This window comes from Leptolyngbya boryana PCC 6306 (genome assembly GCF_000353285.1).
In the GTDB taxonomy this organism is placed as follows: Bacteria; Cyanobacteriota; Cyanobacteriia; order Leptolyngbyales; family Leptolyngbyaceae; genus Leptolyngbya; species Leptolyngbya boryana.
Window position 1 is genome coordinate 3615376 of the sequence record NZ_KB731324.1, and the last position, 461373, is coordinate 4076748.

At 46.7% G+C, this 461373-nt stretch carries 424 protein-coding genes, 4 tRNA genes, 3 rRNA genes and 1 riboswitch (2 of these 432 cut by a window edge); of the genes, 231 read left to right on the forward strand and 200 right to left on the reverse strand.

The window, feature by feature from the left end; translation table 11 throughout:
- From LEPBO_RS37490 to LEPBO_RS0118190, 7 genes are all read left to right on the forward strand, one after another.
- Nucleotides 1-1033, forward strand: the final stretch of a protein-coding gene (locus LEPBO_RS37490) for a BTAD domain-containing putative transcriptional regulator (protein WP_017288991.1). It extends 1997 nt beyond the left edge of the window; only the last 1033 of its 3030 coding nucleotides appear in the window; the start codon falls outside the window, past its left edge; its stop codon occupies nucleotides 1031-1033.
- Between the two features lie 7 nt (nucleotides 1034-1040).
- Nucleotides 1041-1562 (forward strand): nickel-binding protein, encoded by a 522-nt coding sequence (locus tag LEPBO_RS0118165; protein WP_017288992.1) that lies wholly within the window; start codon nucleotides 1041-1043, stop codon nucleotides 1560-1562.
- A gap of 95 nt (nucleotides 1563-1657) precedes the next feature.
- Nucleotides 1658-2731: a class I SAM-dependent methyltransferase gene (locus LEPBO_RS0118170; RefSeq protein WP_017288993.1), complete on the forward strand. Its 1074-nt coding sequence runs from the start codon at nucleotides 1658-1660 to the stop codon at nucleotides 2729-2731.
- A gap of 168 nt (nucleotides 2732-2899) precedes the next feature.
- Nucleotides 2900-3127 (forward strand): hypothetical protein, encoded by a 228-nt coding sequence (locus tag LEPBO_RS42400; RefSeq protein WP_144056231.1) that lies wholly within the window; start codon nucleotides 2900-2902, stop codon nucleotides 3125-3127.
- 24 nt (nucleotides 3128-3151) lie between these two features.
- Nucleotides 3152-3295 (forward strand): hypothetical protein, encoded by a 144-nt coding sequence (locus LEPBO_RS42970; protein WP_154660836.1) that lies wholly within the window; start codon nucleotides 3152-3154, stop codon nucleotides 3293-3295.
- 116 nt (nucleotides 3296-3411) lie between these two features.
- A complete protein-coding gene (locus tag LEPBO_RS0118185; RefSeq protein ID WP_017288994.1) occupies nucleotides 3412-5607 on the forward strand; it encodes a hypothetical protein in 2196 nt (731 codons plus the stop codon).
- Nucleotides 5608-5781: 174 nt separating this feature from the next.
- On the forward strand, nucleotides 5782-7686 hold the full coding sequence (locus LEPBO_RS0118190; RefSeq protein ID WP_017288995.1) for a tetratricopeptide repeat protein: 1905 nt from the start codon (nucleotides 5782-5784) through the stop codon (nucleotides 7684-7686).
- Nucleotides 7687-7797: 111 nt separating this feature from the next.
- Here the strand turns inward: LEPBO_RS0118190 and LEPBO_RS0118195 are convergent, their stop codons facing one another.
- The 7 genes from LEPBO_RS0118195 to pflB all read right to left on the reverse strand — a co-directional run bounded on the left by LEPBO_RS0118195 (nucleotide 7798) and on the right by pflB (nucleotide 20194).
- Nucleotides 7798-10224 (reverse strand): phosphoketolase family protein, encoded by a 2427-nt coding sequence (locus tag LEPBO_RS0118195; RefSeq protein WP_017288996.1) that lies wholly within the window; start codon nucleotides 10222-10224, stop codon nucleotides 7798-7800.
- Between the two features lie 18 nt (nucleotides 10225-10242).
- Entirely contained in the window at nucleotides 10243-10866 is a 624-nt protein-coding gene (locus LEPBO_RS0118200; protein ID WP_017288997.1) for a 4Fe-4S single cluster domain-containing protein, read from the reverse strand.
- 11 nt (nucleotides 10867-10877) lie between these two features.
- Entirely contained in the window at nucleotides 10878-11669 is a 792-nt protein-coding gene (locus LEPBO_RS0118205) for a radical SAM protein (protein WP_017288998.1), read from the reverse strand.
- Between the two features lie 11 nt (nucleotides 11670-11680).
- Nucleotides 11681-14434, reverse strand: coding sequence for a bifunctional acetate--CoA ligase family protein/GNAT family N-acetyltransferase (locus tag LEPBO_RS0118210; protein WP_017288999.1), 2754 nt, complete (start codon nucleotides 14432-14434; stop codon nucleotides 11681-11683).
- Nucleotides 14435-14444: 10 nt separating this feature from the next.
- Entirely contained in the window at nucleotides 14445-17084 is a 2640-nt protein-coding gene (adhE, locus tag LEPBO_RS0118215; RefSeq protein WP_017289000.1) for a bifunctional acetaldehyde-CoA/alcohol dehydrogenase, read from the reverse strand.
- A gap of 45 nt (nucleotides 17085-17129) precedes the next feature.
- Entirely contained in the window at nucleotides 17130-17876 is a 747-nt protein-coding gene (gene pflA / locus LEPBO_RS0118220) for a pyruvate formate-lyase-activating protein (protein ID WP_017289001.1), read from the reverse strand.
- A gap of 92 nt (nucleotides 17877-17968) precedes the next feature.
- The gene (gene pflB / locus LEPBO_RS0118225) at nucleotides 17969-20194 is read right to left on the reverse strand and encodes a formate C-acetyltransferase (RefSeq protein WP_017289002.1); all 2226 of its coding nucleotides are present in this window, start codon (nucleotides 20192-20194) and stop codon (nucleotides 17969-17971) included.
- Between the two features lie 659 nt (nucleotides 20195-20853).
- On the opposite strand from pflB, the gene LEPBO_RS37495 reads away from it, so the two are divergent.
- The 3 genes from LEPBO_RS37495 to LEPBO_RS0118245 all read left to right on the forward strand — a co-directional run bounded on the left by LEPBO_RS37495 (nucleotide 20854) and on the right by LEPBO_RS0118245 (nucleotide 22763).
- Complete coding sequence (locus LEPBO_RS37495) at nucleotides 20854-21264, forward strand: winged helix-turn-helix transcriptional regulator (RefSeq protein WP_017289004.1); 411 nt, start codon at nucleotides 20854-20856, stop codon at nucleotides 21262-21264.
- A 147-nt stretch (nucleotides 21265-21411) separates the two neighbouring features.
- A complete protein-coding gene (locus tag LEPBO_RS0118240; protein ID WP_026148742.1) occupies nucleotides 21412-21768 on the forward strand; it encodes a hypothetical protein in 357 nt (118 codons plus the stop codon).
- Nucleotides 21765-22763 (forward strand): LLM class flavin-dependent oxidoreductase, encoded by a 999-nt coding sequence (locus LEPBO_RS0118245; protein ID WP_017289006.1) that lies wholly within the window; start codon nucleotides 21765-21767, stop codon nucleotides 22761-22763. The genes LEPBO_RS0118240 and LEPBO_RS0118245 overlap by 4 nt, the downstream gene beginning before the upstream one ends.
- Nucleotides 22764-22797: 34 nt before the next feature.
- Here the strand turns inward: LEPBO_RS0118245 and LEPBO_RS44000 are convergent, their stop codons facing one another.
- The 19 genes from LEPBO_RS44000 to cysE all read right to left on the reverse strand — a co-directional run bounded on the left by LEPBO_RS44000 (nucleotide 22798) and on the right by cysE (nucleotide 34665).
- Nucleotides 22798-23883, reverse strand: coding sequence for a sulfate/molybdate ABC transporter ATP-binding protein (locus tag LEPBO_RS44000; RefSeq protein ID WP_017289007.1), 1086 nt, complete (start codon nucleotides 23881-23883; stop codon nucleotides 22798-22800).
- Nucleotides 23834-24535 carry a molybdate ABC transporter permease subunit gene (gene modB, locus LEPBO_RS44005; protein WP_017289008.1) on the reverse strand — a complete coding sequence of 234 codons (702 nt, stop codon included), beginning with the start codon at nucleotides 24533-24535 and terminating at the stop codon, nucleotides 23834-23836. Before modB ends, LEPBO_RS44000 begins: the two co-directional genes overlap by 50 nt.
- Nucleotides 24532-25329 carry a molybdate ABC transporter substrate-binding protein gene (modA, locus tag LEPBO_RS0118260; protein ID WP_036046141.1) on the reverse strand — a complete coding sequence of 266 codons (798 nt, stop codon included), beginning with the start codon at nucleotides 25327-25329 and terminating at the stop codon, nucleotides 24532-24534. Before modA ends, modB begins: the two co-directional genes overlap by 4 nt.
- A 262-nt stretch (nucleotides 25330-25591) precedes the next feature.
- A complete protein-coding gene (locus LEPBO_RS0118265; RefSeq protein WP_017289010.1) occupies nucleotides 25592-25801 on the reverse strand; it encodes a TOBE domain-containing protein in 210 nt (69 codons plus the stop codon).
- 78 nt (nucleotides 25802-25879) lie between these two features.
- The gene (fdxB, locus tag LEPBO_RS0118270) at nucleotides 25880-26170 is read right to left on the reverse strand and encodes a ferredoxin III, nif-specific (protein WP_026148743.1); all 291 of its coding nucleotides are present in this window, start codon (nucleotides 26168-26170) and stop codon (nucleotides 25880-25882) included.
- Between the two features lie 22 nt (nucleotides 26171-26192).
- Complete coding sequence (locus LEPBO_RS0118275) at nucleotides 26193-26441, reverse strand: FeoA family protein (protein ID WP_017289012.1); 249 nt, start codon at nucleotides 26439-26441, stop codon at nucleotides 26193-26195.
- A gap of 14 nt (nucleotides 26442-26455) precedes the next feature.
- A complete protein-coding gene (gene fdxH / locus LEPBO_RS0118280; RefSeq protein WP_017289013.1) occupies nucleotides 26456-26755 on the reverse strand; it encodes a ferredoxin FdxH in 300 nt (99 codons plus the stop codon).
- Nucleotides 26756-26843: 88 nt separating this feature from the next.
- Nucleotides 26844-27209, reverse strand: coding sequence for an iron-sulfur cluster assembly accessory protein (locus LEPBO_RS0118285; protein ID WP_017289014.1), 366 nt, complete (start codon nucleotides 27207-27209; stop codon nucleotides 26844-26846).
- 29 nt (nucleotides 27210-27238) lie between these two features.
- On the reverse strand, nucleotides 27239-28063 hold the full coding sequence (locus LEPBO_RS0118290) for a HesA/MoeB/ThiF family protein (protein ID WP_017289015.1): 825 nt from the start codon (nucleotides 28061-28063) through the stop codon (nucleotides 27239-27241).
- Nucleotides 28064-28486: 423 nt separating this feature from the next.
- Entirely contained in the window at nucleotides 28487-28807 is a 321-nt protein-coding gene (nifW, locus tag LEPBO_RS0118295) for a nitrogenase-stabilizing/protective protein NifW (RefSeq protein ID WP_017289016.1), read from the reverse strand.
- Nucleotides 28804-29016 carry a CCE_0567 family metalloprotein gene (locus LEPBO_RS0118300; RefSeq protein WP_026148744.1) on the reverse strand — a complete coding sequence of 71 codons (213 nt, stop codon included), beginning with the start codon at nucleotides 29014-29016 and terminating at the stop codon, nucleotides 28804-28806. Before LEPBO_RS0118300 ends, nifW begins: the two co-directional genes overlap by 4 nt.
- Before the next feature lie 4 nt (nucleotides 29017-29020).
- Nucleotides 29021-29488 carry a NifX-associated nitrogen fixation protein gene (locus tag LEPBO_RS0118305; RefSeq protein ID WP_017289018.1) on the reverse strand — a complete coding sequence of 156 codons (468 nt, stop codon included), beginning with the start codon at nucleotides 29486-29488 and terminating at the stop codon, nucleotides 29021-29023.
- Nucleotides 29485-29898, reverse strand: coding sequence for a nitrogen fixation protein NifX (nifX, locus tag LEPBO_RS0118310; RefSeq protein ID WP_017289019.1), 414 nt, complete (start codon nucleotides 29896-29898; stop codon nucleotides 29485-29487). Before nifX ends, LEPBO_RS0118305 begins: the two co-directional genes overlap by 4 nt.
- A gap of 30 nt (nucleotides 29899-29928) precedes the next feature.
- Nucleotides 29929-31236, reverse strand: a complete 1308-nt coding sequence (nifN, locus tag LEPBO_RS0118315) for a nitrogenase iron-molybdenum cofactor biosynthesis protein NifN (RefSeq protein WP_017289020.1) — start codon at nucleotides 31234-31236, stop codon at nucleotides 29929-29931.
- Nucleotides 31236-32621 carry a nitrogenase iron-molybdenum cofactor biosynthesis protein NifE gene (gene nifE, locus LEPBO_RS0118320; RefSeq protein WP_036044710.1) on the reverse strand — a complete coding sequence of 462 codons (1386 nt, stop codon included), beginning with the start codon at nucleotides 32619-32621 and terminating at the stop codon, nucleotides 31236-31238. The genes nifN and nifE overlap by 1 nt, the downstream gene beginning before the upstream one ends.
- Nucleotides 32622-32671: 50 nt before the next feature.
- Entirely contained in the window at nucleotides 32672-32971 is a 300-nt protein-coding gene (locus tag LEPBO_RS41090; protein ID WP_017289022.1) for a Mo-dependent nitrogenase C-terminal domain-containing protein, read from the reverse strand.
- A gap of 112 nt (nucleotides 32972-33083) precedes the next feature.
- A complete protein-coding gene (dpsA, locus tag LEPBO_RS0118325; protein WP_017289023.1) occupies nucleotides 33084-33620 on the reverse strand; it encodes a DNA starvation/stress protection protein DpsA in 537 nt (178 codons plus the stop codon).
- 64 nt (nucleotides 33621-33684) lie between these two features.
- Complete coding sequence (locus tag LEPBO_RS37500; protein ID WP_017289024.1) at nucleotides 33685-33939, reverse strand: Asr1405/Asl0597 family protein; 255 nt, start codon at nucleotides 33937-33939, stop codon at nucleotides 33685-33687.
- A 12-nt stretch (nucleotides 33940-33951) separates the two neighbouring features.
- Nucleotides 33952-34665 (reverse strand): serine O-acetyltransferase, encoded by a 714-nt coding sequence (gene cysE, locus LEPBO_RS0118335; RefSeq protein WP_017289025.1) that lies wholly within the window; start codon nucleotides 34663-34665, stop codon nucleotides 33952-33954.
- A 1255-nt stretch (nucleotides 34666-35920) separates the two neighbouring features.
- Here cysE and nifB point away from each other — a divergent pair.
- From nifB to LEPBO_RS0118385, 11 genes are all read left to right on the forward strand, one after another.
- The gene (nifB, locus tag LEPBO_RS0118340; protein ID WP_026148745.1) at nucleotides 35921-37402 is read left to right on the forward strand and encodes a nitrogenase cofactor biosynthesis protein NifB; all 1482 of its coding nucleotides are present in this window, start codon (nucleotides 35921-35923) and stop codon (nucleotides 37400-37402) included.
- 173 nt (nucleotides 37403-37575) lie between these two features.
- Nucleotides 37576-37977, forward strand: coding sequence for a DUF362 domain-containing protein (locus tag LEPBO_RS45350; RefSeq protein ID WP_071596173.1), 402 nt, complete (start codon nucleotides 37576-37578; stop codon nucleotides 37975-37977).
- Nucleotides 37859-39157 (forward strand): cysteine desulfurase NifS, encoded by a 1299-nt coding sequence (gene nifS, locus LEPBO_RS0118345; protein WP_017289027.1) that lies wholly within the window; start codon nucleotides 37859-37861, stop codon nucleotides 39155-39157. The genes LEPBO_RS45350 and nifS overlap by 119 nt, the downstream gene beginning before the upstream one ends.
- A gap of 21 nt (nucleotides 39158-39178) precedes the next feature.
- Entirely contained in the window at nucleotides 39179-40063 is an 885-nt protein-coding gene (nifU, locus tag LEPBO_RS0118350) for a Fe-S cluster assembly protein NifU (RefSeq protein WP_017289028.1), read from the forward strand.
- 181 nt (nucleotides 40064-40244) lie between these two features.
- On the forward strand, nucleotides 40245-41135 hold the full coding sequence (gene nifH, locus LEPBO_RS0118355) for a nitrogenase iron protein (RefSeq protein ID WP_017289029.1): 891 nt from the start codon (nucleotides 40245-40247) through the stop codon (nucleotides 41133-41135).
- A gap of 124 nt (nucleotides 41136-41259) precedes the next feature.
- A complete protein-coding gene (gene nifD / locus LEPBO_RS0118360; RefSeq protein WP_017289030.1) occupies nucleotides 41260-42744 on the forward strand; it encodes a nitrogenase molybdenum-iron protein alpha chain in 1485 nt (494 codons plus the stop codon).
- A gap of 255 nt (nucleotides 42745-42999) precedes the next feature.
- Nucleotides 43000-44538: a nitrogenase molybdenum-iron protein subunit beta gene (gene nifK / locus LEPBO_RS0118365; RefSeq protein ID WP_017289031.1), complete on the forward strand. Its 1539-nt coding sequence runs from the start codon at nucleotides 43000-43002 to the stop codon at nucleotides 44536-44538.
- A 72-nt stretch (nucleotides 44539-44610) separates the two neighbouring features.
- Nucleotides 44611-45720 (forward strand): homocitrate synthase, encoded by a 1110-nt coding sequence (gene nifV, locus LEPBO_RS0118370; protein WP_017289032.1) that lies wholly within the window; start codon nucleotides 44611-44613, stop codon nucleotides 45718-45720.
- A 10-nt stretch (nucleotides 45721-45730) separates the two neighbouring features.
- Nucleotides 45731-45997 (forward strand): nitrogen fixation protein NifZ, encoded by a 267-nt coding sequence (locus LEPBO_RS0118375; RefSeq protein WP_017289033.1) that lies wholly within the window; start codon nucleotides 45731-45733, stop codon nucleotides 45995-45997.
- A complete protein-coding gene (gene nifT, locus LEPBO_RS0118380; protein ID WP_017289034.1) occupies nucleotides 45994-46194 on the forward strand; it encodes a putative nitrogen fixation protein NifT in 201 nt (66 codons plus the stop codon). Before LEPBO_RS0118375 ends, nifT begins: the two co-directional genes overlap by 4 nt.
- Before the next feature lie 582 nt (nucleotides 46195-46776).
- Complete coding sequence (locus LEPBO_RS0118385; protein ID WP_017289035.1) at nucleotides 46777-47397, forward strand: (2Fe-2S) ferredoxin domain-containing protein; 621 nt, start codon at nucleotides 46777-46779, stop codon at nucleotides 47395-47397.
- 15 nt (nucleotides 47398-47412) lie between these two features.
- On the opposite strand, the gene LEPBO_RS0118390 is transcribed toward LEPBO_RS0118385, so the two are convergent.
- Complete coding sequence (locus tag LEPBO_RS0118390; RefSeq protein ID WP_026148747.1) at nucleotides 47413-49017, reverse strand: helix-turn-helix domain-containing protein; 1605 nt, start codon at nucleotides 49015-49017, stop codon at nucleotides 47413-47415.
- A gap of 655 nt (nucleotides 49018-49672) precedes the next feature.
- Between LEPBO_RS0118390 and LEPBO_RS0118395 the strand changes: the two genes are divergently transcribed.
- The 9 genes from LEPBO_RS0118395 to LEPBO_RS0118440 all read left to right on the forward strand — a co-directional run bounded on the left by LEPBO_RS0118395 (nucleotide 49673) and on the right by LEPBO_RS0118440 (nucleotide 57260).
- Nucleotides 49673-50674 carry a cytochrome c oxidase subunit II gene (locus tag LEPBO_RS0118395; RefSeq protein WP_017289037.1) on the forward strand — a complete coding sequence of 334 codons (1002 nt, stop codon included), beginning with the start codon at nucleotides 49673-49675 and terminating at the stop codon, nucleotides 50672-50674.
- Nucleotides 50675-50678: 4 nt separating this feature from the next.
- On the forward strand, nucleotides 50679-52349 hold the full coding sequence (gene ctaD, locus LEPBO_RS0118400; RefSeq protein WP_017289038.1) for a cytochrome c oxidase subunit I: 1671 nt from the start codon (nucleotides 50679-50681) through the stop codon (nucleotides 52347-52349).
- A gap of 329 nt (nucleotides 52350-52678) precedes the next feature.
- On the forward strand, nucleotides 52679-53284 hold the full coding sequence (locus LEPBO_RS0118410) for a cytochrome c oxidase subunit 3 (RefSeq protein WP_017289040.1): 606 nt from the start codon (nucleotides 52679-52681) through the stop codon (nucleotides 53282-53284).
- 2 nt (nucleotides 53285-53286) lie between these two features.
- On the forward strand, nucleotides 53287-53766 hold the full coding sequence (locus LEPBO_RS0118415) for a hypothetical protein (RefSeq protein ID WP_017289041.1): 480 nt from the start codon (nucleotides 53287-53289) through the stop codon (nucleotides 53764-53766).
- A gap of 53 nt (nucleotides 53767-53819) precedes the next feature.
- Complete coding sequence (locus tag LEPBO_RS0118420) at nucleotides 53820-54440, forward strand: cysteine dioxygenase family protein (protein ID WP_017289042.1); 621 nt, start codon at nucleotides 53820-53822, stop codon at nucleotides 54438-54440.
- 13 nt (nucleotides 54441-54453) lie between these two features.
- On the forward strand, nucleotides 54454-54726 hold the full coding sequence (locus LEPBO_RS0118425; protein ID WP_017289043.1) for a hypothetical protein: 273 nt from the start codon (nucleotides 54454-54456) through the stop codon (nucleotides 54724-54726).
- 13 nt (nucleotides 54727-54739) lie between these two features.
- A complete protein-coding gene (locus tag LEPBO_RS0118430; protein ID WP_017289044.1) occupies nucleotides 54740-55006 on the forward strand; it encodes a hypothetical protein in 267 nt (88 codons plus the stop codon).
- Nucleotides 54993-55319: a hypothetical protein gene (locus LEPBO_RS0118435; RefSeq protein WP_017289045.1), complete on the forward strand. Its 327-nt coding sequence runs from the start codon at nucleotides 54993-54995 to the stop codon at nucleotides 55317-55319. The genes LEPBO_RS0118430 and LEPBO_RS0118435 overlap by 14 nt, the downstream gene beginning before the upstream one ends.
- 360 nt (nucleotides 55320-55679) lie before the next feature.
- A complete protein-coding gene (locus tag LEPBO_RS0118440; RefSeq protein ID WP_017289046.1) occupies nucleotides 55680-57260 on the forward strand; it encodes a B12-binding domain-containing radical SAM protein in 1581 nt (526 codons plus the stop codon).
- Between the two features lie 101 nt (nucleotides 57261-57361).
- Here LEPBO_RS0118440 and LEPBO_RS0118445 read toward each other — a convergent pair whose 3' ends face one another.
- Both LEPBO_RS0118445 and LEPBO_RS0118450 read right to left on the reverse strand, forming a co-directional pair.
- A complete protein-coding gene (locus LEPBO_RS0118445) occupies nucleotides 57362-57865 on the reverse strand; it encodes an orange carotenoid protein N-terminal domain-containing protein (protein WP_017289047.1) in 504 nt (167 codons plus the stop codon).
- 68 nt (nucleotides 57866-57933) lie between these two features.
- On the reverse strand, nucleotides 57934-58503 hold the full coding sequence (locus tag LEPBO_RS0118450; RefSeq protein ID WP_017289048.1) for a fasciclin domain-containing protein: 570 nt from the start codon (nucleotides 58501-58503) through the stop codon (nucleotides 57934-57936).
- Between the two features lie 540 nt (nucleotides 58504-59043).
- Between LEPBO_RS0118450 and LEPBO_RS0118455 the strand changes: the two genes are divergently transcribed.
- A complete protein-coding gene (locus LEPBO_RS0118455; protein WP_026148749.1) occupies nucleotides 59044-60621 on the forward strand; it encodes a phytoene desaturase family protein in 1578 nt (525 codons plus the stop codon).
- Between the two features lie 112 nt (nucleotides 60622-60733).
- Nucleotides 60734-61165 carry a universal stress protein gene (locus LEPBO_RS0118460; RefSeq protein ID WP_017289051.1) on the forward strand — a complete coding sequence of 144 codons (432 nt, stop codon included), beginning with the start codon at nucleotides 60734-60736 and terminating at the stop codon, nucleotides 61163-61165.
- A gap of 186 nt (nucleotides 61166-61351) precedes the next feature.
- On the opposite strand, the gene LEPBO_RS0118465 is transcribed toward LEPBO_RS0118460, so the two are convergent.
- Nucleotides 61352-61552: a chlorophyll a/b-binding protein gene (locus tag LEPBO_RS0118465; protein ID WP_017289052.1), complete on the reverse strand. Its 201-nt coding sequence runs from the start codon at nucleotides 61550-61552 to the stop codon at nucleotides 61352-61354.
- Nucleotides 61553-61934: 382 nt separating this feature from the next.
- Here LEPBO_RS0118465 and LEPBO_RS0118470 point away from each other — a divergent pair, with 382 nt between their 5' ends.
- From LEPBO_RS0118470 to LEPBO_RS0118530, 12 genes are all read left to right on the forward strand, one after another.
- Complete coding sequence (locus tag LEPBO_RS0118470) at nucleotides 61935-62237, forward strand: RNA recognition motif domain-containing protein (protein WP_026148750.1); 303 nt, start codon at nucleotides 61935-61937, stop codon at nucleotides 62235-62237.
- 248 nt (nucleotides 62238-62485) lie between these two features.
- Nucleotides 62486-62782, forward strand: coding sequence for a pentapeptide repeat-containing protein (locus LEPBO_RS37505; protein WP_455583586.1), 297 nt, complete (start codon nucleotides 62486-62488; stop codon nucleotides 62780-62782).
- A gap of 66 nt (nucleotides 62783-62848) precedes the next feature.
- Nucleotides 62849-65257 carry an ATP-dependent Clp protease ATP-binding subunit gene (locus LEPBO_RS37510; RefSeq protein WP_036046144.1) on the forward strand — a complete coding sequence of 803 codons (2409 nt, stop codon included), beginning with the start codon at nucleotides 62849-62851 and terminating at the stop codon, nucleotides 65255-65257.
- A 94-nt stretch (nucleotides 65258-65351) separates the two neighbouring features.
- Nucleotides 65352-67340, forward strand: a complete 1989-nt coding sequence (locus tag LEPBO_RS0118485; RefSeq protein WP_017289057.1) for an NACHT domain-containing protein — start codon at nucleotides 65352-65354, stop codon at nucleotides 67338-67340.
- A gap of 83 nt (nucleotides 67341-67423) precedes the next feature.
- Nucleotides 67424-67909: a globin family protein gene (locus LEPBO_RS0118490; protein WP_017289058.1), complete on the forward strand. Its 486-nt coding sequence runs from the start codon at nucleotides 67424-67426 to the stop codon at nucleotides 67907-67909.
- A 128-nt stretch (nucleotides 67910-68037) separates the two neighbouring features.
- Nucleotides 68038-68337 (forward strand): P-II family nitrogen regulator, encoded by a 300-nt coding sequence (locus tag LEPBO_RS0118495; protein ID WP_017289059.1) that lies wholly within the window; start codon nucleotides 68038-68040, stop codon nucleotides 68335-68337.
- A gap of 482 nt (nucleotides 68338-68819) precedes the next feature.
- Nucleotides 68820-69020, forward strand: a complete 201-nt coding sequence (locus tag LEPBO_RS0118500) for an NblA/ycf18 family protein (protein ID WP_017289060.1) — start codon at nucleotides 68820-68822, stop codon at nucleotides 69018-69020.
- Between the two features lie 16 nt (nucleotides 69021-69036).
- Nucleotides 69037-69591 carry a pentapeptide repeat-containing protein gene (locus LEPBO_RS0118505; protein ID WP_017289061.1) on the forward strand — a complete coding sequence of 185 codons (555 nt, stop codon included), beginning with the start codon at nucleotides 69037-69039 and terminating at the stop codon, nucleotides 69589-69591.
- A gap of 314 nt (nucleotides 69592-69905) precedes the next feature.
- Nucleotides 69906-70193, forward strand: coding sequence for a pentapeptide repeat-containing protein (locus tag LEPBO_RS0118515; RefSeq protein ID WP_017289063.1), 288 nt, complete (start codon nucleotides 69906-69908; stop codon nucleotides 70191-70193).
- 38 nt (nucleotides 70194-70231) lie between these two features.
- A complete protein-coding gene (locus LEPBO_RS44470; protein ID WP_017289064.1) occupies nucleotides 70232-70363 on the forward strand; it encodes a hypothetical protein in 132 nt (43 codons plus the stop codon).
- Between the two features lie 834 nt (nucleotides 70364-71197).
- Nucleotides 71198-71896, forward strand: coding sequence for a MotA/TolQ/ExbB proton channel family protein (locus LEPBO_RS0118525; protein ID WP_017289065.1), 699 nt, complete (start codon nucleotides 71198-71200; stop codon nucleotides 71894-71896).
- A 2-nt stretch (nucleotides 71897-71898) separates the two neighbouring features.
- On the forward strand, nucleotides 71899-72303 hold the full coding sequence (locus LEPBO_RS0118530) for an ExbD/TolR family protein (RefSeq protein ID WP_017289066.1): 405 nt from the start codon (nucleotides 71899-71901) through the stop codon (nucleotides 72301-72303).
- 56 nt (nucleotides 72304-72359) lie between these two features.
- Here LEPBO_RS0118530 and LEPBO_RS0118535 read toward each other — a convergent pair whose 3' ends face one another.
- Nucleotides 72360-73442, reverse strand: a complete 1083-nt coding sequence (locus LEPBO_RS0118535) for a hypothetical protein (RefSeq protein WP_144056232.1) — start codon at nucleotides 73440-73442, stop codon at nucleotides 72360-72362.
- Between the two features lie 531 nt (nucleotides 73443-73973).
- On the opposite strand from LEPBO_RS0118535, the gene pstS (LEPBO_RS0118540) reads away from it, so the two are divergent.
- From pstS (LEPBO_RS0118540) to recR, 7 genes are all read left to right on the forward strand, one after another.
- Nucleotides 73974-75011 carry a phosphate ABC transporter substrate-binding protein PstS gene (gene pstS, locus LEPBO_RS0118540; protein WP_017289068.1) on the forward strand — a complete coding sequence of 346 codons (1038 nt, stop codon included), beginning with the start codon at nucleotides 73974-73976 and terminating at the stop codon, nucleotides 75009-75011.
- Nucleotides 75012-75200: 189 nt separating this feature from the next.
- Complete coding sequence (locus tag LEPBO_RS0118545; protein ID WP_017289069.1) at nucleotides 75201-77009, forward strand: iron uptake porin; 1809 nt, start codon at nucleotides 75201-75203, stop codon at nucleotides 77007-77009.
- 87 nt (nucleotides 77010-77096) lie between these two features.
- The gene (pstC, locus tag LEPBO_RS0118550; protein ID WP_017289070.1) at nucleotides 77097-78053 is read left to right on the forward strand and encodes a phosphate ABC transporter permease subunit PstC; all 957 of its coding nucleotides are present in this window, start codon (nucleotides 77097-77099) and stop codon (nucleotides 78051-78053) included.
- Nucleotides 78054-78073: 20 nt separating this feature from the next.
- Nucleotides 78074-78958: a phosphate ABC transporter permease PstA gene (gene pstA, locus LEPBO_RS0118555; protein ID WP_017289071.1), complete on the forward strand. Its 885-nt coding sequence runs from the start codon at nucleotides 78074-78076 to the stop codon at nucleotides 78956-78958.
- Between the two features lie 21 nt (nucleotides 78959-78979).
- Complete coding sequence (pstB, locus tag LEPBO_RS0118560) at nucleotides 78980-79771, forward strand: phosphate ABC transporter ATP-binding protein PstB (protein WP_017289072.1); 792 nt, start codon at nucleotides 78980-78982, stop codon at nucleotides 79769-79771.
- 428 nt (nucleotides 79772-80199) lie between these two features.
- Complete coding sequence (locus tag LEPBO_RS0118565; protein ID WP_017289073.1) at nucleotides 80200-80550, forward strand: histidine triad nucleotide-binding protein; 351 nt, start codon at nucleotides 80200-80202, stop codon at nucleotides 80548-80550.
- A complete protein-coding gene (gene recR, locus LEPBO_RS0118570; RefSeq protein WP_199323834.1) occupies nucleotides 80535-81194 on the forward strand; it encodes a recombination mediator RecR in 660 nt (219 codons plus the stop codon). The genes LEPBO_RS0118565 and recR overlap by 16 nt, the downstream gene beginning before the upstream one ends.
- Before the next feature lie 132 nt (nucleotides 81195-81326).
- Here the strand turns inward: recR and gcvP are convergent, their stop codons facing one another.
- From gcvP to gcvT, 3 genes are all read right to left on the reverse strand, one after another.
- Entirely contained in the window at nucleotides 81327-84251 is a 2925-nt protein-coding gene (gene gcvP, locus LEPBO_RS0118575) for an aminomethyl-transferring glycine dehydrogenase (RefSeq protein ID WP_017289075.1), read from the reverse strand.
- 278 nt (nucleotides 84252-84529) lie between these two features.
- Nucleotides 84530-84919, reverse strand: a complete 390-nt coding sequence (gcvH, locus tag LEPBO_RS0118580) for a glycine cleavage system protein GcvH (protein ID WP_017289076.1) — start codon at nucleotides 84917-84919, stop codon at nucleotides 84530-84532.
- A gap of 32 nt (nucleotides 84920-84951) precedes the next feature.
- Nucleotides 84952-86046 (reverse strand): glycine cleavage system aminomethyltransferase GcvT, encoded by a 1095-nt coding sequence (gcvT, locus tag LEPBO_RS0118585; protein ID WP_017289077.1) that lies wholly within the window; start codon nucleotides 86044-86046, stop codon nucleotides 84952-84954.
- 199 nt (nucleotides 86047-86245) lie between these two features.
- Between gcvT and LEPBO_RS0118590 the strand changes: the two genes are divergently transcribed.
- From LEPBO_RS0118590 to LEPBO_RS0118600, 3 genes are read left to right on the forward strand one after another with little or no spacing between them, the layout of a single operon-like run.
- Entirely contained in the window at nucleotides 86246-87541 is a 1296-nt protein-coding gene (locus LEPBO_RS0118590; RefSeq protein ID WP_017289078.1) for a glucose-1-phosphate adenylyltransferase, read from the forward strand.
- 19 nt (nucleotides 87542-87560) lie between these two features.
- Nucleotides 87561-88166, forward strand: coding sequence for an AAA family ATPase (locus tag LEPBO_RS37515; protein WP_017289079.1), 606 nt, complete (start codon nucleotides 87561-87563; stop codon nucleotides 88164-88166).
- A complete protein-coding gene (locus LEPBO_RS0118600) occupies nucleotides 88166-88465 on the forward strand; it encodes a hypothetical protein (RefSeq protein ID WP_017289080.1) in 300 nt (99 codons plus the stop codon). The genes LEPBO_RS37515 and LEPBO_RS0118600 overlap by 1 nt, the downstream gene beginning before the upstream one ends.
- Here LEPBO_RS0118600 and LEPBO_RS0118605 read toward each other — a convergent pair.
- A complete protein-coding gene (locus LEPBO_RS0118605) occupies nucleotides 88443-89348 on the reverse strand; it encodes a metal ABC transporter permease (protein WP_017289081.1) in 906 nt (301 codons plus the stop codon). The genes LEPBO_RS0118600 and LEPBO_RS0118605 overlap by 23 nt on opposite strands.
- Nucleotides 89349-89516: 168 nt before the next feature.
- Nucleotides 89517-90317, reverse strand: a complete 801-nt coding sequence (locus LEPBO_RS0118610; RefSeq protein WP_017289082.1) for a metal ABC transporter ATP-binding protein — start codon at nucleotides 90315-90317, stop codon at nucleotides 89517-89519.
- Nucleotides 90318-90523: 206 nt separating this feature from the next.
- Between LEPBO_RS0118610 and tgt the strand changes: the two genes are divergently transcribed.
- The 3 genes from tgt (at nucleotide 90524) to LEPBO_RS0118625 (ending at nucleotide 92280) form a co-directional block, all read left to right on the forward strand.
- Nucleotides 90524-91630: a tRNA guanosine(34) transglycosylase Tgt gene (tgt, locus tag LEPBO_RS0118615; protein WP_071596175.1), complete on the forward strand. Its 1107-nt coding sequence runs from the start codon at nucleotides 90524-90526 to the stop codon at nucleotides 91628-91630.
- A 12-nt stretch (nucleotides 91631-91642) separates the two neighbouring features.
- The gene (locus LEPBO_RS0118620; protein WP_017289084.1) at nucleotides 91643-92074 is read left to right on the forward strand and encodes a DUF29 domain-containing protein; all 432 of its coding nucleotides are present in this window, start codon (nucleotides 91643-91645) and stop codon (nucleotides 92072-92074) included.
- Nucleotides 92075-92142: 68 nt separating this feature from the next.
- On the forward strand, nucleotides 92143-92280 hold the full coding sequence (locus LEPBO_RS0118625; RefSeq protein ID WP_017289085.1) for a photosystem II reaction center protein K: 138 nt from the start codon (nucleotides 92143-92145) through the stop codon (nucleotides 92278-92280).
- Between the two features lie 82 nt (nucleotides 92281-92362).
- Here LEPBO_RS0118625 and LEPBO_RS0118630 read toward each other — a convergent pair whose 3' ends face one another.
- The 3 genes from LEPBO_RS0118630 to ctpB form a co-directional block, all read right to left on the reverse strand.
- Complete coding sequence (locus LEPBO_RS0118630; protein ID WP_017289086.1) at nucleotides 92363-92914, reverse strand: glutathione S-transferase family protein; 552 nt, start codon at nucleotides 92912-92914, stop codon at nucleotides 92363-92365.
- Between the two features lie 8 nt (nucleotides 92915-92922).
- A complete protein-coding gene (locus LEPBO_RS0118635) occupies nucleotides 92923-93387 on the reverse strand; it encodes a hypothetical protein (protein WP_026148752.1) in 465 nt (154 codons plus the stop codon).
- 140 nt (nucleotides 93388-93527) lie between these two features.
- Nucleotides 93528-94847, reverse strand: a complete 1320-nt coding sequence (gene ctpB, locus LEPBO_RS0118640) for a carboxyl-terminal processing protease CtpB (protein ID WP_017289088.1) — start codon at nucleotides 94845-94847, stop codon at nucleotides 93528-93530.
- Between the two features lie 346 nt (nucleotides 94848-95193).
- On the opposite strand from ctpB, the gene LEPBO_RS0118645 reads away from it, so the two are divergent.
- Nucleotides 95194-96018 (forward strand): hypothetical protein, encoded by an 825-nt coding sequence (locus LEPBO_RS0118645; RefSeq protein ID WP_144056233.1) that lies wholly within the window; start codon nucleotides 95194-95196, stop codon nucleotides 96016-96018.
- 73 nt (nucleotides 96019-96091) lie between these two features.
- On the opposite strand, the gene LEPBO_RS0118650 is transcribed toward LEPBO_RS0118645, so the two are convergent.
- Complete coding sequence (locus LEPBO_RS0118650) at nucleotides 96092-96955, reverse strand: fructosamine kinase family protein (protein WP_017289090.1); 864 nt, start codon at nucleotides 96953-96955, stop codon at nucleotides 96092-96094.
- Nucleotides 96956-96974: 19 nt separating this feature from the next.
- Complete coding sequence (locus tag LEPBO_RS0118655) at nucleotides 96975-98249, reverse strand: M16 family metallopeptidase (RefSeq protein ID WP_017289091.1); 1275 nt, start codon at nucleotides 98247-98249, stop codon at nucleotides 96975-96977.
- A gap of 168 nt (nucleotides 98250-98417) precedes the next feature.
- Between LEPBO_RS0118655 and crtD the strand changes: the two genes are divergently transcribed.
- Entirely contained in the window at nucleotides 98418-99917 is a 1500-nt protein-coding gene (crtD, locus tag LEPBO_RS0118660) for a C-3',4' desaturase CrtD (RefSeq protein WP_017289092.1), read from the forward strand.
- Here the strand turns inward: crtD and LEPBO_RS0118665 are convergent.
- The 4 genes from LEPBO_RS0118665 to LEPBO_RS0118680 form a co-directional block, all read right to left on the reverse strand.
- Nucleotides 99897-100295 carry a hypothetical protein gene (locus LEPBO_RS0118665; RefSeq protein ID WP_017289093.1) on the reverse strand — a complete coding sequence of 133 codons (399 nt, stop codon included), beginning with the start codon at nucleotides 100293-100295 and terminating at the stop codon, nucleotides 99897-99899. The two genes, crtD and LEPBO_RS0118665, sit on opposite strands and share 21 nt — an antisense overlap.
- Complete coding sequence (locus LEPBO_RS0118670) at nucleotides 100292-100489, reverse strand: hypothetical protein (protein WP_017289094.1); 198 nt, start codon at nucleotides 100487-100489, stop codon at nucleotides 100292-100294. Before LEPBO_RS0118670 ends, LEPBO_RS0118665 begins: the two co-directional genes overlap by 4 nt.
- A gap of 92 nt (nucleotides 100490-100581) precedes the next feature.
- Entirely contained in the window at nucleotides 100582-101142 is a 561-nt protein-coding gene (locus LEPBO_RS0118675) for a Uma2 family endonuclease (RefSeq protein ID WP_017289095.1), read from the reverse strand.
- A gap of 168 nt (nucleotides 101143-101310) precedes the next feature.
- A tRNA-Leu gene (locus LEPBO_RS0118680) sits at nucleotides 101311-101392 on the reverse strand.
- A 179-nt stretch (nucleotides 101393-101571) separates the two neighbouring features.
- Between LEPBO_RS0118680 and LEPBO_RS37520 the strand changes: the two genes are divergently transcribed.
- Genes LEPBO_RS37520 through LEPBO_RS0118695 form a run of 3 tightly spaced genes read left to right on the forward strand, consistent with a single transcriptional unit; the run spans nucleotide 101572 to nucleotide 103065 of the window.
- Nucleotides 101572-101811, forward strand: a complete 240-nt coding sequence (locus LEPBO_RS37520; RefSeq protein WP_017289096.1) for a hypothetical protein — start codon at nucleotides 101572-101574, stop codon at nucleotides 101809-101811.
- A gap of 6 nt (nucleotides 101812-101817) precedes the next feature.
- Nucleotides 101818-102291 carry a GNAT family N-acetyltransferase gene (locus LEPBO_RS0118690; RefSeq protein ID WP_026148754.1) on the forward strand — a complete coding sequence of 158 codons (474 nt, stop codon included), beginning with the start codon at nucleotides 101818-101820 and terminating at the stop codon, nucleotides 102289-102291.
- A gap of 18 nt (nucleotides 102292-102309) precedes the next feature.
- Nucleotides 102310-103065 carry a HEAT repeat domain-containing protein gene (locus LEPBO_RS0118695; RefSeq protein WP_017289098.1) on the forward strand — a complete coding sequence of 252 codons (756 nt, stop codon included), beginning with the start codon at nucleotides 102310-102312 and terminating at the stop codon, nucleotides 103063-103065.
- Nucleotides 103066-103105: 40 nt separating this feature from the next.
- Here LEPBO_RS0118695 and LEPBO_RS0118700 read toward each other — a convergent pair whose 3' ends face one another.
- Both LEPBO_RS0118700 and LEPBO_RS0118705 read right to left on the reverse strand, forming a co-directional pair.
- The gene (locus tag LEPBO_RS0118700) at nucleotides 103106-103342 is read right to left on the reverse strand and encodes a Calvin cycle protein CP12 (RefSeq protein ID WP_017289099.1); all 237 of its coding nucleotides are present in this window, start codon (nucleotides 103340-103342) and stop codon (nucleotides 103106-103108) included.
- A gap of 82 nt (nucleotides 103343-103424) precedes the next feature.
- Nucleotides 103425-103610, reverse strand: a complete 186-nt coding sequence (locus LEPBO_RS0118705) for a hypothetical protein (protein ID WP_017289100.1) — start codon at nucleotides 103608-103610, stop codon at nucleotides 103425-103427.
- On the opposite strand from LEPBO_RS0118705, the gene LEPBO_RS0118710 reads away from it, so the two are divergent.
- The 5 genes from LEPBO_RS0118710 (at nucleotide 103609) to LEPBO_RS0118730 (ending at nucleotide 110993) form a co-directional block, all read left to right on the forward strand.
- Nucleotides 103609-104940 carry a PAS domain-containing sensor histidine kinase gene (locus LEPBO_RS0118710; RefSeq protein ID WP_017289101.1) on the forward strand — a complete coding sequence of 444 codons (1332 nt, stop codon included), beginning with the start codon at nucleotides 103609-103611 and terminating at the stop codon, nucleotides 104938-104940. The two genes, LEPBO_RS0118705 and LEPBO_RS0118710, sit on opposite strands and share 2 nt — an antisense overlap.
- 232 nt (nucleotides 104941-105172) lie before the next feature.
- On the forward strand, nucleotides 105173-106183 hold the full coding sequence (locus LEPBO_RS0118715) for a chemotaxis protein CheB (RefSeq protein WP_017289102.1): 1011 nt from the start codon (nucleotides 105173-105175) through the stop codon (nucleotides 106181-106183).
- A 286-nt stretch (nucleotides 106184-106469) separates the two neighbouring features.
- A complete protein-coding gene (locus LEPBO_RS0118720) occupies nucleotides 106470-108335 on the forward strand; it encodes a CheR family methyltransferase (RefSeq protein WP_017289103.1) in 1866 nt (621 codons plus the stop codon).
- Between the two features lie 223 nt (nucleotides 108336-108558).
- Nucleotides 108559-109596, forward strand: a complete 1038-nt coding sequence (glpX, locus tag LEPBO_RS0118725; protein ID WP_017289104.1) for a class II fructose-bisphosphatase — start codon at nucleotides 108559-108561, stop codon at nucleotides 109594-109596.
- Between the two features lie 110 nt (nucleotides 109597-109706).
- Nucleotides 109707-110993: a glutamyl-tRNA reductase gene (locus LEPBO_RS0118730; RefSeq protein WP_017289105.1), complete on the forward strand. Its 1287-nt coding sequence runs from the start codon at nucleotides 109707-109709 to the stop codon at nucleotides 110991-110993.
- Nucleotides 110994-111114: 121 nt separating this feature from the next.
- Here LEPBO_RS0118730 and LEPBO_RS0118735 read toward each other — a convergent pair whose 3' ends face one another.
- The 5 genes from LEPBO_RS0118735 to lysA all read right to left on the reverse strand — a co-directional run bounded on the left by LEPBO_RS0118735 (nucleotide 111115) and on the right by lysA (nucleotide 115934).
- On the reverse strand, nucleotides 111115-111759 hold the full coding sequence (locus LEPBO_RS0118735; protein ID WP_026148755.1) for a hypothetical protein: 645 nt from the start codon (nucleotides 111757-111759) through the stop codon (nucleotides 111115-111117).
- A 156-nt stretch (nucleotides 111760-111915) separates the two neighbouring features.
- Nucleotides 111916-112659, reverse strand: a complete 744-nt coding sequence (locus LEPBO_RS0118740) for a Uma2 family endonuclease (protein WP_017289107.1) — start codon at nucleotides 112657-112659, stop codon at nucleotides 111916-111918.
- 27 nt (nucleotides 112660-112686) lie between these two features.
- The gene (locus LEPBO_RS0118745) at nucleotides 112687-113448 is read right to left on the reverse strand and encodes an isoprenyl transferase (protein WP_017289108.1); all 762 of its coding nucleotides are present in this window, start codon (nucleotides 113446-113448) and stop codon (nucleotides 112687-112689) included.
- 56 nt (nucleotides 113449-113504) lie between these two features.
- Complete coding sequence (gene cdaA / locus LEPBO_RS0118750; protein ID WP_144056368.1) at nucleotides 113505-114476, reverse strand: diadenylate cyclase CdaA; 972 nt, start codon at nucleotides 114474-114476, stop codon at nucleotides 113505-113507.
- Nucleotides 114477-114554: 78 nt separating this feature from the next.
- The gene (gene lysA, locus LEPBO_RS0118755) at nucleotides 114555-115934 is read right to left on the reverse strand and encodes a diaminopimelate decarboxylase (protein ID WP_017289110.1); all 1380 of its coding nucleotides are present in this window, start codon (nucleotides 115932-115934) and stop codon (nucleotides 114555-114557) included.
- A gap of 236 nt (nucleotides 115935-116170) precedes the next feature.
- Between lysA and LEPBO_RS0118760 the strand changes: the two genes are divergently transcribed.
- Complete coding sequence (locus LEPBO_RS0118760) at nucleotides 116171-116389, forward strand: DUF2281 domain-containing protein (RefSeq protein WP_225903961.1); 219 nt, start codon at nucleotides 116171-116173, stop codon at nucleotides 116387-116389.
- A 105-nt stretch (nucleotides 116390-116494) separates the two neighbouring features.
- Here LEPBO_RS0118760 and LEPBO_RS0118765 read toward each other — a convergent pair whose 3' ends face one another.
- Nucleotides 116495-116938: a GNAT family N-acetyltransferase gene (locus LEPBO_RS0118765; RefSeq protein ID WP_197693254.1), complete on the reverse strand. Its 444-nt coding sequence runs from the start codon at nucleotides 116936-116938 to the stop codon at nucleotides 116495-116497.
- Between the two features lie 237 nt (nucleotides 116939-117175).
- Between LEPBO_RS0118765 and LEPBO_RS43365 the strand changes: the two genes are divergently transcribed.
- On the forward strand, nucleotides 117176-117367 hold the full coding sequence (locus LEPBO_RS43365) for a hypothetical protein (RefSeq protein WP_017289114.1): 192 nt from the start codon (nucleotides 117176-117178) through the stop codon (nucleotides 117365-117367).
- Here LEPBO_RS43365 and LEPBO_RS0118780 read toward each other — a convergent pair.
- Nucleotides 117353-118099 (reverse strand): DUF6683 family protein, encoded by a 747-nt coding sequence (locus LEPBO_RS0118780; RefSeq protein ID WP_017289115.1) that lies wholly within the window; start codon nucleotides 118097-118099, stop codon nucleotides 117353-117355. The genes LEPBO_RS43365 and LEPBO_RS0118780 overlap by 15 nt on opposite strands.
- A gap of 377 nt (nucleotides 118100-118476) precedes the next feature.
- On the opposite strand from LEPBO_RS0118780, the gene rimI reads away from it, so the two are divergent.
- The 3 genes from rimI to mscL all read left to right on the forward strand — a co-directional run bounded on the left by rimI (nucleotide 118477) and on the right by mscL (nucleotide 122369).
- Nucleotides 118477-119127 carry a ribosomal protein S18-alanine N-acetyltransferase gene (gene rimI, locus LEPBO_RS37525; protein WP_017289116.1) on the forward strand — a complete coding sequence of 217 codons (651 nt, stop codon included), beginning with the start codon at nucleotides 118477-118479 and terminating at the stop codon, nucleotides 119125-119127.
- Nucleotides 119128-119294: 167 nt separating this feature from the next.
- Nucleotides 119295-121763 carry an ATP-dependent Clp protease ATP-binding subunit gene (locus LEPBO_RS0118790; RefSeq protein WP_017289117.1) on the forward strand — a complete coding sequence of 823 codons (2469 nt, stop codon included), beginning with the start codon at nucleotides 119295-119297 and terminating at the stop codon, nucleotides 121761-121763.
- A 195-nt stretch (nucleotides 121764-121958) separates the two neighbouring features.
- Nucleotides 121959-122369: a large conductance mechanosensitive channel protein MscL gene (mscL, locus tag LEPBO_RS0118795; protein ID WP_017289118.1), complete on the forward strand. Its 411-nt coding sequence runs from the start codon at nucleotides 121959-121961 to the stop codon at nucleotides 122367-122369.
- 112 nt (nucleotides 122370-122481) lie between these two features.
- On the opposite strand, the gene LEPBO_RS40170 is transcribed toward mscL, so the two are convergent.
- Entirely contained in the window at nucleotides 122482-123075 is a 594-nt protein-coding gene (locus tag LEPBO_RS40170; protein WP_026148756.1) for a peptidoglycan-binding domain-containing protein, read from the reverse strand.
- Between the two features lie 104 nt (nucleotides 123076-123179).
- On the opposite strand from LEPBO_RS40170, the gene lepB reads away from it, so the two are divergent.
- The 6 genes from lepB to LEPBO_RS0118830 all read left to right on the forward strand — a co-directional run bounded on the left by lepB (nucleotide 123180) and on the right by LEPBO_RS0118830 (nucleotide 129891).
- Nucleotides 123180-123806 (forward strand): signal peptidase I, encoded by a 627-nt coding sequence (gene lepB / locus LEPBO_RS0118805; protein ID WP_026148757.1) that lies wholly within the window; start codon nucleotides 123180-123182, stop codon nucleotides 123804-123806.
- Between the two features lie 144 nt (nucleotides 123807-123950).
- Nucleotides 123951-125729: an ABC transporter ATP-binding protein gene (locus tag LEPBO_RS0118810; RefSeq protein ID WP_017289120.1), complete on the forward strand. Its 1779-nt coding sequence runs from the start codon at nucleotides 123951-123953 to the stop codon at nucleotides 125727-125729.
- On the forward strand, nucleotides 125726-126976 hold the full coding sequence (locus tag LEPBO_RS0118815) for a nucleotidyltransferase domain-containing protein (RefSeq protein ID WP_017289121.1): 1251 nt from the start codon (nucleotides 125726-125728) through the stop codon (nucleotides 126974-126976). The genes LEPBO_RS0118810 and LEPBO_RS0118815 overlap by 4 nt, the downstream gene beginning before the upstream one ends.
- 5 nt (nucleotides 126977-126981) lie before the next feature.
- Nucleotides 126982-128391 (forward strand): tetratricopeptide repeat protein, encoded by a 1410-nt coding sequence (locus LEPBO_RS0118820; RefSeq protein WP_017289122.1) that lies wholly within the window; start codon nucleotides 126982-126984, stop codon nucleotides 128389-128391.
- A 16-nt stretch (nucleotides 128392-128407) separates the two neighbouring features.
- On the forward strand, nucleotides 128408-129124 hold the full coding sequence (locus tag LEPBO_RS0118825) for a glycosyltransferase family 2 protein (RefSeq protein WP_017289123.1): 717 nt from the start codon (nucleotides 128408-128410) through the stop codon (nucleotides 129122-129124).
- Nucleotides 129125-129126: 2 nt separating this feature from the next.
- Nucleotides 129127-129891, forward strand: a complete 765-nt coding sequence (locus LEPBO_RS0118830) for an NAD-dependent epimerase/dehydratase family protein (RefSeq protein WP_017289124.1) — start codon at nucleotides 129127-129129, stop codon at nucleotides 129889-129891.
- Here the strand turns inward: LEPBO_RS0118830 and LEPBO_RS0118835 are convergent.
- The 5 genes from LEPBO_RS0118835 to LEPBO_RS0118855 are packed head-to-tail and all read right to left on the reverse strand — an operon-like array spanning nucleotide 129888 to nucleotide 133947.
- Entirely contained in the window at nucleotides 129888-130583 is a 696-nt protein-coding gene (locus tag LEPBO_RS0118835; RefSeq protein WP_017289125.1) for a glycosyltransferase family 2 protein, read from the reverse strand. The genes LEPBO_RS0118830 and LEPBO_RS0118835 overlap by 4 nt on opposite strands.
- A 19-nt stretch (nucleotides 130584-130602) precedes the next feature.
- Nucleotides 130603-131319: an FkbM family methyltransferase gene (locus tag LEPBO_RS0118840; protein WP_017289126.1), complete on the reverse strand. Its 717-nt coding sequence runs from the start codon at nucleotides 131317-131319 to the stop codon at nucleotides 130603-130605.
- Nucleotides 131320-131332: 13 nt separating this feature from the next.
- Complete coding sequence (locus tag LEPBO_RS0118845; RefSeq protein ID WP_017289127.1) at nucleotides 131333-132436, reverse strand: phosphoenolpyruvate carboxykinase (ATP); 1104 nt, start codon at nucleotides 132434-132436, stop codon at nucleotides 131333-131335.
- Between the two features lie 9 nt (nucleotides 132437-132445).
- The gene (locus tag LEPBO_RS0118850; RefSeq protein ID WP_017289128.1) at nucleotides 132446-133498 is read right to left on the reverse strand and encodes a nucleotidyltransferase family protein; all 1053 of its coding nucleotides are present in this window, start codon (nucleotides 133496-133498) and stop codon (nucleotides 132446-132448) included.
- A gap of 5 nt (nucleotides 133499-133503) precedes the next feature.
- Nucleotides 133504-133947 (reverse strand): PqqD family protein, encoded by a 444-nt coding sequence (locus LEPBO_RS0118855; RefSeq protein ID WP_017289129.1) that lies wholly within the window; start codon nucleotides 133945-133947, stop codon nucleotides 133504-133506.
- A 339-nt stretch (nucleotides 133948-134286) separates the two neighbouring features.
- Between LEPBO_RS0118855 and LEPBO_RS0118860 the strand changes: the two genes are divergently transcribed.
- Nucleotides 134287-135210, forward strand: a complete 924-nt coding sequence (locus tag LEPBO_RS0118860) for an SMP-30/gluconolactonase/LRE family protein (RefSeq protein ID WP_051077807.1) — start codon at nucleotides 134287-134289, stop codon at nucleotides 135208-135210.
- 5 nt (nucleotides 135211-135215) lie between these two features.
- On the opposite strand, the gene LEPBO_RS40175 is transcribed toward LEPBO_RS0118860, so the two are convergent.
- On the reverse strand, nucleotides 135216-135875 hold the full coding sequence (locus LEPBO_RS40175) for a YbaY family lipoprotein (RefSeq protein WP_017289131.1): 660 nt from the start codon (nucleotides 135873-135875) through the stop codon (nucleotides 135216-135218).
- A 62-nt stretch (nucleotides 135876-135937) separates the two neighbouring features.
- On the reverse strand, nucleotides 135938-136465 hold the full coding sequence (locus LEPBO_RS0118870) for a hypothetical protein (RefSeq protein ID WP_017289132.1): 528 nt from the start codon (nucleotides 136463-136465) through the stop codon (nucleotides 135938-135940).
- 179 nt (nucleotides 136466-136644) lie between these two features.
- Here LEPBO_RS0118870 and LEPBO_RS0118875 point away from each other — a divergent pair, with 179 nt between their 5' ends.
- From LEPBO_RS0118875 to LEPBO_RS0118890, 4 genes are all read left to right on the forward strand, one after another.
- Entirely contained in the window at nucleotides 136645-137070 is a 426-nt protein-coding gene (locus tag LEPBO_RS0118875; protein WP_197693253.1) for a response regulator, read from the forward strand.
- A 170-nt stretch (nucleotides 137071-137240) separates the two neighbouring features.
- Complete coding sequence (locus tag LEPBO_RS0118880) at nucleotides 137241-139529, forward strand: sensor histidine kinase (RefSeq protein WP_017289134.1); 2289 nt, start codon at nucleotides 137241-137243, stop codon at nucleotides 139527-139529.
- The gene (locus tag LEPBO_RS0118885; protein WP_017289135.1) at nucleotides 139492-139914 is read left to right on the forward strand and encodes a response regulator; all 423 of its coding nucleotides are present in this window, start codon (nucleotides 139492-139494) and stop codon (nucleotides 139912-139914) included. The genes LEPBO_RS0118880 and LEPBO_RS0118885 overlap by 38 nt, the downstream gene beginning before the upstream one ends.
- On the forward strand, nucleotides 139875-141884 hold the full coding sequence (locus LEPBO_RS0118890; protein WP_026148760.1) for a hybrid sensor histidine kinase/response regulator: 2010 nt from the start codon (nucleotides 139875-139877) through the stop codon (nucleotides 141882-141884). The genes LEPBO_RS0118885 and LEPBO_RS0118890 overlap by 40 nt, the downstream gene beginning before the upstream one ends.
- A gap of 84 nt (nucleotides 141885-141968) precedes the next feature.
- Here the strand turns inward: LEPBO_RS0118890 and thiL are convergent, their stop codons facing one another.
- Complete coding sequence (gene thiL / locus LEPBO_RS0118895) at nucleotides 141969-142931, reverse strand: thiamine-phosphate kinase (protein ID WP_017289137.1); 963 nt, start codon at nucleotides 142929-142931, stop codon at nucleotides 141969-141971.
- Between the two features lie 271 nt (nucleotides 142932-143202).
- Here thiL and LEPBO_RS37540 point away from each other — a divergent pair, with 271 nt between their 5' ends.
- Nucleotides 143203-144588 carry an NAD(P)/FAD-dependent oxidoreductase gene (locus tag LEPBO_RS37540; protein ID WP_017289138.1) on the forward strand — a complete coding sequence of 462 codons (1386 nt, stop codon included), beginning with the start codon at nucleotides 143203-143205 and terminating at the stop codon, nucleotides 144586-144588.
- A 130-nt stretch (nucleotides 144589-144718) separates the two neighbouring features.
- Here LEPBO_RS37540 and recA read toward each other — a convergent pair whose 3' ends face one another.
- Entirely contained in the window at nucleotides 144719-145807 is a 1089-nt protein-coding gene (recA, locus tag LEPBO_RS0118905) for a recombinase RecA (protein WP_017289139.1), read from the reverse strand.
- A 164-nt stretch (nucleotides 145808-145971) separates the two neighbouring features.
- Between recA and xseA the strand changes: the two genes are divergently transcribed.
- Together xseA and xseB are read left to right on the forward strand one after the other, a co-directional pair.
- Nucleotides 145972-147231 (forward strand): exodeoxyribonuclease VII large subunit, encoded by a 1260-nt coding sequence (gene xseA, locus LEPBO_RS0118910; protein WP_017289140.1) that lies wholly within the window; start codon nucleotides 145972-145974, stop codon nucleotides 147229-147231.
- A gap of 28 nt (nucleotides 147232-147259) precedes the next feature.
- Nucleotides 147260-147517 (forward strand): exodeoxyribonuclease VII small subunit, encoded by a 258-nt coding sequence (xseB, locus tag LEPBO_RS0118915; RefSeq protein WP_017289141.1) that lies wholly within the window; start codon nucleotides 147260-147262, stop codon nucleotides 147515-147517.
- On the opposite strand, the gene LEPBO_RS0118920 is transcribed toward xseB, so the two are convergent.
- Complete coding sequence (locus tag LEPBO_RS0118920; protein ID WP_017289142.1) at nucleotides 147514-147894, reverse strand: hypothetical protein; 381 nt, start codon at nucleotides 147892-147894, stop codon at nucleotides 147514-147516. The two genes, xseB and LEPBO_RS0118920, sit on opposite strands and share 4 nt — an antisense overlap.
- A 35-nt stretch (nucleotides 147895-147929) precedes the next feature.
- Complete coding sequence (locus LEPBO_RS0118925) at nucleotides 147930-148562, reverse strand: Vat family streptogramin A O-acetyltransferase (RefSeq protein WP_017289143.1); 633 nt, start codon at nucleotides 148560-148562, stop codon at nucleotides 147930-147932.
- 132 nt (nucleotides 148563-148694) lie between these two features.
- Between LEPBO_RS0118925 and LEPBO_RS0118930 the strand changes: the two genes are divergently transcribed.
- From LEPBO_RS0118930 to LEPBO_RS44475, 3 genes are all read left to right on the forward strand, one after another.
- A complete protein-coding gene (locus LEPBO_RS0118930) occupies nucleotides 148695-149876 on the forward strand; it encodes a DNA double-strand break repair nuclease NurA (RefSeq protein ID WP_026148761.1) in 1182 nt (393 codons plus the stop codon).
- Between the two features lie 89 nt (nucleotides 149877-149965).
- Nucleotides 149966-151111 (forward strand): GNAT family N-acetyltransferase, encoded by a 1146-nt coding sequence (locus LEPBO_RS0118935; protein WP_017289145.1) that lies wholly within the window; start codon nucleotides 149966-149968, stop codon nucleotides 151109-151111.
- A gap of 238 nt (nucleotides 151112-151349) precedes the next feature.
- On the forward strand, nucleotides 151350-152534 hold the full coding sequence (locus LEPBO_RS44475) for a putative N-acetylmannosamine-6-phosphate 2-epimerase (RefSeq protein WP_148664731.1): 1185 nt from the start codon (nucleotides 151350-151352) through the stop codon (nucleotides 152532-152534).
- Nucleotides 152535-152703: 169 nt separating this feature from the next.
- On the opposite strand, the gene LEPBO_RS0118945 is transcribed toward LEPBO_RS44475, so the two are convergent.
- Nucleotides 152704-153108 (reverse strand): hypothetical protein, encoded by a 405-nt coding sequence (locus LEPBO_RS0118945; RefSeq protein WP_017289147.1) that lies wholly within the window; start codon nucleotides 153106-153108, stop codon nucleotides 152704-152706.
- 57 nt (nucleotides 153109-153165) lie between these two features.
- The gene (locus LEPBO_RS0118950; protein ID WP_017289148.1) at nucleotides 153166-153435 is read right to left on the reverse strand and encodes a GlsB/YeaQ/YmgE family stress response membrane protein; all 270 of its coding nucleotides are present in this window, start codon (nucleotides 153433-153435) and stop codon (nucleotides 153166-153168) included.
- 209 nt (nucleotides 153436-153644) lie between these two features.
- Here LEPBO_RS0118950 and LEPBO_RS0118955 point away from each other — a divergent pair, with 209 nt between their 5' ends.
- Nucleotides 153645-154550, forward strand: a complete 906-nt coding sequence (locus tag LEPBO_RS0118955; protein ID WP_017289149.1) for a YihY/virulence factor BrkB family protein — start codon at nucleotides 153645-153647, stop codon at nucleotides 154548-154550.
- Between the two features lie 44 nt (nucleotides 154551-154594).
- Here LEPBO_RS0118955 and LEPBO_RS0118960 read toward each other — a convergent pair whose 3' ends face one another.
- Nucleotides 154595-155290 carry a response regulator gene (locus LEPBO_RS0118960; protein ID WP_017289150.1) on the reverse strand — a complete coding sequence of 232 codons (696 nt, stop codon included), beginning with the start codon at nucleotides 155288-155290 and terminating at the stop codon, nucleotides 154595-154597.
- A gap of 313 nt (nucleotides 155291-155603) precedes the next feature.
- On the opposite strand from LEPBO_RS0118960, the gene LEPBO_RS0118965 reads away from it, so the two are divergent.
- Together LEPBO_RS0118965 and LEPBO_RS0118970 are read left to right on the forward strand one after the other, a co-directional pair.
- On the forward strand, nucleotides 155604-156530 hold the full coding sequence (locus tag LEPBO_RS0118965; protein ID WP_071596176.1) for a phosphodiester glycosidase family protein: 927 nt from the start codon (nucleotides 155604-155606) through the stop codon (nucleotides 156528-156530).
- Nucleotides 156478-157131, forward strand: a complete 654-nt coding sequence (locus LEPBO_RS0118970) for a DNA-3-methyladenine glycosylase family protein (protein ID WP_197693252.1) — start codon at nucleotides 156478-156480, stop codon at nucleotides 157129-157131. The genes LEPBO_RS0118965 and LEPBO_RS0118970 overlap by 53 nt, the downstream gene beginning before the upstream one ends.
- 69 nt (nucleotides 157132-157200) lie before the next feature.
- On the opposite strand, the gene sir is transcribed toward LEPBO_RS0118970, so the two are convergent.
- The 3 genes from sir to LEPBO_RS37550 form a co-directional block, all read right to left on the reverse strand.
- Nucleotides 157201-158952 (reverse strand): sulfite reductase, ferredoxin dependent, encoded by a 1752-nt coding sequence (sir, locus tag LEPBO_RS0118975; RefSeq protein ID WP_026148762.1) that lies wholly within the window; start codon nucleotides 158950-158952, stop codon nucleotides 157201-157203.
- A 128-nt stretch (nucleotides 158953-159080) separates the two neighbouring features.
- Nucleotides 159081-159578, reverse strand: coding sequence for a low molecular weight protein-tyrosine-phosphatase (locus LEPBO_RS0118980; protein WP_017289154.1), 498 nt, complete (start codon nucleotides 159576-159578; stop codon nucleotides 159081-159083).
- 83 nt (nucleotides 159579-159661) lie between these two features.
- Nucleotides 159662-160417, reverse strand: a complete 756-nt coding sequence (locus LEPBO_RS37550) for an MORN repeat-containing protein (protein WP_197693251.1) — start codon at nucleotides 160415-160417, stop codon at nucleotides 159662-159664.
- A gap of 203 nt (nucleotides 160418-160620) precedes the next feature.
- Between LEPBO_RS37550 and LEPBO_RS0118990 the strand changes: the two genes are divergently transcribed.
- From LEPBO_RS0118990 to rrf, 7 genes are all read left to right on the forward strand, one after another.
- Entirely contained in the window at nucleotides 160621-162045 is a 1425-nt protein-coding gene (locus tag LEPBO_RS0118990; RefSeq protein ID WP_017289156.1) for a DUF3370 domain-containing protein, read from the forward strand.
- A gap of 3 nt (nucleotides 162046-162048) precedes the next feature.
- Nucleotides 162049-162678: a lysophospholipid acyltransferase family protein gene (locus tag LEPBO_RS0118995; RefSeq protein ID WP_017289157.1), complete on the forward strand. Its 630-nt coding sequence runs from the start codon at nucleotides 162049-162051 to the stop codon at nucleotides 162676-162678.
- A 259-nt stretch (nucleotides 162679-162937) separates the two neighbouring features.
- Nucleotides 162938-164425: ribosomal RNA gene (locus tag LEPBO_RS0119000) — 16S ribosomal RNA — on the forward strand.
- 114 nt (nucleotides 164426-164539) lie between these two features.
- A tRNA-Ile gene (locus LEPBO_RS0119005) sits at nucleotides 164540-164613 on the forward strand.
- A 14-nt stretch (nucleotides 164614-164627) separates the two neighbouring features.
- Nucleotides 164628-164703: transfer RNA gene (locus LEPBO_RS0119010), tRNA-Ala, on the forward strand.
- A gap of 199 nt (nucleotides 164704-164902) precedes the next feature.
- Nucleotides 164903-167787: ribosomal RNA gene (locus LEPBO_RS0119015) — 23S ribosomal RNA — on the forward strand.
- Nucleotides 167788-167901: 114 nt separating this feature from the next.
- A 5S ribosomal RNA gene (gene rrf / locus LEPBO_RS0119020) occupies nucleotides 167902-168018 on the forward strand.
- Together the 16S, 23S and 5S rRNA genes with 2 tRNA genes alongside form the textbook arrangement of a ribosomal RNA operon.
- A 164-nt stretch (nucleotides 168019-168182) precedes the next feature.
- Here rrf and LEPBO_RS0119025 read toward each other — a convergent pair.
- Both LEPBO_RS0119025 and LEPBO_RS0119030 read right to left on the reverse strand, forming a co-directional pair.
- A complete protein-coding gene (locus tag LEPBO_RS0119025; RefSeq protein WP_017289158.1) occupies nucleotides 168183-169247 on the reverse strand; it encodes a hypothetical protein in 1065 nt (354 codons plus the stop codon).
- Between the two features lie 38 nt (nucleotides 169248-169285).
- Nucleotides 169286-169759, reverse strand: a complete 474-nt coding sequence (locus LEPBO_RS0119030) for a DUF4112 domain-containing protein (RefSeq protein ID WP_017289159.1) — start codon at nucleotides 169757-169759, stop codon at nucleotides 169286-169288.
- 78 nt (nucleotides 169760-169837) lie between these two features.
- Between LEPBO_RS0119030 and LEPBO_RS0119035 the strand changes: the two genes are divergently transcribed.
- Nucleotides 169838-171073, forward strand: coding sequence for a BaiN/RdsA family NAD(P)/FAD-dependent oxidoreductase (locus LEPBO_RS0119035; protein ID WP_017289160.1), 1236 nt, complete (start codon nucleotides 169838-169840; stop codon nucleotides 171071-171073).
- Nucleotides 171074-171097: 24 nt separating this feature from the next.
- Nucleotides 171098-171511 carry a hypothetical protein gene (locus LEPBO_RS0119040; protein WP_017289161.1) on the forward strand — a complete coding sequence of 138 codons (414 nt, stop codon included), beginning with the start codon at nucleotides 171098-171100 and terminating at the stop codon, nucleotides 171509-171511.
- Here LEPBO_RS0119040 and LEPBO_RS0119045 read toward each other — a convergent pair.
- The 5 genes from LEPBO_RS0119045 to LEPBO_RS0119065 all read right to left on the reverse strand — a co-directional run bounded on the left by LEPBO_RS0119045 (nucleotide 171508) and on the right by LEPBO_RS0119065 (nucleotide 176094).
- Nucleotides 171508-172803, reverse strand: a complete 1296-nt coding sequence (locus LEPBO_RS0119045; RefSeq protein ID WP_017289162.1) for a TldD/PmbA family protein — start codon at nucleotides 172801-172803, stop codon at nucleotides 171508-171510. The genes LEPBO_RS0119040 and LEPBO_RS0119045 overlap by 4 nt on opposite strands.
- Before the next feature lie 88 nt (nucleotides 172804-172891).
- Complete coding sequence (locus LEPBO_RS0119050; RefSeq protein WP_197693250.1) at nucleotides 172892-173128, reverse strand: hypothetical protein; 237 nt, start codon at nucleotides 173126-173128, stop codon at nucleotides 172892-172894.
- On the reverse strand, nucleotides 173125-173316 hold the full coding sequence (locus LEPBO_RS0119055; protein WP_017289164.1) for a hypothetical protein: 192 nt from the start codon (nucleotides 173314-173316) through the stop codon (nucleotides 173125-173127). Before LEPBO_RS0119055 ends, LEPBO_RS0119050 begins: the two co-directional genes overlap by 4 nt.
- A 95-nt stretch (nucleotides 173317-173411) precedes the next feature.
- Entirely contained in the window at nucleotides 173412-175136 is a 1725-nt protein-coding gene (locus tag LEPBO_RS0119060) for a phosphatidylglycerol lysyltransferase domain-containing protein (protein WP_017289165.1), read from the reverse strand.
- A 4-nt stretch (nucleotides 175137-175140) separates the two neighbouring features.
- Nucleotides 175141-176094 (reverse strand): alpha/beta hydrolase, encoded by a 954-nt coding sequence (locus LEPBO_RS0119065; RefSeq protein WP_017289166.1) that lies wholly within the window; start codon nucleotides 176092-176094, stop codon nucleotides 175141-175143.
- A gap of 163 nt (nucleotides 176095-176257) precedes the next feature.
- Here LEPBO_RS0119065 and LEPBO_RS41110 point away from each other — a divergent pair, with 163 nt between their 5' ends.
- Both LEPBO_RS41110 and LEPBO_RS0119075 read left to right on the forward strand, forming a co-directional pair.
- The gene (locus LEPBO_RS41110; RefSeq protein WP_017289167.1) at nucleotides 176258-177625 is read left to right on the forward strand and encodes a glycoside hydrolase family 76 protein; all 1368 of its coding nucleotides are present in this window, start codon (nucleotides 176258-176260) and stop codon (nucleotides 177623-177625) included.
- 21 nt (nucleotides 177626-177646) lie between these two features.
- Nucleotides 177647-178531 carry an ion channel gene (locus tag LEPBO_RS0119075; RefSeq protein WP_017289168.1) on the forward strand — a complete coding sequence of 295 codons (885 nt, stop codon included), beginning with the start codon at nucleotides 177647-177649 and terminating at the stop codon, nucleotides 178529-178531.
- Here the strand turns inward: LEPBO_RS0119075 and LEPBO_RS0119080 are convergent.
- The 3 genes from LEPBO_RS0119080 to LEPBO_RS0119090 form a co-directional block, all read right to left on the reverse strand.
- Nucleotides 178528-178734 carry a hypothetical protein gene (locus LEPBO_RS0119080; protein WP_017289169.1) on the reverse strand — a complete coding sequence of 69 codons (207 nt, stop codon included), beginning with the start codon at nucleotides 178732-178734 and terminating at the stop codon, nucleotides 178528-178530. The genes LEPBO_RS0119075 and LEPBO_RS0119080 overlap by 4 nt on opposite strands.
- A gap of 64 nt (nucleotides 178735-178798) precedes the next feature.
- Nucleotides 178799-179689 (reverse strand): SGNH/GDSL hydrolase family protein, encoded by an 891-nt coding sequence (locus tag LEPBO_RS0119085; protein ID WP_017289170.1) that lies wholly within the window; start codon nucleotides 179687-179689, stop codon nucleotides 178799-178801.
- 216 nt (nucleotides 179690-179905) lie between these two features.
- Nucleotides 179906-180526 carry a LabA-like NYN domain-containing protein gene (locus LEPBO_RS0119090; protein ID WP_017289171.1) on the reverse strand — a complete coding sequence of 207 codons (621 nt, stop codon included), beginning with the start codon at nucleotides 180524-180526 and terminating at the stop codon, nucleotides 179906-179908.
- Nucleotides 180527-180906: 380 nt separating this feature from the next.
- Between LEPBO_RS0119090 and LEPBO_RS42975 the strand changes: the two genes are divergently transcribed.
- Both LEPBO_RS42975 and LEPBO_RS37560 read left to right on the forward strand, forming a co-directional pair.
- Nucleotides 180907-181071 carry a hypothetical protein gene (locus LEPBO_RS42975; RefSeq protein ID WP_017289172.1) on the forward strand — a complete coding sequence of 55 codons (165 nt, stop codon included), beginning with the start codon at nucleotides 180907-180909 and terminating at the stop codon, nucleotides 181069-181071.
- A gap of 257 nt (nucleotides 181072-181328) precedes the next feature.
- Complete coding sequence (locus tag LEPBO_RS37560) at nucleotides 181329-181955, forward strand: LabA-like NYN domain-containing protein (protein ID WP_017289173.1); 627 nt, start codon at nucleotides 181329-181331, stop codon at nucleotides 181953-181955.
- On the opposite strand, the gene LEPBO_RS0119105 is transcribed toward LEPBO_RS37560, so the two are convergent.
- The 5 genes from LEPBO_RS0119105 to LEPBO_RS0119125 all read right to left on the reverse strand — a co-directional run bounded on the left by LEPBO_RS0119105 (nucleotide 181915) and on the right by LEPBO_RS0119125 (nucleotide 188063).
- Nucleotides 181915-183510: a dynamin family protein gene (locus tag LEPBO_RS0119105; protein WP_017289174.1), complete on the reverse strand. Its 1596-nt coding sequence runs from the start codon at nucleotides 183508-183510 to the stop codon at nucleotides 181915-181917. The two genes, LEPBO_RS37560 and LEPBO_RS0119105, sit on opposite strands and share 41 nt — an antisense overlap.
- 167 nt (nucleotides 183511-183677) lie before the next feature.
- The gene (locus LEPBO_RS0119110; protein WP_017289175.1) at nucleotides 183678-185729 is read right to left on the reverse strand and encodes a dynamin family protein; all 2052 of its coding nucleotides are present in this window, start codon (nucleotides 185727-185729) and stop codon (nucleotides 183678-183680) included.
- Complete coding sequence (locus tag LEPBO_RS0119115; protein ID WP_017289176.1) at nucleotides 185729-186046, reverse strand: hypothetical protein; 318 nt, start codon at nucleotides 186044-186046, stop codon at nucleotides 185729-185731. Before LEPBO_RS0119115 ends, LEPBO_RS0119110 begins: the two co-directional genes overlap by 1 nt.
- 70 nt (nucleotides 186047-186116) lie before the next feature.
- Entirely contained in the window at nucleotides 186117-186848 is a 732-nt protein-coding gene (locus tag LEPBO_RS0119120) for a PspA/IM30 family protein (protein ID WP_017289177.1), read from the reverse strand.
- Nucleotides 186849-186935: 87 nt separating this feature from the next.
- Nucleotides 186936-188063, reverse strand: coding sequence for a hypothetical protein (locus tag LEPBO_RS0119125; RefSeq protein ID WP_017289178.1), 1128 nt, complete (start codon nucleotides 188061-188063; stop codon nucleotides 186936-186938).
- A gap of 149 nt (nucleotides 188064-188212) precedes the next feature.
- On the opposite strand from LEPBO_RS0119125, the gene LEPBO_RS0119130 reads away from it, so the two are divergent.
- Both LEPBO_RS0119130 and LEPBO_RS0119135 read left to right on the forward strand, forming a co-directional pair.
- Entirely contained in the window at nucleotides 188213-188755 is a 543-nt protein-coding gene (locus LEPBO_RS0119130; RefSeq protein WP_017289179.1) for a DciA family protein, read from the forward strand.
- Nucleotides 188756-189352: 597 nt separating this feature from the next.
- Entirely contained in the window at nucleotides 189353-189631 is a 279-nt protein-coding gene (locus LEPBO_RS0119135) for a hypothetical protein (RefSeq protein WP_086371001.1), read from the forward strand.
- A 224-nt stretch (nucleotides 189632-189855) separates the two neighbouring features.
- Here the strand turns inward: LEPBO_RS0119135 and LEPBO_RS0119140 are convergent, their stop codons facing one another.
- The 5 genes from LEPBO_RS0119140 to LEPBO_RS0119155 all read right to left on the reverse strand — a co-directional run bounded on the left by LEPBO_RS0119140 (nucleotide 189856) and on the right by LEPBO_RS0119155 (nucleotide 194169).
- A complete protein-coding gene (locus LEPBO_RS0119140) occupies nucleotides 189856-190269 on the reverse strand; it encodes a slr1601 family putative cell division protein (RefSeq protein ID WP_017289180.1) in 414 nt (137 codons plus the stop codon).
- 449 nt (nucleotides 190270-190718) lie between these two features.
- On the reverse strand, nucleotides 190719-190814 hold the full coding sequence (gene psaM / locus LEPBO_RS41115; protein ID WP_071596177.1) for a photosystem I reaction center subunit XII: 96 nt from the start codon (nucleotides 190812-190814) through the stop codon (nucleotides 190719-190721).
- A gap of 187 nt (nucleotides 190815-191001) precedes the next feature.
- Nucleotides 191002-191805: a DUF2927 domain-containing protein gene (locus tag LEPBO_RS0119145; protein ID WP_017289181.1), complete on the reverse strand. Its 804-nt coding sequence runs from the start codon at nucleotides 191803-191805 to the stop codon at nucleotides 191002-191004.
- A gap of 98 nt (nucleotides 191806-191903) precedes the next feature.
- The gene (locus tag LEPBO_RS0119150; protein WP_017289182.1) at nucleotides 191904-193628 is read right to left on the reverse strand and encodes a sensor histidine kinase; all 1725 of its coding nucleotides are present in this window, start codon (nucleotides 193626-193628) and stop codon (nucleotides 191904-191906) included.
- A 160-nt stretch (nucleotides 193629-193788) separates the two neighbouring features.
- The gene (locus LEPBO_RS0119155; protein WP_036046185.1) at nucleotides 193789-194169 is read right to left on the reverse strand and encodes a hypothetical protein; all 381 of its coding nucleotides are present in this window, start codon (nucleotides 194167-194169) and stop codon (nucleotides 193789-193791) included.
- 150 nt (nucleotides 194170-194319) lie between these two features.
- Here LEPBO_RS0119155 and LEPBO_RS37565 point away from each other — a divergent pair, with 150 nt between their 5' ends.
- Genes LEPBO_RS37565 through grxD form a run of 3 tightly spaced genes read left to right on the forward strand, consistent with a single transcriptional unit; the run spans nucleotide 194320 to nucleotide 196424 of the window.
- Entirely contained in the window at nucleotides 194320-195789 is a 1470-nt protein-coding gene (locus LEPBO_RS37565) for a caspase family protein (RefSeq protein WP_017289184.1), read from the forward strand.
- 47 nt (nucleotides 195790-195836) lie between these two features.
- Nucleotides 195837-196082, forward strand: a complete 246-nt coding sequence (locus LEPBO_RS0119165) for a BolA family protein (RefSeq protein ID WP_017289185.1) — start codon at nucleotides 195837-195839, stop codon at nucleotides 196080-196082.
- A gap of 24 nt (nucleotides 196083-196106) precedes the next feature.
- Nucleotides 196107-196424 (forward strand): Grx4 family monothiol glutaredoxin, encoded by a 318-nt coding sequence (grxD, locus tag LEPBO_RS0119170; protein ID WP_017289186.1) that lies wholly within the window; start codon nucleotides 196107-196109, stop codon nucleotides 196422-196424.
- Between the two features lie 117 nt (nucleotides 196425-196541).
- On the opposite strand, the gene LEPBO_RS0119175 is transcribed toward grxD, so the two are convergent.
- Entirely contained in the window at nucleotides 196542-196784 is a 243-nt protein-coding gene (locus LEPBO_RS0119175; RefSeq protein ID WP_017289187.1) for a DUF6761 family protein, read from the reverse strand.
- A gap of 232 nt (nucleotides 196785-197016) precedes the next feature.
- On the opposite strand from LEPBO_RS0119175, the gene LEPBO_RS0119180 reads away from it, so the two are divergent.
- The 6 genes from LEPBO_RS0119180 (at nucleotide 197017) to LEPBO_RS0119210 (ending at nucleotide 204582) form a co-directional block, all read left to right on the forward strand.
- On the forward strand, nucleotides 197017-197799 hold the full coding sequence (locus LEPBO_RS0119180; protein ID WP_017289188.1) for a response regulator transcription factor: 783 nt from the start codon (nucleotides 197017-197019) through the stop codon (nucleotides 197797-197799).
- A 118-nt stretch (nucleotides 197800-197917) separates the two neighbouring features.
- Nucleotides 197918-198946 (forward strand): WG repeat-containing protein, encoded by a 1029-nt coding sequence (locus tag LEPBO_RS37570; protein WP_017289189.1) that lies wholly within the window; start codon nucleotides 197918-197920, stop codon nucleotides 198944-198946.
- A 65-nt stretch (nucleotides 198947-199011) separates the two neighbouring features.
- Nucleotides 199012-200295 carry a cation:proton antiporter gene (locus LEPBO_RS0119190; protein WP_017289190.1) on the forward strand — a complete coding sequence of 428 codons (1284 nt, stop codon included), beginning with the start codon at nucleotides 199012-199014 and terminating at the stop codon, nucleotides 200293-200295.
- Between the two features lie 88 nt (nucleotides 200296-200383).
- On the forward strand, nucleotides 200384-201028 hold the full coding sequence (nusB, locus tag LEPBO_RS0119195) for a transcription antitermination factor NusB (protein WP_017289191.1): 645 nt from the start codon (nucleotides 200384-200386) through the stop codon (nucleotides 201026-201028).
- A 40-nt stretch (nucleotides 201029-201068) separates the two neighbouring features.
- Nucleotides 201069-202796: a signal recognition particle-docking protein FtsY gene (gene ftsY / locus LEPBO_RS0119200; protein ID WP_017289192.1), complete on the forward strand. Its 1728-nt coding sequence runs from the start codon at nucleotides 201069-201071 to the stop codon at nucleotides 202794-202796.
- Between the two features lie 361 nt (nucleotides 202797-203157).
- On the forward strand, nucleotides 203158-204582 hold the full coding sequence (locus LEPBO_RS0119210; RefSeq protein WP_017289194.1) for a PP2C family protein-serine/threonine phosphatase: 1425 nt from the start codon (nucleotides 203158-203160) through the stop codon (nucleotides 204580-204582).
- Nucleotides 204583-204642: 60 nt separating this feature from the next.
- Here LEPBO_RS0119210 and LEPBO_RS0119215 read toward each other — a convergent pair whose 3' ends face one another.
- On the reverse strand, nucleotides 204643-205314 hold the full coding sequence (locus LEPBO_RS0119215; protein ID WP_017289195.1) for a GntR family transcriptional regulator: 672 nt from the start codon (nucleotides 205312-205314) through the stop codon (nucleotides 204643-204645).
- A 285-nt stretch (nucleotides 205315-205599) separates the two neighbouring features.
- Nucleotides 205600-206550 carry a glycosyltransferase family 2 protein gene (locus LEPBO_RS0119220; protein ID WP_017289196.1) on the reverse strand — a complete coding sequence of 317 codons (951 nt, stop codon included), beginning with the start codon at nucleotides 206548-206550 and terminating at the stop codon, nucleotides 205600-205602.
- Nucleotides 206551-206617: 67 nt separating this feature from the next.
- Between LEPBO_RS0119220 and rnhA the strand changes: the two genes are divergently transcribed.
- The 4 genes from rnhA to LEPBO_RS0119240 all read left to right on the forward strand — a co-directional run bounded on the left by rnhA (nucleotide 206618) and on the right by LEPBO_RS0119240 (nucleotide 209034).
- Nucleotides 206618-207409 (forward strand): ribonuclease HI, encoded by a 792-nt coding sequence (gene rnhA / locus LEPBO_RS45615; protein WP_017289197.1) that lies wholly within the window; start codon nucleotides 206618-206620, stop codon nucleotides 207407-207409.
- A 35-nt stretch (nucleotides 207410-207444) separates the two neighbouring features.
- Nucleotides 207445-207633 (forward strand): hypothetical protein, encoded by a 189-nt coding sequence (locus tag LEPBO_RS0119230; protein ID WP_017289198.1) that lies wholly within the window; start codon nucleotides 207445-207447, stop codon nucleotides 207631-207633.
- 30 nt (nucleotides 207634-207663) lie between these two features.
- Nucleotides 207664-207936, forward strand: a complete 273-nt coding sequence (locus tag LEPBO_RS37575) for a type II toxin-antitoxin system RelE/ParE family toxin (protein WP_017289199.1) — start codon at nucleotides 207664-207666, stop codon at nucleotides 207934-207936.
- Nucleotides 207937-208050: 114 nt separating this feature from the next.
- Nucleotides 208051-209034 (forward strand): hypothetical protein, encoded by a 984-nt coding sequence (locus LEPBO_RS0119240; RefSeq protein WP_017289200.1) that lies wholly within the window; start codon nucleotides 208051-208053, stop codon nucleotides 209032-209034.
- 68 nt (nucleotides 209035-209102) lie between these two features.
- Here the strand turns inward: LEPBO_RS0119240 and LEPBO_RS0119245 are convergent, their stop codons facing one another.
- Together LEPBO_RS0119245 and lexA are read right to left on the reverse strand one after the other, a co-directional pair.
- Nucleotides 209103-209993, reverse strand: a complete 891-nt coding sequence (locus tag LEPBO_RS0119245; RefSeq protein ID WP_017289201.1) for an SDH family Clp fold serine proteinase — start codon at nucleotides 209991-209993, stop codon at nucleotides 209103-209105.
- Between the two features lie 90 nt (nucleotides 209994-210083).
- Complete coding sequence (gene lexA, locus LEPBO_RS0119250) at nucleotides 210084-210716, reverse strand: transcriptional repressor LexA (protein WP_017289202.1); 633 nt, start codon at nucleotides 210714-210716, stop codon at nucleotides 210084-210086.
- Between the two features lie 115 nt (nucleotides 210717-210831).
- Here lexA and mnmG point away from each other — a divergent pair, with 115 nt between their 5' ends.
- Nucleotides 210832-212736, forward strand: a complete 1905-nt coding sequence (gene mnmG, locus LEPBO_RS0119255; RefSeq protein ID WP_017289203.1) for a tRNA uridine-5-carboxymethylaminomethyl(34) synthesis enzyme MnmG — start codon at nucleotides 210832-210834, stop codon at nucleotides 212734-212736.
- Here the strand turns inward: mnmG and LEPBO_RS0119260 are convergent.
- Together LEPBO_RS0119260 and LEPBO_RS0119265 are read right to left on the reverse strand one after the other, a co-directional pair.
- A complete protein-coding gene (locus LEPBO_RS0119260; RefSeq protein WP_017289204.1) occupies nucleotides 212678-213418 on the reverse strand; it encodes a hypothetical protein in 741 nt (246 codons plus the stop codon). The genes mnmG and LEPBO_RS0119260 overlap by 59 nt on opposite strands.
- A gap of 276 nt (nucleotides 213419-213694) precedes the next feature.
- The gene (locus tag LEPBO_RS0119265) at nucleotides 213695-214186 is read right to left on the reverse strand and encodes a L,D-transpeptidase (protein ID WP_017289205.1); all 492 of its coding nucleotides are present in this window, start codon (nucleotides 214184-214186) and stop codon (nucleotides 213695-213697) included.
- A gap of 401 nt (nucleotides 214187-214587) precedes the next feature.
- On the opposite strand from LEPBO_RS0119265, the gene LEPBO_RS40180 reads away from it, so the two are divergent.
- From LEPBO_RS40180 to hpsJ-A, 5 genes are all read left to right on the forward strand, one after another.
- Complete coding sequence (locus LEPBO_RS40180; protein ID WP_017289206.1) at nucleotides 214588-215712, forward strand: hypothetical protein; 1125 nt, start codon at nucleotides 214588-214590, stop codon at nucleotides 215710-215712.
- Nucleotides 215713-215728: 16 nt separating this feature from the next.
- A complete protein-coding gene (locus LEPBO_RS0119275; RefSeq protein ID WP_017289207.1) occupies nucleotides 215729-216718 on the forward strand; it encodes a hypothetical protein in 990 nt (329 codons plus the stop codon).
- Between the two features lie 96 nt (nucleotides 216719-216814).
- Complete coding sequence (crtA, locus tag LEPBO_RS0119280) at nucleotides 216815-217714, forward strand: cyanoexosortase A (protein WP_017289208.1); 900 nt, start codon at nucleotides 216815-216817, stop codon at nucleotides 217712-217714.
- Nucleotides 217715-217720: 6 nt separating this feature from the next.
- Complete coding sequence (locus LEPBO_RS40185; RefSeq protein ID WP_017289209.1) at nucleotides 217721-218374, forward strand: cyanoexosortase A system-associated protein; 654 nt, start codon at nucleotides 217721-217723, stop codon at nucleotides 218372-218374.
- Nucleotides 218375-218389: 15 nt separating this feature from the next.
- Nucleotides 218390-219100 (forward strand): HpsJ-like protein, cyanoexosortase A-associated, encoded by a 711-nt coding sequence (hpsJ-A, locus tag LEPBO_RS0119290; protein ID WP_017289210.1) that lies wholly within the window; start codon nucleotides 218390-218392, stop codon nucleotides 219098-219100.
- Between the two features lie 361 nt (nucleotides 219101-219461).
- Here the strand turns inward: hpsJ-A and LEPBO_RS0119300 are convergent, their stop codons facing one another.
- The 3 genes from LEPBO_RS0119300 to LEPBO_RS0119315 all read right to left on the reverse strand — a co-directional run bounded on the left by LEPBO_RS0119300 (nucleotide 219462) and on the right by LEPBO_RS0119315 (nucleotide 223483).
- Nucleotides 219462-220556, reverse strand: a complete 1095-nt coding sequence (locus tag LEPBO_RS0119300; RefSeq protein WP_017289212.1) for a thioesterase domain-containing protein — start codon at nucleotides 220554-220556, stop codon at nucleotides 219462-219464.
- Nucleotides 220557-220670: 114 nt separating this feature from the next.
- Nucleotides 220671-221912, reverse strand: coding sequence for a glycosyltransferase (locus tag LEPBO_RS0119305; protein WP_017289213.1), 1242 nt, complete (start codon nucleotides 221910-221912; stop codon nucleotides 220671-220673).
- A 449-nt stretch (nucleotides 221913-222361) separates the two neighbouring features.
- A complete protein-coding gene (locus tag LEPBO_RS0119315; RefSeq protein WP_144056235.1) occupies nucleotides 222362-223483 on the reverse strand; it encodes a polysaccharide biosynthesis/export family protein in 1122 nt (373 codons plus the stop codon).
- A gap of 242 nt (nucleotides 223484-223725) precedes the next feature.
- Between LEPBO_RS0119315 and LEPBO_RS37590 the strand changes: the two genes are divergently transcribed.
- The 9 genes from LEPBO_RS37590 to LEPBO_RS0119360 all read left to right on the forward strand — a co-directional run bounded on the left by LEPBO_RS37590 (nucleotide 223726) and on the right by LEPBO_RS0119360 (nucleotide 234907).
- Nucleotides 223726-226002 carry a GumC family protein gene (locus LEPBO_RS37590; protein ID WP_017289216.1) on the forward strand — a complete coding sequence of 759 codons (2277 nt, stop codon included), beginning with the start codon at nucleotides 223726-223728 and terminating at the stop codon, nucleotides 226000-226002.
- Between the two features lie 119 nt (nucleotides 226003-226121).
- The gene (locus LEPBO_RS0119325; protein WP_017289217.1) at nucleotides 226122-227504 is read left to right on the forward strand and encodes a hypothetical protein; all 1383 of its coding nucleotides are present in this window, start codon (nucleotides 226122-226124) and stop codon (nucleotides 227502-227504) included.
- Between the two features lie 19 nt (nucleotides 227505-227523).
- Complete coding sequence (locus LEPBO_RS0119330; protein WP_051077876.1) at nucleotides 227524-228699, forward strand: glycosyltransferase family 4 protein; 1176 nt, start codon at nucleotides 227524-227526, stop codon at nucleotides 228697-228699.
- Between the two features lie 17 nt (nucleotides 228700-228716).
- The gene (locus LEPBO_RS0119335; protein WP_017289219.1) at nucleotides 228717-229772 is read left to right on the forward strand and encodes a glycosyltransferase; all 1056 of its coding nucleotides are present in this window, start codon (nucleotides 228717-228719) and stop codon (nucleotides 229770-229772) included.
- Between the two features lie 5 nt (nucleotides 229773-229777).
- On the forward strand, nucleotides 229778-230713 hold the full coding sequence (locus LEPBO_RS0119340) for an FkbM family methyltransferase (RefSeq protein WP_017289220.1): 936 nt from the start codon (nucleotides 229778-229780) through the stop codon (nucleotides 230711-230713).
- The gene (locus tag LEPBO_RS0119345; RefSeq protein ID WP_017289221.1) at nucleotides 230710-231876 is read left to right on the forward strand and encodes a glycosyltransferase family 4 protein; all 1167 of its coding nucleotides are present in this window, start codon (nucleotides 230710-230712) and stop codon (nucleotides 231874-231876) included. The genes LEPBO_RS0119340 and LEPBO_RS0119345 overlap by 4 nt, the downstream gene beginning before the upstream one ends.
- 199 nt (nucleotides 231877-232075) lie before the next feature.
- Nucleotides 232076-232663 (forward strand): acyltransferase, encoded by a 588-nt coding sequence (locus LEPBO_RS0119350; RefSeq protein ID WP_017289222.1) that lies wholly within the window; start codon nucleotides 232076-232078, stop codon nucleotides 232661-232663.
- A 116-nt stretch (nucleotides 232664-232779) separates the two neighbouring features.
- Nucleotides 232780-233604: an ABC transporter permease gene (locus LEPBO_RS0119355; RefSeq protein WP_017289223.1), complete on the forward strand. Its 825-nt coding sequence runs from the start codon at nucleotides 232780-232782 to the stop codon at nucleotides 233602-233604.
- Nucleotides 233605-233644: 40 nt separating this feature from the next.
- On the forward strand, nucleotides 233645-234907 hold the full coding sequence (locus tag LEPBO_RS0119360; protein ID WP_017289224.1) for an ABC transporter ATP-binding protein: 1263 nt from the start codon (nucleotides 233645-233647) through the stop codon (nucleotides 234905-234907).
- Here the strand turns inward: LEPBO_RS0119360 and LEPBO_RS0119365 are convergent.
- Nucleotides 234897-235949, reverse strand: coding sequence for a hypothetical protein (locus LEPBO_RS0119365; RefSeq protein ID WP_017289225.1), 1053 nt, complete (start codon nucleotides 235947-235949; stop codon nucleotides 234897-234899). The two genes, LEPBO_RS0119360 and LEPBO_RS0119365, sit on opposite strands and share 11 nt — an antisense overlap.
- A gap of 139 nt (nucleotides 235950-236088) precedes the next feature.
- Here LEPBO_RS0119365 and LEPBO_RS0119370 point away from each other — a divergent pair, with 139 nt between their 5' ends.
- The 6 genes from LEPBO_RS0119370 to LEPBO_RS0119395 all read left to right on the forward strand — a co-directional run bounded on the left by LEPBO_RS0119370 (nucleotide 236089) and on the right by LEPBO_RS0119395 (nucleotide 242073).
- Nucleotides 236089-237258, forward strand: a complete 1170-nt coding sequence (locus LEPBO_RS0119370; protein WP_017289226.1) for a glycosyltransferase family 4 protein — start codon at nucleotides 236089-236091, stop codon at nucleotides 237256-237258.
- A gap of 8 nt (nucleotides 237259-237266) precedes the next feature.
- On the forward strand, nucleotides 237267-237536 hold the full coding sequence (locus LEPBO_RS0119375; RefSeq protein ID WP_017289227.1) for a class I SAM-dependent methyltransferase: 270 nt from the start codon (nucleotides 237267-237269) through the stop codon (nucleotides 237534-237536).
- Nucleotides 237529-238452, forward strand: a complete 924-nt coding sequence (locus LEPBO_RS0119380; RefSeq protein ID WP_172410458.1) for an FkbM family methyltransferase — start codon at nucleotides 237529-237531, stop codon at nucleotides 238450-238452. The genes LEPBO_RS0119375 and LEPBO_RS0119380 overlap by 8 nt, the downstream gene beginning before the upstream one ends.
- A gap of 4 nt (nucleotides 238453-238456) precedes the next feature.
- The gene (locus tag LEPBO_RS0119385; RefSeq protein ID WP_017289229.1) at nucleotides 238457-239569 is read left to right on the forward strand and encodes a glycosyltransferase; all 1113 of its coding nucleotides are present in this window, start codon (nucleotides 238457-238459) and stop codon (nucleotides 239567-239569) included.
- Complete coding sequence (locus LEPBO_RS0119390; protein ID WP_017289230.1) at nucleotides 239566-240768, forward strand: glycosyltransferase family 4 protein; 1203 nt, start codon at nucleotides 239566-239568, stop codon at nucleotides 240766-240768. Before LEPBO_RS0119385 ends, LEPBO_RS0119390 begins: the two co-directional genes overlap by 4 nt.
- Before the next feature lie 204 nt (nucleotides 240769-240972).
- Nucleotides 240973-242073, forward strand: coding sequence for a saccharopine dehydrogenase family protein (locus tag LEPBO_RS0119395; RefSeq protein WP_017289231.1), 1101 nt, complete (start codon nucleotides 240973-240975; stop codon nucleotides 242071-242073).
- Here LEPBO_RS0119395 and LEPBO_RS0119400 read toward each other — a convergent pair.
- The 3 genes from LEPBO_RS0119400 to pbpC form a co-directional block, all read right to left on the reverse strand.
- Nucleotides 242065-242451 carry a hypothetical protein gene (locus LEPBO_RS0119400; protein ID WP_017289232.1) on the reverse strand — a complete coding sequence of 129 codons (387 nt, stop codon included), beginning with the start codon at nucleotides 242449-242451 and terminating at the stop codon, nucleotides 242065-242067. The two genes, LEPBO_RS0119395 and LEPBO_RS0119400, sit on opposite strands and share 9 nt — an antisense overlap.
- Nucleotides 242452-242810: 359 nt before the next feature.
- Nucleotides 242811-248564, reverse strand: coding sequence for an alpha-2-macroglobulin family protein (locus tag LEPBO_RS0119405; RefSeq protein ID WP_017289233.1), 5754 nt, complete (start codon nucleotides 248562-248564; stop codon nucleotides 242811-242813).
- Between the two features lie 86 nt (nucleotides 248565-248650).
- Entirely contained in the window at nucleotides 248651-250954 is a 2304-nt protein-coding gene (gene pbpC / locus LEPBO_RS0119410; RefSeq protein WP_017289234.1) for a penicillin-binding protein 1C, read from the reverse strand.
- Nucleotides 250955-251407: 453 nt separating this feature from the next.
- On the opposite strand from pbpC, the gene LEPBO_RS0119415 reads away from it, so the two are divergent.
- The gene (locus LEPBO_RS0119415; RefSeq protein WP_017289235.1) at nucleotides 251408-252529 is read left to right on the forward strand and encodes a site-2 protease family protein; all 1122 of its coding nucleotides are present in this window, start codon (nucleotides 251408-251410) and stop codon (nucleotides 252527-252529) included.
- Nucleotides 252530-252968: 439 nt separating this feature from the next.
- On the opposite strand, the gene pdxH is transcribed toward LEPBO_RS0119415, so the two are convergent.
- Entirely contained in the window at nucleotides 252969-253610 is a 642-nt protein-coding gene (gene pdxH / locus LEPBO_RS0119425; RefSeq protein WP_026148769.1) for a pyridoxamine 5'-phosphate oxidase, read from the reverse strand.
- Nucleotides 253611-253716: 106 nt separating this feature from the next.
- Between pdxH and LEPBO_RS0119430 the strand changes: the two genes are divergently transcribed.
- Entirely contained in the window at nucleotides 253717-254763 is a 1047-nt protein-coding gene (locus LEPBO_RS0119430) for a glucokinase (RefSeq protein WP_017289239.1), read from the forward strand.
- Here the strand turns inward: LEPBO_RS0119430 and LEPBO_RS0119435 are convergent.
- The 7 genes from LEPBO_RS0119435 to LEPBO_RS0119470 all read right to left on the reverse strand — a co-directional run bounded on the left by LEPBO_RS0119435 (nucleotide 254758) and on the right by LEPBO_RS0119470 (nucleotide 261894).
- Nucleotides 254758-255183 carry a DUF2358 domain-containing protein gene (locus tag LEPBO_RS0119435; RefSeq protein WP_017289240.1) on the reverse strand — a complete coding sequence of 142 codons (426 nt, stop codon included), beginning with the start codon at nucleotides 255181-255183 and terminating at the stop codon, nucleotides 254758-254760. The genes LEPBO_RS0119430 and LEPBO_RS0119435 overlap by 6 nt on opposite strands.
- A complete protein-coding gene (locus LEPBO_RS0119440) occupies nucleotides 255176-256072 on the reverse strand; it encodes an MBL fold metallo-hydrolase (RefSeq protein ID WP_017289241.1) in 897 nt (298 codons plus the stop codon). The genes LEPBO_RS0119435 and LEPBO_RS0119440 overlap by 8 nt, the downstream gene beginning before the upstream one ends.
- A gap of 40 nt (nucleotides 256073-256112) precedes the next feature.
- Nucleotides 256113-257069: a methyltransferase domain-containing protein gene (locus LEPBO_RS0119445; protein WP_017289242.1), complete on the reverse strand. Its 957-nt coding sequence runs from the start codon at nucleotides 257067-257069 to the stop codon at nucleotides 256113-256115.
- A 48-nt stretch (nucleotides 257070-257117) separates the two neighbouring features.
- Nucleotides 257118-258488 carry a serine hydrolase gene (locus LEPBO_RS37595; RefSeq protein WP_017289243.1) on the reverse strand — a complete coding sequence of 457 codons (1371 nt, stop codon included), beginning with the start codon at nucleotides 258486-258488 and terminating at the stop codon, nucleotides 257118-257120.
- A 21-nt stretch (nucleotides 258489-258509) separates the two neighbouring features.
- Nucleotides 258510-259553 (reverse strand): D-alanine--D-alanine ligase family protein, encoded by a 1044-nt coding sequence (locus tag LEPBO_RS0119455; protein ID WP_017289244.1) that lies wholly within the window; start codon nucleotides 259551-259553, stop codon nucleotides 258510-258512.
- 739 nt (nucleotides 259554-260292) lie between these two features.
- Nucleotides 260293-261168: an AbiJ-NTD4 domain-containing protein gene (locus LEPBO_RS0119465; protein WP_017289245.1), complete on the reverse strand. Its 876-nt coding sequence runs from the start codon at nucleotides 261166-261168 to the stop codon at nucleotides 260293-260295.
- 643 nt (nucleotides 261169-261811) lie between these two features.
- Nucleotides 261812-261894: transfer RNA gene (locus LEPBO_RS0119470), tRNA-Leu, on the reverse strand.
- Nucleotides 261895-262072: 178 nt separating this feature from the next.
- On the opposite strand from LEPBO_RS0119470, the gene ndhL reads away from it, so the two are divergent.
- From ndhL to LEPBO_RS0119515, 8 genes are all read left to right on the forward strand, one after another.
- Nucleotides 262073-262285: an NAD(P)H-quinone oxidoreductase subunit L gene (ndhL, locus tag LEPBO_RS0119475; RefSeq protein ID WP_017289246.1), complete on the forward strand. Its 213-nt coding sequence runs from the start codon at nucleotides 262073-262075 to the stop codon at nucleotides 262283-262285.
- Nucleotide 262286: 1 nt separating this feature from the next.
- The gene (locus LEPBO_RS0119480) at nucleotides 262287-262589 is read left to right on the forward strand and encodes a DUF3007 family protein (RefSeq protein ID WP_017289247.1); all 303 of its coding nucleotides are present in this window, start codon (nucleotides 262287-262289) and stop codon (nucleotides 262587-262589) included.
- Between the two features lie 56 nt (nucleotides 262590-262645).
- Nucleotides 262646-263446: a tryptophan synthase subunit alpha gene (trpA, locus tag LEPBO_RS0119485; RefSeq protein ID WP_017289248.1), complete on the forward strand. Its 801-nt coding sequence runs from the start codon at nucleotides 262646-262648 to the stop codon at nucleotides 263444-263446.
- A 397-nt stretch (nucleotides 263447-263843) separates the two neighbouring features.
- A complete protein-coding gene (locus LEPBO_RS41835) occupies nucleotides 263844-266042 on the forward strand; it encodes an SLBB domain-containing protein (RefSeq protein WP_017289250.1) in 2199 nt (732 codons plus the stop codon).
- Nucleotides 266043-266118: 76 nt separating this feature from the next.
- Entirely contained in the window at nucleotides 266119-267147 is a 1029-nt protein-coding gene (locus LEPBO_RS0119500; RefSeq protein WP_026148770.1) for a GumC family protein, read from the forward strand.
- Between the two features lie 238 nt (nucleotides 267148-267385).
- The gene (locus tag LEPBO_RS37605) at nucleotides 267386-268585 is read left to right on the forward strand and encodes an IS110 family transposase (RefSeq protein WP_081614758.1); all 1200 of its coding nucleotides are present in this window, start codon (nucleotides 267386-267388) and stop codon (nucleotides 268583-268585) included.
- 183 nt (nucleotides 268586-268768) lie between these two features.
- The gene (locus LEPBO_RS37610; RefSeq protein ID WP_051077809.1) at nucleotides 268769-269935 is read left to right on the forward strand and encodes a polysaccharide biosynthesis tyrosine autokinase; all 1167 of its coding nucleotides are present in this window, start codon (nucleotides 268769-268771) and stop codon (nucleotides 269933-269935) included.
- Between the two features lie 199 nt (nucleotides 269936-270134).
- Entirely contained in the window at nucleotides 270135-271613 is a 1479-nt protein-coding gene (locus LEPBO_RS0119515) for an alpha-amylase (RefSeq protein WP_017289252.1), read from the forward strand.
- 221 nt (nucleotides 271614-271834) lie between these two features.
- Here LEPBO_RS0119515 and LEPBO_RS0119520 read toward each other — a convergent pair whose 3' ends face one another.
- The gene (locus LEPBO_RS0119520) at nucleotides 271835-273688 is read right to left on the reverse strand and encodes an iron uptake porin (RefSeq protein ID WP_017289253.1); all 1854 of its coding nucleotides are present in this window, start codon (nucleotides 273686-273688) and stop codon (nucleotides 271835-271837) included.
- A 488-nt stretch (nucleotides 273689-274176) separates the two neighbouring features.
- Between LEPBO_RS0119520 and LEPBO_RS0119525 the strand changes: the two genes are divergently transcribed.
- Nucleotides 274177-274761, forward strand: a complete 585-nt coding sequence (locus LEPBO_RS0119525; protein WP_017289254.1) for a DUF2339 domain-containing protein — start codon at nucleotides 274177-274179, stop codon at nucleotides 274759-274761.
- A 258-nt stretch (nucleotides 274762-275019) separates the two neighbouring features.
- Here LEPBO_RS0119525 and LEPBO_RS0119530 read toward each other — a convergent pair whose 3' ends face one another.
- The 3 genes from LEPBO_RS0119530 to LEPBO_RS0119540 all read right to left on the reverse strand — a co-directional run bounded on the left by LEPBO_RS0119530 (nucleotide 275020) and on the right by LEPBO_RS0119540 (nucleotide 280878).
- Nucleotides 275020-277575, reverse strand: a complete 2556-nt coding sequence (locus LEPBO_RS0119530) for a M1 family metallopeptidase (protein ID WP_017289255.1) — start codon at nucleotides 277573-277575, stop codon at nucleotides 275020-275022.
- 121 nt (nucleotides 277576-277696) lie between these two features.
- Nucleotides 277697-278335: a histidine phosphatase family protein gene (locus LEPBO_RS0119535; protein WP_017289256.1), complete on the reverse strand. Its 639-nt coding sequence runs from the start codon at nucleotides 278333-278335 to the stop codon at nucleotides 277697-277699.
- Between the two features lie 17 nt (nucleotides 278336-278352).
- Nucleotides 278353-280878: a glycogen/starch/alpha-glucan phosphorylase gene (locus LEPBO_RS0119540; protein ID WP_017289257.1), complete on the reverse strand. Its 2526-nt coding sequence runs from the start codon at nucleotides 280876-280878 to the stop codon at nucleotides 278353-278355.
- A gap of 207 nt (nucleotides 280879-281085) precedes the next feature.
- Between LEPBO_RS0119540 and LEPBO_RS0119545 the strand changes: the two genes are divergently transcribed.
- The 4 genes from LEPBO_RS0119545 to LEPBO_RS0119560 all read left to right on the forward strand — a co-directional run bounded on the left by LEPBO_RS0119545 (nucleotide 281086) and on the right by LEPBO_RS0119560 (nucleotide 285902).
- On the forward strand, nucleotides 281086-282720 hold the full coding sequence (locus LEPBO_RS0119545) for an alpha-D-glucose phosphate-specific phosphoglucomutase (protein WP_017289258.1): 1635 nt from the start codon (nucleotides 281086-281088) through the stop codon (nucleotides 282718-282720).
- 81 nt (nucleotides 282721-282801) lie between these two features.
- Nucleotides 282802-284097: a hypothetical protein gene (locus LEPBO_RS0119550; RefSeq protein WP_017289259.1), complete on the forward strand. Its 1296-nt coding sequence runs from the start codon at nucleotides 282802-282804 to the stop codon at nucleotides 284095-284097.
- A 5-nt stretch (nucleotides 284098-284102) separates the two neighbouring features.
- Entirely contained in the window at nucleotides 284103-284843 is a 741-nt protein-coding gene (locus tag LEPBO_RS37615; protein WP_017289260.1) for a tetratricopeptide repeat protein, read from the forward strand.
- A 198-nt stretch (nucleotides 284844-285041) separates the two neighbouring features.
- The gene (locus LEPBO_RS0119560; protein ID WP_017289261.1) at nucleotides 285042-285902 is read left to right on the forward strand and encodes a WecB/TagA/CpsF family glycosyltransferase; all 861 of its coding nucleotides are present in this window, start codon (nucleotides 285042-285044) and stop codon (nucleotides 285900-285902) included.
- Here LEPBO_RS0119560 and LEPBO_RS0119565 read toward each other — a convergent pair.
- Nucleotides 285894-286643, reverse strand: a complete 750-nt coding sequence (locus LEPBO_RS0119565) for a pentapeptide repeat-containing protein (RefSeq protein WP_017289262.1) — start codon at nucleotides 286641-286643, stop codon at nucleotides 285894-285896. The genes LEPBO_RS0119560 and LEPBO_RS0119565 overlap by 9 nt on opposite strands.
- A 15-nt stretch (nucleotides 286644-286658) precedes the next feature.
- Nucleotides 286659-287297: a microcompartments protein gene (locus LEPBO_RS0119570; protein ID WP_017289263.1), complete on the reverse strand. Its 639-nt coding sequence runs from the start codon at nucleotides 287295-287297 to the stop codon at nucleotides 286659-286661.
- A gap of 179 nt (nucleotides 287298-287476) precedes the next feature.
- Here LEPBO_RS0119570 and LEPBO_RS0119575 point away from each other — a divergent pair, with 179 nt between their 5' ends.
- The 6 genes from LEPBO_RS0119575 to LEPBO_RS0119600 are packed head-to-tail and all read left to right on the forward strand — an operon-like array spanning nucleotide 287477 to nucleotide 293440.
- Nucleotides 287477-287974: a DUF2231 domain-containing protein gene (locus LEPBO_RS0119575; protein ID WP_017289264.1), complete on the forward strand. Its 498-nt coding sequence runs from the start codon at nucleotides 287477-287479 to the stop codon at nucleotides 287972-287974.
- Nucleotides 287974-288576, forward strand: a complete 603-nt coding sequence (locus LEPBO_RS0119580; RefSeq protein WP_017289265.1) for a DUF2231 domain-containing protein — start codon at nucleotides 287974-287976, stop codon at nucleotides 288574-288576. Before LEPBO_RS0119575 ends, LEPBO_RS0119580 begins: the two co-directional genes overlap by 1 nt.
- A 17-nt stretch (nucleotides 288577-288593) precedes the next feature.
- A complete protein-coding gene (locus LEPBO_RS0119585) occupies nucleotides 288594-289577 on the forward strand; it encodes a cytochrome c oxidase subunit II (protein ID WP_017289266.1) in 984 nt (327 codons plus the stop codon).
- 16 nt (nucleotides 289578-289593) lie between these two features.
- Nucleotides 289594-291309 (forward strand): cytochrome c oxidase subunit I, encoded by a 1716-nt coding sequence (locus LEPBO_RS0119590; RefSeq protein ID WP_017289267.1) that lies wholly within the window; start codon nucleotides 289594-289596, stop codon nucleotides 291307-291309.
- 4 nt (nucleotides 291310-291313) lie between these two features.
- Nucleotides 291314-291919, forward strand: coding sequence for a cytochrome c oxidase subunit 3 (locus LEPBO_RS0119595; RefSeq protein WP_017289268.1), 606 nt, complete (start codon nucleotides 291314-291316; stop codon nucleotides 291917-291919).
- Nucleotides 291920-291931: 12 nt separating this feature from the next.
- Nucleotides 291932-293440: a GMC oxidoreductase gene (locus tag LEPBO_RS0119600; RefSeq protein WP_017289269.1), complete on the forward strand. Its 1509-nt coding sequence runs from the start codon at nucleotides 291932-291934 to the stop codon at nucleotides 293438-293440.
- A gap of 8 nt (nucleotides 293441-293448) precedes the next feature.
- Here LEPBO_RS0119600 and LEPBO_RS0119605 read toward each other — a convergent pair whose 3' ends face one another.
- The 5 genes from LEPBO_RS0119605 to LEPBO_RS0119625 form a co-directional block, all read right to left on the reverse strand.
- Nucleotides 293449-295041 carry a CocE/NonD family hydrolase gene (locus tag LEPBO_RS0119605; protein WP_017289270.1) on the reverse strand — a complete coding sequence of 531 codons (1593 nt, stop codon included), beginning with the start codon at nucleotides 295039-295041 and terminating at the stop codon, nucleotides 293449-293451.
- Nucleotides 295035-295922, reverse strand: a complete 888-nt coding sequence (gene crtC, locus LEPBO_RS0119610; RefSeq protein ID WP_017289271.1) for a cyanoexosortase C — start codon at nucleotides 295920-295922, stop codon at nucleotides 295035-295037. Before crtC ends, LEPBO_RS0119605 begins: the two co-directional genes overlap by 7 nt.
- A 2-nt stretch (nucleotides 295923-295924) precedes the next feature.
- The gene (gene hpsJ-C, locus LEPBO_RS0119615; protein WP_017289272.1) at nucleotides 295925-296533 is read right to left on the reverse strand and encodes an HpsJ-like protein, cyanoexosortase C-associated; all 609 of its coding nucleotides are present in this window, start codon (nucleotides 296531-296533) and stop codon (nucleotides 295925-295927) included.
- Between the two features lie 141 nt (nucleotides 296534-296674).
- Nucleotides 296675-297229: a hypothetical protein gene (locus LEPBO_RS0119620; protein ID WP_017289273.1), complete on the reverse strand. Its 555-nt coding sequence runs from the start codon at nucleotides 297227-297229 to the stop codon at nucleotides 296675-296677.
- 136 nt (nucleotides 297230-297365) lie between these two features.
- A complete protein-coding gene (locus LEPBO_RS0119625) occupies nucleotides 297366-300410 on the reverse strand; it encodes a plasmid replication protein, CyRepA1 family (protein ID WP_017289274.1) in 3045 nt (1014 codons plus the stop codon).
- Between the two features lie 675 nt (nucleotides 300411-301085).
- On the opposite strand from LEPBO_RS0119625, the gene LEPBO_RS0119635 reads away from it, so the two are divergent.
- Together LEPBO_RS0119635 and LEPBO_RS0119640 are read left to right on the forward strand one after the other, a co-directional pair.
- A complete protein-coding gene (locus tag LEPBO_RS0119635) occupies nucleotides 301086-302165 on the forward strand; it encodes a hypothetical protein (protein ID WP_017289275.1) in 1080 nt (359 codons plus the stop codon).
- A gap of 331 nt (nucleotides 302166-302496) precedes the next feature.
- On the forward strand, nucleotides 302497-303693 hold the full coding sequence (locus tag LEPBO_RS0119640; RefSeq protein WP_017289276.1) for an ABC transporter ATP-binding protein: 1197 nt from the start codon (nucleotides 302497-302499) through the stop codon (nucleotides 303691-303693).
- Here LEPBO_RS0119640 and LEPBO_RS0119645 read toward each other — a convergent pair.
- The gene (locus LEPBO_RS0119645; RefSeq protein WP_017289277.1) at nucleotides 303690-303965 is read right to left on the reverse strand and encodes a DUF6439 family protein; all 276 of its coding nucleotides are present in this window, start codon (nucleotides 303963-303965) and stop codon (nucleotides 303690-303692) included. The genes LEPBO_RS0119640 and LEPBO_RS0119645 overlap by 4 nt on opposite strands.
- A gap of 45 nt (nucleotides 303966-304010) precedes the next feature.
- Here LEPBO_RS0119645 and LEPBO_RS0119650 point away from each other — a divergent pair, with 45 nt between their 5' ends.
- Both LEPBO_RS0119650 and asnS read left to right on the forward strand, forming a co-directional pair.
- Nucleotides 304011-304388: a hypothetical protein gene (locus LEPBO_RS0119650; RefSeq protein ID WP_017289278.1), complete on the forward strand. Its 378-nt coding sequence runs from the start codon at nucleotides 304011-304013 to the stop codon at nucleotides 304386-304388.
- A gap of 3 nt (nucleotides 304389-304391) precedes the next feature.
- The gene (asnS, locus tag LEPBO_RS0119655; RefSeq protein WP_017289279.1) at nucleotides 304392-305780 is read left to right on the forward strand and encodes an asparagine--tRNA ligase; all 1389 of its coding nucleotides are present in this window, start codon (nucleotides 304392-304394) and stop codon (nucleotides 305778-305780) included.
- Nucleotides 305781-305862: 82 nt separating this feature from the next.
- On the opposite strand, the gene LEPBO_RS0119660 is transcribed toward asnS, so the two are convergent.
- From LEPBO_RS0119660 to LEPBO_RS0119690, 7 genes are all read right to left on the reverse strand, one after another.
- A complete protein-coding gene (locus tag LEPBO_RS0119660; protein ID WP_017289280.1) occupies nucleotides 305863-306294 on the reverse strand; it encodes a type II toxin-antitoxin system VapC family toxin in 432 nt (143 codons plus the stop codon).
- The gene (locus tag LEPBO_RS0119665; RefSeq protein ID WP_144056236.1) at nucleotides 306294-306497 is read right to left on the reverse strand and encodes a hypothetical protein; all 204 of its coding nucleotides are present in this window, start codon (nucleotides 306495-306497) and stop codon (nucleotides 306294-306296) included. The genes LEPBO_RS0119660 and LEPBO_RS0119665 overlap by 1 nt, the downstream gene beginning before the upstream one ends.
- Before the next feature lie 24 nt (nucleotides 306498-306521).
- Complete coding sequence (gene hrcA, locus LEPBO_RS0119670; RefSeq protein ID WP_017289282.1) at nucleotides 306522-307586, reverse strand: heat-inducible transcriptional repressor HrcA; 1065 nt, start codon at nucleotides 307584-307586, stop codon at nucleotides 306522-306524.
- Nucleotides 307587-307727: 141 nt separating this feature from the next.
- Complete coding sequence (locus LEPBO_RS0119675) at nucleotides 307728-308426, reverse strand: DevA family ABC transporter ATP-binding protein (protein ID WP_017289283.1); 699 nt, start codon at nucleotides 308424-308426, stop codon at nucleotides 307728-307730.
- Between the two features lie 17 nt (nucleotides 308427-308443).
- Nucleotides 308444-309673, reverse strand: coding sequence for an ABC transporter permease DevC (gene devC, locus LEPBO_RS0119680; RefSeq protein WP_017289284.1), 1230 nt, complete (start codon nucleotides 309671-309673; stop codon nucleotides 308444-308446).
- Nucleotides 309674-309685: 12 nt separating this feature from the next.
- Nucleotides 309686-310855: an ABC exporter membrane fusion protein gene (locus tag LEPBO_RS0119685; protein ID WP_197693249.1), complete on the reverse strand. Its 1170-nt coding sequence runs from the start codon at nucleotides 310853-310855 to the stop codon at nucleotides 309686-309688.
- Between the two features lie 157 nt (nucleotides 310856-311012).
- Complete coding sequence (locus LEPBO_RS0119690; protein ID WP_017289286.1) at nucleotides 311013-312116, reverse strand: trypsin-like peptidase domain-containing protein; 1104 nt, start codon at nucleotides 312114-312116, stop codon at nucleotides 311013-311015.
- A gap of 366 nt (nucleotides 312117-312482) precedes the next feature.
- Here LEPBO_RS0119690 and LEPBO_RS37620 point away from each other — a divergent pair, with 366 nt between their 5' ends.
- Nucleotides 312483-314510 carry a hybrid sensor histidine kinase/response regulator gene (locus tag LEPBO_RS37620; RefSeq protein ID WP_017289287.1) on the forward strand — a complete coding sequence of 676 codons (2028 nt, stop codon included), beginning with the start codon at nucleotides 312483-312485 and terminating at the stop codon, nucleotides 314508-314510.
- A 27-nt stretch (nucleotides 314511-314537) separates the two neighbouring features.
- Here LEPBO_RS37620 and LEPBO_RS0119700 read toward each other — a convergent pair whose 3' ends face one another.
- The 5 genes from LEPBO_RS0119700 to LEPBO_RS0119720 form a co-directional block, all read right to left on the reverse strand.
- A complete protein-coding gene (locus tag LEPBO_RS0119700) occupies nucleotides 314538-315362 on the reverse strand; it encodes a CheR family methyltransferase (RefSeq protein ID WP_017289288.1) in 825 nt (274 codons plus the stop codon).
- Nucleotides 315362-316441, reverse strand: coding sequence for a protein-glutamate methylesterase/protein-glutamine glutaminase (locus LEPBO_RS0119705; protein ID WP_017289289.1), 1080 nt, complete (start codon nucleotides 316439-316441; stop codon nucleotides 315362-315364). The genes LEPBO_RS0119700 and LEPBO_RS0119705 overlap by 1 nt, the downstream gene beginning before the upstream one ends.
- A gap of 124 nt (nucleotides 316442-316565) precedes the next feature.
- Nucleotides 316566-317981, reverse strand: coding sequence for a methyl-accepting chemotaxis protein (locus tag LEPBO_RS0119710; protein WP_017289290.1), 1416 nt, complete (start codon nucleotides 317979-317981; stop codon nucleotides 316566-316568).
- Between the two features lie 9 nt (nucleotides 317982-317990).
- Entirely contained in the window at nucleotides 317991-318416 is a 426-nt protein-coding gene (locus LEPBO_RS0119715; protein WP_017289291.1) for a chemotaxis protein CheW, read from the reverse strand.
- Between the two features lie 6 nt (nucleotides 318417-318422).
- A complete protein-coding gene (locus LEPBO_RS0119720; protein ID WP_017289292.1) occupies nucleotides 318423-320534 on the reverse strand; it encodes a chemotaxis protein CheA in 2112 nt (703 codons plus the stop codon).
- A gap of 135 nt (nucleotides 320535-320669) precedes the next feature.
- Between LEPBO_RS0119720 and LEPBO_RS45620 the strand changes: the two genes are divergently transcribed.
- Genes LEPBO_RS45620 through LEPBO_RS0119740 form a run of 4 tightly spaced genes read left to right on the forward strand, consistent with a single transcriptional unit; the run spans nucleotide 320670 to nucleotide 323635 of the window.
- Nucleotides 320670-320972 carry a transposase gene (locus LEPBO_RS45620; protein ID WP_017289293.1) on the forward strand — a complete coding sequence of 101 codons (303 nt, stop codon included), beginning with the start codon at nucleotides 320670-320672 and terminating at the stop codon, nucleotides 320970-320972.
- 42 nt (nucleotides 320973-321014) lie between these two features.
- Entirely contained in the window at nucleotides 321015-321389 is a 375-nt protein-coding gene (locus LEPBO_RS0119730) for a response regulator (protein ID WP_017289294.1), read from the forward strand.
- Between the two features lie 10 nt (nucleotides 321390-321399).
- Entirely contained in the window at nucleotides 321400-322041 is a 642-nt protein-coding gene (locus LEPBO_RS0119735; protein ID WP_017289295.1) for a hypothetical protein, read from the forward strand.
- 4 nt (nucleotides 322042-322045) lie between these two features.
- On the forward strand, nucleotides 322046-323635 hold the full coding sequence (locus LEPBO_RS0119740) for a hybrid sensor histidine kinase/response regulator (RefSeq protein ID WP_017289296.1): 1590 nt from the start codon (nucleotides 322046-322048) through the stop codon (nucleotides 323633-323635).
- Here the strand turns inward: LEPBO_RS0119740 and LEPBO_RS37630 are convergent.
- Nucleotides 323626-326358, reverse strand: coding sequence for a PAS domain S-box protein (locus LEPBO_RS37630; protein WP_051077810.1), 2733 nt, complete (start codon nucleotides 326356-326358; stop codon nucleotides 323626-323628). The genes LEPBO_RS0119740 and LEPBO_RS37630 overlap by 10 nt on opposite strands.
- Nucleotides 326359-327375: 1017 nt before the next feature.
- On the opposite strand from LEPBO_RS37630, the gene LEPBO_RS0119750 reads away from it, so the two are divergent.
- On the forward strand, nucleotides 327376-327750 hold the full coding sequence (locus LEPBO_RS0119750) for a response regulator (protein ID WP_017289298.1): 375 nt from the start codon (nucleotides 327376-327378) through the stop codon (nucleotides 327748-327750).
- A 465-nt stretch (nucleotides 327751-328215) separates the two neighbouring features.
- Here the strand turns inward: LEPBO_RS0119750 and thiC are convergent, their stop codons facing one another.
- The 3 genes from thiC to LEPBO_RS0119765 form a co-directional block, all read right to left on the reverse strand.
- Complete coding sequence (gene thiC, locus LEPBO_RS0119755) at nucleotides 328216-329589, reverse strand: phosphomethylpyrimidine synthase (RefSeq protein WP_017289299.1); 1374 nt, start codon at nucleotides 329587-329589, stop codon at nucleotides 328216-328218.
- Nucleotides 329590-329597: 8 nt separating this feature from the next.
- Nucleotides 329598-329690: riboswitch (TPP riboswitch) on the reverse strand.
- A gap of 171 nt (nucleotides 329691-329861) precedes the next feature.
- Entirely contained in the window at nucleotides 329862-333137 is a 3276-nt protein-coding gene (locus tag LEPBO_RS37635) for a phycobilisome rod-core linker polypeptide (protein WP_017289300.1), read from the reverse strand.
- Between the two features lie 383 nt (nucleotides 333138-333520).
- Complete coding sequence (locus LEPBO_RS0119765) at nucleotides 333521-333982, reverse strand: hypothetical protein (protein WP_017289301.1); 462 nt, start codon at nucleotides 333980-333982, stop codon at nucleotides 333521-333523.
- 447 nt (nucleotides 333983-334429) lie between these two features.
- Here LEPBO_RS0119765 and LEPBO_RS37640 point away from each other — a divergent pair, with 447 nt between their 5' ends.
- From LEPBO_RS37640 to LEPBO_RS0119785, 3 genes are all read left to right on the forward strand, one after another.
- Nucleotides 334430-338008, forward strand: a complete 3579-nt coding sequence (locus LEPBO_RS37640) for a response regulator (RefSeq protein WP_017289303.1) — start codon at nucleotides 334430-334432, stop codon at nucleotides 338006-338008.
- A 301-nt stretch (nucleotides 338009-338309) separates the two neighbouring features.
- Nucleotides 338310-339518: an esterase-like activity of phytase family protein gene (locus LEPBO_RS0119780; RefSeq protein ID WP_017289304.1), complete on the forward strand. Its 1209-nt coding sequence runs from the start codon at nucleotides 338310-338312 to the stop codon at nucleotides 339516-339518.
- A gap of 3 nt (nucleotides 339519-339521) precedes the next feature.
- A complete protein-coding gene (locus LEPBO_RS0119785; RefSeq protein WP_017289305.1) occupies nucleotides 339522-340280 on the forward strand; it encodes a DUF4333 domain-containing protein in 759 nt (252 codons plus the stop codon).
- An 8-nt stretch (nucleotides 340281-340288) separates the two neighbouring features.
- On the opposite strand, the gene LEPBO_RS0119790 is transcribed toward LEPBO_RS0119785, so the two are convergent.
- From LEPBO_RS0119790 to LEPBO_RS0119800, 3 genes are all read right to left on the reverse strand, one after another.
- Nucleotides 340289-340666, reverse strand: a complete 378-nt coding sequence (locus LEPBO_RS0119790) for a DUF2358 domain-containing protein (RefSeq protein WP_017289306.1) — start codon at nucleotides 340664-340666, stop codon at nucleotides 340289-340291.
- Complete coding sequence (locus LEPBO_RS0119795; RefSeq protein WP_017289307.1) at nucleotides 340663-341232, reverse strand: hypothetical protein; 570 nt, start codon at nucleotides 341230-341232, stop codon at nucleotides 340663-340665. The genes LEPBO_RS0119790 and LEPBO_RS0119795 overlap by 4 nt, the downstream gene beginning before the upstream one ends.
- Nucleotides 341233-341423: 191 nt before the next feature.
- Complete coding sequence (locus LEPBO_RS0119800) at nucleotides 341424-342674, reverse strand: DUF4912 domain-containing protein (RefSeq protein WP_017289308.1); 1251 nt, start codon at nucleotides 342672-342674, stop codon at nucleotides 341424-341426.
- Nucleotides 342675-342994: 320 nt separating this feature from the next.
- Between LEPBO_RS0119800 and LEPBO_RS0119805 the strand changes: the two genes are divergently transcribed.
- A complete protein-coding gene (locus LEPBO_RS0119805) occupies nucleotides 342995-343750 on the forward strand; it encodes an LmeA family phospholipid-binding protein (protein WP_017289309.1) in 756 nt (251 codons plus the stop codon).
- A gap of 109 nt (nucleotides 343751-343859) precedes the next feature.
- On the opposite strand, the gene LEPBO_RS0119810 is transcribed toward LEPBO_RS0119805, so the two are convergent.
- The 4 genes from LEPBO_RS0119810 to LEPBO_RS0119825 all read right to left on the reverse strand — a co-directional run bounded on the left by LEPBO_RS0119810 (nucleotide 343860) and on the right by LEPBO_RS0119825 (nucleotide 347212).
- Nucleotides 343860-344732, reverse strand: coding sequence for a phosphatidate cytidylyltransferase (locus tag LEPBO_RS0119810; protein ID WP_017289310.1), 873 nt, complete (start codon nucleotides 344730-344732; stop codon nucleotides 343860-343862).
- Nucleotides 344733-344896: 164 nt separating this feature from the next.
- Nucleotides 344897-345499: a precorrin-6Y C5,15-methyltransferase subunit CbiT gene (gene cbiT, locus LEPBO_RS0119815; protein ID WP_017289311.1), complete on the reverse strand. Its 603-nt coding sequence runs from the start codon at nucleotides 345497-345499 to the stop codon at nucleotides 344897-344899.
- A gap of 65 nt (nucleotides 345500-345564) precedes the next feature.
- Nucleotides 345565-346986: an aminotransferase class I/II-fold pyridoxal phosphate-dependent enzyme gene (locus tag LEPBO_RS0119820; protein ID WP_017289312.1), complete on the reverse strand. Its 1422-nt coding sequence runs from the start codon at nucleotides 346984-346986 to the stop codon at nucleotides 345565-345567.
- Nucleotides 346976-347212, reverse strand: a complete 237-nt coding sequence (locus LEPBO_RS0119825) for a hypothetical protein (RefSeq protein ID WP_017289313.1) — start codon at nucleotides 347210-347212, stop codon at nucleotides 346976-346978. Before LEPBO_RS0119825 ends, LEPBO_RS0119820 begins: the two co-directional genes overlap by 11 nt.
- Before the next feature lie 151 nt (nucleotides 347213-347363).
- Here LEPBO_RS0119825 and LEPBO_RS43375 point away from each other — a divergent pair, with 151 nt between their 5' ends.
- The 3 genes from LEPBO_RS43375 (at nucleotide 347364) to LEPBO_RS0119840 (ending at nucleotide 350047) form a co-directional block, all read left to right on the forward strand.
- Nucleotides 347364-347519 carry a hypothetical protein gene (locus LEPBO_RS43375; protein ID WP_017289314.1) on the forward strand — a complete coding sequence of 52 codons (156 nt, stop codon included), beginning with the start codon at nucleotides 347364-347366 and terminating at the stop codon, nucleotides 347517-347519.
- 30 nt (nucleotides 347520-347549) lie between these two features.
- Nucleotides 347550-348641 carry a redox-regulated ATPase YchF gene (gene ychF / locus LEPBO_RS0119835; RefSeq protein WP_017289315.1) on the forward strand — a complete coding sequence of 364 codons (1092 nt, stop codon included), beginning with the start codon at nucleotides 347550-347552 and terminating at the stop codon, nucleotides 348639-348641.
- 215 nt (nucleotides 348642-348856) lie between these two features.
- Complete coding sequence (locus LEPBO_RS0119840; RefSeq protein ID WP_017289316.1) at nucleotides 348857-350047, forward strand: TRC40/GET3/ArsA family transport-energizing ATPase; 1191 nt, start codon at nucleotides 348857-348859, stop codon at nucleotides 350045-350047.
- Nucleotides 350048-350159: 112 nt separating this feature from the next.
- Here the strand turns inward: LEPBO_RS0119840 and pstB (LEPBO_RS0119845) are convergent, their stop codons facing one another.
- The 4 genes from pstB (LEPBO_RS0119845) to pstS (LEPBO_RS0119860) all read right to left on the reverse strand — a co-directional run bounded on the left by pstB (LEPBO_RS0119845) (nucleotide 350160) and on the right by pstS (LEPBO_RS0119860) (nucleotide 354116).
- On the reverse strand, nucleotides 350160-350966 hold the full coding sequence (gene pstB, locus LEPBO_RS0119845) for a phosphate ABC transporter ATP-binding protein PstB (protein WP_017289317.1): 807 nt from the start codon (nucleotides 350964-350966) through the stop codon (nucleotides 350160-350162).
- A gap of 46 nt (nucleotides 350967-351012) precedes the next feature.
- On the reverse strand, nucleotides 351013-351894 hold the full coding sequence (gene pstA, locus LEPBO_RS0119850; protein ID WP_017289318.1) for a phosphate ABC transporter permease PstA: 882 nt from the start codon (nucleotides 351892-351894) through the stop codon (nucleotides 351013-351015).
- A gap of 22 nt (nucleotides 351895-351916) precedes the next feature.
- Complete coding sequence (pstC, locus tag LEPBO_RS0119855) at nucleotides 351917-352873, reverse strand: phosphate ABC transporter permease subunit PstC (RefSeq protein ID WP_017289319.1); 957 nt, start codon at nucleotides 352871-352873, stop codon at nucleotides 351917-351919.
- A 112-nt stretch (nucleotides 352874-352985) separates the two neighbouring features.
- A complete protein-coding gene (gene pstS / locus LEPBO_RS0119860; RefSeq protein WP_036044738.1) occupies nucleotides 352986-354116 on the reverse strand; it encodes a phosphate ABC transporter substrate-binding protein PstS in 1131 nt (376 codons plus the stop codon).
- A gap of 506 nt (nucleotides 354117-354622) precedes the next feature.
- Here pstS (LEPBO_RS0119860) and LEPBO_RS0119865 point away from each other — a divergent pair.
- Complete coding sequence (locus tag LEPBO_RS0119865) at nucleotides 354623-354919, forward strand: RNA recognition motif domain-containing protein (protein ID WP_017289321.1); 297 nt, start codon at nucleotides 354623-354625, stop codon at nucleotides 354917-354919.
- 53 nt (nucleotides 354920-354972) lie between these two features.
- Here LEPBO_RS0119865 and LEPBO_RS0119870 read toward each other — a convergent pair whose 3' ends face one another.
- Nucleotides 354973-355494: a DUF937 domain-containing protein gene (locus LEPBO_RS0119870; RefSeq protein WP_017289322.1), complete on the reverse strand. Its 522-nt coding sequence runs from the start codon at nucleotides 355492-355494 to the stop codon at nucleotides 354973-354975.
- Between the two features lie 183 nt (nucleotides 355495-355677).
- On the opposite strand from LEPBO_RS0119870, the gene LEPBO_RS0119875 reads away from it, so the two are divergent.
- Nucleotides 355678-357270 (forward strand): DUF697 domain-containing protein, encoded by a 1593-nt coding sequence (locus LEPBO_RS0119875; RefSeq protein WP_017289323.1) that lies wholly within the window; start codon nucleotides 355678-355680, stop codon nucleotides 357268-357270.
- 10 nt (nucleotides 357271-357280) lie between these two features.
- Here LEPBO_RS0119875 and LEPBO_RS0119880 read toward each other — a convergent pair whose 3' ends face one another.
- The gene (locus LEPBO_RS0119880) at nucleotides 357281-357526 is read right to left on the reverse strand and encodes a hypothetical protein (RefSeq protein ID WP_017289324.1); all 246 of its coding nucleotides are present in this window, start codon (nucleotides 357524-357526) and stop codon (nucleotides 357281-357283) included.
- A gap of 194 nt (nucleotides 357527-357720) precedes the next feature.
- Here LEPBO_RS0119880 and LEPBO_RS40195 point away from each other — a divergent pair, with 194 nt between their 5' ends.
- Nucleotides 357721-358410: a hypothetical protein gene (locus LEPBO_RS40195; protein WP_017289325.1), complete on the forward strand. Its 690-nt coding sequence runs from the start codon at nucleotides 357721-357723 to the stop codon at nucleotides 358408-358410.
- 73 nt (nucleotides 358411-358483) lie between these two features.
- Here LEPBO_RS40195 and LEPBO_RS0119890 read toward each other — a convergent pair whose 3' ends face one another.
- The 3 genes from LEPBO_RS0119890 to LEPBO_RS0119900 form a co-directional block, all read right to left on the reverse strand.
- Nucleotides 358484-359089: a Uma2 family endonuclease gene (locus LEPBO_RS0119890; protein ID WP_017289326.1), complete on the reverse strand. Its 606-nt coding sequence runs from the start codon at nucleotides 359087-359089 to the stop codon at nucleotides 358484-358486.
- Nucleotides 359090-359117: 28 nt separating this feature from the next.
- On the reverse strand, nucleotides 359118-359894 hold the full coding sequence (locus tag LEPBO_RS0119895) for a TrmH family RNA methyltransferase (protein WP_017289327.1): 777 nt from the start codon (nucleotides 359892-359894) through the stop codon (nucleotides 359118-359120).
- Nucleotides 359895-359963: 69 nt separating this feature from the next.
- On the reverse strand, nucleotides 359964-361169 hold the full coding sequence (locus LEPBO_RS0119900) for a phosphoglycerate kinase (protein ID WP_017289328.1): 1206 nt from the start codon (nucleotides 361167-361169) through the stop codon (nucleotides 359964-359966).
- 114 nt (nucleotides 361170-361283) lie between these two features.
- Here LEPBO_RS0119900 and LEPBO_RS0119905 point away from each other — a divergent pair, with 114 nt between their 5' ends.
- The 3 genes from LEPBO_RS0119905 (at nucleotide 361284) to LEPBO_RS0119920 (ending at nucleotide 363929) form a co-directional block, all read left to right on the forward strand.
- Nucleotides 361284-361682, forward strand: a complete 399-nt coding sequence (locus tag LEPBO_RS0119905; RefSeq protein WP_017289329.1) for a universal stress protein — start codon at nucleotides 361284-361286, stop codon at nucleotides 361680-361682.
- Nucleotides 361683-361839: 157 nt separating this feature from the next.
- Entirely contained in the window at nucleotides 361840-362676 is an 837-nt protein-coding gene (gene ylqF / locus LEPBO_RS0119915; protein WP_017289331.1) for a ribosome biogenesis GTPase YlqF, read from the forward strand.
- Nucleotides 362677-362726: 50 nt separating this feature from the next.
- Complete coding sequence (locus tag LEPBO_RS0119920; protein ID WP_017289332.1) at nucleotides 362727-363929, forward strand: sensor histidine kinase; 1203 nt, start codon at nucleotides 362727-362729, stop codon at nucleotides 363927-363929.
- Nucleotides 363930-364007: 78 nt separating this feature from the next.
- Here LEPBO_RS0119920 and LEPBO_RS0119925 read toward each other — a convergent pair whose 3' ends face one another.
- Nucleotides 364008-364508, reverse strand: a complete 501-nt coding sequence (locus tag LEPBO_RS0119925) for an orange carotenoid protein N-terminal domain-containing protein (protein ID WP_017289333.1) — start codon at nucleotides 364506-364508, stop codon at nucleotides 364008-364010.
- 149 nt (nucleotides 364509-364657) lie between these two features.
- Here LEPBO_RS0119925 and LEPBO_RS0119930 point away from each other — a divergent pair, with 149 nt between their 5' ends.
- Both LEPBO_RS0119930 and LEPBO_RS0119935 read left to right on the forward strand, forming a co-directional pair.
- The gene (locus LEPBO_RS0119930) at nucleotides 364658-366955 is read left to right on the forward strand and encodes a glycoside hydrolase family 31 protein (protein WP_017289334.1); all 2298 of its coding nucleotides are present in this window, start codon (nucleotides 364658-364660) and stop codon (nucleotides 366953-366955) included.
- Nucleotides 366956-367191: 236 nt separating this feature from the next.
- The gene (locus tag LEPBO_RS0119935) at nucleotides 367192-368121 is read left to right on the forward strand and encodes a patatin-like phospholipase family protein (protein ID WP_017289335.1); all 930 of its coding nucleotides are present in this window, start codon (nucleotides 367192-367194) and stop codon (nucleotides 368119-368121) included.
- Between the two features lie 86 nt (nucleotides 368122-368207).
- Here LEPBO_RS0119935 and LEPBO_RS0119940 read toward each other — a convergent pair whose 3' ends face one another.
- From LEPBO_RS0119940 to LEPBO_RS0119955, 4 genes are all read right to left on the reverse strand, one after another.
- Nucleotides 368208-369152: an FTR1 family iron permease gene (locus LEPBO_RS0119940; RefSeq protein WP_026148775.1), complete on the reverse strand. Its 945-nt coding sequence runs from the start codon at nucleotides 369150-369152 to the stop codon at nucleotides 368208-368210.
- Between the two features lie 82 nt (nucleotides 369153-369234).
- Nucleotides 369235-370236, reverse strand: a complete 1002-nt coding sequence (locus LEPBO_RS0119945) for a helix-hairpin-helix domain-containing protein (RefSeq protein ID WP_017289337.1) — start codon at nucleotides 370234-370236, stop codon at nucleotides 369235-369237.
- Nucleotides 370237-370357: 121 nt separating this feature from the next.
- A complete protein-coding gene (locus LEPBO_RS0119950) occupies nucleotides 370358-371359 on the reverse strand; it encodes a multicopper oxidase domain-containing protein (RefSeq protein ID WP_017289338.1) in 1002 nt (333 codons plus the stop codon).
- 259 nt (nucleotides 371360-371618) lie between these two features.
- The gene (locus tag LEPBO_RS0119955; protein ID WP_017289339.1) at nucleotides 371619-373826 is read right to left on the reverse strand and encodes a transglycosylase SLT domain-containing protein; all 2208 of its coding nucleotides are present in this window, start codon (nucleotides 373824-373826) and stop codon (nucleotides 371619-371621) included.
- Between the two features lie 189 nt (nucleotides 373827-374015).
- Between LEPBO_RS0119955 and LEPBO_RS0119960 the strand changes: the two genes are divergently transcribed.
- Nucleotides 374016-374396 (forward strand): M17 family peptidase N-terminal domain-containing protein, encoded by a 381-nt coding sequence (locus LEPBO_RS0119960; RefSeq protein ID WP_017289340.1) that lies wholly within the window; start codon nucleotides 374016-374018, stop codon nucleotides 374394-374396.
- A gap of 24 nt (nucleotides 374397-374420) precedes the next feature.
- Here the strand turns inward: LEPBO_RS0119960 and LEPBO_RS45625 are convergent.
- Nucleotides 374421-375166 (reverse strand): IS1 family transposase gene (locus LEPBO_RS45625; protein ID WP_455565126.1). Its coding sequence is split into 2 segments (ribosomal slippage): nucleotides 374421-374911 and nucleotides 374911-375166, totalling 747 coding nucleotides; the frame shifts between segments, so codons are not numbered across the junction.
- A 40-nt stretch (nucleotides 375167-375206) separates the two neighbouring features.
- On the opposite strand from LEPBO_RS45625, the gene LEPBO_RS0119975 reads away from it, so the two are divergent.
- The 3 genes from LEPBO_RS0119975 to LEPBO_RS0119985 all read left to right on the forward strand — a co-directional run bounded on the left by LEPBO_RS0119975 (nucleotide 375207) and on the right by LEPBO_RS0119985 (nucleotide 379933).
- Nucleotides 375207-376325 carry a leucyl aminopeptidase gene (locus tag LEPBO_RS0119975; protein WP_315881773.1) on the forward strand — a complete coding sequence of 373 codons (1119 nt, stop codon included), beginning with the start codon at nucleotides 375207-375209 and terminating at the stop codon, nucleotides 376323-376325.
- Between the two features lie 182 nt (nucleotides 376326-376507).
- Nucleotides 376508-379225, forward strand: coding sequence for a PAS domain S-box protein (locus LEPBO_RS37650; protein ID WP_017289342.1), 2718 nt, complete (start codon nucleotides 376508-376510; stop codon nucleotides 379223-379225).
- Between the two features lie 105 nt (nucleotides 379226-379330).
- The gene (locus LEPBO_RS0119985) at nucleotides 379331-379933 is read left to right on the forward strand and encodes an NAD(P)H-dependent oxidoreductase (protein WP_017289343.1); all 603 of its coding nucleotides are present in this window, start codon (nucleotides 379331-379333) and stop codon (nucleotides 379931-379933) included.
- Here the strand turns inward: LEPBO_RS0119985 and LEPBO_RS0119990 are convergent.
- The 11 genes from LEPBO_RS0119990 to LEPBO_RS37655 all read right to left on the reverse strand — a co-directional run bounded on the left by LEPBO_RS0119990 (nucleotide 379912) and on the right by LEPBO_RS37655 (nucleotide 395910).
- Entirely contained in the window at nucleotides 379912-381219 is a 1308-nt protein-coding gene (locus tag LEPBO_RS0119990) for a hypothetical protein (protein ID WP_017289344.1), read from the reverse strand. The two genes, LEPBO_RS0119985 and LEPBO_RS0119990, sit on opposite strands and share 22 nt — an antisense overlap.
- A gap of 54 nt (nucleotides 381220-381273) precedes the next feature.
- Nucleotides 381274-382515, reverse strand: a complete 1242-nt coding sequence (locus LEPBO_RS0119995; protein ID WP_026148776.1) for a cytochrome P450 family protein — start codon at nucleotides 382513-382515, stop codon at nucleotides 381274-381276.
- Between the two features lie 483 nt (nucleotides 382516-382998).
- Nucleotides 382999-383661: a DUF924 family protein gene (locus tag LEPBO_RS0120000; protein ID WP_081614759.1), complete on the reverse strand. Its 663-nt coding sequence runs from the start codon at nucleotides 383659-383661 to the stop codon at nucleotides 382999-383001.
- Nucleotides 383662-383858: 197 nt separating this feature from the next.
- A complete protein-coding gene (alaS, locus tag LEPBO_RS0120005; RefSeq protein WP_017289347.1) occupies nucleotides 383859-386483 on the reverse strand; it encodes an alanine--tRNA ligase in 2625 nt (874 codons plus the stop codon).
- Nucleotides 386484-386691: 208 nt separating this feature from the next.
- A complete protein-coding gene (locus LEPBO_RS0120010; RefSeq protein ID WP_017289348.1) occupies nucleotides 386692-388182 on the reverse strand; it encodes a response regulator in 1491 nt (496 codons plus the stop codon).
- Between the two features lie 6 nt (nucleotides 388183-388188).
- Complete coding sequence (gene cheB / locus LEPBO_RS0120015) at nucleotides 388189-389211, reverse strand: chemotaxis response regulator protein-glutamate methylesterase (protein WP_017289349.1); 1023 nt, start codon at nucleotides 389209-389211, stop codon at nucleotides 388189-388191.
- 5 nt (nucleotides 389212-389216) lie between these two features.
- On the reverse strand, nucleotides 389217-391916 hold the full coding sequence (locus LEPBO_RS0120020; protein WP_017289350.1) for a hybrid sensor histidine kinase/response regulator: 2700 nt from the start codon (nucleotides 391914-391916) through the stop codon (nucleotides 389217-389219).
- A 4-nt stretch (nucleotides 391917-391920) separates the two neighbouring features.
- Nucleotides 391921-392613 carry a chemotaxis protein CheW gene (locus LEPBO_RS0120025; RefSeq protein ID WP_017289351.1) on the reverse strand — a complete coding sequence of 231 codons (693 nt, stop codon included), beginning with the start codon at nucleotides 392611-392613 and terminating at the stop codon, nucleotides 391921-391923.
- Nucleotides 392613-394220: a methyl-accepting chemotaxis protein gene (locus tag LEPBO_RS0120030; protein WP_017289352.1), complete on the reverse strand. Its 1608-nt coding sequence runs from the start codon at nucleotides 394218-394220 to the stop codon at nucleotides 392613-392615. The genes LEPBO_RS0120025 and LEPBO_RS0120030 overlap by 1 nt, the downstream gene beginning before the upstream one ends.
- Before the next feature lie 2 nt (nucleotides 394221-394222).
- Nucleotides 394223-395461, reverse strand: coding sequence for a CheR family methyltransferase (locus tag LEPBO_RS0120035; protein WP_017289353.1), 1239 nt, complete (start codon nucleotides 395459-395461; stop codon nucleotides 394223-394225).
- On the reverse strand, nucleotides 395434-395910 hold the full coding sequence (locus tag LEPBO_RS37655; protein ID WP_017289354.1) for a chemotaxis protein CheW: 477 nt from the start codon (nucleotides 395908-395910) through the stop codon (nucleotides 395434-395436). Before LEPBO_RS37655 ends, LEPBO_RS0120035 begins: the two co-directional genes overlap by 28 nt.
- Nucleotides 395911-396306: 396 nt before the next feature.
- Between LEPBO_RS37655 and LEPBO_RS0120045 the strand changes: the two genes are divergently transcribed.
- Nucleotides 396307-398496 (forward strand): SLC26A/SulP transporter family protein, encoded by a 2190-nt coding sequence (locus LEPBO_RS0120045; protein WP_036044744.1) that lies wholly within the window; start codon nucleotides 396307-396309, stop codon nucleotides 398494-398496.
- Between the two features lie 37 nt (nucleotides 398497-398533).
- On the opposite strand, the gene LEPBO_RS0120050 is transcribed toward LEPBO_RS0120045, so the two are convergent.
- From LEPBO_RS0120050 to LEPBO_RS0120070, 5 genes are all read right to left on the reverse strand, one after another.
- Nucleotides 398534-399502 (reverse strand): hypothetical protein, encoded by a 969-nt coding sequence (locus tag LEPBO_RS0120050; protein WP_017289356.1) that lies wholly within the window; start codon nucleotides 399500-399502, stop codon nucleotides 398534-398536.
- Nucleotides 399503-399585: 83 nt separating this feature from the next.
- Nucleotides 399586-401535, reverse strand: coding sequence for a hybrid sensor histidine kinase/response regulator (locus tag LEPBO_RS40200; protein ID WP_017289357.1), 1950 nt, complete (start codon nucleotides 401533-401535; stop codon nucleotides 399586-399588).
- Between the two features lie 21 nt (nucleotides 401536-401556).
- Nucleotides 401557-403410, reverse strand: a complete 1854-nt coding sequence (locus LEPBO_RS0120060; protein ID WP_017289358.1) for a response regulator — start codon at nucleotides 403408-403410, stop codon at nucleotides 401557-401559.
- Nucleotides 403411-403943: 533 nt separating this feature from the next.
- Nucleotides 403944-404531, reverse strand: coding sequence for a DUF3172 domain-containing protein (locus LEPBO_RS0120065; protein ID WP_017289359.1), 588 nt, complete (start codon nucleotides 404529-404531; stop codon nucleotides 403944-403946).
- A gap of 34 nt (nucleotides 404532-404565) precedes the next feature.
- Nucleotides 404566-405279, reverse strand: a complete 714-nt coding sequence (locus LEPBO_RS0120070; RefSeq protein WP_017289360.1) for a hypothetical protein — start codon at nucleotides 405277-405279, stop codon at nucleotides 404566-404568.
- Nucleotides 405280-405456: 177 nt separating this feature from the next.
- Here LEPBO_RS0120070 and LEPBO_RS0120075 point away from each other — a divergent pair, with 177 nt between their 5' ends.
- The gene (locus tag LEPBO_RS0120075; protein ID WP_017289361.1) at nucleotides 405457-406263 is read left to right on the forward strand and encodes an ABC transporter permease; all 807 of its coding nucleotides are present in this window, start codon (nucleotides 405457-405459) and stop codon (nucleotides 406261-406263) included.
- A 30-nt stretch (nucleotides 406264-406293) separates the two neighbouring features.
- On the opposite strand, the gene LEPBO_RS0120080 is transcribed toward LEPBO_RS0120075, so the two are convergent.
- Both LEPBO_RS0120080 and LEPBO_RS0120085 read right to left on the reverse strand, forming a co-directional pair.
- On the reverse strand, nucleotides 406294-407151 hold the full coding sequence (locus LEPBO_RS0120080) for a DNA adenine methylase (RefSeq protein ID WP_017289362.1): 858 nt from the start codon (nucleotides 407149-407151) through the stop codon (nucleotides 406294-406296).
- A gap of 263 nt (nucleotides 407152-407414) precedes the next feature.
- Nucleotides 407415-407681: a hypothetical protein gene (locus LEPBO_RS0120085; protein WP_148668928.1), complete on the reverse strand. Its 267-nt coding sequence runs from the start codon at nucleotides 407679-407681 to the stop codon at nucleotides 407415-407417.
- A gap of 110 nt (nucleotides 407682-407791) precedes the next feature.
- Here LEPBO_RS0120085 and LEPBO_RS0120090 point away from each other — a divergent pair, with 110 nt between their 5' ends.
- The 10 genes from LEPBO_RS0120090 (at nucleotide 407792) to LEPBO_RS42410 (ending at nucleotide 414839) form a co-directional block, all read left to right on the forward strand.
- Nucleotides 407792-408097 (forward strand): hypothetical protein, encoded by a 306-nt coding sequence (locus LEPBO_RS0120090; RefSeq protein ID WP_017289364.1) that lies wholly within the window; start codon nucleotides 407792-407794, stop codon nucleotides 408095-408097.
- Between the two features lie 64 nt (nucleotides 408098-408161).
- A complete protein-coding gene (locus LEPBO_RS0120095) occupies nucleotides 408162-410789 on the forward strand; it encodes a hypothetical protein (protein ID WP_026148777.1) in 2628 nt (875 codons plus the stop codon).
- Complete coding sequence (locus LEPBO_RS0120100; RefSeq protein ID WP_017289365.1) at nucleotides 410789-411622, forward strand: hypothetical protein; 834 nt, start codon at nucleotides 410789-410791, stop codon at nucleotides 411620-411622. The genes LEPBO_RS0120095 and LEPBO_RS0120100 overlap by 1 nt, the downstream gene beginning before the upstream one ends.
- A gap of 121 nt (nucleotides 411623-411743) precedes the next feature.
- Nucleotides 411744-412274, forward strand: coding sequence for a hypothetical protein (locus LEPBO_RS0120105; protein WP_017289366.1), 531 nt, complete (start codon nucleotides 411744-411746; stop codon nucleotides 412272-412274).
- A 3-nt stretch (nucleotides 412275-412277) separates the two neighbouring features.
- Nucleotides 412278-412559, forward strand: coding sequence for a hypothetical protein (locus LEPBO_RS0120110; RefSeq protein WP_017289367.1), 282 nt, complete (start codon nucleotides 412278-412280; stop codon nucleotides 412557-412559).
- Complete coding sequence (locus tag LEPBO_RS0120115) at nucleotides 412556-413005, forward strand: hypothetical protein (protein ID WP_017289368.1); 450 nt, start codon at nucleotides 412556-412558, stop codon at nucleotides 413003-413005. Before LEPBO_RS0120110 ends, LEPBO_RS0120115 begins: the two co-directional genes overlap by 4 nt.
- Complete coding sequence (locus tag LEPBO_RS41845) at nucleotides 413005-413616, forward strand: hypothetical protein (RefSeq protein WP_017289369.1); 612 nt, start codon at nucleotides 413005-413007, stop codon at nucleotides 413614-413616. The genes LEPBO_RS0120115 and LEPBO_RS41845 overlap by 1 nt, the downstream gene beginning before the upstream one ends.
- A 95-nt stretch (nucleotides 413617-413711) precedes the next feature.
- Entirely contained in the window at nucleotides 413712-414218 is a 507-nt protein-coding gene (locus tag LEPBO_RS0120125; protein ID WP_017289370.1) for a hypothetical protein, read from the forward strand.
- The gene (locus LEPBO_RS0120130) at nucleotides 414215-414682 is read left to right on the forward strand and encodes a hypothetical protein (protein WP_017289371.1); all 468 of its coding nucleotides are present in this window, start codon (nucleotides 414215-414217) and stop codon (nucleotides 414680-414682) included. Before LEPBO_RS0120125 ends, LEPBO_RS0120130 begins: the two co-directional genes overlap by 4 nt.
- On the forward strand, nucleotides 414654-414839 hold the full coding sequence (locus LEPBO_RS42410) for a hypothetical protein (RefSeq protein ID WP_144056237.1): 186 nt from the start codon (nucleotides 414654-414656) through the stop codon (nucleotides 414837-414839). Before LEPBO_RS0120130 ends, LEPBO_RS42410 begins: the two co-directional genes overlap by 29 nt.
- 16 nt (nucleotides 414840-414855) lie before the next feature.
- Here LEPBO_RS42410 and LEPBO_RS43380 read toward each other — a convergent pair whose 3' ends face one another.
- From LEPBO_RS43380 to LEPBO_RS0120165, 6 genes are all read right to left on the reverse strand, one after another.
- A complete protein-coding gene (locus tag LEPBO_RS43380; RefSeq protein ID WP_017289373.1) occupies nucleotides 414856-415023 on the reverse strand; it encodes a hypothetical protein in 168 nt (55 codons plus the stop codon).
- Nucleotides 415016-416926 carry an AAA family ATPase gene (locus LEPBO_RS0120145; RefSeq protein ID WP_017289374.1) on the reverse strand — a complete coding sequence of 637 codons (1911 nt, stop codon included), beginning with the start codon at nucleotides 416924-416926 and terminating at the stop codon, nucleotides 415016-415018. The genes LEPBO_RS43380 and LEPBO_RS0120145 overlap by 8 nt, the downstream gene beginning before the upstream one ends.
- A 148-nt stretch (nucleotides 416927-417074) precedes the next feature.
- Nucleotides 417075-417302, reverse strand: coding sequence for a hypothetical protein (locus LEPBO_RS0120150; RefSeq protein ID WP_017289375.1), 228 nt, complete (start codon nucleotides 417300-417302; stop codon nucleotides 417075-417077).
- Nucleotides 417299-417592 carry a hypothetical protein gene (locus LEPBO_RS0120155; protein ID WP_017289376.1) on the reverse strand — a complete coding sequence of 98 codons (294 nt, stop codon included), beginning with the start codon at nucleotides 417590-417592 and terminating at the stop codon, nucleotides 417299-417301. Before LEPBO_RS0120155 ends, LEPBO_RS0120150 begins: the two co-directional genes overlap by 4 nt.
- 78 nt (nucleotides 417593-417670) lie before the next feature.
- Nucleotides 417671-417973, reverse strand: coding sequence for a hypothetical protein (locus LEPBO_RS0120160; RefSeq protein WP_017289377.1), 303 nt, complete (start codon nucleotides 417971-417973; stop codon nucleotides 417671-417673).
- Nucleotides 417970-418242, reverse strand: a complete 273-nt coding sequence (locus LEPBO_RS0120165) for a hypothetical protein (RefSeq protein ID WP_017289378.1) — start codon at nucleotides 418240-418242, stop codon at nucleotides 417970-417972. The genes LEPBO_RS0120160 and LEPBO_RS0120165 overlap by 4 nt, the downstream gene beginning before the upstream one ends.
- Before the next feature lie 248 nt (nucleotides 418243-418490).
- Here LEPBO_RS0120165 and LEPBO_RS0120170 point away from each other — a divergent pair, with 248 nt between their 5' ends.
- The 10 genes from LEPBO_RS0120170 to LEPBO_RS0120215 all read left to right on the forward strand — a co-directional run bounded on the left by LEPBO_RS0120170 (nucleotide 418491) and on the right by LEPBO_RS0120215 (nucleotide 425226).
- Nucleotides 418491-418778 (forward strand): helix-turn-helix transcriptional regulator, encoded by a 288-nt coding sequence (locus LEPBO_RS0120170; protein WP_172410457.1) that lies wholly within the window; start codon nucleotides 418491-418493, stop codon nucleotides 418776-418778.
- 236 nt (nucleotides 418779-419014) lie between these two features.
- The gene (locus LEPBO_RS0120175) at nucleotides 419015-419335 is read left to right on the forward strand and encodes a hypothetical protein (protein ID WP_017289380.1); all 321 of its coding nucleotides are present in this window, start codon (nucleotides 419015-419017) and stop codon (nucleotides 419333-419335) included.
- Between the two features lie 30 nt (nucleotides 419336-419365).
- Nucleotides 419366-419851 (forward strand): hypothetical protein, encoded by a 486-nt coding sequence (locus tag LEPBO_RS0120180; RefSeq protein WP_225903962.1) that lies wholly within the window; start codon nucleotides 419366-419368, stop codon nucleotides 419849-419851.
- A gap of 15 nt (nucleotides 419852-419866) precedes the next feature.
- A complete protein-coding gene (locus tag LEPBO_RS0120185; RefSeq protein ID WP_225885687.1) occupies nucleotides 419867-420127 on the forward strand; it encodes a hypothetical protein in 261 nt (86 codons plus the stop codon).
- Nucleotides 420112-420777, forward strand: coding sequence for a hypothetical protein (locus tag LEPBO_RS0120190; protein WP_026148779.1), 666 nt, complete (start codon nucleotides 420112-420114; stop codon nucleotides 420775-420777). The genes LEPBO_RS0120185 and LEPBO_RS0120190 overlap by 16 nt, the downstream gene beginning before the upstream one ends.
- Before the next feature lie 479 nt (nucleotides 420778-421256).
- Nucleotides 421257-422471, forward strand: coding sequence for an IS110 family transposase (locus LEPBO_RS37665; protein WP_017289385.1), 1215 nt, complete (start codon nucleotides 421257-421259; stop codon nucleotides 422469-422471).
- A 31-nt stretch (nucleotides 422472-422502) separates the two neighbouring features.
- Nucleotides 422503-422709: a DUF751 family protein gene (locus LEPBO_RS0120200; protein WP_017289386.1), complete on the forward strand. Its 207-nt coding sequence runs from the start codon at nucleotides 422503-422505 to the stop codon at nucleotides 422707-422709.
- Nucleotides 422710-422763: 54 nt separating this feature from the next.
- Nucleotides 422764-423135, forward strand: coding sequence for a 30S ribosome-binding factor RbfA (gene rbfA / locus LEPBO_RS0120205; protein ID WP_017289387.1), 372 nt, complete (start codon nucleotides 422764-422766; stop codon nucleotides 423133-423135).
- Between the two features lie 135 nt (nucleotides 423136-423270).
- Nucleotides 423271-424203, forward strand: coding sequence for a transglutaminase family protein (locus LEPBO_RS0120210; protein ID WP_017289388.1), 933 nt, complete (start codon nucleotides 423271-423273; stop codon nucleotides 424201-424203).
- 99 nt (nucleotides 424204-424302) lie between these two features.
- Nucleotides 424303-425226, forward strand: a complete 924-nt coding sequence (locus LEPBO_RS0120215; RefSeq protein ID WP_017289389.1) for a YihY/virulence factor BrkB family protein — start codon at nucleotides 424303-424305, stop codon at nucleotides 425224-425226.
- A 53-nt stretch (nucleotides 425227-425279) separates the two neighbouring features.
- Here LEPBO_RS0120215 and LEPBO_RS0120220 read toward each other — a convergent pair whose 3' ends face one another.
- Nucleotides 425280-426191, reverse strand: coding sequence for an SMP-30/gluconolactonase/LRE family protein (locus LEPBO_RS0120220; RefSeq protein WP_017289390.1), 912 nt, complete (start codon nucleotides 426189-426191; stop codon nucleotides 425280-425282).
- Nucleotides 426160-426963, reverse strand: a complete 804-nt coding sequence (locus tag LEPBO_RS0120225; RefSeq protein WP_017289391.1) for a glucose 1-dehydrogenase — start codon at nucleotides 426961-426963, stop codon at nucleotides 426160-426162. The genes LEPBO_RS0120220 and LEPBO_RS0120225 overlap by 32 nt, the downstream gene beginning before the upstream one ends.
- A 342-nt stretch (nucleotides 426964-427305) precedes the next feature.
- Between LEPBO_RS0120225 and LEPBO_RS0120230 the strand changes: the two genes are divergently transcribed.
- Nucleotides 427306-429888, forward strand: a complete 2583-nt coding sequence (locus LEPBO_RS0120230; RefSeq protein ID WP_017289392.1) for a cyclic nucleotide-binding domain-containing protein — start codon at nucleotides 427306-427308, stop codon at nucleotides 429886-429888.
- Between the two features lie 138 nt (nucleotides 429889-430026).
- On the opposite strand, the gene LEPBO_RS0120235 is transcribed toward LEPBO_RS0120230, so the two are convergent.
- Nucleotides 430027-431160, reverse strand: a complete 1134-nt coding sequence (locus tag LEPBO_RS0120235) for a hypothetical protein (RefSeq protein WP_144056238.1) — start codon at nucleotides 431158-431160, stop codon at nucleotides 430027-430029.
- Between the two features lie 385 nt (nucleotides 431161-431545).
- Between LEPBO_RS0120235 and nrdJ the strand changes: the two genes are divergently transcribed.
- A complete protein-coding gene (gene nrdJ / locus LEPBO_RS0120240; RefSeq protein WP_017289394.1) occupies nucleotides 431546-433876 on the forward strand; it encodes a ribonucleoside-triphosphate reductase, adenosylcobalamin-dependent in 2331 nt (776 codons plus the stop codon).
- A 293-nt stretch (nucleotides 433877-434169) separates the two neighbouring features.
- Here nrdJ and LEPBO_RS0120245 read toward each other — a convergent pair whose 3' ends face one another.
- The 6 genes from LEPBO_RS0120245 to LEPBO_RS0120270 all read right to left on the reverse strand — a co-directional run bounded on the left by LEPBO_RS0120245 (nucleotide 434170) and on the right by LEPBO_RS0120270 (nucleotide 442985).
- Nucleotides 434170-436701, reverse strand: a complete 2532-nt coding sequence (locus tag LEPBO_RS0120245; RefSeq protein ID WP_017289395.1) for a type IV pilus secretin family protein — start codon at nucleotides 436699-436701, stop codon at nucleotides 434170-434172.
- A gap of 51 nt (nucleotides 436702-436752) precedes the next feature.
- Nucleotides 436753-437631: a hypothetical protein gene (locus LEPBO_RS37670; protein WP_017289396.1), complete on the reverse strand. Its 879-nt coding sequence runs from the start codon at nucleotides 437629-437631 to the stop codon at nucleotides 436753-436755.
- Nucleotides 437628-438518 (reverse strand): PilN domain-containing protein, encoded by an 891-nt coding sequence (locus tag LEPBO_RS37675; RefSeq protein WP_017289397.1) that lies wholly within the window; start codon nucleotides 438516-438518, stop codon nucleotides 437628-437630. Before LEPBO_RS37675 ends, LEPBO_RS37670 begins: the two co-directional genes overlap by 4 nt.
- Nucleotides 438519-439610, reverse strand: coding sequence for a type IV pilus assembly protein PilM (gene pilM, locus LEPBO_RS0120260; RefSeq protein WP_017289398.1), 1092 nt, complete (start codon nucleotides 439608-439610; stop codon nucleotides 438519-438521).
- Between the two features lie 570 nt (nucleotides 439611-440180).
- The gene (locus LEPBO_RS0120265) at nucleotides 440181-441041 is read right to left on the reverse strand and encodes a 6-carboxytetrahydropterin synthase (protein ID WP_026148780.1); all 861 of its coding nucleotides are present in this window, start codon (nucleotides 441039-441041) and stop codon (nucleotides 440181-440183) included.
- A 93-nt stretch (nucleotides 441042-441134) separates the two neighbouring features.
- Nucleotides 441135-442985 (reverse strand): ArsA family ATPase, encoded by a 1851-nt coding sequence (locus LEPBO_RS0120270; RefSeq protein ID WP_017289400.1) that lies wholly within the window; start codon nucleotides 442983-442985, stop codon nucleotides 441135-441137.
- Between the two features lie 161 nt (nucleotides 442986-443146).
- On the opposite strand from LEPBO_RS0120270, the gene LEPBO_RS0120275 reads away from it, so the two are divergent.
- The 11 genes from LEPBO_RS0120275 (at nucleotide 443147) to LEPBO_RS0120325 (ending at nucleotide 452982) form a co-directional block, all read left to right on the forward strand.
- Nucleotides 443147-444940, forward strand: a complete 1794-nt coding sequence (locus tag LEPBO_RS0120275; RefSeq protein WP_026148781.1) for an AAA family ATPase — start codon at nucleotides 443147-443149, stop codon at nucleotides 444938-444940.
- Nucleotides 444941-445138: 198 nt separating this feature from the next.
- A complete protein-coding gene (gene gvpA, locus LEPBO_RS0120280) occupies nucleotides 445139-445357 on the forward strand; it encodes a gas vesicle structural protein GvpA (RefSeq protein ID WP_009768191.1) in 219 nt (72 codons plus the stop codon).
- Nucleotides 445358-445424: 67 nt separating this feature from the next.
- Entirely contained in the window at nucleotides 445425-446453 is a 1029-nt protein-coding gene (locus LEPBO_RS0120285) for a hypothetical protein (protein ID WP_017289402.1), read from the forward strand.
- 16 nt (nucleotides 446454-446469) lie between these two features.
- Complete coding sequence (gvpN, locus tag LEPBO_RS37680; RefSeq protein WP_017289403.1) at nucleotides 446470-447849, forward strand: gas vesicle protein GvpN; 1380 nt, start codon at nucleotides 446470-446472, stop codon at nucleotides 447847-447849.
- 35 nt (nucleotides 447850-447884) lie between these two features.
- On the forward strand, nucleotides 447885-448247 hold the full coding sequence (locus tag LEPBO_RS37685) for a gas vesicle protein (RefSeq protein WP_051077878.1): 363 nt from the start codon (nucleotides 447885-447887) through the stop codon (nucleotides 448245-448247).
- Between the two features lie 3 nt (nucleotides 448248-448250).
- Nucleotides 448251-448685: a gas vesicle protein K gene (locus LEPBO_RS0120300; protein WP_017289405.1), complete on the forward strand. Its 435-nt coding sequence runs from the start codon at nucleotides 448251-448253 to the stop codon at nucleotides 448683-448685.
- A gap of 14 nt (nucleotides 448686-448699) precedes the next feature.
- Complete coding sequence (gene gvpF / locus LEPBO_RS0120305; protein WP_017289406.1) at nucleotides 448700-449437, forward strand: gas vesicle protein GvpF; 738 nt, start codon at nucleotides 448700-448702, stop codon at nucleotides 449435-449437.
- Between the two features lie 5 nt (nucleotides 449438-449442).
- Nucleotides 449443-449676: a gas vesicle protein GvpG gene (locus tag LEPBO_RS0120310; protein WP_017289407.1), complete on the forward strand. Its 234-nt coding sequence runs from the start codon at nucleotides 449443-449445 to the stop codon at nucleotides 449674-449676.
- Nucleotides 449677-449705: 29 nt separating this feature from the next.
- Nucleotides 449706-450332: a DUF2301 domain-containing membrane protein gene (locus LEPBO_RS0120315; RefSeq protein WP_017289408.1), complete on the forward strand. Its 627-nt coding sequence runs from the start codon at nucleotides 449706-449708 to the stop codon at nucleotides 450330-450332.
- 126 nt (nucleotides 450333-450458) lie between these two features.
- A complete protein-coding gene (dprA, locus tag LEPBO_RS0120320) occupies nucleotides 450459-451574 on the forward strand; it encodes a DNA-processing protein DprA (RefSeq protein WP_017289409.1) in 1116 nt (371 codons plus the stop codon).
- A 97-nt stretch (nucleotides 451575-451671) separates the two neighbouring features.
- Nucleotides 451672-452982 carry a sensor histidine kinase gene (locus tag LEPBO_RS0120325; protein ID WP_017289410.1) on the forward strand — a complete coding sequence of 437 codons (1311 nt, stop codon included), beginning with the start codon at nucleotides 451672-451674 and terminating at the stop codon, nucleotides 452980-452982.
- Here the strand turns inward: LEPBO_RS0120325 and hemH are convergent.
- Nucleotides 452971-454137: a ferrochelatase gene (hemH, locus tag LEPBO_RS0120330; RefSeq protein ID WP_017289411.1), complete on the reverse strand. Its 1167-nt coding sequence runs from the start codon at nucleotides 454135-454137 to the stop codon at nucleotides 452971-452973. The genes LEPBO_RS0120325 and hemH overlap by 12 nt on opposite strands.
- Nucleotides 454138-454385: 248 nt before the next feature.
- Here hemH and LEPBO_RS0120335 point away from each other — a divergent pair, with 248 nt between their 5' ends.
- Entirely contained in the window at nucleotides 454386-455576 is a 1191-nt protein-coding gene (locus tag LEPBO_RS0120335; protein ID WP_017289412.1) for a site-specific integrase, read from the forward strand.
- The gene (locus LEPBO_RS0120340) at nucleotides 455573-456202 is read left to right on the forward strand and encodes a class I SAM-dependent methyltransferase (protein ID WP_317135187.1); all 630 of its coding nucleotides are present in this window, start codon (nucleotides 455573-455575) and stop codon (nucleotides 456200-456202) included. Before LEPBO_RS0120335 ends, LEPBO_RS0120340 begins: the two co-directional genes overlap by 4 nt.
- A 175-nt stretch (nucleotides 456203-456377) precedes the next feature.
- Here LEPBO_RS0120340 and LEPBO_RS0120345 read toward each other — a convergent pair whose 3' ends face one another.
- Nucleotides 456378-457187 (reverse strand): ABC transporter ATP-binding protein, encoded by an 810-nt coding sequence (locus tag LEPBO_RS0120345; RefSeq protein ID WP_017289414.1) that lies wholly within the window; start codon nucleotides 457185-457187, stop codon nucleotides 456378-456380.
- 362 nt (nucleotides 457188-457549) lie between these two features.
- Entirely contained in the window at nucleotides 457550-458857 is a 1308-nt protein-coding gene (locus LEPBO_RS0120350) for an FtsX-like permease family protein (protein ID WP_017289415.1), read from the reverse strand.
- 500 nt (nucleotides 458858-459357) lie between these two features.
- Between LEPBO_RS0120350 and dnaN the strand changes: the two genes are divergently transcribed.
- The 3 genes from dnaN to LEPBO_RS0120370 form a co-directional block, all read left to right on the forward strand.
- Complete coding sequence (dnaN, locus tag LEPBO_RS0120360) at nucleotides 459358-460494, forward strand: DNA polymerase III subunit beta (RefSeq protein ID WP_017289417.1); 1137 nt, start codon at nucleotides 459358-459360, stop codon at nucleotides 460492-460494.
- Nucleotides 460495-460610: 116 nt separating this feature from the next.
- Entirely contained in the window at nucleotides 460611-461147 is a 537-nt protein-coding gene (locus LEPBO_RS0120365; protein WP_017289418.1) for a hypothetical protein, read from the forward strand.
- 83 nt (nucleotides 461148-461230) lie between these two features.
- On the forward strand, nucleotides 461231-461373 hold the 5' end (the start) of the coding sequence (locus LEPBO_RS0120370) for a photosystem I assembly protein Ycf3 (protein ID WP_017289419.1). 379 nt of this gene lie beyond the right edge of the window; 143 of the gene's 522 nt are visible here — the first part of the coding sequence; its start codon is at nucleotides 461231-461233; its stop codon lies off the right edge, out of view.

Here is a 461373-nt window from a genome sequence, read left to right on the forward strand (position 1 = left end):
TCGTATTCCCTTACAGTTGAGGTTACTCCGAGTCTGGGCGATCGCAGGTGTCAAGCACGATCTCGCTGTGCAGATCGAAACTCAGGTTCATCAACTGATGGCAGAAGCAAATCGATTAGGCTTGAATGACGATGCCGCAATCGGACACGAAACTTTAAATGTTCTATATTACGAGCAGGGCAATTACGTTCAACTGCATCAACATTCCCTGCGATCAACAGAAGTGAGTCGTGCCGCTAGCCCTGCGACAGCCGCTAGAGTGTTAGCGCTGAGTGGCTCCTGCTTGACAGAATTGGGACAGGATATGATTCGGGCAGAAGCACTCCTCCTAGAAGCCCAATCCTTGGCGAATCGGGTCGGACTAGAGCAGTGTGATATCCATAGTGGATTAGGAGGGATTGAACTACACAAGGCGAACTATGATGCAGCGCGAACTTTCTTGCAACAGGCATTGCAACTCGCGCAACGCGATCGTGATCGTTGGCGAGAATGTAACTGTTTAATGGGGTTAATCATGACCGAATTAGAAGCAGGCAATCCAAGCGCTGCTTTGTCTTACTGTTCAACGATGACGCATCTTGTTGCCCAGATTGAAGGCAAAGAGAGTGAAAACGCTATAGCAGCAGCCTTAGCAGCGCTTGCCCATTATCAGCTTCAGCGCCCCGAAGCCAATTTAGAAGCCGCGATCGTCAAACTGCAACAACTGGATATCAAGCGAATGCTAGCTTACATCCTGATTGGAGCAGCAGAAGTAGATTTTGCTCAGGAACGATTTGAATTAGCGGCTCTTCGAGCCGAGGAAGCTTTACAAGCGGCGCAAACGATGAAGCATCCGAGCGAGATTGCGATCGCTGGAGCGCTGCTGATTCAAAGTGTTTTAGCATTAAAGCACGCCGAACGGGCAATAGGAGTATTTGAAACCTTACACCATCGGATTGATCGCCGTTTGCTCAGTGTCCGCGCTCAAACTCAGGTTGATTGCATGACGCAACAACTACAGCCCTTAATGAAAAAACGTAAACTTTCTAGTTGAGGTCGTTATGTCACTCGTGATTGTTGAAACTGTTGCCGAACAACCACTGACCGATGCTTACTTAGAAGAAGCCGTTGAAATTGCGTTGCCCTGTCTACAAGCTCGTGGGATCACCTGGCTTCATTCCCTCCTGTCTCGCGATCGCGCTCAAATGATCTGTCTTTACGATTCGCCCGATGCTGCGACTGTGCGGAACGCCTACGCTCATCTAGGAGTTCAAAAACGGGCAATCTGGTCAGGGGAAATGATTCCAAACCGTTCTCGCCCTCAACCCAACTCGGCGGATCGCTCTGTCATCGAAGCACACTCTCCTGCTTCGAGCGCACCAGACTGGAACAGAATTCACCAACAATTTTCTCAATGCTGCAGAGAGTTAGGGGTGAACTGGTTACGCTCCTATTTGTCACTCGATCGTACTTCTGCGGTCTATGAACTAGAGGGATTGGATGCAGAAACGATTCGCAACGTTTCTCGAAAATTGGGCACTTCCTTTGATCGCATCTGGTCAGCTCACTTGCTAATGCCCTAATCCAGAAGGGTTTTAGAGTTGGAACGCTTTGGCAACGGTTTAGGAACGGCGAGATCGCTACCTTTAAGTTCAGATGATTTTTCAAGGAGCGTCCGATGACAACCCAAACTTTTGATACCACCAAAGCAGAAGCCTTTGCAGGAAGAATGTTCGAGATTTTCAACAGTGCCGCTTTGTCGCTGATGATGTCGATCGGACATCGGACTCAATTGTTTGACACAATGGCAGACTTGCCGCCCTCGACCAGTCAGCAAGTTGCTGCGGCTGCTGGGCTGAACGAACGCTATGTGCGCGAATGGCTCGGTGCAATGGTCACAGGTGGATTCGTAACCTACAATCCACTGACTCAAACCTATGTGCTGCCTATAGAGTATGCTGCTTTTTTGACGCGATCTGCTACACCGAACAATCTGGCTCTTGTTGCTCAATACATCCCGGTGCTTGCCTCGGTCGAAGAGCAAGTAATTGAGTGTTTCTATAAAGGTGGCGGTGTTCCCTATTCTGAGTTCCAGCGATTTCACGAGGTGATGGCGGAAGACAGTGGTCAATCGACAGTAACAGCACTATTCGATCAGATCTTACCGCTCGTTCCGGGACTGACTGAAGCACTAGAACAAGGCATTGATGTCCTCGATCTCGGGTGTGGGAGTGGACGGGCACTGAGCACCCTTGCCGCGAACTTCCCCAAGAGTCGCTTTACGGGCTATGACTTTTCGGAGGTGACGATCGCGACTGCAAACCATGAAGCGCGATCGCAAAATCTCAGCAATATTCGATTTCAAGTGCAAGATGCCGCTACTTTGAACGAGCACGATCGCTACGATCTAATCACAACGTTTGATGCAATTCACGACCAAGCACGACCGGACATCGTGCTACGCAATATCTATCAAGCCCTACGAAGCGATGGGGTTTACTTGATGCAAGACATTCATGCTTCCAGCCAGGTCGAGGGCAACCTAGAGCATCCGATCGCACCCTGGCTTTATACCATTTCTTGTATGCATTGTATGACGGTTTCTTTGGCTTATGGCGGTATGGGTCTGGGAACGGTGTGGGGCAATGAGCAAGCATTAAAAATGCTAGCTGAAGCGGGATTCAAGCGGGTCGAACTCAAACAAGTGCCCCAAGATTTTCTGAACGATTACTACATCACTTACAAGCAATAGCCCTATGTGCCAACTCTGCGGACTTGCAGCACGGTATGCCCGTGTTCGCCAGGATTCTCTTGTTCAAAATCTTAGTCAATTTGCAACTGTAATTCAAACAAAAGCATCGACTGAGACAAAGCCAAATCAACCAGTCACTAACCTAGGAGAAAACTAGGAGACTCCTGTTTGACCCCACTAGTTTTGCAGGGTGAGACAAATTTAGGTGAATTAGGCATCAACACCCTGCAATCTCGTTATGCCACAACGTCAAGTTCACCTGAGTGTGAGCGCAATGGGACTTGCACTTATTTGTTGCCTTTCAACATATTTGTTGCCTTTCAACACCGCGTCGGGTGGCAACATGTGGAAGTCACCGAACACCGGACGAATGCTGATTTTGCTCGTTGGCTTTAACGCCTAGTTGAGGAATAGTTTCTCATGGCTATCAAGATTCGCTTAGTTCTCGGCAATCTCAATGATCAGAAAGCCACCCTGGACTGGCACTTTACGAGTACTGATGCCAAGCGTCTTTATCCAGAAATTCACCTCTCATCATCAACGGGGCAGACGATTAGGTGCTGAGATTTTTAGGGGGCTTCGCGTATATCAATTTCTGTTTCTGATTTTGTTACGCTGACATTCAGAACCCGGAGTCTTTGCCATTGTAGCTATTATCCGTAGATTGAAATTCATTGCTTATGATTCGTTTTACCCGGTTCTCTGTTCTCCTCACACTACTAACAGTTACAGGATTGCAGGCTTATCCAGCGATCGAGCTTCCAGTCGTTGCTCAAACTTCTATTTGCGCTCCAGATCAAACGTTAGATACGGATGAATATGCGCTGCGCGATCAAGCTCGTGTTGCACTAGACAATGGTGATCTGGCAACAACGGTGCGAACTTTAAGAGAAGCTTTGTTGATCACACCGCAAACGCAATATCCTCATAATACAGTCGAGCAGTGGCTTTTAGAAGACAACAACGGGACTCGAATCGAGCAGTTGCTGAAATTTTCTGACAAAAAACAGACGACGCAAATCTTAGATCAGCTTTATCAAATTACGCAACGGCTGAAACCAAACCATAGCTCAATTAAAACTCGTGCCTTCGCTGCGATCGCAAAATCCTACATTGTTCTCAATCAGTTCCCATCTGCGATCAATGCTCTCAATCAAGCTCGTGATGCTGTGCGTTTTGTTCAGGGGACAACTGAAAAAGCAGATCGGTTACTCGATATTGCCGCAGGATATGCTGCATTGCCTCAACCGCAAATCGCTCAAACCAGTCTCACCCAAGCTGAGAAAGCAATTCAGCAGATTCAGCAATCCGATCGAGCTGTCCGACTCGTTCGACTCGCAACACTCCATGCTGAAGATGAGAATTTTACGAAAGCAAGAGCGATCGCGGCTAAGCTGCCTAAAAATTCAGAATCACACGCGATCGTATTTAGAGCAATTGCTGAGAACTACATCAGAATCAAGCAATTAGGCAATGCAGATCAAGCGATTCAAACCATTACACATCCGATGCAAAAAGCGATCGCACTTGGAAAAGTTGCCGTAGCTTATGAGCGTGCTCAACAACCAGGAATAGCGACAAAACGGTTTGATCAGGCAATGGCGATTGCTGCCACTCCAAACCTAGTGAGTGGTTTCTATACTTCAGAAATGCTGAGAAGAGATCTCGTCGTCAATCTAGTCGAGGTAGGTCGAAGAGATGCAGCAAGACGGCTTGCTATCAATTCTGAGATGCCATCTTTCAAGAAAGAAGCTTACAAGGTCATTCTTTTGGCTGATGTTCGTGCAAATGAGCCAGTCAAAGCGAAGAAACTGCTTTCTCAGCAATTGACTGAGATCCTGAATCAGCAAGATAGCAGTTGGCACAGATTTGAACTTGTTAATCTGATAAACACTGCGACTGAAGCGGAGCAGTTTGATTGGTTTATCCAAGAATGGAATCGCATTTCAAAGGTTGATTTTGGTCTGACGGATCAAGATGTTGAGAGAATCACGACATCTCATGCTCAGAAAGGTCGGCATATACAAGCTTTGCAGTGGACAGAAAAGTTGCCGATCGCGAATCGCCCAGTGTTGCAGATTCGATTGAAATCTACGATCGCGCTGGCTGCTCATCAATCTGGACAAACAGCTTGGGCAAAGAATTTGCTTCAGACCACTGAGCAGCAAATTAGCGCATTGATGAAAGCATCCCGTGACCGACTTCAGCGTGAGGGCGGCGACACGAACGAGCCAGATGACATTGAATACATTGGGGTAGCAGTACTTGCCCTTTCTTACGCTCAGATAGGAGATACTGGAACGACTCAGAGATTGCTCGATCGCGTTGTTAAGAGCAAGATGAATCAGAATGATATGCAGCTAGGTGGACGAATAGACAATCCGTTTGAACTGTTTCGAGAAGCCAATCAGATAGATGGAGCCTTTCAGCTTGCAAACGGTTCTGTGTTGCCTGAAAAGCGCTTTCAACGCCTACAGACAGTTGCAGGAATGGCATTAGCGCAAAATCGATTTGATATGGCAACTTCCATTGTGCCTCGGTTAAATTCAGCCAGTGGTCAAACTCAATTACTGCTGGCGATCGCTCAACGCTACACCCAACTCAAACAGACCGATAAAGCGCTTCCTTTCCTCGCTCAAGCCTTCAAAGTTGCTCAAACGATTCCAGGAGAAGAATCTCAGTTTGATCGATTGGGTGCAGAGGGGGGAACGGTGATCGAGATGGAGAATGATCGCGGAAGTTTGATTGAAGCGATCGCGGTTCAGTACGCTCGATTGAAGCAACCCGCTCAGGCTTTGAAAGTTGCGAATACTTTGAAAGAGAAGAAGACTCGCGATCAAGCACTCGAAAAGGTGAGATGTGCAATTTCAAGCTAGTCGAGAAAATTTCCCTGGGTTTTCAGTTCGTTGCGGTTTAGCCTAGGAATTCTATCCACGGGCTAAACCCACTTTGCTGAGGAAGACTATTCTGATTCAAAGTTACGCGATCGCGGTTTGCATTTGCTCACGATCGCAAAATCCTATACCGATTCAACGTAATCTCCTCGACCAATGCACAAACTTTTCCCGGTCACACTTCTCAGTCTGCAACTCGTTGGTCTGCCTTCGATGAGTCTGGCGCAGGTTAAGCCAGCCTGCATCAGTCCCTATGGTGGAGACGATCGCGCGATTCCGTTGAGTGATCCTCAATTGGCGAAAAGTCAGCAAGGAAAAGAAATGGCAGAAATTGCGATCGCATTTCTCAAAGCAGGTCAACCAGAACGCGCCGCTCAGGTCAACGAGCAGATGCGATCGCGCTTCAAGCTCGCCCCTAAAGATCTCTCAACCTTAGTCATGATTCAGTCTCTTATCGCTGGAGATCAAGCTGCTGCAACCGCACATGTGCCTAAGCTCAACCTGACTGGATTTGGAGATATTGATGCGATCTTTCTCGCGGCGCGGACTCTACCTGTTCAAGATCAAGCCGATTGGATACTGAACGTGGTCGATCAACTCCCGATCAAAAACGGCAAATTGCTGTGGTGGATTGTACTAGCGGAGTTATATCCCAATCAACCTATCACTCTAAAAATTGCAGCAAAGATTCGCTCTGTGCTGACCCAAGACGATCAACTTTCCGAATGGGTGAATTTAGCAGTCGTCTATCGTCAAGCAGGAGATTTTCAGGCAGCCCGATCTCTACTCGAATCCTTAACAGATCAAGCGCGATCGGAACCTCGCAACCTATCTAATCGGCTCAGGATGATTCAAGAATTTGCTCGCATCGGACAGCGCGATCGCGCACGGGCTGAACTCATGAACCTCAACATCGAAACAGGATCAAATAGCCTGTCTGTGAACCCTGACTTGACCCATCACTTAAGCCTTGCTTATGCTGCCATTGGAGATTTAACCACAGTTGCAGACTTGATTCAAAAGCTCCCAGTTCAAGCTGATCCGGATTCCTTTAGCTTCCATCGTCAAGATTCAACCCGATCCGCGATCGCGCGACAATTTGCAGAACAAAAAAATGTTCAACAAAGCCAACGATTTCTACTTTCGATCAAAGATGCGAAGCTACAACAAGAGACGGCTCAACGGATCATCCAGCGTTTTCTTCAAACAGAACAATGGGCATCCGCAGCGGCAATTTCATCATTAGCAGAACCGAAATTACAAGCGATGGTTGCTTACAAAGCAGCACTGGCAAATCAATCCGCACTCAGCGATCGTGTGATCTCAACCATGCGCGGCAACAACGGAGATCTGATTCGCCTACTTCAGACTACATCCGCACTCAATCAGGTCGGATACCAAACGAAAGCACACACCTTACTGCAAGAAGCCTTATCTTTAGCAACTCAGCAAAACATTCAGCCCCTTTTGCCGACGATTGCAGTTCAGTTTGCAGAAGCGGGTGATTTTGAGCAGGCAAATCAACTGCTCGATCGACAATTGCGAAGCTTTGAGCAACGATCGCAAAAACCAAAATTTCCAGCGTTTGAACCTTTGCTACCCATCTCACCCACTCCTCCTGACGAATCCGCTTTATGGCGATTTTTTGAGTATGTCCGGCTGAGTGCCTCATCCTTCCAACCCGAAAAACCTACTCCACCCGTTACCGCAATTCCAGTTCAGCCCTCGATCGCAGGAACAACAGCCATCAACCTCGGCAGTTTTGCAACCTTCTATAGTCGCGCCCGCAATTTTACAAAAGCGGATCAACTGATCCAAAAGATTCCCGACCAGTACTGCACCTTCAAAGCATCCATCATTCAATTTGCTGTGTTAGAAGCTATTGCAGCCAATCAGCCAGAGGTAGCGCAGTCCCTTTTAGCGAAACTTTCTCGGTCTGCTCAGCATCAAGATTTTGTGCGGGCAAATTTAATTGCGATCGCTCATCTCTATCTCACGCAAAATCAATCTGCAAAAGCAATCCCTCTTTTAGAACAATCCTTGAATCTGCTCCACACATAGCAGACTCTGAACGCGCGAAATGGAGAGAGTTAGGAGAGAGATGGGGAGAACCCAAACTTAGATTACCCCCTATCTCCCTATCAGCTTAATTGTCGTGAACTATGAGTAGTCCTAAAGATTCCACCTCCAGTTAATCACTTCAGGTTGATCAATCCCATGTTCATACGCATACTGGCGACATTGAATTTGCATGTTTTTGAACTTTTCTTTCGCATGAGCGCCCGTTGTTCTGAGTCTGGGAACGCGATCGATAACATCCATTGCGAGACTAAAGCGATCGATATTATTGTTAATCGCGAGTTCCAGAGGTGTGTTGATATTGCCTTTCTCTTTGTAGCCTCGGACATGCAGATTTGCGTGATTCGTCCGACGGTAAGCCAGACGGTGAATCAACCAAGGATAGCCGTGGAAGTTGAAAATGATCGGTTTATCGGTTGTGAACAGACTGTCAAAGTCTCGATCGCTTAATCCATGCGGATGCTCTGTATCCGGTTGTAGTTTAAACAGATCAACGACGTTCACAAATCGGATCTTCACATCCGCAAATTCTTGCCGCAGTAACGCTGTCGCAGCTAATGCTTCCTGAGTGGGAATGTCTCCCGCTGTTGCCATCACAACATCGGGTTCTGTTCCCTGGTCATTACTCGCCCAATCCCAGATGCCAAGTCCCTTTGTACAATGTTTAATCGCTGTATCCATATCCATATACTGGAAGTGGAGTTGCTTGTCAGAAACAATCACATTGATATAGTTAGTACTTCTCAAACAATGATCGGCTACAGAAAGCAACGAATTGACATCGGGCGGCAAGTAAATCCGAGTCACAGAAGGACTCTTATTAACAACAAGATCTAGAAAGCCTGGATCTTGGTGAGTAAAGCCGTTATGGTCTTGCCGCCACACTGTAGACGTAATTAAAAGATTCAATGATGCAATGTCTTCGCGCCAAGAGAGATGATTGCAAATTTCTAACCATTTCGCATGTTGGTTAAACATCGAATCGATCACATGCACAAATGCTTCATACGTTGAGAAGAATCCATGTCGTCCCGTGAGCAGATAGCCTTCGAGCCAGCCTTCTAAGGTATGCTCGCTCAACATTTCCATCACGCGCCCGTCTGGAGAGAGTTCGCCACCGTCTTCGTCTTCAGGCAAATAATCTGCAATCCAGAATTTCTTACTGACTTCGTAAATTGCATTCAGCTTGTTAGAAGTCGTTTCATCCGGCCCGAAGACTCGGAAGTTGTTCGGGTTCATCTTCATGATGTCCCGCAGAAATTTGCCTAACGGCACAGTATTTCCAACTTCGAGCTGTCCTGGTTTGGGCACGTCAATCGCATAGTCGCGGAAGTTTGGCATCTTTAAAGCCCGACGCAAAATCCCACCATTAGCATGAGGATTCGCACTCATGCGATGCGTCCCAGTCGGAGCCATATCCTTAAGTTCAGCGAGTAGCTTGCCATTTTGATCAAAGAGTTCCTCTGGTTTGTAGCTTCTCATCCAAGCTTCTAGCTGTTGAAGATGCTCCGGATTGTGCTGCATTTCAGATAAGGGAACTTGGTGCGATCGCCAAAATCCTTCTACTTTATGCCCATCGACTGTCTGAGGTCCTGTCCAGCCTTTGGGAGTCCGAAAAATAATCATCGGAAAGCGAGGGCGTTGAGCGACATCGCTGCTGCGAGCTTGTTGCTGAATGGCTTTAATTTCGTTCACACAATGCTCTAAGGTCGCAGCCATTGCCTGATGCATGGTTTCGGGATCACTTCCCTCCACAAAGTAAGGCTTATAGCCGTAGCCACTGAACAAATCTTCGAGTTCTTCGTGACTGACACGCGACAGAATTGTGGGATTGTTAATCTTGTAGCCATTCAAGTGCAGAATTGGCAAGACCGCGCCATCGCGTGCCGGATTGATAAACTTGTTCGAGTGCCAAGCAGTCGCGAGCGGGCCTGTTTCCGATTCACCATCGCCGACGACAACTACACTGATCAAGTCTGGATTGTCAAAGACAGTTCCATAGGCGTGAGAGACACTGTACCCTAGCTCACCCCCCTCGTGAATTGATCCGGGGGTTTCAGGCGTACAATGGCTGCCGATGCCGCCCGGAAAAGAGAACTGTTTGAAGAAGCGCAGCAGTCCTTCGGTATCTTCGCTTTTATCTGAGAAGACTTCCGAATAGGTTCCTTCTAGATAGATGGGAGCTAGCACACCGGGCGCACCATGCCCGGGACCTGCCAAGAAAATCATATCGAGATCAAACTTCTTGATCAGGCGATTGCAATGAGTATAGATAAAGCTTAGACCTGGACTCGATCCCCAGTGACCGAGCAGACGGTTTTTGATATGTTCAGGCTTGAGGGGTTCTTGCAGAAGCGGATTGTCACGCAAGTAAATCATGCCGACTGCAAGATAGTTGCAGGCTTGCCAAAACGCATGAATTTTGCGAGCTTCTTCGGTGCTGAGCGGCGATCCTTGAACGGTCGATCGTGCTTCACCATACGGACTAATCGACCGTTCTGCTGCGGGAGTGGTTACCATCGCTTTCTACTCCTTAAATTACTCTGTGAGAGACATCTGACCTTGGAAGCCAGTAATAATGCGATCGCCATTTTTGAGGACGTGAATTTCAATTTGATCGCTCGCCCAAGTTAAGCGATCATGCAATTCCGGATTAAAGACATGCACTCTCTGATTGCTTGAAGACACAAGAGAGTCAGGACTGTGAATCGCTAATGATTCAACATAAGCACCATCAATCATTAAATCGAGTTCTGCAAGCAGATCTTGAGCGCCTGCTGGAGCAAACTCGGATCGCAATTGCTCTAAGGTGAATCCAGTAAACGACATCACATTCAATCCAGCAGCTTTCACTTGGCGCGCCAGACTTGCAAGCGCAGGAGCTTGCCAGAACGGTTCTCCACCGGAAAAAGTCACACCTTGATTGCGATCGTTGCTCAAAATCTTCTCGACTAGACTCTCAATCGTGACCAGTTGATTGGCTTCAAACGACCAAGAAGCTGGATTAAAGCATCCTGGACATTCGCGTAAGCATCCTTGCACCCAAATCACCGCTCGGCATCCAGGCCCGTTTACGGCTGACTCATCGACATAGCCCATAATGTTGAGATATCCAGGGGGAATCTCGAGCAGTTCTTGATAAGCGTCAGGTTTGGTGTGCATAGTCTTTCACCTCAATGGATTAAAGCGGGATAACGAACTGGAACATCAAGCACAGCTTGAATGCGATCGCGAAACTGCTTCAGCACTTCTTCGCTCACGGGTTTAAGCGATCGCACTGGATAAGACTGAAGCAGTTCATGGTTGCCCCGCGCATCTAATTGATGTTCTAGCGGTTTAGGGCGCGTGGGCGTATTGAGTTGAATTTCTTGGGGGCATAGTTCTTGTAGGTGGGTAATGTAGTTGATTTGGTCTTGATCGCGCCAGGGAGAAAGCAGCATTGTTTGAATGGCAAGCTGTCCTCGGTAGCGTTGTCGAAATTGCTTCAAACCTGACCAAATTTTGTCGAGAGTCAAATTTTGAACGGGGCGGTTAATGCCTTGAAATTGTTGATCACAGACGGCATCAATTTTGACAGCGACGAAATCGGCGATCGCTAATTCCGCACGCACTGAGGAATCCCCCAGTAGGCTGCCATTGGTCAGCACTCCGACCGATTTACCAGTGAGAATCTGAGCCATCGTAATGATTTCGCCCAGATTTTGAGCTAGCGTCGGTTCCCCACTTCCGCTCAACGTGATGACATCAATATCCCAAGGCTGAAAGCCAAGAAGATCCTGCCGAATTCGCTCTGTCGGGACAAAGATTTTGCGAGTCGCGTTTTGCTGCTCGATTTCTCCCAGTTGACAGTAAACACAGTTAAATGAGCAAGTTGAAACTGAACCAATCGGATCGATGCCGAGCGATCGACCGAAACGCCAAGATTTTACAGGCCCATACACTGAAGCGAATTGCGTGGTTTGCATGGAATTTCTCCTTACTCGTCGATCGCGAATGAAATCTCTGCTTTCATCACGCCTTCTTCTGCATCCCGTCTGAGCTGAAATCCCAGTTTCTCACAGACGCGCTGCATCGCTCTGTTTTCGCAAAGAATCTCAGCACGAATGCGCTCAAGATGCTCATGCCGTCCGACCTTCAGCAAGCAGTTGAGCAACATGGTTCCAAGCCCTTGACGCTGATAGCGATCGTTGACCATCATTCCAAACTCTGCATCATTCGTCGCATGTAGTTTACTCAGCCTTGCAATTGCTAAAATCTCAGATGCTCCGGTTTGAGCATCTTTCCTTTCAGCGACTAGAGCAAGTTCGCGATCGTAGTCAATAAAACACAGTCGAGTCAGACGTTCGTGAGCAATCCGCTGTTTTAGCCCAATCATATGGAAGTAGCGAAAATATACGCTTTCCTCTGACAAAGTTTGATGGAATTGAATCAGCAAAGGCTCATCTTCAGGGCGAATCGGGCGAATCGTCACCTCTTTTTGATCAGATAGCTTGTACTTCCAAGTAAACTGACTAGGATAAGGACGAACTGCTAATTTCGGGAGTTCAGCTTCAGTCACATCCGGATCATGTAGAACAATCCTTGCATCCAAAGCCAAGAGCTTATCAGCCGAAGCAAGCAAAGGATTAATTTCAATCTCTTTAATCCATCGCTGCTCAACGACTAACTGACTAAACCGAACTAAGAGTTGCTCTAGGGCGGCGAGATCGACCGCTTTGCGTCCTCGTACTCCCTGCAATGCTCGATAAATATGCGTTTGCTCCATCATTCGCCGGGCGAGCGTTGTATTCAAGGGGGGAAGTGCGATCGCGCGATCGCGATACACTTCAACGAGTTGCCCTCCAGAGCCGAATAGCATCACAGACCCAAATTGGGGATCAAGGCTGCTGCCAATGATTAATTCGTACCCCTCTCTTTGAATCATCGGTTGTACGGTGACTCCGAGAAAGGCTTGTGCGTCCTGGGTGCGTTGTAAAACAGTCGCCGCGATCGCTTGATAAGCCTCACGAACGGCCTCTGCATTCAGCAAGTTTAATTGCACACCACCGACATCGGTTTTGTGGGTAATCGTTTCTGAATACAGTTTAAGCACAACTGGATAGCCTAGCTTTTCAGCCACTTGAACTGCTGCTTCCGCACTCCGAGCCACCTGGGTTTCAACAGTTGGAATGCCGTAAGCCGCGAGAAATTGCTTGGATTCAAACTCTGTGAGTAGGGTTCTTCGTGCGGTTCTCGCGTTTTGAATGATCTGTTCAATTTCGAGCCGATTTACTGTCTCAGCTTCGGCTAAAGTTGGCGTTTCGTAGATGCCGCGCAGATTGTAGCTATATCGCCACATATAGTTAAACAATCGCGCCGCAGTATCCGGGTAAGCAAATGTTGGAATCTTGGCTTGATTGAGCAACTCTGCTCCGGCTGCAATTTCTGAATTTCCCATCCAACTGGTAAGAATGGGTTTACCCAGTTGAGAGTAGGACTGCAATTGCTGAGCCGTTCGAGTTGGGTCAGTCATTGCTTGCGGCGTGAGAATGACAAGCAATCCATCACTATTGGGATCTTGAGCAGCAATCTCTAATGCTTTGGCATAACGTTCAGGTTCCGCATCTCCAAGAATATCGATGGGATTGTGATGACTCCAATGTGCAGGAAGATGCTGATTGAGTGCCTCAATCGTTTCGGGTGATAGCTCAGCTAAAGTTCCACCATTTGTCACTAAAGCATCGGTTGCAAGCACACCGGGGCCACCTGCATTTGTGATAATCGTCAGTCGTGAACCTTTCGGACGAGGCTGTTTTGCTAGGACTTCTGCCATATCAAACAAGTCAGAAATGCTATCGACTCTCAGAACACCACAGCGCCGCAGTGCAGCATTAAACACATCATCGCTACCCGCCATTGCTCCGGTATGAGACGTGGCAGCTTTAGCCGCTGCTTCAGTTCGTCCGGCTTTAATCACAATAATCGGTTTAGTCAGTGCAACTTCTCGCGCGGCAGAAAGAAACGATCGTGGATCGCCGATCGATTCCATATAGATCACGATGCTCTCAGTGTGGGGATCATCACCGAGATAGTAAATCAAATCGCCCCAATCGACATCGAGCATTGAGCCGATCGAGATAAATGAGCTAAAGCCCACATTTTCATGAAAGCTCCAATCCAAAATCGCACTACACAAAGCACCACTCTGGCTGATAAAGCCGACTTTTCCAGGTTTCGCGATCGAATTTGCAAAGGTTGCATTCAACCCCAAATGAGGATTCATGACACCGAGACAGTTTGGACCAATCAATCTCAACTGACCTCGTTTCAGATGGGCGCGAATTTGTTGTTCTAGCTCGACACCCGCTGAGCCAACTTCACGAAAGCCAGCCGAAAGAATAATCACACCCTTGACATTCGCATCCACACATTCGCCGACAAGATCAGGAACCGTCGGCGCAGGCGTGGCAATAATCGCGAGATCAACTGCTTCGGGAACGTCCGCGATCGTAGGATACGCTTTGATTCCCAAAACGCTCGGTCGTTGCGGATTTACTGGAAAAATTGTGCCTCCAAATGGATGGCTCATCAAGTTCCAGAGTACCGTTCTTCCTACACTGCCATCTCGCTCAGTTGCACCAATGACGGCAATCGTTTTCGGTGAGAAGATTGCATCCAGCGGATGATATCCAGAGCGCCAAATGTCATGAACGCGATCGCTCTGACAATTTGCGAAAGAAACAATAGTCATGCAATCCCCCTTACGGTGCTACTAGAGCTTGGTTTTCAGCCTGTCCTAGCGTAGTTGCATTGCCTTCATAGGCTTGAATGTACAAAGCTTTGAGGTCTTCAATCAGTGGATAGCGCGGGTTTGCACCTGTACATTGATCATCAAACGCTTGCTCTGCCATCCATTCCACTTGTGCATAGAAAGCTCGATCGTCTTCGGACAGCGCTGCTTTAATCGTTTTTGGAATGTCAAGCTGCTCTTTGAGATCTTCGATCGCGGCAATCAATTTCTCAATCTTTTCTTCATCCGTTGCGCCCGTAATGCCCACATACTCAGCAATCACCGCATAGCGCCATTTCACATTCGGATATTTGTACTGTGGAAAAATTGCTTGCTTGAACGGAACATCGGTCGCATTGTACCGAATCACATGGGAGATGAGTAAAGCATTCGCAAGCCCATGCGGGACATGGAAAGTCGAACCGAGTTTATGTGCCATTGAATGACAAATGCCTAAGAATGCATTCGCAAATGCCATCCCTGCCATCGTTGACGCATAATGCACTTTCTCGCGAGCTTTGGGATTGTTTGCACCTTCTTTGTAGGCAGCAGGTAAATACTTCAGCAGTAAGCGAATTGCTTCTAAAGCTAGCCCATTCGTGAACTCGGATGCAAAGACTGACACATAAGCTTCGAGGGCATGGGTCAAGGCATCGATACCGCCGTACGCAGTCAGGCGTTTTGGCATCTGCATCACGAGATCAGGATCGACGATCGCCATATTCGGCGTGAGCGCATAATCGGCAAGCGGATATTTAATCCCAGTGTGCTGGTCTGTAACAACAGCAAACGGTGTGACTTCCGAACCCGTTCCTGACGTGGTTGGAATGCAAACCATGCTCGCTTTTTGCCCTAAAGGTTGGACTTCATAGACACGCTTGCGAATATCCATGAAGCGAGTTGCTAAGCCTTCAAACTCGGTATCCGGTTGCTCATACATCAGCCACATGACTTTTGCAGCATCCATCGGCGAACCTCCACCAATGGCAATAATCACATCGGGCTGAAAGAGGTTGATTTGAGCTAAACCTTTCTCGATCGTTTCTAAAGATGGATCAGGTTCGACATCATAGAAAGTTTGATGCGTAATGCCAATTCCTTCTAGAACCTGCGTCACTTTTTCCGAAACGCCCAGTTCAAATAGCGGCTTATCCGTAATCACAAAAGCTCGATGTTTTCCAGTTAGTTCCTTGAGAGCTACAGGTAAGCACCCATCCCGGAAGTAAACTTTCGGGGGAACGCGGAACCACAGCATATTTTCACGCCGCTGCGATACGGTTTTAATGTTCAGCAAGTGATGAGCCGCAACGTTTTCAGACACAGTATTGCCGCCCCAACTGCCGCATCCCAATGTCAGCGATGGATCAAGCCGGAAATTGTATAAATCTCCGATCGCACCTTGAGACGCAGGAGTATTGATCAACACCCGCGAGGTTCGCAACACATTCTCAAAGTGTCGAATATGCTCGGTGTTTGCGGGCTGAGTATAGAGAACTGAAGTATGTCCTAATCCGCCAAACTCGACAATCTTCTCGGCTTTCAGCACCGCATCTTCAAAATCACTGGCTCGATACACTGCCAGAATCGGCGAAAGTTTTTCATAAGACAGCGGTTCTTGAGTGCCGATTTCTTCCACTTCTGCCATGAGCACTTTCGGAATGCCTGCTTCAAATTGCAGATCTGCTAGTTCAGCAAGCCGAGCAACAGACTGCCCAACGATTTTAGGATTTAAGTGACCATTTTCGAGGACGCAGTCTCGGAGGCGATCGCGTTCTGCTGCATCGAGGAAATATGCACCGCGATCGATAAATTCCTGCTTCACAGCTTCATACACGGCATCGACAATTACAACCGATTGTTCGCTCGCACAAATCATGCCGTTGTCAAACGTCTTACTGAGTAAAATCGATGAGACTGCCATTTTAATGTTTGCCGTTTCATCAATGATGGCTGGCGTGTTTCCAGCACCGACTCCTAACGATGGATGACCGGATGAATAAGCGGCTTTGACCATTCCAGGGCCGCCAGTTGCGATGATCAATTTAATATCTGGGTGCTGCATTAAAGCCTGCGATCGCTCAATCGTCGGTTCTTCGATCCAACCGATCAAGCCTTCAGGTGCGCCTGCTGCGATCGCAGCATCAAGCACAATTTTGGCAGCCGCCGCAGTACATTGTTTCGCTCTGGGATGAGGGGAAAAAATAATGGCGTTGCGGGTTTTGAGTGCCAGCAACGCCTTGAAAATCGTCGTCGAAGTGGGATTCGTGACGGGCACAATTCCAGCGAGGATGCCAATCGGTTCGGCAATTCTTTGATAGCCGAAGGCAGGGTCATCTTCTAGAATGCCGCAGGTCTGCTCGTGCTTGTACTTGTTATAGATAAATTCCGATGCAAAGTGATTCTTGATCACTTTGTCTTCGACAATTCCCATGCCTGTTTCTGCAACGGCACGCTTCGCTAACGGAATTCTCGCTTCGTTTGCAGCTTGCGCTGCTTTTTTGAAAATCAGATCAACCTGCTCTTGTGTGTAGGTTGCATAGACAGCTTGAGCCGCTTTGACTTGCTGAATCAGAGTTTCGAGATCTTGTGGTTTTTCGGCGACAATGTTCATAAATTCCGTCCCGATGAGAGTAGCGATTATTTTAGGTTGAGCAAGTTACATAGCATTGAGATTGCGACTTTTGAAAATGTCGATCGCGGCTTGAACTTGCTCTGAAGTTGGGTTTGGGGTGTCTTTTAGCTGATAGTCATAGCCTAATTGCTCCCATTTGTACTCGCCCATTTTATGAAACGGTAAAACATCAACTCTTTCGATATTGGTGAGCGTTGCTAGAAAATCTGCTAGCCCAGCAATATTCTGGGGATCATCTGTTAAACCAGGTACAAGCACAAATCGAATCCAAACCGGTTTGTGAATCTGATTCAGATACCGAGCAAGAGTTAAAGTTGGTTCGATATTAACACCCGTTACTTTGTGGTAAGTGCTTGCATCGAATGATTTAATATCTAGTAACACAAGGTCGGTATACTCGAGCACAGGCTTTGCAACATTCAACTCACAAAATCCAGATGTATCAAGCGCTGTATGGATCTTGAGTTCGTGACATCGTTTAAAGATCTCTCGAACAAATTGGGGCTGAAAGAGCGGTTCCCCTCCGCAGGCATTGACTCCACCGCCAGAAGCCTGCATATAGGGAATATATTTTTGGATCTCCTCGATCAGTTCATCGACCGTTACTAGCTTTCCATCTTCGAGATGGCGACAGTCGGGATTGCAACAGTATAGACAGCGAAGAGGACACCCAGAGGTAAAGATAATAAAGCGGATGCCGGGACCATCGGCTGTGCCACAGGTTTCGATTGAGTGGATGTAGCCTGCTGTTTTTGAGAGCGTATTCGTCATAGGTGCTACTTTCTCGGATCAAATAAATGGTTCTGGTGGCACAGTTTTACGAATCCCTTGGGACATCTGCGACACGGCTGGATTATCCCATTCTAAAAGCGATCGTGGAATGTTCGCTCTAACACATCTAACTGCTGTTCTCGCGTCAGTTTGATGAAGTTCACGGCATAGCCTGACACGCGAATCGTGAGTTGAGGATACAGTTCTGGATGATCCATTGCGTCTAGCAGCATTTCACGATCGAGCACATTCACATTGATGTGATGTCCGCCTTGATGGAAATAGCCATCTAACATTCCAGTCAGGTTATTGACGCGATCCCCAACAGTTCTGCCGAGAGCCGTAGGCACAATCGAGAATGTGTTAGAAATTCCGTCTTGTGACTCTGAATAAGGCAGTTTGGCGACAGAAGCCAAAGAAGCGATCGCTCCCTTAATATCTCGTCCGTGCATCGGATTGGCTCCGGGTGCAAACGGCGCGCCTGCTTTTCGACCATCGGGTGTGTTTCCGGTTTTCTTGCCGTAAACGACATTCGACGTAATCGTTAACACCGATTGGGTCGGAACAGCATCCCGGTAAGTTTTATGTTTCCGAAGTTCGCTCATAAATTCTGTTACCAGACTGACAGCAATCTGATCGACTCGATCGTCATTGTTGCCATACTTCGGAAAATCACCTTCAATTTCATAATCAACGGCAAGTCCGGCATCGTTGCGTAGAACTTTGACTTTTGCATATTTGATGGCAGAAAGCGCATCGGTCGCAACAGAGAGTCCGGCAATTCCGCATGCCATTGTGCGGAGAATGTCTCTGTCATGTAATGCCATTTCTAGGCGTTCATAACAGTACTTGTCGTGCATGTAGTGAATCACATTCAAAGTATTGATGTAAGCTTTGGCTAACCAAGCCATCATTGCCTTGAATTTACTCAGCACTTCTTCATACTCTAGGAAGTCCGACGTGATTGGTTCAGCAGCAGGAGCAATTTGCTCACCCGATTTTTCATCTTTTCCGCCATTGATCGCATAGAGCAAACATTTAGCAAGATTGACTCTAGCTCCGAAAAACTGCATTTGCTTGCCGACGCGCATTGCCGAGACACAACACGCGATCGCATAATCATCTCCCCAATACGGGCGCATCACATCATCGTTCTCGTACTGAATCGCACTTGTTGCGATCGAGGTTTTAGTACAAAATTCCTTAAACGCTCTCGGCAATTGTTCTGACCAGAGCACCGTGAGATTCGGTTCGGGTGCAGCACCTAAATTCTCAAGGGTGTGTAAAAATCGGAAGCTGGTCTTAGTAACCAAGGGACGACCATCTTCGCCCATGCCGCCGATACTTTCAGTCACCCAAGTGGGATCGCCTGAGAACAGGTCGTTATAGTCTGGAGTCCGCAGGAAACGCACCATGCGCAGCTTCATGACAAAGTGATCGATCAGTTCTTGCAGCTCTGATTCCGTGACCCGTCCTTGAGCCAGATCCCGTTCGCAATAAATGTCCAGGAAGGTCGAAATTCGCCCGATCGACATCGCTGCCCCATTTTGCTCTTTCACGGCTGCCAGATAGCCAAAATAAAGCCACTGAATCGCCTCTTGAGCAGTTTGTGCAGGTTGGCTAATGTCGAAGCCGTAAGCGGCTGCCATTTCTTTGAGTTCAAACAGAGCGCGGATTTGCTCGGAAAGTTCTTCACGGGTGCGGATCACCGTTTCATCAATCGAATCAACTTCGAGCGATTTGAGTTGAGCTTTTTTGTCGTCAATTAAGCGATCGACCCCATATAAAGCAACTCGCCGATAGTCTCCAATGATTCGACCTCGACCATAGGCATCCGGCAAGCCTGTAATGATGCCAGAATGCCGCGCTAAGCGCATTTCTTGAGTGTAAGCGTCAAACACGCCATCATTATGAGTCTTACGGAAATGAAAGATCGCTTCGGTGTTGGGATCAAGCTCGTAGCCATAGGCTTTGAGCGCAGCTTTCACAACTCGAATTCCACCGAAAGGCATGATTGCCCGCTTTAGAGGGTGATCTGTTTGTAGACCGACGATCTTTTCTAAATCGCGATCGACATATCCGGGAACATGAGATGTAATCGACGAAACCGTTGCTGTATCTACGTCTAAAATGCCTTTCTCACGCTCTAGCTTCATCAAATCTTTGACTTGATTCCAAAGCTTTTGTGTTGTTTCAGTTACACCTGCTAGAAACGAATCATCTCCGGTGTAAGGTGTGTAATTGGTTTGGATGAAATTGCGAACATCAATTTCTTGCATCCAATTGCCTGATTGAAAATCTTGCCATTGTTTCACCATATCTATACTCACCTCTGGTGAAGGATTTTGGAAAAGAAGGAATGCTCTGAAGCATTGCTATCAACTCTTTTCTCTCGCACTCTGAGTATATTACAATTCACAAAGTTAATCGCAACTGAAATGTTAAATAAATCGCTAACCATGATAGAAACATAACAAAAATCGATTCGGAATAAATTCTCAAATAAAAACAGCATTCGTTTAGATTTTGGAATGCTGTAAATGACACCATCTTTCTTGAATTTAAACCAATTGAATGCTTTAAACATCCCGAATCGTCAGATATAGAGACATCGTGCCACTGTTTCTAGCCCATTGAAATACGGCATCAAATCATCGCTATTTTTTGACTAATCCCAAACACCAAATCACACATAGGTCGGCAAATTATTTCCCAGTCCTCGTCAGATCGAATGCACAAAGACTGCCAGACTCGACAGTCCCCGATTGAGCAAAACTCAACACCCTCATCCTAGTCTGTTGAAATCGATTTACAAGGTGATTACAGCCAATACCGCATAGTAACTGAAAGTAAAAGATTCGCTCTCCATCGGCGGTTTGTACAACTGTAAAGAAAGTCTTAAGTTTTTAGAATGAATAGTACAGTGGATTCAACTGTGATGTTTAAGATAGAGACGGATTGCACCAGGTTGAATTTGATGGATAACGCTAAGTTGAATTTGATAGATAACGCTAAAGATTGCCTTGAAGTCACATGTCCGATTCAATTCGTCGTCGATCTCCTGGGGAATAAGTGGTCAATTTTAGTACTGCGAGAGCTATTTACAGGCAACCGTCGAACGCATGAACTGTTAGCGGCGATGCCAGGAATTAGTACTAAGACTCTGATGGTTCGGCTACGAGAACTGGAAGAATATGGGTTAATCGATCGTCAAGTTTTCGCAGAGGTTCCGCCTCATGTTGAATATTCTCTGACGGCCAAGGGTCGTCAAATTCAGCCGGTGATGATCGCCCTGCATCAAGTGGGCACTCAATGGTTAGAACAAACACCTTGCTCTTGTCCGTTGGAGCAATTTAATCCGGTAGAAAATGCTTGCCCCTCTTCCTAAAAATACTTGCTCCTTGTCCTACCGCGAGGCTGTGAGTACCAAATAATCGGGCTGAGTACAGGTTTAATAACTCTAATGAGAGTAGGATAAACCTACTCATTTTGAGGTGCATGATATAAAGTGATATCCACGACTGACGGCATCATCATGCTATCGGAACCCCTTTTGGTGCAGGAATTCATCCATTTAATGAGGCGTACCTATCCTCAACCGAGCAAGGTGTTACGTCATTGCTACATTAAGCTAGTCACCGTTCATTGGGGACAGCCTCCAAGCCGATTAGATTACTTTGCAATTTATTGTCCGAATACTTTGTTTGAGACTGTTTCTGAACAGAAGGAAGCATTTGGGCATATCTCTCGCTACATGGGACTTGCAGATCCAGTTTGCATCAATGCGAATCGGTTAATTCGCGATCCGATGTCGAAATTGAAAAAAGAAGCGCCTCGATTCTGGTTGGAATTGCACTGGTTACTTCCTGCCCAACTCCCTGAAACCCCATGAAAACTGGCATTTTTTGCACTTACGAGAACTATCATCAGAATGCACAACGCGCGATCGCGGATCAAGTCGCGATCGTTCAACATGCGGAACAATTAGGGTTTGAGGAAGCTTGGGTGACAGAACATCATTTTGATGAATTCCATGTCAGTCCATCAATTTTACCGTTGCTCGCTCATTTAGCTGCGGTTACAAGTCGAATTCACTTAGGGTCTGCTGCGGTTTTACTCGCATTCCATCATCCGATTCAAATCGCAGAAGATATCGCAACCTTAGATAACTTATGCCAGGGACGATTTGCTTTTGGAATTGCAAAAGGCGGCCCATTTCCAGAGCAGAACAAACATTTTGCGACTCCGATGTCAGAAGCACGGGCTAAAACGTTGGAATCGATGGAGCTAGTTTGGAAGTTGCTGTATGAGTCGGAGGTGTCGTTTCAAGGGCAGTTTTATCAATGCGATCGCGTTACTATCTATCCGAAACCCGTTCAACAACCGATGCCTGTCTGGATTGCAAGCGGCGATGATGATGCGATCGCGTTTGCAGCGAAACATAATTTTGGATTGATGGGAGGCGCGCCATTCTCGATCCAAAAGTTAAAAACGACACTCGCGAAGTACCGTCAGTTGAATGCCAGTGGCTCTGAGAAATTGATGCTAGCTCGATTCTTTTATGTCGCACGAACAGATGAAGAAGCAATCAGCGAAGCTCTGCCGTTTATAGATAAATTTAGTAGCCGAATGCAAGGATTAGCAACTCAGATTCAGAAGAGCGGAAATGCTCAGAACTTTACTCAGTTGAGCCAACAATCGAATCCATTTGATGCTGATTTTCTGATTCAAAATTCGATCATTGGTAGCGTGAAAACCTGCCAGGATAAGGTGAGACAACTTCAGGAGGAGTTGAATGTCGATACGATCGCGCTTCAACCTGTCGCGCTCGATTTAGCCAAGAATCAGGAGAGTCTGACGCGATATTGGCAGGAAGTCCGCGGTTAAATTCGCTGATTCTACTTGCTCAAACGCTTTTAACCTAGCCGCCCCCAACGTCGTGCGATCGCATCATAAACAATCGCAACGGGTCAAGATGCACGAACCAAGGCAACGGCTGATCCTTCACCATCGCCCATCGCTCCTTAAAGACTTCTGCCTGCACATGATAGTCCATAGGATGCAGGGGCGGGCTGTTTAACTTGAGATAAATCGTTGTTCGATGCGGCGTTTCCCGTGTTTTTGTTACCCAGCAAGGAAACGTATTCATCTGATTCGCGTCGTCTGAAAACGTCAAATGATGGGCACGAATGCCCACACAAGCAAAGTCATCTGGAATCGGCTCCACCACATCTAATTGGCATCCCCACTCACGCGCTTCAATCCGAGTCGCGCTAATCTGATGCGCCTGAGAAAAGTTCTTACATCCTGTAATTTGTGCCACTGTGTAAGTCTCTGGTCGATCGAAGATTGCCTCTTTGCGATCGTACGCCATTTGCTTTCCATCTGAGATGACTAAAATCTTCTGGCAGATTCCATACACTTCTTCTAAGTTATGCGTCACAAATAATGTCGTACCTGAATAGGTTGCTAATGCTTCTGCTAGCTGCTCTTGTAAATGACTTCGCAGATAAGTATCTAATGCCGAAAAAGGCTCATCTAAAATCAAGATTTCTGGTTCGATTGCTAATGCTCGCGCTAATGCAACTCGTTGCTGTTGTCCTCCAGAAATTTGCTGCGGATAGCGATCCTCAAGCCCTTGTAAATGGAGTTTTTCTATCTGTTCTGCTAATCTTGATCGCTGGTCTGTTCGTTTCAAATGCTGCAATCCATAAACAATGTTCTGCGCTACGGTTAAATGGGGAAATAAAGCATAGTTCTGAAACACAAATCCGACTCGGCGATCGCGAATCGGAACATTAATCCCCCGCTTAGAATCAAATAACACGCGATCGTTCAAGACAATTCGCCCTTGATCGGGTGTTTCGATTCCCGCAATACAGCGCAGCGTCATGCTTTTACCAGAGCCAGAACCCCCCAAAATTCCCAGTGTGTTCTGGTCTAGATCAAAAGCAATCTTAAGCGGATAGCTCGTTAGTTGTTTTTGGATGTTTACGAACAACGGCATAGCGAGATCTCCGGTTTGAATGTTCTAATCGACGTGCCCAGAGCAGCAAGAAAAATGTCCACAAGGTCATCACTGCAACCATTTGATGTGCGCGATCGTATTCTTGATTTTGCACCGCATCATAAATCGCTAGAGGTAACGTTTGCGTCCGTCCTGGGATACTTGCTGCAACCATTAAGGTGGCTCCAAATTCTCCCATTGCTCTTGCTACCGATAAGATAAAGCCTGCTAGAATTCCAGGTTTCGCCATCGGTAGGGTCACACGCCATAAGACTTCTAATTCCGAAGATCCCAAAGTTCGAGCAACGGCTTCAAGCTCAGGATGAATCGATGCGATCGCCGATCGAGACGATTCAATCATCAACGGCAACGCAACGATTGCAGATGCGATCGCGGCAGCCTGCCAAGTAAATAGAATATCAATCCCGAACCATTCATAAAGTGGACTACCTCGACCGAATGCCATGAGTAGATAAAATCCGACGACACTCGGAGGGAGAACTAACGGCAAATTGAGAATTGTCGAAACAATCGTTTCACCTGGAAATCGAACTCGTGCAAGAACGATCGCCGCACCTAATCCAACCATTAAAATTAGGAGAGTTGCGACGATCGTGACTTGAATTGATAAGAGATAAGGGGAGAGGTTCATTCTGCTGCGATTTTTTCACCGGGTAGAACGAAGCCATATTTTTGCATGGTTGGTCTTCCTTTTTGACTATCAATGAATTTTGCAAACTCTTGCCCTAGTCCTGGATGTTGAGCACGTTTGGGCACTGCCATCATTTGGTCAAGTGGTTTGTGCAACTCTTCAGGAATCAGTTGCCATTTTCCGGATTTATGCACACTCAAAGAAAGAGCAACGAGTGCAACATCAACATTGCCCGTTTCAGCATATTGCTGTGCTTGACGAATATTTTCTGCTAATACTAATTTCGGTTGAATTTCTTGCCAAATCCCAATTGATTCTAATGCTTGCTGAGCAGCAATTCCGTAAGGTGCGTGGTTCGGATTGGCGATCGCAATACGTTGAATTTCAGGTCGCGTCAGATCTTTTAAATCTTTGAGTGCTAATTCCCGATTTGGCTTCGTCCAGATGACAAGCCGACCTCGACCATACAGTAATTTTGTCTCTGATTGAATTAATCCTTTTTGGTCTAATGCTTCAATGAATGATTTGTTGGCTGCTGCGAATAAATCGGGTGAAGCTCCTCGCTCAATTTGTTGAGCAAGTTGCCCGGTCGATCCGAAGTTCAAGACAACTTTATTTCCGGTCTCCTGTTCCCACTGCGTTGCCAAGTCTTGAAAGGCATATTTCAGATCTGCTGCTGCTGAAACAGTAATAGTGGCCGGAGTTTGTACAGCAGGCTTGGATTGGCAACCTACTACAATCGTGCAGGACAGCAGAAGTAGCGATGCAAAAGCAAAGAATCGTCTTCTATTCATGGCGAAGTCATAGAACATGTTTAAAGAGTATCTTTGATTGATCACTGAATTTCAATGATTCTTTAACTCTTGAACCTCAATTCGTTGACTAGAAAATATAGAGCAAAATTTTTCTCGAAAAATCAGCTCAATCTACAATCCACTCAATCTAGGTAGGCTGAAAGACTTTCAATTCCCTATCCCATGCTGAAGGATCTATGAGACAGTTCAAAAGATTAAAACTAGCTAAAGAATCATTGAAGCGATAAAGGATCAATCAACTCTAATCAATCGCAACCATTACATCTGAAGATTTAACCACAGCATACACTGCTTTTCCAATGTCTAAAGCTAAGCCCTCGGCTGAGGATTTCGTAATCACTGAAACGACTTCAACTCCGGGTGCAATCTCAATTACAATCTCTGTATTGATTGCTCCTGGAACTACCTGTTTAACTGTTCCTTTTAGGGAATTACGAGCACTGATCTGCATAAACTCACTCCTACTAGAAAGATAATGAATTCAGAGCTTAGCTGAGTACAATTGGGCAAGCTGATGCGGTTGATACAATTAATTCAGAGATTCGTGGGTGTAGCAGTTCTTCGGACAAACCCGCGAACAAGCTTCGCAACCAATACATTTATCGCGATTCGCGATCGTCATCACCTTACGTTCAATCTCCTCATCGTCTTCATCCTCGACCCATTCTCCCTCGTCATTCAGAGCTTTGAGTGCTAAAACATCCCGACCACAAGCTTTAAAGCATCGACCACAGCCAATGCATTTTGTCTGATTGATTGACTGTACAAACTGCGGTATCCAAGCCGTTCCACCAAACGTCACATTCGTTAAAGTTGCCACTGTGTTCTCCTCGTAAGCTAGATTATCGACTAAGCCGGACATAGATTGCGTCTTGAAGCGGATCGCTGAGTGCGACTTGATCCGCTCCAACTCTCAGAAGAAATCGAGGAGATCGCTGTTCAACGGTCACTCTTGTTCCCAAAGTGATGTTCATCGATCGTAATTTCTGAGCTACAAAATCGCCTCTTGAACTATCAATTCGACTCACAACTCCTTGTTCTTGAGGCTTTAGAAGCTTGAGTGAGGAACCTTCGATCGTAAATCCTGTCATTCTTCTGTCCTCTACTAAACTAGGTAAGCTTCTTGATGAGTGCGAATCGTACAATCGGTGCGAGGATAAGTCACACAGAGCAAGACAAACCCTTTAGCAACTTGTTCCTCATCGAGGAAGGTTTGATCGTCTTGGTTAATTTCTCCTTCGACAACTTTACCCACACAGCTTGAGCACGCGCCAGAATGGCAAGAGAACGGCAAGTCGAGTTCTGCCTCTTCCGCAGCTTCTAAAACTGTCGTATCTTCATCGACAGGAAGTGTGATGTCGAGGTTGCGCTTTTTGTTGATCAGTCGAACTTGGTAAGTAGCCATAATTTGAACCTCTGAGAGAGTAGTACTTCAATTGTTTTTTAGATCTCGCCGAATTGCTATTTCTCGCGATATCGTGAGATCGAGTGAGTTAACTACAAGGAACCGCTGCCGGAGTGCAATCTCCTGCTTGGAAAGATTGTCCACACCCGCAAGTATCTGTCGCATTCGGATTACTAAACTTAAATCCGCTATCCATCAAACCTTCTACAAAATCAACCACGACTCCATTGATCAAAGCAGCAGCCTGTGGATCGATATAGATTTTCACTCGCCCTTGTTGCTCAATTACATCATCGGGTTTCGGCTCATTCGCAATGTCCAGCGTATATTGATAGCCACTACAACCCCCATCAGATACCCCAACTCGAATACCTTTCGTATCTGTAGGATTGGCTGTGCCTTGCAAGAATGCGCGCAGGCGAAGTTCTGCTCTTTCCGTCAAAGTAACCGTCATGAATATTCTCCTGATTGTTCTAAATCGGTCTAGACAAGTTGAAAATGCGATCGCACATCTAAATCTCGAAGTTGTGACTCCAACGATCGGCTAACGTGCTGCCGCCAAGGTGCATGATTGCCACAGACAGGGCAATGCGGATCGCGATAAATCCGACGCTTCGCAAACTCTAATCGTCCTAAATTCATCGTCAACAGTTCAGATACCAAAGGCTTCTCGAACCCCGTTATCAGCTTGATCGCTTCTAATGCTGCTAAACAAGCTAACGTCCCAGAAACTGCACCCACGACCGCAAAGCCGCGCCGATCCCACTCTGGCTTTTCTGGAAACAAACAGGTAAGACAGCCTGTTTGCCCCGGCAAAATAGTGGTCAAATAAGCTTCCATGCCATCCATCGCCGCCTCTACCATCGGCTTCCGGTATCTCACACAAGCTTCGTTTAACAGGTCTCGTTCTGCAAAATTGTGAGCGCAGTCTAGTGTAATATCAGTCGATCGAACTAAGTGATCCACATTGTCCGGAGTAATATAGTCGAACACTGCTTCGACTTCGACATCGGGATTGATTTTCTCCAAAGTTTCTTTTGCTTTGAACACGCGCGGTTGTCCCACAGTGTCATGCGTCATGAGAACTTGGCGATTCATATCGTCGAGTCGCAACTCACCCCCACGAACTAAAATGAGTTTTCCAATGCCTGCAACTGCTAGGTACAGGGCTGCTGTACCTCCCAGTCCGCCGACTCCAGTGACTAACGCTGTAAATGATTTCAGTCGTCGCTGTGCATCTTCGTCAAAGCCGGGAAGCATCATCTGACGGCGATAGCGTTCTAGTTCTGTAGGGGTTAGGTCTAACACGATCAGTTACCTTCAGATTCAAAAAGGACAGGGCAAGGGTTAGGGAGGATCAAATCTATTGGGCTAGAGAAGTAAGTAGATGAGCGTGATTCAAGATTAAGTTCGACGAGTCCTCTCGAAATTCGATGAGTCCTCTCGCTTCGTTGCTCACCCGCCCCGGAATGAATTCGGGGCTAACCGTGCGCAGTCCACTGAACCGGACTAACAGCCAATCTCAACGTCTTCTACTGAACTGAACTAACAGCTCATCTCAACGTCTTCTTCAGTGGGTTGAAACCCACTTCGCACTGTTAGCCCGAACTTCCAGTTCAGGGCGAGACACAAACGCAGCAACTATCTTCAAGTGAATTGCGCCGATCTATTTATTGATCCCCCTGAATGCATCTGAATTAGCAAGACAGAGAGATCACACTCAGCGAAGCTTTAATCCGCTGATAGTTCCGACAACATCACAACACCTTTCGGCTTCTCATTGAAAACCTTGAACAGTTTCGTTTCCAAGGGTGAAGTTGTCAGGAACGTTTCATAAGCTTGAATCAAAGCATCTCGATACTGTGCCAAACGCTCTGCATCATCAATCTCTGGGAAATTTGCATCAATTTCTGCCATAAACTGCGAGAGCTTTTTCAGAATGTGTAACCGATTCACATTTACAACCTTGGCATCATAAGGTAGCTGAAAAAACTCAAAATATGCCTCAGCATCAGTAATGTTCTTAAACTCAGCCAGCGTTAACGTCGTCATTTTGCTTGCTCCTGTTGCTTTAACTGTTGCTTGAGATCATGGATTTCTCGAAAAATCTCATAAGTTGAAGTTGCGACTTCGATTAAGGTTTCATAATCAGTTGGCAACCCTTCAGCGAGATCGTGCAAGTCCATTTTCATTTGACCTGCTTTGCTATTGAGGCGTTTGATTTGCGTCTTGAGTTCTTCAACGCTGGTCGTCGTTGGCATCGCTCTATCCTTTCGCTGCATCAGGGAATTTTTGAATTGCGTTCACGCCATTTTGAACAATCTTTTCGCCTTCCAGGGCAGTCTTTTCGAGCGTGTCAAATCCAAATCGTTGAGCATCCCGCAAGGTTCTAGCAACGACAAGCAACCGACCACAGAAAACTAATGCCCAGCCAAAGCCTTCATGACTTAGATCAATCACAACTTGGCAAAGCTGCCCCGTTTCTTCTTCCACACGAGTTGCGATCGCGCGATAGAACGCTAAAATTCTTCCTTTCGTAATCGGGTCAACCTCGCCATCGACCGAGATCTCACGCTTTTGTGCCTTGGTGACCACATAGGGCTTCAGGAGCAACTCATCACTCCAAGCGCGATAAGTTCCATACGAATCATTGGCGCGGATTTGATTGACGATCGCTTTCAAAAATGGGCTACTTGCGACTTCAAATGTCGATTCAACTTCTGTAACACTCATACAATTGCTTCCTCTGCTTCAAGTTCTTCAAATGATTGTGATTTTTGCTGGAGTGCTTTGCGTAACCACGGTGGAGGATTGCCTTTCAGCGTTTGCACCAACCGGGTCAGCACATCGTTAATTTCTTCTTCTTCTGACTTTGCTTTGACAGGGGTAATGCGCTTCTTAATCAGTCGGGCTGCCGCACTGCCACCAATCGATGAAACATAAACGATCGTGCAATCTGCTAGGGCTTCTACTTTGGGAGCAAGTTTGTCTTCATTACCGTCTTCTTTGAGGTCACCCCCAAATCTCAACGTCTCAACAAACTCATATCCATCTGCCGAAATCTCATACACATCAATCTTACTGGCTGAGCCAAAATGAGCATTGATGTGAACTTGATCTTGGGTTGTAAAAGCAATCTTCATGATGATCACTCCTAAAATTTACTAAAGCTGCTACGCGCCAGCAGCATGTGCTTCTTCTACTTCTAAAAGCAAGTTTCCAATGTTGAACAATAGCTGCGTTGTGCCTTGATAGCCAACTTTGCTAAACTGCCCATTCCCTAAGCGATCGAAGATCGGAAATCCTTGCCGATACAATGGAATTCCTAACCGCTTCGACACCGCTTTTCCATGCGAATTGGTGATGAGCAAATCTGCCCCAACGGCTAACTGCTCAAAATCTTCTAAGTCGCCAATTGTGACTGAATCGATTGCCAGCTGTTCTAACAAGGGCGATTTTGTCGTCGTGACAGCCGCTTGAATTTCACAGCCCATTGACTCTAAGAACTGTGCTGTAGACCAGAGCAAATCAGGCTCTAATGCGATCGCGACTTTTTTTCGCCCAAAGTAGAAGTGCGTATCTAACATCGCATCCTGCAATTGCCGACGCTGATGAGAGAACTTCGCAGGCACTTCAGCCCCGCTCAAATCTGCTAAGCATTGAATAAATTCATCAACGACACCTAATCCAGTTAAGCGATCGAACACTTCAAACGGAATGTCAAATCGCTCTTGCAGAATTTCCGCGGCTTTCGTCATACTGTCTCCGACTGCCAAAGTAAAGACAGAACTGCCCATTTCGCGCAATTCGGCAAGCGTCGTGCCACCGCCAGTTACAGCGCCATAAGAGTCGTCTAAATGTCCATCCAAAGACGCAGAGAGATCAGGAACCACGATCGGAGTCAGCCCAAAGGCTGTGATCATATCTTTGATTTCTTGCACATCACCTGGAGTAAAGGCAGAACTCACTAAGAGATTCACTTGATCTGATCGCACTTCTCCCGGTTGCGGAAGTTCAGTCACAATGCTTTCTACTGCTGCCGCATATCCGTCTTGTAATGCACCTTTATAGTCAGGGGTCGAGGTGAATACTATTGGCAAATCAAACAGTTCTGGATGGCGCTTCCGAATGCTTTTCAGAATCCCATCCATATCATCGCCGCGAGTCTCGGTCAGTCCAGTGGTACAGAGTCCAATAATGCTTGGCTTCGACTTTTCAACCAAAGTCAAAATTGCTTGTTCCACATTGTCTTCACCACCCAGAACCGTACTCACTTCAGTCATTGCTGTCGTTGAGAGCGGGATTGCTTCCCGGTAGTGACGAACGAGCATCACTTTTGCAAATGCTGTACAGCCTTGAGAGCCATGAAATAGCGGCATTACACCTTTCAGCCCCAAATAAGCTAGCGCGGCTCCAAGCGGCTGACTTTGCTTTAATGGATTTACCGCTACAGATTTTTTAGGAGTCGTGATTACAGCCATTACAAAACCTCCAATCGTTGAGTTTCCCAGGGAGCAGGTTGACGGACTTGTTGCCAAACAGGACTATGCAGAGCTTCGTCAATTTCTCTCGCCATCTCGATCATGCCGACATAGCCTGCATAAGGATGATGACGCTCTTGGTTGATATCTAAAAAAGGAATTCGAGCTTTCAAAGCGGTGTACTGATTTCGTCCGCCTGCAATCAGCATGTCTGCTTTTGTCTGAGCAATCACTCGGAGTAATTCCTGAGCATTGCCTTTTTCTAGCATGATGCCGTCTTTGCCTAGCAATTCCTTAATTTTAGATTTATCTTCTTCAGTACTTTTCTTCGTACTGGTTGCCATCACTTCCATGCCTAAATCTTTTGCTGCGGAAATGATTGACCAACTTTTCACGCCACCTGTGTAAAGCACAACTCGCTTACCTTTGAGGCGTGCTCGATAAGGTGCTAGAGCTTCATCTAATTTCGCAGTTTCATCAGCGATTAGTAATTCGACTCGCTCTTGAAGGTTCGCATCTCCGATCTTGGCTGCAATGTTGCGTAAGCATCGATTCATATCAGCAATACCGTAGAAAGATTCTTCAATGTAAGGAATGCCATAGCGCTCCTCCATCTTTCTTCCCATATTGATCAATGCTTTTGAGCAGATCATGACATTGAGCTTAGCTCGATGCGCGTAAGTAATTTCTTTATATCGAGCATCTCCGGTAATCTTAGCAAGCACTCGAATTCCAAGCTTTTCAAAGAGTGGAAGCACGCCCCACATCTCACCTGCAATGTTATACTCACCGATTAAGTTAATGTCGTAAGGCGTAGTATATTCTGGCTCACCTGTACCCACAACATAGTCGAGTAAAGATTCACCACCGATCCGATTGCCTAAGTTCTTACTGCCAACAAATCCAGGTGAATTGACAGGCACAACTGGAACGCCGAACTTTTCAGCCGCTTTCTGACAAACTGCATCTAAGTCATCTCCGATCAGTGCAGTCACACAAGTCGAATAGACGAAGACGGCAGCAGGTTGGTAGCGTTGTTGAACTTCAGCGATCGCTTTATACAGCCGTTTCTCTCCTCCAAAAATGACATCATTTTCAGTAATATCAGTGGTAAAGCCCATCTTGTAGAGGGTCTCTCCCGAAGAAAGACTGCCTCGACTGCCCCAAGAATTGCCCGCACAGGCAATCGGGCCATGAACCAGATGGGCAACATCTGCGATCGGAACGAGAGCAATCATGGCTCCATCAAAAGCACATCCTCCCTGAGCGGCTCCGGGCTGAGCGACTTGAGTGCATGACTTATTCTTTTTTTGGTCTTTTTTGTGGTTGTGTTCACAACCTGTTTCACTCAATAGTTCGTTGATCTTGCCTTGGGTCATTCTCATGGCTCAAGCCCTTGTAATTTAGTGAGGTGGTTCAACTAGCAGAGATACTGTTAGCAAAGATACTGTGCAACATCTTCTTCGCAAATATCCGTTAAGTAGCTCAGTGCTCGGAAGCGAAGTAAAACGACTTCGTTATAAAGAGGATTGAGCTTACAAAGCGCTGGAATGTGAAAAGTTCGCCCGAATAGAGTCACATCACGCTCAAAAGGACAAGCACAGGGAACCACCTTACAGATAAGATGTGCAACTCTGTAACTGCGAATCGTGAAGTTATTGATCAAGCGGCGCAAAGGTAGGAGGAGGTCAGGCAACCCTTTTGGGCTTTGAGGAGACGGGTGTATTGCAGTCATAGGACAACGTCATGGGTGAGGTGATTAGGAATAGTTTTTTTCGTCAGTTTGAAGATTCGCCCCCTAAACTCCCAAACCTTCGAGAATTTAGGGGTTGCCAAAGCCATAAGACCTATCGAGTGAACGCAAATGTCAAGCTATCTTCAGCTAAGAAGTGAGCTAAATGAAACGCTCGATCCTCTGTAGCAAGCAACATCTGCTCATACAGATATCGAGTTGCGCGATCGCCAACACTTTCAGCCTGAGCCGCCTGACGGCGCAGAACATTGATAATTGCCTGCTCTGCCTGCAAGTCGTTGCTGACCATCTGCCGAGCCGAGAAGATTCCATCCGGCTCAGGAGTAAAGCAGCACAGCTCGGCTAATTTAGAGAACGTTGCGGCAGGAGTTCCGCCGAGTCCATTCAGCCGCTCGCCAATCTGATGCACATATCCCGCAGCAGCATCGTAACCTTCATTGAAGAACTCGTGTAATGAGTAGAATTCAGCACCTTCTACAACAAAATGGTGCTTCTGATATTGCAGATAAAGTGCCTGAAAACTTGCTAATGCAATATTCAAGCCTTCACAGATTGGAACGGTTACATCCTGCCCAAAACCAACTGGATTCTCTGCGACTTGACCAAAGGACTGAACGAGCGTTGCGGTCATTGTTTTACTCCCTTACTTATAAGGTGGACTTGATGGTTGAAATCTCGTTTCATCTAAACTCGTCTTACACACTCTCTGTCCAGCATCGCTCTAACCATCCGAGCAATTCACTCCGGGATGCGGCAAATTGCTGAACTGTACTCCGAACTAAAAAAGCAGCGATCGCATCATCTACTTCGACCCAAAGTGAGCCATCCTCTGGACACCAAGCAGGTATCCTTAATTCTTGTAAGCGATGATAGATTCGCCAGCGATCGGTTCGGGAAATGTTGACGACCTGAGCAGCCGTGATGCTAGGACTTCGAGTGTGCTGAAACATAGATTTGAAGGGTTAGGAATTGGTGAGGGTAGGGCGGAGCGATTGCAGTTGCTCCTCAAGCTGTTCGATGCGATCGTATAAATTCCGAATGACAACTGCTTGTGCATCAGGCAATTGATGATGTTCAAGCGGCTGAAAGGTCTTATTACAGCCCCGACAGATATTCCGACCAGGAATGCCCACAACGGTACAGGCTGAAGGAACATCTCGAAGGACAATCGAGCCTGCCCCAACTCGCACATGATCACCGACTGTAATGTTCCCGAGTACTTTCGCACCCGCCCCAACGACAACATGCTGCCCGAGAGTCGGATGACGCTTTCCAGTCTCTTTCCCAGTTCCGCCGAGCGTGACTCCTTGATAGATCAAAGTATAGTCACCCACGATCGCAGTTTCGCCGATCACCACTCCCATACCATGATCAATAAAGACTGCTTGACCGATCGTTGCACCGGGATGAATTTCGATTCCGGTCAGAAAACGAGTCAGAAAAGAAATAAAGCGCGGAAAGAATGGAACACCACAACGATGAAGCCAGTGAGCTAAACGGTGAGAGGCGAGAGCGTGTAAGCCTGGGTAGCACACCAAGACTTCTAACCAGTGACGCGCCGCAGGATCACGTTCAAAGATGATTTGAAAGTCAGCCTGGAGCGTTTGCAAGCCGTTCCTGAGAAAAGAGGGAAAGGGATTAAAAGAGCGTTTGGGGAGAACTAAGGGCTGGAGCATCGCTTCTCAAGAGGGAATTAAAGCTATGTGTGCCTGGTCTGCTTTGCTTATAACAGGCAGGCAAAATGCTGATTCGGAGATCGCTCTGGATAGGATTTATTGAACTTATTAGCAATGTACTCAGCTTGCAAAGTCTGATGTACAAGCAATTTGAAATTTCTTTAGGGTGAAGGGACTAGCTTTTTTCAGGGCTAGCTCTAGTATTTATGGGAATAAGGATGAGTATTTCTACACTCAATTTGTCTAAGCTTCTATTCCTTACCTAGCAAGCTATTCAGCTTATTTCTAGTTCAAATTCTGCCACAAATTTGCCTGTACTCAACTGTACTCAAGCTGAGGAGGTTTGAGGCAAAACGAGATTTTCTGTATCTGTGGTTACGGTTTGAATTCTATTCTGATAGTTTTGAAAAAGCAAGTGTTCGATCGCAAATTGCTAGAGGTCATTTGCAATCCTTGAAGAACTGGATCAGTCATTCTCCAGCAATAGAAACGAAAACTGCTCAACAGTACTGCAGTTCGCAATTATTGCTATGCGCAACTGATATTTTTCACTATATATAGAACGTTAAAAAAATATTAAGTCGATCGCTGAATTCAAAAAAGTGATATTTTAGATACAGATTTGAATTTCGGAATTGTCTGGAGTAACCACACTTCGGCTACTCCAGTTTCTAACCCCGCCTAAAACGACTTAAAACTCAAGAGTTGAGTACAGGTTAATTCATCAAAAAACCAACTCAAAAATCCTTGAAACCTAATTAATTCAAGGATTCAACTAGAGTACAGAAAAACCCAACCCCCGCCCCTTTAATACTCAATCCCTCTGTTAAAAATACTCGCACCCTGCACCCCAAAATAATTTTTTCTCCTCTACAAATCGGGGTTTCAGCAGTTGAGTACATCTCTAATTATTTCAATAAATCCTATCAGCGCTCAGCCAAACGATGCAGAAAAACCTGGCTGCTATAACTTCCACAACACCAATCACTGAAGCTTCTACCTGGAACTGAGATTTATACCGTTCCTAACTTGAAGCAGACGTGTGTGGAGCAAAGTGATAACACCATGTCCCCGTCCAACCATGAAGTCGCTTTTGTCTGGATTGCTCACTAAAACAGCTCCCTTAACTTAACTAGGGTTTATTACTTGTTTAGACAAGTCTTGCAATCTCAACAGAAGCGACTTTCATTCCTTAGACTGTGACTGTGTAAACTCCTCCACAGGTGGCGATGTCCACTGACTATTCCGAAATTCAATGACACCACCACCCTCGGCATTGCTTACAACACCCGTTACCGATCTGACCATTAATAAGTCTACCGATCCGAATAACCCCCAGCCCAAATCATCCGATAGTAGCTGTGGTTGCAGCAGTAACCCAAATGCTACCCCCACAATGGATGACCGCCTGAGAGAACGAATCGAAAAGCACCCCTGCTATAGCGAAGAAGCCCATCATCACTATGCTCGGATGCACGTTGCTGTAGCGCCCGCTTGTAACATTCAATGTAACTACTGCAATCGTAAATACGACTGCGCGAATGAAAGCCGACCCGGTGTGGTGAGTGAATTGCTCACACCAGAAGAAGCAGCACACAAAGTGCTGGTGATTGCTGGTAAGATTCCGCAAATGACGGTCTTAGGAATCGCTGGCCCTGGCGATCCATTGGCTAATCCAGACAAGACATTCCGCACCTTTGATCTGATTGCAGACAAAGCTCCTGACATTAAATTATGCTTGTCTACTAATGGATTGATGTTGCCAGATCATGTCGATCGCATTAAAGCTCTCAATGTTGATCACGTGACGATCACGATTAACATGGTTGATCCTGAGATCGGCACGAAAATCTATCCTTGGGTTCACTATCGCCGCAGACGCTACAAAGGTTTAGAAGCTGCTCGTATCCTGCATGAGCGGCAAATGGAAGGCTTACAAGCACTGAGAGAGGCGGACATTCTCTGCAAAGTCAACTCGGTTATGATTCCTGGAATCAACGACAAACACTTAGTTGAAGTTGATCAAGTGATCCGCCAAAACGGAGCCTTCTTACACAACATCATGCCTCTGATTTCAGCTCCAGAGCATGGCACACACTTTGGCTTAACAGGTCAACGTGGGCCGAACCCTAAAGAGCTAAAAGCCCTGCAAGATGAATGTGCAGATAGCAACATGAAAATGATGCGTCACTGTCGTCAATGTCGCGCAGATGCAGTCGGCTTACTCGGTGAAGATCGATCGCAGGAATTCACCAAAGATAAGTTCATGGAAATGGAATCTGAGTATGACTTAGAAACCCGGCAGGAAGTCCATGCAGGCATTGCTCAGTTCAAAGAAGAGATCAAGCTTGCAAAAGCGAAAGTGAAGCCGAGTGAGCGAGTGAAGAACAGTCCGAAAATCTTGGTTGCAGTCGCGACTAAAGGTGGTGGCATTGTGAACCAACACTTTGGTCATGCGAAAGAGTTTCAGATCTTTGAAGTGGATGCAAACGAAGCTAAGTTTGTTGGACACCGCAAGATCGATCAGTATTGCCAAGGTGGATACGGCGAAGAAGCAACGTTGGATCATGTGATTCAAGCGATCGCGGATTGTAAGGCAGTTCTCGCATCAAAAATTGGAGGCTGTCCTCAAGAAGAGTTAAAGAAAGCAGGACTGCAAGTTGTAGAAGCTTACGACGTAATTGAAAAAGTTGCGAGAGAGTTTTACGACGAGTTCATGACGGCACAGGTTAGTTAGCAGACGAACGAGGCGAGCGAATGAAGTCGCGCCTTGTACAGACAAAACTCACGCAGGCAGACTAGCTCCTACTTTTCTCCTGCCCGTGTACAGACACACACTTTGTCTATCGAGTCCCGAATTCATTCGCTCAGCATCGGGTGATCCGCCTATCGCAAATCGGGAGTCAAGCCATGAGCTACACGATTACCAGCCAATGTATCGGATGCAATCATTGTTTACCAGTTTGCTCGACAGGAGCCATTCAATATGATGGAACGCATCATTGGATCGATCCTAATCGCTGTAACAATTGCGCTGACTCATACTCCGTCGCCCAATGTGCAGCAACCTGCCCGACTAATTACGGATGTGTTCCTGGTACGACTTCCGTAGTCACTCATAGAGCGCTCTTTCACTCAGATGAGTACTGGAGAAAATGGTTCGCAACGTATGAACGTTTAGTCTGTCATCTCCATGACCCGAATCATAGCCCTTACTGGCAAAACTGGTTCGATCGCTATTCAGAAAGACTTTCCACCTTGCTCTCTCATCATTCGGGGACTCGCAATGCAAACCTGCATTTATCTAGATAACAACGCAACCACCCAGGTTGATCCACAAGTTGTTGAGGCAATGTTGCCTTATCTGACTCAGTACTACGGCAATCCCTCTTCGATGCACCGCTTTGGAGGGCAAGTCGGAAAAGCTGTCAAAACTGCACGCGCTCAAGTTGCAGCACTGTTTAACTCAGAAGAATCTGAAGTCGTGTTTAATAGCTGCGGCACTGAAGGAAACAATACTGCAATTCGCGCGGCACTCGCCGCTCAACCTGAGCGCAAACATATCATTACGACTCAAGTTGAACATCCCGCCGTTCTCAACGTTTACAAGCAACTCGAAAAGCAAGGTTACACGGTTACTTATCTCTCTGTCAGCCGCAAAGGTCAAGTGGACATGATGGAGTTAGAAGCATCCATGACGGGCAATACTGCGCTCGTATCCATGATGTATGCGAACAATGAAACCGGAGTAATCTTCCCCGTCGAACAAGCAGGAGCGATCGCAAAAGAATATGGTGCGACGATGCATGTCGATGCAGTGCAAGTGGCTGGAAAAATTCCACTCAACATGCAGGACAGCACGATTGATCTGCTCACAATCTCCGGTCACAAGCTCCACGCTCCAAAAGGCATCGGCGCATTGTATATCCGCAAAGGTTTCCGATTCCGTCCTTTCCTACTCGGCGGACACCAAGAGCGCGGACGCAGAGCCGGAACTGAAAACGTTCCAGGTTTAACTGCCTTGGGTAAAGCAGCAGAACTCGCCCTTGAGCATTTGCCAAATGTCAAACAAGAGAAAAAATTGCGCGATCGCTTAGAGAAAACTTTGCTCAAAACGATTCCAGAAATCGAAGTCAATGGCGGTGGTACAGAGCGATTGCCCAATACAACCAACATTGGCTTCAAGTATATCGAAGGTGAAGCGATTCTCCTCTCACTGGATCAATACGGGATTTGTGCATCTTCTGGGTCTGCCTGTACTTCTGGTTCACTCGAACCCTCGCACGTTCTCAGAGCAATGGGCTTACCTTACACCATTCTGCATGGTTCGATTCGTTTTAGTCTGTCTCGCTTCAATACAGATGCAGATGTCGATCGCGTTCTCGAACTCATGCCCCAAATCGTCGATCGACTTCGTGCCCTCTCCCCATTCAATAGCGACCAAGCAGAATGGCTCCAAGGTAGAGAAGAAGCAGTTGCTACCAGTAAATAACCCTTTCAGTGAGATAAAGCTATGTGGGAATACACCGACAAAGTATTGGATCTGTTTTACAATCCGCAGAACCAAGGCACGATAGAAGATCCGAACCAAGAAGGAATTGCGGTAGTCTATGGCGAAGTTGGCAGCATTGCTTGTGGGGATGCCTTGAGACTTCACCTCAAAATCGAAGTCGAAAGCGATAAGATTCTCGATTCGCGGTTTCAAACCTTTGGATGTACTAGTGCGATCGCTTCTTCTTCTGCCCTAACCGAAATGGTCAAAGGTCTTACCTTAGATGAAGCTTTGAATGTCAGTAATCAAGATATTGCAGCATTCTTAGGTGGACTCCCAGAGGCTAAAATGCATTGTTCTGTTATGGGACAAGAAGCATTAGAAGCTGCCATCTTCAAATATCGAGGCATCGAAGTCGAACACCACGAAGAAGATGAAGGCGCATTGATTTGTAGTTGCTTTGGCATTAGCGAACCGAAGATTCGTCGAGTCGTAATTGAGAACGGACTGACGACAGTAGAACAGGTCACAAGCTATGTCAAAGCAGGCGGCGGCTGTGGTTCTTGTCTTGCAGATATTGAAGATATCATCACTGCGGTGATCGATGAGAAAGAAACCACTGCTGCCAGAATTGCAGCTGAAATCTCCGAGGCACAGATCCGTAAACCTCTGACCAATGTTCAGAAAATTGCACTGATTCAAAAAGTGCTAGACGAAGAAGTTCGACCCGTCTTGATTGCAGATGGCGGCGATGTTGAACTTTACGATGTCGATGGCGATTTCGTCAAAGTAACGCTCAAAGGAGCCTGTGGTTCTTGTGCAAGCAGTACCGCCACGCTCAAAGATGCCGTCGAAGCTAAGTTGCGTCTTCGAGTCCTTCCCACCCTTGTTGTCCAAGCGGTGTAACGTTCCTACCTAATGTCCTAATGAATTTAAAAAAATCTCTGCCCTGGGGCGAACGATCGCCACCTCCGTAAACGAGAGAGTGAGACGTTTCGATTCAACAGTTTTGATTGGAACGTCTCTACCCCCCACCGACAACCTGAATTGACAAACCACACACCTAATTCAAAGGAGATCCATTCTCATGTCTGACGAAAATATTAGACAGATAGCGTTCTACGGCAAAGGCGGTATCGGTAAATCCACCACTTCGCAGAACACGATCGCAGCTTTAGCAGAAATGGGCGAACGCATCATGATTGTAGGATGCGACCCAAAAGCAGATTCCACCCGCTTGATGTTGCACAGTAAAGCACAAACCACCATTCTGCACTTAGCAGCAGAACGCGGCGCAGTTGAAGACCTCGAACTCGAAGAAGTGCTATTGACTGGCTATCGCGATGTGAAGTGCGTTGAGTCCGGCGGCCCAGAACCCGGTGTCGGTTGTGCAGGTCGAGGCATCATCACCGCAATCAACTTCCTTGAAGAAAACGGTGCTTATGAAGATCTCGATTTCGTATCGTATGACGTACTAGGTGACGTTGTATGCGGCGGTTTCGCAATGCCAATTCGCGAAGGTAAAGCACAAGAAATCTACATTGTGACTTCCGGTGAAATGATGGCAATGTATGCTGCAAACAACATTGCACGAGGCATTCTGAAGTATGCTCACTCCGGTGGTGTCCGTTTGGGCGGTCTGATCTGTAACAGCCGTAAGGTCGATCGAGAAATCGAATTGATCGAAACCTTGGCACAACGTCTGAATACTCAAATGATTCACTTTGTCCCTCGCGACAACATCGTCCAACACGCAGAACTGCGCCGGATGACCGTGAACGAGTACGCTCCTGACAGCGCTCAAGCACAAGAATACGCAACCCTAGCTCGCAAGATCAAAGACAACACGAATCTCACGATTCCGACTCCGATCTCGATGGACGAATTAGAAGACCTCTTGGTCGAATTCGGTCTGTTAGGCGGCGACGAAGAGTACGAAAAAGCGATCAAGCAAGACCTAGCGAAAGCTGGCGCGTAGGACTTAGAAGTAGGGGAATTGGGGAAACTTCCCCTACTCCCCACTCCCTCACTCCCCCACCTCCCCACTCCCTACTCTCTCTCACCCATTCCACAACCTTCAGCACTCTCAGCGAGGCACACCTATGACTCCTCCGGAATCTGTAACCCTAGAAGAAAATGCAGCAACTGCTGTTGACCCCAAAGAACTAATCAAAGACGTTCTAGAGGCATACCCTGAAAAAGGACGCAAAAAACGGGAAAAACACCTCAACGTCTACCAAGAAGGCAAACCCGATTGCGGCGTTAAATCCAACATCAAATCCTTACCTGGTTCCATGACCACCCGTGGGTGTGCCTATGCAGGCTCGAAGGGTGTGGTTTGGGGTCCCATTAAGGACATGATTCACATTAGCCATGGCCCAGTTGGTTGCGGCTACTATTCCTGGTCTGGTCGTCGGAACTACTACATTGGTACAACCGGAATTGATACTTTCGGAACCATGCAATTTACCTCCGACTTCCAAGAACGCGACATCGTATTCGGTGGTGACAAAAAGCTGGCAAAACTGATCACAGAACTCGAAGAACTGTTTCCTCTCAATCGCGGGATTTCCATTCAATCTGAATGTCCAATTGGTTTGATTGGAGATGATATTGAAGCGGTTGCTAAGAAATCCGCAAAAGAAATTAATAAAGCAGTGGTTCCAGTTCGATGCGAAGGCTTCCGAGGCGTTTCTCAATCCTTGGGTCACCACATTGCAAACGATGCGGTGCGGGACTGGATTTTCCCCAGAACCGATAAAGCGAAAAAAGATGGCACGATCGATGTTGATCCGACTCAATATGATGTTGCCATCATTGGGGACTACAACATTGGTGGAGATGCTTGGTCAAGCCGGATTCTGCTGGAAGAAATTGGCTTACGCGTCGTTGCGCAATGGTCGGGTGATGGCACCATCAACGAGTTGATCAATACGCCGACTGTGAAGTTAAATCTGGTTCACTGTTATCGATCGATGAACTACATCAGTCGTCACATGGAAGAAACGTATGGTATTCCCTGGTTGGAGTACAACTTCTTCGGGCCGACTCAGATTGCAAAATCGTTGCGCGAAATTGCGGCTAAGTTTGACGAAACCATTCAAGCCAAAGCAGAAGAAGTGATCGCGAAATACCAAGCCCAAACGGACGAAGTCATCGCGAAGTTCCTTCCTCGTTTACAAGGTAAAACAGTTGCTCTGATGGTCGGCGGTCTGCGTCCTCGTCACGTTGTTCCTGCTTTCTATGATCTCGGAATGAGATTGATCGGAACTGGATATGAGTTTGGTCACAACGATGACTACAAACGCACGACGCACTATATCGAAGATGGCACACTGATCTATGATGACGTTTCTGCCTTTGAGTTTGAGGAATTCATCAAGGAAATGAAGCCTGACTTGGTTGCTTCTGGAATTAAAGAGAAGTATGTCTTCCAAAAGATGGCACTTCCTTTCCGTCAAATGCACTCCTGGGACTACTCTGGCCCATATCACGGTTACGATGGTTTCGCGATCTTCGCTCGCGATATGGATATGGCGCTGAATAGTCCAACCTGGAGCTTAATCGGCGCTCCCTGGAGCAAATAGTCTTTTGCTGCGTTTGGAGCAACTTCTGCCCCCTAAATCCCCCATGTATGGGGGACTTTGAGAACAGTCACTGATTCGATTTCGTGAGCACGCTTCGTGAGCAAGCTTTCTACAAGCTTATTTCTTCAATCAATCCAGTTTTAACGCTTCAAAGTTCCCCATTTTGGGGGATTTAGGGGGCAAATCATCCCCAATCGCAGCAAACCTTTCCCTCTTCAAAATTCACCCTCCATCCTCTCTCTGGAGAACTCTCTCATGGCTCAGAACAACATTGATAAGATCCAAGACCACGCAACACTATTCCAACAACCCGAATACCAGGAGTTGTTTGCGGACAAAAAACAATACGAAGGTGGCCACTCCACCGAAGAAATTCAACGCATTGCAGACTGGACAAAAACCTGGGAATACCGCGAGAAAAATTTTGAGCGGGAAGCCCTAACTGTTAACCCTGCAAAAGCTTGCCAACCTTTAGGTGCAATTCTCGCAGCAGTCGGATTTGAACAGACTCTTCCCTTCGTTCATGGCTCTCAAGGTTGTGTTGCTTACTTCCGTAGCCACTTCACCCGTCACTTCAAAGAACCCTTCTCTGCTGTCTCCTCTTCAATGACAGAAGATGCAGCCGTCTTTGGCGGACTGAACAATATGATTGAAGGCTTAGCGAACTCTTACAGCCTCTACAAGCCGAAAATGATCGCCATGTGTACGACTTGCATGGCAGAAGTCATCGGGGATGACCTACAAGCCTTCATCAAAACCTCGAAGGAAAAAGGCTCTGTCCCTGAAGAATTTCCAGTTCCCTATGCTCACACTCCTAGCTTTGTCGGTTCCCACATCACGGGCTACGACAACATGATGAAGGGCATTCTGACCACGCTCACCGAAGGCAAGAAGGCAGAAACAACGAACGGGAAGATCAACTTCATTCCAGGGTTTGAAACTTATGTTGGCAACTTGCGTGAAGTGAAGCGTTTGGCTGAAGTCATGGGAGTTGACTATACACTTCTCGCTGACAATTCTGACTATCTGGATTCACCCAACAATGGTGAGTACAATATGTATCCCGGCGGTACTCCGCTCGATGTTGCAGCAGATTCGATCAATGCAGAAGCAACGATCGCATTACAAGCCTACTCCACCACCAAAACCCGTGAGTACATCGCCAAGGATTGGAAACAGCCTGTTTCTGTTGTTCGCCCAATTGGGATTCGTGGCACAGATGCTTTCTTGGTGAAACTCTCTGAACTTACAGGCAAGCCAATTCCGAAGGAGCTAGAAGACGAACGGGGACGCGCAGTTGATGCAATCACCGATTCGCAAGCTTGGCTTCACGGCAAGAAGATCGCAATGTACGGCGATCCAGATCTCGTCATTGGCTTAGTCAGCTTCTTGCTAGAACTGGGTGCAGAACCAACTCACATTGTTGTCACAAATAGCAATCCTGAATTTGAAGCAGAGCTGCAAGCAATTCTTGACTCTAGCCCATTTGGCGCGAATGGCAAGATCTGGGGTGGAAAAGACCTGTGGCACATGAGATCATTGCTCTTTACTGAGCCTGTTGATCTCTTCATTGGGAACTCCTATGGGAAGTACCTCTGGCGTGATACTAAGACACCAATGGTTCGGATTGGATATCCCATCTTTGATCGTCACCACTTACACCGCTACGAAACCTTTGGGTACAAGGGAACGATCAACCTGCTGAACTGGATCGTCAATACGTTGTTAGATGAACTCGATCGCAACACGATCATTCCATCGAAGACTGACATCTCGTATGACTTGATCCGATAAAGCCGATCTCAGGTGGTGGGATTGTCTTTCCACCACCTTTCTTGCTTTGTGCATTCCTGGGGGACAAAGGCGATGAACCAGATCCAAATCAATGACACGACCTTGAGAGACGGAGAGCAAGCAGCAGGCGTTGCATTTACAATCGATGAAAAAATTGCGATCGCAAAATTCCTCGACGACATCGGTGTACAAGAACTCGAAATTGGCATTCCCGCAATGGGGAGACAAGAGACAGAAGCAATCTCTGCAATTAACCAACTTGGCTTAAATGCAAAGCTTCTTGGGTGGAATCGCGCTACCATTTCTGACATTGCGGCCTCACTCTCTTGCGACTTGAGCCGAGTTCATATCTCAGTTCCCGTTTCAGAAATTCAAATTGCTGCCAAGTTTCAAGGACGTTGGCGATCGATGTTAGAACGCTTGCGGGATACCATTTGCTTTGCAGTGGATCATGGATTGTATGTTTCAGTCGGTGGCGAGGATGCTTCTAGAGCCGATGAAACCTTCCTGCTCGATGTTGCACTCTACGCCCAGGATTGGGGTGCTTCTCGATTTCGCTTCTGCGATACGGTTGGGATTCTCGATCCATTTAGTACATTTAACAAAGTGAAAGCTTTAGTTGATCGGTCTGACATCGCGATCGAAATGCATACTCACAATGATCTAGGACTTGCGACTGCCAATGCTCTAGCAGGCATCAAAGCCGGCGCAACTTCGGTCAATACAACCGTCAATGGTTTAGGTGAAAGAGCCGGAAACGCTGCGCTTGAGGAAGTGGTCATGGGTTTGAAGCAGGTCTATCATACGCCTGTTGGAATCGATACATCACAACTGCTTTCCCTGTCACGAGTTGTTTCCAAAGCATCCGGTAGTACAGTTCCACCCTGGAAAGCGATCGTCGGATCAAATGCATTTGCTCACGAAGCTGGAATTCATGGCGATGGCGTTCTAAAAAATCCAAAAACCTATGAGCCTTTCTCGCCTGAAGAAGTCGGTTGGCAGCGTCGTCTCGTTGCTGGTAAACATTCAGGTAAACATCTCGTTGCAAATCTGCTAGCACAGCACGGCATCATTCTAGAACTTGAAGAAACACAATCCGTTTTGAATTCGGTTCGGGATTTGTCGATGCAGTTGAAGCGAAGTTTGACGACTGAAGAACTCTTAAGTTTAGTCCCTCGATAGGAGTGATACGATGCGACCCGATGAAGTAGAAATTGATGATCAACCGCTTTATGAAATTGGTCATAAAGTAAAAACCCGCCGCTTGATTCGCAATGATGGCACTTTTCCAGGACAAGATATCGGTGTAACTCTTGCTAAAAAAGGGGACACTGGCTACGTCGTGAGTATTGGAACGTTTCTACAGACCTATTACATTTACGCTGTTCATTTTATGCAGTCCGGTTTTGTAGTCGGTTGCCGGAGTAAAGAACTAGAATCCGCAGAGGAAGTGCTATGAAAGTGATGTTACGTAAAAATGCGATCGGGCATTTGGTTGTTTATGTGCCGAAGAAGGATTTAGAAGAAGAAGTTGTCAGTGAAGCGGAAACTGCGGACGGTAAGATTTACACGTTGGCGAATGGTTGGGAGCTAGCAATGCCCGTGATGGAGGAGCCGATGAAGTTGCCGCAGACGGTTGAGGCTCGGCGGATTTAGGGTAGGGAGTGGGGAGATAGAGAGTTGTTACTCTTCGTCTCCCTTGATCATAGGCTGTTGATTGTGCTGCTTGCAGATATGCATCTCTTAGATGGGGTTTGAAACATATCAACTTGAAACATATCAACAGTGTCCTCGCTCCGTTCTATCTCGCCCTGAAATGAAATTTCGGGCTAACAGTGCGAAGTCCACTAAAGGGACTGAAGACCTGATTTTGATTGGCTGTTAGTCCCGTTCACGGGACTTCGTTCAACTAGCCCCGAATTCATTCCGGGACAGATAAAAGCGGTGAACGATACGTTTCAAACATCCTTTTAGATAGGGCTTTGCGTTGTTGTAACTTATCTTGCTCTAATTAGTTTAAATCCCTTATTGGGAAATACTGCTTTTAATTTGACAATGATTCTCAGCTATTATTCTCCACTACTATCGGTGTTCCGGGGTTGCTAGCGCTGAACCAAGAACACGAAGCTATTCAAACTCTTTCTCCAAGTTCGTCTTGTCCTGAAACTAACTCTCAAAATGCACGTGCTTTAATGTTCAAGACCTGTCTACCTTGTATCCTTCACCGAGAGTCCTATTATGCTCATTGAAGATGCTCAATCCCGCGAATTTTGCTTAGATGGACAATTTTTAGCTTTCGTTGTCGAAAGTGGAAAACTCAAATATCTCCGGATGTCTTCCGCAAACGAAGAGATTCAAATCAAACTCTCAAAACAGGTTCGAGCTGCATTGTTTCGCTCGATCGAGCACTCCTCCCCTCTCCGCCCTCTAGATCCAATTCAAGTCACGGGTAAACAAAGCATTGACCCCAAATCTGGCAGCGTCAAACTGACCGCTCAGCAAATTTTGCGATCGCATCCAACCAGCGAAAAGCTCATTGAATTTAAGGGCGAAAAGCTCATTGAATTCAAGTCCGAGAAATCCTGCCCTGACAAACCCTGCTCTGATCAACCTTGCTACCGGGTCTTAGTTTGTCAAAACTCTAAATGCCAACGCAAAGGTGGACGAAAACAGCATCGCGAACTCGAAACAGCAATCCGCGATCGCGAACTGCACACCGTCGCCACCATTGAACGATCTGACTGCTTAGGCAAATGCTCAATGGCCCCCAACATTATGCTCATGCCTGGGAAAAAGCGACTCAGTGGGATGGAACCAAACGCGATCGCAGATCTCCTCAAAACCCTATCATCCAGATAATCAGTCCATCAGACATCACAATCCCAAGACTTTCTTCAACACTGCTTGATCCTGAGCTTTAATCTGAAATCGCCCATTCTCAATATCCCGAATCCAACTCTGGCTCTTTCCAGCCCGCTCAGCAAGCTGTCTCTGACTCAACCCAATACTCTTTCTCGCATTCACAATCTCGTCACTTGATAGCATTGACTGCGAACTTCGATTTTTAGACTTCTGCTGTTTCCCACTCTGCCGCTTTTTCTTCTTCTGCAACCCTGAAGACTGTTCCCAGTCCACGGGCAAAGCAAACGACAAAATTCGAGCATTCATCAATAGATTCCACTTCCCGCGAGGAGCCGCATCCGTTAATCGTGAATCTCCGCTGCCATCATTCATCCAGAATTCAAGCGCTTCTTCCGCATCATCTGGCAAACCTGCTAACTTCGACCACAACGGTCGAATCTCAGGCGGATAAGTCACTGGATCAAACTCAGGCTTTAACCCATAGTTATCCAACACAGATAAATCATTCTCAAACGCTCTGACAATCCGCTTTCGTTCCTCCCGTTGAGCATTGGCAAGCATAACTTTTTCTTCGCCATACGCAATCCGCATCAAGGTCGGCACTGTAACCCTTTGCTCTCTTCCAATTCGCACCTTAAATAGCAACCACAACAGCATCCGAGCTGCACCTTCATGCTGCTGCCAAATGCTCATAATCAGAAAAATCAAAGATTTCGGGAGATTACCGTATTGATAAAATGCGGATTGCTCTTTACACTCTTGCTTATTCAGAAAGTACTTCGCCCACGCACCCGCTTTGATCCTAAACGTCAAGCCAACTAAATGCTTACACTTCAAATCATCTTCTTGAAAATGATGCTGAATTTCGATTAAATGCCATAAGCGACTATCAGAAAGCGAAAATGCTGGAACTTTACCTTGCTTTGGAAAATCGATCGAGGCAGTTAACCAACAAGGCGTTTCGACTAAATCTTTGATCAAATTCAGTTTGACAGGCTTACTCAAATCCTTTCGCTTGTCTAACCCTAGATAAGCTTCAATCTGTTGATCACTGATCACAAATTCTTCTTCCCAAGGCTTCTCTAAAGTGGTTGCATAAGCGGCATACAGCAGATGCAAACAAGCGGCTCGAATATCCATCTCATCTAAAATTTCTAAAGCATCCTGCTTAGTTGCAGGGATGGGAGAATCCCCCAGATCATTTGCTAATTTGAGCGTGATCAAGCCTTGACCGTGATGAATCGATCGCTGATATTCGACTGTTCCGTTTTGAACTTTCCAGGGTAAAGATTTGCGCTGAGCGAGTAGATTACACGCTTCCCAAATGACGATCGCAGAAGCAAACGGGCTATTCTTACCATTTGTAAACAATTCAGGGCTAGTAATCGGTCTTGTCTCTACAATTCTCGATCGACCTTTCATTGCTTGGTAAGGAAGCACCGAATTCTGAGTGCACACCGACAAACATTGAGGCTCGTCAAAATATCCTTCGCAGTCATTACAGAGCACTGGATTAATCCACAGAGCGCCAGTGTCCTCAATGCAAATAGCTCCGGTCGGGCATTGAGGACGACAGACATCACATCCCATACAGTCACCAGAAATTTTGTACGCCATAATGCTCCGTTGTTGGGGCAACACAGGTAGAGAGTAAGCTTGATCCGTCTAAGTCTCCTTGTTGTTGAGACCGCAAAATAAATTGAAGTTTTAACTGGAGCACACGTAACGAAAAGCAGGGGAGTATTTATACAAGTCAATTCGTATTCTTTTCTAATTGAGCTAGCAGCGTTCTACTGTTCAGCTTGAGCAATTCAACATTATTTTAACATTTAGAAAAGATTGTTCATAGTAAACAATCTCTGTTTTCTAAAACATAGCATTTTTTACATTTTTTCTAAAAATTATGCTGTAGATAACTGGCTCATTTAATGACTGTAATTCAAAGTCAAAATTGATTTTTTCTTGAAGCTCATCTGAGCGATTTCAAAATATGTTTGTTGTAAACATTCGTCCAAATCTGATTTGTAATTATCAATACATATCTGCAATTAATCTAATCAAAGCAGGGGTTACAGCGATCGTTTATCTGTCTGAATACAGAGGATTTTAAGATCTTCTTAACTTGAATTTGTCGCAAATCAGATTACGATTAAGCAGTAGTTTCAGATAGTAAAAGCTCGTTTTAATACTAGTCAATCTATCCCTTTAGCTTCAGCAATTGTGTTTCCGAATTTTGCAACATTGCTGTTTCTAAACTCGCTTGAAGCAACCTATGAACCAAATTCCTACTTCACTGCTAACCCTAATTGCAGGCGTTGTGATCACCTTGATCAGCTTCTGGGTTAGCCAAAACCATCACCTCCTGCCTGTGCAAGCTTCAGAGCAAGCTCCTTGGGTAGACGACTTCTTTAGCGTTATGGTCGGCATTGGAACTGCACTCTTCATTGTGGTTCAAGGCACAATTCTGTTTTTCACCCTCAAATACCACAAACCTGATGGCGACGAAACAGATGGCGTTCCGATCGAAGGCAACTTTGCTCTAGAGATTCTCTGGACTGCGATTCCCAGCATCATTGTGATTGGCTTGGGAGTCTACAGCGTTGATGTCTATGAACACATGGGCGGCATTTCTGCGGGTTCAGCAATGGCGCATGTCCACTCTGCTGCGACTCATGCTCATCACGATACGATGGGAACTGCGATCGCAGCACCAATGATTGCCGATGCAAGTGATGAAACGAGCAGTTCTACAGACAGTTCTACGACCAGTTCTACAACTCGCATTCCCGCCTATGGTCTCACAGAGAATCACGAAGGTGGACTGAATGTGAATGTAACTGCAATGCAGTATGCTTGGCTGTTTGACTATCCTACTGAAGGGGTCATGCCCGGTGAATTGCATGTACCCATCGGGCAAAAAGTTGTTCTCAATATGAAAGCTCAGGATGTGATTCACTCATTCTGGGTTCCTCAATTCCGCATCAAACAAGATGTCATTCCAGGTGAGCAAACCCAGCTCCAATTCGTCGCAACAAAACTGGGCGAATTTCCGATCGTATGTACCGAACTCTGTGGAGCTTATCACGGTGGAATGCGATCGACAGTCGTTGTGCAAACTCGCGAAGACTATGAGAAATGGGTCGAGGAAACCAAGATTGCTCAAGTCTCAGAGACAAATCGAGCAGTTGCAACCCTCTCTGACTCAGAATTTCTTGCACCCTATGCCAAAGACCTCGGCATCACCGCAGAACATTTAGCGCACTTGCATCCTTAGCATCATGGCTCAAACTCAAGATCAAAATCTAGTCATCTCTTCCGAGGCAAATCCGGCTGCCTCCCATCCTGCTTGGAAGTGGTATGACTATTTCACATTCAACACCGATCATAAAGTGATTGGGATTCAATACCTGGTCACTGCATTCTTCTTCTACTTAGTCGGCGGATTTATGGCAGTTGCAGTTCGGACAGAACTCGCGACTCCAGATCCTGATTTAGTAGATACCAGCTTATACAATGCTTTCATGACCAATCATGGAACAATCATGATCTTCTTATGGATTGTTCCTGCGGCAATTGGAGGATTTGGAAATTTCCTCATTCCTCTGATGGTGGGTGCGCGCGATATGGCTTTTCCGAAGCTAAATGCGATCGCATTCTGGCTCAATCCTCCGGCAGGGTTATTGCTGATGCTGAGCTTTGTGTTTGGGGGTGCTCAGGCAGGTTGGACAGCCTATCCGCCCTTGAGTATTATCACCGCTCCGATTGCACAATCGATTTGGATTGCCGCGATCGCATTAGTCGGAACCTCTTCAGTCCTAGGTTCGCTCAACTTTGTGATTACGATTTGGAAGCTGAAAGTTCCTAGCATGAAGTGGACGCAAGTACCGCTGTTTTGTTGGGCATTGATGGCAACCTCGATTTTGGCGCTACTCTCGACTCCTGTTTTAACGATCGGTTTAATCTTGCTGCTGTTTGACATCAACTTCGGCACGTCTTTCTATAAGCCAGATGCAGGCGGCAATGTTGTGCTTTATCAGCACTTATTCTGGTTCTACTCTCACCCTGCGGTCTACTTGATGATTCTGCCGATTTTCGGAATCATGTCTGAAGTCATTCCGGTACACGCTCGCAAGCCAATTTTTGGATATAAAGCGATCGCGTATTCCAGCGTGGCAATCTGTTTAGTCGGATTGTTTGTCTGGGTTCACCATATGTTTACAAGTGGAACGCCAGGCTGGATGAGAATGTTCTTTACGATTTCAACCTTGATTGTGGCTGTGCCGACTGGGGTGAAAATCTTTGGTTGGGTCGCAACGCTCTGGGGTGGAAAAATTCGCTATACCAGTGCGATGCTCTTCGCGATCGGGTTGCTCTCAATGTTTGTAATGGGCGGTTTAGGTGGAGTTACTTTAGGAACAGCTCCATTTGATTTGCATGTTCATGATACTTACTATGTGGTTGGACACTTCCACTATGTTCTATACGGGGGTTCCGTGTTCGGCATCTATGCTGGAATTTACCACTGGTTCCCCAAAATCACGGGCAGAATGCTAGATGAGCGTTTGGGACGCATTCATTTTGCGTTGACCTTTATTGGAACACACTTAACCTTCTTACCGATGCACTATTTAGGCTTACAAGGAATGCCGCGTCGGGTCGCAATGTATGATCCTCAGTTTACTTCTGTGAATCAGCTTTGCACAGTTGGAGCCTATATTCTGGCAATTTCGGTCATTCCTTTCTACTTCAATGTGATTCGCAGTTGGAGTAAGGGTCAGCTAGCAGGTGATAATCCTTGGAATGCATTAACTCTCGAATGGACAACGAGTTCTCCACCGATGATTGAGAATTGGGAAGTGCTGCCAGTCGTCACTCATGGCCCTTACGACTATGGGATGACTGAGCCGGAAGCGCCTCCATCTGCAAGCGAGCCTGCGCCTGTGCAGTAGTCGATCTGCTTATTGCGTTTTTGTTAGCTTTAGAGGATGTTTTAAAAGTATAGAAAGTTTCTTTGCTCTCGTTGCTATCCCGCCCGTGATTGAAAATCCGGGCTAACAGAAGCAAGTCCACTCAAGGGACTAAAAGACTGTCAACATCAAGTTTCCAGTCCTTTTCAAAGGACTTCGTACCGTTAGCCCCGACTTTCAGTCGAGGGGCGGGTGAGGGCCAGAAACGATACTTTTCAAACATCCTCTTGGTTCTGTAAATTCCGAAATTGAGAGAATTTAGAGAGCCATTCTCAAGCATTTCCAAACTTCTTGCTATCTCTTCAATCATCATGACTCAAGTTACTATCGACTCCACCCATTCAACCGCCTCACACGGCCACGAAGAACATCCCGATTTTCGGACTTTGGGGCTACTCACTTTTCTGATTTCTGAATCATTAATGTTCGGCGCACTGTTCGCAACTTACCTCTTTTTACGAGGAATCACTCCAGAGTTTCCTCCGAAAGAAACCGAAGTCGAACTGCTCATTCCCAGCATCAACACGATCATTCTGGTTTCGAGTAGCTTCGTAATTCACAAAGGCGATGTTGCTATCAAACAGAATGATGTGAAAGGAATGCGCCTCTGGTACAGCATCACAGCGTTAATGGGAGCAATTTTCTTAGGCGGTCAAGTCTACGAATACCTCAATCTCGGTTATGGTCTGACGACCAATACCTTCTCAAATTGCTTTTATATGATGACCGGATTCCACGGATTGCATGTATTCATCGGGTTGCTTTTGATTCTGGGAGTGTTATGGCGATCGCGTCGTCCAGGTCATTACTCTGCTACCAAACATACAGGCATTGAAATGGCAGAAATCTACTGGCACTTTGTAGACATCATTTGGATTATCTTGTTTGCCTTACTCTACATCTTGACTCAATTCTAACCATGTCCTCCCCAACTCTTTCCTGGTACGATGTCCCTGAAGATATCAAAGCAATTTTGCTCTGTGCTGCCAATGCTTGGGAAAATACAGCGCAGTCTGACCAGTATATCCTCGAAGCTCTCGCAAAAGCTGAAGTCAATTTAGATGTCTTGGTCACTGCCTATCGCTACTTTTTCTACAAAAGTAATGCTTGGATGGCACTGCAAATTGCTCAGAAAGTGATTGATCGTGTTCGAGAACTCGAAAAATTGCCTGAGCTGTGGAGTGACTTGAAGCCGATATTGCTCGATCGACGAGAAGATCCGAGCATTCGGCTTTACCTGAATGCGTATGGTGCATCAGGGCTCGTCTGGGCAAAGTTGGGAGAACTCGAAAAAGCAAAAGAAATTACTTCTCGGATTAAAGAAATCGATGGGAAAGAATTTGGGAGTGCAACCACTGTCTTTGACGTATTGACTCAACCGCCTGAAGAAGATGACTAGCCTTTTCGGAACTCTGGAATCGCATAGAATTGACCTTCACCTCTCTCAAGACTATGAAAACCTTGGACTGGATTGTAACCGATGATGGACAGTGCCAGACTCGACCTGCAACACGAGAATGGGACTTAATTGAAGAACATTACTATCTTCATCGATTTCTGACCGAAGTCATTGATCTTCTCGCACAAGTTAAACATGAGGCAGATGAGTGGGATCATTTGCCCCAACTCCGTCGCTTAGTTCGTAAACTGATCATCAATTCTTACTATGTTCGTACCCAATTTCTCGAACCTTGCTCTAAAACAGGCAGTTCGGTTTTGACCTTATACGACGAAATTGGCTATCCTCTCACGGTTCAAAATGTTACTTTTGCTCCAGGTTTGGTTTCTCCAATTCATAATCATGGAACTTGGGGAATTACGGCCGTTCTGAAGGGGCAGGAAAAGCAAACCTTTTGGCGGCGAGTGGGTGATCCGGATTTCCCGAACAAAATTGAGCCAATTGGCGAAAAAATTATTAGCCCGAACGAAATTGTCAGCTTTGCACCAGACGCGATTCATTGTGTTGAAGCCATTGGGGATGAGCCGACAGTTAGCTTTCAGATCTATGGCGATACTCAGCCGCGATCGCGGTTTTTCTTCGATCGCGAAACCCATACTGCAAAGCCTTTCTAACCCTGATCTCACCATGAAAACTAACCTAGACGATGTTTTGGCAGTCTGTCTGATTACCTTCATCGTGATTACACCCGCATTGTTCGTATTTGCTTTAGTGTGGTATCACCACTTGCAGTTTATTCACCGATTGCCGGCTCTCTCTCAAATTTCAGAAGCTCTTTCTTTGATCAGCATGAGTGGATTCTTCTTGTTTCCACTCTGGACTGCCTATCAATCTTATCAATCTGCAAGATTCAAGCAAAAAGTCGCCCGCTTAGAACGTCTCTGGCAACAAAGTATTTGAGGAACCTCATCTTATGGCTGAAGCAATCACTGAAGCGAGACAAGCTCAGTATATCGAACTGATTCAAGAATTGATGATTTGTCCGAATGGGCAAGAACCTGAAGTGTTAGATGCTCAACCCGATTTAATTGATGCCGGATTTATACAAACATTAGTACAAGTGTCGAGCATGATGGCTCACGAAAATAATCCAGATGGGGCAAGATTTCTGATCTACATCGCCCGTGAACTGGCAAAACAGCTTGGACTTTATCCAGAGAAACCCAATGATGATCAATAACTTAGAACTGACTGCAACCGAAGCCGGAGAATTAGCGATCGCATTTCTCACCCAAGATTTAGGAATCCCTGAACTTGAGCAAGAATGGTTCACTGTTCTGTCTTCAAAGTTTTTGGGTGTAAGCTGGTATGTCGTCGAGATTGGAATCGAAGGCATTCCAGATAAGTGGGTGGTGCAAGTTTATGACACTCGCGAATGTGATCCGAGCTATACTTTCGTCTCGCCAGTGAGTATAGATGACGATCATACGGATTTAGCAGAACTCCCAGAAGCGATCGCTGATGTTGTGATTGCAGAACGCAACGCTCGCTAAATTACAGCTCAACACACAACTCAACAAAAGAGGCGTTTCGGTTATGCGTCACTTGCACCAGATCGTGCAGCCGGACATTGAGCACAGCCGAAACGCGAGAATAGAACGACTACAAAAAAGTAAGATACAAACTATCAGCAGCCTTAGTTTCTTCTATGTAAATGAAGGTAACAGTTTGGCGTGTCTATGTAATAAATTTTATATCTTCTGAATCTTGATTTAGAAACTGCTATCAAAATTAGAGCATTCCGCTTTCTCAAGAATCTCTCAATGAAGGGTAATGTCCGCCCTTTGAACGCATTGTTTCATTAGACGTGAGCTGACTTTACTTGTTCTTCCACGCTACGTTGAGAATTTGCTATGAAAGTACTTTTGCTCTATCCCAAATTTCCGAAAACATTTTGGTCGTACGATCGCTTCATTGAAATGGCAGGGCTAAAAGCTTTTATTCCGCCGCTCGGAATTCTAACCGTTGCAGCACTACTTCCATTAAATTGGGAAGTGCGATTTTGCGATCGCAATGTCAGAGTCGAAACAGATGAAGATTGGGCATGGTGTGATCTGGTCATCTTATCAGCGATGCTAGCGCAGAAAGCAGATTTCCATGCGTTGATTCGGAAAGCTGTTCAGCAAGGTAAAAAAGTTGCAGTCGGCGGCCCTTATCCCACTTCTCTGCCGGAAGATGCTTTAGCATCAGGCGCAGATTATTTAGTTTTAGATGAAGGTGAAGTTACGGTTCCACAATTTGTCAGTGCAATTGCAGCCGGGGAAGAACGAGGCATCTTTCGCGGGTTAGAGAAACCTGATGTATCCACAAGCCCAGTTCCACGATTTGACTTGCTGGATCTCGATGCTTATCTAATGATGTCGATTCAATTTTCGCGGGGATGCCCCTTCAATTGTGAATTTTGCGACATCATTACGCTCTATGGGCGCAAGCCGCGAACGAAAGAACCCCATCAAGCGATCATAGAGCTTCAAGTTTTATATTCTTTAGGATGGCGCGGTTCGGTGTTTATTGTCGATGATAACTTTATTGGGAATCAACGTAATGTGAAACGGTTCCTACGCGAATTGATTCCCTGGATGGAAGCCCACCACTATCCATTTACTTTTGTGACCGAAGCTTCAGTGAACCTAGCAGACGACCCAGAATTACTCGAGCTAATGGTGCAAGCAGGATTTTATGGGGTTTTTCTTGGGATTGAAACACCGGATCAAGATAGCTTGCAGACGACTCGAAAACATCAAAACATGCGTAGCCCTCTAGTCGAAGCCTGTCATACGATCACGAAAGCAGGGCTGTTGATCTATGCCGGATTTATCTTAGGCTTTGATGGAGAGAGAGAAGGGGCAGGCGATCGCATTCGTGCATTTGTGGAAGAAACAAACATTCCCCAGCCGATGCTCGGAATTCTCCAGGCACTTCCGAATACCGATCTGTGGGAACGATTAAAGCGAGAAAATCGATTACGGCAGAGTCAAGGAGACCTACTCGAAGTGGGAGATCAAAACACGTTGATGAATTTTGTTCCGACTCGCTCCCTAGATGAGATTGCGAGGGACTATATCAATACACTCTGGACACTCTACGAACCATCAAACTATCTGAAACGCTGTTTTCAGCATTGTTTAGCCATTTCTCCAAATCCGCGCTTAGCTCAAAACTTACATTTTCCGATGAAAAAGGGGTTGCGATTGATAGCACAGGTCATTTGGATTCAAGGCATTCGTCGAACAGAGCTTCGTGCTCAATTTTGGCGGCAGCTTTGGGAAATGATCGTCCGTAGACCTCGGTCGCTGAATCTCTATTTTGGACTTTGTGCTGCCGGAGAGCATTTTGCTGAGTACCGTTGCTTAGCAAGAGATCGGATCATGCAGCAAATCGGACATGATCCATTAAAAGCCCCACAACCGAGCAAGCCAGTTGCAATGGTCTAGCCATCTGTAAAGTAGGGAGCAGGGAGCTAAGAGAACTACTCCCCACTCCCCACTCCCCACTCTTTCGAGCATTTACACCTCAAAAGCCTGGCTCAAACCAGTTATACAACTTGACTCAGAAAAGCCGCCTGCTGCTCTAAACTCAGCGATCGTAGAGAAGTCAACAAGTCATTTGCTTCTGACGACAATGAAAAACCAGACGGAATTGCTGGAATGCCATCGCCCAAGTATTGTCCCAGTTGATACCAGAACGCCAAGCGAGCATTACTATCTAGGGACTTATAGCGCGTAAGAGTAGGTTGAGTCGAACCCGGAATCAGTTCTAGCATTGCTTTACTAGGATGAGGATCAAGTGCAACTTCATCCCCTTTTGCAGTCTCATTTGCTAAGAAATCACTTAGTGTTTGTAACTGCTCGTCTTGACGTTGCTCGTGAATTTGTTGAATCAATGGGACAATCTCTCCGCCCATGCTTGAAACATGAACGGGAATCGATCCAGAAATCTCTTGTAATAGCATTCCCAATGTTGCAAGTTGCTCCTCAACGGGCAATTTTTGAAATGCTAAAGCAGCTTGATCCAGACTACTAGTGTTGATAGAAGTCATCAGAAAATCTCCCAAGCAAGGTGATAATTTAATTTCAGTTGAATCTACTGCACACTTGATCTGCTGAACTATTGCAGTGAAGCTAATTGATCACGTAGCTCTCTCGGCATTAAAACGCGGTTAATTGCATGAACCACACCATTTTCTGCCTGAATATCCGCTTGGACAACGCTACCATCATTCACGATAATTCGCTCTGGAGTGACACGAACCGCAATTCCGCCGCCTAGCACTCTTGTCGTTCCCGTACTAAAGTCATTTGCAGTAAGCTCTTGCGGGATAATGTGATAAGCAAGCACCTGTCGGAGCAAGTTGCGATTCTCAGGTTGCAGCAAGCGATCGAGCGTTCCTTGGGGCAGCGCAGCAAATGCGGCATCAGTCGGAGCTAAAATCGTGTAATTTCCTCCGCGAGATTGTAGCTCGTTCGTCAGTCCTGCTGCTTCAACGGCTCTTGCAAGTGTCGTAAATGAACCCGCTCCAGCCGCCTGCTGAAGTAGAGGCGCAAGACGTTGATTCTCAGTTGTTCCAGTCTGCGGATTTGTTTGTGCTTGAGCAGGAAGAATGGTTGCTGCACTCAGTCCTACAAGCACAGCTAATGCAGAGAGCGATCGTAGAAATTTATTTTGGTAGTTATACATTGCGAATTGTTTCCATTCATGAAGTTTTGTGATGTGCTTCTAAGGTAAGTCGTAGAAATGTACAGACCTTCTGTCAAAAGGATTAATATTTTTAATACAAATAATCTATATATCTATAGATGTCGCTTCAGCATGTGATTCGTAATAAGCTAGAAAAGTCTTGCCTGCCTCAGTCAAAAGGTAAATCTTCTGACAACTCATAGCATAGAGGTAGGTATAGTAAAAATTCAGAAGAAATTTGCCTCTTGGCTGCAAAAAAATCATTTGAGGAACTTATGTTGCGTTTAATGTGGAATTCCTCACAAGTTCCTCACAATCCTCGTTTACGCTGATGTCAAAGATAGAAAAGCAGCCCTCTATCAACGAGAAAACGTGATGAGACCCTCTCTTGTTTAGTCTTACATTCCGACGTGCTCGTTCTTCTTAATCGGCAACATTCAGATACATCCTTCTCTCACTTGCTTGCATAACAGTTGGGAACATTGTTTCCCTGTTGTGCAAGTTTCCTGATCCTTTGCACTGCAACGTAAGGTGATTGATATGGAACGTTTTGATTACATTATTCTGGGCGCAGGACTAGGTGGACTCTCCACAGCCGCTTGTCTGACTCGTCAAGGTCATCGAGTCCTCATCCTAGAACAGCATGATATTCCAGGTGGTTGTTGCCATACCTTTGACTATGGAAACTACCGCTTCTGTGCTGATGTACACTATATTTCGCAATGTGGAGAAGGACAGACAATCGATCAATTTCTCCACTATATCGATCGAGAAGTTGAGTTCAACAGTCTTGACCCCGAGTGTATCGATCGAGTGATCACAAATGAAGCTGATTTCAGAATTCCGTTAGGCTGGGAAAATTTGAGAAATCGTCTTCTGCAAACCTTTCCAGAAGAAGCAAATGCAATTCGTCGCTACTGTGATGAAATCAAACTCATTCACCAGCAAGTGCATGACCTGACTCAAGAAGTGAAATGGTTTAATCAGCAGTGGACAGACTGGCTAAAACTTCCCAAATACTGGCACCTCTTCGCCCGCCGCAATTGGACATTGCAAATGCTCTACGATCAGGTCGGGCTATCTCCAAAACTGCAAGCCATTCTCGCAGGTCAGAGCGGCGATTACGCGCTCCCACCCAATGAAATTGCACTACTCACCCATACAGCACTCGTCTGGGACTACTCAGAAGGAGCTTACTATCCGAAACATCACTTCAAATTCTTTGTCGATACGATTACAGATGCGATTCGTCAAAGAGGTGGCGTGATTCTCTACTCGACTCCAGTGGAGCATATTCAGGTCACAAATCATCAGGTTACTGGAATCATTGCGAATGGTAAAACTTATTCTGCCAGCAAGGCTTATATCAGTGATCTTGATCCAAAACTGACTGTCGGATTAATGCATGATGCTGAAGCCTTAAGTTTGAAAGAACGCGATCGCTTAACAAAGTATGACTATTCTGCCAGCGCATTTAATATTTATCTCGGACTCGATGAACGCTTTGATCCGGCTCAATATGGCATTGGCAACTGGAACATTTGGTACTATCCAACCGGAAATCTGAATGAAGAATATCAGAACCAACTCGCAGGCGATCTAAGCCATCCGTGGATCTTTTTATCCTGTCCAACGCTCAAATCTTCAGAACCCGGTATGGCTCCTCTTGGGCATCATGTGTTAGAAGTCGCAACAGTTTGTCCCTATGAAGCGTTTGCTGAACTGCACAAGACAGATATGCAGGCTTACAAGGCGAAAAAACGTGAGGTCTATCAACATCTCATGCAAAGTGTCCGAGATTTGATTCCAGATGTCGATCGCTACTGCCGAATGAAAGTCTACGGAACACCGACGACGAGTGAGTTTTACCTCGGACAACCCGAAGGCAATATCTATGGAGCAAAGTTAGTGCCTCGTCAAGTCGGATTAAATCGATTGGGCTACAAAACTGAGTTGCCGAATTTATTCCTGGTCGGGGCAAGTGCTGGCTATCCAAGCGTTCCCGGTGTGATTGGGAATGGCATGGATGTAACAGAACTTCTAACAAGTAGACCAGTCTGGCATCAAGCAGAGCGGCGATCACAACTCGTCCAAGAACCCGCAGCTAGTTTTTACTAAAGGACAAGCACCATAATGCACTGTTGAGGAACTTGTGGCTACGACCTGTGCATCCTCACAAGTTCCTCAACTAACTCGATTATATTGAGCACTGTAGCAGGGGGTAAAAGCAATGTTCCGAAGAATTTTAGTCGTTCTTGAAGATGCTCCATCTCAGCATTGTGTGTTTAACACTGCGCTCCGATTTGCTAGAGCAAATCAAGCTCAATTATGTTTAGTTGATCTGAGAACAAATCCAGCAGCGATCGCACATTCGCTGGCAGAAATGGCGATAGGCTTGGGAATTCAGGTTGACATTTCAGAATTGAGCGAAAAGACGGAGCAAGCTCTGATTAGAACGGCGAGAAATTGGTACGCTGATTTGATCGTCATTGGTCACGCACTACATCCGACATTGTCTCCAATCTTGCCCTGTACCGTGCTGATTGTGCAGCAAGAACAAGAGCATACCATTTCTATGACAATGCAATTAAGACCACAAGTCCCAGATGGTGCAGTGCGTAATCGCTTAGAAAGGTTGCTTGACCTTACACCCAGTTCTTAAATTATCCATTGAGAAACCAGCATAGAAAAGAGATCGGAGCGCAATGGTGATTCATCAACCTGCATAAAATTTGAAAAGTCCCCAGAACTAGAGGCGCGATTGATTCGCTCCAAAGTTTGAGGACTAAATTATTGAATAGTTATACCTGGCAAACACCTCTGTTGCTGAGATGTAAAATCCACCACTCTACTTAATCAGGTGTAGAACATCGCGCAGCACACTAAAGCCTGCTAAGTCCCACGCTAAGTAAGCAAGGAATCCGATCATTGCTAATCGACCGTTCCAGAGTTCTGCTTGAGGATTGAAGCCGAAAAGAAAAGCATTGCGATCGACACCATTGTATTCTGTGGCAACAGGAGGTAAGTTAGTCGCTTTGTTCGATTGCATTGTTACACTTCTTAATGAACTTCTATTTACTAGAGTATCGGCAGAATTCCCATCGAGCCTATACCTTTGGGGGTATCTCTGAGTGTTACAGAGAGAAGTTACAGCACAATACGTAGATTTGAGTGCTAAATTATCCGCTTTATCCTTTGCAATCTTAGAAAATGCTTTCAACCTTAGAGCGTGTTGTCAGTAGATAAAAAACTCTCATTGCTTCTATTAAGCTACACATCGGATTGTTTCTATTAAGCTATACAGTCGTTGAACTTTTAGAAGCTGTGTTAGGCTGAAGGCTGAAGCGATATTTTCGGCTGTGTAATTCCTTATCATTAAGTGTTGCTCCGAACCTAAATCTCTCTACATTATGATTCTGGAGCCGTTTTTTATGTCAATCTACGTTGGCAATCTTTCTTACGAAGTGATGCAGGACAACCTCAGCGAAATTTTTGCTGAATATGGAACCGTTAAGCGAGTTCAGTTACCAACCGACCGGGAGACTGGACGAGTTCGGGGCTTCGCGTTTGTCGAAATGGCAACCGACACTGAGGAAGAAGCCGCGATCGAAGCTCTCAACGGAGCCGAGTGGATGGGGCGCGATTTGACCGTCAACAAGGCAAAACCTCGTGAAGAGAGAAGTTCTTCTAGTGGAAGTTGGGGCGATCGCAGAGGCGGCTCTTCTCGCCGCTAGATTCTGATCGAGCAGGGAGCAAGTACAACTCTACCGTCTTAAAGGCAGCTCTTACAGAGTCTGCCTTATTGTCGATCTCTGAAAACATGATTCATGGCTGGATTGAAAATGGTGCAAGCGTTTCAACTCACCTATTTTTTCATGCAGCGATACAGCATTCCTTAACTAAACCCAAGAAACAAATGAATACGAAAGAACTTCTGAGCCGATACAATGCATGACAACGGGACTTTCGGAATCTGAACTTAATTGCCGTAAATTTCAGAAGTTTAAATTTCACAGGCATCAATCTAAGCGGTGCAAACTTAACCAAGGCAAATCTGACTAAAACGAACTTAAGTTACGCCAATCTCAAAGGCGCAATTTTAGTTGGAGCAATGTTAAGCGAAGCAAACTTCACAGGTGCAAATCTGACTGAGGCAAATTTAAGCAATACGAATTTGGGTGAAGCAATTTTGGGTCAGACCTATCTTAAGGGTGCAATCTTGCCAGACGGAACCACTCCCAGCACCCTCTCGAACCGTCTTAAAGTGCCGCAGATCTAACAGTCAATGCTTGAGATTGAGAAAATCATAGTTTGAGCAACGCTTCCATTATCAGAGGAAATCCCTGTGTTTGATAAATTTACAGAGAGAAGCATTAGGGTTGTGAATGCGGCTCAAATCGAAGCTCGTCGCCTTGACCATAATTATGTTGGCACAGAGCAGCTTTTGCTAGGTTTAATTGCGACTCGACCCAGTATTGCTGCACAAGTGTTAGCGGATCTAGACATTACTCTGGAAGAAGTACAAGAGCAAGTGCAGGCAGTGATTGGTCGAGGGACTGGACTGTCTCGGACTGAGATCCCCTTTACTCCCCGGAGCCGGCGTGTCTTAGAGCAGTCCTTAAAAGAAGCAGAGCGGCTCGGACATAGCCAGGTGGAACCAGAGCATTTGTTGCTGGCGATCGTGCAAGATGAGGCGGGATTAGCCACTCAGGTTTTAGAACGGCTAGGCGTGGAGCGGGTTGAAGTTCGGATTAAAGTGCTACAAGCCATCTCTGAAGCTAAGCCCATCTTAAAAGGGAAGAGTTCCGGTCGCAAGAGCACACCGATTTTGAATGAGTGCGGCACGAATCTGACTGAACTTGCGGCATTGGGAAGGCTTGATCCGGTAGTCGGTCGTCAGCAAGAAGTAGAACGGATGATTCAGATTCTGGGTCGCCGCACGAAGAACAATCCGATTTTAATTGGTGAACCGGGTGTCGGAAAAACTGCTTTAGCCGAAGGATTAGCGCAGCGTATTGTCGATCGAGACGTGCCCGAATCGCTTCAAAATCAGCAAGTTCTCACGTTGAATATCGGAACTTTACTGGCTGGAACAAAGTATCGAGGTGAGTTTGAGGAACGGCTCAAAACCATCATGAAGGAAGTTCGCTCATCGGGAAACATCATTTTAGTCATCGATGAAGTTCATACTTTGCTAGGGGCAGGTTCTGCTCAAGGCTCACTCGATGCTGCAAATATTCTGAAACCTGCTCTCGCGCGCGGCGAACTGCGCTGTATTGGAGCAACAACGCTCGATGAATATCGTCAATATGTTGAGCAAGATGCAGCACTAGAACGGCGATTTCAGCCCGTGATGATTAATGAGCCGAGCATTGAAGAGACGATTCTGATTTTACAAGGGTTACGCAGTCGCTATGAGCAGCACCATCGGCTAGAAATTTCGGATCTTGCCCTAGAAGCGGCGGCAAAGCTTGCCGATCGATATATTTCTGATCGGCTGCTCCCAGACAAAGCGATCGATTTGATCGATGAAGCTGGATCTCGCGCTCGAATTCTTCACGGCAAGAAATTCTCGCTCGATAAGAGCATGAGTGAACGACTCAAACAGATTTTGCTCACCAAAGCAAGCGCGATCGCACAACAGGACTTTAAACGTGCTGGTGAAGTGAGATCGAGTGAGCTGACTCTGCAAGCAGAGGTTCAGACCGAGGCTCCAGCATTTGGTTCTGCAATCGTTGTGGATGAGGTCGATATCGCTCACATTGTCTCATCTTGGACAGGCGTTCCGGTGAACAAAGTCACCGAACTTGAGTCAGAACAGTTAATGCAGATGGAAGAAGTTTTGCATCAACGACTGATTGGACAAGAAGAAGCGGTCAGCGCGATCGCACGAGCTACTCGTCGGGCAAGAGTGGGCTTAAGCAATCCCAATCGCCCGATCGCATCGTTTATTTTTTCAGGGCCAACGGGAGTGGGCAAAACTGAGTTAGTCAAAGCATTAGCTGCCTGCTTTTTTGGATCTGAATCGGCGATGATTCGACTAGATATGTCTGAATTTATGGAGCGACATACCGTTTCTAAGCTGATTGGTTCTCCACCCGGATATGTGGGCTATAGCGAAGGCGGACAGTTAACAGAAGCCGTTCGACGCAAGCCTTACACCGTTGTGCTATTTGACGAAATCGAAAAAGCACATCCCGATGTATTTAATTTGCTGCTGCAAATCTTAGAAGATGGTCGCCTAACCGATGCGAAAGGTCGGACTGTGAATTTCAAGAATACCTTGCTCGTGATGACCTCGAATGTTGGTTCCAAGGTGATTCAGAAAGGAGGCGGCGGACTCGGTTTTGAACTCTCGACGAATGCTCCAGAAGCATCTTATAACCGCACTGTTGCTTTGGTCAATGAAGAACTGAAGCAGTACTTTCGCCCAGAATTCTTGAATCGTTTAGATGACATCATTGTGTTCCGACAATTAACACATGATGAAATCAAACAAATTGCGAATCTCTTACTGAATGAATTTTCAGCTCGCTTGCTAGAACAAGGCATCACACTGGAAGTCAGCGATCGCGTTAAAGATCGCCTCGTCGAAACGGGCTATCACCCAGAGCAAGGCGCACGTCCGCTGCGACGAGCGATCACTCGTCTACTCGAAGATAGTCTAGCTGAGACGATTCTCTCTGGTCGAGTTAAGTCTGGAGATTCTGTGAAAGTCGATTTAGATGAGCATGGACAGATCGAGATCGTTTAGAGAATTCAGGCGATCAAACGAGACAGTAACGAAATCAAACGCTTACATTTTGAGTAGAGGAATGCTTTGATTTCTAATATGAGCCTTTTATTCTATGGTCAAGCGCTCACTTCAGGCATCTCCTGCTGGTATTCAACAGGCTAAACGTGCGTTTGCTATCAAAGGCTGGACGCAGGAAAATCTGGCAGGGGAAGTGAACTTAAAGACCCGTCAACCCATCTGGCGCTTTTTCACTGGACAACCTGTCGATCGCCAAACTTTTCTAGAAATTTGTTCGATTTTGGATTTAGATTGGCGCGAGATTGCACTTGATCCGCCTGTAGATTTTCCCGTACCTGGAGAACGAACAAAAGTAGTTCCTCTCGATGTGGATAGTTTAGTCCAGCAAGTGCGATCGCAGCATCAAGACACGATTCAAGATCAGTGCGGCATCTTACAGTTACTTGATGTCAACCGTCCGGTGAGGATTGATGATATCTATGTCGATGTCAATACTTTAGAAGAAATTGCTAGCCAACAATGGGTCGAGATCGCTGAACTACAGAACCTAAAGCCGACTGACTTCGATCGTCTGGGCTTAGGAGACATTGAGCAAAAGCTAATCCCCGGAATGCAGACAGTCAAGACTTATTCAAAGCTGAGAGTTTTGGGAAAGCCGGGAATCGGGAAAACCACTTTTTTGCAACATCTAGCGATTCAGTGCAATCGGGGAGAATTTGCTGCTAATCGAGTGCCGCTCTTTATGGCAATGAGAGAGTTTACAAAAGAATCTAGAAACAGTGGCACTTTTAGCCTTTTTAATTATGTGTGCTCTTGCTTTGTTCCTTCTGGCATTTCAGACCCCGCCGTAATTGAAACGTTGCTACAATCAGGTCGAGTTTTGCTGTTAATGGACGGGATTGATGAACTGATGAATCAGGACAGTGCATCGGTTCTACGGGAAATTCGCCAATTCTCAGATAAGTATCATCGCAATCAGTTTGTTGTTTCCTGTCGTACAGCGGCTCAAAAGTTTCAACTTCGAGGCTTCACCGATATTGAGATTGCACCCTTCACCCAAACGCAAATCACAACATTCGCGCAAAAATGGTTTGCTGTATTCAGCAGAACAACACCACGAGCGCAGCAAAATCAGTCCGTTGAGTTTATGCGGAAACTAGACTTACCGGAGAACTGGCAGTTTCGCCAACTGGCTGTTACCCCTTTGTTTCTGCACCTTGCCTGCTGGGTATTTCAGGGTCAAGAAAAAATTCCAACAAAGCGGACTGAATTTTACAAGCAAGGACTCGATCTGCTGCTGGGGAAGTGGGATGAAGCCAGAGGAGTCGAACGCGATGAGGCTTACCCAGGTTTTTTATTACCTCAAAAGCTAAGATTGCTGAGCCAATTGGCAGCAGTCACTTTTGAGCAGGGTCAGTACTTTTTTGAACAGGGCATGATTGAACAGTACATCGGAGACTATTTACGAAACCTACCGAATACGTCATTAGAACCCGAAGAACTGCAAGTTGCAAGCGAGAAGATGCTAAAAGCGATCGAGGCACAGCATGGACTTTTAACTGAACGAGCACGAGGCATTTTTTCATTTTCCTACTTGGCGTTTCAAGAATACTTCACGGCTCGGAAAATTGTCGCTAGCCCTAATTTACGAGCATTAGAGCAAGCATTAGGAAACTTAGTGAGCCACATTAGCGATGCTCACTGGCGCGAAGTGTTCTTGTTAACAGCAGCAATGTTGCGAAGTGCAGATTCGCTCGTGCAGTTGATGAAACAACAAATTGATGCGCTAGTCGCAGAAGATCCCTATTTACAAAATTTTCTAATGAAGGTCAGCCAAAAATCCCAATCGAACCCAAACGAGCCGAAAATTGCAACCACTCGCGCGTTTGACCACATTCAGCATTCCTGGCAGTTTAGTCCTGAGCAACAGCAAGTCCTACAACGGTACTACGATGCCAATCAGCTCCTAATTGATTGTTTGAATAGCAACTGTGAAGTCACAGCCGCAATTCGACAAGAGATTGAAGCAACGTTGCTCTTGCCTCAGAAAGAGTCAGAGGATCGAGAATTGCAAGGAGAATGAATTGCATCGAAATCAAACAATTCATACATGAAATCAAACATCGCTCTGTCAATGTAGTTGTAAAAGATTAGGGGAATGTAATCATGAGTGTAATTCAGAAATTAATCGTGAACGCAGACGCAGAGTGCCGCTATCCTACGCCAGGCGAAATGGATCAGATCAAAAGCTTTATGATGAGTAGCGATCGTCGATTGCGCTTGGTCAAAACTTTAACTGAAAGTCGCGATCGCATTGTTAAAGAAGCCACTAAACAATTGTTTCAGCGTCGTCCCAATTTAGTCTCTCCAGGCGGCAATGCCTATGGAGAGAACATGACCGCAACCTGCTTGCGGGATATGGATTACTACCTGCGCTTAATCACATACAGCGTTGCTGCTGGAGAAACGACTCCGCTTGAAGATATCGGACTGATTGGAGTGCGCCAGATGTACAATTCCCTTGGGACACCGCTTGAGGGAGTTGCTGAGGGTGTTCGCGCCATGAAAGCAATGACAACGTCACTCATGTCAGAAGAAGAAGCAAGTGAAGTCGGTGCTTATTTCGACTACTTAATTGCTGGGCTTCAGTAAGCTAGAGTTTCATCTTAACTTTGAATGTGGAGTGCTGTCTGCCGAAAACGAGAAATGCGGTATTGTGCATTACTTAGGAGTAGGCTGGATTAATCGATACATTTAATCGCAGATTAGAGGAAAATGATATGTCTGATTCTTTAGCTCAAGGCATTCTTGTCACAATTATTGGTGAAGCTGTTTTGCAAGAGAGACTAATCCGTCTGTTATCAAAACTAGGAGTGTCCGGCTACACAATTATTCCAGCTCAGGGCGGAGGAAGCCATGGTAAACGGATGGGAGACATCGCAGGTTACAACACCAACATTGAACTCAAAACCATTGTCACCTTAGAAATCTCGGATCAATTGCTAGAAGATCTCAAGCAATATCAAGCAACTCATGCTCTAATTGCATTTCGACAAACCGTAGAAGGATTGTTTGATTAGATCTATCTTTGGAGAGATTCATCTGTGATGAGCTAAGAAATTACTCACAGAATATAGCTCAAGCAACAATTCCAACACAAAATCAAACATCAAGCTGACATACTTGTGATGGTTAGCGTAATCAATATTAACGAGTACCAAATGAAAGGTGAAACTCGTGACCGATATTGTTGATACTGCTGTCAAAGCTAGTGCCTTGAACACTCTAGCTGCTCTCAAGCTGCTGGTTTAATTGAGATGCTCAAAGGTAAGGGTCCATTCACCTGCACAAGTGAAGTAGCTGAGGAGTAAAACTCTAGATGCGTTCTCTAGAGACAGCTACAATATATGAGTTACTTTAATTCTCACTTTTGTCTCTACAGAATCAGGTGGGAGTTTTCTATCAGTTTAATCACGCTAGAACCACAGCTTCATTTTGCCTAGTTTGTGATTTTCCATCAGGCTCACAATTTTTACCTTCACTAGGGTTATTAGAGGTCAGTATGGATCCATCGAGCGGACTTACTCCAGAGCAGGAATTCAACCTCAGAAATTTTGCAGATCAAGCCCACTGGATGTCCCGTGAGCAGGCTCAAGAGTTTCTGATTGTACAGTATCGACTCACGTTAGTTCAGAAAACAACGATGTATCTAGGGCTTCTCAAGCAGGAATGGAAATTGGAACTCAATCCCACCAATATTTAAACTCAGGAGAAACATAATGAATGCTCAAGAGATTGTAGAACTCTATGCAACAGGACAACGAGATTTTAGTCACGTCAAACTGCTCCAAGTCTGCTTGACAGATGCAAAGCTGATTGGAGCAAAGCTGATTGGGGCTGAGTTAGTCAGAGCGGATCTGCGCGGGGCGGATCTTACTGAGGCTCACCTTAACCAAGCAAAACTAAATCAAGCAAATCTAGCCGATGCCGCAATGATTCAAGCTTGCTTAATCCATGCAGACCTGAGTGGGGCAGACCTGAGTGGGGCGAATTTGACTCATGCAGATTTGAGCGGCGCAGATCTCAGTGAAGCTAAACTAGGTGGGGCAAATTTGCGGAAAGCAGATTTGAGTAAGGCAGATCTAAGCGGTGCTGATTTACGAGGTGCAAATTTAACTGAAGCCAATCTGAGAGAGTCAGATTTGAGTGATGCAGACCTCAACGGCGCACATTTGAGTGAAGCGAATCTAACGGGAGCAACAATTCAAGGAGCCAATATCGACCATACAGGATTAAGTAAAACGATAATGCCCGATGGCAGCGTGCATGACTAGCTGAGAAATGACGTATGACTCATCATGCTTGAACGCTCAAACCAAGGTTCTGCCAAATTTTTCCAAGCGATCGTGGTTGCTGTTTACGGCTGACGATCGCTTTCGACTTGTCAGAAGGAATCATGGGATCTTGATTAGAGAGAGTTGGTATAGATCACTGGCTAGGCAACAAGCGAATAGAAAGCTTAAATCAGGTTCAGTCGTAAATTGGAGCAGAAGTCATTCGATAGACTGTTCGATTAGGTAGCTATAAAAGCCATTAGGCTCTACAATAGAGATACAGCGATTGCGCTACACGTCGCGAGGCGACCAACATGAATGCTAATGAAGTCCTCAACCGATACGCAGAAGGGCAAAGAAATTTCAGAACAGAAGATTTGAAAAACTTGAACTTTGCAAACGCAAATCTAAGCGGAGTTGATTTTACTGGGGCAAATTTGACCGGATCAGACTTGAGCAGTTCAGACCTAAGCGATACCAACCTAAACTGGGCAACTTTGAAAGGAGCTAACCTTGGCGGAGCAAACTTAAAAGGCGCAAAGCTGCCCAATGGCAGTATTTACAACGAATTTTTGGGATCTGCTAATTACTTAGGTAATTAGCTAACTGAACGCAAAAACTTTGAATTGGAGAAAGGGACATGGCAAAAGAGAAAAAAGGCAATCGAGAAGCTAAAAAACCGAAAGCAGAGTCTCAGGGCGGTAAAAAACAGAAAAAAGACCCGAAAAGATTTGACGGGAACACAACCGGATTACTTAGAAATTTAAAGTAGAATCTGCTTCTATTTCCTGCTTTTCTAGTAAGCCAGAGTAACTGGCTTACTTCTAGCTTCCACTACTGATTCAACAATAAGTAGATGGAAGTTTTTTTTGTCCCAATTTACAATTCCAAGTCTAAGATTTTATTTTTGTCACGATCTCACTAGAAACCTTTTTTAATATGCCTACTTCAATCAATACTTCCCTAAGAATTCAGTCTCAAGCGAATTTTAGCTTCTGTAGTCACACTACGTTCGATCGCAGTACAACGAGCCAGCATCTCTGTCCTTGCTGTTCGTATGTGCTGCTTCGCCATGTCAGACTAGATGGAGTGTACTGGCGATGTAGTCATTGTCATGCAGAGATGGCTGTTTGGCGTAGTGCATAGCTGGAAATAAGCACCTTACACAGCATCCTGATTAAGGCTAGAAAAAGCTGATCAAAAGCTGGAGACTGCTGAAGGGTTCCATGCAGCAATTTTGACAGGTGTGGGGCAACTCTTCAACGCTAGCACGCACCATTCGCATAATTTGAACCCAGATTCCATCGAACTTCATTTGAGCAGTATTTTCCCATCTCTACAATCTGTAATCCTGTAGAGTGTATTCGCTATATTCCTGTTCTTCAATTGATTTGCAAGCAGCTAGTTAAGTCCATGGCTTAGAGGCAAGCAGTTAAGAGTCACCAACACCTTAATTAAAAATTCGGCTGTTCCTTACCTTACCTTAACCATTTTTCTACGTTATTTCCGTTATTCTCAACGTTGGTGCATTATGCGTTGACATCTTTCCTCTCAGTACTTCATTGACTGTTAATTCGTTTGTTCTTTTGAGCGGTTCTGCCAAACTATGTCTAATTTGTACGAAGTTGTAGCGAAAGGGGGACCATTGATGCTTCCCCTCGTTGGTTTATCGGTTGCCTCTTTTGCATGTGCCTTCGATCGTGCAGTATTCTGGTTTCAAGTGCTCAGAACCGAAGACCGAGTCGCACATCATATCTTAGACGCAGCACAATATAGCTTGACCGATGCTCGAATGATTGCGGAGAAAGCCAGGTCGCAACCAATTGGACGCTTCATGTTAGCGGCTCTAAAACTCAACCAGCCCAACCCAGAAACTTTCCGATTGGCACTGGAAACGGCGGGTGATGAAGAATTTGCCAAAATGCGCAGAGGCGACAAGATGTTGGAAACAGCCGTCGCGATCGCGCCCCTGCTCGGATTGCTAGGAACTGTAACAGGTCTGATGTTGACCTTTGCCAACTTGAACGTAGGCGGCGCAACGCTCGGAGCAGAACAAACCACCAAAGCGGCAGCCGGAATCGCTGAAGCACTCACAACCACGGCTTGCGGTATGGTCGTCGCAATCATTGCGTTGGCACTTCTAAGAGTCTCTGTCACTCTGCAATCTCAGCAGATGGAGTATTTCTCTAAAATTGGTGGCGAGTTAGAACTGATTTATCGCCAAGTTTGGTACGAACCTTGGACAAATGAATTGGCGAAAGCAGGATCGGCTCAGTTATCTTCTGAACTCTCTGTCGGGAGCTAGGCATGAAATTTAACAAATACCAGCAAAGCCAAATTCCAGAGGTGAATCTCGTTCCGATGATGGACGTGATTATGACGATTCTGACGTTTTTCATTCTGGTGTCGATGACACTAACGAGTTCCAAATCTGTGGACGCAACGCTGCCTAGTACCGATAAAGGAGTCAACAATAAACCTGCTCCTGAGCCGCTGATTATTGGAATGACACGGGCTGGACAAACGGAAATTAACAATGCAACCGTCACAGAAACGCAGATTGCAGAACAGGTTGCAGCTTATTTTCAAAGAAATCCACAGGGCGCGATCGTGCTCAAAGCTGATAAGTCGCTTGCTTACGAAAAAGTGGTTCAAACTCTGGGAACGCTGCGAGATGTCGGAGGCGATCGCGTTTCTTTAGCGATCGAGTAGAGAGAGCGCGCAGAATGGATAGTTTGATCGGGACATTCATCATGTCCCGATTTTTCTTAGCTTTTCGGATCTTTGAGCCACGTTACAATGATCGTTCCAGTTTGATCTTTCGTGGGGATCAAATTTAAGTAGAACGTAGTACTTCCTTTCTTTAAGCGATACAACTTACCGCCGCCATACTGACCTTGCTCTGAAATCTCAAAGAAACCTGATAGTCCAGCCGCAGACATGGATTGATAGAAATTCGTCGGATTTTGACCTTGTGCTAGCTTCGGTGTTCCATCAATTCCGGGGCGCAAGTCTGGAATCGCTCCCTGCTGCAACTCTGCCTCACTCACAATGTTATAGAACATCTGCGGTTGAGCAAAGTTTTCCGGTGAAGCCGTGTTCGCAGGATTATCTGAGCGATCGGCTTCTACTAAGAGATCCGCCAAAATTTGGTAGTACTCTTCAGGCGGACTCACTGATTCCTTCAAGGTTGCGAGATCAGTCACCTTTTGTTCAGAGAGCAAAATTACTGTTGTAGGAGCGTCAGCAAATAAGCTGAGAAACAGCGTTTGACCATTTTTAGCCGTCACGGTGTAGATCTTTGCGTTCGCGTTCTCTTCAGCTAAAGTAACAGTGAATCCTTTTGCTTTGGGTTGAGATTGATAAAAGGCTGCTACTGTGGGTAAATTTGCAGTCGCAATCCGGCAATTCTCACCTAACCCTTTGCCAAAACAATCCGGAGTAGAGGGTTGATAATGCGGGAAATCGACAAACGAGGTGGCACCACCACTGGCAGGATTTGCAACTTGACCTTTTTCAGGAGGTGCTTCTTGCGATCGCGCCGCTTCGGGCTTGGGTGGTTCTGGTTTGATCACAACTGGATTTGCCGCAGGGCGATTGATTTTAGGCAAACTGGGTTTATTGGGATTTGCAATCTTCGCTTTATTTTGTACCTTCACTTTTGTTGTCGGAAGCTGCGTAATTTTAACGGGTGCTTCCTTATTTTCAGGCGGCTTTGGTTTTTCCTGCGGGAATGGAGCAAACAATAAGAGAGCGTGCATTCCAATTGCTGCTAAAAGCATCGGTCGGATGAAGGCACGCGCTGGAGCAGGGATCGCTGGCATAACAGGCATTGAGAGAGTTTTAGTCATGGGATTCAGTCAGATTGAACGTCAACACAAGAAATCGATTGAGAAGAAATCGATCGAGAAAAAGTTACAGTGAGGAAGGCTCCAGCTATTTTGCAATTCCTCAATGTGGCTTGAAATTTCTAGCCGTCTACATAAACCTGAACTCTTACATGCCGAGCTAAAAAGCTCCAGAACATTTCAGTTGTGATCACTTAAATATTTCTTGAATTTCAGAATGTTGTCATCATTTTCATCGTTTGTGAATACAGATGAGCATTTCTGTTTTCTGGAATACAGGGAGGTAGGCTACACCTTATCTGTACCAATATACATCTCAAGGTGGATTTGTAGCGATAACTTTACTGAGACATTTAGTACATCGCATGTGTAAAGAATCTATTTCACTAGCATTCCAATTTGGTTAACCTAAGATTTAACCAAATTTAACCAATTATTATTTTTTCGTTTGTCTTCACTTAACTACTAGAGTTGTAGGGTGTTCAGTGTTACCTAAATTGATGCACCACAGTCTTTGCTCAAGGACACAACACAATGGCACTCTCGACAGCTTTTCGCCGCGCTGCTACTGCGTCTGTAGTAACCATTGCGCTCACGCTTACTCCAGTTTTGACCGCGATCGCCGAAGCCGTCACACTCAATGGAGCTGGCGCAACTTTCCCGGCACTCCTGTATGAACGGTATATTTCCGAATTTAAGAAGAAGAATCCTGGCGCGACGGTGAACTATCAAGCAATCGGAAGCGGCGGTGGGATTCGCCAAACTATCGCAGGCGTTGTAGACTTCGGCGGTAGTGATGCGGCGATGACCGATGACGATATGAAGAAGGTCGATCGCGGCGTGATTTTAGTCCCAACGGCAGGTGGTTCTGTCGTGCCCATCTTCAATCTTCCTGGGGTTTCTAACCTCAAACTTGGTCGCGAAGTGCTACCGGACATTTTTTCAGGTCGGATCACCCGTTGGAATGACCCAAGAATTGCGAAAGATAATCCGGGTGTGAATCTACCTAACTCCGACATTAAGACCGTTGTTCGTGCCGATGGGAGTGGGACAACGTTTGTGTTTGTAAACCACCTCAGTGCAGTCAATCCGTACTTCAGAGGGCGTGTAGGCGTGGGAACAGCCCCCAAATGGACGACAAATCCGTTGAAAGGGCGGGGCAATGCAGGGGTTGCCTCTACTGTTCAGAAAACGTCGGGATCGATTGGCTATGTTGAGCAATCTTATGCTGAGAAAAATAAGCTGAACGTTGCTCAGGTGCAAACGAAGCGGGGGGAATGGCTGTCTCCGTCACTAGCAGAGACCAACAAAGCCATTGCATCCTTGAAACTCCCGGATAATTTTCGGGTGTTTGATGGAGATCCAGACGCAGGATATCCGATTACAGGGCTGACCTGGATGATGATCTATCGCCGCTATGACAACCCTGAAAAAGCAGCAGCCGTGAAAAAGTGGGTTGAATGGGTTCTTACAGAAGGTCAAGAACTCAATGATGATCTGAATTTTGCTCGAATTGCACCGAGTGATGTGCAACGGATTTTGCAAGTAGTCAGAAACGAAGTCAAGCCCTAGTTTCTAAAAATTCCTCCTCACACTTTTACATTGTTTCTTCACGCCTTGTGAGCTGACACGATCGAAGTTGAGCGATCGAGATAAAGGAACCGTGCCGTTAGAGTTGCTTTTCATTTTCGATGCTGAATTTCGAGTCGCGTCGGCTCTTTCTTCAATTTTCATTCATTCTTGCGATGTGAGGACTATCAAATGTTACGAACAGTTTGGCATTCCCTTGTGTTATTGCCTGGGTTATTTTCTATCTTTGCGATCGCGGCTGTTGCTGAAACTTCGCCTGCATTAACGCAAGTCGAAACTTCAGTCAATCAGCTTGCAAGCGAAGCCCAACCTTCACAGCTTGCTGGTCAGGTTACTTCGGTTTCTCAACTTTCTGATGTTCGCCCGACAGATTGGGCATTTCAAGCGTTACAGTCTCTCGTTGAGCGGTATGGTTGTATTGCAGGCTATCCCGATCGGACCTATCGGGGCAATCGTGCTTTAACGCGCTACGAATTTGCAGCAGGTTTGAATGCTTGCCTCGATCGCGTCAATGAATTGATTGCAGCAGCAACCACTGATTTAGTGAAGCGAGAAGATTTAGCAACCCTGCAAAAGCTCCAAGAAGAGTTTGCAGCAGAGTTAGCAACGCTGCGGGGCATGGTGGATAGTTTAGAGGCACGAACCACTACGCTAGAAAAACAGCAATTCTCCACGACTACTAAGCTAACCGGGGAAGTCATTTTCTCGGCAGCGCAAGCGTTCGGAGATGAAAGAGCGATCAACTCTGATCAACAACGAATCATTGATGCAGCAGCAACGCCCGCAGCACGGGAAACAGCAACTACAGCCGCGATTGGAGCAGGATCAGCGCGAAATGTACAAGAGAATCTAACCCTGTCTAGTCGGGTGCGAATTGCTTTTGATACCAGCTTCAATGGTCGCGATCGCTTAAGAACTCAACTGCAAGCCCGGAACATTCCCTCTTTTGCAGGTGCAGTCACCAACACAAACATGGCTCGTTTGGGCTATGACGGTAGCAATGACAACAGTGTTTCATTGCGTCGCCTAGAGTATCGTTTCCCACTCGGAGATCAAACCACGGTCTTTGTTGGAACGGGAACGGGTGACGGGTTAGAATTCAACGATTCTATTCCGACCCTCAGTCCTTTTGAATCCAGTGGTTCTGGTGCAATTTCCCGCTTTGGTCGCTTTAACCCAATCTACCGTGCGGGTAGCGGAACGGGTGTGATTGTCAACCATCGCTTAGGGCGAGAATTTACTGTTGGCAATCGGTTTACCTTGTCTTTAGGTTATTTAGTCCCGACTGGAGATGCACAAGATCCAAGCCTCGATCGAGGTTTATTTAGTGGCAACTATGCAGCGATCGGGCAGTTAGTCTATCAACCGACCCCTAATTTTGGACTTGGCTTTACCTATGTAAATGCCTACTACACAGCGGGTTCGGGCATCTCAGGTAGCACAGGCAGTAGCTTTGCTAACAATCCATTTGGTAGCACAGGTACCATTAACGGCGCGGGAAATATTCCAACCACTACAAATCAATTCGGACTCCAAGCAAATATCCGGTTGAATCCTGGCTTAACATTAGCAGGCTGGGCAGGTTATACCGATGCGAAGGCAAATCGCCGAGTCAACACGATTTCTGGTCAAGGAACCGCTCTCAATCCAGCGGTTCAGGATGGAGATAATGCTTCTATCTGGAACTGGTCAGTCGGACTTGGGTTCCCTGATCTCTTCAAAGAAGGGAATTTTGGCGGATTAATCTTTGGGATGCCGCCGAAAGTGACGAGTAGTGATTATGGCCCGACCACAGGAACGGGCGTGATTCGTCGCCGTCGCGATCGCGATACTTCTTATCACTTGGAAGCATTCTACCGCTATCGCTTGAATGACAATATCGCCATCACACCGGGTGTTCTGGTGATCTTTAATCCAGAGCACAATTCGGCAAACGATACGCTCTTGATTGGTACCATTCGTACCACATTTACCTTCTAAATCTACCCTTGGGGTACTTCAGATCTGTGAGTACCCCTTTTCCTTGCCTTGCTGCTGTTTCCCAATCCCAATTGCCACCCAATTGTTATGAGTTCTTCGCTTTCTTCACGATCTCCATCACCTTCGATCACGGATGGAAATACAGCATGGCTTGATCGGGGCTTTGCTTGGGTGCTCCAGGCTGTTGCATTAGCCTCGATCGGAGTATTGCTGTGGATGGGTTGGGTGATTTTTAAGTCTGCTGCTCCCGCAATTCAGGCATTTGGGTTGGGATTTTTATCGCGTCAGGAATGGGATGTCAATCAGCTTCAATTTGGTGCTCTGACTTACATTTACGGAACTCTTGTGAGTTCTTTTATTGCACTCTTATTTGCGGTTCCAGTTGGCATTACCGTTGCCATTGTGACGAGTGAGAAATTCTTACCTGCGGTAGTGCGATCGCTGTTAGGGTTTCTAGTTGAACTCATTGCTTCAATCCCTAGTGTCATTATTGGTTTTTGGGGAATCTTTGTCTTGATTCCATTTATGAAACCGATTCAACTCTGGCTGCATCAGCAATTCGGTTGGATTCCGTTCTTTAGTACTGAAACCTTTGGACCAAGTCTACTCGTTGCTGGAACGATTCTAGCTGTGATGATCTTACCCACGATCGCAGCGATTAGCCGAGATGTGATGACAAGCATTCCGCAAGAGTTAAGAACTGCTTCGATGTCACTCGGTGCAACGCGGTGGGAAATGATTTTCACCATTCTCTTACCTGCGAGTGCTTCAGGAATTGTCGGAGCCGTCATTTTAGCGTTGGGTCGGGCGTTAGGCGAAACGATGGCTGTAACGATGGTAATTGGGAATTCGGATCAAGTTAGCTTATCGTTGCTAGATGCAAGTAATACGATTCCTGCAATTTTAGCAAACCAATTTCCCGAAGCGTTAGATGAATTACATATCGGCGCATTGATGTACTTAGCATTGATTTTATTTGCATTAACGTTAATCGTTAATATCATCGCAACCGTATTGGTAAAAATCGTAAGCTTCAAGCGTTAGTCTTTTATTGATTTTGATCAATGTCAAGTTTTTTTGATCGGCAACTTACAAAGCCATTATCGGTTGATCGCCGTTTGTTCAGTTATGGGATGAGTGCGATCGCAGTTCTGCTCACCGGACTCGCGTTACTTCCGCTTTTGTCTATTTTGTTTGAAATTCTCCGTCAAGGTTTACCCAATTTGCGATGGGAAGTGTTGACGAATCTTCCTGCTCCAGTGGGGGAAGCAGGTGTCGTAAGCGGATTTGCTAATGCGATTCAAGGTACAGTCCTCATGGTTGGACTTGCCGCGATGATGAGTATTCCGTTTGGTATTCTCACAGCTATCTATCTCGTTGAAATTGGACGTGGAAATACCATTGCTCAGATTGTTCGATTTGTGATGTCAATCTTGAGTGCAGTTCCCTCGATCGTAGTTGGTGTTTTTGCTTATGCAGTGATTGTACTTTCTACGATTTTGGGATATCGCGGTTTTTCTGCATTAGCGGGTGCATTCGCATTAGCTGTGATTATGCTACCCATCATTGTTTTGTCAACCGAAGAAGCATTAAAGCTAGTTCCAACTCAGCAGCGTTTAGCTTCCGCCGCATTGGGTGCGAACTCGATTCAAACAACCTTCAAAGTTGTATTGAAAGCGGCATTGCCTAGTATTACGACTGGCGTTTTATTAGCGATCGCTCGTGTTTCGGGTGAGACTGCTCCCTTGCTATTTACTGCACTATTCAGCCAGAACTGGGTCGAGCAGGCTTTGAACCCAACGCCATCGCTATCCGTGATGATTTACAACTATGCAAGCTCAGCCTTTCCTGAGCAAAATCAGTTAGCGTGGTCAGCATCAGTTGTGCTTTTAGGAATTGTCATTCTTACCAATTTACTTTCCCGATTGATCACTCGTCGCCATCAATAATTCATGAAACCCGATCCCACTATGCAATTTGCTTCTCAAGCAACCGATTTAGCTCTCTGTGTCAAAGATTTAGCCGTTTACTATGGCACTCGCAAAGCAATAGAAGGTGTGTCGATCGACATCCCTTCTGCACAGGTAACAGCGATTATTGGGCCTTCAGGATGCGGCAAATCTACCTTTATCAAAACGCTGAATCGAATCGGCGAGCTTGAAAGCAATATGCGGATCGAAGGAACCATTCAGTTCTTTGGGCAAGATATCTATAGTAATCGGGTGAATCTCAATCGCTTGCGGCGGCAAATTGGCATGGTCTTTCAGAAGCCGAACCCTTTTCCAATGAGCATTTACGATAATGTTGCCTATGGAATTCGCGTGTTTAGTCGTCCTTCCCGCTCAATGTTGGATGAAATGGTAGAATCTGCCCTCAAAAGTGCAGCGCTGTGGAATGAAGTCAAAGATCATTTGAACAAGTCAGCCTTAAGCTTGTCAGGTGGGCAACAACAAAGGCTTTGTATTGCAAGAGCACTAGCGATTAAACCCAGAGTCTTGCTCATGGATGAACCGTGTTCGGCACTCGACCCGATTACAACAATGAAGATTGAAGAATTGATCCAGGAATTGCGGGAACAATTCACGATCGTGATTGTGACGCACAACATGCAGCAAGCCGCACGGATCAGCGATAGAACCGCATTCTTCAGTACCGATGAAAGCCAAATCGGACAATTAATCGAAGTTGATGCAACTAGTAAAGTATTCAGTGCAGCAACCGATGTCCGCACCCGCAATTACGTCGAGGGTCGCTTTGGTTAGACGAGTCTTATCTGGGAAGATTCGGTCACAATCGCTGGTATCGCAATAGAGGTTCCGGGATGACATCGGAATCCAGTACTGCTTGAAGCGGTAAGTAGATAGGCGCAATTAACTTGAAGGTAGTTGCTGCGTTTGCGTCTCGCCCTGAACTGGAAGTTCGGGCTAACCGTGCGAAGTGGGTTGAAACCCACTGAAGAAGACATTACAACTAGCTGTTAGTCCAGTTCAGTGGACTTCGCACGGTTAGCCCCGAATTCATTCCGGGGCGAGTCAGCAACGAAGCGAGAGAACTCATCGAACTGATGTTTAATCTACCCATCTACTTATTTTCTGCGAATCTACAAATTAATAACGATTCCCCAAGCTGCATCATTGCGAGAGTCTGTCCTGACATACAATAATCAGCGAACCAATTTCTAATTGCTGTTATGAGCGACTCGAACGACACAATCTTCGGCAAGATTATTCGTAAAGAAATTCCTGCTGATATTGTCTACGAAGACGATCTTGCCCTTGCCTTTCGCGATGTGAACCCACAAGCCCCCGTTCATATCCTGGTCATTCCCAAACAACCGATCGCGAAACTCGCCGATGCCGAATCCCAAGATCATGCGCTGATGGGACATCTCCTCCTCACCGTTAAACGGGTCGCCGAACAACAAGGACTCAGCAACGGTTATCGAGTTGTCATCAATACAGGTGAAGAGGGCGGACAAACCGTGTATCATATGCACCTGCATCTTCTGGGCGGTCGATCGATGAGTTGGCCTCCCGGATAGTAGCGGTTTACGCTACGATCGAATCCAGCGCAATCGGAGGAAGGACAACGGTTTACACACGCCCTTTAGCTCGTCTCATCGAGCAACTTCAACACCTCCCAGGTGTCGGCCCTAAATCAGCCCAACGTCTCGCACTACACATCCTTAAACGCCCCGAAGAAGAAGTAAAAGCTTTGGCAATGGCGTTGATGGAAGCAAAGCTGCAAGTTGGGTTCTGTTCTGTTTGCGGTCATTTGTCGGCTGAACCCGTTTGTGAGATTTGTCGATCGCCCCAACGCGATGCGAAAACCATTTGTGTTGTGGCAGAGTCTCGTGATGTGATCGCGCTTGAGAAAACGCGGGAATATCGCGGGAAATATCATGTTTTAGGGGGACTGATTTCCCCGATCGATGGCATTGGCCCTGAGCAACTCAACATTAAGCAACTCGTTCGGCGCGTCAGTCAGCAAAAAGTCGAAGAAGTCATTATCGCCATCAGTCCGAGCGTAGAAGGCGAGACGACAACTCTATATGTTGGAAGCTTGCTAAAACCTTTTACTCGTGTGACGCGGATTGCCTTCGGGCTACCAATGGGTGGAGATTTGGAATATGCAGACGAAGTAACTCTAGCGCGTGCTTTAGAAGGTCGGCGCGTTCTAGATTAAGACGATTGCTGAGCAGACATCGATCGCACAGGAATCTCTTACTATTTTCAGAATCGTCTCTAGCAATCCTGCCTGAAGTAGAGATGGGTCAATGACCTATCTCTACTTTAGTTTTTGCACTATCTTGCCGATTTATTCATACGCATCCATCGGCAAACAAGAACAGACCAAATTGCGATCGCCAAAAGCATTATCAATTCGCCCAACCGCTGGATAGAATTTGTTCGCCTTTGTCCAAGTAGTCGGGAAAATTGCCTCCTGACGTGAGTAAGGACGATCCCAAGTCTCAGATGTGAGATCTGCAACTGTGTGAGGAGCATTCTTCAGGAGATTGTTCGTGCGATCGACATTGCCATTCTCAATGGCTCGAATCTCTTCTCGAATCGCAATCATGGCATCACAGAAACGATCGAGTTCCGCTTTCGATTCACTCTCAGTCGGCTCAACCATGACCGTTCCTGCCACAGGCCAAGAAACCGTTGGCGGATGGAAGCCATAATCGATCAAGCGTTTTGCAATGTCATCGACTTCGATATCTGCATTTTTCTTGAATTCACGCAGATCGAGAATACATTCATGCGCAACCCAGCCATTCTTGCCCTTGTATAACACTGGATAATGTCCTTCCAGGCGTTTTGCAATATAGTTCGCATTCAGAATGGCAATCTCAGTGGCTTCAGTCAAGCCTTGACCGCCCATCATTGCAATGTACATCCAAGAAATCGGCAAAATGCTAGCACTGCCCCAAGGCGCGGCTGACACAGCTCCAATTCCCGATTCTCCACTCGTTGCCACGACTGAATGATTCGGCAAGAACGGAACAAGATGCGAAGCGACTCCAATAGGGCCAACTCCAGGGCCGCCACCTCCATGCGGAATACAGAAGGTTTTGTGCAAGTTCAAATGGCACACATCTGCACCAAAATCACCGGGACGACACAAGCCGACTTGAGCATTCATGTTTGCGCCATCCATGTAGACTTGCCCGCCGTTCTCATGCACGATCGCGCAAATCTCTCGAATTCCTTCTTCAAACACACCATGCGTTGAAGGATAAGTCACCATCAAGGCTGCTAGATTCTCTCGATGCTGTTCAGCTTTTGCTTTGAGATCTGCAATGTCGATGTTGCCTTCGTGATCACATGCGATCGCTACGACTTTCATCCCTGCCATGACTGCACTCGCTGGATTCGTGCCATGAGCAGATTGAGGAATCAAACAGATCGTGCGATGAGTATCACCCCGACTTTGATGATACTGACGGATAACGAGCAAGCCAGCATACTCACCTTGAGAGCCTGCATTCGGTTGCAATGAAATGCCTGCAAATCCGGTAATTTCAGACAGCCAGGATTCGAGCTGTTGGAACAACGTTTGATAGCCTTGAGTTTGATTCGTCGGTGCAAAAGGATGAATCTGTCCGAACTCTGGCCAAGTAATCGGAATCATTTCAGCAGTTGCATTTAACTTCATCGTGCAAGAGCCGAGCGGAATCATCGCAGACGTAAGAGAGAGATCTCTCGACTGCAAGCGATACATGTATCGCAGAAGTTCCGTCTCCGATCGATAAGCCGAAAAAGTTGGATGAGTCAGATATTTGGAAGTCCGAATAAACGCAGATGGAATTTGAGGATCAGGAATCGCAGGCAGCGATCGACCTGCAAAACAACCGACTAAATCGAGTAAATCCGCTTGAGACGTGGTTTCATCGATCGAGATCCCCACGGTATCGGAATCAATCTTGCGTAAGTTGATCCCTTTCTGCAACGCACGCGCCAGAACAGCATCCGCATCACATTCGACTTTGAGCGTGTCAAAGTAAGGCTCAGTTCCAAGCTTGAGTCCGAGTTTTTGCAGCGCGATCGCTAATTGTGCAGTTAAACGATGAACGCGATCGGCAATTTTTCTCAAGCCTTCTGCACCGTGATAAACCGCATACATGCCCGCAATCACGGCAAGTAACACTTGGGCTGTACAAATATTGCTCGTTGCTTTGTCTCGGCGGATATGTTGCTCGCGAGTTTGTAGCGCCAGTCTCAAAGCAGGCTGACCATTGCGATCTTTAGAAACACCAACTAATCTTCCAGGCAATTGACGTTTGTAAACTTCTTTCGTCGCAAAGTAAGCCGCATGAGGGCCACCATAACCGAGCGGAACCCCAAAGCGTTGAGTATTGCCGATCGCAATGTCAGCTCCAAATTCTCCCGGTGCTTTTAGTAAGGTCAAACTCAACAGATCAGCCGCAACCGTCACTAATGCGCCCGCTTGATGAGCACGATCGACAAATTCCGAATAGTCATAAATCGCGCCATCGGTTGCGGGATATTGCAGCAATGCCCCAAAGATCGGAGTGTCAAATTCAAAGGTTCGATGATCGCCGACAATTACTTCGATTCCAAGTGGCAATGCGCGAGTTTGAATTACTTCGATCGTCTGAGGATGACATGCTTCTGACACCCAGAACGTCTTCGCTTTATTTTTCACAATGCCATAGCTCATGGACATCGCTTCTGCTGCTGCTGTGCCTTCATCTAGAAGTGACGCATTCGCAATTTCCAAGCCTGTTAGATCCATGATCATGGTTTGGAAATTCAGCAGCGCTTCGAGCCGTCCTTGAGAAATTTCGGGCTGATACGGCGTGTATTGCGTGTACCAACCTGGATTTTCGAGAATATTGCGCTGAATGACAGGAGGCGTAATGCAATTCGAGTAGCCCATGCCAATCAACGATCGCAGCACTTGATTTTTCGACGCGATCGCTTTGAGTTCCTTCAAAAGCTCATATTCACTCCGACCCGATCGAATTTGTAGCGGACGCTGAATTCGGATGCTTTTTGGCACAGCCTGCTCGATTAGATCGGAAATCGAGTTTAATCCCAATACCGCGAGCATTGCTCGAATTTCTTCACCTCGCACCCCGATATGTCGATCGACAAAGCGATCGGTATAAGTCAATTCAGGAGTCGAAACAGTGGATTCTGAAGGTTCGGACGAATCGAAATCGAGCGAGCGAGCGTAGTCGGACAATGCGGACACGGACACTGTGGGTTCAGACATAGATTACGAATCGTTTAGAGTGACAAAAGCAGGTTCGATTCTAAGTCAATTTTCGGAGCCGCAAATGTTTGAGAAGACTCAAAATCTGAAGCTCAGACAGATTAACCTAGCCTAAATGAGGCTTTAAAACTGAAATTCCAAACCATCAAGCACGTTGAACGTTCAAGATATCAAAATTTGTTAGACACATTCTGCAACAATTAACCCGCCAGCGGAACTAGCGGGTGTAAAGCTACAGTGAAATTGCCATGTAGATTTCGGAAATTACTGAGAAATTTTCAAGCACCCTCAACCTGAGCACGGTATTCATCGGCTGACATCGCATCGTCAATCTCAGTCGAATCGCTGATTTGCACCTTGATCAGCCATCCGTCTGTATAGGGAGCGTCTACCAACTTCTCTGGCGAATCCATCATTTCTGTATTTGCCTCTAGCACGGTTCCGCTTACCGGAGATTTCAAATCTTCCACCGCTTTCACGGATTCCACGGTGCCAAAATTCTCGCCTTTTTGAACCTCAGTTCCAGGTTCTGGCAATTCCAAAAACACAATATCGCCAAGCTGATCGATCGCGAATGCGGTGATCCCGATCGTGGCAGTGTCGCCATCGAGCTGGACATATTCGTGAGAGTCTGTGTATTTCAGTGTGTCAGGATATTCAAATGCCATGATGTCTAAACGTATCGAAGATTTTTCTTATTCTATTTGCTTGCGCGGTAGAACGGACGCTTCACGACGATCGCGGGATAGTTCTTTCCCCGGATGCCAATTTCGACTGCTTGCCCAGGTTTCGACAATTCAGTCGGAACATAGCCAAGCGCGATCGCTTGTCCGACCGTCGGTGCTAACGTCCCACTGGTGACAATTCCAACCTCTTTCCCTTCAAAGAAAATCGGATAGTCATGTCGCGCAATATTCCGTCCTTGCATTTGTAATCCGACTAAGCGCTTTTTCACGCCGTTTTGTCTTTGCTCTTCGAGAACGGATCGCCCGATAAAATCACCCTTGGTATCGAGATGCACAAGCCAACCAAGCCCCGCTTCTAAGGGCGTCGTTGTCTCGTTAATATCTTGTCCGTATAACGCCATTGCCGCTTCTAATCGCAATGTGTCCCGCGCTCCCAACCCGCAAGGAGTCACGCCGGAATTTAACAACGATCGCCAAAGTGCGATCGCAGCTTCTGGTGCGAGCATCACTTCAAATCCATCTTCTCCGGTATATCCGGTACGCGCTAAGAAGGCAGGCTGTCCTAAAACATGCGCTTCTAAATGTCCAAAGGCTTTCACCCCTGACAAATCTTGATCGACGATCTCGCTTAAATATTCGACTGCCTTCTTCCCTTGCACTGCGATTAAAGCTTGAGTCTCTGAGAGATCTTGAAACTCGATCCCACTCAGATGAGCCAGCATCCAATCGCGATCTTTCTGAGTCGTTGCGGCATTCACAATCACGACCCAGCGATCGTCGCCTTGAAAATAGAAAATCAAATCATCAATGATCCCGCCTTGCGGATTTAGCAAGACTGTATATTGAGCTTGTCCCGGCTGAAGGCGACTCAGATCAGATGGCACAAGTTTTTGGATTTGTGTCAAAACATCCCGACCGCTCAGCGTGAATTTACCCATATGCGAAATATCAAACATGCCTGCTTGCGATCGCACAGCCTGATGTTCTTGAGTAATTCCGCCAAATTGGACGGGCATTTCCCATCCCGAAAAACCCGTCATCCGGGCATTGAGTTCGATCGCTAATTCATACAACGGAGTTCGACGCAAAGCTTCCAAAGGCTGACTCACAAAAAACTCAACACAGATATTCTAAACGTAGCGTTACTCCTGAACTCAGGGGTTTGAATGTATTCTAGAATGCAAATATCTACGGATTCGAGAATATTGATCCCTGATTTCAATTTCTCTGCCTCAAACCTCTTGTCAACTTTGCCATACAGACAGAAACTAATGGTGGGAGTCGAAGTGGAAGTGCGAGGTTATTTTTGTGAAAAAAGTTTTAGCTATTATTTTAGGAGGGGGTGCTGGAACCCGTCTGTATCCATTAACCAAGCAGCGGGCGAAGCCAGCCGTCCCATTAGCCGGAAAATATCGACTCATTGATATTCCAGTCAGTAACTGTATCAATTCTGAGATCTTTAAGATCTACGTTCTGACGCAATTCAATTCGGCTTCTCTCAACCGCCACTTAGCTCGCGCTTACAATTTTTCAGGGTTCAGTGAAGGATTTGTTGAAGTCCTCGCCGCTCAGCAAACTGCCGAAAATCCGAACTGGTTCCAAGGAACTGCCGATGCGGTTCGCCAATATATTTGGTTGTTTCAAGAATGGGACATTGATGAATATGTGATTCTGTCGGGCGATCACTTGTATCGCATGGACTATCGCGAATTCGTTCAGCGTCACCGCGAAACTGGAGCGGATATTACGCTTTCAGTTGTGCCGATGGATGAGGCACGCGCTTCTGATTTTGGTTTGATGAAGATCGATGATTCTGGACGAGTTGTAGACTTTAGCGAGAAGCCGAAAGGCGATGCGTTGAAAGCCATGCAGGTTGATACGACCGTTTTAGGATTGTCGCCTGAAGAAGCAAAACAAAGTCCCTACATTGCTTCAATGGGGATCTATGTCTTCAAGAAAGAAGTTCTCGAAAAATTATTGAGAGAAGCCCCGAATCAAACTGATTTCGGAAAGGAAATCATCCCCAGTTCGGCAAGTACTTACAACGTTCAAGCCTACCTGTTTAACGACTATTGGGAAGACATCGGAACGATTCAAGCGTTCTACGAATCGAATTTGGCATTAACCCAACAACCCTATCCGCCTTTCAGTTTCTACGACGAAACGGCTCCAATCTATACTCGTCAACGCTTCTTGCCACCGAGCAAATTCCTCGATTCTCAAATTACCGAATCGATCGTGGGTGAAGGCTGCATCCTGAAAAATTGCCGAGTGCATCATTCGGTGTTGGGTGTGCGATCGAGAATTGAAGCAGGCTCGATCATTGAAGATTCGCTGATTATGGGAGCGGACTTCTACCAAGGTAATACTGAGCGCAAATCCGGTGCGGATTGTGATAGTCCAAATGTACCGCTAGGAATTGGTTCAGACACGATTATTCGTCGTGCCATTATCGATAAGAATGCTCACATTGGATGTAATGTCCAAATTGTGAACAAAGACCATGTGCAGGAAGCCGATCGAGAAAATCTCGGTTTCTATATTCGCAGTGGGATTGTTGTGACGTTGAAAAATGCGGTGATTCCCGACGGAACGATTATCTAAACCGATTCGATTAGTGCTAATGATTGGACTGCCAGGGAGCGGGAAATCGACTCTGGCAGACTCTTTGTTGGCAGATGAATCGTTGCCTTCCGAATTGTTGTGCTCTCGCGAATGGAATTTGCAGGACACTCATACAAGAAGGTTAATCTCCACCGATGCTATTCGCGCTCAACTGTTCGGAGATGAGGCGATTCAAGGCAGTTGGCTGAAAATCTGGCTCGAAGTGCGATCGCAGTTTCACCAAGCGGTCAGTGAGATCGCAGCCGACGAACTCGAATTTGCGCTCTACGATGCCACCAATGCTGTGCGGAAACAACGCCGAGCCGCGATCGCACTCGCACGAAAAGCTGGATTCACACACATCACTGGAATTTGGGTCAATCCAACGATCGAGATTTGTCTAGAGCGAAATCGACTGCGATCGCGCCAAGTTCCAGAAGAAGTCATTCACCGCATGGCTCGCCGATTATACGGAGCACCACCATCCGTAGAAGAAGGATTAGATTGTTTGATTGAAACTGAAAGCCAGACTACTTCCCACCCCCTACTCCCCACTTTTTCTGATCCCGAAAGCAACTTTCCAAGTCATAATGAACAGAGCGTTAACTCACCGCACGCAACATAATGGACGCTTTTGAACCGACTCCGCCGACTTGGACAACTTCGGCAGTGCATTCTTTCTCTTTTGCTTGTCCAACCTGTCATAAGTCTTCTAAGGAAGCGAATGGAGTTTGGATCAATCGTCGCGCTCCGGTATTCACCGAAGACTATCGCAAAAAATGGCAGGAATTCTATCATTGCCAATGCGGTCAAGTTTGGTGGGCATGGAGTAGCGATCGCCCACCGAGCGAACTTGGAGAACGCGAACGGGATGAACCTCGCCGCCGCCGTTTTGATTCGTTTAACCCTTTTGACGACTTCTAGGCATTAAGCTTTTAATCTCACGTAATAACGGAATCGATTGTCGAGTCGTCGATCGCGGTTGTGTGAGAACTCCATGTCGAGGACTCAATAGAAACGCCAGAAAAAACAATGCCGATGTGACCATCACGATCGCGGCTCCCGATGGCAAATTGTAGAAATAGCTCAAATACATGCCGCTGATACTGGAGAAAATCCCGATCGCGGCTCCAACGATCATGACGTGGTGCAATCGCTTGACTAACAAATAGGCAGTTGCACCTGGAGTAATGAGCAACGATAAAACCAGAATGACACCTACAGCTTTCATGCTGGCAACGATCGTTAATGCAATCAAGACCATCAAACCCAAATTCAGCAAATTGGTCGGAAGCCCTGCTGCTTGTGCGCCTAAGGCATCAAAAGTATAGAAAAGAAGTTCTTTATAAAAGAGCACCACGATCGCTAAAATCACCGCAGCAATAATCGCAGTGTCTCGCACATCGCCTGTTGTCACACCCAAAATATTGCCAAATAGAAAATGATTCAAATCGATTTTGTTATCTTTTTGAATCACCGTAATTAACGTAATTCCAAGTGCAAAAAACGCACTGAAGACAATGCCCATGGCGGCATCTTCTTTAATCGGCGATCGCGTGCGAATCCAAGCAATAATCAAGGTACTGAGAACGCCTGCGATGAATGCGCCCACAAAAATATTGAATCCAAACAGAAATGCGATCGCGAGTCCTGGCAGAACCGAGTGGCTAATTGCATCACCTAAGAGGGCTAAGCGTTGAACAATCAAATAGCTCCCGACGATCGCGCAAATCAACCCGACTAAGATGGCGATGATTAGGGATCGCTGCATGAATCCATATTGCAAAGGCTCAATGAGGGCTTCCATAGTTCGATGGTGGATGAAATGACTCTGAATGTTTGCCTAGCGAATAGAACTCACAGCGACGACAAAGTTCGCCTGACGTAGACTACCCGCCATGCTTGTAATCCACCCTATGCGAGTTTTGTCTGGATTACCATGAATTAAATCGCTGAGTGAATCGAATTCACGATCCTAAGCAGCATCCGAGAAGAATACAACCTTGCCACCATAAGCCTGCTGCAAATTCTCTTGAGTCAAGACTTTCTGCCGAGATCCACTTGCAACCAGCGATTTATTCAGCAAAATCAGCTCATCAAAATTGACGATCGATTCACCCAAATCGTGATTCACCACCAGCACCAATTTATTCTCGCGCGTCAACTCCTTAAACACATCGAACATAATTGTCTGGGTTTTCTGATCAATTCCGACAAACGGTTCATCAAAGCAAAATACATCCGCTTGCTGTGCCAATGCCCGCGCCAAAAAGACTCGTTGTTGCTGCCCACCGGACAAATCCGAGATTGCGCGATCGCGAAACTCCATCATTCCCACCCGCTCTAAAGCCTGGGTTGCTAACCTGCGACTGATCGAAGAATATCGCTGAAACCAGCCCGTTTTCTTCGTCCGCCCCATCATTACAACATCCCAAACGGTGACAGGATACGACCAATCAATCTGCGATCGCTGCGGCACATACGCGACTCGATCCAACTGATCCACCAGCGCTTTTCCTTCGTACTGCACCGCACCGCTCACCGCCGGAATCAATCCGAGCATTGCTTTAATGAGCGTACTTTTTCCGGCTCCATTCGGCCCGAAAATTCCTACCAACCGACCGGATTGAAGCGAGACGCTAACATCCGTCAGTGCCTCGATCGCTCGATATTTCACGCTGAGATTTTCGACTGTCAGATTTGGCGAAATATCCAGCGCTTGAGTATGGACAGTCAATCGGGGATAAGAATTCTCAAAGAATGGAGTCGATTGCATATCAGTGTCCTTGGTCAATAATGAAAGAATAATGAAAAGTTTGAATACTCTAAAGTATGACAGAAAATGAAAGAAAAATGAAAATCTCTTAGTTCCCTAGTTTAGGCAAAGTCAAATTGAGTTGAATCAGCTTTATGGAAGACAATCGCAATCTCATCCCCTCGCCCTTATGATGGAATCTTGCGTTTGTTTCGGAATCCCAAGTCTTGAATCAATTCTCTTACCAGTGCCAAGCTCGTTGCACTCATACCCACGCCCGCGCTGGAGTCTTCCATACTCCTCACGGCATTGTCGAAACGCCTCGCTTCATGCCCGTCGGCACACTCGCCAATGTCAAAACCATTACGCCTGATCAACTCGAAGCCACAGGCGCACAGATGGTTTTGTCGAATACGTATCATCTGCATTTGCAGCCCGGAGAAGACATCGTAGAGCGAGCCGGAGGCGTACATCGATTTATGGGTTGGTCGAAGCCAATGCTGACCGATTCAGGCGGCTTCCAGGTCTTTAGCTTAAGTGAGATGCGATCGATTACGGACGAAGGGGTCACGTTCCGCTCTCCTCGCGATGGGCAAATGATCAAAATTACGCCAGAGAAATCGATTCAAATTCAAAACGCTCTGGGTGCAGATGTGATCATGGCATTCGATGAATGTCCTCCACCGGGAGTGGGACGAGAAGCGACTGAGAAAGCAACTTCTCGAACCTACGATTGGCTAAAACGCTGTATTGAGGCACATGGGAGATCAGATCAAGCTTTATTTGGGATTGTGCAAGGGGGAGAATTCCTAGATCTCAGAGCCGAAGCCGTTCGACAATTGGCAGATTTAGATTTGCCAGGATATGCGATCGGAGGTGTCAGTGTTGGTGAAGCACCTGAGATTATCGATCGCGTTGTTCAAGCCACAACTCCTTTACTTCCCGACAATAAACCTCGCTATTTAATGGGTGTGGGAACCTATCGCGAAATCGCACGTGCGATCGCGGCTGGCATGGATTTATTCGATTGTGTGATTCCAACTCGACTGGCACGACATGGAGCGGCATTAGTCCAAGGAGATCGCTGGAATTTGAAAAATGCGAAGTTCCGAGAGGACTTTCAGCCGATCGATGAAACTTGCCCGTGTTACACCTGCCAGAATTTCAGTCGGGCATATATCAGCCATTTGCTGCGGTCACAAGAACTGCTGGCTTACACCCTAATTTCGATTCACAATATTACTGAACTGATCCGATTCACCACCCAAATTCGGGCGGCGATTTTCAACGGCACGTTTCACACCGAATTCGCAAAATGGCTTACTCCTCTCTAGGGCATCAGCACTATGGAACTCTACGATCGCGACTTCTTCCAATGGACACAGCAGCAAGCTGACTCCTTGAAAAAAGGGCGTTGGGCAGAATTAGATATCGAAAATTTGATCGAGGAATTAGAAGCTTTGGGACGCAGTGAACAACGAGAGCTTGGCAGCTACTTGCAGGTTCTCATTTTGCATTTGCTCAAATATCAATATCAACCAGAACGAAGAACCAAAAGCTGGGAAACGACGATCATCAATTGCCGAGATCACATCCAAGATTGTCTAGAGGATACGCCTAGTTTGAGGCGGTTTCTTGAAGATCCAAGCTGGATTGAGAAGTACTATCGACGAGGATGCAGAGAAGCTGTGAAGGAAACCCGCTTACCCAGTGCAACCTTTCCTCCTGAATGTCCTTACTCGATCGCAGAAATTCTTGATCCCAACTTTCTGCCTTAAAGACGACCCTCGAATCATGTTAAAATCCGTATCAATTATGAGTCCTGTGTTGGAGAGGTCATCGAGTCATGGAAGCAGCAATGCTACTTGCAAAATTGCCCGAAGCTTATTCGATTTTTGATCCGCTGGTTGATATCTTGCCTGTAATCCCTGTTTTCTTTCTGTTGCTGGCATTTGTATGGCAAGCAGCCGTCGGTTTCAAATAAGTTAATCGATCAAAACGATAAAAAAAAGAGGGGTCAACACTGCCCCCTTTTTTTGTTGTACGATGCTCGACCTTTGTTGCATTTATTTCCGACCGCCGATCGATTTTTGAAATGCCGGACGTGCTGTGATTCGCTGCATATAGCTCACCACATTCGGATATTCACTCAAATCCAGTTTTAACATCAACGGAATATAAGCAAGCAAGGAACCAACTGCCACGTCTGAAACCGTAAACTGATCGCCTGCAATAAATTTACGCTTGCCAAAAATTTCATCGAGAGGCTGCATCAGTCGCGGCATTTCTCGCTCTCGATTCGTCTCTACGAAGATCCCAGGGCCCAACGTGGCATTGGCAAACAGCACCCATTGAGCCGCAATTGCACGCTGATTAACATCCGCATTGTCATAGCGATCGAGCAAATAGAGCAAGATCGCACCCGACTCCCAAAGTTTCAGATCCCCATCCACGATCGCAGGAACCTTGCCGAATGGATTGATCTCGCAGAATTCAGGCTGCCGATGTTCCCCAGTTTGCATATCAAGCAGGTCAAACTCATAAGGGATCTCTAATTCTTCGAGATACCACTGCACAATCGATGCTCGACTGCGCGCACCCCCAAACAGTTTCAACATAAAATTTTCTACAGAACCTTGTGCGTATATTCGTGTTGTTTCACATTATCCTCAGTCTTCACAATTCGCTGAGAATTTAACACTCGTTTCCGCTCGGTTGAGAAATTGAAATCCTCGCGTGTTGTACCTGTTGGAATGTGAGATTGAGCAATCGATCGCGCTTTATAGGTTCGAGCCGATGCCGTAGCGCGGAAAACAAAATCATCACAGAATTGCGCGTCTGATGGAAAACACTCTGGGAGATGTAACGCTTCACCCGGGATCACAGAGCCGAGCGTCGTCGCAGTTGCAACTTTATAAGAAGTTGGGATGCCTTTGACGATCGCTTCTAATGCCGCAGAAGGAATTGGCTCAACCACATTCACTTCATGGACCCCATCATCGTCTTTGATAAAGCAAGTCGCCAACCCAACGACGAGATAATCATCGCTAGCAAGATCAGTTGTGTGAGGATAGCAAATCGTTGTCGTCATAATTTTTGCATTTGAAGAGATATGCATTGAATGCGATCGTATCAAGTGCCTAGAACGCAAGTTTCAGAATGACTCAATTCTTAATCTGAATAAAAAAGGATCGTCTTAAACGATCCTTTTTCAAACTTGATCAAGTTCGCCTATTCACGATTGGCTGGCGCGGATTGCGAGGCTTGTTGTGCATTCGGTTTCAGCAGTGCCGTCCGTTGCAGCGTATTCAACGCTTGAGCGTACTGCGGATCTTGAATCGTTCCAATCAGTTTCGGATTGGTTGCCAAGAATTTCTGCTGAGCATCAGACAAATCAACCTTCACATCGGGTGAAATTCCCTTGTGGCTAATGTCTGTTCCGTTGGGCGTGTAGTAATGCGCGATCGTCACCGCCAGTCCCGATCCGTCAGACAGCGAATGCACCGATTGCACTAATGCCTTTCCAAAGGTCTGACTGCCAATCACCATTGCCCGCTTATTGTCTTTCAGCGCGCCTGTGAGAATCTCGCTCGAGCTTGCCGATCGACCATCGACCAAGACCACTAGCGGCAACTTCGTCAATTGTCTACCCGTCGCATAAGCCGTATCACTGCCGCCTTGACGATTCACCGTCTTGACGATCGCTCCTTTATCTAACCACATGCGGCTGATATCAATACTGGCTTGCAACAGCCCGCCTGGATTGCCGCGTAAATCAAGCACAAAGGCATCCACTTTCTGATCGCTCAATTTCTTGATCGCTCGCTCCATTTGTTCAGCAGCATGGCTGCTAAATTCAGCGAGGCGAATGTAGCCAATCTTGTTTTTGCCTTCTTGCCGGACATCTGCACGAACGGTTTGCAGTTCGATGCGTGCACGGGTCAGGGGTAGATTAAAGGCAGTCGCTCCATCTCGCCCGACTTGGAGCGTCACTTTTGTTCCGACTTCCCCTCGAATCAAATTGGATGCGTCTTCAACCGTCATGCCTTTGGTCGATTTGCCGTTGATCGCCAAAATGCGATCGCCTGACTTGATCCCCGCTCTTATCGCTGGAGAATTTTCTAACGGCTCAACCACAGTCAACACTTTAGTTTTTTCATTCTGCTCCAAGCGAATCCCAACCCCTGACAGTTCTCCAGACGTTTGACTACTCAATGCCTCAAACTGCTTTTGATCCATAAAGCGGGTATAGGGATCATCGAGTTTTTTCAGAGCATCTCGAAGCGCTGTATATGCCTGCTGACGAGAGCTATAGTCTCGACTCAAAAGAGATTGCCGGACAGCACGCCAGTCATTTTTGTTAAACGTACCGTCTACATATTCGCGGTTCACAATCTGCCAAGCTTCGTCCAAAACAGATTTGGGGCTGTCTTGAAGTGCTGCCCGAACCGAGCGATCAGATCCAAATACGGATACAGCAGCTGTAGCTGCAACGACACCACTACAGAGAGCGACTTGAAGCAGCGATACACGGCGAGTGGGTTGGTTCATTGAGTATTGAGGAGGCGAGAAGTGGACAGTTAATAATTTACACCGGTCACTTAGGGTGACATTGGTCGAATTCGATCAACGAAATTTAATTAAGTTCAGGATTCAGGTGAAGAGTGGGGATCAGAATTACCCCAAAGACTAGATACAACGTATACGGAGCAATTCCGGTCAGTCTGACAGTTTTAGGACAGTTAATTAAGTGTCTCTGAGTTGAAAACGTGCCTTAATATGGCTCAGACAAGGTAACGATGAATGCAATCTTTATGACAATCTAACGGAATTTGGGCAAATTGTTGTAAGAATTTCTTGCGAGTTTTGTAAACCTTTCTTAATGAGGTTCTCTGTTGTGGTGTTAAGCGTGCGTCAAACTTGGAAGTCTTGTAGCGGGATCATTGCCCATGTGACGATCGCAGCAGTCGCGATCGCGGGAGTGATAACAATTCAGTACGATCGACTCAAACAACCTTCGATTACGTTAGAAACGCCTGAGCAAGCAGAGCACCAGGAACGAGTCCGCCTCACTTTGCTCAGCAAAATGCCAAGTTTTGGGTTTGATAATATGGTGGCGAACTGGACATTCCTCAATTTTGTTCAGTATTACGGCGATGCACCTGCTCGGAAAGTCACTGGATTCTCGCTTGCTCCCCAGTATTTTGATATCGTGACGCGTCACGATCCTCGTTTTGTCGATAGCTACTTGTTTGTTTCTGGCAGCATTTCGCATCAATTGGGTCAGCCAGAATTAGCGCTGAAATTGATGAAGCGAGGAACCGATGCGCTTACGCCTCAAATGCATCCCAAGGCTTTCTCAGTCTGGCGATTTGCGGGGTTAGATCAAATTTTATTGCTTGGGGATCTGCCAGGAGCAGCAAAATCGTTTGAAATGACTGCGAAATGGGCAGCGGAAAGCGAAGATTACAAGCAGTTTGCACCGAACTTCCAGGAGACTGCCAATTTTCTCAAAACCAAGCCCAATATTGAAGCAGTGCAGTTTCAAGCTTGGCAAGTGGTTTATCAGGATGCCCTTGAAGTTGGGGATCAGCAATCGGTCGATCGCGCCAGACGCGAACTTTTAAAACTCGGTGCAATTGAGCGAAAAAACGAGCAAGGCGAGACGGTGTTTATCATGCCAACCGCGTTGCAGGAGAAAGCGCCGCCTCGTCAAAGGTGACGCTTTAGACAGAGCTGAGGCAACGGCAACAATTCGAGTGGTGCAATCTGCATTGTTGCCTCGAATGAACAGCTTAAAGAATCAACTGATCAATCATGCGATTCGCTTGTGATTCGTAGCCGCCTCCAAACAAATTAAAATGATTCAGAATGTGATACAGGTTATAGAGTTTTTTTCGCTGGTGATAGCCTGCATCGATCGCAAAAATTTCGTCATATCCTCGATAAAATTCGGCAGGAAAGCCCCCAAACAGTTCGGTCATTGCCAAATCCACTTCTCGATCGCCCCAATAGGTTGCTGGATCAAAAATGACAGGCTCCCCAGATTGGGTTACTGCTGCATTTCCTGACCACAAATCTCCATGCACGATCGACGGTTTTGGGGTGTGATCTGCAAGTAATTCTGGAATCTGTTCGAGGAGGCGATCGCCATTGCGAAATCGTCCGCCGTTTTGATGTCCTAATTCAAGCTGATACCCAATTCGATATTGGGTGAAAAAGTCCACCCAACTCGATGTCCAAGGATTTTTCTGAGGAGTCGAGCCGATCGTATTATCGCGCTCCCACCCAAACGCGGTCGATTTTTGAAATTGATGCATTCGAGCCAGATTGCGCCCCAATTCTGCCCAAGCTTGAGAACTCCCGCGACCGAGTTCCAGCCACTCCAAGACAATATAGGCAGAATTTCCAGCAACCCCAACGCACATGGGCTTCGGAACGCGAATGGCTTGCGCTTCTGCCATCTGTTTGAGTCCGAGCGCTTCGGCTGTAAACATTTCCAGTTGATCAGCCTGATTGAGCTTAACGAAGAAGGTGAGATTGCCATCGCTCACCTGATAGCCCTGATTGATGCAACCTCCACCCACAGAACGTCGATCGCGACTTTCAAACGGGTGGGAAATTGCTTGACTAATCTGAGCATCGATCTGCGTCCACATAAGTCTATATTTCTCAGGTCTATTTTCCCGGCTTCACGACAACACAACCATACGCCTGAGTTGGCAAATAAGTTTGTGCTGCATTTTGCAGGTCTACAGCAGACAGAGATTGAATATAAGTCGGATAGTTGAATGCTGGCTCTAAATCGCCGACTAGAGCTTGATAATAGCCATACAAACCAGAGCGATCGCTGGGTGTTTCGTTGCCAAACGTGAAATGATTTGCAACTTGAGTCCGTACCCGATCGAGTTCGACAGCAGTTGCAAAATCAGTTTGCAGAGTTTGAATATGCTCTAAAAGCGCTGCTTCAACCGCTTCAATATTTTCGACTGGCAACTGAGCGGACAAACAGAAAATGCCTTGGTGACGATAGTTCATATTGCTCGCCGACACACTGGACACTAAGCCGCGATTCTCACGCAAGTCTTTGACGAGTCTTGCTGTTCTGCCATGTCCGAGAATGCTCGCGATTCCGTCTAAGGCATAAGTTTGCTTGAGATTGTCTAATCCGGGAACCCGCCATAACAGCATTAATCGCGCTTGAGTCAGACTGGGATCTACATGTTCTTGACGAATAATTTCAGTGAACGGCTGTTCTGCAAACAGGCGATCGCGTTCCGGTGCAGCCGTGGGCAAAGCGTGAGAAACACTGTCTTCGACAATTTGAATCAGTTGATCAACCGGAAGATTTCCAACTGCAACCGCCGTCATCGATCGAGGTTGATACCAAGTGGAATGAAAATCTCGCATTTGTTGAGCGCTGAGATGTTCAATTACAGAGGCTGGCCCTAAAACTTGTCGTCGATAAGGCAAGGTTTCAAATGCCATTTCTGACATGTGTTGATAGGTGCGACGGCGAGGATTATCTTGCGATCGCCGAATTTCTTCTAACACTACAAATCGCTCGCGTTCAAATCCATCTTCTGGAATCCGAGCATTCAGCACTACGTCCATTTGCAAGGGTGCTAAAGCTGCGAAATCTTTGGGAGCGGTCGTAATGTAGTAATGCGTGTAATCTTGGCTGGTTGCGGCATTTGTGACTGCGCCACAGCGTTCAATCTGTTGCTCAAATTCGCCGCTTTTCAAGTGATCGGTTCCTTTGAACACCATATGCTCTAAAAAGTGAGCCATTCCGTTAATCGCATCTGATTCGATCGCACTTCCGACATCTAGCCAAACATTGAGATTGACTGCATCGACGGGAATTTGTTCGGCAATAATCGTCAACCCATTCGAGAGGCGATGGATCGTGGGCGCGTTCAGCTTCGGAGATTTAATCAACGTTGAAGTCATGGCTTACCTGTAGCGTCGCTTTACTTATCTTAGTCTTCCGAAAGTGGCAATTGACACTCTAAATCTTTAGATTTCAAGCAAAAGCTTGAGCAGATGGATTGTGCACGATGTTCTACGATTCTTTACAATGAAGTCAGAAAGTTAAGTTTTTTTAAGCAGTATAGAAAGATGCCCCAGAAAGTTGTCGTTGTCGGTGCTGGAATTGGTGGATTAACTGCGGCTGCACTCCTTGCTCATCGCGGATATGAAGTCCTGGTTTTAGATCAAGCCCTTGTTCCAGGCGGATGCGCTTCAACCTTCAAACGGCAAGGTTTTACCTTCGATGTGGGTGCGACTCAGGTTGCAGGATTAGAGCCGGGTGGAATTCATCACCGAATTTTCTCAGAGCTTGAGATCGATTTACCCCCTGCGACGTTCTGCGATCCAGCCTGTGCAGTTTATCTTCCGGGTGAAACTGAGCCGATTCAGGTTTGGCGAGATCCCGATCGCTGGAAAGCGGAACGCCAAAAACAATTTCCCGGCAGCGAACCTTTTTGGCAATTGCTGAATGATTTATTTCGCTACAGTTGGCAGTTTCAATCCCGCGATCCAGTGCTTCCGCCTCGAAATGTCTGGGATTTGTGGCAACTGACAAAAGCGGTTCGACCGAATACACTGCTGACATTGCCGCATACCTTCTCGACGGTTGGTGATGCGTTGCGAGGATATGGGTTAAACGATCGCCGACTTCGCACGTTTCTCGATCTGCAATTGAAACTCTATTCTCAAGTGAGTGCCGAGGAAACTGCGTTGCTTTATGCTGCAACGGCTTTAAGTGTTTCTCAAGCGCCCCAAGGCTTGTTTCATTTGCAAGGCAGTATGCAGGTTTTGAGCGATCGTTTAGTCGAAGCTTTGGAGCGAGATCGCGGCAAACTTTTAATGCGGCACAGCGTTGAGCGAATCCACACTCAAGCAGGACGCACGACAGGGGTGACGATTCGGAATCAGAAAACGAATGAATCTTGGTTCGAGTCTGCGGATCACGTGGTTGCAAACGTGACGGTTCAGAATTTAGTCGAACTTTTAGGAAAAGATGCGCCTCAAGGGTATCAGCGTCGAGTCGATAAATTGCCGCCTGCTTCGGGCGCATTTGTGATTTATTTGGGAGTTGATCGGGCTGCAATTCCTGCCGATTGCCCGCCTCATTTACAGTTTCTCTACGATTACGAAGGCGCGATCGGTGAAAATAATTCCCTGTTTGTGTCGGTGAGTCACGAAGGCGATGGTCGCGCTCCAGCCGGAAAAGCAACGATTATTGCGTCTTCTTTCACCGATACAGGCGCTTGGAAAACTAGCGGTGATTATGAGGCGATGAAACAGCACTATGCAGAAACAGCGATCGCGAAATTAGGGCAGTATTTCAAACTCGATCCATCAACGATCGTGTATCAAGAATCTGCGACTCCCAGAACATTCCAGCGATTTACAGGACGTGCAGATGGAATTGTAGGAGGCATTGGGCAGCGCATCCCGACATTTGGGCCTTTTGGATTTGCAAATCGAACGCCAATTCAGCAGCTTTGGCTGGTCGGAGATTCGACCCATCCCGGAGAAGGAACCGCAGGCGTGAGCTATTCTGCATTAACGGTTGTGCGCCAAATCGAAGCTTTAGCCTTGCCACGTGCCTGAAAAAATACTTTTGACGGCGATCGCAATTCGGTCTAAATCCTCATTCAATAGCGGTGGACAATCGCGACTTTTGCCTAACCCATTATTAAATAAGCGTCTTGCTTCATTAGAAATCGAAAATAATGCAGCAGCCAATGTGCGATCGAGGGTGGTTTGATCTTTCAACGCATCAAATACGACTCTCAATGCCAGCAAAATTGAAGTGACTTGACCCGGAACAGGCGGTTTTCCTTGACCCAACCGTCCCAGGAAGGTATCGCTGGCAGTCGAATTCGTTTGGTCAATTAAGAGCTGACGTGCAGTTTCGTAATCCACGATCGAGCGATCCGAGCGAAATGAACTGTACCACTTTAGCGTGAATTCACAACTTTGCTTCATACATAAAAAATCGGGGAGAGAGTTGTATCCTCTTTCCCCGATTTACCAGAGTTTGAATTGTTTTGTCCGTCTTGGAGTTTCTTGCGTAGGACTTGATTGCGTTTCTTGAGTTGTCTTTGTCTCGCCGCTCCACCTTTTCCTTTATCGTTTCGCCCTTCTCGTCTGGGCGATTCCCAACGTTTCATCATCGCCATATTTCATGTCCTTTTGATTCGTATCTAAATTTTAGCGCGAGAATCAAGCCTGTCAAAGGGTGAAGCCAACGGTTAACCGCCCTGAATTTTGACTAGGGATTAATAATTTGAAGGACATCAATTTGAATCGTTGGAAATGCGATCGCATGAATTATGCCGCTATCCTGTTCTGTGATTGAAGTGTATTCAGACCCCTGAGGATCGCGATGAACAATGAGGCGGTTTTTCTTGACCTCGACGATCCAATATTCAGAAATGCCAGCCGTCGCATAAACTGCTAACTTGACGGATTGATCATGATTCAAGGTTGAATCCGAATACTCAATTAAAAAGAAAATATCTTCGGGATAGGGATGATGATGACGATATGAACTTCCTGGAGGACGAACAACCGCGATATCTGGTTCTGGTTCTGAGTGGTTGGGTAATGTGATTGGTTTCGCTTGTCGAATATAGGCATATGGCTCTAAAAGACGTGCAAGATACCGATCAGCCTCTTGGCTCTGATAAGCGTGTGGCGGGTTCTCAGGAGGCATCTCGATAATCTGACCATTTAATAACTCGACATGGCTGTTACCAAGCAAACCAGTCTCAATGAGTTGATGGTACTCATCGATCGTCCAGCGCTTTAGTTGAAGTGCGGTTTCAGCCATTTCAACCTCTGATACTCTATTCCAATTGCCCTAATCATAATTGAGAAAGCACTTTGCCCAAAGTGATACAGCTTCAGACGATCGAGCAAAATTAGATATTTTCAATAAATTCTAAAACTCCTGCTAATGACCAGTGCTAGCCTTGGTCGTTAACTTTGTAATCTGTGATGGGCGGAGAGAGAATCGAACTCTCATACCTTTCGGTGCCACATTTTGAGTGTGGTGCGTCTACCAGTTTCGCCATCCGCCCTTGGATGTCTTAATCAATATAATCTGTTTTGTCACTTTAACGCAAGCATCTAAAAAATCGTATTTTCCGAACCAAAAAAGATTGGTTGGAATCTCGCAAAGCGCTTTATTCTTAGATTAAGAGTCTCTGCAACGTTTTGTAGAGTTTTGTTTGTCCGCGATCGCCCCTCAACACGAATCATGGCTTTCTTTCGTCAATACATCGCTCCGTTGATCGTTGTTCTCGTATTTTTGTTTTCCCTAGTCGTTGTTAGTGCTCGAATTTTTCTACCGAGTGACATGGCAGCACCTGCACCTATTGAAGAAGTCACTCCTCGTGGTGATAAGGCACAATCTCCTGATGTCGATGCAGTTGCAGGTTTACCGCCCGCACTTGCACCGTTTATTCAGGGCTTGCCGAATGATCCGACTCAGCTTTAAACGATCGTGTCGGAATTCCTGCCAGGATATGTGCTTGAACGCGGCTCAGGTAGCGGACGCGATCGCGATCGATTGCTAACGTTTATGCAGAATACCTATACAGAACTATTTCCCGGGCGCAATTTTCCTCAGCTTGAGTCTGCGATCGCGCGGTTTTTCTCTGCTGAAACACCTTTGCAGTGGGTTCAGTGTTCAAATCGTTCCGGTTGGAATCCAATTGCCGGATTATGGCTTGGAAGCGCAATTGAGCAAGGCACAGGCGAACGACAGACCCATATTTTGTTGCTATATGTCATGCCTGAACATCGACGCAAGGGGATCGGAGCGGCACTCGTGCGTTACGCTGAAACATGGGCAAAAATGCGCGGCGATCGCCAGATCGGGCTGCAAGTTTTTGAAACAAATTTGCCTGCACTGTCACTCTATCAAGCCCTAGGGTATGGCACCCAATCCCGCTGGATGACAAAATCGATCGATTAGCAGAATAAAATAAATCCCATGTATAGCAATGATGATTTAAAGGTTTTAGACCTAGAAGAGGATTTAGCCGATCCGTTGGATGAACTGCCGACGGTCGAGGATGAGGTTGCTGCCAAACCTGATCCAGAGGCGATGCTGCCTTTATTGGATGCTGCCGATATTCAGCAACGCATGTTAGCAGCACGAGCTTTCTGTGATGTGCAAGACGATCGTGCCATTCCAAAATTGATCGCACTGTTGAGCGATCCTTGTCCGTTGGTGCGGGTTAGCGCGGCGTATGCGTTAGGAAGAAATCCTAGCCCGGAAGCGGTGGAGTCATTAGTCGATCGCTATCAGCAAGATTGGAATGGCTATGTCCGCAAAGGAGTCGTTTGGGCACTGGGGAATTGTCGCGATCGACGATCGCTTAATACCTTAACCGAGGCGGTCAAAACTGATATTTCAGCCGTTCGCTTATGGGCAGCAAGTTCTCTTGCCCAGATGGCAACCCTCGGATACGACGTAATCGTTGCCGCCGTTCCACCTTTAATTGAAGGATTAAGACGTGATCCGGTTGCAGCCATTCGGAGCAATTGCGCTTGGGCATTGGGTGAGTTGTGTCGAGAGATGCCATCGAATGTCGTTTATGCAACTGCGATCGATGCCTTGATCGAGGCATTTGCAGAAGACGAAGATTCTGGCGTGCGAGAAGATGCCAAAGCTGCAATGCTCAAAGTTGGAGACGCACGCGGCTTACAAGTGATTGAAACGTTGGAACAAGAAGATTGGTTCTAAAGGAAAGCCGGAGTGTTGTAACGCCCCGGCTTTTGAAGGTCTAAACGTCGTAGATTCGGCACTCTGGCGCATCTGGATTATCGTCACAGAAAACAGTCAGCGAAGTTTTCACCGCCGATCGGCGATGTGAGATTTCAGCTTGAACTTCTTCAACCGCATCCCACGCCGCCGCACAATCATCGGAAATTGTTCCATTGGTGCTGCAAACATCGTGAGCGGATTCAATCAGAGTATTGAGGCGTTGTTCGATCGTCACATTTCCTGTTGCGTGAGCCATAACTTTAACCCTTGGTGTAGTGAAACTGGGTGACTCCTTTTAGTGTGCAACCGAAATTTCAAAACTGGGCAGAGTCTTACCTTTAATTTAACGATTCAGAAAACTCGAATGTCGCAGGCGCTTTAGTCAGATCTGCTGAGTTGACTGAATTGCGATCGCCCTGTTCGTCATCTGCTCCATCCATCTGATAGATGCAAGGTACGGCAGAATTCCCGATGGTAGGAAAAGTGCCAAAGTTCGCCTTAAACTCATTGCAGAGCAGAATCATGGAAGCCTTTGATAATACATTGCTGAGCAACTATATCCAAACGGTTCAGCAGCGGACACAAGTTCTATATAAAAATACAAAAGACTCTAAGCAATCTTCTGCAAGCATAGAAGATTGTTTAGAGGAATTATTCTCAGCCTTAGAAGAACTGAGTATTGCAGAAGAAGAATTACGACAACAAAATGAAATGTTAATCGCGGCTCAGTCTGAGATTGAAGCAGAGCGACAGCGTTATCAAGAGTTGTTTGAATTTGCGCCGGATGCGTACTTAATTACGGATCTATATGGAATCATTCGAGAGGCAAATCGGGTCGCACTTCAACAATTTAATATTGCTCATCGGCATTTGATCCAGAAACCGTTAATCAGCTTTATTCCTGAACATCAGCGTCAGGCATTTCGATCGATTCTGAATCAATTACCGATGATTTATCGAGTCCAAGAATGGGAAGTGATGGTTTGTGGACGCAAGCGTGAGCCGTTCATCGCAGCAATTACAGTTGAAGCAGTACTTGATCAACAAGGAAAGGCAACTGCACTGCGCTGGCTGATTCGCGACATTACGAATCGCAAACGCACTGAGGCACAACTTCAAGACACTCAACTTCAAAATCTGGAACTGATCGAAATCGATCGACTCAAAGACCAGTTCATGGCAACGATTTCTCACGAACTGCGAACGCCAATGAATGCAATTTTGGGATTTTCTCGGCTGATTGGCGATCGCGTTGCGCTTTTGGGTGATGGTAGGTTGAACCAAATGGTGGATCATGTCGTTCGCAATAGTCATCATTTGTTAGCCATGATCGAAGAACTGCTCGACTTTTCTAAGCTCAAATCTCGAAAGCTTGAACTTCGACCCGCAGGATTTGATCTGGTTCAGATTGCGTCTGAAACGATTCAGGATCTTCGCTGTTTAGCAGAGCAAAAAGGCTTAGCGTTAGAGCTTGATTGTTCGCAGGACAGTTTACCGATCGTCAATGATCCGGGTCGAATTCGCCAAATTTTAGTGAATCTGATTTCTAATGCCGTCAAATTTACGGATTCAGGTCTTGTTACTGTCGGCTTCTGGGAAGCTCCAGAAGGACGGATTTTAATTGTGGTTCAAGATACCGGAATTGGTATTGATGTCGCCGATCAAGAGAATATTTTTCAAGAATTTTGGCAAGTGAATCAATCGCGCACTCGACAAGTCGGCGGCACAGGCTTGGGACTCGCGATCGTTCATGCTCTGGTAGAATTAATGGACGGATCAATCTCAATCCACAGCAAAGTCGATCAGGGCACAACGATTCGGGTCGAGCTTCCTCGCCGCATTGCACCGCTCTAAACCCGCGTTTTCATTGCCTCCACGATTTCATTGCCCTGAACGAAGTTAAAGACCCCACCTAGTTGTCATACATCTCTGAAGCGATTGTATATCTGAGCAATTGGCTAAGCTCAGCAGTCCTTGTCAGGGAACTTGCAGAGTTAACACCGGACTTTGAAGCTAGTGCGGGACAGCATTGAATTTCTAAACAATCCGCGATCGCATCTCTCTTGATCACTGATCAGAAGGAGCTATGACTAAACATAATATTATTGCGATCGGGGCTTCGGCAGGTGGAGTCGAAACGCTGTCGAACTTAGTGAGTCAACTCCCGAGCGATTTAGATGCAGCGATCTTTGTGGCGATCCATTTTCCTCCTCGTGCAACCAGTGTTCTTCCCCAAATTCTCAATCGCCTCAAGACGCTTCCTGCACAGCATCCAGCAGAAGGAGACGCGATCGCACCCGGACAAATCTACATTGCACCTCCTGACCATCATTTATTCGTTCGGCAGGGTCACATTCATCTTGATCACGGTGCGCGGGAAAATGGACATCGCCCTGCGATCGATACATTGTTTCGCTCGATCGCGTATGCTTACGGTCGGCAGGCAATTGGAGTCATCTTGACTGGAACGCTAGACGATGGGACGGCTGGACTGTTGACCATTAAAGCCCGTGGCGGCATTGCGATCGTGCAAGATCCAAATGAAGCCTTATTTGCTGGAATGCCGCTCAGCGCGATCAATGCGGTAGAAGTAGACGAAATTTTGAGGGTCAGAGACATTGCAAAGCGATTAATCGAGCTTTCCCTCACACCTATCCATGAGCAAAAGCCGATGACTGACGAAATTTCGCATGAAGGGGAGTGGGTGGCACAGGAAAAAGCTGCGATCGAGCAAGGAGAGCGCACAGGCTTAGCATCCACCTTTACCTGTCCTGACTGTGGGGGTGTGCTGTGGGAGTTGCATGATCAAAATTTGATGCGATATCGCTGTCATGTGGGTCATGCTTATTCGATCGATAGCTTGCTCTCGGAAAAAGACAACAGTTTAGAACGAGCGCTTTGGACAGCCCATCGTGCCTTAGAAGAAAAAGCGGCACTGGCACGGCGCATGGCAGCACAAGCGAAGCGATCGAATTACTCCATGTCAGAAGCACAATTTCTGGAACGAGCAGCAGAAGCGGAAAATCATGCGGCAGTGTTGAAACAGGTCTTGTCTCAGCAGATTGAGTTGCAGCCTCACCCAGAGGAAATCGATTAGGCTCAGCAGATCTTGCACCCTCAAGGCCATGTTTGAGCATTTCGTTTCTGATGTCATCCTGCCCGTGAATAGAATTCACAATCTATACAGCGCGAAGTCCCTTGAGCGAGAGTGACAGCCGGATTGAGAACTTTAATCTTTATTCAAAGGGGTTCGCGCACCGTTCAATCCGGATTCAAATTCCAGTGCGGACAGAATCGATCTCAAAAAAAACTTTTAAATGCAAGTCTAGCAACGTTAACGTTATGACCCACAAAAACGCCGCAGGCGTACAAGGACAAATCAAGTGGAAGACCATCAAACTAATATTGAACTCGAAGCACTGCTGGACTACATCAAACAGAGCCGTGGCTTTGACTTTACAGGCTACAAGCGCCCCAGCTTAGTGCGTCGCATTCACAAAGCAATGCAGACAGTCGGAGTCGAAGGATATAGTAACTATTTAGATTATCTCGAAGTTCATCCTGAAGAGTTCGAGCAATTATTTAATACACTGCTGATCAATGTCACTTGCTTTTTCCGCGATCGACCTGCTTGGGATTGCATTCGCAGCGAGATTGTTCCGCAAATTCTGGCTCAGAAAGATCCAACTGACCCGATTCGTATTTGGACAGCGGGCTGTGCCTCGGGTCAGGAAGCCTACACGATCGCAATTTTGCTGGCAGAAGTTTTAGGCATTAAACCGTTTCGCGATCGCGTCAAAATTTACGCTACAGATGTTGATGAAGACGCGCTCAATCAAGCACGTCAGGCTAGCTATTCTGATAGTGAACTGACTGAATTGACTCCTGAACAGATCGAGCACTTCTTTGAGCAGTCCGATGCTCTCTATGTCTTTCGCAAAGACTTACGGCAATCTGTGATTTTTGGACGACATGATCTGATTCATGACGCGCCCATTTCCAGAATTGATTTGCTCATCTGTCGGAATACGTTGATGTATCTCAATGCCGAAACTCAGGCGAAGATTCTGACTCGATTTCACTTTTCTCTGCGAGAGAGTGGCTTTCTGTTTTTGGGTAAAGCTGAAATGCTGCTGTCTCATACGAGCACGTTTGCCCCAGTTCAGTTGAAACATCGCATCTTCTCAAAAGTACCCAGAGCAACTTTTGCACATCGACCTGTAGCAACCAGTCAACCGACTCAAGATGAAGCGTTCAACTTCTTACCGAGCTATGCGCGACTCCGTGACTCAGTATTTGAAACTGCGCCCCTTGCGAGGCTAGTGATCGATGCGGCTGGTTTTCTTGCCTTGGTGAATGAACGTGCTCGATCGCTGTTTGGCATTAGTCTGCGAGATGTCGATCGCCCGATCCAGGACTTAGAAATTTCCTACCGTCCGGTCGAACTTCGATCGTGTATCGAGCAAGTTTATATCGATCGTCGATCGGTGACTCTTTGCAATGTCGAATGGCAAACCGCCCGTGAACTGATCTATCTAGACGTGCAAATCACGCCTTTAATTGATCCGTCGGACAATATTCTTGGTGTCAGTGTCAGCTTTACTGATGTGACGCGATACAAACGGTTGCAGGAAGAACTCGAACACTCGAATCAAGAATTGGAGACAGCGTACGAAGAACTGCAATCGACCAATGAGGAATTAGAAACGACAAATGAAGAACTGCAATCGAGCAATGAAGAATTAGAAACAACCAACGAAGAATTGCAATCGACCAACGAAGAACTCGAAACGATGAACGAGGAGCTTCAATCAACCAATGAGGAACTCCAAACCGTCAACAAAGAACTTCAACGTCGCAGCGAAGAACTAAATCAAAGCCATGCCTTTCTAGAATCAATCCTCAAAAGCTTGAAAGGTGGAGTGGTCGTTGTCGATCGAGACTTGCGCGTCCAGATTTGGAATCACAAAGCCGAGGATCTCTGGGGAGTGCGCCCTGAAGAAGCGATCGGGCAGAATTTTCTCAATCTCGATATTGGGCTGCCTGTCGAAGCGCTATGCCAACCGATTCGGGACTGTCTGTTGGGATTGTCTGAGGGCACAATTGATCTGATGCTGACATCGGTTAATCGTCGGGGACGCAGCATTCAATGTCATGTCACTTGCACTCCATTGGTCAGAAGTGAAGGCACAACTCAGGGCGTAATTTTGCTGATGGAAGAATGGAAAAATGAGGGGGCTGGCTCCTGAGGATGAGGGTTCGATGCGTCGGTATCCAGAGGATTAGCTCCATCAGAGAAATAACCTCACAAGCATCTTAGAGCGCGAATCCATTGCTCTAAAATCTCTCAGTTTATCGCAGCAAAACTTAATAGATCCCCGATCGCACTTTGAAAGACCGCCATTTGGTAGGATTGATAACTGAGATTGCCCATGAAAACGGCGACTAATCAGCAGTTGGAGGACTTATTTCGTGGAAAACACGCTTGGTTTAGAGATTATTGAAGTCGTAGAACAGGCGGCAATTGCCTCGGCACGCCTCATGGGGAAAGGCGACAAAAATGAAGCCGATCGAGTTGCAGTAGAAGCGATGCGCGAACGCATGAACAAAATTTACATGCGTGGTCGGATCGTGATTGGAGAAGGGGAACGTGACGATGCGCCGATGCTCTACATCGGAGAAGAAGTCGGAATTTGTTCTCGTCCTGATGCAGCAGATTTTTGCAACATCGAAGAGTTGATCGAAATCGATATCGCTGTTGACCCCTGCGAAGGCACAAACCTTTGTGCATATGGTCAGCCAGGTTCGATGGCAGTTCTAGCAATCTCCGAGAAAGGCGGATTGTTTGCAGCTCCCGACTTCTATATGAAGAAGCTTGCGGCTCCTCCTGCTGCAAAAGGTAAAGTTGACATCAACAAGTCAGCCACCGAAAACCTGAAAATCTTGTCTGAGTGCCTTGATCGCTCGATCGATGAACTGGTGGTCGTCGTGATGAAACGCGATCGTCACAATGACTTGATCAAAGAAATCCGTGACGCAGGCGCGCGCGTTCAACTCATCAGCGATGGTGACGTAGGCGCAGCAATTAACTGCGGTTTCGCTGGAACCAATATTCACGCCCTGATGGGAATTGGTGCGGCTCCTGAAGGTGTAATTTCGGCTGCGGCTCTGCGTTGTCTCGGCGCACACTTCCAGGGACAATTGATCTACGATCCAGAAGTCGTCAAAACCGGATTGATCGGAGAGAGCAAAGAAGCAAATATTGCTCGCCTCAAAGAAATGGGCATCACTGACCCTGATAAGGTTTACACCGCTGAAGAACTTGCATCCGGTGAAACCGTGTTGTTTGCTGGAACAGGTATCACTCCCGGCAACATCATGAACGGTGTTCGGTTCTTCAAAGGCGGCGCGAGAACCCAAACCCTGGTTATCTCTAGCCAATCGAAGACGGCACGGTTTGTGGACACGATTCACATGTTTGACCAGCCGAAGATTGTTCAGTTGCACTAAGAAGGTAGGGAGTAGGGAGTAGGGGGTAAAAGCATTCTTGCTCCCCACTCCCCACTCCTCACTCCCCACTCTTCCCTTCACCCTTCCGATTTATCAGAGCGCTTTTTAATATGAACATTGCTGTTGTTGGGCTAACTCACAAAACTGCTCCAGTTGAGGTTCGTGAGAAGCTAAGTATCCCGGAACCTGTTTGCGATAAAGCGATCGCACAACTGTGTAGCTATCCCCACATTGAAGAAGTCGCAGTTCTCAGTACTTGTAATCGCTTGGAACTTTATTTAGTCACTTCTGAGACTGAGCAAGGTATTCGAGAAGTCAATCAATTTTTATCAGAACATAGTAAATTGCCCAGTGCTCGCTTGCGTCCTTATCTGTTCACGCTGTTACATCAGGATGCAGTCATGCACTTGATGCGAGTATCGGCGGGTCTCGATAGTCTGGTTTTGGGTGAAGGGCAGATTTTGGCACAGGTGAAACAATGCCACAAACTCGGTCAGCAACATCAAGGCATTGGTCGAATTCTAAATCAACTCTTTAAGCAAGGAATTAGCGCTGGAAAACGAGTTCGGACTGAGACGAGCATTGGAACTGGAGCAGTTTCAATTAGCTCCGCAGCCGTTGAATTGGCGCAAATGAAAGTCGATTCGCTAGCAGATCAGCGCGTCACGATTATCGGGGCAGGGAAGATGTCTCGATTGTTGGTGCAGCACCTACTGTCGAAAGGCGCGAATAACATTGTGATTTTGAATCGATCGATGAATCGCGCCCGAGAACTTGCAAATCTGTTCCCGGATGCTCATTTGAGATTGCTGCCGATCGAAGACATGATGGATGCGATCGCACAATCTGACATTGTGTTTACCAGTACGTCTTCGACAGAGCCAATTCTCGATCGTGCCAATCTCGAACCTGTTTTGGACGCAAACCAGCCTTTAATGGTGATTGATATTGCGGTGCCGCGAAATGTTGCCGCAGATGTCAATGAATTGCCGATGGTACGAGCATTTAACGTCGATGATTTGAAAGCAGTGGTCGCCCAAAATCAGGAAAGTCGTCGGCAGATGGCGATGGAAGCAGAAGCACTGCTCGAAGAAGAAGTAGAAACGTTTCAAGCATGGTGGCGATCGCTCGAAACCGTTTCGACGATTAGCTGTTTGCGAGACAAAGTTGAAGCGATTCGGGCACAGGAACTAGAGAAAGCCTTATCGAGACTAGGGACAGAATTTGGCGATCGACATCGCGAGGTGATTGAAGCCTTGACTAAAGGGATTGTGAATAAAATTTTGCACGATCCGATGGTTCAATTGCGAGCGCAGCAGGATATTGAGGCGCGGCGACAAGCGATGGAGACTTTGGAACTGCTGTTCAATTTAGAGAGTCCGCAGGCAAGAGTTTAGACTCTGGGAGCGATCATATACGATCGCATTTTGGGAAAGTGATACCAAATTGTTTTTTTCATTGCGACAGATTGATTTGGTATCACTTGCTTTAAGTCGAGAAACCCGTCCAGCGCAGAAACTAGATGCGACGTACAAAGAAGTAGAGTCGGTAGCGTCCCTCAGATGGGCTGCCCATTTCCCAAGTGAAATCAGCGATTGGATCACCCCCTTCCCCTTGATTTGCAAGCTGAATCAAGCGCTCTTTTGTAAAAAGCTCCGCTCGTCTGCCGACATCATCATCCCCTGCGCCGACTAGCTCACTTAACTTATTCGCAATAAACATTTCTACCGTTTCTGGCACAGACACCCCAGTTTGACTGTTGAGCGCACTATTCCCTGCATCCAAAATTGATTTAAATGTTGCAGAGAAAGCATGAGGATCACCTTCATCGTTTTCTCGAATGACTGCTGCTAAAATCAAGTCTCTTGCAGATCCTGAATACAGGCGGATTGCAGATCGAATGACATCGCCTTCGTCCACTTCAATTACACCTGTTTCATAAGGTGTTTGCGCTTGATCAGAAGAAGAAACGCCTAGAAACATATAAGGCTCATCACTATCCGACCATTCATTTGATTCTTCTAAACATTGAAATCCAGTAAACCAAACTTCGACTTTGGGGGCAGCCAGTCGTTTCACGGCTTCAGATGAGAGACGGTCTTTCAAATGAGACGGAATTTTCGTCATCGAACCGCGATCGACTGAAAATACGGAAGAGGGCATTACGTTCTCCTGAATCATGAATTAAAGCATCGGTGCTTTTGAATTCATTGTGTCAGTCACGATCTGCGATCTACAGTGCCCAGTTGGGTAGTTTGTCCGCAGTTTAGAGCGTAGCCGGATCAAGACCGCGATCTCGAAGAAATCACGATCGCTCAACTATCCAAGCGTATCCGGATCAATTCCACGACTGCGTAGCTGTTCTCGTAATTGTTCAAGTTGTTGTTGTGCAGCTTCAGCTTGGCGTTGTGCAATTTCAGCTTGGCGTTGTGCAGCTTCAGCTTGGCGTTGTGCTAATTCTGTCCGCTCATCCGGGAGAAGATAACGATCGCCTTGCTCGTTGTACCAAAAGACCCATTCCCGCTCAATGCCCAGATAAGTTGCACGCTCTCGCCCAATCCCTAAACCGATTTCCGGCATCCAACAAGGAGATTGGGTCGAAAGCAACATATATTCGCCATTGACTAATTTATAAACTTCAAGCGGTGGCTTGCGACGGCGGCGGCTGGAATATACGACGTAATACAGCACCCCCATTTCCTGATACATGAGTTTTTTAGTGCTGTATTCACCTCGGTAATTCTGCGAAACGACTTCTAAAACAAAAATTGGAACGACACCTTCTTCCCACAAGGGATAACTGAGCCGCAAATCTTCATCGATAAACCGCTCAACTCCCAAACTGAGAAATCCGTCCGGCACGATCGCAGGTTCTTCTGGATCGTAATAAATCCCCATATCGATCCCAAAGAACCAATCCCAGCGATCGACCCATAGGTATCCAAGAATTGCTTTTAACAAGCCTGGAATTAAATCTTGAAGCTCATTATCCACAGGCGTATCATCCGAGTCGGGCAGTTCTTCAGAAGAAGGGTAGTAATGGAGAGGCTTGTACTCGAACATCTTGAGTCCTCCAGCGCTCCTTTCATCTTAAAGTTTCTTCCCAACCTTGCCAAATCGTCGTTCTCGTTGCTGATATGAGATCAAAGCCTGGTGAAATTCAGCTCGATCAAAGTCGGGCCATAACGTATCGGTCACATACAACTCTGCATAAGCAGCTTGCCAGAGCAAGAAATTACTGAGCCGCATTTCTCCGCTAGTGCGAATCATCAGATCCGGATCGCAGATTCCCGCAGTATACAAATGCCGCTCAAATAAGCTCTCATCAATATCATCTGGCTGAATTAACCCTTGTTGAATTTGAGTGGCGATCGAGCGACATGCCTTAATAATCTCCTGTCGTCCACCGTAATTCGTTGCGACCGTAAACCGAATTCCCGGATTATCTTTCGTTTCTAAAACCGCCCGTTCAATCTCCGCCTGCAAACTCGTGGGCAGCGCATCCAAATTCCCAACAAATTGAATCCGGACATTTTCTTCCTTCATTTCACGCAGCTCTTGCCGCAAGACTCGCTCAAACAAAGTCATCAAGAATTCCACTTCTTCGAGTGGGCGTCCCCAATTCTCAGTTGAGAAGGCATAAGCCGTTAAGGCTTCAATTCCCCAATCGCGACAGCAGCGAAGTAAATCTTTCAGCACATCTACACCACGTCGATGCCCCATAATTCGAGGTCTACCCTGCCGTTTTGCCCACCGTCCATTTCCATCCATAATCACCGCGACGTGGCGGGGCAAGCGATTGCGGTCTAGATCAGCAGGTAAATCTTGAAAAATTTTGTGCTTGGCAGTCATTGTGGTTTCGGGGAACGCCGATAAAAGGGGTTAAAGTCAACTTGGTTTTAGCAGAATTAAGAGTCGCCTCGCTTACGTTCATTCCGAATCCGGCGGTCTTTTAAACTACCTTCGTTAAATAAACGCGAGAATAAGAATACTGCCTTTGTTCGGAATTGACGACCGAGACTTTTCAGATCGCGCGTGACAGGTTCGCGATCGCCCGACTGTGAAAACCGTTCTTCTAGAAGCTCCTTTAGTTTACTGCTGGTTAAGGGACGATTTAACATTCCGCGTTCAGCCAGCGAAATCGACCCGGTTTCTTCAGAAACGACGACACAAATACAATTTTCTAATTTCTCAGTAATGCCCATGGCAGCCCGGTGCCGAGTCCCAAGCTGCCGAGATGCCGTTTTTTCCGATAATGGCAAAATTACCCCGGCGGCAATCACGCGAGAACCTCGAATTAAAACCGCTCCATCGTGTAAAAGTGTCGTGGTTTGAAAGATTGTTTGTAGGAGTTCTTTAGAGATTTCGGCATTCAGTTTAACACCCGGAACTGAGAAATCTCGTTCGTCGATCGCAGTTCCGGTCTCGATAATAATTAAAGCTCCAGTACGATTTTGAGAAAGTCCTTTCACCGCTTCGACAATCTCATCGGTCACACTATCTGAACTGGGTAAATTTCGATTGGACGGTTGAAAAAGTTGCGTGATTTCTCCTCGTCCCAATTGCTCAAGAAATCGGCGGAACTCAGATTGAAGAATAAACGCCATTGCTACGGCTGCCCCAACCACCAGATTATTGAGGACAAAACTCAGCAAGGCTAAATCCATGCGACGACTGACCGCCGCCGCGAGCATCAAAATAATAAATCCCCGCACCATCCAGAGGGTACGTCTTTCTCGTCCGATGATCACGAGCATCACGTAGGTCAGCGCCAAGACTAACCCGACATCAACGAGAAATCGGAGATTTTCAAAAACGAACTTGAGTAGGGAGGTCAAAGCAGAAGGAATAAAGAGTAAGAAACTAAGGGCTTGGGTCATTGTATACAAGCTTAGAGGGGAGACTTGCAATTGAATTTCCATCTCTGCTCATCCTCACCCTTTATCCTTCATCCTGCTTTATTTCAATCTATCCGGGACGCGATCGTTGCGAATCAAGTCGGCATAAGTTTCTCGTTCGAGGATAATGCTCGCTTCTCCTTCATACACGAGAACTGCTGCCGGACGAGTCAACCGATTGTAGTTCGATGCCATGCTGTAATTGTAGGCTCCCGTTGCCATCACGACGAGAATATCTCCCGGTTGTGTTTGAGGCAGCGAAATATCTTTGATTAAGACATCTCCGGATTCACAGTGTTTTCCAGCGATTGTGACTGTCTCTTTTGGCTCAGCAGACATCCGATTCGCAATGACTGCACGACAGATGGACTGATAGGTAATCGGTCTTGGATTGTCTGACATGCCGCCATCGACACTAATATAAGTGCGAATTCCTGGCACAGTTTTGCGTCCACCGACTGTGTAAGCAGTGATGCAAGAAGACCCAATCAGCGATCGACCTGGTTCACAGAGCAATTTCGGCAGCGGCATATTTTCTGCTTCACAGGCTTTGACCATCGATTCTGCAACAATCTTCACCCATTCATCAATGCTAGGTGGATCATCGCTTTCGTTGTAGCAAATCCCTAAACCGCCACCAATATTCACTTCGGGAACATTCAAACCGTATTGAGCAGCTTTCTTCACCCATTGCAGCATGACGCTGGGCAAATCGCGATGCGCTTGCAGTTCAAAAATCTGCGAACCGATATGAGCGTGCAAGCCAGTTAATTCAAGATTTGAATTCTGACTGATGAACTGGAAAATATCTTCGACTTGATTGGGATCAAAGCCAAATTTGCTGTCTAAGTGCCCGGTGCGGATATATTCATGCGTATGGCAATCTAATCCGGGTGTAATTCTCAGCATGACTCGGATCGGACGCTCAGCATTCATCTGCGCCAATCGTTGTAGTTCAAGCTGATTGTCAACAACGATCGTGCAACCGGATTTCACGGCATATTCTAATTCAGCGATCGACTTGTTATTTCCGTGCAGATAAATCTTGCTTGGATCGGCTCCAACCTGCAGCGCGGTATAAAGTTCGCCTCCAGTTGCCACATCGATCCCCAGTCCTTCCTGAGAGACGATCGAGCAGACTGCCAAACAGTTCCAAGCTTTTGAGGCGTACAACACCTGCGTTTCTGCAGGATAGTAGCGGCGAAATGCATCGCGATATTGTTGGCAAGCCGTTCGCAAGCCTGTTTCATCTAAAACATAGAGCGGAGATCCGAAATGTTTGACCAGTTCAGTCAAGTCACAGCCGCCGACTTCGAGATGATCGCGATCGTTGACCTTCGCGGTCAGGGGCATGAGAAATTGATTGGGAGAGCGATCGGAACCGGAATTCGGGAGATATTGACGACCAGAAGCCGTCGTTGCAATCGGAGTCGATACCATGCGTGAGTCCTCAATGCTGGCAGGTGTTGTAGCTAGCTTTTTTTGCAGTATCTACCAGTTTACAATTGAGGGCTTTGGATTTAAGAGTAATTTCTGATTGATCGTCCCCCGTTCCAATTCCTTGAACTCCGATTGAGAATCCGCGATCGCGACTTGATTTACTGTAATTCGTCGATCGCTGCTCAGCCTGAAATTTTGAGGATCGTCTTAACTCATACGCTTCTGTGTAGAGTGAAATGAAGTCTACTGCGATTACCTCTATGCAAGCGAAAGAACAATTGCTGCATGAAATTGACGAGATCCCTGATTTCTTGCTCGAAGAAGTTCTAGATTTTGTTCAATTTCTGAAATCAAAACATTTGCGGAACAAACTTGAAATTAGTGCGATGAGTGAGGCAGTTCTAGCGAAGGACTGGCTTAGACCGGAGGAGGACGAAGCTTGGCAAGATTTGTAAAGGGCGATGTGGTGATCGTGCCGTTTCCGTTCTCGGATTTGACAAATGCAAAACGGCGACCCGCTAAGTTCTAGCCACATTCAAGATAACGATCTAGATTTTGTGTCAGATTACCAGCCTATTAATTTCTGATAGTTGCTTGATAAATAAAACCCTATCTTCTCCTGAGCCATCGTAATCTGGATGGAAAGGCACTCCATTTCTCTCAGCATTACTAGGTTCAGCCTCAAATCCCAAGCGTAGATGATAAGCGATCGAGTCTTGATTAACCGGGGAAGTTACACACCTAACTCGAACCCGCTCAAACCTTTGCACCACTTGAAAGAACTGTTGATACAAAGCACTTCCTACACCTTGCGTCCTAAAATCCGGGTGAATTCCAACAAAGTGAATATATGCTTCTTCCGAGTGACTCTGCGATAAGAAGCCAATTAAAAAACCAATAATTTTTTGATCAATTTCTGCGATGAAACTTGTCTCACAAAAGTGAACAAAAAAGAGCTTAGGGAGCATATCTCTCATCTGTCTGCCGCCCCACCATTCATTCACAACACAAATAATGGATTGATAGTCACTGGGCTGCACATTCCGAATTTTCATGCGATTTCATTCAAATCGTTGCGATTTCAGATTGGGTTGACGCTAGCTCAAACGGTAACAGCTTGATTGATTCTGGATACAGCCTCAGAGATTCATAGGTTCTTTCATCTCGATCGACTTGACTTCGATACAATCAGATCCGTCCGTCTATGCGCTATCTCTGTGAATTCCATCACGCTTCAAACGATGGACCACCCGCTCCTCCCCAAAGTCCTCGAACTGGATCAAGTTTGTTTCAACGGACTTTGGGCAATCGCAGGGTATCACCGAGAAGTAGACAGCCTCAATCGTGAATTAATCGCACTCTTATCTGGGGATCGCTCGATCGGATATAGGGTGACCGTTTTGTATCAGATTTGTTCTTTAGCGCAGTTCTAACCCTGTCGCCGTAAAGCGCAACCGATCTGGGCGCACTCCCAAAGCAGTTTCGAGAGAAACTCCAGCGATCGAGCGGTAGGTTTCGAGCAACTCTTGGTCTTTCTCCTCGGTTGCTACTACATAGCCCGCTAGAGGCAGAGTCGCCATCAGAACAAAGGTTTCATAGAGCTTTTGACGCTCTTGGCTGTTCAGTGCTTTGAAGGTTGCCGAAGAACCGAAGGCAGCATCGACGTTAGCTTGGAGATTCATCAGCGCAGTTTCACTGGGTTCCTCGCCGTAATGCACCATGTAGCAAACCCCGACCAAGTAGGTGAATGCCATCGCGACATTGTTAGGGCGACCCAGACGTTGGGCTTCTTGCTCGAAAGCAGTGAAGCCCCCGATAAAAGTTTCGTTCAACTGACTTAGTATAGTGGGGTCGTTGCTCAAACTCTGAGAAAACTGCGTCACCAGCAGGCGTTGCGGACTGGAGCTAAAGCTTGTTTGTGGGGCGGTTTGAGCTTGGGCGCGGGCAGTGGTTTGCGCACTCCGGTCACTGTTGTTGCGCCGATTGATGCTATCAAGCCGTGTCTGAGTTTCACGAACCATTGCAGCATTTTTCTGGATGCTGAGGTAGGCATTCATGTTGCTGAAGCTGAGACTGCTAGGTGCGCCAAACTGAGCCGAAGCTGGGCTACCAAAGCCAGCAGTGATGAAGACGGTTATGAGGATGGCACGAATGGATGGGTTCATCGGTTCTTCTGTTATGGGTCTTGAAGTTTACACAGTTGAGAACTTGAGCATTACAGCACCCTGCGCCAAAACGATCGCATAGAAGGCTTAAAACTTTTGCCTTCACATAATTTCCTTAGCTGAGGAAGGATCCAGTCTAAACTTTTCTAGAACGAGTGTCCAGGAGTAATTTATACAGTAAACAATGATGAGTTATCGCATCTTCTCATTTACCAATCAGCGTTGACGCGATCTCGTCAACTTGTCTAATTGCTGCTAATTTCAACCCGTGCTTCACCTGATTTCAAAAGCTCTCATGCTTCTAGCAATGCTACCCTTAAAATCTCCTGCATTCGCGAGTTGAAAGTCTTGCCTCAAGCATCTCTCAAGCCCGCATCGTGAGTGATCAAAATTTTCTCATATCGATCGCACTTCGATACAATCAGATTCGTTCTGTTCATCCTATCCCTGTGAATTCCATTACGCTACAGACAATCGACCACCCGCTCCTCCCCAAAGTCCTCGAACTGGATCAAATTTGCTTCAATGGACTCTGGACGATCGAAGGATATCAGCGAGAAGTAGACAGCCCAAATAGTGAATTAATCGCGCTCTTATCTGGGGATCATTTAATTGGCTATGGATGTTTCTGGGCGATCGTAGACGAAGCGCACATTACCATTCTCGCGATTCATCCCGATGATCAACATCAGGGATTTGGACAATTGATCTTACTGGCATTGCTCGATCGGGCGCGTCAACGCCAAATGAAACACGCTACGTTAGAAGTTAGAATTTCTAATGAGGCTGCAATCTCTTTATACGAAAAGTTCCAGTTTAAAGTTGCAGGTCAGCGTAAGAATTACTACACTGATACGGGCGAAAATGCCTTAATTCTCTGGCGTGGTCAACTACAAACAGCAGAATTCGAGGATTCTCTAAAGGAAAAGTGGCAACAAATTCGCGATCAACTCCACCAGCAACAATGGACACTCAGCGATCCTGAAGCTTTGCTGAACCTGAAAAAAATCAGCTTGACTTCTCCCTAAAGATTCGATAACAATCTGCCTTTGGTAGTAAATCACACAATTTCAATTCATTCTAACGGCAGGATTTCGTTCGGTAATCCTCCCATTTGCCTGTTTCGGAACTCCGTAACCGGAGAGTTCGGCTATGCTAGAATCAGACCTACGCAGCAGGTGAATGGAAATACGCCATGTTTGAACGCTTCACAGAAAAAGCCATTAAGGTGATTATGTTAGCCCAAGAGGAAGCACGCCGCTTGGGTCATAACTTTGTGGGTACAGAGCAGATCCTCCTGGGTCTGATTGGAGAAGGAACGGGTGTCGCTGCCAAAGTTCTCAAATCGATGGGAGTGAACCTCAAGGACGCTCGGATCGAAGTTGAGAAGATCATTGGTCGCGGTTCCGGCTTTGTGGCAGTGGAAATTCCGTTTACCCCACGGGCAAAGCGCGTTTTGGAACTCTCGCTTGAGGAGGCTCGCCAACTCGGTCACAATTATATTGGAACCGAACACCTGCTCTTAGGATTAATTCGAGAAGGTGAAGGCGTTGCCGCCAGGGTGTTAGAGAATCTAGGCGTTGACCTCTCGAAAGTTCGTACTCAAGTTATTCGGATGTTAGGCGAAACCGCCGAAGTCACTTCGGGTGGTAGCCAAGGTCGCACCAAAACCCCGACCTTAGACGAATTCGGCTCAAATCTGACGCAGATGGCAGCCGAAGGCAAGCTCGATCCCGTGGTCGGTCGCCAAAAAGAAATCGAACGAGTCATTCAAATCCTGGGTCGTCGGACGAAGAACAACCCCGTGTTAATTGGTGAGCCTGGGGTCGGTAAAACCGCGATCGCTGAAGGACTCGCTCAACGCATTGCCAATGATGACGTTCCTGACATCTTAGAAGATAAGCGCGTCGTCACCCTCGATATCGGTCTACTCGTGGCAGGAACCAAGTACCGAGGCGAATTCGAGGAACGCTTGAAAAAAATCATGGATGAAATCCGCTCTGCCGGAAATGTCATCCTGGTCATTGACGAAGTTCATACCTTAATCGGTGCAGGCGCGGCAGAAGGCGCGATCGACGCTGCCAACATTCTGAAGCCAGCCCTTGCCCGAGGTGAACTGCAATGTATTGGTGCAACGACGCTCGATGAGTATCGGAAGCACATTGAACGCGATGCAGCGCTCGAACGCCGCTTCCAGCCTGTCATGGTGGGTGAACCTTCGGTCGATGAAACGATCGAGATCCTCCGAGGCTTACGCGAACGTTATGAGCAGCACCACAAGCTGAAAATTTCAGATGAAGCGCTAGAAGCAGCCGCGAAGTTATCCGATCGCTATATCTCAGATCGATTCTTGCCGGATAAAGCGATCGACTTGATCGACGAAGCAGGCTCGCGCGTGCGGTTGATTAATTCTCAATTGCCGCCCGCTGCAAAAGAACTCGATCGCGAACTGCGTCAAGTCCTGAAAGACAAAGATGATGCAGTCAGATCTCAGAATTTCGACCGAGCAGGTGAACTGCGCGATCGCGAAATGGAGATCAAAGCGGAAATCAGAGCGATCGCTCAAACCCGCAAAACCGAAGCGACCGATGAAAATGCTTCTCCGGTGGTCGGCGAAGATGACATCGCGCAAATCGTTGCCTCTTGGACAGGCGTTCCGGTGAACAAACTCACCGAATCTGAGTCTGAGAAGCTGCTGCACATGGAAGATACGCTGCACACTCGCTTGATTGGTCAAGATGAAGCGGTGAAAGCAGTATCGCGTGCAATTCGCCGCGCACGGGTGGGCTTGAAGAATCCCAATCGCCCGATCGCGTCCTTTATCTTCTCTGGTCCGACTGGGGTAGGTAAAACCGAATTGACGAAAGCCTTAGCAGCTTACTTCTTCGGATCTGAAGAAGCGATGATTCGTCTCGACATGTCAGAGTTCATGGAGCGTCACACCGTTTCTAAACTGATCGGTTCGCCTCCTGGATATGTCGGTTACAACGAAGGTGGTCAATTGACTGAAGCCGTTCGTCGTAGACCTTACACCGTTGTGCTCTTCGACGAAATCGAGAAAGCGCACCCCGACGTGTTCAACATGCTGCTGCAAATCTTGGAAGATGGTCGTTTGACCGATGCCAAGGGACGCACTGTAGACTTCAAGAACACACTCTTGATCATGACCTCGAACATTGGTTCTAAGGTGATCGAGAAGGGTGGCGGTGGACTTGGTTTCGAGTTCTCTACCGAGAACGAATCGGAATCGCAATACAACCGCATCCGCTCCTTGGTGAACGAAGAACTGAAGCAATACTTCCGTCCTGAGTTCTTGAACCGACTAGATGAAATTATCGTCTTCCGTCAGTTGAACAAGGCAGAAGTCAAAGAGATCGCGGACATCATGCTCAACGACGTGTTCAAGCGTTTGAAAGAGCAAGGAATTACGCTGCAAGTCACGGAGCGGTTCAAAGATCGCCTCGTTGATGAAGGCTACAATCCGAGCTATGGTGCACGTCCGCTCCGTCGAGCCATTATGCGATTGCTTGAGGACTCGTTAGCAGAAGAGATTCTATCTGCACGGGTGAAAGATGGCGATATTGCGACGGTTGACGTAGATGAGAATGGACAAGTGAAGGTACTTCACGGTCAAGAGCGAGAATTGCTGCCAGCAGCAGAGTAAGTTCTAATTCTTGAAAAGTAAAAGGGATAGAAAGAGTTGACTTTCTATCCCTTTATTTTTTTGATGCTATCTATAAGAAATATCAGATCTTTGAAAAACTGCAATAATTCTCGTCCTATAATACGCGTAAGTAGAAAATGATGCAGTCGGCAGATTGAATCATTTCTATTGTGAAAGTTGAGGACAAATTGACCTATGGCAAGAAGTAGTTTTTGGGCTGATTTTCAGAAGTTTCTTATGCAAGGAAATGTCATTGACCTTGCAGTTGCAGTCATTATTGGTGCTGCTTTTGGCAAAATTGTGACTTCGTTTGTAGAGGATATTATTACTCCGTTAATTTTGAATCCGGCTTTGAAAGCTGCTCGAGTTGATAGTTTGCAGAATCTCTCGTACGAAGGAATTAAGTATGGAGTTTTTCTTGCGTCGGTTATCAATTTCCTGGTGATTGCTTTTGCAATCTTCTTGATGATTCGTGCATTTGAGAAAGCAAAGCGGCGTTTTTCCCGACAAGAAGCGATCGAAGAAGCCGCAGCACCCGATCCATTGTTAGTTTCTCAAGAACGTTTGACCAATGCGATCGATCGTTTGGCTTCTAAAATGAACTAATTGAATTTCACGATTGAACGATCGCAGTTCACTTTTGAGAATCGCGATCGTTCTTTTTAAAGTTAAACCTGAATGAAAAGTTAAGAATTTTAAGACCTCCAACTTCTCGGACTTAAGGAAGTCTTGCAAACACTTCGCGAATAAACTCTTGATCATTAATTTGTCGGGCTTGGAGACTCTGTTTCAAAGTGATTAAATCGCTTTTCAGTTTGCGAAGTTCATTCAGTTCGGAAGTGGGAGTCGGAGTTGGAGATACGACACCTTTTGCATCATCATTTAAGCGTCTCCGAACTGTAAGTGTCGCAATTCCTGTAACAGGAAGTTTGCGAGTTCTTTGATAAGTTTTAACAGCACTATAAGTCGTGCGGCGGTAGTTGCCGCTCAGCTCAATATCGACTTTCAAAACGATTTTGAGATTGTTTTGTAGAATTCTCACCGTCTTCTCGATCGAACTTCTCAAATCTGCACCATCGTTTCCGGTTGCTGCCATGTTGCTATCCAATTGGTATTGCAGAATCGCAGCACGGGTGTAGTCGTCTAAATTCGATAAGACTCGCAGCGAAGTTGTGTCACAGTTAATCGCACCGAGAATGTCACGATCGCAAGCATTCACGCTATTTCCTAACCCATCAAGTCCTCTAGGACCTAGATAGTATCCCAGTCCATCGAGATTTTCTCGTAGGTCTTGAAGTGAAGTGATTGGCATAGAACGATGCTCCTGAATTTTGCACGTTTTTACAGACAATTCAGTTTCTATTTTGCTACAAGAAAGCCTGGTCAAAATCGGTAAAGAAGTGGAAGAGAGATAAAATGTCCAAAGACCAAGTTAAACGTGCCATGACTCCCGAAACCAAAGCCGAACCTCAAAATCTTCCTGCTTCAGATTCTCCGCCCAAATGGAAAATCTGGTGGGAGAACTTCCAAATTCTATTTATTGCCTTGATTTTGGCTTTGCTCGTGAGATCGTATGTGGCAGAACCGAGATTTATTCCATCTGATTCGATGGTTCCGACGTTGCGAGTGGGCGATCGCTTAGTCGTTGAGAAATTGTCGTATCGATCGCATCCACCAGAATTTGGCGACATCATTGTCTTTGATCCACCCCCTCAGTTACAAGAACTTGGATATTCTAAAGATCAAGCCTTCATCAAGCGGATCATTGGCAAGCCTGGGCAAACGGTCGAGATTAAGTCTGGAAAAGTATTTGTCGATGGTCAGGCCTTACAAGAACCGTATATTGCTGAACCGCCGAAGTATACGATGCGACCTGCAGCTGTTCCAGCAGATAGCTACTTTGTGATGGGAGACAACCGAAACAATAGTAATGATTCGCATGTTTGGGGCTTTTTGCCCAAAGATTTTATCTTGGGTCGCGCTTGGATCCGGTTTTATCCATTCGATCGCATTGGACGAGTCAGTATTGATACCAGATCATAATGTGAATTTTGCGTGAAGTTTTTCAAAAAAGCCTGTCGTAAAAACAGAGTACACGAATCAGTAGAAACCGAACTTGCTCTACTTGTTTCCTAAATCACTTGAATAGGAAATCATTCGGAGATCATTCTCCTGTTGGGTTTCTACATGTTGAAAATTAACCGCGCAGTTACGTTAGTGTGGCAAAGTTCGCCATTCTGGACAACGATTCATAGCTTTGTGGCGATTGTTCAAACGCTGTTACCGCTGATCCAGCTTTACTTGATTAAGCTGATTGTTGACAGCATTGCCAGTAGTCTCAAGGGAACGAGTCAGTCTCAAAATTTTAATCACATTCTATTTCTGTTGATGGGTACAGGAATAGTCATGCTGCTGACTAATTTTGCTGCCGTTATCGCTGAGTTAGTCTCGACGACTTTATCTCAGCGAGTGACGGATTACATGCAAGTTGTACTCTACAGAAAAGCGATCGAGATTGATTTAGAGTCTTATGAAAATCCTCAGTATCAAGACATTCTAGAGCGTGCGAAGTGGGAGGCGCCTCACCGTCCTACTCGAATGTTGAACAATTTGACCTCAATTGGGCAAAGTGCCCTTTCTCTCATTGTGGTTGCCGGGTTACTCATCACGATGCATTGGGGGTTGATTAGTATTTTAGTCGTTGCCTCGATGCCCATGATGCTTCTGCGGGTTCAACAGTCTAAAGCGCTTTACAAGTGGCAGCGACATCAAACTGAACTTGAACGTAAAGCTAATTATTTTGGGCATTTACTGTTAGGCGATAGCCCAGCGAAAGAAATTCGGCTCTTCAATATTGGCAACTTACTGATTGAATGGGTGCAGGAGTTAAGACAGCAATTGCTGCGAGAAAAGCTTGCGTTGATTACCCGACAAGCCAGTGCTCGATTGCTCATGCAAGGGATCACGAGCCTTGCAGTTCTTGCAGCGTATGGATTCATGATTGAACAAACGTTGCAGGGGAAATTTCAGCTCGGCGATCTCGTCCTTTATAGCCAAGCTCTGCAACGCGGGCAGGGTGCGCTGAAAGATCTCATTGGCAATCTAGCAAGCCTGCATGAAAATCATCTATTTCTTGCTGACCTGTACGAGTTTTTGGCGATTCAACCCACGATCGCGAAACCTCTTCACCCGACAACTGTGCCATATCCGTTTCGCCGCGGAATTGTGTTTGAAAATGTCAGTTTTCGATACCAGAATTCTGCCCGTTTTGCACTGAAGCAAATCAATCTTTCTATTCAACCGGGAGAAGTGATTGCACTCGTTGGTGAAAATGGCTCGGGTAAAACAACATTGGTCAAACTTTTGACTCGACTCTACGATGTCACAGAAGGGCGGATTACGATCGATGGCATTGACATTCGGCACTTCTCGCCTGACGATTTGCATCGTCAGATCAGTGTGATTTTCCAAGACTACACGCGCTATCAATTCAGCGCCCAAGATAATATCTGGCTTGGCAATATTGAACTACCGATTACCTCTGATCGCATTGTTCAATCTGCTCATCAATCGGGTGCCGATGCGGTGATTCAAACCTTGCCACAAGGCTATAACACCCTGCTCGGAAAGTGGTTTAAAGGGGGCGAAGAACTCAGCGGAGGACAATGGCAAAAGATTGCATTAGCTCGGGCTTTTTTACGTGAAGCTCAGTTGGTTGTGCTCGATGAACCAACCAGCGCTATGGATGCCAAAGCTGAGGCTGAAGTCTTTCAGAAATTTCGGGATCTGATGCGCGATCGCTCAGCGTTGTTAATTACTCATCGTCTCTCAACGGTCAAGATGGCGGATCGAATTTATGTGATGGATCAAGGAAGAATCACAGAAAGTGGGACGCATGACCAATTAATGGCGCGACGAGGAACCTATGCTCACTTGTTTGAAATTCAAGCCAAACACTATCAATGACAACTCCTGAAAATACTGCTTTACTAGCCTGTATCCGGCTCTATTTCGGCACAACAGCCGAGTGCGACGTGAAAGATGCGTTGGGAGGGGCGATCGATTGGTCGGTACTGTTAAAAACTGCGATCGATCATGGCGTTATGCCGCTGCTATATCACGCTCTTAAATCGATGGATGTTCAAGTCCCGCGATCCATCCTGATGAATTTGCAAGTCTGTTATCGGATGAATGGATTGCATAATGTCTCGCAAACTCAGGAACTCTTGAAGGTGCTTGCGCAGCTTGAAGCGGCTGGAATTGATGCGATCGCATTTAAGGGATCGGCACTTGCGGCTTCTGCATACGGCAATATTGCCTTTCGTCAATTCAATGATTTAGATATTCTTGTTAAGCGGCAAGATTTTTGGCAAGCAAAAGCAGTCTTAGTAGCAGCAGGCTATCATTCTCCAGTTTCAACAGGCGAACTTCTACAATTTCAGCGATATCTTCAGATTTCTTTAGTGAACCGCACGCCTGATGCAGCCTTGTTTAATCAGAAGTTTCAACACTCTTTGCTGCATAGTAATCCAGAGCGAAGCATTGACTTACATTGGGGAATTCCGCCGAGACGAACTTGGAAGTGCGATCGCATTGAGCGCCTCTGGGAAAATCTAGACACGATCGATCTGATGGGACAGTCGATTCAAACGTTTTCGCCGGAGACAGCACTGGTGGTTCAATGTCTAAATGTTGCGAAGGAACCTTGGAAGCGCTCATTTAAGCAGATTTGTGATGTTGCTCAGATCATTCAAGCGTATCCTAAGTTGAACTGGAATACTGCGCTAGAACTATCGGCTGATTTACGAAGCCAACGGCTTTTTCTCATCGGGGTTGAGGTGACTGCTCAACTTCTGGGTGTTCCGCTACCCGAATTTGTGCGCGAGAAACTTGCCGGAAACGATTCCAGTCATCAGCAAGTTTTTGAGAGCGATCGCGCTCCTACAGGCGTGTTGAAAACTTCTTGGTGGGAATATACGAACCAACTGAATACTCTAGATCAAGCGAGAGATGGCATTTTTGCGACAGGCTTTTATCCCCTCATCACGCTGCTTGCGATTTTGACAACCATCACATCGATCAATGATCGCGATCGTGAGCTATTACCTTTGCCAAGCTGGCTATTTTTCCTTTACTACGTGCTTCGCCCAATTCGACTTTTGATCCAGTACGTATTCGCTCGTAAACTGCTCACTGTACAAAGCAAGGTATAGTTCCTATGAAACAGTCATCTAATGTAGAGAGTGCCCTGACTCAATTCCAGTTAGCGAACGCTTGGCACGCTCGAGGTCATCTGGAAGAAGCCTTGACGCGCTATCAAGAAACAATCCGACTCCATCCGAACTATGCGCCTGCCTATCAGCAGTTAGCCAATTTGATGCTCAAACAACGTCGGATGGAAGAAGCATTGCAGTACTACGAGCAAGCGCTGAGCTTAGATTTTGAGGCAACCGATCTATCGTTTTACTATCACTGTTTGGGTTTATCAGAACGTAAGAGTTCTTCTAGTCAAGCGGAAATTGTTTCAGCAGGAAACTCAAGCGTAATCAAGACAGAACATATATCCAGAGGCATGACCACTGGCAAAATTAGTCTTGGAAAACAACGAATTTTTGGGTTTCATCGTAGCGGCTGGAACTTTGCAGTTCAGGCACTGAGTCCGTTGCACAATCCTCATGGTGTTTTGTTTGATGGGTGTATAGAAAATCAGTTTCTATTTCAGCACAATGCGCGATCGCGATCCCGCCAAATTTTGGCAAAAATGAAAGCTGATGGTGTGTTTCAGTATCTCGCAACTTCAGAAGAAAAAGGAATTACGCCTTATCAAAAACCTTGGGTTGGGTTCTTCCACAATCCTCCTGCTATTCCCATTTGGTTTCACTATCACAATTCACTCCAAAGGCTATTTCAAAAGCAAATCTGGCAAGATAGTCTACCTCATTGCATTGGGTTGTTTGCCCTCTCGAACTATCATGCAGAATGGCTAAGAGAGCAGACAGGCAAGCCTGTTTCTGTGTTAGTTCATCCAACTGAAATTCCTGAAAAACAGTTTGATTTTCATCAATTCTTACAAAATCCACGTAAAAAGGTGGTGCAGATTGGATGGTGGCTCCGCAAATTGAACTCGATTTATCGACTCCCACTGGATAAAGATAATTCACTGGGCTATGAGAAAGTCAGGCTAGGTTTTTTGTTTGATGTAGCCGAAGATCTCATTACTAAGCTGATGCAGCAAGAAGCGAGAATTCATAAGATCGATGTTGATGAAGCATACTCAGAAAATACGACTGTTCTTCGACATCTCCCTAATGATGAGTACGATGATCTGTTAGCTGCCAATATCGCCTTTATCGATTTGTATGATGCCAGCGCGAACAATGCCGTTATTGAATGCATCGCTCGTGCAACTCCCCTGCTCGTCAATCCACTCCCGTCCGTGAAAGAATACTTGGGTGATGAGTATCCCATGTACTTCAACACTCTAGAAGAAGCCGCAGAAAAAGCGTTGGATACGTCCTTAATTCTTGAGACGCACCTTTACCTGAAGCATTGCGAAACCAGACAGAAACTCTCAGCAGATTACTTCCTGAATAGCTTTTGTAACAGTGAAGTTTATCGAATGATTTAATGAAAGGACAATTCTGATGACTGTTAATTTTCCGCTGGTTAGTGTGATTATTCCGGTTTACAATCGCGATCGCTATCTGGCTGAGGCGATTGATAGTGTTCTCGCTCAGACTTATCCAGCGATCGAGTTAGTTGTGGTTGATGATGGATCGAGCGATCGTAGTGCAGAGATTGCTCAGCGATATCTCCCAAATCTTGTTTACCACTATCAACCAAATGGTGGAATCAGCGCTGCTAGAAATACCGGAATTGGCTTAGCTCAAGGCGAATTTCTAGCCTTTCTTGATTCCGATGATATTTGGATGCCAGACAAGTTATCTCAACAAATGGAAGCCTTTACATCTGATCCAAATTTGGAGGCTGTGTTTGGCTATGTTCAACAGTTTTATAGTCCAGAGCTAGACGAAACGTTTCGGCAACGCATTCGCTGTCCGGAGCAGCCGAGTGCTGCTTATATTTCCAGCGCGATGCTGATTAAGCGATCGGCATTCCTGCGAGTCGGTGAGTTTGAAACCGAGTTAAAAACAGGAATCGATATAAGTTGGTATGCCCGCGCGGTCGAACAACAGTTGAGACAGCTCATGTTGCCCGACATTGTTTATCACCGGCGGCTGCACGAGACGAACAGTGGCATTACAGAACGTCAGCACGCGAATCAACGTCTCCATATTCTCAAAACGATGCTGGATCGACGGCGGCAGTCTAATCTCCCTCAAACGACTCAGGAAATCTAAGCATGCGCAACTTCTTTCAACCTCGCCCCAAGTCGGATCAGAAAACTGTTCTATTGACGGGAGCAGCCGGAACGATTGGGATGTCCTTGCAGCAACATCTAGGGGAAACCTATCACTTTCGTTGTCTCGATCGTAAACGTATTCCCCAGGTGCAAGATATGCAAGTGGTCAACATCGAAAACTTTAGAGCAGTGCTTAAGGCAATGCGAGGAGTCGATGCTGTGATCCATCTTGCAGCCAATCCTCGTATTGATCAGCCTTGGCAAGACGTTTATACGAGCGGTATTGGTGGCACATACAACGTCTTTGAAGCAGCTCGCCAAGCCGGAGTCAAGCAAATCATTTATGCCAGCACGAATCATGTTTCTGGCTGGCGAGAAGTGAAGCAAGAACCTCAGATCACGTCTGATCAACTGGTTCGCCCTGACTCGTTGTATGCAGTTGGCAAGGCATTTGGTGAAACGTTAGGGCAATTTTTTGTCGATCGATATGAAATGTCGATCGTTTGCCTTCGCATCGGAGCCTTTGTAGCCGAACCCAAACTTTACAGCCCTAACGATCGCATGCTGGCAGTCTGGTGTAGTCCACGGGATCTGGCTCAACTGGTACAGCGATCGCTAGAGCAAGATAATCTCGGCTTTCAGATTTTCTACGCTATTTCCGGCAATACTCGCCGCTATTGGGATATCAGCAATGCTCAAGCCTTGCTAGGATATGACCCTCAAGATGACGCTGAACGCTTGCTGACCGCTCTTAAATTGACTTAATCAGCGAGTCGCTGTGTTTTACGGGCAAGCGATGCTCTCAGGATTTTGATGGCACGATGAACGCTTTCACGCCATGCTTGCCAGGACAAATTCGCGCCATGAAGCCGTCTGAGAATCAGTGTTTCAGGAAGTGTGATGATAGGGATTTGAGCATCTCTGGCTCGACATAACCATTCGAGATCTTCACTGGCACGATAATCAGGCGAGAAATTCCCAATTTGACTAAACACAGTTCTGCGAACGACCAGCGTACTAGGAATGGGACTCTTGTGATCTTCAAGCCCAATTTCGGGTTGAAACCAGGATGGGAGCTGAGTTCCTGGTTCGATAAAATTTTTGATTTTCGTTGCGGTGATGCCAACATCCGGATTCTCTAACATATAGGCAATCTGAATACTGAGCTTATTGGGCTGCCAGACATCATCTGCATCTAAGAACGCAATGAATTCTCCTTGAGCCTCTGCGATCGCGCGATTACGAGCTACTGATACTCCCTGATTCGATTGATAGAAGTAACGCACTTCTGGATAAGCACGTACTACATCAGCCGTGTGATCCGTTGAACCGTCATCGACCACGATCGTTTCGAGCGGATGGTAACTTTGAGCGCGTACGCTATCCAACGTTGCTGCGATGAATTTTCCGTAGTTACAGGTGGGGATGATCACGCTTACTAAAGGAGAAGTGCTCATGATTGGTATTGCTTAGGGTCTAGTAACTGTCTTGATGTAACCAGTAGATTTCCCAAGGTTTATCTCGATTAAATGGATTTTTGATTTGCCGATATCCATTTGCCGATAGCAACTGAGAAAGGGATGCTCGAATTGAGTGATCGCATTCCAAGCTCAATGCCAAAAATCGATACTGATCAAACGGAAACACTTCTAAAACATCTAACTCGCTGCCCTCAATATCAAAAGCAGCATAGTCAATGATGTTAGGAGCCTGATGTTTCTTCAGCAGAGCTTCCAAAGTAGTTGCTTCTTTCTCGACAGATCTGCCTTTTTGAACCACTTCTTTTCCCTGATGCTTGACCTGTTCCAGATTAGATTTAATCCCGCTCAGATAGGGGCTTACCGTATCTTCGCTGCCTTCTATGAAGATGACGTTGCCAACTCGATTTGAGAGGCAAACTTTCTCACAAGTGCTATTGGGGCGATTGTCAACAAGCTGTTCAAAAAAATAGTCATTCGGTTCAACACAAATCCCTGTCCATCCGAACTCTTGTTCCAACACATAACAGCTACTGGCTGCTTTACCATTCGCGGCTCCGATTTCTAAGAAATAACCGTTTCGCTTGCCTGGAAACACATATTCAGCAATCCAACGATCGTTATTCGTTTCGTTATAGTATTGTCGCTGGGGTGGAAGTAGAGCGGGTGTAAATCGGGTCAGCCCATCAATCATTTTTCGCTGCAAAGCTCTCATCTCACTGCCTCATTTAAAGTGATGTCAGTAAATTCGCAATCACAGCGGGAATCTGGGCTACGTCCGTACCGAGTTCCAGAGCATAGCAAGGAACTTGCTTGACTAAGCTAGACATCATCTGGAATGCCGTTTTTCCACTACCTGCTAATTGGAACATTGTGCTGGGCGCAAGTGCTTTTAATGCCATTGCTGCTGTTGTCGGGCGCAAATGCGTGTCTGATTTTCCAGTTACTTGTGGAACTAATACCGCTTTAATCGGAAAGCCTGTGACGACTTTTTCAGGGCAGTGATGATTCAGAAAGAGCATTGCTTTTTCTGAATCTAGGCGATCGCGATTATTGACCCAAGGAGCCAACCGAGGAAATCGCTCTAAATCTTCTTGTCCCTTCAGTTTGGCAGTGTTGTAGAGACTATAAACATAGGGAGTCGGCTCCATCGAAAGCAGACAATAATCATCGCTGGCGTAAACGAGTGGACTATCGATGCAAGCGAGCGCAGTAGAAGATTTGCCAGACCCCCCTTTCCCTGCAAGCAAGACACCTCCATCTAGAGTGCCAACTGCTCCAGCATGAACATATTGCTTGTGATGATCGGTTGTCCACCAATTTAGAATCATTTGCAGAGGTGAACCCTTTTCCCAGTAGGGAATATTTTCGGCATCTTTAATCCAGTAACAGGCAAGATTTTGCTTGCGATCGAGCACGCTCAGAATGTTCGGTCCGATGTGAAAGTTGGAGCGAATGCGATCGCCATCGTATCCTTTGACTTCTTTGCGCGGTCCTAAGTGGCTCGTCCAATTGATCTCAAGCAGTTCGATGAGACTGCCAATCAGTAATGGCAATTGCGTTGAGGTAGAAGCACTATCCCAAATACAAATCGTGAGATCTGGATCTGCTACAGGTGAAGTCCCTAAGTGAGCAAGTGCAGGTGTGAGATAGGGAACTAATCCGTCTCCTGCAAACTGTAGACAAATCGTATATCCTCCAATTAGATAGAAGAACTTCACGATTCCAACAGCTTGAGCGGCTCGCTCAAATCCTGCATGAACCATCTGAAAATAGACGAGCTGTTCCTGTTCTTCTAATCTCAAAGCGGGTGGAGCTGAAGTAAGTTGCATAAGAGTGACTTAGTATCGGGGAACAAGAAGCGTTTTCAGAATTTGTCTACCTGGAAATGGGCGATGCCGAAGCTGAAATAAATACTGTTCTAAAGGTCGCATCACAGGTAAGCTTTGCGCTCTCAGCCACGGTTGCCACTCTCCTGCTAATACTTGATAGGTGGACAATTCCTCAGATAGGAGCGGCATCTGCACCAGCGTAGGCAGTACCCAGTTCGGTACATCTAACTCAAGGATTTGGTGCAACAGCGTCAGCGTATTTCGCAGGGGCAAGATCATACGATAGCGTTGTGCTTGAGTGATCAATCGTTGCCAGTCCAGATCGTCGCCAAATCTCTGGATCAGTAAAAATGCATCTGCGAGACCCTGAATGGTTTGTCCTCTTGCCTTCAAGAATGTCCTTGCACAGATTTCTAAAAGCTGATCGGTTGGATCGAGTAAGAATCCAGCGTTAGGAAGCGAGATGGCTCGCCGCCAAACCTGCTCATCTGTCTCATCTTGAGGGAATGCCCAAAATAGACGCGTCTGAATATAGAGGCTCTGCTGTTGCGCCTTGAATTGGATTGACAACTGTCCCGGAGTCGGTGCAGGGGCTTCCCAATCGAGAGCGGTAAGCGTCTTGAAGGTAGGGTCTAGCTGCTCTTGGCGGAGCAGCAAATGGAAGCTGGAGACAGGTAAATTGCTGCCGTGAAAATTGAGAGCAGCATCTCCGAGAACGATCGCATCAATTCCAGCTTCTGCCAAGGTTGCCAAAATGGTATGAAGCGATCGGATCTGAAGTTGATTAGCATACCAAGTGCGCCGATAAATCCCTTTCAGCCTTGCCATGTGAGGGTCTTCGACACCGTGCGCCAATAGAGTTTGGTATAGTTGCGGCAGGAGTGTAAAGGATGTTGAGTCTAAGGTTTCAATATCGACGCGAGCTTTCCACTGCTCCCAAGCGGTGAGTGCAGATTGACCCTTCAAAAGGGCTGCTTTTAACAGAAGCTCTTGTGTGAAAGTGAGACGATAGAATCCAAACTGGAAGATGTGTTTTTTGTGCTTCTCTGGTGAATTGTTCATGAGCGTTAGGCAGACTTGGCGTTAGGCCAGCCTACTTCTACATCGACTTCATGAATTGGATCGAGTAGGAGTAAGTCTTCCATGTCGGTGAACTTTTCCAATATCGGTTTTTCAAATTGAGGTTTGGAGGCAGAAGGTGCAATCGTTGTGGTGGGATTTGGCGAATCAAGCGTCGTGCCTTCGACTTTCAAGATCAGTTCTTCACGTATTAGATGGTCTAGAAACTCATCGACGGCTGTTGCAATATCCTCGTAGCTTGCTGCATAGGTTTGCGTGAGTTGATCAATGAGGTGAAGACGATCGCTGCCTTGCTCAAGACCACTCCAAACTTCTGCGCCTGTCTTAAGCAAGCTGTAGTAGTATCCTTTCTCTAAATTAACAATGACGACTTCTCCATCAATCGTTTCACAAACGACTTGCGGTGTATTGACCTGAAAGCTTATGTTCATTTTGAGGCTGATATGAATTACACAGGTGACTTGTTGCAGTTTTTACAGCGTCACAATCGAGCGTCAGGGGAAAAAAATCAAGACTTCATCAAAACTTCATCAAACGCTGCTAGTGGATTGTCGATTATGAAAGCTAGACATAATCAGCAGTATAGATACTTTTATTGTTGGCATCTTGTGATATTCAGAGACTGATGCAATCTCTTGATGCACATTTCTAAGACATTTCTTTAAATAGTACTCGGAACATGCTTTGTCCTTTTTTTAACTATGACGAGTTTTTAATTTAGGAATCGAATCGTTGATAATGCTGTGTACAAACCTCATGCAGTTAAAGTGATGACAATAAAATTAAAGATCAAACAGCAGATCGCAAAATACTTGCCAGGAAATTGCTTACAGGCAACAACACAATCGTTCAAAACCCTGTTTCCTAAGAATTTTCGTGTTACTTGCATTGCATCCGGGTTGAAATTTACAGAAGGTCCGCTGTGGTCTGCAGATTCACAATGTTTACTATTTAGCGATATTCCTGCTAATCGGATCTACAAATTTGCAGATGGACAATTAACGGTTTTTCGGGAGCCTAGTGGTAACGCGAATGGCTTGACGCGCGATCGACAAAGACGATTGATCACTTGTGAGGAAGGAAGCCGTCGTTTGACGCGGACAGAGCTAGATGGAACGATTACTGTGTTATGCGATCGCTTTGGTAACCAGAAACTCAACAGTCCTAATGATGTGATTGTGAAACAAGATGGCTCAATCTACTTTACTGATCCACCTTATGGAATTCAACCTGAGCAGCAAGAACAACCTGTTCAAGGAGTTTACTATCTATCAATTGATGGAATGCTGAAACTGGTTGTTCAAGATTTCATTGCACCGAATGGTTTAGCATTATCTCCAGATGAAAGGACGCTGTATATTGATGATTCGTCGGAACGCTGTCATATTCGTGCATTTGATGTGCAAGCGGATGGTTCTCTAACCGGCGATCGAGTTTTTTGCGCGATGAGTACTCCGGGAGTATCTGGGAATCCGGATGGCATGAAGGTTGACCAAGCCGGGCATCTCTATGCGACTGGACCTGGGGGAGTTTGGGTGTTTGAACCGGATGGAACTCATCTGGGCACGATCGTATTTCCAGAGCAGCCTTCTAACTGTGCTTGGGGTGATGCTGATTGGTGCAGCCTCTATGTTACGGCTTGTAGCTCTGTATATCGGATTCGTGTGAATATTCCAGGGATTCCAGTTCCTTAAGTTACCTATCTTGGAGTGGGCGTTACTGAACGGACAATTACTTCAACTTTTTCAGGCTTCTGATGCGGTGTAGTTGGGTAAGCGACATCTCCAGCAAAACGCAGCTGCTGATCGACTAAAATCCGGGCACGAATGACATAAGATATGTCTTCACGAATGCTAGAAGTATTGTAATTGAGCGAAAACGGGATCGGGACTTGTTTGCCTTTCGTTTCGACAGTTTGTTCTGCAAGAACTTCGATTGGTGCGTCAACCGATTCTAAAGTGACTTGTACGATCGCATCAGGCGGCAAAGCAATCCGCTCTCGATAAGTGACGTTGCCAGAGACGGTTGTAGAGGCTGGAGAGATCATTGTTCCGGTGCAAGCTTGATAAAATGGTCGATTGTTGTGCGTCAGTTCAGCTTGATCTCCTTTGCCAGAAAAGGTGTACTTGCCAGCTTGATATCGAATTCCAGAACCTGTGCGAACTTGGCGCAGGTTCAGAGATTGATTCTCGAAAGTCACGATCGCACGATTGCCAATAAATCTTGCTCGAAACTGCTTGCCCTCGCGACACTGAAACTCATAGATCCGAGCTTGTGCAGGCTGTTGTGCTTGAGCCGCGATCGCTGTTGTGAGGAACAAAAATGTTGCAAGTCCTATACCCTGGTTAAAAAATTTCATTGTCCTAAAGGTGAATGATATTGATTGATGAATACTCTTCATCACAATAGTTCCAAGCAAAGTTAATTTAACTGTGAGGCGGCGCTGATCTCCACTACGCGATCGTTTTCAAATCGAAACACTAAGGACGAAGCGTACTGATCGTTGGCATAAAACACTGCATTGTCTTCGTCGGCACTGGGCGTTCCGTAAATTCGTAAGACTTTGTTTCGGCGATCGCCGACGCGCACTCCTTCTAATGTTGCGAACTTTGAACTACGCGTTGTAATCGAATAAACTGTAGCATTCGGTTCTTGACGAACGCCCATTGGGACTTCAAAATGCACTTCCAGTTCTGGATATTTCCAGTAGAGCAAGGTTCCACAACAGGTTGAAGCTTGAGATGCCATTTGGGGTGGCTTGCCGAGTTTGCGTTCAACCTGAGACGCTTTCATACCCAGTTTGATGCCTGCAAGACCCATGCGAGCCATTGACATCTCTTTTGGTGGTGGTTGCACTGGAGCCGCGAGAGAAACTGAAGCGAGTGGAACTGCAACGAACGTCGTTGTGAGGAGAAGAATTGTAAATAGCGATCGAGAATGAGTCAGCATAATCAAAATTTCTGAAGGAGCTTAGTTTCTGCTTCAAGCCTAAAGCCATCATTCCTCAATTTTTTCGAGTGATTTCGACAAATCAGGTCGAGACTGAAAGATTAACAAAATCAAGAGAGTTTTTCGTCGATCGCACTTTTCATACTAAAAGTGATCACACAGCCTTGGAGGAAGATCTGTTGGAACGCTTGATTTTAGTGCTAGAAGAAAACCCAGAGCAGGCGATCCTGATTCAAAATGTCTTTCAACAGGATGAAGTTCCTTGTCGAGTCGAAGCGATCGCCGATGGTGCAAGCGCGATCGATTTCTTGTATCGCCGAGGCATTTACGAAAATGCTCCTCGCCCTGACTTAATTTTGCTGGATTTGGACTTGCCTGGAAAAACAGGTCATGAAGTCTTGAAAGAACTCAAATCCGATCCGCAGTTTAGAAGAATACCCGTGATCGTGCTGACCTTTTCTGAGAAGAAAGAAGACATCTTTCAAAGCTATGTTTTGCAAGGCAATAGCTATGTGATCGAATCTTCGGAACGCGATCGATTGACTGAAATTATTCAGCGAATTAAAGATTTTTGGTTAGGAATTGTAACCTTACCAGGAGAGTGAGCGCTCAGGATTGTTTGTGCTTTGATTGCAGAGTCCTAAATTTTATAAGCTCAGAAATCTAATTAAAAAAACTGGCGATTTTAATTAACGATCTTGCTGAAATTCCTGCGCTATGCTCGGACGTGGAACGTAGGGGTAGATGTGGCAATTCACAGAGGCAGGAAAAGATTATGACTGACTTAAATTTAGATACTCAATCAAGCAGTTTAATCAGCTTGAAGCAACCTTCCATTCATCGCCTTACCCAGGTTCAACCTCATGGCATCCTGCTCGTGTTAAAGGAGCCAGAGTTAATTATTTTGCAGGCAAGCCGCAATACGACTTCTCTGTTAAAAATGGATGCTGAATCATTGCTCGGAAAAGCGATCGATGAAATTCTCGACTCTTTCCAAGTTGAACGAATCCGAGCCGGATTATCCGCAGACAATCTTGACTTTATTAATCCAACGAGAATTTGGATCAAACGAAATGGCGATGACTATGCTGTATTTGATGCTGTATTCCATCGCAGCGCAGACGGCTTTTTAGTTCTAGAGTTAGAACCTGCTTTGACAGAGGAAAACATTCCATTTCTGAGCTTTTATCATCTTGCAAAAGCTTCGATTAGCCAGCTCGAAGCAACGTCTAATCTTCAGGATTTTTGTCAAATTATTGTCCGCGAAGTTCGCAAAGTCACCGGATTCGATCGAGTGATGCTTTATCGCTTTGACCATGATGGACATGGCGAAGTGGTTGCAGAAGAAAAAATTGCAGAACTTGAATCCTACTTTGGGCTACATTTCCCTGAATCCGATATCCCGCAACCCGCTCGGAAAATGTTCTTGTCTAACTGGATTCGCGTGATTCCAGATGCTCACGCCGAACCTGTTGCCCTCTATCCGGCAAATAATCCACTGACCTACCAGCCAACCGATTTAACCCTGTCCATTCTTCGCAGTCCTTACGCGTGCCACACTGAATATCTGCACAATATGGGAGTTGGAGCATCGTTGACCATCTCCTTGATGAAAGACCAAAAGCTTTGGGGCTTGATTGCTTGTCATCATCGCACTCCCAAACCTGTGCCGTATGAATTGCGGAAAGCCTGCGAATTTTTAGGGCGTGTGATCTTTGCAGAAATCTCGACTCGCGAAGAAACGGCAGACTATACCTATCGAATGCGCCTTGCACAGGTACAATCTGCCTTGGTTGAAGCGATGTCTGAAGCAAGTAACTTTATTGAGGGTCTGACACAATCCGAGCCGAATTTACTCGATCTCGCAGATGCAACAGGTGCAGCAATTTGTTTTGGTGGACGCTGGACGACTTTAGGGCAAACCCCCTCTGAAGAAGAACTGAATTATCTGGTTCAATGGCTTGCGAAGAACAATGATGACGAGGTGTTTTACACTCAATCTCTGCCGCTGATTTACTCTGATGCGGAGCGATTTAAGCATGTGGCGAGTGGATTACTCGCGATTCCAATTTCTAAGCGGAGCTATGTCCTCTGGTTCCGTCCAGAAGTGATTCAAACTGTGAACTGGGGAGGCGATCCAAATCATGCGTATGAGCTTAAAGAATCCGGAGACGATCGTCGTTTATGCCCCCGTAAATCCTTTGAACTTTGGAAAGAGACAGTACGGCTCAATTCCTTGTCATGGAAGCCTGTCGAGATTCAAGCTACATTGGAATTGCGAAAAGCGATCGTCAACATTGTCCTCAAGCAAGCTGAAGAACTCGCACTCCTAGCTCAGGATTTAGAGCGATCGAATGCTGAATTGAAGAAGTTCGCCTATGTTGCTTCGCATGACTTGCAAGAGCCACTCAATCAAGTCGCGAACTATGTGCAGCTTCTCGAAATGCGCTACCACGATGCGCTAGATCAAGATGCCACTGAGTTCATCGATTTTGCTGTCGAAGGCGTGAGCTTAATGCAGACGTTGATTGATGATGTCTTGGTTTACTCGAAGGTTGATCTCAAAGGCATTGAATGGCAACTGACTCATTCTGAAGCGGCGCTGACTCATGCACTCAGTAACCTCAGAGGACGCATTGCCGAGACGGAAGCGACTGTAACGTATGATCCGATGCCTCAAATTGTGGCAGATGGAACTCAGTTGATGCAGCTCTTCCAGAATCTCATTGGGAATGCGATTAAATTTAGAGGCACAGAACCACCGAAGGTTCATATCGGCGCGCAACGGCAAGAAGATACTTGGCTGTTCTCAGTGCGCGACAATGGCATTGGCATCGATCCGCAATTTAGCGATCGCATCTTTGTGATCTTCCAACGCTTGCACACCCGCGATGAATATCCTGGCTCTGGAATGGGACTCGCAATCTGTAAGAAGATTGTCGAATGCCATCGAGGTCGGATTTGGGTCGAATCCAATGTCAATCAAGGCGCAACCTTCTACTTCACCATTCCCGTCGGAGGACGAGATGCCGGAAAGAAAACGCATCTTTCTCATCGAAGATAATCGAGGCGACATTCGGCTCATCCAAGAAGCGCTGAAAAGCACAGCGACAGAATGTGATGTGATTGTTGCTCGCGATGGCATGGAAGCGATGCAGATCCTTCAGGCTCAAGATCCTTACCCGGATTTGATTCTGTTGGATCTGAACTTACCAAAAAAAGATGGGCGGGAAGTGCTAGCAGAGATCAAAGCTGATCCTTTGCTCAAGCATATTCCCGTGGTTGTTCTGACCACTTCGCGCAATGAAGAAGACATTCATAAAAGCTACGATTTGCATGTCAATTGCTACATTGCTAAATCTCGAAATTTACCCCAACTATTTAAGATTATTCAGGGGATTGAGGAATTTTGGTTAGAGACTGCGACATTACCTATCAGAACTGGTTAGAGAAGCCTTCTGTGCAGGTGCTGCTTGTAGAGGATAGTGCTCCAGAAGTGCGCCTGCTCCAAGAAATTCTCAAAAGCACGATTCTGACTCGATTTGAGCTTGTCCCAGTACAGCGCATGTCAGATGCGATCGCACAGTTAAAATCGACTCATTTTGATATCGTTTTACTTGATTTGACTTTACCTGATAGCACTGGACTCGATTCTGTGAGTAACTTAACCTCTCAGTTTCCCAGTGTTGCGATCGTTGTTCTGACGAATACCAATGATGATGATCTAGCAATCAATGCAGTTCGACATGGCGCTCAGGACTATTTGATGAAGCGTCAACTCAATCCGGATACATTGATTCGCTCGATGCGATATGCGATCGAGCGAAAACAAGCCGCAGAAGCATTGCGGGAGGCAAATGAAATCTTAGAGCAACGCGTTCAAGAACGTACCGCAGAACTCAAGCAAGAGATTGAAAGATGTCAAAAAATCCAAGCCCGATTAGAACTCGCTCAAAAAGCTGCGAAAACTGGAACCTTTGAATGGAATCTACAAACGAACGAGATTAATTGGACAGCCGAGGCTGAAGCACTTTATGGTCTAGCTCCGGGAAGTTTTGCTGGGAGCTATGAGCATTGGATTGAGCTACTTCATCCTGACGATCGAACTAAGATTGAGATTGAAGATCAGCAAGCTCTCGATACTGAATTCCGAATTCTGCACCCTGACGGAAGTCTGCGCTGGATTGCGGTACAAAGTAGCCTTGTGGCTCAACCGCTGCGAATGCTTGGCATTCAAATGGACATTACCGAGAAAAAGCAGCTCGAAGCCCAATTTCTCAGAGCACAAAGACTCGAAAGTTTAGGTACTCTAGCAGGTGGAGTGGCGCATGATCTCAACAATATTCTCACGCCCATTTTGGCAGTCACTCAGATTCTGCCGCTGAAGCTTCCCAATCTCGACGATCGCAATCGCTACCTCTTAAAGACGGCTGAAACGAGCGCGCGGCGCGGCGCGGACTTGGTGAAGCAAATTCTCTCGTTTGCAAGAGGAGTCGAAGGACATCGCGTCAGTTTGCAATTGAGTCATGTTCTGCGTGAGGTGCAGCAAATCATTCAGCAGACTTTACCTAAATCGATCGACATTCATACCAATATTGCTTCTGACCTTTGCACGATTACAGGTGATGCAACCCAGATCCATCAGATTCTAATGAATCTCTGTGTGAATGCGCGGGATGCCATGCCTGAAGGTGGAACTCTAACGCTGCAGGCTGAGAACATTGAAATTGATCATGCGATCGCGCGGTTACATCTTGATGCTCACGTGGGTTCTTATGTGGTCATCACTGTCACAGATACCGGAACGGGCATTTCGCCAGAAAATCTCAATCGGATCTTTGATCCATTCTTCACGACGAAAGAGATCGGAAAAGGTACAGGTTTAGGACTTTCTGCTTTACTAGGCATTGTTAGAAGCCATCATGGATTTGTTGATGTTCAAAGTCAGTTTAATCAAGGGAGTCAGTTCAAAATTTATCTGCCTGCGGATTGCTCAAAAGAGTGTCCTTCAGAGGAGACACTACAGTCTCTATCAGGTCAGCAAGCTTGGGTACTAGTCGTGGATGATGAGCAGGCAGTCTGTGATACTTTACAAGCGATGCTATTGGCTCATGAGTATCAGGTTGTTGTCGCAAAAGGGGGGACAGAAGCGATCTCACTGTTGACCGAACATTCAGAGATTCAAACTGTGATCATGGATCTGATGATGCCGACATTAGATGGATGGGCAACGTTACCTTTACTACGGCGAGTGAACGGAGAAATTTATGCGATCGCGATGAGCGGACTTGCATCCACTGAAATTGTGACTCAAGCTGAAAGACGTGGCTTTCAAGGATTCTTACAAAAACCATTTACGACTCAAGATCTGCTGAAAGTACTCGCTCAACAACAACAGCAATTGTCGTTTTTGGTGTAGTCCGAAGCTAGAGTAGTGCTGAATTAGGTGGGAGTAGGGAGTGGGGAGTTGTTTCTTTGCTAGCTCCCTACTCTTGTTAATCGCTTACTTTTGGAAATGTTGAAATCCTTGGTCCAAGCTCAAAGTGCGATCGCTAAATTCCCCGGAACTATCAATCAATCGCACTGCTAAATCAGAAGTAATTTGACCCACGATCGCTGAGCCGCTTACTTGCTCGACCCAAAGCTTCGCTTCTTCTTGTGGCAAACATAAAACAAGCTGAAAATCCTCACCGCCGTACAATGCCCATTCCATTGCTTTTTCAGGAGTAACCCACTGTTTCAAAGCTGGATCAATTGGGATTAAAGCTCGATCGAGCTTTGCTCCGACTCCACTCATCCGACAGATTTGTAGGACTGCATCTGCTAAGCCATCACTACTATCCATTCCAGACACGCGGCTCGTCAGTTGAGGAATATCAAATCGCGGAATTGGATATTGATGTGCGCGAATTAATGAGGCTCTCTCTGGTGCAGGGTCAGAATGTAAGAGCATTTCTAATCCTGCACGGGACGACCCATGAAATCCGGTCACAAAGATGGCATCTCCGGGCTGAGCGGTCGATCGCTGAATCACACGATTCGGATCAACCTGACCAAATGCAGTAATCGCAACCGTAATCACAGGCGATCGACATAAATCTCCACCGACCAAGGCTCCCCCGTATTGATTCAGACAATCCGCCATACCTTGATAAAGCTTTTCCACCCATTCTACGGGGGTTGTTTTTGGGAGACCTAATCCAACCGTTATGCCGAGCGGTGAAGCTCCCATTGCAGCCAAATCAGAGAGATTTGCCGCGATCGCTCTCCAACCTGCGGCTTCGGGCGGCGTCGTACGATCGCTAAAATGCACGCCATCGACTAAAACATCGGAAGTAATCACAATCGATTTTCCAGGTTCAGTCGGCAGAACCGCAGCATCATCTCCCACGACCGCACGAGGACAAAAAGCTTGAACTCGTTTTAATAATCCTTGTTCGCCAATATCTTGAACGGTAAGCGTCATAGTGTCGAATTAATCCCGCGATGATGATATCAAAGAACTCACGATCGCAAACGCCTTTGTCAGTCCTAATCTCTCGGCTTACTCACGAGAATCCGCCAAGTTACAAACACTGTCACCGCAACGAAAGACCAAAACACTAAAGCATCCTGCCAATTTTCTAGAAAACCAATGTGATCTGACACGATCGCTCCTCTGTACTTTTAGAATTAATTCTATCCCGGTGAAAAACGACATATACGCAGATCGCTAAAAATAAGGCTGGAGTTCTAAAATGAGCAGATTTCAACATGCGATCGTGATTGGCAGTGGAATGGCAGGATTGTTAGCAGGCAGGGTTTTAGCAAATCACTTCGAGCAAGTGACGATCGTGGAACGAGATCGGTTTCCCGATGCACCTCAGCCCCGAAATGGTATGCCTCAATCTCGGCACTTACACGTTCTGTTAATGCGCGGACAGTTAATTCTCGAAGCATTGTTTCCAGGACTACGCGATCAGTTGATTCAAGCTGGCGCAGTATCCTTAAATCCTTCAGGCGATGTGGCATTGTTTAGTGCGTTTGGGTGGCTCCCCCGGTACGAATCGAACTTAGTCCAAATCTCAATGAGCCGAGATTTACTGGATTGGACAATTCGACAACGATTAGAGCAAGTCGAAAATGTACAATTTCTGCCAGAATCTCAGGTCACAGGACTGATTGCAACTAAAGACGGACAAGGAATTGCTGGCGTTAAAATTCAAGACCAATCTCTCTATGCAGATTGGATTGTAGATGCGAGTGGACAAACTTCCAAAACGCCGCAATGGCTCAAAGCTTTAGGATATGAACCTCCAGCAGAAATGTTTGTCAATGCCTTTATTGGATATTCGAGTCGCATCTATCGGCTGCCCGCGGGCGTTCGAGCCGATTGGAAAGGCATCTTTATTGCCTGTTCGCCTCAAGGTGCAACGAGAGGGGGCATACTTTTCCCGATCGAAGGCGATCGCTGGTCAGTCGGACTGTCTGGAGCAGAACGAGATTATCCGCCGACGACTGAAGCAGAGTTTCTAAAGTTTGCAAAAACCTTGGTCAGTCCTGAGATCTATGAGGCAATCAAAGAGGCAGAACCCTTAACGCCAATTTACGGGTTTCGGAAAACTGAAAATCGATTGCGACGGTATGAGAAAATGCAGCACCAACCTGAGAATTTCGTCGTGCTCGGACATGCAGCCTGTACGTTTAATCCAATTTATGGACAGGGTATGACGGTTGCAGCGCTCAGCGCCCAAACTTTGGATCGGTGTTTCACACAACATCGATCGAGTTCACTAAAAGGTCTGGCTCGAAAAATTCAAAAAGAGGTCGCGAAGGTACAAAATCAGCCTTGGACGTTTGCGATTAATCAGGATTATCGCTACAGCAGTGCTGAAGGGCTAAAGTCCCAAGGACTGAATCGATTGCTCGATCTGTATTTCGATCATCTCGGTCAATTGATGACGCAGAAAAAAGAGATTTATCAAGCGTTCTTAGAAGTCATGCACATGCTTAAACCTGCTTCAAGTCTGTTTCAACCAGGGATTGCAATTCAAGTGCTAGGACAAGCACTGCGATCAACAGCAGCGAGAGAAACAAATAAAAAAGAGACAATTGAACCTTCAACTGTCTCTAATAATGCTTAGGGGATGTTTGATAAAAGGATCATTCGTCGCCTCTACCCGCCCTGGAATTCCATTCCGGGGCGAGATAGACTGGAGCGAAGAAACTGTCGATACTTTTCAACCACTCTTTTAGGCTCGATCGCCCAAATTCCTATTCTTCATCTAGGGTTTCGTCATCATCCATTAGCTCGTGCTCATCCACTTGACCCACTGAATTCGCTGACACCTGCGCGCCCATCTCTAGCTTTTCACGCACCTGCACTTCAACTTCTTTGGCAATCTCTGGACGCTCTTCGAGATACTTAATGGCATTATCTCGACCTTGACTGATATTCTCGCCCTTGTAGCTATACCATGCGCCTTTACGGACAATCACATTGGTCTCTTCCGCCAAATCGACCAAACATCCAAGCGTAGAGATTCCCTTACCAAAAATGATGTCAAATTCTGCAATTCGGAACGGAGGCGCAACCTTGTTTTTTGCCACCTTCACTTTCGCACGGGTTCCAAACTCTTCGGTTCCCTTCTTCAGTGTTTGAATTCGACGAATATCCAGTCGTACCGAAGCGTAGTACTTCAGAGCTTGACCACCTGTGGTCGTTTCTGGGCTACCGTAGGTCACGCCAATCTTTTGCCGCAACTGGTTAATAAAAATCACCGTACAGCCCGATTTGCCGATGTTTCCGGTGATTTTCCGTAAGGCTTGGCTCATCAAACGGGCTTGCAGACCCATGTGCGAATCACCCATCTCGCCTTCAATTTCAGCCCGAGGAACCAACGCTGCAACCGAGTCCACGACGACCACATCAACGGCAGTCGATCGTACAAGCTGATCCACGATTTCCAATGCCGATTCACCCGTATCTGGCTGAGAAATCAAGAGATTTGCAATATCGACACCCAAAGCTGCTGAGTAGCTCGGATCAAGCGCGTGTTCAGCATCGACATAGGCTGCAATCCCACCCGACTTTTGCACTTCTGCAACTGCATGAAGCGCCAGCGTCGTTTTACCCGAACTTTCAGGGCCGTAAATCTCGATCACTCGACCTTTCGGCAAGCCGCCACCGAGCGCCAAATCCAGCGTCAAGGCTCCCGTTGGAATCGTTTCTACTTTCATCCGGGTGGCATCGCCTAGGCGCATAATACTGCCTTTCCCGAAGTTGCGCTCGATCTGGGTGAGCACGAGATTTAGGGCTTTTTGCTTATCGGTCGTTTCTGTTGTTGTTGTTTTACTTGCCATTAGCGCCTCAGAAAGTAGGTGTGAAAAATATGTGGGGCAAACGGGAGGGAATGAATCCAAACTTGATCAAGGGGGCAATTGTACCCGATGCGCTTTGATCTATCATCTTATTCCCAAAATTTGTAGCATGGAGATCTGGAATTGCTCTCTCTAGGGTAACGAGTATGACCTCGAAACTGCCGAATTTATTGGTTCCGGATTCCGCCCTATCTGTGGCGGATTTAACGGCTTACATTCAATCGCTGATCGAGCAGGATGATCAACTGCGTCAGGTTTGGTTAACCGGAGAGGTTTCGAGTGCAACTCGATATCGCAGCGGTTTGTTTTTTACGCTGCAAGATCCAGCGGCCAAGGCGGTGATTCAGTGTGTGGTTTGGAGTAGTCAATTGCATAAGTTGACGACGATCCCAGCGCCGGGAGAACAGTTGATTGTGCTCGGTCGGGTGCATGTACAGCCGCACCGGGGCAGTTATCAGTTGGTGGTCTGGCAGGCACTTCCGGGTGGGGAAGGTCTGCGTGCTTTGCGATCGCGTCAACTCAAAGACCGTCTAGAAGCAGAAGGGCTGTTTGATGTCGATCGCAAACGCCCAATTCCATCTCATCCTCAAACTGTGGCGGTGGTGACTTCACCGCAAGCCGCCGCTTGGGGAGACATTCAAAGAACGCTCAAACGACGGTATCCAGGTCTTCGGGTGCTGTTTTCCCCTGCATTAGTGCAAGGTGATCAGGCTCCCAGCGCGATCGTCAATGCGATCAGGCGAGTGGAGCGAGATGGCAGAGCGGATGTACTAATTCTATCACGAGGAGGCGGTGCGATCGAAGATATGGCTTGTTTTAATGACGAAAATGTGGTGAGAGCGATCGCAAACTGCTCAATTCCAGTAATTGCGGGCATCGGACATCAAAGAGACGAGTCGTTGGCGGATTTAGCAGCCGATGTTTTTGCACATACGCCAACTGCGGCGGCAGAACAGGCAGTGCCTTGTTTGGCGGATTTGTATGAGATTCATTTAGAGCGATCTGAGGCATTAAGCTCAGCCATGGCGAGGTACATGATGATCGCTCAGGATCGATTGGTGGGATTGCGCGATCGCATGTCTCGCTTGAAGCTCGATCGGGCATTAAAACAGGAAATGCAAGTCGTATCCTGGTTGCAGCAGCGATTAATTCATTCGACGCAAAGACGATTTCAATCCGCATCGCAGCATTGTCAGATGCTTCAAGAAAAATTAACAACGCTTGATCCGCAAGCCGTTTTGCAGCGAGGATATGCGGTCGTCCGTTCTGCGAAAGGAATTGTGCGATCTGCCAAAGATGTAAAAATTGGAGATAACTTGACAATTCAACTCGGACAAGGAGAAATTGAGGTGTACGTCAATAGTGTATTGAATACATCAGCCCAACCGAATCCAGAACAACTATAAATAAGGAAAGCCCACTTGCAAATGACGAATGGCTAATTCTTCTCGCTTCAACCCTTCTAAAACATTGAATCAACTCTCTACGGACACTTGGAACTATGAGCAGACCGTGGCACGAGTTGAGGAGATTTTGACGCGAATTGAATCCGGCGAATTGGAATTAGCGGCTGTGTTTGAAGAGTTTTCGACGGCTGTAGAGTATTTGCGGCAGTGTGAAACATTTCTGGCAGAGCGTCAGCGTCAGGTAGATTTGCTCATCGAAACCTTGACTGACGAAGCTGAGTTTTAAAGAATCTTCTCTCCCATCGGCTGGCAAAACGGTTGAACCCCTGTTTTCAGGACGTAAATTGCAACTGGAACCGCAAGCCGCATGGGTAGCTGAGTTTGAGACACGATTGTATCCACCAACTCGCCGGACAAACCATCTTCTAACTTTTCTTTAATATCTGCCTCACAGAGAATATGCCGCCAGCGCTTTGCCAATCCATCGATCCAGCGCTCATTTTCTTCAGGAAGCTGTCCTGATTTGATCGCCAGAGCAATTGCTGCATCTTCAAGATCTCCGTCGCAATCTTCAATCACGTCTAAAGCTGCTAAAGCAGTCGGGTGATCTGAAAGCTGTTCGCGGAAAAACTCAAGATCTGCTGGCGAAACAATAATCGACATGGGCTAGTCCTGAAAAACTCAATTCCGATGTTAGCTTATTCACAAGCTCTCAAGGCATCTAAATCGGCTGAAACGATTTTGTCTAGATTGCGGGTAATTTTTTGGATATCCCAATTCCACCAAGCGATCGACAATAGCTCTTGCACGACTTCATCTGAGAATCGCTGTCGAATTGGTTTTGCGGGATTGCCTCCAACGATCGTATAAGCAGGAACGTCTTTCGTGACGACCGATTTCGCAGCCACGATCGCGCCGTCTCCAATCTGAACTCCCGGCATAATTATCGCTTCATAACCCAACCAAACATCATTGCCAATCACCGTATCGCCTTTATATGGAAGCTCTTGAGGAACTGGTGTGACTGTCTCCCATCCATTGCCAAAGATGTTAAACGGATAAGTTGAGAAGCCAGAGAGCTTATGATTTGCGCCATTCATGATGAACTTGACTCCTGTTGCAATGGCGCAGAACTTACCGATGATTAAGCGATCGCCAATAAAGTCAAAGTGGTAGAGAACATTGCGCTCAAAGTTTTCAGAGTCTTCTGGATCATCGTAGTAGGTGTAATCGCCAATGATGATATTGGGATTCTGAACGGTATTTTGAATGAAGCAGATTTGGGGAAATCCCTTCATCGGGTGCTTGTCTTTCGGATCGGCTCCGTACATCGGCGATCTTCCTATGAATTGAGTCAAACTGTTCTTGGTTTCTATTCTAGAAGCGATCGCTGGTCTGAATCAGTAGGATGCAGCATCTCAAAAAAACGCTATGCTTCTAGTGCAAGTGATCTGTTTTTTGAGATGTTAGATCTGACAAAACTCGCTCAACAAATGCAAGGCATTAGCCAACAGTTGACCCTCGAAGCAACGGCAACTCGACAACGCCTCGATCGAGCACAATTGCTAATGGCGCAAGCAAATGAGCGACAAGCAGATCTCGTGCAAATGCAAGAACTATGGCGCGATCGCTTAAATTTCACCGCAGCGATGCCACTCGAATCCCTCGACACTCGCATTGAGATTGCTGCACCTCCGGCTGCTCATACGGTGATTGCCACCGATGGTTCTCAAATCGCACCCAGTCATCATGAAATTGCTTATTGCTATTTGATCAATGTGGGACGGATCATTTTGCACTATGGGCAAAGCAAGTTACCTTTACTCGATAGCTTGCCAGAAGTCTTTTATCGCCCTGAAGATCTCTATGTTTCTAGGCAATGGGGAATTCGCACCGAGGAGTGGATGGGCTATCAAAGAACTGCTTTAGAAGCGCAAATTCTAGCAGAGTTAGCACAAGCTCTAACTGATGAAATGGAAGCTCCAACACTCGCGCTTACAGATGGTTCTTTGATTTACTGGTTTTTGGAACAGTTACCTGCTGAAGCACGCGATCGTATTCTGGCTCCCATCCTAGCCGCATGGGATCAATTAAGAGCGATTTCCGTGCCGCTAGTTGGTTATATCAGTGCTTCTCGCAGCGGAGAAGCTTTGAATTTCTTAAGGCTGCAAAGCTGTCCTTACCTCGCACCGGACTGTATGACGCATTGTAGTGAAGTCGTCGATCGTGCGCCTTGCCAAGTCCTCGATCCACTTAAAGATGCAGCTTTGTGGGCAATTAGGCTAGAACCGGGACAACGTAGTCCCTTATGGAAGAGTTCGGCTCGAATTCAGGAATTTTATGGCGATCATGCGATTCATTTCTGCTATGTGAATGTTGGTAGTGAAATTGCGCGGGTGGAAGTTCCGGCTTGGGTTGCAGCCGATGAGGATATGTTGCAATCTGCATTGAGTTTAGTATTGGGTCAGGTACAGAAAGGATATGGATATCCCGTGGCGCTGGCAGAGGCGCATAATCAAGCTGTTGTACGCGGCGGCGATCGCGCTCGATTCTTTGCACTTCTCGAACAGCAGATGATCAAAGCTGGATTGCGCAATGTCGGCACGTCCTACAAAGAAACTCGAAAGCGGGGCAGTATCGCTTGAGTGTGTTTTTTCTTGAAGCCAAGAGTCGTTTGATTTTCCCTGAAACTTGAAATTGGTAAAGTAAGGTTGCATCCTGTTTGGTTGAGCGAATGCAATTCACTTTTCATCCTGCTGAAGATTTCAGCGATCTCAAACGGTTTGGCAGAATTTTGTCGCAGTGCTTTGATGCGCCACTTTCAGATGAGCCTACTTATCTCAGTCGAATTGGAGTAGAGAATACTCGGCTTTTATGGGCAGACCAAGAAGTGATCGGAGGATTGGGATTGCTCAATTTAGGGCAATGGTACAACCGAGTGAACTTGCCGATGGTTGGAGTCGCAGCCGTGGGCATTGCTCCAGAATGGCGAGGACAAGGCAGCGCGATCGCGCTATTAAAATCGACGTTGCAAGAACTGCATGATCGAGAAGTGCCTCTCTCTGTCTTATTTTCTGCGGCTCAACCTTTGTATCGAAAAGTCGGATATGAGCAAGCTGGAGCTTTTTGCATTTGGGAAGTGGATACGGCGAGCATTCAACTTCACTCGCAAGAATTGCCAGTCCGATCGTTAAGTTTAGATTCTCCTCTGTTTGCTACACTATACAATCAGCAAGCCCAACGAAATCAAGGGTTTCTCGATCGCAATTCTGTCATTTGGTCGAATCTCTATAGCTTTGATGCAAAATCTCCAACGTATGCTTATCAAATTGGAGAAGAAGGCTATATTACCTTTCAGCAAAACCAAGGACGGTTGATTGTCAAAGATTGGGTTTTACTGTCACCTGCTGCGATGCGGCAGTTCTGGGCGTTTTTATCACATCATCGATCGCAAATCGATCGCATTGAATGGAAAAGCTCACCCATTGATGTTCTTAGTTTATGTCTGCCGGATCAAACTGCTAAAATCAAATCCTTGAGTCGGTGGATGCTACGGATTGTGCACCTTAAACAAGCACTAGAACAGCGGAGCTATCCGAATTCAATCGAAACTGAACTCCATCTCAATGTTCACGATTCCCTATTTTCAAGCAATCATGGCTTATTTACGCTGAGTATTGCCAAAGGGAAAGGAACCTTGACCCCAGGGGGCAAAGGTGAGCTACAGCTCAGCATTAATGCACTTTCTCCCCTGTATACAGGATTGTTAACCGCAGAGCAACTCGCTTGCTCATACCAACTGAACGGAACTGCAACTGCGATCGAGACTGCAACCTCTCTCTTTTCGAGTCCGCTTCCCTGGATGCCTGATGCATTTTAATTCTCAGTCAAGCTGTAAGCCGGAGTCGCAAATTAGAATTCTGCTTGCCGATTTTAATGGATAGACGATTAAAAACCGCAGATTTCATCACAAAGATAGATGAATTTAGTGTTTAATACGCTAGTGTCTATCTTTGTTGACGGTTTTCGATTATACCTCCACAATGCAAGGTAGTTTGTAATCAGGGTAATCACAAAACCATATCCACGTCTTGATGTAATGTCTTCACATTGATGTAATGTCTTCACAGGTGGTCATTCAATTTATGCCTCGCGATATCGCCCAACTTCTAAAACCCCTTGAATCTGGGCTAATCGTATCTTGCCAAGCACCCGCAGATTCACCCTTAAATCACCCGACGATCATTGCTGCGATCGCAGAATCTGTGGTTGCCCAAAATGCAGTTGCCGTTCGGATTGATACGCCAGAACGAGTTACTGCTGTCCGGCAGCGGATTTCGGCTCCAATCTTGGGTCTCTGGAAGCAGAAGATTCCAGGATATGAAGTTTATATCACGCCTAGGTTTGAACAGGCTCAAGCACTAGCAGAAGCTGGAGCCGATTTTATTGCGATCGATGCGACCTTGCGCGATCGACCTGAACCCATTGAAATCTTGATCCAGAGGATTCATCAGGAACTCGGTAAGCTTGTGGTCGCGGATATTGATAGCTTGGAATCTGCGATCGCAGCGATTCAAGCTGGGGCAGACATGATTGCCACGACCATGTACGGATTTACGCCAGCGACAGAAGGCTGTTCACCGCCAGCTTTTGATCTGTTAGCTGAGATTCTCGAGAAATCAAATGTACCTGTTATTTGTGAGGGCAAAGTCAATTCGCCGGAACTTGCAAGACAAGCGATCGATTTAGGTGCATATGCAGTTGTTGTGGGAACGGCAATTACGGGGATTGAAGCTCATGTGCAAGCGTTTGATGCTGCGCTGCGAAAGAAGATTCCAGCGCTTTTAATCGAGCGAAATGACACGTATCATTTTGCACTGTTTACTCAGGAGCATCCTTCCTACCGTAACTATGTGCGATCTAAGTTGCGGCAATATAATCCTGAAACGACATCAGCGAATGGCTACTTTGATCAAAGTGCATTACGAGGATTGCCAATTGAAATTTTCTTGTTAGACGATCGCGATAAAGTCAAAGCAGGCTTAGTGAGTTTAACTCGCTGGAATTGGCTATTGATTGAGGCGCTATGGGTTGAAGAATCAATTCGGAGACAAGGGTTTGCAAGCCAATTGATGCATTTAGCAGAGCAGGAAGCGAGACGCAGAGGCTGCACCGAAGCGCTACTCGATACGTTTAGTTTTCAAGCCAAGGAGTTTTATGAAAAGCTTGGCTATGAAATGTTTGCTCAAGTTGATGATTATCCTTCTGGATATAGCTTCTTTCAATTGAAAAAAGAGCTATGAAAAAAGGCGTAATCATTACGCCTTCAGCAGCTTCAAATCAGTTGTGAAGTAAGGCGTGGAGAGTAGGGAATCTAGAGTGATGCTCTAATTCCCTACCCTCCACCCTTTCTAGCAGTGACGACTCAAACAGGAGCGCGATCGCTAGGAATTATAGAGGGAGTTTGTTGGACTAAATCGCCCCTGTTCCTCGCCCACGCTGATCGTGTTCCATCGTCAGCTTACCTTCTTCATCCTGATTGATTTCGCGATATTCTTCGACTCGCTGCTGATGTTGCTCCTCTTCAGCCTGACGGGCATCACCAGGAACTTCATAGTACATCTCAGGTTCGATCGCATAGTTGTTCAGTAAGCCTTCTTGATCAACAGTATAGCCTCCTGTTGTTTCAATGCTTTTTGAATCTGTTTGATCATCTGTTGAAGCAGAAGCTTCACGTTCTTCGGTTGGAACGGTCTTGAACTGAGAACCTTCGCGCTCCTTGCGAGCAGCCGTTTCAGCTGGAATAATATGCGGATCATAGGCATCGCTTTGAGCGCGATCGTGGCTATCGGTTGAGATCGTTCTATCCTGACTCATAGCAAATTTCTCCTTATATTTGGTAGCAGATTTCTCCTTAGATTTAGTCAGTGAGATTTAGTAAGCGCGACCTGCGAACTTGTAGTAGATAAAGAGCGCAATAATTGCACCCAAAACTGCCAAGAAAACGCCCGTCAAGCTCAAGCTAGTTGCAGCGAAAGCAAATGTTCCAGTTTCAAGCAGCGTTGCGATCGTTCCACCAATAAAGGCACCAACGATACCGAGAATCAAAGTTCCCAGAATTCCACCGCCTTGACGACCGGGATAAATTGCTTTTGCAATTGCACCTGCCAACAGTCCCAAAATGATCCAAGCTAGAATATTCATAGTTATCTTCCGTGTAATTTAACTCTTTGAAAACCATGTGATTAACTTAACAGGCTGGAGATTCAGTCGTACCTTTCTGAGGTTAGGAGCGCTGACAGAACTTCCTCAGTCTCAAGGTGGATTTGCGCAAAACTCGTACTTGTGGGCGATGAAATGAATCTTTGTCTTACTATAAGTTGACACATAGATATATCTAAACGTCTATTCCTATGCGATTCAAAACGATTGTGCGCTTGCTGCGAGATACGGTGACAGAGTGGAATGAAGATAATGTTCCTTTGTTAGCGGCGGCGTTGGCTTACTATACGATGTTTTCGATCGCGCCTCTGTTGATCATTGCGATCGCAATTGCAGGTGCAATTTATGGACAAGAGGCAGCCCAAGGCGAAATTGTTGGGCAGATTCAAGGTTTAGTGGGCAGAGATGGCGCAGAGTTCATTCAATCGATGATCGAAAATGCCAGTAAGCCTGGAGCAGGAGGAGGAGTTGCAACCTTTATCGGGATTGTAGTTCTAATTTTTGGAGCCTCTGGAGTGTTCGGACAGTTGCAAACGGCACTCAATACAATTTGGGAAGTAAAACCGAAGCCAGGGCGGGCAGTAAAAAGCTTTCTACAAGCGCGGTTTCTCTCGTTTGCAATGGTCTTGGTGATTGGATTTTTATTGCTGGTTTCGTTAGTCTTGTCTGCAATTCTAGCCGGGATTAGCGCGTACTTTGGAGCATTCCTACCGGGGTCGATCGCGATTGGGCAAATCCTCAATTTTGTGATTTCGTTTGGGATTATTACACTGCTCTTTGCTTCAATCTATCGATTCTTGCCCGATGTGCATGTGCCTTGGAAGAACCTTTGGGTTGGTGCGGCAGTGACAGCTTTATTGTTCAATCTAGGTAAGTTCTTACTCGGTCTTTACCTGGGTAATAGCGGTGTTAGCTCGACCTATGGAGCGGCTGGATCGCTGGTTGTGATATTGATTTGGGTATTTTATTCAGCACAGATTTTGCTGTTTGGAGCTGAGTTTACGCAAGTATATTCTAAGTATCGAGGTAGACCGATTACGCCTTCGAGTCATGCCGTTTCGCTCAAAGATGAAGTTGTCGATCGAGATGCTCCCTAATGACGAGAACTCCGAGCTTAGCAAAAGCTTGGAGTTCTGAGGCTTTATTTCACTAATCCTGCTCGCAGTGCGCGAACTGCAATCTGAGTCCGATCATTCACACAGAGTTTATTGAGAATGTTGCGAACGTGAGTTTTGACCGTTCCAATTGTGATGTAAAGCTTCTCTGCAATCTCAGCGTTACTTCGCCCATCTACGATCAGTTCCAGTACATCTAGCTCCCGAGTCGTTAGCGGATATTCAGAAATCATGCCGCTATCTTCAAAAGAAAGCTTGTTAATGGTAACTGTCGTGGTCGCTTCAGTCGGTCGAGCCAGCTTGACTTGACCTAGGACAATTCGCGCGATCGCGGGATCGATCCAGGCGTTTCCAGAGGCAGTTGTGTGAATCGCTTCAGATAACCGTGAGCCTGTAATATCTTTCATGCAATAAGAATCTGCGCCTGCCGCAAATGCAGCGAGTACCATCTCTTCATCATCGTGCATCGTCATGATCAAGATTTTGGTGTTTGGAGCTTCTCCATCGGTTCTAAATTGCTGCGTCAGTTCGATCCCGGTCATATCCGGCAAACCAATATCGACGATCGCAACGTCCGGTTGAGTTGAGCGAATCAGATTCAACCCTGATCGAGCATCCCGCGCTTCGCCAACAAGTTCAATACCTTGCTCTCTCAAAAGTGCTCGAATCCCAAAGCGAGTCAAATCATGATCTTCAATCAATACAACTCGAATCTTCTCCATTTTGGCTGCTCCTACAGACGTATAAACTTTTCAGTTCAATTGCAGATTTACTTATAGTGAAATAATTCTAGATCGAGAGCATATGCAAAGCGGTCTACCTACAGTCATAGCTTTAGAGCCGTAAAATCTCGGACTAACTCTATCCAAAGATTGAACTTCGTTAAACTTGGCGCAATTCATTTCCGTAGTTTCTTGGATGTTTGTACTATCTTGAGCGAGTCATGACCTGTTTCTCGCTCGTCTTTGCCAATTCGCGTTCTAATAGAGAGATTGCTTGTGTTATTCGGTCATCAACATCATCAGGAGTTCGATCGTGAAAAGGCTGTGGCTTGCAAGTCTGGCAATATTTGGCTGCGGTAGCTTAGGATTATGGTTTGTTCACTCTCTCGTTTCTTCTCAGGTTTCTGTTTCTTCTCAAGTGGCTCCCACCCAACAACCAACCGTCTTTGCATCTCCATCGGCAAGGGTTACTCAGGGTGTACCTAGATATCAAGTTTATTCTTTGCCTAATAGCGAAATTCATACGGTGACGATCGCACCTCAAAGTCAATTTAAAGTGTCGATCGCGCTTTCTCCAAAGTTGGAACCGATCGAGCAATTTGGCAAATCGATGAATGCGATCGCAGCCCTAAACGGTGGGTTCTTTGACCCGAAAAATGAAAAAACGACTTCCTATATTACGAAAAACGGCAAAGTTGTTTCAGCTCCCAACACCAATGATCGCTTAATGAAGAATCCCGATCTCCAGCCGTACTTGCCTCAAATCCTAGAGCGATCGGAGTTTCGACAGTACAAATGCGGCGAGAAGATTCAATATGCGATCGCGGCTCGTTCGGCAGTCGCACCGTCGGGGTGTCAGTTGATCGATGCCATTGGCGCTGGTCCTCAACTGTTACCCAGATTGACCGCGAAACAAGAGGGCTTTGTCGATGAGATGGTCGGAAGAGATTCGATTGGGGTCACGCAGCGCAATGCGAGAAGTGCGATCGGGATCTTAAAAGATGGTTCAGTCATTTTAGTCATGGCAGCCCAAAAGCCAGATGCACCGCAAAATTCCGGGATGTCTGTGCAAGCAATGACTGGATTTTTGCAACGGTTGGGTGTTGAACAAGCCTTGAACTTAGATGGGGGTTCATCGTCATCGCTGATCTACAAAGATCAAACGTTCTATGGCAAAGTAGATAAAGATGGAAAAGCCGTTTCCAGAGCGATTAAGTCTGCCATTGTCGTGCATGAATGATTATGCGATCGCAATTCAAACTTTAAAGCTTGCTGATCCGAGACTGGGAACAGTCATTGATCAAGTGGGAGAGTGCAAACTGACTCAGCAATCAGGAGATTTGTTGCACTCACTTGCGCGATCAATTGTTTATCAACAGCTATCAACAAAAGCTGCAACGGCAATTTATCATCGGTTTCTTGAGCTTTACCGCGATCGCGCCATTACAGCAGAAGCAATTCTAGAAACGCCAGATGAAACGCTACGAGGAGTTGGATTTTCACGCCAAAAAATTGTTTATCTCAAGGATCTGGCACAAAATATTCAAACCGGATTGCCAACGCTAGAAGAATTAGAAGAATTAGAAGACGAAGCGATTATCCAAACACTGATTAAAGTCAAAGGGATTGGACGTTGGACTGTTCAGATGCTTCTGATTTTTCGACTGCATCGCTGGAATGTCTTGCCTGTTGATGATCTGGGGATTCGAGCGGGAATTCGGCGGATTTATCAGCTAGAAGAATTACCAGATAAAAAGACAGTTTTGCAAGTCGGACAGGCTTGGAACCCGTATTGTACGATCGCGAGTTGGTATATTTGGCGGAGTTTAGAATTGCCCTAGATTCAGGTCAGTAAAAAAGGGCGTAATGAACGCCCCTTTTGTCTTCCGAGTTGAAGTCACTCGTTGAAGCTATACTCCGGTGAATTGATGAATCGCATCTAGACCAACACGATCGCAGAAATCTCCAAAGCTTTCCCCTGCCTGCCGCTCTTTCTTAAAGTACGTAAACACAGGCTCGAATACCGCTTCTAAATCATCCAAATTCATCTTCTCGATGAAGACCTTTGCCAATCTCGTTTGATTGGGAGCCGCACCTAGCCAAACTTGGTACATATTTGGACCCGTTCCCACCAGTGCAAATTCTGCGAGATACGGACGCGCACAGCCATTCGGGCAGCCTGTCATGCGGAAGATAAATGACTCATTCGGTAAGCCTACTTTTTCGAGCAATAACCGAATTCGAGTCAAAATTGGTAAACTCGCTCGTTCAGCTTCCGTGGTTGCCAGTCCACACGTCGGTAATGCAGGACATGCCATAGAATCACGAACTAAAGGATCAATCTGATCAGGACGTTCGATCCCATGTTCGCGCAGAATGCGATTGATTCTTTGGCGATCGCTCTTTTCAATGTTATATAAAAGAACATTCTGGCTCGGTGTCAGTAACATCGGCAGATTGAACTTTGTCACAATCTTTTTGAGCGCTGCTTTCAGCCGGAAACCGTTTTCATCTTTGATCCGACCATTCTGAATCGAGATGCCATAGAACAGTTTTCCATCGCCTTGCTCATTCCAGCCCAGATAGTTGAGAAACTTGAATTCAGGTAAAGGCTTGAACGGCTCGATCGCTTTACCAAAGTATTCTTCAACTTTAGAACGGAATTTCTCAACGCCCCATTCTTCAACGAGGTATTTCATCCGAGAATGACGCCGATCAGAGCGATCGCCATAATCCCGCTGAGTCGCAACGATCGCTTTTACCAAATCGTAAACATCTGCTTTGGCAACATATCCAATGGGATCAGCGATGCGAGGAAAAGTTTCTTCTTTGCCATGAGTCCGCCCAAGCCCGCCTCCCGCATAGACATTAAAGCCTTCTAACTCACCTTGATCATTCGTCAAAACAACTAAAGAAATGTCCTGCGAGAACAAATCAACAGAATTGTCACCGGGAACTGTCACTGCAATTTTGAACTTCCGAGGCAGATAGTACGTTCCATAAATCGGCTCAGGCGAATCTTCAATATTGGAGCCGTTAATATTTCGCTTCCGGGCTGCGACGACTTCCGGATCTTCTTCACCCGTAATCGCTTTCTCCCCATCTAACCAAACTTCGTAATATGCCCCGGATTGCGGCGTGAGCAAATCAGCAATATGATTCGCATACGTCCGAGCATATTCATACTCTGGGCGATTTTTAAACGGTGCAGGCGGAGACATGACGTTTCGATTCACGTCACCACAAGCACTCAGCGTTGATCCCATACTTTTGACGATCGCGCTAATCGTCGCTTTCAGATTCTTCTTCAAAACGCCGTGTAGTTGAAACGCTTGGCGAGTCGTGACCCGAATCGTGTGATTGCCATATTCATCTGATAACCGATCGATGGTCAAATACAACTCAGGGGGAACAAACCCGCCAGGAGAGCGAGTTCTCAGCATCATCGAGTAATCTTTTTCTTGTCCTCTGACGCGATTATCACGATTATCTTGCTGATAAGACCCGTGAAATTTCAGCAGTTGAATGCCGTCTTCGGAAAAAGCGTTCGTGTCCAGCAACAATTCTGAAGCGACGGGTTCGCGTAAGAAGTTACTACGCTCTTTGATGCCTTCAACTTTGGAGGGTTTGCGGACGGAGGGAGGTGTAGAAGAAATGACCATTGCAATTGGTGGATCGGCTAAAGACAATAATTCGGCACTTGAATCAAATCAAGCTGCCGTAAGCATTTATTCCCGGTATTTCGGTCGGAATTGTGTTGAATGCTCTCAGTCTATCACGATCGCTTCATCTACCGTGCAGACGTAGGTGTTAAGTTCTGTTCTTGAATCACAAAATCTAACAATCCCTGACACGCATCTAAAAGCAGGTCAATCACAAAGTTAAATCCTTCCGTCCCACCATAATAAGGATCAGGGACTTCTCTTAAGGAATGCTCGGTACAGAAGTCGCACATCAAGCGAACTTTGTCTTGATAGGTTCCAGCAGGATCGATCGACCGAATCGCTTCAAAATTATCGATGTCCATTGCCAGAATCAAATTGAATTCTTCAAAATCCGCGCGTTCAAATTGTCTTGCACGTCCAACAAGTTCGATGCCTCTGAGTTTCGCCGCAGCATTCATTCTGCGATCAGGTGGGCTGCCAATGTGATAACTCGATGTTCCTGCCGAATCACAGGTAATTTCACACTCTAATCCAGCTTGGCGGATCAGATGATTCATGATGTTTTCGGCAGAGGGCGATCGACAAATATTGCCTAAGCACACAAATAGTAAGCGATATGCCATTGGGATTGCCTCAAGTGAAAACCTCTCAAATTTTCGCTTACTTTCGCCAAATGTTGGAACATTGATCGCCGCAAAATCAATATTTATCGAGTTGGGCGGCGGTTTGGTCGTGCTTGGGGTCGGGGTTGTGGTCTAGGCTGAGGTGGTCGGACCTGTGGTAAATTTCCATTTCGCCAAACTCCTTGCGATCGCGCTCCAGTTGAGAAAATATAAACCCCACGTCCATTGCGCTGATTATTCTGAAACTCGCCTTCATAGCGATCGCCATTTGGGTACAAACAGACTCCAAATCCAGTCATCGCATTCTGCCGAAATTCCCCCTCGCAGCGTGTGCCATTTGCATAAATAAAAACGCCACGCCCTTGCCGCACATTGTCACGAAATGCTCCTTCGTAGCGATTTCCACTGGAGAACGTACACCGTCCAAACCCATTCAGCGAATTCGAGCGAAAATTTCCCTCACAGCGCGTGCCATCTGCATAGGTAAACACCCCCTGTCCCTCTCGAATGTTCTGTCGAAACTCGCCTTCATAGCGATTTCCGCTCGCAAATTGGCACATCCCACGACCATTCAGCAGATTGTTCTGAAAATTTCCCTCACAGCGCGTGCCATCTGCATAGGTAAACACCCCCTGTCCCTCTCGATCGTGCCGCTGAAAATTTCCCTGAAATCGATTTCCGCTGGGAAATTGGCAAACATGCGTGCCCTGGAGCCAACCATCTTTGAGCCGCCCTTCACAATAATCGCTGTTTTTTGGAAGTGCCAAACTCTTGGCTGCACTGAACGGCAAGATCGGTTGGGCAAAAACTTCTGTACTGACAAAATCAGCGCTAGTCACGAATACAAAAAATCCTAATGACAGTTTTAGAGATTGTGATTGTGACTGCGATCGCGTTTTAGAGGTAAGCTTCACCATACTTTTGGGAGGTTCTTTTGTAAGGCTGCGATAATTTCTATGCTTTATTAAGGCAAAGATTGTCGGAAATGGGGCTATATAGGGGTAGCATTTTTGACGTTTCTAAGTTCGTCGGTAGCAAGTCCATGTTTTCGAGCCTGCTTTTCTCCTCCTTCGCCCAACTTCCTCCACGGGTTCCCACTCCCGCCCCGATGATTGCCCCACAACCGACTAACCAAGAAATTCTCCCATTTCAGGAGGGAATTCCCAATCAAGAATTCATTGAATCTCAAGAGATTCGTCCCCTGCCTGGCAAACTTGATGATGTTCCGGTTTTCAATAGCAATAGTCCTGAAGTTGTTCTCACAGAAGGGATTCTCCTTTCAACTTTTCCATCTGCAGGAATGCGGGTTCCCTCGGCTCATCTAAATTACGCATTCAACGGCAGATTTGATATCTTCGCCCATCATATTTCTAGAGCCAGCAATCCCAGTCAAACACGATCGCTCTTCCAAGGCATCGTGGTCTACAATCCCAACGATCGCCCAGTTCAAATTGATATCTCTCAAGCTGCCAGCTATCTCACTCGCCCCGATGCTCTGTTTGTTGATCTCCCTGCCTCTGTTGAAGATCCGCTAGGCACAGTCTTTGCCGGGCCGGGCAGCCGAGTTGTAAATGATATTCTTCGTGGGCGCAGGAATGGCAGTATTCCAACGGGAATGATGATCCCGCCGAAACAGGCACAAATGCTGATGAATCTCCCAATTCCAGCAGGTACAGTCACTCCAACTTCAAACGGACGCTCTACGTTAATGCGTCTCAATAGTAATGCACCAGTCTATGTTGCCACCCTAGCAATGTTCGCGCCATTAAACGCCAATCGAACTGAGCGAGTTCCGACGATTGAAGAATGGCTAAATCTTCTAGTGAATGCTGGAGTTGCAGGACCTAGAGATATTCCTCCCACTCCTCCTAACGCCAAAACAACTAACATTACCTATGGTCGGGTCGCTGGTGTTGCCAAAGGTTCAGAATGGCGCACCAACATAACAGATGATTCTCGTTCGAACTCTCTCAATATCCCCAAACCCGGTCGCGCCTTTTCTTATGGTTTAAGTACGCTGGAACGAGGCACATTTGGAACAGGTCAGATTCAAAGTGCTCCGATGCTGGTGCGCTATCCCGATACTGCCTACCTTGCAAATGGAAATTACGGAATTCATTACAGTTTGACCCTTCCCCTGCGAAATTCTACGCGTCAAGCTCAAACGATTCAAGTCTCGATCGAAACTCCGCTCAAACAAGATAGAAGTAGGAATGAAGTTGTCTTCCTCACGGCTCCTGCGCCTCAAATTTTCTTTCGCGGTACAATTCGGCTGCGTTATTTAGACGATCGCTCAACCCCTCAAACCCGATTTATCCATCTCGTTCAACGCCGAGGTCAAAAAGGTGATCCGCTTCTGACTTTGACGCTCTCGCCTGGGGAACGTCGCTCTGTCGAAGTCGATTTTCTCTATCCTCCCGATGCAACGCCCCCCCAATTGCTCACTGTTCGCACCCTAAATCGATAAATTGTGTCCACCACCGCTACTGTCAAACCCTGGCTTTACTGGTCACTCTTCCCAATTCATCGGACTTTTCTCAGACTGTACTTTAGTTCGATCGAAATTCAAGGGCGAGAGAATCTTCCTCAGCAAGGACCTTGTATTCTTGCCTCTAAGCATTTCAGCCGATGGGATCCTTTAGTTCTATCGCTCTTGAGTCAAGAACCCCTGCGATTCATGACAAACGCGAATCAATTTACAGGAATCCAAGGCTGGGCGATCGAACGCCTCGGAGCTTTCCCAGTCAATCTTGCTCGTCCTAGCGTTTCCAGTTTGCGATGTGCGATCGAACTTCTTCAAGCCAAACACAAACTTGTCATTTTCCCAGAAGGCGGAATTGTGCGAGACCAGCCCCTGCGCGAGTTTAAGACTGGATTAGCGCGATTAGTCCTTCAAGCAGAGGCAAGCGGAGAAATAAAGGTACCAATTTTACCGATCGCTCTTTTTTATTCCCCAACCGCCTCAGCAGGTGCAAAAGCTTCGATCCGAATCAATCCGCCTCTCTACATAAACGACTATCGCCAAGAGAACGACAAACAAACTGCTCGAATTTTCACCCAAACCCTTTACTCAAAAATTCTAGAAAGTCTATCAAATTAAGGCTAATCCCCTATTTTTCCCAATCTCTCAAAAAACTTGCAAGACTTTGTTGACAAACCCAATTAGGCTTGATACATTAATAAAGCGGTGAGGGAAGCGCGCTGAAGCGAGGCTCCGAACCGCAGAACTGAACCTATAAAACAGAATAGTTTAGAAGCCAGAGAAAGGAAAGCCTTCGTCAGAAAAATGTCTCTTTTGTTAGAGACCGGAAGGATAACCGGATAAATATTCGCGATTGAGCTACAAGCTTACTCTATTTACTATGGAGAGTTTGATCCTGGCTCAGGATGAACGCTGGCGGTATGCTTAACACATGCAAGTCGAACGGTCTCTTCGGAGATAGTGGCGGACGGGTGAGTAACGCGTGAGAACATGCCTTTAGATTGGGGACAACAGTTGGAAACGACTGCTAATACCGAATGTGCCTTAGGGTGAAAGATTTATTGTCTAGAGATTGGCTCGCGTCAGATTAGCTAGTTGGAGTGGTAACGGCACACCAAGGCGACGATCTGTACTTGGTCTGAGAGGATGACCAGGCACACTGGAACTGAGACACGGTCCAGACTCCTACGGGAGGCAGCAGTGGGGAATTTTCCGCAATGGGCGAAAGCCTGACGGAGCAATACCGCGTGAGGGAGGACGGCTTTTGGGTTGTAAACCTCTTTTATCAGGGAAGAATCGATGACGGTACCTGATGAATCAGCATCGGCTAACTCCGTGCCAGCAGCCGCGGTAATACGGAGGATGCAAGCGTTATCCGGAATTATTGGGCGTAAAGCGTCCGTAGGTGGTTTATCAAGTCTGCTGTCAAAGCGTGCGGCTTAACCGCATAAGGGCAGTGGAAACTGATGAACTAGAGTGCGATAGGGGTAACAGGAATTCCCAGTGTAGCGGTGAAATGCGTAGATATTGGGAAGAACACCAGCGGCGAAAGCGTGTTACTGGGTCTGCACTGACACTGAGGGACGAAAGCTAGGGGAGCGAAAGGGATTAGATACCCCTGTAGTCCTAGCCGTAAACGATGACAACTAGGCGTGGTTCGTATCGACCCGAGCCGTGCCGTAGCCAACGCGTTAAGTTGTCCGCCTGGGGAGTACGCACGCAAGTGTGAAACTCAAAGGAATTGACGGGGGCCCGCACAAGCGGTGGAGTATGTGGTTTAATTCGATGCAACGCGAAGAACCTTACCAAGGCTTGACATCCTCGGAACCCTGATGAAAGTTAGGGGTGCCTTCGGGAGCCGAGAGACAGGTGGTGCATGGCTGTCGTCAGCTCGTGTCGTGAGATGTTGGGTTAAGTCCCGCAACGAGCGCAACCCACGTTTTTAGTTGCCAGCATTCAGTTGGGCACTCTAGAGAGACTGCCGGTGACAAACCGGAGGAAGGTGTGGATGACGTCAAGTCAGCATGCCCCATACGCCTTGGGCTACACACGTACTACAATGCGTCGGACAAAGAGCAGCCAGCCAGCGATGGTGAGCCAATCTCATAAACCGGCGCTCAGTTCAGATTGCAGGCTGCAACTCGCCTGCATGAAGGCGGAATCGCTAGTAATCGCAGGTCAGCATACTGCGGTGAATACGTTCCCGGGCCTTGTACACACCGCCCGTCACACCATGGGAGTTGGTCACGCCCGAAGTCGTTACTCTAACTGCTTGCAGAGGAGGACGCCGAAGGTGGGGCTGATGACTGGGGTGAAGTCGTAACAAGGTAGCCGTACCGGAAGGTGTGGCTGGATCACCTCCTTAAAAGGAGACCTACCCTCTCACTTAGCTAAAGCTAGGATGAGAAAGGTCAACTAGGTCGTTCGAAGCTTTCCATAAATTTCGATGTGCTTCTAAACTATCCCGGTTCAGGGATGGGGGCTATTAGCTCAGGTGGTTAGAGCGCACCCCTGATAAGGGTGAGGTCCCTGGTTCGAGTCCAGGATGGCCCACTCCATTAAGACAAGGGGGTTTAGCTCAGTTGGTAGAGCGCCTGCTTTGCAAGCAGGATGTCAGCGGTTCGAGTCCGCTAACCTCCACCAACCGATTGATTGAATCACTCTGTTGAATTTTTTGTTGAATTGAGCGATTGAGGATATGCGACAGCAACTCATCTGCGAGATGTAGAGAGCCTGCTGGATTATGTCCAGTACAAGAACCAAGAAAACTGCATAGTAATGATGTCAGGTAGAGATACACAGACACCAATGTAAAGGACTAAAACTGATTGAAATAATTAGTGGTCAAGCTACAAAGGGCAGATGGTGGATACCTAGGCACACAGAGGCGATGAAGGACGTGACGACCGACGATATGCTTCGGGGAGCTGGAAGTAAGCATTGATCCGAAGATTTCCGAATAGGGCAACCTTTAACATGACTACCTGAATCCATAGGGTAGAGCAAGCTAACCCAGCGAATTGAAACATCTTAGTAGCTGGAGGAAGAGAAAGCAAACGCGATTTCCGTAGTAGCGGCGAGCGAACTGGAAACAGCCTAAACCAGGTGATTTATCATCTGGGGTTGTGGGACAGCAACGTGTATCAGAGCGGTTAAACGAAGTAGTGAGAAGCTACACCAGAGAAGGTGAAAGTCCTGTAGTTGAAAACTTAACTGAGCTAGCTGTATCCCGAGTAGCATGGAGCACGTGAAATTCCGTGTGAATCATCGAGGACCACCTCGAAAGGCTAAATACTCCTGTGTGACCGATAGAGAACTAGTACCGCGAGGGAACGGTGAAAAGAACCCCGGGAGGGGAGTGAAATAGAACATGAAACCATCTGCTTACAAGCAATGGGAGGACGATTGAACGTCTGACCGTGTGCCTGTTGAAGAATGAGCCGGCGACTTATAGGTACAGGTAGATTAAGGCGGAGATGCCGAAGTCAAAGGGAAACCGAGTCTGAATAGGGCGCGATATCTGTATTTATAGACCCGAACCCCGGTGATCTAACCATGTCCAGGATGAAGCTTGGGTAACACCAAGTGGAGGTCCGAACCGACTGATGTTGAAAAATCAGCGGATGAGGTGTGGTTAGGGGTGAAATGCCAATCGAACCGGGAGCTAGCTGGTTCTCCCCGAAATGTGTTGAGGCGCAGCGGTAATTGTTTAAGTCTGGGGGTAAAGCACTGATTCGGTGCGGGCTGGGAGACCGGTACCAAATCGAGTCAAACTCTGAATACCAGATGAATAGATTGCCAGTGAGACGGTGGGGGATAAGCTTCATCGTCAAGAGGGAAACAGCCCAGACCATCAGCTAAGGTCCCAAAATAACACCTCAGTGATAAAGGAGGTGGGAATGCAGAGACAACCAGGAGGTTTGCCTAGAAGCAGCCATCCTTAAAAGAGTGCGTAATAGCTCACTGGTCAAGCGTTCCTGCGCCGAAAATGAACGGGGCTAAGGTGTTTACCGAAGCTATGGACTTGCATTTATGTGAGTGGTAGGGGAGCGTTCTGTTGTAGTGAGAAGCATCAGCGGCAAGCAGGTGTGGACGAAGCAGAAGTGAGAATGTCGGCTTGAGTAGCGCAAACATTGGTGAGAATCCAATGCCCTGAAATCCTAAGGGTTCCTCCGGAAGGCTCGTCCGCGGAGGGTGAGTCGGGGCCTAAGGCGAGGTCGAAAGACGTAGTCGATGGACAACTGGTGAAGATTCCAGTACTCAATTTGGATTGTGACGGGGGACGGAGAAGGCTAACACAGCCCCATGTTGGTTAGGGGTTCAAGCATTCGAGGTGATGAGAGTCGGCGGAAACGACTTGAGCTGAGGTGTGAGTACGAGAGTCTACGGACTCGAAGTGTGTGATGTCAGGCTTCCAAGAAAATCCCGGATCACGATAATTCAAATTACCCGTACCCGAAACCGACACAGGTAGGATGGTTGAGAAAACTAAAGGGCGCGAGATAACTCTCTCTAAGGAACTCGGCAAAATGACCCCGTAACTTCGGGAGAAGGGGTGCCACCGAGAGGTGGTCGCAGTGAAGAGGCCCAAGCGACTGTTTACCAAAAACACAGGTCTCCGCTAAGTTGCAAAACGATGTATGGGGGCTGACGCCTGCCCAGTGCCGGAAGGTTAAAGAAGTTGGTCAGGGATTCGTCCTGAAGCTAGCGACTGAAGCCCCGGTGAACGGCGGCCGTAACTATAACGGTCCTAAGGTAGCGAAATTCCTTGTCGGGTAAGTTCCGACCCGCACGAAAGGCGTAACGATTTGGGCGCTGTCTCGGAGAGAGGCTCGGCGAAATAGGATTGTCTGTGAAGATACGGACTACCTGCACCTGGACAGAAAGACCCTATGAAGCTTTACTGTAGCCTGGAATTGGGTTCGGGCTTTAACTGCGCAGGATAGGTGGGAGGCTATGATTCAATCCCTTGTGGGGATTGAGGAGCCAACGGTGAGATACCACTCTGTTAAGGCTAGAATTCTAACCTTCGCCCGTAATCCGGGGAGGGAACAGTTTCAGGTGGGCAGTTTGACTGGGGCGGTCGCCTCCTAAATGGTAACGGAGGCGCGCAAAGGTTCTCTCAGGCTGGTTGGAAATCAGCCGTAGAGTGTAAAAGCACAAGAGAGCTTGACTGTGAGACGAACATGTCGAGCAGGGACGAAAGTCGGCTTTAGTGATCCGACGGCGCTGCGTGGAAAGGCCGTCGCTAAACGGATAAAAGTTACTCTAGGGATAACAGGCTGATCTCCCCCAAGAGTTCACATCGACGGGGAGGTTTGGCACCTCGATGTCGGCTCATCGCAACCTGGGGCGGTAGTACGTCCCAAGGGTTGGGCTGTTCGCCCATTAAAGCGGTACGTGAGCTGGGTTCAGAACGTCGTGAGACAGTTCGGTCCATATCCGGTGCAGGCGCAAGAGTATTGAGAGGAGTCTTCCTTAGTACGAGAGGACCGGGAAGAACGCACCGCTGGTGTACCAGCTATCGTGCCAACGGTAAACGCTGGGTAGCCAAGTGCGGAGTGGATAACCGCTGAAAGCATCTAAGTGGGAAGCCCACCTCAAGATGAGTACTCTCATGGTGTTAAACCAGTAAGGTCACGCGGAGAACACGCGTTGATAGGCTCTAGGTGGAAGTGCAGTAATGTATGCAGCCGAGGAGTACTAATAGACCGAGGGCTTGACCTCTTGAATCAGATTGAATCTAAGCCTTGGTGTTTGAGATTTCTACATTCAAAACTGACATCAAAAACTATGCAGCCTTCTGGGTTCTGGTGAATTTGAGCCAGACTCAACGAGTTTCCTGGTGGTGATGGCGATGTGGACCCACACTCATCCATCCCGAACTGAGTGGTGAAACGCATTTGCGGCGACGATAGTTGGAGGGTAGCCTCCTGTCAAAATAGCTAACCGCCAGGGTATCATTAGAAAGAAAGCTCTCTAACGTTTTGTTTAGAGAGCTTTTTGACTTAAGTCTTCAAAAAAATTCTTGTTTCTTCAATATGCATTCATTTGAGTGCGATCGAAAAATCGTTAAGTCGCACTCAAATTATTTTTTGGATAGCTCGTGTGTTGCGGAGTTGTTAGTCGATACTGGTTTCGCGATCGTCTTCTAGCTTTACGCGAATTGTATGAGAGAAATTATCGCCTCTTGGATCGCCGAAGTAAAACTCCAGTGAATCACTTGAGAGCCGCTCTAAAGATTTCAACATTGCTCTTAGATGGGGGGTGCTAGCGCCTGTATCTTCGTAGAGCTTCCCAGATAGGGAATTAACTCGTTTCCAGGTTGTGTAGAGTTTGACGATCGCAGTTTCTAATTGTGCAGCTTGATTTACGAGTTCTGCGGCAGAATTCAAACAACCGAGTCGCATTGCTTCATCTAAAGCATTTTCAATGTCGATCGATTCGTCGTTTAATGCTTGAACTTGTGGGGCTGCTTCAAGATAGCGAGACAAAGATCTGGCTTCTCCAGTAGCTTGCTTTAAGGTGTCGAGATCTGGCTGTTCCGCAATCGCTTGGCGGATTGATGATTGATGGGCTTCGGGAAGCTTTTCTAAATGTTTCACTAAAGGTGCAACATACCGAGTCGGGATAGTTTGATCGACAACTTTTTCGCGAATCTCTTCAGGTAATAAGTCTGAACTCATCGCTGTCCAGTCATCTGAGAGTTGTCGGACTTCTCGACGAGTAATGCGATCTCCTCGTTTGACGGCATCGCTGACAAGCTGCTGAACTTCTGGTTCTGCTTGCGCTGTTTCTACAAAGGCTTGTTTGCTGAAGTGATTGATGTCTTCAGGTTCAATATGTCCGCCTTCTAAGAGAGTATCTGCACTATCTGCAAGCTCAATGAGCCTGTAGGCTTGAGTTTTACTAATTTCGCGATCGCTTAACCAGTTTAAAAAGCTGCGTCCAAGTTTTTGTTGTTCAGATGAGCTTCGCTGTACGTAGTGTTCGCGAACGGCTCTGAGAATTCGTCCACGCCAAATATCAGTTTGCAAATCGAAGCGATCGCAAACGAGCCAGGCTTGATCAATTTTTTGCTGAAATTCAAGTTCTTCAATGTGATCATTCGTTGGATCGGGAAGATCAAACTTGAATTCAGTGGGTTCTAATGCATCAAGCGTGAGAGGTCTGGGTGAGCGTGGCATTGGGACAATCTAAAAACAGCCGCATCATTATTGCACCTTTATCGGAAGATAGCATTCCAAATTGATCCGATCAGAAAGATTGTTAAACCGCTGAGTGCAAGCACGATCGATAAAAAGACGACAACTAATAGAGCAACAAATAGATAGTCTGCTTTTTCTTGCTGTCTGGATTGAGCTAAATGGGCTTCAATCAAAGCCAAATTTTTAGAATTCGCTTTCCAAGCAAGATCAACAAAATCGCCTGCCATCGGAATGATGCCTAAAAGAGCATCTAAAATCAAATTCCACATCATTCGTGCAAGAGAAGCACGGGGAATGCCCAAACGCGCCGCTTCTACAACGATATAAACTGAGACGAGTGACATTGCGACATCTCCTCCGCCTGGAAGTAATCCAATCAAAGGATCGATGCCGACGCGATACTTCGTTCCAGGAATTGGTAGGGCATTATCTAGGAGATGCGTTAGAGATCGTAATCGTGCGATCGTGCTTTCGCGATGTTGAGTTTGCATAAATCATAAACAAATTACCTCTAAAATCTTAATCGCGAAAGATCTCGCTAAGATCAAGATTCTAATTGGGTAAAAGTTGTGAAAGTCGTTGTAATTGGCGGTGGGGCAGCAGGATTTTTTGGGGCGATTTGTGCAGCGCAGGCAGGAGCAGAGGTGACTTTGCTCGAAGCTGGGCAGAATTGTTTGTCAAAAGTTCTCATCTCTGGAGGTGGTCGCTGTAATGTGACGCATTCTTGCTTCGAGCCAGCTTTACTTGTACAGCATTATCCAAGAGGCGGTAAGGCGCTGCGAGGTGCATTTTCGCAGTTTCAGCCGAAACATACGATCGAATGGTTTACAGATCGCAATGTGAAGCTCAAAACAGAAGCAGATGGGCGGATTTTCCCGATTACGGATGATGCTCGAACGATCGCAGATTGTTTGTTGAATCAAGCCGCAGATTTGGGAGTAAAAATCTATACGCAGTCTCCTGTTAAGGCAGTTGCTAAAGTAGAAGATCAGTTCCTCGTTACGCTACGGTCTGAGCAAGTGTTGACGGCTGATCGGGTGCTGATTGCCACTGGAAGTAATCCAAATGGATATCAGTTTGCGCGATCGCTTGGACATTCCGTGATTGATCCAGTTCCGTCACTGTTCACGTTTAATATTCGAGACGATCGCTTGACGGATCTCGCGGGTGTTTCAGTTGACCCGGTGCGGTTGCGATTACAGGTTGGAGAAGCAAAGTTTGAACAGACTGGAGCATTGCTGATCACGCATTGGGGAGTGAGTGGACCTGCCGTGCTCAAACTATCGGCTTGGGCAGCGCGGGAACTGCATGATGCGCGCTATCAGGCAAGATTGTCGATCAATTGGTTACCCAAGCAGAATCCAGAGCAGTTACGCCAAGAGTTGACAGCCGTTAGAAATCAGATTCCCCAGAAAACGATCGCGGCAAATTGTCCGGTCATGTTGCCACGGCGATTGTGGGAAAGGCTGACTGAGGCAGTAGGTATTCAGAAAGAGCGACGATGGGCAGAACTCTCGAATAAGACTTTGAATCAATTGATTCAAGAACTGATGCAGGGTAGCTATCAAATTTCGGGCAAAGGGGTCTTTAAGGACGAATTTGTGACCTGCGGGGGAGTGAATTTGAAAGAGATTAACTTTAAAACAATGGAGAGTCGTTGCTGCCCAGGGCTTTATTTTGCGGGTGAAGTATTGGATATTGATGGGGTAACAGGTGGCTTTAATTTTCAGAGCGCTTGGACGACGGGTTGGATCGCGGGAAATGCGATCGCAAAAGTTTCAGCTTCGGTGCATCGACCTCAGTAAACTCTACATTTGGTTGGTGATGTCATGTTTAGACTGATTTCTGGATTGGTTGCTGGTGCAATTTTGCTGGCAATATCGGAACCAGCACGTGCTGATTTTGGAATTCGCTCTTCTGGTTTTGGAGTGACCATTGGGAGACCTTCCTCGGTTAGGCAACATCCCCGAGGAGTCCGTCGCAGCTACTATCCTTATGGGGGGAGTGGAATTGTAATTCGGAGTACGATCGACAATTCTTACTACAACTATGGACAACCTGAATATTATTCGCCAGGGTTCCCAACTCGGACGGTGATTGTGGCTCCGAGAGTTCGGACGGTGATTCTGAATCCGGTGTATCCAAATAATTACTATCGCCAGAATTGCGGTAGCGTCATTTATGGTAGCCCGATTGCGTCTCCGATCCCGGTTGATCCGTATACGGGAAGCGCTTGTCGTTAAGCGCGCCCTGTGCAGGAAAGTCCTTCAACGATCGCAGATGGAGTATGACACGAGCCATTCCATTCTGCATCGTTGCCGAGTTCAACCAGGTTCTTGAGTGCTGTATAGACGCTTCCGGCAACCATTGTGTCTTTGACGCGTCCAACAATTTGTCCATTTTCAATCCGATATCCTAAGTCTACGTTGACCGAGAATTCACCCGAAATTCCGGCTCCTCCACCCAGCATTTGATCGAGAATCAAGCCGTGATCGATTGAAGCAATCAGTTCGTCTAAAGATTTTTTTCCTGGTTCTACGAGCAAGTTAAATAAGCCGGGAGTTGGATAGCTCCCTAATCCTGAGCGAAAGCCATTTCCAGTAGTTCCACTGCCTAAGCTTTTTCCGGTTGTGAGGTCGGTATAAAACAGTTGCAATTCGCCGCGATCGATAAAAGTAATCGAGCGCGTCGGGGTTCCTTCGTCGTCAAATGGACAGCTAAATGGGCCTGCTTTCGGCTGTTGAGAGAGGGTGATGTGTTCTGACGTGACGAGGCTACCGATGCGATCGCTCCAAGGGGATGCGCCTTCGATCACTTGTTTTCCATTCAAGGCGGCTTGGACTGTGCCCCAAAGCATGTCGATCGCTTTTGAGGTAAAGAGAATCGGAACACGCCCAGTTGGAGGGGTGGTGTTTTCTTTCGCCCACTCTAAGCGTTGTAAAATTTGTTGCGCGATCGCGATGGGATCGAGGTGATTGCGTTCGGTTTGTCCGTCTGAGACATTGAGAAAGTCGTCGCCTCTGATCCATTCCACTTCTAGAAAGCCGCTGAGGGTGGTGTCGGTGTAGCCGCAGTCTAAGCCGTTGGAGTTGATCAGGCGTGTGGTTTCTGCTTCACAGTCCCAGCCGCTGGAACAGAGTACGTCGGGATAGCGATCGCGAATTTGTGCGATCGCAAGGTTGCCCCATTCAACTAGTTGTTCAATTGGAACGGACTGACCGACATCCGGGTAAGACAAGTGTGATTCTGAAGCGAGTTCGACTTCTTCGGGGTCGTTGAGTTGGCTGATGGCGATCGCGCGATCGACGAGAGCTTGGGGTTCGACGGCTCCATAGGCGACCGCTAAGCCGGGTCGTCCGTCTTTCCAGAGTCGCAGGGCGGTTCCTTCGGCTTGGGTGCTTTCGAGTTGTTTGAGGCGGTTGGCTTCAAAAAAGACGGGACGAGAGAGAGATTGGGATTGAAAGACTTCGGCGCACTCGGCTCCGGAGCGTTTGGCGCAGTCTAGGAGTTGTTCGGGTAGGGAATCGATCGACATAGAAATCTAGGGACAAGGGAGGGGGATCTGAACCCTTGATCACTGTACGCTAAATTGATTTCCTGTTGGCGATCGCGTTGAAATTTGATCAGTCGGGGCGATCATCGGTGAATTGGTTAATTGCTTCTACGATGCCTTCTGAGTAGGGTTCTAAGATGGTGGCGGCAACATGCAGGTTTGCGAGGGCTTGGCTGAATTCTTCCGAGTTTGGGTCGGTGGATTCAAGTTGTTTGATGGCAACGATCGCGCTTTCAAGTTGAGGAAGATACTCGCCGATATGGCGTTTCAGGCTGATGAAGGATTTTTCTAAAGCAGTAGTCATCATGGCTTGAGTCTCTCTAGTTTGGCAATTTGTTGACGACAATTTGCGACGGTCTTTTCCCAGTGAATAATCAGTCCTTGATCTTGCTCGTCGAATGGATTGCTCTGTTCAATCTCTATTTTCTCTAAATGTTCTGCAAGTGCTCGACGTTGCCCTTCGAGTTGCTTGCGATAGTCTTTATTCTTGGTCATCCTACGGTATCGCTTTCTCGGTCAATTGATTGAGGAGGTGTGTCGGCAGAAACTTGGGCAAATAGAAATAGCCGAATAGAATTCGGGGCTATACCCTAACTCCCTGGCTTCAAATAATCCAACAATCGATCGCCCGAATCTGCCCGTACTAATCCCACTGCAATATCGGGCAGCATTCTCCGACTTGGAAATACTAAATACCGAGGCTCCCAACGCGGACGAAATTTCTCTTTAAACTGATGCAGTCCCTTAAAGTTATAAAACTGATTCAAATGCTCAAAAAAGTAATGCAATCCCTTCTCCACTCGCTGAGCATCCGAAGCCTCTCCCACTCCCGCTAAAGGCGACAAACTAAAATTAAAACTGTCATACCCTTCCTGCTGAAAATGCTTGAGCATCTCCGCAAATAGAAAATCCATCGTGCCTTTCTCAGCTCGATTCAAATGGCGCATCAAATCCACAGTGACTTCTTTGCGATTGTAGCCAGAGAGTAAGTTAGAAAACGCGATCGCTTCCCCATTCCCATCTTCAACTACCGCAATATGGCACTCTTTCAAATAGTCGGGATTAAACCAGCCGATCGAGAACTGCTTTTCTGACCCTTGCTTGGATTTTAACCATTCATCACTCACAGGTTTTAATCGCGTAATTAATGAATCCGCGATCGGCGGATGATAGACCTGAAGGCGATAACCCGATTTTGAGAGTTTATTGATTGCTGTTCTAAAGTCCTGATTTGCTTTGCCTTTGAGATTAAACGTATGCAAATCAATAATTGCCTCTTCCCCAATCTGCACCCAGCGATATCCTAAAGATTGATAAATGGGCAACGTCTCAGGCAGCACCTCGTAAAAGGTGGGAAACCAATCATTCTGATTACAAAATTCTCGGAAACTCACGATCGCTTCTTGCAAGTCTTCAGGATGTCCGATCGGATCTCCTAACGTAATGGCAGCCCGCCCCTTTGCCACGTAAGCAATCACACTCTTACCAGACGGACTGAAGTAATACGATTTATCGGGCAGCAACGATAACCGAGCGAGTGAAGTCTGACCATACTCATCAATGATTTGACGCGCTTTTTTACGATCGTGCAACGTTGCGGGATCGCCTCGAAGTAACACAGGACGCAACAACATTAATAACGCATACGTCATCGTAACGAGACCCACGGCATAGATCGAATTCGCAAAGAAATCGCCATAGCGTCTCCTCGGTTCCAATCCTGCATTATCTGCTGTAAAGAACATCGCTAGCGTCTGTAAAATCGATTCCCGAAAACTGAAGTTAATCGGCTGTCCATTGACATTGAAGTAACCATCGAGAATATAAAACCCGATCGTTCCATAAGCCAAAGTAAATAAAATCGCAATAATGAGCGCGCGAATTCCTTGCGCGATCGACGGAGGATCGGACTTCGCAGTATAAGCTTTGCGTAATACAAATAGCTGAATCAATAGAACCGTTGCCAGAATCCCTTCTTCAATATCAAAGCCCTTGATCAAATGGCTCAGAATCGACAAAATCAGCAAACCAACCGTGAGATACCACGCAACTTTTTTGCGTCGCAACAGATTTGCAGCTAGGGTCAACAAAACAAACCCCGCCAAAGCCGCAAACAAATGTCCTCCAGCCCGCACCGAAAACGGAAGAAAATGCTTTAACCAAGCGGTTCGCTCTGGATAGCTCGGCACGATCGCAGACCATAAATTCACCAATCCCATCACACCCGTCAAAATCCCGGCTGACCAAATGCCGATGCGCGTCTTACGATCGACATTGCTGGAGTAGGCTGTATAGCCTGAAGAAGTCTGCTGCATGAGATTAAAAGTGTTGATGTTTTTTTTGCGTATGGATGTGCTGAAACTGTCGTCCAACAAAACTGAGTGAATCGGTGAGATGCTTTCTCCAATAGTTCCAACCGACATCTTGTCCAACAATTCCATGTCCACCAGGAAATACACGAAACTCGTTATAGATTCCTAAGCGATCGAGAACTTTGTGAAAATCTCGAGTGGCATCTAGATACTTCTCATCCCCTTCACCTGCATCTAGATAAGCTCGAATTCTCCGACGCTCAGCTTGAGAAATCTGTGTAACGAACAGTTGAGGACTATTTTCAGCACCACTTTTGTCAATAAAGTATCCGGTATGGCTAAAGAAAATCGTAAATTTGTCTAAGTGTCTTAACCCAATATTAAACGCGCCCCAAGCTCCCGAAGAAAGTCCACCCATTGCCCAATAGTGCGAATCCTCGATCGTCCGAAACTGCGCTTTCACTTCTTTCACTAAATCCTCGGCAATATAAGTTGCCACCTTCCCATTCGCGCCATCAAAATAATCCGAATCCCAAAATGGACTTGTTCCCCGCTGATCATTCCCATCCGGCATAATCATTAAAGCCGCAGGGAGCTTCTGCTTTTGGTACAAATTTTTGAGTGTTGCAGTGATCCCGGCTTTGATGTAGTAATCTCGTTCGTCTCCATGTCCGCCATGCAGCAGAAAAATCACAGGATACCGTCGTTTCGGGTGCTTCTCATAACCCGGAGGTAAAACAACTCCGTACTGCCGCTGTTCTGCCATGGCGTTACTATAAAAACTTTTGACCTGAAAATTTATCCCGGCAACTTCTTCAGGTGGAGGCGTATCTAACTGGGGCGCACCTGCGATAAATACATACCAATATCCGACTGCCGCCAGGATCAAAAGCGCGATCGCGCTGATCATCACAGCCGAGATTCGATTTTTTTTTCGTTTGGGCTTGAAGGTTAGCGGCATGGGTAAAAGCAAACACTCACTTTTTGAGCACTGTACTGCGAACGAAACAGGATGAGGCGTATTTGAAATTGCTTTGGCAGGATATAGATGATCCTCTTCCTTCCTCCTGATTTTAATCAGAGCGATTGCGTTATAACACACGGTAGGAGATTGGGGGAAACTCATGTGTGCTACAACTTATCGCGAACGAGCAGATGCCGGAATGGCGACGTTACAGACGTTCTACAATCCTGCAACCGGATTATGGAAGACCACAGGGTGGTGGAATGCTGCCAATGTTTTAGAAACAACAATCGATTACTGCACCTTTACAGATTCGCTAACTTACCGCACAAACATTTTTAATACATTTGAAAAAAACAAACGCAATCGTTTCTTAAATGAGTTCTATGATGATCAGGGCTGGTGGGCGCTGACTTGGATAAAAGCTTTTGACCTAACTGGGGAAGTCCGCTATCTAGAGGCAGCGCGCGTGATCTTTACAGACATGACGAAAGGATGGGATAACACCTGCGGTGGCGGAATTTGGTGGAATAAAGAACATAAATATAAGAATGCGATTTCCAACGAATTATTCTTATCGATCGCGGCTCGATTGTTCCTGAGAACGCGCGATCAAAGATATCTCGACTGGGCACAGCGCACTTGGACTTGGTTTAGTAAAACGGGCATGATCAACGCTCGCCACTTGATTAATGATGGGCTGAATGCTCAATGTCAGAACAATGGTCAGCCGACTTGGACATATAACCAAGGTGTGATTTTAGGCGGGTTGATTGATTTATATCAATGTACGAACAATCGAGCATTACTAAAAACTGCTGAAGCGATCGCGGATGCTGCGATTCAAAACCTTGCACCAAATGGCGTACTTAAAGAACCTTGTGAACCCAATTGTGGATTAGATGGACCTCAATTCAAAGGTATCTTCATTCGCAATCTTTCTGATCTGTATCGAACCATTCACAAGCTGACTTATCGCGATTTCATTCTGCGCAATGCCGATTCAATCTGGGCAGAAGCGCGCAATCCTAGGAATCAATTTGGCTTATGTTGGGCACAGAAATTTGATCAAGCCGATGCGGCTCGGCAAAGTGCAGCCATGGATGCTTTGAATGCGTCGATCGTCGCCAGCCGTACCCCAATTGTCTTGCAAGCCGAAACGGCTACCTTGCACGATTTAGTGCTAGAAGCAGTGTATGCAGGCTATGAAGCAGGAGGTTATGTCGCAGGCTGGAATCGAGATGGACAATGGGTGGATTTCAATTTCACCTTGCCGAGCGCTGGACGATTCGATTTGATTTTTCGCTATGCCGCAGCAGCAGGAAATGCCGCGCGATTTATCTTTGTCAATGGCAGAGCGATCGTAAATACTCAACTCTTTCCGGGAACTGGAGATTGGGCAGTTTGGAGTACAGTTACGCTTCCTAATGTCGCGCTGCAAACAGGAAACAATACAGTTTCTCTGATTTTTAATCAATCAAAAGGAAGTCGAAACTGGCTTAACCTCGATCAGCTTATAATCCTTTGATTGATACTGTTCTAGCGAGCTATGAAATCTCGAACTCGACGCTCTCATCAAGTCAAAATCCATGTTGAAAATGGGCGGTTTCAAATTGAGGGCATGAATACCTGGTTCTCCTATTGGCGTGATCCTTATCATTTGGTCTTAACGCTACCTTGGACTGGAGTTGCTGCCTTCATTTTCGTGATCTATCTGGGTATTAATGTTGGATTCGCTCTACTCTATATGCTCGGCGGAGATAGCGTTGCCAATGCGACACCGGGAGCATTTTGGGATTACTTCTTCTTCAGTGTGCAAACCTTTGCTTCCATTGGGTATGGAGCAATGTATCCCCAAACGTTTTACTCGAATACGTTAGTCACGATCGAAGCAATCAGCGGTCTGCTTGCGATCGCCATTCTCGCTGGACTTGCTTTTGCTCGCTTTTCTCGCTCTACGGCACGAGTTGTGTTTAGCAAGATTGCAGTGATTACACCGCATGAAGGTGTTCCAACTTTAAGCTTTCGCGCTGCTAATAAACGGCGCAATCTGATCTTAGAAGCCCAGATGCGGGCCTATCTTTTCCGAGATGAAGAGACCGCAGAGGGACAACATATCCGGCGAATTCATGACTTAGCGTTAGTACGAAGTCAAACGCCCGGATTTGCGCTGACTTGGCTTGTGCTGCATCCTATTGATCAATTCAGCCCGCTTTATGGCATAACGCCTGAAGAAATGATTGAAAGCAATTGTGTCATCCAAGTTAACTTAAGCGGCATTGATGAAACAGTGACTCAAGTGCTGCACGATCGACATAGCTACGTGCCCCAAGAGATTCTATGGAATCATCGGTTTGTTGATATTGTCCATAAAACACCGGATGGACATCGGGTTATCGATTACGCGCACTTTCATGATTCCGAACCGCTTTAATCTGTGGGTCGGATTGAGTCCTGCGGTGGCTCAATCGGGCGCACCACAACACGACCGTTTTCAATGGTTGTACAAAGTTTCTGTTGCTTGGGAGCGACGGAAGCACAACCATGCTCGGGTGATTCTTGATGCTGAATCACAGATTGTTGATCATTGAGAACCTTAACACAGCCAGTACAGGCTGGAACTGAAGCGGGAGACATAGATTTAAGTGACTCTACTTCGATTATGATGCATCTCTGTAGAAAATCAAGTTCGGGTACTACATCAAGTTCGGGCGCTTCGATCGACAATTTCACGTTGCACTTGCTCAAATGCTAAAGCTCCAAGTACTTTATGTGCGGTAGCAGTCGGATGGATTCCGTCCCAAAATAGAAAGCGATCGCAGTTTGTCGCAGTCTCTAAACAGGCGTTCGTCACATTCGTAAAGCCATACTGGTTTGGATCGTTCAATGCAGTTTGATAGATATGAAATACATCGAGTTCGGAGATGGCTAAACCTGGTTGTTCGAGCTTTTCAAGCGTTACTTTGAGTGCTTGATTATATGCGATCGCAAAGTTGGTCAACTTCTGAGCGTTCTCTTGCTGGCGTGTTGCAGGCAGCTTTCCTAGATCTGGTAAATTCGCCACCAATAATCGTTTTGCACCTTGGTTTAAAAGTAATTGCAGCGATTCGTTGAGATTATCAATCGAAACAGTCGGCGTTTCTGTACTAAAGAGATAATCATTTGAACCTGCCCAAACGACAAACAAAGCTTGCGGGTTAAGTCTGGGCTGGTTTTTGAGAAAAGCTTGAACTTGAGCGAGTATGCCTGGAACCTGATTCATCCCCACTTCTCCGGTGGTTGCTCCGCCCCAAGCAAAATTGCCAACACGATCGGCACTCAAATTTAACTTGTCGGCTAGCTCTTCAACCCAAACCTTTCCGTTAGAATGCCGACCCTGATAGTACGGTGGGGCTGGCACTGCACCGTTCGTTGCCCGAAACACATTCCCGACATCTGAAAGACTATCGCCAAATACATAAAGTCGATCAATGGGCTGAACGGCGCGTTGGAATTGAGGCAGCATTACTGGAAGCGTAACCGCGATCGCGGATAAGAAAAAAGCAAGGATCAGCCACATTGCTTTCTTCGAGTTCAAAATAGTTCGTCTCATTTCCAGGATTTCCAAGCACTAGTGATAAACCTAGCAAATGAATCAAAAATCCACTTTAACGATAGAGAGAAATCGCTGCAAATTAATCTCTCTTTGGACTAATGTAATATCACCGTACTCTTACATACAGTGTAGAAGAACAATATGGGTCAGTAATCGGGGGTGCTAGATTGCTACACCCCTTTTGTATGTCTTTTGTATATTGTGCCGTGTGAATTAAGTCGCAACCTGAACTCGATCGCTCACCTCATCGCGCTGAATCAAAGGCTTAATCTTAGCAAGATCGACATAGCGATCGGCAATATTGACCAAACTATCGCTCGTCATCGACTGCAAACTCACAACTTCAACCTGCACACCCCGATACGAGACACTATTCACAACATAGGTTAGATCTCCATCTCCACTGAGCAAAACCATTGTGTTGCAGTACTGCGCCAATTCCAGCATATCGACTGCGATTTCAACATCTAAATTGGCATGTTTCGATCCATCTGGGTGTTGAATCAAGTCTTTCGTCACCACTCGATACCCATGGCGACGCATCCACAACAGAAAGCCTTGCTGCTTCTCATTCCCCGGATCGACTCCCGTGTAAAAATAAGCGCGTAACAGCCTTCTCCCGCCTGCTAGATATTTCAATAACTTCGAGTAATCGATCTCTAATCCAAGCTGCATTGCAGCATAAAAAAGATTCGAGCCATCAATAAAAATTCCAACCCGATCGCTGCTGAGCGAATCCTTTGAACCAGACGGCGAGAATAAATCGCCTGAGTCGTAACCATCTTCCGGTTTGGGTGAAGATGCCCGACGGTTTGCACGTGGCACAAGTTGCATAAAAATTATGGTGAATTGTATAAACTAAGCTCGAATTCCAGCTTCCATATCACAATCAGTTTCGGTGAGGAGCGTGGGGTATTTTGGCTTCGACCTAGCCAGTGTGCGAATCAGGAGCAATACCCTACGCTGCGTCACCTGCTGAAAAATTCAAGACTATCTTTAGGTTTTACCGTGCTTTCCAAGATTGCAGGAGATTATGAAGGCACGAAACACGATTCGTTACATTTATTCTTCTTAGTTCAGAAATAAACCAAATGTGAAGAGTAAGCGAGTTTTGCAAAATTCTTTATAATGTTTTAAGATTCAAATGTCATGGATAAAAAAGGCTTCAATTCTATAAGAGAGCCTCCAAACCTAGTTGCTCGGAGGTAGATCAGATGGAACATGGATGCCCCTTTGGCAGAAATAACAAGACGGTTTCAGGCGAATCAGGCGACGGTATTATTCGCGATGCAGAACGGTACGATCGCGGTGGAGCAAAGCAGCAAGTGCGTGACTATCAGCGAAAGCGCGATCGCAGCACAATTAAACTTCGACCCTAAAAAATTAATTTATTGCAGAATGTAAAGCAGTTTTCTTAAACTTTCTAACAAACTGCGGCGGAATTTGCGACGAAACATGATGCTCTGAATACGAATACTATTAGGGTTCCAAATCGGTCTCCTAGCAAAACCCAAGCTTTCTGAACTCTAAGTGCCGCCGGCATCTGCCTGGGCAAGTCCTTTGATATGAACAGCTCACCTGATGCAAAATAATGTCTTATTTTGCCTTAGGGGAAATTATCTGCTGAACGCGATTCATGATCCAGTTAGTACGAGAACCGGACGGTGTGGAATCATCCCTTCCCCAAGCCCCGGAAAATTCCTCTGAACAGTTACCGCTACTTTTTCCTGAAGAATTCGACGAAACAGATGCCCCAATCCATTTGCATCGAGGTCGATTGATGCTGTTTATTGATGGTGCAAATTTATTCTATGCAGCATCACAAATGGGAGTTGAAATTGATTATGCAAAATTGTTGAACTATCTTCAGCAGCAAAGTACTTTAATCTATGCGTTTTTCTATACGGGGGTTGATCCGAGCAATCTCCGCCAACATGCATTTCTCACTTGGATGCGGCGAAATGGCTACCGTGTGGTGACGAAAGATGTTGTTCTAAATCCATCAGGGTCGAAGCGCGTCAGTAGTATGAATGTTGAGATTGCGGTCGATATGATGCGCTTTGCACAGGATTGCGATACGGAGATCTTGATCAGTGGTGATGGAGATTTAGCCTATGCGGTGAATGCTGTTTCGCATGTAGGGACAAAGGTTGAAGTGATTTCTTTGCGATCGATGACGCACGATCGCTTAGTAGCGGTTGCAGATAACTTTATTGATATCCTTAGCCTTCGTGATGCGATTCAGAAGTCTCCAAGATCTTAGCGAATTGCGATCGCAACAGTTGCAACTGATGATGTCTTGGGATTTCAGATGCACTGGGTTTGAGTTCAAACTGCAAGATAGGGGTTGCGGATTGTTCGTATTGGTCGATCGCGGCTAAATTTAACTGACTAAAATGCGTGAAATAGGTTTGGATGAGTTCTTGATAGGCTTCTAATGAGTGCTGCGGATTAGGTCTTTTCATCGGTTGATCATCGAATAAAAATGAGGCACTTTCTCGCATTACAGAGGCGATCTTCCGACCAAATAGCAAATCGAGAGTGGAAGAGTCGTCACCCGATTCCTGGATCTCAACGAGTTCTTGCTTGATCGGTGGAAATGTGAGGACAAGTTGTTTTGGGCGAGGTTGATCAAAGAATTCGCAAGCTTGATGTACCCATTTCACGAGTTCTTGCTGGTAGTCGATCGCGCTTCGCTTAAAGGCTCCAGTTTCCCAGCTTCTAAAAGTTTGAGTCTGCAAGGCGAGGCCTGCTTCGAGCTGGTATCGCGAGAGCAGTCGATCGAGAGTTAACCAATCGCGGAATTCTTGTAAGCTCGATTCAAAGCCTTTTTGAATCAATCCTTGTGCTTTTTGCTGAATTTGAAATCGTTGATTGAGCGTTTCTGTTTCAGTACGAATTTCTGATTCTAGATCGCTAATTTTCTGCTGGAGTTGTTGTTTGATTTGAACCGTGATCGCTTGAATTCGTGCCGTCTGAGTGGTGCGTGAATTTTGGAAATGAGCGGCGATCGTTTGTAATGCAGATTCAAAAATCGGCAATCCTGATGCTTGTGCGGCAGAACTTTCACCTTTCAACCGAGCGCGTAGCGCTGGGAGTGCATCGACTCGATAGAGATTACTGATTCCGGGCGGTAAGTGCGATCGAAAACTTTCTGCGACAAATCTGAGGCGAGAGTAAACTTGCTTTTGATCGTCAGGATCGAGCAGATTTAGGAAATTGACGACGAAAATCACGGTTGTAATACCGCGATCGAGTAACCAATCTCGAAGCTGTTCTCGCTCTCCTAATGTCATTAGCTTCCGACCATCGAGCACTTGAATGATCACATCTGTGCTCAGGAGTTGATTTTTGACTAAAGTATCTTGAGCTTCGCGATCGTCGGTTCCAGGTAGATCAATGAATTCAATCCCAGTTTTGAGAAAAGGATGGGGACAGAATACTTCAACAGATTTGACATCTTCGCGCATCCGCCGATCGTTATCTAAAATGGCAAACTGCTTGAGAAGGTCAGTTCCGGTTTCGGTAATCGTGCGATCGTCGTTAAATTGAATCGTGGTTTGTAGCGTCTCACCGTATTGGACTCGAATTGCTGCGCCTGTGGTTGGAATCAGGTCAATTGGTAAAGCGCGTTCACCCAAGATTGCGTTCAATAAAGTAGATTTGCCGTAATTGAAGGGGGCGAAGACGGCGATTCGGAGATTGTCGGAGTCGCGTTGACAGATGAGTTCTAGGTCTTGTCGAATGGAATGGTTAGGGGGAAGTTCGAGTGTGCCGATCGCGGATTTGATAATTTCAATTTGTGATTCTATTGACATATCTATCACTCAATCGATTTCTCTGAGTTTTAGAGTTGATTCCCCTAAAGTTAGGGGCAGAGTTGATTCTGCGGAGAAAAGCGATTCTATATTCTGTGTTCGATTTCGACCGCGCTCAATACGTGAGGATTCTAAAACTAGAACGCTGAGCGCAGTCGAAACTTTCTCTATCCCAACAACGATCGATAAATTGATTCCACCCGATCGCAGTGTTGATCAATCTGTGATCGTACCTTCATCAATCGATCGACTTCCACATCTCGATCAATCTGTCGTGATTCTTTCTGACGCACCAAATTATCCAGCTCGGATTTTCTCGATTGGATATCATCGTCAATCCGTTGAATAATTCCGTCCTCATACGCCTCGAAACATTCCTGCACTGAATGATAAATCGGCTGCCATTGCTCCTGAGCAACGCTCGGTAAATGATGCACTAATTCTTTTTTCACTGCTTTTGCAAACCGTTGGCGTGCATCATCGGCTTGAAATGCTCCGATCGCAAGACCCGCAAGCAAGACTCCAAATGGGCCTAAAATCGAGCCAAACAAAAACGCAACGCCAACCGTCGCCACTAAATTCAGCGTCACGGTTCCAAAATCAAATCCACTAATCGCTAGTGCTGCTCCTGCCAAATTTCCGCGCGACAACGAGAACAATCCCATCGCCCATTTTGCCCAACTGGGTGCGCTCTCTTCTTTCTCACTAGAGTGCAATCGAGCTTGAATCCCAGTCATCTTTTCACTAATTTGTGCTGTCACTTCGCTGTAGCTTGCTCCGTGTTGTTCAGCGCGCTGAGACAATTCAGAGAATGCAGCTTTCAGTTCTTGATCTGCTGTTAATGCCCAAGCTGCACACTTATCATTCAGATACTGCTGAAAACCTTGCTGAGACTTGGCATTAAAGCGCTCTCGCTTCGACTCACTAAAGAAATCAAAAAACTGCAGCTCATTCGGCTGATATTTGAGAAAATCCTGTTCAAAGGTCGCTTCCATGCCCATGAGATACGTCCGAAACGAATCCGCGATCGCTCGTGCCTTTTTATCTTCTAACTGGCGAATCTCATCTCGAAAGCGATCGCGAATCTCTGAAAGCTTCTGAAACTCCGGTTCTACCGAATCAATGCGTTGCTTCAATTCTTGAAGATCTTGGTCTAATAACGGAATCCGCAAGTCGATTGATTCTTGCACTCGATGCTGAGCTTGCCGCGCCAAAGTTCTTGCTTTTCTCATCTCAGAAACAGCCCGTTCCTGCGTCAAGAACGTATTCAACGCTGCGAGAAATTCAGGGAATCCAGTGCCATCTAGATTGGCATCCGGATTTTTGATGCGTCGTCTCAATGCTTGAATTGCAGAGATTTCAAACAGCCGCTCATCATAGAGATCGTAACCATCAATGTTGCAATACTCGGCTAAGTTCGATCGAAAAACTCGTCTCAATTTCGATTCAGCCTGCGCCAACTCTTCAGCATCATCTGGATCAATCAAACTCTCTTTCACCTGATCCCAAGCATTGATCAAGAAGAAGACAGACAAGCCGCGATCTTTAATGTAATTCTCTAGATATCGACGTTCTCCAAGGGTGCAAGGCTGCGTCGATCGCATCACAAACAAAATCGCATGACAGTTGTGAATGTAGCCGAGTGAAAGTTCATTGCGCGCTTCAGTATCATTCAATCCGGGGCTATCAACAATTTCAACGCCTTTCTCAAGTAGCGCTAACGGATACTCAACAACTGCGTGACTAATATCTGGAAACGCTTGCTGATTGTTTTGTTCTAATGTTTTTGCCTCTTCTGGAGCGATCGTATATTGCTCCTTAAACGTTCTGAAATCGGTTTGCAACGGCGACTTACCATCATTAAAATGAATCGTCACGCGCTTTTCAGTCCCGTATTTCAGCACGGTTAGCAAAGCTGTGCAAGGATTCACATCGCTAGGCAATAAGTTCTCACCCAGTAACGCATTGAGAAACGTACTTTTCCCACGTTTCATATCCCCAAGGACTAACAGGCGAAATACACCTGCTTTCAGAATCTCCCCTGCATTTGTCAAATCTTCGATCTCGCGTTCTAGCCCTAACTGACCAGACGCGCCTGCACTTTCAGTCTCAACCTGGCGCAAAGTGGTCGAGATCGCGCTGATCTCATCTGCCATCGCAGCTCGATTCTGCGCCACTCGATCGAGATCGTCGAGAAAATTCGTTGTTTCAATTCGCATTAGAACTTTTGCCCTTCGATAAAAACTTTGTAGAGCGCAAACGCGATCGCAACCACAATGAAGATAGTCGCCAAAGCACTTGCAATCCGAATCGCTGCAATCACGCCGATGACGATGCCAACAAAACTGGCAATCTTAATCGCATTGCGTTTCCAGCGCTGAAATCGCGTTTCTGGGGGCTGATGTTTAACGGTTTTATGGAATGGGGGCTGGTTCACTTCTGCTTCAAGTTCGCGCAGTCGCATCGCTAGCTCGCGTTCTTCAAGCTCTTTTTCACGCCGACGCAACTCTTCTTCTCTCGAATTGGCAGAACTCATGATCAGGATCGATTAACGTATGCCTCTTTAGCATTCCCACGATCGCAGATCTCTAAATCGACCTAAATTCTTACATTGACCGCCGAATCTCTGAGCGCAATTTCTCTAACTCCGGATCAACCGGCTGGCTCTGCGGCAATGCCCCCTGATTGATCTGACCTTTCATTGCGGCGAGTTCAGCATCGATTTCGTCACCTTGACCTAATGCCTCAAACCGCTTCTCCAAGCTATCTCCACTTAATTCTGCCATTGCTTCCGATCGCGCTTCAAGCTGCAAGACTTTATCTTCCATGCGCTCAAACGCATTCATGGCGCTACCCGTTCCGACTCGATTTAGCATTTCATTTAATTGCTCAGACGCTTTTGCCGATCGCGCGCGCGCAATGTACATATCTTTCTTCGTCTTCGCTTCTGAAATCTTGCTCTCAAGCTTCATCATGTTCTGCTTCAGCTGAGTGACGATCGCACCTTGCTGGCTTAGCTGCGCTTCCATCGCACTTGCCGTTTCTACGTAGCTTTTTCGTCGCGCTAATGCTTCTCTTGCCAGATTCTCATCGCCTTTTTGCAGCGCTAACTGGGCGCGACGATACCATTCCTCTGAATTCGTTCGGGCTTGAGACGCTTGGCGTTCAGTGCGTTTTTGAGTCGCGATCGCTTGTGCGACAGCTTGGCGAAGCTGAATCAGGTCATTCTGCATGTCCAAAACGGTCTGCTCCAGAATTTTCTCTGGATCTTCCATTTTGCCAACCAGGTCATTTAAATTTGCACGAATCACGCGCCAAATTCGGTCAAACAATCCCATAGCAGCATCTCCGCAGAATGATGAAGGGGTAAACCCCTCTTTTCACTTCACTCAATCCTACCGCACGTTACCGAGCCGTGGCTCTTCTTAGGGTTTGACTTCTGCTGCAAGACCAAGATTTTTCAGTTCTTGAGCTTTACGTTGTGCTTCAGCCTGGTCGCCGAATGCTGCAAGCTGAATCTTGCCATCAGGACGGACAAACGCATCCGGGACAACTTGACGAGCTGCGGCTAAAGATTGATCACCTGTGAATGGAGCCTCAACTTTATATTGATAGGCGTTATTTTCAGGAGCAGTCGTTGCGGGCGATTTGCTGACGCTGACGGATGGCAATAGCACTGAGGAGCCTGCTGAGACTGCAGATTGAGCAGCAGCAGTGGGTGATGGTGATGTGCTTGGCGTTGGGGCAACTAAGGCAGCTGGTGCGCCGGGAGTTGGAGTCGGAGTCGGAGAAGCAGCGACTGTGGGAATTGGTGTCGGTTTAGTTCGCAAGGTAGACAGACTGTCGAGTCCTAATTCCGAGAATTCATCGCGATCGAGTCTGGGTGAATTCTCGGTTAATCCGGTTGGAGACTCGCTCGAATTCGATTCACTGGTCGTTTCAGCAACTTCCTGAGTGCTCAGATTTTGCCAGAGTCCACTGACGATCGCAGGATTCATAATCACGTAACCTAACATCGCGCTTGATACTAACAGCGTCAGCATTGAGCCAATGCCGAAAGGCGTTGATAAGCTCTGTAGAAAGCCTCGTTCAACTTCGACTTTCGCTTCTTCTCGCTTCAAGCTTTTGAGCAAATGCTCAGAGGACTCTAAGTAGTCGTCGGGCGGAGTTGACGCTTCTGCGGCTATGTCATAGAGCGATTCGCCTGCGGTTTCTGCGGCATAGGGAATCATTGCACTGTCGGCACTCTCGCTTGCATCCCCTTCTTCAGTTGCAAGCTCATGCATCGCTGCAACTCCTAAATCAAATGAGATTGCTTTCGGTGGCTCGGTCAGCGTTGGTGTTTCTGCTGGGGGAGTACTGCCGAATGACATTAAATCCAGTGGTTTTTTCGCGGGCTGCTTTGGACGGAGCACGATCGGGGAAACGCTTAAACCAGCCCGTTGTCGTCGATAGCGGGTCAATTCATCTTCGAGACGTAGATCCAAACAGCCTAAAGCCTCTTGTAACTTCGCACTGGGGGCACTCTTTGAGGTTGCTCGATCAGGACGCATAAGGGATAGACTCCTCGATTGAAAGCCGTGAAATATCGTGAACACCAGGAACTGAAAATCTGAGATTTCAGTGTAGTTCAGAGTTTTCAATTCGACGCAAAAATCTTGCTTTGCAAGTCACAATAGATCTAAAGCCTGCGGTCAGTAGTATGTCGTTTCAAGAACTTCAATCGATTTTGGGTGCGATCGAGCCACACTATCATTCGCCAGAACGCCAGCAGCTTCGGCGAATTCTCGAACACTGGACAGATTTGATTGGTGCAGATCTCGCAGCCCAAGCTCAACCCATTGCGATTCAGCGCAACATCCTAGAAGTCGCGACTTCCAGCCCCGTCTGGACACAAACTCTAGTTTTCAAACGACCTAGCATCTTGAAGCAAATTCGCGATCGCTTCGCCATTGATTTGAGCGATATTCGTTTCTCGACGGTGCAATGGAGAACTCCCCAAAGTCAACCTGTCATCGAAGGCGACCTCTGGCAAAATCATCCCAGTCAACTGCCCGCAGCGTCTCAAGTCACAACTCAGTTGCCGCTATTTAATGACAGCCGTACCGCATTTGAACGTTGGTCGGCTTTGATTCAGCGTCGATCGCAACACTTACCTCTTTGCCCGAACTGCAAGAGTCCAACTCCGCCCGGTGAACTTGAGCGTTGGACGGTCTGTAGCCTCTGCGCCGCGAGGAATGCCTAGCCTCATACTTTTTTTATTTTGTATACCGTCCAAATACTGAAGTGAAATTCCTCCTCTTTTTAGAAGTTTAAATTGACCTCGAGGGTGACACTTAGATCATCTGTTTTTTGAGAAATTAAAATAGATTTGAATCAAAAAATTGTCTTTAGATTCTCATAATTCTTGAGACATCTAAATCTGTATAAAAGGGTTTTTTCTGCATTCTCTATGATCCCCAAAGCGTTTTTCGTGAAACAAAATGGGTTTCTTTGAGATTTAAGAATTTTTTTCTGATAACTGCCGAGCGATCCCCAAAATATAAAGACAATATGAAAGGCGTTTCTCAAAACTAATCTCTGAAACTAAGTTGTATCAACGATTTTAGGGATTTTTCTAGATTAACTGCAATCTGAATTTAATTCACAATAAGAACCAGAAAGTGCGTCTTCTTAGCGATCGCATACTCGATCGCGGCTAGTCTCACCAAATTAAATTAATTGAGATTAGTTAACTTATTTCACTTAATGTTGCTTACTCGTTTCCATCAAGAATAAAACTGAAGATTTTGTTAAGAAATCTAAGGCGTTCTTTCACAATAGTAATCACTCGTCCGAAACAATGAAAAGTAACGATGCCTTCACCTCAACTTGTCGCCACTGCCGATTTTACTCACCCGAAGGACGGCGTGGCGGGCACTGTGACCAGCTTAATGTTGCAGTGCGAAGCGGATGGAAAGCCTGTCCGCTGGCGACTCCAATCTTTGAACCCGAATGGGAATTTTCAGGGATTCCTCTATGGCATCGCGAGTCCTCATTTGCCCTTTCTACCCATCCTGAAGGCATCACATTCACTCATACGGTAGAACCGACGACTTCTGAGGCTGAAGTGAAGATTTAGAAAGCCCTATCACAACGAATCGCATCCTGGACGGAGGGTGCGATTTTTTCACGTAAAAACCGCCGAAATGGTTGTCATCTCGGCGGTTTGCTTAAACTAGAGTCGTCCTAAACCGTTCTAGCCAGTCCTAAATCGGTTGCGAAATTGGGGAATAGGGAGCAATTTCTCCATACCCTCAAGTTGCAGGATTTTACAAATCAAACAGGAGCGCTATAGAGCGTCATTCAGGGATTTTGAGCCGGAGCTGCTTGTGCGGTTTGTGCCGGTGGCTCAACATCACCCAGAACCACCATCCGTGAATCCGGCGGCATCACATTGGCTTGCTCTTGGGCAACTTTAGAAGCTTGATGAGGATCAAAATTACGATTAAAGGCAGCTTTTAGGCGACTGACTCGCGTATCTGCTGTTTTTACTTCGGTCTGTATTTCTTTCAGTTTTGCCTGTTGGGTGACCCCATAAGGAATAAGCTGCGTTAGAGCTGCGATCGCAGCAGTAGAAATTAAAGCATTAACACTAAGTTTAATCAGAGCTTCGGCAGCGAGCACCCGAGAACGTACTTGACGGCGGAGCGGTTGCTGAGCGCGTGAGCGGCGAGGTTTTCGGGATTCAGGCGGCTGTGGTAGAGGAAGTGCGTTCATGGATTCATATGACGGGACAGCATCGGAAACGACTCAAGCACGGATCAGAGTTCACTCAAAACGGTGTGACGTGTGAGCAATGTTGAAGCCTGATAGATGTTCTTCGCGTCATGAATTACGAAGAAGATCGAACCCTCAGTAGGTCAAAGAATTGATTTACTGGCGGTAGAGCTAACCCAAGATTACAAATCTGGAACCCAAAATCAAGGCGTACGAGTGAACTAAGCGTGGGTAACAACCCGGAAAATGGGGCAAAACTGCCAACCATTTTCGTGCACTTTATTGAGCAGTTTTCTAATCCAACCTGTCTGGGAGAATCCCTTTCAGGCTGGAAACTTGCCTAAATAGTCTACTCGCTGAATTAAGAAATGAAGCACTGAATTTACAGCTTTCTTTTCTCATATTTGCGAATTGGCATCGGGGCAAGTTTCCAGCGATGGGGTTAGACCTTACTTATAAAGCTCGGTTGATAACCGGAACGCCAAAACTCCCGGAATGAGAGCAATGACGAGTGCGACCAGAACTTGAGTATCGGATAAAGGCATGTTTGAAACTCCTTATCTCAGGGTTATAGTTCCTCAATGTGAACGAAAACGCACATTTCGGAAAGTGTTTGTAACAAGATGCAACAGAGAAAGCGCGTAGATTTGTACTCTTTGCGGCAATTTCGGAATCGTTAATCTCGCAGCTAGGGGATGAATTCGGCGGTTGTCCTGTGGAATTGCGGAAACTCTAGCGCGATCGCGCCTGGAATGCATTCAAGACATTCAAAACTTCTGCCTTGGTCATGCCTGGCTTCAGTTCGGGCATGTACAGCATTCGGATCAGGGCTTTATCGATTTCTGAGAAGCGAGTGATATCTGTCCAAGGCTGATAGAACATGCTGTTGGCATAGCGGTAAGAATCGCGCATTAACCCAAGCGATTGAGTTAATTCTTCTCGGATGAGATGAGATCGCTCTTGCTGGGTGACACCTGTCGTGGTGATCAAGATATTGGCGGAATTGATGATGCCGCGGTGATTCCAACGGGTGACGAAGAAGCCGAAATTGACTGGAACATAGGCAGGCTCAAGCTGCCTGAACTGCGTTTCTGGCGCAAAATGCATCCTGATGTTGGGACTGCGATCAACGAGTTGCAGCCGAATTGCGCCATTTGCTAGGGTATTTAGCTCGCTGATTACGGTTTCTAGAGTTCTAAGATCGGCTTGAGTCGGTTTACCTAGTACTTGAATGCGGATATTGCCGCTCCATTTGCGAATTTTGGGAATCGATTCTTGGTTGTATTCTGACCCGATGGCGACTTCCATAAAGTAATCAATCTGCTCTCGATTGAATCCAGAAGTGGGACGAATCGTTTTTGCTTGAGAAATCTGCATCGGATTCGCAGTATTTGATGAGATCGAACCTCCGCCCATTGTAGAGTCGTCTTTTTGGAAAGAAGAGAGCGATCGCCCAATGCCTACTGCCAAAATGCCCAATGTCAAAGCGCCAGTCAAGATCAAGCTGTGACTGACCAGTTGCACCTTCGATTTCATCAAATTCTCCTTGCTTCGGCAGACTCTTATGTGCTTCTATGTGCTCCTTAGAGTTCCCTGCCTCTTTATCGATCTCATCTGTTCTAAGCTTCTAAGGATTAGGACGCAATCGGGACAGTCTGCTGAATCGGAATTTGAATGATAAATTCTGTGCCTTCTCCCAAAGTTGAGACGTAATCTAGTTTGCCACCGTGTTTCTGATTAATGATTTGATAGCTAATCGACATTCCCATGCCAGTGCCTCGACCCACAGGTTTCGTGGTGAAGAATGGGTCAAAGATCCGCGATCGCGCATGTTCAGGAATGCCACACCCATTGTCAGAAATGGTAATTTCAACCCATCTAGAATGGAGAACAGAAGTCCGAATTTTGATCTGAGGATTCGGTATAATTTTGTCTTCGAGTGCGTCGATTGCATTTGCAATCACGTTCATAAAGACCTGATTCAGTTGCCCGGCGTAACACTCAATCAAAGGCAGATCATCATAGTCTTTAATAATTTGAATGGGTTCGCACTTGTGCTTCTCTAATCGATGCTGCAAAATCAGCAAAGTACTCTCAATCCCAGCGTGAATATTGACTTTCTTGAATTCAGCTTCATCCATGCGAGAGAAGGTTTTTAACGATAGGACAATCTGTCGAATTCGCTCTGTTCCAACTCGCATAGAGGACATGATTTTGTTGAGATCCTGCTGAACAAAATCCAAGTCAATGTCTCGGCTATTCTCAAATCCAGACGTGATTTCAGGGCATTTCTCCCGGCATATCTCTACAAGTTCAACGAGATCTTTGACATAACCTTCTGCATACTTTACATTGCCATGAATGAAGTTGATAGGATTATTAATCTCGTGTGCAATCCCCGCAACAAGTTGTCCTAAACTGGACATCTTTTCGCTTTGAACCAGTTGTAATTGAGTTTGCTGTAATTCTTGAATCGTTGCTTCTAAATCGAGTGCTTGTTGTCGCAAATGTGCTTCAGATTCTCTCAGATCCATTTCGATGATGCTCCGCTCTGTGATCTCAGTTTCTAATTTCTGATTGGTGACAGTCACTTCTCTGCTGCGATCGAGCAAAGCAGCATAAGAGTCTTGCAGCCGATCTGCCATATGGTCGAATTCGTTGGCTAGATGCTCAATTTCATCGCCTGTTCTAAAATTCAATCGATAGTTGAGATTGCCTTTTGCGAGTTCGGATGCACCAAATTGCAGTTGTTTGATCGAACGAATGACAGGCATCAAAATCAGCCAATATTGTGCTCCTAATACGAGAAGAATCAGTGCTAGGGCTGCATAAGTGACAACTTGATCGATTCGTTTTAATCGACCTAATTCTTTGCGACGTTCCGTATCTTCTTGCAGAAATTTTTTGAGAATCTTATCTAAGTCAGCGCTAATTGCGTTCTCAGACTCGCGAATTGTTCTGAAATCTGTCCGAACACGTTCTATCTTTGCATCAGGCTCTTGCAGTGTTTTAGCACTGAGATTCTTTAATAATTTGAATTGAGTTCTGATTTGATCAACTTCAGGGCTTGAGCCGAAAGCCCTCTCAAATTCGCCGATCTCTTTGAAAAATTTCTGCTGTTCTCGCTTTAAATCTGAGTCTTGGCTATCAAGTAAAACGACATCTTTGAGTTGACTGATTTGCCCTTTGAGATTTGCGCGCATTTGATGAACTTCTTCTAATCCATCGCTCAATTTCTGCCGCTTCTCAAAGATATCTTCTTGTGCTTGGCGCACCCAATATTGTCCACCGACCAACACCACAGCCATCACGGTTGTAATGACGATCGAGGAGCTTGAGAACTTACGAGAAATCTTCATGACTCTAGGCTCCCATCATTTCAGAGCGAGCTAGAGGTTTAGCATCGAAAAAATGCTGAGTGTAAGAGTGCTTCATGGGGGCAACGAAACAAAATATTCTGAAAGAGTTCCCTGTCGAAAAGCAACTCAAACACTCAGGAAATTTTTGATGGATAACGATCTAGAACCCTAACAACGCTTTAGATCCGCGGTAATAGGTTGCCCAGCGCTTTGCATCAGGACGAGTTTGCCACTGCGATCGCGTTACCCAAACCGACACCACAGGTGATGCCATACCGCCGTTGCGCCCGACGACGACTACCGAAACCTCATTAGCAAGCAAATCTTGATCGAATCCTCTTTGAATCGCTGCTCGCGCCACATTTTCTGCGCGCCGCACGATCGCTTCATAGGGTTCATTGGAGGCACGATCAAGCGTGACATCAATCCGTGCGGTATAAGCCTGTGCGGGAGTTGGAGCTAGCACCATATCAATTCCCCAAGCTGTGACACCGCACCCAAACGTGAAAAAGCCTACAAGCAAAGAATTACGAAGTTTCATAGGACAAAGAGTGACAAAACGAACAAAGCAATCGAAATCAAGAGAGTTGGGATTCATGTTAGTTCTTTGTTGCAGAAAAGCAATTTTTTTCTATGATGTGGTAGCGCAAGCGGTTCATATATAGTCTTCAATTACAGATGAGGTGTTGGAATGAGCAATTTTTGGGCGATCGCCGTTGGGATAAATCACTACCAGTTCCTTCAACCTCTTCATTTTGCCCAGTCGGATGCTCAATTTCTCTGTGAAAGCTTAGTTGGTGATGCAGGGTTTTCACCGGAACAATGTCTGTTGATTACGGATACATCTCCAGATTTTGCTGACCACTCCACTCATCCCACGCATGAGAATTTGCAGTACTGGACAACGAGTCTAAAAGATAAGCTTCAGCCAGAAGATTCGCTTTGGTGCTTTTTCAGCGGATACGGAATTTGTGTCGATGGAGAAGATTATTTATTACCCATTGATGGCGATGTTTCCCGAATTAAAGAAACAGGGTTCTCAGTGCGATCGCTGTTTCAAACTTTGAAAACTTTGCCCACTCAAAAAATTCTCGTTTTACTCGATATCAATCGAGCCGCTTCCGGTTCTCATGAGAAAGTTGGGACTCAAACGGTTGCATTGGCACGCGAGGCAGGGATTCCGACGTTCTTATCCTGTCGTCCTGAACAGTTTTCTCACGAAGCGCCTGCGTTAAATCATGGTCTGTTTACTCAGACATTGCTCGAAGGATTGCGATCGCATCAATGCTCAACCTTAGCGACGTTAGAAGACTTTTTGAAACTGAGATTGCCTGAGCTTTGTGATCACAACGATCGCCCGCGTCAAGATCCAATTCTGGTTGTGTCTGATCCAGAGCAGCTTTATCAAGTGATCATGCCAGTCAACTGGTCTGAAACCGAATCTTGGGTTCCTGCAACGACTAATCCATTTTCTGTAGAAGGTGATTTATATCTCAATGCCTTAGAAAGTGAGGCGAGTTCCAACTATGGCTTCCAGCCGACTGTGATGGGAGCGACTGCAACTGAAATTCCCGACAGTTTTGCGCTGAACCCTAGTGAATACGAATACGAGCCGATCCAAGCAGATTTGACTCTGCCTGAATCAGAACAGACTGAAGAACTTTCACCTGCGGCTTCTCCAGTGCCCGAAGAGTCGGATGCCCCCGATCAAATGTTTTGGGAACGGTTGTTGTTTGGAGGGAGTGCGCTCTTATTAGTGTTGCTGCTTGGCGTGCTGTTCCGCAACTGGTCGGCGTTTATGGGCGGGCAGCAAACGGCGAATACTCAACCTTCTCCTGCGCCTCAAGCTGTGGCATCACCGAGTCCTGATTCTGGAAAGATCTTGAATGAAGCCCGATCGTTAATCAAACCCACGCTAGCATCAGATGCAAGTCGCGCGATTGATCGGGCGCGCGCAATCCCACCGAATGATCCCCTCTATGCTGAAGCGCAACAAGACATCGATCGATGGAGTCGCAATATTCTAGAAATTGCGCGCAAACGAGCAGAGCAGAAAGAGTTTCAACAAGCGATTTCAGCCGCTCAACTCGTTCCAAAAGATCGACCTCAAGTTTACGCCGAGGCACAGAAAGCGATCCAGCAGTGGCGCAAAGCTCGTTAGACTAAGAATCAGGAAAATTCGCGAAACGATTACATCGAGGAACCCCAATGATTAGCCCGGATCAGGTTGAGGCAATGATCAAAGCAGGATTGCCGGATGCCCAAGTGCAGGCAAACAGTCCTGATGGGGAGCATTTCGAGGTGACAGTCGTCTCCTCAGCCTTTGCTGGGAAGCGTCGCGTTCAACAGCATCAGCTTGTGTATGGTGCGGTTCAACAGGCACTCTCCACCGAAGCCATTCATGCTCTCTCACTGAATACGTTCACGCCCGAAGAATGGGCAACCAAAAACTAACTCTCTTACCCCTTGAACTTACTTATGACTACCTCAAACCGCATCAAATCGATCGTCGATAGCGACAAAATTGTCGTTTTCATGAAAGGCAGCAAACTCATGCCAATGTGCGGCTTTTCCAATAACGTTGTGCAAATTCTCAATACGCTGGGTGTCCCCTACACGACCGTAGACGTGCTAGAAGACCCTGAAGTCCGTCAAGGCGTGAAAGAGTTCTCGAACTGGCCAACGATTCCCCAAGTGTATGTAAATGGGGAATTTATTGGCGGTTCGGACATCATGATTGAGATGTACCAGAGTGGCGAATTGCAGCAGCTTGTAGAAGTTGCGCTCGCCTCATAATGAGGCGGGGAGTGGGGAGTAGGGGAAGATTGATTCTTACTCCCTACCCCCTACTCTCACCTCTGCGACTGACCAACCAAATCAAAAAGGGGCGCGCACGCACCCCTTTTCTCATTTCTATCGGTAGTCTGGTTCTGGCATCACCATGTCGAAATTCGACGGATCATAGATGTAGCGAGTAATTTCCTCTTCCAGACGATTGATCTGGTACGGCTCTAGCACGCTAGCATGTCGGAGCGCGGACAAGTACCCGTCTAAGTAGAGACGCAGGTCATCGTAACGATAGCCCCGGTTCCAGAGTTCGACGAGAGCGTCGGAGAGGCGTTGATAATAGCGAATCGTCAAAGAATCTTGAAGCATATGCGATGACGCGAAAACAACAGATGCCGTTTGGCATTCCACTCACTGAGCTATGACTTTAGCTTAACATTACACTCGCTATTCTCTCGGTTTGTATCGAAATTCTATAGAAAGACATACTCCGATACGGAACGTTGTGTAGGCGGAGTACATATGGGTAGCACCCGTTACAAATCAAAACTAAGAAGCTTTGATACCCTTAACTCAAGCATTTTGAGGTCAAGTTGCCCCCGTGGGAGCCATTAATATACAAATCGTTGAAGGAAATCCGCACCTTCGATCGCTGCTAGGATGGCATCTTCAGCAGGCGGGCTACCAAGTCCACCAATCGGCTGATTTGCACCAAGCGCGTGAGATGTTTCTGGTGCGGCAGCCCAATCTCATGATCCTTGATTCTGAGATGCCCAGTGGCGATGGGTTGGAGTTTTGTCGCTGGTTGAGTCAGCAGCAGACGGCGCTGATTCTGATGCTGTCTGCCCGGACAACTGAATCTGATATTGTCGCAGGGTTGCGATCAGGGGCGGATGACTATCTGACAAAGCCGTTCGGGATGCAGGAGTTTTTGGCGCGAGTGGAGGCGTTGTTGCGGCGACAGCGGACGGCGGCTCCTCCGGTAAATCTCGATTTTGGGGATCTGAAAATTGACTTGGTGCATCGGCGGGTGCGATTTAAGGGTGAGTTGATTGAGTTGACCCCACAGGAGTTTAGTTTGCTCTATGTGCTGGCTCAGGCAGGCGGAACCGCTTTGAGTCGGGCAGATCTGCTGCAACGAGCTTGGCCTGATGAGATTGATAATCCTCGAACTGTGGATACTCACGTCCTGTCTTTGCGTAAGAAGGTGGAGATTGATCCGAGGCAACCGAATTTGATTCAGACGGTGCGGAATGTGGGGTATCGGTTGAATTTGGAGATTTTGAACGCGCCTCCGGTGCATCAGAATAATGGGCAATTGCCTCGTAAACCAGCAACGGCTTCAATGTCGAGAATGGCAGCGGTTCAACGTCCTCGGATTTAGGGAAAAATTTCGACGAATTCCTGATTTGTTGGATAACCGATGTGATGCAATGCGATCTCATATGTCCCAAAATCTGTGAGGTCGATACACTTAGGGGAGTCTATGACGGTTCTGGGTCATGATGCTGCGTTTTTTATTGCTTGCGACGTTGGGGTTTGCGACGGTTAGTGTTTGCAGCCATCCGCCAAATTTGACGATTGAACAACGTGCGATCGCAAGTGATCTCTTCGCGATCGACCATCAGTTTGACAGTGCAACCGATTTTGCTGAAGGAACAGCGCTGGTGCAATTGGGGCGCGAATTTCGCTATATCGATCGTTTGGGACGAGTAATGGTTACGCCGAAACAAGAGTTTGAAGCGTATTCGCCCTTTTCGGAAGGCTTGGCGGTGGTGAAATTGGGGGATCAGTATGGGTTTCTGAATCGTCAGGGAGAAGTAGCAATTCCGCCGAAATTTGAACGGGTGACGCGATTTCGAGAAGGATTTGCAGTCGTGCAGATGGGACGGCTTTACGGATTTATCAAACCGACTGGAGAAGTTGCGATCGCGCCTCAATATCAATTGACCTCGGGCTTTTCTAACGGATTGGCAGCAGTGAAGCGGGGCGAGAAATATGGCTATATTGATGCGTCGGGTCGAACTGCGATCTCACTAAGATTCGATGACGCTTGGCAGTTTTCTCATGGGCTTGCTGCTGCCAAAATCGGTCAGAAATGGGGCTATATCAATCAAACTGGGCAATTTGTTGTGCAACCTCAGTTTGATGGCGCGTTTAATTTTTCGGATTCGATGGGTCGGGTACGACTCGGAAATCAATGGGGATTTGTCGATACGAGTGGGAAAATTGCGATCGCGCCTCAATATCAATTTGCGTCTGATTTCTCGAATGGGTTAGCACTCGTTGAGCAGAATGATCGATGGGGCTATATTCAGAAATCTGGCAAGTTTGCGATCGCACCTCAATATCAATTTGCTGGAAGTTTTTCAGATGGATTAGCGCCCGTGAAAATTAAAGAAAAGTGGGGCTATATCGACACAACGGGCAAAATTGCGATCGCGCCTCAATTTGATGAAGCGGGAGATTTTAAAGAAGGCTTAGCGCGAGTGCAATTAAATGAAAAATGGGGATACATTCGTAAGCCTTGAGGGAGAGACGGGATCTATCATCAGATCAATAGGTCTAGCTTAAAACACAAGTACAGTGAGCATAAATGCGAACTGGGGATGAACTTGTGAATGTCTATATTCTCGATCTCTTAGTGATTGGAGTTTTGTTGTTAATCGTAACTTTGGGATCAGGTTGGATCGCGCGGTTGCCTCTATCTTATGCGCTGATTTATTTAATCGTTGGCATTGTGCTGAGTCCGTATGGATTTAATCTGATTCAGGTTCGCCCAGAGGCAGAGTTTTTAGAGCGAGTTGCAGAACTGGTTGTTTTAATTTCGCTGTTTAGTTGCGGGTTGAAAATGAATCGACCCATGCGTTTCTTTGCATGGCGATCGACGACTCGGCTGATTGGTTTATTGATGCCGATTACCATTTTTTCAGTTGCCGCGATCGCGCACTTTATTCTGAAATTAGATTGGGGATTATCGATTCTTTTAGGGGCAATTTTAGCGCCGACTGATCCCGTTTTAGCGTCTGAAGTTCAGCTTTATGACTCTCGCGATCGTGATGAATTGCGGTTTGGGATTACTTCAGAAGGTGGGTTAAATGATGCATTAGCTTTTCCATTTGTTTATTTTGGGATTCATTGGATAGAAAAAGGCAATTGGCAAAACTGGTTTCGGGAATGGGTTTTAGTCGATGTGATTTGGGCGATTGCAGCAGGATTAGCCGTCGGCTTTGTGATTGCGAAGGGAATCAAACTCGTTGATAAACGCTTAGAACCGTTTCGGACTCCAGATGATTTGATGGAAGATTTCGTTGCACTCAGCACAATCTTTATTGCTTATGCTGTAACCGAAGTGGTGAATGGGTATGGATTTCTTGCCGTCTTTGTCGCTGGAATGGCAATGCGGAGAAGACGGAATTCTGAATATACAAGAAATCAACTTCACTTTATTGAGCGCTTAGAGAAGTTAGCAGAAATTGGCACGATTTTATTGCTGGGATCGATGCTGCGATTTCAGCCGATGTTTGCCTTTGCAGGAGATGCATTTGTGATTGCATTGAGCTTGATTTTCGTGATTCGACCGATTGGGGCTTGGATCAGTACGATCGGTTTAAATGTCAATCCGGCAACGCGCTGGCTCTATGGTTGGTTCGGCATTCGCGGAGTGGGATCGATTTACTATCTCGCTTATGCATTTGGCAATGGCTTGAAAGGGGAAGATGGCGAGCAAATTGCTTGGATTACCTTTTGGACGATCGTCATTTCTGTTTTATTACATGGGGTCACGTCAACGCCTTTAATGCAATGGTATGAACGTAATATTGAACACAATCGAGAAATCGAGCCGAAAGCAGCCCAGCATGAGGAACAGGGCACATAACGCAATTCAACTTAATCGATCGCTCAACTCCTCAAATGGCTACAGCAAGAGACCTACTTGCGCTAAGATACGTGAGCCAATTTCATTAATGCCTGCCATGCAAGCCCGTCGCATTGCCCGTGAACTCGCACTTTTAAGCTTGAGTCAGATCTCTTCTGATCCAAAGAAAATTAACAGTCAGAGAATTCAAGAACTTGTTGTCGAATCCGTTCGTACCCTTGCAGAAGAAGCGCGCGACAACTTAGAAACGGCGGCAGCAGAATTACAACGAGGCGATAGCCAATTGCTCAATAGCCAAACTCGGGCTGGCAATATCGATAGCGCTCGGGCAATGGTGCAAGAAGCGATCACCCTGGCTCAAACAGCGATCAACCGACTCGGAGGTGCTATCGAACTGCCTGAATTTATTCAACTGGCAAATCAGACTGAGGTTCGAGCCTACACGATGGAAATTATTACCCGCTTCCACGCTGAGCGAGAAACAGTCGATAAGTTGCTGAATGACATTTTAGTGGATTGGAATTTGGATCGCTTAGCCACACTCGATCGAGACTTATTACGGATCGCCACCACTGAAATGATGTTTTTGGGAGTGCCAAATCGAGTGGCAATTAATGAAGCCGTCGAACTTGCCAAACGTTACAGCAACGAGGATGGACATAAGTTTATTAATGGAATTCTGCGGAAAGTAACTGACGCGATTCATGGCAGTGAGACACACGTGAGTGGCTGATTTCCGCTAAATTTAGATCTAGCAATCTGGGAATTTGGACATGGCTTTTAATTGGTTCAATCGATTCAACAAAAAAGAAGAAGAACAGCAGCAACCCGAATCTGCTCCCGTTGAACCAACTCCAACTGCGGAGCCTTCTGAATCAGAAGCCCAAAGTGACACTTCAGAAGAAGATGCCCGGATTGCCAATGCAAGAGCGATCGTCGAAAATTTCCGCCGCAAACAGCAAGAAAAAGCCCAAGCCGAGGCGGCGACCGCTGAAACATCTGAGCCTGTCGAAGTTTCCGATTCGATCGAGCAAGCTGAAACCGAAGTTATCGAACAACTTGGCGAAACTTCAGTTGAATCCGTTGAAACCGAAGTTATCGAACAACTTGCTGAAGACGCGATCGCATCAGCCGAATCGGAAACAATTGAGCAATTCGATGAAGCACCCGTTGCAGAAGCCGTTCAACCGGAAGTAGAACCTGTTTCAGAAGAGACAGAAGTTGAAGCTGTTCAACCGGAAGTAGAACCTGTTTCAGAAGAGACAGAAGTTGAAGCTGTTCAACCGGAAGTAGATGTCGTAGAAGAGACAGAAGTTGAAGCCGTTCAACCGGAAGCAGAACCCCAACCCGCAGCAGTCCCATTCTGGGCACAAGCCGCAGAAGCCGATCGACAAGCTCGGTTAGAACGACTAAGAGCCAATGCGATCGAGGAAGTTGAACCCGAACCGCAGCCTGTTGCGACTCAAACCGCACCCGAAATTCCGCCTGAGTTTGTAATCGATGAAGGCTTCCTCTGGTCGGCAGAAGTGCTTTCTGCGATGGGACGGCGCGCAGAAGATGTCTCGATCGAAGAAATTACCTGGCTGAAGCGGCTCCGGCAAGGGTTGGATAAGACGCGGCGGAGTTTGGTTAATCAACTCAAAGCGATCGTTGGTCAAGGCCCCCTGAATGAAGATGCAGTTTTTGAAATTGAATCGCTGCTTCTGCAAGCCGATGCAGGCGTTGAGGCTACTGACAAAATTATTTCAGCCCTGCAAGCGAAATTGAGGCAGGATGCATTACCGCCCGATCAAGCGATCGCGTATCTCAAACAAATTCTTAGAGACTTGTTAGATCAACCCTTGCAGGGATCGCACTCTGCTTTCTTTGCCCCCGAGAAAGATACGTTCAATATCTGGTTAATGACTGGGGTCAATGGCGCAGGGAAGACGACCACGATCGGAAAACTCGCCCACATTGCCAGCAAGTCGGGTTACAAGTGCTTAATTGGAGCAGCGGATACGTTCCGAGCGGCAGCAGTTGAACAGGTGAAAGTCTGGGGACAGAGAAGTAATGTAGAAGTGATCTCGAATCCTGGACAAAATACTGATCCGGCAGCGGTTGTGTTTGATGCCATCAGTGCAGCGCAGGCGCGTGGAACAGAACTGCTATTGATTGATACAGCCGGACGACTTCAGAACAAGAAGAATCTGATGGATGAATTGAGCAAGGTACGTCGAATTATTGACAAGAAGGCAGCAGGCGCGAAAGTGGAATCACTACTCGTCTTGGATGCGACCCTGGGACAGAATGGGCTGAGACAAGCAGAAGTTTTCGCGCAGGCAGCCCAGTTAAGTGGAGTCGTGTTGACGAAACTGGATGGAACAGCGAAGGGCGGGATTGCCTTAGCTGTGGTGGAACAGTTGGGATTGCCCATTCGATTTATTGGGGCGGGAGAAGGGATTGAGGATTTACGACCTTTTTCAAGCTATGAGTTTGTTGAGGCTTTGATTAGCGGATGATTTTTGCGTGGGGAGATCGGGAGAACCGAGATTCAGATTGCTCCCTATCTCCCTATCCAATTTTCTTGGATGCGGCTCAATCCGCTTTAAATTGCTAACTTTGCTGAATTTCTGGAAGTTATCGACTGTAAACATGTCGTAAAACAGGGAACTGTGTATAATCAGTGCCAACAACCCCGATCGCGGTTTTGTTCGATCAGATGAGCTTTTCTCCTAATCGCGCAAAACGCAGATCGATTCAAGCGGTCAGCACCTCGCAAAACTCTGTAAAGGGGGGCAGCGAAATGTAGCACTGTCCGCTAAGATTGGTTTTCACAATCAACGATCGTGTTGGTTCCCTTCGTTCACTTTAATCGCCCGAATGACTGCTGTGCCCCTTCCTCGTCCTTCATCTCAACCGCCTGAGCGCAATAACTCAGGGTCTGCTGACGTAACACCAGTGTTTGCCCTTAAGGAACTGGTGGCACGCCTGAATCGGGAGCAGCACAAAATTCAAGACTTACTGAGTTCGCTTGGATTTGCCCTCCGTAGCTTCAGCAATTTGAATCAATTTCTGGAACTTATTCCGCTGATGGCAAGTCGAGTTACTGATGCTGACGGCGGTGCGCTCGTTTTGTTCCGCCCGAATGGACAAGTGAAATTAGAACGACTCCACTGTCAGGATGCAAGATGGGGTCAAGAGCTACGCAAAGGCTTAGAGACAGCAACTCGCCAGACGACGGCTTCTTTGACCGGATTGCCCCCTGGAGAAGCCTTAGCGCGATCGTCCCAAGTCGTCGCGATGTTAGATCATCAGTTGACGCGACACTTAGGCGGCGAAATTCAGATTTTTGGAACCGGGATTCTGGTGAGAAATCAGGAGCGGGGGCGGCTTTATGTCTTTAGCCGTGAACCGGATTACGCCTGGACAGAGACGAGACAAAAACTTGTGCGACTCGTCGCGGATCAAACGGCAGTTGCGATCGAGAACGATGAACTGACGGTCGAATTGAAGAAGAAAGAAAGACTCGATCGAGAATTAGAGATCGGAGCCGATATCCAATTGCGATTGTTGCCGCGTCAATGTCCTGCGATCGAGGGGATTGAACTCGCCGCGCTTTGTAAAACGGCAAATCGAGTCGGTGGCGATTATTACGACTTTATTCCAGCTAGCTACGGTGAGGCTCGTAAGACCAATCCTGATAACTCTCAGGAAAAGTGGAGCGTCACGATCGGGGATGTGATGGGCAAAGGCGTTCCAGCGGGTCTGATTATGACCATGACGCGCGGAATGCTGAGAGCAGAAGTCTTGAACGGGCATTCTCCCGCTCGAATTTTGCAGCATTTGAATCAGGTCATGTATGCCGATTTGGAGAACTCGAATCGGTTCGTCACGCTGTTTTATTCGGAATATGATCCGAAAACTCGACTGCTGTCTTATAGCAATGCAGCCCACAATCCACCATTACTCTGGCAAGCTGACAGCGATCGCATCGTGCGACTCGACACGATGGGAATGCTAATTGGCTTGGATATTGAAACACAGTTTCAGGATGCTCAGATTCAGTTGAATCCGGGAGATACGATTATTTACTACACAGACGGGTTTACGGATGCAGCGAATCAGTATGGTCATCGGTTTGATGAGGAGAATCTGACGAGCGCGTTCCGGTGGGCTTGTCAGCATTTTGATGATCCGCAGCAGATTTTGAAGTATTTGTTTGACTGTGTGCAGCAGTTTATCGGGATGGGGAATCAAAATACCGATGATATGACGCTCGTTGTGATGCGGGTCAAGCCAAATTGATTGATTAGTCGCAGCTTTGCTGTACTCAATGCGAATGAAATGCGTCAAGTTTGAGCAATTTCAAGAACTTTGACGCATCCGTTCGATTTCGCGCAGCACGCGATCGCGGCTTGCATTTAGATGAGTCATAACCATTTGAGTGGCTTGTTCTGGAGAACGAGACGCGATCGCGGTGTAGATCTCGCGATGCTCTTTGCGGATTTCGAGCACCTTGGGATTCTTTTGTAGGGTTTGAATTCTCAGCAATGCCATTTGGTCAAACACTTGATCTAGCAGCGAGACGAGCCAAAGATTTTTGGAACTGCGGGCAATGGAGCGATGGAATTGATAGTCTAAATCGAGCAGTTGAGCATGGGTGGAGTTTTCGCGATCGCTTTGTTCAGCAGTCAGCACTAATTGATGCAGGTTGTCTAATTCTTCAGAAGTCGCATTTTCACATGCGCCTGCAACGGAAAGTTGCTCTAAAGCAATCCGGCAGGTATAAAGTTGAACCGCATCCTGCATCGATAGGGTCGCAACTCGCAGCGTGCCAGCGATATCACTAGTGACGAGGTTCTCTTGCTGAAGTTGGCGAATGGCTTCTCGAATCGGAGTGCGACTGACTTGGAGTTGTTTGGCAAGTTGCGTTTCGACGAGCCGGGTTCCAGAGGGTAACTCTCCCGATAAAATGGCAGCGCGCAACGCTTGGTAGGCTTGCGCCTGCAAAGATTGTCTGCGGGCAAGTGGAGCCATCCGATCGAGTTCTCCGGAGACTGAAGATTGAGCTATCTCGTCGTTGCCTGGATACAAACTGCCGTCCTCGCCTTTCTCTAACTGCTATCCCTGAGACTGCTTTCTCTTCGATTTCTAGAAAGTCCGCAATTCTCGTTTTTCCATAGATGAGAATTATTGCAGAAACTTGAACCCTTTGACTAAAAAAATAGCTGTTTTTGCATCCTATTTTTGCGATCTTTGCATGTATACCGAATACATTTTATATTCCTGTTTCTACTTGTTTTTAGTGTCTAGAAATCGCCACTATTTTAGGTTTAAATGCTGATTGAATTTTTTAAGTAAGTAATGGGGTCTTTGTGTTGTGATCGAGTATCCGATATAGATCAGAAAAGATGAGATTAAGACAACCGGGAGCGAGAGCGGAAGAAAGACAAGATGCCGGATATCTCGATCGCGCATTTTCCGAATCCGGTCGATAAAGATCTCCAGTTTTCCTTTGATGCCAGACATTGTAGGCTCAGCATTTGTCGCCGTTGGAATTAGTTTTTTCTGCCAATAATAGTCGTGCCCAATTAATAGAAATCGCCAAAAGAAATGATCTAACCCATTCGGGGGAGAGTGAAGTACTTGCGCTAATGGCTGTTGCCAAATTGTTACACCAGATTGAACTAATTCATGGGCATGAACGGCACAATTTCCGCGATAAAGGGGCAAATCTGTGGGGATAGGATGGCTCAGTAAAAACGAGCGCCGAAATGCCACATTGTTGAGAAAATAGCTTTTTCCAGACGTTAATTCTGTACGTCCTGAATACTGTGGAAAAATATATCCTAATGCCATTGCAGTCCCATAGATTCCCACTCCATTCGTCGTAGTTTCACCTGCAACAACTTGAATCTCTGGCTGTGAGAAGGGATCCAATATTTTTCTCATCCAGTCTGGTGCATAGATGCAATCAGAGTCGTAATAGACGATGATTTCTCCGGTGGCGAGTTCTGCACCGAGCATTTTGGCTTGATAGTATTCGGTTCCGGGTGGGGCAGGACACACTTTGATCCAGGGATATTGCTGACACAACTGAGCCAAAAGCGTTTCGGGGATATCGCCACTGTCGATGAGCAGCACTTCATTCGCGGCTGTTGGAGGCGGATCTTGAGCTTCCAAACTGGCAAGCGATCGCAATAATCCGGCTAAATCAGCCGTCTCAAGATTTTCGGTTTCTAGCACGATCGAGAAATTGAATGCTGCGGACACGTTCTCACCTTCACCCTGTCAATTGTGAAACAATGCGGTAGTCTAGGTTAGCTTTGGAATTCTACCTATGACTTCTCCCTTAATTCAGAAAATCTACACCGATGGCGCATGTTCCGGCAATCCCGGTGCAGGAGGTTGGGGAGTAGTTGTCTACTTCGAGAATGGTACAGTGCAGGAGTTAGGTGGAGGATCGCCAGAGACGACCAATAATCGGATGGAGATGCAAGCGGCGATCGCGGCATTGAAATTTTTCAAAGATTCTGGACAGTCGAAGGTGATTGCTCTGTATACCGATAGTGAGTATGTGAAAAATGGAATTACGAAGTGGCTACCTGGTTGGAAGAAGAAAGGGTGGAAGACTTCGGCGGGCAAGCCTGTACTGAATCAGGATCTCTGGGAACAGTTGGATGAACTCGATTCCCCTAAAGTGGAATGGCGTTATGTGCGGGGGCATTCCGGTGATCCAGGGAATGAACGCTGTGATGTGATTGCGAGAGCGTTTTCTCAAGGTAAGATGCCTCAGTTGAAAATGCCTGATTTGCAGGTTTCTTTGACCCTTATCCCTAATGCTGCTGAGGTTGTGATGTCTGAGACTCCTAGTTCAATCGATGCGATCGAGGTTGTGCCGCGTGAGGTGCGAGTCGAACAGTTACGGAATTTGGTTGATATGTTACATATGGCAGATGAGATTGCCAGTAAGGGGTATTTGATTTCAAGTTCTGAACTGGCGGATTTGATGGATATTAATGCGAATGCTGTGACGAGCCGGGGGGATCATTGGGTGTGGCGAAATTGGGTCGTGTCACGAGTCAGACGCGAGGGAAATCAGATTTTGTGGCAGTTAGAACGAGTGGATTAAGATGAATTTGGTTGTTGAATTTTGGATTGAATTTTATGACGACTCCGAAAGAAGCGATTTCTAGTCTCCTGACTCAACTTCCAGATGATTGTACGTTGGAGGATATCCAGTACCATCTCTATGTTTTAACGAAAGTTCAGCAAGGATTGGAAGCTGCAAAAACTCAAGGGACTGTTTCTCAAGAGCTTGCTGAGCAGCACTTAAATAAATGGCTTATCAAGTAGTTTGGTCACCGAAAGAGATCGCAGATGTAGATGCGATCGCAGAATACATTGCAGATCGCAGATGTAGATGCGATCGCAGAATACATTGCAAGAGATTCTCCGGCATACGCCAGTTCAGTTGTCGATCAGATTCTCAAGACAACTCGCAGTTTAGAACAATTTCCGCTATCAGGGCGAACTGTTCCAGAATTCGGGGATGAACTGCTGCGAGAAAAAATTGTCTATAGTTATCGCATTCTTTATCAAGTTGCTGGAGATGAGGTGACGATCGTGACAGTTATTCATGGAAAACGAACGCTATGATCCAAGCGATTGGCATAAACCAAGGCTGTCGAGAATTGTTAGAGTATTACTCCTATCTGAGAATTATGGGAATTCTTATGAAAGTCAAGATTGATTGCACTTTTTTTAGAACCCATGCCGAAGATTCATTATTTTCAACGATACTCATCTGTTGAAAATACCGTTACGAATAATACACTTCAGTTGTTTGCAAGAGTCTACGCCTACTCAACTACGCAAGCCTCACAGCTACTGACAAATCTGACTGGTGAGTCGATAGAGATAGGTGTAGAAATTAATCAGCAAGAGCGGGAAAAAGGTGCAGTTCCAGATGGAGTCATTATTCAGAGAAGTTTCAAGATTTTGATTGAGTCAAAAGTTGATTCTCCTGTAAGTATTGATCAACTACTGAGACATGCAGCTAACTTCTCAGACGAACAACAGAAAATACTTCTACTGCTTACAAAACACCAGGTTGGAAGGCAAGAAGATACGATTCGAGAAAAAATAACGGCTCAATATCCTGACGTTATCTTCAAAAACATTACCTATGAAGGCATCTGCCAAGCAATTGATCCACTGTTTCAGGTGTATGAATATGAAATGCGATCGCTGGTTGAGGACTATAAAGAATACTGCAATGACGTAGGATTATTTGATCAATCTCAGTATCTTATGCGGATTGTTCCATGTGGGAAGAGTCTCGATATCAATCGAAGATATGGCATCTATTTTCATCCTTCAGATCGTGGATATACACAGCATCAGTTTGTAGGAATGTATAAAGATAAAGCGGTTCAAGTGCTCTTCAAGATTGATAGCGTTTTTGATGTACATTATGATCGAGTTCGACTTAAGAAAACATTGGTTCAAGGTCGAGACACTGATGAATTTGATGCCAAACTTGTTGAAGTTATCAAGGAAGCAGAAGCAAAGTGCGGATACGAAGTTGCGGCTAATCACCGATTCTTCTGTGGTTTTCCAATAGCTACAAACTATATCAAATCCTCAGCAAATGGGTTGCAAGGCGCGCGGCTAGTGAATTTGAAAGAAATAATTGGAAACTTCAGTGAGCCATCTGAAGTGGCACAGAAGCTTGCAGGTAGAGAGTGGCAGTAATTTGCTGAGGTTTAGTTGATTCAAAAGTTAAAGCGATGATCCTCGACAAGGATCATCGCTTTAGTTTTTTATTGAATGTTTGCTCCTTCCGGTAGGGGTCTACCTTTCGGCTCAGGCAATGAAGGTCGGCGCTCATACGGCAGTGGAATATACTGCACCGAAGGACGACCGCCTTGAGGTTGCGGATAGAGTTCCATCAACTCATAAATCTCTCGACCCAGACCTACACTGATCGGTAAGCCCATTTCTGAAGCTTCCTCTACTGTAATCGGATAATCATGAGTCACTTTCCCAGTCGTTAAAGCATCAATTACAGATTCAATTCGGTCTGGCGCAATCTTCTGCTGCGGCACAGTATCTTTGAGTAAGGTTCTGACAAAGCGCTGAACTTGAGCGATCGCTTTTCTCGACAAGTCCGCCATGATCAAGGTCTGATCATCAATTTCAGAAATCGGCTTCTCTTCGACAACTTTGAGAATGCTAGCAGCCGGGAAATTGCCTAACTGCGGATCGACTGGTCCTAAGACAGCATTCGCATCCATGACGATCTCATCGGCTGCTAATGCCAACATGGTTCCACCACTCATTGCATAGTGAGGCACATGTACTGTAACTTTGGCAGGATGGCGAATCAACGCTCTTGCAATCTGTTCTGTTGCTAAAACTAATCCACCTGGCGTGTGCAAAATCAAATCAATCGGGACATCTGGCGGAGTTAACCGAATCGCTCTGAGAATTTGTTCGGAATCTTCGATCGTAATGTAGCGCGATAACGGAATTCCTAATAAGCTAATCGATTCTTGGCGATGCACCAGCAAGATCACTCGACTGTTATGTTTCTGCTCAATCTGCTTTAGGGTGCGATATCGCTTTGTCTCAATCTGTTTGCGCTGCCAGAGCGGTTGCAAGGAGGAAAAAATAAAGAATATCCAAATCAGATCAAAGAAACTGAAAGTCATAGAAGTTAAGCCTAAGTGCAATGATTTAAGTGCAATACAGCCCTATTCTTTCAGTTCTGCCTTTTGTAAATCTCTGCCTGGAGAGCGAAACTAGACTAATCCTCGGACTAAGCCTACAAAGATTCCCTCGATCGCAACATCTTCCGCACGTTTCTCAATGACTGGATAGCTCGGATTCGCAGGTTGCAGAATGATCTGATCTCCACTCCAAAAGAGATGCTTCAACGTCGTTTGCGTTTCAAACCGAGCCGCAACAATCTCACCGTTTTGAATCGACTTCGGCTCAGATGTCTTTCGCAGAATCACAACATCGCCATCCGCGATCGCGGCTCCAATCATGCTATCTCCCTTCACCCGTAGGGCAAAATACTCTTGCATCTGCGTGCGTCTTTTTCCCACAAAATGCGGCAAGGTGGAAATATCAACAAACTCGTCAATTTCTGAATCTGGAAAGGTTTCGACTAACCCCCCGGCTGCAATCACCCCGAGAATCGGAATCGTCCGCGATCGCGGCTTACAAATCACGAGCGACTTTACCGATCCTTCTTTCCAAGCAACATAGCCCGCTGCTCTCAAATCCGTTAAATGAAATCGAATCGTATCTTTTGATTTGTAGCCCAAAGCGGCTGCCATCTCACCATAAGATGGCACAGCATGATAGCGATCGATGTAATCTTCAAGCCAATCTAACAGCTTTTGTTTTGGGGGAGATAGCTCAAGCATGACGATTCGGGCAGCATTTTGTTTCAAGTTTAGATTCTTCTAACATTCCCGGTATCCTGCTTGAGTTCCAGGTATAGCCCTAAAATAGAAGACGCACCGCTATGTCTTGTGACTTATGAACGCGCCTGTGGATTTTCTGGATGCTTATGATGTGATTGTCGTTGGAGCCGGACATGCTGGCTGTGAAGCGGCATTGGCAGCGGCGCGCTTAGGGTGTCGTACATTGCTGCTGACGCTCAATCTGGACAAAATCGCGTGGCAACCTTGTAATCCAGCCGTGGGAGGCCCAGCAAAATCTCAGCTTGTTCACGAAGCAGATGCTTTGGGGGGCGAGATTGGGAAAATGGCGGATCGGACTTATTTGCAGAAGCGGATTTTGAATTCGTCGCGTGGCCCAGCAGTGTGGGCATTGCGGGCGCAGACAGATAAGCGCGAATATGCCCAGGTGATGAAGACGATCGTCGAAAATCAAGAGAATTTGACCATTCGCGAAGGCATGGCGACCGATTTGGTGCTGAATGCGAATGATGAAGTGATTGGAGTCGAAACGTACTTTGGTGTAGCTTTTGAGTGCAAGGCAGTTGTCCTGACGACAGGAACGTTTCTGGGTGGGAAAATCTGGGTCGGCAATAAGTCGATGGATGCAGGTCGCGCTGGAGAATTTGCCGCGATCGGCTTAACTGAAACGCTGAATCGATTTGGATTTGAAACCGGACGACTGAAGACGGGGACTCCGGCACGTGTCGATCGTCGATCGGTGAATTTTGACTTGCTCGAACCGCAGCCGAGCGATCCGGATGTGCGTTGGTTTAGCTTTGATCCAGAAGTATGGGTCGAGCGTGAAACGATGGATTGTCATTTAACGCGCACGACTGCTGAGACGCATCGGATCATTCGGGAGAATTTGCATCTCTCGCCGGTGTATGGCGGTTGGGTCGATGCGAAAGGACCGCGTTACTGTCCGAGTATCGAAGACAAGATTGTGCGTTTTGCAGATAAAGAAAGCCATCAGATCTTCATCGAACCTGAAGGGCGAGACATTCCAGAATTGTATATTCAAGGCTTTTCGACCGGATTGCCTGAAAAAATTCAACTACAAATGTTGCGATCGCTGCCGGGTCTAGAAAACTGTGCAATGCTGCGTCCTGCTTATGCAGTTGAATATGACTATCTCCCTGCGACACAGTGCTATCCGACGCTGATGACTAAAAAAATCAACGGATTGTTCTGCGCAGGGCAAATCAATGGCACAACAGGCTATGAAGAAGCAGCAGCCCAAGGTTTAGTTGCCGGAATTAACGCGGCTCGATTGTGTCAGGGGCAAGAAATGGTCATTTTCCCGCGTGAGCAGAGCTACATTGGTACATTGATCGATGATCTGTGTACGAAAGATTTGCGTGAGCCGTATCGGATGTTGACTTCTCGATCGGAGTATCGCTTAATTCTGCGCTCAGACAATGCTGATCAGCGCTTAACGCCTTTAGGACGTGAGATCGGATTGATTGACGATCGACGTTGGGCATTGTTCACGCAAAAGCAAGAAAACATTGCTGCCGAGAAAGAACGACTGCATGAAACTCGAATTAAGGAACTCGATGAAGTTGGTAAAGCGATCGCCCAAGGCACGCAGCAAGCCATCAAAGGATCAATTACCTTAGCTGAACTGCTGCGTCGGTCTGGATTTCACTATGCGGATTTAGAGCAGTACGGCTTAGGCAATCTTGAGCTAAATCGTTTTGAGAAAGAAGGAGCCGAGATTGATATCAAATACTCCGGCTACATTCAGCGCCAACAGCATCAGATCGATCAAGTGAGTAAGCAAGAGAATCGCAAGTTGCCGGAAAACTTGAACTATCACGAGATCGAAACGCTTTCAAAAGAGGCAAGAGAAAAGCTATCGAAAGTGCGTCCTTTAACGATCGGACAAGCGAGCAGAATTGGCGGAGTCAATCCTGCTGATATCAACGCTTTACTGATCTATCTTGAGATTCAAGCTCGACGACTCGCGGAGGCAGTGTAGCGACTGAGGTGAGATTGAGATTGTGCTGCTGTACTTGTTCGGGCAGCATAAAAATAAAAGCGGTCATTGCACTCATAACGAGCATCTCACCTCCGTCCTCTAGTAGTCCAATCATCTTATTGAACTGATCCGGGGTGACGATATGGATAGTATCTGTCACAATTCCGAATACGACCAGCGCCAAGAGACTTTTGATTAAGACTTTCGAGCTTTTTCTAAACACCTGATCTCCCATCCGATACGCAAACCCTATGCCTGCTAGCAAGCATAGCCCGATCACGCCGGATACTAGGATCTCTCCATAATCTGCACTCCGTAGACCAAACAGGGTGGTAAATCCTAGCTGATTCCCGACATATAGCCCTAGATTTTCATGAATGCTGAGTGAATCATCGAGTAATAGATACAAAAATAGAAACATCCAGCTTAGATAGGTTAGTACCCGCTTTCTCAATGCGATAAAGCCGAGTATCAGCACACACCAAAATTCCTTTGTATATTGGAAAAATTCTGGCATTCCGCGATCGCGCTCAACAGAATAGAAATGCACATCAGAAGTCGGACTCCATTGCCGCGAACTATAAATAAAGACCAAAAAGTGTAGCAAGATGAACCCAAGATCGGTCAGGACTAGAAGATAGAACAATTTGTTCGCCCAACTTGGCGTTCTCAATCTTGTCATGCCTGTCTTCCTCACAGTTTAATATTTCTGACGCAATACACCCGGATTAAATGCTGAATACACTCATGTCATGTAGGAAGACAGTTGCTAGTCTTCAGCTACGGTGCCTTGTGTTCAGAGATGCAAACCCATCCGATGCAGAGATTGTACAAGAAGTTAAAAAAGGTTAATAAAAGATTAAGAAAACCTCTCCTAAGACATAGAAAATCACTCTTGCTGTGAAAGTGTCCTGACTTAAGACATACGAAGCAAGAGTGATTCTAGACTCGTAAATGATTAATGAACAATGACAGGTGTTCCAACCTCTGCCCAGTAAAATAGCCATCTCGCGTGATCGACTGCAACATTCACACAGCCATGACTGACAGGGGTTCCAAAGTTGTGATGCCAGTAAGCGCCATGAATCGCATAACCGCGATAATAGTACATTGTATACGGGACATCTGGAGTGTCATAATCCTCTCCCTGCATGCGTGCAAACCGATGCTGAGATTGAATTTTAAACACGCCTTTCACAGTTGGAGTACTTGGTTTCCCGGTCGAAACAATCACTGCATAAACTTGTTTTTTTCCTTCCCAGGCATATACACGTTGCCGTGCAAGATCGACTTCAATCCAGCGCTGATTGCTTTTTTTGTAAGTTGAAATTGCTTGCGCGATCGTATCTGTCTGAGCATAGACAGGCATCGAGACGGGGAGAGGAGCAACAACTAAAGTCCCGATGAGTAGCGCGATCGATAAAAAAGAATGAATTTGTGTTTTCATCATTGCCAACCCAGAAATCGATGGGATGACAAGCGTAGATAGAGCAAAGTAGCGAAGTCTGAAGATGCAACCTGAAATGAGAGCAGTCTATCTAAAAGCTTGTAAATTTAACTACAAAATCATGACCTCAATTCCAGAAAGCTAGATGAACTCACTGAATCAACCCTTTCAGTAAGAGCACTCACCTTTTGCAGATTTTTACAAAAAAGATACACAGATTTACGGAGTATACGTAGAGAGACTCTCTATAGACTGTCGGTGCGGATCTCCTTGATTCTTTCTCAGTCAGATAAAGACGAAAGCCCCAGTTTATGAAAATCTCCTACTCAAGTCCACGCCCTCCGATATCAATCCTCTGGATTCGATGTTTCGCATTCGGTTTCATCCTTGCTGGATTTGGGGGGATGAGCTTCGCGGCAAAAGCTACCTCAGATAGCAAAGCTACTCTCGACCTCAAAGCAAAAGTCATTATCAAATCGGACAATCTCAAATCGGACGATCGCCAAGCTGAAAAGCCCGATTTAGAACATCCTAGGGATGCGTCTTGGCTTAAATCTACTCCTACGGCTGAAGCAAGTGAAATTGAGTTTTCTAAGCGCGAAACGCCAATTTCTAAGCCTGAAAAACCGATCTCTAAACCCGCAATGCCGATCTCTAAGCCCGAAACGACGCGCTTAGCAGGTGTCACTAAAGAAAATTTTCTCAAAACTCAATCTCAGGCTAGCGCTCGCCAATTACTTGCAGAGTCTTCAACTTCAGAAAGCTCGATCGCTCAAGCCAGCGAAAATACAGAGAGCTTACGTCAGCGCTTAACGATTGAACCTTTGACCGAACTGCGGATTCCTGCCTATTCTCCCGGTTCAACTGTTGGTGTTCCCAGTGCTTTTGGCGCAAACTTTGGGGATGCATTCATTGGACTCGCATTTTCTAACCGCAGACCGAGAATCAACGAATCGGATGGTGCGCTGAGTGCTGGATTTGGATTAGGCGACTCTGAGCGTGCCCTCGGTTTAGAAGTTAATGCGAACATTGGCAGTTTGCGACGCTTCGGACGAAATGGCGATATCGGGCTAAAACTCCATCGTGCGCTCCCTGGAAAAGCCGCGATCGCAATCGGTTTAGATGAAGGCATCGTTTGGGGTGAAGCGAATCGGGATACCGTCTCGACCTTTTATGGTGTTGCAAGTAAAATCTTCGATTTGCGTCCTACCGATCAAGTCAACTCTTTATCTTTGACATTAACCTTGGGTGTCGGCGGTGGACGATTCCGCAGCTTTGAGAACATTGAAAATCGCCGAGGAGGAGTGGGAGTCTTTGCAAGTGCTGGACTGCGGGTTGTGCCACAGGCATCCGCGATCGCAAGTTGGACAGGACAAGATCTCAATTTGGGTGTTTCCTATGTGCCCCTGAAGACAACTCCGCTGTTCTTGACCTTTGTTGTCGGCAATGTTTTGGGGCGCAACGATAACAATACCTTGTTCTCCTTCGGGATTGGTTACGGTTTCAACTACGCAGGCTATCGGTACTAAATTTTAGTGAATTCTTATGCATCAAACCTTAGTTTCTTGGAAGCGCACGCTGGCACTGGGAGCAGTTTTTACTTTCGCGATCGCATCACCGAGCCTATCTCACACTCCCCCTGGATCGAATGGGCTGACGCCTGGGTCTGGGATTGTGCCTCCGAACCTTTCACCTCAATCTACTCGCGAGATCATTAGCATCTTGCAGGCGCTCAGATCGGGTAATCCAACTCAACAAACGATCGCGAATATTCTGGTTTCAACAGGTCGCTTGTATCGGTATAACGAAACGATCGGAGAACTCAGAACCGTGATTTCTCAGTCCGCAGTTCCGCCGAATGAGCCAGGAGTTGAGCAAGATGCTCCGGGATTTGTGCGCTTCAACCTAGAGGGTGAAAGCAGTATACCGAGCCAGATTGCAACTCGGTTTACTCGCTATGTGGATACCTTGGGCAATCAGAATGGTCGCTTTAGAATCTTTGGCAACGATCGTCAAGGTGTGGCGCGCGATCTTCGAGTTGAGATTCTATCAAAGTCAGAGGGTCAGGTTGAGTTGCGATTTACATCGACCTCTCCTGCTCTGAAAGATGCTACAGGGAAGCAGATGACTGAAACGATTCTTGCTCCAAATTCTAAAGTAGCAGCGGTACTAGCAGGTGTGCTTGCTGCACTGGATATTGCGAATGCGTCTCCATTGACGTTGCAAGCTGCGAAAAGTATGGTACTGTCACTTGGGAATACGAGTTTAACGTCGGCTGAGATTTTGCAACTGTCTCAGGGGTTGGCGGAAATGCTGATCGCAAGTGAAGCCGTATTTGGAGGCTGCGGCGAGGCGAGTGCTTTAGCTTGTACAGGATTCAATATGAATGCGCTGAGAACAGCAATTCAGGCTTACAACAAAGTGGTGAATGAAACGAGTGGCACTGCGCTTTTGGCTCTATCGCAGAATCCTGAGTTTCAAACCCTTGGCGATATCCTGCGTCGAGTTCGAGCGACCTTGGCGACTGGTGGTTAAACCTGAGCGATCGTGAATTCAATGCTCTCGGATCTTTGCTTGGCAACTGCCATTCGCAAATCCTAGCAGTTTGCCTCTACCTCTTTAATCCTGCTCATGTATTTCCTGCGCTATCGGTTGAAACTCATTCAGATGCTCAGCGATGTGAAGGCTGAGTTTGCTGGAGTCGCGATCGCATTAATCAGCCTCCATCTGCTGATGTATTGGCGATTTACGGGCAATTTGAACTATGTTTCGATCGAACTGATCGGCTGGTCTGCGGTGTTCTATCGGCTTTGGCAACGCCGCGATCGCATTGTTTTGAGACGGGAAAGGGGGGCGCAGCTGTTCGGGTGGTTCTTAATCGCACTTTTACTTGTGCGCGGATGGAATCTGACCAGCGCGAGTGGTAGTATTCTTGGCTTGAATTCGCTGCTGATTGGGATTGCAATGGCTGCGATCGCAGTAGGATTTCAGCAATTCAAGCACTATCAACGCGAGTTTTGGATGGTTGCAATGATCGCGTTGCCGTTAGAGCAAGCGTTGACTCTAGTTGATCGCCTCATCAACTCTAGCCTGCTCACGGCAAAGTATTCTTTTACGCTGATGTGGTATTGCGGATTTCTAGTCGAGCGCCAGGGAACCTTACTCTCGTTGCCAACGGGAACGGTGAATGTCTATCCAGGGTGTTCAGGCTTAGAAGCAATTCTGGTTTCGTTGAAAGTAGCATTCTTTTTTTTAATGGTTTATCCCACTCGTCACAGAGAAAAGTTTTGGGTTCTGGCGATCGCGATTCTTTCTGCATTCATTGTGAATGGGTTCCGAATCATGCTGTTAGCACATTTAGTTGCAAGTCACAATACAGCAGGATTTGATTACTGGCATGGCAGTCAAGGTGCGCAGTTCTTTTCGATGATTTCGATGTTCATCTTTAGTGGTTACTGTCAGTCTCTAATCGAGCAGCCAAAGCCAGAAATTTCTCACTCAGAGAAGTCTCTAGAGCATTCATCTCGCTAATCTTCTATGATTTTCTCTCTTGTGCCATTCAGGCTAACTCTCTTCAGCATTGTTCTAGTTGCTGGCAGAATTGTGATTGATCCGAATCTTGGTCAAGATTCAGTGTTTGAGTTTCCCAATCAAGTACAACTCGATCAAGCTCAATTTGTTGCAGGACAGGCGATTGAAACGAAAAGCTTGCTTAGAGATTGGGGAGACATCAAAGGCTATGAATATACTTATCAACAAGACAATCAGGCATTCAAAGTAAAAATTCACTACCTGCCAGAATCAGATGGAGATATGGCGAGCTATCGATCTGCCTATGGGATTGATTCTCAAAAAGCTGTCGTGAAATCTCAGCAGCAGCAAGGACAGACTGGTTTTTACGATCGATTTGAGCATGAACAGACTGCTTATCTCAGTTCTTGTATCAATCCTCGCGGTTCGAGTACCGTGACGCACGCGCAATTTTTCGCGAATCGCAACACTTACGATCTGAAGCTCGATCGAGCTATCCCGGTAATTTTAGGCACAGAAGATTTGCGTGATTCCCGATGTTTGTGGGTTACAATTTCAGCACCCATTGCGAATCAGTCGGTGGATGCCGTTCATCAGCAATTAGTCGCAGTTTGGCAAGAGATTTATGCTTGGTGGTCGCCAAGATTTCCAAAACGTTAGCAAAGTAGAGTGATTATGCAGTTTGAGTCGTCTTCTGCCGGAAAGGCGATCGCAGGTTTGCGAATCGTAGGCTATGGAATTTTAGTCTTATGTGTGTTCGATCTCGTCGATTTGTTATATCCGTTTCAAGTGTTTAACTCGGATTGGGAGTTCAATACGGTTGGAAATTTGGTCGAGCGAGTTGGCTTTCCGCTAATTGGGTTCGGATTGATCTTTTTGGGTGAGGAAACGAGTCGCCACAAGGTCGAGCGGTTTGCGCTGAAGCCCTTGTCGTGGGCGCTTTTAATTTATGCGATCGCTTACTTGCTTCTAGTTCCGCTCACAGTTAGCTCAGGCTGGCGAATTTACAATCAAAACAACGCCAAGCTGGTGAATCAACTCGCACAACAGCGCGATCGAACTAAAGCGGCTCAAGAACAATTAGGCAAGTTGTCAGATGAACAAGTCAAAGCGTTAGTTCAGCGATCGGCGATTGGCTCCGTAGAGAACTTTAATGTTCCTCAGTTTCGCAAGCAGCAGCTAGAAGGCGTGGAAGCGCAAGCTCAGCAGGTAGAAGCTCAACTCAAAGCAACCGTCGCCCAACAGACGCAGAATCTGGTCAAGAAGGGCACGAAATGGGCATTGGGTGCTGCTGTTGCGGGGGTTGCGTTTTTGTATCTCTGGTCTTTATCGAGTTGGGCGCGTGAGAAGAAAATCAAAGCTCGACCGCTGGCAATGTCGCGGTAGTCGCTCTCTTGCTGTCATGATCTTTGATCTGAGCATCGAGAATTGCAAACAGTTGATGTAATTGCCGCTTTGGATCGCATAGTTTAATTGCCCGCGTCACGCCAGCTTTTGCTCAGCGATCGCGGGCTTCAGGCTGCATGATCAATGGTTCTATCGAGCAGCCCAAACTGTCCCAGGCTTACGAATGATCAAGTGAGAATTCGGTTACTAGTCTGCCAGGAAAGCAAAGTGCAACCTTGTCCTATGTTTAGGGCATGACAGCTTGAGTCTTGGCTAATGTCGCTAAAAACGGTTCAATCCCACCATAGAGTTCTCCAGCAGACAGATGTAGCACTCGCATCACACGGTATCTCCTCGGTAGCTAAACTTTAGTGTGAACAGGATGACTTAAGCTCTGCTTCAGAATCTGAGCCAAGTGTTGCACATATGGCTCCGCCAGCATTGCCCCATGATCCCCAGGCATTTCATGAACTTCTAACCCTCCTAAAGCAATACTTTTCCAAAGTATTTCCGGTGCTTCTCGAGATTGCAAAACTCCACTTTCGCGCTCTTGAGCCTGGAAGAGTAAGACTTTACCCGGATAAGGTTTTGGCAAATACGGCTCGAAAAAATGAGATTCTCCAAGTGGATATGCTTGATACGCTTTATAAGCTCCTTCAGGAGAAGGCTGGACACGAGGAAACAATGCTGCGCGAGTTCTGCGGATGATTTCACTCAGTTCAAGCTCCGAAAGCCTAGTGATCGTCTGCTTGAACGAATTCCATCTCAAGCGCTTGCTGAGAAAAGTGTCAAAAACAATCAGCGAACCGACTGACTGCCCAGACGCGATTAGCTGTTGCGCCATCTCCAGCGCAATTCTCCCGCCCAAAGAAAAGCCCATCAAAAAGTAAGGTCCTTGAGGCTGTAGCGATCGCATTTCTTGGATGTAATGACCTGCTAAGGCTTCGATCTGACGGGGTAAATCTGGAACATGCTCGATCGACTCTTGAGCAATCCCGTAGCGCAGTCCGTAGACAGGCTGATCAGATCCTAAATGCTGACACAGACTGCGATATTCCAGCACATGGATACCAAACAAAATGGGCTTAGAACCCTTGGTTTGCAGCGGAGCAAGGGAATACCACGCAGAAGGGCTACATGCTTTGATCTTCTGTGCAAGTTGCTGAATTGTGGGGGCTTCAAAAATACTGGCAAGGCTCAAGTCTCGGTCAAACAGTTCTTCGAGTTCTTCGAGTACATCGATTGCCAGCATTGAGGTTCCACCCAAGTCGAAGAAATTGTCGTGAATCTGAATCTGCTCGACTGATAGTGCCTGTTTCCAAATTTGGGCAATGTCCTGTTCGATCTGATCAATCGAAGAGTGACCTGCTCGATCTGCATCAATCTGATACAGAAAGTCCTGATTTTGATCCCAATTTGGCTGTTGAGAAAGTAACTGTTCAGCAAGACTAGACATGGTTCCCCTCATCCAACAATTTTATATGTAACGCTATTTCTGCGAAGGATGCACCTCTGAAAATCAAAATAATATAGCCTTCTTTGAGCTAAGCTATCTGTCTGAAATTGCAACTTATACGAATGCTGTTTCCTTGCGATTGATCGCTCGCTCATAAATTCTCAAGCTCTCTTGTGCCATCAGATCTTGATCAAATTGCAGCGATCGCGTGCGACTTGCGATCGACAATTTTCCCCGTAACTGAGGCTCTCTTAACAACCGATTAGCAGCTTCTGCTAATGCCTCTGCATCATTCATCGGAACCGTTAATCCTTCAATTCCACCTCGGCTCACCCAAGTGACTCCACTCTTTGGAATTGCAGTATTAATCACCGGACACCCACTTGCCATTGCTTCTACTTGCACTAACCCAAATGCCTCACTACGCGCATTCGACGGAAACCATAAAGCAGTCGATGCCCGATACGCTCCAACCAGTTCATCTTGAGTAAGCTGCTGCTTAAATACCACGCGATCGCCCACACCAATGTCCATTGCCTGACGCTGCAAGGCGTCTGCTAACTCGCCTTTTCCAACAATCATTAAGGTGCCAGGAACGTCGCGTAAAGCGGCAATTGCGACATGCAAGGCTTTGTAATAAACTAAGCGCCCCACACACAGCCAAATTGGACCTGAATGCATTGCCCTTAATCGTCTCTCGTAAGCGATCGCGGCTGGAGTCGGCTGGCGATAAATGGATAAATCAATCCCAAAGGGAAGAACTTCAACGCGATCGCGATAGGGACGTAGAAAATCTGATCCTGCTAGATAATTTGGGCTACCAATCAAAACTCGCGCCGCCCGATGGTAAATATGCTTGAGCATCGGATTGACAACATGCTTGAGTACGCGCTGTTTCACAATATCGCTATGGTGCGTCACAACCAGCGGAATCGTTGAATTTGCTAATGCCCAATGCATTCCCATTGCGGGATTCGGCGTATGTAGATGAGCAATATCATAGGCAGCCCTGCGTCTATCAAAATATTGAGAGAAGGTTGTAAAAACATCAACGCGTGCAACATTCAACAGTCGTCCTAGTCGAATCACGCGTACATTACCGTCGAGTTCTTCAATCGTGTAAGTTTGCTGAGCTTCTCGACCTTCGCGATCGCAAGTGTTCACGCACAAAACATCAACCTTCGCTCCTAGTGCAGCTTGCGAAGTGGCGATAGCACGCACATGCGTTTCAATCCCACCGGGTTGAGGTGGATAGTACTTTGATAGATGACAAATTCGCAGCGGGGTATGCGGATTCCGTACAGATCTACTAACACTGGGGGCTTCAATGTGATTTGAGATTTGAATGTACGACATGATTACAATACAGGTGTGACAAGATCAATAAGAAATCTGAGCAAATTGACAGGTAGAATTCTCCCAGAACAATCATTCGACTAACTCTTAAGGGGCAACCGCAATGATCAGGATGAGTCGCCAAGGCTGGGTTGATAGAAATAGTTGCAAACTTACTAAATCGAATCAATTTTAGTACTTGAATTTTACAGAGTTTCTTTTACTAGAGAGCTACGTAGATGTGCGGGGATTCGTTTAGCTTGTAGAAGAAAAGAGAACGTTTCTAGATAATTTCTTGGTGTAATGATCAATTTGAATTTATTGTGGATGCACCATCAAATCATCGACTATATTGCATCCGCGAAAATCTGGGTTGTATCTGTTGAGCAAAACCGAAACACCAGCGAACTTCAGGATTCGAGAGCAATCCTGAAGTTCATGAGCAGAGATTATTGTGGCGAACGACTAGACTAATTACCTAGCAAGAGTCGTAGCAATCCAAAAGCTCCTGTGACTGGGCTAACAACTGCTCCTAACAGATCAGAAATTTTTGCTGTACTGCTACGATTCACAATGATCACATCGTTTTGATGAATTGCTGGATTTGAATTCTCATCTAATCCGATCGCAACATCAAACTTAAATTCTCGCCGATTCACTGATCCATCCGGCATCAAACGCACTAATTCAATCTTCGTCTTTTTACCTCGCCCCGGTGCAACACCGCCCGCTGCGAGAATTGCCTGCATCAACGTCGAATTCGGACGTACAGCAACACCCCCGGGTCGAACAACCTCACCAACTACATTCACCTGAATTTGCTCAGGCGAAAAATTGCTCATTGCAATGTTTGTTGCCTCAGTTGGATCAATCTTCTCTGCGATGGGCACATACACTGTATCGCCATCTTGGAGCGGGATATCTTGTGCTAGCTCACCTTCTCTCAGATACTTCCACAAATTCACCTTGATTGTCTCCGGCGTACCATCTGCTGTGGGACGGCGCACTTCAATCTCTTTGACATTTGCCAGTTGAGCAATCCCACCCGCAGTTTGAATCGCTTTAGAAACGGTCGGCCACTGGCTCCCACTCTCAGCCGAGCTTCGCTGGCTCAAACTTGCCTGGTTCACTTCACTGCCAATCGTATTGACGATGTAAGATCCCGGACGATTGACTGCACCAATAATGCCGACTTTCAAAGGGCGGGGCGCAACCAAACTCACTGTAACGACAGGATTCTTGACAAATTTCTGATACCGCTCTTTTAAGCGTTCTGAAGCTTGATTCAGCGTCAATCCCTGAACTGATACACTGCCTACCCACGGTAGATTCAACATACCGTCTAGTAGAATTGTGTAGCGTGGTTCCAGCGTGAGTTCAGGAACATCAAACAGATCGAGCCGCACTAAATCTCCTGCGCCTAACTTGTAGCTACTTCCGATCGCTGACGTAATCTCAGATTTGGGGGTTACGCCTGCTTGCAGGAGCGGCAGCGTTCTAGAGGGTGGCATTGGAGTCTGAGCCAACACAACGATCGGCTGAATCATTGCCATTGACAAGCCTAGACACAAGCGAGTTAAAGCCCTATTCATATTGAAGTTAATGGCAAATGTGACAATTAGAAGAAGGTACAGGCAAACGTTAAGGTAAACGATTCTAAGGAATTTCCACCCTGTAATATCCCTAGATTATCAGTACTGCTCAAAACGTGAGATTCAGTACCATTACGGACTCTGGAATCAAAATGGCGTGAAATACTGGGCGCAACCTGATGGTGTTCTGCACTGCCAGCAGAAAATACGCAAGTAGCATCACGGAATACCCACTTGAGTTCATGAGTACTAATCCTTTATCCAAGCTGTATCAATCTGAGCGAGAGCACGCAACTCCGCTGCACCTTTTTAGCCTAAAAAACACGGAGAGCCGTTCCGAAGTTGATCTCAAGAAAATCTGGGATATTGTCCAGCGAAGAAAGCTCTTTGTCGCAGTCGTTGCTCTGATTCTATTGGGTGCAACTATGGCATGGTCAGTCTCGCGCAAGCCTGTCTATATGAGTACATTCCGGCTATTGATTGAGGCAGATAAAGGCAAAATGCTGGGACAGCAAGCCAGTATGGGGCTGAGTGAACTCACTTCCAGTACGAATTTTACGACTCTAACTCAAGTACTCAAAAGTTCTCAGGTGTTACAGCCTGCTTTCAAAGAACTGCAAAAAGAATATCCGAATCTTAAGTTTGATCAGTTTCTCACATCACTCTCTGTGACTCGCCTCAAAGATACCGAAATTCTTGAAGTCAGCTATCTCGATCACGATCCGAATCAAGGGCTATCCGTGGTTGAGAAGCTGTCGCAGAACTATTTGGATTATGGGGAGCAATTAAGAAGTCGCAATCTTCAGCAAGGAATTAAGTTTGTCGAAAAACAGCTTCCTGGACTTTACACCCGAGTCAATCAGATTCAAAGTCAACTCCAAGGGTTTCGAGAATCAAACCAGATTGTGAATCCAGAAGATCGCGCAAAATACTTGATTACTCTCAGTAGTGAGATTGAAACGAATCAAAAGCAAACTCAAGCAAAGCTGGCTGAGTCCAAAGCACTTTACGCAACGTTGCGAAAGCAGGTCGGCAATACTCCTGAAGTTGCGATCGCGGCTTCTGCACTCAGTGAATCGAAAGCGTTTCAAGAACTACGATCGCAACTCCAGCAAGTTGAAACTCAGCTGTCAATGAACGCAGAGCGCCTCACTCCAGATGCTCCTCCTGTGCAAGCGTTGATCAAGAAGCGCCAGGGAATTCTTGCTCAAATGGAACGAGAAGCAAGACAAACTTTGAGTACAACTGGCGTGAAACAAGCTCAAGGCAACCTGAGTGGAACGTTAATTGAACTCAACCGCCAGCTGATTACAGTGAGCAATGAGATCAATGCGCTAGAGGCGAGAGATCGCTCCCTCGTAGCAACGGCTCGGCAGTTGCAAGTGAATTTAAAGGCAATTCCGTCTCTGATTCGTCAAGATGTCGATCTACAGCGAGAACTCAAGGTTGCGAATGATAGCTTGGATCGTTTCCTTGCCAGTCGTGAAACATTGCAAATCGAAGCGGCACAAAATACACAGCCCTGGCAGATTATTTCTGCCCCTTCCCAACGTCCAGCACCGATTTTCCCAAGCATTCCTCAAAGTGCGGCATTAGGCGCTCTCGGCAGCCTGTTTCTCAGTGTTTTAGCAGCACTCCTCGTCGATAAACTCGATGATGTTCTCTATTCTGCGGAAGACCTCAAACAGGATACAAAGATTCCATTGCTAAGCGTCATTCCGTTCTACAAGAACCTGCATGAACCAAGCTTGCCCGCAATGTCTTCGTTACGGAATCTACCGAGTGGAGCTTTGGCTGAAAATGCGGGTAAACCTGCTCAAACGTTCTCGATCGACTTAAGCGAAGATGCTGCTATCTTCCGCGAGGCATTTCGGAGCTTGAATCTCAGCCTTTCAATGACGAATCTGCAAAATCCATTGCATTCGATCGTCGTTGCTTCAGCGCTAGCAAGTGATGGTAAATCAACCGTTGCAATGAATATGGCACTTGCGGCTGCAACGATGGGTCAGCGGGTTTTGCTCGTGGATGCGGATCTGTATCGATCGAAAGTGCATGTCTATGCAAGAGTTCCGAATGAACAAGGCTTAAGCCAGTATCTTACCTCAGATGCTCCGTTAGATACGTTGATCCAACAGTCTGCAATGGAGCAGAACCTATTTGTTTTAACGGCGGGCAAGGCTCAGATGGATGCAAGTCGTCTCTTGTCGTCGAGCAAGATGAAGACGCTCATGGAAGGCCTCAAAGAGGAATTTGATTTGATTATCTACGATGCACCTCCGGTGCTAGGCTTCTCAGATAGCTTGATCTTATCCGGTCAAGTGGATGGAAGTGTTCTGGTTGTTGGGCTTGGCAATACAGGTCGAACGGCTTTAATCGAATCGCTGCGAGGCTTGCAAATGTCGGGTAGCCCAGTCTTAGGTATCGTTGCAAATTGCCTCAAGCCTGGTACGCATTTAGCGCATAAGTATCACGAATACGTCCGCCGTAACTACAACTCGGATTTAGTTGAGACAGTCTAATTGCTCAAGTTGAACCGACAAACATCACATACCGATTCGGATCTGACATGATGACTTATTGCTGTTCTAACAGCTTCGTCCCTGCAGAATGCTCAATATGTTAGGAAGTTCCTAAGCTTATGAATAGTAAAGCTGTGAAACATCAGGAAGAATATTCGCGACTTACGTACTCTCCAGTCGCATCTTCTTCAGTCCGATTTCAGATCCCGAAGTTTTCTTGGTTACACGCTTTTATTGTGAGCCAATTCATCTTCCAAGTCTCACTTCTGATTCCGGCTATTGCAGAGTTCAGAACACTGGTTCGGATTGCCGTATTTGGCTTAAGCTTAGCTTTTTTATGGGGAATTCCGAAGACTGGATTAAAGCATCCGGCTAAACCTTGGGCGATCGCTGTGATGTGCATCATGATGTTGCAGTTCTTTTGGCATCCTTACTTGAGTAGTATTCCAGCCGGAGCTGCTCAATGCCTGATGTACTTAGCGATTCTTGCACCTTTGTTCTGGGTGAGTCGGCTCGATCTCAAAGAGCGTGATTTTCTTTGGCTGGTCTATCTACTCTGGGGATTTCATGTTCTAAGCTCGATCGTCGGAGTGCTACAAGTTTACTATCCTGAGATCTTTCAATTTGCCATTTCTTCAAATATTGAAGAAGGCGCGTTCGGAGGTGAACACTTAAAAATCGTAATCGCCAATGGATTGATACTCTATCGCCCAACCGGGCTAACGGATTTGCCTGGAGGTGCAGCAACCTCTGGATTTTACGCTTTACTCCTGGGTACAGGTATTGCTTTGCAGCAAGGGCATCTGATTTTTCGGCTGCTGGGCGTAATCAGTGTGCCGATCGGTCTATTTTGTATCTATCTTTCGCAAATTCGTTCAATCTTCATTCTCGCGCTTGTCTGCTTAGCTGTGACCGCATTAATTCTATTGCAACTGAAGCGACTCTGGCACCTGACAGCCATGATCGGCGCTGGCATTCTCATTGCGATCGCAACCACAACTTGGGCAATGAGTGTAGGAGGATCAGTCACCAGTGAACGATTTTTGTCCCTGATTACTGAGCCACCTGATGCAGTACTGTATCAGAACCGAGGTATTTTTCTAGAAGAAACAATCACTAAGATCATCCCACAATACCCGCTGGGCGCAGGCTTAGCGCGATGGGGGATGATGAATAACTATTTTGGGAATCAATTGAATCCATTGACTCAGCCGATCTGGGCAGAAATTCAGTGGACAGGCTGGGTACTCGATGGCGGCATCCCTTTAGTCATTGCTTATTCAGGTGCGCTGATTGCAGCGTGCGTCGCAGTCTGGCGAATTATTAGCGATCGCAGGTCATCTCTACAGCTTTGGGGCGCGATTATTCTTGCTCACAACATTGGCGCGATCGCTATTACGTTTAACTATGTTCCGTTTATGAGCCAGACCGGAATGGATTTTTGGCTCATCAATTCAGCCCTCTGTGTATCAGCAGCAACGCACATCAAACATGGCAAGTAATCTTTTTCCGGAGACAACCATGAAATCTTTTCTGCTCGTTGCCGCCGACTTTGTAAAAACAGGCGGAATGGATCGCGCCAACTATGCTCTGGCCGATTACTTAGCTCGTCAATCGGTTGAAGTTCATCTTGTCGCGCATCGAGTTGACTCCCAGTTACAAAACTATCCAAACGTTTTCTGGCATCGGGTTCCTAAAATTGCAAAGTCTTACTTTTTAGGTGAGTTTCTTCTCAATGCGGCTGGGCAATTCTGGGCAAAGCGCATCACAGCCCAAGGTGGGCGCGTTTTAGTCAATGGTGGAAATTGCCGTTGGAGTGATGTGAACTGGGTACATTATGTTCATGCTGCCTATCAGCCGAACACCCAAGCTAGCTTTGTACAGCGATTGAAGTGTGCGTTGACTCATCCAATTTACTGTCAAGCTGAAAAACGCAACTTGAAAAATGCCCGCATTATTATTGCAAATTCGCATCGAACTGTCTCTGATTTGATTCGGTATAAGCTCGCAACTCCCGCTAAAATTTGCCCAGTTTACTATGGATCTGATTCATCGAAGTTCTACGCTGCCGGTGTTGAAGAAGTAAAATTCCTGCGTCAAAAGCTCAATTTGCCTTTAAATCGTTCGATCGTTATTTTTATCGGTGCATTAGGCGATCGACGAAAAGGCTTTGATGTTCTGTTTCAAGCCTGGCAACAGTTGTGCCAAGACCCAACTTGGGATAGTGATTTGATCGTCGTTGGGCAAGGTGCAGAACTGCCGCGCTGGAGGCAGCGGGTTCGAGATCAGCAATTGAGCGATCGCATTCAGTTTCTCGGCTTTCGCTCTGATGTACCGGATCTATTACGGGCTTCAGATTGCTTGATTGCACCGACACGGTACGAAGCTTATGGATTAGGCGTGCATGAAGCTCTATGCTGCGGAATTCCAGCAATTGTGACTGCAACGGCTGGAGTCGCAGAACGCTATACCCAAGGATTAACAGATTTACTTTTAACCGATGCGAACAATGTTTCACATCTAATTGATAAGTTGTATCATTGGCGAAGTCATCAAAATTACTACCAGCAAATTCTGCATACGCAAGTTATCCCCCAATTGCACCGGGAGACATGGGATCACATGGCAAAGCAGATTGTTGATGCGGTTGAAACTCCGACATCCAGTACGGTTCAGACTCAGTATTCTATGCGATAAAAGCCGAGGACACTTCGATGAAAAAAACGGTAGCCTGCTCTGCTCCTTATGATGTGGGAGGACTGGGACAACACTTCTCATTTATTGTCGAAGAAGCGCGATCGCAGAATCGCTTGATCGAGTACTATACTCCGCGTCCGAAAGCAGAGGATGCCATTGGAAGAACCGTTGAAATCTCAAATCGCCGCAAACTCTTGTTTCGTTGTCCTCCGCTTCGGTTTAGTCCAGGTTGGATTAATTATTACTTTAATGATTGGTTCGATCGCGCTGTTGCTGCCTCACTTCGCCCAGCAGATGAATTTGAGACAGGGTGTGCTGGACAAGCTTTTCATTCTTTTAAACGCGCGCGTCAGCTAGGATATCGCGTTCTCGCACTGCAAGCAGATAACAGTCATATCAACAATGTGGCTCGGCAACATCTCAAAGCAATTCGAGATTTTGGTATTGAAGCAAGTTGGCTGAATGATGCACATCGCCAAAAAATTCTGCAGGCTTATGAGGAAGCAGATATTATTCATGTTGCCTCTAGTTATAGTTATGAGTCGTTTCTCAGAGCAGGCGTGCCAGAATCTAAGTTAAATATCCGACAGTTCTCTGTCCATCCTCGATTTGTGCCACCTGCTCAACCTTGTAACGACGGAAAGTTTCGGGTTGTCTATTCGGGAACGCTGAGCGTGGCGAAGGGAATTCCTGTGCTGCTCGAAGCCTTTTCTCGCCTTCAAGGGTGTGATACGGAACTGATTTTAATCGGCGGCTCAACGACTCGGGGTATGCGGCTCTATTTAGAAGCCTGGCAAAAACGAGACTGTCGGATTCGGATTGCTCCCGGTGATCCGTTACCTCATTTGCAGCGTGCCAGTGTGTATGTTCATCCTTCGTATGAAGATGGATTTTCCTATGCTCCAATGGAAGCGATCGCGTGTGGCGTGCCAGCTATTGTCACAGAAGACACAGGCATGAAAGAACATATCCAGCCAGGGATCAATGGTTATATTGTGCCAACTGGAGACTGGGAAGCACTGCTCGACCAGCTGAAAAGCTTACAAAAATCTTCGTTACTCTCTCTCATCTAATTCCTATGCAACTGGCGATTACTCGTACTCCAAACACCGTTGAGAAATGCATCTTGCATTCTGTGAGCCATCTTTTTCGCTACTGGGTGAAGAGAGGGCGTAATCTACTCTTTTGGGCTGTCCCGCAGGATGCAATTTTTGACTATGATTTTACTGTCTTAGAGCAAGGCAAACCTTACTCAGGTAATCTCAAATTTGGCATTGATTATCAAGTCTTCTTTTCGCAGCCTTATGAACCCCAAAATGCTCAAATTTTGACTACGATAGCAACTTGCCTTGCTCAATTTCGCCGTTCGGTTCATTTTATTGATGTTGGTGCAAACGTCGGCTTTACTTCTAATTTGATGTTGGGCAAAGTCGATTCGATTCATAGCTTTGAGCCACATCCTAAAATTTTTCAATCACTGCTTGCAAAATGGAAGAATTACGCCGATCACACTTGGCAAATTCACCCCTTTGGACTAGGGGCACAGGAAATCGAGCTAGCATACTACGAACCTGCTTCTCACAATACGGGAACAGGTTCTTTCGTAGCGGGTGCATCTTGGAATCAGAATATTCCGATTGCTCTACCGATTCGCAAAGGTGATCAAGTTTTGACTGAGCTTGAAGTTTCTGAAGTTGCTCTAATCAAGATTGATGTAGAAGGATTTGAACCTTTCGTACTTCAAGGACTTTCAGAAACCCTCAAACGCGATCGACCTGTGATTTTGATGGAGCTTTCAACGCTGACCGATCAAATTTTGAAGGAGCACAACCTCTCTTTACAAGCACTGCTGTATGAAGATGCGATCGCAGTCGCAATCCACCCTCAGACTCACGGAAAATTTCAGCTAGAAGTGCAAGATTTCAGCCAGCTTGAATCTAGACATCAAGACATTCTGATTTTGCCTGCTGAACAGGCTAAGGTAATTTTGGAACAGTTCGAGAGCTTGAGATGATTATTGGACATTACATTCATCATCTTGAAGGTCAAGGGGGAGTCGAGGTCTATCTGAGACGGATTGCAGGGGCACAACAAGCCGCTGGTCATACTGTCTATTACTTTTCTAAGTACACAAGTCCATCAGACCACAATTCAGCGATCGCAGCAGAGACAGAAGCATCGTTATACGAACAAGCAAAACGTCTAGGAGTGGAGCTTTTACATCTTCATGCTAGTGTGAGCCTTGCGCCTCCCGAAGACTTTGTGACGATTAGAACAATGCATGGACATCAGGCTTACTGTCCAAGCGGAAGTAAATACTTAAAGCGACAAGGAACTCCTTGCGATCGCGCTTATAGTTTGCAGGGGTGTTTGTGGGGGCATCTGATTGATCACTGTGGAAGTATCCGTCCCCACCGATTAGCGGAGAACTTCCAGACGTTGTGCAATGAGAAGCGAATTCTAGCAAAAATTCCAGTTTTGACGAATAGCGAGTTTGTCACAGAACACATGATTGCCGAAGGTTATCCACCTCATTTAATTCACACACTATACGTGTGTGCAACAGAAGTCGCGCATGTTCAAGAGCCACCTCAAATCGGAATTCCTCACTTCGCGTTTTTAGGGCGCTTAGTTCCTGAAAAAGGAGTAGTTTGGTTGCTTCGCGCGCTCGCACAAGTTAACGTGCCAGTTCATCTCGATATTGCAGGAGTTGGCAATCAAACTGCAACCTTGCAAACGATGATTCAACAGCTTGGTTTAGCAGATCGAGTCACCTTGCATGGCTGGCTCAATATGGAAGCAAGTTATCAACTGATTCAGCGATCGAGAGCTTTAATTTTTCCATCGGTTTGGCACGAGCCTGCTGGACTTGTCGCTTATGAAGCGATGCTCAATGCGAGAGCGACGATTGCCAGCCGGGTTGGAGGCATTCCTGAAGGCGTTTTGGATGGAGTCACAGGATTGCTTGTTGAGCCAAACGATATTGCAGGATTAGCTAATCATATAGAACGTCTAGCAACTGATTGGGCTTTGGCAAAGCAACTTGGCGAAAATGGTCGGCGCATGGCACAACAATCCTTTGGGCTGCAAAATCATATGCAAAAATTGATGCAGTTTTATGAACAGGTGATGAGATCGAGCAAAGATCAGCCTCTCGGCTTGAGCAATTGCTCGTAGTTTCACGGAATGAACTGCAATATAGAAGGTGCAAGCCGTAATCTCACGGGCGATTTTACACGCACTTCTTGATTGAATGATGAGTCATCTCAGTCCGTAATCCTGCTGAAAATATAACGTACTCTAAAATCCTAAAAAAAGATACTGTTCAAATTTTCATGCAGTATTAAACCGAAAGTGTTCTTCTTTTACCAATATCATGGTTGCTTTAGCCCCAGATTTTCAGAAAACCGCCTTTAAGTTCTTGATTGGGTTGAAGTACATTGCAGTAGAAGCAGTTTTGTATGTTGCAAATCATATTCTTAATAAGCTCCCTTCTCATCATCTGCGGCTGTTCTACTATCGGCATTTTTTGAGATTCCGGATTGGGCAAGGGAGCTTTATTTTCTTAGGAACCTGCTTTGATGCCAAAAATGGTTTTATCATGGGCGATAATTCGGTGATTAATCAGAAATGTCGTATCGACACACGGGGTGGAGTCACGATCGGTAGAAATGTCTCTATTTCTGCTGAGGTTTGTATTCTGACCGCAGATCATAACTTGCAGTGCTCTGAATTCTTAGGACAAGTACGCCCTGTTGTGATTGAAGACTATGTGTTTATCGGGACACGCGCTATGATCCTGCCAGGCGTAACGTTAGGCGAAGGGTGTGCTGTTGCCGCTGGTGCTGTTGTGACGCGCAATGTTCCAGCTTTTACGATCGTTGGGGGCATTCCAGCAAAGCCGATTGGAACTCGCTCAACCGAATTAAGCTATACGATTCACTACAATCGATTATTTAACTGAATAATCTAGTAATTCTACAGGCGATTTTATACGAACTCGCTGATTGAATGATTCAGTCATCTCAGTCCGTAATCCTGCTGAAAATATAACTTGCTCTAAATCAGGAATCAACAGAAATGCACTTAGAAGAGTTAACGCTGGAAGCGGGGCGCATCGATCGACAATATTGGAGAGATTTGTGGAAGTACCGTGAACTCCTGTATTTCTTAGCTTGGCGAGATATTTTAGTCCGGTATAAACAGACTGCGATCGGCATTGCTTGGGCGCTGTTACGTCCCTTGTTAACCATGATCGTCTTCTCAGTGATCTTTGGTGGATTAGCAAAACTTCCCGCTCAAGGTGTGCCCTATCCGATTCTTGTGTTCTCTGCAATGCTGCCCTGGCAGTTCTTCTCTAATGCTCTAAGCGACTCTAGCAATAGCTTAACTGCCAATTCAAATCTGCTCTCCAAAGTCTACTTTCCTAGGCTGCTTGTTCCGATGAGTAGTGTAATTGTCAGCTTTGTAGACTTCCTGATTTCCGGAATGGTCTTACTCGGATTAATGGCATGGTATAACTTTGTGCCCAACTGGCGGATTCTGACCCTTCCGGCTTTTATTCTCATTGCTTTTGCTGCTGCGATTGGTGCAGGGTTATGGCTAGCAGCATTGAATGTGAAGTACCGAGATTTTCGATATATTGTTCCTTTTATCGTTCAATTTGGATTGTATGTGTCGCCTGTGGGATTTAGCAGTAATATTGTCCCAGAACAATGGCGCTGGCTCTATTCACTCAATCCGATGGTCGGCGTGATAGATGGATTTCGCTGGGCGATTTTGGGTGAAAATGCAACACTGCATTTACCTGGATTTATCACATCTCTAACCTTGGTGCTGCTGCTGCTGATTAGCGGAATCCGCTATTTCCGCAAGATGGAAGAATCCTTCGCAGATATCATTTAGTTTTCTAGACGTTGAGAATTGATGAAAAGGAGTTTGATGCATGTCTAGCCCAGCAATTCGAGTTGAAAATCTCGGTAAGAAATATATGCTGCGGCATCAGAAAGGAGAGCACTATGTGGCGTTGCGAGACGTACTCGTCAAGCGTGCGCGCTCAGTGTTCAATCCTTTGACCCGATTGTCTCAATCTTCTCGCGATCGCGAGGAATTTTGGGCACTGCAAGATGTGTCATTTGAAATTCAACAAGGCGATCGTGTTGGCATCATTGGTCGCAACGGGGCTGGAAAATCTACTTTACTGAAGATCCTGAGTCGAATTACGCGACCGACAACCGGAAAGATCCGCCTGCGGGGACGAGTTGCGAGCTTATTAGAAGTTGGAACTGGATTTCATCCTGAACTGACAGGACGTGAAAATATCTTTCTCAACGGCGCGATTCTCGGCATGAGTAAAGCCGAGATTCAACGCAAGTTTGATGAAATCGTTGCGTTTGCAGAAATTGAGAAGTTTTTAGATACGCCTGTCAAGCGGTATTCCTCTGGAATGTATGTGCGGCTTGCATTTGCTGTTGCTGCTCACTTAGAACCAGAAATTCTGATTGTGGATGAAGTGCTAGCAGTTGGAGATGCACAGTTTCAAAAGAAGTGCTTAACCAAGATGGATACAGTTGCAGAAGAAGGCAGAACTGTTTTATTTGTCAGCCATAACATTGCTGTGATGCAGAACCTTTGTAATCAAGCCATTTGGCTTAGAGATGGGCAGATTGTCCTATCTGGCTCAATTCGCACCGTGGCTGACCAATACTTAGGCTCTACGTTTCAGTCTACCAATCCAGTTATTAATCTTCGCACAGCAGAGCGAAAGTATTGTGCCGAAGATAAACTGCGACTGTTAGCCATAACCTTCAATCAGGGTCGAGAGATTTTGTATGGAGAGACGTTGACGATTCAACTTGAGTACGAAGCCTACCGACCCATTCAGGAAGTTGCATTTGGAATCGGCTTCAATTCACTTGCAGGAACTCGACTGATGACTCTCGATAGTGAAGTGTCTGGTCGTTTCTGGAACTTCTCACGAGATACTGGCACAATTCAAATGCAGTTAGAAAACCTTCCTCTTCAGCCAGGTCGCTATCTGATTGATCTGGTTGCTCGGTTGGAGTCTGGCAGAATCTTGGACTATTTACCTGGATGCTGGCAGATAGAGGTTTTGCCAGGTTTACAGACTCCAAATATTCTGCTCCGGGATTCAGGGGGCGTGCAGTTGCGATCGCATTGGCAGCACTTAGCCGTTGCTAGAGTTTGATAAATAATTCTAAGGATTGAGCGATCGATTGAGCTTGAACTTGCAGAGAATGAGTTTGATACCAGGTATATGCTGCTGTTGCGATCGCTTGTGCCTGATTGAGATCTAACTTACAATTTGCTAGCCAGTAATGACGATTCATTTCAAGCCCGTCTTGATTATGCAAGCGAGATGAGATAACAATCGGTAAAAGACCATGCGAACAATAACTCGCGAAGATACCTGATTTTGCTAAGGAATCCATTGGATAGTCTACTACTGCTGCGCTCGCACGACTCAAAATCTGACTAATCTGTTCTGCGGGTTGAATTCCGAGTTGACGAATCGGCAAATCAGATTTGAGTTTGATATCCGCTCCAATATCCAGAATCGTCCGAACTTCTAGGCTTTGGCAGATTCGCTTGAGCAGTGATGTCTGCTGATAAATTCGCTGGCGCGTACTGGAACTGCCGAAGATCACTAATTCTCGCGATCTCGCTTGCAACGGTATCGGATGGGTAATCTCTCCAATATTGGAGAAAACAGGGAGCGTTGTAACCTCTCGATGATGGCTGAACATTTGAATCTTTTCAGCGTAGCATTGGCGATTTGTGAAAACCCGATCGCTGATCTGCATCAACTGAATCGCTAATTTCTTTTGTAGAGGTGATGTTAGTAATGCACTACTTAGAAGTGGACGCGTGGCATAGAGTTCGTGAAACATTGTTATCAAGCGTCCGCCCATCTTGCACCACTCTGTGAGCGCTTGAACTAACCAAAATGGGCAGCCTCGTTTCGCATACCCATGTCCTGCATAGTGGAGAAAAACGACCTGATCTAGAGGAGGTAATAATGCGGATAGGGCTTGCGGTGATCTTACTGAAACCGTTGAAGAGTGGGAAAGCGTATTACTGCTCCAATTTGGATCGCCTACGATAAAGCGAGTTCGTACTCCATAATCCGCGAAAAGCTGTTGAGCCAGCCGAAAACCATAGTCTCCTAATCCATCGATCTCTGGCGGCAACTTCGGCACGATCGTGATTATTTCCTTGAGAGTTTGCATAAAATTGCTGTGATTTTGCAGAATTAGAATTTAGATTGAGTGTTTCTACGGTGGGTAGAATTGCATAAAAATTAGATAGTTCAGTGTGATTAAACCAGCGATCGACGAGCCTTAGTTTTACCTTAAATTTTGCAAGTGAATGCAGTTTTCTTCTCGTAAACTCCTGACCATTGGACATTCCTACATTGTTCCGCTCAATCGCCGCCTCGCCAATGAGATGGCGCGCATTAGTGGATCAGACTGGGATATTACGATCGTTTCACCTCTGGCATTAAAAGGCGATTTAAGACCTTTACAACTTCGGCAAGATCAAGACGATCGCTGCGTGCTAGAGGGAGTTTCGATGCGTTGGCAACAGTCAACCCATGTGATGATGTATCACGATCGCCTCCGAGAAATTCTTCAGCAAAAGTGGGATCTAGTTCATTGCTGGCAAGAGCCTTATGTGGTGTCAGGAGGGCAGGTTGCACGATGGACTCAGCCTAAAACGCCACTTGTCTATTTCACCTGCCAGAACAATCCAAAGTCTTATCCACCCCCGTTCAATTGGATTGAAACCTATTCGATGCAACGTGCGGCAGCTTGGATTTATGCAGGTCAGACCGTCGCAAATACACTAAAGCAGCGTCGTCACTATGATCTGCCAACTCGACATATTCCGCATGGCGTTGATGTGGAGCTATTTGCACCCGATCTTGCTGCAAGGCAGAAGGTTCGACAGCAGTTGGAATGGGACACAGGAGATGTGCCTGTGATTGGTTTTTTAGGGCGGTTTGTACCTGAGAAAGGGCTAGAGCTAATGATGCGATCGCTCGATCAAATTTCGCAACCTTGGCGTGCTCTGTTTGTTGGGACGGGAGGAATGGAAGCGGATTTACGATCTTGGGGTGCGCGTTATGGCGATCGAGTGCGTGTCTGTACGACCGTGAGACATGATCAAGTTCCGCACTATCTGAATGCGATGGATCTGCTTTGCGCGCCAAGCCAGACGACAAAAAGCTGGCGTGAGCAATTTGGCAGAATGTTAATTGAAGCATTTGCTACTGGAATCCCGGTAATTGGCAGTGATAGTGGAGAAATTCCTTATGTGATTGGCGATGCTGGGATTGTTGTTAAAGAAAAGGATCAGACAGCTTGGGTACAGGCAATCTCGATGTTGTTGAATGATCCAGACCAAAGAAATGTCTTCTCAAAAAAAGGACTCGATAGGGCACATTCGACCTATAGCTGGTCAGTCGTTGCACGACAACATTTAGAGTTTTTCGACTCGATTTTAGAAAGAAGTAATTCGCTGATGTCACTTTACTAATCAAACCGATGCAAGCAACCACTTGGATTCGCCCGGAAAGTCTATCGCTCTTAGATGTAGGCTGTAATGTTGGTGCTTTTCTCAAAACCTGTCAGCAAGCAATGCCGAGATTGAAGCTTGCAGGGGTTGAAATTAATGAAACCGCACTTGCGATCGCACAACGTCAACTACCTGGAATTGATCTGCATCATGATTATGGTCAAGCTTCTTACCGGATCTGTGTTGTACTGCAAAAAGTAGATACTGTTGAGAGTCGAGAGGATGCTGAAAATGCTTAGGTCTATTGTTCGTAATTCAATTGCGGCACCGCTTAGAGCTTTACCTTACTTTCGAGGAAAATATCGTTTGGCTCCAGTCCTCATTCCATTGCTGACGGACTATCAGAATGAGCAGGATTGTCTGGTTGAAGTTAAGCTTCGAGATGGAAGTTTAATGCGCATCGATTTGAGAAGCTTTACCGAACAAAGATCTTTTTTTGCCGGAGATTATGACGGAGGGCTGCTAAAACGTTTTGCTTCAATTTTGCAGCCAGATAGCGTTGTTTTAGATGTTGGTGCGAATGTTGGCTTTTACTCAATTTCCTTAGGTCGAAAACTGAAGACATTAGGCGGTAAGCTTTGGGCAATTGAACCTGTGTCCCCAAACTACGATCGTTTAGTCTATAACATTCAACTCAATCATCTAGAAGAAACAGTCTTCCCACTCCAAACTGCATTGGGCAATGAAACTGGATGGATTCAACTTCACCTGAGTAAAGGGACAGATGAACTCTCAACAACAGGAAATGCTGTTCTGTGTCAAGGCAATACAGCAACGGTTGTTGAATCTAATTGTTCAGCCCCAATCACAACCTTAGATGCACTTGCGCGGACGCACAATATTACTGCCTGCGATTTCATCAAGGTAGATATTGAGGGAGCCGAACTTGAGTTTCTCAGAGGCGGACAAAAATTTCTAGCGACTCATCGCCCGATTATCTATGGTGAGTTTAACCCTGACTGGTGTCAGCAGTTTGGCTACTCTTTCCTAGATGTTGCAGAATTTTTCTCGTCTTGGAACTATCACTTCTATCAGCAAATCGGGCGAGATTGTTTTATTCCCGTCCAAACTATCACACCCACTTTGCAAGATGTTTTACTGATTCCAGCAGAGACAAGTGTGGAGACTTTAGCAAAGTTGGGAGTAAAAGGTTAAATTCATGCGTGCTGCTTTACTCTGTGACTATCCCGAAGAACAATGGCACAGTATGGATCTCTGTGCTCAAATGCTGTTGAGCCATTGGCGTATGGATCGCAGATGGCAACTTGATCCGATCCGTCCTCCTTTTCATCATCGAGTGGCTCGTCTCCCGAAGTTAAGAGGTCGAAAAGTTGCCTTTAATAGCGATCGCTTACTGAATCGCTTTTGGGATTATCCAAACTATGTGAAAAGGCTAGCATCGCAATTTGATATTTTTCATGTGTGTGATCATAGCTATGCTCAGTTAGTGCACGAACTTCCCGCAGAGCGAACAGGAGTGTATTGTCATGATATTGATGCATTTCGATCGTTGATTGAACCAGGACAGGAACCTCGACCCGGTTGGTACCGGGCAATGTCTCAGCGGATTTTAGATGGATTGCAAAAAGCAGCGATCGTCTTCTATTCGACGGCTTCGGTTCGACAGCAACTTGAACATTATCAGTTAGTCAACCCTGATCGTCTAATTCAAGCCTCTTATGGCATTTCTCTAGAGTTTTCTCCAATTGAGACAGCACCATCGCTGTTTCCAGAACTAGCAGACTTTCCGTTCATTTTGCATGTGGGAAGCTGTATTCCTCGGAAGCGAATTGATGTTTTGCTGGATGTGTTTGCACAGTTGCGCGATCGACATCCCAATTTGCGATTAGTCAAAGTCGGCGGAGACTGGACTTCAGAGCAGAATGAACAACTCGATCGTCTAGAGATTCGCTCTCGTCTGATTCAGTTTCATAACCTTTCAACTCATGAAATTGCTGCACTTTATCGTCGCTCTGCGGCTGTTCTCGTCACTAGTCAGGCAGAAGGCTTTGGCTTGCCTGTGATTGAGTCGTTAGCTTGTGGTGCGATCGCAGTTGTCAGCGATTTACCTGTGTTGCGAGAAGTGGGGGGAGAAGCAGCCATTTATTGCCCAGTCGGTGAGATTGCTACTTGGGTAGAAACGGTAGATGCGGTATTAGTCGGGCAACGAACACCAGAGAAGTCATTGAGACTCGCTCAAGCTAGCCGATACTCTTGGCAAACTCACACGAAAGCCATTACTCAAGCTTACTTACAATTAGGAGCACGATGAAACTACTGTTCTTTAATCAAGTTGGGTTTATTGGTGGTGCAGAGCGAATTTTACTGAGTTCGATCGCGGCTTTGCGATCGCGGCAGCCGAATGCTGAGATTACTTTAATTGTCGGATCATCGGGTGCTTTGATTGAGGCAGCAGAGGCGCTCGGTGTGCAAGTGATTTGTCTATCGATGCCTACTGTAATGAGTCGGATTGGCGATAGCCATCTCAAAGGAGAATTCCGATTTGCTAAGAAAGCCAAAACATTCTTACAAATTATGCGATCGCTAAGTGCTATTCTCAGCTACTTAAAAAGATTAAAGCAACTCATTCGCAGAATTCAACCGGATCTGATTCACTCAAACGGAGTTAAAGCTCATGCTTTACTTGGATTACTCGGCCAGCTAAATTGCCCAGTGATCTGGCATATTCAAGATTTTTATAGCACGCGCCCAATTATGGCGAAAGTTCTTCAGAGGTTGAATCGATCTGCAACTGGAGCGATCGCGCTTTCTCAGGCCGTGAAAAATGATGCTCAAGCTTTAATGCAAGTCCCGATTGAAGTGATTTATCCAGCGATTGATCATCAATACTTTCGGATTGAAGGAAAGCGATCGCCGGTTTTACGGATTGGTTTAGTCGCGACGTTTGCACGCTGGAAAGGGCATGACATTTTTCTGAAAGCTGCTGCACAAGTGATGTCGGAAATTCGAGGGATGTCGATTCAATTTCAGATTGTCGGTGCGCCTATCTACAGCACCCAAGGCTCACAGTTTTCGCTAGAAGAACTACAGACCAATGTTGCAAAGCTAGGGCTAGAACAGGTTGTTGAGTTTGTTGGATTTCAGCCAGATACAGTTTCTATCTATGAAAACCTAGATATTGTTGTTCATGCAAGTACTCAACCAGAGCCTTTCGGCTTAGTGATTGCAGAAGCGATGGCATTTGGAAAAGCAGTGATTGTTGCAAATGCGGGAGGAGCCGCAGAATTGGTCAACAATTATGAAGATGCGATCGCAGTTCCGCCTGGAGACGTTCAAGCACTTGCACAAGCTTTGATTCAACTGATTCGGAATCCGCAGATGCGACAAGAGCTAGGACGAAATGCAAGACGCACTGCGATCGAGAAATTTAATCGCGATCGCATGGCAGATGAATTGCTGACTCTTTACGATCGCTGGGGTGGACTCAATCAAACGCTTTGCATCTTCTAAATTTCATGAAACTCTGCAAAATCATTTCTAAGAAGTCTTTTGGATGAATTTTTGCGCCAAAGAAAGACCTATTCAGCGATCGATGGCTTATCCAGAACTCTGCATTTCATAGCCGCTAACAAATCGTTTCTTCTACCCTCAAAAGCAGAGACGTGACGTGCCTCATCTCTCCTACAATGAAAAGCGGAGATGTTATGAAGCCTCATGACCAAGCAAGTTCTGATCCTCGGTGGCAGTGGGCGCATCGGGAGTAAAGTTGCCGAAGACCTAATCGCGCATACCTCAGCCAACATTACGATCGCTGGACGCAATCTGGTTACAGGCAACTCAATCTGTCAGCAATTGGGCGATCGCGCTCAATTTAAAGCGATCGATTTAACGGCTCCCTCAGACCTGAGAGCGGCAGTTTCGCAAGCCGATCTAGTCGTTCATTGTGCCGGACCGTTTCATTATCGCGATGCCAGCGTCTTGCAAATTTGCATTGACGAAGGCGTTAACTATATTGATGTCAGTGATCATCCTTCTTTCACGCGCAAGGCATTAGCGTATCGTGCCAATGCTGAATCTGCTGATGTGACGGCTGTGATTAACACAGGTATTTTCCCTGGTATTTCTAATAGCATGGTGCGGCGTGATGTTGAACAGCTTGATCATGCAGAGAAAATTCATTTAAGTTATGTGGTCGCAGGTTCTGGGGGTGCAGGTGTCACGGTGATGCGAACGACATTTCTTGGATTACAGCGCCCGTTTGAAGCTTGGATCGATGGCGATTGGAAAACGGTGAAGCCTTATAGCGATCGAGAAGTAATCGACTTCCCGAAATACGGCAAAGTCGGGGTTTACTGGTTTGATATGCCAGAAGCATTTACGCTTCCCGATACGTTCCCAGTGAAAACAGTGGTTACAAAATTCGCCACGGTTCCCCAGTTTTATAACTATCTGACTTGGAGCGTGGCTCGCTGGTGGCATCCGAAGCTTTTGCAAACGAAAGCCGTGATCGAATTTTTATCTTATGTCAGCCATTTTATGACCGATGTGAGCGATCGTTTTAGTGGCATTGGGGTGGCAATTCGATCGGAAGTGACCGGAGAAAAGAACGGTCAACCGACTCGCTGTGTTTCAACCTTGACGCACTTGGATACTGCGGTTTCGGCAGGAATTGGGACGGGAACGGTTGCAGAAATGCTGCTCTCTGGTGAATTGAAAAAACCAGGAGTTTGGGCGATCGAGCAAGCGTTGTCTACTGAATTGTTCGATCGCGCAATGCAGCGTCGAGGCATTGAAATTCATCAAGAATTAATCTGATTTTTGACCATCGCGGCGACCTAATTCGTAAATTCCACATCCCATACACGCTAAAATTCCGACGCTAATTGCCCAACTTTTGCCTAAACCTGCTTCAACGCCAAAGTTACACAGCGCGCCTGCTCCCAAAAAAGGAAGAATGCTCAGAATTGATGCATAAAAAGCATTTTGAGCTTCTCTAGCTGCTCTCGTTCGTTCAAATTCCTCGATCGACGAATACAGCGATCGTTCGGCATAGTTAAACCAACGATTTAACTGTTCGATCACCCAATCCCCGACAGGTGAAAATCCCAAATACAGCGCCAACGCCCAAAGACAAGCTCCTGCGATCTCACTTGGATCAATCGTGACGCTGAAGACAATTAAATCGATCGACATTTCTCTACACCGGACAAACGCTTTAGACCAAGATATCGAAGCTGATGGATGAAAATCAACTCACATTGGAGCGAAATGGCTTAATCTCAAATTAAGAGAGGGATTGAGCCATTTTAAATTGAATTGAAGTACTGGATTGGACTGAACGATAATGCGGGTTTGAACCTGGTTGTGTCGTCAGTCCAAAAATAGTCCCAAGTTGGAATATGACCGTATTACTGGCTTTGTGCCATGATGTGCTGATTGGCTTTCAGGCAAGATACGTTAGTCGTTATAAACGCAGAAGTCGTTATAAACGTAGAGACAATTGTTCAAGTGCGCTCAAATATGCGATTTTTTGATAAAGTGTCCTTTCCACGTTACTGAGTTGGGATTGCCACCATTGCCGATGCAGACCGCCCAAATTCTTCTGGTGCATACTGCAAATGGGCTTCTGCTCCTGGATAAACAAAGGTTCCAGGGGTTATTGAGCGGACTAAGTAATGCAGTGTGTAAACTCCCGCTTCAAGATGGTTTCCATAAGCCATGATGCGATCTCGGTAGATCGTTTGGTAGTCAATCTCCCAACTATCTGCTTTTGCCTGAAAATAAGGAGTTGAGGTTTGAAAACTCGTATCAATCGCTTCCAAGCCTGCGGGAAGTGGATCTGTAATCACTAGATGATCAATGGGATGATCCGTAATGACTTCTAATTCAATATCTAACACTTGTCCAGGTTTTATCTGCCAAGGCTTTTCGATCGTTTGCAATCCCATTTGCATTAAGGTTTCTGTCTTATTTGCAGGATGAATTGATCTTGTGATTCGCAATCCATTGAATCGTCCAGGGGGATTTCCTTCTAGTCGATAACGATATGCTGTTAGATAGTGGAGCGTTCCTTGACCAGATTTTTGAATTTGTAAGTTATGCTGCCCTCGTGGTAGGTCTGACATTGCGATCGTTGTATTCGCACTCGGTTGTTTGTATCCTGCAAACTTTTGAGAGAGTAGAGGTTTTCCGTCGAGTTGCGCGATCGCGCTAAAGTTGGGAGGTTTGGGTAAGCGTTGGCTATATTCTGCTAAAGCGGTGAGCGCTTGAGCATTGTAGTAACTACATCCCCAAGTGCCATTTTCTCTCAGAGCCAGTAAGGCAGAGAGTAATTTATCTAGGGTTTCTGCTGAACTCTTGCGATCGATCATCAGCCGCAAGGCTTCTGCTTGGGCTGTTACTGGAGAACTAAACCATTGCCACTTCTGAGGAAGATTTACGGTTGCAGTTCGTCCTGTCTCATAGATGGTTTTCTGAATTTGTTTGACCAGCATATCTGCTTCTTTTTGCCAGTCTGGGAAGCGAGAGAGGTAACGAGTTAACTGAATGCGATCGAGATCGTCAAACTGCTTCCGACGTTCATATAAATCAGCTAAGAAATCATTGCGTTGATCTCCAAGTTCGGCAAGTGCAATCAGCGATCGTAGTCTGATTTGGTCTTTGCAACGTTGTTCTGTGCAAAACTCATATTGCCCTGGATCTGCGAGGATCTTTTGCAAATAGGTTTTTAGTTTGCTGACTAATGTTGTATTCACCGGAAGCTTAGCAGTTGCGGCTTTTGAGAGCGCTTGTGCCACATAGGGTGAAACAAACGGATCAGATTGTTCTGCGCCAGGAAAGAAGGCGAATCCACCATCAGGACGTTGGAGCGCTTGTAAGTGTTCTAGGGCTTGGGCTGCTTGTTCCGGCGGATTGAACTCATTAAATGTTTGTCCGTAAGTTCGGGAGAGAATTTGGAGATTGGCTGCGATCGCTAACTGACTAGCAGCTGATTCTAAAAATGGGAGTTGCTCTTGATCAAAAACTTGACGTGCAGGCGCTTTAAGTTCAGGAATCAACGTACTAGCAAGCGAAATTTCTAATCCGCCTGTGCTATTGACCACATTGCGATCGATCTGGATTGGTATTTGTACTTGCCGTTCTGTTGTTCCAGTTTCTACGACTTGCTCAGTAATTTCTAGTGGTTTTACTTCTAGCGGAACTTCAAATGCATCTGATGTATTGTTCAACTGAGTTAGGAATTGGACTTTTCCTGTGCCAGTATTGTTTGCAGTCATGGGAAAGCGATAAGCTTTTGTTCCAGATTCGATTGGAGTTTGTAAATTCGCAGATCGATCTCCCGTTAATTGCAGTGATCCGCTCACTGCTCCGTTAATTGTTAACGTACCTGATTGTCCAGTGTTGTTTGTGATAGCCACTCCTGCGTCTAATCGATCGCCCACGCGCGCGAATTGGGGCAGCACAGGATTCGCAATTAGGGGTTTCGTTGTGATAAAGGTTGCATCATGATTGCCATAGTGCATTTTTTGATCGATCGCGACTGCCATCACTCGCCATGTGGTTAAGTCATCGGGGAGTTTGACTTTCACGATCGCTTTGCCATTCGCATCGGTTAAGACTGAGCCATTATAGTAAGCTAACGGTTTGAAGTTTTTGCGGATGTGTGTGTCACCTACTCCACTGGAAAGTCCACCTCCGAAGCCCCAACCTTTATCGATCGGGGAAGCTAAGGGTTCTAGAACAACATCCGGGCGATTATCTGCAAAGCGAGTTGAGATAGCTTGTTCTGCATAGACTGTTTTAACCAAATCGGGTAGGCGATAGTTGGTGAGTTGCAACACCGCTTCATTGACAACCATCACCGTGAATTGACCTTGCACCGGATTGCTTTGAGTATTTTTCACTTCTAGCTGAATTGTTTCTTCTGCACCCGGTTGAATAGATGCTTGTTGTGGCGTCACTTGCACTTTCAAATACTGTTCATCCAAATTGGTCGTAAACGGTGTAAATCCAATCCGCACAAGTTTATCGAGCTGACCTGGCTCAACTTGTTCAACAGGTTTGCCTTGCCGGATCAGAACTGCCTCAACCGCAGCATTGGGAATCATATCTGGCGTGACTTTGAATTGAATCTGGGGTGCGCCGCCTTGGACTTTTGTGACCGTTTTGTAGATTGTGTTGTGACGCACAACCGCAAAATATAATTCTGCTTCGGGATAGGGCGATTGAATCACGACATTTGCTGTTTCACCCGGTCGATAGGATTTCTTATCCAGTTGCAATTCGAGACGATTATTGCTGTAGCGTCCACCCCAAATGACTGGATTCTCTCCTGTGACCCAAATTTGTGAATCCGTTGCGGTTAAATCATCTTTCGCGTTTGTAAAGTTTGCTCGAATGCGATAAGAGCCTGATTCTGGCGGTGTTAATGTAGCCGTTTGCGCTGAATTTTCTGATCGGAGTTCTGCTTGACCGACAGTTTTATACTCCACTTGATCTTTCGGCGTTTGGCTTCCCTCAATGACCTGAGTCACGCTGCTAAAAATCATCTGTTGGAGTTCCAGTTTCACGGATTGTCCCGCGATCGCACTTCCTTTCGGATCAGTAACAATCACTTGGATATTAAACGGCTTGCCAGCATCCGCCACAAAATTACTTTTAAGACCAATTAAGCGATCGCTTGGCAATGCTGTAAAGGTTTTAGAATTCGCAACCGCTAGATTTGAGACATCCGTCACTTGAGCATCAATGCGATAGGTCATCGGATAGGGTAAATTCGATGCAACTGTGACCGATTGTTGTCCTTTTCCTTGGGCGTCTAGCGCAGTTTTGTTCTGTAAGACATCGCTTTGGATCGTGGGTTCTGTTTCTGGATAAAACCATTTCCGTCCGAATGAAAATTCTTCCCAGCCTTTGGGAGAAAACTCTGCCTTCTGGCGAGTTGCATAGTATTCTACCTGCCCCCCTTCTACCGCTGGACCAAACAGATAGTTGCTTTGAGCTTGAGCGTTGATGGTTTCACCTGCCTTCGCAAACTCTTTATCGAGCGATAGATCGACTTTGAAATTCAAGGGTTTAAATTCTGCAGCCCGAAACTCACCGGAAATCTCGGCTCCTGTTGTCCCTTTTGCTTGAATTGTATAGTTCCCTAATGCTTGATTCGAGGCGATCGGGACTTCTAGAGAAAAAGTACCAAACTCATTCGTCGTTTGTGTCCCTAATGTTGTCTTATTTCCTTGGGGATCAATCAGATTAACGGTGTAGCGAATATTCTTATCCTGTTGAAGGACACCATTTTTCAGATAAGTTGCAATGCCTGTGAACCAAGCTTTTTCACCGGGTTGATAGAGTTGTCGATCGGAGAAAATCGTACCGCGTGATTCTGGTTGATTGCTATCCCATCCGGTATAGATGCCATAGCCATAGCTCCCACTCCACTTGAGCGCACGAGAAAATGCCCAGTCTTGTCCTTCACGCACGATGGTCAAGAGTTCGGGAGGTTCCGCAAAACTATCTTTGTTACCGGGAACGCAAGCTTGAATCGCTTGAGAGTTGAGTATGAGAGTTCCAGCGCGATCGCTTGTTCCGGTTGCACAAGGTTGAGGTTCGGGTCTAGATTTTGCGCTTAACTGCGATCGATAAATCTCAATCTTCGCGCCATTCACCGGGGAACCATCAGATAGATGATGCACTCGAACCACTCCTGAGTCGGGAAACCACTGAGCAAAGACGCCCAGATTCGTCAGTTGTACTAATCCATAAAACGTGGGTTCACGCCATTTCTCATTGTCTTTCTCGATGTATTGGTAGGTCTGGGCTTGTACGCCATAGGCGAGCATTCCCGTCTTACTTCCAAGCTTCTCGCGGAGTGGAATCGCAATCTCAGTCGATTGATTTTTCTTTTGGACTGGAATCTTAAACGATTTCCAAGTATCAGATTTTGACAGGAGATCTTTTCCGTTTCCTTGCGGCTCAGCAGAATCGGTGTAAACCAAGTCTGTGGGCTGTACGACTCGATAAGCAGCCTTGTATTGGGAAGTTGGGAGATTGACGGCTGATAAGTTGAGTTGCACACTCTTGGTTACAGGAAAAATATTGAGGCCAGAGGGTGCCCAAAAATCTGCTGCTACTTCTCCAGTTTTGTACTCTACCGTGACAGGTTTCTCTAGCGTTTGTCCAAACTTGTCTTTTAGACCAGCACCGATCGTAATTTGATAGGTTGTCTGGGGTGCGAGTGCCCAAGGATTCAGGCTGATGACACGCTCGTTATCATAGGCTCTGAGCCAACGTGCAGATTCTTTTGGAGATGGCTGGATAGTGACATTTTTTGCTACTGTTTCTGCCACTAAAGCATTATTGAACTTGAGTTGAGCAAATCCTTGCACAAACCGTCCAAAGGCTCCTCCTTCATTTGGTCGATCGCTATACTCAATTCCCTGGAATGCTAAAGGCGCATAGGTCATTACCGCTCCTGTAAAAGGAGTAGTTGTCGCGAGATTGCCTTGACGGGGAAGAATTCCGGGCGCAAGTTCAAGTCGATAGCGCTTTGCTTTCTCTAAGGCTTGCTGAGGAGATAAAACATAAATCCAATCTCGCATCGCAGAATTGAATTTTTCTTGCGGATTCTCGAAGGATTGATCTGTTTCTTGTTCTTGGGATTGTTCTTTTTTCAGTTCGATTTTAAGTGGTATTCTTTGCTGGCTACTTTCAGGTATCAGGACTGCTTTAACCGATTCTGGAGCTAACTCTGTGTTTGAGGTGATTTCTAAGTTTGGGTTGAGTGTGATGGGTTCGATTGGTGTTGATGAATCGCTTGGTAATTTAGGTAAATCTGTGAGTTGAATCGCAGGTGTGTTAAATGTCCAAGCAAAATCTTGATTGAGCTTGTGTTGCTTTAGATCTGTAAGTCCTGCTTTCAGGGTTACTCTCACTCTTGTTGCAGTTGGTAACGCTGCATCTGCTTGAAAGCCAATCATCTTCGGTGTGAGAAACCGAAACCGACCGGGAAGTGTCGGTGTGAGTTCAAAGCGATTCAAGATGTCTCTTTGATCAGAACTTTCTAAACTCTCGATCGGGATTAATGGCTCTTTGAACCGAATCCGAATCTGTGAAAGCAGATTGGTTGCACCTGTGGGGCTAATTTGCTCAATCCAATCTGGAAGTTTGGGTGTGGGTAATGCTTCTACTGTCGAAAGCGGTTGTGCTTGCGTGACCAAGTTCAATCGATTACAAGCTGTTATTCCTAAAACGAGTATCAGCCCCAACAAAAAATATTTCCAAGTCGTCAAAAGCCTGCGAACGGTCATTGTCTACCCCTCACACAAGCAGCGATTGCTATTTCTTTAGTAGCTGATCGCGATCGAGGAATTGCTGAAATTCCTATAATTCTTAACTAACGGCTCGCTTCAGTGAGGGAAAATCCCCGACGAGTCGATGGTTTCTCTGCCACTCCCACTTGAAAGCGAACTTGATCTGTTGAGGCTCCACTCCGAGCTTGCAATGTCCAATCGCCCGCTCGTAGATTCCAAAAGAACGTATTAGAGGTTTGAGTAGCAATCTTCTCGCCATTGAGCCGCCACTCTACAGGCTGTTTGGGTACTTCAGCGAGTCTAAACTGCAAGTTCTGACCTGATCCCCTCTCAGGCGCGACTAGAAAATAATCGCCATTGCGCGGAGAAATGATTCTTAACGTGCCAGGAGACAGTATCGGTTCTTGTTGCATCGCGAGCCATTCATTGTATTCTGCTGGCAAATTCAGGCGATACTGCTGTTGATCGTTTGAAATGGCTTGATAAAACGTATCTGGATGTTGTTGATACGTTGTGAGATCTTCAGGATAGAAATATTCCTGCACGATCGTGGGACAAACAGCCGTGGGACGCAATCCTGACAGCGCACAGATCGGACGTTGCACCAGATCCTTAGGCAATGGCAAAGCAGCAGGTTCTCGATGTTCATGGAGATGGAGCATAATGCGGCTCCAAAGGGGTGCAGCACCTGTGACACCCGAAACTTGGCGCATCGGTTCACCATTGAAATTACCAACCCAGGTTGCAACCGTATAGTCTGTTGTAAACCCAACCGTCCATGTATCTCGAAAGTCCGATGAAGTTCCCGTTTTTACGGCTGCCGGAAACGGCAAACTCAGCACCGAATCGACGCCAAAGGATCTGGCACGCGCATATCGATCGCTCAACATATTCGTAATCAGTGACCAAGTTGATGTCGAGTAAGCACTATAGGACTGAGGATGAAGCAGGGTTGATTGTCCCTGCCTTGCCATCAATAAATACGCCTGTGCCAATTCCCAAAGGCTAACTTCACCGCTTCCCAAAGTCAGTCCCAAGCCATAATAGTCAGGCGATTGATTCAGATGAGCAAAACCCAATTGATGCAATCGATCGAGAAATATCGCGACTCCCACTTTTTCTAACACTCGCACCGCTGGCACATTTAAGGAGTTTGCTAAAGCAATGCGCACACGAACTGGGCCTTGAAACGTTTCACTGTAGTCAGTTGGACTATAGAGCTTTGCTCCTGGAATAGCATAATGCGTCGGCACATCTGCTAGCACTGTATTCGGTTGAATGATTCGTTTTTCTAATGCTAGTTGATAGAGAAAGGGTTTGAGCGTTGAACCGGGTTGACGTAGCGCTTGTACGCCATCATTTTGTCCCATTTGCGAGGCAGCAAAATAATCGATCGAACCAACATACGCCAAAACATTTCCGGTTCGATTGTCAAGAACAATCGCTGCTGCTTGATGAACATTATTTCTTGCTAGAGTCTCAATGACTTGCCGAGCTTGCGCTTCTACAAATTGCTGAAGAGGTAAATCAAGCGTTGTCCGAATTTGAGCGGGATGGTTTTTGGGCAATTGATTGGCACTCCAAAATAGAAAATGGGGTGCAGCGAGAATGCCTTGCTGCCGAGGTTGTAGCTTTACTGCTTCAGCAAAGATGCGATCGCGCTGACTTTGAGTAATGTAACAATCCTGCACCATCCGATCCAACACATACTGCTGTCGTTTCTTCAAATGCTCCCAATGCTCATAGGGATTGAGATCATTCGGATCATTCGGTAAGGCTGCTAATAGACTCGCCTGAGCTAAATTCAAATCCCGCGCTGGAATACCGAAATAAACTCTTGCTGCGGCTTCTACCCCATAAATATTGCCACCCATCGGTAGACGATTGAGATATGCCTGAAGGATTTCATCTTTACTCATTCCGGCAAATAACCGCCAGGACAGCCAAATCTCCTGAATCTTTCCCCAAGCTGTACGCGGGCTTGGTTCCAGCATTCGTGCAAGCTGCATCGTAATTGTGGAAGCACCGCTAACAATGCGACGCGCTTGAATTGCTTCTGCGATCGCTCGAATCCCTGCTTTGAGATCTACCGCTCCATGATGATAAAATCCTTGATCTTCCGCCGCTAGAATAGCTTGAACCAAATTCGGTGAAACTTCGTTGAGCGAAATAACCGCAGTATGGTCTTGATCGCGAGTGAGCAAGCTTCCTAACGGCAAACCATTGCGGTCTTGGAATTCGATGGCTTGATCGTTTTGGGCAATGTCAGAAGCTCGAATCGGCGCGAGATAGGGGAGCGATCGTAGAAGAATGCCACTGAGGATCAAAACGATGACGATCGTAAAGTAGGAGCGACGTTTAGTAGAGAAAAATCGGCGGTTCCTCATGAGATGTAGAAGACTCCCAGCCCTTAAATTGCTATTAAATGAGATGGAACCAGCAACGTCAAGGACAAGTTATCTATCGTTGCATCGATCGTATAACTACACCAAGCAACGGGAAGAACTTGAAAATTCCCGACAGAGAAGCGACAGAGAAAGTTGTGTGAGAGCATCGCGGACGACACAAGCATATGGGTATTAAGGTGCTGCTGCGGATTCCGAAATATGCTTACTGAAGTTGCATATGCCTTTATGACCTTAAGTTTCCTTCAGAAGATTTCTGCGTGCAAACTTCCAGAGTTCGATCCATGTCTCTTCATATCGCTGTGGTGTAAACGAACCCGAAGAAGACGGTAATTACGGCAATGGAAAAATTAAAAAGCGTTTTACACTTCGTTACATTAGAGAAGACAGAACCCAGGGCGATCAAAATCGTCTGCTATATCGGAGGTACCCGATATGAATAACATTCGTGTCGGCAGTTTGTTTGGAATTCCTTTCTATGTCAACCCATCCTGGTTTTTGGTGTTGGGCTTAGTCACTTTTAGTTATGGCTCAGGACTGGCAGCCCAATTTCCCAATTTGCCTTCTGGGCTGTCTTGGGGATTAGGATTGCTCACAGCACTGCTATTGTTTGGTTCTGTGCTGGCTCATGAACTCGGTCACAGCTTTGTGGCGCTGAAGCAGGGTGTGGGTGTCAAATCGATCACGTTGTTCCTATTCGGGGGATTAGCGAGCTTAGACAAAGAGTCGCAAACTCCCGCTGAAGCATTTCAAGTTGCGATCGCAGGGCCTTTAGTCAGTTTGCTCCTTGCTGGTTTGGCAACCCTTTTGGCAGTTGGTACGGGAATATCTGGAGCACCCGCCGCAATCCTGAGCGTATTGGTCTCGGTTAACTTAGCGTTAGCGCTCTTTAATCTGATTCCAGGCTTGCCGCTGGATGGCGGCAACATTTTGAAAGCTTTGGTCTGGAAAGTGACAGGCAACCCTTACAAGGGGATGAAGGTTGCGGGTCGGGTCGGTCAATTGATCGGTTGGTTAGCGATCGCATCGGGACTTCTGCCTCTAGTAGTATTTGGCGGTGGGCTGAACTTCTGGAATATCTTAATTGGTTGGTTCTTGCTTCAGAATGCTAGCCAAGCTGCTCAGTATGGCGTGGTGTTGGATCGCTTAGCAGGGCTGACAGCATCCGATGCCGTCAGCACAAATAGCCCAGTTGTCACTGCTTCGTCAACATTACGAGAGTTTGCCGATCAGCGGATTCTGGATCAGCGGGTGTGGCAGAAATTTTTAGTCACAAACGCAGAGGGTCAACTGCTGGGTACGCTTTCCATCGAGGATTTGAAAGCGATTCCGAGTGATCTGTGGTCTGAAACTTTGGTTCAAACCCTCGTAAAACCGCTTGACCCATCTCTCATGGTACAGAGCGATCGTCCCTTGTCAGAAGTGGCAACCTTGTTGGAAGAACGCAAGTTGACTGCACTTTCCGTTGTTCAAGAAAACAATATCTTAGTGGGCTTGCTCGAAAAAACTGCGATCGTGAATCTGCTTCAGAATCGAGCCTATGCTGCTCCGGCATAGATTCAGATTGAAACATACAGCAGGCATTGCTGAATGAGAAGATGAATCAGACTGGAATGCCTCAAGTTCATCGTCAGGCAAAAGGTTACACTCCATTGATAGCAGAAGCCGATGCAACGTATTGGAAACGCTGAATCCTTTTGCTCAGAACGCTTTAGAGGATGTTTTAAAAGTATAGAAAGTTTCTTCGCTCTCGTTGCTATCCCGCCCGTGATTGAAAATCTGGGCTAACAGAAGCAAGTCCACTCAAGGGACTAAAAGACTTTCAGCATCAAGTTTCCAGTCCTTTTCAAAGGACTTCGTACCGTTAGCCCCGACTTCCAGTCGAGGCGCGGGTGAGTGCCAGAAACGATACTTTTCAAACATCCTCTTAGAACGATAGAGAGACTTGCGATCGTGGCTCTTAATTTTAGCGTTGAGCCACGATCGCATTCTTGTATTAAGGAGACATCCGTTCGATCGTCCAATGATCTCCTTGACGACAGTAGAGTAAGCGATCGTGCAATCGACTTGGTCTGCCTTGCCAAAATTCAATCTCGCGTGGAATCACTCGAAATCCGCCCCAATGCGGCGGACGCGGTACTTCCTGGCTCTCATATTCCACTTTCAACGCCGCTAATTTCTGCTCCAAAACATCCCGATTCGGGATAATTTCGCTCTGCTCCGATGCCCAAGCTCCCAAACGACTGTTGTGCGGACGACTGAAAAAATAGCCATCCGATTCTTCAGCAGACACTTTTTCAACGCTGCCGACAATTCGCACCTGGCGTTCTAGCTCTGTCCACAAAAACACCAAAGCTGCTTGAGGATTCGCTTCTAACTCTTTTCCTTTGTTGCTGTTGTAGTTCGTGAAAAAAGTAAAACCGAGATCGTCAACGGCTTTCAACAACACAATTCGAGCCGCAGGAATGCCATCTTTGCTGGCAGTTGCCAAAGTCATCGCATTCGGCTCTGGCAACTCTGCCTTCACCGCTTGATCAAACCAGTGTTGAAATTGTTGAAAAGGATTCGGATCAACATCCGTTTCGTTCAAGGTTTCTCTGGTGTAATCCTTTCTGAGATCCGCAATCGAAGACATCATCGTTTATTTTTTATGCGCCATTTTCTATTCTATTCGCCTGGGAGATCACAAAAAGCGATCGATCTGGCATAACTTAAAAAGGTTGCGATCGGAGAGTAATGTAAAAATGGCGCTGTTATTAGCTGGCGATATTGGTGGAACGAAAACAATTTTGCGACTGGTGGAAGCTCAAGTAGATCAGACGGAAACAGCGAAAAGTAGCTTATTTGAGCAACGCTATGTCAGTCGTGACTTTCCTGATCTCGTGCCGATGGTGGAAAAATTCTTGCAAGAAGCACAGCAGGCAACCGGACAATCATTTGCGCCAGAAAAGGCTTGTTTTGGAATTGCTGGTCCAGTTGTGAACAATACCAGTAAAGTCACGAATGTTGGCTGGATGTTAGAAGGCGATCGCTTATCTGAACAACTCTCGATTCCGAAAGTTTCCCTGATTAATGACTTTGCCGCGATCGGTTATGGGATTCTCGCCTTAGAGCCGACAGATCTGCATGTCTTACAGCAAGGTCAGCCGAAGGAAAACGCTCCGATTGCTGTGATTGGGGCAGGAACGGGCTTAGGACAGGGCTATTTAGTGCATGATGGCACGGCTTATCAAGTGTTTGAATCTGAAGGTGGACATGCCGATTTTGCGCCTCGGACGGAATTAGAATTTCAGATGTCGCGCTACTTACTGGATAAGTTAAATATTGAACGCATCTCGGTCGAGCGCATTGTTTCAGGACAAGGCATTATTGCCATTTATCAATTTTTGCGCGATCGCGATTTTGCTAAAGAATCTCCAGAGATTGCAGAGATTATGCATACTTGGAATTCGGAAATTGGACGAGAAAAAACCGTTGATCCGGCTGCTGCCATTTCTCAAGCCGCATTAGAACAGCGCGATCATCTGTCTGAAAAAACCATGCAAATGTTCATTGATGCCTATGGTGCAGAGGCAGGCAACCAAGCTTTGAAATTGCTTCCTTATGGTGGCTTATACATTGCAGGTGGAATTGCTGCGAAAGTGTTGCCCTTGATGGAAGAAGGAAGCTTTGTGCGATCGTTCCAACTGAAAGGAAGAATGCGATCGCTGATGGAACAAGTTCCCATTCAAATCGTGCTCAATCCACAGGTCGGCTTGATTGGAGCCGCCCTTTGTGCGTCAAGGTTATGATTCACCCCGCTGAAAAAACTGTTTGAGAATTTCACCTGGAGGGCGATCCCAAGTATCTAAATGATTGTTGATTAGCCCTTCAGAATTCACACTGTAAGTTGATGTGCCATTAAAGAACAATTGCGCTTTCCAGGGAACTCTCAAAGTTCCTCGAACTGTCCATTCTGCTAGGATCGTCGATTCGTCTTTTGGATAAACCTTATGTAGATCGAAGAAGAGTTCTGTAAAAAATAGCTTCCCGTGAAAGCGCAATGTCCAGAAGATAATTCGGTAATTGAACTTCCATTTGAACGTATTGACGGGATCTTTGAAAAAGATATCAGAACTGTAAATGTCATAGGTAATATCTTTCTCAAACAAGGTGGGTAAGTCTTGTTTCAATGTCTGAATAATCTCGTCAATCCGCTCTTGTTCAATCATCCCAGTCCCCCGTGTCTTGATTCAATCCCATCCAATTCAAGCATGTTTGCATCGCTTGGTGCATGGTTTCTCGATCGGCGTGATACCGTCTTCCATGTCCAGGCAGTACCCATTCAAAGTCATACTCACTGAGCTTTTGCATCGATCGCTTTAACTCATCCCAAGAGTACCAACAAACATCTCGAAAACCAACCAAATGATTGAGTTTTGCTGACCAAGCTAAATGATCGCCAGAGAACAAGAACTGATTCTTGTACAGCAAAACAGTATGTCCCTTAGTATGACCTGGAACGGGAATGATCAGCAGTTCAGAATCAAGCTGAAAGGGCTTTGTTCCAGTGAGTTGAATTTCTACACTTTGAGTACCGGGATTGATTTCATCACGGTGGAGAATGCGATCGCACTGAAAATGATCTCGAAACTTCTGATGATCCGCTACATCATCTCGATGCGTCAAATACAGATATTTCACTCCACCCATTGCTTCAATGCGCTTGACTAGCGGTGGCGAAAACCTTGGAGAATCAACTAAAACATTCCCCTCAGGACGCTGAATCAAATAGCTAGCAGCCCCGAAAGAATTCTCCGCATGATAGCCGCAATGATAGACGTTTTCAGCGACTAAAATTGGGAAGCTTTCTTGTGCAAATTTAATATCTGTCGGTTTCTCAACCGTTCCAATTGAACCTGTCGGACAAGCAAGTAAAGCTTGCATGGCATGGAGCCGTTCCGTTTCATTCAATGGTTGATGAAACACGATCGATTGACTGCCTTCGCGCGAAAAAATCTCTGGTGACATCCATCGACAAGTATCACAATCAATACAAGAACTATCAACGTAAAAATCGCCTGCAACGTTTTGCGATCGCCGATTTGCTAAATGAGCCATAGTTGACCCTTTCAAAGAGTATCTTCGATCATAGCGAATTCTATTTTCGGCTGCTGAGATAGAACGAGTATCCTAACTCTGGCAAATCTCCCAAGCCAATCGCATGAATCAATTCTAATCGGCTAAATCGACCAGTTTCATAGCTCATCGGCATTGGAGAAACTGCTTTTTGCTCAATGACATGAAATCCTCGATCGCTTAATTTTTCAGCTAATTCACTCGGCGTATACTCAAACTTATGTTCTGGATGAATAAAGCCTTGCCGAACTTGCAAGATAGTTAGCTGACGATTTGGAGTATCTAAACAAAAGTATCCGCCTGGTTTGAGGACTCGATGCACTTCTTGAATCACCCGATCTGCTTCTGCTTGCGTAATATGCTCGATGCTCTGTCCCGACCACACTAAATCAAATGTTTGATCTGCAAACGTCGAAAGGTCGGTCATCGAGATGTAGTGATAATAAATCTGAGTGCCTTTCTCGGTTGTATATTGCTGAATCAGAGGTACGTCTGACTGAAAGAAACGTTGCTCGATCGGTAAATCAACAATATCAATTTGCTTAGGACAATGCGGATAGCCCATCGTCAGTAAGCTTCCCTGTGGCTCAAGACCTGCTCCTCCGAGATCCAAAATTCTCTCAGCCTCAGGAAGTGTAGTTTGAATCAATGCTAGTCGGGCTTGATGATGCGCATAGTTCCCCTGAGTGTGAAAGAACTTTTGTTCCCAGCTCGCAGGAATCATCAAAAAAGAAAATAGCAGACCTAAGCGCGAGACTTTACCTTGATCGAGTTGTGCTGTGTAGAAATCGATATCAGATTGGCGATCGCGCTTTTTCAAAAAATACTGATAGAGATGCTTTACATAGGTGTGGTTGCTCTCATCTCGCTTTTTCAAAAGATGAACAACCCAAAATTGCAAAACTCGCCACAAATCTTGGGGGTAATAGCGCAAGTACCGAAGAACTTTGGAGAATTTGACTTGCATTTCACGATTCATAGCGAAGTTTTCCGGTGATTGACCTGCAATAATCTACCGCAATCCTTGTTAATTTAGTCTTTTCGCCGGAAGATTCTGCCCATTTTGGCGCAAAATCAGTTGATTCACACTACCTTGTGGGTTGCGAACAAACGTAACTTGAACATCCAGTTCTGTAATGAAGAACTGCGTTTCTGTTTCTGCAAACAGTTCAACCTTGGGTTGCTTTGTTGCTTGTAGAAACAGGCGATTTTGCTCTTTCGTAATCGCAAGCACAAAATCCGGAGCCAATTGATAGCGACCCACATAAGCATCTAATAGTTTGGGATTAATTGCGATCGCTTTTCGTTGCTTTGGCGCTTCACGCTTTGCTAAAGGAATGCGCTCATCTAAAAGATGCAATCCAATGTCATTGATATCATTTTCAGAGTTCGAGAGGACGACTACACCGATTCCTTTGTTCTTCACAAAGCCAATAAAGCTGCGAAATCCACCTGTCCCACCATCATGCATGATGATTTCTGTTCCTTTGTGGTTGAGAACATGCCACCCGATCGCGATTTGCATCTCTGGCGTTGGTGTCGAATGTTGAGGAACATGTGTTTTTTGCAGAGTGGCATTCAGCGCAGAGGGTTGCAATTGTAGGTTTACAGCTAAGAAATTTAAAAGATCATTCGTCGTCGATCGCAATCCTCCCGCTCCTGCTAAGGTTGGCAAATCCCAATAAGAAACAGGTTTACCAAAGGTATTATGTCCTTTCGTAAAACGAGCTTGCTGCTTTGGAGTCAGTTGAATCGTCGTATCATTCATCTTCAAAGGTTGAGCAATCCGAGTTTTAATTAGGGTTTCATAGTTCACGCCTGCTTTCAAACTCAAAATATGACCCAGTAAACCTGCTCCTAGATTCGAGTACTCGTACTGTGTGCCGATATCTCGCGTGAGTTGATAGTTTCGGAGAAAAGTATAAAGTTGCTCGACAGTGTAATCTGCATAGGGATTGCTCTCATCTTTGGGAGCGAGATTATCCGGTAAGCGTGGTAAACCAGACGTATGCGTTGCTAGATTCAACAACGAAATTGTTTTACCGTTTCGAGTTGGCGTTTTGACTGGGAGAAACTTAGAAATCGGATCATCAAGTTTTAGCTCTCCCCGCTCTGCCATCTGTGTTAGCGCGATCGCTGTAAAGACCTTACTAATCGAACCAATCTCAAAGAGAGTATCGCCGTCTACTTTTGAATCGGCAAGGCTGTACTGAATCAGACGGCGACCTTTGCGATCGATGATTCCAACAACGATTCCAGGCATTTGTTTTTCCTGTTCAACTCGTTGTTTGAGAATGGCTAGAATTTGCTGATTTGAAGGTGTGGCTCCAGCGTGGGACATCGTTCCTCCAATGCAAGCGAAAAGGACAAGAATGACGACCAAAAATTTTCGTTTCATGGATTCACACCTCCAGCGTATTTATTGCTCCAATGCAAGCTGAATCAAGCGATCGACTAGCTCTGGATAAGGAATTCCCGATGCAGCCCACATCATCGGATACATACTGGTTGCAGTAAATCCAGGCAGAGTATTGATTTCATTAATCAAGACCTCTCCAGTCGATTCGACATAAAAGAAATCGACCCGGCTGAGTCCTGCACAATCGATCGCATGAAACGCCTGCAAAGCGCGTTCCTGGATCAAACTTACGACTTCATCGGGCAGATTCGCTGGAATTGTATGCGAAGATTTACCCGCTGTGTATTTTGTTTCGTAATCGTAAAAATCACTATCAAAGGTAATCTCACCCACAACGGAAGCTTTGGCTTGATCATTGCCGAGCACTGCCACTTCCACTTCTCGCGCAACTACGCCTGCTTCAACAATGATTCGTCGATCATAACTCGCGGCACTATCCAAAGCCGCTTCCAATTCTGCCCGTGTGCGAACTTTCGAGATGCCCACCGACGATCCTAAATTCGCAGGTTTGACAAAACAGGGATAGCCCAGTTCCGATTCAATGCGATCGCACAATTTAGGAAAGACGCAAGGATTGGAATATACCTCTGCTCGACTCACTGCCAGATATTTCACCTGCGGCAGTCCCACCTCAGCAAACGCCATTTTCATGGCAATCTTATCCATGCCGACCGCAGATCCCATCACCCCTGATCCGACGAACGGCTTTTGCATCAATGTCAATAAGCCTTGAATTGTGCCATCTTCTCCATTTGGCCCGTGTAAAATCGGGAACCAAACATCGACCTGTTCTGCCTCAATAGGAAACTTCCAGAGATTCGTCGCCTGATCGTCACACTCCAGCGCCCCAGACTCCAGCACCGATCGCGCAATATCCGGAGATCGCCACTGCCCGTCCTTCTGAATGTAGAACGGCATCAAATCATATTTCTCCACATTAGCGGGATCACTCAAGGCTTGGGCAATCGATCGAGCAGATGCGATCGACACTTCATGTTCTCCAGAACGCCCACCGAACAGCAATCCTACCTTAAGTTTTGTCATGATCTGAATTTCCAAATTTCTATGGACTTTAGATCATATAGGCAACTCCGTCTAGAGCATCCGATGAAATCTATTGGAATCTATAATGTAATAGCGCTTTGATTGAGACCTGCGGTTTTCTATTGCTCTTGTGCACAGTAGAGTTTTCACAATTGAAAACAGGGGCAAAGGGAACTAAACCCATATGAACATGAAATCCTGAAAATTCGATACTTTTATCAATCAGCCTTCAATTTGTGCGCTTTATTGTAAGGCAAATAGAAAAGTTTTTTTACGAAATAGTGGTGCGCAAGTTACCGAGATCGGAAAAGAAGAAACGTTCTAATCCAATTATTTTCAGATGCGAAATTGACGGAGTGACCTACTCCTTAACCCCATCAGGGAATTTTAATAAATCCTTAAAGTGACCAAAAAGGCAGAAAGCCTCACTGCGATCATCTGACACCGCTATGAAGTCATACATGCTTCCTAAGCAAGTCAGAAGCGAATGCACCCTAGGTATTCGCTTTGAAAAGGGTCTATATTGTGTTTATCAGAAACAGAACGTGATAAATATGACTTTAGTACTTATCTCTCACAAGAAGTTGCTGAAAAGGTAGCGAGTCAAATTGAACAAGACTATAACAGTAAGGCTGCGTTGATTTTAGTGGTGATGCATAATTAGGTGACGATGTCCTCACGAGAACAGAAGCTTACGACTACAAATCACTACAAGTTCAGTATGCAGAAGCTACAAAATTTAGTTGTCCTTTTCTAGTTCTATTCTAAGTTCTGCCACTTTACCAATCAAGTAGTTAACGAAACCTGAGCAGGCTATAAGCATAAACTTGGCATCGGAAAAACTAACGTTAGGCTCTTCAAGTAACGCGTGCCTAATGCCATCTGAATCATTAGTGTATCCATAGAGCTTGGAAAATCCTTCTTTAAGCGATCCATGTAGCTGTTTTTGTTTCTCCAGAATGCCTAGTGCTTTTCCAAGAGTTGCATTAGGGTTAGCGGTGATTACTTGGCAGACAGATTCAACTGCACTAATTGACTCTTTAATTGAGTTCCGGTAGTCCGGATTATTGCGATCGGCTAAGAGTTTCACAGCCGTTTCAAGATGAATTCTCGCTCCTGAAAAAGCATCGCTGCTTGCTAAAGCCTGTTCTACAGCTTCTACTTCAGTAGATGCTATGATAGCAACTACATGCCCAGCAATAATTCTGTATCCAGCATTTTCCTCTTCTAGTATTTTGTTGCAGATATCTGGGAAATCAGGTGTTAGGTACTGAAACTTAGGATGAGCAATCGTGAACTCGATAAAATCATATACACGGTACCAGGGACATGAGAAGAAATATTCGCGAAGAAGTGACAACGCGCTGGATAAGCGCTCTGGAAGACTGTCCACAGGTTTCTTAAAAAAGGAATGCCAGTATGCATAAATTAACACCTTAAATGTTGAGTTTTTTACTGAATCATAAGTGACATAACCGCTACTTGCAGATTCAATTCGATCCCAGTAGGAAATCTTGAAAGCGTTCCAAAGGCAGTTACGTAGATCTTGATCTATATCTTCTAGCTGAAGTTGCTTACGTAGCGATGTAAATCCATGTCTTTGAGAGAAAAGCATAATTCTAATCTTTAGGGCAACCTATAACGTACTCTGGATATCTGTTCATAAGGTCTGAGAATCTTAGGTGCGATTGTACTAATCATTAATATATGAACCTAGTACGGATAACCGTCATTTCTACAAGTTGCTTGGTAAGCTTCCAAAGCTAAAAATGAACACTTCTAAGTATGTTAGATCTGGTTTACGCTTGAATAAATGAGGACTGTAATAGAGTCCATCCAATCGAAGGAAGTCATAATAATTTAGTCTCTTGACTAGTAGCTTATTTAAGCGATTAGGACTAGATAGTGAGTACTGATACTTATTCAACTTGAAATGCTCCCTCTGTTTCTAGCCTTAATTCTAGTAAGAGCAGAGGGAGCATTTTTCTAATAAAGGAAATTTCCAGTTGTAGAATCTGATTGTACTAATCCAAACAGTCTGAGCAAAAGAGCTTAATTGCTAAATCAATAAATAAAATATTATGTACGGCGTTTTCTAATTCTCTAAGTAATCTCTAGATTCCCTGCCAGAGTTATGCACTTTATTCTCTAGGAAACAGACTTTTCTCTAATCAAAGTGTGACAGCCATAAAATCTAAAAAAACCTGAAACCTTTGGTATTGAAAGGTTTCAGGTAAGCTTAATAAAGCATTGTAATATGGGGGCGAAGGGACTTGAACCCTTACGACCTTGCGGTCAACGGATTTTAAGTCCGTAGCGTCTACCATTCCGCCACGCCCCCAAGATTTGCGTCCTGAATTTCAAACTCGAAATCGGAAGCTTTCCAAGGATATCACTAGAATCGCACAATTAGCATAGAAATTTGTAAAACGATCGCACTTTATATTTCACTATGGGGATCACGAAGCGCGATCGAAGAAAAGCGGTAGGATAGAAACGTTAGTATTCGGTTGAAATAGATGGACGTAGCACTTCTATACCTCGCTCTCGGTGGCGCTTATCTACTCGTTGTGCCCTTAGTGATCTTTTTCTACCTCAAATCGAGATGGTACGTTGCCAGTTCGATCGAGCGGGGCTTCATGTATTTCTTAGTCTTCTTTTTCTTCCCAGGAATGCTGGTTCTCGCTCCATTTTTGAATTTCAGACCGAAAGCGCGACAAATCGAGGCGTAGAATGCGGCGGATTGATGCGATCGGGATAACGTTTGGCGTATTTCTTGCGGGCGGACTTGCGTACCTGATTTTTCAGGGCGTAGGTCTGGATCAATTTAGCGCCGGAATTTGGAGTCAGGTTTTACTCGTCGGAGGCTTAATCGGATGGCTGATCAGCTATCTCACCCGCGTCCTGTCGAAAAATATGACCTATAACCAGCAACTGCGCGACTATGAAGAAGCCGTCCTGCAAAAACGGCTCGAAGAATTAACGCCTGAAGAATTAGAAAAACTTCAAGCCGAAATCGAACAGGAAAAGTCTTGAAATTCCGACCCAGATTTGCAGTACGCTACTGAAGTTGTCAAATCTAGAGGGTTGAGATGTCTTCAGTGTCGGAATGCTTTGAGCGGCTTCGGAATCAAGCTCAGTGTGCGTTGATTCCCTTTTTAACTGCCGGAGATCCGGATTTAGAAACCACTGCCAAAGCGCTGGAAATTCTCGATCGCAGCGGAGCCGATTTAATTGAATTGGGCGTACCCTATTCCGATCCCTTGGCAGATGGCCCGGTGATTCAAGCTGCCGCAACGCGATCGCTTGCCCAGGGAACCCGTCTAGAAGATGTCCTCCAACTGGTCAAACAATCTGCTCCGAACTTGCGTGCGCCGATTATTCTGTTTACGTATTACAACCCGATTCTGAATCGGGGGATTGAGAAATTTTTAAAAGACATTGCAGACGTTGGAGCAAAAGGTCTAGTCGTCCCCGATTTGCCACTCGAAGAAGCCGAAACGCTCTTGAAACCTGCAAAAGAATACGGCATTGAATTGACCTTGCTCGTTGCACCGACGAGTCCACGGGAACGCATTATGGCGATCGCCGAGCAGTCTCAAGGATTCATTTATCTGGTGAGTACCACAGGTGTCACCGGAATGCGAACACAAATGGAATCGCGCGTCAAAGATCTGATTGCCGAAATGCGGCAAGTCACCGATAAACCGATCGGAGTCGGATTCGGAATTTCTCAGCCCGAACAAGCCAAACAGGTGATGAATTGGGGATCAGATGCGGCGATCGTCGGCAGTGCCTTTGTGAAAAGACTTTCGGAAGGAACGCCTGCAGAAGGATTGAAATCTATTGAGGAATTTTGTCGATCGCTACGGGCAGCAGTTACACCTGATTGAGCAACCCCAACCCCTGGCTGTGCTCACGCATTTCAAGTTCATCAATAAATAAAAACACGGAGGATTCTACGGAAATCTCCGTGTTTTTATTCACGGACGGAACCTGCTGATTTGTCTTACCCTGATTGAAACTGAGTAATTTTGGCTCCCGAATCATCCAGGTTTTCCTGCTCTATTCCTCAAATTTACCGGGTATATACCCAAATCAATCTCGTACAGACACGGAGCATCAGGAAAACTATTTATGTGGTTTTTATAACAAGTAGAAATTTATCCTGATCTATCCGAAGAATCACTGTATCAGTAGTCGTGTGCATCTGTGGAGGTAGCGATCGTTTTGAAGGCTCCCTCTAGATTTCCTCAATGTTGGTGTAGCAAAGTTCAACCCCGTGAGCTTATGAAGTTGAAATTAACCCCTACTCGTATTTCGCTCCTTGCTTTAGGGGCTTTCGCAGCAGTCGTTGCCCAAGAACTGACACGTTCTGATGCAAAAACACCGAGCGCTACTCCTAATAATGCCAAGTCAAAGCGCAATCCTACTGCTGTGCCTGCTTCACTGCCCAGCAGCGCCATGGCACTTTCGCAACCAGAAAGTTTGTTTTCTGCTGAAACCCCGCCCCTCGTTCCGAATCCTGCCGCCTCGTCCTCACCCAAAAATTCTCTGAAAGAGGCACCTCAGCTGAACTTTGCCACTCCGACTCTGCGGCAACCTCCTCAAGTGAGTGTCACCCCGAATCGGCTGCGCGTTGTCGATGTTAATCAACTGCCGATCGATGCACTCGTCGATGCCACCTTAAATCTCGCGAACACAGCGCCTCCCCCACCACCGCGAATCGCTGCGGCTTCCGGTGTAGACGAAGAACCTACTCCTCAGAAAGTTACAGCGGCAAACAATACTCAAAATACTCAAAATAATAAGGTTGCAAAAGACATTCAAGGACACCGTGCCCAAGCCCACATTACAGCCCTGATGCAGCAAGGAATCATGAAGGGATACAGTGATGGCACATTCCGTCCAAATGAGAAGATTACGGACGCGCAGTTTAGGGCAGTCGTCAATCAAGCCTCGAACCGCTCCAAGTCTCTTGCGACTCTGCGCCGCCCTCGCGATATTGTGAGCCGTGCTGATACTGCAACTTATATCCATCGTCAGTTGCAGCGTACTAATCCTATCGAGTCAGAGGCTCTCATTGCCAAAACCGCGACTTCGCTGCCGAAACTTGCCAGTGCTGAGATCGCACCGATTGCTCAAAGCAGTCCCTTGCCTCCCGCACTTGCTCAAAGCAGCCCTCTACCTCCCACAACCTCTCCATCTTTCACATTTGAAACCGTTCAGAACACCGCATCAGCCGATGCCGCCGACGCCGATTCCTACACGTTGGGTGCAGGCGATCGAGTGCGCGTTGAAATCTTTAATGTCCCGGAGTACAGCAAAGAATATACGGTTCTCGTGAATGGAACACTCACGCTGCATCGCGCGGGCAGCCTTTCGGTCAGCGGCTTAACCCTGCGGCAAGCACAAAGCGCGATCGCGGCTCGATATGCGCGTTTGCTCAAAAGTCCGCTTGTCGATCTCAGCCTAATGGCATCGCGCCCATTAAATCTCGCGATCGCAGGTGAAGTCAGCAAACCTGGAACCTACTCTTTGACCGCCACCGACGGTAAATTTCCCACAATCACGAAATTGATTCGAGAAGCGGGTGGAATGAATCGATCAGCAAATGCCCGGCAGGTGATTGTGCGTCGTCCTCAGCGATCCGGTCCCGACCAGCAAATTCGCTTGGATATGTGGGAACTCTTCACCACAGGCAACATTCGTCAAGATCTCACCCTTCGAGACGGCGATTCAGTGTTCATTCCCGCGTCCAATACTGTGAATTTAGCAGAAGCAACTCAGATGGCAGATGCGAACTTTAGCGTCAGTTCGACTCAGCCTGTCAGTATTGCGATCGTAGGTGAAGTGCTGCGTCCGGGACCTTACACTCTAAAAGATAGAACTCCGACTCTCTCAGCCGCGATTCGAGAAGCGGGAGGCATCAAGCAGTTAGCCAACCTCAAAGAGGTCAAAGTCAGTCGGACTACACGCACGGGTACCCCCCAGTCAATCAGTGTTGACCTGTGGCAATTGCTCAAGTCCGGCGATTTAAATCAAGATCTTGTTCTTCAGCAAGGCGATACCATCACCATTCCAACTGCACTCGCAATCAATCCTGAACAGGCAAGAGAACTCGGAGATGCGAGCTTTGCAGGCTTAGTCAAGGTTACGGTTGTCGGTGAAGTCACCCGACCCGGACAGATTGAAGTGCCCATGAATACTCCGCTCAACCAAGCTTTGCTGACCGCAGGTGGATTTACGCGTCAAGCGAATCGCCGTCGAGTTGAGTTAGTGCGCTTAAATGCGAATGGCAGCGTCACACGTCGTGACGTCTCGATCGATCTATCGCGCGGCATTGATGAGCAAGGCAATCCGCTGTTACAGAATGGCGATGTGCTCGTTGTCGATCGTAGTGGTGCAGCCAAAACAGGGGATACGCTCGAAAACATTCTCAGACCCGTATTCCAAGTCTTGCCTTTCCGCTTCTTGTTCGGGCTATAAGCTGCCTTCACCTGTCACCTGTGCCAGATTTGCTTGACTTTTGGAACCGACCTCCGACTTTTCCCTAGGTGTCTCAATGGAAAACCAGACCATCCCCTCAGCGATCTCCCAAAATGGCAAAAAGTCGCCACTCCCTGAGTATTTGCAAAACTCAGTATCTTCCGAAGTGGGAGAGGAGTCCGGACAGCTTTTTGACGTATTACTGCGCAGGCTCGTTCTGATTGCTGGTGTGACGGCAGCAACCACCGCAGCAACTTGGGCAATCACGTGGAATCAGCCTTCGACTTATGAGAGTGGATTTCAACTCTTGATCGAGCCAGTGAATCGGCAAACTCAGCAGACTCGTGAACCCCTCACCACCAACGAAAAAGATGGGATCGACTATGCGACTCAAGTTCAAGTGTTGCAAAGTCCAAAACTGCTCCAACCGATCGTCGCTCAGATCAACACTCGTTATCCCGACATCTCTTATGGTGAACTCATAGCCAACCTTAGGGTCGAGCACCTAGAGGATACCAAGCTGATCCAAGTGGCTTATGTGAGTCCAGATCCTGAGCGTGCCAAATTTATTTTAGAGAAAGTAGCAGACGGCTATTTAAGGTACAGCCAGAAAGAGCGCGAAAGTAATTTGAGTTATGGCATTACTTTCGTGGATCGCCAAATTGCAGAGACGCGCAGACGAGTCGATAGCTTACAACGACAACTGCAAGCTTTCCGACAGCAGAACAACTTTATTGCGCCAGAGTCTTTAGCTGGACAGGTCAGTAGTCAAATTCAGTCACTTTCTCAGCAAAAACTCGATACCGATAAGCAAGTTGCCGAAATGCAGCGGCAGTACAATAGCCTGCAAGAGCGTGAAGGAGCAATGTCCGCCCTAGCAGGTGATGCAGCCTATCAAAGAGTTCTGGATAAGCTGCGTGAGTTAGAGAGTAAACTCGCGATTGAATCGACTCGATTTCAGGACGATAATGCTGAGATTCGGGTACTTCGCCAGCAGCGAGATAGTTTATTACCCGTATTGCGTCAAGAAGCTCAGCGTGTTATGGGTAGACAAGGGCAGTACCGAAGAGATCAGAATTGCCCTGAGAATAGGCAAGGTCAGTGACGACTATGCAACGGGCGACAGCCAGATGACTTCTAACATATTGTCGCACTGACCTCGCTTCCTAGTCCTCAATGAACGAATCCTCAGGGACAGATTTTTATGTCTGCCATAATACTTTCGCCTGAAGACTGGGATTGAAACCAAGTTCATGATGACACATTCCTTCGGAGGTGGACTCAGATGACTGACATGCCTTATGTGGCTTTGATTGGTTTAGATTGGGCAGACCAAAAGCACGATGTGTGTTTGTATGGATTGTGCGGCTCAAACTCAAGAACATTGCGTGATTGGCGCTCGACCAGAAGCGATTGAAGCCTGGGCGATGCAATTGCGGGTGCGCTATGGAGGACAACCGATTGCTGTTTGCCTGGAACAGAAACGAGGACCGTTGATCTATGCATTGTGTAAGTACGAGTTCCTTGTCCTCTATTCCGTCAATCCTCAAACCGTCTCTAAGTATCGTCAAGTCTTTACTCCGAGTCGTGCAAAGGATGATCCGACGGATGCAGCACTGCAGGTTGAACTTCTTCGGAAACACCGGGATAAACTGACGGTTTGGCAACCTGCCAGCCCAATGCTCAGAAAACTGCAAGCACTCGTCGAATGGCGACGCACGCTGATTGAAGATATTGGACGCACGACCAATCGTCTCGTCGATGTGCTCAAAGGATACTTTCCTCAAGCGATTGACTGTTTCGAGCATCGCGATACGATGGTGTTCTGTGACCTTCTCACACAATGGTCAACTTTGAGTGCGGTGCAGCAAGTCAGCGATGAACAGTTGCAGCAGTTTTTCTGTGAGCATCATTCTCGCTACAAAGACTGCAATGCTCGTCGAATTGAGTGTTTACGCAACGGTATTCCACTCACGCAAGATTCGGCGATCGTCGAATCGTCTCAACTCATGGTGCAAGCCTTGGTCAGCCAACTTCGTAGCTTGCTCACATCGGTGCGTCAGTTTGAAGCCCAAATAGATCGCGAATTCAATCAACTGCCTGATGCTGCGATCTTTGCGGCGCTCCCTCATGCTGGAACTAACCTCGCGCCACGATTGCTGCTGGCGTTTGGAGAAGATCGCACTCGTTATCAAACTGCCCAAGACTTGTTGCAGTATGCAGGCATTGCTCCGGTAACCGAACGCAGTGGGAAAAAGTGTTGGATACATTGGCGTTGGGGAGCACCGAGATTCTTACGCCAAACCTTCATTGAGTGGGCGAATGAATCGCGCAAAGCGTCCCTCTGGGCAAAGGCATTCTATCAAGCTCAGAAACAAGCTGGAAAGACGCATCAAGCTGCAATTCGAGCACTGGCGTTTAAGTGGATTCGGATTCTATTTCGTTGCTGGCAAGACCGAGTTCCGTATGATGAAGCCAAGTACCTCCTGGCATTGCACCAAAAAGGGTCACCCTTAGCACAGCAAATTCTTTCACAAGCATGAACGCGACATTTGTCATGGTGTGAATGTAGGAATGAAACTCAATGTAATTTAGATTTTCGATTCTAAACTTACTGAAGTTATCAGATTGAGAATCGATAGAATTGTGATGTCTAGAATGAATCTAACAATGATGGTAGAAGCACTTTTTCACATTCTTACTTGACTTAGAGAAGCTCAGGGAATATGTTAGGCAATCAAGTAGCAAAGCTAGGAACCGAGTTATCTGTCTTAGCAACACGACAGCAGGTTCTCAATCAAGCAGAAGCCTACTGGAATGGAGAAGTTCAACGAGTTCCTGTGCTCTCACGCGTGTTTACAGATCTCGATCGCGAGCGCACGGTTGCGACTGAAAGTTTAAATCGCCTCCTGCAAACTCGTGAAACGCTACAAATTGAGGCAGCACAGAAAGAAATTCCTTGGCAACTGATTGCGCCACCTGAACTTCCGACAAGTCCCAAGGAATCGCGAGAACGTAATTTGATCTTAGGCGCGATCGCAGGATTGCTGTTAGGGGTTGCGGCGGCTTTAATGTCGGAACGCTTTGACAAGCGGTTGCGGACAGTGGCTGATGTGAAAAGGCTGTCGAAACTGCCAGTTTTGGGTGTAGTTCCGCACGAAACGAATCCTTTAGGACGTGGGGCAATGCCACAGATTCTGCAAACGATGCAGAGCGATCACCCCAGGTACGATCTCAGTCAATACTCACAATTTACAGAATCGTTTCGATCGCTCTACACGAATCTTTGTTTGCTCAATACTGATCATCCTGTGCGATCGCTCGTGGTCAGTTCTCCAACTGCGGGAGATGGCAAGACTACCGTGGCACTTTATCTCGCTCAGGCGGCGGCGGCGATGGGTCAAAGAGTCTTGCTCGTGGACACGGATTTGCGGAGTCCTCAAATTGCAGATCGCTTAGAAGTTTCAAATGAGCAAGGGTTAACAGAACTGATTGCAAGAAATCTGAATCCTCAAGATGTTGTACAGCGGATCAATGCATTGGCAACGGCAGGCAATGTCGATCGTGCAGCAGTAGAGCCAACGAATTTCTCGGTGCTTGTTGGTGGAAAAATACCACTTGATCCGACACGATTGCTGTCCTCTCAGAAAATGCAGCGCCTGAATGACTATTTCAAAGCGATGTATGACCTCGTGATTTTTGATGCTCCCCCATTGTTGAACTTTGCAGATAGTAGTCTGCTCGCAAATCACACTGATGGTATGTTAGTCGTAACCAGATTAGGAAAAACCGATCGTGAAGATCTGCGGCAGATGCTAGATACCTTGCAGACCGCTCGAATTTCAGTGTTAGGGATTGTCGCAAATCAAAGTAGTTCAGGTTCCGACGTTTAAGGTTCAAAGTTTAAGGTTCAAATTTAGGGAGAAAAGCGCGATCGCAGTGAGCGATCGCGCTTTTTTTGATTGAAAGATCTCACCCTAGGTAGAGTGCAACTCTACGAATTAACGAAATAAATTTCTCTTGGGATAGATAGCTTTCAGAAGAGTCGCAGCCTAGAATGCAGACATGATAAGCAATTCAACAAAAAAATCTATGTCTGAACCAAATGGCGTGATGATGCAATATTTCCATTGGTATAATTCACCGGATGGAAATTTCTGGAATGAATTGACCGAGAATGCTGAAGAACTAGCAAATGCTGGCATTACGTCGCTCTGGTTGCCTCCTGCTTACAAAGGGTTGGGTGGAGGATACGAGGTTGGGTATGGCGTGTATGACCTTTATGATCTGGGTGAATTTGATCAAAAGGGCAGCGTTCGGACAAAGTATGGAACCAAAGATGAATACTTAAAAGCAATTAAAGCAGCTCATGATGCGGGATTGCAGGTCTATGCTGATGTGGTATTCAATCATCGTATGGGTGCAGATGCAGAAGAAGAAGTAGAAGCAACCCCGTTCAATCCAGACAATCGAGGAGAAGTGATTGGGGAGTACAAGCCAATTCGAGCTTGGACACATTTCACCTTTCCAGGACGTAATGGCAAGTACTCGGATATGGAATGGCATTGGTGGCACTTTGATGCGATCGATTACAATGCAGATGAAGCAGACCAAAATGCAATCTACCTGCTTAAAGGCAAGCAGTTTGATGCGAATGTTGACCTTGAGAAAGGTAGCTTCGACTATCTCATGGGCTGTGACCTGGATATGGACAATCCTGAGGTGCGCGAAGAACTCAAGCGTTGGGGAGAATGGTATATCGACACAACGGGTGTCGATGGGTTTCGCTTTGATGCAGTGAAGCATGTGAAAGCAGGGTTTTTCAAAGAATGGTTTGAGCATGTGCGGCATTATGCTCAAAGAGATTTATTCTCAGTTGGTGAGTACTGGTCTGCTGAAGTCGATGCGTTGCACTACTTCTTAGATGTTACGGATGGTCGAGTCGCGCTGTTTGATGCGCCGTTGCACTATAACTTCCATGCAGCGAGCCAAGCAGGAGATAGTTATGATATGCGCCAAATTTTTGATAATACTTTGGTACAGCAGCAACCCGCACTTGCAGTAACGTTAGTTGATAACCATGATTCTCAGTCGTTACAGTCGCTGGAGTCTCCCGTCGAATCTTGGTTTAAGCCATTAGCATATGCGTTAATTTTACTCAGAGCACAGGGCTATCCTTGTATCTTTTATCCTGATTACTATGGAGCCTGTTACAAAGATAGAGGCAATGATGGGAATGAGTATGAGATTTGGATGGATAGCCATCGCTGGCTGATTGACAAGTTCTTAGTAGCGCGGCGAGAGTTTGCTTATGGCGACCAATATGATTACTTTGATCATCCGAATTTAGTCGGTTGGACGCGCTTGGGTAATGAAGAGTATCCGGGTGGCGTAGCAGTTCTGCTGAGTAATGGCGAAGGTGGCAGTAAGCATATGGAAGTGGGACAACCCAATCGCACTTACATTGATATTACTGAGCATGTCGATGAGCCTGTGATAACAAACGAGCATGGTTGGGGCGAATTCCGCTGTAATGGAGGTTCGGTTTCTGTTTGGGTTCCGCAAGACTAGGAGTTTATTTTGATCAGATGGGGAGATGGGGAGATAGGGAGCAATCTGAGTCTGAGGTCTTCCCACTCATGCAGCGGACTACTCGTATGGGTCTGGCACGCGATCGACACTCTATCTGATAGCAATGAGAAATCATATTCTTAGCGCTATGTTTTGAATCGCTTACGCTAAAAAAAGCCCCTCATTCATTGAGGGGCTTTTAGTCATTGCATTAGAGACTTCTAGAAGCTGAACTGGGTGCGAATATTACCGACAAACACGGTTGGGTTGCTTTCAAAGTTGTTGGGATTGAAAATCGCATAGAACGTCGGCACGATCGCGATTTTTTCCGAAAGTGGGTAGAAATATGAGGCTTCTAGCTCATACTGCGTTCCGCCGTCTCCACCCCCAGAAGCGAAGAATTGGCGACCTCTCGTAATGTCCATCGGCATCACAAATGCCACTGTTGCTTGCGCGCCTTTTTTACCCAAATCTGGGAAAGCTGCTCCAACTTGGAACGATTGTGTTCTCACTTTGGCATCGATCGGATTCAGGGTGAGATTCGCAAAGCTATAGCGTCCAAACAGCCCAATTCCAGGCGTAATCAACCAGTCAAAATTCACGCCGAACATACTGGCGGTGGCATAGCGCAGACCGCCTCCGATCCCACCTTCTGAGAAACCGGGACCTGCATCCAGATAGCCATAAGGGATTGGTTCACCGATCGCGCCTCCGACTTGTCCACCATAGGCTTGAATTCGCGAATAGTTATATTGCAGGCTCAAATTAATATTGCTGCTCGGAGAATAGGTGAGTTCCGCAGATGCAGTATTCGTGCCGCCAAAGAGTCCAAATCTGGGAGAGCTAGAGGTATTGAAGCCAAATTGGGAAGGAAGAAATTCGGTGTTCTCACCCAGATAGCCCACCGCAAGCTTGAGTTGCCTGTTCAGTTGCCATTCTACAACTGCACCGGAACCGCGATCGATTGTATTCGACTGAGTACTATTCGAGGTATCAAAGCTTGCTCCAGAGCCAAAGATGGACAAGAAGCGGTTGCCATCAAAGTGGCGATACCAGTTGATGCGAGGGCCGACCGTCACTTTAATTGCATCATTGAGCGGGAAGCTATAGAACAAGTCCCGGATAATGATGTCGCTGACTCCATTGGTTGTCCCAGCCGTTTGATCGAAGAAAGGAACACCGCTGGCATTGTAAAAGCCTGCTGAAGCGTATTGGTTGTAGGGCGATCGACCGTTACCGGATGCTAGCTGAGTAACTAACTGATCTTTCCCGCTAAATGACGTGACTAACGTTAACCAAGCTAAGAAACTTGCTGTAATTTCTGGATCTTCAGCGACAACCCGAGTCGGCTGTCCATTCGTTCGCGTTGCAAAGAATCGTCCTTCTGTATTGTTTCCGCTACCTGCAGGACCTTCAAAGACGACATCGCGGTTTGCACCTGCACCTGTGATATTGAACCAGACGTTTCCGAACAGTTTTGTCGTAGTTGAGAATTGCTGTTTCTCAAGGGTAGTGGTGCGGGCTTCGAGAGAGTCCACGCGACCACGTAAGGTTGCAAGTTCGGCGGCAAATTGTTCTTGCAGCTTTTGTAGTGCGTCAAGGTCTTCTTTTTTAACCAGATCAGCAGTTGAAGCGGCGATCAGTTCGTTGACGCGATCGAGACAAGCATTTAGACCTGCTGCAAATTCATAGCGGGTTAGCGCGCGATTGCCACGATACGTTCGGTCAGGATAGCCTGCAATACAGCCGTAGCGCTCGACGAGAGACTGCAAGGCTTGGAATGCCCAGTCGGTCGGGCGAACATCGGTCAACTGAGATACTGAGGTGACTTGAGCCATCTCAGCCGGAGTTTGAGTATCAGGCGCATTGAGTTCGGAAACGCTTAGAACACGCTCAAAACCCGGAGTTGCATCTTTTACATCGGATTTTGCTTTATCGACGATCGCGTGTAAATTCGCTGCCTCGATCGCTGAATTAGAAACTTGGACTTTTTCTGACGCTTGAGCAGATTGCATCCAACATAACGCGACTGGAGCTGCTAACCACAGCTTCCAGTGTCGAATAGAATTTGCCATTTTTCCTCACACCAAATGAAATTCACCAAGGATGTATGGTATCAAACATTCTTTCGCGGATATGTAACGTGGCGTACGGATATGGCATGGGGATGTCAGGCTTTGCACACACAAAATTGCGCTGTCGGCTATCCCTCCTTGGGGTTAAGTTTCGGATGCTAGTTGATGGCATTCATTTTGCGGAGTGGGGAGGAGACGGGAGCATGTAAATTCATCGCTTATGGGTGAGTACAACGAGAACAAGTGATGAATGGGTTAAGGTTTCAACTTGCATGGGTTGCCACCTTCACTCAAACTTGGGAAGAGTCCGATATACATACCATTTTCCATGTGATACGCTAACGAATACAGCATCGTAATAGGCATTGAATTTAAGCCTTGCAATCGTATTTTGGAAGCCTAGCTCCAGGGTCAGCATCAGCACAACCGAAGATAGTGTTAGCTTCGGATGGTCACAAGTACCTTGAATCGCTTGTAAGTAGCTGCTTATGAAAGTATTTCAATTCAGTCCACATGAGTTAGAAGCGTTGCCCAAGACAGAAGATAATCGGCTGCTCTTTCAAGGCAGAACGTTTGTTGAAGATTTCAATGTGTCTCAACGTGTCTATCAGCGTGTCATTGAGCAGTTGCGGCAGCAAGATGACGAGACAACCTTCTGCCTCGTGGTTGAGATGGAAACAGGCTATATGACCTGGCGAGAAGTGAAGCCTTCCCCTGCTCCAATGGCAGCACATGTTACCGAAGTGATCTCGCTCAATCAGCCACCGCAAGACACGGTTAGCATACTGCCAGTGACCGAGACGAGTATTCTCGATCCCGATCAAGCGACACAAGTGGTGCAACCTGAGTTGGCAGAGTTGGAGCAGGCTGAGGCGATTCCGGTAGAGCCATCGACACTCGAGGTTCCGGAGTCACCCGCAACCGACGTGCCTTCTCCGCAACAACCTCCGATGCGCAAGTATCGAGGAGTCCCCTATGCTTCTCCGGTGATTGAAGTTCCGGATTCATCTGCATCTGACGTGCCTTCTCCGCAACAACCTCCGATGCGCAAGTACCGGGGGGTGTCCTATTAAGCACTTCACATCTTTATATCGATGTTGGAGTTCCGAGTCAGTCTATGACGATCTAGAGAGTTGGGGCGTTAAACGTAGTCAACGTCAGTTCGGGTTAACGTTTGGGCGACTGGCGAATGGAATTCGCATCGGCACAAGAGCGAAATCCCTTATTCCGAATTCACGTTAGTCAAGTTCTAGCAAGTTAGGACTTTCTCGGGATTTAGAAATCAACTCGATCGAAATTAGAAAAGCCCTTCTCGGGCTTTTCTGATGTTGCTACTTTGCCTTGGCTTCTAGATTTTCTAGGCGACTCTTGAGATCCTGGTTTTCTTGCTTGAGTTGATCGAGTTCTTCTCGAAGCTGTTTGAGAGCTTTGTCAGAACCTGCATTTTTTTGCACCGTTTGAATGGATTCTTCGGCAATGCGGCGAACGCGACCATCAGGGGTTTGATCCGCAAGCGATTGCAGAACTGCGATCGCTTTTGTTGTTTCCATTTGTCCTAAGGCGACTGCAACCGCGACTTGAGTTAGGAAGAATGTCTCACGCGAGAGAACTTTCAGTCGATCGAGAATGCGCTCTAAGTTGAGCTTGTCTTGTCCGGTTGAGATTGCGCCAAGTGCTCGAATTGCAGCAAGACGCAGAGGTTGAGGTACGCCGGGTTGCGTGTAGTCCAGAATGAGATTCAGGGCAGATTCAGACGTTTTGAGTTGGCTCAGTGCTCCGATCGCGCCTGCTCGAACAATTTCATTCCAACCTTGACGCTGCTTGAGAACGGAGTCGATCAAGCTTAACGTGTCTGCTTCTGAAGAATCACTCAGCCCCGAAGCAGCTACTTTCCCGAAACTCCGAAGTGCGGCAGCTTCGGTGTAGTAACTCGCATCGCCTTTTTCAACGATTGTAGCGAGTGCTTTGTAGCTTTCCGGCGTTGCAATTTGAGCGAGGCTTGTGACGATCGATTTTCTCACTCGTGCTTCAGGATCGCTCAATCCAGCAAGCACAGCTTCAACGGCTTGATCGAGTTTGATCGTGGCTAGGCTTTCTGCGACTTCAGCACGAACTCCCCAGAATGGATCGTTTTGCAAAGCCTCAGAAAGTGCTTTGACTGCTTCGAGTCCGCCTTTTTTCGCGATCGCTTGTGCGGCATAAATTCTGGAAACAGGATCAGGGTCATGCTGCAATTGTGCTTTGAGTTCGGGTAGCGGATACTCTAACGTCACCGTTTTAAGGTGATAGTTATCGACATCAAAGCTAATGAAATCAGGCTTGCGATCGCAGGGGAAGTAAAAGCTTTGCTCTTTTTCATGCACTCGAACTTTCAAGAGTTTCGAGTCACCGTCGATGTAGCGTAGCGCGATCGGGATTCTCAGATCAAATAAGTCGGGTTGAGTTTGAGTCACCGTAATCTTTGCTAGGTTGCTATCTGCGTCATAGCTGTAGCCAAGTTTGAAATCGGGATGTCCACCGCGATAGACATATTGATCAAACAAGAAGGTAAGATTGCGCCCGGTTGTTTTCTCGATCGCTCTGAGTAAATCGATCGTTTCTACGGTTCGATGAGCATTGTCTTTGAGAAAAGTTGCGATCGCGCTGTAAAACAGTTCATCACCAAGTTCTGCTCGAATCATGTGATAGACACACGACCCTTTTTCATAGATATGTCGATCGTAAAGCTCGATCGCTTCTCGATACACATGAGTTACGAGCGATCGCCGATAGCGCGAGGAGTCTTCATCTAAATACTGTCTCGCTTGACCCAGTAAGTAATACAGTGCTTCTTCTCGCCCGTATTCTTCCTCGAACCACATAACTTCTGCATAAGAAGCCATACCTTCTTTGATCCACGCATGTGACCAGTGCTTGATCACGATCAAATCGCCAAACCACTGATGCGCAAGCTCGTGAGCAACTAAAGATTCGGTACTGCGATTGTCGATCGCGGCACGTTCGTCGAGTAAACAGCGATCGGTGAGTAACGTTGTCGATGTATTCTCCATCCCTCCAAAAATGAAGTCATCAACGCAGACTTGAGCATATTTGGGAAAAGCATAAGAGTAGCCATACTTTTGACTATAAAACTCAATCATGCGAGGCGTTTTACTCATGCTCAGACGAGCTTGATCTTCTCGTCCTTTCTCGACATAGTAAGTGACAGGTTTGCCGTTCCATTCATCGCGTAGTTCGGCAAAATCTCCGATCGCTAACGTCATCAGATAAGTCGGATGAATTTCTCGCTGATACCAATGGAAGATGTGGGTGTCACCTTTGTCTTCAGTAGCAATCAGATCACCGTTTGAAACAGCGATAAAAGGTTTTGGAATCTCGACGCGAATTTCAGAAGTAGCAAGCTGTCCAGGATAGTCAAAGCAGGGAAACCAAAACCGCGAATCTTCATCTTCGCCTTGCGTCCAAACTTGAGTCGGCTTATTCGGATAATGTTCGTCTGGGGCAATGAAGTAGATACCGCGTTGAGGTTTCTCGACGTGGTAGGCAATGACTAACTCGATTCTTTCTGCAATTTTAGTCGGCTGTTTTAGCTGAATGTTTAATAGCTCTCCGTCATAGTCAAACGGCTGTGAAACGTTGTCGATCGTAATCTTTTCAATATTGAGATTGACTGCATCTAACGTTAATCGATCGATCTGGTTGCGAACTGGGTTCAACCGAATCTTGCAAGTGCCTCGATAGCTTTGATTCGGGATGTCGAAAATCAAATCGAGCGCAATATGCTCAACTTGTCCAGGGCGATCGGGATTGTAGTGCGGACGTGCGCCGGGTAGCTCGAAGGATTTGTATCCATTATTGTCTGTATCGTGCATGAGTTCGTGCAGCATAATGTGGGTTCTGAAGCCTACGATTTTCAAGTTTAGCCACAGTTTGGCATTGCGAACCCTTGGACATGATTAAACTTTTGAATGAAAGGAAATGAGCAAGCATCGTTTTATGCTTGCTTATTCATGTTCCTGGGCGCGATCGTAAACTTTCACTCATAAAAGAGCGATCGCCCAGTCGTTTCAATTGCGGTCCATATTTGCCGAATTCCACCACACTGACAGAAGCCGCAGGCATGTCGATGCGATCGCGATATCGCCCTAAATCAATGCCGAGCAAGCCACACAGCACAATCCGCAACGTGGATTTATGTGAGACAACTAAGACATTGCCTGATTTATGAGTTGCGGTAATTTCAGAAATGACGAGTTCTGATCGGCTATCAATCTGGACTGCTGTTTCTCCGCCAGGGGGAGGATTCCAGGCGGGTTCTGTCATCCAGTCTATATAGTTCTCTGAATCATTTTTCCGAACCTCGTCTTGAGTTTTGCCTTCCCATTCACCAAATTGAAGTTCTTTTAATCCGTCTCGTAATTGCATTTCTAGTCCAACTACGTCACAGAGCGGCTTTGCAGTCGCGATCGTGCGTTTCATCGGGCTGACATAGGCGGCTGTCCAATCGAGATGAGAATAGGCTGCGGCAAAGGCTTCTGCCATTTCGAGTCCTTCAGGAGTGAGGTCGGGATCGAGCGAACCGCAGAATCCGCCAGTGCGACTATAGATCGTTTCGCCGTGGCGGATGAAGTAGAGCGTTAATGCCATGATTCAGAGAATAACTTTTACATCAAAGTATCAGGACAATGAATCGAACAGGGTTCATTCGGAGGACAGATCTTCAGTGGGTCGATCTTCCAGACTTCTTTCACATATTCGCGAATCGAGCGATCGCTGGAAAATTTCCCCATCCGCGCTGTATTTAAAATGGACATGCGCGTCCAGTGGTCTTGATCGCGATAAGCCTCGCCCACTTGCGTTTGAACGTCAATATAAGATTGATAATCCGCAAAGAGCAGATACGGATCTTGATACATCAATGAACCGACTAACGGTTTGAAAAGTGCTGTATCACCTTTGGAGAAAAAGCCAGAATTAATGCGATCGATGGCAGCTTTCAATTCTGAATTTGCAATGTAGTACTGCATCGGATCGTAGCCTTTCGCTTTGATTTGGGAAACTTTTGAAGCCGTTAGCCCAAACAAAAAGAAATTCTCGGCTCCGACTTCCTCACGAATTTCAATGTTCGCGCCGTCGAGAGTTCCGATCGTTAAGGCTCCATTCATCGAGAATTTCATGTTGCCTGTACCAGAAGCTTCTTTTCCAGCAGTTGAAATCTGCTCAGACAAATCAGCAGCAGGATAAACGCGCTGTGCAAATTTGACGTTGTAATCTTTGAGAAAAACGACCTTAATGCGATCGCGAACATCCGGATCAGAATTCACGACATCTGCAACCGAATTAATCAATTTAATGATTAATTTCGCCATCTGATAGCCAGGTGCAGCTTTGCCACCAAAGATAAAGGTGCGGGGCGTAATGTCTAGATTAGGATTCGCTTTGAGACGATTATAAAGCGTGATAATGTGCAATACATTCAAGTGCTGACGCTTGTATTCATGAAATCGCTTCGCTTGAATGTCAAAGATTGAGTCAACATTCACTTCAATTCCATTTTGTTCTTGAATATAGTTTGCGAGATCTCGTTTGATCGCTAGCTTGATCTGTCTCCATTCACTTCTAAATTCTAGATCTTCGACAAAGGATTCGAGTTGGCGGAGTTCTTGTAGATTTCTAATCCAGTGATCGCCGATTTTACTAGTAATCAGTTTTGTTAATCTCGGATTACTCAGCACCATAAATCGGCGCGGTGTTACCCCGTTGGTTTTATTGTTGAAGCGCTCTGGATACATCTCAGCAAAATCGTGCAAGACATCTTGCTTGAGCAATTGAGTATGCAGTTCAGCAACTCCATTGATCGAATAACTGCCCAATGTTGCTAAATTCGCCATTCTCACATAGCGATCGCCACTTTCATCAATGATCGACATGCGCCGAATGCGCTCGTCATCTTTCGGATATCTCAATCGCACTTCATTGAGAAATCGCCCGTTAATCTCATAAATAATTTCCAAATGCCGAGGCAGTAAAGACCCAAACAATCCAACTGCCCAACGCTCCAACGCTTCGGGTAACAGCGTGTGATTCGTATACGCCATTGTACTTTGCGTAATGTGCCACGCTTGATCCCACTCGATACCATGTTCATCGAGCAGCAACCGCATTAATTCTGCAACTGCGATCGCGGGATGCGTATCATTCAGTTGCACCGTAAATTTCTCGTGGAATATCGAGATCGGTAATCCTCGGCGATCGCAATGTGTCCGAATCATATCTTGCAGCGAACAGGACACAAAGAAATACTGCTGCTCTAAGCGCAACTGCTTACCCTGGATCTGCTCATCATTCGGATAAAGAACCTTCGAGAGATTTTCAGAAAAGACTTTGTTACCAACTGCCCCATAGTAATCGCCTGCATTAAAGGCTCTGAAATCAAATGACTCGACTGCTTGGGCTGACCAAAGCCGCAAGGTATTCGTACTACTCGTTTCATAGCCTAGAATCGGCGTATCGTAAGGCACACCTTGCACCATACGATCGGGAATCCATTTCACCCGACTCCGCCCTTTTTCATCGGTGTAACGCTCGGTTCGTCCCCCAAATTTGACCTCGAATGCCCATTCTGGGCGGGCAATTTCCCAAGGATTGCCATTTTTTAGCCATTTATCTGTAATTTCAACTTGCCATCCGTCGTGAATATCTTGATCAAAAATGCCAAATTCATAGCGAATGCCATACCCAACCGACGGAATATCCAACGTCGCCATCGAATCGAGATAGCACGCTGCGAGCCGTCCTAAACCGCCATTGCCGAGTCCTGGTTCTTCTTCTTGTTCGAGCAATGCCTCAAAATTCAATCCGAGTTCTTGAACCGCTTGCCGCATGCGATCGTAGATTCCCAGATTAATCAAGTTGTTGCCTAAATGCGGTCCCATGAGAAACTCAGCCGAGAGATAGCACACTTCGCGAGGCTGAACTTTTGTATAAGTCTGAGAACTAATTAGCCAACGGTGAATTAAGCGATCGCGCACCGTATATGCCAGTGCCATGTAGTAATCATTCAGTGTGGCAATCTCAGGAAACTTGCCTTGAATATAGAAGAGGTTATCTAAAATCGCACGTTTTAGGGTTTCAATCTCTAAGCCAGTCCGATCGTCTTCAATTCTGATTTGAATATCTTCAGTTTGCATAACATGACCGCAGAACGGATGTGCTGATAAGGTAGCAAGAAAAATCACCTCAGATTAATAAATAATTGTGAAAAATGCGGAGCGTCGATCGCTGAAATTTCGCTCATCATCCGGCTGAAGAGAGTGGCTACCTCCGGATAGTTTTGTGTTGGTGCAGAATTGATGCACAATCAGACATGCCAGCGAAAAAAGGAAGGAAGTTCTGGAATGACCTGTAAAACCGTAGCAACGCAACCGTTTTCCGATCAAAAGCCTGGAACATCAGGTTTACGGAAACTCGTTTCAGTCTTTCAACAGCCCCACTATTTAGAGAATTTTGTCCAAGCGATTTTCGATAGCATTGGTGATTTCAAAGGACAGACTTTAGTTGTCGGCGGTGATGGTCGATTTTACAATCGTCAGGCGACGCAAATTATTTTGAAAATGGCGGCGGCGAATGGGTTTGGTCGGGTGAAAGTTGGTCAAGGCGGAATTCTTTCAACGCCTGCGACCTCGGCTGTGATTCGCAAATACAACGCGTTTGGTGGCATTATTTTATCCGCCAGCCACAATCCGGGTGGTCCTGATGGCGATTTTGGCATCAAATACAACATCGACAATGGCGGCCCTGCACCGGAAAAAGTCACGGACGCAATTTACGATCGCAGTAAGACAATCACCGAATACAAAATCGTCGATGCCCCAGACATCAATCTTGATATTCTCGGCACTTCAACCTTGGAAGGAATGACTGTTGAAGTGATTGACTCGGTGATTGATTACGCTGCATTGATGGAATCGCTGTTTGATTTCGATCGAATTCGTCAATTGTTCACAACGGGCAAGTTCCGTATGTGCATGGATTCACTTCATGCCGTGACCGGATCGTATGCTCATGCGATTTTTGAACAACGCTTAGGCGCACCAAAAGGAACGGTTCAAAATGGCGTTCCGCTGGAAGATTTTGGCGGTGGACACCCTGATCCAAATTTGGTCTATGCACATGATTTAGTCGAAGTCATGTTTGGTGAGAACGCACCGGATTTTGGAGCCGCATCGGATGGCGATGGCGATCGTAATATGATTCTCGGTCGCAATTTCTTTGTGACTCCCAGTGATAGTTTGGCTGTCCTGGCAGCGAATGCAACGTTAGTTCCCGGATATCGCAACGGACTGGCGGGAATTGCACGATCGATGCCGACTTCTCAAGCACCCGATCGTGTTGCTGCGAAGCTTGGAATTGATTGCTATGAAACTCCGACCGGTTGGAAATTCTTCGGCAATCTGCTCGATGCGGGCAAGGCAACCCTGTGCGGTGAAGAGAGCTTTGGAACCGGATCAAATCATATTCGCGAGAAAGATGGGCTGTGGGCGGTCTTGTTCTGGTTGAACATTCTGGCAGTGACCGGAAAATCAGTTGAAGAACTGATGAAAGAGCATTGGCAGACTTACGGACGAAATTACTATTCGCGGCATGATTATGAAGCGATCGACAGCGATCGAGCAAACACGCTGATCACTCAACTGCGCGACAAATTGCCGACGCTCAAAGGTCAGAAATTCGGCAGTTACGAAGTCGAATACAGTGACGACTTTAGCTATACCGACCCGATCGATGGCAGTGTCAGCCAGAAACAAGGTGTGCGGATTGGCTTTACAGATGGGTCGCGGATTGTGTTCAGACTATCGGGCACGGGAACACAAGGAGCCACTTTGCGACTGTATGTGGAACGGTATGAGGCTGATCCGACGAAACACAATGATGATCCTCAAGTCGCATTGGGTGAATTAATTGCGATCGCGGATACAATTGCTCAGATTAAATCGTTAACGGGCATGGACAAACCGACCGTGATTACCTGATAGGTGCGTCAAATCCATTGCCCAGATTGCTCAAATTGCCCACCGGACTCTATTCGGTGGGTGTATTCTACAAACTGGTCTATGAATCCTCGCAATTCGCTTTTTATCGCTGCTTTTGCCCTCTTCCTTGGCAATGCTCTCCCGGCTCAAAGCCAAACGGTTCCCCTCGCTACTGCCGAAGCCCGAATCCGGCAGCGCCAAGACCAACTCAATTTGATTTCGCCTGCTGCCTACGATCTCACTCGCAATCCCATCAACGCTCAAACTGAAAGACGCTGGCGGCAACTGCTTTGGGCAACGGCGGTGATCGAACCTCAAGATGCGTATGTGCAAGACACGATCGCTCAAATTCTCACCCTTACCTCGCAAAAACTCACTCCTCCCCAAACTCGCATCGTCGAAATGGCGCTCCAGGTTGGAACTCAACTCTACTCAACCAATCCCACTTCGACTTTAAGAGAACGATTCACTCAAACGATCGCGCAAAGTTCAAATCCTCGCTGGGTTGCCCTTTCTCTCTCCGCATTAGTCAAAGGCGGCGCAACGGTTCAAGAGCAGCAACAATGGATCAATCAAATTGCCCAACGCTTTCCCCGCTGGTCTGAGAATGTCAGTCTCTACACAACATTTCAGGATTTAGCAGCACCGGATCGAACTCCTCCCGTTAGAGATTTACTCAACTGGTCGATCGCACCAAATCAGCAGCAGCTTTATGTGTTTTGTAGTCGCGATCGCGCTCAACTCTGTTCAGCGTTTCTCAAAGACAGACGCGGGCAATTTGTCCGAGAAAATGGTCGATTGTGGTCGATTCCTTTGTTAACGCGATCGCTGCACAATCTTTCTTGGAACTTTTCACGCGGGTATACTCCACAAGGAATTTATCGTATTGAAGGAACGATTCCCCAACCTGATACTGATTTCTTTCGTGCTTATGGTTTTTTCCCGTTAGTGAAACTATTCGCACCGTTTGAACCAGGAGTCAGAGAATTTATTCCCGGACGCAAAGGAACCTTGGCTGGAAAACTTCCAGGCTACAACGCACTCCTTCCTCCAAGTTGGCGCAACTATTTTCCGATTCAAGGAAGCTACTGGGCTGGACTGGCGGGACGCAGTGAATTTAGAATTCATGGCAGCGGTGAAGATCCAGGATTCTTTACCAACAATCAGCGCTATCCTGACAGCGCAGGCTGGAATCCTGCGATTGGGTGTCTTTCTGCACTTGAACTCTACGACGAGCAAGGACGACTCAAAACCAGCGATGTCCCACGGTTACTGAATTTATTGGGAGCAAAACCAACCGGGTACTTAATCGTGGCAGAATTGCCCACAGACAGTCGGTCAATTCCTGCTCAAATCGAAGCCGCGATCGCGCGTTAAACTCTATGCGTATTTTCTTACTCAGTCTGATTGCCGTAGTTCTCACTGCGCCCGCTACCTGGGCACAGTCTGCGGCAGATTATCGACAGCGAGGCATTCAGTACCGGACTCAAGAACAATTTCCGCAAGCGATCGAGTCTTTTCAAAAAGCAGTCGAACTCGATCAAAAAAATCTCGCGGGTCGAATTGGACTCGGTTGGACATTGCATCTTGCCAATCGGCGCACAGAAGCGATCGACATGCTGCAAAGTGCGATTCTCTACAATCCATTCAACATTGAAACCTTTAATGCGCTCGGCATTGCTTACTTGGTGAATGGCGATTTGACTCAAGCTGTGGCAGCCCATACTTGGGCAACCATGCTCGATCCGAACAACGAAATTCCGTTCTACAATCTCAGCCTGTCTTACGAACGGCTCGCAATGTACGACTGGGCGATCGAATCTGCAAAGCGCGCCGCTGAATTAGAGCCGAATAATCCGCATCCTTGGGTTGCTTTAGCGATTGCATATCAAGGTCAAGGCGATCGCACTTCCGCCAAGCAAATTTATCTGCAAGCAATGAATATGGATGCTCGGTATCGCGATCGTGCTTTCCTAAAATTCCTTGCCGAAGCTGGATTCAGTGCAGAACAGATCGCCACTGCTCAAGCATTGCTGAACGAACTAGACGGAAAATCCGCGTTTTCAGAAGACGCAAATGAGGAGATGTCGCGTCAAGCAAGCGGCTCGTTTAAACAGGTCTAGGTGGAATCTGTCACAGGAAGGGCTAAGCCTCGATAACAGGGAAATGTATACCCGTTTGCCAAATCGGAACGGAAACCGTGCCCGTCTGTAGTTCATTTGTGTAGCTTGTATGATTTCTATCTAAAAATCTGATGTAGTGTCCTCAGCTACAAAAGCAGACGCGAATAATTAAATTAGCAAGTCGTTCGTCTGTTTTATATGACTCAAACCAATCCGAAAGGTGTGAGTCGCGATGAAGTTCAGAAACTTTATCGTGATTTTCGTAAGTCGGTACTGATTTCTACTGCCCAGCAAATCACCCGCGAAAATCGCGCTCAGATTCGGCAGAAAGTTGAGATTTTAGACGTAGAAATCGACAATATCTCAAAAGCTGAATTGTTGAATCGATTAACGAGAGGCGTGATCTTCACGCCGAACGTCGATCATTTAATGAAACTGCAAACAGATCCAGAATTCAAACAAGCCTATGAGGTTGCAGATTACAAAATCTGTGACAGTCAGATTGTGTTATATGCTTCAAAATTCTTAGGCTCACCTTTGCAGGCGAAGATTTCTGGTTCTGAACTGTTCCCGACTTTCTGTGAACACCATAAAGACAACCCGAACATCACCATTTTTCTGCTTGGGGGTGCCGAGGGTGTCGCGAAACAAGCTCAAGTCAGAATCAATGCAAAGATTGGACGAGACATTATTGTGGCGGCACATTCGCCTTCTTTTGGGTTTGAGAAAGATGAGGTGGAATGTCAAGCGATCGTGGAGTTGATCAATCGTTCTGCTGCGACTGTGCTGGTGATTGGAGTCGGCGCACCGAAACAAGAGATTTGGATCGCGAAATATAAGGATCAACTGCCGAACATTGATATTTTTATGGCGGTTGGGGCTTCCATTGATTTTGAGGCAGGCGTTAAACCCAGAGCGCCGGAATGGGTCAGCGATCGCGGTTTAGAGTGGTTTTACCGCTTAATGTCTGAGCCGAAACGGCTTTGGAAACGATATCTCATCGACGATTTGCCCTTCTTTTGGCTGTTGTTGCAACAAAAATTGAAGCGGTTAAGGTAAAATCGCGCCCGTTAGAATTGCGCCCCGAAGATTTGTATGCGTCAAATTCGCCCCTGCAAAGTTCGCCTTACTCAGATTTGCCCAAGACAAATCTGCCCCCGATAAGTCTGCATCCGTGAAATCCGCCCCAAATAGATAGGCTCCAATCAGATGCGATCGCACTAATTTTGCCTGCCGAAAATTCGCTCGATACAAATGCGTTCCGCTCAACTCCGCCTCAAACAAATTTGCCCCTGCAAAATTCACATCGGCTAAATTTGCGCCCAGTAAAATGGCATTGCTCAGATCGGCTCGACACAATTCGGCTTGCATCAGATCCGCCTGCTTCAATCTCGCGCCTCTTAATTCAGTGCCAATCAAATTTGCACGAATCAAATCGGTATCACTCAAATTTGCGCCCTTCAGATCAGAGCCAATTAAATTTGCCTCAGTCAAATCCGCTGCCCGAAAATCGACTTCAACCAAATTCGCATCAATAAATTCAGCCTGTCGCAGTTTTGCACCGATCAATTTCGCTTGATGCAAATGGGCTTTATTGAACTTAGATCCACTCAGATCCGACTGATTGAGAATTGCCTCAGTCAAATTGGCGCGACAGAAATCGACTCCACGCAGATCTGCGCTTTGCAAATCTAGTCCTGATAACGCTGCATCACTTAAATCCGGCTGTAGCGTTGGATAACGCGATCGCCAATTTGACCACGCGATCGCACCTCTCTGCAATGTCATCACCTGCGTCATCACCGCCACGATCGATTACTCCTTACGATCGTCGTAATATTCGCGACCGGGCAGATTTTCCATCGTCTCAATCACCGCTTTCGAGGCTGCGATAATATCGCGTTCTTCACCGCCCAGATATAGCCGTCCAAAACTTCCCACGGCTGAGATCTGCAAAATGTTAATCAGTGCCGCTTTTTCTGCCTCATTTGCCGCCAGCGACGCATACGCCGCAGGTTCAACTTCAAACACATACAAGGTTTGCCCTGCCAGAATCATATTGCCGCGCCGAGTCCGGTTAATCAACTGCGTATGATGCGCGTCAATATTGCGAATAATCTGACTCGAGATCACGCGGGGTTTCAGGCAATCCTGCTTACGCACATCTAATGCCGCTAAAATGGCTCGTCCTGCCGCATTGACTTCGCCTTGATTGCTGGCATGAATTTCCATTAATCCATACAATCGCTCTACGACTTGCACCCCAGGACGAACAACCGCCGCTTTCAGCGCGACATCCATAATCCGGTTAATCTCGATCCCCGGCGAAATTTCAATCCAAAGCGATGCATCACCCGGCAAAGGTAAGAAGCCCAAAGACTCCGTTCCCAAATACGCGGCATGTTGCGGCTGTAAGCGATCGATATAAACGTAGCTACGAAGATCAATTCCCAAGGTGAACGAATGTAAAGTCCTCTCTTAGTATAAAGCGTGATGAATCCCCGATCTCAATTCAGCATGATTATGTCTTTAGGACTACTCCTTTCGACAGAGACGTGCCCATTGCGGGTCACGCTATCTTTCTAGGTGTATTTCTCCGATGACGATTCTGTTCATTATTAGCTAGAAAATCTGTGTTTCAATATCTTCCGCCTCTTAACGAACACAATTTACCTTATCCAGATACCATTCACCCGATTGTGATTCATTTTGTTCTTGCAATGATCTTCTTCGCATTCTTCTGCGACATTGTGGGATATTTTACAAAAAATACACGATTGTATGAGGTCTCCTGGTGGAATCTCGCTTTTGCAACTGTTTCTATTTTTATTGCAATTATTTTCGGTCAAATTGAAGCGGGTCTCGCAGAACCTTATCAAGCCGCCGCAGATACACTCAATTTACATACCTTGCTGGGATGGTCGCTCGCGGGAATTTTAGCGGGAGTCACAGGATGGCGGTATGTGATTCGATTGCGTGAAAAAGAGCAATTGCCAACGGCTTACATGGTCGTGAGCGTCCTCACGCTTTTAATCGTTTGCATTCAGACTTATTTAGGTACAGCGCTTGTCTGGATCTATGGATTGCACAGCATTCCGGTCGTCGATGCAATTCGAGAAGGAGGATTGTAATGAATCCAGACTTAATTGAGCAATTCGGTCGCCTCGGTGCAAATGGATTGCCCTATGTTGTACCGATTCACCCCCTGTTTGTGCATCTGACTTTGGGATTGTTTATTGCCGCGATCGCATTTGATATTGTTGGCGCATTTTATCCAGTTGAGAAGTCCATCTTCAAATTCTTAGCGATTCCTGCCACTCGCTCTGGGCTGTTTGATGTCGGCTGGTACAACATGCTTGCAGCCGCTGTGGTGACATTTTTTACGGTTGTAGCGGGCTACTTTGAAATTTCATTGGCTGTTCCTTTGGCGGATGTCAAAAGTGCTTGGGGTTTGCAGGCTTTAAAAACAATGGTGCTCCACGGTGTGGGAGGCATTTTGATCTTGACGCTCATTGTCGGGATGACGGTTTGGAGAGGATACCAACGATTTCTCTGGCGTAAAGATATGGCGCGGCAGGTGCAGTGGAGCTATCTAATTGCAGGGCTTGGTATCTTTCTGCTGATGTTTTTGCAAGGCACACTCGGTGCGCATTTAGGCGGAGAGTTTGGCATTCATGTCACGGCTGATCAACTACTCCATCTAGGCGAAAATCCGAATCAGGTTTTGCAATAGTACTTAGGAAACTGACGATGAAACTTCGCGCAATCCTTATCCTGACGATTTATGCTGTGGCGATCGCATTCATAAGTTTGTGGGCCGCAAAACAGTCTTACTCTTGGTTTCCGCCAGAAGCGGCGGCTGAATCGAAGCTCTTTGATGATTTATTTAGCTTGTTTACTGGCTTAGGCACGTTTATCTATCTCGGTGTGATGGGACCTTTTGTCTATTCTTTGATCTTTCATCGAGCGGCAAAATATGATCTCAGCGATGCGCCTCCGATCGAAGGCAATACTTGGCTAGAAATCATCTGGACAGCCGTGCCGTTGGTCTTAGTGCTGAGCCTTGCCTTTGCGAGCTATCAAACGTATGAAAAGATGGCCGTTCGAGGCCCGATGGAACTCGTGCATCTGCACATGCCGAAGGTTGTAGAAGCTGCATATGCCGAGCCATTTGATGATACGCCTCAAAAAGAGATCCAGAATGCTCTGCAAACGGCTCCGGTCGAGCATATTGATGTGACAGCGAAGCAATGGGCTTGGATCTTTCGATATCCAGAGCAGAATGTGACGAGTACTGAATTGCATTTGCCGATCGATCGACGAGTGAAATTCACGCTGCATTCTGACGACGTACTGCATGGCTTCTACATTCCTGCCTTTCGGCTTAAGCAAGATGTCGTTCCAAATCATGACATTGACTTTGAATTGACTCCAGTGCGAGTCGGACAGTATCGCTTACGCGATTCGATGTTAAGTGGAACTTACTTTGCTGCGAATCAGGCTGATGTGGTTGTTCAGTCTCAAGCGGATTATGAGCAATGGCTAACTGATGCCGCAACTCGCACTCCCGCTCCTGCGTTTAATCCAGCCGCAGATGAATATGCGCGCGGACAAGCCCAAGGACGGAAAACCAAAGACAAAACTGCTGTTCGGGGTTGGGCAACGTTACCGCCTGCACCGCCACCGATTGTGAACTATTCACCCCAGCATGAACCGACTAGCCCAGCGACTTGATGAGGATTATTGAATTATGGCAAATATCTCGATCGACACTCCCCAAGTCGTCCGTGGACAACCTTATCCAGGCGCACCGGATAATTGGAAGCGATTTTTTACGTTTAGTACCGATCACAAAGTGATTGGGATTCAGTACATTGCGACCTCATTCTTCTTTTTCTTAGTCGGTGGGCTGTTCGCAATGGTGATGCGGGGTGAATTGATTACCCCAGAAGCAGATTTAGTCGATCGTACGGTCTACAATGCACTGTTCACGATGCATGGTTCGGTCATGCTGTTTTTGTGGACATTTCCAGTGCTCGTCGGGTTAGGAAATTATCTCGTGCCTCTGATGATTGGCGCGCGAGATATGGCATTCCCGCGATTGAATGCAGTTTCATTTTGGATGATCCCGATCGTAGGGGTGCTGATGATGGTCAGCTTTCTCATTCCGGGAGGACCGTCTCAGTCCGGTTGGTGGGCATATCCGCCCGTCAGCTTGCAAAATCCAACCGGAAATCTGATTAACGGGCAATTTCTTTGGCTTTTGGCGGTTGCGATTTCTGGGGTTTCCTCGATTATGGGAGCCGTGAACTTCGTGACGACGATTTTCAGAATGCGTGCTCCCGGAATGACTTGGTTTAAAACCCCTGCATTTGTGTGGGCGGTTTTAGCTGCGCAATTGATTCAGCTTTATGGACTCCCGGCACTGACAGGCGGCGCAATTATGCTGCTACTCGATCTCACGGTTGGGACGAGCTTTTTCGCTCCTGAACGCGGTGGAAATCCGATTTTGTACCAGCATTTCTTCTGGTTCTATTCTCATCCTGCGGTGTATGTGATGGTACTTCCTGTGTTTGGGATCTTCTCAGAAGTGCTGCCGGTTCACGCGCGTAAGCCATTGTTTGGCTATCGCGTGATTGCTGCATCCTCGGTTTTGATCACCGTTATCAGCGCATTCGTCTGGGTGCATCATATGTTTGCGAGTGCGACTCCAGGCTGGATGCGCATGTTTTTCATGGTAACCACGATGCTGGTTGCTGTGCCCTCTGGCATTAAAGTGTTTGGCTGGGTTGCCACTATTTGGGGAGGTAAGATCCGCTTTACGACACCGATGCTATTCGCTCTAGGCGGAATTAGTAACTGGGTGTTTGCCGGAATTACGGGCATTTTCTTAGGTTCAGTGCCTTTAGATATTCACCTCAACAATACTTACTTTGTGGTGGGCCACTTCCATTATGTGTTGTATGGGGCGATTGGCATGGGCATCTATGCTGGGTTTTATCACTGGTTCCCGAAGATGACGGGGCGAATGTACTACGAAGGCTTAGGCAAACTGCATTTTGTTCTGACCTATCTCGGAATTGCGCTGACGTTTATTCCAATGCATCCGCTTGGATTTATGGGAATGCCGCGTCGAGTGGCTTCCTATGATCTAGAGTTTGCTTACTGGAATGTGATTGCAAGCTTGGGCAGCTTTTTACTCGGTGTGTCGGTTGTGCCGTTTATTCTCAATATGGTCAGTGGGTGGATTCGGGGTGAAAAAGCGGGGGACAATCCTTGGAGAGCTTACGGGTTAGAGTGGTTGACGACTTCGCCTCCAGCAGTTGAGAACTTTGAAGAAACCCCGATCGTGATTGCAGGACCTTATGGCTATGGTAGGACTGAACCTTTAGTCGCCAACAATCCAAATCCAGATTCAATCAATCCGATGCCGGGTTTGGTTGAATCTTCTACAGAACAGGAGTAAGGCTATGACAGAAAGAGCCATTGCCCAAGATGTTGAAGCTCAAGTGCGATCGCATCAAGAACACGATGAAGCGGGAAATAGTAAATTCGGCTTTATTGTGTTCTTACTGTCGGAAAGTGTAATTTTTCTTAGCTTTTTTGCGGGCTACATTATTTACAAAACCCAGACTTTAGATTGGTATCCGCCGGGAGTCACAGGGTTAGATGTGGATGCTCCTCGAATTAACACGATCGTGCTGGTGTCGAGTAGCTTTGTCATCTATGTGGCTGAGCGATACTTGCATGATAAAAAACTCTGGGGCTTTCGCCTATTTTTGATCGCAACGATGGCAATGGGAGCCTACTTTCTGTACGGGCAAGCTGTGGAATGGAGTAGCTTATCGTTTGGGCTGACCGATGGTTTGTTTGGCGGCACGTTTTACTTGCTGACTGGATTTCACGGACTTCATGTGTTGACCGGGCTGTTGTTACAGACGCTCATGCTCGGTCGATCGTTTATTCCCGGTAACTATGACAATGGCTCGTTTGGAGTCGAAGCAACCTCGCTGTTTTGGCATTTTGTCGATGTCATTTGGATTGTGCTGTTCATTCTGATCTACGTTTGGCAATAAGAGGGAATTTCCATGATTATTGATGATCAGCTTTATGATGTGATTATTATCGGCACAGGTGCAGGTGGCGGAACCTTAGTGCGGAAGCTCGCTCCCACGGGACTGAAGATTCTTGTTCTCGATCGAGGAGACTTTCAAGAAAAAGAAAGTTCAGAATTAGTCGATCTTGAAGTCTTCAAACGCGAGCAATATCATGCGCCTGAATCCTGGACAGATGAAGCAGGAGAACCGTTTTATCCGCAAACCAATTACGGAGTTGGGGGAAATACGAAGACTTGGTACGGTGTGTTGATGCGAATGCGCGATCGCGATTTTGAAGCAGTTCAGCACCAAAATGGCATTTCTCCTGAGTGGGAACTCAAAGCTGCTGACTTTGAACCTTACTACACCGAAGCAGAAAAGCTTTATCAGGTGCATGGTAAAACAGGCGACGACCCAACAGAACCGTCTCATCGCGAAGACTATCCATTTCCAGAAATTGCCCACGAGCCTTTTCCGATTCAAAGCATTTCCGAAACGCTTGCTGAGCAAAACTTGCATCCTTTTTATTTACCGCTCGGATTGGGCGATCAAGGTAGAACTGATTCCGAAGATAGTGGAGTCACTCCTGCTCTGAAATACGAAAATGTGACGCTGAAGACTTCGGCGCAAGTGCTTTGGCTGCATACCAATCCATCGGGAAGCGAAATTAAAGGGGTGCAGGCGAAAGTTGGGGATCAGTACTATCTGTTTCTCAGCCACATTGTTGTTGTCGCTTGTGGTGCAATTAACTCTGCTGCATTACTTTTAAAGTCTGCAAACGAGAAGCATCCGAATGGCATTGCAAATGGCTCCGGCATGGTCGGACGTAATTTGATGAAGCAGCAATTATCCGTTGTTGTGCAATTAATGGCTTCACAGAACTCTGGGCTATTTCCAAGAACGCTTGGGGTGAATGATTTTTACTGGGGCGACAAAGATTTCGCGTATCCGATGGGGCATATCCAAAACTCAGGCGGCATTCTGCGAGATGTTCTCTTTTCTGAAGCACCGCCGATCTTTTCTGCGATTAAAAGCCTTTTACCCAATTTTGGATTGCGACAGTTAGCAACCCGTTCGATCGGGTGGTGGTTGCAAACCGAAGACTTACCTGATCCAGACAATCGGGTGCGATTTGTCGGAGATAAACTGCGCGTTGAGTACAAGGTGAATAACTTTGAGGCACACGATCGCTTAGTTTATCGCTGGATCGATGTCTTGAAAAATGTAGAAGCAGCACGACCTTCAATCTTTAGCCGTAATGCTCATCCCCGCAGTGATATGCCCATTTCTGTTGTGGCTCATCAGGCGGGAACCTGTCGGTTTGGGTCTGATCCGACCCAATCTGTACTGAATTTGAATTGCCGCGCTCATGAGGTTAATAATCTGTATGTGGTCGATAGTAGTTTCTTCCCGTCTAGCTCCAGCGTTAGTCCAGGTCTTACCGTCATTGCAAATGCGTTGCGAGTAGGAGATCATTTGATTCAGCGATTCAAAGGATGAGACTCAATTTATTCAGGCAGAATCGGCAAACGGATCTGAGAAGATTCTCCTGAATAAAGCTCGATCGTGATGATCTGAAACTCGATCGCTCTTGCATCTTTCGGCTTTTTCCCAATTCCAGCATTGACAGCATAAGCTGGAAAACAAGCCCCACTTACACTCAACCGAATGGCACTACCTTGACGAATCCGAATACAAGTCGGTTGCAGTACGATTCGATAAGCCGCTCGCTCAGAATTTTCACTTCGTAAGTATCCCTGAGAAAAGTTCATTACACTGCCATTCGGCTGTACTTCTGATAGCACTGCACATAGATCAAAACTCGCTGCATCTGAACTAGCATAAAGCTCAACAACAATCTCTCCAGCAATGTGCAAGTCGGTTTCTAATGGATCAGTCGTATAAGTTAAAACATCGCTCCGCGCATCGATCGCGCTACGCTCAAACGATCCACAAGGATAAGCAACATGCCCTCCCAAAGCTGGAACAGGTCGCCAGGGATCATGCACAATCACATCGATCGCTGAATTTGATTGTTGCGTCGTTAACTTGCCTTCTCGATCGTCCATGCCTGCTAGACCGCTACTGTTGAGGAAAAGCAATTGTTCTGAACTATGCGGAAATTCAGAGAACGACCGCCATTGATTACTTCCCATCTCAAACAATTGCACTGGCGGATCAGTTAGCTCCGACCCTTTGAGAAAATGATCAAACCAGCGAATCTGAGCGCGATCGCAAAAACTCACAGCATCAGCTCCATAATCGATTGCACCTACTTTCCGCCCCCAAGGCAAATGTGCCCAAACACCAACAATCAAATGCTGTAGATGCTTTTTAGAGCTAGCTTGATACGATCGCAACGTGCCTCGCATATAAGTATCAAACCAGCCTCCAATATGCAACATGGGTAGCTCGATCGAACTGACATCGGGTGTCAATTTCTGCCAGTACGCCTCTTCTGAATTGAGCCAATCTTGATAGTAAGCATCATACTGTGCATATTTCTGCATCACCTCTGGATAAGCTGGAATGAGATCGCTCAAAGGCATGTTTTTTGCTGCTTGAGATAGTTCTAGAAAAGCAACCTCATCGCCTTTCAATCGAGCCGTTTCTGCTGCTAATTGAATCGCCCATCCCAGATTCGCGAATAAACAAAATGCCCCATTCTCATACGCCCAGTCGTGCTGTAAATTAGGCGCTAACATTGCCGGACAGATGGTTTTTAGGGGTTCTGGACGATTCAAAGCAGCATACAACTGAGTCATGCCTTGATAAGAAAATCCATACATCCCAACCTTGCCATTACTCCGAGGCAAGGTTGCTGCCCAATTCACCGTATCAAATCCATCTTCGATCTCATGCTCAAATAGCTTAAATTCTCCCTCCGAAGTTCCGCGTCCTCGCACATCCTGAATTACCACAATGTAACCCTGAGCCGCATACCAACTGGGATGAGCATACACAACTGTTGAAGCGATCGCGCGTCCATACGGTTGCCGCATTAATAAAACTGGGAACTCTCCCTCTGCATCGGGATAGTACACATCCGCATCTAAGCGCACGCGATCGCGCGTATACATCGAAACAGTCTGTTTCAGCATGATTGGGATTTTTGAGCATTCAACAGTGGTTGAGTTGCATAGTAATAGATCGTGAACAAAATTCCTGAAAAAATTTGTCCCCCCACGGTACCATGCCAAAACTCAAACGCATCTTTGCCCCAATACACCGCAGCTAAAACCATGACAGCAATTCTGCACACATTCAGAACTAAGGCTAAAGTAATGCCGATCACAATCAGTGCAGTCATTTGCCGCGATCGCACTCGAAATGCAATGCCGAGAATGATTGCTGTTAGCAGCATCACAAATGCCATCTCAAAGCCATCACAACCTTGGGCAACCTCAACCACCCCCGCAGGCAAGACCACATATTGTTCTTCAACTGACACAGGCTGCCCGATCGCTTTGAGTAGTCCACCTCCCCCCCAAGCCATCCATTTCGATAGGGCTTCGGGAGAAAAAGCGAAATGCCAAAGATGCCGCGCGATTCGGATTAGATTCGGGTGCAAGCTTGCGATTAAGAGCGCGATCGCCAACCACTGCTTTCGGAGAAATTGCCAGCCCTGATAGCTCAAAACTCCACCGATTAAGATGATCATGCAGCTTAGAGATTGTGGAGTCAGAGCGGGATAGTACAGATAGAAAATCCCTAATGCCCCCAAGATTAAGCTACTTCCAAGCCAACGATCTTCAGGTGGAATGTCCAGCACAGGGGAGCGCGATCGCCTGAGTTGCTGAACTGCAAGACCAATGAGCAAGACATTGAGAATTAAGTGTGGCATTCCGCTCAACACGACTGTGGCACACCCATAAAGCCAGGTTGGAAAATACACTCCCAACCCAAAAGTTGCACCAGCGAGCAGAATCCAGTTATGAATCGATCGCAGACTCGATTTGAAGAGAGAGAATTCTCGGCGCATTCTCAGCTTCTAAAGAGGTACAACCCATATCGTCCGAGAACGAGGAGTGCCGTCCCAATCACAGCTAAATTACCGATACTGAGAATCCCACTTTTCAGAATGCTATTATTTGCAGTTTGTTTCACAGATTCTGCTTGAGCACTGATACGCTGGGCAGCTTGCTCTAGTTGTCCAGGAGTCACTTTTGCTGCTGCTTCTGGATTGGCTTGAATGGATTGAATTCTAGAATTGAGTTGTGAAACTTGGGCACTGATTCGCTCATTCGCTTGTCGCTGTAGCGCTAGACTATCTTGGGCAACGACTGCACAAGACAGCAAAAAGAGAATGCCGATCGTAAAACAGAGTAACGCGAGCGATCGCAACCTTTTCCGCTGCTCAGCACCATACATGAGCAATGCGACTCCGAACAAAATCACAATACTGCGATCGCCAATTTGCTGAAGTGTTCCTAATCGCCACTGCGATAATCCAAAATTTGGCGGCAGGACAATGACGAAAAAATCGACTGCGAATGCGATGAGACAAGCAAGACCAACAATCTGACAAAGTTTTTTAGCACGAGGCGAATCAATCAACGAGGAACCCACGATTTTCTTGGAAGTAAGAGCCATAAAGAGGACTGCGACGCGAAAGAACAAGTGGTAGCCTGCGCCGAATTCCCTGATCGGTTAAGTACCCGCAATTCTAACAAGGGGGTTTTAGCACCTTGTGGAAATTACTCAAACTTTATTAAGACTCGATATTGAATTCATCTAGTTTTTATAGACTGCTTCACTAATTTTGCTGTGGGCTTCACGGATTTTTGTAATTGCGCGTTGGGTCGTGGCATTCCAATCGACTTGTTCTGGATAAGGTGCAAATACGGCTTGCCCGGTTACAGGATTGTAGATGCGACAGAATAGAACTTGTTCTGTATCTCCAGCTTCAACCGCGATCGTAATCGGTTGCCGAAAGGCTTCGACCGGAAGTTTAGACAGCATAAACACTAAGCCACGGGCGAACAGAGTGTCATATCCAGATTGGATGACATAAGCGCGATCGGCACGCATGTGCAAATTCACTTTATAGTCAGGTTTGCCGCGAAATTCTTTCTCTTCGACTTCAAGTTTTTCGATGATTCCGGTGAGGGCATGATGTTCGATCGGTTCGTGTTCAGATTTTGCACCGTTCCAGAAGTACCACAGACAATCACTGTATTGGCGATTCGCGTAGATATAGCGCGGCTTTGGAGGATGACTAAAGCCTAAATTTTGTTTAGAGGAGCGCAGTTCGTCAAGAATCGCTTGCAGAAGTTGATTGCTGTCCATAGAAGACGAGAGTGAGTTGATACACACATACTATACCCTGTATTTGGTTGTCTTGCTAGTAGGTGGAAAGGGTGGGGAGTGGGGAGTAAGCATTATGTCTGATTTTCTCCCTATCTCTCCTATCTCCCTATCCTTCTTAAGCCGACTGCCCAATCCAATCCTCGACTTCTGAGAAGTCATTACATCCTGTAATTTCCATCAACGTTTGCAGCATCGAGATATCTCGTTTTTCCCACTCTGCCAAGATCGAAGCTCGATCGTCTTGCGGTGGAAAATACTTGTAAATTCGCAAACCACCTCGTCGTCCATCGGGTGCAACGGCTCGACCTGTACAAGTCAGCTTCACTCCGATCTTGCCAAGCAAGGTTTGGACGATCGCAATCGGAGCAAGTTTCTCAGTGACAGTGAACTTAAACAATGCCTTCATGTCTTCACGGCACTCTAGTGCAGTCTTCGCCACAAATTGAACTAAGTCATCTGTAGCAAGAATCTTCTCTTCAGGCTTGAGAAATTCGAGAATTCTCAGTGATCGTAGTGCTTCAACTTGCGCGGTTAAAAGTTTGACATCCTGAATCGAAATCTTTCCGTAACCGCGTTCGAGATGATCTTCAAGTTCCTGCATATCGTGTAAACGCACATATTCAGGATTGTGAGTGAGGTAGTAATACAACCGCAATTGGGTATACCATCCATCATCATCTTTGAGTTTGATTTCAGGAGTGATCGTTTCAACGTTGTACTTGCGTTGTAGTTCGTGTTTGCGTCTGCTATGACGTTTCTGAACCGTTTGATTTGCCTGCTCTTTGAGTTCGTAGTACTCTTCTGCGGTGATCTCGGGAGAATCAGAAACCGCGATCGCTTCTGCGGTTTGATTGCGTGTGCGAATTGCGGACATGACTTGAGCAATGCGATCGCACTCTTGGGCATCATGTCGAACTGGGAGATATTCAAACCCTGGAACTTTTAAGGTTCCAGCGAGTAATTCACCTGACATTTGATCGTTATACTGTCCGAAGATTTTCTCCAAATCATCTGTGACGGTTGTGACTTGATGACCTTCCAGCAGTAAACCGTTGCGAAACTCTCGACGATAGCGCCACAGAGACGCATTGACTCGTGCTGCCATCTTTGCCCAAGTCCGAAGTGCGATCGGATCACTTTGCTCATCGAGATCGAAATCAATGTCTTTGAGTAATGCAATGTTGTACTGAACTGATTTGGTCAACGATTGCGCAACATCTCGATAGTTACAGCTACCATTGCCAATTTTTCCTGGCCCAAAATGAGCTGCCCAAATATAACGAGGAACAGATTCACGAATTCTTGCTAAAGCCTGACGCGACTCAGAATCAGGTGTAACGCCTTGGAAAATACCAAATACCGCTTTGAAATGATTGCGAATGTCGATCGATACGCCAGTTCCGATCGTTGGAGTTGCTAAAACAACATCGTAATCACCGACGACATCGTTAATCCGCTCAGCAATGTGATAAGCAGCATGATCTGGATCAGAAACGGTTTCGCTATCGATTCGGAGAACTCGCTTTTGGGGAAATTGTAAGCGCAAATAGGTTTCTAAGTTTCTAGAACTCCAGCGCCCGCGAACTTTTTGAGAATCGAGACAGACAAACACAGCTCCTTCTTCTTGCAGAACAGTGCCTAAGCGATCGAGAAGTGGTGCAGGATTTTTTGTATCGTAGAGTGAAACATTCCACGCAAGTTCAGGCTTCCACTCATTCACAACGACCCAAGGCTGAATCGCACTCTCAGCTAAGCCTCGCAGGTAATCGATACTCACGTCAGATAAATCTGCATCTTGAGCAATTAACAATCCACCCGTTTCGAGCACAACTGCAACGAGTTCGCGCAGTGTTTCTAAAATTCTGACGCGCTGTTGATAGCAAGTTGCACTATTCAAAGCATGCCAAAGCACTTGCTCGACTTCATCGAGAATGACGATCGCGCCTTCCCAATCCGCCGGATTAAACCGTGCTCTCGAATTCGGATGCAATGAATCAACACACAAACCATAGCTATGTTGATTTTCAGATTTCAAAGCATCATCAATCCAATCGATGCCAATACTTTGACAAATTGCTTTTCCGAGTTGAATCCGGTGAGTAATGACTAAAACTTTTCTTCCGGCTGATTTTTTAATTAATGCCTGTAGAGCCGTCGTTTTGCCTGTTCCTTTAGCACTTTTAATACAAGCCAAACCGGACTCTGGGTAAGGCAAATCACCCAAAAATGGCTGGTTTAATTTTAGCGAAGCAGAATAAGTTAATGACCATAGTTTGGATGCTTGCCAGAATTCAAGCTCGATCGCTGATTCATATAAGTTTGTAAATGCATCAGCACCACGAGCGACAACGAAATCATCAACGCCTTTTTCAGCGCCTGGCAGTGTAATAACTTTAACTTGACAGCCAGCATTGGTTAAAAGTTGTCCTAGTCGAGAAGTTGCAAGAAAAATATTTTGTAATGTTTTGGGTTTCGTTTCGTAGTCAAAACAGATGTGAACAGACCGCTCTTTGCTAGCGAAATATGCGAGTTCTGCAATGAGTTGCCGAGTTTCCCGGCGATAACCACTAAAAATTCCGGGCAATGCGATCGCGGGATAACCTAGTGTCAACACACATCCTGCTTTCTTCTCACCTTCCGTGAGAACGATCGGTAAATTATTTTGCCAAACCCATTCCCAGAAATTCGTCGAATCTGCGATCGGCACATTAAACCGCTGTGAAATCTTCTGCCAAATCTGTGGCGGAACATCGAGCAGAACTAATCGGCTAGAGCCTTTGCCCAAACTTGGACTGAGATATTTTGCAGGTTTGCCCTTTTTCTGGTCGAGAACTGGCGTATCCGCGTCTGGCTTAAACCGTCCCCAATCCATTCGCTGCCAATGATTGAGCGGATCAACTCCACTCACCCACCAGCCGCGCATCGAAGCGCGTGTCTGTTTACCAAACCGAGTCACCCGCCAATTCAGCAATTCCGCGATCGGGTATTCTGCCTCACGAGTAAAGGGATTGCATTCGGTATCTTCGAGCGATCGCACATTGCGGCGAATAATTTCTCGATCGACTCCGCTTGCTAACCATTCCTGTTCATGATCCGGATGAAGGTCGCCAGCCAACTGTGCCGCTGCTCCTGAAGGAGCAATTCTGAGGTAAGTCACCATCAGTTTTGCTCCTGAGTTGCGAACGGGTTCAAACAAAATGCACGGAAAAGTAGCGCAGAACGACTGCACATGATACGATGTTCAGACATAGAAATCAGCCCAATCTTTTTTGGGCAAACAAGGTTATCAACCCCTTAAGCTGACTGTGGTAGGAAGGCTTTGGGGGTTTTGCTTTTGTGTTTTTTTAGAGAATCAAAGCTTGGCGGAGTGGTGGTAGACACTCGAATCGCACAATCTTTTTTCTTAACTCCAGACAAACAAGGTCGGTCAGTTGGATGGTGGTAGACATCGCTGACGTGAGGAAGAGATTAACACCGATTTTTGATCCGCTCAAGAGGGGGTGGATCAGAAGGACGGGGGAGTTATAGAGAGAATGTACGGGGGAGTTAGGGAGATAGGGAGTGGGAAGGGGGGAGTGGGGAGGTTTGAAATTCGGGGAGATCGCGTAGAATTGAAGCGGTAGAATTTTGGGGTTCGGGGGTCGGATTTTGGACGCGGGAGTTGCAGAGGCGGCGCGCGAAATCAGACGCAGGTGTTATAGAGCTCCGCAAAAACACTACTACTGGTGGGGGCATCGTGGATCATTGGTCGGTAAGACCCCAGATATAGCGTTTTACCACTAGACAAAATTCAGAGGGTGAGGCACTATATGTGGGGTTCTCATTCTCACGAGCGATGAAACAACTAGAAGCAGCCTTTCCAGTCGATAGCCAACTTTTGATGGTCTTGCCTAGAGCAGGGGCATCTGTGCGAAATCCAGATGTGCGATTACCAATTTTGCGATCGGATGTCGATGGCTATTATTTGGAAATGCGGGTCGAGGAGGATGCTCAAGATGACAGCGAGTTTTCGGTGATTCGGCGCGTTCCTTTAGAGAATTTGTCGGATGAAGAATTAGCAGACATCAAAGCGGAATATGCCAATCTGGATTGGTCAGCTTGTGTGAATAAAGGCGTGAGTAATGGATTAGAAAAAATCCACGATCGCCGAATTCAAAGAATGTTCATGGCGTTGATGACATTCCTAAATCCACGCCAAATCTCGATCATTCTTTACCTTTATAAATTGGCAGCCGAGCAGGGAAATAACGGGACAGTTAAATTTCGATCGAACGATTTATTGGAGATTTTGGGATATACGCGGACGAAAGATGGCGGGTTTGCATCGAAATTGCGATCGCAGTTAAATCGCGATTTGGTTGCACTGCATCGAACTGAATTGGTATTAGCTCAATCTTTCAAGAAGACAAGTCTGAATCGTGGCGCAAAAGTCATGATTAAAAGCATTCTGAGAATTAAAGATTACGAGGTGGATCATGCTCCTAGAGACTTTGATATTACAAAAGCAGCTGATTATACGTATGAATTGGCTGATTCTTACACGATCTCTTTGGAATTTTTTGATGGCACAAGAAACGGAGATTGTGTCTTATTTCCAAACCAGTTTGACATTACTCAGCGACTTGGAAGTAATGCAAAATGCGACTATAAAACAAAGCTTCTGATCTATCTGGCGAGCCGCATGAAATGGGACACGCTCACAGATGGACAATTCATTTCAATTTCTAAGCAGTATTTGTTTAAGAATTTGGATTTGTTCGGAAGTAATTCTTCTCGAAATAATCAAATTTTTTGGCGAACGGTAGATGAGTTGAAAGAGGAAGGCTATCTGTTTGGAGCGCAGGAGTTATCTGGAAAACATCGGATTTCAACGATTCAATTTCAGATTAATTCGATGAAATTGAAATGTAAGTAATGTATAACTTTGCTCAACGCTGAGAGGACGTTTTAAAAGTATAAAAAGACTCTTCGCTCACGTTGTCCTCCCGCCCCGGAATGGAATTCCAGGGCTAGTAAAACGAAGTCCACTAAACTGGACTACACAGAGGTTTGAGCGATGCAGTCCTTTTAAGGACTTCGCACCGTTAGCCCTGGAATTCCATTCCGGGGCGGGTGAATGCGATGAACGATACGTTTCAAACCTCCTCTTATGCCTCATGACAGGGGCAGAGCAATATTCGATTTTGTAACTTTCTCGCTCTCTGGAATACGCTACACTTGCATCTACGAAATTAGGGCAAACGATCGTGGCTCAAGTTGTTCTCGAAAACATCTATAAGTCCTATCAGAAGGGCGATCAGAGCGAAAAAAATGCGGTCTTGAGATCGATTAATCTCCGCATCGAAGACGGCGAGTTTATGGTACTCGTCGGGCCATCGGGCTGTGGCAAAAGTACGTTGCTGAGACTGATTGCAGGACTCGAAGAACTGACCGCCGGACAGATCCGTGTCGGCGATCGCATTGTCAACGATTTGCCTCCCAAAGAGCGTGACATCGCGATGGTGTTTCAAAATTACGCGCTTTATCCGCATATGAGCGTTTATGACAACCTTGCGTTTGGATTGCGTCGCACGAAGCTCGATGGCAAGCGATCGAAATGGACAGAGAATCTTGCAGTCGGTGTGACGCGCAAATTACCGAGCGGAATGCGCTATGTCAGCGATCGAGAACAAGCCGTCCAAGAACGCGTCAAACTCGTGGCTCGGATGTTACAAATCGAGCCGTTATTGAATCGTCTGCCGAAACAACTCTCAGGCGGACAAAAACAGCGAGTTGCCCTGGGTCGTGCGATGGCAAGAAATCCGCAAGTCTTTTTGATGGATGAACCGCTCTCAAATTTAGATGCAAAACTGAGAGCCGAAACCCGCGCTCAGATTGTCAAACTCCAGCGACAGCTAGGCACAACAACCATTTATGTCACGCACGATCAGACTGAAGCGATGACGATGGGCGATCGCATTGCTGTCATGAATGCCGGACAAATTCAACAACTGGCAACCCCGCTGGAACTTTACAACACTCCCGCCAATCGCTTTGTAGCTGAATTCATCGGTTCGCCGCCAATGAACTTTATTCCAGTGCAAGTTCGCGCACCCCTCACGCTGCATCATGCGTTATTTCAACTGACTTTGCCGGAGCAGTGGGCATCTGTGCTGAAACGCTATGACGCGCAAATGATCTCGCTCGGAATTCGTCCTGAACATCTCAGCGTCAGCGACTCCACCGATCAGACCCTTTTAGTTGCAGTGGATTTGATTGAAGCTTTGGGACACGAAACTGTTCTATCGGTGCGGTTAGCTGATAACTCTGACACGATGCAAGTCCGAATTACGCCTGATCGGGCGGTAAAACTGGGTGAAGCGCTACGGCTAGCGTTGCCGATCGACAAAATTCATTTGTTTGATCAAGAAAGCGGAAATGCGATCGTGCCTGAGTTGCACTAATGCCGATTTCCATGAGACGGACAAGGTGGGGCAGAAATCGAGCGATCGAGCCAGCCGACTGCTTGTTGCAAGCGAGGAAGGGCTTCTTCTGGATTTTCTTTGAGCAGGTAGACTAATGCAACTGCTGATTGTTCGAGCGCTCTGGCTTTGCGATTCGATTTGAGGCGATGCCAATCTTGATTGGTAATGCTTAAGCGTTCGACCAAGGCTTGAGCCAGTTCAAGGGTGGTTGCTTCAGAGAGAGAGGCTGGAGAAGAAAGAGTTTCTGACATGATGAGATGTGAGTAAAATGAAGCGTTCTTCCTTTATTTTGGCGCATGTCGGCTTCGCAATCAGAATCAGAAGAAACCAATTTTGAGCAAAATTTGGAAAATGTTGAGCGATCGCTCAATGCCCTCAAAGATCGCTATGCTCAAGTTCAGCAAGATCAACAGCGAAAAGCTGAGCTAGAAACTCAGAAAGAATCGGCAAAATTGAAAACCGAATTACGGGAAATTGAGCAACAATTAGAAGAACTAGAATTAAATCTGGAAAGCCGATTGTTTTCGTGGTCTGGCTTGACAGAAATATTCTGGTTGGCGGTGCGATTCGGAGGACTGGGAATTGCGATCGGGTGGTCGCTTGCCTTCGTCACTCTGAAAAATCCAACGCCAAATTCTTCTTCGACTCCTTCTAGTTTGTCTAGCCCCAAGTGATTTATGACTCGACGTATTGCAGAACTTCTCCGCGCTGGTCAACCTGACGAAACTGTAACGATTCAAGGTTGGGTGAGAACAAAGCGTGAGCAAAAAGGTTTCTCATTTATTGAAGTGAATGATGGCTCTTCAATGGCTGGGCTGCAAGTTGTGATTAATCAAGACGTGTCCGATTATGAGGCAAGTCTCAAACGCATCAGTACCGGAGCTTCGGTGGAAGTGTCGGGCGTGCTGGTTCCGTCTCCTGGCAAAGGTCAGCGGATTGAATTAAAAGCTGATTCGGTCAAAGTCTATGGCGAGGCTGATCCTGAAACTTATCCGTTGCAGAAGAAGCGGCATTCGTTTGAGTTTTTAAGAGAGATTGGACATTTACGATCGCGCACCAATACTTTAGGTGCGGTGTTCCGGGTGCGGAATGCCTGCGCGACTGCGATTCACCAATTTTTCCAAGAGCGCGGATTTTTGTGGGTTCACACCCCTGTGATTACGGCGAGTGACTGCGAAGGTGCAGGTGAAATGTTCGCTGTGACGAGCTTGAATCTGAAACAGCCTCCGCTGAATGACCAGAAAGAGATTGATTACAGCCAAGATTTCTTTGGTAAGCCTGCTTATCTGACTGTGAGTGGGCAACTTGAAGCTGAGATCATGGCAATGGCATTCAGCAATGTCTATACGTTTGGGCCAACCTTCCGGGCAGAAAACTCGAATACTTCGCGGCACTTAGCAGAATTCTGGATGGTTGAACCTGAGATGGCATTCTGCGATCTCGACGGAGATATGGATTTAGCCGAAGCCTTTTTGAAATACATCTTCAGCTATGTGATGGAGCATTGTCCTGAAGATATGGAGTTTTTCAATAAGCTGATTGATCAGTCAGTGTTGTCAACGGCTGAAAATATTATCAACAATCAGTTTGAGCGGATTACTTATACCAAAGCGATCGAGCTTCTAGAAAAAGCCGACAAGAAATTTGAGTATCCGGTTGAATGGGGCTTAGATCTGCAATCCGAGCATGAGCGCTATTTAGCAGAGGATTTGTTTAAAAAGCCAACGATCGTCACCGATTATCCGGCTGAGATTAAAGCGTTCTACATGCGGCTGAGTGATGACGGCAAGACCGTTCGAGCGATGGACATTCTCGCGCCGAAAATTGGCGAAATCATCGGCGGATCGCAGCGCGAAGAACGGTTGGATGTGTTGGAACGGCGGATTGTTCAGCAAGGCTTAGATCCAGCAACCTACTGGTGGTATCTAGATCTGCGTCGGTATGGAACTGTTCCCCATGCCGGGTTTGGATTGGGATTTGAGCGATTGGTGCAATTTATGACCGGAATGGCAAACATTCGCGATGTGATTCCATTCCCGCGCACACCTCAGAATGTAGAGTTTTAGAGTTCAAGATTTCTGATCGATTTTCGATTGTGTCAAATCTTTCTACTGAACTGTGCTTGTATATTTGCGCTATCCATTTTTCTTAAATGGACGAGAAATCTGCAAGGGGTTGAATTATAAGCCCCTTTGCAGCTGCAGCTCTCACCTGACGCTCATCTAGCGAAATGAGGGGAAGATCTAATTGCTCAGCAAGCGCGATGTAGAGCGAGTCATAGATTGCAAGTTGATACGTTAATCCAATTTGCAGCGCGTTGGGCAATAGCGAGATGACTGGCTCGATTTGCAATGGTAGGCGTTGCAACTCTGTAATAATTTGAGATGCGATCGAGGGCGCTAGATTATTAAACCGAACAGCCTTCCAAATCACGTTTGTACATTCTAGAAGACAAAACTCAGGCAGATATAAACGATCTACCTGATACATCCGCGCAATCAAAACTCTTACTTCTGGTGTGTATTCCTGTGTGATTGCGTATTGAATTACAACACTGGCATCGACGACGTAAGCAGACATTATTGATCTCGATCCTCACGAATCATCTCTGAAGTCGTTTTTGCATCAGGTGGCGGAGTCCAGCGAATCTGATCCATTGCTGCCAAAACTTCTTCTACAGTACGATCGTCTTCCGGGACGCGATGCAGTTTTTCATCCACAATTTGAGTCACGAATGTCTTAAGTTCCTCGATCGTCATGTCTGAAACTCGCTGTGTTCTCATAAGCTCAAACCTCTGAAGAAAATGTTAACTGAGTCTATCCGAAAGATAGTCAGCGGTCGCCTCAACCAAGGCGATCGTATCTTCATACAGCATTCGAGTTGGCCCCAAAACACCGATACTTCCGACTGGAACCGTGCCGCGATTGTAAGTCGATGAAATCAGCGAACAAGCGCGGATCGGTTCAAGTGGATTTTCAGAACCAATTCGGATCGAGACGCGCCGACCTTCTGAATCCGGTTGATCAAAAATCAAAGGCACAAGCTGATCCTGTTCTTCCTCCAATAGATGCAGGATCATTTGCACTTGGTTGAGTTCTGAGAATTCAGGCTGACGCAATACTTCAGCTACGCCGCTAATCATCAATTGAGACGGCAGCGCCGATTGAGCGAGACGATTGAGTAAATCTGTCAGGACAGACGTGAGTAAGGAACTATAGCGATCGAACTCTCGCCCCAATTCGCCCCAGTCTAAAGTTTGTAACTCCGTCAAAGAGCGACCGCGCAATTGCTCAGACAAAAAGTTCGAGAGAATTTTGAGTTCGCGATCGATGACTTCTGGATCATCTTCAGACGGTGGCAGTTCCATCAAGACAGATTGGGTTTCATACGTGTCGGTCACCACAATCAACATGATGCGACTCGCATCGATAGGAACCAGTTGTAAATGGCGGAGTTGCGTCGTGTGCGTCATCGGCATCGTGACGATCGCGATGTATCCACTCAGCGTGGATAGAATTTGTGCTGCCCCTTTTAAAACAGACTCAAAGCTCCATTTGTCCCAATTTAAGCGATCGCTCAACATCTGCTCTAATTGCATCGAGACTGCTGACGATGGCTGAATCAGTTGATCCACATAAATTCGATAGCCCGAATCCGAAGGCACACGACCTGCTGAAGTATGCGGCTGAAACAATAGCCCAACTTTTTCCAGGTGTCCCATCGCATTGCGAATCGTCGCAGAACTAACGCTGAGATTAAACTCTTTCACTAATGCGCCTGATCCGACAGGTTCGGCAGTGGCAATGTAATGCCTGACCGTTGCCCAGAGAACTTGCTGCTGGCGATGATTAAGGGGAGGATTTATCGGCATTTTTAAGAACAAGCGCTTTATATCGAATTGAGACTACGATAGCATTTTCATTATGTTTACTTCAGATTCTGGCGAAGTATCGTAGCAAAACCGACGAAATCCTTAAATTTATCTTTGAGCGCTGGACAATTTTTAGGGCAGTCAGACTGGCGCAACTGAGATCGAGGAAAGCTGGCCATCTTCCATATTGATAATGCGATCGGCAATATCCAAAATGCGGTTATCATGCGTCACTAGCAAAATTGCTGCGCCCTGCTGCTTTGCTAGATTTTGCATAATCTCGACGACATCTCGACCTGATTTTTTATCGAGTGCCGCAGTGGGTTCGTCTGCTAGAACAATTTTTGGATTACACACTAAAGCTCTGGCGATCGCAACTCTTTGCTTTTGTCCTCCAGAAAGCTCATGAGGATATTGATTGATCCACTCTCCAAGTCCAACTGCCGCTAACATCGACTCTGCCATCGAATAGGCTTTGACTTTTGGAATATCCGTATGCAGCTCGATCGACATCTGGACATTCTGTCGAGCGGTCAAAGAATTCAGCAAATTGTGGGCTTGAAAGATATAGCCAATGTTGCGCCGTAGCTCAACGAGTTTACTTTCAGGCGCATCTCTCAATTCTTCTCCTAAGACTTGCATACTGCCTTCTTGAGTCGATCGTAATGCTCCAATTAAAGTGAGAAGCGTTGTCTTTCCAGAACCAGATGGCCCGGTCATAATCACAACTTCGCCAGGCTCGATCGAGGCTGTGACATCAAATAAAACCTGCTTCCGTAATCGTCCAGAACCATAGTAGTGATTGACGTTTTGAATCTTGATGATGGAATCGCTTGCCATAGTTGGAAAATATCAGGTTAAAAAATGTCAGCCGGATCAGCTTGTTGGACTTTACGAACCGCGATCGTTCCAGAGATCACACACATTAAGATGGTCAGACACAAGACAAAGATTCCTCTTGAGAGCGTCATCGCGAGCGGTAATGAAGTTGCATTGCGAGTTAAATGGTATAAGCCAATGCAGAGAACATAGCCAGGGATATATCCCATGACTGATAAGATGATTGCTTCTTGAAACACAACAGATAACAGATAGCGATTCTTATAGCCCATTGCTTTGAGCGTGGCATATTCAGCTAAATGATCTGCGACATCCGTATAGAGAATTTGGTAAACAATCACTGTTCCGACAATAAATCCGATCGCAGTTCCCAAGGTAAAAATAAACCCGATCGCAGTACTGTCTTTCCAGTAGTTCATCTCAAAAGCGATAAATGCTGCTTTCGACATCACACGCACATCACCAATGACAAAATCCTCGCGATTGTCTTGTTTTTTCGGGTCAATTCGGCGTTCTCCTGGTAAATTCTTGAACCGTTCTAAACTTGCATACAAGTCTGCTCCTGGTTCGAGCTTAATTACCCCGATATCAATCTGCCTCGGATCACGGCTCGGAAAAATGCGATGGAAAGTGAGATCGCTTGTCATTAAGTTGCCATCTGCGCCAAAGGAAGCCCCTAGTCGAAATAAGCCTCCAATCTCAATCTGCCGACTTTCAACTTCAGTCCGAATCGGTGGATCAGATGGGCTGAGCGACTGAAGCTTTTCTGGAATCGGCCCAAACTCAGGACGAGACGCACTATCAAATAGCACGACATCAGTCAGACGAATCTTCGATCGATTCTCTTCTACGCCTGGAACTGAAAATAACGTATCTCCTGGATTCGTTCCAAGCACCAAAATACTGCGCGTCTGAGGGGTCGGTAGACCCTGCCAATACGGATTCTTCCAAATTCCAAACCCAATGTAAATCGGACTAATCGACTTCACTCCGGCAAAGCCTAACGACTGATAGAGCCGCCGCTCTGGAAAGCTTTTCATGGCAATCAAGGAAGTCGATTGTGGACTGACCAAGAAAATATCGCCTTCAATGTTCTGATGTAGTGTGACAGCGCTATCAAATAAGGCATCCTGAAATCCTAACTGCAGAAACATCAGAATGACGGCAAAGCCAATTCCAGCTAATGCAACAAGCAACCGAATTTTCTCGCGCTTAAGTTGTAACCAAGCTAGAGGAATTGCAAACATTAACCGCTCCCCCTATGGTTCGATCACAACTTTCACTTGCAAGTTCGTCAATCCTGCAACGGGTTCACTGTTGTCTAGGCGAATTTTGACTTCTACGACTCGCGTATCGGTTTTATCGACCGGATCAGTGTTCAAAACTTCGTTCTTACGCACTTGTAAGCCAACGCGATCGACGGTTCCGGTGAGTTCTCCCGGAAAAGCAAACCCTGTGATTTTCGCACGTTGTCCCGGTTTTACTCGACGGATAAAATTCTCATCGATTTCAGCAACAACATACATCTGATTGGTGCGACCGAGATCCATGACTCCTTCATTTCCAACAACTTCGCCTGGATCGCTATGAATTTTCAAGACTTGACCTTCAGCAGGCGCACGGACGATCGCTTTATCTAAATCTGCTTTTGCTCGCTGAAAGTTTGCCATCGCAACCTGTACGCCTGCTGCTGCTTGCTGTACATCGGTTGGGCGCACTTCGGCAACACTTTCTAACGTTTGCTTTGCCCCTTCAAACTCAAGCTGTGCTTGTGCGACCGCTGCGGAAGCTTGTTGTCGCTGTTTTTCTGTGGTGTCCAGAGCCAGCTTACGATTTCTCACCTCTGATTCGTTCACGGCTCCTTCTTTGAAGAGTGTCGAAAAGCGATCGTAATCCCACTTTGCTTTCTGAAATTCTGCATCGACTCGCGCATACTCTGCTTCTGCTTTCGGCAATTCTGCCTGTGCGCGCAGTACAGTTGCCCGTTGAGCGTTGATATCGCCTCGTTTTGCTCCGGCTTGCACTTGTGCCAATCTCGATTCCGCTTCTTTGACTTGTGCTTCTGCCTGCATGGCAGTGGCTAACAGCGATTGGTAAGTATCGAGAACAGCTAAGGGCTGATTTGCTTTAACGTTTGCGCCTTCTTTGACTAAAACTCGTTCAATTCGCGATCCGCCAAATCCGCCCGCAGCAGACGCACTCGGAGCCGAAACTTTAATCACACCGCCTTCTGGCTCTAATCGTCCTAGTGCGCTGACTGCATCGGGTTGAGAGGATGGTTCTTGCTGGGATGGGCTAGCAGACGATTGCGATGTGGGACGAAAAATTGAATAAGAGAAAATGCCAAAGCCAGTTAAAGCGAGTGCGATCGCAGACCCAATCAACACCACGCGCGCACCACCAGGTTTCATCAGCGGTTTCAGACTCACAACGGAACTCCTAGCTTATGGTAAGCAAGAAAAAAGAACGGGAGCGAAGTTCTTCTATTATGAACCAATTATTACTGAATATGAAGAATTTAACAGCAAACTTCTGTTGCCCCCATTCTCCCAACTTGCAACCCTTTGAGGACTGCGATAAAACCGATTACCGAGGTTCCATCGTTGGCATTTGTTCAGGTGAGATCGCGATCGCAACGGTGCGATCTTTTCGTCTGACTTGGACATTTAATCTGCCATGAATTCCGGCTTCATCGACCTGTTGTTGAATCATTTTGACTTGTTGAACAGGCTGATCGTTAATCATTTCAATCACGTCTCCGGCACGGAGTCCAGCTTTTGCAGCAGGTGTTCCTTGACCAACTTGCACGACTAAGATCCCTTGATCTTGCTCAACTTTTAGACGGCTATTCGGTAACTGATTGACATAGTTCTTGACATTCGGATCTAGCGCGACTAATTGCACTCCGATGTAAGGATGCGTTGCTGCTCCTGTTGCGATTAATTGTTCTGCAATTGTCTTAGCTGTGTTAATTGGGATCGCAAAGCCTAATCCTTGTGTGCCCTGAATGATAGCTGTATTGATCCCAATAACTTCGCCTTGAGCATTGAGCAATGGACCGCCAGAATTACCCGGATTGATGGCTGCATCTGTTTGCAAAAAGCCGACACGTTTATCTGGAACACCAATATCGACACTCGATCGCTCTGTGCCACTAATCACACCGACGGTCACGGTTTCTTGGAGCCCGAGCGGATTCCCAATTGCGATCGCCCACTGTCCTTGCCGCACTTGATCCGAATCACCTAATGTCACTGTGGGCAAATTATCAGTTTCTACTTTAATCACAGCAACATCTGTGACGGGGTCTTTTCCGAGCACTTTGCCTTCTAAAACACGCCCATCTTGAAATGTTACGGTGACGGTATCTGCGCTATCTACAACATGGGCATTGGTAAGGATTTGCCCGACTTTGTTGATCACAAATCCCGAACCTAACCCGCGCAATACCCGACCTGGCGCTGCTTGCGGATTTCCTAAAAATGGACGTAATGCTGTGGGAACTTCACCCCCTAAAGTTCGAGAGACATTGACCTGCACGACCGCATTTTCCGCGCGATCGACAGCATTCATCACAAAGTTGTCATCTAAATTTCCGAAGGGAGCCGCTTGTGCTGGGAAGCTGAGCCATAGCAGTCCAATCCATACGATCGCGCTACTGAGCCAACCCCACTGAAATGGTTTATGCATAATTGTTCCCTTATGTTTAGATCGGAAAGTTTTAACTAAAAAATTAGCCTATTCACAGCGTAGAGGTTGTCGTCAAATCGCCTTCATTCCTACGATAGAACTTCGCACTGATGCGATACAAATGTGTTTGGGCTTTCAAAAATCAAAAATAACGGATAAACTCTATTACTTCTCAAACCAATCTTTTGAACATTCCTTTGACATTTCTCACTTCTCTCCCTTCAGGAGTATTCTCATCGTTAAGAGGAGTGGTCATTCTCTAGAGAGTTTGTGTGAAGACAATCAGTCCTACCTCAACGCATCACTCTGAGCCTGAATAGCATTGATAACCCAGATTATCGTCGCATTGTCAATTTTATCGATCGTATGACCTGTTCTACTCAAACGCTGCTTCTCATTGGAGATTGCCTGCCGGATCGAGAGAGATATCGGCAGTATTTGATGTCGGATTCGGAGTACGCCTATCGCTTGTTGGAAGCTGAATCGATTGCAGAGGCATTAGAAATATGTCGAACCCAAGCGATCGATGTGATTCTCTTAGAGTATGTGCTACCCGATGGGAATGGTCTTGAGATGATTCAAGCACTTCACGCGCAGAGTAAGGATGGAAGCCCACCGATGGTGATGATTACAGATGGAGGAGATGAAAGACTTGCAGTACAAGCGATGAAGCGAGGAGCAGAAGATTACCTAGTAAAACATTATCTCACACCAGAACTCTTGCAGGTGACGATACGAAGCGCGATCGAGAGTGCTCGATTACGATTACAACTGCAACAGGCGGAATCTGAGCAACTGCGGTACGAAAACGATCTCAAATATCATCAGCACCAGCTTCAAGAATCAGAGCAACAATTACAACTCGGTATCAAAGTCGCGGGCGTTGCCTTGGCTCGATTTGATTATGTCTCGAATACAGTCACGCTTTCTCCCGAAGCGGCAGTTCTCTATGGAATTGAAATTACAGATTTAACCGTCACCCGCGATCGCTTTCACGCGAACGTTCATCCTGACGATCGCGATGAACTGGCTCGCCTGATTGCACAAGCGATGCATCCCGCTGGAGCGGGTTGGTTTGCTCATGAATATCGGATTCGGGGGCGAGATGGCGCGGTGCGTTGGCTAAGTGTGCGAAAACAAATCTTCTTCGATCGTTCGGGTCAAACACCCCGTCCAGATTATGCAATTTTGGCAGCGATCGATGTGACTCAAGCGAAACAGCACCAAGCCGAACGCCAACAAGTTGAAGAAACACTACGCCAAAGTGAAGAACGCTATCGGTATCTATCCGGTCTGATTCCGCAGTTAGTTTGGATTGCAACTGCGGAGGGCGTAATGCTCGATGTGAATCAACGCTGGACGGAGTTCACTGGATTGACGCTACAGCAAGCTCAAACCGATGGCTGGCAGCAGATCGTTCATCCTGAAGATGTTCCTATTCTCACTCAAGCCTGGCAACAGGCACAGCAAGAAGGCAACTCTTATCAAGCCGAAGGGCGGATACAACGAGTAGACGGCATTTATCGCTGGCATTTGCATCAAGCGACACCGTTGAAAAATGCTCAGGGGAAAATCATCAAATGGTTTGGAACAGCAACCGATATTCATGACCTCAAGCAGATTGAGGCAGATCGAACTCGATTGCTGATGGAAGCGCAAGCCGCACGAGAAGAAGCTGAAGCAGCGAATCGGAGTAAAGATGAGTTTGTCGCTGTCGTCGCGCACGAACTGAGATCGCCTCTTAACTCGATCGCAGGCTGGGCAAAGCTTTTACAAACTCGCAAGCTCGATGAAGCAACAATGGCAAAAGCGCTTGATACAATCTGGCGCAATACTCAAGCACAAGTGCAACTCGTCGAAGATTTGCTCGATATTTCTCGCATGGTTCGAGGAACATTGCATCTGCAAATTGCGGCTGTGAATTTGATCGAAGTGATTGAATCGGCTTTAGATGTCGTTCGCCCCATGACCGAGGCTAAGCCGATTCAGATCGAAATGCACTTCGCTGCTGTACCACACATTGCAGGGGACTTTCATCGTCTTCAGCAGATTGTCGTTAACTTGATGACAAATGCAATTAAATTCACACCTGCGGGGGGACGAGTCGAGATTTCTCTATCTGCGATCGAGTCTGAAGTGATGCTGCAAGTTCAGGATACGGGAAAGGGCATTGCGCCTGAGATCTTGCCGCAAATTTTTGAGCGCTTTAAGCAAGGTCAGCAGAATATGGGGTCGAAAGATGGTTTAGGCTTGGGACTAGCGATCGTCAAAAATCTCGTTGAATTACATCACGGCACGGTTACGATAGAAAGCCCTGGCATTGGGCAAGGAGCAACTGTTACAGTACGCTTACCAAGATACAGTCCCCGTGCTGCTTTGTTGGATCACAGATAGACAGAAAAGATAAAAGCAGAGTACGGCTCATGCACTTCGGAGACGATGGTACAGACTCGTTTTACCTTGAACTGCTTCAAATCGAGAATCCAAGTGAAAAGTAGTTTCGCCGCCGCCTAGAAACAAGTAGCCATCCTGCTGTAAATAGGTCTGAACTTTGTTCAAAATCGATCGCTTGGTCTCAACATCAAAGTAAATCAGAACATTTCTGAGAAAAATAACATCCATTTTTGGCAGGACGCTCCAAGATTGAATCAGGTTCAGGGGTCGAAACTCAACCATCTGTTGAATTTCATGAATGATTTGCCAAGATTGCTCAGTCTTATAGAAATAGCGATCGCGCAACTTAGGTGTTAATCCTCGCTCGACCTCTAAACTGCTATACCGTCCCTGCTCGGCTCGATCCAAAGCCTGCTGAGAAAAATCACTCGCAATAATCCGAACTGTCCAAGTGGAAAGTTCTGGAAAATTTTCTCGAATCAACATCGCAACGCTATAGGGTTCCTGCCCGGTTGAGCAAGCTGCGCACCAAATATGAATGGTTTTCTGTATGGCTCGCGCTGCAATCAGCGCCGGAAGCACACAAGATTGCAGTGCTTCAAAAGGATAGCGATCGCGAAAAAAAGACGTTTCATGGATCACTAAAGCTTCGATAGCTTGATGATGCACATGACTCAAAGGACTTGTCTTCAGATATTCAACGAATGGCGCGAGAGATGCAAATCCAGCTTGAGTCGCAAGTTCACTCAGATATAAGGTAGCGAGATAGTCTTTGTGTGGCTCTAGCACAACTCCAGACTGCTCTCGCACCAAATGACGAAGATACTCAAAATCAAACGAAGAATTGGGCATTAGGTAGTGCTCCGCATCGAGTTGGACGCGCGACTGACCCGGCGTAAAATCTCGGGCATCATGTCATCGATCGCGAACACTGCATCTGCAAGTCCTGCATTCACTACAAATTTCGGCATTCCCCAAACCACACTGCTCGCTTCATCTTGAGCCAAGATTTGCCCATGCGATGCGCGAATTTTGTAGCAACCTTGTAGCCCATCTTGTCCCATGCCTGTTAAAACGACACCTAAAGCACGATCGCCATAAGTCTCTGCGACGGATGCAAATAAAACATCGACCGACGGACGGCAAGAATTGCGAGGCGGAGTTTGATCCAATACAAGCTGCACCTCTGATCGAGTGTGTTGCACGCTCAGATGATAATCTCCGGGTGCAATCCAAATCGTGCCGGGCTTCAAACATGCGCCCATCGTTGCTTCGCGCACAGACAAAGGGCATTTTGCCGTCAGTCGTTCGGCGAGTAGCTTTGTAAACATGGGTGGCATATGTTGCACAATCAGGATGGGAACTGGAAAATCAGCAGGTAAGGTTGAAAGTATCCGAGCGAGTGCATTCGGTCCGCCCGTTGAAACTCCGATCGCGACAACCTCAGCGAGGGCATTAGTTCTAGTTGAGGTTGTAGAAACCGCAGGTAGGGAAGATGCGATCGAAGGTTTCATGCTTTCTCTGCGGCTTAAGACTTTGATTTTTGGAATTAGAGTTGCTTCTAGATATTGAGTGACATCTCCTGTATTGAGCATGTGGTCTGGCTTTGTCACATAGTCTGAGGCTCCCAAAGCGAGTGCGTCTAACGTAATAGATGCTCCTTTGAGAGTCATTGCACTAAACATAATCACAGGGATCTTTGGGTCAAGGTTGCGGATATGACTTAAAGTTTGTAGCCCATTGAGATCAGGCATTTCTATATCGAGAATGATCACGTCGGGCTTAAGCTGTGGCAGTTTTGCAAGAGCAATTCGTCCTGTTGCTGCAACTCCTACGACTTCGATGTGCGGATCGGTCGCTAAGATTTTACTCAAACGGCTTCGCACCATGACCGCATCATCCACAATCAAAACTCGAATTTTTTGCATCATGCTCACAGGATAAAGGGCAGTGCCGATTTGATGTTGACTATAACCTGTTCTCAGATGCTTTCTAAGAGCACAACTGACAGTTGAGTGAGCCTGTATTGTCGCAAATTCTCTTCCCTAGAAATGTTCAACTGCTTAGACCTCGAAACTGCTGAACAATGTTTTGCAGGTTGACTGCCATTCGTGCTAGTTCCGTTGCTGCTTGGGCTGTGTTGTCTGCTCCAGTGGTTGTCATTTGAGCATTGTCTGCCAAAACCCCAATATTTTTCGCAATATCAGAGCTTCCCTGTGCAGCTTCTGTAACATTACGAGCAATTTCATTCGTCGTTGCTGTTTGTTCTTCTACAGAACTCGCGATCGTATTTTGAATATCATTAATTTGATTAATGACTGCGGTAATCTGAGTAATTGCTTCGACTGCACCTTTTGTATCGGTCTGAATCGCTTCAATTCGCTGGCTGATATCTTCTGTTGCATGAGCAGTTTGTTTCGCTAATTCTTTCACTTCGCTGGCAACAACGGCAAATCCTCGACCTGCATCGCCTGCTCGTGCTGCTTCAATTGTGGCATTCAAGGCGAGGAGATTTGTTTGCTGAGCGATCGAGGTAATGACTTTGATCACCTTACCAATTTCAACACTGCTTTGACCGAGTTTCGTAATCGTGGCATTCGTCTGATCCGAGGTTTTTACTGCATCCATCGCGACCTGTGCTCCTGCTGCTGCATTTTTAGCAATTTCGCGAATGCTCAGGTTCATTTCTTCGATCGCGGTCGCAACGGTGGCAGCGTTCTGGCTGACTTGTTCTGCTGAGACAGACGCAGAAGTCGCTTGTTCAGAAGTTTGTCCGGCGTTACTTGTCATTTCTCGGCTCACGGCTGTTAATTCTTCTGATGCGCTTGCAACGGTTGCCGAAATTTCTCCAATTTCACCTAATGAGTCCCGCAGGTTCTGAATCATTTGATTGATATCATCAGTGAGCACCCGAAACTCTCCGACATTTTCTGCTGTAATTTGGTTTGCGAAGTCTCCTTGAGCAACTGCACGCGAAATGTGAGCAATACTGCGAATCTGCTCGTTGACTTGACTCGACATCTGATTGACGCTCTCAATCAGGGCTTGCCAGTCTCCGGATATATCTTTGACGGTTGCAACTGAGTCGAGCTTGCCTTGTGTTCCAATTTCGCGGGTAACACGGGTGACTTCACTTGCGACTAACTGGAGTTGATCTGCTATGGCATTGACCTGTGTTGCCACTTGCAGCACTTCGCCTGCAAGTGGTTGCTCCTCAATTTCTAGCGCAATTCTTGCATTCAGGTTTCCTTGTGCGATCGCGCTGAGGACTCGTTCTACTTCACTCATGCCTTGAGCAAAGTGCTGATGATGGCTGACCCATTGATTAAATTCTTGAGCAATCTCCTCAAGTCCGTTACTTTCATCGAGGCGGACTGAAAGATCGCCTGCATTGACTGCCTGCATTGCTGCGAGCAGTGTTGCTTTCATTGCAACTATCGAATCTTGCTTTTGTGATGAGTTAGAAACCATTGCTCTCTCCTAATCTAGAATCTTTGCAGTATTGAGAACGAGTAAAAAATCTTGCTCAAGTTTGTATGCTCCTTTTAGAAAAGTTCGCATCTGAGGATTCAAATTACTCGGAGGTGGATCAAATGTGCTGCTCGAACAGTGCAGCACATCTCCAATGTCATCCACAACGAAACTGACCGTATCCTCGATCGTATGAACAATGATGTTGTAGATGGTTTCATCGCTTCTGACGCAGGGTGTCGATCTCAGGGCTAAACGACAAGCTAAATCAACGACTGGAATGATTTGCCCACGGAGATTCATCAATCCGCAAATCTCCGGCGGTGCGAGGGGAATTCGGGTGAGTGAGGGTTGACAAATAATTTCTTGAACATCCTCAATTTCAATGCCAAAGTAAGAACCATTGAGATAGAAGGTGCAGATCTGTTGAGTCACTACAGTTTACCTCCAGCTCTCGTCAGAGACGAGGTAGGGATTTGCTAGCTTGACGATCGCATCTAAATCTAACATCTCAGTAATTTGACCTTGCACACTGGCATAGCAGGACGAACCCGGACGAATCGCTGCTCCAGTCACCGTGAGCGATTCTTCTACAATGTCGAGAATCTGATCCACAATCAATCCAATCACCTGATTGTGTTCACGCTCGATGACAACGACCGCAATAGATTCCTCGAATTCATGGCTCGATCGAGGAATTCGGCTCAACACAGCTTGCAGATCAATGAGCGCTACAACGCGATCTCGATACTGCATCAAATATTGTTCTCCGACTTTTTCGATCTTTTGGCTAGCAATCATTTCAAGCCGAGTTGACTGAGTGAGAACAATGCCCATCCGAGTATTGTGATGCCCTAGAACAATCAAGATCAATTGCCGATTTTCCGGGGTTGGTTCAGCAGCAATGATCTGGTTGAATGAGGGCTGAATTCCTGCATATCGTGCCACTCCGACTGCATCCAGAATCAATGCTGCACTGCCATCTCCTAACACTGTCGCACCTGCAAATACTTCTAGCGACTTTATCTGTTTGCTCAGTGGCTTTACGACAATCTCTTGGGTATCTTCGATTTGATCGACAATCAGCCCAAATCGATAGCTCTCTGCGTCAATGACAACAAAGTAAAGCAGATCACTCGAAGACATCGGAAGCTGGAGCACAGTAGCCAGATTGACCAAGGGAAGAATGTGTCCTCGTAGTCGATAAACGGGCGCATCGAATAAGGTTTCAATCTGCTGATCGATGCGATCGCGTCCTTCGATCCGAATCAGTTCTTGGACACTCGACTGAGGAATTGCAAATCGTTCCCCGCCACTTTTCACAAGCAAGGTCGGAATGATCGCTAGAGTAAGCGGAATGTTCAGGCGAAAGGTAGTTCCTTGCCCGACCTGGCTTTCAACTTCAATCGAACCATTGACGGATTCAATGTTCCGCCGCACAACATCCATACCAACGCCACGACCTGAAAGATGAGTCGCTTCATTGAGGGTCGAGAATCCAGGAATAAAAATCAGATCGAGCGCTTCGCGATCGCGCATCGATTCGGCTTGCGCTGCACTAATCAGTCCAAGCTGCTGCGATCGCGCTTTCAGTTGAGCCGGATCAATTCCAGCCCCATCCTCTCGAATTTCTAGGATCACTTTCCCATTTTCTTGCGAAGCTCTCAGCTTTAACGATCCTTGAGCCGATTTCCCGGCTGCAACTCTCACCTCCGGTGGCTCAATCCCATGATCAATACAATTGCGAACGAGATGCATCAGTGGATCTTTAATCGCGGCAATGATATTGCGATCGAGTTCCGTTTCACTGCCTTCGAGTTCGAGTGCAATTTCTTTACCACAGGCGATCTCTAGCTCTCGGACTAATCGAGGTAAATTGCGCCAAAGCGTATTAATTGGCTGCATTCGCGCCCGCATGATACTATCTTGCAGTTCATTGGTAATCAAATCAATCTGTCGGCACGTAGCCATCAAGGCTACATCACTGCTATCCGTAGTCAGCTGTAGCACTCGATTCCGGGCAATAACGAGTTCCCCAACGAGATTCATGACCTGATCCAGCAAGTCAACCTGCACGCGAATCGTTGAATCAAGCGTAGTTAAGCTTGTTGAGTCCGAATCTTCTAGCACTCCTGAACGAGTTGCAGCCTGGTGCTCTGAGCTATAGAGTACTGTCAGCTTGGTGATGAAACGCGAATAGTCTGCGGTTCCTTCGGTTTTAGTCGTTTCAATCGTTTTAAGCAGTTGCCGAATGGTATCGGTTAAGTCAAGTAAAACGGTTGCTACACCAGGTGTCATTTTAAACTCGGCGGTGCGAATTCCTTCTAAAAGCGTTTCTCCAGCATGAGCGATCGCGGCAAGCGTCGGTAAAGGCAAAAAACCACAATTGCCTTTAATTGTATGGAGGGCACGATAGAGCCGATTGAGGCGATCCGGATCAAGCGCATGCCGTTCTAAGTCCAAAACATCTTGCTCAAACTGGTTCAAAATCTCGTAACTCTCAACCAGAAAAGCTGCTAAATCCTCTGCATCGATTTCATGTAGAGACTCCATATTTTCAAGCGTACTCCAGCTTTATCCTTCAACATCCTAAGCAGCATCCTTATCTGTCAGGATCTATCTTAAGATAGATGTTTAAGCAGTAGACAACGCTGAACACTAATGATATTTTCATTTGAAAGCATCGCCATGGAATGCCCAAACTGTGGTTCGCATCAGTTACAGCGCAATGGATACCGCAGTCAGATCCAGTGCTACAAATGCAAGGACTGTGGACGGCAATTTCTTGAGACTTACAAGCAGATGCGATACTCAGAGGAGGTGAAGCACTTTTGCATTCGGATGTATTTTCAGGGCATGAGTGCTCGTAGCATTGAACAAGTTACGAACATTCACCACACAACGATTTTGTCATGGCTGCGTGAAACAGATGTTGACGTCTTAGAGCTGCTCTGTGCAGAGCAGCATTCTATAGAAAAATTAGAATTGTAAATATTTGCTGAATTATCTCCTTCCAAGAGGCATAAGTAGACTGTGGATACATCGAATTTGGTATCAGTGTTAATTGTGGATGATGCAGCCTTTTCGCGCCGAATGCTGCGGAAATACGTCGAGGCAGAAGGTTGCACGGTTCTAGAAGCAACTAATGGGCAAGAAGCACTAGAGATGGTGAGTCAGCATCAACCGGACTGTATTTTCGTCGATTTACTGATGCCCAACATTGATGGGTTTCAATTTTTACAGAAGCTTCGGGAAGAGGGCTGTGCGATTCCGGTCGCGATCGTCAGTGCAGACATTCAAGATTCTTCTCGGCAGCGTGGACTCGAACTTGGAGCCGCAGCATTTCTGAATAAACCCGCAAAAGAAGCTGAAGTTCGCCAGACGGTTCAACAACTTTTGCAGTGCTGAGGAGCAATGAATGACTTTAATCACTGAGAAGCAGTTAGATGCTTTGCAAGAATTCATTAATATTGGCATCGGGCGGGCGGCTGGAATGCTCAATGAAATGCTGGATACTCCGATTCAGCTCTGTGTTCCGATGCTCCAGATGTTTGAGGGTGCAGCTCTTAAGCAAAAGCTCGCCCAACGACTCGATCCGCATCACTTTTCTGCAGTGAGATTAGGCTTTAGTGGGAGCTTTAGTGGGAGTGCCGAACTGCTCTTTCCGACCGAAAGTGCTTCAGCCCTAGTCGCACTCCTGACTGGCGAAGACCGAGATTCTCCAGACCTCGATGGTGTCAAGATTGGCACTCTGACCGAAGTAGGCAATATCGTCATCAATGGCATTCTCGGATCGATTAGTAACTTACTCAGTGAGCATATGAGCTATGCTCTCCCGTCTTACCATGAAGACACGATGGAGCACTTGTTACTGTCGAACCATCTCTTCAAAGTTGATACCATTTTTTTGCTTGCACAGGCTCGATTTGAGATTAAACAGCTTGAAATTGTGGGTGAGATTATTTTAATTTTTGAGATGACTTCTTTTAGTGAGCTACTAGCGTGTATCGATCGAGAACTTGCGCTAATCTCGCAATCTTCAGAAAAAGGAGCCGTTTGATCTCATGTCCTACCTCGACGATCGCTTTAGTCTGCTCGATCAAATGCCACTCGGGATTTGTGTGCTCCGATCGGACTATCAAGTCGTATTTTGGAACAGTGCGCTAGAAGAATGGACGCAGATTGGGCGCAAGCGGATTGAGGGGCAAGCGATTTGTGACTTTTTTCCTCACTTTCGTCAATCGCTTTATACCAATCGCCTCGCTCCGATTTTTGAGGGAGGACCACCGACAATTTTCTCCTCACAGCTTCACAAATACATCATTCCAACTGCGTTCTCGGATGGCAGACAGCGGATTCAACATACCACCGTGACTTCGATTCCCGCGACTCAAGGAGACGGATTTTATGCAATGCTGTCGATTCAAGATGTCACCGATTTGACCTTTCAGGTGCAAGAGTATCGTCAAATGCGCGATCGCGCTTTAGCTGAAGCTGAGAACCGCAAACTCGCTCAAGAAAGCGCTGAAGTTGCCAATCGAGTCAAAGACGAGTTTCTGGCGATCGTCTCTCATGAACTCCGTACCCCGCTTAACCCGATTTTAGGCTGGTCGAAACTGCTCTGTGAAGGCAAGCTTTCAGGCGAGGTCGCTCAACGCGCGCTCAATACGATCTTTAGAAATGCAGCGTTGCAAGTGCAATTGATCGATGATTTGCTCGATGTGTCTCGCATTCTGCGCGGCAAATTAAGCCTCAAGTGGGGGATCATTGATCTCATCGCTGTGGTGCATTCTGCGCTCGATACGGTTCGTTTGATGGCAGATAACAAAAGAATTAAACTGCAGTTTGATGCTGAGGCTTCGATGATGATTCGGGGTGATGCGACTCGCTTGCAGCAAGTCGTGTGGAATTTGCTCACGAACGCGATTAAATTTACACCTGAAGCAGGACAGATTGAGATTTCCTTAAGCGATGCAGAAAATTTTGCAGTTTTATCTGTTCAAGATACGGGTAGAGGCATCACCTCAGACTTTCTGCCTTATGTGTTCGAGTCGTTTCGGCAAGAAGATGCTTCTAGTACGCGCAAAATTGGCGGGCTAGGACTCGGATTAGCAATTACTCGGCATTTAGTTGAACTGCATGGCGGAACGATTGAAGTGCACAGTGGCGGGGCGGGGCAAGGCTCAGTGTTTATTATCAAGCTGCCGATCGCTGAGCCTCGATTTCAGGCTCATTTACACCCAACCGACTTCAAAGGTGATGAGTTACCTAGCTTGGCTGGACTGCATATTTTAGCTGTGGATGATGAGCAGGATGGGCTGGATTTCCTAAAGTTTCTATTGGAAAGTTGTGGTGCGACCGTCACGGCTGTCGATTCTGTGTCAGAGGCAATGACTGCACTGAATCGTGCTCGATTCGACTTGATTGTGACGGATCTCAGTATGCCGAGTGCGGATGGATTTGAATTGATTGAATCGGTACGATCGCGCTCGGATGCCGCGCGATTGATTCCCGCGATCGCACTGACGGCTTATGCCTCTGAAGCGACTCAGCAACAAGCGATTCTGGCTGGATTTCAACGGCATTTAGTCAAGCCTCTGAATCCTGACGAACTGATTCAAACCGTCAACCAACTTGCAACGACTCAGGCATGATTGAATACCTTCACGATCGCATTAATCAAGTCATCGGGTTCTACAGGCTTCGCTAAATGGGCTTGGAATCCAGCCCCCAAGGCGCGATCGCAGTCTTCGGGTTTAGCAAAAGCAGTCAGCGCGATCGCCTTGACAGATTGACCTTGTGGTAATTGTCGAATTCGCTGCAACAACAAATACCCATCTTCTTCTGGCATACCAATATCACTCAGCAGTACATCTGGCACAAACTGTTGAAATATCCCATACGCTTGTGCCGCAGAATGAGCGATGGCAACGGTTGCTCCAAAATCGCTCAGGACAAACTGAAGATAGTCACAAGTATCAAGGACATCATCGACAATGAGGATCTTGACCTTGCTCAAGTCTGCGATCGTAGGATTCGGCTCAATCGAGGTCGGTTGAGCAACCTGATCAATCAGTGGAAACCTGACTGTAAACGTTGCACCTTGATTTAGCCCCGGACTCTCAACCTGAACGGTTCCGCCATGCAATTCAACTAAATGCCGCACAATTGCAAGTCCTAGCCCTAATCCATCTTTCGATCGGGTGGTGCTATTTTCCACTTGTCGAAATCGCTCAAAGATATACGGCAAAAAATCAGCACTGATGCCTTGTCCTGTGTCGGTTACACTGATAGCAGCATCATTGCCGACCTGCTCTAACGAGACGGTAACATGTCCGCCGTTGGGGGTAAATTTAATCGCATTCGTCACGATATTTGTCAGGATTTGCTGCAGCCGATTGGCATCTCCTAAAATCCGTCCGACTTCTGGCTCAATGGTCGAACAGAGTCGAATTTGCTTTGTGGTTGCTGCAAGCTGTCCGTTTGCAACGACAACTGTGATAATTGGGGCTAAATGTATGGGCACACAATCTAAGCGGAGTTGACCGCGCAGAATGCGAGACACATCGAGCAAATCTTCGATTAACTTGACTTGAGCTTGCGTATTGCGCTCGATCGTTTCTAACGCTTGTTCAACTCTCGCAGAATCAAACTGACGAGAACGCAGCAGTTTTGTCCAGCCCAGAATCGCATTCAGGGGCGATCGCAGTTCGTGAGAGACGATCGCGAGAAACTCATCTTTGGTTCGATTTGCCAGTTCAGCCGCAGCACGAGCGTTCTGAGCTTCGGCAAGTAACATTTCTCGCTCGCGCTGGAGCTGTTTTTGTTCGGTTAAATCGACCACAAAGCTAATGCCGCGATGGTGTGATCCTTCAAACATCACCCCCCCCAAAAGCACACTAATGCGGCTACCATCTTTGCGAATGTATTCTTTCTCTAAGGTGTCCGAGGTTTGCTGGCGCATTTTCTCGATCGACGCATCGCTAAGCTGGATCTGTTCTGGCGGGGTCAAAGCTCTCCAGTTTACTTTCCCAGCATGTAAGTCTTCACGCGTGTAGCCAACTAAATTGAGAAAAGCATCATTCGCATCTAAAACTGTTCCATCTGCATCCCAGAATTCAATGCCGATTAGATTCAAATCAACCAATCGTTTGAGTCGAGCTTCGCTCTCTCGCAAGTCTGCTTCGGTTTGCTTACGATTACTAATATCAATCGTACTTCCTACAATGCGGATCGGTTGACCTGTAATGTCTTTGACGACTAAACCCCGATCTTCAACCCACAGATAATGCCCGTTGCGATGGCGCACTCGATATTCTGCACAATAGCGATCGAGGCTTTCTAAGTGCTCATTTAAGTTACTGAAATCAAATCGAGCCAGGTCTTCAGGATGGATTTGTTGCCACCACCATTGCAGCGAAGGATCGACTTCTTCAGGACAATAGCCACACAGATCCATCAAGCCTCGTGAACGGTAAACGGTATTATTTTTGAAATTCCAATCGTAAATCAAACCATTGGTCGCCATGACGGCAAGCTCAAAGCGTTCGGTTGCTTGCTGCAAGGACAATTCAGTCGCTTTTTGCTCGCTGATGTCTCGTCCTGCGGCTTGAAATTCGATGATTTGATCTGCTGAATTGAAAATGGCGCGATTTGTCCACTGCTGCCAGCCTATCTCCCCGTTCGATCTGCAAACTAAATGTTCTTGAATCAGAGTCGGACGATCTGGAGTTAATGTATTGAGTACATCAATCTGTTGCTGAATCTGCTCACGAGCACCTTCGGGGATCAGGTGCAAAAAATTCTGTCCGAGCAAGGTTTCGGCAGTCGTCCCAAAGTAGCGACAGTAAGCAGGATTGACAAAAGTCAGTGTTCCATCGGGAAGAAAGTGGCAAATCAAAACGGCTTGATCTTGCACGATCGCCTGATAGCGTTCCTCGCTGTCTCGCAAAGCCTGTTGTGTTTGCTGGAGTGCTCGTCTCAGTGCAGTATGTTCGATCGCAGTTTGAAGGGTCAATCTCAAGCGGTTTGGCGTAATCTGACTTTTGACTAAATAATCTTCTGCACCGCTTTTCATCGCCTGATCTGCGATAGATTCATCTTCTTGCTCGATGATCATCACGATCGGCGGAAAAGTTTTGCCCCCTTGAGCTTTCAACTTTGCCAAAAACTGAAGCCCATCTAAATCTGGCAGCCGAAAGTCAAGCAAAATTCCATCGATTTGCTGCAACTCGCATACCTTCAACCCATCGAAAGCTGATTCTGCCTCTAAAATTGTGTAGGTTATTCCTGGATCATTCGTTAAGTAACGGCGATACATTTGCCGATCTTGAAAAAAGTCATCAACAATTAGAACCGTCTGTTGGCTTTGCGTCATTGTGCTCATCAACAAGGAAACGAATGAAAACAGGACATACTTTCTAGGCTTATATCAAAGTTTGAATGCCAGTTCAGCAAAGATAAATTGGTTCAGCACTCTCTTTCCTCTAAGATGCGTTCGATCTGAGCTTGATCTCAGTCACACAATTAACAGCAACGTAAGAATGCATATCAAAATCTCTCGTGATTAAGCAAAAATCATATCTATCTACAGAGGGGTTTAAGTTAATCTGTGAAGTGATAGGAGTATCAATTTCAAAAAGGAATGAGCGTTGATTCACCGAGAATTTCCCGAATGCGTTGCTGTCTCTAGATTCCCTCTCAGCCTCGAAGAGGGGAACAAAACGCCCGGTTTTTCTGCTGCATTTGGAAAGAAGAAATCCTTGGATGAGAGCAAACTCAGACGATTTAGGCTGGTGAGTAATTGAATTGATAATTCTAGGCGGATGATCGATTTCCTAAAGTAATTCTGCTGGCTCTAAATCGTTTTTCTAAATAGGAATAAGATTATCATTTTCCAGACGAATTGCGTCTACAAATAAACTCAGGATTTCTCCAAAATTTCTTCAAATTTAAAAAGTACAATAAAAGGCTTTTTAGAATTGATCATGAACGCGAATTATTCTGTTAAGGCTCTTGCCAATCTTTCTAGCCAAGATATTTCAACACAGATGACAAGTTGCTTCATTACAAGGTTGCCCCAAGCTGAAGATGTGAGTGAACGAGGGTAAACGATCACGATGCTGCACAACGTTCAGAACATGAGGGTGAATTTTGAAGATGAATTTATGATCCGCATGAAACGATGCAATCGTACAGTTCCATTAGGGGTAAATTATCTATAAGAAGTCTTAGTGACAGCAAGACTTTCGATAGCAACGGTTCTATGTTCTCGACAGCTTTGTATTGCTCCATACTTAAGAAGCTAAATATCCGATACAGGGAAGATGTAAAAGATAATGGAGAAGATACTTCGCAAAGAGAGAAATATCCACTTCAATCTGGCTTAGAGTTTATGTTAGCCAAGCGGATTCTGCTGATTGATGATGAAAGAAGACTGGCTCGGGTCATTCAAGCCTGTCTGAGCAAACTTGGAGGTTGGACAGTGATCGTTGCAACATCAGGGGCAGACGGATTGACGAAGGCTGAAACAGAACAGCCAGATGCAATCTTACTAGATATCATGATGCCGGACATGGATGGAATCATGCTCTTACGACACTTGAAGAAACATCCAGTCACCGCAGCCATTCCAGTTATTCTTTTGACTGCCAAGCTACCTGCGATCGCGGCTGATCCAAACCATCCCCTACCGATTTCCGGCATGATTGCAAAACCATTTGAGCCGTTAAATTTAGCAGAACAAATTGCAGAAATTTTGGCATGGTAACTACCAGGTCACATTTATAAGACTGGTACGGCAACGCTCAATTCCACTTCCGCGCAGCAGACAGGACTGCCATAGTAAATTTAAGCTTTTCTTAAAAGCCTGTTCTATCGCGTGGAAGATTTGTGATGAACTCTTGACCTAGTAAGCTACCCATAGCATTAGCAACGAGTTGGGTTTGGCTTAGCATGAACGCTTCAAATCAATGTTTTATTTGCTCTCATACTTTACTCTCCCATGTACTGCATGGAGAGAAGAATTGGTATTGTAGCCACTGTCGTGAATACTTTCCGGCTTCATTTCACCAACGGATACATGCAATGAATACGATTAGACATGAAAGTCTGACCCGAACTCGCCAACCTTCGCATCGGCTACTACAACCTGCCGCGATCGCTTAAAAAGCAAGCTTGCCCTCTAAATTCCTAAGATTTGTGAGTTTAGAGAGCAAGACTGAGTAACAAGCAATTAGCGAACGGGCTGTTTTTCCCGTGCCAAGAACTTTTCAAGTTCAGTTAGCGCATCAGCGTCTACTTTCGTTTGCATGGGGCAGAACTTCGGTCCACACATCGAGCAGAACTCAGCAGTCTTATAAATGTCTGCTGGTAATGTTTCATCGTGGTATTCCTTGGCTCGCTCTGGATCCAGCGAAAGTTCAAATTGCCGATTCCAGTCAAAGTTATACCGTGCAGCCGAAAGCTCATCATCGCGATCGCGCGCTCCCGGTCGATGCCGTGCAATATCTGCCGCATGTGCCGCAATCTTATAAGCAATCAACCCATTACGAACATCTTCCGCATTCGGCAAGCCTAAATGCTCTTTCGGAGTCACGTAACACAGCATAGCAGTCCCATACCAACCTGCCATCGCAGCCCCGATCGCGGAAGTAATATGGTCATAGCCTGGAGCAATATCGGTGACTAATGGACCCAAGACATAGAAAGGTGCTTCCGAACACTCTTCCATTTGCTTGCGAACATTGAACTCGATCTGATCCATCGGCACATGTCCTGGTCCTTCAACCATGACTTGAATATCATGTTCCCACGCTTTACGGGTCAGTTGTCCGAGTGTTTTTAATTCCGAAAGCTGAGCTTCATCCGACGCGTCGTGAGTACAACCCGGACGCAGTGAATCTCCTAAACTAAACGACACATCGTACTTCTTGAAAATTTCGATAATGTCATCAAAGTGGGTGTAGAGCGGATTCTGCTTGTGATGCTGCAACATCCAGCGCGCAATAATTCCACCACCACGAGAAACAATCCCAGTAATTCGAGATTTCACGAGCGGCAAGTATTCGATCAACAATCCCGCATGAATGGTCATGTAATCCACGCCTTGTTGAGCGTGCTTTTCAATCACATGTAGAAAATCATCTGGGGTTAAGCGATCGAGATTGCCATGCACACTTTCGAGAACCTGATAAATCGGCACAGTTCCGATCGGCACAGGAGAAGCATTGATGATCGCAGTCCGAATCTCATCTAAGTTTCCGCCCCCGGTTGACAAATCCATCACGGTATCAGCACCGTACTTGACCGCGAGTTTGAGTTTGTCTACTTCTTCATCAATGTTCGAGGAATTGGGCGATGCCCCAATGTTCGCGTTCACCTTACATTTTGAAGCAATCCCGATCGCCATCGGCTCCAAATTGGGGTGATTGATATTCGCCGGAATGATCATCCGACCGCGTGCGACTTCATCGCGAATCAATTCAACAGGAAGATTTTCCCGCTGAGCGACATAGTGCATTTCTTCGGTAATGACTCCGTTGCGAGCGTAGTGCATTTGAGAAACATTCTTCTGTCCTCGGCGTTTTGCGATCCATTCTGTCCGCATTAGTTTTTCCTCTGATTAATGAGCTTCCCTTCGCTGGCATTACCCAGTCTCAGGTTCTAAGGGTTTGTTCTCAGCCCAGTCGGGCACCCCTAGCTTGATTGTCTATCGTACCAGTCTGAGCGCAGAAATGCAGGATATGTCGCGATCGTTTCAGTCAAGAAAAGTTTGATGTAGAAGCGCGATCGTAGATAAACAAGCTGCCCACAAAAGGAAGCCCTCGATTGCAGAACAATCGAGGGCTTTATCATTCAACCGACTTTAGTTAGAGCAAATTAGATCGAAGTCGCATCTAGATTGCGCTTGTAGGGAACGACATCTTCGCCAAAGAAGCGAGCATACTCAGTTCCATCGACGATCGCATGTACAACAGCACTCAACCCTTGACCCGATAAGATCTGATTGTATTCGTGCAGCTCTTCCTGACTGATCGGCGCCCGACCTAGCAAATGACGGAACAATAGCTCGATCGCTTTTGCATTCGGATAGGGAGTATAGAAGCGCTGGCTATAGCTCGGTGAACTTGCCAATGCGCGAACAAACTCCCGCACTGAAATTTCGCCCTGCTGCAACTGAGCTTCGAGATCCGATCGCTTAAACTCAACCGGAACTTGATCCGCTGGTACATTCATCACTTGAGCATAAATGGCATTGATCACCATCTCACTCTCGTGCTGCATCATGCCAGGATTCATCCGGTAGATGCGAGCAGGCTTACGGCGCATGTCCAACTCTGCCGGGACGAAGGGAGTCGAAGAACGACCCACTTGAGCTACATCTTTGCCATTTGCCGCGATCGCGCTAGAAGTCAACGGCATCGTGGAAATATCTAGGCGCGAATTCGTGGGCGAAAAGCTCGGAACTTCAACCTTATCGTTTTGCTTCGTCAGCTTGTTGTACAAGGTTTGAGAGTTCGGGAAGTTCGCAGCCGGCAAGGTTAAGAAACGGTTGTATGGAACCACATCTTCACCAAACGCTTCGTTGTACTCGACGGTGTTGACCATCTCGGTGATAAACGCCTTCAAGCCTTGAGTCGCCAGAATCGTGTTGTACTTGCGGATTTCAGCTTGATCCAGAGGAGCACGTCCTAAGAAATGCTTCGTTCCTAGCTCGATCACTTTCGTGTTCGGGTAAGGCGTGTAGAACTCCTTGACATACAGACTGGAAGAACCAAGCCCTGCAATAAACTCTTTCAAGGTGATATCGCCATTGCTGAGTTGAGTTTCCAAGACCGAGAATTCGTTTTGGATCACATACGGAGCAATGTCGCGCTCGAAGACTTGACGATAAGCCGCACCGATCACAGTCTTGAGGTTCGCCTTGTCGTTGAGTTGGGTAAGCTTGAAGACTTTCGTTTGTTCGCGCTTCTTGCTGACCCCTTGGTTGATCCGGAAGTCTACATCGGGTTGAGTCCGTAGACCAGTCGAAGTTCCCAATTGAACGAACAGAGGTGTTTCCTCTTTCGTAATCTTGGTGCCTTTGTCTTGAATCGAACCGACGCGGTTCATTCTCAGAGAAACACCTGCGGGGGTGAGATAGCGCTCATAAGGAACGGTATCTTCGCCAAAGGTTACGTTGTACTCTTCCGTGTCAAGAATCGCATCGACTAATGCGTAAACGCCTTTCTTCGCACTGATATCAAAGTACTTGTTGGTTTCTTGGCGACCGTAGGTTGGACGACCCAACAAGCGACGGTGAATGTATTCCACCGCTTTCATCACATACAGTTTTTCCCAGTACAGACTGCGGAATAGCGGTGACTTCGCCAAGCGACGGACGAATTCTTTAATGGTGATTTCGCCGTTTTCCAGCTTGATTTCATCGACTTTGAGGCGTTGTCCTTCATAGACATCGCGCCCGAAAACTTGCAGATAAGCCGCTTTGATCACCGCTTGGGTGGAGCTTTCTGAGAATTTGGTACTAATGCCTTTTGTGCCAGTAGACCGCTTTCCAAATGACTTGGTAAAGCTAGGACTTTGGTCGTATTTGAAGACTTTTGGACCAAGCGTGCCAGGAGCAACACCGCGCGCGCTTGGATTGCTGAGCTGGTTGTTGATGCCAGGTCCGCGATTGATCAAGATTCGACGTGTATCTTTGCCGAATGGAGCAGGGCTTGCGCTAGGAGTACGAGTTTCTTTCGGGAAGATCGCACCAAACTGGATTTCTAGTGGATCGTTTCCAGAACCGTAAACGTGCTGATCCGGCAACGGCTGATCGTAAGAGGCAAACGTGGTGAGAAACTGCGGAATCTTGCGGAAGGGTGCACTGTAGTTAAACAGGTTTTGTTGCGGACCCCAGTTGCGACATTCTTGAGCTTCTTGACCTAAGCCACGCAGGTACGGAACGGTTTCTTCTCCGAAGTAGTCGCTGTACTCTTGCGAATCGACCAAAGCATCGACGAGGGCATTCAACCCACCGCTCGATACGATCGAGAAATATTTCTGCACCTCTTCACGCGAAGAAGGACCCCGACCGAGAATGTGACGGAATGCCAATTCAAGAGCGCGGCTATTGATGTACGGCTCGAAGAAGTTCTTGCGGTACAAGGGTGATTTTGCCAAGCGACGGATGAATTCCTTCATCGAGATTTCGCTGTTTTTCACCTTCGATTCGAGGTCAGAGATGCTCAATGAGTAAGCGCGAGTGATGTCCCGCTCAAATACCTGGCGGTAAGCTGCCTTGACTGCTTCGTTTTTCTCGCTTGCCGACAGTCCTGGTTTCATCACAAACTTCGGACGGCGTTCTGCTGCATTGAAGTAGATTTGCGGCAGTTGTAAGCCCTGTTGGTCGGGAGAAGGACGTTGACGCAGTTTGGTTGAAGGTGTGGGCGCTTTAAATTCAGTGATCAGAACATCGAAGTACTGATCGACGATCGCTTTTGCATCTGCATCCCCCCGGAAATAAATTCCGGCTGCGACTTTCATTTCTTGCAGTGCCACGATGGTTGCTTCACCGGAACATGCTCGTTCAATAATTTCGCGCAACCCGCGAGTATTGACTGAGATGATGCTCGGATCGCCTGCCACGATCGCATAGGTCGTATAGCGTAAGAACCAGCTTAAGTCGCGGAGCGACTTCGCCATATTGCTCGGGCCATAGCGTGCCACGTTAATTGGACGGAACCCTGGAGGGATTGCACCTGCGCTCGGCGTTAGGAAGAAGTTCCGAATGCCGCCAAATAATCCGCCGCCGGAGCCTTCCGCATAAGTGACAGTTCCCAGTTTCATCCCTTCTTCGGTATTCAGGGTTGTGCCTGCCACCGTTTTCACAGGTTCTGCGTCAACATTTGGCTTTTCAAGGAATGCCATCGGAGAGCCGCCTGTAAAAATGCGGTTTGCCGATCGCGAGACGATCAGTTCAGAGTTCCGTGTCAGAATTTCAGCGATTTCTAGACGTTTTTGCCCAGATTTGAAATACTGCACGAGTTCATCGAGTTCGCCCCGCCCTAAAAAGCGGTCTTGTTGCTCTGCCTGTGAAATCGTTGCAACTGGTACTGTTTGGTATAGTTGCGGGCGCGCAACCGAGCTTCCACCACTTGCCTTAACACTCATTGGATTTCTAAAGCTCCCATTTACGGATCGTTACTGTGTTAAATCTGACCAGAGCTTCACCTGGAACAGCCAATTTAGATTTTGGATTGGCGATTTTGGATTGACTATATATGATTTCATCCACATGCTGAGGCTGATGGAATTTAGGGATCGGGTTCTGAACAAAAATTCAAAATCCAAGATCTAAAATCCAAAATCAGAAGTCAAACACCGCCCAGGGTCAACCAGTTCATTTTTAAGATTAAAACGATTCGGGTTCCTACACTTGAATTATTAAAAAGTGTGTAGAACTCGATCGCTGCTGAATCGACTTCTCATCATAAAAGATAGCGGGTGCGCTGATGAGAGACGGTATAAGTTTTGTAACAAACGCCCGATAAATCTTAATTGCCCGTCCGTACGATTAAACGATACTCTCGATTGGTGTTTGGAGTTACGGTTCCCACCCAGACTTGGTAAGTGCCGGGTTGCAAGTCTTTCTCTCGTAAGCGAGCATCTTTTTTAGAGCCAGCATCGGCACAGCGTACTCCGCCGGGTCCTGACATCAGTAAAGTGGTGTCGCTGCCGCCGCTATCGACTCGAAGCGTCAGAGTAGAGACTGGTTTTTTCAGCACGATCGTATGATCGGGATTCGGATCGCCAAAGCCAAGACATTTGCGTTCGGATCGATCGCTGTTGCTGACAACGGCAGGTAGGGAAGTTGTTCCTCCAGTCGATCCCATCATCATTCCCGATGAAGTTTGATCGTCGATGGTCAAAGTTTTAAAGTTATTGGGTTGTGCCAGTGCAGGCAGAGTAAGAGTGATCGCACTCACTAGCACTCCGCTCAAAAGTCGCCTGATCATTGTAAAATTCCCTGCGTGAAGTGTGAATAATCGTTTCTTAACCGCATCTAATTTGTATTCTAGAACCGAAGAGAGGGGCGATCGTCAGTGAGTGTTCGCTTTTCAGACTGCCGTTGGCAAGCGTCCTGTAGCGCCATATAAATCAGCATTTATTGATACATTCAGAGTCAGGAGAGTCATGCCATTTTTCATTTTGGCTGTGCTACCATTTCTAGGGCTTAGCGTGGTTAAAGTAATCTTATTTCCTTCAGAAGTCCTCACATATTTCCAGGTTCCCGTTTGGGTCTTCTGGTTTACCATACTCAGTGGATTGACTTGGCTCCTGAAAGATTGACCATTTTTTAGTGCGGCTCTCATATCCGTATCGCAGCGATTAATAGCGATTAATACAGTTGCGCACTGTTTGACCTGGTATAAAAAAACCGCCAGTTGTCCGCGAAGAAAATTATGATCGCATCCCCGGAACAAGAAGCGGCGAGACTCATCACCCTCTACGGGTACGGCATTCTAGACCAGTCCTGTCGGGAACTGTTTGATAGCCTAACTCACTTGGCAGCACAGATTTGTGACGTTCCGATCGCACTGTTAGGGTTGATGGATACCGATCGCTTAGTCTTTAAGTCCAGTGTCGGAATCGATGCGACTGAAATGCCTCGCCGTAAATCCATGTGTAACCATACATTGACGAAATCGGATGTCGTCGTCGTCGTGGATGCGTCTGGAGATGAACGGTTTATTTGTCATCCTTTAGGATCGTCGGCTACTCCCCCCATTCGATTTTATGCAGGAATGCCATTAATTGATGCAGAGGGGTACGCGTTGGGGACGCTTTGCGTGATGGATTATGTGCCCCAGAGTTTAGATGCGCAGCAGAAAACGGCGTTGCGATCGCTGGCTCAACAAGCTGTGACATTACTAGAGCAGCAACGAAAAATCTTTGAACTAGAGCAAAGGGCTGCACAAGGGCGATCCACAGGAATGCAGCTTCAGCTCCAGCTTCAGCATCTTGTGACACGCGTTCTCGCGGAAGCGCCATCGTTAAATGAAGCAACACCACGATTGCTGCAGACAATCTGTGAACATACCAATTGGGATTTTGGGGAGTTGTGGATTGCCGATCGTACTGCCAACGTGATTCGCTGTCAGGCACATTGGAGTCGATTAGCCGCTCAGTTTCATGAGTTTTCAAATTCCTCGGAATCGTGGGTATTTGCACCGGGTTATGGGTTGCCCGGACGAGTTTGGAGCAGTGGGCAACCGCTTTGGATGAGCGATGTGGTCTACGACAAAATGTTTTTACGATCGCATATTGCGGCTCGAGTCGGACTGCACGCGGCAATGGGCTGTCCGATTCTGAGCCGAGAGCAGACGGTTGGTATCATTGCGCTGTTTAGTCATCGGGTACGACCGCCGGATGCGGAAATGATGACCGCGATGATGGTGGCAATCGCGGCACAAGTTGGACAATTTATTGAGCGCAAACAAGCCGAAGAAGAAGCGCAACGGCAAAATGCGCGATCTCAATTACTCGCAGCCATTACGTTGAAGATTCGGCAATCGTTGCATCTGAATGAAATTCTAGAAACGACTGTGGCAGAAGTGCGGCAGTTTTTGCAAACTGATCGAGTGATCATTTATCGATTTGAGCGAGAGCTATCAGGAACAGTAGTCGTTGAATCTGTTCGTGCGGGCTGGAGTTCGGCACTGGGTGCACACTTTGAGGAAGCCTGCTTCAGAGAGGGACCTTGGAAATGGTATCAGCAGGGCGGAACGATCGTGGTCGATGATACTGAACTTGCTGATCTGATGCCGTATCAGCTGCGATTACTCCAACAGCTTGAAGTCAAGGCGACCTTAGTCGTTCCAATTTTGCAGCATCAAGACGATGCAGTAGAACCGCAATTATGGGGGTTGTTAATTGCGCACCAGTGCGAAAGCACGCGTCAATGGCAAGCGTTTGAAGTCGAGTTTTTAGTGCAGCTCGCGAATCAAGTGGCGATCGCTTTAATGCAGGCAAGACTGCTCGATCAAGAGCAACAGCAGCGATCGCGCTTAACCGAGCAAAATTTAGCCTTAGAGCAAGCGAGAGCCGCAGCAGAACGAGTTTCTCAGATGAAAAGTACGTTTCTTGCCACCATCAGCCATGAGATTCGGACACCCATGAATGCTGTCCTCGGGATGACTGGATTGCTCTTAGATACAGACCTGAATCCGACTCAGCGAGATTTTGTCGGAACCATTCGGGCGAGCGGCGATAACTTACTGACCCTGATGAATCAGATTCTCGATTTCTCGAAGCTAGAAGCGGGAGAAATGGAGCTAGAAACGCTCGATTTTAATCTCACGACTTGTATCGAAGAAGTCGCTGATCTGTTTGCACCTGCTGCTTTTGCGAAGGAATTAGAGATTGCAACATTGATTCATCATGATTTACCGATCGCGCTGCGCGGCGATGTTAGCCGATTACGCCAAATTCTCACGAATCTCGTTGGGAACGCGATTAAATTCACCAAACGGGGTGAAGTCCTGATCGAAGCGATTTTAGACTCCCAAACCGCTAGCGAAGCAACGATTCTCTTTTGTGTCAGCGATACAGGAATTGGAATTCCTCAAGAGGCTCAAGCACGGCTTTTTCAACCCTTTGCTCAAGTCGATGCATCAATGACTCGGCAATATGGGGGAACCGGGCTAGGATTAGCGATTTCGCGGCAACTCGTCGAATTGATGGGTGGTTCGATCTCGGTTGAAAGCGCGCCAAACGCTGGCTCCAAATTCTGGTTTTCCTTGACGTTTGCAAAGCAATCTCAACCGCTTGTTGCACAAGATAGTGATGACAATGCTCTGACCCAAATTCCAGATTTAGCCAATTTGCGATTGCTGGTTGTCGATGATCACGAAACGAATCGAACGATTGTTCGCTCTCAAGTTTCGGCGTGGGGGCTTGAGGTCGAAGAGGCGGAGAATGCAACGATCGCTCTGCAAAAATTACGCGATCGCGCTCATGCTGGAATGCCTTACGATCTTGCGATTCTTGATATGCAAATGCCTGAGATTGATGGCGAAATGTTAGGCGCACAGATTAAAGCCGATCCAACACTTGCGCATACCCGGTTAATTATGCTCACCTCTGCCCATCGCTGGGGCGGTGCGAAACGTATGAAAGAGCTTGGGTTTTCCGCATATCTGATCAAGCCAGTCAAACAATCCCGGTTGCTTGACTGCATGATGAATACGATGCAGAACGTGGACGCGATCGAGAAAAACACAGCAATTCCGGTGTTGTCTGAAAAAACAAACTCAAAGCTCAAAATTCTCTTGGTTGAAGACAATATTGTCAATCAGAAAGTAACTTTGAATCAACTGAAACATTTAGGCTACACTGCTGACGTTGCGGCAAACGGAAAAGAAGCGATCGACATACTGCATCAAATTCCATACAACCTTGTATTGATGGATTGTCAGATGCCAATTGTCGATGGCTACGAAGCGACCCGCTTGATCCGATCTCAGCAATCCTCGCGTCGCATTGTGATTATTGCGCTCACAGCAAATGCCATGCTTGAAGATCGCGATCTCTGCTTAGCATCAGGAATGGATGACTATTTGAGTAAGCCAATTTCCAAAGAGAAGCTAAGCGAAAAGCTGACCTACTGGGGTGAGTTTTTAGAACAACAAGTAGTAAAACAGACTATGACTTTAGCGATCGATTGGGAGCATCTCCATCAAATCTCAGACGAAAATGAAGCGTTTGAGAGAGAATTATTGCAAATTTTTGCAGAAGATTCGCATCAGCATCTCAATGCTGCAAAAACTGCATTAGCCAGCGAAAACGCGATCGACCTTTCTCGTGCAGCGCATCACATTAAAGGGGCAAGTGCAAATGTGGGTTTATATGAAATGCAATCAGTTGCATCAATGCTAGAAGTTCAGGCATTGCAAAATGATTTAACACAAGCCCCCCTGCTCATCATGCAACTCGTGGAAATGCTGGAAGCGTTGAATCAATTTCTGACGAATCAAACCTAATCAGGGGGGTGTGAGAATGTTTTGAAAGTAATCATTGAGACGCATTCACCTGCCCTGAAATTCCATTCCAGGTTAGCAGTGCGAAGTCCTTTGACGAGAACTGGATTGCTCAAACCTTTGTATTAGAAAGTTGCACAGACTTCACTTCACTAGCCCCGAATTTCATTCCAGGGTGAGATGGCAAGGTGAGCAAAGAGACTTTTTATACTTCTAAAGCCTCCTTTGAAAACAGCGATCGATTTAACCGATCGTTGTTCTTTTCATACTCACTTCTTAATGTTGCTATGAAATGCTACTGCTTATGAGAAAACTGTTTCACAAAAGCTGGATTGCACCGTTCTTAGCAATCGTATTGCTCATTCTTTTTCTCAGATCTGCTGTAACCGCTCAAAATCTGACGACCTTAGTTGGATTTGCTGCTTTGCCTGCGGATGTATTTGTTCCGGGTGCAAATTCAGGTGCAAAAATCTCAGCAAACGGGCGGACGGGCAGTTTTAATGGACAACCGATTCAAGGATTGAGCGCGGTGCAATTTGCCGATCGCGATTCTTTCTGGTTCTTGACAGACAACGGATTTGGATCAAAAGAGAACAGCTCAGACTTCTTACTCAGACTTTATCAAGTCACACCGAATTTCCGAGGCAGAGGCGGAAACGGAGAAGTGAAACCACTCAAATTTTTTCAACTGATCGATCACGATCGCAAAGTGCCCTTTAAGTTGGTCAACGAAGAGAGCCGTATGCTCACGGGTGCAGATTTCGATCCTGAATCCTTGGTGATTGCCAGCGATCGCTCAGTTTGGATCGGGGATGAATTCGGTCCTTATTTATTGCATTTTGATCAATACGGCAAGCTTCTAGCTCCACCGATTTCGACTCCCGATCTCAAAGGAGGATGGGTACGATCGCCTCAAAGTTCGGACAAGCCCAACCTCGCTGCATCAAAGGGATTTGAAGCGATGGCAATCAATCCCGATCGCACCAAAATTTATCCAATGCTTGAAGGAACTGTGAAAGGTGATCCTGAAGGAGTGTTGAGAATTTATCAAGTGGATGCACAAACGGGGAAATTTAACGGATTAGCTGGTTATTACAAGCTCGAAAATTCAGAACATGCACCGGGTGACATGACTGTCATTAATGAAAATGAATATTTAGTGATTGAGCGAGATGCAAAACAGGGAAAAGAAGCGAAATTCAAAAAAATATACAAAATTGATTTAACCAGGAAAGATAAAAATCAGTATTTTGAAAAACAAGAGATTGCTGACTTATTAAATATTGAAGATCCAAATGATCTGAATCGAGATAAAAACAAACAGTTTCAGTTTCCATTCGTCACGATCGAAAATCTGCTCGTGCTTGATGCCAACACCATTCTGGTTGCAAATGACAATAATTACCCATTCACAATGGCTCGTCCTCCCTATATCGACAATACGGAAATTATCTTACTCAGACTAGCTCGATCGCTCAATTTAGATTCTCGTATCGGTTTACCCAAACGTTAGACTATGAATCACTTTCGCGTTCTCAAACTCATTCCTTTTGTAGCTCTCTTTGTGACTCTGGCAGGTTGTGAAAAAACTTTAGATACTGAAAAAATCGAAGAAATCATCAAATCTGGCATCACAAAACAAGGTGGAAGCGCTGTAAAATCCGTCATTTGTCCTGCCAATATCAAACCAAAAGCAGCGAGCACCTTTGAATGTGTCGGTGTCCTCGACGAAAAGGTTGGATTTGCGATTTCTGTTCAACAGCGAGACGACCAAGGCAGTATCACTTGGGACGCAACCAGCGTCAAAGGCTTGCTCAATATGGCACAACTGAAAACCGAATTTGAGCAAGGGCTGCAAAAAGAAATGGGTCGAGCTGCGATCGATTGTGGGGGAACAAATCTTTATCGACCCGTCAAACCTGGCGAAACTTTTGAATGTCAGCTCCTCAAGCATGAAGAGAAATCTGAAAAAACTGTTCGTTCCAATCAACCAGAAGACAAACCAGCAAAGCAACCCGATCAACCCAAGGAAACAATTCAAGTCACGGTTCAACCTTCTGGTGCGATTAACTGGCAGCGCATCATCAAGGTCAGCGATCCCAAACCAGCCGCGATCGCAACGAATGCAGGCACACCATCCCTAGCCTCCACAGCACCAATGATCTCTGAATCCAAGCCACCAGAAACCTCCACAGATGCTTCTGGTCAATCCTCTGGGCTGCCTGCACAAACCGCTGAAGAAGCGCTGAATACGCAACCGCCCCCAGAGGATTAACTAGAAAATTAACTGCGGAACACCTGTTTCAGCACCTCTAGGCGAGAACACTCCCAATAATCCACATGTTCTGAAATCAGACCATCTGAGTTCACGTGCAACTCACTCCATCCTGGAATCCTCATCCGGGGCTTCCAGGGTAGAGGCGCATTCCAACTCAAAATCCATCGCGTCTTGATTTCATTCTCGGTTTGTACGATCGAGATCAAATCCATCTGGACATCCACAAACCAAGTCTCGATAAACCGGATCATTTTTTGATAGCGATCAATGCCACGAAACTCATTCATCGGATCTTTGAACCAAACATCCGGTGCATAAATGCTGTACGTTTGGTTAGCTGGAAATCTCGCATAATCTTCGCGCAACACTTTCACCAAATTCATACGTCTTCTCCCTCATCCCAGAGTCGTCGCAGTTGACGCTGCCAAGCGTCCATGGTTTGTTCCCTCGACTGCACTCCCATCGCCAAATCACCCATCATTCCTTCTTGATAAAAGCGATCGAGCATCTGAATCGTTGCTTCCAAGGATTGCCCCTGAAGCTTCGCTGCCTGCACAATTTGTCGGATCTGCTTCTCCACAAAGGCATTGAACAGATCTGTTAATCCTGCCTGCTGTAACGCGATCATTCGTTCAAGCGCAGCTTGAAAATCTCTGGTCGTCAATCCCGCGATCGCATGTTGAAACACTGCCCAAAGTACGCCTTGATGCAACCCATAGCGCACCTCTTGCGTGACATCAAAATTCGATTCGAGTAGCTGTTCTAAATAAGGTTCCGCATCTTGAGCAGGTGCGATCGGGAGCAATGCCCTGACCCAAGACTCATCTTCTGAAAGTAATATCAATAATCGAAACTGGGGAGTTTCAACTTGAAATGAACCTGGAGCCAACGCCTGGACTTGATCCCCAAACAGAACAGTCAACGTCGAAGACAATTCATCTAACGTCATAATTCATCAAATTCATCAATAGAGCACAGATAACTAGAGAATGCAGAACACTAACCACTTAGCGTCGTGTCTCATCCCTCTAATGTAATCAGGATTCTGCCCATAAAAAAAATCGATCGAGTACTCGATCGATTGGAAGGGAGAACTGAGAACGAGGTGAGCCGAAGCGCTGCTCACCTCTTGGCATTACATTAGACGAGCCATTCTTCGATCGCTTCTTCTTTCGTATTCGTACGACGCGCAGGCGTTTCACGCTCGAACTTCATATGAATCTCGCGATTTTGTTCGCCATCTGCGGCAACCGCCATGATCGGGAAGTCGATCAAACCGTCCTGGAAGGACATTTGGAATCGGAACGTACCATCGGGATTCAGCGTGATGGGGCGACCGCCGATCGTCACAGTTGCATCTGGCTCAGTTGCACCGTATACAATCAATTCCGCATCCGCAATCAACCAGAATTTCCGGGGACGAATTGGCGGAGCAGACGCTGAGAACCCAACACCCGACATATTGACTCCCGAAGCAGTCGGCAATGCCCACATGCCTACACCCGATGGGAAGACGTAAGAACTGATCGTGTCTAGATGCGAGACAGAAGCAGAGTGCTGCATCGAACCGTAGAGCGATCCCGCAATTCGCATTGCTTCGGTCGTTTGCGCCATGCCAAAGATTTCGTCGTAAATCGGATTGCTTTGAGCACCGCCAACGCCTGTGCCCATTGCTTGCTTCTTAGTCGGCGGAACCAATTCCAGAAGCGTCTTGCCGCGCAGATCTTCATCCCAAGCCAAGGTGATGAAATGATCTTCGATCCAGTCAGACGGGTAAACCGGAGGAACGCGCACCGATGCGGAGCGTGCCAGAACTAACCAGCGACCATCTCCCGCCCGGTAGCCAATTTCAATCGCATAATCGCGATCGCTGACCGGAACAGGCAAATACCATTCCCGCGCCATCTCATCACAGGGATATTCTTGAACGCTGTGCGGGCTTTGGTAATCCAAATTTACGTCAGTGACATCGTACACACGCAGTGCTAATTGCTGTCCACCTTGGCGACGTAGGTCTTGCTTGTGCTCATTGGGAATGTCCCAGTATGTATATGCCCATTGAGGATCGCGGGGCATCAATACAATGCGGCTTTCTCCATATCCTTCTGGAAGATCCATTAAATCGGCATCAACCGTTGCTAAAGTCGTTGCCGTGAAGGATTGAGCGTCGTCTTGTCCAACATCGAATTTAGTTGCTTCCACAGCTTCTTGTGCCTCTATGGTACGGGGGGACGGGGTAGGGGTCGAAAATCGTGTCCGTTCAATCTCCTGAATCGATGCGAGAAGCTGGTCTTTTCGCATTCGGCTATAGCGAGATACGCCATATTCGCTAGCAACTCGACGCAATTGCCGCAAGGTCATTTCAGTGAGAGGGGGACGTTCTGTAGCCATATCACTTCTCCGTGATTGTGTTGATTGTCCTTATCTCAAGCGGTCGGGGGATCACCCAACTTAATTTCTCTTAATCTTTGGGGATCGCAAGATGCCTTACATAGTGCCGGAATCTTCTCCCAGGATCAAGGGGTGAAAGCGCTTGATTGATCAGGCTTTTACGATTTTTCAGGCAATTCAGGGATCGCAATGTCATCAAATCATAACAATTTGGGATCACTTTAGCGTTCTGGGATCGCATAATGTCAAGATTTGATGACAAATGCAGTTCGCAGGGGCTTTCCTGTACACTGCTCTAAAGCCTCTTTACTGAATGACATATGACTTTGAGCGATCGCGATACGAATGAAATTGAGACTGCTGCAACAGGAACTCGATTAATCAGTAAAGTTTTGGCTCCGGCTGTTCGACTCTGGTTAAGATCTCAAGTCGAGCAAGTTGAGGAGTTACAAGTTCAGATTGAATCAGGAGATCGGCAAATTCTCTCAGGCTGTATTCCTCAACTTGCGCTGACCGCGAGAAATGCGATTTATCAAGGTCTTGCATTCAGCCAGATTCAACTGACAGGGCAAAATATTCGCGTAAACGCTGGTCAAATTGTCCGAGGCAAGCCGTTACGACTGCTTGAGCCGATCTCTGTTCAGGGATCAGTTTTATTAGAAGCGACGGATCTGAGTTCGTCTCTAAATGCGCCTTTACTGAGAACTGGCGTGATTGAATTTTTACAGACTCTTCTGAGATCAGGTGCCGCAGGAGTCAGTAGCAATCGCGAATTGAATTTGCAGAATCTCTCGATTCAACTGCGCTCCAATCTCGTGGTGTTAGGGGCAGATTTGATCTCAGATAGTGGAAATGCAACGCCGATCGCAATTCGGACAGGTTTTGATTTAGCTGCACCCAATTTATTGAAATTGGTCAATCCGCAATGGCTACCTCATGCAACTGCCAAACGAGGCTTACCGCTTTCAGATCTAGACGGGTATACCTTTAATTTAGGCAGCGAGACGGAGATTCACGAATTGACGATCGAACCTGACAAGGTGACTTGTATTGGTAAATTAATGGTGCTTCCCTAGCCATTTGGGGAGTGGGAAGTGGGGAGATAGGGAGCAGAAATCTTGAATTTCTCCCTATCCCCCTATCAGACTGATTGTGATGAACGACAGGGCTGAGCACGATTGAGCATCAAGTCTTAGGAAGCAGCGGCAAAACTAAGGTGACGAAATAATAGACGAGCGGTGCTGTAAAGACGTAGCTATCTGCGCGATCGAGAATTCCGCCATGTCCTGGAATCAGTTGCCCTGAATCTTTTACGCCTGCATCACGTTTCATCATCGACTCGGTTAAATCTCCGAGTAGACTAGCGATTCCAATCAACAAGCCGAAAATAACTCCGGTAATTGGCCATCCTGACCAATCGAGATACCAAGAGCCAATAACTGCTACAGCAACACTGGCAGAAACTCCAAACACTGCGCCTTCAACCGTTTTCTTCGGGCTGATATCCGATAAGCGAGTTCTACCAATCCAACGACCCACGGTGTAGGCTCCGATATCTGCTGCCCACATACAAACGAAAGCGAGTAGGGTGTGGGTTAAGCCTTGAGGTAAGTTCTCAAACCCCTGCCAGGACAAAATCCAGAACCCGTCCAGTGGAAGATTGCTGAGATCGGCTTGTCCAAGCGATCGCAATCGAATCCAAAAACTGGGCAGATATCCTACGTAGAAGAGTCCCATGATCGAAGCGGAGATATCCGCGATCGTGGCGAATTTTGGCTGAAATAGTAGGTAGAAGCAAATCAACGTTCCGGCTACCGGAAAGATGGCATCGGCAAGCGAAGGATTGAGATTTGAGATGAACAATAGGATCTGAGTGACAACGAGTGTTGTTTTTCCAGCAGGAGCGATGCCTTTGGCGCGGACAAGCTCGAAGTATTCTAGCTGCCCCAGATAAATGATGACGCCAAAAAAAGCGGTGAAATACCAGCCGCCCAGCAGAAACATCACCAACGCGATCACGATCGCTACAATTCCACTAAAGATGCGAGACCAAGGCATAAGACTGTTTAGCGTTCACGACAAGAACTTGGTCTAACTGTCCCTTCTTAAGTCAACTGATCTGGCACACTCCTGAATCTGGGACTGGATAAGATTTTGGTTAAGAAGGTTAAGAGTCATTTGGATCACTTTATCAGAGTGACGTGTCCAGGATGTGGAATTTTTTATTCAAGTTTTTCGCCGCTCAATACAAAAATTGGATCAACTCCGACGAAAGATTGGCTTGTACCACGGGTTTCCAGGCGATTGATTGCGGATTGGACAACTTCAATATTGCGGGCGTGAAGTTCAGCGAAACTTTCTGAAATTTTATAGAGGTTTTCTAAATTTGCAGCAGTAGCGACGATTCGACCTTGAGGTTTGAGGTGTTTCCAGACTTCGCTAAGGGTTTCTTTGATGGATTTTGTGCCTTCAATACAGACTCGATCGGGCATTTGCTTCAGCGTTTTCAGACAGTCGGGCGCACTGCCCTCGATGACTTTGACGTTTTTTACGCCGAAGCGATCGCAGTTGCGCTGGATGAGATTAGCAACATCTTCATCGCGCTCGATCGCGATAATTTGCCCTTGAGGACAAAGTAATCCCGCTTCGACCGGAATCGTTCCGGTTCCGGCTCCAATGTCCCACAAGACTGAATTTGATTTGAGCCGAAGCTGACACAGCATGAGCAGTCGAATTTCACGCTGGCTCATGGGAATTCCAGGTAAGTTTTCAAATAACTCATCAGGAATACCGGGAGTCACATAAGACCAGAGAGGAGAAGACATAATAAACGCGAGGCAAGAGGCTTAACCTTATTGTGATTCAGGAATCGTGATTCAGAAATCGAAATCTAGCGTAAGACTTTTAACGTATTGAGAGAGGAATCGCTACAGCCGCTAATAAATCCGCCTGCTGCAAGGACTGCTTTGAGAGACGCGATCGCGCCTTTTGTAATTCGCTCTCCTGGTAGCAAGACTGGAATGCCAGGCGGGTAAGGACAAATCAATTCAGCACTGACGCGATCGATTGCCAGATGAGTTTCAACTGTTTCTGATCCTGCAAAGAACGCTTCTCGCGGAGACATGACCGTTTCAGGCAAATCAAACTCAGAAATTTGCATCGGCGAAAATGACCCAGAAGGAAGCTGTTTCAAGGCTTGCACTAATTGATCGATGTCCGTTTCTGTATTTCCTAAACTGATGATAAAAGTCAAATGCTGAAGCGAGGGTAATTCAGCCGTTACACCCAGATTTTGGTGGAGGATTTCGTCTGCTGTAAATCCATCGATTCCGAGTTGAGAAACGGTAACAGTCAGACGAGTTCGATCGAATTGAAATGGTTCTGGGGGCTGAAAAACTGAAAGATTTGGAATTTCTGCAATACTCGATCGAGCTTGATCGGCAAGCTCTAAAGTTCTTGCCATCAACTCTTTTCCTTCAATTGCCATCTGTGCCCGTGCCGCATCCAGAGAAGCTAAGAGTAAATAATTTGGACTCGTGGATTGAACGAGTTGCATTGATCGAGCAATCCGATCTCGATCAATGCGCTCTCCCTGAACATGCAGCATCGAGGCTTGAGTGAGTGCAGAGAGCGTTTTATGCGTTGATTGCACTGTTAGATCTGCGCCTGCTGATAGGGCTGAAATAGGCAAATCAGGATGAAAGGCGAAATGTGCGCCATGTGCTTCATCCACTAAAAGCGGAATTCCCGCAGCATGGGCAAGATTTGCGATCGCTTGAATCTCCGCACAGACCCCGTAATAGGTTGGATAAACGATAAGAATCGCTTTGACATCAGGATGAGTTTGAAGTGCGATCGCAACTGTTTCAGGTGTAACACTGTGCGCGATGTCTAGATTTGCATCATATTCAGGCTGTAAAAAAATCGGCATCGCACCCGACAAGATCAAGCCAGAAATTGCCGACTGATGCACATTTCGAGGCAGAAGAATTTTATCGCCTGGATTGCAGGTTGCCAGAATCGCCGCAATGATGCCCGCAGTTGAGCCATTGGCAAGAAACCAGGTTTGCCCAGCCCCAAAAGTTTGGGCAGCTAAAGTTTGAGCTTGCGCGATCGCACCTTGAGGCGCAAATAAATTATCGAGTTCCGGCAATTCGGGCAAATCGGCTTGTAATGTGCGATCGCCAACGAGTTGCTGAAATGCCTTGAAACTCCCCTGACCACGCTTATGCCCCGGTGTATGAAACGCAGCATTTTGGCTTTCAGCACACTCTGCCAAGATTTCGAGTAATGGGAGTCGATCAAACTGCATTCTTGTGACGCTTGAGCATTTCAAGTTCTTCGCGCAGTTGTCCAGGACTCATGACGGGATTGCAATCGTCAAACGTCACCGCATCAATATCCAGGAATTGAGCTAACGCCATCTCAATCACGAGTTCGATCGGAAATTGATTTGCAGTCGCATAGGCTTCCAGCGCCTGCCGAATTTTCTCAGGAACCTGAATGTTTAGCTGCGTTTCGGTTTGAGACTGCTGCACTGCGCTTCATGAAGAAGGACACTGGACATTATAAATCTGTTCACCAATCGATCGTGATCTGACTCCACCCTCAAACGCTGACCGAATGACAGATGAATCTTGATTTCTGACTTTCTAGGTTAGAGAAGCCAAATTATCGTTAGGATATCTTATGGTTTATTCGCCGCCGAATCCGGTTCCATCGCCGTTGCCAAATCCGACTCCAGAACCGAGTCCGATCCCCGCACCGATACCTGATCCGACTCCGGAACCTGTTCCTGGAACTGAACCGGAGCCGATGCCTGACCCTGTTCCGACTCCGTCGTAACCGATTTATCCTTTTATTTCACACACAAACATGTTAAGAGCCGGGATTGTTGGACTGCCCAACGTTGGAAAATCAACCTTATTTAATGCGGTCGTTGCCAATGCAAAAGCCCAAGCCGCCAACTATCCCTTTTGTACGATCGAACCCAATGTCGGGACGGTCGCTGTGCCAGACGATCGCTTGAAAGTTCTCTCTGACATCTCAAAATCAGAAGAAATTATTCCAGCCCGCGTTGAGTTTGTAGACATTGCGGGACTCGTCAAAGGTGCATCTCAGGGTGAAGGCTTGGGAAATAAGTTTTTGGCAAATATCCGCGAAGTCGATGCGATCGTGCATGTCGTCCGCTGTTTCGATGACGATGACATTATTCACGTCTCTGGCTCAGTTGATCCAGCACGAGATGTCGAAGTGATCAACTTAGAATTGGGACTAGCGGATTTAGATCAAATCGATCGTAGAATCGAGCGCAGTCGCAAACAAGCTCGTACCAGTAATGAAGCCCAACAAGAAGTCGAAATTCTAGAACGGCTAAGTGCTGCCTTGAACGAGGGAAAATCGGCTCGTCAAGTGGTTCTGAATGAGGAAGAAGAACTAATTATCAAACCGCTAGGATTGCTCTCGCGTAAGCCTGTCATCTATGCCTGTAACGTTTCGGAAGATGATTTAGCCACCGGAAATGAATGGGTTGAACAAGTGCGGAAACTTGCAGCCCAAGAGAATGCTCAAGTCGTTGTCATTTCGGCACAAGTCGAATCTGAACTCATCGAACTGCCTGAAGAAGATCGCGCTGACTTTCTTGCCTCGTTAGGCGTTGAAGAAGGCGGATTGAAATCGTTAATCCGCGCAACTTATGCATTGCTTGGACTACAGACTTACTTTACAACCGGGCCTAAAGAGACCCGCGCTTGGACAATTCGCGCTGGTATGCTCGCTCCCCAAGCCGCAGGTGTAATTCATACTGACTTTGAACGGGGATTTATTCGAGCAGAAACAGTGGCATATAAAGATTTAGTCGAACTCGGTTCGATGAATGCTGCTAAAGAGAAAGGGCTAGTTCGTAGTGAGGGCAAGGAATACACCGTCCAAGAAGGCGATGTGATGCTGTTCCGATTTAATGTGTAGTTTCTGTAAATACGGTTACGTATTTGCGCTAACACCACTGTATAATCACGTACATAAGGTTTTTGCGGGAACTTCTACGCCACCCCTCAAAGAACTGCCTTGAATTTGCCCTCGATCAATTATTTGATCGGGGGTTTTTAGTTCGGAGAAACTGTCGATCGACGCTAGAATTAAGTAAAAGAATGTAAAGAAATTCTCAGACAGGACTCGATTAAATGCGCGTAATTCTGATGACAGGGAAGGGCGGAGTCGGTAAAACTTCGGTCGCAGCAGCAACAGGACTTCGCTGTGCCGAATTGGGATACCGGACTTTAGTATTGAGTACTGATCCAGCACACTCTCTCGCCGATAGCTTTGATCTGGAGTTGGGACATGAGCCAAAACAAGTTCGCCCAAATCTCTGGGGAGCAGAACTCGACGCGCTGATGGAATTAGAGGGCAATTGGGGAGCGGTCAAACGCTATATCACCCAAGTCTTGCAGGCGCGCGGTTTAGAAGGCGTTCAGGCAGAAGAGTTGGCGATTTTGCCGGGAATGGATGAGATCTTTGGATTAGTGCGGATGAAGCGGCACTATGACGAAGGCGAATTTGATGTGCTGATTATTGACTCGGCTCCGACGGGAACAGCATTGCGATTGCTGAGTTTGCCGGAAGTTGGCGGTTGGTATATGCGGAAGTTTTACAAACCGTTTCAGGGCATTTCGGTCGCGTTACGTCCTCTGGTTGAGCCGATTTTTCGCCCGATCGCTGGCTTTTCCTTGCCGGACAAAGAGGTGATGGATGCGCCCTATGAGTTTTACGAGCAGATTGAAGCGTTAGAAAAAGTGCTCACTGATCCCACTCAGACCACGGTGCGATTAGTGATGAATCCCGAAAAAATGGTGATTAAAGAATCGCTGCGTGCTCATGCCTATTTGAGTTTGTACAACGTTGCGACGGATTTAGTTGTGGCAAACCGGATTATTCCTGAATCAGTGACTGATCCCTTTTTCCAACAGTGGAAAGAGAACCAAAAACAATATCGCGAAGAGATTCACTCGAATTTTACGCCCTTGCCGATTAAGGAAGTCCCGTTATATTCGCAAGAAATGTGTGGATTAGAGGCGCTCGATCGCTTAAAAGAAACGCTGTATCCCAACAACGAAGATCCGTCACAGGTTTACTACAAAGAAACGACCTTGCGAGTTGTTCAAGAGCAGAACCAGTACAGCTTGGAGCTTTATTTGCCAGGGATCGAGAAATCTCAGATTGAACTGAGCAAAACAGGCGATGAACTGAATGTACGCATCGGGAATCATCGGCGCAATTTGGTGTTGCCGCAAGCGTTAGCAGCCCTGCAGCCGTCTGGAGCAAAAATGGAAGAGGACTATCTCAAAATTCGATTTAGCGATCCCGCAAGAGCTTGAGACATACTGCTTTCATCTTCTAACCACTCCGCAGTTGAACTCTAAATCAAAAAGAACTCCAGTTTTTCTAACAACTTGGAGTTCTTTTTGAGTTTGACGGCTAGACGAAGGATTAACCGAAACGACCGCTTACATAAGCTTGAGTTGCTTGTTCTTGGGGGTTTTGGAAGATTCTTTCTGTGCGATCGTATTCCACAATGTAGCCTGTTCTATGCCCCTTCGCATTCGCTTCCACATTGAAAAATGCCGTGTAGTCTGACGCACGAGAAGCCTGCTGCATGTTATGAGTCACGATCACGATCGTATATTTCTCTTTCAACTCTTGCAGCAGATCCTCAACCTTCAGCGTCGAAATTGGGTCAAGTGCCGAACAGGGTTCATCCATCAGAATGACATCCGGCTGCACCGCAACCGCACGCGCGATACAAAGCCGTTGCTGTTGACCACCAGACAGATCGGTTCCGTACGCTTTTAGCTTATCTTTCACATCGTCCCAGAGTGCAGCCTGCTTGAGCGATCGCTCGACCAACTCATCCATATCGCCTTTGAAGCCTAACAAGCGAGGTCCAAACGCAACGTTGTCATAAATCGACTTCGGAAATGGATTCGGCTTCTGGAACACCATCCCAATCCGTCGGCGCACCTCGACCGGATCAATATCCTTCGCATACAGATCTTGGTCGTGGTAGTACATCTTGCCATCCAGATGGAATGACTTGATCAAATCGTTCAGGCGATTGAAGCAACGCAGTACCGTACTTTTACCGCATCCCGAAGGACCGATAAACGCAGTGACTGCGTTTTTGGCAATCTCGATCGACACATCGCGCACCGCCAAGAAATTCCCATAATAGATGTTCACATCTTGCGTGCGAAAGACTGATTCGGTTGTGCGAGCGTCTTGAGTTCTGGAAGTCATACCGTTTATATAAGGAAATAAAGTTGAATGCGTTGCAAATCGGCACTTAGCGACGTTTGATTACCATCCGAGACAGGATACTCGTGATTAACACGAGTGCAACCAAGACGAGAGAACCTGCCCAAGCTAGCTCTTGTTGAGCCTTGAAAGGCGATGTGGCAAAGTCAAACACCAAACGCGACATCGTTGCTGTCGGCTGCCACAAGGTTGTATTCCAAAATCGATTAAAGGAAGCCGTAAACAGCACTGGAGCCGTTTCTCCTGCGGCACGCGCTACCGCAAGCATAATTCCAGTCACGATCGCTGGAATTGCAGCAGGTAAAACAATTTTGAGCGTTGTCTGCATCTTTGTCGATCCTAACCCAATTGCAGCCTGACGGTATTCATTTGGAACCGACTCTAAGGCTTCAGCAGAGGTTCTAACAATGGTTGGCAGCATCAATACTGCTAAAGCAAAGCCGCCAGCTACAGCAGAAAAGGTTCCAGTTCGCAGCACCACAAGCGCATAAGCAAATGCCCCAATCACGATCGAGGGCACTCCACTCAAAACGTTGGTCAAGAAGTTGACCGTTTCTGCAAACTTCGTATCGCGCCCAAATTCCGAAAGATAAATGGCACCAACAATCCCGAAAGGAATTGCCATCAATGAGGCAATGCCGACCGTCAACAACGTTCCGACAAACGCATTCCCAAATCCACCGCCAGCTAGCCCTGGTGCAGGGGGAAGCTCCAGAAAGACAGAAGGCGTGAGTCGCGACAAACCATTTGCCAAGACATAAATCATGACCGCTGCTAGCGGAATCAAGGCAAGTCCGGCACACGCAAAGGCGAGAACGGTCATTCCTGAAGAAAATAGCGTTCGCGGGGAAGTTGGCGATCGCTTTAAGCTTCTTGCGGCAGATGAAGTTGAAAATTCTGGAGAAGTCATATAGTGAGAGTCCTAAATCTGCCTAGAGCTTCATGCTAAAGCGGCGAACAATCCACTCGGCTAGCACGTTCACAATCAGCGTCAAGATAAAGAGAATCAGTGCCGCATACATCAGCGAGGCAACCTGCAGTCCACTTGCCTCAGCAAACTGGTTCGCGAGCAAAGAAGCAACCGTTGAGCCTTGCGACAAAATCGAGAAAGTTCGGATCGAATCGACGTTTCCGATCACCATGGTGACTGCCATTGTCTCGCCCATGGCACGACCCAGCGCCAGCATAATTCCACCCACAATGCCCGAAAAGGCAGCTGGCAGTAAAACCCTGAATATTGTCTCCCATCGAGTTGCTCCTAATCCATACGCAGCTTGGCGTAATTCAGACGGAACGGCGACCAAGGCATCTCGGGAAATCGCAGCAATAATCGGCAAAATCATAATTGCCAAAATAATGCCTGCTGCATAAATTCCAGGTCCCGCAGGAGCTGTACTAAAAATGGGAATCCAACCAAAAGCTGCATTTAACCAAATTCCGAACGGGCGCAGAACGGGGATCAACACGAAGATACCCCACAATCCGTACACCACACTGGGAATCGCCGCCAGCAATTCCACCATAAACACGATCGGTTGTTTGACCCGCGGCGGCAAAAAGTCTTCACTCAGAAATAACGCGACTCCAATTCCCACCGGAACCGCTAGGAGCAGCGCTAGAAACGAGGTGATTAGCGTTCCATAAATTTGAGTTAGCGCTCCAAACACTTCATCATTCACGCTCCAACGACTAGTCGTGAGAAACCCGAATCCAAATTTCTGAATGGCTGGAAATGCATCCGTTCCGACTCGACCTGCGATCGTCAACAGCAGGATGCCAATCCCGAGCGCAAAAGCAGCCGTCAACCAAACAAAGCCATCGTCAATCCATCGGGACGCATCTGAGCGTTTCCAAGACATGCGCGAAGATCGATCAGCAGGCGAAGCCATAAAAAACCTATTCAGAGAAAGTAATACAACAAAAAGTGATGCAACAATATCACGGGATTGGGACGGGAATCAGCCGGGGAGCAATTTTTCTATATGCTCCCCTAACTTCATCTTATTTCCCTGCGACCTTCACTGTCTCTAATGCAGCCGCAGCTTTTGTCGATAAATCCTCTGGCAGAGGAATGAATCCTAGCTCTGTTGCAAATGCTTTGCCATCGCTGTACGCCCATTTAACGAATTCATTGAATGCTTTCGCTTTCGCTGGATCCTTGGGATTTTCGTACAACAGCAAGTAAGTCAAGCCTGCGATCGGGTAAGCCTCTTTGCCCTCTGGATCAGGAACCTTCATCGCAAAATCAGCGGGAACTGTAGCCCCAACGAATGCTTTCGCTGCCGATTCAGGGGTTGGAGCAATAAATTCACCTGCTTTATTCTGTAAGCTTGCAGTCGCAATGTTATTTTCCTTAGCAAAGGAATACTCGATATAGCCGATCGCTCCTGCGGTTTGCTGAATTTGAGCCGTGACTCCCTCGTTTCCTTTCCCGCCCGTTCCAGTCGGCCACTCTACAGATTTGCCTGCTCCTGCTTTCCAGTTAGGGCAAGCTGCTTTAATGTGATTGGTAAAAATTGCGGTCGTTCCACTGCCATCAGAACGGTGAACAAAGGTCAAAGGCTGGCTTGGTGCGGATGGATTGTTTGCCTTGATCTTGGGGTCATCCCAGGATTTGATCGAACCATCGACAATGCCACACAGAGCTTCACGAGTCAGTTTTAGATCGGTCAAACCCGGTGCATTGTAGCCCATCACAATAAACAGACCCGTCGATGGAACTTGTACCGCTTTACCCCGATCGCTAGGAACTTTCGAGCGATCTTCGTCTTTGAGTGGATCATCCGAAGCGCCAAAATCGACCGTTTGATCAATGAAGCGTTTCACCCCTGCACCACTTCCGACCGAATCGTAGCTAATCTGAACGCCTGGATTTTTCTTGTTGTACTCTTGGAACCAACGCTGGTAGAGCAAGCTGGGCGCACTCGCGCCAGCACCATTAATTGAAGTTGCACCTCCCGGAGCAGCGGCGGGTGCAGCCGGAGCATTGCCTGTTGCACCTTGAGGAGGAGTATTCGCTGTCTGAGGCGCACATGCCGCGAGTCCCATGATCAGAGCAGCGAGGGAGGTCATCGACACTCCCAAATGAAGTTTTCGGTGAGAAAATGCCATAAATAAAACGCAGGGCAACATGATTTATAGGTATCTCCCACAGAGTACACCTATAGATTTAAGACAAGATTAAGGGCAGAAATTTTCTACTCTTAAACCAATCTTATGTTGCCTGCGTTACAGACAGAAGTGGCTCTTCTTGCAAAGGATCGCTAAGATTCACCACAACATATAAACTCGATCACTCTAGATTCAGCGAACTAGCACTGACTCTTTTTCAAGGTTCTCTAATATTGTAACGTTTTGTCAACTTTCTGAGACAAGTTTCTCAGAGCAAATTACATCTAGAAATAGTTCGTTGCCTTCTCTAGCATAAGAATTAACGACTCTGTTTATCGACTTGATAAAAATTCCTATTTTTACAGGTAGACGAATGGCAGGTCTTGTGCTTCTCATTCTAGAGAGGGTCAGGTATAATACTCTAACAACGAAAGTTTGGCGATCGCGATTTGGGGGAGAGGATATCGATTCCTGCTGAATTGACAATCACCGACTTTGCCCCTCACACGAATGGTTTGGAGAGTAACGTGACTATTTACATTGGAAACTTGTCTTTTCAGGCAACTGAAGAAGATCTGAAGGAAGTGTTTGCAGAATACGGCGAAGTCAGCCGAGTTAGCCTTCCGACAGACCGCGAGACAGGTAGAAAACGTGGATTTGCCTTTGTCGAGATGGCAGATGATGCTCAAGAAGATGCCGCGATCGCTGAACTGGACGGCGCAGAGTGGTTGGGTCGCGAGCTAAAAGTCAATAAAGCGAAACCGCGTGAGCCTCGTGCAGGTGCGGCTGGAGGCGGTCCACGCGGCGCTAGAAATAATTATTAATCTTGAGACCCAAAGCGGACTGAATTCACGTGATACAGTCCGCTTTCGCGTTTCTACCCGCGTTGGCTGAGAAATTGACCAGCCATCCCCATCATGTCGCCAATATCAACATCGCCATCGCGATCGGCATCTAGAAAAGCATTCAGGACGGGATTACCCGACTGAGCGCTCTGCTGTTGTGCGGGCGCTCCACTTTTTAGCATGTTGAGAACGAGCGGCACCAGTACTGGCAGCATCGACATTATCAAATTGGAGTCGATGCCTGTATGTTGTGAGATGCTTTCGGCGACTTGCTGCTGCATGGAGCCAGGAAAGATTGCATTCACCGCTTGGGGATTGTTGCCGAGTCCAGCAAATTGGTTGACCAGCGAGTAAGCTTGGTCGTTTCCTTGGTTTTGTAGCGAGGAACGAACATGTCCGCCGAGGAGCGACATGACCGCTTGAGTTGCGCCAGAATCGATACCTTGATTGCCAGCCACTTGCTGAGCAATGCCTAGAATATTGCCAAGCTGGTCGGTTGAACCTTGTTGCTGCGGATTCGCAACTGCACTGATGATTTGATCAAATAGACTCATAAGGTTTTTCCTTGAAGCGTTTCTATTTTGAAAGCGCACGAACTTTTTGACGATAAAAAATTTGTCTGAGGAAATCAAGAGGTGGTTCTGTATCGTTAGGATTGCTTCAGAATCATTGAATTGGCAAAATTCATCAGAATATTCGTCAGAATAAAGGTTGCCCCTCACGTTTTGACCAACGCTATGCCTTTATCTCGACTGGTAACACTGATTGTCGGCGTTTCTGTCATTTTGGGATTGATCATTTGGCTTGTCAGTTCGCTGACTCAGTTAACTTGGGCGATCGGGAATCCGTTGCTGGCAAATGCGCTGATTGGGTTGGTGATGATTTTGCTGGTTGGGCTGATTGCAGCGTTTGCGTATTATTTTTTCTGGTTGCCAAAGCAGGCAAAGCGGAAAAAACAACGGCGATCGCTGCCGAGAGTTTCAGCGGTCAAATCCGAGGCGGCGCAGGAGAATCTCCAGGCTGTGCGGCAGCAGATGGCGCAGATTCAAGATGAAGTGGCGCGGCGTGAATTGATTCTGCGATCGAAAGAGATCGAGCAGAATTTAGCGCGAGGGGAGTTGAAGGTTGTTGTATTTGGCACAGGTTCGTCGGGTAAAACTTCACTCGTCAATGCATTGATGGGGCAAATTGTGGGTGAAGTCGGCGCACCGATGGGGACAACTGATGTGAGTGCAACGTATCGATTAAAGGTAAAGGGAGTCGATCGAGAAGTGATTCTCATTGACACTCCTGGAATTCTCGAAGCTGGAGTTGCGGGAACTGATCGCGAAACTTTGGCACGGCGTTATGCAACTGAGGCGGATCTTTTACTATTTGTGCTGGATAATGATTTGCGCCAGTCGGAGTATGACCCATTGAAAGGCTTAGCAGAAATTGGCAAGCGATCGATCGTGGTTCTCAACAAAGCAGATTTATACACGCAAGAGGATTTAGACGCGATTTTAGCTCGGTTAAGAGAGCGGGTTCGGGGCGTTGTAAGGGTTGAAGATGTTGTGGCGATCGCAGCGAATCCGCCGATGATGCAAACTGAAGAGGGCGAATGGTTACAGCCTGATCCAGAAGTCATGATGTTGATTGAGCGAGTCGCGGAGATTTTACGAACCGAAGGTGAGGATTTACTTGCCGAAAATATCTTGATTCAATCTCAGCGCTTGGGAGAAGAGGCGCGGCGATTAATTGATCAGCAGCGGCGCAGACAGGCAGAAAAACTGGTCGATCGATATCAATGGATTGGCGCAGGCGTAATTGCTGTTACTGCGATTCCCGGTGTGGATTTACTAGCAACGGCTGCAGTCAATGCTCAAATGATTGTTGAGATTGGTCGGATTTATGGCTGTGAGATCTCGACAGAGCAGGCGAAAGAGATGGCTTTGTCGTTAGCAAAAACGATGGTTGGATTGGGAATTGTGAAAGGTGCGATCGAGCTTGTGAGTACAGCATTGCAAGTAAGCATCGGCGGATTTTTACTCGGTCGAGCGATTCAAGGGGTGAGTGCGGCTTACTTGACGCGAATTGCAGGTAGAGCTTTTATTGAGTACTTCCGCAATGATCAAGATTGGGGAGATGGCGGTGTAACAGAAGTCGTGCAGCGACAGTTTCAGTTAAATCGGCGCGATGAATTTATCAAAGCCTTTATGCAAGAGGCGGTGATGCGAGTGGTTCGCCCCTTACAGCTTGAGATGAGAGAAGAACCGCTTGAAGAGTTGAGAATGCCAGAGTATGAGGAAGTTTTGCTCGATCGAGAAGAAACGATCGACGATTGGAAATAGATAAGTAGATTCAGAAACGCTCGCTTACCCTAGCAGCAATTACGGCGTTGATGTAGCTAAAAATTTCGTCGAGTTCTGAGATCGCCTCTAGTTCTAATATTTCTTCTGAACTCAGGGTGTCGGCTTTTTTCTTATCCAGAAGAGTTTGTAGGCGATCGCTCAACTCATCCGTAAATTTAAACAAAGTGAGGTGATTGATCTGCTGAATCTGTAATCCTTTTGGAAGCAAGGTAGAGGGCTTAGGCAAGGTTGTCATGATTGGAGTTTACCAGTGCAGCACAGAGCGATCGTAGCAGCTTGTTTAGAGGAAGTCAGGCTCGATTGAGCAAAAAAGACCGACGATTGGAAATAATTTTTTGCCAAATCTGCATAAGGCTCGATCGCTGTCCCTACTGAGTGAGTGTAGAGGATGAAACACCTTAAACACACACTCAATCAGAGGAAACAATCATGAAACTCATTCAATTCTCCAGCGCTTTGGTTCTTGCTTCGACTCTCTTTACTGGTTTACTTCCCATGCAGGCTCGTGCAAATGATGATTTGTTCGGGAAATTGGCAGACAAGATTCAGTGCAGTACAGCGGATGTTGCGCTCGGTAACAATACTCGCAATAACATTCAACGCAACAGTTCTTCTCGTCAATCTGCGGCTTCTAACAGCAATTCGGCTTGGGGCAATGCCTCGAACAGCCAATCGGGCAAGAAAACGCATAACGATGGCGGTGGCGGATCGGTGAGTGTGCTTGGATTGTTCAGCGTGGGTGGATCAGGTGGTTCACAAGGCAGCCAAGAGAGCAAGTCGAGCAGTTCCAGCGCTTACGGTCGGAACAATGCTGCTCAAAACTCCAGCCGCTCTAGCAATTCTTCTTACAGCGATCGTAGTACTTCTACCGTGGCAGTTGGAAAAGTGAAAGATTGCGATTCTAACAACGCCGCTGCTGCTGCAATTATCACAACGGTTGATACAAACCGGACTGCAAAAGATATCGCAAACATCAATGCTGATGTGAACAAGTATGGAATCGATGCTCAAGTGAAGATCAACTCTGATAACAACAAAACGGCAGTTGATTTGTTTAATGCTCAACGTCGCTCTGGTCAAGTCAACAACTTGATTCAATGGTACACACCGCAACGCTAATCGAAACGTTCAGAAATCTAGGATGAACTAAGGGAATGAGGAGGTCGATCGACCTCCTTTTTTGTGATCTTGATTAGCGAGGTAACACATCGTCCAGTCTTAAATTGATATGAGGAAACAAAGGAGAGATAATATTTTCACCTAAGCGAAATTGCTGCGGTTCGTAGAGCTTCCCAACTCGCTGATTGACCGTAAAAGTAGGTTGTTTTGGATCACCGATGAATCGGATGCCTCCAAGCCCACGAAAGTCGATAATCCAGTATTCAGCAATGCCCATCAGCGCGTATTCTTCAACTTTTCGCGCGTAGTCATTTTCCCAATTGGTACTGACAACTTCAACAACCATTTTGACCGATTCACCTCGCACAATCACGGGTTCTTGTTGCCAGTAGGGTTCATTCATTAATGCAGCTTCATCTAGCACAATCACATCTGGACGGCGGGCAGTTGCCTCGTCTCCCGAAGGACGCAAGATACAGCTTTTTGGGATCAAGAACGGTAAGTTTTGTCGATCGATTTCTAAGCTCACTTTGCTGGCAACTTTTCCCGCAACAGCTTCGTGAGGCCCGGTTGGTTCCATATCAATGATTTCTCCGTTCGCCAGTTCGTAGCGAGACTGATCGCCGTACTGTTGAATGAATTCCTCGAAACTGAGCAGTCTGAGCGGTGTATATGCCATAGAAAGCTGCCTCTATTCCCGATCGATATCATATCTTTTCTTGCTGTCTTCGGGCTTCGTACAGGATCAAAGCAGTCGCGATCGCAACATTCAAAGACTCTACTCCCGGAGCTAATGGAATAGTGACTTGAATATCTGCGAGTTCAATCAATTCGTCAGACAATCCGGCTCCCTCATTCCCCATCAAGACCAAACTCGGCTGAGTAAAATCAATTTCCCAGTACGTTTGAGTTGCACTTGGAACAGTTGCAATGACTTGCATTCCCTGTTGTTTTGCTTTCAGAATATCGGTTCTGAGATCTGAAGTAGACATTGGTAGGCGGAACCATTGCCCAGAAGACGATCGTAAAACTTTCGGGCTTTCTAAATCCACACAATCAGCACTTAGCCAAAGTCCTTCTACTCCCGCTGCTGCTGCGGTGCGAATAATTGTGCCGAGATTGCCAGGGTCTTGAATCGTTTCGAGCACTAGACCGAGTTTTGTAAACTGAACGGGCTGAGTGTGAAAGCGATCGACAGTTGCGACAATTCCATCGGGTTCAACGGTGGTTGCGATCGCTTTTAAAACTTCAGGTGAAACCAGTTCGATGCGGCTCGATCGAGCTTGAATCTTTTGCCATAGCGATTCATGATTTTGCTGCCAATGCTCGGTGTAGCAAACCGTATTCAGCGCCACCCCAACTGCACAGGCTTCTTCAATTAAATGCGTTCCTTCCAATAAAAAAAGCTGCTGTTCTCGCCGTTCTTTGGCGCGATGCAGCTTTCGGAGTTGCTTAACTAATGGATTTTGGAGACTGGTGAGCATGACAGAAAGTAGGGAGTGGGGGGCAAGAATCTAGAATACTATCTCCCCACTCCCTACTCCCCAACAAACTTACGCTTCGTCTAGCGCTGCAATTCCTGGAAGCTCTTTACCTTCGAGCAGTTCCAAACTTGCACCACCACCTGTAGAAATGTGGCTCATTTGATCCGCTAAGCCAACTTTCTCAACGGCTGCAACAGAGTCGCCACCACCGATGATCGTGGAGGTTCCTTTGGGAGTTAATTCTGCTAGGGTATGTGCGATCGCTTCGGTGCCTTTCGCGAATTTGTCCATTTCAAATACGCCCATCGGCCCGTTCCAGATTACGCTCTTGCACTGTTCCAAAGCGGCTTGGAAGGTTTTCACAGAATCGGGACCAATGTCTAAGCCCATCCAGCCGTCAGGAATGCTGTCAACACTGACGGTTTGGGTATTTGCATCCGGTGAGAAATTGTCCGCAACCACAACATCAGTTGGGAGGAGTAAATCTACTCCTTTTTCTTTGGCTTTCGCTTCTAAGGCTTTTGCCAATTCCAATTTGTCTTCTTCAACCAAAGACTTACCGACTGCCAAGCCGCGCGCTTTATAGAAGGTGAAGACCATACCGCCACCGATCAGCAGTTTGTCTACTTTGTCGAGCAGGGTTTCGATGACACCGATTTTGCTCGAAACTTTCGAGCCACCGACGATCGCTGCTAACGGACGTTTGGGGTTCTCGATCGCGCTTTGCAGATACTCTAGCTCTTTCTCGATCAACAAACCTGCAACCGAAGGCTTCAGATACTTCGTGACCCCTTCAGTCGAAGCATGCGCCCGATGCGCAGTTCCGAATGCATCGTTAACATAGAGATCAGCAACAGATGCCAATTTCTCAGCAAATGCAGGATCGTTCTTTTCTTCTTCTTTGTAGAACCGAACGTTTTCGAGCAGAACGACATCACCGGGCTGCATTGCATTCACGGCTGCCGTTGCTTCGTCGCCAATACAATCATTGGTTTTGACGACGGGTTTACCCAGAAGTTCTGACAGGCGAGTGCCGACGGGGGTGAGACGATATTTATCTTCGGGACCGTTTTTCGGACGACCAAAATGGCTGCACAAAATCACTTTTGCGCCTTTGGAAGTTAAAGCGTTGATTGTTGGCAGCGCGGCACGAATTCTCGTATCGTCAGTGATATTGCCTTGTTCATCTAACGGTACGTTAAAATCTGCGCGAACCAAAACACGCTTGCCTTGTAAATCGGCGGACGATAAATCATTAATAGTTTTCTTCGGCACAGTGCTGGCTCCTAAGTGAGTCTTTCTACCTATTTCTTATTTTTCCATTAATCGCGTCACCTACGATCGAAGATTCTGCGATGCTGATAAGTAAGTTGAGAAATTCTGGACATTATGTTTAAAACTGTGTTGTTTCCAATCGATGAAAGCCGCGATTCTCGTCAAGCCGTCGAGACTGTTGTAGAGCTTGTCAAATTTCACCAGAGTCGCCTGATTTTATTATCTGTGGTGGAAGCAAATTCTGATCACCCCGATGCAATGGCTTCGGCAGAAGCGGTAGCGAATTTGCTGCAAAATGCAAAATCGGTATTTTCTCAGAGTGGAATTGAAGCAGAAGCGATCGAGCGTGAGGGCAAGCCTGCCTTTACGATTTGCGATGTTGCAGATGAGATAGGGGCGGATCTCATTATCATGGGCTGTCGAGGATTGGGACTGACGACCGAAGGCGCATCGGATAGCGTTACGAATCGGGTGATCAGTCTTTCTCCTTGTCCTGTTTTAGTCGTTCCTTAAATCGGATAAAAAAGTCGAGCAATTGCAGAGAAAGCGGGCAATCGTCTCCGCTCAATTTTCATTCTCAATTTCCGCAATCCGTGCTGAGGTCGAAGCATTTGTTTAACCGATAAGAGCGCGATCGTACTAGCATGGATTGTCACTCTAGATCTTTGCTATGTCTTCCCCGCCGATTCAATGGTATCCCGGTCATATTGCCAAAGCTGAAAAAGCGCTGCTCGAACAGTTGAAGCGCGTGGATGTCGTGCTAGAAGTTCGAGACGCGCGGATTCCGCTTTCGACGCATCATCCGCAGGTCGATCAGTGGATTGGAGAGAAAGGGCGGATTTTGGTGATGAATCGGATGGATATGATCCCGCCGAAAGCTAAAGAGCAGTGGACAGAGTGGTTTCGTGATCGCGGAGAGGAGCCTTTATTCACAGATGCTCAGCATGGCAAAGGAATTGAAGCGATCTCCAAAGCGGCTCAGGCAGCGGGGGTGAAAATGAATCAAAGACGGCTCGATCGAGGAATGTTGACTCGTCCGGTTCGTGCAGTGGTGATTGGATTCCCGAATGTCGGTAAGTCGGCTTTGATTAATCGGTTGCTGAAAAAGCGAGTGGTCGAAAGTGCTCGGCGCGCTGGCGTGACTCGGCAATTGCGATGGGTGAGAATTTCCGATCAGATTGAGCTACTGGATGCACCGGGAGTTTTGCCGAATAAATTGACGAATCAGGAGGCAGCAATTAAGTTAGCCATCTGTGATGATATTGGAGAGGCAGCGTATGACAATCAGCGAGTTGCTTCAGAGTTGATTGAACTGATCAGATCGTCTTCGGCATTGGAGACCCGATATGGATTGGAACTTGGAGATTTAACCGGAGAAAGTTATCTCAAAGCTTTGGCAGAGGCGAACTATAAAAATGATGCAGAGCGGACAGCGCGGCAGATTTTGACGGATTTTCGCAAAGGCAATTTAGGCGCGATCGCATTAGAAATGCCTCCCGAAGATTAATCTTTCGCTAGATAGGCTCTGGATTTTTTCGACTCACCTACAATCTTCGCATGCAGGATTTTAGTCAGTTACTCAAAGACAAAGTGGATTCAATTCGGCATGACTGGGCAGATGCTGTCGCTCACGATCGCCAAATTCCCAGCGCAGAAAGTCTGAGTCAAACTGCGATCGAAGATCACATTGATTTAGTCTTAGTCGCAATGTCACAAGCATTGTCCCAGATTGAAGAAGATGATACCGCAGCAGTTGAGGCAGCTAGTATTTCTCATGGGGTGCTGCGGGCGAATCAGGGATTTGATCCGACAGAAATCGCCCAAGAATATCATTTGCTGCGAAAAGTCATTTTTGAGAGTATCCGATCTGAATTGCTCAAAGGAACGGCTGAAGAATTATTTCGAGCGGTCAATGTGATTGATTCTGTCATTGATTCTGCGATCTCACAGTGTTTTAAAAGCTATGTGAATGAGCGATTACAGGAACTTGAGCAAGTTCAAAGTCAGCTTTCGTTGACGGTTTCAGAATTGAAGCGATTAGCTCGATCGAATGAAAATAGCCTCGCGACTTTGGCACATGAACTGAGAACGCCGCTGACCTCGATTATTGGATATGCTGACCTGTTTTTAAGACAATCGAAACAGGAGCACGATACCTCTGGCATCCGCAAACGTGACCGTGATTCGCTCTCCAGCCTCGATCACATTGAGCAAGTCTTGCAAGGTGGGCGAAGATTACTGCGATTAATCAATGATGCACTAGAGCTATCACGATACGAAGCGGGGAAAAAGCAGGTGATTCCAGAAGCGATCGAAGTATCAGAGTTGATGCAAGCAGTGGGGAAAGTGATTCAGCCCTTAGTTGATAATCGCAAGTTGCAGCTAAAGGTCAACCTTGAGTTTGCACCGAAACAAGTCATTAGCGATCCGCTACGATTGCAGCAAGTTCTGACCAATCTGTTGAGTAATGCAGTCCGCTATACAGAGACAGGGACGATCACGCTAACCTGCCAAGAACTCAGTCATAATCGATGGTCGATTTCTATTGCTGATACTGGAATTGGCATTGCACCAGAAGATCAGTTACGTCTGTTTGTCCCATTTGAACAGGTTGGGTCATTCAAGTCGCCGGATAGTACGGGGTTAGGATTAGCGATCGTGGCTCGGCTAGTAGAACTGTTGCAGGGTCAGATTTATCTTTCATCGCAACTCGACGAAGGCTCAACATTTACGGTGATTTTGCCGATAGAAATTGATTAATCTCAATCTCTTGTAGGATTTGCATTTCGGCTCCGCTCACCCCATGCGAAGGGCGAAGCGAAGCCGAAATGCAGCTAGTTACAATCCGGTTTCAGAATCGTGTTCGACAGCGTTCGGGTCAACGCCCATCGGTGCAACATAGTTCCGGAAGAAAGTAATTTGTTGCTCAAATTCCATTGCTTTTACACGATCGAGCAATTGCTGTGCCTCTTGAGGAAGCTGATAATCTGCTGGCATCGGGATGATCGTTCCATTGTCCATTCCCTGTGATAAGAGATACCAGAACAGCAATTTTGTTGTATCTCCCACTGCACCGTATTCCCGAGTCAGTTGAGTATTTCGACGAGCGATCAGATCACGCTGGACGTTTAATTGTTCTTCACGAGGCAGGTCTTTGACTTGATTAAACAATCCTTCTGCGATCGCGGGAGAAACAGTACTTGCTCCAGGAGCAGCAGGCGTGACCGCTCCGCCCATTTCCTTGTAGATAAAATAGAACAATGCAAGCTGTGTATCCGCATCTAAGCCCTGAAATGCTTCGACTAAATCACTAGCAGTGTTTGAAGTCACGTAAGACATAAAATAATTCTCATTCGACCTCAAAACCGTAACAAAGCGAACAAACTCGCTCGACTTGCGCGAGACAGACGTTTTAACCTAACTGGAGACAGAGGCATGATCCCGGAATCCTCAGCACTGTAGAAAGCGATGTTTCAGCCTTTCGACTTATGCCTCAAGTTTTTGGAAAGCTCCCGACCACCCGACAGCCTTGGATTTCCTTAGGAAACGTCGATCACATTGAAAAGCACGATCGCGGAGTAATTCTCACTTGTGGCACAGCAAAGCTAAAGCTCACGATTCTAGCTGCTAACCTCGTTCGAGTTCAACTTGCACCCCAAGGTGAATTTCTTCCAAGGCGATCGTGGGCAGTCAATCGACCCGATGAAGAATGGGAGCAAGTACCATTTGAGCTAGAAGAAAACGAGATTAGAACCTCTCAAATTCGAGTCGTGATTCAGCGATCGCCCTGTCGGATTCAATGGTTTGATCAATCTGGGCAACCCTTCGCGCATGATACAGACATGGGCTGGCGAATGGGTCAAATTGCCTGCTGGAAGCGGATTGAAACAGAAGAGCATTTCTATGGATTCGGAGAGAGAGCGGGACTGTTAGATAAGCGATCTGAAGTCAAGACCAATTGGACAAAAGATGCGCTAGATTACGACGCGATCGACGATGAAATGTACCAAGCTATTCCATTCTTCATCACACTCCGTCCGCAGCTTACCTATGGCATCTTTCTCAACATTACACACCTCAGCCAATTTGATTTAGGTGCGTCTGAGCCAGGAATATGGCGAATGCAAGCTCAAAGCCAAGAATTAGACTACTACGTGATTCACGGTGATGCTCCAGCCCAAATTTTAGAAACGTATACCGCTTTAACCGGACGGATGCCTTTGCCGCCAAAATGGGCACTTGGCTATCATCAATGTCGATGGAGCTATGAAACGGCTGAGGTTGTGCAGCAAATCGCGCATGAATTTCGATCGCGCAAAATCCCCTGTGATGTAATTCACTTCGATATCGATTATATGAATGGATATCGAGTGTTTACTTGGAGTCCAAAGCGGTTTCCTGATCCAGCCAAGTTGATCCAACAGCTTAAACAAGAAGGCTTTAAAACCGTCACGATCGTTGATCCAGGCGTGAAGTATGAACCAGATGGAGACTATCTTCCCTATCACGAAGGCTTAGCAAAAGATTGCTTTGTTAGAAATGCAGATGGCAGCTTAGTGTATGGGTATGTATGGCCTGATAAAGCTGTCTTTCCGGATTTCTTACGGGCTGAAGTCAGGCAATGGTGGGGAGAATGGCAGCGTACTCTCACAGAGGTCGGAGTCGAAGGCATTTGGAATGATATGAATGAACCTGCGCTCACCGATCGACCATTCGGTGATGAGGGAGTCCATATTCCTTTTCCTATGGATGCGCCTCAAGGCAATCCTGGAGAAGGGGGAACTCACGCAGAAACGCATAATCTGTATGGCTATAACATGGCAAGAGCTTCAGCAGAAGGATTAAGACAGCTTCGAGATCAGCGATCGTTTGTGCTGACTCGCTCTGGTTTTGCTGGAATTCAGCGCTGGTCGGCTGTATGGACAGGAGACAATCAATCGCTGTGGGAACACCTCGAAATGTCATTGCCGATGCTGATGAATTTGGGACTCTCTGGAGTGAGCTTTGTGGGTTCGGATATTGGGGGATTTGCTGGCAATGCAACCGGAGAACTTTTTGCCCGATGGATGCAGATCGGAATGTTTTATCCATTGATGCGCGGGCATTCTTCGCTCACAACTGCGCAACATGAACCGTGGGTATTTGGAGAACGAGTCGAAGCCATTTGTCGCGAATATATCGAACTTCGGTATCAATTGCTTCCTTACCTCTACACCTTGTTTTGGCAGTCTTCTCAAACGGGCGCACCGATCCTTCGACCTCTGCTTTATGAATATCCGAATGATTCAAAAACCTACCATCTGCATGATCAATTACTCCTCGGTTCGTATCTCATGGCGGCTCCTGTGTATCGTCCTGGCGTAGAGTGTCGAGCAGTTTACTTACCCGAAGGAACTTGGTTTGATTGGTGGACAGGTGAAAAATATGAGGGCAATCAACATATCTTGGCTCATGCTCCACTAGAAAGGATGCCGATGTATGTCAAAGCAGGAGCAATTATTCCCATGCAGCCAGTCATGCAGTATGTGGATGAACATCCGATCGCTCAACTGAAAGTCCGGATTTATCCAGGTGTAGGAGAGTTTACGCTGTACGAAGATGATGGTCGATCGCTGAATCCAGACTATCGAACGACTACTTTCCAGGTGAACGATACGATCGTCAAAATTCAGCCGAGTCACGCCGTTCGCGATCGCACAATGCTGGTCAAAATGGTCGGAGTGGGCGAACAATCAGTTTCAGAAGATGGCAGTGCGAAACAATTGAATTTTCATTCCCATACCTAACAACAAGCTGAATTGTAATTCTTTTACTCAGTAGCAATGTCTCACTTAAAACTCATTGCAATGCGTTGCAATGAGTTATCGTTACCCAAGCCAAAACCATTACTTCAAGTCGCTATGTAACCGACACAAATCCATTTCTGCTCAAAATCAAAAATCTGCTGACGATCGAACCGTACAACCGGGGAACGCTGAACTTAATTGTTTAGATAATCGAACTCAGCGATTTCAGGGGACAGATGAAAAAAATTCTGAGCATTGATGGTGGTGGAATCCGGGGAATTATTCCTGCGCTGGTTCTCGCAGAATTAGAGCAAAAAATTGGCAAGCCGACTTCAGAAATTTTTGACTTAATTGCTGGCACTTCAACTGGTGGAATTTTAGCTCTAGCATTGAGCCAAGACGACGGACAAGGAAATCCTCAGTATTCCGCCAAAGATCTGATCCAGCTCTACGAGCAAGAAGGAAAAAACATTTTCCCTAAATCAGTGTGGCAAGATGTTTCTACCCTGTGTGGTCTAGCAGACGAAAAATATCCCAGAGAAGGCATTGATACAGTCCTGGCAAACTACTTTGGCTCGGCTCGGCTCGGCTCATGTCTGACCAAAACGGTAGTCACTGCATATGATATTCAAAATCGTGAACCCCTCTTTCTAAAAAGCTGGCGACCCGGACATCAATCCATTAAATCGGTTGATGCTGCACGTGCAACTTCGGCGGCTCCGACTTATTTTGCACCTGTGAAAATGTCTATCGAAAACAAAGATAGAGTGCTGATTGATGGCGGCATTTTCATCAATACGCCGTCGGTGTCTGCGTATGTTGAAGCTTTAAGGATTTTCCCAGAGGAGAAAGATTTTCTGGTTGTTTCCTTGGGAACAGGTGAGCTAAACCGACCGATTCCGTACCGTCAAGCAAAAGATTGGGGAATCGTCGAGTGGCTCAACCCCTTGCTGAGTTGTGTGTTTGATGGAGTCTGCGATGCAGCCAACTATCAAATGAGCCTACTACTAGAAGGAAATTATTACCGCCTGCAAACCTGGCTTGATAAGGCAGTAGATGAGATGGATAATGTGAGCGATGAAAACATGGCAGCCCTGAAAGCTGAAGCTGCTACCTTGCTCAAAGAGCATCAAGATGACATTCAGAGACTGTGTAGCATTCTGTAGGCATCGAAATTTTCGGAGTCTAGCCGTTACGTGTATTGAGTGTGGGAAGTGGGGAGCAAGTTGGAGGTGGGTTCTCTCTATCAGATTTATTGGGATGAATTAGTAGGTTTACGGCGTAGAGGAAACAGCGATCGTCCTAACAGCGATTGAAAATAGGCTCCACCAACTGTAATTAGAAAGACGAAATATGCGATCGCTTGAACCAAATACAAGCGATCGGTATACCCCAACAATGCGCTCAAAATTGAGCCTGGAAACTGTTCAGCAGGCATGATCTTGCTGAAATTCCACACCATTGGACCTAAAACACAATCTCGATCTTGAGGTTTCGCAAATCGTTCATAGTAAAAACAAAGCGAAGCCGATTTGCGATCGACTTGAGCTAATGCGTTCATGCCAGCATCAAAATGTCCCAGTGCTGTGACAACCAAGCCAGAAACAATCATCAACAGCAAGATGCCCATAATCATAAAGAACTTCCGGATATCTAGCCGAACTCCATATCGAAACAGCAGTGCTCCAATACCAGTGGCAAACCCGATACCAGCCAATGCTCCTAGAGTTGGAACGACTCCCTGCTGAAACTTCCCTGCAATAAATAAAACGGTTTCAAATCCTTCTCGCACAACGGCAAAAAAGATCAGTCCAAAGATCCCCCAACCTGCTTGAGCATCTTGTTTGATGGTTGATGCGATCGCACCTTCCACATCCTGCTTCAGCGATCGGGCATTCCGAGTCATCCAAATCAGCATCCAACTCAAACAAGCGATCGCAAGCACACTAAAACTGGCTTCTAAAAATTGCTCGATCGAAACTCCTGCTGTGCCTGCCTGTTCTACAATCCATCCAAATAACACTCCAATCATTCCACTTGCAGCCAGCCCAACACCAACGCCAGCCCAAACCCAACCTTTCAAATTCCGTCGATTCGCTTTATTCAGGTATGCCAAAACAATGCCAACAATTAAAGCAGCTTCAACACCTTCACGTAGGGTAATCACAAAGGTAGGGATTGCAGAACTCAGATCCATAATCACTCCAAATAACATTCAATCCTTAGGAGTCAGAGTTTTACAAGAACTCTGACTCCTTGCCACATATAGAATTTAGCTTTTAAGAAGCCTTGGCTACCTTTTGAGTGTTGCCCTCAATCTCTTTGACGAGCGCTGAAACCTGATCACTGGTTTTAGCAGGAGTTGCAGGAGGTGTAACTGCTGCCCAGGTTGTGGTCAGTTCAGCCATTTTCGTTGAAATGACTTGATGAGCGTCCGGTTGCGTCTTCAGCATTGCATCAGAAATGCCCTTATAGAGTTCATTTGCATAAAGCACAAAGCCGCGCGAATCCTGGTATTCAATCACTTGAGTAATTTTATTATTTGCGATCGCGGCTCCATACTCTGAGTTTGCAGTATCTAATAATCCATTGATGACTTGCAAGACAAAGGCAGGATTTTGACGTTGCGATTCGGGTAACGCATTGATGGCGGTATCAATTGCCTTGATCGAAGTATCATAGCCAGAAGCAACTTTACTCGCATTTTTTGCACCTGCCTTGACTTCATCTTGCAGTGCAATCAGCGGATCTTTGAATTCTGGAACTTTGCGATCGTTCAGTTGCTCTTCCACATCGGCATAAATCTCTTCGACAGGATGCCCAATATGAGGTTCTGCTTGATCCGGCTTTTGCAGGTCAAGTAGCTCTTTTGCAACATAGAGATGCCCTTTCATCAAACCGAGCTTCGTCATGTAATCAACATCTCTGGCTTCACCTTCGAGTTTAATATCCTCGATCGTCACCATGTCTTTGATTTGATCAAACTGAGCTTGATTGATCACATTTTTAGCAACTAACTCTTCCGTTTTTCCATAGGGACGACTTGCTTGGATTTTATTAGAAAGCGCAGGAACACCGAGCTTTGCTTCTAGCTTATCTAGCTCGGACAAGATCGCACTGTTAATGTTAATCTTTCTGCCGCCATGTGCAGGCTGGCTCGCGGTTGTCGTTGTTGTAGGAGCAGAGCTTGTATTGTTCGCAGTCTGAGAACTACAGGCGATGAGCACACTCAATCCTAGAGCGCATAGGAAATAAGCAAGGAATTTAAGTTGTTTCAGCATGATGGTGTTGATGAAGACAGAAAGAGATCGTTTTATAGGAAAAAACCTATCTCAGGGATTGAATTTAGTCATTGTGTAGCTTAAGTAGAATCTTTGTCAATAATGTGATTATTAAGTTCAGCTAAGCTTTTGAATTCGCAATCACCTCAAACGCGCCCATGCAGCCAGATTCCGCGATGTAGTCTTGATGCGGATGGAACATAAATTTGCCCGTGTGATGAAAACTAAACTCTAAAATATGCCGTTCTGCGGTTCCCATCGTAATCACATCGGTTTCTTCACTCGGTTCTAAGGTGCGTCCTGTGCGATAGACCCGGAACATGTTGGCATGGAGATGAAACGTTGCAACTGGATCGAATTCGATGAGATTCAAGACATAGAGCCGAATCAGTTGATCTTGCTGGATGGGAATTGGATGCTTCATGTAGTAATCCGGCAAGCCATTGAAAGCAAAAAGCTCGTTTTTACGATCGTCATTGACGTCATAGCCTGCCATGATCAACACGATTTCATCGGCAGGCGGTCGCGGAGTCGGGGGATCAACAATGAACATACCGTATAGACCTTTGCCTACATGTCGCGAGATTGGCTCGATATGACAGTGATAAAGATGGACTCCAAATGGCTCTGCGTCAAATTCGTAGATCTGAACAGCATTGTGTTTGACAGGTTTTACACCATCCATTTCAGCCGAGTGGACTCCGTGAAAGTGAAGTGAATGCGAGTGCCCGGCTTTGTTGTAGAAAATCACGCGAATGCGATCGCCTTGGGTTGCCCGAAAGGTTGGTCCTGGAACTCGTCCGTTCAGATTCCAAGTGACAAAAGACGTGGATTGATTGAGTTGCAGCGCCGAGGTGCGGGCTTCGACTCGAAATTCTCTAACCGTTCGCCCATTTTCCTGAGTAACTGTGCCGTAATCAAAATCGCGCAAAACAGCCGCCGGATTCGCTGCATCTTTGGTTTGAGGAATGTCAAACGGTGGAACAATCACGTTTTGACGGTTTTTTGACTGAGCGAGCAGGTTGATTCCAAAAGCTGAGCCAGCGAGTCCTACACCGGATAACAGCCCTAATTGGATCAATTGTCGTCGGCTTAAATGTTGAAAAAGATTAGAAGCTGGCATCGCAGATTTTGAGAATAAACGAGAAGTCGATCGCTCAAACTTCGTCGCTCAAAATTATCAATTATTCTGGTTCTGGAATCAAGTGTATTAATAATTATTGTCAGTAATGTTTGTGAAAAGCTCAGTCTTTCCGATTTCTAACGTGCTTGCAGTCAACTTTTGATGCCGATCAAATTTGATCCCGAATCAAGTCAAGCGGACTGATTCGGGAGACTGAACGGGATCACTAGAGTAGACTTTAACCAAAGCAAATCTATTTCTATCGATCGCGTTTTACCTGAGCAACTTTCTGAGAAATTTCAGGATTGTACAGCCGCAAATAGTTCCAATAGTTACCGAGCACTGCTTTCACATATCCATAGGTTTCAGGATAAGGAATCGCTTCAACAAACTCATCTGGATCTTGCGATTTTGCTTTGCCAAGCCAGCCTGCAACTGCACCAGGCCCAGCATTATAGCTTGCTACGGCTAGCATCGAATTGTTGTTATACTCCAAATGCGTATGATCCAAATACCAGGTTCCAAACTGAATACTCGTTTCAGGATCACTGAGTTTGTACTCTTTCACCTTGATATTATTTGCAATGAAAGCTCCCGTCTCAGGCATCACCTGCATCAATCCCACAGCACCCACACTCGATTTGATATCTGGCTCAAATCGGGACTCTTGCCGAATCAAAGCTGTCACGAGCATCGGATTCATTTGCCGTTGCTGTGACCAGTTTTCAATGTAATTCACAAACGGAAAAGGATACAGTGCTTGCCAATACGCAGGCTGTTTTCTCAATTGTTCATACTGAGCTTTTTCTTCTGCTTTTTCGCGATCGCGCAGACTCCCAATCATATACAGTCCGTCTAGATTTTCGCCCACACCCAATCGCATCACACCATCGGTAAACTGTTCGGCGATCGAAGGTTGAACTCGATTCCGAAATTCAATCTGCCAATGCGACCAAGCATCGCGTTCTTGACCTAACTGATAAAGTTCTTTTAGCGCTGGAGATCCGGCTGGTAATTCGGCTCGGAGACTAGGTTTTTCTACTTTTGGATTCAGCGATCGTACCGTATTGAAGTCGCCGACATTCCAGCCCAAAATTGCAGCCGATCGCCAAGCATAATAAGACTCATAATGCTCACTGAGCACTTTCTGAAACAGTTGGGCTGCTTGATCATTGTCGCCCAATTTTTGTGCCCATTTACCCGCCCAGAATCCAGCTTCAGCGGCAACTTCACTGGTCGGATTGTTCGTCAGAACTGGCTCTGCCCACTGTTTTGCCAGTTTGATATTGCCTGCTTTGGCAGCTTGCTGAGCATAAGTCCAGCGCATTTCTGCGGCAGCATCGGATTGAGCATATTGAGTCAAAACCAACTGACGAACTTGAGCCGCTGTCTTTTCGCTTTTCATTTTGTCGAGGAGTTTTGACTTCTCAACTAAGGCAGTCGGCGCACGATCGGGAAAATTCTGAGCAATTTGATCCAAATAAGCGATTGCGGTTTGCGGCGTTTCTGCTAACTGAGCCAACCGAGTCAAGGCTAATCCAGCTTCATCCGACTGCGGAAATTGTTGAATCATTTGGCGGTAGCGTTGCTCTCCCCCCGGCTTGCCGCTGAGATGTAATCCTCTCGCAGATCGATAAGCCGTTAAGGGAGTTTGAGGCGCGCGCGAATACGCGATCGCACCTTTGTCATACACTTGATTTTCCCAGTATCCAAATGCGATCGCGTCCCAATCTTCAGGCTTTAACTGGCTACCAAACTCGGCAACCAATTTATCCATTAATGCCGTATACCCGTCGCTGGTGATGCCATATTTCGCAACCAGCATCAGCAATGGAAGCTGTTTCGGATTTTTCTTTAAAAGCGTTTTAGCAATCTCAACGGTTCTCGGATGAGAGGGAAATTGAGCGATCGCTTGATTCCAATATTGAGGATCTTTTTTGCCTAACTCAAAGAGAGCTTCTACCGTGGCAGGCTCTTTCGGGTATTTTTTCACGACTGCTTGCCATGCCTGAGCCGCTTCTTGGCGTTTGCCTGCGACTTCATATGCCTGAGCACGTTTCACCCCAATCTGCGCTGCCAAAACTGGATAATTTTGCTCTAAATCTTTTAACTGCTCTAGCGCTTTATCGCCTTGCTTTTGTGAAATAAAATCTGTTGCTAACAAATAGCGGGCGCGATTGCGCTCTAGCATCGTGCTCGACCGATCGGCAGCAAACTTTAGAGCGTCTGTCCGTTCTCCTGCAGGCTTTGTCACCAAAGGACTGATGACTTGGCTCGGTGTGCCGATTCCGCTCCCCTCAGATTGTCCCTGAAACGACTGAAGCGATCCCATTAAGCCATTCGGTGCTTGAGACGCTTCTTTGAGTTTCTCAACGGGTAATAACGCTCCTGCAATCAACCCGATCGCACCCGCGCCACCCGCTAACATCAACCAAAAACGCCGCTCTTTCAACAGTTGCTTCAGCATTCAAACTCTTCCTGGAAAAGGGGGCAGATCTACGCAGAACTCTAAGCAGTTATAGCAAAGATTCACCGAAGATGAGGAATAAATCAGCACATTCAATGAAAGTATTACGTATGACATTTCGCGACGGTTTCGAGCGTTTTGATCGATACTGAATATCAGACATTAAGAACCCACGATTTAGGGATAGATATGAACGTAACAGTCACGGGAACGTCGCTCCTCGATTGGTCAGGAGATGGTCTAGCGATCGCGTTATTTGAAGGCGCAGAATTATCTGGCGATGTCGCTGCGCTCGATCAAAAATTGTCCGGTGCGATCGCAGAATTAATTGCAGAGGTAGAATTTAAGGGCAAATTAGGCAATACTGCCTCAACTCGTATCGCAGGCAGTTCTATCCGTAAGATTCTATTAGTTGGACTCGGCAACCCTGACGATCTGAAATTAGAAAAGCTCCGCCAAGCGGCTGCATCGGTTGCAAAATTGGCAAAGCGCGAACGGTGTAAAACGCTTGCACTCAGTTTCCCGACCGTTGAGGATGCAGCAGCGACGACGCAAGCGATCGTAGGGTAGTGTTCTAGATGTGTGGGCATAACGTTATACTGCTCGCCCGAACTCATGACGATTGATGAATAATCCAATCACAGTATCATGCATCTTCTCAGTCTTGGAAAAACAGATCGTCTTTCTGGCAAGCCGCTTGATCCGAGTTCTCAAAGTTAGATGTTTCCGCTCAATGCGCTGTGTGTTGGCTTTGCCAACCGTATGGTGCTGCTCATCTAGCAATCGCAAGTAAGCTCCCCAACTATCGGTGTAAAACCGTTGAATCGAAAAAGGAGCTAACAGTTGCTGAAGTTGCTTAAGAGCTGAGTCTTCATGGGTGGCTAGCACATAGGCAAGGACTTTTCCAGTTTGATGGTCAATCGCGTGCCACAACCATCGTTGATGCTGCTTTGACTCGACAAAACTCCACATCTCGTCCATCTCCGCCGCCTCGACTCTGACGACCATGACTGCCGTGTTATCCGGTTGGTGCTGTTCGAGCAGACTTATGTTTACTTGTTCAAGTTGACTTGACTTTTTTTCAGCGTTTCAATCACAGTCGTTGGGCTAATCTTCAACACTCTGGCGGTATCACGAATACCACTGCCGTTGATTGCCATGTCGCTGATTTGCGCTTTGACTTCAGGCAGTCGTCCTCGATAGCTAAAGTTCAAGATAAATGATCGTCTCGAACACTCTAAGTTACGGCAACAATACCGTTGTTTTCCAGCAGCACTGCGACCATGCTTAACGACATCCACACTCTGGCAATCGGGACATTGAACAGGTTCTAGGACCATCTCGACTCAGCCCTCTAACACATCGTTTTCATTCTGCCATATATCCACATATCTAGAACACTACCCGATCGTAGAAGGACTCGAACTTGCGCTGTATAAAGATGTGCGCTTCAAATCAGAGCCGGATCAAAATGGCAAAATCGAATCCGTCGAACTGCTAGGTTTGGTAGGTCAAGAAGCGGCGATTCAAAAAGCTCGCCAAATCTGTTCGGGTGTATTCCTAGCCCGTGAACTCGTTGCGGCTCCTGCAAATTACGTTACGCCGATCACGATGGCAGAAACGGCGTTAGCGATCGCGAATGAGCATGGTTTAGAAATTCAAATTCTCGAAAAAGAGGATTGTGAAAAACTCGGCATGGGCGCATTTCTTGGCGTTGCTCAAGCTTCTGATTTGCCACCTAAATTCATCCATCTGACCTATAAGCCGCAAGGTACACCGAGACGAAAACTGGCAATTATCGGTAAAGGACTGACCTTCGATTCGGGCGGTTTGAATATTAAAGGGGCTGGCAGCGGCATCGAAATGATGAAAACCGATATGGGAGGAGCAGGCGCAACCTTAGGAGCCGCAAAAGCGATCGCTCAACTCAAACCCGATGTCGAAGTGCATTTTATTACTGCCGTCACTGAAAATATGATCAGCGGGCGAGCCATTCACCCAGGCGACATTCTCACCGCCTCAAATGGCAAAACGATCGAGATCAATAACACCGACGCAGAAGGACGATTAACCCTTGCAGACGCATTGGTATATACCGAGAAACTGGAAGTAGACGCGATCGTCGATCTCGCAACGTTGACCGGAGCTTGTGTGATTGCTTTGGGTGATAACATTGCGGGCTTGTGGAGTCCGAACGATGAACTCGCAGATCAGCTGCTCAAAGCCAGTGGAGAGTCCGGTGAAAAACTGTGGCGGATGCCGATGGAAGAGAAGTACTTCGAGAGTATGAAGTCGGGCATTGCAGATATGAAAAACACGGGTGCGCGTGCTGGTGGTGCTATCTCCGCCGCAATCTTTCTGAAGCAATTTGTCAAAGATACGCCTTGGGCGCATTTAGATGTAGCAGGTCCCGTTTGGGCAGATAAAGAGAATGGCTACAACGGAGCAGGCGCGACTGGATATGGAGTGAGATTGCTCGTTGATTGGGTGATGAGTTAAGCGATCGTAATTTGTGAGATGACTCAGTTCATCTCACAAATTACCAAGATTCGTACTGAGTTAAAAACATTACTTGATGTAAGAGCATGACTTAAGTTCTCCCCCCGGACAAGAATTCTTGAGAAAAGTTCAACTCTTTTCTCAAGAAGGGAATTCTGGGTGAAACTTCCTTTCTCTTACTTATGGCAGATGTCAATTACAGGCTCTTGGAGTTACATCGTTTTCCCATCGGTCTGAAACAAAATCCACTTCAACTTCTAAACCATCTTTGGGAAGGAGTAAGTTATGGGCTTGCTCTGCTAGAAGTCTTAAAGCAAGAACAAACATTTCGCTACGTCGCAGCAAATTCAAAATTTGCTGCGATGAGTTCGGTTGACATCGAGCATTTAATTGGTCAAACCCTCAACGAAGCTCTACCAACAGAAACTACCCGAATCTATCACGACTGTTGTTGGCAGTGTATTCACTCAAATCAGCCGATTACTTTTGAACAAAGCTTCGATCGCAATGGACAGAAAAGTTGGTGGCAGATCACGATCAATCCCCTGAAAAATCAAGACGAACAGATTGATCAAGTCCTGATCAGTGCTATCGACATCAGCGATCGCATCCAAACAGACATGGAACAACAGCAAGCTTATGCCACTCTGGCAAAAAGTGAAGCAAAATTCCGTCATTTAGTTGAAAATGCGAATGATTTAATCACAACCTGGACTCTAGACGGTACGATTACTTACCTCTCTCCCGGTTTCTATACCCTGTACGGTCATTCGCCAGACAAGTGGGTGGGTCGATCGTTTGCTCCACTTGCTCATCCTGACGATCTGCCTGGATGTCTCATGGCAAGTCAACAAGCGGTTGAAACAGGCAAAAAACATTCAGGTATTGAGTTTCGGCGACAGTACCAACAAGGGAACTGGCTATGGTCATCGATCAACATGGTTCCGATTCAAGATGCAGACGGAAAAATCACGTCTGTGCAAGGCATTATCCGAGATATTCATGCCTCCAAACAGCAGCAAGCGGCACTTCGCTTTATTGTGGAAGAAACCGTGTCAAAAACGGGAGACGAGTTCTTTCGCAGTTGTGTGCGATCGCTGAGTGAGATTTTTCAAACGCAGTACGCTTTTATTACTCAGTGTACTGATCAAACTTATTCTCAGTGTGACATGCTGGTGTTCTGGACAGGGCAACACTTTGCCGAGCCTTATACTTTTAATCTGGCGAAAACACCTTGCGAATATGTGTTGCAGAACAAAGTGGGTCTCTTTCTAGAATCGCTGCAAACTCAATTTCCAGATGACCCCAATCTCGCGACTTTACAGGCTGAAAGCTATCTCGGTGCAGCGATTACCGATTCTCAAGGTCAAGCGATCGGAACGATCGGGGTCATCGATACGCGACATTTCGCCGAGAATGTGGAAACCGCTCAATCTATTTTGCAACTTTTTGCGGCAAGAGTTGGCGTAGAAATGGAGCGGAATACTGCCGAAGCTGCACTCAGAGAGTATGCGGAACGTCAAGCCTTGATCAATCGGTTAACGAATCAGATCCGGAATTCACTCGATGTGAACAGTATTCTCGAAACTACGATTCAGGAGCTTTACACATTACTCCAAGTCGATTGGTGCGCCTTTACTTGGTACGATCCGAGCGTAACGCCTGCGGTTTGGAAGGTTGTCGCTGATCAATCTCATCATCAATCGAGTTTGGTGGGTTCCTGTTCACCTGATCTCATTGGCTCAACGGATGAAATTATCCCCCACCTAGATACAATTCGCATTGATCAAGCCGAGAGCTATCAAGAACCGAGCCATCGAGCCTCTCTGATGGCATCGGGAGTTCAGTCACGGCTCTGTGTTCCCATTCAAACTCAACGGGAACAGATCGGCATGATTCTCTGTGACCATCAGCAACAGCAGCATACCTGGACAGATCGAGAAGTTGAGCTAGTTCAGGCAGTTGCCGATCAACTCGCGATCGCAATTAATCAAGCCGATCTCTATGAGCAAAGTCGGAGCAAGAGCAAGACACTCCAAGCAACCTTGAAAGAGCTACGGCAAACTCAAGCCCAGATGATTCAGAGTGAAAAAATGTCGAGTTTGGGGCAGTTGGTCGCAGGAATTGCTCATGAGATCAATAATCCGGTCAACTTCATTCATGGCAATGTGAATTATGTGGATGAATACGCTCGCGGTTTATTAGAGCTTGTGACGCTCTATCAGCAAAGCTACCCCGAATCGACGGATGCAATCTCAGAGAAAATCGAAGACCTAGATCTCGATTTTGTTCGCCACGATTTACCTAAGCTTTTAGACTCGATGCAGGTTGGCACTGAGCGAATTCGAGAAATTGTGAAATCACTGCGTTTGTTTTCTCGGTTGGACGAGTCCGAATTTAAGCCTGTCAATCTTCATGATGGGATTGAGAGTACGTTGATGATTCTACAAAATCGTCTCAAATCAAGGCAAAGTGACTCTGAAATTGAAGTCATCAAAAATTATGGGGCACTTCCCCTCATTGAATGCTTTGCTGGACAACTCAACCAAGTGTTTATGAATATTCTCACCAATGCGATCGATGCTGTGGAAGAGAAGCGATCGCGAATTCCATCTCATCCTGCGACCATTCAGATTACTACGGCAGTCACCGAGGATCAGCAAGCGATTATCCGCTTTGCAGATAATGGGATTGGAATTCCAGAATCGATTCAGGCACAAATTTTTGACCCATTTTTTACAACTAAACCGATCGGTCAAGGAACAGGGATGGGCATGTCGATTAGTTATCAAATTGTGACTGAAAAGCATCGTGGGCAGATCATTTGTCACTCTACTCCTGATCACGGGACTGAATTTGTAGTTCAGATTCCGATCCACCAAATCCGCCCTCAACAGTAGATTGGATGCGCCCAAGTAGGGTGATGACATTGAAGTGAAGAAGCTGCTGAGATTTTCTTCATCAGCGTACGATGCAAACTCCAAGTTCTATCAATTAACTTTGCTATGAAATGTCTTGTTGTCATTGCTCATCCACTTCCAGATAGCTTGTGCTACACCATGGCACATTCTGCGATCGCGGCACTCACTGCCGCAGGTCACGAAGTCGAAATCGAGGATCTCTATCAAAACAGCTTCTCTCCAGTGATCACGAGCAGTGAACGTCAAAGCTATTTTCAGCCTCCGTTCGATGCAACGACTGTTCAGCCACAGGTTGAACGGTTGCTTGCTGCTGAAGCAGTTGTGCTTGTCTTTCCAACCTGGTGGTTTAGTCTACCTGCCATTCTCAAAGGTTGGTTTGATCGAGTGTGGTCACCGGGTCTTGCTTTCGACCATGCGCCTCAGCCGGGTGGTTTACTCCAGCCAAAACTTCACAACCTTCAGAGAGCGCTTGCGATTACATCGCTCAATTCGCCTTGGTGGGTTGATTACCTCCTGTTGTGGCAACCTGTGAAACGGGTGCTCAAGATGGCAATTTTGGGCATGTGTGCTCCTAGGTGTCGGTTTGGAATGTTGACCTGCTACGAAGCCGAGTCGCTGACTCAAGAAAAAGTTGAGCGATTTTGTTCGCAGATTCAGAAAACGATTCACAAATGGTCTGCCTCATGAGCTTTGCCCTGACTGCCATAGTTCAGAGAATAGGCTTCGGATTTTTGCTCTGCCTCGAATGCTCGCATCCGTTCATTCATGTTTTGAATAAAATTGCGGAGAAAGGTCTTGAGTCTGGGTGTAGTGTGTTGAGATTCCACACCTTTTGCTAGAAATCGACCCACTTGATTGCGATGAAAAATGCGCCATTCCTTCATCACTTCCCATAAGGTAAGTTTTAGGGATTCGAGTTGCGCTTTTTGTGCAGGCGGCATTTGAGCACAAATTGTGTCAAATGGAGCATGTGTCTGACAAGACTCTAAGATTGCAGCCAGTTCCGGTAGGAGAAAAGAGCGGGATGCTCTTACTTTCTCCAGGTACGGGCTTGACTCAGACGTAAAGCCGAAAAACTCATCCAGAAAAGGAACCAAAAATCCTGTGACACCAGGCGTGCTTTTACGTTCTGAAAGCTTAATTGCAGGAGTAAATTGAGCGATCGCGAGTGCTTCTTTAGGGATGTCTTGGTTTGCTTCTAAGTGCTGCGTCAACGCTTCGATCGACCATCGAATCATCACCGCTAAACAATCTGCCACTCTTTCAGGAGATTGATGTGTGACGAAAGCGTTCAGGGCTGTTTCAGCCCAGGCACAAATTCGCCGACCCACAATTTCAGAGTACAGAAATATCTTGAGAAATTCGCAATACATCTGTCGATGCTGAACATTCTCGTGATTGCAAAACTGCATCGCAGATTGTGCTAACCGAGTTCGCTGATGCAGAATTAAGCGATCGATATTGTGAAGTTCCTCCAACGGATCGGTATAAATCGGCAGATCGGACAGGTTACAGGAAAAGTTGCAGTAAACCAGCGCGGTGAGCGAGGTGGATGCTTCAATTCCCAAGCGCTTTGCGACGACTGTCCAGAGCGTCGATAGCTTTTCTGGAAATTGAATTGACTGCTCACTGACGATCGGGGTGGCTGCTAGCTTTTCAGGATCTTTTTCGATATAAGGGCGACGAAATCCTAATGCTAAATAGGTCAGCAGAGCAAGATAAGCCGCTAATTGGTTGGGATTATCCGTGATGTCAGGATGAAAGTCTTGCAAGAACGAATTGATCGCGGCTCTTGGATCTGCCTCTGCGGCTAAAATTTGCGGCAGTTGATCTCTGACAAATTGGCGATCGCAGGCTGAAATCAGGCGATGCTCTGCAATAAAAGGCCACCGCTCTCCCCACTTTGTATTGAATTGAGAGAGGCTCGCTAGAGTTTCTGATACACCTTGATTGGTTGCTACAGTGACTTGCATGGTTCGACGGCACCTAAATAATGTTCAGTTTGACAATAACCTCGTGCAAAAGACCTAGCTCTTTGCGGATAAACGAGAGGGTTGAACCGAACCGTGTGAAGCTGCTGCTGGAATTCGCAAAGCCTTGAGCGATGCATAATAGTGATCGGCTTCACGGCGTTTGTTGGAAGCTTTAGCATTTTGATGGTTAACCCAAGCTCTTTGAATCAAGCAAAAGCTTGCATGTGAATAAATCCATGCCCCAAAATGCAGCCAGGATAAGAACCAAGGCACACGTTTACCGATTGGAGTTACGATCGCAAGCCCGCCACAGGGTAAATTTCTGGTGTGGCGAATGTAGCTCTGCGTTTGGTAAGTCTGCATCCAAACTTGAACCATTCTTGGAACCATCTCGATCGCGCTGCCGCGTCCCGGACAGGATCGATTGCTGGCAACACCAAAAATAAACGTTTGTCCAAGCCAGTTTTTAGCTTGCCAGCGCTGCCAATTGTATTGAAGCGCATCTTTGCCAAAAATATCAGTTCGACGGTGATAGTTTACGTAATTGAGGCTGTATAGACAGGTATTATCATTGCTAGGTCTTGTCGATCGCGTGAATAACGGATATAACCTCAATGCTTCATAAAAAGCGAGTGCAAATTCATCCAAACTTGTCGGAGTTGGGGCATGTTGTGCGAGAGCGATCACCGTATGTGCAAAGCCCTCGCTCAGTTCATCCACACTCGAAACAATGAGTGCAAAGATCACCTCATGAATGTTAGTAAAAGTTTCCTGCAACTCTATTTCCTGCAACTCTAATTGAGGGTTGAGTCCTAGCTTCACAGCATCAGCCACTAATGCGATCGCATTTCGCCTAGATTTTATATCAACTGTTTCCCTGTTCTTGACGACCATCAAGATGTTATGAGCCGCTTTGACTACAAGATCGGGGTTAGGGCAGGCTCTAGCAAAAAACGCAAACCAAACTTCATCCAAGACCGCACCAAAAGCAGAATCTCGAATCGAGCAAACAGGATAAGCTGGTAGATTCGATGCCCAGTAAGCTTTGAGGCGATTTTCAAACCCCTGTTTACAGTTGCTCTCAAGGACTTTAGAAACCTGTTTTGCTAGCGAAGAAATCGCTTCAAACTGAGGATCTTCTGAATCAATGTTTTCTAGAAAACGATGACCAACGGGAGACATGGAATAGAAAAGGCGATTTTGCCGAGGATCTTTCGATCGATTCATCGCAGATTTAGACAGATACACATTCACAATGTCCTTGACAGGACATTGTGTTAAATCCTTTACTTCCATAAGTGCTGTCGTGTCGTTAGGGATAAGACTATTGAAGCAATCCAATCGATCGAACTGCTTCCATTGCTTCTGACGTTAGAGATCGCTTCACGTTGCAACGAAACTATAGCCTGAGTGCTTTAGCCTCTAGAGCAGCAGTAGAAAATGACGGTAGAAAATTGCTATTTAAGCCCCCTATACTCACTTGAACGAAGTGAGCTATCGAATAGGCTTGATTTAGGTAGATACACTATGTAGTTATAGAAACTTTCTAGCATTAGTCTTCAGACTTTGTAAAGCCTGAAGACTATTAGGACACTTAGTATGTGATACCGCAAAGTAGAATAATAACAATCACATCAGGCTTGCCCTTGAAGAGGCAAAAAATGTTTCTCTAAAAGGTTAAATTAAAGACGCAAGCTATTAAACAATGGTACAAATCGAGGAGAATACTGGTTCGTTTTTGTAAGAAAAGAAACAATTATTTCGGCAGAAAATCAGCAATTATAGTGACTGTTGTTGACTATACATCCACTGGGGTAAATTACCTTGTAAAAACTGCTCTTCTTCGGGGGTTGATTGTCGATTTAATGCGCGATTACGATGTGGAAATCTGCCGAAGTGCTGAATGACTTTATGGTGTTGTTGTGCTTCAGGATCAACTTGAGCGAGTTGCTGCTTGACCTTCTCACTCAACCAGTTCTGAGTCAGTACTTCTTGGGCAAACTGCTGACTTAAGTGCAGAGAGCGTTCCTGAGTTTCTTTGTTTTCTGAATGGCTCAGGCAAATGAGAACCATAAATTGATGACTCAGACAAATCGGAGAAGCTAAGCCCATGTCACCCAGAGGGGTAGATTCGAGAAAACGATTCGCCCAAAAAAGTGCTTGCTCATCAAAAGCAAATGCTCTTGCAGTCCGCCGAAAGCAACCTCTAGTAATTTGATCGTAGAGGATTACTCTGGCGAGTTGTCCCTCAAGTGTATCCGTCCAGGTTTCTGTCTCCGGCGATACTGAATCCCACAGGGATTGCTGTATATCGTCTTCTTTGCCCCCAAACCAACGATCGAAGGAGTCGTTTAGATTCGGTAACTGAGCAAGAACGGCATTCGAGGGACAGTATTCAAACCAGTAGTTCAGAACTTGATGCATTGATGTAGGCTGGTTCATGTTCTACCTGCTTGAACTATTGGGGTTAAATTGTACCTTGAACGCTTCCCCTTCAGGAGCATAGTGATTGAGTTGTGTTCCTTGGTTGGGTCTGGATTTCGACTTCACTCAACTCACACATCCCTCGGATTTTGAGCGTTGAGCAAAGTCGAAATGCAATGACTCAATCGTTTCCCTCGTGAAAAACCAATGTTACTCTACTTGACTAATCCAGCTTTCAGTTGATTCTTTGCTTCTGTCAAAGCTTCGGATAACTTACTTGCATCTCGTCCACCTGCTTGTGCAAGATTTGGACGACCGCCGCCACCGCCACCGCAGATTTTCGCGATCGCGCCGACTAATTTTCCAGCTTGCATTCCCTGCTTGACAACAGCCGGACTAAAGGCAGCCACAAAGCTGACTTTTCCGGCTTCTGGGACAGATCCTAAAACGACTGCTCCTTCACCCATCTTCTGCAACAATTGCTCGGCTGCTTTTTGTAAAGAAGCGGGATCAACAGCTTCTAACTGAGAAACAAGCACTTTGAAGTCGCCAACAGTGTCAACTTCAGCCAGAAGTTGATCAGCTTTCGCGATCGCTAATTGTCCCTTAACGGCTTCGAGTTGCTTCTGAGTGTTTTTAAGCTCGGTTTGTAGAGCAGTAATGCGATCGGGAATCTCTTCAGGCTTCGACTTAAAGCGATCGCTCAAATCTTTCACTACACTGTCTCGAACATTCAAATATTCCAGCACCGATGCTCCAGAAATTGCTTCAATCCGACGAATCCCCGCTGCAACGCCCGTTTCAGACACAATCTTGAAGAGTCCAATTTCAGCGGTGTTCGCAACGTGAGTTCCGCCACAAAGTTCCATCGAAACGCCAGGAAAATCGATGACACGAACTTCATCGCCATACTTTTCACCAAACATTGCGATCGCACCTTTTGCTTTAGCATCGGCAATCGGCATGACTGCAATCTCAGCTTGATGACCTTCTGCAATCCAGGTATTGATCTGTTCTTCAATTTGCTGAATTTGCTCTGAGGTGAGTGGCTTGGAATAGTTGAAATCGAATCTTAAGCGATCGAAGTCTACTAGCGATCCAGCTTGAGAAATGCCTTCATCGACAATCTTCCGCAGTGCCGCTTGAAGTAGGTGCGTTGCAGAGTGATTTGCAGCCGCTCGACGACGACACGAGAGATCAATTTGCGCCGTGACTTTATCGCCAGATCGAACTGTGCCACGCTCAACTCGTCCAAAGTGAACAAAGAAAGCCGATTCTTTCTTCACATCTTCGACTCGAATCACCAGATCCTCGCCAGAGAGATAACCGCGATCGCCAATCTGTCCGCCCGATTCTGCATAGAACGGAGTCTGATTTAAGATCACCTGAACGTCTGTACCCGCTTCGACTCGATCAACAGGTTCACCATTGACTAACAAGAGTTGAATTTCAGCTTGAGTAGAAGGTTGCTTGTAGCCTAGAAACTCAGTGCCTTGTAAGTTTTCAGCTAAGGTATCTAAGGTTCCTTGAACGGTTAAATCAATGGTTTTGTGAGCATCGCGACCGCGTTGGCGTTGGGCTTGCATTTCAGCTTCAAAGCCTTTCATATCGACCGTTAAGCCTTTCTCGATCGCGACTTCTTCTGTGAGTTCCACCGGGAAGCCGTAAGTATCGTATAGCTCAAACGCATCTTTGCCAGAGATTTGCTTGGTTTCTCGGTTCAGAATTTCTTCGAGTAGTTTTTCGCCGCGATCGAGCGTTTTACGGAACCGTTCTTCTTCGATCTTGAGTTCCGATTTCACAACCGTTTCTTTCATCCGGACATTCGGATAAGCCGATTCAGAAAGCGCGATCGCAGTTTCGGCAACATCAGTTGTAAAATCTCGATCAATGCCAATCAATCGCCCTTGTCGAACGACCCGCCGGATTAATCGCCGCAGCACATAGCCCCGCCCTTCATTCGATGCCGTGATGCCGTCTGCAATCATATGCACGACTGCTCGAATGTGATCCCCAATGACTTTGAGCGAGACTTTTGTTGATTCATCTGCGGTTGAGTAGTCAATGCCAGCGATCTTTGCGGCAGTTTGAACGATCGGGAAAATCAAATCCGTTTCGTAGTTGTTCGGCACTTTCTGCAAAATCTGTGCCATCCGCTCTAAGCCCATTCCAGTATCAATGTTCTTATTCTGGAGTGGCGTTAAGTTTCCATCAATGTCCTGGTTGTATTGCATAAAAACCAGGTTGTAATACTCAATAAATCGCGTGTCGTCTTCGAGGTCGATATGGTCGTCTCCCAATTCTGGATGAAAGTCGTAATACAACTCTGAGCAAGGACCACACGGTCCTGTAGGCCCTGAATTCCAGAAATTATCTTTCGCACCCATGCGCTGAATTCGGTGAGCGGGAATTCCGACTTCATCTCGCCAGATTGCAAAGGCTTCGTCGTCTTCCTCAAAAACGCTGACGACAATCCGCTCCGGAGGCAAGCCGAACGTTTTCGTCGATAACTCCCATGCCCAAGCGATCGCTTGCGACTTGAAGTAGTCTCCAAAACTAAAGTTTCCCAACATCTCAAAGAAGGTGTGATGTCGAGCCGTCCGTCCGACATTCTCGATATCATTTGTCCGAATACACTTTTGAGAGGTCGTTGCCCGCGGAAATTCCGATTTTTGCTGACCCAGAAAAATCGGTTTGAAGGGAAGCATTCCCGCGATCGTTAACAGAACGGTTGGATCTTCAGGCACAAGCGACGCACTAGGCAACGGTTGATGTCCGCGCTGTGCAAAGAAATCAAGAAATGTTTGCCGAATTTGAGCGCCGCTGAGAGGAGTAGCCATTGAAGTCCAAAAAATTGATAAGTGCGATATTTATCTTATCTTGCCGCAGGTTGATTGACTTGATTGGCAATTTAGGGAAACTGGCAGCCAGGTTAACGATCGCCTTCTTCCCGTTTCTCCGAATGCTGCAATGTCAATAAATCTAGACATGCCAGTGCGATCGCAATTCGTTCATAGAATCGTCAGTTCTGGGCTTTGTGGCTCGCAATCAGAATGATTCAAAAGACCCAACGTTCTGCCAGTCTTCAGGAATCCCTTGTGATAGTAAAGCGTCAATACGATCGCAGTAAAGCTGAGCCATACGATCGTCAGGATGAATGCTAAGCACCTGCTCGAAACAAGTTTTAGCTTCTGTCAAGGCGCGATCTTGGTAGTAAGCAATCCCCTGCTGAAACTGAGGTAGAGTCCGGAGTTTTAGCGTTCGCATTGCTTCGACTTCAGCATTCAAGATCTCATACACAGAAATCGGCTCAGTCCGTCCTTTCACGATCGTATTGGCTAGAAAACGAACGTCATACGCTTCAGGATTGCTCAATTGTTCGAGCGTTTGCCCAGTAATCAGGAGAGCACTGCCATAAACTTTCGTCAGACCTTCTAATCGAGACGTGAGATTAACATTGTCAGAAAAAGCATCTCCTTGAATGCGGTTACTTTCCCCAACCATACCGAGCATCATATGCCCCACGTGAATTCCAATGCCAATCCGGATAGGGCGATCGCCTCTTGCTAAACGCTGTTGGTTATATTCCCAAACGCGCTGATGCTTGGCAATTCCAGCAGCGATCGCATCATCGGCTCCATCCGGAAAAACTGCCATCATGCCATCGCCTAAGAACTTGACGATAATGCCATAGTGATTGCGAATTTCAGGGCTGACTCGTTTGAGGTAAGCATTGATAAAGTCAAAGTTTTCGCGGGGAGACATGTTCTCAGAAATCGTCGTAAAAGAACGAATGTCACTAAACATCACTGCCATGGTTTTACTAACAAAGTCGCCCAGCTGAACATCAATCACACTATCTTTTCGTAGAAATTGCAGATACTCCTCTGGAAAAAACCGAGCTAGAGAATCCTTTAATCGCTCCAGTTCAGCCTCTCGAACTTTCACCGTTTTGACCATCTGGGTGAAAACGCGTGCCAGTTGTCCTAGCTCATCTTGTCGATCGACTACTTCATCTAACTGCTTTGCCTCGAACTGATTTTGCTCCACAGCAAAAGCTGCGTCCGTAATTTTATTCACTTGTTCAATATAAAGTGCCTGTTCCTCATTTTCCTGGCGGAGTAGCGCTTCTGCCTCTTCGCGCTTGAGCAAGTTGGTGTAAGCTCTAGAGTGATAGCGGATTCGAGCCAGGAGTTCAACGCGATCGGGCAATTTAACCAGATAATCGTTTGCCCCGTACTCAAAAGCTTGAGCTTTAATCACGGGATCTTCCTTGCTCGATAAAACAATTAAGGGAATCTGATGAGTCGGTGCATCTGACGATCGTAAAAGTCGAACGAGCAACAGCCCTTCTATTTGGGGCATGACGAGATCTTGGAGAATCACAGTCGGACGGCAAGTTTGCACCACTTTTAATGTTTGCAGTGGATTATTACAGTAGTGAAAGCTGATATCGGGTTCTGAAGCAAGCATCTGCTGCACTGCTTCTGCGATGATGGTTTGGTCGTCAATGAGTAAGACTGTAATCGGCTCGTTCATAGGACATCACGAATGTTTTGCAGTTAAGTGGCGAGCAATTTCTGTTGGAGTCCAAACTTCTGATGCGGCATGTAGCTCGATCGCTGCTTTTGGCATCCCATACACAACGCTACTCGCTTCATCTTGAGCGATCGTGTACCAACCTTGTTGCTGAAGCAGGCTTAATCCCTCGGCTCCATCACGCCCCATTCCAGTCAATAGAATTGCGGTTCCAGGCGGTCGCCAGTACTGTGCCAAACTCTTAAACAGAACATTCACAGAGGGACGGTAAGGATAGTAAAGCGGTTCTTTCACATAAGCTAAAGTACGATTTGACTGCATCGCTAAATGATCATCCGTACAAGCAACAAAGGCTGTGGCGCTCGTCAATCGATCTCCGGTCATAGCTTTTTTTACCGTCAGTGCTGTTTGATCATTCAGCCAATCGATCAAGCCTTCGGCAAACTGTGCATCAATATGCTGAACAATCAGAATGGCTGCATCAAAGCTAGCGGGTAGGGGAGCCAGAATCGTTGCTAGAGCTTTAGGACCACCTGTCGATGCACCGATCGCTATTAGATCAGGCGCAGTAGAAACAGACGGCATAAAAGACCGAGTCGGAGTTGTGCGAATCATAGTAGAAGGGTGAGCAGATTTGCAGATCAGTTTCTCGATCGTTGAAATTTTACGAAGCAGGGCTTGCGTCATTTCGGGATCGCCGGAACTGCCGAGAATCGGCGTATTCACGACATCTAGCGCACCATAACTCATCGCCTCAAATACTTTTGCTGCGCTCTGTTTCATGTCGGCAGTCACAATCAGAATCGCACAGGGGGCTTTCTGCATGATCTGCTGAGTTGCTTCAACGCCATCCATCACAGGCATGAACAAATCCATTAAAATCAGGTCAGGGGTGTCCTGAATACATTTCGCGATCGCTTCTGCTCCATTCTTTGCAATCCAAACGACTTGATAGTCCGCGACAGAGAGTAGAACTCGCCGCATCGCCTCAATCGCAATCACCATATCGTTTACAATTGCAATTCTCATCTCTTCTACTCGCCAATTAGGTCAGTAACCGCTCGAATCAACGTATCGTCATGAAAGCTATTTTTAGTCAGATAGTAATCTGCCCCTGCTTCTAATCCTTGAATTCGATCGTCTTCGCGATCGCGATAAGACACAACAATCACCGGAATTGCGTGAAACCGGGAATGTTGTTTAATCGCTTTGATCAACTCAATGCCATTCATTCGCGGCATATCAATATCACTAATCACGAGATCATAAGGGTAAGACCTGACCGCATTCCATCCTTCCATACCATCGACTGCAATATCGACGACATAGCCATGATTTTGAAGTAGCTTCCGTTCGAGTTCTCGCACGGTGATCGAATCATCAACGACTAAGACTCGTTTTGCATTCTGCTGATGTTGCAGCGATCGGGGTTCGCTGACTTTTGCAAGGCGCGTATTTTGTAAGAGTCGATTGGTGGAGCGAATGAGGTCAGACACATCTAGAATCAGCACAAGAGAACCATCATTCATCAATGCTGCTGCACTCACATCCTGAACTTTTCCGAGTCGCGGATCAAGCGGACGCACAACCAGTTCTTTCTCTCCCAAACAGCGATCGACGATCAAACCATAAGTAGCAGATTGATCACTGAGCATCACCACCCAAGAGCGTTCAGAAGTGCCCGTTGGACGAGATAAATCTAGTACCTGGTAGAGCGGAATTAGTCCAATATTATTCTGATCAAAGGTGAAGTATTGACGATTTTCAGCCGTAAAAATCTCAGACTGCTCTACTGTGACAATCTGATCAATGCGCGACAATGGGAATGCATAAACTTCTCCTGCGACATCGACGAGTAAAGTTCGGACAACTGAGAGGGTCAGCGGCAACTGAAAGTAAAACCCTGTTCCTTTGCCTGGCTGAGAAGTCACCCGCACTGTTCCGCCGACTTCCTGCGCCATACTTTTAACAATATCGAGTCCAACGCCTCGACCGGATAGTTCAGTCACTTGTTCTGATAGAGAGAACCCAGGTAGAAATAGGAATTCCATCAATTCGCTGTGACTCAGTTTTGCGGCTATCTCTGGAGCTACAAGCTGTCGGGCAATGATTGCTTGCCGCAATTTCTGAGTATCAATTCCTATTCCATCATCCGTAATTGCGATCGCGAGCATTCCACCCCGATGAGCGGCTTCGATCTGGATTGTTCCCTCAGCAGATTTGCCTGCTGCAACGCGCGTTTCAGGGGACTCAATCCCATGATCGATCGCATTGCGTAAGATGTGCGTGATCGGGGCTTCTAATCTGGCGAGAATATCACGATCGACCGAAGTTGTTTGACCGATAATTTCTAGTTTGACCTGTTTATTGAGACTACGAGCTAGGTCACGTACCATCCGAGGAAAGTTTTGCATTCCTTCTTCAAAGGGTCGCATATGAGAAGTAATGACTTCCTGGTAAAGACGCTCGGATAAATTGGTGGTACGACGAATAAAATCTTCGAGTTCTGATAAGCGATCGCTGAGGAGATTTCGGCATTGCTGCTCCTGCTGGCGAACTGTTTCAAATAATGCTTGAGTCACTTTATTCGACATCGCATTTACATGCTGCTCTAAGGTTTCTAGAGTCGTTGAGAGTTCAATTTGTCGCGATCGTACCTGCCTCAAGCTATCCGCAAAAGCAGGTAAAGCATTTGCCTCAATCAGCGATTCTCCTGCCAGTCCCATCATACGAGTCAGATTATCTGCACTCACCCGCACAACTCGCTGAGAAGAGGGAGCACTATCCTGAGTTGATGAGTCAGACGAGTTCAGATCTTTGCCGTTTTGGATCGGAGAAAGCTGATTCAGGTTGAGACTCTGCGGCGGCGATGCTATCGGGAGTAAGGCAACATCAGAGACTTGTGCGGGGGATTGTCGTAGGGTTTGAATGCTCGATTGTACAGCCGCGATCGCGGCTTGGTGGTGCTCGATCCAGTTCGGTAAATCCTGATCACTGACTTGGCTAAGATACTGCAAGAGATCAACACCACTCAGCAATGAATCAACGAGTTCAGCAGTCAGGGTTAAGCTACGATTCTGAGCCGCGACAAAGCAATCTTCCATCGTATGAGCTAAACCGACTGCCGCATCAATGCCGACAATTCGCGCTGCACCCTTAATCGAGTGAGCCGCACGCATTAATGCTTCTAAAGGTTGGGTCACTGTCGGATTTGCTTCTAAGGTCAGTAACTCTTGATTGAGGGTTTTGGCTTGTTCTTCAACCTCTAAACGAAACAGATCCATCATCTGGGAATCAACCAGAGCAAGAGAAACATTGCTTTGAGTCCGGGAATCTGGAGTAAGGGGTAAGGAATCTGTTGTCGGACTTGTCTGGATTTCTACGATCGCTTGCTGGTGATTTGCAATCCAATTGTGACGCTCTGAGTCCTCTAATAAGCTCATTTCAAGTAGCCAATCTGCTGATTGAATCAAGCGATCGCACTCTATACTGTCCAAACGCTTTTCAGGCTGAATGATTTTCAATCGGCTCTGCATCGCTTCAGAGAGCGTAACAGCTGCTTCTACTTCGACAATCTGCGCTAACCCATGCACCGTTTCTAAAGCATGAAGTGCATCTTGGATCTCATTTGCAGACGGAGACTGATGCTCAAACAGCATAAAATTCTGCTTCAGGCGAGTGACCTGAACCTTCACTTCTTGGCGAAATAGTTCTAGCATCGAGTAGTCGGACATAGGTTTAGAGTAACCGACGATCAAGAGTATCGAGCAGAGAATCAATCTCCAGATAATTGACCTTTCCGTTAGTCCAGTCAATCATCCCTGCGGTATAGGCTTGGCTTGCTTTGGCAATGACAACAGGTGGATCTCGCAGTTCAGATGGATCAAATCGATGCACACAATACACTTCGTCTACTGGAAAGACCCAAAGCGGTCTGTGCTGCCCAACGACCATCATTCGCTTTAAATTCAAACGACTATAAGTTGGATCAATCGGCATTTCAACTTGGAGAAACTGACTTAATGAGACACAGGGCAAAATTTCGCCTCGACAATTGACTAATCCTAGAAACGGGTCATTGCTGCGATGCGGCAGTGTGTGAATGGGAATAGGACGAATAACCTCTTGCAGAAGACACACAGGTAAGGCAAAACGCTCACTCCCAAGACGAAAAATCATCGCAGATAGAGTTTGTCGAACCTGGCTGATTTCAAGCAGATCGGATTGTGATCTGGAAAGCTGCGATTCGAGCGGTTGTGCCAGCGTTTGTGTCCATTCTTGCAGGTAATCGAATGGAATTTCACGATCGAGTAAGCTACGTCCGCCTGCGCTGTACATCGGACAGTTTCGACAATGCTGCACGTTTTCTAGGCGTTCACAAGAACGATCGCCTTCAACACCAATCTGATTCCAGCAGTTCTCGATCGCCATTACACTTTAAATTGAGAAATTTCTCGTTGTAGCCCCTGCGCTGCATCATCAAGCTGAGTCAGCGCATTATTCGTCTCTTGAAGGGATTGCATTGTTTGCAAGTGAGCATCACTCAATTGAGCGATCGCGATACTAATTTGCTCGGCACCATGATATTGCTCATCCATACGCTGAGTAATCGTTGCAAACTGGGGCGCAAGTCCTTGGACTTCTTGAATAAAGCTCGCAATCTGGTGGCTAATGTCTCCGACTTCATAGACATACTGCGTCACCTCGCGGCTAAATCGATCCATTTCCATCACTCCCGAAGACACAGACGTTTGCATCCCTTTGACCATCTGCTCAATTTCTAAGGTTGCTAAAGCAGATTGATCCGCCAGACGACGAATCTCTCTTGCCACGACCGCAAATCCTGCTCCGTATTCTCCTGCTTTTTCCGCTTCGATCGCTGCATTCAGCGAGAGTAAATTCGTCTGATCCGCGACTTTTGTAATCGTGGTGACGACATTGTTAATACTGTTTGCTTTTTCATCCATCACTTTGAGTTTGGACGCGATCGACTGCGTGGCACTGACTAAGCCTTGCATCGCTGTTTGAATTTTGTTGAGATTGTCCTGGCTACTTGAGGCAGCTTGAGTAGTCGCTTGAGCAATGTCTTCGACATCATTCATCGCTTTTGCGAGTTCTCCACTGGTCGCTGCAATCTGACGAGACGTTGCTTTGACTTCATGCATTGAGGCAACTTGTTCATTGACTGTCGCTTCAAGCTGTCTGCCTGCTGCTGCGATTTGTGTCGTCGAAGTACTGATTTGAATTCCCGATCGCTGAGATTGTCTAATCAGACTATTGAGGCTTTTGGTCATGCCCTCAAAGGCTCTCAGCAATCGTCCAATTTCAGTCGAGTCGGTGCTGTGGGGAATCGATTGAGTCAGATCACCTTGCGCGATCGCAGTCGCTGCATCGACAACGGGAGGAAGCTGTCGCCGCAAGGGTAACGTTGTTGCTAAGGCAGCCACTAAAGTTGCTAAGAAGGTCAATCCAGTTCCGATCACAATCAACCTAAGGAGACCATTTTGTGCATCTTGAACTGCTTGATTGTTGCGATCGAGTTGAGTTTGGAGTTCTTGCACAACGCGATCGCGCTGAGCGACTGCATCGACAATTCGAGATTTTCGGACTGCTGCTCTTGCTTGGGGGATCTGTTTTTCATCCACAAGCTGAAACACCGTTTGTAAGGCTCGATCATAGTTCTCACCTGATTGAGTCAAGCTGATGACGTCGGGTCGGGTTTGAGCATCTGCGACCGTGGCTGCATTTCTGGCATTTTCTGCAAACGATCGACGCGCATCCTCATAAGCATTGGTCGCAGTCTGATCGCCCGGAAAAATCACATAAGCGCGAGCATGACCAATCATCCGATTCAGCCCATCGACTAAGCCGTTGACGTTGCGGATTTGCCGCTCGATGCGATTGCTTTCCTGCTGAAGTTGAAAAGTGCGTGTGGTTGAGCCATACACGATCGCACTCAATCCCAACAAAGCGAGAAGCGGGATAGAATAACCGAGTAAAATGCGATTTGTGCTGTTGTTCCACATGGATCGAATCATTGTTAACTACCTGATGAAGACGAATATCCTGAATTGATCAGCCGCGCTGCTCGCTTTCTAAACCGCTGTGATTCTATGTTATTGCCTTGCTGCTCTTTCAACAGCGCAAGATAGATTAATGCTTCGTAGGTGTCTGGGTTCAGATAGAGTGCTTTTTGAAACGATTGTTCTGCCTGTTTAAGCCGATTGAGTCCTTGATAAATCTGTCCGAGGAGCAAGTATGCAGGAGCTTGCCCTGGATAGGTTCTGATATAGGATTCGCAGAGTTCTGCAGCGGATAGGAGTTTTCCGCGATCGGCGAGGTCTTGAGCCGTCTCTAATAAAGTAGGTGCAGACTGCAGAGGGGGCAGAGCGATCGAATTCGATCTCTGTCTGATGAGACTCGGTGAATTTGAGGATTGATGAGGTTGTTTCTGCTTGATCAGTTTAGAGTCGGGTGTAAGTAACCGATTGTCTGGAGACTGCTTCTGAAAGGCAAATGCAGCAGGATAATGGATCAATTGATAAGCTCGATGAGCAAGTTGGGGAGTTTCGACCGCTCCTAAAAACAGTAAACCGAGGGGCAAAAGAACTTGGTCAAGTGCATCAAGCGATTGCAGGCGAGCAGAGCGGTCGAGATAAATTAATAAATTGCGACAAAAAACAACGTGATACTGTTTTGCGATCAAGAAATGCGGTTGCAAAATGTTGCCATGTATAAAATTGATGGTTTTACGTATTTCTGCGCGCACTGCATAACCGTCATTCGTCTGCTGAAAATAGCGATCGCACTCTGCAAGACTGTTGCCTCGAAATGACTTTTGACTGTAAATTGCTCGTTCTGCCTTCGCTAACGCTTGTTGACTCACATCGATCGCATCGATCTGAAATTGATCAGGAGTGAATCCTGCTTTTAACAGTGTTATCGCGATCGAATAAGGCTCTTCTCCAGTCGAGCAGGGCAAACTTAACAGTTTCATCCTCTGCTGAGGATGGCAAATTCTTTGCGTTTCCGCATATTCTTGCAGCGCTGCAAACGCTCCTTGGTCTCGAAAAAACCAGGTTTCCGGAATCACAACGGCTTCGATCAATTGATTAAGCTCTTGAGGCGAAGATTGAACTAAAGCGAGATAAGCTGCATCATCCGCGATCTGGCACGCAGTCCGTCGTTGTGCAATCGCACGGGCAATGATTCGCGAACCTACACTATTCGCATCGAGTCCTAACTTCTGTTTCAGAATGAGTTCAATCGAGTCTTGCACTCTTCGCCCTCCTTAGCTTCATTCGGGAGTGCGGCAAGCACATCTGAGACAAGATGCTCCCAGTGAATCAGTTGAACCATCCCCTGTTCGGTGAGTAAGAGTTTGCCCAGTTCAGGGGATTCCGTGATGAACTCTGCTGTTTCTGCGTCTTCGATCGAGATTTTTAAGGTTTCAGTGACTCGGGCTGCAATTAAACCGATCGGTCTTGCAGCAGAAGTACTTTGTACCAAAATAATCCGAGTACGATAACAAATCTGGCTAGGCTGATCGCTGATCAGATGACACAGATCAACGACAGGAATCATTCGCCCACGATAGTTGAAAACTCCGACCACAGAATTACGATCGAGTTGAATCCTTCTCAGTATCACCATGGGTAGGATCTCAACGATCTTACTTGTGTCGATCGCACAGAGATTGTTTCCAATGTGAAACAGGAGCAGTAGCATTGCTTTAGAGACAATTTACGGATTTAGTTAGATTAAAACTTAAAAGAGCATTTTGAGAGTTATTGCTGATACACATTCGCCTCCCTAAAACGATACTGGGAGCGCAGAGTCTTTTTATACGTTTAAAGCGCCCTCTCAATTTTGCTGAGTCAAGATAACTTGTGTAATCCTATCCATAGCTGCGTATTGCCTACATCTTCCTTGAGGTTGGAAATTTGTATCTCAACAGAAATTTCCGTTTTATCCTAAATATGTCCGAAGTAGGAAATTACGAGTTGAACAGTCTAGACTTGTACGAAGTTCTATAGGATAAGCACATCTAGATTAAGTTTCTATTTTTATTCTTCAATTGCAGTGATTCCTATCGCAGAGTCCAAATCAGCAGCTACAGGATTTATGATCTCAAATAGTATTGCAGGCGCAATCATGGGTCTGCTCACCGTGACGAGTGCAGTATCGTTTGGGGCGCTTATCTTCTCAGGAGAGCTAGAACCCTATATGCCGTTTGGAATCGGGCTACTTCTTTTTAGCTCGGTGATCATCAGTGCTGTGATTTCTGCCCTCAGTTCCTATCCTGCGATCGTGGCGACGATCGCAGAAGTGACAGTTCCGATCTTTGGTCTGATTGCTCGCCAGATTGTGACAGCAATGCCAGATGCATCGGTAGAGCAAAAGCTGATGACCGTTGTCGCAACGTTAGCGATTAATAGTTTAGTGACCGGCATCATTTTTCTGGGATTGGGCTGGTTCAAACTCGGCAGTTTTGTCCGATTTATTCCCTATCCAGTTGTGGGTGGCTTTCTCGCAGGTATCGGTGCGCTGCTTTTGGTCGCTGCATTTCAGACTGTATCGGGGTTAGATCTAGAGCCGTTTTCGCTGGCAGCTTTCTTTCAAACCAATGCGGTGCTGCAATGGCTTCCAGGAGCATTGTTTGCTGTAGCGATGTTTGTGTTACCGCAGCGAATTACGCATGTCTTAGTTTATCCCGGCATTATTGCCGGAACAGTGGCACTGTTTTATGCGGCTCTCGCAGTCACAGGAACCTCGATCGCTGACGCAACAGAACGAGGCTGGCTGTTAGGCAATGTTCCTAGTGATGGGCTGTATCGCTTTGTTAGTTTTGCAGCCATTCAGCAGGCAGACTGGAATGTAATTATTCAGCAGATTCCGACGCTGGCAGCGCTTTGGTTGGTTTCCGCGATCGCGCTGCTGCTGCACTGTAATGGCGTTGAACTGGTTGCATCGCGGGATCTCGACCTCAATCAGGAATTGAAAGCCGCAGGAATTGCGTCGTTGTTGGCAGGATTGGGAGGCGGAGTCGGCGGATTTGCCAGTGCCGGGGAGAATGCTTTGTCTCACCAGTTAGGAGCGCGAGGCAGATTAGTAGGATGGATCGTTGCAGCACTGTGTCTTGCAATGCTGTTAGGCGGAGCATCATTGCTCTCTTTCTTTCCCAAGTTTATTTTGATTGGGATGCCGCTGCTGATTACGATCGAGTTCTTTAACGAATGGCTCTATGAAGCTTGGTTTAAGTTTGCTCGTGCCGATTATGCGATCATTCTGCTGATCGTGATTGTGACGGTGACGGTTGGCTTTCTCCAAGCCATTGGCGTAGGATTAGTGGCGGCGATTGTCCTGTTTGTGATTAGCTACAGTCGGTTGACGGTGATTCGTCGGATTAGCAATGGAGCCTACCATCACAGCAATGTGTTGTGGACTTCTGATGAGCTAGAAACCCTTGAAGCACAAGGAAACCAGGCTTACATCGTCGAATTACAGGGCTTGATCTTTTTTGGGACAGCTAACAAGTTGCTGAATCAAGTGCGCGATCGCATTCATGACGAACAGCTACCGCCTGTGTGCTATGTGATTTTAGATTTTCGGATGGTGAGAGATCTCGATGCTTCAGCCGTTCTGAGCTTTGCTAAACTCAAGCAGGTTGCAACCCAAAAGCAGATTCATCTGGTCTACACTCATCTGTCTACGCAAGCAAAACGGCGATTGGAACAGGGGGAATGTCTTGAGGAAGCTGATCCGTTCTGCCATCTTTTTGCAGATTTAGACCGAGGGCTAGAATGGTACGAAGGCAAAGTGCTGCAACAATATCATCCCTTGTGTGAAGATCAAGGACTGACACCCGAAGCGGCGTTAGCGGCTCATCTCAAAGCTGACTTTTCTGATCCAAAACAAGTCGATCGCTTAATGAGTTGCCTGGAAGTTTGCCATTTAGCAGAAGGAGAATATCTTTTTCATCAAGGCGATCCGTTTGATGGATTGTATTTTGTTGCGTCGGGACAAGTCAGTGTGGTGCTAAATTTCAGCGATGAACAGAACAAACGCATCCGAACCTACACCATTGGTAACACAATCGGGGAAATGGGGCTTTATCGTCGCACAGCACGCATGGCATCTGTGGTTGCTGATAAGCCGAGCACCTTGTATTTCTTATCGGCTGAAACGTTCGAGCGGATTGAAACCTCTGACCCAATGCTGGCATCGAACATTCACCGTTTTATTGTGGCTTTACTCGCTGAGCGACTCCAACATCGGGAGAATGAACTCAGTCACCTGTTGGAATCCGTCTAAATCGTTGGATTTGAGGTTGAATCGATTCAGAAGTACGTTATTCCGTTGATCGCGGCACATATTTTTCAAACTGAAAGAACTTGAGTAGAACATTCAAAGCAGTATCCGGTTCAGTCGGTGTGATCGCTTCGAGCGTTTGAATTGTTGCAGGAGATAGATGCCGAAATATCTTGGTTAGTAATACAGGGTGTATCGCTGCGGGAAAACCTTGAAGCTCTTGTTCTAGGTGAGACAAACGACTCTTGGCAAAATTGACCTGGAAACGGCATCGCTTGAGTAGACGCTGACGAATATTCTCAGCAAGTGTCGGGTCAGTTTCCACAAGCTGATAGATTTCACCACTTTGCACAAGAGAAACAACATCAGGATTTTCTTCTAGAAACAGTAAGCTACCTTCTCGGTTGTAAACTTCAATCCCATCAATTCCCAGAGTTCCTAAGTCTGCTAAAGCAAGAATTCGACTGACGATCGACAAAGGTTCGCCACTATACAGTAAAGGTTGGTAGATGGCTTGTTCTTGTAAATTATAAGTACAAATCGTCGCTGTAATTGCTTGCTGAATGACTGCAATATCCGTCTCAGTCAGTTGTGCAGCACGGTCAGAAGTCTGTTGATTGTGCTGATCAATCAGGCGCATGAGTTGCTCGATCGTCATTCTTTCACTGACACCAGGCTGCCGCTGACGAGTCGTATGAGGTGGAGAATTCGGGTCAAACTGCTGCACTAGATCATGCGCGATCGCACAAAAATCGAGCAGCGATTGAGTCCGCTCTCGATCAATTTCAGGAGTAAGCGTCGGAGCAATCAAAGCAAAAATCTGCTGCGAACGTCGCTGCACATCTCGAACATGGTCTTGGTTGTGATAAAAAAGCTGTTTCTCGGCTGCTTCTTGAGCAAACCGATCGAGCACCCTTGTTGTCAGATGATCAATCGTTGCTGCAAACGTTTGGGAGATCTGAGACGAAGGATTTAAGTTTGACAAATTTGGCTGTTCGTCTCCGCTCATACATCTTTCTCCCCCACCGCAGATCAATTATCTGCTGAATTGCAATTCGTCGCATGTGTCTTTTGCAGGAGGAAGAAACAAGGTTAGCGAATCGGAACAGTAAAATAGAAGGTGCTGCCCTCACCTAGCGTACTCTCTACCCAAATTTGCCCACCGTGCAGCTGCACCAGATCGCGACTGATTGCCAATCCCAAGCCAGTCCCTCCATGTTGTCGCGCATCCGTGGCATTCGCCTGTTGAAATCGCTCAAAAATCAGGTCAAGCTTATCTTGCGGAATTCCTCTGCCCCAATCTCTAACTTGGAAACGTACCCACTGATCGCCGTTGACCAATTCTGCCTTCAAATAGACCTCACTGCCTTCAGAGGAGAATTTAATCGCATTCCCTAATAGATTAATCAGCGTTTGTACAATGCGATCGCCATCGACAAAAATTTCGACGTTCAACGGCTGGCAAACTAGGGTTAATCGTGACTCTTCTGCCAGAAGTTGCAAACTCTCAATCGATCGACGCATTAAACTCGCTGTATCACACCATTGTTTCGTTAAAATTAGCTGATGAGCCTCTAAACGTTCTAGATCGAGCAGATCATCAACCAAGCGCACGAGCCGTTCTGTATCTACTTTCGCAATTTCGAGCATTTCTTGAGCAGTTTCGGGATCATCTAATAAACGACCGCTCGATAAAAGTGCTAGCGCTCCTCGCATCGAAGTCAGGGGCGTTTTTAATTCATGCGACACGATCGACAAAAACTCACGTTTCATTCGCTCGATCACATTGCGTTCAGTCACATCTTCGATCGTGCCAACATGCCCAATCAGCTCACCCGTATCCGACAAAATTGGAGCCGTTGTTGCCCGCACAAGATGCACGGTATGGTCGCGATGAACAAACCGGATCTCTTCTAAAAATTCAGTTTGAGCTTTCGCCGAGTCTATCCAGTGCGGTAGCACTTGCTGATAATCATCCGGGTGAATTAATTGCTGCCATCCATCACCCAGTGCTTCTTCAAACGTATAGCCACAAATGGCTTGAGCACGAGGGTTGACATAGATACAGCCGCCTTGAGCATCCGTGCGAAAAATGCCAACCGGAGCAGCTTCACTCAAAACGCGAAACTCAGCTTCTATAGGTTGACGTTCTCGGAAGTTCTGCTGAAACTGGGGATTGGCTTTGAGAAGATCTGCTGTGTGATCTCGGAAGCGCTGTTCTAAGTCTTCGTTTGCTTTCTGTAATGCAAGTTCGAGCCGCTTTTTTTCAGAAATATCAAGCCAACATACCACAAATCCATCTTCAAGTTTTGCGACACTGACCTCAAAGGCTTGAGCCGCTGAATCACAAGAGGGATTCCTAAACACTAACTCACGTCTCTGCGGTCTTCCAGTTTCAACGACAGAGCAACAGCCTGCAAAGATGTTGGCATAATAGTCTTCAGCAATAAAATCAGACAGGGATTTCCCAACTTGTTCGCTCGCCTCCATTTGATTGGCAGCGCAGGTTGCAGCATTCACATAATCCACGACAAAATCAACAATCTGTCCTTGAGCGTCTCGAACACTCTGATAAATTGCACAACACTCTAGCATGTTGTCGATCGACGTATAAAAACGGCGCTGACTGCGCTCAAGTTGCCGCTTCAATTCAGCTTTCTCAATGACCTGATCTACGGCTCGTCTCAGTTTCTCGGGTGTCGTTTTATTTTTTGCTAAATAGTCAGATGCCCCGCTTTTCAGTGCAGCGACTGCAATTTCCTCATCGCCGCGTTCAGTCAACAGAATCACAGGAGTGAACTGGTGATCTTGCTGCGGCTGTAACTGCTGTAAAAACTCTAATCCTGTCATATCGGGCAGCGAAAAATCTAGCAAAATGACATCAGGTGACTCCTGTTGATAGAGAAACAATCCCGTTGCTCCCGATTCTGCTTGCCAAATTTGATCAGTCTGACCGCCATCTTGTTGTAGATAGCGGCGATAGATTTCATGATCTATGAGCGAATCATCTACGATCAGAATTTTTCGGTAATCGTCTGTCATAGTCGGTCACTCCAAGTTTTATTATCGGTTTCGTTTGCGTAGGCGTGTCCATTCCAAGCGGCGCGTAATGCGAGCAATGAGTTCTGGCGGAATTATCGGCTTGCCGACAAAGTCATCTGCTCCTGCATCAAATACACGATGAATCACCTCAGAATCGCCATAGCTCGTCATCAATAAAATGGGCAAATCTGCCCACTGCGGATCTTGACGCACCACTTGACAGAGTTCAATGCCGCTAAACTCTGGCATTTCGACATCTAAAATCAGCAAGTCAGGAACCGTTGCCGTCAAGATTTCCCAAAATTGCTCGGGATCAGCTAAGGTCGTAACTTGCAACCCCCACGGAGGTAGGAGTTCAATAATCTGTTCGAGGATTTGTGATTCATGAGCGACAACCAGCACCTTTGCTTCTGAAGGTGGAGCCGGGTTTAGCAGTTTGGTCACAACTCGCAACACCTCCGTGAGTGAAATGGGTTTATGCAGAAAAGCTTGTCCACCAAGACGAGCGACTGTAATGCGATCGCGCAAACTATTTCTCACAGTTAATGCCACAACTGGAATGGTTGAATTTTGCGCAGCCAATTCTGATAGTAGGCTCAATCCATCTTCCTCGGAATCTGCAAAAATCAAATCAAGTAAGACAACATCAGGAGGCGGAATTTCTCCACTATAGGAGCGACGTAATGCCGCGCGACCTTGCTCTAAGGTTGTTGCGACTTCTACTTCAAATCCAGTCGCGATCGCGGCTCGTCTCAGCACTTTGGTCAGCGTTGTATCATCATCGATAATCAGGAGTCGAATCGAATCCACGTTGGGACTCAGAGCGGGAATGGCAATACTGGGTGCGGCTGCAATCGCGATCGAGAGTGACGCCACTAGTTGTAAGAGACGCTCTGCGTCAGCTTGTCCTAATGATCCCGAGGTCTGGAGAAGTTGATCGATTTGCTGGGCAACTTGAGATCCTTCTGAAAGCCCTAACGAGCCGAGCGTACCGATGAGTTGATGAGCTTGATATTGGGCTTGCGACAGCAAGCTCTGATTAAGTTGTCCAGCCACTAATTGCGCTGCAAATTGCTCAAAGATGGCAACTTCTTCATCCAAGCTTTCTCTCAAGTCGGCTTGCATTGCAGCGACTTCTGCTAAAACTTCTTGTTGTAAGACAGCGCGATCGGGAGATGAAAGAGTAGACTTATTTTTTGCATCCGGGGGTGGCGTGAGCCGATATCCCAGTCCATAAATGGTTTCAATCACTTCATAGGTGATCCCGCTTGCCTTGAGCTTTTGTCGAAGTCCTTTGATATGCGATGCGACTGTTCCTTCTCCCGGTGCTTCTGAAGCGTCCCACAAGCGATCGAGAATGACATCTTTGCTAAAAATTCGCAGTGGGTTTTCAAGAAAAAGCTGCAACAGCCGAAATTCTTTCGCTGTCAAGCTCAGGGGATTATCTTGCCAAGTGACCCGACGGCTATCGGGATAAAGTTTAAGCGCATCCCAGTCTAGGCTTGAAGTAAAGACTGCTTGCCGACGGCGGAGCAGGGATTGAACTCGTGCGACAAGTTCTGCAATATCAAAGGGTTTGGCTAAACAATCGTCTGCTCCTGCATTGAGGGCGAGCACACGATCGCGACTATTGTTCGTCGTCATCAACATCAGAATCGGCGCAGAGTAATTTTGCGATCGTAATGTTCGACACCAACGAATCTCCGCAAGTTCTGCTCCAGCGGTCATGATCAGCAGATCATATTCATAAGCTTGCACCATTTCGATCGCGACTTGACCCTGATCGACAGCATCGATCGCATACTGTTGAGCATTCAGAGCGGTGGTAATCGCAGCAGTCGTCTGGGATTCGGATTCAATCAACAGGATTCTCACACAGGCTCCTCATCCGAACGATACTTTACTGAGAGAAGGAGTTATGGAAGAACTCAGCCATTCTAAAACCATCACAACTGAAGGTTTTGAGTTGTAATGGTTTTGTAAAAAGAAGGTAAATTGTGGGAGCATTTTGAACATAAACTGCACAAACAGGCTGCGTCATCAAGTGTTGCCCGAAAGGGGAAGAACCACAGTTGCAAGCTGTTTTTTTCAGGTTATATTGTGCAGCTTAAACCCCAAATTTGAAGGGATTTTGAAAAAACCATTAAGTTTTACAACACGTCAAATATTTATCTATTGGAATTAGCCTATTACTTGTTAAAAAATCGGTTTTAGATACTACGCATAAGAGATTGAAAATAAGAGATTGAAATCTTGCATATATCGTTGTTTTCTTCTCTCGATTTTTCTGATCTATGCGATCGCTAAAAACATACAATCTCCCCTACATCGCGCCATGTTCCAATGCCACCGCAAGAAAAAAGCACTGCCGATATGCAGTGCTTTCTGAAGTTGTAAGGAAGACGACGTTAGAACTGATCATCGTTGCCAATTGTGGGCGTTGAAGCGCCGCCAAGGAAGAGATTCTTGGCATTGTCGCTTTGGTAGACGCAATCGATCGAGACTTTATCTTTATTGTCGAGATTGCCCACATAGCCGAAGGTGTTCATCTTCTGACGGCATTCGCGAGTCTGATCAGAAGTCAGCAATTTACGCTGCTCTAAGACTGTCCAGTTGGCGCGTCTCAAAATACAAGCCGGCTCCATTGCAGCTTGAGCCACAAACACTTTGAACGGGTTCAGGGTCACATACAGGCGCGTATTCACCGAAATCGCACTGGCTCCGTTTTGGATACAAAGTTCGGGATTAGGAGCTTGTTGATCAATTTGTAAGTTCGTGACGACGCTCGTGGGATTCGTCGGCGTTGCAGCACTAAAAGCAATCCCAACACCAATTCCTAAGATGAAAATACCTGCAATCACCGCGATCGCGGTTGCATTGAACCAAGAGGGTGTCTTGTTCACAGGAGGAGTTCCTCGATTAGGGGGTAGGTATTCATCATAACGATCGTCGTAGCGATCGTCGTTGTAGGAGTTGCCTCTAGGTCTACGCTTCATAGGTGTCATTGAGAAGGGGTGGATTCTATTTTATCTAAGAAGTCAAGTCTGTTGCGCCCTGGCTCTCTTTCAGCAGGTCGTAATAGGCTTGGGCTGAGTCTTTCATGAATTGATATTCGGATTTGACGCGAGTGTATTGTTCGTCTAAAGGAACATGCAGATCCAAAAGCAGATCCGGATTAAATTCGGCAATTCGAGTTCCAATTAAGGCTTCTTTGACCATACGGACATAGATGCGGCTAAGTTCTTCAACTTTGCAGATCAGTTTTTCGGTTTCGTCGATCGCTCTTTCATAAGTTCCGAGTTGCGATGCATAGAGGTCGGAGACTGCAACTAATTCCGCAAGTTTTTGAATTTTAGTCAGTTGGTTTTCCAGCGCAACCCGGTCGAGTTCGAGCCGTAGATGTTCTTTGATCAAAGGGGCAAGTTCTGCCATGACTCGCACTTTGTTTTGGCGATGGTCACGAGATAACGTCATCGGAGTCACTGCCCGCAGACTGTGCCAAGAGTAGAGATATTCCACGTCGCCTGCGTCGGTGAGCATGGGGAAAACGACTTGAACCCGATCAGGGCTGCGAAATCGATTCGGAACAGCAAAATTTCCCAATGGCAAATTCGGATAGCGATCGATCGCGCCTTCGACCACGACAACATCACTGTCTCGAACCGTTTGAATTTGGCGATTGTGGTGAGACAGAAAGAAATATGCGATCGCGCCTATTGTAAGTAGAACAAGCAGCAAGTTCACCGAGGCATCTCCAAACTTTCTTCTGCCTATTGTGACGAATTTGAAGGGGATTATGCTACCTGCGGAGTGGAGAGTAGGGAATAGGGAGTGGGGAGTGGGGGTGAACTGATTCAGAAACGCTCCCAAATAATGCGAAAATGTCCTCACCGTAAAGATTTATCAACAGATTCACAACTTATGCGTTCTGCTCAACTGCGTCGTTCTCCGTTGTCTACCTTGCTGCAAGATAGTTTGACTGTCTTTTGGGGCGATTGGCTGGATTTGCGGGTGCGGATTGTGCAGATTGTCTCTTCGGGGCTGGTTTCGCCCTTAATTTATATTTTGGCGTTTGGATTAGGTCTAGGCAGTTCTTTAGATACTGTGACGAAGCCGAGTGCCGGAGACAATTATTTGCAGTTCATTCTGCCGGGAATGGTTGCACTGTCTTCGATGGTGATTAGTTTTGGAGGAACGACGTTTTCGATCTGTGGCGATCGCTTATTTACGAAAACGTTTGAGGAGATGCTATTGATGCCCGTTCACCCGTTAGCAGTACATCTGGGCAAAATGATGGCGGGAATTCTGCGGGGATTACTCACAGCTAGCTCAGTGATTCTGGTTGCTATCATCTTTACAGGAAAAGTTTGGAGCTTTCTGAATCCGCTATTTTTGCTGGTACTCACCCTCAATTGTGCTGTGTTTGCTGGATTGGGGGTGATTGTTGGGCTGAATGTAAAATCGCTCGAAGGCGTTGGAATTTACAACAATTTTGTGATTGTTCCCATGTCTTTTCTAGGTGGGACATTTTTTGACGCTTCTACTTTACCGATCGCACTCAAAGCGATCGTCTATTTACTGCCACTGACTTACACAACCTTGGGAATGCGGGCGGCAGCTTACTTGCCGATTCAGCAATTTCCTTGGTTTGTGATTCCGGTGCTGCTCGTCATGGCGATCGTGCTATCCGGCATTGGAGCCTATCAATTTTCACATTTGCAGGATTGATGGAATCTCCTTGCTCTCAACCCAAAATTTCTAATAGGTTGTCACTAAGACTTCGGTGATTTTGCCACGTTTTTCAGCATTGCAGTTAATATTGCGAGTTGCGTGAATTGTATGAATATTGAAATCTTGGTATAAGTCGCGCACAAACTCACAATCGGAATTCGATAACATCACCTTCACGCCGCGATCGCTTAATTCTTTCACCACATCGCGCAACTGGATCTGCTTTTCTTCGCCAAAGGCATAGCGATTGTAAGCTGTAAAATTGCTCGTCGGGCTAATCGGGTAGTAAGGCGGATCGAAATAGACAAAATCATCAGACGTGTGAGCATATTGCAGCACTTGATCAAACGATCCCGGTTGAATCTCAGCCGACTGAAGCGCGATCGAATCTGCTCGCAAAATCTCTGGATCATAAATCGCCGGGTTCTTATAACTTCCTAACGGCACATTGAAATGCCCTTTAGAATTTTCGCGATACAACCCATTGAAGCAAGTTTTATTGAGATAAATAAATCGTGCTGCTCGATCAACATTCGAGCCTTGAGCAAACCAATCTTCGGATTTTGAGATTTGCATAGCAGCACGCACGGCATAGTAATGTTCAGAACTATGCTGTTCGTGATGTTCTTCTAAGCGATCGACTAATTCCTCCAGCCGATCGCGCACACAGCGATACACATTCACCAATTCGAGATTAATATCAAACAATACCGCGCTCGTCGGTTGCAGGTGGAAAAAGATCGCACCGCCACCGACAAATGGCTCATAGTAATTCAAATAGCGATCGGGAAAATAGTCAGCGTACTGCGAAATTAGTTGAGTTTTTCCGCCTGCCCACTTAATAAAAGGACGCGGCGAAACCGGGGTTTTCACTTGAGTCATCATGACTATTATTTAACATCTAAAATACATTTGATCTGATCAGAATTCTATAAATCGCGACGGCAATTTGATCAGGTTTCGTAATTGATCGTCTTCTCGATATGATGAGTCCCCAGGAGTTTTCTTGCGCTTCTGTATCACACCGCAGAAGTCCCTATCAAAACCCCGATTCTCTCGTCATAAAGTGGCATCAATGCTAACGAGAGAATCGGGGTTTCCGAATATAACCAAAAAGCGATTTAATCCAAATTTAGTCCAACTGAAAATTACCATCGGCGATCGCGCTCCAAATCAAAAACAACCTTTTCTAAAATCCATTGCTCTGAGCGATCGGGATAGCGCGATCGGGCTTGCCTCAAAAGTCGATCAGCCGTCGCCCGATCGCCGTATACCAGCTGATAGAGGCGCTGCTGAATTGCGGGTTTTGAAGAAGTGCGCACGGGTGTCGATCGTCGTGAAGGCGAGTTACTGAGTTGTGGCAACACCCAACAAAGGACACAGATGATTAAGACGAGCAGGGCGAGTTCAAACATTGGGAAACTCAGAATCTCTTTCATGCCCTTTGTGGCATTGGAGAATGCGTTTCTGCTGTGATTTGCATCATTGCAGGGATTAATAAGCCCGTAGCAAGGCTTAAATCAACATGACTGCACTCAACATTTCAAACCAAATTCCACCCGCAATTAACACGGTTGAGGACATCGCCGCCTGGGCGCTGCTCGCCCTTCAAGCGATGAATCCACAAATGCGAGTTCTCGAAACCGACTTAGCAAATGAGCGTGTAGTCGATTCTGGAATCTTCAAAGCAGCAGACGGTACAACCCGCTTATGGATGCGAGCGAGCTTTGAAATCGATCCGGCATGGGCTTCTGACAACTCTAAAAAGCTATGGCTTCACGTTAGGGAGTTCTCACAGACTCAAATCCCCTCGGCATATACCTCGAATTAATTTCAACCTCACAGCCGTTGTTTGGAGTGTCGCAAGGCACTCCTTTTCTGTTTAGGAGATTGTTATGTCATTTAGCGAAGCGTATGCCCGTACTTACTTCACCGATAGTACAGGTCGGATTGATTATGCAAAATACTGGGATACTATCACCGGAAAAAATTACACCGGAAATGCAAGGAATCCGGAGCCGCCGCCTTCTAAACCGATTCAGCCTCATGCCGTCTCTCAGGGTTCCTATGATGCACGCATGGCGGAAGCCTTAAGAGTCAATGCAGCTTTCGACCGCAACACAGGCAGAATCGACGTAGACCGCCTCATCAAGATGGCAGAGGCAGATCGCCGCCAAGGGTTCAGTACCAACGAAATTCAGATTCGTAGCAATGACTCGTCATCAGCGATCGTCAAATATGGAACAGACCGCAATCGAATCAGCGCTCAGCAAAGATTCGATCAGGGCTTTACCTCTGCTCAACCCTTCCCGCGTGGACAAGGGAACGCAGCGCCGCCGCCCGTTCAAGTCAATCGTGGCGGATTTGGCGGTGGCATGGGTGCAGCTGCGATTGGTGGCGCTGCGATTAGTGCAGTGGGTGACTGGATTATCAGAACCCAAGGCAACAAGGCGCGCGATACCCTATCAGATTGGATTCGACAGGCGATCGGGAAACCTCCACTCACTCAGCAAGAAAAGCAAGAAATCGCGCGTATTCAAGAGGAGCCTAACCCGTTTGAGCGAGCTAGAAAGCTACAAGAGTTTCAGCAAAGAAAAACACAGGATGCGCGCACTAGCTGGAAGCCGTGGGAGCAAGGAAAAGTCCAAGATGCGACGATTTACAACTTTGAACCCTCTGAAGTTCAAACATTTGTAGTGTTCGTTGTGGCGAGTCGTTATAACCGGAACACCGGATCGGTAGCAAATCCGGGCGATAAATCGCTAACTCTCAGACCGGGAGAAGAAGACACGAATGTTAGCAATTTTCAGCCGAGAATCGGAATTCCCTTATCGATCGAGCGTGAAACAGCGGATGAAAGTACCCCTCATTCGACTAACCCACAAACGATCGATGAATCTGGCATGAGAATTGTCAATCGCTTCTATTTGGTGTGGAAAAACGCGAATGGCGAGCAGATTAGGGAGTTGATTGGAGAGCCAGTTTCTACCGCTAGTTTATGGTTTGGTAATTTTCGAGTGCGATACAACTCCGACGCGGCAAAGCCCTTTAACGGCGGGGGTGAAGTCCAAGGCGATCGCCAAAATGGAATTGATCCAAATCTTGAGCCGCCGCCGTTTCAATTTATCTTTGCACCGCCGCCGCCTGGGAGGCGAGTAACTGATCCACCGCCACCGCCGAATCGAAGGCTTGAGCCACCGCCACCGCCAGAGCGAAGACTTGAGTCACCGCCACCAGAGCGAAGACTTGAGCCACCGCCGCCCGTAGTCTTTGCGCCACCGCCACCAGGTCAAAGAATTGAGCCGCCGCCGCCGCCGCCAATTAGACCCGGAATCGACCCCAAGCCCCGCTATGAAATTCGACAGGAAATTAGGACAGATCAGCGCCCTAACTTCGCTCCAGAAGTCAATTTAAGACAGCGCCCTAACTTTGCTCCAGAAGTTGGGCTAAGACAGCGATTAGACGGCAGAGTGACTACTGATTTCCTCAAAGATGGCAAAATCAAGCCTGACAAAATTCAGGAAATTCAAGACAAGGCAGAGCGCAGAGTTGAGCCTGATTTGTCTACTCCTCCACTTTGTCAAAATGATTGCATTGCTAACTTACAGCGAGGGCAACAGAACCAGAATCAGACTGTCACAGTCACAGTCGATAAATTTGTGACGTGGAACCGACTCACTGGCGCTGTGTTTGTGAAAGAACCTGTACAAGTTCCCGCAAATATGGCTCCATTTGCCCAAATGATGGGCGATCGCACTGCCAACATCAGATCGCGCTTTGGTTTGGCAGAGTTGCGAGCGCGGCTCACTCAAGTGATGAACACACTCAGCACCGCTGCATCGTTGCATAATGCCGCGATGCTGTCTGCAAATCTGGGTCAGACTATGGGCGATGTCGTTACGCAGTCCGTCCAAACCTTTGCCCCGATGTTTGGCGTAGATAAGACCGCCGCTGAAGCTTTTGACTTTAACGAAGTACTAGGTAAGGCAGTCAATGAAACGATGGAGAATGCGCTAGGGGCAGAAACCTGGAACGGGACCAAAGCAACCTTTACTAAGCTCAATCGCATTGTCACCACTGCGAGCCAAATTGTTTGGACAGTCAGATCGATCGCTGACTCATCCCGCGAAATTGCCGAATGGACGGCAGAAAATACCGGAAAAATTGGCAACGCGCTGAAACGCTTCCGAGTCGTGGGCGAGAATGCTTATCCCTGGATGCCAGAGCGGGTTACAGCCCAGAGCAAATGGCAGCAGAGAATGCAGAAATTTAGGGATGGTCAAGAAAACCTAGATGATGCCGCAAGCTCAATTGCTAGTGTTGTGGGCGAGGTTCGATCAATCACTGAAGAAGTGAACGAATTTAGGGAGCAGAAAGAAGCCTTTGACAAGGCAATCAAGGAAGCAACCCCCAACAGTCGCCCCGATAACGATTCGACAAAAGCCACGGCTGATCAGTCGAATGCCGCAAGTAAATCGCCCACTCTGCAACCAACAGACCGCACAAAAGGAGATGCAGAGTAATGCCTTTACCGAACAATTTCAGCCCCGCTGAACACCTGCAAGACACCATTCGACGCACCTATAACCCAGAGGTGCGCGAATGGTTCAGCGACATTACGACTGATGACCCGGATATCAGTACCCCTAGAGCAAGTCTGAGAACCGCTTGCACTCATGCAGAGCTAGACACAATGGATATGACTCTATCGAGAATGCTGCTCTTTGACATGCTGATTAAACAGCGATGGAATCAGGGCATAGCGAGCAGCGATCGCGATTTGAATTACCGCGTGTTACGTCGCACCCGTCCACAAGTGACGCTCTACTTTCTGGAAGACCTAGAAGACGTTGAACCCGGTTATGATGCGGTTTCGGGCGAAATTTCATTCCGTCTAATGACTCAAACGAGTACAACCTTTTCTAATTCCGAAGCGCTCGCCCTTGCCAACAAAATCAAGACCGAATTTGGCACGGGTCAAGGGTTTATTTGGAGGAAAGGCAAGGAACTTTGCTCTTACACTGACTGGGATAAAGGCTATCAGCTTCAATTGCTTACCCGCAATGAAACCGACGCAAGAACCCTTGTCGGCAAAGTGCTAGACCTGCAATCACACACACCCGACTGGGAGTTCTTCAACCGTATCGAAAACGGTAGCCCTTCTGAAGCCTTTCCCACCATTCCACCGAGAGAGACAATTCTGGGCAAATCCCGCCGTCTTCCCCGCCGTCGCCCAATTGCTGAAGTGCGGTTTCAATACGCCACGGTGAAGCTCGCAGGTCTAGCCAAACCCGTGTACTTATTCGACCGTTCTGGACGGTATGACAATGCTTTGGTGACAAGCTATCGAACCTAAAATTTTCGGTATCACTGGGAAAGGTTCAACCTTTCCAGAAACTCGTATAGGTGTTTTTGGGTGGGTAGATTGAAGGCACGCTTCTCATACAGCTACTCACTCTCAAACACTCTTACAACGTATGTCAACAGCACCGAGATTTTCCCGCGTTCTACGCGGAATGCGTGGCGCAACCGCTCGCACAAGATACCTTAACTACTTGCAAGGACTGGCTGAACAAGGCGAGGGAATTGGAACGAAAGGCAACCGTCCCGACTCGATTAAGCTCTACCTCGACCCCTTCGCTCTACCTCTCGGCACTGCGGTAAAAATTCAAGCCTCTGCCCTGGTTCCGTCCTGGAACTTGTTCAGCAACTTGAGCGAAGCAAATACCCGTGTCACGGCAACCTTGGGCACAAACACCCCGATCAAGATGAGCACCTACCGACCCGCTCGCGTGGTGCGTCGTCAGCAGTCTAGCCAGACTGGTACAGCTGCTACTTCCAAGCTCACTGGATTGAAGTATCTCAAGTACAACACTGAAAGCGCTTCGATTCCATTTGGCAAGAAAGGCGCAACCGATACGATGGTGGATGCCTTCAACGAAATCGCAACTCAGGCGAAAGGGTCTTCGACTAACCTGAAGTTTACTTTGGTTGAAGAGAAGGTCTAATCCATGCACGTTCTAGAGCCGTTCCTGCTTGATCTGGGACTCACCCCAGATCACAACAAAAGCGATATTGCAGCTGAAATTGATGCTCATTTCACGATTCAACGCCTAACTGAGAAGTTTCTCAAGGGAGAAGCGACGATCGATGAATTAGAAGACTGTCTCGCTCAATTTGGCGTAGAGCCAGGTGAGTACTGGGGCATTGTTGACGAGAACATTGACGCTGTGATTGATCAGGGAACGGCTCTAGAAGATGCAGACACGATCATCTGGTTGCCTCATGTATGAGCCGATTAATCATCAATCCCGCTAACGGTACAAACTGGCGCTTACTCTATCAGCACCAATTTACGACTCAGCAAATCAGCGTGAGAGAGCGATCGCTGATTCCTGACACGGTGCTACCCGTGCAAGCAGAATCGCGCATTCTGGCGGTTAAAACGTTCAGCCAGTACGCCAGATCAACCTGGAAAAGCGGCGGATCACTCACGCCCCTAGTCGATTCTGGCGTTTCTGACATTGGGCAGCTGGCGCTTAGTCGCTATCAACTGCCCTGCAATGGTGCAAGATTGCTGATTTTTCCGAAGTTCTCAACCACTTATCAACTGAAATTTAGTTGTCCGTGGTGGTTTAGCGATCTGGCTTTGACGCTCTACGAGTACATCGGCTCAGAGAGCGATAGTACTGAAGACTTGATTCGAGAACTGCAAACGCAAGTTCAACTTTTATTCTGATGACCTGGACAACGATCGCGACGATTACCGCAGGGCAAGACTGGCAATCTACTCCAGTAATTAGCTCAGAGTTAGGTTATGTCAGGCTCACGTTTGAGACGGCTGGTGTTCCGGTTTGGCTTGCTCAAGTTGATCCGGACTCCACTGATATCTATGACGAGCGCCGCATTACTGCGACCCCTCACGCCCGGATTCTCGAATTTGAAGCGCCCCCATTTTTCAGCGATCGCGCTCTTGCCCTCAGAGTGCCGAATTTTGCAACGCCCTTTGATGTTCAGATTGAGGTTTCTTCTATGCCCATTTCTCGCGGCGGTTCAAGCCAAATTACTGTAAATACTCCAACTAGCGCAAACGTCGTAGCTTCGAGCGTCACAGCTTCGACAACTTCTGTGCAGCTGCTCGCTGCAAACGCAAACCGAAAGAGCGCTTCTATCTTGAACAACGGCACGGGTATTTTGTATGTCGAGCTAGGTGCAACCGCTTCGACTTCTGCGTTTACTATCTCGCTCAACAATGGCGATTTGTATGAGCTTCCGATTGCCTACACAGGCAACATCGCCGGGATTTGGTCGGCTACGGGTGGAAACGCTTTAGTACGAGAGTTTGTCTAATGCCAGTAACCCGCGCTGCTAGGGCTTCTACTACACCGCCCACAATTTCAAATCCTCCATCGAACCCAACGAACGAGCAATTGAGGACAACGAGCGTGGCGATTCTAGATTGCTTGAGGAACGCGGGCTTAGTGTCTAACACAATCTCAAGCCGCAATACAGCGCAGCTTGACCCGCTGACCTACACGCCGATCAATAACGGAAGCTACACCTATCACGGCACAGCCTACACAATGAGCGCTTTGCGTGATGGTAGTAACACCGTTGGAATGATGGTGACGAATGCCTCAACGGTATTCGTACAAGTGCAGTTTTCAACCGCTGTCTACCTTAATCAAGTGCAGCTTTGGTTAGGGCAGTTCAACGGAAATTTCAATCATCCTAGAGATTTGAGCATCTTTGCTGGAGCAGTGACCAGCACAGCTGGTACACCGTTATACTCTGGCACTCTGGCAACTGTAGCCACAGTCCAAACGATCAACCTCGCTAGTGATACAGATTTCAACACCGCTCACACGATTTACACGTTTGTCTTTTCTAACAGCACAGGCGGGGTAAACGTTTCGGTCGGTGAAATGCTGATCTGGGGGCAAGCAACATGAGCAATATTTCAGCGATGACCGCTCAACCGCTTCAACCCTCACCCCTCCCAACTGCTACCCCTCCTCTAATGGAAGGTGGGCTGATGGTGGCGATCGTGGTTTACCTGATCAAAGAAGGCGTAGGGTTTTTCAAGCAGAAGGATGCCAGCGAAGAAAAGCTGATGGCAATTTTGATTGAGGATGTTCGCAACGATCGCAATATCCACTTCAAACAGCAAGCCGAAATGCTGATCCAGCTGAAAGGCAGTCACGATAAAATTGCGCTCGCGATCGAGCGAATGGGTGCAGCTACGACAGATATTAATCTCGCTTTGCAGATGAGCAAGCGGACGGAAACCGAGATTTTCCACGCCCTTCAGCAGATTCAGCAAGAGATGAGTTTATTCAACGAAAAACTTGATCGCCTCACCACACCTGAGACAGCCAATGGAAAATATGGACCTGGAGAACGTGAGAGCCGTTAAGACTCACGTTGGATTTTTAGTGATTCACTTGCCAGAAATAGGCGGCATTTCACATTTAGAGCTTGCGTTGGGATTAGAGCAGCTGGCTCAAGAGTATCGAGCGATCGCAGCTTCGAGAACTGCGATCGCAGAGTATCCCGCATTCACATCTGAGTGACGATCGCGCTCAACCCCTAGAACAAGTCCAACTGCTTATACCGCCGCTTCTCCCTCGCTCGTCGTGAGGGAGAATTCTTTTTTTTTGGCACAACTTCCACAGCGATCGGTAATGCCAATTGCTTACCACGCGCCATCTTTAGCAATGCCTCGCGAGCGGATTCAATTTGAGTCCAGCTAACCATTGCGTTTCCTCAGCAACGAAACGTCAGCCAGTTGGTAGACGCTATTGCGCCCGGTCTTTTGATTGCGAACCTTGATTCGTTCACCATTGATGGCAATCACACGGCTCACGTCCGTTAATTCAAAGAAAAGCTTGCCCTCGATTGCATTAACCGGAATGGTCTTGCTACTGCTGGTGTAAGGCTTAGGGATATCTCGCCAGGGTAGCTTGTCACTTCCGCTACTGTGCCACGTAGAAGTTGCATTAGGAGTGACCAGATCGCCCACCTCAATCAAGTCGATCGCGTTCTCAATAAGCGGGGTGTCGATCGACCCTGCGATCGACGTGCGATCGACCTCGCGATCGACATCATTTTCTATATTTTTCAAGGGTTTGACCGGGCTAGTGATCGGTCGATCGCCATTTTGAGGGTTTTGCAACAGTGAAATTTGCTCACTTTTCGCGATCGACCGATCACTAGCCTCAGTTTTTCCCGGATTTGCTGGATTTTTGTGTCGATCGCAGGGTCGATCGCTAGTCGATCGCGCCTCATCTGGCGATCGACGTTCGCCCACGTAGTAGACCATTGTGTTTCCTTGTCGCTTTGGATATCTCATCACAGAACCCTTTGCCCACATCTCCTTCAAAACTTTGCGGACAGTATTTTTATTCAGTCCGAGATATTGGGCAATTTCTTCGACTTCATAGCCAATGCCGCGATGCTCATCTTCATTCAGCCAAAGCTCGATCCGCTTTTCGGTGTGGGCTGTTTCTTCTCCAGATTCGTCACCCTCACGTCCCAAGTAGGTGAAGGTGAAATTCTCCTCTTCAAACTGGAATTTATAGCGCCCTGGCGGTCGTCCCATGCGCGTTTTCTGCACTCGCAAAATGCGATCGCCCGTCGATTCATCGGCAACCATCAAGCCCCAAACTTCGGAAGCCGAGTTGTATAAGGCTTTCGTCCCTCGCGACTCGCCATCAGAATTGGAGTGGTGAACAACGATGAAGGTGCAACCGTAGCGATCGCCCAGATCATTCAGTTGCAGCATGAAGCGAGCATACTCGGTGTCGTTCTCGGAAATCAGCGTGTTGCGATTGATAGCCGTCACAGAATCCACCATGCACAGCCTGACTGGATCGCCCATTTCGGCATATTCTTTCAGCCGCGCTTCCAATCGCGCCATGTTTTCCACTTGCCAGCCGGGTACGACGGTAACGGGATACTCGCGGCTGAGTTCGCGAATTTGCATACGCTCGCGGGTAACGATGACGGGTTCATCCGATTGCAGGATGAGCGCTCTGCCCTGCTTGACCTGATAGCCGTTCCACGGTTGCCCTTTGACCACGCATTCGATCAACTCGTAAATCATGAGTGATTTGCCAGCGCCGCCGAGGGCATGGAGCAGCATGACGATGCCTTGGGGAATCCAGCCACTCACAAGCCAGTCTTTAACCTGGGTGCAAAGCTGATCGAGTTGGTCAAGGGTGTAATCGACAAAGGGAGCCTGATTAATCAGCGCTTTGTAGTAGGAATTCATCATGTCGGTCTTCGGCATTCTCAGGCGCTTCGCGAGCCGAGAGAGTTTGAAGTTTCTCAATCCCTCATCTACGATCGATTCGATTTGCCGCACAGTTTGCACCATTGAGGTGAATTCCTGTTCTTCCAGGTCTACGCCCATGTTGCTGACTAAGAGTTGGGCGATTTCTTCCACCGTCTCGATCGACGTGTCATAGGAACGAGCAATTTGAGTGAGATAGTGCTTGCGGTGTGCAGGTTCCCAAAGATTCTGAAGCGACTTCTTGAGAATTTCGTCCTCAAAGCGCCGCTTACCTTCTAGCTCCATCATCATCAGCCCATCTTGCTGAGGATGGATTGGTAAAACTTTCGGTTCAGGTTGGACGGGGGTGTTATGGCTTGCTACCATTTGACTAGCCTCATAGGGGTATGCGGTTACGTGGTTTCTCGCGTGCGAAATTGCCAGCAAGCGAGTATTTGTTGGGTCGGCAGATGATTAGTGTTATGGAACAAGCCAGCGGGGAAAGGCTCCAATCTTCCCGCTGGCTTGTTTGGTATTAGAAGGTTTTAGGCTGAGGATTCAGCGATCGAATCGCCTCAATCCGGTTGCCAATTGAAAGCTGTTTCTTGCTCAGTTCGATTGCCCTCGGATGGCTTGGATCGTAGAGGGTGTAAAGTTCTCCGACCACATGCCACAAATCAGTGTTTGTGATCGCCAGTTGGGTGATCAAGATGCTGACGTGGTTTTCTAGCCGACGAATGCGGTTTCGTTCGAGGTCATTCATGGGTAGTCCTTCAGAGATTGAGCCAGCGCGATCGACAAAGTGAGCAGCCCATTTCTCGACAGCCGCCCCGCCAGTAAACCGAACTTTCGAGGAAGTGACATCGTGGAAATGGACAGGGCAAAATGATTTGCCGCCAGGTAGATCGAGCCTGTATAGGTTGTGAGCGAAATCAGGAGTAAGGCTTCACGGCGCTGTTCTGGGGTGAAAAATTCAAGGTAGTCCCCAAATTCCAGCGCGATCACCGCCAAAATATCAGCGTCGCGATTTGTTGGTCTTGATTGGAGTTGCATAAGCTATCCTTTGGTTACATCTTTAAGCAATTTTTTGAGCGATCCCACTCGGACAGAGGCTGCGACCGCTTTTTTTTGTCAGGAATTACGCTCGTGATTCAAGTCCGCCCGTAGCTGGTGAGCCGCAGCAATCACCAGGGCACAGAGCGTGTCGTTAGACATCGAATCGAGTGAGTCACGCAGTTCCTGCGGGCAGAGTGCAGCGTCGGTTCGGTCTTCCATTCGTCCGGCGATCGCGATAATTAAATCGAGTCGTTGCGTTGAACTGAGCTTTTCCAGTCGATCGCCGTAAGTTCTGGCGATATCAACAATCTCTGCTGAGTCCTCAGAGTCGCTGTGATGGTAGGTGATCGATTCGAGTTTGGTAAAAGGTCGAGTCATCCCCGCGCCTCACCACTTCTTGCAAGACTCACCATCAGGTCGTTACGCAGCTGTTCTAAGTCAGCGGCGCTGGAGTTGTCCGTGATGATTTTGCCGATCGCAGCCGCCAGAATGGCTGGACTGCCAGTGATGCCAAGATTCATCGTGATGACCTGGCCACTGATTCGGTTGCTCAACTCATCCAGTAATTCGGCTGCTTGCTCCTGTTGGTCATCAGCGAGCCATGTGGTCAGTCGGCGTAAGCGATCGATGATTTCTTCGTTAGTCATGAGATAGCCTCGTTTCAGGTAAGCGCGATCGCACCTTCCGGAGAAATGCGATCGCGCTTTTTTTTCGGACTTAAATCTGAGTACTTTTTTCACTGGTGTAAAGAGAATCGGAAGTGTATGTCCGATTCGTTAGATCATTTGGTTAGCCGTGCAGGGCTAGATTTGGCAGTCCTTCCCCGCACGGATGCACACCGGACATGGGTGTCCTGTCCTTAAGGATACCAGACATCTATGTCCGACGGACACGGATGTCTGATAATATGGAGGTCAATACTTCAGTTCGAGGTAATGCAGGCTTGAAAGCTCTAAGAGAAAAAGCTGGACTTAACAGGTCGCAGATGGCGAAAGCTGTCGGCGTGTCGCCTCGCATGTGGCAGAGATACGAGAACGAAGGACGCTTGCCTGACAAGATTGATTTTGTTCTCAAGGTGTCTGTACTCGCAGAAACGCCTGTTGACGAGGTTTTGAAAGCTATAGGCTTCGAGTTTCCAGACAGGAACGCGCTACTTGCAGAAACAGAAAACGCTGAAGCGTAGTCCTTATCTACACTTCAGCGCACACAGTAACTCGATAGGAGGTGAAATCGCAGCCAAAATAAATTCTGAATTCGGGGGAGATGAACTCCCCCTAGCCCCGTACAAGCATCACCCAGACGGAGCAGTCCAATAATTATGAACGCATCATCAAGCATCAATCAATGAAATCAGCGATCGTACTTTCTCCACGGAAGTGCGATCGCTGATTTGTTTGTGCAAATCTACTCATCCATATCATGCCAAATCTAACCAAACATCAGCCAATTCAATGGCATAGCACCAAACCGACCGATTACCCGGTCTACCGTCACAACGGCACAGACTATCGCCTGGTTCCTGACTCTGCACTCGTCAAGCTACTTTCCGATAAAGACGGCTTGTTCTGGTTCGCAGTGGGCATGGCTGCCGTCGCGATCGCCGCCGTCACTCACGTCGCGATCAACCTGCTCGCGCCGCCAGCTGCCGCCACGGCTCAGCCGCAAATTATCGAAAAGCCTGTAATCGTCACTCAAGAAAAGGTGGTCCCGACTAACTGCCTTGCATTCTGCAATCGCTAAATTCATTCTGCAAATTAAGGAGCAAATCAAATGAGACTCGGAAGTTCAAACGGTAAAATGTCTAAGGTCAATCAAATCATGACCCCAAACGACGTGATGAATGTCGCCAGCGGCGCGCCTACTCCCTGGAATCCCGGTGACAGTAGCGAAATTCGCACCGAGAAGGTTGTCAGCAGACACCGCAACTTCACCCAAGAGGAAGCGGACAAACTGAGAATCACCGCCGCCACTCGCAAGCGTCAGGCGAAAAATAACCGTCAGGCTTATCAGGCATTGCGATCGATTGAATCCTCAGATGCAGCGGATCAATCCAGCTTCCGCGCTTATCAAACGACCGTGGCTCGCACAACTGCCACCAAGAAAAAAGCGGATGTCAGCAAGGCGAAGACGCTTTACAACCTCACCCCGGCATACGCTCAAATGGGCTACAGCTTGGGCGCGTCTCACCACGATGCTCAGATGAAAGTCTCGGAATACCAAGCGCTCTACTCTGACGTAAGCAACCGCTGGAGCTAATCGAATATGTTCAAAATGGCTAGATTCGCGACCCTATTGGGGTTAGGTCTAGCCATTAGTTCTTTTATTGGGCTAATGGCGCGCCACCTTCCCCCGCTCACAGTCGGATTATGGGTCGTTCTTCTCATCCTGCTCGTTCTCACCCTCATGAGTTACTTCGCGGGTCCACTGCTCGATCAGCATTTTGGATGGGGGGAGGACACCTCACTCGGTTTAGCGATCGCACTTTTCCTGGTATTCATGATTGGAGGTCTAATCGGATGGCTCGCTTCATGACCTGGATGCCTCAAGCCGACTACGGGCAACAATGGGCAGTCACGTTTGGTGCAGGTTGTTTTACCTGGTTTATCCTCATCTGCTTTGCCAAACTCTTGCCGCCGTCGATCCAGCTGCTCACTTTTCTAATTCCGATTCTCTGCTTCATTCATGCCTTGCACATTCTCCCCAAGTGGCAGAAAGAAGGACGCAGACAGGAACTCACCGAGTCGCTGATCGAGCGAGAAATCTCACACGGCATGATGAATCAGCATCACCGAAACCTAGCAACGATGGATCTTGATCACAATCAGCAGATGCAGGAGTTAGGCAACCTCTATCCGGAGCAGAGTGGGGAGTGGGGTGTAACCCCACACTCTGCACTTGCACCACCAGAACAAGCCACCTACCTACTCAAACTCAAGCAAGACGTGATGCAAGCATGTGGGGATATCGGATGGCTATGTGTTGAGTATTTGAGTAGTCAAGGCGCGCAATACTGCGACAAAGAAGGATGGATTTCAGTTGAGAAATTGCGCTCAAACTGGGCTAAAAAATACGGCTTGAACACTGATCAAGTCAGGCAATTGCTAACAGCATTAAACGGAATTCAAGCAGGCGAATGGCGCAACTCTGACCAGAAAGAATGGCGACTTCTCCTAACTCTTTGACCCGTCCGTTCGGACAAACTTCGGATTTTCGGACAAATCGGATTCGGACAGAAAAGCCTAGCGGATTTCCATCCGATCAGGTTTTCCGATACTTTTCCGAAATCCGTCCGATACTTTTCCGATTTCAGTCCGCCTGATGATTTTGCCAAACTCAGCAAATGAAACAGACATAATTCGGATGTTTAAATCCCTCGATTGAATGCCTGATTATGTCTGTCGCGGCATGAGTCCCGCGCTTTCAAAGTGAAGTAGGCATATTGCCTTTCTATTCTCCTAAGCGCGGTTGATCGTCCCGTGGCTTTTAGCTAAGCGCTTTCATGATGAAGTAGGCTCATGTGCCTCTAGTTCCCTTAAGCGCGGCTCAAAGTCTTTCAACTTGTCAATCTCAACGCCTGAAAAGTGAATTAATCTCACCGATTGTGGGGACTCGTAGGCTTGATTGACACAATTCCACTCAATTTAGTCCCCGGATAGAAAGTATGAACAGCCCCCGCGTCGTCGGAATCGATATTGGTTCCGGCAAAATTGTTGCGTGCCTACTCACCGAGCGCCCCACGCATCCGCAGACCTTTTACCAGCAATACGACTTTCATGAATTCACCCTCAATCGGGAGGGCTTAAATCAGCTGCTTGCTCTCAAACCCGCGATCGCGATTTATGAACCCACCGGAACGGCTTATTCTGCGTTGTGGGTAGCGCGACTCGAAGAAGCAGGAGTTGAGTGTCGTGCTGTTGATCACGGCAAGGCGCGAGCTTACCGTAAATCATTAGGGCTACCCGACAAGGATGACTTTGCCGACTCGCTGGCACTTGCTTGCTATGGACTCGATCCATTTAAACAAAGCAAGTTCGACTATCTGAGAAAACGTGAGCCTAAAATTCAACAGATTCGCTCACTCGTTCTTCGGCTCCAGCACCTCGATCGCCGCAAAAACCCGATCGTCAATCGACTGCGGCAAGATCTGGCGCAAGCTTTTCCGGAGAAGATGAACGCACACTGCGATGGTGCGCCGCTATTCTGGGGCTGGCTCGCTGGAGAACGCAACTCAAAGCGCTACGATAGGCTGCTAGAGCAGTCGATCGGGTTTGGGATTACCGACGAAATTGAGCTACAAGCCAAAGCGCTCACCGCCTGCTTTCGAGAGGAGCAGTTCATCACCCAAAAGCTGCGCCACTTAGTGCAGAGCGATCCGCAATTCACACCCTACTTGAAAGTGTTTGCAGAATTTGGCTTCGGTGAAAAAGTTTCAGCCCTATTGCTATCAGCGATCTATCCACTCGAAGACTTTCTACTCAATGGCAAACCAGAAGTGCATATTCGCAAGGGCAGAAATTCAGGCAATCCCACCACGCGCTATCTGTCGCTGAGACGATTTCAAAAAGCGATCGGATGTGCTCCAGTCCGTGAAGACTCAGGCAGTAGCAAAAAATCGCGCGCCGGCGGCTCATCCTTGTGTCGAAAAGCTCTCTGGCTATGGATATTCACCCGGATTGAAACGAGCACTAAAACGAGCAATGCTCGCATCCTGGAAGCGCGCCAACTGCATCAAGCTGCACTTGATCGCTACAGTTTACACAGCAACGAAAAACCCAAAGGCGTGAAAGTTAAGCTGGCGCGGGCTTATACTCGCCGCAAGGTGTCGATTTGGTTGTTTGATGCATTAGTCAAAGCAGTTACGAGTGGACAAAATTGATAAAGTGAGAATAGTTTAGGAACCTAACGTTATGATGCAAGACCTTTGGAATACTGTTTCTAAGTATCCACGTTTTATCTTTGGTGTCATTTTCGGTGTCATTCTCAACGTGCTTGCACCCTTTGCGCCTCTATTCAAACGCCCTGTTACCGCAATCGCGACCGTTGGCATCCTCCTCGCGAGTTTTGCTTTTCTTTCTTTCACCTTACGGGCGATGTTGGGCTTAAATCCTGTGTAGAACATCGGAAATGTTAGAATCAAAACCTTAAGCACCTCATAGGAACGAATTGTTATGGCGACAGATCGAAGAATGGCTCGTGTCGCAGAATCGATCAGACGCGAAGTGAGTCAAATGTTGTTAAATGGCATCAAAGACGATCGCGTCGGAACGGGTATGGTGAGCGTCACTGATGTCGATGTCTCAGGCGACTTACAACATGCCAAGATTTTTGTCAGCATCTATGGCGACGAAACAGCCAAAGCTGAAACGATGGCAGGATTAAAATCTGCGACAGGCTATGTTCGGAGTGAATTAGGACAACGGATTCGGCTGCGCCGCACCCCAGAAGTTATCTTTATCGAAGATCGATCCCTAGAGCGCGGCGATCAAGTCCTGAATTTGATCAATCGCCTCAGCCAAGAACGCAAAGACGAAGAAATTTAGCCTGCTTCATTGAACCCAGAGCCTCAGCGGACTTCGCGATCGCTGAGGCTTTACTGTATCGTATGGTCTTTGAGAGAACCCTCATCAAGCCGGGCAGGACAGATTCCAGTTGCTAGTCAATTTTGATGAAATGCTATGAGTGTTATTTACGATCTCGAACATATCACCACGTATCGGTATCAAAACCCGGTCACATTTGGGGAGCACCGGGCGATTTTTCTGCCCAATATGGGATTTGGTGGGCGCATCCTCAGCTATTCGCTTGAGACCAATATTCCCTGTGAGATGCGCTGGATGATGGATACGCTCTCGAATAATGTGACGTTACTAACATTTAGCCAGCCTGCCAAGGAATTGATCGTGACCTACCGAATGCGAGGCGAGCATTTTGGGATTCCAGCGATCGCGGATTTTCCCCTCGATCACCGTGCAGAAGAGATCCCCGTTCAATACACACCAGACGAATGGAATGATTTATCGAGTTTCATTCGTCCCCACACTGAAGATCCCGAAGGTCATCTCGCTGCATGGACAAAACATTTTGTCGCAGGGGATCAAGACAATACCTTGGATGTCTTGCACCGGATGATGGATGCCATTAACCAGACGTTGACTTATCAAGGGCGCGAAGTCGAAGGAACTCAGAGTCCAGCAGAAACCTTGCGCTTAAAGTCGGGAACTTGCCGGGATTATGCTTGGCTCATGATTGAAGCATTGCGGCGATTGGGGCTTGCTTGTCGATTTGTCAGTGGCTATCTCTATGATTCTGCTTTAGATGGCGGTGAAGTTGGAATGACAGGTTCAGGAGCGACTCATGCTTGGGTGCAGGTTTACTTACCCGGTGCGGGATGGCGAGCGTATGATCCCACGAACCGAATTACAGCAGGATATGATTTGATTCGAGTGGCGATCGCGCGGCATCCAGGGCAGGTGATTCCTTTGTCGGGATCATGGTTTGGCGAAACTGGCGATTACTTGAATATGGATGTTCATGTTTCGATTCGTAAGCTAGCAACGCTACCTGAATTTGATGAATCTCAGGCAATTCCGATGTCTACTCCACTCTGAAAGTCAATTCCGATCCCAGCGCGACAATCGCTCAAAGAGCACCCGATCTGATGAGCTATGATCCAGACATTGAACCTATCTCACTGATGGCGCTCTAGAATGCTGCACTATCTACGATCGAATATTCTGCCTTCCAAGCCTGCCCAATTGCTGATTCGGACAGGAATGAAGTGGAATCACGATAATTGCCCTGGAATGGCAGCTTCTCTGTCTTATTTTGCACTATTTTCTCTGTTCCCTATGCTTCTCGTGCTTTTGAGCGTGATTGGCTCATGGGTTCAACCCGGAACAGAAGCATTTCAACAAATTCAAGCAGCAGGACAGCGTTTTCTACCCCCTGAAGTTCATGGCTTAGTCAGAAACACACTGCTTGCACTGTACAGAAATAGTGCTGGCGCTGGAATTATTGGGTTTGGAGTGCTATTGTGGACAGCTAGCTCGGTGTTTGAGATTTTGAGAGCTTCAGTGAATAAGATTTGGCGATCGTCCAGTCGATCGCCTGAAAGTAGCTCAGTTCCAAAGATCGTGCTTTTCTTTATTGTGAACAAATTGTTTTCGTTTTTATTGATGATGGGAGCAGGTTTATTGCTGCTCTCCTCGCTGATAACTAGCATTGCGATTAAAGCAATTCTGCAACTTGTGTCTACGTTTCAAGCGACCTTTGCTTTTCTCCAGATCGACGAATCACAATTGAGCCAAGGGCTGCAAACTGGATCAGCATTTTTTATTTTGGCATTAGCAACTTGTGTGTTGTTCAAGATTTTGCCCTCGGTGCGGGTGGCTTGGCAAGATGTGTGGTTAGGCGCATTACTGACGACTGCTGGATTAGTCGGATTACAACAGTTAGTCAGTAATAGTGTGATCTCGCTTGGGGCTGCTTTTCTATCTTATGGTGTGATTGGCAGTGTGATGATTTTGATGCTGTGGATTTTTCTGACGTTTCAGATTGTGCTCTTTGGATGTGTGTTTACTTATGTGTATGCTCATCTGTTTGGCAGTCGGCAGGGGAGAGCGATCGAGTGATCGGGTTGCTATTGAGGGCATTGTACTTTGGGGAGTGGGGAGTGGGGGAACAATTACAAGGGATCGTGTCCGAATCTAAAGTTTGGCTTTGCGATCGCGGTTTGACCCGCAGCACAAAACAAATCTCCTGCGTTAAATCCTTTTTGAATTTCTTTCTGGCTCAATCCCACTGAAGCACTGGTAATATACAAATCTCTGAGTTCAGCCCCGCCGAAGGTAACACTCGTTGGTCGCTGAACAGGTAATTGAATGCTGTGAATCTCTTCACCGTTCGGATTAAAGCAAGCGACTCGCCAACCATTCCAGAGAGCTATCCAGAGATTTCCGGCTTGGTCGATCGTCATGCCATCTGGTTCAACTACGACACCATCGACACTCTCCTTGCTCAAATCGATCAGGACACGACGATTCGCGATCGCGCCACTTTTCGCATCAAAGTCATAAGCATAGATTAAGTGCTTAGCCGAATCGGTCAAATAGAACGTTGCATCATCCGGACTCCACCCCAATCCATTTGAGATTGTTAGTCCCGTTTCCATCACATGCATCGAACCATCAGGATCATAGCGATAAAGTTCTGCTTGCTCTGGCGCATCACTCACCGCACCAATCCAAAATCGCCCTTGAGAATCGCACTTGCCATCATTGAAGCGAGTGTTCGGACAGGGGAATTTTATTTGATACACAACCTCGATCGCGCCTGTGTTTACATCGAGAAAAGCAAGCCGATCGCGTAATGCGATGAGTAAGCGATCTTGACCCGCTAGCACGATTGCACTGACGATATCGCCCGTTTCCAAATAGCGATTTCTCCGAGTTGCTGGATCAAATTGATGCACTCGATGATTGTAAGCATCGACCCAAAATAAGACTCGTCGCTCGGTATCCCACACTGGACATTCGCCCAAACGGGCACGTGCCGCAACAACTGGACTAGGCTGACCAGGATTCTCGGAAATCTGCATACAGCGTCAGCCCCCCATCAATAAATAGTGTTTGCCCAGTAATATAGGCCGCTTCCTCAGATGCAAGAAATGCAGCCGAAGCCGCCATCTCTTCAGGATATCCCGCTCGCGCCATCGGGATATGACTTTCGACGATCGCTTTTTGCTGCGGATCTTCGACCCAACTCTCATTGATCGGAGTGATCGTTGCTCCAGGTGCGATCGCATTCACGCGAATTCCGCGACTAGCGTATTCCAGCGCTAGGGTTTTCGTCAAGTTGCCCATTCCACCCTTACTGATGGAATAGCTCAAATACATCGGACGGGGAATGATCTCATGAACGCTAGAAACATTCAGAATCACACCAGAACGGTGTTGTGCTAGGAAATGCTTGATCGACTCGCGCGCACAGAGAAAGGCTCCTCGCAAATTGACATTGATCACTTGATCAAATTTCTCAGTGGGCAACTCGTGAGACGCGAATTCTGATTGAATGCCAGCATTATTCACCAGAATATCAAAGCCTCCAAACTGTTCGATTGTAGAATGCACCATCCGCAGAATATCAGCTTCTTGAGCAACATCACCTTGAGCTAAAAGCGTTTGCACAGAATGTCCCGCTTCGGTTGCGCTCTGTTGCGCGATCGCTGCGGTCTGTTCTGCTTCTTCAGAATCACTTCGATAGTTCAGGACGACATTGCAGCCCTCTTGAGCAAAACGAATCGCGATCGCTTGACCAATTCCAGAACTTGCTCCCGTCACTAAAACCGTCTTGCCTGCTAATCCTTTCATGTATCCTCTGCGCTAACGTAGAATGCCACAAGGGCGAAATCGCTCTCAGCATAGAATATGAAAATGCGAAGCGATTCGTATCGCTCTTGAGGCTTAGCTCACGCTCAACTTGAAGCATGGAAGTTCTAGAGTGAATCCACCTTGAGAGGAGTGATTCTACTCTATGAGTCATCTGGAGAACTTAAGCCATACAACGAGAGCAGTACAAAGTTATGATGCTGAAATCCATTCATTCGGATTCGTAATCGTTTGGGAAAATTCCCAACGTGATTTAAGAAGGGCGGAACACTGAGTCCTTCTGAAGAAAGCTATCAACAGTTCTCTATTGAATGGAGCGACCTAATGTTTGCACAACTGCCAGAACGTCAAATGCACGTCATTCGATGGGTTCTTACGATCGGGTGGCTTCTTGTTATTGCCTCTCTGTTTTATGACCCTTGGACTCCAGCCTTGACAGAACAAAGTCATCCTTGGAGTCCATTGCGCCTGACTGGAGAATGTGTGCAAGTTCAAGGAACCTGTATTGCTGAAGCACCTTACGCGATCGGAGCTATCCTATTTTGGGGGGCGATCGTTCCTGCTGGAATTTTTATCCTGCTTGTGTTTGGACACGAACTCTGGCGGCGCATCTGTCCGCTGAGTTTTCTCTCTCAAATTCCACGCGCCCTCGGTTGGCAGCGTCAGTTCAAACGGGAAAATCAGAAAACAGGGAAAGTCCGCTATGAGTTAGCAAAGGTTAATTCTGATTCATGGCTCGGTCGGAACTATCTTTATGTACAGTTTGGCTGGCTGTTTGTAGGACTGTGTGGACGAATTCTGTTCTTTAATGCCGATCGCTTCGTTTTGGGCTTATGGCTGGTCTTTACCATCATTGCTGCGATCGCAGTTGGCTATTTCTATAGCGGCAAATCTTGGTGTCAGTACTTTTGTCCGATGGCTCCGGTACAGACTGTTTTTAGTGAGCCGAGAGGACTACTTGGCAGTAAAGCGCACATGAGTGATAGCCAAATTACGCAATCGATGTGTCGGACAGTCGAGACCGATGGCAAAGAAAAAAGTGCGTGTGTTGCCTGTCAAAGCCCTTGTCTTGACATTGACTCTGAGCGAACTTACTGGGATGGCTTGAATAAGCCGGAAGAATCATTGATTCGATATGGCTATGTTGGATTAGTGATCGGTTACTTTGTTTACTACTATCTCTATGCGGGTAATTGGGACTATTACTTTTCTGGAGCATGGAATCGTGATGCTGATCAGCTTGCATCTTTGATGAGTCCTGGGCTGTACTTGAACGGGCAACCCCTTCCAATCCCTAAGATTTTGGCAGTTCCTCTCGTCTTAGGTGCATCGACTACGATCGCTTATTTCATAGGACGATTGATCGAGCACCGTCTCAAATCTCAACTCAAGCTGCATCCTGATATCATTCAGCATCGCATTTTTGTAATTTGTACATTCGGTGTTTTTAACTTTTTCTTCTTTTTTGCAGGTCGTCCTTTACTGCGATTGATGCCGTCCTGGGTGCAAGCGAGTTTTGATATTGCGATCGTCTTTCTCAGTACACTGTGGTTACAACAGGCTTGGCGACGGAGTTCTGATCTCTATTCACGTGAGAATTTAGCGAGTCGCTTCCGCAAGCAGTTAGCAAAATTACAGATTGATGTTTCGCAGTATCTAGAGGGACGATCGCTCGATGATCTGCATACTAACGAAGTGTATGTTCTTGCGAAAATTCTGCCCGGTTTCACCCGTGAGAAACGCCATGAAGCTTACAAAGGTGTCGTGAAAGAGGCATTAGAAGAAGGGTATGTGAACTACTCTAGTAGCTTAGAAGTCTTAAAGCAAATGCGGCAAGAGTTGGGCGTTTCCGATGATGAACACCGTGAAGTGCTAGAAGAATTGGGAATTGAAGATCCAGAGATTTTGAATCCAAATCGTCAGCGATCGCTCGAAAACCAAATCCGATTAACAGGCTATCAAAAATCGCTTGAACGCTTGATGCGTCTTCAACAGCAAGATGGTGCAACAATTCGCACACTCAATCAACAATACTCAATTAGCCAACAAGAGGAAGATTGGATTCAGAGCGGTCTTTCTCCAGAAGCAGATCAGAAACTAGCAGGTTTGCAGGCGCGATTGTCCGAATGGATCGAATGCGATCGAGCTTTGAATCATCCGATGCTTCAAAGTCAGGCAGCAGTGCTCAAAGTCCTCAAAGACACGGTTCAGCGCAAACAGGAGTTAATCGTCGTAGAGTTAAGGAAGCAGAATTCAGATGCGACTTCAGTACAACCGAATTCAGCAGAAATCTCAACTCAAGATACGATCAGCTACTTAGAGCTATTGCTTTCACATTACAATCCAATTGTTCAAGCAGCCACCCTTTTTGCGATCGCTCAATTGAATGGTGATCGCGTGCAATCGTTGGCGCACAAGCTTCCTGATCATCCTCTTGTTCAAGACACTGCGAAACAACTCCCATCTTCAGATCTCAGAAAGCTCCCGACGCTTGAGAAGTTAGTTTATTTATCAAACAGTGATTTCTTCCACCGAATTCAGTCTCAAACTTTAATCGAGATTGAGCAACGCTCCCAAGTCAAGCCGTATTCAAAAGGAGAGGTGATCACAGAGACAGGCGATACTTGCCGCGAATTGCTTCTACTGCTAGAAGGTGCAGCAGGAATTCACTACTCATCCGAGAACGGAGTTCGGGTTGAGCATTTGCATCCTGGGCAGATTTTAGATGAGCTAGAGGTGCTGACGCATAGCAATTCCGAAAATACGATCGTTGCAGAAAGCGAAGTGACCCGCATCCTTGCTATTCCAATCGATGCGATCGATGATTTACTCGATCGTGATCCTGATTTTGCTCGACGCATTTTAGAGCTAGAGAGCCGCCAACTTCAGCGACTTGTACGAGCTTAAACCTCAAGGAAGCTCAGCAATTGCGATCGCGATCGCGGTTTCACGATTCGACTTCTAGGTGATGAGAATTCATCAGCAGTTTCGGATCAGCATCATTGAGACATGCGATCGCGGCAATTTCAAGGTGATCCTAAAAATCTAATTGGCAGGAGGTGTGACCGAAGCAGTTGATCTCTCAGGAACTTTAAACTTAAGCTCATACACCAAAAGATAGGCTTGAGCTTTATTTCTATCGTTCTCTGCTTTTGCCGCTTCGTATTTCTGGATCAGATCGACGACTTTCTCTGGAGTTGCATTGGCTCGAACAATTTCTTCTGCCTTCTGATTCAAAAGCCCATAGCCAGTACTTGCAAGAAGCTGAGGCTTGTCTAACAGTTTGCCGTCTTTGTCCACAAGTACCGCGATCGCAGCAGGATGTTGACGTTCTTGATAATTTTGCAGCACAAAACCATCAGGAAAAGGAACTTCTTGAATCGGATCGTCAGGCTTTCTCAGCAGAATCCGCTCCCACACCAATCCTTTGTCTTTCAGAGATTGCGTAAAGTTTTGGGAATTGACAGCAATGTCTTGGTTTGTCGTGCCTTGAGGATTGTAGCGCGTCAGTGCGAGAAGTTGATCGGTACGGGTTTGCGGAACGGGTGTAGGCGGTGTAGAAGGTTGCGGTTGCTCAGACTGATTGGGGGTTCCAGGCGGAACTGGAGTCGTACCTCGTGCCACTTCAGCCGGATTCGCCTCAGTTAGCCCTGAAGGAGATTGTGGGTTCGTTGGGGCAGGAGTTGCGGGAGGAGTTGTGGGCTTGGTTTGAGGAGGAGTTGGAGGCTGTTGAAGCGCTTGAAATTTTCTGATGCGTTCTCGAATCGCATCAATCTCTGCTTGCGTGAGACTTCTACCCAGGTTGCGCCGCTGCGGAAGCGGAGAAGAAGGAATCGGCAGCGGCGTGAGATCAGGAAGCGTGTAGAGGGGATTTGGAACTGGGGGAATCGTCTGTCCAGTTTGAGGAAGTTGAATTTTGCTGTTAGCAGTGTTCGGGATAGGAGGAAGTCCAAGACGGGACGTTGAAGCTTGAGGAGCGCTGCTGCTCTGAGGAGGTTCGAGCAGACGGACGCGGCGAATCTCGGACTGCGCGGGGTCTGGGGAGGAAGTAAAAGCAGGAAGAGTCGCAAACAGGATCAGATGTGCGCCCACAGAGCCGAGCATCGCCAACGCCGCAGGTTGCTGCAGGGTTTCGGGGAGGTCGCGGAGAAAGTTGGAGAAGGCAGAAGAAGACATCATATGCAGTCGGGGTTCAGCGATCGAGCATGTGGGACTATCTCAGCATTTTAGGACAGCGATCGAACAATCGAGTGTCAGGTTTGTGAAATGGAAACGAAAACTATTCTCTTTTACAACAGATTAATGATTTGACCAGGATTGTTTAACGCCAAATCATAGACAAAACCTTAGACGGAAGCAAGGTCGCATCCGATTTTATAGAACAAATATACGATCGAGGAAATTCCTGCTACGCTAATTTAGTACGCTCGAACTAAGAAAAAATGATCCACTTTCGAGAAAGATGGTGTAGAGTAGATCGCTATTAGACAAAACGCTATATATGGCGTTGCTCATCTCTTTAAATTCAATTCAGGACGCTAGACCTAGACAAAGGGAGTTTCGCATGGTTCAAGATATCGCACGCCCAATAGGGTCGTCTGGCTCTGATTTGCCAGAGTTTGACTCAAAGAACAGTCAATTTCCGGCTTCGGCTCCTGCCGCAAATCCGGTTTTTTACCGAACCTATAGCCGCAAGCTGAGCGAAACTCGTCGCGAGTCTTGGGCACAAGTCAGCCAGCGGACGATCCAAGGACTCGCTGACCTTGGCAATTTTACCCCAGAAGAGCAAGAATTGATCGAACAGATGCAGCGATCGCTGCACTGTTTGCCGTCGGGTCGGTGGCTCTGGGTCGGTGGAACAAATTGGATTGCCAAACCAGAAAATTTCTCAGGATCGTACAACTGTACGAGTACGAATCTGATCGACTGGCGCGCCTTTGGTCTGATGATGGATCTTGCCATGATGGGCAGTGGAACAGGGGCAATATTAGAACCGAAATATACCGATCGTTTACCTGCCATTCGCAATCGCTTGAATGTGACTGTAACCCGCGAAATTGGCGAAGTAGCGGACTTTTTAAGAGAAGAAGCAACCGAGCTTGAGATCAACGGCAATCAAGTCACGATTCAAGTGGGTGATAGTCGTCAAGGTTGGGTGAAGTCCTATCAGAGTTTGCTAGAACTCTCAACCGATGAGCGGTTTACAGGCGATGTCGAAGTCTCGATCGATTTAGGTCACGTCCGTCCCGCAGGTGAAAGATTGAAAGGATTTGGGGGCGTTGCGAATCCGATCAAATTACCTGAACTCTATGCACGTTGTGCCAAAGTTCTCAATCGCGCACTCGGTCGCAAGCTTAGCCCAATTGAATGCTGCTTACTGATTGATGAAGCTGCCGCTTGTGTTGTTGCTGGTAACATTCGACGATCTGCCGGGATGCGTCAAGGCAGCAGTGAAGATGCTGAGTTTGCTGGTGCAAAAGACAACCTCTGGCAGCAAGATGAGCAAGGAAACTGGCGAATTGATCCCGATCGTGACGTGCTCCGCATGGCAAATCACACTCGGGTTTATCACCACAAGCCAACCTTAGAAGAATGTGTAGAAGCAGTTCGCAAGCAGTTCTATTCGGGCGAAGGTGCGATTCAGTATGCTCCAGAAGCAATTGCTCGATCGAATGCTGATATTCTGACTACTCCCGAATTAAAATCCGAGTTTCTTCGGGCGTATGAAGCAGGCAATGGGCAGCAATGGATTCAAGCCAAACATCCAAACATGCCGCTCAAGGAACTTGAGCATCGGTTGGGACGGTACGGGCTGAATCCATGTGGAGAAATTCTTGGTGAAGACTTCCACTGTAACTTGTCTGAGGTTCACCTCAATCAGATTGATCCGCTGGACTACGAAGCTCAAGAGCAGGCATTTACAGCAGGCGCACTTTCAGTTGCAGCTTTGCTCAATCACCGATTTGCTGAGCCTCGCTATCAGTATTCGCGAGAAGTAGATCCGATCGTTGGAGTTTCCTTCACCGGACTGTTTGACTTCTTTGTGAATGCATTCGGAACAGAGTGGTTGCGCTGGTGGGAAGCAGGTAGACCCGATACTTTGACTGGAATGCAGTTCAAAGAGCGCGAGAAAGAATATCTATCGCGCTGGAAAGAGATTGTGCATCGAGTAGTCGGTGAGTACTGCGATCGCCAAGGGATTCGTCGCCCGAATCGTTGTACCACGGTTCAGCCTGCTGGAACAAAATCGTTGTTAACAGGTGCGAGTTCAGGTTGGCATCCGCCCAAAGCTCAGCGCTTTATTCGACGCATTACTTTCCGGAAGAATGATCCGGTTGCACTGGCGTGTTTGGATTATGGATACAGCATTGTTCCGTCTCAGTCCGATAAGGATGAAAACGGCAATTTGTTGAATGATCCATTTGATCCACGGTGTACAGAATGGCTAGTTGAGATTCCCGTGGAAGTGCCTTGGGCAAACATTCCAGGAGCCGACCAGATTGAGATTGAGAAGTTCTCGGCTCTCGCTCAAATGGACTTCTATCTCCAAGTTCAGAAATACTATACTGCTCACAATACCAGCGCTACGATCGAGCTTCGAGAAGATGAAGTAGAAGGGTTAGCACATCGGATTCATCAAGCGATCGAAAACGATGAAGGCTACATTAGTGCAGCGTTACTAGCGCGCTTTGATGCTCCTTTCCCTCGCCTGCCGTTTGAGAAAATCGATCAAGCGACCTATCAGAAATTGCAGGCTGAAGTGTTAGAACGTCGATCGACCGATGACTTCTATGCAGCTTTGGTACGACATGATGGTGGTGACTTGATTGAAGCAGGCCCAGCAGGATGTGATTCTGATAAGTGTCTGTTCTCTGAGACAAAGAAAGAATCTTAGCTTGAGTATTGATAGATAGAACTGAGCCTCCAGGATACTCTGGAGGCTTTTTTGATCAACTCAAATTGCGTGATGGGAAAGCGATCGCATAATATTTGCCTAGTTGCTGTGATGCTAGTGCATAGTGTTGATCATTGACTAACCTTCAATCCGAATGATTTCACAGCGATCGCAAATCTCCGCATTGTTCATCCGCAAACGATCGCATAAAAAAACCAGAGTTCAGTCTTTACTGAACTCTGGTATTGAGTGAACATTTTCAGTGAGATCAGATTACGTATCGCACCATCTGATTAGCGACTTTCTTGCTGTTGCAAGAACTGACGCACTTCTCTACCTGGAACATAACCATAACCGAAAGAAGCCTGATCGCCATCATCAATGACTTGTGGAGTGACCATCACCACAACTTCCTGACGAGTGTTGTTGCGGTTCGTGCTTCTAAACAATGCTCCGAGTAACGGCAGATCTCCTAGGATAGGAACCTTCGTGACAGAAGCTCGATCGGTCTCTTGAATGATTCCAGAAAGAATCAGCGTTTGTCCATCGCGGACTCGAATCGCACCCGACTCAACACTCCGACCGCTGATCAGCGTAATCGGACCTTGAGGCGAATTGACTGCGTTAGAAGGCGCAGAAATGACAGGGTTCACGCGCAACGTAACGAAACCATTGTCATCAATACGATCGACAATCAGATTCAGAATCAAACCTGCTTCCCGGATGATTGGCTCATTCGTTTCAGTACTCTGCGTTCCATTCACCTGAGAATTTCTTCTAAATCCGCTGAAGACTTCTTGCGTCAGCCGAACCGTCGAGCGCTCTCCATCTTGAACAACAACCGTTGGAGAAGCAAGAATCTTTGCGTTACCACTTGTAACCTGAGATTGCAAGCGAGCTAAGAATTGGGTTGGAAACTGAAATAAAGATGGTAGAGCACCAGTAACCGTTCCAAATGCTCCCGGTGTAACGGTTACAGTCGGAGGGGAACCATTTGTCCCAGGAGTTCTAGTAATTACAGTTGGTGTTGCTGTGGTTGCTTCAGTGATTCCTGCTTGAAATGGATCAGACGAAATCCCAGCGCGCTGACTGTACCAGTTTCCATCTCGAATGCTGAGAGGCGGTGGATTCTCAGTAACCTGATCTCCATTGATGATTCTTGTGCCTGGGGCGGTGTTCGCAATAGTAACAGGTTGACCATTCAGATCATAGAAGATGTTAGCACCTGAATAAGGATTATCGATCGTCGGACGACCTGTCAAACTACCTGCTGCTTCTGCATTCGTTGCTGGTCGCGTCGAGCCGAAGTTAAAGACGGCTGCTCCTCGATCGACGTTAAAGAAATTGTTGCCAATCCCAAACGAGAAACTCGTATTGAAGTCTTCGGTCTTCAGCAAGTTAACATCTACAATTTTCACATTCAGTGCAACCTGGCGCTTACGGGCATCAAGTTGACCCAAAAGGCGAGTTGCAACTTCAACTTTACGAGGTGAACCCGTCAACGTAATCGAATTTAATCGATCGTTCGAGGAAACAGCGAGTCCGCGTAATACGAGTGGTGCGCTGCCTTCTGTTGCTCTGAGAGACAAAATCGTAGGAGTGCGAGTTTCGATCGTTCGTGCTGCTGCACCTTCTCCGATCGTCTGAATTTGCACCTGCTCAAAAGGACGCTGTGTTTCTGCCCCTTGTGTCGTTAAAAAGGCTGAAGCATCTGCAACTGAAACCTGGTTGAGACGAATCGTGCGAGTAATGATATTGCGCGCATCATCCGGCAAGCGAGGACCAACAAAGATGGTTCGTCCCACTCGATTCACATCGAGTGCTGCACATGCACCACCACCATTTGCGCCTGCTGCTGGTCCTGCATTTGCAACCGGAATACAAGCAACTCGCAACACATAGTTGAACACGTCCTGAACCGCTTCGTTCTGGATATCCAAAGAAATCGTAGGTCCATTGGGTCTTGCAGCCTGTCCTGCTCCTGCTGCTCCTGCCGCTGCTCCTGCACCAGATTCGCTATAAGCCAAGTTCAGATTCGCTGCCCGTGCTAGCAAAGAAAGCACTTCCCGAACGGGTGCATCTCTCAAGACCAATCGTGGAATTCGTTCATTCGTTCCCAGGTCAATGGTCGTCGGAGACGCATCAATTTGTGACACCGCTTGATCGCCGACAGGAGGAGCAACTGCTCGTCTCATCAGAGGCGGAGTCGGGGCAACTGGAACCGTTGGCTGAGCTTGACTCGGAACTTGCGCGCTCGGCACAAATGGAGTCACCGGAGTCGTCGAAGTCGGTCTTGCTTGCGCGATCGCAGTTCCGGGTAACGATGTCGAAGGCGCTGCTTGAGCCATCGGAGCAAGCGGAACATTCAACGGAACCGCAGCAGTCGGAGCATTCGCTGGAACACTCGCAGGAGCATCCGGCGCACTGCCACCCCCCGCACCCGACACATTCAAGATCACACCTTGAGCATTGCGGCTCGCAATTTGCCCGATCGGTGCAGTTGTTGTTCCCACAACCGTTACCTGCACCCCATTCGCACCCGAAGGAACTACAGAAACTTGAGCAATTCCAGGCGCAGGATTTGCCTGACGGAAGGGTTGGCTAATTTGAGCATTAAAAACGTAAGCATTCCAAGTATTGCCTTGATTGACATTGAAAACTTGAGGCGCTTTTCCACCTTGGGTTTCTAGGATCACATCAAAGCCAGCACCATTCGGATTGATGCGAACATTAGTGACTTGCGTCGGATTAGCAGATGCAGCTTGACCACTGAATAAGGCAACGGTCGCGGCAGTTGCTAGACTGATTGCTCGAAGCTCTTTCACGAGTTAACACTCCTCTTGGGGGTAAATAGGAAATAAAGGTTCAATCTTTAGCTATTTCGCCGGAGTTAAAGGCGGAACAGCTTGCAGTGCCTTACGATCAGCATCGGTCAACGGCAACAGCGCATCCATCTCGAATGTGGTTGCAATCTGGTTGTCCGGTTGGCAGTTCGTCAAGTAGCGAATCGTGCCATCCGGCTGAATCTCATACAACCCTTCGGAAATCTTGTTATCGATCACTTTGACATCGAGATTGCGAATCAGCAGTAACGGCTGAAGTCGCTCGATCGTTCTAAAAATCGATTGAGTCTGATTAAAGTTACCTCGGATATCAATACTGATCGATTGCCGCTTTAACTTCCCGTTAATCGGTGTGCCGAGTGAACCATCGCTAATCACCACAGCACCTTTCTCATCCGGCTTAAACCGCTTGAGTTTGGCTTCAGCGACTAAATCTCCAAACTTATCTTTAAACTCTTGAGCACCACCCGGAGTCGCAAACAACTGCTGCACATACACTGGGCAAGCATTGAGCTTGGTATTTGTCGCAGCTAGTAAACCTGCATTATTTCTTTCAATCAGTTGATTGAGATCGAGCAGCAAGGTATTCAACGTTTTTTCACTCGCAAACAAGCCATAGACCTGATCGCGCTTTTGCTTGGCTTTTGCTAATTGATCCTTTGCATTCTGAATCTGTTTCCGGATTTCTCCTTGCTGTTCAAGCTGTTCGGTCTTCTCTCTAACGCTGCTATTTAAGGATTGATTCGTCTCCCAAGCAGGCATGACCAGATAAGAGACGATGCCACCTGCTGCAACAAGCCCGAGCACTCCTAACAACACTCCGCCAATTGCTGGAGTAAAAGTAACTCCAAACGCAGTCGGATAGCTTGGAGAATTCTCCAACTCCGATTCCGTCATAAAATCAGTCGTCATGGCTTCTTCGCTCCATTCTTTTCAGTCGCATCAGGTTTAGCAGGTGCTTTGGGGGTCGTCGAAATCACACCGCGTTCTTTCAAAGATTCAATCCGAGTCACAAGACCCACTGCCCCTTTACGATCGAGTTCTCGAATCAGTTCCGAAGCAGGCACATCGTTAATCGCGGCTGAAATGACAAATTGCACTTTTCTCGGCAAGCGGGGCGGCTTAATCTCACCTTCGCGCTTCAGCCCAGGAAAATCGGGTAATTGCAGCGTTTTCTCCTCACCCAACTCCGCACTGACCACTTTAGTTGCTTCTGCTTTCAAGAAGTTCGACTGTTGTAACGTCAACAAGAAATCATTGACATCATTCATCGAATTCGCCAGCCCTCTGATTTCGATCTGCCCAGAAACTGGAGGTTTTGCTGCTGCTGCCGGAGTTCCTGCTGCTGGGGCGGCTGGAGCAGGTTGAGCCTGATTGATCTCGACTTTCTGCTGAGTAATCGATGCCAGTTGAATACTCGAAGGCAAGCGATCGCGAATATCCTGGGTCATCGCTGACCAAGGCTTGATTTGGTTAAAGACCGATGCGAGTGCCTGGGCTTCTTCTTCGACCTGTTTCGTCTCCGCTTGAATCGATGAGAGATTCTTCTTCTCAGTTTCTAAATTACCGAGTTGAGTATCGAGATCCGCTTGCTGACGTTCTAAGTCGCCATTGCGCAAGGTGAGAATCCCGAAGAGGACACCTGCAAGCACTGGGAAAAAGATCAGTGCCGCAAACCCAAAATATAAAGGACGCTTTTCTTCAGGTGAACCTGTCGGTTTTGGACGACCGACACTCCGTCGCTTATCGGGCTTAATATCCGGTCTATCGTTGAGAAAATTGACATCTAAACTGTACATTTACCACGCCTCCCGCAGTCCTAAACCCAGCACGACACCCAGACCTGGACGGAGATTGACTGGAATATCCTCGCCACTGATCGATAGGGCTGAGATCGGATCGATTAAGTTACAAGGCAAGCTCAATCGCTGGGTAAAGAACTCGTCAATCTGTCCGATTGCGGCTCCAGGTCCTGCTAACATCAATTGAGCAATTTCTAAGTTCTCGCCTTGATTCAGGTAAAAATCAATCGATCGCCGCAGTTCATCTCCTAGCTCGCCCAACACTCGCAGCATGGCTGCTGCACCCGGATTGCCACCTGGACGATTAGAATCAGCCGTTGGAATCGTCATACCTTGCAGCAGGTCAATGTTGCGCGAAGGCGGTAAATTCATCGCACGAGAGAGTGCAGACTGAATTTGATAAGTTCCGATCGGAACCGTTCGCGAGAATTGAGGCACACCATCTACTGTGATTGAGATTTCAGTGCTCTCGAATTCGATATCGACGATCGCAACAGCTTCTTGAGGAGCAAACTGCCGTAATTGTTCGCGAATCGTACGAATCAGTGAGAAACTGCTAACTTCTAAGACATCTATTTTCAGCCCTGCTTGCTGGAACGTATTGATATACGAATCCGTTACCTCTTTCCGAGTTGCAACCAGTAAGACTTGGACTTTCTCGATCCCATCTTCATCGATAAATAGCCCTAATTTCTGATAGTCTACGTCCGCTTCTTCCCGAGGGAATGGAAGATATAGACCCGCTTCTTGATTCAGCACCATTTCGCGCAGTTCTCGATCGTCGAGTTCTGCTGGAACGGGGATAATTCGAGTCACCGTATCACGTCCACCAGATACCGCAGTTGCCACCTGTTTCACTTTAATTTTGTGTTCGGCTAACGCAGACTGAATGATCTCTGCCATTGCAGGCGGATCGGTGATTTGTCCTTCATGAAAGACACCTTCAGGAATGGGAACGGTTGCATAAGTGCCAAGCCGAAATCCTTGCCCCTGCTTGCGAAGTACCGCAATGTTGAGGCGATCGGCGGCTAACTCAATGCCAACCCCCTTTGACTGTTTTGAGAATAAACTCTTGATACCGTTAACCACAGTTTTGTTAGCCCGCTATTGAGTGAATGAGTGACAGGTTTCGCAATAAAAATATTGCAAGTTTGCTGCTGTTTGGGTGCTGAACTCGACTCAGAAAATTCTGGGTAATCATACGGAAAACAACAGGAAAAATCTGCTATTTTATGAATGATTGAGTTCAACAAACATCTGGTGTAACGAATTTAGACTGCCCAGGTTTTTACAAGAATAAACATCTCAATCCAAAAAGTTAAAAATCCTGAAAGCCCAGTATTTACGGTACTTTTAAGCAATGAAAATGGAGCAGTTTTAGATAAGAAACTACTCTAATTTGATCAGTTTGATGTAATTGTTTCGTTGCTTTTCGCGCACATGAGAGATCGCATTTCGCAATCCTAAAAAGGTGTTGTTTCAATCAGTTCAGCGTCGATACTTAGACCTCCTCTGTATGATTAGAGACACCTATTTGTGCATACTACACGCGATTTGAAAAATGGCACGACTAATTTTTAAGACATAGAATTTATACGGAAACAGCCGATCGTTGAAACCACGATCGGCTGTTTTTGCTGAGAAACAAATTGTGTGAGATTATGCACCTGCAAATGCAGGTTCGCGCATTAACAGGGGCATCACATCACTGACAGAAGCACCGAACACTTCACAAGAATTATTCGGGCTTTCAATCAGCTTCACTTTATAGAGGCGTGCCCCAATTTGCTGAATGGGATCTTCTAGTAAGTCGCGAATATGCACGGCAATATTTTCCGCAGTCGGCACAACTTTCTCAAAGTAAGGAATATCTTTGTTCAGAAACGTATGATCAAATGGCTCAACAACATAGTCATCTACTGCTTTCTGAAAGGCGACGAGATCAGCAATCATTCCGGTGCGGGGGTCGATTTCGCCTTTGATCGTGACTTCTAAATGATAGTTATGACCATGACCATTCGGACGAGCGCACTTGCCGTAGATTTCGCAGTTTTTCTCAAAACTTAAATCAGGACGAGCGAGACGATGAGCCGCACTAAAGTGAGTGCTAATAGTGAGATAGGCTTCCATATTGTTTCCTAGATAATCTGCCCAGAGTTCAGGATGTTCGTAGAGCCGGATATTGACGATCGGTAAATGCGATTCCAGCCTTTTCCAAATCGATCGAGCAATATTTTCGGTGGTGGGAAGAGTCTGTTGAAACTCAGGCCACGCATCATTTAAGTAAGAGAAGTCAAGCTGACTGGTCACTTCTTGCCGGATGACATGCTTCACATCAGACAAGTTTAGAACCATGCCGTATTCGTCTAAATCTCCCAACATGGAGACATACAGCACATAGTTGTGTCCATGTCCGGGAAACCGAGTACATGCCCCAAAGCGTTCAATATTCTCCGCTTCGCTGAGTTCCGGCAGATAGTACCGATGACTTGCCGAAAATTGGGCACGGCGATCGATAATACATTTCGTAGAGTCTTGGAGAAAGGGTTAAGCGTTCAGTTTAAAAAACTTCACACTATTCTTAGGATACGACTTTCATCGGCGTTTTGGATTTTAGATTTGGGATTGTGGATTGAAAGAAACGAGTGAAGCAATAGAGTTGGGCGCGATCAGCCATTCTGAAATCTTTTCGATTTGAGCCATTGGAGCAAGATCACTGGGCGCGTTGGGAAGATTCACAACTGTTTTACCAGCGAATTCTTCTAATCTTTGAGTTGCGCGATTATTGACGATAAACCGCTGATGAATCTGCAATGGTTCGAGCGATCGCACTAAGCGCTCGGTTTCGGCAAAAATCGTCGATCGTGCCTGAACCACGCCAATAAATTCGGTATGCTCAGCGTTTTGAAGCTGTTTGTGAGTCTTGATAATTCGCAGTCTTAACGTGCGTAAGCGGCTCATCAGTTCAGTATGTCCCGCGACGTTCTGATATTTCAGCCAGAGCTTAAAAATCCAGGTGAGCCAATCCGTTAACACAGACGGCATTTCGAGAAAGCGCAAGAGATGCCCAGTCGGAGCTGTATCGAGAATGATCAGATCTTGTGCATTCGATTCCAGCAGTTCCATAACTTCGAGGAGCGCGAGCATTTCATCAATGCCCGGAAGGGCTTGAGCCATGATTTTGCGCCATGCTTCTGGCGTGTAAGCAATTTGCAGCGATTCATCTTGAGTTTTGCCACTCATCATGTCCGCTAATTCCCAAAGATACTCTTCCCGAAAGCGATCGAGCAAGGTTCGAGCATCGACTTCTTGAGCGCTGAGGTTGGGAAGAATGTCAGTTGGCTCATGTCCAAGCTGAGTGCCAAAAGCATCGCCCAAGGAATGAGCCGGATCGATCGAGATGACTCGAATTTTCCGATCTGGATGCTGTTGAGCAAGATTGAGCGCGATCGCGGCTGCAACTGTCGTTTTGCCCACCCCTCCTTTTCCGCCGACCAGAATTAACTTACGCTGTTCTAGGATGAAATCGGGAAGAGACTGAGACGGTGCAATTGGAATCGCTGAAGGGACGAATTCTGAATGAGTTGTAATTAAGCGATCGAGGGCTGCAATTCCAATCGGTTCCTGAGACTGTTGTGAGAATGTCAGCACCGGATCTGCAATCTCTTGAAACTTGCGAACCAATTCCTCCCGTTCAGCGTGAACTTGATTGAGGAACACTCCGCCAAAAGGAATTTTAAGCGCTTCTAGAGCTTTGATTAATCTCTGAGATTCCAGCAAACTGAGCCATTCTGCGATCGCGACAACAAAACAAGCAGATCTTGCTGAATCTTGAAGTAATTGGCGACCGTCGGTTAAATCTCGGCGCATCGATTCTAGAAAGAGATCGACTTCATCCGGTGTGTAGCGACCTGTAAAAGCCTCGCTCATTGTTCGATGCTTGAGCTGAAAGAGTTCGAGAGCCGATAAAAACTCTTCGAGAAACTCCATCAGATTAAACAGTGCCAGCGTATGACCGCTTGGAGCCATATCCACTACGATCCGATCCACAACGCGATCGCGCAATAATCGCTGAATTTCAAGAATCCCCATCAATTCATCTAAGCCTGACCAGCCCAATTCCCAAACTGACGCTAAATCACCTTGCCCAACAAAGCTGCCTCGCTCGACTAATCGCTCTAGAATCTCCCCATATTCCGCTTTGAAGTCTTTCAGCAGCAATTCAGCATCCAATGCCCTGACGCTTAAATTCGGCAAGCTCTCGATGGTTTGAGCCGTATTGCTAACTTCCATCTGCAAAACATCACCTAAAGAGTGAGCCGGATCAGTGGAAAGCAGCAAAATACGATCGTTAGGAAACTGTTTTGCCCAGCGACAAGCAAATGCGCTTGATAGTGTCGATTTCCCAACACCGCCTTTACCGCTAAACATTGCCAGATGGAGAGAATCAAACGAATTCAACATAGTTCTGCGATCGAGTTTGGGCACAATCCTTGTACTGAATGAATTCGAGTTTGGTGCAAATTCTTGGGAGATTCTCTTCAGTGCAGAAACTGAAGAAGCTCAAAACCCATCGCCACCCCGATCCAATCAGTATTTGTAGTCTTCCCACCCAGTACCACCCAATGAGTGAGCTATTTAAAGGATTTGAGCAACTTTTAGAACTTGCCAAAGTGCTAGAAGAAAAAGCCGAAAAAGGTGAACTCAAAGCCAATATTCAAGTCAATCGTGCCGCTTTTAGCAGCATTCCCCGCAACACAGGCGGCATCGGCGTGAGTAGCATGGGCGCGAATCGTTCTCCTCAAGCTCCGACTCAAGATGTAATCGTGACTCCACCGCCTGCCAATTCGACTGCTTCACTTCAGGATGTGGGCGGACTGGGTGAAGTTCTTAAAGAACTCAGAGAATTAGTTGAATTGCCCCTCAAACGTCCAGAAGTTCTCGCAAAATTGGGACTTGAACCGATTCGAGGTGTATTGCTAGCCGGATCGCCAGGAACCGGAAAAACTTTGACTGCACGGGCACTAGCGGAAGAGTTGGGTGTCAATTACATCGCGATCGCTGCTCCTGAGGTAATGGGCAAATACTACGGTGAAGCAGAAGGGCGACTTCGCAGTATTTTTGAGAAAGCGGCAGCGTCGGCTCCTTGCATTATCTTTATCGACGAAATCGACAGCTTAGCGCCTGATCGGGCCAAAGTCGAAGGCGAAGTCGAAAAGCGAGTCGTCGCCCAATTACTCACCTTAATGGATGGATTTGCACAGACAAAAGGTGTAATTGTTCTCGCAGCAACGAATCGTCCGGATCATCTTGATCCAGCTTTACGAAGACCGGGAAGATTCGATCGAGAAATTCAGTTCCGCGTCCCCGATCGCGATGGACGCTTGGAAATTCTCAAAATTCTGACGCGATCGATGCCTCTCAAATCTGTCAATCTCGACTCGGTTGCCGATCTCACGATTGGCATGGTCGGCGCAGACCTCAAAGCAGTCTGTCAAAAAGCAGCTTATACAGCCTTGCGACGGCAAGTTCCCTCATTAAATGCAGTTCCCGATGAATTAACGATCGACCAATCCGATTTTCTACAAGCCTTGAAAGAAGTAAAACCGTCTGTTCTGCGATCGGTTGAAGTCGAATCACCGCAGGTCAATTGGGATCAAATCGGTGGATTAGAAGCCACAAAACGCACCTTACAAGAAGCAGCAGAAGGTGCAATGCTTTATCCTGAACTCTATCAACAAACAGGAGCCAAAGCACCGCGAGGAATTCTCCTGTGGGGATTACCTGGAACCGGGAAAACTTTACTCGCGAAAGCGGTCGCTTCTCAAGCAAGAGCGAATTTTATCTCGGTGACCGGTGCAGAATTGATGAGCCGTTGGGTTGGAGCAGCAGAACAAGAAGTTCGAGATCTGTTTAACAAAGCACGTCAAGCTTCCCCTTGTGTTGTGTTCATTGATGAGATTGATACGCTCGCTCCCGTCCGTGGCAAATTTAACGGCGATTCGGGAGTCAGCGATCGCGTCGTCGGTCAACTCCTGACTGAACTTGATGGATTACAAGACTGTGGTGCGATTCTGTTAATTGCAGCAACCAATCGCCCGGATGAACTCGATCCTGCTTTACTGCGTGCAGGGCGTTTGGATCTGCAAATTCAAGTCAATCTACCCGATGAAGCAAGTCGTTTAGAAATTCTGCGAGTTCACAATCTCGATCGACCTTTATCCGAAGTTGACTTAGCCGCGATCGCAGCTCAGACCGAAGGCTGGAACGGGGCGGACTTAGCGCTTTTAAGCAATCAAGCAGCACTGCAAGCGATTCGACGCTATCGTGCTCAAGGAATGACTGAACCAGAAAATCTAGCAATTAACGGGGAAGACTTCGCGATCGCGTATCAAGCACTCCTAAGCCAACGTCGGTAGAAGCGTGCTGCTATTCGATAGCAGCACAATCCGTGAAACTGCGGGACTGAAAGACTTGAAATATAAAGATTACGTGATTGTTCTCGATAGTCTTAAATCAGAATCTGTCCATGTTAAGTGTGGAAGACTAATCCATCAGAATCTGAGCCGGAACACTTCCACATTCAACTACTCTTAATCACGGAATTACAAACCATCATGGCTGTTGAAAAAGTAAACTCTTCTTCGAGCTTGGCAGAAGTTGTGGATCGCATTCTCGACAAAGGTATTGTTGTTGATGCTTGGGTGCGTGTTTCGCTCGTAGGGATTGAATTGTTAGCAATTGAAGCTCGCGTCGTCATCGCATCTGTAGAAACCTACTTGAAATATGCTGAAGCTGTCGGCTTGACGGCTCAAGCTGCAGTTCCTGCTGCATAGTTTTACGAAACAGAGGAGATCGAGATCTCCTCTGTTTTTTCAATTTTAAACTCAAGTACTTACAGCAATGGCTTTCAAAGATTCCTGGCAACAGCAACGACAAGTAAGACTGCAACAGGTAGCACAGCGTCGTCAAGCCGTTTCTGCGCTCCTCCAAGCAACGCATGAACAACGTCAACTGAATGCGTCTCAACTCCGAAGTGATCTGAGTTTATTTCGCGAAACCTTCGCTTACGACACCAGCTTGCGCCGTCAAAATTTGCATCAGTTCTGTGAAACGCTCCAAGAACAGACTCAAGAATTTTTAGCGGTCGCCCAAGCTGAGCGCAGTCTCATTTCACAACAGTTGAGACATGACCTCAGTGCATTTCGATCTACACTCAAGCAAACTGTAGAATCACTCCGGCGAGAAATTCAAGCCGATCTTCAGATCCTTCAGATTGAAGTTCAAGCGCAGCTAGATGACGCACGCCAGCAGAGAATCAAAAATCAGGTTCGACACTCGCGAAACCTACGCATCTTTGTTGAGCAACTTCACACAACTGTTGACGCATTCCTCGCAGATTGTGCCTTAGAGCGCCAGGAAAAAGCAGCACAAGCTCAACTCGATCGCGAAACTGAATTAGCCGCACTGTTCAAGAAATTTGCTGAATTTCGAGCACAGCTACAACAGTATCGCACTGAACTTTCCCATAGCGTTTGGGGAGACCTTTCTGAGCCAGCGTCTCAACCCGCCCAACCCGCTACACCGAAGCCTGTAGCAGTTGTAGAATCTGTAGAACCTCCTGTCGTAAAACCTGCTGCTAAGCCGATTATTGTCTTGAAAAAGCCCGAAAAGAGAGGGCGAGGGTTCCAAGTTGCGACATCAGCAACATCAGCTTCTCCCAAACCTGCACTCAAGGTAGAGGAAGCTCCTACACTCTCCTCAGATGAGCAGAGAATTTATGACTACATCGAAGACATGCAAGGTGCGCGATTAACTGAAATTGAATCCGCACTCGGCATTACTCGACTTCAGGCTGTAGAAGGACTGCGATCGCTCATTCAGCAAGGCAAAATCACTCAAAAAGATCGCGTTTATTTAATCCATCAATAAGGAAAGGACACGCCCTGTGACGACTGTATTAAGAGCTAGCCCCCGCCACTTTGTCAGTACGCCCGCGCTCGATCGCATTACGCTGCGCGCACTACGTTATTTGCAGTCTGGTTTTTCAGTTCACTTGCGCGGCTGTGCAGGGGTCGGTAAAACGACCCTAGCACTGCACTTAGCTGATTTGCTAGCTCGTCCCATCATGCTGATGTATGGCGATGACGACTCGAAAAGTTCAGACATGATTGGCGCGCAAGCAGGCTACACCCGTAAGAAAGTCGTCGATAACTTCATTCATAGCGTGATGAAGGTTGAAGACGAGATGAAACACACTTGGGTAGATTCTCGATTGACATTAGCTTGCCGAGAAGGATTCACACTCGTCTATGACGAATTTAATCGATCGCGTCCTGAAGTCAATAATGTGCTGCTCTCAGCCTTAGAAGAAAAGCTACTCGTCTTACCTCCGACGAGCAATCAGACCGAATACATTCGAGTCAATCCGCATTTTCGAGCGATTCTTACCTCGAATCCAGAAGAATATTGTGGCGTGCATTCGACCCAGGACGCTTTGATGGATCGCTTGGTCACCATCAATATGCCTGAGCCAGATGAACTGACGCAGCAAGAAATTCTGATTCAGAAGACAGAAATTGAGCGATCGAGTGCTGCATTTATTGTGCGATTTGTGCGAGCGTTTCGACAAAAAACAGGCGCAGAGAAAGCTTCTGGCTTGAGATCGTGCTTGATGATTGCAAAAGTCTGCCAAGAACATCACATTGCTGTCCTCCCTGAAGACGCAGAATTTCGGGATATCTGCTCAGATGTCTTGCTCTCACGCATTGGCATCGCGCTTGAAGATGCAACCAAAATCTTGTGGGCACTTCTCAATGAGCAAATTGGAGCAATTGAAATCCCCGTCATTTCAACACCACAAGCAACCGTTGAGCAAATTGCTCAAACTGTTCAAGCATCCCTCAATGAGCAAACTGAAGCAATTGAAATCCCTGTAATTTCAACGATACAAGCAGCAGTTGAGCAAATTGCAAGTGCTCAACCCGTACAAGCACCCTTTTTAGATGCAGAAGAACGTGCAGAATTAGCACTTCAAGAGCCACTCGAAGCGGCTCCTCTCAACCAACAAGTCGAAGCGCTCTTAAGTGATCTGCCAGAACTGGAAGAAGCGAGTACGATGAATGAGATTGCCGATGAGATTTCTCAAGAGCAGCAAATTTATCGCTATTTACTTCGATCGAAAGGTGCAGGACTCTCAGACCTTGAAAGTGAATTCAGTCTCGTCCGAACTGAACTACTCGAATCGATTCGAGCTTTGACCATTCAAGGTTTAGTCATTCACCGCGATCGACGTTTCTTTGCTGTCGAGCCTGCATTGGAGAGCTAAGTGTGACGACCCCGACGAAGAGCATTCAGAGACCGATGCCCACGGCCACCCAAGGTTCCACCTTGGCAGATGTATTAGAGCGCGTTTTAGACAAAGGAATTGTAATTGCTGGAGACATTTCAGTTTCCGTTGCGACGACTGAATTATTGACGATTCGGATTCGATTGTTGATTTCTTCAGTCGATAAGGCACGTGAGATGGGAATCAATTGGTGGGAGAACAATCCTCATTACAGTGCTCAATCGAGAGAGCTTCTCGAAGCGAATCGCGCACTGATGGAGCGAGTAGAATCGCTAGAAACAGAGCTAAAAGCTTTGCGTCCAGCAGTTTCGCCATCTCTGCCCAAACCACCTGCGACCCCAGCCGAAACCTTGAAATCACTGCTCCAAGATCTGTAAGCTATGTCTTCTCTTGCCCCGAAAGCTAAGCCTGATGCAGGTCTTGCTCCCTTGCTTCTCACCGTGGTCGAACTGATTCGACAATTGATGGAAGCTCAAGTGATTCGTCGGATGGATAGCGGAGAACTCAACGATGCGGATCTCGATCGTGCCGCAGATAGTCTTCGTCAACTTGAAGCACAAGTCATACGATTGTGCGATGTCTTTGAGATTGATCCGGCTGATTTAAACATTGATCTCGGTGAAGTTGGCACATTGCTTCCGAAAAATGGCGGGTACTATCCTGGAGAACGATCGACCAGTCCAACGATTTTAGAGTTGCTCGATCGCTTACTCAACACAGGTGTCGTTCTCGAAGGCAATGTTGATCTCGGTCTCGCTCAAATCGATCTGATTCACGCAAAACTCCAGCTAGTTCTGACTGCAAAGCCCATTTAGCCCCGGTTGAAACGATGAGCAATTTATATTTGTACGGCATTTTCCCCGCTCCCGGTCCTCAAGATCTCGACCTGCAAGGACTCGATCAAAAACCTGTACAGACTCAGATTGTAGATGGGTTTGCGTTCCTCTACTCGGAAGCACAGCAGCAACGCTATCTCGCGAGTCGTCGGAACCTGCTTGGACACGAAAAAGTGTTAGAGCAAGCAATGCAGGCAGGCTATCGGACACTTTTACCGCTTCAGTTTGGTTTAACGATCGAGACTTGGGAAACCGTCTCCGATCAACTTACTGCTCCGCATTTTGAGCATTTAAAAACTCTATTTGAAAAGCTAGATGGACGGCGCGAAGTTAGTATCAAACTGTTTTGGGACAGTGCCGAAGAATTACAAGCGTTGATGGCAGAGAATGCTGAACTTCGAGAGCAGCGCGATAGCTTAGAAGGAAAATCGCTGAGCATGGATGAAATTGTCCGCATCGGGCAAGCGATCGAACATGCGATGAGCGATCGACGCGAAGCCATCATTACTGAGTTTCAAACCACTTTGAATGCAATGGCGATCGAGATTGTCGAGAACGATGTCCTGACTGAAGCGATGATTTACAACGCTGCATACCTGATTCCGTGGGAATCCGAATCAGAATTTAGTCAAGCCGTGGAAAGACTAGATCAACAATTCGACGGGCGCTTGAAAATTCGATACAACGATTTCACTGCACCGTATAACTTTGCTCAATTCGAGCGGGAGTAAATTCTATGGTTTTACGCCTTTTATTTGCGCCTGTGACTGGGATTGGTTGGATTGCAGAACAGATTCAAGAACGAGTCGATACAGAACTCGATCAAACCGAAAATCTCAGTAAGCGACTTCTGGCATTACAGCTCGCGTTTGATATGGGCGAGATTTCTGAAGCAGACTTTGAAGCACAAGAAGAAGAATTATTGCTAGCCATTCAGGCGCTTGAGGACGAACAGGCAGAATCGCAGTAGCATAGAGCAAATCGAGTTATGAATGTCCTATGCAAACTCAAGAGCCGATCGTATACCAAGGACAGTTCGGAGAATTTAGCATTGATGATCACGATCGTCAGGGCGTGATCCTTTATCGCAGCGGATTAGCGATCGCTGCTTTGAGTTTTGCGATCGCGGTTGGACTAGCATTCTCGCAAAACTTTGCCTGGATAACGCCGCTTTACTTTGTATTTTGGACGGCGTTAGGCGTGAGCCTATTCACGATTCATATTTACCTGAAACCGTTACACCTCGCACTTCAGGCATTCTGGGCAATTGGCGGATTGGCTTCGATTGGAATGCTCTTGCTGAGTTCTGAACCGCTCGCACTGTATGTGTATCAGCATCCGATCACCATTTTTGGCATCGGGTTTACTTTCGCTGCTTTGACTGGAATTTTCTTTAAAGAAGCATTCTGTTTTAATCGGTTTGAGACAAAATTTCTGACTCCGATCGTGCCTTCATTACTGCTTGGGCATTTAAGTGGCATATTGCCATTGGTCTGGGAGCAAGTTTTATTAGGCGGTTGGGCAGTCTTATTTGCTATATTTGCAATCCGAAAACTGATTCAACCGATCCCTCCAGATATCGGAGATAAAAGCGTATTTGAATACCTCAAGCATAAGCAAGCCTGACGATCGCAAAACAGCTTGCTTCTAAAATGCCAGCTTTTGCCGTCGGAAAACTTACGATCTCAAAAACGAATTTTGACCTTGGGGATCAGTGCGGGAACACTGATTTCATGATTTGAGGATCGATGCTTGAGTGAGGAACGTGCGTTTTGGTTAGCCTGGTCGCGAGTTGCAGGAGTTGGTCCCATCTTGCAAAAACGCATTTACCTTCAATTTGGCAGTTTGAAAACGGCTTGGACAGCCAAACCTGAAGAATTGCTTCAAGTCGAGGGCATCGGAGCGCAAAGCGCGATCGCAATTTGTACAAGTCGCGATCAAATTTCAGTCGCTCGCCTAGATCAATCCCAAAATTTTCTCACTCCCGCCGATCCAGACTATCCTCGATTACTCTTTGAAATCCCTGACCCGCCTCCGGTTTTATATTATCGAGGGCAAATCGAGCTAATTCGAGAATTCGATCGCCAAAGCGCGATCGCTCTCGTTGGAACTCGCCAACCTTCCGAATATGGCAAACGTTGGACACGAAAACTCAGCGCAACTCTAGCCAATAACGGGTTTATCGTGATCTCCGGGCTGGCAGCGGGAGTCGATACCGAGGCACATCAGAGTTGCTTAGAAGCCGGGGGCAAAACAGTGGCAATTCTGGGAACAGGCGTAGATGTCGTTTATCCCTACAAAAATCGCCAACTCTACCATCAGTTACTCAAAACCGGATTAGCGTTAAGCGAATATCCCGCCGGAACTCAGCCCGATCGCAGACATTTCCCTCAGCGTAATCGCATCGTTGCCGGATTATCCCGCGCCCTGATCGTGACTGAAGCCCCAGAAAAATCCGGCGCACTGATCACCGCAAATCTTGCCAATGATTATGGACGAGATGTGTACGCACTGCCGGGCAGCTTGGATAACCCGAATGCGATCGGTTGTCTGACCCTGATCAGCAAAGGCGCACAAATCATTTTAGGGACATCACAATTTTTAGAAATGATTGGCACGATTCCAGCCCTCGATCAGCCGCAAAATCCGGATATCGAACTGACGCTGGCGAATTTAGATCCCAGCCTTGCAAAAGTGTTGCAGACCATTCACACGATCGCACAACGCTCTGAGCACGCGGCTGTTTCTTTTGATTTGATTGTCCAAACTGCGGAAATGCCAACAGCATCCGTCTCTAGCTCATTAATGCATCTAGAATTGCTCGGCTTAATTACGCAAGTTCCTGGAATGCGATACCAGATGATCTGAGCCAATTTCTCGATGATCTGAGTCAATTTCTTACGAAATAACTCAGCCAAAATAGACGAACGCGGATATCGTAATGCAGAGGTAGGAAGCTGTTGAAATGTCTGACCAAAATTTAGTCTTAATCGTGGACGATAGCACAACGAATGTGCGTATCTTAGCAGATGTGCTTGAAACAGCAGGATTCTCTGTCTTGTCGGCTAAAAGCGGCGAAGATGCCTTACAGCAACTCGAAACTATCTTGCCAGATTTGATTGTGTTAGATGTACTCCTACCGGGCATTGACGGATTTGCCACCTGCGATCGCATCAAATCCAATCCCCTCACCCAAGAAATTCCGATTATCTTCATGACTGCACTGGCAAATGCCGAGGATAAAGTCAAAGGACTTCACTTGGGTGCGATCGACTACATTACGAAACCATTTCAACAAGTCGAAGTGCTGGCGCGCGTGAAAACCCATATCAAACTCCGCCGCCAAACTCAGCAACTCAAAGACCTGAATGAGCAATTAGAACAGCGGGTCGCAGAACGAACGCATCAACTTTCGCGATCGCTCAACGATCTCCAACAGGCTCAACTCCAACTGGTTCAGCAAGAAAAAATGTCGATGCTCGGGCAACTTGTCTCTGGCATCGGACATGAAATCAACAATCCCCTCAACTCAATGACGGGTAATCTCAGACATGCAGAGCGCTATCTCCGACGTCTAATCTACCATCTGCATCTCTATGAACAGCACTATCCCAATCCTGCCGAAGCGATCGTTCACAATGCTGAAGAGATTGATCTCCCTTTTCTGATGCAGGATTTGCCTCGATTGCTCAGTACACTAGGAGTTGCAACCGAGCGGATGAATCATATCAGTCGAGCACTCCGAACCTTTTCTCGCAGCGACAACGACAATACGATCGAGCTAAATCTGCAAGACGGATTAGACAGTACGCTGCTGTTGTTACAACATCGACTCAATCCCACTCCCGAGCGTCCTGCGATTCAAATTACCCGAGACTATGCAGATCTTCCACCTGTACTGTGCTATCCAGGGCAACTCAATCAGGTGTTTATGAATCTCTTAGCCAACGCAATCGATGCGATCGAAGAAGCAAATCAAGGTCGTTCTTACAAGGAGATTGCCGCGAATCCGAACCAGATTCATGTCATCACTGAACTTCAAGACAGTACTGCGATCGTCCGCATTCGAGATAACGGCATTGGCATGAGCGAAGCCACTCAGCAAGATATTTTCAAACCCTCATTTACAACAAAACCTGTCGGCAAAGGGACAGGTTTAGGGCTGGCGATCGCTCACCAGATTATTGTGGAAAAACATCAAGGAAAGCTGATCTGTGAATCTACTCCCGCTGTCGGAACAGAATTCACGATCAAGCTTCCTGTCTTAGCCGAGTAACCCGAAAGCGTGCAGTGGACCGCGCCCTAAGAGCATCTCGATCGCCAAAGCAATTAACCCGATCATCGCAACTCGCCCATTCCAGACCTCGGCTGAAGTCGTCATGCCCCATTCCCAACCTTCTTGGGGATACATCTTGACTCGCTTCTGAGGATGAGCCACTTCTGAAAAATGGACAGACGGCGCATTTAACGCATCCGTCACCATGGTTGCTAATTCTTGAATAAAGATGGGATGCGTATTCAAAGCAGGAACCCGTCCAAATTTCTCAATTCCAGCTTCTTCAGCGATCTCACGATATTCCATATCGATTTCTTGCAGCGTCTCAATATGCTCAGAGACAAAGCTAATCGGAACCACGGCTAAGTTCTTGACCCCTTCAGCCGCTAACTCTTCTAGCGCTTCTTCGGTATAAGGTTGCAGCCATTCAACCGGACCGACTCGACTTTGATATGCCAAGGTATACGGATTCGATCGATTGAGCGTCTTCATGATCAGTGACGTGCATTCTTCGATTTCGCGCTGATAGGGATCGCCTGCTTCTTCGACATAGCTCACCGGAACGCCATGTGCGCTAAAGAAGACATGCACATCTTCAGGTTTCTCAAATTGGTCAATTTCTTGAGCAATCAAGTCTGCCATGGCAGCGAGATAGCCAGGTCGATCGTACCAAGTTGGAATCACGGTGTAGTCGATCTTCTGAAGCACCGGGTCTTGTTCCCAAAGCTGTTCTAGAAGTCGGAAGCTGGAGCCGCTGGTACTAATCGAAAACTGTGGATAGAGCGGCAAAATCACTAATTTCTCAATTTGGTCGCGCTTGATCCGAGAAATGGCTTCCTCGGTAAACGGATGCCAATAGCGCATTCCGATATAAACGCTCACGTCTTGCCCGCGCTGGCGCAGTTGGTCTTGAAGGGCTTGTGCTTGTTCTTCGGTAATGCGACGCAGCGGAGAACCGCCACCAATCTGCATATAATTTTCTTGCGATCGCTTTGCGCGTAGGGTCGAAATCAACCAGGCTAATGGACTCTGCAACCACGGGAACGGCAGACGAATGATTTCCGGGTCAGCAAATAAGTTGTACAGAAAGGGGCGGACATCTTCGATCTTATCCGGTCCCCCAAGATTCAGTAATAAGACCCCTACTCGACCCATAGCGATATTAAATCCTTGTTTATTCTCAGCTTCGTTACCGATTTTAACAATAAAATCTGAGCTACACCGAAGCAAATTAACTAAATCTCAGCGAAAAATTCGATCATATTGAACATTCTGAACAAATATCAACTGGGGTTAACATTTGCTCAACCCCCATTAGAATTAAATCCTTGACAAAAGGGTCGCTTTTAGAGTCTAGATTTGAACTGGAATAGGTTAGACAACAGCACAGATTCTTGATTTGAATGCTCTATCGTTTTGGTGTTTCAGGCTTTTTGCGATCGCATATGGCAGATTTAGATGCTCGAATTGTTCAGACGAATCAACGTCTCAAAGCAGCCCAACTCGGACTTCAGATCGAGCGGCGTGGCGTAAAACTCGCGCTGCGAGGAACCTTGCCCCCGCGTCCGGGCAGTTCTAAATTACGCCCGTATCAACAGCGTTTGAGCTTAGGAATTCCAGCGACGACGGCAGGATTGAAGCAAATCGAGCAAGAAGCAAAAATTGTTGCTGCCCAGTTAATTCAAAATCAATTCGATTGGCGAGAGTACCTGAGCTTCACAGACGGAAAGCGATTGAGCCAGCAAGATCTGAGCCAGCAGATTGCCGCCTTTGAGCAAGACTTTTTAAATCAGCCTGAGCGAGCCATCAATCCTGCTGCGACGAAAACCACTTGGTCTAGCGCTTATGCCCCGTATCTACGGAAGTTAAGCGCGATCGCGGCTGAGTCTCCCACTCTTACGCTGATCGAAGCAATTTACAAAACCGTTGAATCTATCCCCCTTAATTCCCGAAGCCGCCAACTCTGCTGCACCACATTCAGCGCATTTGCCGAATTTCTCAACCTGACGCTGCCCAAAGATCTGAAAAAGCTATCCGGCGGATATGGCGCGAGCAAAACTCAAGCCCGCACGTTGCCCTCTGATCAGGAAATTTTGAGCGCCTGGGAAAAGATCCCGAATCCAGGTTGGCAATTTGTGTATGGAATGATGGCAACGTTTGGATTGAGAAATCATGAGGTGTTTTACTGCAATTTGAATGGGTTAAAGCGCGGGGAAACCTCGATCGAAGTTCTGCCCACAACAAAAACGGGAAGCCATCAGGTTTGGGCGTTTTATCCAGAGTGGATTGAAACTTTTAATTTAAGAGAGATTCAACTCCCACCTGTTGAAACAGACTTAAATAAGACCACGTTGCGACAAGTTGGGCAACGGGTCACGGCACAATTTCGGCGGTATGGTGTGCCCTTTTCTCCTTACGATTTACGTCATGCTTGGGCAGTCAGAACGATTCATTTTGGGCTGTCGGATACGGTAGCAGCAAAAATGATGGGGCATTCGGTACTGGTTCACACGCGGACTTATCATCAATGGATAACGCAACGAGATCAGCAAATGGCAGTTGATCATGCATTGAAGCGAATGCGAGGTGAATGATGGCAACGATTTTGAGAGATTGGAGTTATCAATATCAATGGCTGTATGACGGGATTTCGAGGATTGCAGCATTGAGTGTGGGCGGAGAAGCCCGATTTCGACAATTAGCCTTACAGGGATTGACGATCGAGCCAGAGACGAAAGTGCTGGATCTCTGCTGTGGCAGTGGGCAGACTACGCAATTTTTGGTACAGCGATCTCGCCATGTGACAGGCTTAGATGCCTCTCCTTTATCGATTCAACGCGCGAAAAAGAATGTTCCAGAAGCAGAATATGTTGAGGCATTTGCCGAGCAGAATCCGTTACCGGATCAATCTTTTGATGTAGTGCATACCAGTGCGGCAATGCATGAAATGCAGCCTCAACAATTACGGCAAATTTTGCAACAAGTGCATCGAGTTTTGAAACCGAATGGTGTGTTTACAATGGTCGATTTTCATGCCCCAACTAACCTTATTTTTGTACCTGGGTTGGCGATATTTTTCTGGCTATTTGAGACAGAAACCGCTTGGCAATTGATTCAAACTAATCTGATCGAATTACTAGAAGAAATTGGATTTGAAATTCAAACCCAACAGCTTTATGCAGGTGGAAGTCTTCAGGTCATTCAGGCAAGAAAACGTTAAAAAGCGCCATCATACAAGACGGCGCTTTGGGGTTTAGATATAGCGTTTTTGAAACTAATTAATGGGTTCTGTATAGCGAGAAATTAACGGTACAACTTTGTGAACTAGGTAGTTATTCAACTCGTTTTGCTCACATGAATAAAGTATCCGGTTTCACCTGTTAAATCGATCCACCTCAAGATAGGTTATTCGCAATCAGAGACTCTCGCATCCGACTGATCTCCGATCGCTCGCCATTCGTCAAAATCCCATCTTCGAGGTAGGCAATGTGATCGGCAACATCAGCAATCCGGGGATCGTGCGTCACGATCAAAACTGTCCGCCCTCTCTCTTTTGCTAAAGTTCGCAGCAATTCGATCACAGCATGACCGTTGTGCGAATCTAATGCCGCAGTCGGTTCGTCCGCCATGATCAACGTTGGATTTCCAGCTAGGGCACGCGCGATCGCAACTCTTTGTTTCTGACCGCCAGAGAGATCTTGAGGATGCAATTTTGCTCGATCGGCAAGTCCAACTTGATCTAACAGTTGCATCGCTTGCTGACGCGCTGCTGATCCCCGAATCCCCTTGAGATTAAGCGCGACTTCAATATTCTCGATCGCGCTCAGCGCTGGAAACAAGTTAAAGCCTTGAAAGATAAAGCCAATATTTTCGAGGCGAAATTGGGCTAACTTGGAGCTTGACAGTTTTGTGATTTCTTGTCCTAGCAAGCGCACACTGCCCGCAGTGGGAGTAAGAATTCCTGCCAAAATTGACAACAGTGTGGTCTTTCCTGATCCTGAAGGACCCATCAGAAGCTGAATATCGCCATATCGCACTGTCAAATCCACATGGCGCAGAGCATGATAGCGATCGCCACCAGTCTGATACACCATTTCTACTCCACAGGCAGAAATCGCGTTATCTGCTCCATCCAAACTGTTAGAACAAGGTTCAATCACCCGGTTCTCAGTCTGATAACTCACATTAATCGGGGTTGCAGTCATTCGTTTAACAAACGGTAGGAAAACAGTTTATAAGGAGAGGGTGTGTGGAGGAGTGTCGAAACAGTCTTTTCTGATCATGACTTCAGGCAGGTCGAGTCAAACTCCAGACAAAGATTCGAGTCTGTACCAAGGTTCAACAAAACGTTAAACAATTTGGGCAGCTTCATCATCTTTAAAAAGGAGAAACTCTATTGCTCTATTGTATGAGGTCAAATTATGCTACGGGATGAATTCATGTGACAGCTATGTGAATAATTAGCGTCATTCCAGATTGCGAGAGATATCATTCTATGTATAGATGCGTAATGATTATTCAAGATTCTACGCTGAATCTTCGCAACTTCAGGGAAATTCCATAGAGTTCATGCCTTGAAAACGATCGCGGGATCGACTCGGGTCACTTTTTGCACCGCAAACATTGCTGAACCGACACACATCACAACCGTCAGCACAAAAATGCCAACGCCTGTGGCGGGAGTAATTAAAATCATGATGCCTTGAGCCGCCTGTGTCCACATACCCAAACCGAGACAGAACGCAATACTGGGAATGTAGCCCAAGACTGCCATCCAAAGCGCTTGTTCTAAAATCACGCTGTAGATTATCCAGTTTGACGCGCCCATAGCTTTGAGAGTTCCAAACTCGCGAATATGGTCGGAAACAGATGAATATAAAATCTGTCCGACAATCACCATGCCGACGATAAATCCTACTGTTGCACCTAATCCCAAGACAAAACCAACTCCAGTCCGATTCGTCCAATAAGAGCGGGTCAGTTCTGCGATTTCAGACTGAGTATAGGCGCGAGTGTCCGGTAGGGCAGATTCTAATCGCTGTTTTAGCTGCTGGAGATCTTGTCCGGGCTGCGCCCGAATCAGCACAAAGGAGATCGGGTCTTGGACATTGACGCGACGAGGTGCAGCAGGATTTGGGTCAGGAGATGTGAAAGAAGAATTTTGACTGGTACAAGCTATTTCGCCGTTCGATTGCCGGGTGCAGGTTACGCCTGTGTCTGTGCTGCCTAACCCATAAGCATTTGCATTCTCTAAAGACGTATAGATAAAAGCGCTAGATGCGATCGACTGCGTATCTTGGGTCAAGCCTACATATTGAGCAGGTAATGCTCGGAATGCGCCGATTGCGCCGCGCTCGTTTAATTCCTGGAGTCCCAAATTTTTTAAGCTGTTGTAATCGACAATGACGGTGTAGGGCTGATTCAAGGCTTCGAGCTTACCCTGAGTCACTTGCCAACCTGCAAACAGCCGACTATTGGGATCAAAGCCATAAATCCGAATTGGCGTAATTCGCCCTTGGCTATCGCGCCAAATACTCGATCGAATCATTAACGCTTCTGCACGCTCAACTCCTGCAACTTTCTGCGCTTCTTCAACGCGCTGAGCAGGCATGGGAGAAGACAATTCGAGATGGACAATATCTTTCGAGGCAACCCAGAGATCAGCGCTGGACTGATCAATGATGCGAGCGGTGGAACGACTGAAACCGCGAAGAATTCCAATCTGGATCGTGACTAGGCTGACCGCGAAAATAATGCCGGCTTGAGCAACGAGAAAACGGGGAATATCTTCAAATAGATTTTTGCGGGCGATCGAAGCCATAGGGCAGAGAGTCGGCAGAGTAAAGCGAAGAGAGCGATCAGTCTGAACGGTCATACGAGGAGAAACATTAGAAGTTGATCGTATGACTGCTGGGTAAGCCTGAGCGTTCCTTCAGCGTAGGGTACTTTATGGCAAATCAACACTAATCTAACTACTGAAATTTATAGTTTTTCCTTATTAATCAACGGCTTCTGTGGAAAACTTGCAGTTTTCTGTGGAAAAACTTGTGGGAAATTGGGCTAAATCTGCGGAAATTTTAGCTTGAGATGTGAGACTGGGAAAGTTTTTCCACAGGCTGCGATCGTATTTGTTGTGAAAAAATCGTCGATCGCTGAGTTTTCCACATTTTCCACAGGTCGTACAATAGTACTGAAAAAGCATCTGATTTGCCTAGAAATTTGATCTTTGATCAATCTGGCTATCTAGTGTTACGATGCTCAAGCATCACATGAAAACGCTAGATGTAGATCTAAAGATTCACGTCTTCCCTTGATATAGAGTTATTACTACTTTTTCCACAGCCTTTCTCTTCGTCCTATATCCTGACTACTGCCATGAAACTGGTCTGCGCCCAAACCCATCTTAATTCTCATCTGTCTCTTGTCAGTCGCGCCGTTTCTTCGCGCCCGACTCATCCGGTTTTGGCAAATGTATTGTTGAAAGCGGATCAGTCGACACAGCGTGTGATTTTGAGCGCATTTGATCTCAGTTTAGGAATTCAAACAAGCTTTCCGGCACAGGTCGAAGAGAGTGGAGTGTTAACTCTGCCTGCGAAATTGTTGAGCGATATTATCTCGCGTTTGCCGGATGGCGATGTGACGATCGAGAGCGATGCTGAAGGCAGTCATGTCACGACTTTGACTTCTGCATCGGGACGCTATCAAGTTCGGGGAATGGGAGCTGAGGAGTTTCCTGAGTTACCGAAGATCGAAGAAGGTGAGCAGACGCATCTTGTTGCCGATGCTTTGGTGGATGGACTGCGGGGATCGCTGTTTGCGGCAAGTGCGGATGAGACGAAGCAAGTTTTGACAGGCGTTCATGTGAGCTTACAGCCAGACGGGTTGGAGTTTGCAGCAACCGATGGACATAGACTTGCTGTGGTGAAAACAATCGAAGAAGATGCTAAGTCTGAATCAGAGCCGCAATTAGATGTGACAGTTCCTGCGAAGGCGTTGCAGGAATTGATGAAAATGCTCGATCGTCAAAATGGCAATGCGGTGGATGTCCGTTTTGATCAAGGTCAAGTGGTGTTTGAGTGGGCGGATCAGCGTCTGACGAGCCGACTGCTAGAAGGTCAATATCCGAATTATCGGCAGCTTGTGCCACGTCAGTTTACGCATCAATTGACGATCGATCGCAGATTGTTTTTGAGTTCTTTAGAGCGGATTTCGGTACTCGCAGATCAGAAGAATAATATTGTGAAAGTCCATCTTGATCCTGCCGCGCAACAGCTTACTTTGTCGGTAGATGCTCAAGATGTCGGAAGTGGACGAGAAGCGATCCCGGCTCAGATTTCGGGCGAAGGTATGGAGATTGCATTTAATGTTCGCTATCTGTTAGACGGATTGAAGGCGATCAATACCGCAGAAGTGCAAATGCAATTGAACACGTCAACAAGTCCAGTAATTTTATCGCCACTGGGTAGCTTGAAGATGACGTATTTGGTCATGCCAGTCCAAGTACGATCGTAAGATTTGCTCAGAAATTTTAGACTTCCACTAGAGGCACATCCCTGCTGTAATCAGGGATGTGCCTTTTTATAAATTTCAAGGTCGCTATAATCGACGAAAGAGTTTTGTGAAAAATAATGCAGTCAGATGCGTTTGCAATTCTGGGTGTTCCGATTACAGCTCCTTATGCAGAAGTTTTCGATCGATACTGCGCTGTGACAGAGTTATTAGAGCAGAGGATTTCTTGCAGTCAATCACAAGCACTAGAATTTGCTACGCAGAACTTAGATCTTGTTAAACAAGCATTTCGCTCACTTGCGGAAGAAGAGTTACGCAGGCAGGTGATTCATCAGATGCAAGAACAAGTGATTCAGACCAAGCTTCAACCTAAAAGTTTTCTTGCAAAAGCGATACTCAATTATCCAACTTCCGCCGTTACGGCATTTTACGAAAGTGCAGTTGATGATTTGAAAGTTCTACAATATTGGTCGTTGAACAATATTGAGTTTGTCACGGGCACTTTACACGATCTCAATCTTGCCTATTTATTCGTCCGAATGGATTCACGCGGTGACGGTGGACAGTCCATCAGCGTTCCATGCTCTCCGCTCTCTCCTCAACCCAATTTTGGGACAGAAGCAGAACCTGATACCGGACTTTCTACTGTTCCGTGACATCATGATGAGCGGATCGATTGCTTGGGCTGGTTCATTAAGGCGCTAAACTGAAAGACAGTCTCACGATTTAACAAACGTTTATGCCTAGATCTCAACGTAACGACAACTTCATCGATAAAAGCTTCACCGTCATGGCGGATTTGATCTTGAAGGTCTTTCCGGCGAGTCGCAAAGAAAAAGAAGCTTTTGCTTATTATCGAGATGGCATGTCTGCACAGGCTGA

Coding starts and splice junctions, on each gene's coding strand:
- LEPBO_RS0118165 (WP_017288992.1), top strand. CDS start 1,041: ATGTCACTCGTGATTGTTGAAACTGTTGCCGAACAACCACTGACCGAT.
- LEPBO_RS0118170 (WP_017288993.1), top strand. CDS start 1,658: ATGACAACCCAAACTTTTGATACCACCAAAGCAGAAGCCTTTGCAGGA.
- LEPBO_RS42970 (WP_154660836.1), top strand. CDS start 3,152: ATGGCTATCAAGATTCGCTTAGTTCTCGGCAATCTCAATGATCAGAAA.
- LEPBO_RS0118185 (WP_017288994.1), top strand. CDS start 3,412: ATGATTCGTTTTACCCGGTTCTCTGTTCTCCTCACACTACTAACAGTT.
- LEPBO_RS0118190 (WP_017288995.1), top strand. CDS start 5,782: ATGCACAAACTTTTCCCGGTCACACTTCTCAGTCTGCAACTCGTTGGT.
- LEPBO_RS0118195 (WP_017288996.1), bottom strand. CDS start 10,224: ATGGTAACCACTCCCGCAGCAGAACGGTCGATTAGTCCGTATGGTGAA.
- LEPBO_RS0118200 (WP_017288997.1), bottom strand. CDS start 10,866: ATGCACACCAAACCTGACGCTTATCAAGAACTGCTCGAGATTCCCCCT.
- LEPBO_RS0118205 (WP_017288998.1), bottom strand. CDS start 11,669: ATGCAAACCACGCAATTCGCTTCAGTGTATGGGCCTGTAAAATCTTGG.
- LEPBO_RS0118210 (WP_017288999.1), bottom strand. CDS start 14,434: ATGACTATTGTTTCTTTCGCAAATTGTCAGAGCGATCGCGTTCATGAC.
- adhE (WP_017289000.1), bottom strand. CDS start 17,084: ATGAACATTGTCGCCGAAAAACCACAAGATCTCGAAACTCTGATTCAG.
- pflA (WP_017289001.1), bottom strand. CDS start 17,876: ATGACGAATACGCTCTCAAAAACAGCAGGCTACATCCACTCAATCGAA.
- pflB (WP_017289002.1), bottom strand. CDS start 20,194: ATGGTGAAACAATGGCAAGATTTTCAATCAGGCAATTGGATGCAAGAA.
- LEPBO_RS37495 (WP_017289004.1), top strand. CDS start 20,854: ATGGATAACGCTAAGTTGAATTTGATAGATAACGCTAAAGATTGCCTT.
- LEPBO_RS0118240 (WP_026148742.1), top strand. CDS start 21,412: ATGCTATCGGAACCCCTTTTGGTGCAGGAATTCATCCATTTAATGAGG.
- LEPBO_RS0118245 (WP_017289006.1), top strand. CDS start 21,765: ATGAAAACTGGCATTTTTTGCACTTACGAGAACTATCATCAGAATGCA.
- LEPBO_RS44000 (WP_017289007.1), bottom strand. CDS start 23,883: ATGCCGTTGTTCGTAAACATCCAAAAACAACTAACGAGCTATCCGCTT.
- modB (WP_017289008.1), bottom strand. CDS start 24,535: ATGAACCTCTCCCCTTATCTCTTATCAATTCAAGTCACGATCGTCGCA.
- modA (WP_036046141.1), bottom strand. CDS start 25,329: ATGAATAGAAGACGATTCTTTGCTTTTGCATCGCTACTTCTGCTGTCC.
- LEPBO_RS0118265 (WP_017289010.1), bottom strand. CDS start 25,801: ATGCAGATCAGTGCTCGTAATTCCCTAAAAGGAACAGTTAAACAGGTA.
- LEPBO_RS0118275 (WP_017289012.1), bottom strand. CDS start 26,441: ATGACAGGATTTACGATCGAAGGTTCCTCACTCAAGCTTCTAAAGCCT.
- fdxH (WP_017289013.1), bottom strand. CDS start 26,755: ATGGCTACTTACCAAGTTCGACTGATCAACAAAAAGCGCAACCTCGAC.
- LEPBO_RS0118285 (WP_017289014.1), bottom strand. CDS start 27,209: ATGACGGTTACTTTGACGGAAAGAGCAGAACTTCGCCTGCGCGCATTC.
- nifW (WP_017289016.1), bottom strand. CDS start 28,807: ATGACGACGTTAACGCTGGCTGAGTTTAAGAACATTACTGATGCTGAG.
- LEPBO_RS0118300 (WP_026148744.1), bottom strand. CDS start 29,016: ATGCCAACGACGACCAGCGTTGAAGAACTCAAGACGCAAATCAAACGC.
- LEPBO_RS0118305 (WP_017289018.1), bottom strand. CDS start 29,488: ATGAGTGTTACAGAAGTTGAATCGACATTTGAAGTCGCAAGTAGCCCA.
- nifX (WP_017289019.1), bottom strand. CDS start 29,898: ATGAAGATTGCTTTTACAACCCAAGATCAAGTTCACATCAATGCTCAT.
- nifN (WP_017289020.1), bottom strand. CDS start 31,236: ATGGCTGTAATCACGACTCCTAAAAAATCTGTAGCGGTAAATCCATTA.
- nifE (WP_036044710.1), bottom strand. CDS start 32,621: ATGAGAATGACCCAAGGCAAGATCAACGAACTATTGAGTGAAACAGGT.
- LEPBO_RS41090 (WP_017289022.1), bottom strand. CDS start 32,971: ATGACTGCAATACACCCGTCTCCTCAAAGCCCAAAAGGGTTGCCTGAC.
- dpsA (WP_017289023.1), bottom strand. CDS start 33,620: ATGACCGCAACGCTCGTTCAGTCCTTTGGTCAAGTCGCAGAGAATCCA.
- LEPBO_RS37500 (WP_017289024.1), bottom strand. CDS start 33,939: ATGTTTCAGCACACTCGAAGTCCTAGCATCACGGCTGCTCAGGTCGTC.
- cysE (WP_017289025.1), bottom strand. CDS start 34,665: ATGCTCCAGCCCTTAGTTCTCCCCAAACGCTCTTTTAATCCCTTTCCC.
- nifB (WP_026148745.1), top strand. CDS start 35,921: ATGACACCACCACCCTCGGCATTGCTTACAACACCCGTTACCGATCTG.
- LEPBO_RS45350 (WP_071596173.1), top strand. CDS start 37,576: ATGAGCTACACGATTACCAGCCAATGTATCGGATGCAATCATTGTTTA.
- nifS (WP_017289027.1), top strand. CDS start 37,859: ATGACCCGAATCATAGCCCTTACTGGCAAAACTGGTTCGATCGCTATT.
- nifU (WP_017289028.1), top strand. CDS start 39,179: ATGTGGGAATACACCGACAAAGTATTGGATCTGTTTTACAATCCGCAG.
- nifH (WP_017289029.1), top strand. CDS start 40,245: ATGTCTGACGAAAATATTAGACAGATAGCGTTCTACGGCAAAGGCGGT.
- nifD (WP_017289030.1), top strand. CDS start 41,260: ATGACTCCTCCGGAATCTGTAACCCTAGAAGAAAATGCAGCAACTGCT.
- nifK (WP_017289031.1), top strand. CDS start 43,000: ATGGCTCAGAACAACATTGATAAGATCCAAGACCACGCAACACTATTC.
- nifV (WP_017289032.1), top strand. CDS start 44,611: ATGAACCAGATCCAAATCAATGACACGACCTTGAGAGACGGAGAGCAA.
- LEPBO_RS0118375 (WP_017289033.1), top strand. CDS start 45,731: ATGCGACCCGATGAAGTAGAAATTGATGATCAACCGCTTTATGAAATT.
- nifT (WP_017289034.1), top strand. CDS start 45,994: ATGAAAGTGATGTTACGTAAAAATGCGATCGGGCATTTGGTTGTTTAT.
- LEPBO_RS0118385 (WP_017289035.1), top strand. CDS start 46,777: ATGCTCATTGAAGATGCTCAATCCCGCGAATTTTGCTTAGATGGACAA.
- LEPBO_RS0118390 (WP_026148747.1), bottom strand. CDS start 49,017: ATGGCGTACAAAATTTCTGGTGACTGTATGGGATGTGATGTCTGTCGT.
- LEPBO_RS0118395 (WP_017289037.1), top strand. CDS start 49,673: ATGAACCAAATTCCTACTTCACTGCTAACCCTAATTGCAGGCGTTGTG.
- ctaD (WP_017289038.1), top strand. CDS start 50,679: ATGGCTCAAACTCAAGATCAAAATCTAGTCATCTCTTCCGAGGCAAAT.
- LEPBO_RS0118410 (WP_017289040.1), top strand. CDS start 52,679: ATGACTCAAGTTACTATCGACTCCACCCATTCAACCGCCTCACACGGC.
- LEPBO_RS0118415 (WP_017289041.1), top strand. CDS start 53,287: ATGTCCTCCCCAACTCTTTCCTGGTACGATGTCCCTGAAGATATCAAA.
- LEPBO_RS0118420 (WP_017289042.1), top strand. CDS start 53,820: ATGAAAACCTTGGACTGGATTGTAACCGATGATGGACAGTGCCAGACT.
- LEPBO_RS0118425 (WP_017289043.1), top strand. CDS start 54,454: ATGAAAACTAACCTAGACGATGTTTTGGCAGTCTGTCTGATTACCTTC.
- LEPBO_RS0118430 (WP_017289044.1), top strand. CDS start 54,740: ATGGCTGAAGCAATCACTGAAGCGAGACAAGCTCAGTATATCGAACTG.
- LEPBO_RS0118435 (WP_017289045.1), top strand. CDS start 54,993: ATGATGATCAATAACTTAGAACTGACTGCAACCGAAGCCGGAGAATTA.
- LEPBO_RS0118440 (WP_017289046.1), top strand. CDS start 55,680: ATGAAAGTACTTTTGCTCTATCCCAAATTTCCGAAAACATTTTGGTCG.
- LEPBO_RS0118445 (WP_017289047.1), bottom strand. CDS start 57,865: ATGACTTCTATCAACACTAGTAGTCTGGATCAAGCTGCTTTAGCATTT.
- LEPBO_RS0118450 (WP_017289048.1), bottom strand. CDS start 58,503: ATGTATAACTACCAAAATAAATTTCTACGATCGCTCTCTGCATTAGCT.
- LEPBO_RS0118455 (WP_026148749.1), top strand. CDS start 59,044: ATGGAACGTTTTGATTACATTATTCTGGGCGCAGGACTAGGTGGACTC.
- LEPBO_RS0118460 (WP_017289051.1), top strand. CDS start 60,734: ATGTTCCGAAGAATTTTAGTCGTTCTTGAAGATGCTCCATCTCAGCAT.
- LEPBO_RS0118465 (WP_017289052.1), bottom strand. CDS start 61,552: ATGCAATCGAACAAAGCGACTAACTTACCTCCTGTTGCCACAGAATAC.
- LEPBO_RS0118470 (WP_026148750.1), top strand. CDS start 61,935: ATGTCAATCTACGTTGGCAATCTTTCTTACGAAGTGATGCAGGACAAC.
- LEPBO_RS0118485 (WP_017289057.1), top strand. CDS start 65,352: ATGGTCAAGCGCTCACTTCAGGCATCTCCTGCTGGTATTCAACAGGCT.
- LEPBO_RS0118490 (WP_017289058.1), top strand. CDS start 67,424: ATGAGTGTAATTCAGAAATTAATCGTGAACGCAGACGCAGAGTGCCGC.
- LEPBO_RS0118495 (WP_017289059.1), top strand. CDS start 68,038: ATGTCTGATTCTTTAGCTCAAGGCATTCTTGTCACAATTATTGGTGAA.
- LEPBO_RS0118500 (WP_017289060.1), top strand. CDS start 68,820: ATGGATCCATCGAGCGGACTTACTCCAGAGCAGGAATTCAACCTCAGA.
- LEPBO_RS0118505 (WP_017289061.1), top strand. CDS start 69,037: ATGAATGCTCAAGAGATTGTAGAACTCTATGCAACAGGACAACGAGAT.
- LEPBO_RS0118515 (WP_017289063.1), top strand. CDS start 69,906: ATGAATGCTAATGAAGTCCTCAACCGATACGCAGAAGGGCAAAGAAAT.
- LEPBO_RS44470 (WP_017289064.1), top strand. CDS start 70,232: ATGGCAAAAGAGAAAAAAGGCAATCGAGAAGCTAAAAAACCGAAAGCA.
- LEPBO_RS0118525 (WP_017289065.1), top strand. CDS start 71,198: ATGTCTAATTTGTACGAAGTTGTAGCGAAAGGGGGACCATTGATGCTT.
- LEPBO_RS0118530 (WP_017289066.1), top strand. CDS start 71,899: ATGAAATTTAACAAATACCAGCAAAGCCAAATTCCAGAGGTGAATCTC.
- LEPBO_RS0118535 (WP_144056232.1), bottom strand. CDS start 73,442: ATGACTAAAACTCTCTCAATGCCTGTTATGCCAGCGATCCCTGCTCCA.
- pstS (WP_017289068.1), top strand. CDS start 73,974: ATGGCACTCTCGACAGCTTTTCGCCGCGCTGCTACTGCGTCTGTAGTA.
- LEPBO_RS0118545 (WP_017289069.1), top strand. CDS start 75,201: ATGTTACGAACAGTTTGGCATTCCCTTGTGTTATTGCCTGGGTTATTT.
- pstC (WP_017289070.1), top strand. CDS start 77,097: ATGAGTTCTTCGCTTTCTTCACGATCTCCATCACCTTCGATCACGGAT.
- pstA (WP_017289071.1), top strand. CDS start 78,074: ATGTCAAGTTTTTTTGATCGGCAACTTACAAAGCCATTATCGGTTGAT.
- pstB (WP_017289072.1), top strand. CDS start 78,980: ATGCAATTTGCTTCTCAAGCAACCGATTTAGCTCTCTGTGTCAAAGAT.
- LEPBO_RS0118565 (WP_017289073.1), top strand. CDS start 80,200: ATGAGCGACTCGAACGACACAATCTTCGGCAAGATTATTCGTAAAGAA.
- gcvP (WP_017289075.1), bottom strand. CDS start 84,251: ATGTCTGAACCCACAGTGTCCGTGTCCGCATTGTCCGACTACGCTCGC.
- gcvH (WP_017289076.1), bottom strand. CDS start 84,919: ATGGCATTTGAATATCCTGACACACTGAAATACACAGACTCTCACGAA.
- LEPBO_RS37515 (WP_017289079.1), top strand. CDS start 87,561: ATGATTGGACTGCCAGGGAGCGGGAAATCGACTCTGGCAGACTCTTTG.
- LEPBO_RS0118600 (WP_017289080.1), top strand. CDS start 88,166: ATGGACGCTTTTGAACCGACTCCGCCGACTTGGACAACTTCGGCAGTG.
- LEPBO_RS0118605 (WP_017289081.1), bottom strand. CDS start 89,348: ATGGAAGCCCTCATTGAGCCTTTGCAATATGGATTCATGCAGCGATCC.
- LEPBO_RS0118610 (WP_017289082.1), bottom strand. CDS start 90,317: ATGCAATCGACTCCATTCTTTGAGAATTCTTATCCCCGATTGACTGTC.
- LEPBO_RS0118620 (WP_017289084.1), top strand. CDS start 91,643: ATGGAACTCTACGATCGCGACTTCTTCCAATGGACACAGCAGCAAGCT.
- LEPBO_RS0118625 (WP_017289085.1), top strand. CDS start 92,143: ATGGAAGCAGCAATGCTACTTGCAAAATTGCCCGAAGCTTATTCGATT.
- LEPBO_RS0118630 (WP_017289086.1), bottom strand. CDS start 92,914: ATGTTGAAACTGTTTGGGGGTGCGCGCAGTCGAGCATCGATTGTGCAG.
- LEPBO_RS0118635 (WP_026148752.1), bottom strand. CDS start 93,387: ATGACGACAACGATTTGCTATCCTCACACAACTGATCTTGCTAGCGAT.
- ctpB (WP_017289088.1), bottom strand. CDS start 94,847: ATGAACCAACCCACTCGCCGTGTATCGCTGCTTCAAGTCGCTCTCTGT.
- LEPBO_RS0118650 (WP_017289090.1), bottom strand. CDS start 96,955: ATGTGGACGCAGATCGATGCTCAGATTAGTCAAGCAATTTCCCACCCG.
- LEPBO_RS0118655 (WP_017289091.1), bottom strand. CDS start 98,249: ATGACTTCAACGTTGATTAAATCTCCGAAGCTGAACGCGCCCACGATC.
- crtD (WP_017289092.1), top strand. CDS start 98,418: ATGCCCCAGAAAGTTGTCGTTGTCGGTGCTGGAATTGGTGGATTAACT.
- LEPBO_RS0118665 (WP_017289093.1), bottom strand. CDS start 100,295: ATGAAGCAAAGTTGTGAATTCACGCTAAAGTGGTACAGTTCATTTCGC.
- LEPBO_RS0118670 (WP_017289094.1), bottom strand. CDS start 100,489: ATGGCGATGATGAAACGTTGGGAATCGCCCAGACGAGAAGGGCGAAAC.
- LEPBO_RS0118675 (WP_017289095.1), bottom strand. CDS start 101,142: ATGGCTGAAACCGCACTTCAACTAAAGCGCTGGACGATCGATGAGTAC.
- LEPBO_RS37520 (WP_017289096.1), top strand. CDS start 101,572: ATGGCTTTCTTTCGTCAATACATCGCTCCGTTGATCGTTGTTCTCGTA.
- LEPBO_RS0118695 (WP_017289098.1), top strand. CDS start 102,310: ATGTATAGCAATGATGATTTAAAGGTTTTAGACCTAGAAGAGGATTTA.
- LEPBO_RS0118700 (WP_017289099.1), bottom strand. CDS start 103,342: ATGGCTCACGCAACAGGAAATGTGACGATCGAACAACGCCTCAATACT.
- LEPBO_RS0118710 (WP_017289101.1), top strand. CDS start 103,609: ATGGAAGCCTTTGATAATACATTGCTGAGCAACTATATCCAAACGGTT.
- LEPBO_RS0118705 (WP_017289100.1), bottom strand. CDS start 103,610: ATGATTCTGCTCTGCAATGAGTTTAAGGCGAACTTTGGCACTTTTCCT.
- LEPBO_RS0118715 (WP_017289102.1), top strand. CDS start 105,173: ATGACTAAACATAATATTATTGCGATCGGGGCTTCGGCAGGTGGAGTC.
- LEPBO_RS0118730 (WP_017289105.1), top strand. CDS start 109,707: ATGAACATTGCTGTTGTTGGGCTAACTCACAAAACTGCTCCAGTTGAG.
- LEPBO_RS0118735 (WP_026148755.1), bottom strand. CDS start 111,759: ATGCCCTCTTCCGTATTTTCAGTCGATCGCGGTTCGATGACGAAAATT.
- LEPBO_RS0118740 (WP_017289107.1), bottom strand. CDS start 112,659: ATGTTCGAGTACAAGCCTCTCCATTACTACCCTTCTTCTGAAGAACTG.
- LEPBO_RS0118745 (WP_017289108.1), bottom strand. CDS start 113,448: ATGACTGCCAAGCACAAAATTTTTCAAGATTTACCTGCTGATCTAGAC.
- cdaA (WP_144056368.1), bottom strand. CDS start 114,476: ATGACCCAAGCCCTTAGTTTCTTACTCTTTATTCCTTCTGCTTTGACC.
- lysA (WP_017289110.1), bottom strand. CDS start 115,934: ATGGTATCGACTCCGATTGCAACGACGGCTTCTGGTCGTCAATATCTC.
- LEPBO_RS0118760 (WP_225903961.1), top strand. CDS start 116,171: ATGAAGTCTACTGCGATTACCTCTATGCAAGCGAAAGAACAATTGCTG.
- LEPBO_RS43365 (WP_017289114.1), top strand. CDS start 117,176: ATGGACCACCCGCTCCTCCCCAAAGTCCTCGAACTGGATCAAGTTTGT.
- LEPBO_RS0118780 (WP_017289115.1), bottom strand. CDS start 118,099: ATGAACCCATCCATTCGTGCCATCCTCATAACCGTCTTCATCACTGCT.
- LEPBO_RS0118790 (WP_017289117.1), top strand. CDS start 119,295: ATGTTTGAACGCTTCACAGAAAAAGCCATTAAGGTGATTATGTTAGCC.
- mscL (WP_017289118.1), top strand. CDS start 121,959: ATGGCAAGAAGTAGTTTTTGGGCTGATTTTCAGAAGTTTCTTATGCAA.
- LEPBO_RS40170 (WP_026148756.1), bottom strand. CDS start 123,075: ATGCCAATCACTTCACTTCAAGACCTACGAGAAAATCTCGATGGACTG.
- lepB (WP_026148757.1), top strand. CDS start 123,180: ATGTCCAAAGACCAAGTTAAACGTGCCATGACTCCCGAAACCAAAGCC.
- LEPBO_RS0118810 (WP_017289120.1), top strand. CDS start 123,951: ATGTTGAAAATTAACCGCGCAGTTACGTTAGTGTGGCAAAGTTCGCCA.
- LEPBO_RS0118815 (WP_017289121.1), top strand. CDS start 125,726: ATGACAACTCCTGAAAATACTGCTTTACTAGCCTGTATCCGGCTCTAT.
- LEPBO_RS0118820 (WP_017289122.1), top strand. CDS start 126,982: ATGAAACAGTCATCTAATGTAGAGAGTGCCCTGACTCAATTCCAGTTA.
- LEPBO_RS0118825 (WP_017289123.1), top strand. CDS start 128,408: ATGACTGTTAATTTTCCGCTGGTTAGTGTGATTATTCCGGTTTACAAT.
- LEPBO_RS0118830 (WP_017289124.1), top strand. CDS start 129,127: ATGCGCAACTTCTTTCAACCTCGCCCCAAGTCGGATCAGAAAACTGTT.
- LEPBO_RS0118835 (WP_017289125.1), bottom strand. CDS start 130,583: ATGAGCACTTCTCCTTTAGTAAGCGTGATCATCCCCACCTGTAACTAC.
- LEPBO_RS0118840 (WP_017289126.1), bottom strand. CDS start 131,319: ATGAGAGCTTTGCAGCGAAAAATGATTGATGGGCTGACCCGATTTACA.
- LEPBO_RS0118845 (WP_017289127.1), bottom strand. CDS start 132,436: ATGCAACTTACTTCAGCTCCACCCGCTTTGAGATTAGAAGAACAGGAA.
- LEPBO_RS0118850 (WP_017289128.1), bottom strand. CDS start 133,498: ATGAACAATTCACCAGAGAAGCACAAAAAACACATCTTCCAGTTTGGA.
- LEPBO_RS0118855 (WP_017289129.1), bottom strand. CDS start 133,947: ATGAACATAAGCTTTCAGGTCAATACACCGCAAGTCGTTTGTGAAACG.
- LEPBO_RS0118860 (WP_051077807.1), top strand. CDS start 134,287: ATGACAATAAAATTAAAGATCAAACAGCAGATCGCAAAATACTTGCCA.
- LEPBO_RS40175 (WP_017289131.1), bottom strand. CDS start 135,875: ATGAAATTTTTTAACCAGGGTATAGGACTTGCAACATTTTTGTTCCTC.
- LEPBO_RS0118870 (WP_017289132.1), bottom strand. CDS start 136,465: ATGCTGACTCATTCTCGATCGCTATTTACAATTCTTCTCCTCACAACG.
- LEPBO_RS0118880 (WP_017289134.1), top strand. CDS start 137,241: ATGACTGACTTAAATTTAGATACTCAATCAAGCAGTTTAATCAGCTTG.
- LEPBO_RS0118885 (WP_017289135.1), top strand. CDS start 139,492: ATGCCGGAAAGAAAACGCATCTTTCTCATCGAAGATAATCGAGGCGAC.
- thiL (WP_017289137.1), bottom strand. CDS start 142,931: ATGACGCTTACCGTTCAAGATATTGGCGAACAAGGATTATTAAAACGA.
- LEPBO_RS37540 (WP_017289138.1), top strand. CDS start 143,203: ATGAGCAGATTTCAACATGCGATCGTGATTGGCAGTGGAATGGCAGGA.
- recA (WP_017289139.1), bottom strand. CDS start 145,807: ATGGCAAGTAAAACAACAACAACAGAAACGACCGATAAGCAAAAAGCC.
- xseA (WP_017289140.1), top strand. CDS start 145,972: ATGACCTCGAAACTGCCGAATTTATTGGTTCCGGATTCCGCCCTATCT.
- xseB (WP_017289141.1), top strand. CDS start 147,260: ATGGCTAATTCTTCTCGCTTCAACCCTTCTAAAACATTGAATCAACTC.
- LEPBO_RS0118920 (WP_017289142.1), bottom strand. CDS start 147,894: ATGTCGATTATTGTTTCGCCAGCAGATCTTGAGTTTTTCCGCGAACAG.
- LEPBO_RS0118925 (WP_017289143.1), bottom strand. CDS start 148,562: ATGTACGGAGCCGATCCGAAAGACAAGCACCCGATGAAGGGATTTCCC.
- LEPBO_RS0118930 (WP_026148761.1), top strand. CDS start 148,695: ATGTTAGATCTGACAAAACTCGCTCAACAAATGCAAGGCATTAGCCAA.
- LEPBO_RS0118935 (WP_017289145.1), top strand. CDS start 149,966: ATGCAATTCACTTTTCATCCTGCTGAAGATTTCAGCGATCTCAAACGG.
- LEPBO_RS44475 (WP_148664731.1), top strand. CDS start 151,350: ATGTCTTCACAGGTGGTCATTCAATTTATGCCTCGCGATATCGCCCAA.
- LEPBO_RS0118945 (WP_017289147.1), bottom strand. CDS start 153,108: ATGAGTCAGGATAGAACGATCTCAACCGATAGCCACGATCGCGCTCAA.
- LEPBO_RS0118950 (WP_017289148.1), bottom strand. CDS start 153,435: ATGAATATTCTAGCTTGGATCATTTTGGGACTGTTGGCAGGTGCAATT.
- LEPBO_RS0118955 (WP_017289149.1), top strand. CDS start 153,645: ATGCGATTCAAAACGATTGTGCGCTTGCTGCGAGATACGGTGACAGAG.
- LEPBO_RS0118960 (WP_017289150.1), bottom strand. CDS start 155,290: ATGGAGAAGATTCGAGTTGTATTGATTGAAGATCATGATTTGACTCGC.
- LEPBO_RS0118970 (WP_197693252.1), top strand. CDS start 156,478: ATGGAAAAGCCGTTTCCAGAGCGATTAAGTCTGCCATTGTCGTGCATG.
- sir (WP_026148762.1), bottom strand. CDS start 158,952: ATGGTCATTTCTTCTACACCTCCCTCCGTCCGCAAACCCTCCAAAGTT.
- LEPBO_RS0118980 (WP_017289154.1), bottom strand. CDS start 159,578: ATGGCATATCGCTTACTATTTGTGTGCTTAGGCAATATTTGTCGATCG.
- LEPBO_RS0118990 (WP_017289156.1), top strand. CDS start 160,621: ATGTTTTCGAGCCTGCTTTTCTCCTCCTTCGCCCAACTTCCTCCACGG.
- LEPBO_RS0119025 (WP_017289158.1), bottom strand. CDS start 169,247: ATGCCACGCTCACCCAGACCTCTCACGCTTGATGCATTAGAACCCACT.
- LEPBO_RS0119030 (WP_017289159.1), bottom strand. CDS start 169,759: ATGCAAACTCAACATCGCGAAAGCACGATCGCACGATTACGATCTCTA.
- LEPBO_RS0119040 (WP_017289161.1), top strand. CDS start 171,098: ATGTTTAGACTGATTTCTGGATTGGTTGCTGGTGCAATTTTGCTGGCA.
- LEPBO_RS0119045 (WP_017289162.1), bottom strand. CDS start 172,803: ATGTCGATCGATTCCCTACCCGAACAACTCCTAGACTGCGCCAAACGC.
- LEPBO_RS0119050 (WP_197693250.1), bottom strand. CDS start 173,128: ATGATGACTACTGCTTTAGAAAAATCCTTCATCAGCCTGAAACGCCAT.
- LEPBO_RS0119055 (WP_017289164.1), bottom strand. CDS start 173,316: ATGACCAAGAATAAAGACTATCGCAAGCAACTCGAAGGGCAACGTCGA.
- LEPBO_RS0119060 (WP_017289165.1), bottom strand. CDS start 175,136: ATGCAGCAGACTTCTTCAGGCTATACAGCCTACTCCAGCAATGTCGAT.
- LEPBO_RS0119065 (WP_017289166.1), bottom strand. CDS start 176,094: ATGCCGCTAACCTTCAAGCCCAAACGAAAAAAAAATCGAATCTCGGCT.
- LEPBO_RS41110 (WP_017289167.1), top strand. CDS start 176,258: ATGTGTGCTACAACTTATCGCGAACGAGCAGATGCCGGAATGGCGACG.
- LEPBO_RS0119075 (WP_017289168.1), top strand. CDS start 177,647: ATGAAATCTCGAACTCGACGCTCTCATCAAGTCAAAATCCATGTTGAA.
- LEPBO_RS0119080 (WP_017289169.1), bottom strand. CDS start 178,734: ATGTCTCCCGCTTCAGTTCCAGCCTGTACTGGCTGTGTTAAGGTTCTC.
- LEPBO_RS0119085 (WP_017289170.1), bottom strand. CDS start 179,689: ATGAGACGAACTATTTTGAACTCGAAGAAAGCAATGTGGCTGATCCTT.
- LEPBO_RS0119090 (WP_017289171.1), bottom strand. CDS start 180,526: ATGCAACTTGTGCCACGTGCAAACCGTCGGGCATCTTCACCCAAACCG.
- LEPBO_RS42975 (WP_017289172.1), top strand. CDS start 180,907: ATGGAACATGGATGCCCCTTTGGCAGAAATAACAAGACGGTTTCAGGC.
- LEPBO_RS37560 (WP_017289173.1), top strand. CDS start 181,329: ATGATCCAGTTAGTACGAGAACCGGACGGTGTGGAATCATCCCTTCCC.
- LEPBO_RS0119105 (WP_017289174.1), bottom strand. CDS start 183,510: ATGTCAATAGAATCACAAATTGAAATTATCAAATCCGCGATCGGCACA.
- LEPBO_RS0119110 (WP_017289175.1), bottom strand. CDS start 185,729: ATGCGAATTGAAACAACGAATTTTCTCGACGATCTCGATCGAGTGGCG.
- LEPBO_RS0119115 (WP_017289176.1), bottom strand. CDS start 186,046: ATGAGTTCTGCCAATTCGAGAGAAGAAGAGTTGCGTCGGCGTGAAAAA.
- LEPBO_RS0119120 (WP_017289177.1), bottom strand. CDS start 186,848: ATGGGATTGTTTGACCGAATTTGGCGCGTGATTCGTGCAAATTTAAAT.
- LEPBO_RS0119125 (WP_017289178.1), bottom strand. CDS start 188,063: ATGCGTCCTGATCGAGCAACCTCAAAGAGTGCCCCCAGTGCGAAGTTA.
- LEPBO_RS0119130 (WP_017289179.1), top strand. CDS start 188,213: ATGTCGTTTCAAGAACTTCAATCGATTTTGGGTGCGATCGAGCCACAC.
- LEPBO_RS0119135 (WP_086371001.1), top strand. CDS start 189,353: ATGAAAAGTAACGATGCCTTCACCTCAACTTGTCGCCACTGCCGATTT.
- LEPBO_RS0119140 (WP_017289180.1), bottom strand. CDS start 190,269: ATGAACGCACTTCCTCTACCACAGCCGCCTGAATCCCGAAAACCTCGC.
- psaM (WP_071596177.1), bottom strand. CDS start 190,814: ATGCCTTTATCCGATACTCAAGTTCTGGTCGCACTCGTCATTGCTCTC.
- LEPBO_RS0119145 (WP_017289181.1), bottom strand. CDS start 191,805: ATGAAATCGAAGGTGCAACTGGTCAGTCACAGCTTGATCTTGACTGGC.
- LEPBO_RS0119150 (WP_017289182.1), bottom strand. CDS start 193,628: ATGAAGATTTCTCGTAAGTTCTCAAGCTCCTCGATCGTCATTACAACC.
- LEPBO_RS0119155 (WP_036046185.1), bottom strand. CDS start 194,169: ATGAAACTTCGTAATTCTTTGCTTGTAGGCTTTTTCACGTTTGGGTGC.
- LEPBO_RS37565 (WP_017289184.1), top strand. CDS start 194,320: ATGAGCAATTTTTGGGCGATCGCCGTTGGGATAAATCACTACCAGTTC.
- LEPBO_RS0119165 (WP_017289185.1), top strand. CDS start 195,837: ATGATTAGCCCGGATCAGGTTGAGGCAATGATCAAAGCAGGATTGCCG.
- grxD (WP_017289186.1), top strand. CDS start 196,107: ATGACTACCTCAAACCGCATCAAATCGATCGTCGATAGCGACAAAATT.
- LEPBO_RS0119175 (WP_017289187.1), bottom strand. CDS start 196,784: ATGCTTCAAGATTCTTTGACGATTCGCTATTATCAACGCCTCTCCGAC.
- LEPBO_RS37570 (WP_017289189.1), top strand. CDS start 197,918: ATGATGCTGCGTTTTTTATTGCTTGCGACGTTGGGGTTTGCGACGGTT.
- LEPBO_RS0119190 (WP_017289190.1), top strand. CDS start 199,012: ATGCGAACTGGGGATGAACTTGTGAATGTCTATATTCTCGATCTCTTA.
- nusB (WP_017289191.1), top strand. CDS start 200,384: ATGCCTGCCATGCAAGCCCGTCGCATTGCCCGTGAACTCGCACTTTTA.
- ftsY (WP_017289192.1), top strand. CDS start 201,069: ATGGCTTTTAATTGGTTCAATCGATTCAACAAAAAAGAAGAAGAACAG.
- LEPBO_RS0119210 (WP_017289194.1), top strand. CDS start 203,158: ATGACTGCTGTGCCCCTTCCTCGTCCTTCATCTCAACCGCCTGAGCGC.
- LEPBO_RS0119215 (WP_017289195.1), bottom strand. CDS start 205,314: ATGGCTCCACTTGCCCGCAGACAATCTTTGCAGGCGCAAGCCTACCAA.
- rnhA (WP_017289197.1), top strand. CDS start 206,618: ATGACTTCTCCCTTAATTCAGAAAATCTACACCGATGGCGCATGTTCC.
- LEPBO_RS0119230 (WP_017289198.1), top strand. CDS start 207,445: ATGACGACTCCGAAAGAAGCGATTTCTAGTCTCCTGACTCAACTTCCA.
- LEPBO_RS37575 (WP_017289199.1), top strand. CDS start 207,664: ATGCGATCGCAGAATACATTGCAGATCGCAGATGTAGATGCGATCGCA.
- LEPBO_RS0119240 (WP_017289200.1), top strand. CDS start 208,051: ATGCCGAAGATTCATTATTTTCAACGATACTCATCTGTTGAAAATACC.
- LEPBO_RS0119245 (WP_017289201.1), bottom strand. CDS start 209,993: ATGACTTTCAGTTTCTTTGATCTGATTTGGATATTCTTTATTTTTTCC.
- lexA (WP_017289202.1), bottom strand. CDS start 210,716: ATGCTTGAGCTATCTCCCCCAAAACAAAAGCTGTTAGATTGGCTTGAA.
- mnmG (WP_017289203.1), top strand. CDS start 210,832: ATGAACGCGCCTGTGGATTTTCTGGATGCTTATGATGTGATTGTCGTT.
- LEPBO_RS0119260 (WP_017289204.1), bottom strand. CDS start 213,418: ATGACAAGATTGAGAACGCCAAGTTGGGCGAACAAATTGTTCTATCTT.
- LEPBO_RS0119265 (WP_017289205.1), bottom strand. CDS start 214,186: ATGATGAAAACACAAATTCATTCTTTTTTATCGATCGCGCTACTCATC.
- LEPBO_RS40180 (WP_017289206.1), top strand. CDS start 214,588: ATGAGCTTCGCGGCAAAAGCTACCTCAGATAGCAAAGCTACTCTCGAC.
- LEPBO_RS0119275 (WP_017289207.1), top strand. CDS start 215,729: ATGCATCAAACCTTAGTTTCTTGGAAGCGCACGCTGGCACTGGGAGCA.
- crtA (WP_017289208.1), top strand. CDS start 216,815: ATGTATTTCCTGCGCTATCGGTTGAAACTCATTCAGATGCTCAGCGAT.
- LEPBO_RS40185 (WP_017289209.1), top strand. CDS start 217,721: ATGATTTTCTCTCTTGTGCCATTCAGGCTAACTCTCTTCAGCATTGTT.
- hpsJ-A (WP_017289210.1), top strand. CDS start 218,390: ATGCAGTTTGAGTCGTCTTCTGCCGGAAAGGCGATCGCAGGTTTGCGA.
- LEPBO_RS0119300 (WP_017289212.1), bottom strand. CDS start 220,556: ATGTCTAGTCTTGCTGAACAGTTACTTTCTCAACAGCCAAATTGGGAT.
- LEPBO_RS0119305 (WP_017289213.1), bottom strand. CDS start 221,912: ATGTCGTACATTCAAATCTCAAATCACATTGAAGCCCCCAGTGTTAGT.
- LEPBO_RS0119315 (WP_144056235.1), bottom strand. CDS start 223,483: ATGAATAGGGCTTTAACTCGCTTGTGTCTAGGCTTGTCAATGGCAATG.
- LEPBO_RS37590 (WP_017289216.1), top strand. CDS start 223,726: ATGAGTACTAATCCTTTATCCAAGCTGTATCAATCTGAGCGAGAGCAC.
- LEPBO_RS0119325 (WP_017289217.1), top strand. CDS start 226,122: ATGAATAGTAAAGCTGTGAAACATCAGGAAGAATATTCGCGACTTACG.
- LEPBO_RS0119330 (WP_051077876.1), top strand. CDS start 227,524: ATGAAATCTTTTCTGCTCGTTGCCGCCGACTTTGTAAAAACAGGCGGA.
- LEPBO_RS0119335 (WP_017289219.1), top strand. CDS start 228,717: ATGAAAAAAACGGTAGCCTGCTCTGCTCCTTATGATGTGGGAGGACTG.
- LEPBO_RS0119340 (WP_017289220.1), top strand. CDS start 229,778: ATGCAACTGGCGATTACTCGTACTCCAAACACCGTTGAGAAATGCATC.
- LEPBO_RS0119345 (WP_017289221.1), top strand. CDS start 230,710: ATGATTATTGGACATTACATTCATCATCTTGAAGGTCAAGGGGGAGTC.
- LEPBO_RS0119350 (WP_017289222.1), top strand. CDS start 232,076: ATGGTTGCTTTAGCCCCAGATTTTCAGAAAACCGCCTTTAAGTTCTTG.
- LEPBO_RS0119355 (WP_017289223.1), top strand. CDS start 232,780: ATGCACTTAGAAGAGTTAACGCTGGAAGCGGGGCGCATCGATCGACAA.
- LEPBO_RS0119360 (WP_017289224.1), top strand. CDS start 233,645: ATGTCTAGCCCAGCAATTCGAGTTGAAAATCTCGGTAAGAAATATATG.
- LEPBO_RS0119365 (WP_017289225.1), bottom strand. CDS start 235,949: ATGCAAACTCTCAAGGAAATAATCACGATCGTGCCGAAGTTGCCGCCA.
- LEPBO_RS0119370 (WP_017289226.1), top strand. CDS start 236,089: ATGCAGTTTTCTTCTCGTAAACTCCTGACCATTGGACATTCCTACATT.
- LEPBO_RS0119375 (WP_017289227.1), top strand. CDS start 237,267: ATGCAAGCAACCACTTGGATTCGCCCGGAAAGTCTATCGCTCTTAGAT.
- LEPBO_RS0119380 (WP_172410458.1), top strand. CDS start 237,529: ATGCTTAGGTCTATTGTTCGTAATTCAATTGCGGCACCGCTTAGAGCT.
- LEPBO_RS0119385 (WP_017289229.1), top strand. CDS start 238,457: ATGCGTGCTGCTTTACTCTGTGACTATCCCGAAGAACAATGGCACAGT.
- LEPBO_RS0119390 (WP_017289230.1), top strand. CDS start 239,566: ATGAAACTACTGTTCTTTAATCAAGTTGGGTTTATTGGTGGTGCAGAG.
- LEPBO_RS0119395 (WP_017289231.1), top strand. CDS start 240,973: ATGACCAAGCAAGTTCTGATCCTCGGTGGCAGTGGGCGCATCGGGAGT.
- LEPBO_RS0119400 (WP_017289232.1), bottom strand. CDS start 242,451: ATGTCGATCGATTTAATTGTCTTCAGCGTCACGATTGATCCAAGTGAG.
- LEPBO_RS0119405 (WP_017289233.1), bottom strand. CDS start 248,564: ATGACCGTTCGCAGGCTTTTGACGACTTGGAAATATTTTTTGTTGGGG.
- pbpC (WP_017289234.1), bottom strand. CDS start 250,954: ATGAGGAACCGCCGATTTTTCTCTACTAAACGTCGCTCCTACTTTACG.
- LEPBO_RS0119415 (WP_017289235.1), top strand. CDS start 251,408: ATGAATAACATTCGTGTCGGCAGTTTGTTTGGAATTCCTTTCTATGTC.
- pdxH (WP_026148769.1), bottom strand. CDS start 253,610: ATGATGTCTTCGATTGCGGATCTCAGAAAGGATTACACCAGAGAAACC.
- LEPBO_RS0119430 (WP_017289239.1), top strand. CDS start 253,717: ATGGCGCTGTTATTAGCTGGCGATATTGGTGGAACGAAAACAATTTTG.
- LEPBO_RS0119435 (WP_017289240.1), bottom strand. CDS start 255,183: ATGATTGAACAAGAGCGGATTGACGAGATTATTCAGACATTGAAACAA.
- LEPBO_RS0119440 (WP_017289241.1), bottom strand. CDS start 256,072: ATGGCTCATTTAGCAAATCGGCGATCGCAAAACGTTGCAGGCGATTTT.
- LEPBO_RS0119445 (WP_017289242.1), bottom strand. CDS start 257,069: ATGAATCGTGAAATGCAAGTCAAATTCTCCAAAGTTCTTCGGTACTTG.
- LEPBO_RS37595 (WP_017289243.1), bottom strand. CDS start 258,488: ATGAAACGAAAATTTTTGGTCGTCATTCTTGTCCTTTTCGCTTGCATT.
- LEPBO_RS0119455 (WP_017289244.1), bottom strand. CDS start 259,553: ATGACAAAACTTAAGGTAGGATTGCTGTTCGGTGGGCGTTCTGGAGAA.
- LEPBO_RS0119465 (WP_017289245.1), bottom strand. CDS start 261,168: ATGCTTTTCTCTCAAAGACATGGATTTACATCGCTACGTAAGCAACTT.
- ndhL (WP_017289246.1), top strand. CDS start 262,073: ATGGACGTAGCACTTCTATACCTCGCTCTCGGTGGCGCTTATCTACTC.
- LEPBO_RS0119480 (WP_017289247.1), top strand. CDS start 262,287: ATGCGGCGGATTGATGCGATCGGGATAACGTTTGGCGTATTTCTTGCG.
- trpA (WP_017289248.1), top strand. CDS start 262,646: ATGTCTTCAGTGTCGGAATGCTTTGAGCGGCTTCGGAATCAAGCTCAG.
- LEPBO_RS41835 (WP_017289250.1), top strand. CDS start 263,844: ATGAAGTTGAAATTAACCCCTACTCGTATTTCGCTCCTTGCTTTAGGG.
- LEPBO_RS0119500 (WP_026148770.1), top strand. CDS start 266,119: ATGGAAAACCAGACCATCCCCTCAGCGATCTCCCAAAATGGCAAAAAG.
- LEPBO_RS37605 (WP_081614758.1), top strand. CDS start 267,386: ATGTGTGTTTGTATGGATTGTGCGGCTCAAACTCAAGAACATTGCGTG.
- LEPBO_RS37610 (WP_051077809.1), top strand. CDS start 268,769: ATGTTAGGCAATCAAGTAGCAAAGCTAGGAACCGAGTTATCTGTCTTA.
- LEPBO_RS0119515 (WP_017289252.1), top strand. CDS start 270,135: ATGTCTGAACCAAATGGCGTGATGATGCAATATTTCCATTGGTATAAT.
- LEPBO_RS0119520 (WP_017289253.1), bottom strand. CDS start 273,688: ATGGCAAATTCTATTCGACACTGGAAGCTGTGGTTAGCAGCTCCAGTC.
- LEPBO_RS0119525 (WP_017289254.1), top strand. CDS start 274,177: ATGAAAGTATTTCAATTCAGTCCACATGAGTTAGAAGCGTTGCCCAAG.
- LEPBO_RS0119530 (WP_017289255.1), bottom strand. CDS start 277,575: ATGCTGCACGAACTCATGCACGATACAGACAATAATGGATACAAATCC.
- LEPBO_RS0119535 (WP_017289256.1), bottom strand. CDS start 278,335: ATGGCATTAACGCTCTACTTCATCCGCCACGGCGAAACGATCTATAGT.
- LEPBO_RS0119540 (WP_017289257.1), bottom strand. CDS start 280,878: ATGCAAACTGAAGATATTCAAATCAGAATTGAAGACGATCGGACTGGC.
- LEPBO_RS0119545 (WP_017289258.1), top strand. CDS start 281,086: ATGACCTGTAAAACCGTAGCAACGCAACCGTTTTCCGATCAAAAGCCT.
- LEPBO_RS0119550 (WP_017289259.1), top strand. CDS start 282,802: ATGAATCCTCGCAATTCGCTTTTTATCGCTGCTTTTGCCCTCTTCCTT.
- LEPBO_RS37615 (WP_017289260.1), top strand. CDS start 284,103: ATGCGTATTTTCTTACTCAGTCTGATTGCCGTAGTTCTCACTGCGCCC.
- LEPBO_RS0119560 (WP_017289261.1), top strand. CDS start 285,042: ATGACTCAAACCAATCCGAAAGGTGTGAGTCGCGATGAAGTTCAGAAA.
- LEPBO_RS0119565 (WP_017289262.1), bottom strand. CDS start 286,643: ATGACGCAGGTGATGACATTGCAGAGAGGTGCGATCGCGTGGTCAAAT.
- LEPBO_RS0119580 (WP_017289265.1), top strand. CDS start 287,974: ATGAATCCAGACTTAATTGAGCAATTCGGTCGCCTCGGTGCAAATGGA.
- LEPBO_RS0119585 (WP_017289266.1), top strand. CDS start 288,594: ATGAAACTTCGCGCAATCCTTATCCTGACGATTTATGCTGTGGCGATC.
- LEPBO_RS0119590 (WP_017289267.1), top strand. CDS start 289,594: ATGGCAAATATCTCGATCGACACTCCCCAAGTCGTCCGTGGACAACCT.
- LEPBO_RS0119595 (WP_017289268.1), top strand. CDS start 291,314: ATGACAGAAAGAGCCATTGCCCAAGATGTTGAAGCTCAAGTGCGATCG.
- LEPBO_RS0119600 (WP_017289269.1), top strand. CDS start 291,932: ATGATTATTGATGATCAGCTTTATGATGTGATTATTATCGGCACAGGT.
- LEPBO_RS0119605 (WP_017289270.1), bottom strand. CDS start 295,041: ATGCTGAAACAGACTGTTTCGATGTATACGCGCGATCGCGTGCGCTTA.
- crtC (WP_017289271.1), bottom strand. CDS start 295,922: ATGCGCCGAGAATTCTCTCTCTTCAAATCGAGTCTGCGATCGATTCAT.
- hpsJ-C (WP_017289272.1), bottom strand. CDS start 296,533: ATGGCTCTTACTTCCAAGAAAATCGTGGGTTCCTCGTTGATTGATTCG.
- LEPBO_RS0119620 (WP_017289273.1), bottom strand. CDS start 297,229: ATGGACAGCAATCAACTTCTGCAAGCGATTCTTGACGAACTGCGCTCC.
- LEPBO_RS0119625 (WP_017289274.1), bottom strand. CDS start 300,410: ATGGTGACTTACCTCAGAATTGCTCCTTCAGGAGCAGCGGCACAGTTG.
- LEPBO_RS0119635 (WP_017289275.1), top strand. CDS start 301,086: ATGAAACAACTAGAAGCAGCCTTTCCAGTCGATAGCCAACTTTTGATG.
- LEPBO_RS0119645 (WP_017289277.1), bottom strand. CDS start 303,965: ATGTCAGAAACTCTTTCTTCTCCAGCCTCTCTCTCTGAAGCAACCACC.
- LEPBO_RS0119650 (WP_017289278.1), top strand. CDS start 304,011: ATGTCGGCTTCGCAATCAGAATCAGAAGAAACCAATTTTGAGCAAAAT.
- asnS (WP_017289279.1), top strand. CDS start 304,392: ATGACTCGACGTATTGCAGAACTTCTCCGCGCTGGTCAACCTGACGAA.
- LEPBO_RS0119660 (WP_017289280.1), bottom strand. CDS start 306,294: ATGTCTGCTTACGTCGTCGATGCCAGTGTTGTAATTCAATACGCAATC.
- LEPBO_RS0119665 (WP_144056236.1), bottom strand. CDS start 306,497: ATGAGAACACAGCGAGTTTCAGACATGACGATCGAGGAACTTAAGACA.
- hrcA (WP_017289282.1), bottom strand. CDS start 307,586: ATGCCGATAAATCCTCCCCTTAATCATCGCCAGCAGCAAGTTCTCTGG.
- LEPBO_RS0119675 (WP_017289283.1), bottom strand. CDS start 308,426: ATGGCAAGCGATTCCATCATCAAGATTCAAAACGTCAATCACTACTAT.
- devC (WP_017289284.1), bottom strand. CDS start 309,673: ATGTTTGCAATTCCTCTAGCTTGGTTACAACTTAAGCGCGAGAAAATT.
- LEPBO_RS0119690 (WP_017289286.1), bottom strand. CDS start 312,116: ATGCATAAACCATTTCAGTGGGGTTGGCTCAGTAGCGCGATCGTATGG.
- LEPBO_RS37620 (WP_017289287.1), top strand. CDS start 312,483: ATGACCTGTTCTACTCAAACGCTGCTTCTCATTGGAGATTGCCTGCCG.
- LEPBO_RS0119700 (WP_017289288.1), bottom strand. CDS start 315,362: ATGCCCAATTCTTCGTTTGATTTTGAGTATCTTCGTCATTTGGTGCGA.
- LEPBO_RS0119705 (WP_017289289.1), bottom strand. CDS start 316,441: ATGATGCAAAAAATTCGAGTTTTGATTGTGGATGATGCGGTCATGGTG.
- LEPBO_RS0119710 (WP_017289290.1), bottom strand. CDS start 317,981: ATGGTTTCTAACTCATCACAAAAGCAAGATTCGATAGTTGCAATGAAA.
- LEPBO_RS0119720 (WP_017289292.1), bottom strand. CDS start 320,534: ATGGAGTCTCTACATGAAATCGATGCAGAGGATTTAGCAGCTTTTCTG.
- LEPBO_RS45620 (WP_017289293.1), top strand. CDS start 320,670: ATGGAATGCCCAAACTGTGGTTCGCATCAGTTACAGCGCAATGGATAC.
- LEPBO_RS0119735 (WP_017289295.1), top strand. CDS start 321,400: ATGACTTTAATCACTGAGAAGCAGTTAGATGCTTTGCAAGAATTCATT.
- LEPBO_RS0119740 (WP_017289296.1), top strand. CDS start 322,046: ATGTCCTACCTCGACGATCGCTTTAGTCTGCTCGATCAAATGCCACTC.
- LEPBO_RS37630 (WP_051077810.1), bottom strand. CDS start 326,358: ATGACGCAAAGCCAACAGACGGTTCTAATTGTTGATGACTTTTTTCAA.
- LEPBO_RS0119750 (WP_017289298.1), top strand. CDS start 327,376: ATGTTAGCCAAGCGGATTCTGCTGATTGATGATGAAAGAAGACTGGCT.
- thiC (WP_017289299.1), bottom strand. CDS start 329,589: ATGCGGACAGAATGGATCGCAAAACGCCGAGGACAGAAGAATGTTTCT.
- LEPBO_RS37635 (WP_017289300.1), bottom strand. CDS start 333,137: ATGAGTGTTAAGGCAAGTGGTGGAAGCTCGGTTGCGCGCCCGCAACTA.
- LEPBO_RS0119765 (WP_017289301.1), bottom strand. CDS start 333,982: ATGATCAGGCGACTTTTGAGCGGAGTGCTAGTGAGTGCGATCACTCTT.
- LEPBO_RS37640 (WP_017289303.1), top strand. CDS start 334,430: ATGATCGCATCCCCGGAACAAGAAGCGGCGAGACTCATCACCCTCTAC.
- LEPBO_RS0119780 (WP_017289304.1), top strand. CDS start 338,310: ATGAGAAAACTGTTTCACAAAAGCTGGATTGCACCGTTCTTAGCAATC.
- LEPBO_RS0119785 (WP_017289305.1), top strand. CDS start 339,522: ATGAATCACTTTCGCGTTCTCAAACTCATTCCTTTTGTAGCTCTCTTT.
- LEPBO_RS0119790 (WP_017289306.1), bottom strand. CDS start 340,666: ATGAATTTGGTGAAAGTGTTGCGCGAAGATTATGCGAGATTTCCAGCT.
- LEPBO_RS0119795 (WP_017289307.1), bottom strand. CDS start 341,232: ATGACGTTAGATGAATTGTCTTCGACGTTGACTGTTCTGTTTGGGGAT.
- LEPBO_RS0119800 (WP_017289308.1), bottom strand. CDS start 342,674: ATGGCTACAGAACGTCCCCCTCTCACTGAAATGACCTTGCGGCAATTG.
- LEPBO_RS0119805 (WP_017289309.1), top strand. CDS start 342,995: ATGACTTTGAGCGATCGCGATACGAATGAAATTGAGACTGCTGCAACA.
- LEPBO_RS0119810 (WP_017289310.1), bottom strand. CDS start 344,732: ATGCCTTGGTCTCGCATCTTTAGTGGAATTGTAGCGATCGTGATCGCG.
- cbiT (WP_017289311.1), bottom strand. CDS start 345,499: ATGTCTTCTCCTCTCTGGTCTTATGTGACTCCCGGTATTCCTGATGAG.
- LEPBO_RS0119820 (WP_017289312.1), bottom strand. CDS start 346,986: ATGCAGTTTGATCGACTCCCATTACTCGAAATCTTGGCAGAGTGTGCT.
- LEPBO_RS43375 (WP_017289314.1), top strand. CDS start 347,364: ATGGTTTATTCGCCGCCGAATCCGGTTCCATCGCCGTTGCCAAATCCG.
- ychF (WP_017289315.1), top strand. CDS start 347,550: ATGTTAAGAGCCGGGATTGTTGGACTGCCCAACGTTGGAAAATCAACC.
- LEPBO_RS0119840 (WP_017289316.1), top strand. CDS start 348,857: ATGCGCGTAATTCTGATGACAGGGAAGGGCGGAGTCGGTAAAACTTCG.
- pstB (WP_017289317.1), bottom strand. CDS start 350,966: ATGACTTCCAGAACTCAAGACGCTCGCACAACCGAATCAGTCTTTCGC.
- pstA (WP_017289318.1), bottom strand. CDS start 351,894: ATGACTTCTCCAGAATTTTCAACTTCATCTGCCGCAAGAAGCTTAAAG.
- pstC (WP_017289319.1), bottom strand. CDS start 352,873: ATGGCTTCGCCTGCTGATCGATCTTCGCGCATGTCTTGGAAACGCTCA.
- pstS (WP_036044738.1), bottom strand. CDS start 354,116: ATGTTGCCCTGCGTTTTATTTATGGCATTTTCTCACCGAAAACTTCAT.
- LEPBO_RS0119870 (WP_017289322.1), bottom strand. CDS start 355,494: ATGAGTCTATTTGATCAAATCATCAGTGCAGTTGCGAATCCGCAGCAA.
- LEPBO_RS0119875 (WP_017289323.1), top strand. CDS start 355,678: ATGCCTTTATCTCGACTGGTAACACTGATTGTCGGCGTTTCTGTCATT.
- LEPBO_RS0119880 (WP_017289324.1), bottom strand. CDS start 357,526: ATGACAACCTTGCCTAAGCCCTCTACCTTGCTTCCAAAAGGATTACAG.
- LEPBO_RS40195 (WP_017289325.1), top strand. CDS start 357,721: ATGAAACTCATTCAATTCTCCAGCGCTTTGGTTCTTGCTTCGACTCTC.
- LEPBO_RS0119890 (WP_017289326.1), bottom strand. CDS start 359,089: ATGGCATATACACCGCTCAGACTGCTCAGTTTCGAGGAATTCATTCAA.
- LEPBO_RS0119895 (WP_017289327.1), bottom strand. CDS start 359,894: ATGCTCACCAGTCTCCAAAATCCATTAGTTAAGCAACTCCGAAAGCTG.
- LEPBO_RS0119905 (WP_017289329.1), top strand. CDS start 361,284: ATGTTTAAAACTGTGTTGTTTCCAATCGATGAAAGCCGCGATTCTCGT.
- ylqF (WP_017289331.1), top strand. CDS start 361,840: ATGTCTTCCCCGCCGATTCAATGGTATCCCGGTCATATTGCCAAAGCT.
- LEPBO_RS0119920 (WP_017289332.1), top strand. CDS start 362,727: ATGCAGGATTTTAGTCAGTTACTCAAAGACAAAGTGGATTCAATTCGG.
- LEPBO_RS0119925 (WP_017289333.1), bottom strand. CDS start 364,508: ATGTCTTACGTGACTTCAAACACTGCTAGTGATTTAGTCGAAGCATTT.
- LEPBO_RS0119930 (WP_017289334.1), top strand. CDS start 364,658: ATGCCTCAAGTTTTTGGAAAGCTCCCGACCACCCGACAGCCTTGGATT.
- LEPBO_RS0119935 (WP_017289335.1), top strand. CDS start 367,192: ATGAAAAAAATTCTGAGCATTGATGGTGGTGGAATCCGGGGAATTATT.
- LEPBO_RS0119940 (WP_026148775.1), bottom strand. CDS start 369,152: ATGGATCTGAGTTCTGCAATCCCTACCTTTGTGATTACCCTACGTGAA.
- LEPBO_RS0119945 (WP_017289337.1), bottom strand. CDS start 370,236: ATGCTGAAACAACTTAAATTCCTTGCTTATTTCCTATGCGCTCTAGGA.
- LEPBO_RS0119950 (WP_017289338.1), bottom strand. CDS start 371,359: ATGCCAGCTTCTAATCTTTTTCAACATTTAAGCCGACGACAATTGATC.
- LEPBO_RS0119955 (WP_017289339.1), bottom strand. CDS start 373,826: ATGCTGAAGCAACTGTTGAAAGAGCGGCGTTTTTGGTTGATGTTAGCG.
- LEPBO_RS0119960 (WP_017289340.1), top strand. CDS start 374,016: ATGAACGTAACAGTCACGGGAACGTCGCTCCTCGATTGGTCAGGAGAT.
- LEPBO_RS37650 (WP_017289342.1), top strand. CDS start 376,508: ATGGCAGATGTCAATTACAGGCTCTTGGAGTTACATCGTTTTCCCATC.
- LEPBO_RS0119985 (WP_017289343.1), top strand. CDS start 379,331: ATGAAATGTCTTGTTGTCATTGCTCATCCACTTCCAGATAGCTTGTGC.
- LEPBO_RS0119990 (WP_017289344.1), bottom strand. CDS start 381,219: ATGCAAGTCACTGTAGCAACCAATCAAGGTGTATCAGAAACTCTAGCG.
- LEPBO_RS0119995 (WP_026148776.1), bottom strand. CDS start 382,515: ATGGAAGTAAAGGATTTAACACAATGTCCTGTCAAGGACATTGTGAAT.
- LEPBO_RS0120000 (WP_081614759.1), bottom strand. CDS start 383,661: ATGAACCAGCCTACATCAATGCATCAAGTTCTGAACTACTGGTTTGAA.
- alaS (WP_017289347.1), bottom strand. CDS start 386,483: ATGGCTACTCCTCTCAGCGGCGCTCAAATTCGGCAAACATTTCTTGAT.
- LEPBO_RS0120010 (WP_017289348.1), bottom strand. CDS start 388,182: ATGAACGAGCCGATTACAGTCTTACTCATTGACGACCAAACCATCATC.
- cheB (WP_017289349.1), bottom strand. CDS start 389,211: ATGAGAATTGCAATTGTAAACGATATGGTGATTGCGATTGAGGCGATG.
- LEPBO_RS0120020 (WP_017289350.1), bottom strand. CDS start 391,916: ATGTCCGACTACTCGATGCTAGAACTATTTCGCCAAGAAGTGAAGGTT.
- LEPBO_RS0120025 (WP_017289351.1), bottom strand. CDS start 392,613: ATGGCGATCGAGAACTGCTGGAATCAGATTGGTGTTGAAGGCGATCGT.
- LEPBO_RS0120030 (WP_017289352.1), bottom strand. CDS start 394,220: ATGATTCGATCCATGTGGAACAACAGCACAAATCGCATTTTACTCGGT.
- LEPBO_RS37655 (WP_017289354.1), bottom strand. CDS start 395,910: ATGCTACTGCTCCTGTTTCACATTGGAAACAATCTCTGTGCGATCGAC.
- LEPBO_RS0120045 (WP_036044744.1), top strand. CDS start 396,307: ATGATCTCAAATAGTATTGCAGGCGCAATCATGGGTCTGCTCACCGTG.
- LEPBO_RS0120050 (WP_017289356.1), bottom strand. CDS start 399,502: ATGAGCGGAGACGAACAGCCAAATTTGTCAAACTTAAATCCTTCGTCT.
- LEPBO_RS40200 (WP_017289357.1), bottom strand. CDS start 401,535: ATGACAGACGATTACCGAAAAATTCTGATCGTAGATGATTCGCTCATA.
- LEPBO_RS0120065 (WP_017289359.1), bottom strand. CDS start 404,531: ATGAAGCGTAGACCTAGAGGCAACTCCTACAACGACGATCGCTACGAC.
- LEPBO_RS0120075 (WP_017289361.1), top strand. CDS start 405,457: ATGCGTTCTGCTCAACTGCGTCGTTCTCCGTTGTCTACCTTGCTGCAA.
- LEPBO_RS0120080 (WP_017289362.1), bottom strand. CDS start 407,151: ATGATGACTCAAGTGAAAACCCCGGTTTCGCCGCGTCCTTTTATTAAG.
- LEPBO_RS0120085 (WP_148668928.1), bottom strand. CDS start 407,681: ATGTTTGAACTCGCCCTGCTCGTCTTAATCATCTGTGTCCTTTGTTGG.
- LEPBO_RS0120090 (WP_017289364.1), top strand. CDS start 407,792: ATGACTGCACTCAACATTTCAAACCAAATTCCACCCGCAATTAACACG.
- LEPBO_RS0120095 (WP_026148777.1), top strand. CDS start 408,162: ATGTCATTTAGCGAAGCGTATGCCCGTACTTACTTCACCGATAGTACA.
- LEPBO_RS0120100 (WP_017289365.1), top strand. CDS start 410,789: ATGCCTTTACCGAACAATTTCAGCCCCGCTGAACACCTGCAAGACACC.
- LEPBO_RS0120105 (WP_017289366.1), top strand. CDS start 411,744: ATGTCAACAGCACCGAGATTTTCCCGCGTTCTACGCGGAATGCGTGGC.
- LEPBO_RS0120110 (WP_017289367.1), top strand. CDS start 412,278: ATGCACGTTCTAGAGCCGTTCCTGCTTGATCTGGGACTCACCCCAGAT.
- LEPBO_RS0120115 (WP_017289368.1), top strand. CDS start 412,556: ATGAGCCGATTAATCATCAATCCCGCTAACGGTACAAACTGGCGCTTA.
- LEPBO_RS41845 (WP_017289369.1), top strand. CDS start 413,005: ATGACCTGGACAACGATCGCGACGATTACCGCAGGGCAAGACTGGCAA.
- LEPBO_RS0120130 (WP_017289371.1), top strand. CDS start 414,215: ATGAGCAATATTTCAGCGATGACCGCTCAACCGCTTCAACCCTCACCC.
- LEPBO_RS42410 (WP_144056237.1), top strand. CDS start 414,654: ATGGACCTGGAGAACGTGAGAGCCGTTAAGACTCACGTTGGATTTTTA.
- LEPBO_RS43380 (WP_017289373.1), bottom strand. CDS start 415,023: ATGGTTAGCTGGACTCAAATTGAATCCGCTCGCGAGGCATTGCTAAAG.
- LEPBO_RS0120145 (WP_017289374.1), bottom strand. CDS start 416,926: ATGGTAGCAAGCCATAACACCCCCGTCCAACCTGAACCGAAAGTTTTA.
- LEPBO_RS0120150 (WP_017289375.1), bottom strand. CDS start 417,302: ATGAATGACCTCGAACGAAACCGCATTCGTCGGCTAGAAAACCACGTC.
- LEPBO_RS0120155 (WP_017289376.1), bottom strand. CDS start 417,592: ATGCAACTCCAATCAAGACCAACAAATCGCGACGCTGATATTTTGGCG.
- LEPBO_RS0120160 (WP_017289377.1), bottom strand. CDS start 417,973: ATGACTCGACCTTTTACCAAACTCGAATCGATCACCTACCATCACAGC.
- LEPBO_RS0120165 (WP_017289378.1), bottom strand. CDS start 418,242: ATGACTAACGAAGAAATCATCGATCGCTTACGCCGACTGACCACATGG.
- LEPBO_RS0120170 (WP_172410457.1), top strand. CDS start 418,491: ATGTCTGATAATATGGAGGTCAATACTTCAGTTCGAGGTAATGCAGGC.
- LEPBO_RS0120175 (WP_017289380.1), top strand. CDS start 419,015: ATGCCAAATCTAACCAAACATCAGCCAATTCAATGGCATAGCACCAAA.
- LEPBO_RS0120180 (WP_225903962.1), top strand. CDS start 419,366: ATGAGACTCGGAAGTTCAAACGGTAAAATGTCTAAGGTCAATCAAATC.
- LEPBO_RS0120185 (WP_225885687.1), top strand. CDS start 419,867: ATGGCTAGATTCGCGACCCTATTGGGGTTAGGTCTAGCCATTAGTTCT.
- LEPBO_RS0120190 (WP_026148779.1), top strand. CDS start 420,112: ATGGCTCGCTTCATGACCTGGATGCCTCAAGCCGACTACGGGCAACAA.
- LEPBO_RS37665 (WP_017289385.1), top strand. CDS start 421,257: ATGAACAGCCCCCGCGTCGTCGGAATCGATATTGGTTCCGGCAAAATT.
- LEPBO_RS0120200 (WP_017289386.1), top strand. CDS start 422,503: ATGATGCAAGACCTTTGGAATACTGTTTCTAAGTATCCACGTTTTATC.
- rbfA (WP_017289387.1), top strand. CDS start 422,764: ATGGCGACAGATCGAAGAATGGCTCGTGTCGCAGAATCGATCAGACGC.
- LEPBO_RS0120210 (WP_017289388.1), top strand. CDS start 423,271: ATGAGTGTTATTTACGATCTCGAACATATCACCACGTATCGGTATCAA.
- LEPBO_RS0120215 (WP_017289389.1), top strand. CDS start 424,303: ATGCTGCACTATCTACGATCGAATATTCTGCCTTCCAAGCCTGCCCAA.
- LEPBO_RS0120220 (WP_017289390.1), bottom strand. CDS start 426,191: ATGCAGATTTCCGAGAATCCTGGTCAGCCTAGTCCAGTTGTTGCGGCA.
- LEPBO_RS0120225 (WP_017289391.1), bottom strand. CDS start 426,963: ATGAAAGGATTAGCAGGCAAGACGGTTTTAGTGACGGGAGCAAGTTCT.
- LEPBO_RS0120230 (WP_017289392.1), top strand. CDS start 427,306: ATGTTTGCACAACTGCCAGAACGTCAAATGCACGTCATTCGATGGGTT.
- LEPBO_RS0120235 (WP_144056238.1), bottom strand. CDS start 431,160: ATGATGTCTTCTTCTGCCTTCTCCAACTTTCTCCGCGACCTCCCCGAA.
- nrdJ (WP_017289394.1), top strand. CDS start 431,546: ATGGTTCAAGATATCGCACGCCCAATAGGGTCGTCTGGCTCTGATTTG.
- LEPBO_RS37670 (WP_017289396.1), bottom strand. CDS start 437,631: ATGACGACTGATTTTATGACGGAATCGGAGTTGGAGAATTCTCCAAGC.
- LEPBO_RS37675 (WP_017289397.1), bottom strand. CDS start 438,518: ATGTACAGTTTAGATGTCAATTTTCTCAACGATAGACCGGATATTAAG.
- LEPBO_RS0120270 (WP_017289400.1), bottom strand. CDS start 442,985: ATGTTGAATTCGTTTGATTCTCTCCATCTGGCAATGTTTAGCGGTAAA.
- LEPBO_RS0120275 (WP_026148781.1), top strand. CDS start 443,147: ATGAGTGAGCTATTTAAAGGATTTGAGCAACTTTTAGAACTTGCCAAA.
- gvpA (WP_009768191.1), top strand. CDS start 445,139: ATGGCTGTTGAAAAAGTAAACTCTTCTTCGAGCTTGGCAGAAGTTGTG.
- LEPBO_RS0120285 (WP_017289402.1), top strand. CDS start 445,425: ATGGCTTTCAAAGATTCCTGGCAACAGCAACGACAAGTAAGACTGCAA.
- LEPBO_RS37685 (WP_051077878.1), top strand. CDS start 447,885: ATGCCCACGGCCACCCAAGGTTCCACCTTGGCAGATGTATTAGAGCGC.
- LEPBO_RS0120300 (WP_017289405.1), top strand. CDS start 448,251: ATGTCTTCTCTTGCCCCGAAAGCTAAGCCTGATGCAGGTCTTGCTCCC.
- gvpF (WP_017289406.1), top strand. CDS start 448,700: ATGAGCAATTTATATTTGTACGGCATTTTCCCCGCTCCCGGTCCTCAA.
- LEPBO_RS0120310 (WP_017289407.1), top strand. CDS start 449,443: ATGGTTTTACGCCTTTTATTTGCGCCTGTGACTGGGATTGGTTGGATT.
- LEPBO_RS0120315 (WP_017289408.1), top strand. CDS start 449,706: ATGCAAACTCAAGAGCCGATCGTATACCAAGGACAGTTCGGAGAATTT.
- LEPBO_RS0120325 (WP_017289410.1), top strand. CDS start 451,672: ATGTCTGACCAAAATTTAGTCTTAATCGTGGACGATAGCACAACGAAT.
- hemH (WP_017289411.1), bottom strand. CDS start 454,137: ATGGGTCGAGTAGGGGTCTTATTACTGAATCTTGGGGGACCGGATAAG.
- LEPBO_RS0120335 (WP_017289412.1), top strand. CDS start 454,386: ATGCTCTATCGTTTTGGTGTTTCAGGCTTTTTGCGATCGCATATGGCA.
- LEPBO_RS0120340 (WP_317135187.1), top strand. CDS start 455,573: ATGATGGCAACGATTTTGAGAGATTGGAGTTATCAATATCAATGGCTG.
- LEPBO_RS0120345 (WP_017289414.1), bottom strand. CDS start 457,187: ATGACTGCAACCCCGATTAATGTGAGTTATCAGACTGAGAACCGGGTG.
- LEPBO_RS0120350 (WP_017289415.1), bottom strand. CDS start 458,857: ATGACCGTTCAGACTGATCGCTCTCTTCGCTTTACTCTGCCGACTCTC.
- dnaN (WP_017289417.1), top strand. CDS start 459,358: ATGAAACTGGTCTGCGCCCAAACCCATCTTAATTCTCATCTGTCTCTT.
- LEPBO_RS0120365 (WP_017289418.1), top strand. CDS start 460,611: ATGCAGTCAGATGCGTTTGCAATTCTGGGTGTTCCGATTACAGCTCCT.